432 protein-coding genes, 8 tRNA genes and 7 pseudogenes (2 of these 447 cut by a window edge) are annotated in these 452,006 nt (G+C 59.5%); 171 read left to right on the top strand and 276 right to left on the bottom strand.

Annotated features, from left to right (window positions below):
- The 6 genes from HPDFL43_RS11115 to mmsB all read left to right on the top strand — a co-directional run.
- Positions 1–870 carry the 3' portion of a phosphotransferase gene (locus HPDFL43_RS11115; protein ID WP_007197431.1) on the top strand. Its footprint begins 156 nt before the window's first position, so the window shows 870 of its 1,026 coding nt (coding positions 157–1,026); the start codon falls outside the window, past its left edge; its stop codon occupies positions 868–870.
- Between the two features lie 2 nt (positions 871–872).
- Positions 873–1,649: an SDR family NAD(P)-dependent oxidoreductase gene (locus HPDFL43_RS11110; protein ID WP_052093186.1), complete on the top strand. Its 777-nt coding sequence runs from the start codon at positions 873–875 to the stop codon at positions 1,647–1,649.
- A gap of 115 nt (positions 1,650–1,764) precedes the next feature.
- Positions 1,765–3,261 carry a CoA-acylating methylmalonate-semialdehyde dehydrogenase gene (locus tag HPDFL43_RS11105; RefSeq protein WP_007197429.1) on the top strand — a complete coding sequence of 499 codons (1,497 nt, stop codon included), beginning with the start codon at positions 1,765–1,767 and terminating at the stop codon, positions 3,259–3,261.
- 48 nt (positions 3,262–3,309) lie between these two features.
- Positions 3,310–4,458 carry an acyl-CoA dehydrogenase family protein gene (locus HPDFL43_RS11100; RefSeq protein ID WP_007197428.1) on the top strand — a complete coding sequence of 383 codons (1,149 nt, stop codon included), beginning with the start codon at positions 3,310–3,312 and terminating at the stop codon, positions 4,456–4,458.
- Complete coding sequence (locus HPDFL43_RS11095) at positions 4,455–5,486, top strand: enoyl-CoA hydratase/isomerase family protein (RefSeq protein WP_007197427.1); 1,032 nt, start codon at positions 4,455–4,457, stop codon at positions 5,484–5,486. The genes HPDFL43_RS11100 and HPDFL43_RS11095 overlap by 4 nt, the downstream gene beginning before the upstream one ends.
- A 34-nt stretch (positions 5,487–5,520) precedes the next feature.
- Positions 5,521–6,375 carry a 3-hydroxyisobutyrate dehydrogenase gene (gene mmsB / locus HPDFL43_RS11090; RefSeq protein ID WP_007197426.1) on the top strand — a complete coding sequence of 285 codons (855 nt, stop codon included), beginning with the start codon at positions 5,521–5,523 and terminating at the stop codon, positions 6,373–6,375.
- Positions 6,376–6,402: 27 nt separating this feature from the next.
- Here the strand turns inward: mmsB and HPDFL43_RS11085 are convergent, their stop codons facing one another.
- Positions 6,403–6,918: a hypothetical protein gene (locus HPDFL43_RS11085; RefSeq protein WP_156970259.1), complete on the bottom strand. Its 516-nt coding sequence runs from the start codon at positions 6,916–6,918 to the stop codon at positions 6,403–6,405.
- Positions 6,919–7,073: 155 nt separating this feature from the next.
- Here HPDFL43_RS11085 and HPDFL43_RS11080 point away from each other — a divergent pair, with 155 nt between their 5' ends.
- The 4 genes from HPDFL43_RS11080 (at position 7,074) to maiA (ending at position 10,450) form a co-directional block, all read left to right on the top strand.
- Entirely contained in the window at positions 7,074–7,670 is a 597-nt protein-coding gene (locus tag HPDFL43_RS11080) for a GNAT family N-acetyltransferase (RefSeq protein ID WP_007197424.1), read from the top strand.
- A 218-nt stretch (positions 7,671–7,888) separates the two neighbouring features.
- Entirely contained in the window at positions 7,889–8,770 is an 882-nt protein-coding gene (locus tag HPDFL43_RS11075) for an MBL fold metallo-hydrolase (RefSeq protein WP_007197423.1), read from the top strand.
- The gene (locus HPDFL43_RS11070; RefSeq protein WP_007197422.1) at positions 8,767–9,777 is read left to right on the top strand and encodes a fumarylacetoacetate hydrolase family protein; all 1,011 of its coding nucleotides are present in this window, start codon (positions 8,767–8,769) and stop codon (positions 9,775–9,777) included. Before HPDFL43_RS11075 ends, HPDFL43_RS11070 begins: the two co-directional genes overlap by 4 nt.
- 31 nt (positions 9,778–9,808) lie before the next feature.
- Positions 9,809–10,450, top strand: coding sequence for a maleylacetoacetate isomerase (gene maiA / locus HPDFL43_RS11065; protein ID WP_007197421.1), 642 nt, complete (start codon positions 9,809–9,811; stop codon positions 10,448–10,450).
- A 20-nt stretch (positions 10,451–10,470) separates the two neighbouring features.
- On the opposite strand, the gene HPDFL43_RS11060 is transcribed toward maiA, so the two are convergent.
- From HPDFL43_RS11060 to HPDFL43_RS11030, 7 genes are all read right to left on the bottom strand, one after another.
- Positions 10,471–11,058: an NAD(P)H-dependent oxidoreductase gene (locus tag HPDFL43_RS11060; protein ID WP_007197420.1), complete on the bottom strand. Its 588-nt coding sequence runs from the start codon at positions 11,056–11,058 to the stop codon at positions 10,471–10,473.
- Complete coding sequence (locus tag HPDFL43_RS11055; RefSeq protein ID WP_007197419.1) at positions 11,058–11,639, bottom strand: NAD(P)H-dependent oxidoreductase; 582 nt, start codon at positions 11,637–11,639, stop codon at positions 11,058–11,060. Before HPDFL43_RS11055 ends, HPDFL43_RS11060 begins: the two co-directional genes overlap by 1 nt.
- 10 nt (positions 11,640–11,649) lie before the next feature.
- On the bottom strand, positions 11,650–13,047 hold the full coding sequence (locus tag HPDFL43_RS11050; RefSeq protein ID WP_007197418.1) for an FAD-binding oxidoreductase: 1,398 nt from the start codon (positions 13,045–13,047) through the stop codon (positions 11,650–11,652).
- Positions 13,037–14,374 carry a cytosine deaminase gene (locus HPDFL43_RS11045; protein WP_245271043.1) on the bottom strand — a complete coding sequence of 446 codons (1,338 nt, stop codon included), beginning with the start codon at positions 14,372–14,374 and terminating at the stop codon, positions 13,037–13,039. Before HPDFL43_RS11045 ends, HPDFL43_RS11050 begins: the two co-directional genes overlap by 11 nt.
- Positions 14,375–15,229, bottom strand: coding sequence for an ABC transporter permease (locus HPDFL43_RS11040; protein WP_007197416.1), 855 nt, complete (start codon positions 15,227–15,229; stop codon positions 14,375–14,377).
- Entirely contained in the window at positions 15,216–16,001 is a 786-nt protein-coding gene (locus HPDFL43_RS11035) for an ABC transporter ATP-binding protein (protein ID WP_007197415.1), read from the bottom strand. Before HPDFL43_RS11035 ends, HPDFL43_RS11040 begins: the two co-directional genes overlap by 14 nt.
- 67 nt (positions 16,002–16,068) lie before the next feature.
- Entirely contained in the window at positions 16,069–17,067 is a 999-nt protein-coding gene (locus HPDFL43_RS11030) for an ABC transporter substrate-binding protein (RefSeq protein WP_425348792.1), read from the bottom strand.
- 270 nt (positions 17,068–17,337) lie between these two features.
- Between HPDFL43_RS11030 and HPDFL43_RS11025 the strand changes: the two genes are divergently transcribed.
- Together HPDFL43_RS11025 and HPDFL43_RS11020 are read left to right on the top strand one after the other, a co-directional pair.
- Complete coding sequence (locus HPDFL43_RS11025) at positions 17,338–17,739, top strand: RidA family protein (protein WP_040449200.1); 402 nt, start codon at positions 17,338–17,340, stop codon at positions 17,737–17,739.
- Positions 17,736–18,530, top strand: a complete 795-nt coding sequence (locus tag HPDFL43_RS11020; RefSeq protein ID WP_007197412.1) for a creatininase family protein — start codon at positions 17,736–17,738, stop codon at positions 18,528–18,530. The genes HPDFL43_RS11025 and HPDFL43_RS11020 overlap by 4 nt, the downstream gene beginning before the upstream one ends.
- Positions 18,531–18,554: 24 nt before the next feature.
- On the opposite strand, the gene HPDFL43_RS11015 is transcribed toward HPDFL43_RS11020, so the two are convergent.
- The 3 genes from HPDFL43_RS11015 to HPDFL43_RS11005 form a co-directional block, all read right to left on the bottom strand.
- Entirely contained in the window at positions 18,555–18,926 is a 372-nt protein-coding gene (locus HPDFL43_RS11015) for a hypothetical protein (RefSeq protein ID WP_156970258.1), read from the bottom strand.
- Between the two features lie 401 nt (positions 18,927–19,327).
- Positions 19,328–20,698 carry an aspartate aminotransferase family protein gene (locus HPDFL43_RS11010; RefSeq protein WP_007197410.1) on the bottom strand — a complete coding sequence of 457 codons (1,371 nt, stop codon included), beginning with the start codon at positions 20,696–20,698 and terminating at the stop codon, positions 19,328–19,330.
- A 228-nt stretch (positions 20,699–20,926) separates the two neighbouring features.
- Entirely contained in the window at positions 20,927–21,427 is a 501-nt protein-coding gene (locus HPDFL43_RS11005; RefSeq protein WP_007197409.1) for an Lrp/AsnC family transcriptional regulator, read from the bottom strand.
- Between the two features lie 169 nt (positions 21,428–21,596).
- Here HPDFL43_RS11005 and eutB point away from each other — a divergent pair, with 169 nt between their 5' ends.
- Genes eutB through doeB form a run of 4 tightly spaced genes read left to right on the top strand, consistent with a single transcriptional unit; the run spans position 21,597 to position 25,808 of the window.
- A complete protein-coding gene (gene eutB / locus HPDFL43_RS11000; RefSeq protein WP_007197408.1) occupies positions 21,597–22,601 on the top strand; it encodes a hydroxyectoine utilization dehydratase EutB in 1,005 nt (334 codons plus the stop codon).
- 1 nt (position 22,602) lies between these two features.
- Entirely contained in the window at positions 22,603–23,595 is a 993-nt protein-coding gene (gene eutC / locus HPDFL43_RS10995; protein WP_007197407.1) for an ectoine utilization protein EutC, read from the top strand.
- Between the two features lie 29 nt (positions 23,596–23,624).
- The gene (doeA, locus tag HPDFL43_RS10990; RefSeq protein WP_007197406.1) at positions 23,625–24,812 is read left to right on the top strand and encodes an ectoine hydrolase DoeA; all 1,188 of its coding nucleotides are present in this window, start codon (positions 23,625–23,627) and stop codon (positions 24,810–24,812) included.
- 6 nt (positions 24,813–24,818) lie between these two features.
- Complete coding sequence (doeB, locus tag HPDFL43_RS10985; RefSeq protein WP_007197405.1) at positions 24,819–25,808, top strand: N(2)-acetyl-L-2,4-diaminobutanoate deacetylase DoeB; 990 nt, start codon at positions 24,819–24,821, stop codon at positions 25,806–25,808.
- 80 nt (positions 25,809–25,888) lie between these two features.
- Here the strand turns inward: doeB and HPDFL43_RS10980 are convergent, their stop codons facing one another.
- The 3 genes from HPDFL43_RS10980 to HPDFL43_RS10970 all read right to left on the bottom strand — a co-directional run bounded on the left by HPDFL43_RS10980 (position 25,889) and on the right by HPDFL43_RS10970 (position 29,005).
- Entirely contained in the window at positions 25,889–27,403 is a 1,515-nt protein-coding gene (locus HPDFL43_RS10980; protein WP_007197404.1) for a tripartite tricarboxylate transporter permease, read from the bottom strand.
- Positions 27,404–27,414: 11 nt separating this feature from the next.
- Complete coding sequence (locus HPDFL43_RS10975; protein WP_007197403.1) at positions 27,415–27,906, bottom strand: tripartite tricarboxylate transporter TctB family protein; 492 nt, start codon at positions 27,904–27,906, stop codon at positions 27,415–27,417.
- A 112-nt stretch (positions 27,907–28,018) separates the two neighbouring features.
- Positions 28,019–29,005 carry a tripartite tricarboxylate transporter substrate binding protein gene (locus HPDFL43_RS10970; protein WP_007197402.1) on the bottom strand — a complete coding sequence of 329 codons (987 nt, stop codon included), beginning with the start codon at positions 29,003–29,005 and terminating at the stop codon, positions 28,019–28,021.
- Positions 29,006–29,144: 139 nt separating this feature from the next.
- On the opposite strand from HPDFL43_RS10970, the gene HPDFL43_RS10965 reads away from it, so the two are divergent.
- Genes HPDFL43_RS10965 through HPDFL43_RS10955 form a run of 3 tightly spaced genes read left to right on the top strand, consistent with a single transcriptional unit; the run spans position 29,145 to position 32,196 of the window.
- Positions 29,145–29,813, top strand: coding sequence for a response regulator transcription factor (locus HPDFL43_RS10965; RefSeq protein WP_007197401.1), 669 nt, complete (start codon positions 29,145–29,147; stop codon positions 29,811–29,813).
- On the top strand, positions 29,810–31,180 hold the full coding sequence (locus HPDFL43_RS10960; protein ID WP_007197400.1) for a sensor histidine kinase: 1,371 nt from the start codon (positions 29,810–29,812) through the stop codon (positions 31,178–31,180). The genes HPDFL43_RS10965 and HPDFL43_RS10960 overlap by 4 nt, the downstream gene beginning before the upstream one ends.
- Entirely contained in the window at positions 31,150–32,196 is a 1,047-nt protein-coding gene (locus HPDFL43_RS10955; protein ID WP_040449199.1) for an ABC transporter substrate-binding protein, read from the top strand. Before HPDFL43_RS10960 ends, HPDFL43_RS10955 begins: the two co-directional genes overlap by 31 nt.
- A 59-nt stretch (positions 32,197–32,255) precedes the next feature.
- Here HPDFL43_RS10955 and HPDFL43_RS10950 read toward each other — a convergent pair.
- Positions 32,256–32,331: transfer RNA gene (locus HPDFL43_RS10950), tRNA-Lys, on the bottom strand.
- Between the two features lie 390 nt (positions 32,332–32,721).
- Here HPDFL43_RS10950 and HPDFL43_RS10945 point away from each other — a divergent pair.
- Positions 32,722–33,471: a cytochrome c biogenesis CcdA family protein gene (locus tag HPDFL43_RS10945; protein ID WP_040449198.1), complete on the top strand. Its 750-nt coding sequence runs from the start codon at positions 32,722–32,724 to the stop codon at positions 33,469–33,471.
- Here HPDFL43_RS10945 and HPDFL43_RS10940 read toward each other — a convergent pair.
- Entirely contained in the window at positions 33,468–34,412 is a 945-nt protein-coding gene (locus HPDFL43_RS10940) for a DMT family transporter (RefSeq protein ID WP_007197397.1), read from the bottom strand. The two genes, HPDFL43_RS10945 and HPDFL43_RS10940, sit on opposite strands and share 4 nt — an antisense overlap.
- 138 nt (positions 34,413–34,550) lie before the next feature.
- On the opposite strand from HPDFL43_RS10940, the gene glmU reads away from it, so the two are divergent.
- The 3 genes from glmU (at position 34,551) to HPDFL43_RS10925 (ending at position 38,674) form a co-directional block, all read left to right on the top strand.
- Positions 34,551–35,918 (top strand): bifunctional UDP-N-acetylglucosamine diphosphorylase/glucosamine-1-phosphate N-acetyltransferase GlmU, encoded by a 1,368-nt coding sequence (gene glmU, locus HPDFL43_RS10935; protein WP_007197396.1) that lies wholly within the window; start codon positions 34,551–34,553, stop codon positions 35,916–35,918.
- Positions 35,919–36,040: 122 nt separating this feature from the next.
- Positions 36,041–37,867: a glutamine--fructose-6-phosphate transaminase (isomerizing) gene (glmS, locus tag HPDFL43_RS10930; protein WP_007197395.1), complete on the top strand. Its 1,827-nt coding sequence runs from the start codon at positions 36,041–36,043 to the stop codon at positions 37,865–37,867.
- Positions 37,868–37,987: 120 nt separating this feature from the next.
- A complete protein-coding gene (locus HPDFL43_RS10925) occupies positions 37,988–38,674 on the top strand; it encodes a DUF502 domain-containing protein (RefSeq protein ID WP_007197394.1) in 687 nt (228 codons plus the stop codon).
- Between the two features lie 12 nt (positions 38,675–38,686).
- Here the strand turns inward: HPDFL43_RS10925 and recG are convergent, their stop codons facing one another.
- Positions 38,687–40,804: an ATP-dependent DNA helicase RecG gene (recG, locus tag HPDFL43_RS10920; protein ID WP_007197393.1), complete on the bottom strand. Its 2,118-nt coding sequence runs from the start codon at positions 40,802–40,804 to the stop codon at positions 38,687–38,689.
- Between the two features lie 93 nt (positions 40,805–40,897).
- On the opposite strand from recG, the gene HPDFL43_RS10915 reads away from it, so the two are divergent.
- Positions 40,898–41,221 carry a succinate dehydrogenase assembly factor 2 gene (locus HPDFL43_RS10915; protein ID WP_007197392.1) on the top strand — a complete coding sequence of 108 codons (324 nt, stop codon included), beginning with the start codon at positions 40,898–40,900 and terminating at the stop codon, positions 41,219–41,221.
- Positions 41,218–44,724, top strand: coding sequence for a transcription-repair coupling factor (gene mfd / locus HPDFL43_RS10910; protein ID WP_007197391.1), 3,507 nt, complete (start codon positions 41,218–41,220; stop codon positions 44,722–44,724). Before HPDFL43_RS10915 ends, mfd begins: the two co-directional genes overlap by 4 nt.
- Positions 44,725–44,852: 128 nt before the next feature.
- Here the strand turns inward: mfd and HPDFL43_RS10905 are convergent, their stop codons facing one another.
- A complete protein-coding gene (locus HPDFL43_RS10905) occupies positions 44,853–45,569 on the bottom strand; it encodes a DsbA family oxidoreductase (RefSeq protein WP_007197390.1) in 717 nt (238 codons plus the stop codon).
- 51 nt (positions 45,570–45,620) lie between these two features.
- The gene (locus tag HPDFL43_RS10900) at positions 45,621–47,444 is read right to left on the bottom strand and encodes an extracellular solute-binding protein (RefSeq protein ID WP_007197389.1); all 1,824 of its coding nucleotides are present in this window, start codon (positions 47,442–47,444) and stop codon (positions 45,621–45,623) included.
- Positions 47,445–47,729: 285 nt separating this feature from the next.
- Between HPDFL43_RS10900 and HPDFL43_RS10895 the strand changes: the two genes are divergently transcribed.
- The gene (locus HPDFL43_RS10895; RefSeq protein WP_007197388.1) at positions 47,730–48,338 is read left to right on the top strand and encodes an invasion associated locus B family protein; all 609 of its coding nucleotides are present in this window, start codon (positions 47,730–47,732) and stop codon (positions 48,336–48,338) included.
- Positions 48,339–48,442: 104 nt separating this feature from the next.
- Here HPDFL43_RS10895 and hspQ read toward each other — a convergent pair whose 3' ends face one another.
- A complete protein-coding gene (gene hspQ / locus HPDFL43_RS10890) occupies positions 48,443–48,772 on the bottom strand; it encodes a heat shock protein HspQ (RefSeq protein WP_007197387.1) in 330 nt (109 codons plus the stop codon).
- Positions 48,773–48,920: 148 nt separating this feature from the next.
- Here hspQ and HPDFL43_RS10885 point away from each other — a divergent pair, with 148 nt between their 5' ends.
- Positions 48,921–49,886: an AEC family transporter gene (locus tag HPDFL43_RS10885; protein ID WP_007197386.1), complete on the top strand. Its 966-nt coding sequence runs from the start codon at positions 48,921–48,923 to the stop codon at positions 49,884–49,886.
- A gap of 23 nt (positions 49,887–49,909) precedes the next feature.
- Here HPDFL43_RS10885 and HPDFL43_RS10880 read toward each other — a convergent pair whose 3' ends face one another.
- Positions 49,910–51,091, bottom strand: a complete 1,182-nt coding sequence (locus HPDFL43_RS10880; protein ID WP_007197385.1) for a UbiH/UbiF family hydroxylase — start codon at positions 51,089–51,091, stop codon at positions 49,910–49,912.
- Between the two features lie 95 nt (positions 51,092–51,186).
- Between HPDFL43_RS10880 and HPDFL43_RS10875 the strand changes: the two genes are divergently transcribed.
- The 8 genes from HPDFL43_RS10875 to HPDFL43_RS10840 all read left to right on the top strand — a co-directional run bounded on the left by HPDFL43_RS10875 (position 51,187) and on the right by HPDFL43_RS10840 (position 59,594).
- On the top strand, positions 51,187–52,119 hold the full coding sequence (locus tag HPDFL43_RS10875) for a DUF2182 domain-containing protein (protein ID WP_040450095.1): 933 nt from the start codon (positions 51,187–51,189) through the stop codon (positions 52,117–52,119).
- A 15-nt stretch (positions 52,120–52,134) separates the two neighbouring features.
- On the top strand, positions 52,135–52,752 hold the full coding sequence (locus tag HPDFL43_RS10870) for a DUF1326 domain-containing protein (RefSeq protein WP_007197383.1): 618 nt from the start codon (positions 52,135–52,137) through the stop codon (positions 52,750–52,752).
- Between the two features lie 55 nt (positions 52,753–52,807).
- The gene (gene pcsA, locus HPDFL43_RS10865) at positions 52,808–53,560 is read left to right on the top strand and encodes a phosphatidylcholine synthase (protein ID WP_007197382.1); all 753 of its coding nucleotides are present in this window, start codon (positions 52,808–52,810) and stop codon (positions 53,558–53,560) included.
- A gap of 21 nt (positions 53,561–53,581) precedes the next feature.
- Positions 53,582–54,556 carry a quinone oxidoreductase family protein gene (locus tag HPDFL43_RS10860; protein WP_007197381.1) on the top strand — a complete coding sequence of 325 codons (975 nt, stop codon included), beginning with the start codon at positions 53,582–53,584 and terminating at the stop codon, positions 54,554–54,556.
- Positions 54,557–54,873: 317 nt separating this feature from the next.
- On the top strand, positions 54,874–56,466 hold the full coding sequence (locus HPDFL43_RS10855; RefSeq protein ID WP_040450094.1) for an ABC transporter ATP-binding protein: 1,593 nt from the start codon (positions 54,874–54,876) through the stop codon (positions 56,464–56,466).
- A complete protein-coding gene (locus HPDFL43_RS10850) occupies positions 56,456–57,541 on the top strand; it encodes an ABC transporter permease (protein WP_007197379.1) in 1,086 nt (361 codons plus the stop codon). The genes HPDFL43_RS10855 and HPDFL43_RS10850 overlap by 11 nt, the downstream gene beginning before the upstream one ends.
- Complete coding sequence (locus HPDFL43_RS10845; protein WP_007197378.1) at positions 57,541–58,461, top strand: ABC transporter permease; 921 nt, start codon at positions 57,541–57,543, stop codon at positions 58,459–58,461. Before HPDFL43_RS10850 ends, HPDFL43_RS10845 begins: the two co-directional genes overlap by 1 nt.
- Before the next feature lie 53 nt (positions 58,462–58,514).
- Complete coding sequence (locus HPDFL43_RS10840) at positions 58,515–59,594, top strand: BMP family ABC transporter substrate-binding protein (RefSeq protein WP_007197377.1); 1,080 nt, start codon at positions 58,515–58,517, stop codon at positions 59,592–59,594.
- A gap of 86 nt (positions 59,595–59,680) precedes the next feature.
- On the opposite strand, the gene HPDFL43_RS10835 is transcribed toward HPDFL43_RS10840, so the two are convergent.
- On the bottom strand, positions 59,681–60,796 hold the full coding sequence (locus HPDFL43_RS10835; protein ID WP_007197376.1) for an acyltransferase family protein: 1,116 nt from the start codon (positions 60,794–60,796) through the stop codon (positions 59,681–59,683).
- Between the two features lie 104 nt (positions 60,797–60,900).
- Positions 60,901–62,289, bottom strand: coding sequence for an aspartate aminotransferase family protein (locus HPDFL43_RS10830; protein WP_007197375.1), 1,389 nt, complete (start codon positions 62,287–62,289; stop codon positions 60,901–60,903).
- A gap of 137 nt (positions 62,290–62,426) precedes the next feature.
- Here HPDFL43_RS10830 and HPDFL43_RS10825 point away from each other — a divergent pair, with 137 nt between their 5' ends.
- Together HPDFL43_RS10825 and hemA are read left to right on the top strand one after the other, a co-directional pair.
- On the top strand, positions 62,427–63,815 hold the full coding sequence (locus HPDFL43_RS10825) for a glutamine synthetase family protein (RefSeq protein WP_007197374.1): 1,389 nt from the start codon (positions 62,427–62,429) through the stop codon (positions 63,813–63,815).
- Positions 63,816–64,016: 201 nt separating this feature from the next.
- A complete protein-coding gene (gene hemA / locus HPDFL43_RS10820) occupies positions 64,017–65,234 on the top strand; it encodes a 5-aminolevulinate synthase (RefSeq protein WP_007197373.1) in 1,218 nt (405 codons plus the stop codon).
- Positions 65,235–65,365: 131 nt separating this feature from the next.
- Here hemA and HPDFL43_RS10815 read toward each other — a convergent pair whose 3' ends face one another.
- Positions 65,366–65,719: an ArsR/SmtB family transcription factor gene (locus tag HPDFL43_RS10815; RefSeq protein ID WP_007197372.1), complete on the bottom strand. Its 354-nt coding sequence runs from the start codon at positions 65,717–65,719 to the stop codon at positions 65,366–65,368.
- A 360-nt stretch (positions 65,720–66,079) separates the two neighbouring features.
- On the opposite strand from HPDFL43_RS10815, the gene HPDFL43_RS10810 reads away from it, so the two are divergent.
- Together HPDFL43_RS10810 and pbpC are read left to right on the top strand one after the other, a co-directional pair.
- The gene (locus HPDFL43_RS10810; protein ID WP_007197371.1) at positions 66,080–71,536 is read left to right on the top strand and encodes an alpha-2-macroglobulin family protein; all 5,457 of its coding nucleotides are present in this window, start codon (positions 66,080–66,082) and stop codon (positions 71,534–71,536) included.
- Positions 71,533–73,671 carry a penicillin-binding protein 1C gene (gene pbpC, locus HPDFL43_RS10805; protein ID WP_007197370.1) on the top strand — a complete coding sequence of 713 codons (2,139 nt, stop codon included), beginning with the start codon at positions 71,533–71,535 and terminating at the stop codon, positions 73,669–73,671. Before HPDFL43_RS10810 ends, pbpC begins: the two co-directional genes overlap by 4 nt.
- Before the next feature lie 62 nt (positions 73,672–73,733).
- Here pbpC and HPDFL43_RS10800 read toward each other — a convergent pair whose 3' ends face one another.
- Genes HPDFL43_RS10800 through HPDFL43_RS10780 form a run of 5 tightly spaced genes read right to left on the bottom strand, consistent with a single transcriptional unit; the run spans position 73,734 to position 76,679 of the window.
- On the bottom strand, positions 73,734–74,741 hold the full coding sequence (locus tag HPDFL43_RS10800; RefSeq protein WP_007197369.1) for an energy transducer TonB family protein: 1,008 nt from the start codon (positions 74,739–74,741) through the stop codon (positions 73,734–73,736).
- Positions 74,738–75,145: an ExbD/TolR family protein gene (locus HPDFL43_RS10795; protein WP_007197368.1), complete on the bottom strand. Its 408-nt coding sequence runs from the start codon at positions 75,143–75,145 to the stop codon at positions 74,738–74,740. The genes HPDFL43_RS10800 and HPDFL43_RS10795 overlap by 4 nt, the downstream gene beginning before the upstream one ends.
- Positions 75,142–75,531: an ExbD/TolR family protein gene (locus HPDFL43_RS10790; RefSeq protein WP_007197367.1), complete on the bottom strand. Its 390-nt coding sequence runs from the start codon at positions 75,529–75,531 to the stop codon at positions 75,142–75,144. Before HPDFL43_RS10790 ends, HPDFL43_RS10795 begins: the two co-directional genes overlap by 4 nt.
- Positions 75,521–76,216 carry a MotA/TolQ/ExbB proton channel family protein gene (locus HPDFL43_RS10785; RefSeq protein ID WP_007197366.1) on the bottom strand — a complete coding sequence of 232 codons (696 nt, stop codon included), beginning with the start codon at positions 76,214–76,216 and terminating at the stop codon, positions 75,521–75,523. Before HPDFL43_RS10785 ends, HPDFL43_RS10790 begins: the two co-directional genes overlap by 11 nt.
- A 19-nt stretch (positions 76,217–76,235) precedes the next feature.
- Positions 76,236–76,679 (bottom strand): hypothetical protein, encoded by a 444-nt coding sequence (locus tag HPDFL43_RS10780; RefSeq protein WP_210165590.1) that lies wholly within the window; start codon positions 76,677–76,679, stop codon positions 76,236–76,238.
- A gap of 213 nt (positions 76,680–76,892) precedes the next feature.
- On the opposite strand from HPDFL43_RS10780, the gene hemP reads away from it, so the two are divergent.
- The 5 genes from hemP to HPDFL43_RS10755 are packed head-to-tail and all read left to right on the top strand — an operon-like array spanning position 76,893 to position 80,985.
- Positions 76,893–77,105: a hemin uptake protein HemP gene (gene hemP, locus HPDFL43_RS10775; protein WP_007197364.1), complete on the top strand. Its 213-nt coding sequence runs from the start codon at positions 76,893–76,895 to the stop codon at positions 77,103–77,105.
- Between the two features lie 12 nt (positions 77,106–77,117).
- Positions 77,118–78,167, top strand: coding sequence for a hemin-degrading factor (locus HPDFL43_RS10770; RefSeq protein WP_007197363.1), 1,050 nt, complete (start codon positions 77,118–77,120; stop codon positions 78,165–78,167).
- A 12-nt stretch (positions 78,168–78,179) separates the two neighbouring features.
- Positions 78,180–79,064 carry a heme/hemin ABC transporter substrate-binding protein gene (locus HPDFL43_RS10765; protein ID WP_245271042.1) on the top strand — a complete coding sequence of 295 codons (885 nt, stop codon included), beginning with the start codon at positions 78,180–78,182 and terminating at the stop codon, positions 79,062–79,064.
- Between the two features lie 2 nt (positions 79,065–79,066).
- Positions 79,067–80,167 (top strand): FecCD family ABC transporter permease, encoded by a 1,101-nt coding sequence (locus HPDFL43_RS10760; RefSeq protein ID WP_007197361.1) that lies wholly within the window; start codon positions 79,067–79,069, stop codon positions 80,165–80,167.
- An 11-nt stretch (positions 80,168–80,178) separates the two neighbouring features.
- Positions 80,179–80,985, top strand: coding sequence for a heme ABC transporter ATP-binding protein (locus HPDFL43_RS10755; protein WP_040449197.1), 807 nt, complete (start codon positions 80,179–80,181; stop codon positions 80,983–80,985).
- Positions 80,986–81,051: 66 nt separating this feature from the next.
- Here the strand turns inward: HPDFL43_RS10755 and HPDFL43_RS10750 are convergent, their stop codons facing one another.
- Genes HPDFL43_RS10750 through HPDFL43_RS10725 form a run of 6 tightly spaced genes read right to left on the bottom strand, consistent with a single transcriptional unit; the run spans position 81,052 to position 88,231 of the window.
- Complete coding sequence (locus tag HPDFL43_RS10750) at positions 81,052–82,413, bottom strand: FAD-dependent oxidoreductase (protein ID WP_007197359.1); 1,362 nt, start codon at positions 82,411–82,413, stop codon at positions 81,052–81,054.
- Positions 82,410–83,279, bottom strand: coding sequence for an isocitrate lyase/PEP mutase family protein (locus HPDFL43_RS10745; RefSeq protein WP_007197358.1), 870 nt, complete (start codon positions 83,277–83,279; stop codon positions 82,410–82,412). The genes HPDFL43_RS10750 and HPDFL43_RS10745 overlap by 4 nt, the downstream gene beginning before the upstream one ends.
- Positions 83,276–83,896, bottom strand: coding sequence for a cysteine hydrolase family protein (locus HPDFL43_RS10740; RefSeq protein WP_007197357.1), 621 nt, complete (start codon positions 83,894–83,896; stop codon positions 83,276–83,278). The genes HPDFL43_RS10745 and HPDFL43_RS10740 overlap by 4 nt, the downstream gene beginning before the upstream one ends.
- 3 nt (positions 83,897–83,899) lie before the next feature.
- Entirely contained in the window at positions 83,900–85,963 is a 2,064-nt protein-coding gene (locus HPDFL43_RS10735) for a hydantoinase/oxoprolinase family protein (RefSeq protein ID WP_040449196.1), read from the bottom strand.
- On the bottom strand, positions 85,963–87,651 hold the full coding sequence (locus HPDFL43_RS10730) for a hydantoinase B/oxoprolinase family protein (protein WP_007197355.1): 1,689 nt from the start codon (positions 87,649–87,651) through the stop codon (positions 85,963–85,965). Before HPDFL43_RS10730 ends, HPDFL43_RS10735 begins: the two co-directional genes overlap by 1 nt.
- Before the next feature lies 1 nt (position 87,652).
- On the bottom strand, positions 87,653–88,231 hold the full coding sequence (locus HPDFL43_RS10725; protein WP_007197354.1) for a tautomerase family protein: 579 nt from the start codon (positions 88,229–88,231) through the stop codon (positions 87,653–87,655).
- Between the two features lie 153 nt (positions 88,232–88,384).
- Between HPDFL43_RS10725 and HPDFL43_RS10720 the strand changes: the two genes are divergently transcribed.
- From HPDFL43_RS10720 to HPDFL43_RS10690, 7 genes are all read left to right on the top strand, one after another.
- On the top strand, positions 88,385–89,194 hold the full coding sequence (locus HPDFL43_RS10720) for a GntR family transcriptional regulator (protein ID WP_007197353.1): 810 nt from the start codon (positions 88,385–88,387) through the stop codon (positions 89,192–89,194).
- Entirely contained in the window at positions 89,191–90,591 is a 1,401-nt protein-coding gene (gene leuC, locus HPDFL43_RS10715; RefSeq protein WP_007197352.1) for a 3-isopropylmalate dehydratase large subunit, read from the top strand. The genes HPDFL43_RS10720 and leuC overlap by 4 nt, the downstream gene beginning before the upstream one ends.
- The gene (gene leuD, locus HPDFL43_RS10710; RefSeq protein ID WP_007197351.1) at positions 90,588–91,193 is read left to right on the top strand and encodes a 3-isopropylmalate dehydratase small subunit; all 606 of its coding nucleotides are present in this window, start codon (positions 90,588–90,590) and stop codon (positions 91,191–91,193) included. Before leuC ends, leuD begins: the two co-directional genes overlap by 4 nt.
- Before the next feature lie 83 nt (positions 91,194–91,276).
- A complete protein-coding gene (gene dctP / locus HPDFL43_RS10705; protein ID WP_007197350.1) occupies positions 91,277–92,287 on the top strand; it encodes a TRAP transporter substrate-binding protein DctP in 1,011 nt (336 codons plus the stop codon).
- Positions 92,288–92,348: 61 nt separating this feature from the next.
- Positions 92,349–92,855, top strand: coding sequence for a TRAP transporter small permease (locus HPDFL43_RS10700; protein WP_007197349.1), 507 nt, complete (start codon positions 92,349–92,351; stop codon positions 92,853–92,855).
- Complete coding sequence (locus HPDFL43_RS10695) at positions 92,855–94,162, top strand: TRAP transporter large permease (protein WP_007197348.1); 1,308 nt, start codon at positions 92,855–92,857, stop codon at positions 94,160–94,162. Before HPDFL43_RS10700 ends, HPDFL43_RS10695 begins: the two co-directional genes overlap by 1 nt.
- A gap of 413 nt (positions 94,163–94,575) precedes the next feature.
- Complete coding sequence (locus HPDFL43_RS10690) at positions 94,576–96,249, top strand: BCCT family transporter (RefSeq protein WP_040449195.1); 1,674 nt, start codon at positions 94,576–94,578, stop codon at positions 96,247–96,249.
- A 194-nt stretch (positions 96,250–96,443) separates the two neighbouring features.
- Here the strand turns inward: HPDFL43_RS10690 and HPDFL43_RS22430 are convergent.
- Positions 96,444–96,551 (bottom strand): annotated as a pseudogene (locus tag HPDFL43_RS22430) (IS3 family transposase); the annotation flags it as partial.
- 536 nt (positions 96,552–97,087) lie between these two features.
- Here HPDFL43_RS22430 and HPDFL43_RS10680 point away from each other — a divergent pair.
- Complete coding sequence (locus HPDFL43_RS10680) at positions 97,088–98,293, top strand: IS256 family transposase (protein ID WP_007196085.1); 1,206 nt, start codon at positions 97,088–97,090, stop codon at positions 98,291–98,293.
- 557 nt (positions 98,294–98,850) lie between these two features.
- On the opposite strand, the gene HPDFL43_RS10675 is transcribed toward HPDFL43_RS10680, so the two are convergent.
- Positions 98,851–98,940, bottom strand: a tRNA-Ser gene (locus HPDFL43_RS10675).
- 315 nt (positions 98,941–99,255) lie between these two features.
- On the opposite strand from HPDFL43_RS10675, the gene HPDFL43_RS10670 reads away from it, so the two are divergent.
- The 9 genes from HPDFL43_RS10670 to HPDFL43_RS10630 all read left to right on the top strand — a co-directional run bounded on the left by HPDFL43_RS10670 (position 99,256) and on the right by HPDFL43_RS10630 (position 107,801).
- Complete coding sequence (locus HPDFL43_RS10670; protein ID WP_040449194.1) at positions 99,256–99,651, top strand: hypothetical protein; 396 nt, start codon at positions 99,256–99,258, stop codon at positions 99,649–99,651.
- A 268-nt stretch (positions 99,652–99,919) separates the two neighbouring features.
- On the top strand, positions 99,920–100,885 hold the full coding sequence (locus tag HPDFL43_RS22335) for a septal ring lytic transglycosylase RlpA family protein (RefSeq protein WP_007197341.1): 966 nt from the start codon (positions 99,920–99,922) through the stop codon (positions 100,883–100,885).
- Between the two features lie 128 nt (positions 100,886–101,013).
- Positions 101,014–102,171 (top strand): D-alanyl-D-alanine carboxypeptidase family protein, encoded by a 1,158-nt coding sequence (locus HPDFL43_RS10660; RefSeq protein ID WP_052093293.1) that lies wholly within the window; start codon positions 101,014–101,016, stop codon positions 102,169–102,171.
- 132 nt (positions 102,172–102,303) lie between these two features.
- Complete coding sequence (gene tmk / locus HPDFL43_RS10655) at positions 102,304–102,984, top strand: dTMP kinase (RefSeq protein ID WP_007197339.1); 681 nt, start codon at positions 102,304–102,306, stop codon at positions 102,982–102,984.
- Positions 102,981–104,000, top strand: a complete 1,020-nt coding sequence (locus tag HPDFL43_RS10650) for a DNA polymerase III subunit delta' (protein ID WP_007197338.1) — start codon at positions 102,981–102,983, stop codon at positions 103,998–104,000. Before tmk ends, HPDFL43_RS10650 begins: the two co-directional genes overlap by 4 nt.
- Positions 104,001–104,132: 132 nt before the next feature.
- On the top strand, positions 104,133–105,677 hold the full coding sequence (gene metG, locus HPDFL43_RS10645; protein WP_007197337.1) for a methionine--tRNA ligase: 1,545 nt from the start codon (positions 104,133–104,135) through the stop codon (positions 105,675–105,677).
- Positions 105,678–105,682: 5 nt separating this feature from the next.
- Positions 105,683–106,465, top strand: a complete 783-nt coding sequence (locus HPDFL43_RS10640; protein ID WP_007197336.1) for a TatD family hydrolase — start codon at positions 105,683–105,685, stop codon at positions 106,463–106,465.
- The gene (locus HPDFL43_RS10635) at positions 106,462–107,286 is read left to right on the top strand and encodes an MBL fold metallo-hydrolase (RefSeq protein ID WP_007197335.1); all 825 of its coding nucleotides are present in this window, start codon (positions 106,462–106,464) and stop codon (positions 107,284–107,286) included. The genes HPDFL43_RS10640 and HPDFL43_RS10635 overlap by 4 nt, the downstream gene beginning before the upstream one ends.
- Positions 107,283–107,801, top strand: a complete 519-nt coding sequence (locus HPDFL43_RS10630; RefSeq protein ID WP_007197334.1) for a YbaK/EbsC family protein — start codon at positions 107,283–107,285, stop codon at positions 107,799–107,801. Before HPDFL43_RS10635 ends, HPDFL43_RS10630 begins: the two co-directional genes overlap by 4 nt.
- Before the next feature lie 11 nt (positions 107,802–107,812).
- Here HPDFL43_RS10630 and HPDFL43_RS10625 read toward each other — a convergent pair whose 3' ends face one another.
- Complete coding sequence (locus HPDFL43_RS10625; protein WP_040449193.1) at positions 107,813–108,916, bottom strand: CaiB/BaiF CoA transferase family protein; 1,104 nt, start codon at positions 108,914–108,916, stop codon at positions 107,813–107,815.
- Positions 108,917–109,295: 379 nt separating this feature from the next.
- Here HPDFL43_RS10625 and HPDFL43_RS10620 point away from each other — a divergent pair, with 379 nt between their 5' ends.
- On the top strand, positions 109,296–110,780 hold the full coding sequence (locus HPDFL43_RS10620) for a carboxypeptidase M32 (RefSeq protein WP_007197331.1): 1,485 nt from the start codon (positions 109,296–109,298) through the stop codon (positions 110,778–110,780).
- A gap of 34 nt (positions 110,781–110,814) precedes the next feature.
- Here HPDFL43_RS10620 and HPDFL43_RS10615 read toward each other — a convergent pair whose 3' ends face one another.
- Positions 110,815–111,714 carry a DMT family transporter gene (locus HPDFL43_RS10615; protein WP_007197330.1) on the bottom strand — a complete coding sequence of 300 codons (900 nt, stop codon included), beginning with the start codon at positions 111,712–111,714 and terminating at the stop codon, positions 110,815–110,817.
- Positions 111,715–111,844: 130 nt separating this feature from the next.
- Positions 111,845–112,300: a MarR family winged helix-turn-helix transcriptional regulator gene (locus tag HPDFL43_RS10610; RefSeq protein WP_007197329.1), complete on the bottom strand. Its 456-nt coding sequence runs from the start codon at positions 112,298–112,300 to the stop codon at positions 111,845–111,847.
- A gap of 213 nt (positions 112,301–112,513) precedes the next feature.
- Between HPDFL43_RS10610 and HPDFL43_RS10605 the strand changes: the two genes are divergently transcribed.
- Entirely contained in the window at positions 112,514–112,951 is a 438-nt protein-coding gene (locus HPDFL43_RS10605) for a YqaA family protein (protein WP_040450085.1), read from the top strand.
- 17 nt (positions 112,952–112,968) lie between these two features.
- Here HPDFL43_RS10605 and HPDFL43_RS10600 read toward each other — a convergent pair whose 3' ends face one another.
- Positions 112,969–113,730: an alpha/beta hydrolase family protein gene (locus HPDFL43_RS10600; protein WP_007197327.1), complete on the bottom strand. Its 762-nt coding sequence runs from the start codon at positions 113,728–113,730 to the stop codon at positions 112,969–112,971.
- A gap of 171 nt (positions 113,731–113,901) precedes the next feature.
- On the opposite strand from HPDFL43_RS10600, the gene HPDFL43_RS10595 reads away from it, so the two are divergent.
- Together HPDFL43_RS10595 and HPDFL43_RS10590 are read left to right on the top strand one after the other, a co-directional pair.
- Positions 113,902–114,270: a CidA/LrgA family protein gene (locus tag HPDFL43_RS10595; protein WP_007197326.1), complete on the top strand. Its 369-nt coding sequence runs from the start codon at positions 113,902–113,904 to the stop codon at positions 114,268–114,270.
- Entirely contained in the window at positions 114,263–114,979 is a 717-nt protein-coding gene (locus HPDFL43_RS10590) for an LrgB family protein (protein WP_007197325.1), read from the top strand. Before HPDFL43_RS10595 ends, HPDFL43_RS10590 begins: the two co-directional genes overlap by 8 nt.
- Before the next feature lie 13 nt (positions 114,980–114,992).
- Here the strand turns inward: HPDFL43_RS10590 and HPDFL43_RS21670 are convergent.
- The 14 genes and pseudogenes from HPDFL43_RS21670 to cysG form a co-directional block, all read right to left on the bottom strand.
- A pseudogene (locus tag HPDFL43_RS21670) lies at positions 114,993–115,750 on the bottom strand (IS5 family transposase).
- A 335-nt stretch (positions 115,751–116,085) separates the two neighbouring features.
- Positions 116,086–117,239 (bottom strand): IS3 family transposase gene (locus HPDFL43_RS10575; protein WP_245271052.1). Its coding sequence is split into 2 segments (ribosomal slippage): positions 116,086–116,987 and positions 116,987–117,239, totalling 1,155 coding nucleotides; the frame shifts between segments, so codons are not numbered across the junction.
- Between the two features lie 77 nt (positions 117,240–117,316).
- Complete coding sequence (locus HPDFL43_RS10565) at positions 117,317–117,526, bottom strand: hypothetical protein (protein WP_007197323.1); 210 nt, start codon at positions 117,524–117,526, stop codon at positions 117,317–117,319.
- A gap of 162 nt (positions 117,527–117,688) precedes the next feature.
- Positions 117,689–117,922 carry a formate dehydrogenase subunit delta gene (locus HPDFL43_RS10560; protein ID WP_007197322.1) on the bottom strand — a complete coding sequence of 78 codons (234 nt, stop codon included), beginning with the start codon at positions 117,920–117,922 and terminating at the stop codon, positions 117,689–117,691.
- Complete coding sequence (fdhD, locus tag HPDFL43_RS10555) at positions 117,912–118,742, bottom strand: formate dehydrogenase accessory sulfurtransferase FdhD (RefSeq protein WP_007197321.1); 831 nt, start codon at positions 118,740–118,742, stop codon at positions 117,912–117,914. Before fdhD ends, HPDFL43_RS10560 begins: the two co-directional genes overlap by 11 nt.
- Before the next feature lie 32 nt (positions 118,743–118,774).
- A complete protein-coding gene (fdhF, locus tag HPDFL43_RS10550) occupies positions 118,775–121,660 on the bottom strand; it encodes a formate dehydrogenase subunit alpha (RefSeq protein WP_007197320.1) in 2,886 nt (961 codons plus the stop codon).
- Positions 121,661–121,665: 5 nt separating this feature from the next.
- Entirely contained in the window at positions 121,666–123,222 is a 1,557-nt protein-coding gene (locus HPDFL43_RS10545; protein WP_007197319.1) for a formate dehydrogenase beta subunit, read from the bottom strand.
- The gene (locus tag HPDFL43_RS10540) at positions 123,219–123,698 is read right to left on the bottom strand and encodes a formate dehydrogenase subunit gamma (RefSeq protein WP_007197318.1); all 480 of its coding nucleotides are present in this window, start codon (positions 123,696–123,698) and stop codon (positions 123,219–123,221) included. Before HPDFL43_RS10540 ends, HPDFL43_RS10545 begins: the two co-directional genes overlap by 4 nt.
- A gap of 93 nt (positions 123,699–123,791) precedes the next feature.
- On the bottom strand, positions 123,792–124,685 hold the full coding sequence (locus HPDFL43_RS10535; protein WP_040449191.1) for a LysR family transcriptional regulator: 894 nt from the start codon (positions 124,683–124,685) through the stop codon (positions 123,792–123,794).
- Positions 124,686–124,791: 106 nt separating this feature from the next.
- On the bottom strand, positions 124,792–125,127 hold the full coding sequence (locus HPDFL43_RS10530; RefSeq protein ID WP_007197316.1) for a 2Fe-2S iron-sulfur cluster-binding protein: 336 nt from the start codon (positions 125,125–125,127) through the stop codon (positions 124,792–124,794).
- A 16-nt stretch (positions 125,128–125,143) separates the two neighbouring features.
- Complete coding sequence (locus HPDFL43_RS10525; RefSeq protein ID WP_007197315.1) at positions 125,144–125,662, bottom strand: DUF934 domain-containing protein; 519 nt, start codon at positions 125,660–125,662, stop codon at positions 125,144–125,146.
- 14 nt (positions 125,663–125,676) lie between these two features.
- A complete protein-coding gene (locus HPDFL43_RS10520) occupies positions 125,677–127,347 on the bottom strand; it encodes a nitrite/sulfite reductase (RefSeq protein ID WP_007197314.1) in 1,671 nt (556 codons plus the stop codon).
- A 10-nt stretch (positions 127,348–127,357) separates the two neighbouring features.
- Positions 127,358–127,681: a DUF2849 domain-containing protein gene (locus HPDFL43_RS10515; protein WP_040450084.1), complete on the bottom strand. Its 324-nt coding sequence runs from the start codon at positions 127,679–127,681 to the stop codon at positions 127,358–127,360.
- A gap of 10 nt (positions 127,682–127,691) precedes the next feature.
- Complete coding sequence (gene cysG, locus HPDFL43_RS10510; RefSeq protein WP_040449190.1) at positions 127,692–129,137, bottom strand: siroheme synthase CysG; 1,446 nt, start codon at positions 129,135–129,137, stop codon at positions 127,692–127,694.
- 181 nt (positions 129,138–129,318) lie between these two features.
- On the opposite strand from cysG, the gene HPDFL43_RS10505 reads away from it, so the two are divergent.
- Both HPDFL43_RS10505 and mazG read left to right on the top strand, forming a co-directional pair.
- Positions 129,319–129,921, top strand: coding sequence for a nucleoside deaminase (locus HPDFL43_RS10505; RefSeq protein WP_007197310.1), 603 nt, complete (start codon positions 129,319–129,321; stop codon positions 129,919–129,921).
- Positions 129,922–130,019: 98 nt separating this feature from the next.
- Positions 130,020–130,841: a nucleoside triphosphate pyrophosphohydrolase gene (gene mazG / locus HPDFL43_RS10500; RefSeq protein WP_007197309.1), complete on the top strand. Its 822-nt coding sequence runs from the start codon at positions 130,020–130,022 to the stop codon at positions 130,839–130,841.
- A gap of 55 nt (positions 130,842–130,896) precedes the next feature.
- Here mazG and hflX read toward each other — a convergent pair whose 3' ends face one another.
- The 9 genes from hflX to dusB all read right to left on the bottom strand — a co-directional run bounded on the left by hflX (position 130,897) and on the right by dusB (position 143,235).
- A complete protein-coding gene (gene hflX, locus HPDFL43_RS10495; RefSeq protein WP_084594628.1) occupies positions 130,897–132,336 on the bottom strand; it encodes a GTPase HflX in 1,440 nt (479 codons plus the stop codon).
- Positions 132,311–132,559 carry an RNA chaperone Hfq gene (hfq, locus tag HPDFL43_RS10490; RefSeq protein ID WP_007197307.1) on the bottom strand — a complete coding sequence of 83 codons (249 nt, stop codon included), beginning with the start codon at positions 132,557–132,559 and terminating at the stop codon, positions 132,311–132,313. The genes hflX and hfq overlap by 26 nt, the downstream gene beginning before the upstream one ends.
- Before the next feature lie 282 nt (positions 132,560–132,841).
- On the bottom strand, positions 132,842–134,278 hold the full coding sequence (locus HPDFL43_RS10485; RefSeq protein WP_156970256.1) for a potassium transporter TrkG: 1,437 nt from the start codon (positions 134,276–134,278) through the stop codon (positions 132,842–132,844).
- A gap of 37 nt (positions 134,279–134,315) precedes the next feature.
- Complete coding sequence (gene trkA / locus HPDFL43_RS10480) at positions 134,316–135,692, bottom strand: Trk system potassium transporter TrkA (RefSeq protein WP_007197305.1); 1,377 nt, start codon at positions 135,690–135,692, stop codon at positions 134,316–134,318.
- Positions 135,693–135,751: 59 nt separating this feature from the next.
- Entirely contained in the window at positions 135,752–137,116 is a 1,365-nt protein-coding gene (gene ntrX, locus HPDFL43_RS10475) for a nitrogen assimilation response regulator NtrX (RefSeq protein ID WP_007197304.1), read from the bottom strand.
- Positions 137,106–139,427 (bottom strand): sensor histidine kinase NtrY-like, encoded by a 2,322-nt coding sequence (locus HPDFL43_RS10470; protein WP_007197303.1) that lies wholly within the window; start codon positions 139,425–139,427, stop codon positions 137,106–137,108. Before HPDFL43_RS10470 ends, ntrX begins: the two co-directional genes overlap by 11 nt.
- A 160-nt stretch (positions 139,428–139,587) precedes the next feature.
- On the bottom strand, positions 139,588–141,039 hold the full coding sequence (ntrC, locus tag HPDFL43_RS10465; protein ID WP_007197302.1) for a nitrogen regulation protein NR(I): 1,452 nt from the start codon (positions 141,037–141,039) through the stop codon (positions 139,588–139,590).
- A 13-nt stretch (positions 141,040–141,052) separates the two neighbouring features.
- Positions 141,053–142,210, bottom strand: coding sequence for a two-component system sensor histidine kinase NtrB (locus tag HPDFL43_RS10460; protein WP_007197301.1), 1,158 nt, complete (start codon positions 142,208–142,210; stop codon positions 141,053–141,055).
- Complete coding sequence (dusB, locus tag HPDFL43_RS10455; RefSeq protein ID WP_052093185.1) at positions 142,207–143,235, bottom strand: tRNA dihydrouridine synthase DusB; 1,029 nt, start codon at positions 143,233–143,235, stop codon at positions 142,207–142,209. The genes HPDFL43_RS10460 and dusB overlap by 4 nt, the downstream gene beginning before the upstream one ends.
- A 161-nt stretch (positions 143,236–143,396) precedes the next feature.
- Here dusB and HPDFL43_RS10450 point away from each other — a divergent pair, with 161 nt between their 5' ends.
- Together HPDFL43_RS10450 and HPDFL43_RS10445 are read left to right on the top strand one after the other, a co-directional pair.
- Positions 143,397–144,611, top strand: coding sequence for a bifunctional 2-C-methyl-D-erythritol 4-phosphate cytidylyltransferase/2-C-methyl-D-erythritol 2,4-cyclodiphosphate synthase (locus HPDFL43_RS10450; RefSeq protein WP_007197299.1), 1,215 nt, complete (start codon positions 143,397–143,399; stop codon positions 144,609–144,611).
- An 89-nt stretch (positions 144,612–144,700) separates the two neighbouring features.
- A complete protein-coding gene (locus HPDFL43_RS10445) occupies positions 144,701–145,141 on the top strand; it encodes a CinA family protein (protein WP_245271139.1) in 441 nt (146 codons plus the stop codon).
- On the opposite strand, the gene HPDFL43_RS10440 is transcribed toward HPDFL43_RS10445, so the two are convergent.
- The 14 genes from HPDFL43_RS10440 to eno form a co-directional block, all read right to left on the bottom strand.
- Positions 145,133–145,729, bottom strand: a complete 597-nt coding sequence (locus HPDFL43_RS10440) for a YitT family protein (RefSeq protein WP_007197297.1) — start codon at positions 145,727–145,729, stop codon at positions 145,133–145,135. The genes HPDFL43_RS10445 and HPDFL43_RS10440 overlap by 9 nt on opposite strands.
- 95 nt (positions 145,730–145,824) lie before the next feature.
- Positions 145,825–146,286, bottom strand: coding sequence for a type II toxin-antitoxin system RatA family toxin (locus HPDFL43_RS10435; protein WP_007197296.1), 462 nt, complete (start codon positions 146,284–146,286; stop codon positions 145,825–145,827).
- Positions 146,287–146,290: 4 nt separating this feature from the next.
- Entirely contained in the window at positions 146,291–147,283 is a 993-nt protein-coding gene (gene lipA, locus HPDFL43_RS10430; RefSeq protein WP_007197295.1) for a lipoyl synthase, read from the bottom strand.
- A 33-nt stretch (positions 147,284–147,316) separates the two neighbouring features.
- Entirely contained in the window at positions 147,317–147,595 is a 279-nt protein-coding gene (locus tag HPDFL43_RS10425; protein ID WP_007197294.1) for a GlsB/YeaQ/YmgE family stress response membrane protein, read from the bottom strand.
- On the bottom strand, positions 147,595–147,840 hold the full coding sequence (locus HPDFL43_RS10420) for a hypothetical protein (protein ID WP_007197293.1): 246 nt from the start codon (positions 147,838–147,840) through the stop codon (positions 147,595–147,597). Before HPDFL43_RS10420 ends, HPDFL43_RS10425 begins: the two co-directional genes overlap by 1 nt.
- Positions 147,837–149,282 carry a dihydrolipoyl dehydrogenase gene (lpdA, locus tag HPDFL43_RS10415; protein ID WP_007197292.1) on the bottom strand — a complete coding sequence of 482 codons (1,446 nt, stop codon included), beginning with the start codon at positions 149,280–149,282 and terminating at the stop codon, positions 147,837–147,839. Before lpdA ends, HPDFL43_RS10420 begins: the two co-directional genes overlap by 4 nt.
- A gap of 12 nt (positions 149,283–149,294) precedes the next feature.
- Positions 149,295–149,891, bottom strand: coding sequence for a GNAT family N-acetyltransferase (locus HPDFL43_RS10410; protein ID WP_007197291.1), 597 nt, complete (start codon positions 149,889–149,891; stop codon positions 149,295–149,297).
- A 61-nt stretch (positions 149,892–149,952) separates the two neighbouring features.
- Positions 149,953–150,189 carry an HP1242/YdcH family protein gene (locus tag HPDFL43_RS10405; RefSeq protein ID WP_007197290.1) on the bottom strand — a complete coding sequence of 79 codons (237 nt, stop codon included), beginning with the start codon at positions 150,187–150,189 and terminating at the stop codon, positions 149,953–149,955.
- A gap of 141 nt (positions 150,190–150,330) precedes the next feature.
- Complete coding sequence (locus HPDFL43_RS10400; protein WP_040450079.1) at positions 150,331–150,969, bottom strand: SGNH/GDSL hydrolase family protein; 639 nt, start codon at positions 150,967–150,969, stop codon at positions 150,331–150,333.
- A gap of 16 nt (positions 150,970–150,985) precedes the next feature.
- Complete coding sequence (locus HPDFL43_RS10395; RefSeq protein WP_040449188.1) at positions 150,986–152,332, bottom strand: pyruvate dehydrogenase complex dihydrolipoamide acetyltransferase; 1,347 nt, start codon at positions 152,330–152,332, stop codon at positions 150,986–150,988.
- Positions 152,333–152,347: 15 nt separating this feature from the next.
- Entirely contained in the window at positions 152,348–153,733 is a 1,386-nt protein-coding gene (locus tag HPDFL43_RS10390) for a pyruvate dehydrogenase complex E1 component subunit beta (RefSeq protein ID WP_007197287.1), read from the bottom strand.
- A gap of 14 nt (positions 153,734–153,747) precedes the next feature.
- Positions 153,748–154,785 carry a pyruvate dehydrogenase (acetyl-transferring) E1 component subunit alpha gene (gene pdhA / locus HPDFL43_RS10385; protein WP_007197286.1) on the bottom strand — a complete coding sequence of 346 codons (1,038 nt, stop codon included), beginning with the start codon at positions 154,783–154,785 and terminating at the stop codon, positions 153,748–153,750.
- Positions 154,786–154,931: 146 nt separating this feature from the next.
- Positions 154,932–155,240: an FtsB family cell division protein gene (locus HPDFL43_RS10380; protein ID WP_007197285.1), complete on the bottom strand. Its 309-nt coding sequence runs from the start codon at positions 155,238–155,240 to the stop codon at positions 154,932–154,934.
- Positions 155,241–155,502: 262 nt separating this feature from the next.
- On the bottom strand, positions 155,503–156,777 hold the full coding sequence (gene eno / locus HPDFL43_RS10375) for a phosphopyruvate hydratase (RefSeq protein WP_007197284.1): 1,275 nt from the start codon (positions 156,775–156,777) through the stop codon (positions 155,503–155,505).
- Between eno and HPDFL43_RS21955 the strand changes: the two genes are divergently transcribed.
- Both HPDFL43_RS21955 and HPDFL43_RS10370 read left to right on the top strand, forming a co-directional pair.
- The gene (locus tag HPDFL43_RS21955) at positions 156,767–157,174 is read left to right on the top strand and encodes a hypothetical protein (RefSeq protein ID WP_156970255.1); all 408 of its coding nucleotides are present in this window, start codon (positions 156,767–156,769) and stop codon (positions 157,172–157,174) included. The two genes, eno and HPDFL43_RS21955, sit on opposite strands and share 11 nt — an antisense overlap.
- 158 nt (positions 157,175–157,332) lie before the next feature.
- Positions 157,333–159,294 carry a methyl-accepting chemotaxis protein gene (locus tag HPDFL43_RS10370; RefSeq protein WP_156970254.1) on the top strand — a complete coding sequence of 654 codons (1,962 nt, stop codon included), beginning with the start codon at positions 157,333–157,335 and terminating at the stop codon, positions 159,292–159,294.
- Positions 159,295–159,385: 91 nt separating this feature from the next.
- Here the strand turns inward: HPDFL43_RS10370 and kdsA are convergent, their stop codons facing one another.
- A complete protein-coding gene (gene kdsA / locus HPDFL43_RS10365) occupies positions 159,386–160,228 on the bottom strand; it encodes a 3-deoxy-8-phosphooctulonate synthase (protein WP_007197282.1) in 843 nt (280 codons plus the stop codon).
- Positions 160,225–161,118, bottom strand: a complete 894-nt coding sequence (locus HPDFL43_RS10360; protein ID WP_007197281.1) for a VOC family protein — start codon at positions 161,116–161,118, stop codon at positions 160,225–160,227. Before HPDFL43_RS10360 ends, kdsA begins: the two co-directional genes overlap by 4 nt.
- Positions 161,119–161,291: 173 nt before the next feature.
- On the opposite strand from HPDFL43_RS10360, the gene HPDFL43_RS10355 reads away from it, so the two are divergent.
- Positions 161,292–162,122, top strand: a complete 831-nt coding sequence (locus tag HPDFL43_RS10355; protein WP_245271116.1) for a D-alanyl-D-alanine carboxypeptidase family protein — start codon at positions 161,292–161,294, stop codon at positions 162,120–162,122.
- A 63-nt stretch (positions 162,123–162,185) separates the two neighbouring features.
- On the opposite strand, the gene HPDFL43_RS10350 is transcribed toward HPDFL43_RS10355, so the two are convergent.
- The 4 genes from HPDFL43_RS10350 to tpiA all read right to left on the bottom strand — a co-directional run bounded on the left by HPDFL43_RS10350 (position 162,186) and on the right by tpiA (position 166,117).
- The gene (locus HPDFL43_RS10350) at positions 162,186–162,698 is read right to left on the bottom strand and encodes a hypothetical protein (protein WP_156970253.1); all 513 of its coding nucleotides are present in this window, start codon (positions 162,696–162,698) and stop codon (positions 162,186–162,188) included.
- A 325-nt stretch (positions 162,699–163,023) separates the two neighbouring features.
- A complete protein-coding gene (locus HPDFL43_RS10345) occupies positions 163,024–164,661 on the bottom strand; it encodes a CTP synthase (protein WP_007197277.1) in 1,638 nt (545 codons plus the stop codon).
- 166 nt (positions 164,662–164,827) lie between these two features.
- Entirely contained in the window at positions 164,828–165,217 is a 390-nt protein-coding gene (gene secG / locus HPDFL43_RS10340) for a preprotein translocase subunit SecG (RefSeq protein ID WP_007197276.1), read from the bottom strand.
- Positions 165,218–165,346: 129 nt separating this feature from the next.
- Positions 165,347–166,117: a triose-phosphate isomerase gene (gene tpiA, locus HPDFL43_RS10335; RefSeq protein WP_040449187.1), complete on the bottom strand. Its 771-nt coding sequence runs from the start codon at positions 166,115–166,117 to the stop codon at positions 165,347–165,349.
- Between the two features lie 249 nt (positions 166,118–166,366).
- Between tpiA and HPDFL43_RS10330 the strand changes: the two genes are divergently transcribed.
- The 6 genes from HPDFL43_RS10330 (at position 166,367) to HPDFL43_RS10305 (ending at position 172,665) form a co-directional block, all read left to right on the top strand.
- Positions 166,367–166,831, top strand: coding sequence for a hypothetical protein (locus HPDFL43_RS10330; RefSeq protein WP_007197274.1), 465 nt, complete (start codon positions 166,367–166,369; stop codon positions 166,829–166,831).
- Between the two features lie 329 nt (positions 166,832–167,160).
- Complete coding sequence (locus tag HPDFL43_RS10325; RefSeq protein ID WP_040450077.1) at positions 167,161–169,050, top strand: peptidylprolyl isomerase; 1,890 nt, start codon at positions 167,161–167,163, stop codon at positions 169,048–169,050.
- Positions 169,051–169,093: 43 nt separating this feature from the next.
- Positions 169,094–170,128, top strand: coding sequence for an anthranilate phosphoribosyltransferase (gene trpD / locus HPDFL43_RS10320; protein ID WP_007197272.1), 1,035 nt, complete (start codon positions 169,094–169,096; stop codon positions 170,126–170,128).
- 4 nt (positions 170,129–170,132) lie between these two features.
- Positions 170,133–170,948, top strand: coding sequence for an indole-3-glycerol phosphate synthase TrpC (trpC, locus tag HPDFL43_RS10315; RefSeq protein WP_007197271.1), 816 nt, complete (start codon positions 170,133–170,135; stop codon positions 170,946–170,948).
- Positions 170,945–171,454 carry a cyclic pyranopterin monophosphate synthase MoaC gene (gene moaC, locus HPDFL43_RS10310; protein ID WP_007197270.1) on the top strand — a complete coding sequence of 170 codons (510 nt, stop codon included), beginning with the start codon at positions 170,945–170,947 and terminating at the stop codon, positions 171,452–171,454. Before trpC ends, moaC begins: the two co-directional genes overlap by 4 nt.
- Positions 171,454–172,665, top strand: coding sequence for a molybdopterin molybdotransferase MoeA (locus tag HPDFL43_RS10305; RefSeq protein ID WP_040449186.1), 1,212 nt, complete (start codon positions 171,454–171,456; stop codon positions 172,663–172,665). The genes moaC and HPDFL43_RS10305 overlap by 1 nt, the downstream gene beginning before the upstream one ends.
- A gap of 360 nt (positions 172,666–173,025) precedes the next feature.
- Here HPDFL43_RS10305 and HPDFL43_RS10295 read toward each other — a convergent pair.
- Together HPDFL43_RS10295 and HPDFL43_RS10290 are read right to left on the bottom strand one after the other, a co-directional pair.
- Positions 173,026–173,343 (bottom strand): annotated as a pseudogene (locus tag HPDFL43_RS10295) (cysteine hydrolase family protein); the annotation flags it as partial.
- Positions 173,324–173,578, bottom strand: coding sequence for a hypothetical protein (locus tag HPDFL43_RS10290; protein WP_040449185.1), 255 nt, complete (start codon positions 173,576–173,578; stop codon positions 173,324–173,326). The gene HPDFL43_RS10290 and the pseudogene HPDFL43_RS10295, both read right to left, overlap by 20 nt.
- 290 nt (positions 173,579–173,868) lie before the next feature.
- On the opposite strand from HPDFL43_RS10290, the gene HPDFL43_RS10285 reads away from it, so the two are divergent.
- The gene (locus HPDFL43_RS10285; protein WP_007197264.1) at positions 173,869–174,612 is read left to right on the top strand and encodes an SDR family NAD(P)-dependent oxidoreductase; all 744 of its coding nucleotides are present in this window, start codon (positions 173,869–173,871) and stop codon (positions 174,610–174,612) included.
- A 154-nt stretch (positions 174,613–174,766) separates the two neighbouring features.
- On the opposite strand, the gene HPDFL43_RS10280 is transcribed toward HPDFL43_RS10285, so the two are convergent.
- Positions 174,767–176,118 (bottom strand): IS3 family transposase gene (locus tag HPDFL43_RS10280; RefSeq protein ID WP_156970252.1). Its coding sequence is split into 2 segments (ribosomal slippage): positions 174,767–175,782 and positions 175,782–176,118, totalling 1,353 coding nucleotides; the frame shifts between segments, so codons are not numbered across the junction.
- Positions 176,119–176,197: 79 nt separating this feature from the next.
- Here HPDFL43_RS10280 and HPDFL43_RS10270 point away from each other — a divergent pair.
- Positions 176,198–176,722 (top strand): ATP-binding cassette domain-containing protein, encoded by a 525-nt coding sequence (locus HPDFL43_RS10270; protein ID WP_007197261.1) that lies wholly within the window; start codon positions 176,198–176,200, stop codon positions 176,720–176,722.
- Between the two features lie 66 nt (positions 176,723–176,788).
- Here the strand turns inward: HPDFL43_RS10270 and HPDFL43_RS10265 are convergent, their stop codons facing one another.
- A complete protein-coding gene (locus HPDFL43_RS10265) occupies positions 176,789–177,724 on the bottom strand; it encodes a helix-turn-helix domain-containing protein (RefSeq protein ID WP_007197260.1) in 936 nt (311 codons plus the stop codon).
- Positions 177,725–177,852: 128 nt separating this feature from the next.
- On the opposite strand from HPDFL43_RS10265, the gene HPDFL43_RS10260 reads away from it, so the two are divergent.
- The 4 genes from HPDFL43_RS10260 to HPDFL43_RS10245 all read left to right on the top strand — a co-directional run bounded on the left by HPDFL43_RS10260 (position 177,853) and on the right by HPDFL43_RS10245 (position 181,962).
- A complete protein-coding gene (locus tag HPDFL43_RS10260) occupies positions 177,853–178,869 on the top strand; it encodes an NAD(P)H-dependent flavin oxidoreductase (protein WP_040449184.1) in 1,017 nt (338 codons plus the stop codon).
- A 4-nt stretch (positions 178,870–178,873) separates the two neighbouring features.
- A complete protein-coding gene (locus HPDFL43_RS10255) occupies positions 178,874–179,740 on the top strand; it encodes an NAD(P)H-binding protein (RefSeq protein ID WP_007197257.1) in 867 nt (288 codons plus the stop codon).
- A 93-nt stretch (positions 179,741–179,833) separates the two neighbouring features.
- A complete protein-coding gene (locus HPDFL43_RS10250; RefSeq protein ID WP_007197256.1) occupies positions 179,834–181,165 on the top strand; it encodes an amidase family protein in 1,332 nt (443 codons plus the stop codon).
- Positions 181,166–181,179: 14 nt separating this feature from the next.
- Positions 181,180–181,962, top strand: coding sequence for an MOSC domain-containing protein (locus HPDFL43_RS10245; protein WP_007197255.1), 783 nt, complete (start codon positions 181,180–181,182; stop codon positions 181,960–181,962).
- Between the two features lie 84 nt (positions 181,963–182,046).
- Here the strand turns inward: HPDFL43_RS10245 and HPDFL43_RS10240 are convergent, their stop codons facing one another.
- The 8 genes and pseudogenes from HPDFL43_RS10240 to HPDFL43_RS10205 form a co-directional block, all read right to left on the bottom strand.
- Positions 182,047–182,772: an SDR family NAD(P)-dependent oxidoreductase gene (locus HPDFL43_RS10240; protein ID WP_007197254.1), complete on the bottom strand. Its 726-nt coding sequence runs from the start codon at positions 182,770–182,772 to the stop codon at positions 182,047–182,049.
- A complete protein-coding gene (locus tag HPDFL43_RS10235; RefSeq protein WP_007197253.1) occupies positions 182,769–183,566 on the bottom strand; it encodes a cyclase family protein in 798 nt (265 codons plus the stop codon). The genes HPDFL43_RS10240 and HPDFL43_RS10235 overlap by 4 nt, the downstream gene beginning before the upstream one ends.
- A complete protein-coding gene (locus tag HPDFL43_RS10230; protein WP_040450075.1) occupies positions 183,566–184,810 on the bottom strand; it encodes an SDR family NAD(P)-dependent oxidoreductase in 1,245 nt (414 codons plus the stop codon). Before HPDFL43_RS10230 ends, HPDFL43_RS10235 begins: the two co-directional genes overlap by 1 nt.
- Positions 184,807–185,978: pseudogene (locus HPDFL43_RS10225) on the bottom strand (thiolase family protein). Before HPDFL43_RS10225 ends, HPDFL43_RS10230 begins: the two are co-directional and overlap by 4 nt.
- Positions 185,975–187,618 (bottom strand): AMP-binding protein, encoded by a 1,644-nt coding sequence (locus HPDFL43_RS10220; protein WP_007197250.1) that lies wholly within the window; start codon positions 187,616–187,618, stop codon positions 185,975–185,977. Before HPDFL43_RS10220 ends, HPDFL43_RS10225 begins: the two are co-directional and overlap by 4 nt.
- Complete coding sequence (locus HPDFL43_RS10215; protein WP_007197249.1) at positions 187,615–188,094, bottom strand: aromatic-ring-hydroxylating dioxygenase subunit beta; 480 nt, start codon at positions 188,092–188,094, stop codon at positions 187,615–187,617. Before HPDFL43_RS10215 ends, HPDFL43_RS10220 begins: the two co-directional genes overlap by 4 nt.
- On the bottom strand, positions 188,091–189,434 hold the full coding sequence (locus tag HPDFL43_RS10210) for an aromatic ring-hydroxylating dioxygenase subunit alpha (RefSeq protein WP_007197248.1): 1,344 nt from the start codon (positions 189,432–189,434) through the stop codon (positions 188,091–188,093). The genes HPDFL43_RS10215 and HPDFL43_RS10210 overlap by 4 nt, the downstream gene beginning before the upstream one ends.
- An 11-nt stretch (positions 189,435–189,445) precedes the next feature.
- Complete coding sequence (locus tag HPDFL43_RS10205; protein ID WP_245271115.1) at positions 189,446–190,405, bottom strand: PDR/VanB family oxidoreductase; 960 nt, start codon at positions 190,403–190,405, stop codon at positions 189,446–189,448.
- Between the two features lie 118 nt (positions 190,406–190,523).
- Here HPDFL43_RS10205 and HPDFL43_RS10200 point away from each other — a divergent pair, with 118 nt between their 5' ends.
- The 4 genes from HPDFL43_RS10200 to HPDFL43_RS10185 all read left to right on the top strand — a co-directional run bounded on the left by HPDFL43_RS10200 (position 190,524) and on the right by HPDFL43_RS10185 (position 194,038).
- The gene (locus HPDFL43_RS10200; protein WP_007197246.1) at positions 190,524–190,985 is read left to right on the top strand and encodes a MarR family winged helix-turn-helix transcriptional regulator; all 462 of its coding nucleotides are present in this window, start codon (positions 190,524–190,526) and stop codon (positions 190,983–190,985) included.
- Positions 190,986–191,140: 155 nt separating this feature from the next.
- Entirely contained in the window at positions 191,141–192,163 is a 1,023-nt protein-coding gene (locus HPDFL43_RS10195) for a TRAP transporter substrate-binding protein (RefSeq protein WP_007197245.1), read from the top strand.
- A 62-nt stretch (positions 192,164–192,225) separates the two neighbouring features.
- Positions 192,226–192,732: a TRAP transporter small permease gene (locus tag HPDFL43_RS10190; RefSeq protein ID WP_007197244.1), complete on the top strand. Its 507-nt coding sequence runs from the start codon at positions 192,226–192,228 to the stop codon at positions 192,730–192,732.
- Positions 192,725–194,038 (top strand): TRAP transporter large permease, encoded by a 1,314-nt coding sequence (locus HPDFL43_RS10185; protein WP_007197243.1) that lies wholly within the window; start codon positions 192,725–192,727, stop codon positions 194,036–194,038. The genes HPDFL43_RS10190 and HPDFL43_RS10185 overlap by 8 nt, the downstream gene beginning before the upstream one ends.
- Positions 194,039–194,117: 79 nt before the next feature.
- On the opposite strand, the gene HPDFL43_RS21665 is transcribed toward HPDFL43_RS10185, so the two are convergent.
- The 16 genes from HPDFL43_RS21665 to HPDFL43_RS10105 form a co-directional block, all read right to left on the bottom strand.
- Entirely contained in the window at positions 194,118–194,372 is a 255-nt protein-coding gene (locus HPDFL43_RS21665) for an ABC transporter substrate-binding protein (RefSeq protein WP_245271138.1), read from the bottom strand.
- Positions 194,327–194,836 (bottom strand): hypothetical protein, encoded by a 510-nt coding sequence (locus tag HPDFL43_RS22260; RefSeq protein ID WP_245271162.1) that lies wholly within the window; start codon positions 194,834–194,836, stop codon positions 194,327–194,329. Before HPDFL43_RS22260 ends, HPDFL43_RS21665 begins: the two co-directional genes overlap by 46 nt.
- A complete protein-coding gene (locus HPDFL43_RS10170; protein ID WP_007197241.1) occupies positions 194,826–195,248 on the bottom strand; it encodes a GlcG/HbpS family heme-binding protein in 423 nt (140 codons plus the stop codon). The genes HPDFL43_RS22260 and HPDFL43_RS10170 overlap by 11 nt, the downstream gene beginning before the upstream one ends.
- A 161-nt stretch (positions 195,249–195,409) precedes the next feature.
- Positions 195,410–196,336, bottom strand: a complete 927-nt coding sequence (locus HPDFL43_RS10165) for an SMP-30/gluconolactonase/LRE family protein (protein ID WP_007197240.1) — start codon at positions 196,334–196,336, stop codon at positions 195,410–195,412.
- 10 nt (positions 196,337–196,346) lie between these two features.
- Positions 196,347–197,051 carry a cytochrome b561 domain-containing protein gene (locus HPDFL43_RS10160; RefSeq protein ID WP_007197239.1) on the bottom strand — a complete coding sequence of 235 codons (705 nt, stop codon included), beginning with the start codon at positions 197,049–197,051 and terminating at the stop codon, positions 196,347–196,349.
- Entirely contained in the window at positions 197,051–197,986 is a 936-nt protein-coding gene (locus HPDFL43_RS10155; protein WP_007197238.1) for a carbohydrate ABC transporter permease, read from the bottom strand. The genes HPDFL43_RS10160 and HPDFL43_RS10155 overlap by 1 nt, the downstream gene beginning before the upstream one ends.
- On the bottom strand, positions 197,986–198,897 hold the full coding sequence (locus HPDFL43_RS10150; protein ID WP_040449181.1) for a carbohydrate ABC transporter permease: 912 nt from the start codon (positions 198,895–198,897) through the stop codon (positions 197,986–197,988). The genes HPDFL43_RS10155 and HPDFL43_RS10150 overlap by 1 nt, the downstream gene beginning before the upstream one ends.
- A gap of 84 nt (positions 198,898–198,981) precedes the next feature.
- Positions 198,982–200,325, bottom strand: a complete 1,344-nt coding sequence (locus tag HPDFL43_RS10145) for an extracellular solute-binding protein (RefSeq protein ID WP_007197236.1) — start codon at positions 200,323–200,325, stop codon at positions 198,982–198,984.
- 28 nt (positions 200,326–200,353) lie between these two features.
- Entirely contained in the window at positions 200,354–201,442 is a 1,089-nt protein-coding gene (locus HPDFL43_RS10140; RefSeq protein ID WP_007197235.1) for an ABC transporter ATP-binding protein, read from the bottom strand.
- Between the two features lie 100 nt (positions 201,443–201,542).
- Positions 201,543–202,547, bottom strand: a complete 1,005-nt coding sequence (locus HPDFL43_RS10135; RefSeq protein WP_040449180.1) for a LacI family DNA-binding transcriptional regulator — start codon at positions 202,545–202,547, stop codon at positions 201,543–201,545.
- Between the two features lie 98 nt (positions 202,548–202,645).
- The gene (locus HPDFL43_RS10130; RefSeq protein WP_084594624.1) at positions 202,646–203,785 is read right to left on the bottom strand and encodes a substrate-binding domain-containing protein; all 1,140 of its coding nucleotides are present in this window, start codon (positions 203,783–203,785) and stop codon (positions 202,646–202,648) included.
- An 85-nt stretch (positions 203,786–203,870) separates the two neighbouring features.
- Entirely contained in the window at positions 203,871–204,992 is a 1,122-nt protein-coding gene (locus tag HPDFL43_RS10125; RefSeq protein WP_007197232.1) for an ABC transporter permease, read from the bottom strand.
- Complete coding sequence (locus HPDFL43_RS10120) at positions 204,992–205,750, bottom strand: ATP-binding cassette domain-containing protein (protein ID WP_040449179.1); 759 nt, start codon at positions 205,748–205,750, stop codon at positions 204,992–204,994. Before HPDFL43_RS10120 ends, HPDFL43_RS10125 begins: the two co-directional genes overlap by 1 nt.
- A 320-nt stretch (positions 205,751–206,070) precedes the next feature.
- Positions 206,071–207,120, bottom strand: a complete 1,050-nt coding sequence (locus HPDFL43_RS10115) for a substrate-binding domain-containing protein (protein ID WP_040449178.1) — start codon at positions 207,118–207,120, stop codon at positions 206,071–206,073.
- Between the two features lie 13 nt (positions 207,121–207,133).
- On the bottom strand, positions 207,134–208,171 hold the full coding sequence (locus HPDFL43_RS10110) for an ABC transporter permease (RefSeq protein WP_007197229.1): 1,038 nt from the start codon (positions 208,169–208,171) through the stop codon (positions 207,134–207,136).
- Positions 208,158–209,684, bottom strand: coding sequence for a sugar ABC transporter ATP-binding protein (locus tag HPDFL43_RS10105; RefSeq protein ID WP_007197228.1), 1,527 nt, complete (start codon positions 209,682–209,684; stop codon positions 208,158–208,160). The genes HPDFL43_RS10110 and HPDFL43_RS10105 overlap by 14 nt, the downstream gene beginning before the upstream one ends.
- A gap of 123 nt (positions 209,685–209,807) precedes the next feature.
- Between HPDFL43_RS10105 and HPDFL43_RS10100 the strand changes: the two genes are divergently transcribed.
- Positions 209,808–210,848 (top strand): LacI family DNA-binding transcriptional regulator, encoded by a 1,041-nt coding sequence (locus tag HPDFL43_RS10100; protein WP_007197227.1) that lies wholly within the window; start codon positions 209,808–209,810, stop codon positions 210,846–210,848.
- On the opposite strand, the gene HPDFL43_RS10095 is transcribed toward HPDFL43_RS10100, so the two are convergent.
- The 5 genes from HPDFL43_RS10095 to HPDFL43_RS10075 are packed head-to-tail and all read right to left on the bottom strand — an operon-like array spanning position 210,831 to position 214,302.
- The gene (locus tag HPDFL43_RS10095) at positions 210,831–211,814 is read right to left on the bottom strand and encodes a LacI family DNA-binding transcriptional regulator (protein WP_280949351.1); all 984 of its coding nucleotides are present in this window, start codon (positions 211,812–211,814) and stop codon (positions 210,831–210,833) included. The genes HPDFL43_RS10100 and HPDFL43_RS10095 overlap by 18 nt on opposite strands.
- A 19-nt stretch (positions 211,815–211,833) precedes the next feature.
- Entirely contained in the window at positions 211,834–212,166 is a 333-nt protein-coding gene (locus HPDFL43_RS10090; RefSeq protein ID WP_007197225.1) for a hypothetical protein, read from the bottom strand.
- Positions 212,163–213,050, bottom strand: coding sequence for an NAD(P)-dependent oxidoreductase (locus HPDFL43_RS10085; RefSeq protein WP_007197224.1), 888 nt, complete (start codon positions 213,048–213,050; stop codon positions 212,163–212,165). Before HPDFL43_RS10085 ends, HPDFL43_RS10090 begins: the two co-directional genes overlap by 4 nt.
- Complete coding sequence (locus tag HPDFL43_RS10080; RefSeq protein ID WP_040449177.1) at positions 213,047–213,529, bottom strand: gluconokinase; 483 nt, start codon at positions 213,527–213,529, stop codon at positions 213,047–213,049. Before HPDFL43_RS10080 ends, HPDFL43_RS10085 begins: the two co-directional genes overlap by 4 nt.
- A gap of 17 nt (positions 213,530–213,546) precedes the next feature.
- A complete protein-coding gene (locus tag HPDFL43_RS10075; RefSeq protein ID WP_007197222.1) occupies positions 213,547–214,302 on the bottom strand; it encodes an SDR family oxidoreductase in 756 nt (251 codons plus the stop codon).
- A 101-nt stretch (positions 214,303–214,403) separates the two neighbouring features.
- Between HPDFL43_RS10075 and HPDFL43_RS10070 the strand changes: the two genes are divergently transcribed.
- Together HPDFL43_RS10070 and HPDFL43_RS10065 are read left to right on the top strand one after the other, a co-directional pair.
- Positions 214,404–215,351 carry a 2-hydroxyacid dehydrogenase gene (locus HPDFL43_RS10070; RefSeq protein WP_007197221.1) on the top strand — a complete coding sequence of 316 codons (948 nt, stop codon included), beginning with the start codon at positions 214,404–214,406 and terminating at the stop codon, positions 215,349–215,351.
- 9 nt (positions 215,352–215,360) lie between these two features.
- Complete coding sequence (locus HPDFL43_RS10065; protein ID WP_007197220.1) at positions 215,361–216,392, top strand: L-idonate 5-dehydrogenase; 1,032 nt, start codon at positions 215,361–215,363, stop codon at positions 216,390–216,392.
- 386 nt (positions 216,393–216,778) lie between these two features.
- Here HPDFL43_RS10065 and HPDFL43_RS10060 read toward each other — a convergent pair whose 3' ends face one another.
- Positions 216,779–219,292, bottom strand: coding sequence for a hypothetical protein (locus tag HPDFL43_RS10060; protein WP_156970251.1), 2,514 nt, complete (start codon positions 219,290–219,292; stop codon positions 216,779–216,781).
- Positions 219,293–219,417: 125 nt separating this feature from the next.
- On the opposite strand from HPDFL43_RS10060, the gene HPDFL43_RS10055 reads away from it, so the two are divergent.
- On the top strand, positions 219,418–220,410 hold the full coding sequence (locus HPDFL43_RS10055; protein ID WP_156970250.1) for a hypothetical protein: 993 nt from the start codon (positions 219,418–219,420) through the stop codon (positions 220,408–220,410).
- Positions 220,411–220,601: 191 nt separating this feature from the next.
- Here the strand turns inward: HPDFL43_RS10055 and HPDFL43_RS10050 are convergent, their stop codons facing one another.
- The 8 genes from HPDFL43_RS10050 to HPDFL43_RS21655 form a co-directional block, all read right to left on the bottom strand.
- On the bottom strand, positions 220,602–222,836 hold the full coding sequence (locus HPDFL43_RS10050; protein ID WP_007197216.1) for a hypothetical protein: 2,235 nt from the start codon (positions 222,834–222,836) through the stop codon (positions 220,602–220,604).
- 39 nt (positions 222,837–222,875) lie between these two features.
- Positions 222,876–226,271, bottom strand: a complete 3,396-nt coding sequence (locus HPDFL43_RS10045; RefSeq protein ID WP_007197215.1) for an FtsW/RodA/SpoVE family cell cycle protein — start codon at positions 226,269–226,271, stop codon at positions 222,876–222,878.
- Positions 226,268–229,108: a penicillin-binding transpeptidase domain-containing protein gene (locus tag HPDFL43_RS10040; protein WP_007197214.1), complete on the bottom strand. Its 2,841-nt coding sequence runs from the start codon at positions 229,106–229,108 to the stop codon at positions 226,268–226,270. Before HPDFL43_RS10040 ends, HPDFL43_RS10045 begins: the two co-directional genes overlap by 4 nt.
- The gene (locus tag HPDFL43_RS10035; protein WP_156970249.1) at positions 229,105–230,625 is read right to left on the bottom strand and encodes a hypothetical protein; all 1,521 of its coding nucleotides are present in this window, start codon (positions 230,623–230,625) and stop codon (positions 229,105–229,107) included. The genes HPDFL43_RS10040 and HPDFL43_RS10035 overlap by 4 nt, the downstream gene beginning before the upstream one ends.
- A gap of 15 nt (positions 230,626–230,640) precedes the next feature.
- Entirely contained in the window at positions 230,641–231,405 is a 765-nt protein-coding gene (locus tag HPDFL43_RS10030) for a hypothetical protein (protein WP_156970248.1), read from the bottom strand.
- A 63-nt stretch (positions 231,406–231,468) separates the two neighbouring features.
- Positions 231,469–234,654, bottom strand: coding sequence for an acetate and sugar kinases/Hsc70/actin family protein (locus tag HPDFL43_RS10025; RefSeq protein ID WP_007197211.1), 3,186 nt, complete (start codon positions 234,652–234,654; stop codon positions 231,469–231,471).
- Positions 234,655–235,001: 347 nt separating this feature from the next.
- Positions 235,002–235,958, bottom strand: coding sequence for a hypothetical protein (locus HPDFL43_RS10020; RefSeq protein ID WP_156970247.1), 957 nt, complete (start codon positions 235,956–235,958; stop codon positions 235,002–235,004).
- A 307-nt stretch (positions 235,959–236,265) separates the two neighbouring features.
- Positions 236,266–236,439, bottom strand: a complete 174-nt coding sequence (locus tag HPDFL43_RS21655) for an integrase core domain-containing protein (protein WP_084594620.1) — start codon at positions 236,437–236,439, stop codon at positions 236,266–236,268.
- A 293-nt stretch (positions 236,440–236,732) separates the two neighbouring features.
- On the opposite strand from HPDFL43_RS21655, the gene lexA reads away from it, so the two are divergent.
- Positions 236,733–237,449 (top strand): transcriptional repressor LexA, encoded by a 717-nt coding sequence (gene lexA, locus HPDFL43_RS10015; RefSeq protein ID WP_007197209.1) that lies wholly within the window; start codon positions 236,733–236,735, stop codon positions 237,447–237,449.
- Positions 237,450–237,653: 204 nt separating this feature from the next.
- On the opposite strand, the gene HPDFL43_RS10010 is transcribed toward lexA, so the two are convergent.
- Positions 237,654–240,083: a ComEC/Rec2 family competence protein gene (locus tag HPDFL43_RS10010; protein ID WP_007197208.1), complete on the bottom strand. Its 2,430-nt coding sequence runs from the start codon at positions 240,081–240,083 to the stop codon at positions 237,654–237,656.
- A gap of 316 nt (positions 240,084–240,399) precedes the next feature.
- Here HPDFL43_RS10010 and gltA point away from each other — a divergent pair, with 316 nt between their 5' ends.
- On the top strand, positions 240,400–241,689 hold the full coding sequence (gene gltA / locus HPDFL43_RS10005; RefSeq protein WP_007197207.1) for a citrate synthase: 1,290 nt from the start codon (positions 240,400–240,402) through the stop codon (positions 241,687–241,689).
- Between the two features lie 114 nt (positions 241,690–241,803).
- On the opposite strand, the gene lpxB is transcribed toward gltA, so the two are convergent.
- The 17 genes from lpxB to HPDFL43_RS09920 all read right to left on the bottom strand — a co-directional run bounded on the left by lpxB (position 241,804) and on the right by HPDFL43_RS09920 (position 260,528).
- Positions 241,804–242,967 (bottom strand): lipid-A-disaccharide synthase, encoded by a 1,164-nt coding sequence (gene lpxB, locus HPDFL43_RS10000; RefSeq protein ID WP_007197206.1) that lies wholly within the window; start codon positions 242,965–242,967, stop codon positions 241,804–241,806.
- Entirely contained in the window at positions 242,964–243,863 is a 900-nt protein-coding gene (locus HPDFL43_RS09995) for an LpxI family protein (RefSeq protein ID WP_007197205.1), read from the bottom strand. Before HPDFL43_RS09995 ends, lpxB begins: the two co-directional genes overlap by 4 nt.
- Positions 243,864–243,868: 5 nt before the next feature.
- Positions 243,869–244,699, bottom strand: coding sequence for an acyl-ACP--UDP-N-acetylglucosamine O-acyltransferase (gene lpxA, locus HPDFL43_RS09990; protein ID WP_007197204.1), 831 nt, complete (start codon positions 244,697–244,699; stop codon positions 243,869–243,871).
- Complete coding sequence (fabZ, locus tag HPDFL43_RS09985; protein WP_007197203.1) at positions 244,696–245,169, bottom strand: 3-hydroxyacyl-ACP dehydratase FabZ; 474 nt, start codon at positions 245,167–245,169, stop codon at positions 244,696–244,698. Before fabZ ends, lpxA begins: the two co-directional genes overlap by 4 nt.
- Positions 245,166–246,233: a UDP-3-O-(3-hydroxymyristoyl)glucosamine N-acyltransferase gene (gene lpxD / locus HPDFL43_RS09980; RefSeq protein ID WP_007197202.1), complete on the bottom strand. Its 1,068-nt coding sequence runs from the start codon at positions 246,231–246,233 to the stop codon at positions 245,166–245,168. Before lpxD ends, fabZ begins: the two co-directional genes overlap by 4 nt.
- A 50-nt stretch (positions 246,234–246,283) precedes the next feature.
- Complete coding sequence (gene bamA, locus HPDFL43_RS09975; RefSeq protein WP_007197201.1) at positions 246,284–248,644, bottom strand: outer membrane protein assembly factor BamA; 2,361 nt, start codon at positions 248,642–248,644, stop codon at positions 246,284–246,286.
- 219 nt (positions 248,645–248,863) lie between these two features.
- Complete coding sequence (rseP, locus tag HPDFL43_RS09970) at positions 248,864–249,997, bottom strand: RIP metalloprotease RseP (RefSeq protein ID WP_007197200.1); 1,134 nt, start codon at positions 249,995–249,997, stop codon at positions 248,864–248,866.
- Between the two features lie 89 nt (positions 249,998–250,086).
- Entirely contained in the window at positions 250,087–250,923 is an 837-nt protein-coding gene (locus HPDFL43_RS09965; RefSeq protein WP_007197199.1) for a phosphatidate cytidylyltransferase, read from the bottom strand.
- Positions 250,923–251,669, bottom strand: a complete 747-nt coding sequence (locus tag HPDFL43_RS09960) for an isoprenyl transferase (RefSeq protein WP_007197198.1) — start codon at positions 251,667–251,669, stop codon at positions 250,923–250,925. The genes HPDFL43_RS09965 and HPDFL43_RS09960 overlap by 1 nt, the downstream gene beginning before the upstream one ends.
- 38 nt (positions 251,670–251,707) lie before the next feature.
- A complete protein-coding gene (gene frr / locus HPDFL43_RS09955; protein ID WP_007197197.1) occupies positions 251,708–252,268 on the bottom strand; it encodes a ribosome recycling factor in 561 nt (186 codons plus the stop codon).
- Positions 252,269–252,334: 66 nt separating this feature from the next.
- Positions 252,335–253,057 carry a UMP kinase gene (gene pyrH / locus HPDFL43_RS09950; protein ID WP_007197196.1) on the bottom strand — a complete coding sequence of 241 codons (723 nt, stop codon included), beginning with the start codon at positions 253,055–253,057 and terminating at the stop codon, positions 252,335–252,337.
- Between the two features lie 95 nt (positions 253,058–253,152).
- Positions 253,153–254,076 (bottom strand): translation elongation factor Ts, encoded by a 924-nt coding sequence (tsf, locus tag HPDFL43_RS09945; RefSeq protein WP_007197195.1) that lies wholly within the window; start codon positions 254,074–254,076, stop codon positions 253,153–253,155.
- Between the two features lie 152 nt (positions 254,077–254,228).
- On the bottom strand, positions 254,229–255,038 hold the full coding sequence (gene rpsB, locus HPDFL43_RS09940; protein WP_040449175.1) for a 30S ribosomal protein S2: 810 nt from the start codon (positions 255,036–255,038) through the stop codon (positions 254,229–254,231).
- A 246-nt stretch (positions 255,039–255,284) separates the two neighbouring features.
- A complete protein-coding gene (locus HPDFL43_RS09935) occupies positions 255,285–256,004 on the bottom strand; it encodes a pentapeptide repeat-containing protein (protein WP_007197193.1) in 720 nt (239 codons plus the stop codon).
- Between the two features lie 245 nt (positions 256,005–256,249).
- Complete coding sequence (locus HPDFL43_RS09930) at positions 256,250–257,554, bottom strand: Hsp70 family protein (protein ID WP_040450069.1); 1,305 nt, start codon at positions 257,552–257,554, stop codon at positions 256,250–256,252.
- Positions 257,555–257,751: 197 nt separating this feature from the next.
- Positions 257,752–259,527: a hypothetical protein gene (locus HPDFL43_RS09925; protein WP_007197191.1), complete on the bottom strand. Its 1,776-nt coding sequence runs from the start codon at positions 259,525–259,527 to the stop codon at positions 257,752–257,754.
- Between the two features lie 182 nt (positions 259,528–259,709).
- The gene (locus HPDFL43_RS09920; RefSeq protein WP_007197190.1) at positions 259,710–260,528 is read right to left on the bottom strand and encodes a cell envelope integrity EipB family protein; all 819 of its coding nucleotides are present in this window, start codon (positions 260,526–260,528) and stop codon (positions 259,710–259,712) included.
- A gap of 186 nt (positions 260,529–260,714) precedes the next feature.
- Here HPDFL43_RS09920 and HPDFL43_RS09915 point away from each other — a divergent pair, with 186 nt between their 5' ends.
- The 5 genes from HPDFL43_RS09915 to HPDFL43_RS09895 all read left to right on the top strand — a co-directional run bounded on the left by HPDFL43_RS09915 (position 260,715) and on the right by HPDFL43_RS09895 (position 264,356).
- Positions 260,715–261,182, top strand: a complete 468-nt coding sequence (locus HPDFL43_RS09915) for a RidA family protein (protein ID WP_040450068.1) — start codon at positions 260,715–260,717, stop codon at positions 261,180–261,182.
- Positions 261,183–261,193: 11 nt separating this feature from the next.
- Positions 261,194–261,913: a glycerophosphodiester phosphodiesterase gene (locus HPDFL43_RS09910; RefSeq protein ID WP_007197188.1), complete on the top strand. Its 720-nt coding sequence runs from the start codon at positions 261,194–261,196 to the stop codon at positions 261,911–261,913.
- 80 nt (positions 261,914–261,993) lie between these two features.
- Positions 261,994–263,211 (top strand): GNAT family N-acetyltransferase, encoded by a 1,218-nt coding sequence (locus tag HPDFL43_RS09905; RefSeq protein ID WP_245271114.1) that lies wholly within the window; start codon positions 261,994–261,996, stop codon positions 263,209–263,211.
- An 82-nt stretch (positions 263,212–263,293) separates the two neighbouring features.
- Positions 263,294–263,722 (top strand): HIT family protein, encoded by a 429-nt coding sequence (locus tag HPDFL43_RS09900; RefSeq protein WP_007197186.1) that lies wholly within the window; start codon positions 263,294–263,296, stop codon positions 263,720–263,722.
- Positions 263,723–263,810: 88 nt separating this feature from the next.
- Entirely contained in the window at positions 263,811–264,356 is a 546-nt protein-coding gene (locus tag HPDFL43_RS09895) for a hypothetical protein (protein WP_007197185.1), read from the top strand.
- 38 nt (positions 264,357–264,394) lie between these two features.
- On the opposite strand, the gene HPDFL43_RS09890 is transcribed toward HPDFL43_RS09895, so the two are convergent.
- The 5 genes from HPDFL43_RS09890 to HPDFL43_RS09870 all read right to left on the bottom strand — a co-directional run bounded on the left by HPDFL43_RS09890 (position 264,395) and on the right by HPDFL43_RS09870 (position 269,081).
- Positions 264,395–264,751 (bottom strand): AzlD domain-containing protein, encoded by a 357-nt coding sequence (locus tag HPDFL43_RS09890; RefSeq protein WP_007197184.1) that lies wholly within the window; start codon positions 264,749–264,751, stop codon positions 264,395–264,397.
- On the bottom strand, positions 264,748–265,479 hold the full coding sequence (locus HPDFL43_RS09885) for an AzlC family ABC transporter permease (RefSeq protein WP_007197183.1): 732 nt from the start codon (positions 265,477–265,479) through the stop codon (positions 264,748–264,750). Before HPDFL43_RS09885 ends, HPDFL43_RS09890 begins: the two co-directional genes overlap by 4 nt.
- 134 nt (positions 265,480–265,613) lie before the next feature.
- Positions 265,614–268,142: an ATP-dependent Clp protease ATP-binding subunit ClpA gene (gene clpA, locus HPDFL43_RS09880; protein WP_007197182.1), complete on the bottom strand. Its 2,529-nt coding sequence runs from the start codon at positions 268,140–268,142 to the stop codon at positions 265,614–265,616.
- Positions 268,143–268,152: 10 nt separating this feature from the next.
- Positions 268,153–268,521: an ATP-dependent Clp protease adapter ClpS gene (gene clpS / locus HPDFL43_RS09875; protein WP_007197181.1), complete on the bottom strand. Its 369-nt coding sequence runs from the start codon at positions 268,519–268,521 to the stop codon at positions 268,153–268,155.
- Between the two features lie 230 nt (positions 268,522–268,751).
- The gene (locus HPDFL43_RS09870) at positions 268,752–269,081 is read right to left on the bottom strand and encodes a phasin family protein (RefSeq protein ID WP_007197180.1); all 330 of its coding nucleotides are present in this window, start codon (positions 269,079–269,081) and stop codon (positions 268,752–268,754) included.
- A 484-nt stretch (positions 269,082–269,565) separates the two neighbouring features.
- Between HPDFL43_RS09870 and HPDFL43_RS09865 the strand changes: the two genes are divergently transcribed.
- A complete protein-coding gene (locus HPDFL43_RS09865) occupies positions 269,566–270,891 on the top strand; it encodes a D-alanyl-D-alanine carboxypeptidase (RefSeq protein WP_007197179.1) in 1,326 nt (441 codons plus the stop codon).
- An 84-nt stretch (positions 270,892–270,975) separates the two neighbouring features.
- On the opposite strand, the gene HPDFL43_RS22255 is transcribed toward HPDFL43_RS09865, so the two are convergent.
- Complete coding sequence (locus HPDFL43_RS22255; RefSeq protein ID WP_245271137.1) at positions 270,976–271,092, bottom strand: J domain-containing protein; 117 nt, start codon at positions 271,090–271,092, stop codon at positions 270,976–270,978.
- Here HPDFL43_RS22255 and HPDFL43_RS22250 point away from each other — a divergent pair.
- Entirely contained in the window at positions 271,048–271,251 is a 204-nt protein-coding gene (locus tag HPDFL43_RS22250; protein WP_245271136.1) for a hypothetical protein, read from the top strand. The genes HPDFL43_RS22255 and HPDFL43_RS22250 overlap by 45 nt on opposite strands.
- A gap of 424 nt (positions 271,252–271,675) precedes the next feature.
- Here HPDFL43_RS22250 and HPDFL43_RS09855 read toward each other — a convergent pair whose 3' ends face one another.
- Positions 271,676–272,446: a hypothetical protein gene (locus tag HPDFL43_RS09855; protein ID WP_007197176.1), complete on the bottom strand. Its 771-nt coding sequence runs from the start codon at positions 272,444–272,446 to the stop codon at positions 271,676–271,678.
- A gap of 361 nt (positions 272,447–272,807) precedes the next feature.
- Here HPDFL43_RS09855 and HPDFL43_RS09845 point away from each other — a divergent pair, with 361 nt between their 5' ends.
- Positions 272,808–275,168, top strand: a complete 2,361-nt coding sequence (locus HPDFL43_RS09845; RefSeq protein WP_169743245.1) for an autotransporter family protein — start codon at positions 272,808–272,810, stop codon at positions 275,166–275,168.
- 32 nt (positions 275,169–275,200) lie between these two features.
- Here the strand turns inward: HPDFL43_RS09845 and HPDFL43_RS09840 are convergent, their stop codons facing one another.
- Both HPDFL43_RS09840 and HPDFL43_RS09835 read right to left on the bottom strand, forming a co-directional pair.
- The gene (locus HPDFL43_RS09840) at positions 275,201–275,638 is read right to left on the bottom strand and encodes a DUF1489 family protein (protein ID WP_040450067.1); all 438 of its coding nucleotides are present in this window, start codon (positions 275,636–275,638) and stop codon (positions 275,201–275,203) included.
- A 99-nt stretch (positions 275,639–275,737) separates the two neighbouring features.
- Positions 275,738–277,138, bottom strand: coding sequence for an L-serine ammonia-lyase (locus HPDFL43_RS09835; RefSeq protein ID WP_007197172.1), 1,401 nt, complete (start codon positions 277,136–277,138; stop codon positions 275,738–275,740).
- A 712-nt stretch (positions 277,139–277,850) separates the two neighbouring features.
- Between HPDFL43_RS09835 and HPDFL43_RS09825 the strand changes: the two genes are divergently transcribed.
- The 5 genes from HPDFL43_RS09825 to HPDFL43_RS09805 all read left to right on the top strand — a co-directional run bounded on the left by HPDFL43_RS09825 (position 277,851) and on the right by HPDFL43_RS09805 (position 281,518).
- A complete protein-coding gene (locus HPDFL43_RS09825) occupies positions 277,851–278,546 on the top strand; it encodes a DUF599 domain-containing protein (RefSeq protein ID WP_007197170.1) in 696 nt (231 codons plus the stop codon).
- Positions 278,543–278,851 carry a DUF3253 domain-containing protein gene (locus HPDFL43_RS09820; protein WP_007197169.1) on the top strand — a complete coding sequence of 103 codons (309 nt, stop codon included), beginning with the start codon at positions 278,543–278,545 and terminating at the stop codon, positions 278,849–278,851. The genes HPDFL43_RS09825 and HPDFL43_RS09820 overlap by 4 nt, the downstream gene beginning before the upstream one ends.
- A gap of 21 nt (positions 278,852–278,872) precedes the next feature.
- Entirely contained in the window at positions 278,873–279,787 is a 915-nt protein-coding gene (locus HPDFL43_RS09815) for a DMT family transporter (RefSeq protein WP_040449170.1), read from the top strand.
- A gap of 278 nt (positions 279,788–280,065) precedes the next feature.
- On the top strand, positions 280,066–280,995 hold the full coding sequence (locus HPDFL43_RS09810; protein WP_007197167.1) for a heparan-alpha-glucosaminide N-acetyltransferase: 930 nt from the start codon (positions 280,066–280,068) through the stop codon (positions 280,993–280,995).
- A 58-nt stretch (positions 280,996–281,053) separates the two neighbouring features.
- Complete coding sequence (locus tag HPDFL43_RS09805; protein WP_007197166.1) at positions 281,054–281,518, top strand: methyltransferase family protein; 465 nt, start codon at positions 281,054–281,056, stop codon at positions 281,516–281,518.
- A gap of 40 nt (positions 281,519–281,558) precedes the next feature.
- Here HPDFL43_RS09805 and HPDFL43_RS09800 read toward each other — a convergent pair whose 3' ends face one another.
- The 4 genes from HPDFL43_RS09800 to HPDFL43_RS09785 form a co-directional block, all read right to left on the bottom strand.
- Positions 281,559–281,951, bottom strand: a complete 393-nt coding sequence (locus HPDFL43_RS09800; protein WP_040450064.1) for a MerR family transcriptional regulator — start codon at positions 281,949–281,951, stop codon at positions 281,559–281,561.
- 101 nt (positions 281,952–282,052) lie between these two features.
- The gene (mgtE, locus tag HPDFL43_RS09795) at positions 282,053–283,492 is read right to left on the bottom strand and encodes a magnesium transporter (protein WP_007197164.1); all 1,440 of its coding nucleotides are present in this window, start codon (positions 283,490–283,492) and stop codon (positions 282,053–282,055) included.
- A gap of 267 nt (positions 283,493–283,759) precedes the next feature.
- Positions 283,760–284,047 carry a YiaA/YiaB family inner membrane protein gene (locus HPDFL43_RS09790; RefSeq protein WP_007197163.1) on the bottom strand — a complete coding sequence of 96 codons (288 nt, stop codon included), beginning with the start codon at positions 284,045–284,047 and terminating at the stop codon, positions 283,760–283,762.
- A 43-nt stretch (positions 284,048–284,090) separates the two neighbouring features.
- Entirely contained in the window at positions 284,091–284,813 is a 723-nt protein-coding gene (locus HPDFL43_RS09785) for a PspA/IM30 family protein (RefSeq protein ID WP_007197162.1), read from the bottom strand.
- A gap of 107 nt (positions 284,814–284,920) precedes the next feature.
- Between HPDFL43_RS09785 and HPDFL43_RS09780 the strand changes: the two genes are divergently transcribed.
- The 3 genes from HPDFL43_RS09780 to speB (HPDFL43_RS09770) all read left to right on the top strand — a co-directional run bounded on the left by HPDFL43_RS09780 (position 284,921) and on the right by speB (HPDFL43_RS09770) (position 287,252).
- Positions 284,921–285,520 (top strand): TetR/AcrR family transcriptional regulator, encoded by a 600-nt coding sequence (locus HPDFL43_RS09780; protein ID WP_007197161.1) that lies wholly within the window; start codon positions 284,921–284,923, stop codon positions 285,518–285,520.
- A gap of 194 nt (positions 285,521–285,714) precedes the next feature.
- Positions 285,715–286,002 carry a hypothetical protein gene (locus HPDFL43_RS09775; protein WP_007197160.1) on the top strand — a complete coding sequence of 96 codons (288 nt, stop codon included), beginning with the start codon at positions 285,715–285,717 and terminating at the stop codon, positions 286,000–286,002.
- A gap of 266 nt (positions 286,003–286,268) precedes the next feature.
- Complete coding sequence (gene speB, locus HPDFL43_RS09770; RefSeq protein ID WP_040449169.1) at positions 286,269–287,252, top strand: agmatinase; 984 nt, start codon at positions 286,269–286,271, stop codon at positions 287,250–287,252.
- A 139-nt stretch (positions 287,253–287,391) separates the two neighbouring features.
- Here speB (HPDFL43_RS09770) and HPDFL43_RS09765 read toward each other — a convergent pair.
- Positions 287,392–287,476 (bottom strand) — tRNA-Leu (locus HPDFL43_RS09765).
- A 413-nt stretch (positions 287,477–287,889) separates the two neighbouring features.
- Between HPDFL43_RS09765 and lipB the strand changes: the two genes are divergently transcribed.
- A complete protein-coding gene (gene lipB, locus HPDFL43_RS09760; RefSeq protein WP_007197157.1) occupies positions 287,890–288,654 on the top strand; it encodes a lipoyl(octanoyl) transferase LipB in 765 nt (254 codons plus the stop codon).
- Between the two features lie 57 nt (positions 288,655–288,711).
- Here the strand turns inward: lipB and HPDFL43_RS21385 are convergent, their stop codons facing one another.
- Positions 288,712–289,362, bottom strand: coding sequence for a hypothetical protein (locus HPDFL43_RS21385; RefSeq protein ID WP_156970244.1), 651 nt, complete (start codon positions 289,360–289,362; stop codon positions 288,712–288,714).
- A 671-nt stretch (positions 289,363–290,033) separates the two neighbouring features.
- Between HPDFL43_RS21385 and HPDFL43_RS09750 the strand changes: the two genes are divergently transcribed.
- Positions 290,034–290,417 carry a helix-turn-helix domain-containing protein gene (locus HPDFL43_RS09750; protein ID WP_007197155.1) on the top strand — a complete coding sequence of 128 codons (384 nt, stop codon included), beginning with the start codon at positions 290,034–290,036 and terminating at the stop codon, positions 290,415–290,417.
- A 196-nt stretch (positions 290,418–290,613) separates the two neighbouring features.
- Here the strand turns inward: HPDFL43_RS09750 and HPDFL43_RS09745 are convergent, their stop codons facing one another.
- The 3 genes from HPDFL43_RS09745 to HPDFL43_RS09735 form a co-directional block, all read right to left on the bottom strand.
- Positions 290,614–291,273 carry a hypothetical protein gene (locus tag HPDFL43_RS09745; RefSeq protein ID WP_007197153.1) on the bottom strand — a complete coding sequence of 220 codons (660 nt, stop codon included), beginning with the start codon at positions 291,271–291,273 and terminating at the stop codon, positions 290,614–290,616.
- A 3-nt stretch (positions 291,274–291,276) separates the two neighbouring features.
- The gene (locus tag HPDFL43_RS09740) at positions 291,277–292,677 is read right to left on the bottom strand and encodes a selenium-binding protein SBP56-related protein (RefSeq protein WP_007197152.1); all 1,401 of its coding nucleotides are present in this window, start codon (positions 292,675–292,677) and stop codon (positions 291,277–291,279) included.
- 87 nt (positions 292,678–292,764) lie between these two features.
- The gene (locus HPDFL43_RS09735) at positions 292,765–293,562 is read right to left on the bottom strand and encodes an IclR family transcriptional regulator (RefSeq protein WP_210165633.1); all 798 of its coding nucleotides are present in this window, start codon (positions 293,560–293,562) and stop codon (positions 292,765–292,767) included.
- Positions 293,563–293,616: 54 nt separating this feature from the next.
- Here HPDFL43_RS09735 and HPDFL43_RS09730 point away from each other — a divergent pair, with 54 nt between their 5' ends.
- Positions 293,617–294,726, top strand: a complete 1,110-nt coding sequence (locus tag HPDFL43_RS09730) for an S-(hydroxymethyl)glutathione dehydrogenase/class III alcohol dehydrogenase (protein WP_007197150.1) — start codon at positions 293,617–293,619, stop codon at positions 294,724–294,726.
- A 148-nt stretch (positions 294,727–294,874) separates the two neighbouring features.
- Positions 294,875–295,720, top strand: a complete 846-nt coding sequence (gene fghA, locus HPDFL43_RS09725) for an S-formylglutathione hydrolase (protein WP_007197149.1) — start codon at positions 294,875–294,877, stop codon at positions 295,718–295,720.
- A 73-nt stretch (positions 295,721–295,793) separates the two neighbouring features.
- Here fghA and HPDFL43_RS09720 read toward each other — a convergent pair whose 3' ends face one another.
- From HPDFL43_RS09720 to HPDFL43_RS09680, 9 genes are all read right to left on the bottom strand, one after another.
- A complete protein-coding gene (locus HPDFL43_RS09720; RefSeq protein WP_156970243.1) occupies positions 295,794–296,630 on the bottom strand; it encodes a hypothetical protein in 837 nt (278 codons plus the stop codon).
- Positions 296,631–296,844: 214 nt separating this feature from the next.
- Positions 296,845–297,633, bottom strand: a complete 789-nt coding sequence (locus HPDFL43_RS09715; protein WP_007197147.1) for an ATP12 family chaperone protein — start codon at positions 297,631–297,633, stop codon at positions 296,845–296,847.
- Positions 297,634–297,702: 69 nt separating this feature from the next.
- The gene (locus tag HPDFL43_RS09710) at positions 297,703–298,350 is read right to left on the bottom strand and encodes an HAD-IA family hydrolase (protein WP_007197146.1); all 648 of its coding nucleotides are present in this window, start codon (positions 298,348–298,350) and stop codon (positions 297,703–297,705) included.
- Positions 298,347–299,336 (bottom strand): RluA family pseudouridine synthase, encoded by a 990-nt coding sequence (locus tag HPDFL43_RS09705; RefSeq protein WP_007197145.1) that lies wholly within the window; start codon positions 299,334–299,336, stop codon positions 298,347–298,349. Before HPDFL43_RS09705 ends, HPDFL43_RS09710 begins: the two co-directional genes overlap by 4 nt.
- 94 nt (positions 299,337–299,430) lie before the next feature.
- The gene (gene crcB / locus HPDFL43_RS09700) at positions 299,431–299,805 is read right to left on the bottom strand and encodes a fluoride efflux transporter CrcB (protein ID WP_007197144.1); all 375 of its coding nucleotides are present in this window, start codon (positions 299,803–299,805) and stop codon (positions 299,431–299,433) included.
- 76 nt (positions 299,806–299,881) lie between these two features.
- On the bottom strand, positions 299,882–300,445 hold the full coding sequence (locus HPDFL43_RS09695; RefSeq protein WP_007197143.1) for a flavodoxin domain-containing protein: 564 nt from the start codon (positions 300,443–300,445) through the stop codon (positions 299,882–299,884).
- Positions 300,446–300,580: 135 nt separating this feature from the next.
- The gene (locus HPDFL43_RS09690; RefSeq protein WP_007197142.1) at positions 300,581–301,618 is read right to left on the bottom strand and encodes a 2-dehydropantoate 2-reductase; all 1,038 of its coding nucleotides are present in this window, start codon (positions 301,616–301,618) and stop codon (positions 300,581–300,583) included.
- 19 nt (positions 301,619–301,637) lie between these two features.
- Entirely contained in the window at positions 301,638–302,948 is a 1,311-nt protein-coding gene (locus tag HPDFL43_RS09685; protein WP_007197141.1) for a replication-associated recombination protein A, read from the bottom strand.
- A 5-nt stretch (positions 302,949–302,953) separates the two neighbouring features.
- Positions 302,954–304,477 (bottom strand): DegQ family serine endoprotease, encoded by a 1,524-nt coding sequence (locus HPDFL43_RS09680; protein WP_007197140.1) that lies wholly within the window; start codon positions 304,475–304,477, stop codon positions 302,954–302,956.
- A 235-nt stretch (positions 304,478–304,712) separates the two neighbouring features.
- On the opposite strand from HPDFL43_RS09680, the gene msrP reads away from it, so the two are divergent.
- Positions 304,713–305,669 carry a protein-methionine-sulfoxide reductase catalytic subunit MsrP gene (msrP, locus tag HPDFL43_RS09670; RefSeq protein ID WP_040449167.1) on the top strand — a complete coding sequence of 319 codons (957 nt, stop codon included), beginning with the start codon at positions 304,713–304,715 and terminating at the stop codon, positions 305,667–305,669.
- Positions 305,670–305,671: 2 nt separating this feature from the next.
- On the top strand, positions 305,672–306,334 hold the full coding sequence (msrQ, locus tag HPDFL43_RS09665) for a protein-methionine-sulfoxide reductase heme-binding subunit MsrQ (RefSeq protein WP_007197137.1): 663 nt from the start codon (positions 305,672–305,674) through the stop codon (positions 306,332–306,334).
- A 146-nt stretch (positions 306,335–306,480) separates the two neighbouring features.
- On the opposite strand, the gene rplQ is transcribed toward msrQ, so the two are convergent.
- The 32 genes from rplQ to HPDFL43_RS09505 all read right to left on the bottom strand — a co-directional run bounded on the left by rplQ (position 306,481) and on the right by HPDFL43_RS09505 (position 326,234).
- Positions 306,481–306,909, bottom strand: a complete 429-nt coding sequence (rplQ, locus tag HPDFL43_RS09660; RefSeq protein ID WP_007197136.1) for a 50S ribosomal protein L17 — start codon at positions 306,907–306,909, stop codon at positions 306,481–306,483.
- A 45-nt stretch (positions 306,910–306,954) separates the two neighbouring features.
- Complete coding sequence (locus HPDFL43_RS09655; RefSeq protein WP_007197135.1) at positions 306,955–307,965, bottom strand: DNA-directed RNA polymerase subunit alpha; 1,011 nt, start codon at positions 307,963–307,965, stop codon at positions 306,955–306,957.
- Positions 307,966–308,071: 106 nt separating this feature from the next.
- A complete protein-coding gene (gene rpsK / locus HPDFL43_RS09650) occupies positions 308,072–308,461 on the bottom strand; it encodes a 30S ribosomal protein S11 (RefSeq protein ID WP_007197134.1) in 390 nt (129 codons plus the stop codon).
- Between the two features lie 142 nt (positions 308,462–308,603).
- The gene (gene rpsM, locus HPDFL43_RS09645; RefSeq protein WP_040450057.1) at positions 308,604–308,972 is read right to left on the bottom strand and encodes a 30S ribosomal protein S13; all 369 of its coding nucleotides are present in this window, start codon (positions 308,970–308,972) and stop codon (positions 308,604–308,606) included.
- A 337-nt stretch (positions 308,973–309,309) separates the two neighbouring features.
- Entirely contained in the window at positions 309,310–309,894 is a 585-nt protein-coding gene (locus HPDFL43_RS09640; protein ID WP_040449166.1) for an adenylate kinase, read from the bottom strand.
- Entirely contained in the window at positions 309,891–311,231 is a 1,341-nt protein-coding gene (secY, locus tag HPDFL43_RS09635) for a preprotein translocase subunit SecY (RefSeq protein WP_040450056.1), read from the bottom strand. Before secY ends, HPDFL43_RS09640 begins: the two co-directional genes overlap by 4 nt.
- A gap of 199 nt (positions 311,232–311,430) precedes the next feature.
- Complete coding sequence (rplO, locus tag HPDFL43_RS09630) at positions 311,431–311,913, bottom strand: 50S ribosomal protein L15 (protein WP_007197130.1); 483 nt, start codon at positions 311,911–311,913, stop codon at positions 311,431–311,433.
- A gap of 16 nt (positions 311,914–311,929) precedes the next feature.
- On the bottom strand, positions 311,930–312,130 hold the full coding sequence (gene rpmD / locus HPDFL43_RS09625; RefSeq protein ID WP_007197129.1) for a 50S ribosomal protein L30: 201 nt from the start codon (positions 312,128–312,130) through the stop codon (positions 311,930–311,932).
- 38 nt (positions 312,131–312,168) lie between these two features.
- The gene (gene rpsE / locus HPDFL43_RS09620) at positions 312,169–312,729 is read right to left on the bottom strand and encodes a 30S ribosomal protein S5 (protein ID WP_007197127.1); all 561 of its coding nucleotides are present in this window, start codon (positions 312,727–312,729) and stop codon (positions 312,169–312,171) included.
- Between the two features lie 45 nt (positions 312,730–312,774).
- Complete coding sequence (rplR, locus tag HPDFL43_RS09615; protein WP_007197126.1) at positions 312,775–313,137, bottom strand: 50S ribosomal protein L18; 363 nt, start codon at positions 313,135–313,137, stop codon at positions 312,775–312,777.
- A 12-nt stretch (positions 313,138–313,149) separates the two neighbouring features.
- Positions 313,150–313,683, bottom strand: coding sequence for a 50S ribosomal protein L6 (rplF, locus tag HPDFL43_RS09610; RefSeq protein ID WP_007197125.1), 534 nt, complete (start codon positions 313,681–313,683; stop codon positions 313,150–313,152).
- A 38-nt stretch (positions 313,684–313,721) separates the two neighbouring features.
- Positions 313,722–314,120: a 30S ribosomal protein S8 gene (gene rpsH / locus HPDFL43_RS09605; RefSeq protein ID WP_007197124.1), complete on the bottom strand. Its 399-nt coding sequence runs from the start codon at positions 314,118–314,120 to the stop codon at positions 313,722–313,724.
- A gap of 12 nt (positions 314,121–314,132) precedes the next feature.
- Positions 314,133–314,438 carry a 30S ribosomal protein S14 gene (gene rpsN, locus HPDFL43_RS09600; protein ID WP_007197123.1) on the bottom strand — a complete coding sequence of 102 codons (306 nt, stop codon included), beginning with the start codon at positions 314,436–314,438 and terminating at the stop codon, positions 314,133–314,135.
- Positions 314,439–314,472: 34 nt separating this feature from the next.
- Positions 314,473–315,030, bottom strand: a complete 558-nt coding sequence (gene rplE, locus HPDFL43_RS09595; protein WP_007197122.1) for a 50S ribosomal protein L5 — start codon at positions 315,028–315,030, stop codon at positions 314,473–314,475.
- A complete protein-coding gene (gene rplX, locus HPDFL43_RS09590) occupies positions 315,023–315,334 on the bottom strand; it encodes a 50S ribosomal protein L24 (RefSeq protein WP_007197121.1) in 312 nt (103 codons plus the stop codon). Before rplX ends, rplE begins: the two co-directional genes overlap by 8 nt.
- Positions 315,335–315,345: 11 nt before the next feature.
- Positions 315,346–315,714 carry a 50S ribosomal protein L14 gene (gene rplN / locus HPDFL43_RS09585; RefSeq protein WP_007197120.1) on the bottom strand — a complete coding sequence of 123 codons (369 nt, stop codon included), beginning with the start codon at positions 315,712–315,714 and terminating at the stop codon, positions 315,346–315,348.
- A 239-nt stretch (positions 315,715–315,953) separates the two neighbouring features.
- The gene (rpsQ, locus tag HPDFL43_RS09580; protein WP_007197119.1) at positions 315,954–316,193 is read right to left on the bottom strand and encodes a 30S ribosomal protein S17; all 240 of its coding nucleotides are present in this window, start codon (positions 316,191–316,193) and stop codon (positions 315,954–315,956) included.
- A gap of 12 nt (positions 316,194–316,205) precedes the next feature.
- Entirely contained in the window at positions 316,206–316,406 is a 201-nt protein-coding gene (gene rpmC, locus HPDFL43_RS09575; protein ID WP_007197118.1) for a 50S ribosomal protein L29, read from the bottom strand.
- Positions 316,407–316,417: 11 nt separating this feature from the next.
- Entirely contained in the window at positions 316,418–316,831 is a 414-nt protein-coding gene (gene rplP, locus HPDFL43_RS09570) for a 50S ribosomal protein L16 (protein WP_007197117.1), read from the bottom strand.
- 34 nt (positions 316,832–316,865) lie between these two features.
- A complete protein-coding gene (gene rpsC / locus HPDFL43_RS09565; protein WP_007197116.1) occupies positions 316,866–317,570 on the bottom strand; it encodes a 30S ribosomal protein S3 in 705 nt (234 codons plus the stop codon).
- Entirely contained in the window at positions 317,570–317,959 is a 390-nt protein-coding gene (rplV, locus tag HPDFL43_RS09560) for a 50S ribosomal protein L22 (RefSeq protein ID WP_007197115.1), read from the bottom strand. Before rplV ends, rpsC begins: the two co-directional genes overlap by 1 nt.
- Positions 317,960–317,961: 2 nt before the next feature.
- On the bottom strand, positions 317,962–318,240 hold the full coding sequence (rpsS, locus tag HPDFL43_RS09555; protein ID WP_007197114.1) for a 30S ribosomal protein S19: 279 nt from the start codon (positions 318,238–318,240) through the stop codon (positions 317,962–317,964).
- 15 nt (positions 318,241–318,255) lie between these two features.
- Positions 318,256–319,092, bottom strand: coding sequence for a 50S ribosomal protein L2 (gene rplB / locus HPDFL43_RS09550; RefSeq protein WP_007197113.1), 837 nt, complete (start codon positions 319,090–319,092; stop codon positions 318,256–318,258).
- 37 nt (positions 319,093–319,129) lie between these two features.
- On the bottom strand, positions 319,130–319,423 hold the full coding sequence (locus HPDFL43_RS09545) for a 50S ribosomal protein L23 (RefSeq protein ID WP_007197112.1): 294 nt from the start codon (positions 319,421–319,423) through the stop codon (positions 319,130–319,132).
- A complete protein-coding gene (gene rplD / locus HPDFL43_RS09540) occupies positions 319,420–320,040 on the bottom strand; it encodes a 50S ribosomal protein L4 (RefSeq protein ID WP_007197111.1) in 621 nt (206 codons plus the stop codon). Before rplD ends, HPDFL43_RS09545 begins: the two co-directional genes overlap by 4 nt.
- Positions 320,040–320,744, bottom strand: a complete 705-nt coding sequence (gene rplC / locus HPDFL43_RS09535) for a 50S ribosomal protein L3 (RefSeq protein WP_040449165.1) — start codon at positions 320,742–320,744, stop codon at positions 320,040–320,042. Before rplC ends, rplD begins: the two co-directional genes overlap by 1 nt.
- 80 nt (positions 320,745–320,824) lie before the next feature.
- Positions 320,825–321,133, bottom strand: a complete 309-nt coding sequence (gene rpsJ / locus HPDFL43_RS09530; protein WP_003547547.1) for a 30S ribosomal protein S10 — start codon at positions 321,131–321,133, stop codon at positions 320,825–320,827.
- A gap of 71 nt (positions 321,134–321,204) precedes the next feature.
- Positions 321,205–322,380, bottom strand: a complete 1,176-nt coding sequence (gene tuf / locus HPDFL43_RS09525; RefSeq protein ID WP_007197090.1) for an elongation factor Tu — start codon at positions 322,378–322,380, stop codon at positions 321,205–321,207.
- 99 nt (positions 322,381–322,479) lie between these two features.
- A complete protein-coding gene (gene fusA, locus HPDFL43_RS09520; protein WP_007197107.1) occupies positions 322,480–324,570 on the bottom strand; it encodes an elongation factor G in 2,091 nt (696 codons plus the stop codon).
- A 30-nt stretch (positions 324,571–324,600) separates the two neighbouring features.
- Complete coding sequence (gene rpsG / locus HPDFL43_RS09515) at positions 324,601–325,071, bottom strand: 30S ribosomal protein S7 (RefSeq protein WP_007197106.1); 471 nt, start codon at positions 325,069–325,071, stop codon at positions 324,601–324,603.
- A gap of 68 nt (positions 325,072–325,139) precedes the next feature.
- The gene (rpsL, locus tag HPDFL43_RS09510) at positions 325,140–325,511 is read right to left on the bottom strand and encodes a 30S ribosomal protein S12 (protein ID WP_007197105.1); all 372 of its coding nucleotides are present in this window, start codon (positions 325,509–325,511) and stop codon (positions 325,140–325,142) included.
- 468 nt (positions 325,512–325,979) lie between these two features.
- Positions 325,980–326,234 (bottom strand): GlsB/YeaQ/YmgE family stress response membrane protein, encoded by a 255-nt coding sequence (locus HPDFL43_RS09505; protein ID WP_040450055.1) that lies wholly within the window; start codon positions 326,232–326,234, stop codon positions 325,980–325,982.
- A 229-nt stretch (positions 326,235–326,463) separates the two neighbouring features.
- Here HPDFL43_RS09505 and HPDFL43_RS09500 point away from each other — a divergent pair, with 229 nt between their 5' ends.
- From HPDFL43_RS09500 to HPDFL43_RS09490, 3 genes are all read left to right on the top strand, one after another.
- Positions 326,464–326,778 carry a hypothetical protein gene (locus HPDFL43_RS09500; protein ID WP_040450054.1) on the top strand — a complete coding sequence of 105 codons (315 nt, stop codon included), beginning with the start codon at positions 326,464–326,466 and terminating at the stop codon, positions 326,776–326,778.
- An 11-nt stretch (positions 326,779–326,789) separates the two neighbouring features.
- Entirely contained in the window at positions 326,790–327,338 is a 549-nt protein-coding gene (locus tag HPDFL43_RS09495; RefSeq protein WP_007197102.1) for a GNAT family N-acetyltransferase, read from the top strand.
- Between the two features lie 233 nt (positions 327,339–327,571).
- On the top strand, positions 327,572–328,036 hold the full coding sequence (locus HPDFL43_RS09490) for a DUF302 domain-containing protein (RefSeq protein WP_007197101.1): 465 nt from the start codon (positions 327,572–327,574) through the stop codon (positions 328,034–328,036).
- A gap of 81 nt (positions 328,037–328,117) precedes the next feature.
- On the opposite strand, the gene rpoC is transcribed toward HPDFL43_RS09490, so the two are convergent.
- From rpoC to HPDFL43_RS09365, 26 genes are all read right to left on the bottom strand, one after another.
- Positions 328,118–332,326, bottom strand: a complete 4,209-nt coding sequence (rpoC, locus tag HPDFL43_RS09485; RefSeq protein ID WP_007197100.1) for a DNA-directed RNA polymerase subunit beta' — start codon at positions 332,324–332,326, stop codon at positions 328,118–328,120.
- A 184-nt stretch (positions 332,327–332,510) separates the two neighbouring features.
- On the bottom strand, positions 332,511–336,653 hold the full coding sequence (gene rpoB, locus HPDFL43_RS09480) for a DNA-directed RNA polymerase subunit beta (RefSeq protein ID WP_007197099.1): 4,143 nt from the start codon (positions 336,651–336,653) through the stop codon (positions 332,511–332,513).
- Positions 336,654–336,909: 256 nt separating this feature from the next.
- A complete protein-coding gene (rplL, locus tag HPDFL43_RS09475; RefSeq protein ID WP_007197098.1) occupies positions 336,910–337,287 on the bottom strand; it encodes a 50S ribosomal protein L7/L12 in 378 nt (125 codons plus the stop codon).
- A gap of 60 nt (positions 337,288–337,347) precedes the next feature.
- Positions 337,348–337,866, bottom strand: coding sequence for a 50S ribosomal protein L10 (rplJ, locus tag HPDFL43_RS09470; protein ID WP_007197096.1), 519 nt, complete (start codon positions 337,864–337,866; stop codon positions 337,348–337,350).
- Between the two features lie 346 nt (positions 337,867–338,212).
- Complete coding sequence (gene rplA / locus HPDFL43_RS09465) at positions 338,213–338,911, bottom strand: 50S ribosomal protein L1 (protein WP_007197095.1); 699 nt, start codon at positions 338,909–338,911, stop codon at positions 338,213–338,215.
- 4 nt (positions 338,912–338,915) lie between these two features.
- Positions 338,916–339,344, bottom strand: a complete 429-nt coding sequence (gene rplK, locus HPDFL43_RS09460; RefSeq protein WP_007197094.1) for a 50S ribosomal protein L11 — start codon at positions 339,342–339,344, stop codon at positions 338,916–338,918.
- Positions 339,345–339,545: 201 nt separating this feature from the next.
- Entirely contained in the window at positions 339,546–340,076 is a 531-nt protein-coding gene (gene nusG / locus HPDFL43_RS09455) for a transcription termination/antitermination protein NusG (protein WP_007197093.1), read from the bottom strand.
- A gap of 13 nt (positions 340,077–340,089) precedes the next feature.
- Positions 340,090–340,290 (bottom strand): preprotein translocase subunit SecE, encoded by a 201-nt coding sequence (gene secE, locus HPDFL43_RS09450; RefSeq protein ID WP_007197092.1) that lies wholly within the window; start codon positions 340,288–340,290, stop codon positions 340,090–340,092.
- A gap of 206 nt (positions 340,291–340,496) precedes the next feature.
- A tRNA-Trp gene (locus tag HPDFL43_RS09445) sits at positions 340,497–340,572 on the bottom strand.
- Positions 340,573–341,024: 452 nt separating this feature from the next.
- A complete protein-coding gene (tuf, locus tag HPDFL43_RS09440; protein ID WP_007197090.1) occupies positions 341,025–342,200 on the bottom strand; it encodes an elongation factor Tu in 1,176 nt (391 codons plus the stop codon).
- A gap of 323 nt (positions 342,201–342,523) precedes the next feature.
- Positions 342,524–343,252 (bottom strand): MBL fold metallo-hydrolase, encoded by a 729-nt coding sequence (locus HPDFL43_RS09435; protein ID WP_007197089.1) that lies wholly within the window; start codon positions 343,250–343,252, stop codon positions 342,524–342,526.
- 9 nt (positions 343,253–343,261) lie between these two features.
- A complete protein-coding gene (locus HPDFL43_RS09430; RefSeq protein ID WP_007197088.1) occupies positions 343,262–344,293 on the bottom strand; it encodes an ABC transporter ATP-binding protein in 1,032 nt (343 codons plus the stop codon).
- The gene (locus tag HPDFL43_RS09425; protein WP_007197087.1) at positions 344,286–345,074 is read right to left on the bottom strand and encodes an ABC transporter permease; all 789 of its coding nucleotides are present in this window, start codon (positions 345,072–345,074) and stop codon (positions 344,286–344,288) included. Before HPDFL43_RS09425 ends, HPDFL43_RS09430 begins: the two co-directional genes overlap by 8 nt.
- A complete protein-coding gene (locus HPDFL43_RS09420; RefSeq protein WP_007197086.1) occupies positions 345,071–345,922 on the bottom strand; it encodes an ABC transporter permease in 852 nt (283 codons plus the stop codon). The genes HPDFL43_RS09425 and HPDFL43_RS09420 overlap by 4 nt, the downstream gene beginning before the upstream one ends.
- A 39-nt stretch (positions 345,923–345,961) precedes the next feature.
- Positions 345,962–347,005: an ABC transporter substrate-binding protein gene (locus tag HPDFL43_RS09415; protein WP_007197085.1), complete on the bottom strand. Its 1,044-nt coding sequence runs from the start codon at positions 347,003–347,005 to the stop codon at positions 345,962–345,964.
- A 1-nt stretch (position 347,006) separates the two neighbouring features.
- Complete coding sequence (speB, locus tag HPDFL43_RS09410; RefSeq protein WP_007197084.1) at positions 347,007–348,002, bottom strand: agmatinase; 996 nt, start codon at positions 348,000–348,002, stop codon at positions 347,007–347,009.
- A gap of 103 nt (positions 348,003–348,105) precedes the next feature.
- Complete coding sequence (locus tag HPDFL43_RS09405) at positions 348,106–349,005, bottom strand: LysR family transcriptional regulator (RefSeq protein WP_007197083.1); 900 nt, start codon at positions 349,003–349,005, stop codon at positions 348,106–348,108.
- A gap of 222 nt (positions 349,006–349,227) precedes the next feature.
- Positions 349,228–349,575: a RidA family protein gene (locus HPDFL43_RS09400; RefSeq protein WP_007197082.1), complete on the bottom strand. Its 348-nt coding sequence runs from the start codon at positions 349,573–349,575 to the stop codon at positions 349,228–349,230.
- A complete protein-coding gene (locus HPDFL43_RS09395; protein ID WP_007197081.1) occupies positions 349,572–350,699 on the bottom strand; it encodes an NAD(P)/FAD-dependent oxidoreductase in 1,128 nt (375 codons plus the stop codon). Before HPDFL43_RS09395 ends, HPDFL43_RS09400 begins: the two co-directional genes overlap by 4 nt.
- Positions 350,700–350,739: 40 nt before the next feature.
- Entirely contained in the window at positions 350,740–350,895 is a 156-nt protein-coding gene (locus HPDFL43_RS21950; protein WP_156970242.1) for a hypothetical protein, read from the bottom strand.
- Between the two features lie 237 nt (positions 350,896–351,132).
- Positions 351,133–351,861 carry an ATP-binding cassette domain-containing protein gene (locus HPDFL43_RS09390; protein WP_007197079.1) on the bottom strand — a complete coding sequence of 243 codons (729 nt, stop codon included), beginning with the start codon at positions 351,859–351,861 and terminating at the stop codon, positions 351,133–351,135.
- Positions 351,862–351,868: 7 nt separating this feature from the next.
- Positions 351,869–353,047 (bottom strand): FtsX-like permease family protein, encoded by a 1,179-nt coding sequence (locus HPDFL43_RS09385; protein ID WP_007197078.1) that lies wholly within the window; start codon positions 353,045–353,047, stop codon positions 351,869–351,871.
- A complete protein-coding gene (locus HPDFL43_RS09380; RefSeq protein WP_007197077.1) occupies positions 353,044–354,303 on the bottom strand; it encodes an HlyD family efflux transporter periplasmic adaptor subunit in 1,260 nt (419 codons plus the stop codon). The genes HPDFL43_RS09385 and HPDFL43_RS09380 overlap by 4 nt, the downstream gene beginning before the upstream one ends.
- The gene (locus tag HPDFL43_RS09375) at positions 354,300–354,614 is read right to left on the bottom strand and encodes an EF-hand domain-containing protein (RefSeq protein WP_156970241.1); all 315 of its coding nucleotides are present in this window, start codon (positions 354,612–354,614) and stop codon (positions 354,300–354,302) included. The genes HPDFL43_RS09380 and HPDFL43_RS09375 overlap by 4 nt, the downstream gene beginning before the upstream one ends.
- A gap of 85 nt (positions 354,615–354,699) precedes the next feature.
- Positions 354,700–355,131 carry an EF-hand domain-containing protein gene (locus HPDFL43_RS09370; RefSeq protein ID WP_007197075.1) on the bottom strand — a complete coding sequence of 144 codons (432 nt, stop codon included), beginning with the start codon at positions 355,129–355,131 and terminating at the stop codon, positions 354,700–354,702.
- A 64-nt stretch (positions 355,132–355,195) separates the two neighbouring features.
- The gene (locus tag HPDFL43_RS09365; protein ID WP_040449163.1) at positions 355,196–355,876 is read right to left on the bottom strand and encodes an SH3 domain-containing protein; all 681 of its coding nucleotides are present in this window, start codon (positions 355,874–355,876) and stop codon (positions 355,196–355,198) included.
- A gap of 185 nt (positions 355,877–356,061) precedes the next feature.
- Here HPDFL43_RS09365 and HPDFL43_RS09360 point away from each other — a divergent pair, with 185 nt between their 5' ends.
- Together HPDFL43_RS09360 and HPDFL43_RS09355 are read left to right on the top strand one after the other, a co-directional pair.
- Positions 356,062–356,769, top strand: coding sequence for a response regulator (locus tag HPDFL43_RS09360; protein WP_007197073.1), 708 nt, complete (start codon positions 356,062–356,064; stop codon positions 356,767–356,769).
- A complete protein-coding gene (locus HPDFL43_RS09355) occupies positions 356,762–358,057 on the top strand; it encodes an ATP-binding protein (RefSeq protein ID WP_007197072.1) in 1,296 nt (431 codons plus the stop codon). Before HPDFL43_RS09360 ends, HPDFL43_RS09355 begins: the two co-directional genes overlap by 8 nt.
- A gap of 641 nt (positions 358,058–358,698) precedes the next feature.
- Here HPDFL43_RS09355 and HPDFL43_RS09350 read toward each other — a convergent pair.
- Positions 358,699–358,772: transfer RNA gene (locus HPDFL43_RS09350), tRNA-Gly, on the bottom strand.
- A 19-nt stretch (positions 358,773–358,791) separates the two neighbouring features.
- A tRNA-Tyr gene (locus HPDFL43_RS09345) sits at positions 358,792–358,876 on the bottom strand.
- A gap of 295 nt (positions 358,877–359,171) precedes the next feature.
- Here HPDFL43_RS09345 and rlmB point away from each other — a divergent pair.
- Positions 359,172–360,074 carry a 23S rRNA (guanosine(2251)-2'-O)-methyltransferase RlmB gene (rlmB, locus tag HPDFL43_RS09340; protein WP_007197071.1) on the top strand — a complete coding sequence of 301 codons (903 nt, stop codon included), beginning with the start codon at positions 359,172–359,174 and terminating at the stop codon, positions 360,072–360,074.
- A 126-nt stretch (positions 360,075–360,200) separates the two neighbouring features.
- Positions 360,201–360,276, top strand: a tRNA-Thr gene (locus HPDFL43_RS09335).
- A gap of 160 nt (positions 360,277–360,436) precedes the next feature.
- Here the strand turns inward: HPDFL43_RS09335 and HPDFL43_RS22165 are convergent.
- Both HPDFL43_RS22165 and HPDFL43_RS22160 read right to left on the bottom strand, forming a co-directional pair.
- Positions 360,437–360,799 carry a restriction endonuclease gene (locus HPDFL43_RS22165; protein WP_007197070.1) on the bottom strand — a complete coding sequence of 121 codons (363 nt, stop codon included), beginning with the start codon at positions 360,797–360,799 and terminating at the stop codon, positions 360,437–360,439.
- 29 nt (positions 360,800–360,828) lie between these two features.
- Positions 360,829–361,305, bottom strand: coding sequence for a restriction endonuclease (locus tag HPDFL43_RS22160; protein WP_007197069.1), 477 nt, complete (start codon positions 361,303–361,305; stop codon positions 360,829–360,831).
- 259 nt (positions 361,306–361,564) lie between these two features.
- Here HPDFL43_RS22160 and HPDFL43_RS09325 point away from each other — a divergent pair, with 259 nt between their 5' ends.
- Both HPDFL43_RS09325 and HPDFL43_RS09320 read left to right on the top strand, forming a co-directional pair.
- Positions 361,565–362,329 (top strand): NAD kinase, encoded by a 765-nt coding sequence (locus HPDFL43_RS09325; RefSeq protein WP_007197067.1) that lies wholly within the window; start codon positions 361,565–361,567, stop codon positions 362,327–362,329.
- A gap of 31 nt (positions 362,330–362,360) precedes the next feature.
- On the top strand, positions 362,361–362,897 hold the full coding sequence (locus HPDFL43_RS09320) for a hypothetical protein (protein ID WP_007197066.1): 537 nt from the start codon (positions 362,361–362,363) through the stop codon (positions 362,895–362,897).
- A gap of 21 nt (positions 362,898–362,918) precedes the next feature.
- Here the strand turns inward: HPDFL43_RS09320 and prfB are convergent.
- The 3 genes from prfB to HPDFL43_RS09305 form a co-directional block, all read right to left on the bottom strand.
- Positions 362,919–364,047, bottom strand: a protein-coding gene (gene prfB, locus HPDFL43_RS09315) for a peptide chain release factor 2 (protein ID WP_156970240.1) whose coding sequence is annotated in 2 segments (ribosomal slippage) — positions 362,919–363,977 and positions 363,979–364,047 — 1,128 coding nt in all. Because the reading frame shifts where the segments join, the coding sequence is not laid out codon by codon here.
- Positions 364,048–364,166: 119 nt separating this feature from the next.
- Positions 364,167–366,617, bottom strand: coding sequence for a penicillin-binding protein 1A (locus HPDFL43_RS09310; protein ID WP_007197064.1), 2,451 nt, complete (start codon positions 366,615–366,617; stop codon positions 364,167–364,169).
- Between the two features lie 235 nt (positions 366,618–366,852).
- Positions 366,853–368,019: an N-acetylmuramoyl-L-alanine amidase gene (locus tag HPDFL43_RS09305; protein ID WP_007197063.1), complete on the bottom strand. Its 1,167-nt coding sequence runs from the start codon at positions 368,017–368,019 to the stop codon at positions 366,853–366,855.
- A gap of 892 nt (positions 368,020–368,911) precedes the next feature.
- Between HPDFL43_RS09305 and HPDFL43_RS09300 the strand changes: the two genes are divergently transcribed.
- Positions 368,912–371,911, top strand: coding sequence for an Rne/Rng family ribonuclease (locus HPDFL43_RS09300; protein WP_007197062.1), 3,000 nt, complete (start codon positions 368,912–368,914; stop codon positions 371,909–371,911).
- An 84-nt stretch (positions 371,912–371,995) separates the two neighbouring features.
- On the opposite strand, the gene HPDFL43_RS09295 is transcribed toward HPDFL43_RS09300, so the two are convergent.
- Both HPDFL43_RS09295 and HPDFL43_RS09290 read right to left on the bottom strand, forming a co-directional pair.
- Positions 371,996–372,571 carry a GNAT family N-acetyltransferase gene (locus HPDFL43_RS09295; RefSeq protein WP_007197061.1) on the bottom strand — a complete coding sequence of 192 codons (576 nt, stop codon included), beginning with the start codon at positions 372,569–372,571 and terminating at the stop codon, positions 371,996–371,998.
- Positions 372,568–373,686: a pyridoxal phosphate-dependent aminotransferase gene (locus HPDFL43_RS09290; protein ID WP_007197060.1), complete on the bottom strand. Its 1,119-nt coding sequence runs from the start codon at positions 373,684–373,686 to the stop codon at positions 372,568–372,570. The genes HPDFL43_RS09295 and HPDFL43_RS09290 overlap by 4 nt, the downstream gene beginning before the upstream one ends.
- A gap of 209 nt (positions 373,687–373,895) precedes the next feature.
- Here HPDFL43_RS09290 and HPDFL43_RS09285 point away from each other — a divergent pair, with 209 nt between their 5' ends.
- The 5 genes and pseudogenes from HPDFL43_RS09285 (at position 373,896) to aat (ending at position 378,921) form a co-directional block, all read left to right on the top strand.
- Positions 373,896–375,308, top strand: a complete 1,413-nt coding sequence (locus tag HPDFL43_RS09285) for a M48 family metalloprotease (RefSeq protein ID WP_007197059.1) — start codon at positions 373,896–373,898, stop codon at positions 375,306–375,308.
- Between the two features lie 57 nt (positions 375,309–375,365).
- On the top strand, positions 375,366–376,166 hold the full coding sequence (locus tag HPDFL43_RS09280; protein WP_007197058.1) for a DsbA family protein: 801 nt from the start codon (positions 375,366–375,368) through the stop codon (positions 376,164–376,166).
- Positions 376,167–376,428: 262 nt separating this feature from the next.
- The gene (gene accB / locus HPDFL43_RS09275; protein WP_007197057.1) at positions 376,429–376,899 is read left to right on the top strand and encodes an acetyl-CoA carboxylase biotin carboxyl carrier protein; all 471 of its coding nucleotides are present in this window, start codon (positions 376,429–376,431) and stop codon (positions 376,897–376,899) included.
- 12 nt (positions 376,900–376,911) lie between these two features.
- Positions 376,912–378,263: pseudogene (gene accC / locus HPDFL43_RS09270) on the top strand (acetyl-CoA carboxylase biotin carboxylase subunit).
- A 37-nt stretch (positions 378,264–378,300) separates the two neighbouring features.
- Entirely contained in the window at positions 378,301–378,921 is a 621-nt protein-coding gene (aat, locus tag HPDFL43_RS09265; protein WP_007197054.1) for a leucyl/phenylalanyl-tRNA--protein transferase, read from the top strand.
- Between the two features lie 111 nt (positions 378,922–379,032).
- Here the strand turns inward: aat and HPDFL43_RS09260 are convergent, their stop codons facing one another.
- The 3 genes from HPDFL43_RS09260 to HPDFL43_RS09250 form a co-directional block, all read right to left on the bottom strand.
- The gene (locus HPDFL43_RS09260) at positions 379,033–379,470 is read right to left on the bottom strand and encodes a DUF2155 domain-containing protein (protein ID WP_007197053.1); all 438 of its coding nucleotides are present in this window, start codon (positions 379,468–379,470) and stop codon (positions 379,033–379,035) included.
- Positions 379,471–379,602: 132 nt separating this feature from the next.
- On the bottom strand, positions 379,603–380,001 hold the full coding sequence (locus HPDFL43_RS09255; protein ID WP_007197052.1) for an NADH:ubiquinone oxidoreductase subunit NDUFA12: 399 nt from the start codon (positions 379,999–380,001) through the stop codon (positions 379,603–379,605).
- A 102-nt stretch (positions 380,002–380,103) separates the two neighbouring features.
- Positions 380,104–380,568 carry a GNAT family N-acetyltransferase gene (locus HPDFL43_RS09250; RefSeq protein WP_007197051.1) on the bottom strand — a complete coding sequence of 155 codons (465 nt, stop codon included), beginning with the start codon at positions 380,566–380,568 and terminating at the stop codon, positions 380,104–380,106.
- A gap of 171 nt (positions 380,569–380,739) precedes the next feature.
- On the opposite strand from HPDFL43_RS09250, the gene HPDFL43_RS09245 reads away from it, so the two are divergent.
- Positions 380,740–381,180: a hypothetical protein gene (locus HPDFL43_RS09245; RefSeq protein WP_156970239.1), complete on the top strand. Its 441-nt coding sequence runs from the start codon at positions 380,740–380,742 to the stop codon at positions 381,178–381,180.
- A 10-nt stretch (positions 381,181–381,190) separates the two neighbouring features.
- Here HPDFL43_RS09245 and HPDFL43_RS09240 read toward each other — a convergent pair whose 3' ends face one another.
- Complete coding sequence (locus HPDFL43_RS09240) at positions 381,191–381,688, bottom strand: GNAT family N-acetyltransferase (RefSeq protein WP_007197049.1); 498 nt, start codon at positions 381,686–381,688, stop codon at positions 381,191–381,193.
- Between the two features lie 10 nt (positions 381,689–381,698).
- The gene (gene gatB, locus HPDFL43_RS09235; protein WP_007197048.1) at positions 381,699–383,204 is read right to left on the bottom strand and encodes an Asp-tRNA(Asn)/Glu-tRNA(Gln) amidotransferase subunit GatB; all 1,506 of its coding nucleotides are present in this window, start codon (positions 383,202–383,204) and stop codon (positions 381,699–381,701) included.
- Positions 383,205–383,383: 179 nt separating this feature from the next.
- Here gatB and HPDFL43_RS09230 point away from each other — a divergent pair, with 179 nt between their 5' ends.
- Positions 383,384–383,665, top strand: coding sequence for a DUF6455 family protein (locus HPDFL43_RS09230; protein WP_156970238.1), 282 nt, complete (start codon positions 383,384–383,386; stop codon positions 383,663–383,665).
- Between the two features lie 87 nt (positions 383,666–383,752).
- Here HPDFL43_RS09230 and HPDFL43_RS09225 read toward each other — a convergent pair whose 3' ends face one another.
- Positions 383,753–384,286: a GNAT family N-acetyltransferase gene (locus HPDFL43_RS09225; protein ID WP_007197046.1), complete on the bottom strand. Its 534-nt coding sequence runs from the start codon at positions 384,284–384,286 to the stop codon at positions 383,753–383,755.
- 319 nt (positions 384,287–384,605) lie between these two features.
- Here HPDFL43_RS09225 and HPDFL43_RS09220 point away from each other — a divergent pair.
- From HPDFL43_RS09220 to HPDFL43_RS21945, 4 genes and pseudogenes are all read left to right on the top strand, one after another.
- Positions 384,606–384,866, top strand: a pseudogene (locus HPDFL43_RS09220) (transposase); the annotation flags it as partial.
- A gap of 72 nt (positions 384,867–384,938) precedes the next feature.
- A protein-coding gene (locus HPDFL43_RS09210) for an IS3 family transposase (RefSeq protein WP_156970198.1) occupies positions 384,939–386,026 on the top strand; the annotation gives its coding sequence in 2 pieces (ribosomal slippage) (positions 384,939–385,194 and positions 385,194–386,026; 1,089 coding nt in all).
- Positions 386,027–386,070: 44 nt separating this feature from the next.
- Positions 386,071–386,564 (top strand): annotated as a pseudogene (locus tag HPDFL43_RS09205) (IS5 family transposase); the annotation flags it as partial.
- Between the two features lie 103 nt (positions 386,565–386,667).
- On the top strand, positions 386,668–387,819 hold the full coding sequence (locus tag HPDFL43_RS21945) for a hypothetical protein (protein ID WP_156970237.1): 1,152 nt from the start codon (positions 386,668–386,670) through the stop codon (positions 387,817–387,819).
- A 13-nt stretch (positions 387,820–387,832) separates the two neighbouring features.
- Here the strand turns inward: HPDFL43_RS21945 and gatA are convergent, their stop codons facing one another.
- The 4 genes from gatA to HPDFL43_RS09180 form a co-directional block, all read right to left on the bottom strand.
- Positions 387,833–389,314: an Asp-tRNA(Asn)/Glu-tRNA(Gln) amidotransferase subunit GatA gene (gene gatA, locus HPDFL43_RS09195; RefSeq protein WP_007197043.1), complete on the bottom strand. Its 1,482-nt coding sequence runs from the start codon at positions 389,312–389,314 to the stop codon at positions 387,833–387,835.
- Complete coding sequence (locus tag HPDFL43_RS09190; RefSeq protein WP_007197042.1) at positions 389,311–389,793, bottom strand: GNAT family N-acetyltransferase; 483 nt, start codon at positions 389,791–389,793, stop codon at positions 389,311–389,313. The genes gatA and HPDFL43_RS09190 overlap by 4 nt, the downstream gene beginning before the upstream one ends.
- A 4-nt stretch (positions 389,794–389,797) precedes the next feature.
- The gene (gene gatC, locus HPDFL43_RS09185; RefSeq protein WP_007197041.1) at positions 389,798–390,085 is read right to left on the bottom strand and encodes an Asp-tRNA(Asn)/Glu-tRNA(Gln) amidotransferase subunit GatC; all 288 of its coding nucleotides are present in this window, start codon (positions 390,083–390,085) and stop codon (positions 389,798–389,800) included.
- Positions 390,086–390,184: 99 nt separating this feature from the next.
- On the bottom strand, positions 390,185–390,892 hold the full coding sequence (locus tag HPDFL43_RS09180) for a metal-dependent hydrolase (protein WP_007197040.1): 708 nt from the start codon (positions 390,890–390,892) through the stop codon (positions 390,185–390,187).
- Between the two features lie 100 nt (positions 390,893–390,992).
- Here HPDFL43_RS09180 and ruvX point away from each other — a divergent pair, with 100 nt between their 5' ends.
- Complete coding sequence (gene ruvX, locus HPDFL43_RS09175) at positions 390,993–391,481, top strand: Holliday junction resolvase RuvX (RefSeq protein WP_007197039.1); 489 nt, start codon at positions 390,993–390,995, stop codon at positions 391,479–391,481.
- On the opposite strand, the gene HPDFL43_RS09170 is transcribed toward ruvX, so the two are convergent.
- Both HPDFL43_RS09170 and HPDFL43_RS09165 read right to left on the bottom strand, forming a co-directional pair.
- Complete coding sequence (locus HPDFL43_RS09170; RefSeq protein WP_007197038.1) at positions 391,476–391,826, bottom strand: DUF6105 family protein; 351 nt, start codon at positions 391,824–391,826, stop codon at positions 391,476–391,478. The two genes, ruvX and HPDFL43_RS09170, sit on opposite strands and share 6 nt — an antisense overlap.
- Positions 391,823–392,413, bottom strand: a complete 591-nt coding sequence (locus tag HPDFL43_RS09165; RefSeq protein ID WP_156970236.1) for a hypothetical protein — start codon at positions 392,411–392,413, stop codon at positions 391,823–391,825. Before HPDFL43_RS09165 ends, HPDFL43_RS09170 begins: the two co-directional genes overlap by 4 nt.
- 163 nt (positions 392,414–392,576) lie before the next feature.
- On the opposite strand from HPDFL43_RS09165, the gene HPDFL43_RS09160 reads away from it, so the two are divergent.
- On the top strand, positions 392,577–393,512 hold the full coding sequence (locus tag HPDFL43_RS09160; protein WP_007197036.1) for an AEC family transporter: 936 nt from the start codon (positions 392,577–392,579) through the stop codon (positions 393,510–393,512).
- Here the strand turns inward: HPDFL43_RS09160 and HPDFL43_RS09155 are convergent.
- Positions 393,494–395,170, bottom strand: a complete 1,677-nt coding sequence (locus HPDFL43_RS09155; RefSeq protein ID WP_040449160.1) for an acyl-CoA dehydrogenase family protein — start codon at positions 395,168–395,170, stop codon at positions 393,494–393,496. The genes HPDFL43_RS09160 and HPDFL43_RS09155 overlap by 19 nt on opposite strands.
- A gap of 127 nt (positions 395,171–395,297) precedes the next feature.
- Here HPDFL43_RS09155 and HPDFL43_RS09150 point away from each other — a divergent pair, with 127 nt between their 5' ends.
- From HPDFL43_RS09150 to dprA, 4 genes are all read left to right on the top strand, one after another.
- On the top strand, positions 395,298–396,230 hold the full coding sequence (locus HPDFL43_RS09150; protein WP_007197034.1) for an aspartate carbamoyltransferase catalytic subunit: 933 nt from the start codon (positions 395,298–395,300) through the stop codon (positions 396,228–396,230).
- On the top strand, positions 396,227–397,513 hold the full coding sequence (locus HPDFL43_RS09145; protein ID WP_007197033.1) for a dihydroorotase: 1,287 nt from the start codon (positions 396,227–396,229) through the stop codon (positions 397,511–397,513). Before HPDFL43_RS09150 ends, HPDFL43_RS09145 begins: the two co-directional genes overlap by 4 nt.
- A gap of 90 nt (positions 397,514–397,603) precedes the next feature.
- Positions 397,604–398,182: a glycerol-3-phosphate 1-O-acyltransferase PlsY gene (gene plsY / locus HPDFL43_RS09140; RefSeq protein WP_052093182.1), complete on the top strand. Its 579-nt coding sequence runs from the start codon at positions 397,604–397,606 to the stop codon at positions 398,180–398,182.
- Positions 398,182–399,333, top strand: a complete 1,152-nt coding sequence (gene dprA, locus HPDFL43_RS09135; protein WP_007197031.1) for a DNA-processing protein DprA — start codon at positions 398,182–398,184, stop codon at positions 399,331–399,333. Before plsY ends, dprA begins: the two co-directional genes overlap by 1 nt.
- Here the strand turns inward: dprA and HPDFL43_RS09130 are convergent.
- Positions 399,313–399,471, bottom strand: a complete 159-nt coding sequence (locus HPDFL43_RS09130) for a hypothetical protein (protein WP_342586392.1) — start codon at positions 399,469–399,471, stop codon at positions 399,313–399,315. The two genes, dprA and HPDFL43_RS09130, sit on opposite strands and share 21 nt — an antisense overlap.
- Positions 399,472–399,768: 297 nt before the next feature.
- Between HPDFL43_RS09130 and topA the strand changes: the two genes are divergently transcribed.
- The 6 genes from topA (at position 399,769) to rpmG (ending at position 407,478) form a co-directional block, all read left to right on the top strand.
- Positions 399,769–402,408, top strand: a complete 2,640-nt coding sequence (gene topA / locus HPDFL43_RS09125) for a type I DNA topoisomerase (protein ID WP_040450045.1) — start codon at positions 399,769–399,771, stop codon at positions 402,406–402,408.
- Positions 402,405–404,786 (top strand): ribonuclease R, encoded by a 2,382-nt coding sequence (gene rnr / locus HPDFL43_RS09120; protein WP_007197028.1) that lies wholly within the window; start codon positions 402,405–402,407, stop codon positions 404,784–404,786. Before topA ends, rnr begins: the two co-directional genes overlap by 4 nt.
- Before the next feature lie 63 nt (positions 404,787–404,849).
- A complete protein-coding gene (locus tag HPDFL43_RS09115; protein WP_425348846.1) occupies positions 404,850–405,308 on the top strand; it encodes a DUF983 domain-containing protein in 459 nt (152 codons plus the stop codon).
- Positions 405,305–406,021 (top strand): NUDIX hydrolase, encoded by a 717-nt coding sequence (locus HPDFL43_RS09110; protein WP_007197026.1) that lies wholly within the window; start codon positions 405,305–405,307, stop codon positions 406,019–406,021. The genes HPDFL43_RS09115 and HPDFL43_RS09110 overlap by 4 nt, the downstream gene beginning before the upstream one ends.
- A gap of 9 nt (positions 406,022–406,030) precedes the next feature.
- On the top strand, positions 406,031–407,218 hold the full coding sequence (locus tag HPDFL43_RS09105; RefSeq protein ID WP_007197025.1) for an MFS transporter: 1,188 nt from the start codon (positions 406,031–406,033) through the stop codon (positions 407,216–407,218).
- A gap of 92 nt (positions 407,219–407,310) precedes the next feature.
- Complete coding sequence (gene rpmG, locus HPDFL43_RS09100; RefSeq protein ID WP_007197024.1) at positions 407,311–407,478, top strand: 50S ribosomal protein L33; 168 nt, start codon at positions 407,311–407,313, stop codon at positions 407,476–407,478.
- A 391-nt stretch (positions 407,479–407,869) separates the two neighbouring features.
- Here rpmG and HPDFL43_RS09095 read toward each other — a convergent pair whose 3' ends face one another.
- On the bottom strand, positions 407,870–409,243 hold the full coding sequence (locus tag HPDFL43_RS09095) for a PleD family two-component system response regulator (protein ID WP_007197023.1): 1,374 nt from the start codon (positions 409,241–409,243) through the stop codon (positions 407,870–407,872).
- A 15-nt stretch (positions 409,244–409,258) separates the two neighbouring features.
- Entirely contained in the window at positions 409,259–409,630 is a 372-nt protein-coding gene (locus tag HPDFL43_RS09090) for a response regulator (protein ID WP_007197022.1), read from the bottom strand.
- Between the two features lie 216 nt (positions 409,631–409,846).
- Between HPDFL43_RS09090 and HPDFL43_RS09085 the strand changes: the two genes are divergently transcribed.
- Both HPDFL43_RS09085 and HPDFL43_RS09080 read left to right on the top strand, forming a co-directional pair.
- The gene (locus tag HPDFL43_RS09085; protein ID WP_040450042.1) at positions 409,847–410,113 is read left to right on the top strand and encodes a DUF3572 domain-containing protein; all 267 of its coding nucleotides are present in this window, start codon (positions 409,847–409,849) and stop codon (positions 410,111–410,113) included.
- Positions 410,110–410,766, top strand: coding sequence for a hypothetical protein (locus HPDFL43_RS09080; protein ID WP_007197020.1), 657 nt, complete (start codon positions 410,110–410,112; stop codon positions 410,764–410,766). The genes HPDFL43_RS09085 and HPDFL43_RS09080 overlap by 4 nt, the downstream gene beginning before the upstream one ends.
- 41 nt (positions 410,767–410,807) lie before the next feature.
- Here HPDFL43_RS09080 and HPDFL43_RS09075 read toward each other — a convergent pair whose 3' ends face one another.
- Positions 410,808–411,386 (bottom strand): GNAT family N-acetyltransferase, encoded by a 579-nt coding sequence (locus HPDFL43_RS09075; protein WP_007197019.1) that lies wholly within the window; start codon positions 411,384–411,386, stop codon positions 410,808–410,810.
- Between the two features lie 106 nt (positions 411,387–411,492).
- Here HPDFL43_RS09075 and HPDFL43_RS09070 point away from each other — a divergent pair, with 106 nt between their 5' ends.
- Positions 411,493–412,809 (top strand): DNA polymerase IV, encoded by a 1,317-nt coding sequence (locus tag HPDFL43_RS09070; RefSeq protein WP_040450041.1) that lies wholly within the window; start codon positions 411,493–411,495, stop codon positions 412,807–412,809.
- A 315-nt stretch (positions 412,810–413,124) separates the two neighbouring features.
- Here the strand turns inward: HPDFL43_RS09070 and dnaE are convergent, their stop codons facing one another.
- The 5 genes from dnaE to clpP form a co-directional block, all read right to left on the bottom strand.
- The gene (gene dnaE, locus HPDFL43_RS09065) at positions 413,125–416,694 is read right to left on the bottom strand and encodes a DNA polymerase III subunit alpha (protein ID WP_007197017.1); all 3,570 of its coding nucleotides are present in this window, start codon (positions 416,692–416,694) and stop codon (positions 413,125–413,127) included.
- Positions 416,695–417,283: 589 nt separating this feature from the next.
- On the bottom strand, positions 417,284–417,616 hold the full coding sequence (gene hupB / locus HPDFL43_RS09060) for a DNA-binding protein HupB (protein WP_169743244.1): 333 nt from the start codon (positions 417,614–417,616) through the stop codon (positions 417,284–417,286).
- A 129-nt stretch (positions 417,617–417,745) separates the two neighbouring features.
- The gene (gene lon, locus HPDFL43_RS09055) at positions 417,746–420,178 is read right to left on the bottom strand and encodes an endopeptidase La (protein WP_007197013.1); all 2,433 of its coding nucleotides are present in this window, start codon (positions 420,176–420,178) and stop codon (positions 417,746–417,748) included.
- Between the two features lie 418 nt (positions 420,179–420,596).
- A complete protein-coding gene (gene clpX / locus HPDFL43_RS09050) occupies positions 420,597–421,877 on the bottom strand; it encodes an ATP-dependent Clp protease ATP-binding subunit ClpX (RefSeq protein ID WP_007197012.1) in 1,281 nt (426 codons plus the stop codon).
- A gap of 302 nt (positions 421,878–422,179) precedes the next feature.
- A complete protein-coding gene (gene clpP / locus HPDFL43_RS09045; RefSeq protein WP_007197011.1) occupies positions 422,180–422,812 on the bottom strand; it encodes an ATP-dependent Clp endopeptidase proteolytic subunit ClpP in 633 nt (210 codons plus the stop codon).
- Positions 422,813–423,071: 259 nt separating this feature from the next.
- Between clpP and HPDFL43_RS09040 the strand changes: the two genes are divergently transcribed.
- From HPDFL43_RS09040 to HPDFL43_RS09030, 3 genes are all read left to right on the top strand, one after another.
- On the top strand, positions 423,072–423,665 hold the full coding sequence (locus tag HPDFL43_RS09040; RefSeq protein ID WP_007197010.1) for a hypothetical protein: 594 nt from the start codon (positions 423,072–423,074) through the stop codon (positions 423,663–423,665).
- Positions 423,666–423,796: 131 nt separating this feature from the next.
- Positions 423,797–425,002 (top strand): cytochrome P450, encoded by a 1,206-nt coding sequence (locus HPDFL43_RS09035; protein WP_007197009.1) that lies wholly within the window; start codon positions 423,797–423,799, stop codon positions 425,000–425,002.
- A gap of 54 nt (positions 425,003–425,056) precedes the next feature.
- Positions 425,057–426,238 carry a phytanoyl-CoA dioxygenase family protein gene (locus HPDFL43_RS09030; protein WP_040450038.1) on the top strand — a complete coding sequence of 394 codons (1,182 nt, stop codon included), beginning with the start codon at positions 425,057–425,059 and terminating at the stop codon, positions 426,236–426,238.
- 37 nt (positions 426,239–426,275) lie between these two features.
- Here the strand turns inward: HPDFL43_RS09030 and HPDFL43_RS09025 are convergent, their stop codons facing one another.
- Together HPDFL43_RS09025 and HPDFL43_RS09020 are read right to left on the bottom strand one after the other, a co-directional pair.
- The gene (locus tag HPDFL43_RS09025) at positions 426,276–427,292 is read right to left on the bottom strand and encodes an NAD(P)H-binding protein (protein ID WP_007197007.1); all 1,017 of its coding nucleotides are present in this window, start codon (positions 427,290–427,292) and stop codon (positions 426,276–426,278) included.
- 9 nt (positions 427,293–427,301) lie between these two features.
- Positions 427,302–427,646 carry a cupin domain-containing protein gene (locus HPDFL43_RS09020; RefSeq protein ID WP_007197006.1) on the bottom strand — a complete coding sequence of 115 codons (345 nt, stop codon included), beginning with the start codon at positions 427,644–427,646 and terminating at the stop codon, positions 427,302–427,304.
- 71 nt (positions 427,647–427,717) lie between these two features.
- On the opposite strand from HPDFL43_RS09020, the gene HPDFL43_RS09015 reads away from it, so the two are divergent.
- Positions 427,718–428,194 carry a DUF6653 family protein gene (locus HPDFL43_RS09015; protein ID WP_210165632.1) on the top strand — a complete coding sequence of 159 codons (477 nt, stop codon included), beginning with the start codon at positions 427,718–427,720 and terminating at the stop codon, positions 428,192–428,194.
- Here HPDFL43_RS09015 and HPDFL43_RS09010 read toward each other — a convergent pair.
- From HPDFL43_RS09010 to HPDFL43_RS08990, 5 genes are all read right to left on the bottom strand, one after another.
- On the bottom strand, positions 428,182–428,478 hold the full coding sequence (locus HPDFL43_RS09010) for a hypothetical protein (protein ID WP_007197004.1): 297 nt from the start codon (positions 428,476–428,478) through the stop codon (positions 428,182–428,184). The genes HPDFL43_RS09015 and HPDFL43_RS09010 overlap by 13 nt on opposite strands.
- Before the next feature lie 79 nt (positions 428,479–428,557).
- Entirely contained in the window at positions 428,558–429,355 is a 798-nt protein-coding gene (locus HPDFL43_RS09005; protein ID WP_156970235.1) for a hypothetical protein, read from the bottom strand.
- Positions 429,356–429,499: 144 nt separating this feature from the next.
- Positions 429,500–430,783, bottom strand: a complete 1,284-nt coding sequence (locus tag HPDFL43_RS09000; protein ID WP_007197002.1) for an O-acetylhomoserine aminocarboxypropyltransferase — start codon at positions 430,781–430,783, stop codon at positions 429,500–429,502.
- A gap of 221 nt (positions 430,784–431,004) precedes the next feature.
- Positions 431,005–431,463 carry a hypothetical protein gene (locus HPDFL43_RS08995; protein WP_156970234.1) on the bottom strand — a complete coding sequence of 153 codons (459 nt, stop codon included), beginning with the start codon at positions 431,461–431,463 and terminating at the stop codon, positions 431,005–431,007.
- A 124-nt stretch (positions 431,464–431,587) separates the two neighbouring features.
- On the bottom strand, positions 431,588–432,130 hold the full coding sequence (locus HPDFL43_RS08990) for a CoA-binding protein (protein ID WP_007197000.1): 543 nt from the start codon (positions 432,128–432,130) through the stop codon (positions 431,588–431,590).
- Between the two features lie 216 nt (positions 432,131–432,346).
- Here HPDFL43_RS08990 and HPDFL43_RS08985 point away from each other — a divergent pair, with 216 nt between their 5' ends.
- Positions 432,347–432,682: a hypothetical protein gene (locus HPDFL43_RS08985; RefSeq protein WP_156970233.1), complete on the top strand. Its 336-nt coding sequence runs from the start codon at positions 432,347–432,349 to the stop codon at positions 432,680–432,682.
- A 25-nt stretch (positions 432,683–432,707) separates the two neighbouring features.
- Here the strand turns inward: HPDFL43_RS08985 and HPDFL43_RS08980 are convergent, their stop codons facing one another.
- The gene (locus HPDFL43_RS08980; protein ID WP_007196998.1) at positions 432,708–433,139 is read right to left on the bottom strand and encodes a VOC family protein; all 432 of its coding nucleotides are present in this window, start codon (positions 433,137–433,139) and stop codon (positions 432,708–432,710) included.
- A gap of 72 nt (positions 433,140–433,211) precedes the next feature.
- On the opposite strand from HPDFL43_RS08980, the gene HPDFL43_RS08975 reads away from it, so the two are divergent.
- Positions 433,212–433,841 carry a hypothetical protein gene (locus HPDFL43_RS08975; RefSeq protein ID WP_007196997.1) on the top strand — a complete coding sequence of 210 codons (630 nt, stop codon included), beginning with the start codon at positions 433,212–433,214 and terminating at the stop codon, positions 433,839–433,841.
- A gap of 214 nt (positions 433,842–434,055) precedes the next feature.
- On the opposite strand, the gene HPDFL43_RS08970 is transcribed toward HPDFL43_RS08975, so the two are convergent.
- Positions 434,056–434,880 carry an enoyl-CoA hydratase gene (locus HPDFL43_RS08970; RefSeq protein WP_052093181.1) on the bottom strand — a complete coding sequence of 275 codons (825 nt, stop codon included), beginning with the start codon at positions 434,878–434,880 and terminating at the stop codon, positions 434,056–434,058.
- Positions 434,881–435,144: 264 nt separating this feature from the next.
- Between HPDFL43_RS08970 and HPDFL43_RS08965 the strand changes: the two genes are divergently transcribed.
- The 6 genes from HPDFL43_RS08965 to argC all read left to right on the top strand — a co-directional run bounded on the left by HPDFL43_RS08965 (position 435,145) and on the right by argC (position 439,426).
- On the top strand, positions 435,145–435,582 hold the full coding sequence (locus tag HPDFL43_RS08965) for a PaaI family thioesterase (RefSeq protein ID WP_040449158.1): 438 nt from the start codon (positions 435,145–435,147) through the stop codon (positions 435,580–435,582).
- 242 nt (positions 435,583–435,824) lie between these two features.
- Complete coding sequence (gene rplM / locus HPDFL43_RS08960; protein ID WP_007196994.1) at positions 435,825–436,289, top strand: 50S ribosomal protein L13; 465 nt, start codon at positions 435,825–435,827, stop codon at positions 436,287–436,289.
- A 2-nt stretch (positions 436,290–436,291) separates the two neighbouring features.
- A complete protein-coding gene (rpsI, locus tag HPDFL43_RS08955) occupies positions 436,292–436,774 on the top strand; it encodes a 30S ribosomal protein S9 (protein WP_007196993.1) in 483 nt (160 codons plus the stop codon).
- Between the two features lie 153 nt (positions 436,775–436,927).
- Positions 436,928–437,329 carry a rhodanese-like domain-containing protein gene (locus HPDFL43_RS08950; protein ID WP_156970232.1) on the top strand — a complete coding sequence of 134 codons (402 nt, stop codon included), beginning with the start codon at positions 436,928–436,930 and terminating at the stop codon, positions 437,327–437,329.
- Between the two features lie 128 nt (positions 437,330–437,457).
- On the top strand, positions 437,458–438,408 hold the full coding sequence (gene speB / locus HPDFL43_RS08945) for an agmatinase (RefSeq protein ID WP_007196991.1): 951 nt from the start codon (positions 437,458–437,460) through the stop codon (positions 438,406–438,408).
- An 88-nt stretch (positions 438,409–438,496) separates the two neighbouring features.
- Complete coding sequence (gene argC, locus HPDFL43_RS08940; RefSeq protein ID WP_007196990.1) at positions 438,497–439,426, top strand: N-acetyl-gamma-glutamyl-phosphate reductase; 930 nt, start codon at positions 438,497–438,499, stop codon at positions 439,424–439,426.
- 32 nt (positions 439,427–439,458) lie between these two features.
- Here argC and HPDFL43_RS08935 read toward each other — a convergent pair whose 3' ends face one another.
- Both HPDFL43_RS08935 and HPDFL43_RS08930 read right to left on the bottom strand, forming a co-directional pair.
- Positions 439,459–439,746: a YrhK family protein gene (locus HPDFL43_RS08935; protein WP_007196989.1), complete on the bottom strand. Its 288-nt coding sequence runs from the start codon at positions 439,744–439,746 to the stop codon at positions 439,459–439,461.
- 63 nt (positions 439,747–439,809) lie between these two features.
- The gene (locus HPDFL43_RS08930; RefSeq protein WP_156970403.1) at positions 439,810–440,946 is read right to left on the bottom strand and encodes a COX15/CtaA family protein; all 1,137 of its coding nucleotides are present in this window, start codon (positions 440,944–440,946) and stop codon (positions 439,810–439,812) included.
- 218 nt (positions 440,947–441,164) lie between these two features.
- On the opposite strand from HPDFL43_RS08930, the gene HPDFL43_RS08925 reads away from it, so the two are divergent.
- The gene (locus tag HPDFL43_RS08925) at positions 441,165–441,383 is read left to right on the top strand and encodes a DUF2842 domain-containing protein (protein WP_007196987.1); all 219 of its coding nucleotides are present in this window, start codon (positions 441,165–441,167) and stop codon (positions 441,381–441,383) included.
- A 184-nt stretch (positions 441,384–441,567) separates the two neighbouring features.
- Positions 441,568–442,800, top strand: a complete 1,233-nt coding sequence (locus HPDFL43_RS08920) for a GNAT family N-acetyltransferase (RefSeq protein WP_007196986.1) — start codon at positions 441,568–441,570, stop codon at positions 442,798–442,800.
- A gap of 45 nt (positions 442,801–442,845) precedes the next feature.
- Here the strand turns inward: HPDFL43_RS08920 and HPDFL43_RS08915 are convergent, their stop codons facing one another.
- Positions 442,846–444,966, bottom strand: a complete 2,121-nt coding sequence (locus tag HPDFL43_RS08915) for a GumC family protein (protein WP_007196985.1) — start codon at positions 444,964–444,966, stop codon at positions 442,846–442,848.
- Between the two features lie 355 nt (positions 444,967–445,321).
- Here HPDFL43_RS08915 and HPDFL43_RS08910 point away from each other — a divergent pair, with 355 nt between their 5' ends.
- From HPDFL43_RS08910 to HPDFL43_RS08895, 4 genes are read left to right on the top strand one after another with little or no spacing between them, the layout of a single operon-like run.
- On the top strand, positions 445,322–445,852 hold the full coding sequence (locus HPDFL43_RS08910) for a polysaccharide biosynthesis/export family protein (RefSeq protein ID WP_040450034.1): 531 nt from the start codon (positions 445,322–445,324) through the stop codon (positions 445,850–445,852).
- Positions 445,853–445,856: 4 nt separating this feature from the next.
- Positions 445,857–447,038 (top strand): glycosyltransferase family 4 protein, encoded by a 1,182-nt coding sequence (locus HPDFL43_RS08905; RefSeq protein ID WP_007196983.1) that lies wholly within the window; start codon positions 445,857–445,859, stop codon positions 447,036–447,038.
- 50 nt (positions 447,039–447,088) lie between these two features.
- The gene (locus tag HPDFL43_RS08900) at positions 447,089–448,645 is read left to right on the top strand and encodes an undecaprenyl-phosphate glucose phosphotransferase (protein ID WP_040449157.1); all 1,557 of its coding nucleotides are present in this window, start codon (positions 447,089–447,091) and stop codon (positions 448,643–448,645) included.
- Between the two features lie 50 nt (positions 448,646–448,695).
- Entirely contained in the window at positions 448,696–449,976 is a 1,281-nt protein-coding gene (locus HPDFL43_RS08895) for an O-antigen ligase family protein (RefSeq protein ID WP_007196981.1), read from the top strand.
- 33 nt (positions 449,977–450,009) lie between these two features.
- Here the strand turns inward: HPDFL43_RS08895 and HPDFL43_RS08890 are convergent.
- The 4 genes from HPDFL43_RS08890 to HPDFL43_RS08875 all read right to left on the bottom strand — a co-directional run bounded on the left by HPDFL43_RS08890 (position 450,010) and on the right by HPDFL43_RS08875 (position 451,548).
- Positions 450,010–450,086, bottom strand: a tRNA-Pro gene (locus HPDFL43_RS08890).
- Positions 450,087–450,265: 179 nt separating this feature from the next.
- A complete protein-coding gene (locus HPDFL43_RS08885) occupies positions 450,266–450,523 on the bottom strand; it encodes a hypothetical protein (protein WP_007196980.1) in 258 nt (85 codons plus the stop codon).
- Positions 450,524–450,567: 44 nt separating this feature from the next.
- Complete coding sequence (locus tag HPDFL43_RS08880; RefSeq protein ID WP_007196979.1) at positions 450,568–450,837, bottom strand: hypothetical protein; 270 nt, start codon at positions 450,835–450,837, stop codon at positions 450,568–450,570.
- Between the two features lie 69 nt (positions 450,838–450,906).
- On the bottom strand, positions 450,907–451,548 hold the full coding sequence (locus HPDFL43_RS08875; RefSeq protein ID WP_007196978.1) for an SOS response-associated peptidase: 642 nt from the start codon (positions 451,546–451,548) through the stop codon (positions 450,907–450,909).
- 209 nt (positions 451,549–451,757) lie between these two features.
- Between HPDFL43_RS08875 and HPDFL43_RS08870 the strand changes: the two genes are divergently transcribed.
- On the top strand, positions 451,758–452,006 hold the start of the coding sequence (locus HPDFL43_RS08870; protein WP_007196977.1) for a hypothetical protein. The gene runs 471 nt beyond the window's last position; the window shows 249 of its 720 coding nt (coding positions 1–249); it begins with the start codon at positions 451,758–451,760; the stop codon falls past the right edge of the window.

Genomic DNA, 452,006 nt, shown 5'->3' with positions numbered 1-452,006 from the left:
GCCAAGCCGCCTGGAACGCTGCTCAAATCCGCTCATCAGGTCGACCGTGAGTACCGGGTGATGAAGGCGTTGGCGGATCAGGGCGTCCCGGTGCCCAAAGTGCTTGGCCTGTCTGATGAGCACAGCGCCATCGGCCGGATGTATTTCGTCATGGAGCTGATCGAGGGGCACATATTCTGGGATCCGGCCTTGCCGGAAACCACCATGACGGAACGTACCGCGGTCTATGACGGCATGAACCAGGTGCTTGCGAAACTGCACAGCGTCGACCCGGAAGCCGCAGGCCTTGGGGATTTCGGCCGACCGGGCAATTATTTTGCGCGCCAGATCAGGCGTTGGAGCGAGCAATATCTTGCCAGTAAGACCGACGAGCTTGAGGACATGGACAAGCTGATGAGCTGGCTCAACGAAAACCTGCCCGAGGATGATGGTCAGGTCTCGGTGGTGCATGGTGATTTCCGGCTCGACAACATGATCTTTGACGGCCATGGCGGTCATGTGCTGGCGCTGATCGACTGGGAACTGTCGACGCTCGGGCACCCGATGGCCGATCTTGCCTATCAGTGCATGCAATGGCGTCTGCCCCATGACAGCGGGTTCAGGGGGCTTGGCGGTCTCGACCGCGATCAGCTCGGCATCCCTCAGGAAGCCGTTTACGTGGCGCGCTACACCGAGCGCAGCGGCATCAAGGCGGACAATTGGACCTTCTGCCTGGCGTTCTCCTTCTTCCGCCTCGCGTCGATCCTGCAGGGCGTCTACAAGCGCTCGCTGGATGGCAATGCGTCCAATCCCGAGCGGGCGCGGGACTATGGCAAGGCGGTCCCGCTTCTGGCCATGATGGCTGGTGACGTGATCACCGGAAAGGCATGACAATGGCGGAGTTCACCGACCGGGTTATCCTCCTGACCGGTGCGGCCGGCGGCTTTGGCGAGGCGGCAGCGCGGTATTTTTCCAGGGCTGGCGCGCGTCTGGTGTTGAGCGATCTCGATGCCGATGCGCTTGAGGCGCTGGCAACCGGACTGGGCGGCGAGTGCGAGACCTGCGCCGGAGACATCTGCGACCCTGAGCTTTCCGAACGGCTTGTGGAACGGGCCCTGTCGCGGTTCGGCCGGATCGATGTTGCGGTCAACAATGCCGGCGTGGTCCACGATCTGATGTTTCTGCCCGACACACCGCTCGATGTTGCGCGCAAGATCATCGATGTCGATCTGATGGGAGTGTTCTTTGCCATGCGGGCGCAACTGCCTGCGTTTGAAAAGCAGTTCCGCGACACGGGCGAGGTCGGAGCGATCGTTAATGTTGCCTCGGTGGCGGGGGTGGTCGGCGCACCAAGACTGTCCGTCTATGCGGCCGCCAAGCACGGGGTTGTGGGGCTCACCAAATCGGCGGCGATCGAATATGCGCGGCGCGGGGTGCGGGTGAACGCGCTGTGCCCGTCCTTCGCACGCACGGCGATGGTCACCGGATTTCTCGATGAGGCAGGTGATGGACGGTCGGCTGCGGAAGCCGGACTGGTGCGGGCAATCCCGATGGGACGTTTGGCCGAGGTCGACGAGGTCATTGCGGGGCTTGCCTTTCTTGCCGACCCGGCCGCGAGTTTCGTCACCGGCCAGACCCTGCAAGTGGATGGCGGCCTGTCGGCTGCTTGAGGTTAGGGGTATCTGATGTGCGAATTTGCACAACGGATGAGCATTTCGAGCTGTTGAGCATCAAGACAAGTAAGTGCATGGTGAATCTATACAGTGATAACGCGGAGGTACGACCATGAACGAACTCACCCACTACATCGGCGGCAAGCATGTCAAAGGACAATCGGACCGCTTTGCCGACGTCATGAACCCGGCCACGGGCGAGGTTCAGGCGAAGGTGCCGCTGGCCTCCAGCGAGGAACTGGCCCATGCTGTCGAGGTCGCGGCCAAGGCGCAGGTTGGATGGGGTGCGACCAACCCGCAGAAGCGCGCGCGGGTGCTGATGAAGTTCGTTCAGCTTCTGCATCGCGACATGGACAAGCTGGCCGAAGCGCTTTCGCGCGAGCACGGCAAGACCATTCCCGACGCCAAGGGCGATGTGATCCGCGGCCTGGAAGTGGCGGAATTCTGCTTTGGCGCCCCGCATCTGCTGAAGGGCGAATTCACCGAGGGTGCAGGCCCCGGCATCGACATGTATTCGCTGCGTCAGCCGCTTGGCGTGGTCGCAGGCATCACCCCGTTCAATTTCCCGGCCATGATCCCGATGTGGAAGTTCTGCCCGGCGATTGCTGCCGGAAATGCCTTTATCCTCAAGCCATCCGAGCGCGATCCGTCGGTGCCGCTGATGCTGGCCGAACTGATGACCGAGGCCGGCCTGCCCGATGGCATTCTCAATGTCGTCAATGGCGACAAGGGTGCGGTTGACGCGATCCTCGACCATCCGGAAATCATGGCCATCGGTTTTGTCGGCTCGACACCGATCGCGGAGTACATCTATGGGCGCGGTTGCGCCAACGGCAAGCGGGTCCAGTGCTTCGGCGGCGCCAAGAACCACATGATCATCATGCCGGACGCTGATATGGACCAGGCCGTCGATGCGCTGATTGGCGCGGGCTATGGTGCTGCCGGTGAGCGCTGCATGGCGATTTCCGTTGCTGTTCCTGTTGGCGAGAAGACCGCAGATCTGCTGATCGAGAAGCTGGCCCCAAGGGTCGAAGCGCTCAAGATCGGGCCTTACACCGACGGCAATGACGTCGATTTCGGACCGCTGGTCACCAAGGAAGCCCGCAACCGGGTGCTCGGGCTGATCAATTCGGGCGTGGAGCAGGGCGCGAAGCTCGTGGTTGATGGCCGCGATTTCTCGATGCAGGGCTATGAGGACGGCTATTTCGTCGGCGGTTGCCTGTTCGACAACGTGACCCGCGACATGGACATCTACCAGCAGGAGATTTTCGGTCCGGTGCTCTCCGTCGTCCGTGCGCCAACCTATGCCGAGGCGCTGCGTTATCCGATGGAGCATGAATACGGCAACGGCACCGCGATCTTCACCCGCGATGGTGACACCGCGCGTGATTTCGTCAGCCGCATCAACATCGGCATGGTCGGCGTCAATGTGCCGATCCCGGTGCCGCTGGCCTATCACACCTTCGGCGGCTGGAAGAAATCCGGCTTCGGTGACCTCAACCAGCATGGGCCGGACGGCTTCCGCTTCTACACCCGCACCAAGACGGTGACGGCACGCTGGCCTTCGGGTATCAAGGAAGGGGCCGAGTTCGTTATCCCCACCATGTGAGGTGGGGATCAACTTGGTTCCTTTCCGGATGGAGGAGGCGGTCGGACCATGGACTTTGAGCTGAACGAGGAACAGCAGGCGATCTTTGACATGGCGCGGGATTTTGGCGCCGTGAAGATCGCCCCGTTCGCGGCCCAATGGGAAAAGGAAGAGGCGATTCCGCGCGGCGTGCTTGAAGAAGCCGCTGCGCTGGGATTGGCCGCAATCTATGTCCCTGAGGCCGATGGTGGCTCGGGTCTGACCCGGCTGGATGCGACACTTGTGTTCGAGGCCCTGTCGATGGCGTGCCCATCGGTGGCCTCGTTCCTGTCGATCCACAATATGTGCGCCTGGATGATCGCCTCCTATGGCTCCGACGAGATCAAGGCGCGGCTGCTGCCCGATCTCGTCACGATGAACAAGATCGCCTCCTATTGTCTGACCGAACCGGGCTCCGGCTCCGATGCGGCGGCGCTCAGGACCCGGGCCGAGCGGACCAATGAGGGCTACAAGCTCAATGGCGCCAAGGCCTTCATCTCGGGCGGCGGATTTTCCGATCTCTACCTGGTGATGACGCGGACCGGCGCGGACGGCCCCAAGGGCATCTCGGCGGTGATCGTCGAGGACAGGACGGCTGGACTTTCCTTCGGCGCGCCGGAAAACAAGATGGGCTGGCGGTCTCAACCGACTTCCCAGGTTCAGTTCGATGATTGCCTGATTCCGGCGGACAATCTGCTGGGCGAGGAGGGTGCCGGCTTCCGTTACGCGATGAGCGGGCTTGATGGCGGGCGGCTCAACATTGCGGCCTCGGCACTGGGCGGTGCGCAATCGGCGCTCGACAAGACGCTCACCTATATGGGCGAACGCCAGGCTTTCGGCAAACCCATCGATCAGTTCCAGGCGCTGCAGTTCCGGCTGGCCGACATGGAGACCGAATTGCAGGCGGCGCGGATTTTCCTCAGGCAGGCCGCGAGCAAGCTGGACCGCAAGGCGCCCGACGCGACCAAATTCTGCGCCATGGCCAAGCGCTTCGTGACCGACACGGCCTTCAACGTTGCCAATGATGCGCTGCAACTGCATGGCGGCTACGGTTATCTGGCCGATTACGGGATCGAGAAGATCGTGCGTGATCTTCGGGTGCACCAGATCCTCGAGGGCACCAACGAGATCATGCGGGTGATCGTGTCGCGAGCCCTCATCGCCGAGCGCGCCGCATGAGCATCCGCATTCGCAAGATCGGGCGCATCGGTCAGATCACCCTGCAGCGGCCGCAGGCCCTGAATGCCGTGAGCCACGAGATGGTGCTGGCCATGCACGAAGCGCTTGATGCGTGGCGCGATGATGACGACGTGGCTTGCGTGCTGATCGATGCGGAAGGAACCAAGGCCTTCTCCGCCGGTGGCGACCTGCAATTCATGCATGTTACGGCGTCGAAAGGGGATTTCGAGGCCAGCCGGACGTTCTGGCGTGACGAATACCGGCTCAACTCAAAGATCGCTGCCTATCCGAAACCCTATGTGGCGCTGTGCCAGGGGTTCACCATGGGCGGTGGCGTCGGCGTTGGGCTGCACGGGTCGCACCGGGTGGTGGGCGAGAGTACGCGCATCGCCATGCCGGAATGCGCAATCGGGCTGGTGCCCGATGTCGGTGGAACGCATCTGCTGGCCAACGCGCCGGGACATCTGGGCGAATATCTCGGCCTCACCGGCTACCGGATGACTGCGTCGGATGCGATCCTGGCCGGTTTTGCCGATTGCTTCGTGCCGGAAGCCTTGTGGCGTGAACTGGTTGAAACTCTGATCGAGACCGGGGATGTGTCTGTGATCCAATCCATGGCGCAGGATCCCGAGGACGGGCCGCTGATGGGATTGCGGGAACAGGTGGATCGGCATTTCGCTCTGGCAAGCCTCGCTAAAATCGTGGCTTCGCTGCCTGATGACGACTGGGGCCAGGCGACCCTGAAGGCGATCCGCGCGGGATCACCGATATCTGCCAATTGCACGTTGGAGCTGGTGCGGCGCGCCCGCCGGGACGGCACCATCGCGGGTGCGCTCCAGCAGGAATACCGCTTTACCTCGCGCAGCGCCTCGGAAGGCGATTTCATCGAGGGCATTCGCGCGGCGATCATCGAGAAGGACAGAAACCCGCGCTGGCAGCACGGATCCGTGGAGGAGGTGCGTGCCGCCGAGGTTCAGGCCATGCTGTCCGAACCGCCGGAGGGCGATATCATTTTTGATCCGGCCTGATGGCCGGTGTTTGAGAACATGCAGGGAGGACGCCATGAAAATCGGGTTTATCGGACTGGGCAATATGGGCGCGCCGATGGCGGCGAACCTGGTCAAGGCCGGGCATGAAGTGACAGGCTTCGATGTCGCGGGTGTGACCGTCGAAGGCGCCGCCAATGCAGGCTCTGCAGCGGAAGCCGCGAGCGGACGGGACGCGGTGATCACCATGCTGCCCGATGGCGCGATCCTGCGCGCGGTCTATGCCGACATCGTGCCGGCCGGGACGAAGGGCGCGGTGTTCATCGATTGCTCGACAGTCGACGTCGAAAGTGCGCGTGCGGCTCATGACATGGCGGCCGCGCAAGGGCTGTTGTCAGTGGATGCGCCGGTTTCCGGCGGCGTCGGTGGGGCCTCGGCGGGTACGCTCACCTTCATGGCGGGCGGCAGCGATGAGTCTTTTGCGCGGGCTGCACCCCTGTTCGAGATCATGGGCCAGAAGGCGGTGCATTGCGGTGATGCCGGCGCGGGGCAATCTGCCAAGATCTGCAACAACATGCTGCTTGGCATCTCGATGATCGGCACCTGCGAAGCCTTTGCATTGGCCGAGAAACTTGGGCTCTCGGCGCAGAGCCTGTTCGATGTGGTGTCGACCTCGTCGGGCTCCTGCTGGTCGGTCAACACCTATTGCCCGGTGCCGGGCATCGGCCCGCAGAGCCCTGCCGACAATGGCTACAAACCCGGCTTTGCAGCCGAGCTGATGCTCAAGGATCTCAAGCTCTCGCAACAGGCAGCCGGCAGCGTATCTGCGCAAACGCCGATGGGTGCGCGGGCGACCGAGCTTTACAACCAGTTCGTGGCCGGTGAGGGTAAGGGCAAAGACTTCTCCGCGATGATTGAGCGGCTAAGATAGGCTCGGCGGGTATCTGTCCTTTCAAGCTCAGCCGGGCGAGAGTCTTGCAAGGGCTTTGCAAAGACGCACTTTCGCTGAGGCTGCGTGTTCGAGCGCTGCTGCAATTTCCAGTCGCGCAATTGTATCTTCTTTGCGTGCAGGATGTGCCAGGGCCAGTTGTTCAAGTCCGAAATAGCTCCAGGCCCGCACGAATGTGTTGCGGTCCTCCATGGAGTGATCGATGAAGCGGACGAACGCTTCAACCGCTGAAGCCTCGATCTCGAGGTTGCCACTCATCTGCAGCAGATGCAGCCGCGAATCCGGGGATTTAAATCCGCCCCCGAAGCTGATCAATTGCGTTGAGAGCGCCGGGTCCAACCGGTGCTTTTCCAGCTCCAGGTATCGTTTCAGAAGCCACGTTGCGCCAACCTCCAGTTCCGGCTTTTGCGCCAGCGCCACCAGATCGGCCGCAAGGAATTTTTGTCCTGCATACCGATCGTAAATCGCCCCGATGACGCTTGCGGATTTCCGGTCCCATGCGAGGATGTCGTTCTCAAGGTTCATCGTGTGGCGTGATCCTGCTGCATCGCCCGGAATGAGACCGGCTGGCGAATGGCCTGACTGCCACAATTGTGCGAGAAGCGATGCGGCAGTGCAAGTTCGGTACTTTGTGACGCATGCCTGCCCGCCGTGACAAGACGAAATAGCAATTGGTTCTGATGGTTTCTAACCCGCATCTCAGCATTGAAGACGGTCTTCCCGCCGGACACCGTGAGGCCGCGGCGCATCTGTTTTGGGACGCGTTCAAGGCCAAGCTCAGCCTTGTGATGAAACCCGAATCCCGGGCGCTGGCATATCTGGCAAGCAACATCGATCCTGATCATGCCATCAGTGCGGTTTCGGCAGGCGGTGAGCTTCTCGGTGTGGCCGGATACAAGACCTCCAAAGGCGGTTTCGTTGGTGGCGGTCTTCCGGAATTGTGTGCCGTCTATGGCTGGATCGGAGGGGTTTGGCGCGGGTTTGTGCTCTCCCTGCTTGACCGGCCAATCGAAGCCAGAACATTGCAGATGGACGGCATATTCGTCGCCGCTGAAGCCCGCGGGCAGGGTGTCGGGACCAAACTGCTCGATGCGGTCAAGCAGAAGGCGCGGGATCTGGATTGCGCCAGCGTGCGGCTCGACGTCATCGACACCAACCCGCGGGCCCGGAAACTCTATGAGCGCGAGGGCTTTGTCGCGCAGGAGACCCATGAGACCGGGCTGTTCCGGCACGTTTTCGGCTTTCGCTCATCAACACGGATGGTGTGCCTCCTTTGAGGTCAAATTTGCCAACCGCAGCTTGATAGTTACACTTTCAACCTTCTTTATGCCGACCTTGCCGCCGGGCCTATCGCAAAGCGCTCAAAAAGCCTCGACGGTGAGGTGGAAACCGGTCAATCTGTCTGACAGGAGGACATTCATGCTTGAGGCCCGATTCTGGCAATTCGCGTCGCTTTTCGTAGGCACGCTTCGTTTTTGTGCGGGGGCAGGCCCAGATGAGTGAACGTCTTGTTGTTCTTGGCTCAAAAGGCGGGCCGGCGATCCGTCCGGGCGGGCCGTCTCCGACGGCGTCTCTGCTGGAAATCGGTGGACGGCGGATTGTGATCGACTGCGGCCTTGGCGTCTCGCGCGGACTGGTCGAGGCGGGCATGGCGCTGCCTCAGCTGGATCTGGTGGTGATCACCCATCTGCACTCCGACCATGTGCTCGAACTAGGGCCGCTGATCCACACCGCATGGACTGCCGGGTTGAAGACGCCGGTCGAGGTCTGGGGTCCGGTCGGGACGCAAGCGCTCTGGGACGGGTTCCTGGCCTCGCTTGCCTATGACATTGACCTGCGCATTGATGATGAAGGCAGGCCCGATATCTGCGATCTGGTGCAGGTCAGCGAGTTTGGCGAAGGCGTGCTGATCGAGAGTGAGGGCCTCACGGTCGAGGCCTTGCGCGTCGAACATCCGCCGGTCACCGAATGCTACGCGATCAAGATCAGCCATGCGGGCCGGGTGATCGTGTTTTCCGCCGATACGGCTTACTATCCGCCCTTGGGCGAATTCGCCCAGGGCGCCGATATTCTCGTGCACGAAGCTATGCATCCCGACGGGGTCGACCGGCTGGTGGCGCGCACCGGCAATGGTGACCGGCTGAAGGCCCATCTGCTGGCAAGCCATACCATGGCGGCCGATGTCGGCCGGATCGCAACGCAGGCTCAGGCCGGCCATCTGGTGCTCAACCATCTGGTGCCCGCCGATGATCCGCAGATTACCGAAGCTGACTGGACCCGTGAGCTTTACGCCACCTGGGATGGTCCGCTGACGATCGGGCGCGACGGGCTCAGCCTGCCGTTGCCACCTTCCAAACCACAAAGGAAATCCGCATGAAACTCGCAACCCTCCGCGATGGCAGCAGGGACGGCCGCCTGGTTATCGTCTCGCGCGATCTAACCCGTGCCTCCGGGGTCCCGCATATCGCCCGTACGCTCCAGGCGGCGCTTGATGATTGGGCCCATGTGGCGCCGCGGCTTGCCGATGTGGCGCAGATGCTGGAAACGGGCGCCGAGCCGGATGAACGGTTTCACGAGCGTGACGCGCTTTCACCGCTGCCGCGGGCCTATCAGTGGGCTGACGGGTCGGCCTATGTCAATCACGTGGAACTGGTGCGCAAGGCGCGCGGGGCCGAAATGCCCGAGAGCTTCTGGCAGGATCCGTTGATGTATCAGGGGGGCTCGGACAGTTTCCTCGCGCCCCGCGGGCCGATCCGGATGGCTGACGAAGCCTGGGGCATCGATTTTGAGGGCGAGGTGGCCGTCATCGTCGGCGATGTGCCGATGGGTGCGGATATTGACACCTGCCGCGCGGCGATCAAGCTGGTGATGCTGCTCAATGATGTCAGCCTGCGGGGCCTGATCCCGGGCGAACTCGCCAAGGGCTTCGGTTTTTTCCAGTCCAAGCCATCCTCTGCGTTTTCGCCGGTCGCGGTGACGCCGGACGAGCTGGGCGAGGCCTGGGATGGTGGCAAGCTCTCGTTGCCGCTCGATGTCGACTACAATGGCCAGCCCTTTGGCCGCGCCAATGCAGGGGCCGACATGACATTCGATTTCCCGCAGCTTGTTGCCCATGCGGCCAAGACGCGACCGCTGTGCGCAGGCGCCATCATCGGGTCCGGCACCGTTTCCAACAAGGGGCCGGATGGCGATCCCGGCAAACCTGTCGGCGAGGGTGGTCTGGGCTATTCCTGCATTGCGGAAATCAGGATGATCGAGACCATCAATTCGGGCAAGCCGAGCACGCCGTTTATGCAATTCGGTGATACGGTCCGCATCGAAATGAAGGATGGCGAGGGCCATTCGATTTTTGGCGCGATCGAGCAATCCGTTGAAAAAGTATAGGCATTTGTGCCTTTCTGATGGGGAATGAACCATGACAACGCCCGTGCTTTATGATTACTGGCGCTCCTCGGCGAGCTACCGGGTGCGCATCGCGCTCAATCTGGCGGGCATTGCCTATCAGCCGGTGGTGATCGACCTGCTGGCAGGCGATCATGGTTCTCCGGAGCATCTAGAGCGCAATCCGCTGGGCAAGGTTCCTGCGCTCGACATTGACGGCGTGATGCTCACCCAGTCGCTGGCGATCGTCGAATACCTGATCGAGACCCGGGGCTTGGCGCTGTTGCCCGACGAACCGGCGGAGCGCGCGCGGGTTCGTGCACTCGCCGATGTCATTGCCATGGACATTCATCCGATCTGTAATCTGTCGGTGGTGGCGCATGTGATGGAACTGACCCAGGGCGGAGACGCGGTGCGGGTGGCCTGGATGCAGCGCTTCATCAGCCAGGGGCTGGAAGCGTTCGAAAAGCTGCTCGGTCATCCCCAGACGGGCACATTCTGCCACGGCGACACACCCGGTCTCGCAGACATCTGCCTGATCCCACAGCTTTACAATGCCGAGCGTTGGGGTGCCGACATTTCCGGACTCAGACGCATCCAGGCGATCCGTTCGGCCTGCCAGGCACTGCCAGCCTTTGCCAATGCGCATCCCGACAAGTGCAATAACTCCGCCTGATCGGCGAAAAACCCATATAATCATATGGATGAAAGCCGCTTTTCAACCTGTTGCAGGTAGGCGGCGCGGCTCTCGGGCGTTGATTTGTCCATCAGGTAATGGGCGGTGAAAATCCGCCGGCAATTCCTGGCGCAGAGCGCGCGCATGCCGCGCAGGATGGTGCGTTTGCCCGGGTGGCCGACCAGATAGGACCACCAGCGCGGCGCGCCGCAGGTGGTGATCACGCCTAGCAGCTTGATATGGGTCATCAACGGCTTGATGGGGCCGGGGCCATCAGGGATGTGGAAGGTGAGTTCCGGGGTCCAGACCCGGTCGAGCCAGCCCTTGAGCATGGCCGGCAGCCCGTACCACCAGGTCGGATAGACAAAGAACAGCGCGTCTGCCTTCTCCAGCCGCTCGGCGTGGTCGGGGAACGGGTGATCCTCGCGCTTCATCTGGTTGTAGATGCGCCGTTCATCGGCGGGCATCACCGGGTCAAAGCCCTCGGCATAGAGATCGAGCAGGTCGACCTCGTGGCCGTTTTTCTCAAGCGTGGCAATCACGGTGTCGCGCACGGAGGCGCAATAGCTTTCGGGAACCGGGTGACAATAGACAATCAGGCAACGCATCAGAACCGGTCCATTTCAGCACCGATCCGGGCCATGAAAGCGGCGCGGCTCTTGTCGGTGGCAAGATTGAGATTGTAGTGGGTGAGGTATTTGACCGGCGCGCCCGGCTTGATCAATGCGCGCAACATGCGTGTCACCAGCTTGCGCGGCGGATCGCCCATCAGGAAGCTGCGGAAGCGGGACCCGCCATAAGTCGAGACCACCACCAGCTTGGTGATGTTGTGCAGCGTCGGCTGGACCGCGCCATCGACCAGCGCGAAGGACACGCCGGGCAGGAACACGCGGTCGACCCAACCCTTGAGGATTGCCGGGAAGCCGTAATTCCAGACCGGATAGACCATCACCAGCGCTTCGGCACCCAGCAGGCGGTCGACATGGCCGGAGACATTGGCGCGGTTGGTCTCAAGATCATGATAGGCCTCGCGCTCGGCTGCTGTCAGTCGTGGGTCGAAATCCTCGGCGTAAAGGTCCAGCGCGTCGACGTCATGGCCCTGTGCGGTGAGCCGTTCCACCGTCAGATGGAACAGTGCCTTGTTGAAACTGGTCTCGACCGGGTGGGCGTGGACCACGAGTATACGCATTTGCAGTGCCTCAGCTCGCCTGTTTCAAACCCTTGAACAGCCACACTTTTCCAGAGTTGAAATCATAGTCCGGATCATCCCAGGCAATCATCTTTCCGGGATTGAGCAGGCCCTTGGGATCAGCCTCGCGCTTGAAGGCGAGCTGGATTTCGTCGGTCTGCTTCATGCCGCCTTCCTCAAGCGTGTAGCGGTGAGGGTTGAAGATCGGGCAGCCATTGGCGTTGTGCAGATCCATGATCTCCTCAAGCCGTTCATCGGTCGTGAATTTCACCAGTGGCAGGCCGAAGCAGGTGATGTCGCCATCGAAGCGGACGAACTCGAGATGCGAGATCAGTTCGCCCGGGAACATCCGGTCCATCTTCGCGGTCAGCTCGAGCTGGTTGGGGAAGGGATAGAGCACCTGGAGATAGGTCCAGGCCGGATCGACGCGCAGCGCCCGCAGCGTCGTGTGGTTCCAAGACAGTTCGAAGAGTGGCGGCAGGCCCTTGAGATCGCCTGCGGTGGTGGCGTCAAAGATGATCTCACCGCCACTGCGCGCGCTGAACGCCTTGAAGGCGTCATGGCTTTGTGCTGCGACCATGACCAGAACCACGCTCTGGCCTTCCTTGAGAAACTTCTGATGGCGTTTGAAATAGTCAAACGGGCAGGGTGCCGCGACCACCGAGACCAGCTTGGTGAGAATGCCGTCCTGGCGGGCGAGCGCATTGGCGTAGGCCGCTGCCGTGTCGAAACTGTCGAAACCGACCATTGCGTCGATCCAGTCATAGGCAGGCGCGAGCGGCATCTCGATTTCGGTGATGATGCCGTTGGTGCCATAGGCATGGGTGACCTTGTGCAGGTCCTCGCCGGTGAGCTCCAGCACTTGCGGCTCTTGCTCCATGGTGACGACGCGCAGCCGGATGATGTTGCCGAAGTCGCGCAATCCGCCCCAGTTGATCGAACCGATGCCGCCCGAGCCGCCGGCGATGAAGCCGCCAACGGTTGCGGTGTGATAGGTCGACGGGTGCATCCTGAGCTCCTGTCCGGAGTGCGCGCGTGCGGCCTTGTCGAGATCGGAGCATATGACGCCGGGGCCGCAGATCACCCATCCTGGCTTGATTTCGCGAATGTCGTTCATGTCCGCAAGGCTCAGCACCACGCCACCTGACAGCGGCATCGCCTGGCCGTAATTGCCAGTGCCGGTGCCGCGCGGGGTGACCGGCACCTCGTGGCGGTAGCAGGCCTTGAGCACGCGGATCAGTTCGGCTTCGGTCTTTGGCGAGACCACCAGGTCGCCGGTAACATGGTCGAGCTGGCGCTTGAGCAGCGGCGAATACCAGTAGAAGTCACGGCTTTTCTGCTGGACGATCTTTTCATTGTCCTCGATCCGGATGCCGTCAAGCTCTGCAGTCAGTGCTTCAATGTTCATTGGTCCGGGCCTCCATCAAATGATCCAGTTCGCAATAATCGGGCAGGGCCGCGTCGATCGCCCGGCCATCGCGGATGACGATGCGGCCGCTTTCGGGGCGTGAGAGAAGTTCGGTGAGGCTGCGGCCGCGAAACAGCACCAGATCGGCGCGCGCGCCCGGCTTGAACAGGCCCGCATCGTCAAGCCGCATGGCGCGCGCCGGGTTGGCGGCGACGGTGGCGGGCCATGAGGCCACCGGGTGATCAAAATGCAGGATGCGGGTGGCTTCGCGGTAGACTTCCAGCGGATCGAGATCGCCATAGGCATAGAATGGATCGCGGGTGTTGTCGGAGGCGACGGAGACATTGATGCCGCGTGCGGCCATCTCGTGGAGCAGCGTGACTCCGCGCCAGCGCGGCGTGGTGGCGTCATGGCGGCGGTCCTGGAGGTACATGTTGCACATCGGCAGGCTGACGACCGAAAGATTGGCCTGTGCAACCTTGTCGAGCGTCTCCTTGACCTGGCCGTCGGGCTGGCGGGCGAGCGAGCAGCAATGACCGACCAGTATCTTGCCTTCGTAGCCGTAGCGAAGGGCCGCTTCGGCAATCCGGTCGAGGGAAACTGCATTGGTGTCGTCGGTCTCGTCGGCGTGAAAATCAAGATCGAGACCCAACTCGATCGCCTTTGAGAACATGCGGTCGAGCAGGGCATCAAGATCAGGCACCATGTAGGTGACCGCGCCCAGCACGCCGTTGTGGCGGGCGACAATCCCGGAAAGGTGGTTGAACCAGGCCTCGTCGCGGGCAGAATCTATGCCGAACAGGCAGGCGGCCTGCAGCTCGATCCGTCCCTTCCAGCGGTCGCGAACAGTGTCGAAAACCGGCCAGGAGATGTCCTCCTGCGGTGGCACGGAATCAATATGCGTTCGCAACGCCTTTGTCCCATGGGCAAAAGCGCAGGCCAGCGAGAACTCCATGCGGGCCTCGACGTCTTCAGCCGACCAGCGGGCCTCGCGGTCGGCGCCAACGGCTTCGAGGGCGCCGGGAAAGCTGCCATCCGGGTTGGGTTTGCGCGGCCAGATATGGCCCTTGTCGATATGGGTATGGCAATCGACAAAGGCCGGAAAGGTGATGCCTCCGCGGCAATCGATGGCGGTGTCAGCCGGCGTGCCGCCAGCAGCCGGGGCAATCGAGCTGATCGCGCCCGTATCAACCGCCAGTTCCGCCTGGGCAAATCCGTCGGCATCAAAGGCGAAGCCGGTTGTTTCAGCGAGATGGGCGCGGTGAAGCCGCAGATTGGTCAACCGGTAGGGTCCTGAAACGGGAAGGGTTATGCGATGCGATGTCACTCAATGCTCCTGCTTGAGCGCGCTCTCGTGCCAGCGGTGCAGCACGAGATGGGAAATCCAGGAGAGCGCCAGAAAGATCACAATGCCGGTCAGCGAAATCAGGATCAATGCCGCAAACAGCCGCGGAGCATTGAGCCTGTATCCGGCCTCGATGATGCGTGAGGCGAGGCCGGAGGATTGGCCGGCGGTGCCCGCGACAAACTCCGCCACCACGGCGCCGATCAGCGCCAGGCCACCGGCAATCTTCAAGCCGCCGAGGAAATAGGGCATGGCGGCGGGGAGCCTGAGATGCCACAGAGTCTGCCAGCGGGTGGCGCCGTTCAAGCGGAAATAGTCGATCAGATTGCGGTCGACGGAATTCAAACCGAGCGTGGTGTTGGAGAGGATCGGGAAGAAGGCAACGATCCAGGCGCAGAGCAACAGCTTGGTTGTCTGGTCGTCGACATAGATGTTGATCAGCGGGAAGATCGCCACGATCGGGGTCACCTGAAGCACGATGGCGAAGGGAAACAGGCTCATTTCGACAAAACGGGACTGGGTGAACAGAACCGCCAGCCCGACGCCGCCGATCACCGCCAATGCAAGCGACAGGACCGTGATCCGCAGCGTGACCAGCAGCGATGAAAACAGCAGGGCCGCATCCTTGATCAGCGTGTCGAGCACCACACCGGGACGCGGCAGGATGTATTGCGGGATTTCGTTCCAGACGCAGATCCGGTCCCACAGGGCAATCGCCGCAACCATGATGATGAGCGGGAGCAGCCAGCTGCCGGTGCGCTCGAGCTTGCGCAGGCGCTCGCGGCGGGCTTCATCGGGGTCGATGATTGATGGGATTTTTGTATCAGTGGCCGACATCAGCACTCTCCATTCCCATGGCGGTTTTGAGGCTCGCTGAGGCAGAGCGGCAACTCTCGGCGTAGGCTGACGATGTTCGGAAGGCCTCGTCGCGCGGGTAGGGCGCATCGACGGTCAGTTCCTCAAAGACGCGGCCTGGATGCGCGGCCATCACCGTGATGCGGTTCGACAGAAAGACGCTTTCAAACACCGAATGGGTGACGAAGATGACTGTGAAGCGACGTTCCTGCCAGAGTTCGAGCAGATCATTGTTGAGTTTGAACCTTGTGATCTCATCAAGGGCTGCGAAGGGTTCATCCATCAGCAGGATGCGTGGCCGGGTGACCAGGCCGCGGGCGATGGAGACGCGCATCTTCATGCCTCCTGAGAGCTCGCGCGGAACGGCTTTTTCAAATCCTGTCAGGTGCACCCTTTCGAGCACTTCTGCGATCTGCGGTTCGGCCTCGCGCCGCGACACACCGCGCAGCCGCAGCGGCAGCCAGACATTGTCATAGACGCTGGCCCAGGGCAGCAGCGTGGGTTCCTGAAACACGAAGCCGATGTCGTTTTGCTGAAGCGGCGTTCCGCGCCATTCGACGACGCCCGAGGTCGGGTTCGAAAGCCCGGCAATGATCCGCAATGCCGTGGATTTGCCGCAGCCCGAGGGGCCCAGCAAACTCATGAAGTCGCCTTCATTGACGCGGAGATTGACGTCCTCAAGGGCTGTGACACCGGACGCAAAGGTTTTGCCTATTGCGTGCAGGAGGAGGAGTTGGGCGTTCGGGGAATGCATGGGGGTCCAGACCAGACGGCAGAACAGGCCTGTCCGGAATTTTACATCCGGGCAGGCGGAGGGGTTGCTACTTCAGGTCAAGCCCGAGGCCCTGATTGACGTAATCAAGGGTGTAGGATGACTTGATGTCAATGCCGTCGGCAATCACGCCGGCCTTGACCATCTTGGCATAGAAGCTCTCCATGCGTTCATCTGTCATGGCGCCGATGCCCATGGTTTCGGTGTCGCCGGAATCCACAATGCCATATTCCTTGATCTTGCCGATCGAGAACGCGATCTGCTCGTCGGTCATGTCCGGATTGTCTTTCTGGATCAGGGCGTTGGCGGCCGTGTTGTCGCCGTAGAGATAGTTGTACCAGCCCTTGATCGAGCCTTCGACGAAGCATTTTACCGCGTCAGGCATATCGTCGATGGTTGCCTGCATCACCTCGATGGTGGTCGAGTAGGTGTCGAAGCCATAGTCGGCGACGAGGAACAGATTGGGCTTGAAGCCGGCCGCGTTTTCAACCGCGAAAGGCTCGGAGGTGATGTAGCCCTGCTGCGCCGATTTCGGATTGGCGATAAAGGGGGCCGGGTTGAAGGTGTAGGGGACGCGCTTTGACGGGTCGAAGCCGAACTCGGTCACCATCCACTGGAAATAGCTCTGGAAGCCCGCGTCACCGAGAATATACTCATCGGCGTTCTTGAGGTCTTCCCAGGTGTCCAGCCCCTGTCCCGGGTGCGTCATCAGCACCTGCGGTTCCTTCTGGAACGATGCGGCAACCACCTTGACCGGGATGCTCTGTTCCACCGCCGAGAAGGCTTCCAGCATGTTGCCGCCCATGTGGAACTGGATCTTGCCGGCCAGAAGCAGCGCACGGTTGTTCACCTGCGGTCCGCCCTGGGCGATCGTGACATCAAGTCCGCAGGCGGCATAGGTGCCGTCGGCGACCGACTGATAGAAACCGCCATGCTCGGGTTGAGCCAGCCAGTTGGTGCCAAAGGTCACGGCTTCCTGGGCTGTGGCCTGTGCGCCTGCGGCCAACAGAATTGCCGCCGTAGCGCAGGATCTAAGAAGATACGTCATGTACATCATCCCTTGGTTCAGATGCGGGTTTGCTTTTCAATTCCCGTCGTTAAGACACCAGAGCAACCTTGCAAGCCTCATGCCAATGGCCGATCCACGGTCCATCCGGTGTTGCTCTGCAAACTGCTCTGACCCGCGTCTGCTCTTGCCCTGCAAATAAGCTATGTGCTCATTTTCATGGCAGCATTTCCCGATTTCAGGTCATACTCTGCCATTCCAAGGCAGTTTGGAATAGATTAAAAATGGCGTTTCTGAAACGAGGCCCCGGATATGAAACACCACACCCCGTCGAATTTGAGAGCACCCTTTGCGCGCTACAGCCATGGGGTGGAAGTGCCACCAGGCCACCGGCTGGTGTTGTGCTCGGGGCAATTGGGGATCGCACTCGACGAGACCATCCCGGAGGATGTGGAAGCGCAGACGGAATTGTGTTTTGCCAATGTGGCGGCGGTGCTCGAGGCTGCGGGCATGGGGCTTGGCGACATTGTGCGGATCAACGCCTATGTCACCGACCGGGCGCATCTTCCAGGCTATATGAAGGTTCGCGACCGGCTGTTTTCCGACCCCGCGCCGGCCTCCACGCTGATGATCGTCTCGGGCTTCGCGCGAGAGGTCTTCAAGGTCGAGATCGAGGTGATCGCGGCTGCGAAAGCAAAGGAGGGCATATCATGAGCCGCAAGATCTGGTGGGGTGACTTCACCACACGCGAGTTCGATGACATCGACCCGGATGCCACAATCGCGGTTCTGCCGATTGCGGCAATTGAGCAGCATGGTCCGCATCTTCCGGTCTCCACCGACAGCGCGATCATGCAAGGCATGCTTGACACGGTGATCGCGCAGACGCCTGCGGACCTGGATATCCGGATCCTGCCGATTCAGCCGGTGGGAAAGTCCAACGAGCACCAGCACGCACCCGGCACATTGACGATTCCCGCCACGACACTGATCGAGCATTGGGTCGAACTTGGCCATTCCATTGCGCGTGCCGGTGTCCGCAAGCTGGTGATCGTCAATTCGCATGGCGGCAATGAGGAAATCATGGGCATTGTCGCGCGGGAACTGCGGGTGCGGGCGCGGATGCTCGTGGCCAAGACATCATGGATGCGGTTCGGATTTCCCGAAGGGCTCTACAGCGCCCGCGAACTTGCCTACGGTATTCACGGCGGTGATGTGGAGACGTCGCTGATGCTGCATTTCAGGCCCGACCTCGTAGCCATGGAGAAGGCAGAGGATTTTGTGTCCGCGGTTACCCGCGCGGAAACCGAATTCGAGCTGTTGCGGCATGCCGGCACCCACGCATTTGCGTGGATTGCCAGCGACCTCAATCCTGCGGGAGCGGTGGGCGAGGCGTCCAAGGCCACTCCTGGCAAGGGTCAGCTTACCGCTGCGCACCAGGCTGAAGGGTTTGTCAAACTCATGATGGATGTGCGCGCCGCGAAACTCGATGACTGGCTGGCTTGAGCGCGCATGCCCTGCCGATTGATTTCAGCCGACGGGAGCCGCTTTGGAAACCGCTTTGATGCGCGCCACCTTGGAGATCAGATCGGAAGGGATTTTGGTGGTGAGACTGAGGCCAAGGGTGAATTTGCCCTGGTTGCGAGTGACGGCGTGAACCTTGGCGCCCAAGCCGGGGATGACCAGGTAGACGTCAATGACGCGTGGCGGGAAATGATCCGAGGTGAGCAGGCAGCTGTCTTCTGAAAGGTTGACCATCCAGCACGGGATCGGGATCCTCGTTTCGGAATTGCGAACCGAGACGTGTGCGATCACCGGGCAATTGGCGTCCTGTTTCGAATAGACTTGGCGCTTGTCGCCGGCACCGCCGATCTGTGTCAGAGCGTGTCTTTTTGGCCTCATCGTCAGTCCTCTCAGAACTGCATAATTCATCACGGTATCATGTCATGCCAAAGCTAATGAAGCGTTTAGACAGCGGTTCAAAATGATCTGCCCGTGGGTGCGGCGGTTCTGGTCGCAACGTCTCTGAGCATTGATAGCTTAGGGATAGAAAAAGAGGCGCAAAAGACTGTAAGTGCTAGAATATTTGCCTGTTCTGACAGGCATTTCGGATCACAATCCATAACCGAATGGTCATGGATATTGTTCAAATTGCGCAAGGCCTGTTCATGCCCGATTAGGGACAATTGAAAGTGGTGCTGCGGCCAAATGCCTGCGGCAAGCCGTGCATGGATGTCCCACAGGTTCCCTCCCGGGCGCGCGGCAACACGCGTTGCCGGAAGAGATGTTGCTTGCGGCGGTTCTTAGCCGCAGACCTCTTTCACCGCATCGCTGGTTGCGGCAATGATGGTGTCCGCCTCCTCGCGTGAGAGGCAAAGTGGCGGAGCAAACCCGAGGATGTCTCCCTGAGGCATGGCCCGGGCAATGACGCCGCGCTTGAGCAGGGCTGCGGCGATTGACGGGCCAATCTTGGCTGCGGGATCGAAGAAGACGCGGTTGTCCTTGTCCTCGACCAGTTCGACGGCGCAAAGCATGCCTTCGCCGCGCACATCGCCGACATTCCTGTGATCAGCGAGGGCGTCGCGCATGCGGGCATTGAGATAGGCGCCTGTTTCACCCGCATTGGTGACGAGGCCAAGGCTGTCGATGAGTTTGAGATTGGCGACACCGGCCGCTGCGCCGATCGGGTGTGCGGAATAGGTCCAGCCATGGCCAATGGCGCCGTACTCGTCGGTGCCTTGTTCCAGAACCTTCCAAACCTTGTCTGAGATGATCGAGCCGGACAGTGGCGCGTAGGCCGAGGTCAGGCCCTTGGCGATGGTGATGATGTCGGGTTCGATGCCATAATGCGTCGAGCCCATCATGGTGCCAAGGCGTCCGAAGCCGGTCACTACCTCATCGGCGACGAGAAGGATGTCGTGTTTTTTTAGCACAGTCTGGATGGCGGCCCAGTAGCCGGCCGGGGGCGGCACGATGCCACCGGTGCCGAGGACCGGTTCGCCGATGAAGGCGGCAATGGTGTCGGCACCTTCGCGTTCGATCATGGCCTCGAGTTCGTTTGCGCAATGGGCAACGAAATCGGCCTCGGACATCGAGAGATCGTCGCGGCGGAAATAGTAGGGCGCTTCGGTGTGCAGCACCTGAGAGAGCGGCAGATCGAACTTCTTGTGAAACAGATCCAGCCCGGTCAGTGAGCCGGTCATCAGGCCCGAGCCGTGATAACCGCGCCAGCGCGAGATGATCTTTTTCTTCTCGGGGCGGCCGAGAATGTTGTTGTAGTACCAGATCAGTTTGACGTTGGTTTCATTGGCATCCGATCCCGAGAGGCCGAAATAGACCCGGCTCATGTTCTCGGGCGCGCGGTCAATCACCATCTTGGCAAGCGTCACCGAGGCTTCGGTGCCGTGGCCGACATAGGAATGGTAATAGGCGAGTTCCTTCGCCTGCGCCGCGATGGCTTCAGCAACCTCCTGACGGCCGTAGCCGATGTTGACGCAGTAAAGGCCGGCGAAAGCATCGAGCAGGCGGTTGCCCTCACGATCATGGATGTAAACGCCTTCGCCGCCGGTGACGATTCGGTTCTTCAACTCGCCACGGGCAAACTGCGCAAGATGGGTCGAGGGATGGAAAAAGTGATCATGATCCCACTGGTCAAGCTGATCGTTGCGCAACATCGTCAATTCCTTGTTCGAGTGTTGTTTCAAACGCGGCCGCCAACGACACAGGCAAAGCCGCGAAACAGGGCCGGTCCGGAAGAACGCGACAGCTTTGGAACACGGTGTTCGGACCGTCGTTGTCGCGCTTGGCCGTTTCGACCCGAATTTAACGGTTCCTTGCCAGTGGATTCCTCTGATGCAGAGGCCCCTGGCAGAGGGTTCATCCAAATATTCCGAGCTCAGCCACTATCTTGTCTCCGGATCTGAACCGGTCAGCAGGGCAAAGGGAAAGCCTGCGGAGTGTTTGACTGGCTTGGTGACGATATAGGTGAAATAGCGCGCCAGGCCGGTGGGGCGTGCGAGAAGATCATCGATCAATTGCTGATAGCTGTCGATGTCGCGGGTGATGACATGAAGCAGATAGTCAAAGCCGCCGCCCAGCGCCCAGCAGGAAATGATTTCTTTATATCCATCAACGGCTTGCTCGAATGCCTGAAAGGTGGCCGCACGGTGATTTTCGAGTTCTGCCATGACAAAAACCGAGACCTGTGGCGCGATATGGCGGAGTTCGATCTCGGCGCGATAGCCTGAAATGATCCCGGCTTTTTCCAGACGGCTGAGCCGCTCCCAGCACGGTGTGGCGCTGAGATTGACCCGCTTTGCCAGGTCTGATTTGGAGATCCGGCCTTCCCGCGACAGGATTGCGAGGATCTTGATGTCGCGGTCATCGAGTTTGATTGGGGCCATGACAGCGACCTTTGAGCCAGCATCGGGGGCTTGTCAATTTCCAGGATAATGATCAACAATAATTCATGACATTCTGGCCGCCAATCCACCAACATATGTGCCGTCTTGCCGATAAAACACGTGCCGGTTCCATCGTGCGGTTGAGGGGTGTCATTGCAGGTGAAGCGGCATGAATGCGCCTGTGCCCGAGATCAGTATTGCGACCATCGAGCAGGCGCGAAAGACAATTGCGAACAAGGTGTTGCAAACACCGGTGCAGCTGTCAGCCAGCCTGTCCGATCAGCTCGGTGTTCCGGTGCATCTGAAACTGGAGCACACGCAGATCACCGGCAGTTTCAAGCTCCGCGGCGCGACCAATGCGGTCGCCGCGCTGTCGAATGCGGAGAAGCAGCGGGGCGTAGTCGGGGTGTCGACCGGCAATCACGGCCGCGGGTTGGCCTATGCCGCGCGGGCCGCAGGCGTGCGCTGCATCATATGCATGTCGCGGCTGGTTCCGCAGGCCAAGATCGATGGCATCAAGGCGCAAGGGGCCGAAGTGCGGATCGTTGGCAACTCTCAGGACGAGGCGCAGCTGGAGGTCGACCGGCTGGTCAGTGAGGACGGGAGGACGATGATTCCGCCGTTTGATCATCGCCATGTCATTGCCGGACAGGGCACACTGGGTCTTGAACTGCTCGATCAAGTGCAAGAACTGGAAACCATTTTGGTGCCGGTCTCCGGCGGCGGTCTGTTCTCCGGTGTTGCCGCGGCGGTGAAGGCGCTCAAGCCTGAGGTGCGGATCATCGGCATCTCGATGGAGCGCGGGGCGGCGATGCATGCTTGCCTCAAGGCAGGCAAGCCGGTTCTGGTCGAGGAATTGGCGACGCTTGCGGATTCGCTGGGGGGCGGCATCGGCCTCGACAACCAATACACTTTCGCGATGACCCGGGCTCTGGTCGACGATCTCATTCTGGTCAGTGAGGCCGAGATTGCAGCTGCGATCCGGCACCTCTACTGGCAGGAGCGGCAGATTGTCGAAGGCTCCGGCTCGGTTGGTGTGGCGGCGCTGCTGTCGGGCAAGGTCACGGCTGACGGGCCGGTGGCGGTGGTGCTGAGCGGCGGCAATATCGATATGAACCAGCATCATCGCATCATCTCGGGTGAAGATGTCGATGTCACCCAGGAGGTGGCCTGAGATGGGCGACATCACGATCCTGACCGAGGCGGAATTGCGGGGTCTCATTGAGCTCGACCTTGAGGCGGTGGATTGCATCGAAAAGGCCTTTGTGGCGCTTGCGCGCGGTGATGTGGAGATGCCGCCGATCCTGTCGATGGCGATTGCGCCGTTCAATGGCGAGGTCGATGTGAAAACCGCTTTCGTGCCCGGGATCGACAGCTTTGCGATCAAGGTTTCTCCGGGATTTTTCGACAATCCGAAGCTGGGACTGCCGAGCACATCGGGATTGATGGTGCTGTTTTCCGCCCGAACCGGCATGCTTGAGGCGCTGCTGCTCGACAATGGCTATCTCACCGATGTCCGCACCGCGGCCGCAGGAGCCGTTGCCGCGCGCCATCTTGCCCGCGCGGACGCATCGCATGCCTGCATCCTTGGCGCCGGTTGCCAGGCGCGGCTGCAACTCAAGGCGCTGTGTCTGGTTCGTCCGATCAGGACGGCCACGATCTGGGCGCGGGACGCCGGCAAGGCGCAGACAGTGGCAGCGGAGCTTTCACAGGAACTCGGGATCGATGTCCGTGCCGCTGAGGATGCCGGCACGGCGGTCAGCTCCGCGGATGTGATTGTCACTACCACACCTGCGACAAGGCCAGTGCTGGAAGCCGCTTGGCTGCGGCCGGGCCAGCATGTGACGGCCATGGGGTCGGATCAGGAGCACAAGAACGAACTCGACCCGGCATGCCTGCTCAAGGCCGATCTCTATGTCCCCGACAGGTTGACCCAGACCCGCGGTCTTGGCGAACTTCGCAGTGCGATTGCGTCGGGCCTTGTCGAGGCCGACCGCGTTTTTGCGGAACTCGGGATGATTGTTGCGGGCCAGGCCAAGGGCCGTTCATCCGATAACCAGATCACCATTGCGGATCTCACCGGGACCGGCATTCAGGACACCGCCATTGCCACGCTCACCGGCAAGCGTGCTCAGGCGGCCAATGCCGGGACGCTTTTTTCAAACTGAAATCCCTCCAAGAAAGGAAACAGCCCCGAATGTCCGCGCCAATTCTGAATTTCAGCCGGGAAGAATATGCCGCCCGGCTTGCCAAGACGCGCTCCGCCATGGCTGCCGCAGGCGTCGATGTGATCATCGTTTCCGACCCGTCGAACATGGCATGGCTGACCGGTTATGACGGCTGGTCGTTCTATGTGCATCAGTGCGTGGTGGTGGGACCGGACGGAGACCCGGTCTGGTTTGGTCGCGGCCAGGATGCCAATGGCGCGCGGCTGACCGCCTATCTGGGGGACAGCGACATTATCGGCTATCCCGATCACTATGTGCAATCCGCAGAACGCCACCCGATGGACTATCTGTCGGCCAAACTCGAGGAGCGCGGCTGGGGCAACATGCGCATCGGCGTCGAGATGGACAATTACTGGTTTTCCGCCGCCGCATTTGCCTCCTTGCAGAAGCTCCTGCCAAATGCGCGTTTCTCCGACACCACCGCTCTGGTCAACTGGCAGCGGGCAGTCAAATCACCCCGGGAACTTGATTATATGCGCAAGGCCGCGCGTCTGGTCGAGCGGATGCACAGGACGATCTTCGACAAATGCGAACCCGGTTACCGCAAATGCGATCTGGTGGCCGACATCTATGAAGCCGCCTTGCGCTATGATGACGGGCTTGGCTATGGCGGCGACTATCCGGCGATCGTGCCGCTGCTGCCTTCGGGGGCTGACGCTTCTGCGCCGCATCTGACCTGGGATGACAAGCCGATGAAGAGCGGCGAGGGCACCTTCTTCGAGATCGCCGGGGTCTACAAGCGTTACCACTGCCCCTTGTCACGCACGGTGTTTCTCGGCAAGCCGACACAGACCTTCATCGATGCGGAAAAGGCCGTGCTCGAAGGCATGGAGGCCGGACTGGAAGCGGCAAAGCCCGGCAATCTGTGCGAGGATATCGCGCTCGCGTTCTTCAAGGTGCTCACCAAATACGGGATCACCAAGGACAACCGCACCGGCTATCCGATCGGCCTGTCCTATCCGCCGGATTGGGGCGAGCGCACCATGTCGCTGCGGCCCGGCGACAAGACCGTGCTTGAAGAAAACATGACCTTTCATTTCATGACCGGGTTGTGGATGGACGACTGGGGCTTCGAGATCACCGAAAGCATCGTCATCGGAGCCGCTGGGGCTGAATGTCTCGCGGATGTGCCGCGCCGGCTTTATGTGAAGGACTGACATGTCATGAGCGCCAATCCCATCACGCCCACAATCCCGCTCGACGAAGATGGCGAACATCATGGCTTCTTGCGGTTGCCCTACAGCCGCGACGATTCGGCCTGGGGATCTGTGATGATCCCGATTACGGTGATCAAGAACGGCGTTGGCCCGAGCGCGCTGCTGACCGGCGCCAATCACGGTGACGAGTATGAAGGGCCGATCGCTTTGATGGAGCTGGCGCTGAGCCTGAAGGCAGGTGAGATCGAGGGCCGGGTGATCATTGTTCCGGCGATGAACTACCCGGCGTTCCGGGCGGGCACACGCACTTCACCAATCGACAGGGGCAACATGAACCGCTCGTTTCCGGGTTCGCCCAGCGGGACGGTCACGGAGAAGATCGCCGATTACTTCACCAACGTCTTGCTGCCGGAAGCCAATGTCGTTCTGGATTTTCACTCCGGCGGCAAGACACTGGATTTTATTCCCTTCGCCTCGGCCCATGTGCTTGAGAATGAGGACCAGCAGGCGGCCTGTGTTGCTGCAGTTGAAGCCTTCAACGCGCCTTACTCGATGATGCTGCTCGAGATCGACAATGTCGGCATGTACGACACAACGGTCGAGGATCAGGGCAAGATTTTCGTGACAACCGAGCTCGGCGGCGGCGGATCCTCAACCGCGACATCGAACGCGATCGCCAAAAAGGGCGTGCGCAACGTGCTCAAGCACACCGGCATCATGAAGGGTGAGCTGGAGATTGGGCCGTCGACAATGCTCGATATGCCGGACGGGGACTGTTTCGTCTTCTGCCAGGATGACGGCATGTTCGAGGCGATGAAGAACCTGGGTGATCCGGTCGAGAATGGTGAGGTCGTGGCCCGTGTCTGGCCCGTTGACCGCACTGGCCGTCTGCCGATCGAGTATCGTGCCCGGCGCTCGGGCCTGCTGGTGTCGCGGCATTTTCCGGGGCTGATTAAGTCCGGCGACTGTCTGGCGGTGGTGGGCGTCGAGGTGTGAGGTGAGAGAAGGGCGGGGTCCGCCCTTCTGTGTCTTTTAAATCGGTCACGGTTTGTGCTGGTTGTTCTCAGTCGCCTGCATCAATCGCCGTCTGCCACACCTTCCGCGCGTTTGCGGGCGCGATAGCCACGGTAACTCGGCAGTACGACCAGAATGAGTGCCACGACCAGAAGAGCCATGGTCATCGGGCGTTCAAGAATGAAATCAAATCCGCCATAGAGCTGCATCGCCCGGGCGAAGTTGTTTTCGAGCATGGTGCCGAGGATGAATCCGATCAGCAGGGGCGCCAACGGGAAGTCCGCAAAGCGCAGGATTGTCGCGACCACGCCGAAGCCGACCAGGATCAGCAACTCGGTCGAATTGTTCTGCCCCAGATAGCTGCCCATCAGGGTAAAGAACAGAATGAACGGGATCAAGAAGGTGCGCGGGATGGTCAGGATCTTCGCGATGTAGGGGATCAGAGGCAGGTTCAGGATCAACAGCACCAGATTGCCGAGATACATGGAGATAATGACGGCCCAGAACACCTCGGGCGTGTCGGTCATCAGCCGCGGACCAGGGGTCACGTTGAGTGCCAAGAGTGCTCCGAGCAGGATCGCGGTGGTGCCGGAACCGGGGATGCCAAGCGTCAGCAATGGCACAAAGGATCCTGTGCAGGCCGCGTTGTTGGCGGTCTCCGGCGCTGCGAGCCCCTTGATCGAGCCCTTGCCGAATTCTTCCTGCTCCGCGCCCTTGGCGATGTTGCGTTCAACCGCATAGCCCAGGAACGAGGCGATTGTCGCACCCGCGCCCGGCAGAACGCCGATGAAGAAGCCCTGCACCGATTGGCGTCCGATCACCGGAGCGATCTTGCGCGCTTCGGCGCCGGTGATGCGCAGACCGGTGATCTTGCCGCTCTCACCGGTGGCTGCGCGGGCGGGATTCATGACCAGGAACAGCGCCTCGGGCAGTGCGAACATCGCCATGGCGAGGGTGATGAAGGAAAAGCCGGTTTGCAGTTCCATCATTCCGAAGGTGAAGCGCGGCGTGTTTGACAAGGCACCTTCGCCCACGGTGCCGAGCATCAGCCCGAGCAGCGTCATCATCAGGGCCTTGGCGACCTGTCCCGTGCCTGCAAAGGCAGCAATCGCCGACAGGCCCACAACCATCAGGGCGAAGTATTCAGCCGAGTGGAATAGCAGGGCCACGGTGGAGAGTGCCGGCGCGAAAATCATCAACAGGATGGCGCCGATGGTGCCTCCGGCAAAGCTGGATATGGCGGCGATCGTCAGGGCCTTTCCGGCTTGCCCCTTGCGCGCCATCGGGTAGCCGTCGAAGCTGGTGGCGACCGTTCCGGCGACCCCCGGCGCGTTGAGCAGGATCGAGGATGTCGATCCGCCGAAGATTGCACCGTAGTAAACGCCTGACAGCAGGATCAGAGCGGCGGTGGGATCGCCGATCCCGATGGCCACCGGGATCATGATCGCAATGATCGACATCGGCCCAAGTCCCGGCAACATGCCGATGAACGTGCCCACGACACAGCCCATGATCACCATCATAAGATTGAATGGCGTCAGCGCCGCTGTCAGGCCTATGAGAATTCCTTCCAACATGTCCGTGCCCCCTACATGAATATGCCGGGCCAGGGGCGAAGGAAGATTCCGAGCACCTCCTGGACCAGATACCAGATTGACCCGGTGGCGATCAGTGCGACGGGGATGAGGATGTGAAACCGGCGTTCGCCCAGCAGCGCCGCGCCAAGAACAAGAAAGCCCACTGTTGAGCCCAGGAAGCCCAGCGGGCGAAGGGTCAGCGCATAGGCCACCATCAGCACAAGAAGCCCAATGGCCTGGCCGATATGATAGTCACCCAGCCGGGTGAGGTCGATCGCCCCGTCCTTGGCAGGCTTGCCCTCCGCATTCGGTTTTGGCGTAAACAGAACAATCAGTCCGACGACCAGACCAAGAAAGGTCAGCATCTTGGGGAATGTCGAGGGCCAAACGGGATTGCGCTGCAAGATCCGCGGCAACTGATCGTCCATGGTGAAAAATGCGGCATAGCCATAGACGCAACACAACGCGACAAAGGCCAGCGCGATCCAGCGGTCAAGCGCCATATCTCATCCCTCCCGGCAAGGTTTTCATGGGTATTGCGGCTTTGCAGATGCCCCGGCTCCGCCAAGAGCTGCCGGGACATCTGTCTTTACTAGAGCAAGCAATCTGCCCGGATTACAGGAATCCGAGTTCCCGCATCAGATCGCCAATCTGCTTTTCCTGACCTTCGAGGAAGGTGCGGAATTCGTCGCCCGGACGGAAGATGTTGACCAGACCCATGCGTGCACGGACGGTTTCCCACTCTGGCGTTTCCATCATCGCGGCCAGCATGTCCTGATAGGCGGCGAGCTTGTCTGCCGGAAGATCTGGGGCCGCGAAGAATCCGCGCCAGTTGACGAACTCGGCATCGATGCCCTGTTCGGCAAATGTCGGTGCCGCATCAAAGGCAGGCACGCGTTCGGGTGCTGTGACGCCAAGGATGCGAACCTCGCCCTGACCAGCAAGTGCCACGGCTTCGGAGAAGCCGGTCGACAGCGCGTCGATTTCACCGGAGAGGAGGCCGGCCATGGCATCGCCGCCGGCATCATAGCCGATGTAGTTGAAGGCGGTGGGGTCTTCGCCCGCGCCCTGCATCACGATGGCTGCAACCAGATGGTCCATACCGCCGGGAACCGAACCGCCGCCGATTGCGAACTCTTCAGGCGTTTCGCGGTAGATCTTCAGTGCGTCTTCCATCGAGGTGAGGGGGCTGTCGGCTCTCACGACGATGGCCGCATAGTCGCCCACGGTGCCAGCGACCAGGGTGAGGTCACGGAAGTTCTGCGAAATTTCACCGGTCAGTGCGCGGATCACGATCGGGGTTGAGTTGACCATCAAGGTGCCGTGGCTGCTGGCCGCATTTTCGATCAGATTGCCGATGGCTACGCCGCCGCCACCGCCGGACATGTTTTCGAAAGTCGCTGTGCCGACGAGGCCGGAATTCATCAGCGCCTCACCGGTTCCGCGTGCCGTGCCGTCCCAGCCGCCACCGGCGCCGCCGGGAATCAGGAAGTGAACCGAATCCATCACCTTGTGGCTGCCAGCCATGGCAAAGCCTGAAAAAGCAACGGTTGCGGTGGCCGCAGCGATAAGCGTGCGGCGTGTCCACTCAATAGTCTTCATAGGAAATCCTCCGATTTGACAGGCGATCCTCCACCGCCCATATCTGGCATCAACCACACTAAGCTGACAGAAGCCTGACAGAGTGAGGAGGCAGTCTGAGGAGGCCAGTCTGACGGGGTGCTGTTGAGGGGAGACATCAGTGCGGTATCTTTTGGTCGAGGACAATGCCGAGCTTTCTGAAGCCGTCGTCAAGCGCTTGGCGCTGGATGGTCACGCCGTGGACCACGCCACGAACCTGGGGGAAGCCGAGGATTATCTCGCTGCTGCCAGCTACGATCTCATTCTTCTCGATGTGATGTTGCCCGATGGCGATGGTCGCGAATTTCTGGCGCGCAGCCGGGTGCATCTTGAAACGCCTGTGATCGTGCTCACGGCGCGCAGTCAGGTGTCGGATCGTGTCGGGGCGCTGGATCAGGGGGCAGATGACTACATTACCAAACCCTTCGACTTCTCCGAGCTGGAAGCGCGTTGCAGGGCAGTGTTGCGGCGCCGGGGCGGTGCGGCGCGCAATGAAATCGCGCTTGGTGCGGTGACATTTGACCTTCTTTCCGGGGTCTTGCGAAGCGGAAATGACACGCTGGAACTGCGCAGCCGCGAGATCCGGCTGCTCGAAATCTTTGCCCGCCACCCGGGCCAGATCAAGTCGAAATCGCTGCTCATGGACCGGCTGTTTTCCTATGACGCCACGGTGAGTGAAAATGCCATAGAGGTCTATGTCGGCCGCCTGCGCCGCCGGATCGAGGCGGTGGGCTTGCGGATCGAAACCGTGCGCGGCCTTGGATACCGGCTCGAGATCGACGCCACATGACCGAAACAACATCGATCGGGAAACGGCTGACCCTGCTGCTGGCCGGTGTTGCGGCGCTGCTGTCCTTGCTTAGCTGGGGGATGGTGACCGGGCTTGCCCGGGAAGCGACCCAGCGGACCCAGGACAATGTGCTTGCGGCCTCGGCCACCGCGATTGCCGAAACCCTGCGCAGTGAACAGGGCGAGGTGCGCCTCGAGCTGCCTTACGCAGCCTTTGCCATGCTTGGCGCGATCAGCGAGGACCGGGTGTTCTATCGCGTAAGGGCTGATGAAAAGACCCTGACCGGCTATGATGATCTGCCTTCGCCTGACGCCGGCAGACAGGGGCAGGTGGTCTTTGAGACCACCGAGTACAGCGGTGCAGCGATCAGAACAGCCTCGATTTCCCGGCCGGTTCTGGCCGGTGACGGACCGGTCCTTGTGACGGTTACGGTGGCTCAGACGCGGGATGGCGCAGGCGCGATTGCGGCAGAGTTGTCACGGTTTGCCGGAATCCTGTCGGTGGCCTTCTTTCTGATTGCTGTCGCACTCTCTGCCTTCGTTGCACAAACCTCGTTGCGGCCACTCAACGAGATCGCAGCCGCGGTCTCGCGGCGCGGTCCGTCGGATCTGCGTCCGCTTGTGCGCGCGGCGCCATCAGAACTTGCGCCGCTGTTGTCCGCGCTCAACAGGCTCATGGACCGTTTGCGGCAATCTATCCGCCGCTCGGAGGATTTCATCACAGAAGCGGCGCACCGGGTTCGCACGCCTTTGGCCACGGTCCGCGCCCAGGCCGAGATCGCGCTCAGGACCGTTGAGGGGGACTCCGACAAGGAGCGTCTGCGCCGGATCATTCGCGCGGTTGACGAGAGTTCGCGTTCCGCAGGGCAATTGCTGGACCATGCCACCGTGGCCTACCGCACCGAAGACCTTGCGCAAGATCCGCTGGATCTGGCCGATCTGACGGCGCAGACGGTCGCAGCGATGGAACCGACCGCGTCGATGCGCGATATCCGGCTGAACCTGGAGACGACACCGGCTCAGATTTCGGGAGATGCGGTGCTGCTTGAAAATGCGATCCGGAATGTTCTCGACAATGCGATCAAATATTCGCCCGAGGATACTACGGTCTCGCTGCGGATCGCGGTTTCCGGCAATGAGGCGCATCTGAGCGTCAATGATCAGGGCCCGGGTCTTGGAGACGAACCGGTAGCGGCGCTCACCGAGCGCTTCCGGCGCGGCAACAATACCGCCAGCATTGTCGGTTCGGGCCTGGGCCTGACCATCGCCGCGGATGTTCTGCGCGCCCATGGCGGGCGGCTGGAGCTTGCGAGCGCAAGAAACGGGAGTGGAGGAGCATGCGTTTCCCTTGTTTTGCCCTTGGGCTGATCCTCTGGGCTGTCAGTCCACTGATGATCGCAACCGCCGTTCAGGCCCTGGACGTCGAAGATCACCGGTTGTTCCCGGGAACGGGTGAGCGCGTGCTGCGGGTTGTGTCGACAACGGATCTGGCCGTGTTCGAACCCTACATTTTAGCGTTTCAGAAGAACTGGCCGGAAATCGCAGTGGATTACACGGTGCTTTCCTCAAGCGATCTGCACCGGGCGATCCGCGATGGTGTCAAGTTCGATCTGGTTGTCTCATCCGCGATGGATCTGCAGTTTCAGCTGGCCAATGACGGTTTCGCCCAGCGCTATCGTTCCGGTGCAACCGGTGCGCTGCCGGAATGGGCCCGTTGGCGTGACATGATCTTTGCCTTCACGGCCGAGCCTGCAGTGGTGGTGATCAACAGCGAACGGCTTGCCGGTCTTGAGCTGCCTGCGACCCGGCAGGAACTGATCGCGATCCTGCGCGACAATCCGGAGCGTTTTGTCGGCGCGGTCGGGACCTATGATGTGCGCGAAAGCGGCCTGGGGTTCTTGTTTGCCACCCAGGAGGACCGGTCGACCGACGCCTACTGGCGGCTGAACGAGGTGATGGGCAGGCTGGGCCCACGGCTCTATTGCTGTTCCTCGCAGATGATCGAGGATGTTGCGGAAGGCCGCCTGGCGCTGGCCTACAATGTGCTGGGCAGCTATGCGGCTGACCAGTTGGCCAAGGACCAGAGCGGCCGCATGCAGATCCTCAGGATGCAGGATTTCACCAATGTGATGTTGCGCACCGTCTTTATCCTGACCGAATCCCAGGAGATCGAAGCTGCTGGCGCGATGATCGACATGCTGGCCCGGCTGGGTCTGCGCGACTTGCCCGGTGACTGGCCTTTGCCATCGCTGAGCCAGACCGAAAAGGGCGAAGCCATGGGCTTCGGCCCGATCCGCCTTGGGCCGGGCTTGATGGTCTACCTCGATCCGCTGAACCGGCGGGCATTCCTGGCGGAATGGGAAAACGCCATGGAGCAGCGTTAGGAACGCCTGGCGATCCAGCAAACGGGATTGAATTCAGGGCAGGACGATTTTCAGGAAAGTGGTGAGAGCGCAGGGGTTCGAACCCTGGACCTACTGATTAAAAGTCAGTTGCTCTACCAACTGAGCTACGCTCTCGCCGGCGGCACCGAAGCACCGCTTGATTGGCGCGGAACATAGGCAGGCCGGTGGCCATGGTCAACCGCAAAAAACGCACAGGCAGAAAGGTTTTTTGCAATGCGCTTGCGAGCACATGATCGGACCTTGCGGTGGTGTTTTTCAGGCCGCTTGATCCGGAGTTCCTGGCGTTTGGTGCGCGAGCATTGAAAGCGCGTTAACAGTGCCAGAGGCCGCTTGCGCCGGGCAAATCACGACTGGCATTCCAAAACGTGACTGGCCTATTTGCGGTGCGGCGTTTAGACAGATTGCGATTTGCCGTCCGGAGAGGCTTTCTTCCGGTCCAACCAAACAGTCTACCGAACAAACAGTCTACCGAACGGCCGACGGCACCAAACTGGAACAGCAATTTTGACAATCGCCGACATTCCGCTGCTGACAGTCCTACTTGCCGGGGCGTTGTCCTTTCTGTCGCCCTGCGTGTTGCCGCTGGTTCCACCCTATCTGTGCTACATGGCTGGGGTTTCTGTGGAGGATTTCCGCGGATCTGGTGCGGCTGAGCGCAGCCGGGAAACCCGGCGGGCGGTGTTTTTCGCGTCGCTGTTCTTCACGCTGGGCTTTGCCACCGTGTTTGTGGCCCTGGGCGCGGGGGCCTCATCCATCGGGACGGCACTCAGGCAGCATATGGATCTGCTGGCCAAGGTGGGTGGACTGGTGATCATCCTGATGGGGCTGCATTTCCTGGGGGTTTTCCGCATCGGCGTGCTGGCACGTGAAGCCCGGTTTTCGGGCGGCGGCAAACCGGCGACGTTTTCGGGCGCCTATGTCATGGGGCTTGCCTTTGCCTTCGGCTGGACCCCGTGTATCGGGCCGGTTCTGGGGGCTGTGCTCGGTGTGGCCGCGTCGCATGAGACCGTGACGTCGGGCGCGTTGCTGCTTGCGGCCTATTCTCTGGGGCTGGCGGTTCCATTCTGGATTGCGGCGTTGTTTTCCGAGCGGTTCATGCGGTTTACCCAAAGGTTCCGCAAGCATCTTGGCACCGTCGAGAAGATCACCGGGGCGCTTCTGGTGCTCACCGGCATTCTGTTCCTGACCGGCGGCATGGCCACAATGGCGTTCTGGCTGCTCGAGACCTTTCCAGCGCTCGGCAAGATCGGTTAGGGCCGGGTTTTGGGGGGGCGGCCGATTGGAGCTGTCGCCAGCACAAGGCCACCCAGCACGGTGAGGATGCCGACCATGTGGTGGGCATGAAACGGTTCGCCCAGGACGAGCACCGCAAGACCCACACCGTAGACCGGCAGCAGATACATGAAGATGCTGGTTGTCGAGGCACCGAGCCGGGCGACGCCGTACTGATATCCGCCGAAGGCCAAGAGCGACGAAAACACCACAATCCCGGCAATCCCGCCCCAGGCTGACACTGTCGAGGGCATGCGCGCACCTGACATCCACTCCCAGAGGGCAAACGGGGCGAGCAGCAATGCACCGGCGATCGTGATCGCGCCAAACAGCGCCGACACCGGCATGGCTGATGTTCGCGGCCCTTTGAGCAACACGGAATAGACCGCCCAGGACAATGCAGCGGCAATGAACATCAGGTCACCGCGGTTGAGATCAAGCCCGGCCAGGCGGTCCAGATCGCCCTGGAGCACAATGATGGCGACGCCGAAAAAGCCTATCGCGATACCGGCCAGTTCACGCCAGCCGGTGGCACGGGCGAAAAACAGTCTTTCGAGCAGGATGACCATCAGCGGTGAGGTCGTGTAGATCAGCGTCGCATTGGTTGCGGTGGTGAACTGCAAAGCATAATAGACGCCCGCGCCGCAGATCCACATGCCGAGGAATCCCAACAGCAGCCAATGCCGAGGCGAGCTGGTGAGATAGGCGCGAACATGATGGCGCGCCACCCAGACGAAGGGCGCAAGCGCCAGGCTGGCGGCGGTCCAGCGCAGAAAGGCGAGTGTGAACGGCGCGACTTCCGGAATGGTCGTGCGCCCGAAAATCAGGTTCGTGGAGAAGAACAGCGGGGTGAGAATCATCACGACGAGCGGGACAAACCGCGACGCACCTGATGATCCGGCAAACAGGGAAGCATTGGTCATCGCTCTCCATAACAGGACTGCTTGAGCGGGAAAGCCCTTTTTTGGTCTGACTTGTGCTGATTGAGAGCTTTGGTGGCAACCGGCTTGAGTGCTATAGCAGCCGCCAGTGCGGGTTTGAGAATCGGGAAAGGAACTTCAATGGCGCGAACATGTCTCGCAGTCGTGCTTGCTGCAGGTGATGCCACACGGATGAAATCATCTAAATCCAAGGTGCTTCATACTGTCGGCAATCTTCCCCTGATCGCCCATGTCACCGGTTCTGCAGCCGCTGCCGGTGTGCGCAAGATTGCACTGGTGGTGGGGCGCGATGCCGATGCCGTGGCGATGGCTGCACGCTCCGGCCACGATGTCCCGATTGCACCGGTGATGCAGACCGAGCGCAAGGGCACCGGGCATGCCGTGCTGATGGCCAAGGACATCATTGCCGAAGGCTATGATGATGTCGTTGTGCTTTATGGCGATGCGCCGATGATCGATCCCGAGAGCCTCAGGGCCGCAGTCACTGAACGCAGTGCGGGTGCGGATGTGGTCGTCCTGGGTTTCCGTGCGGCAGACCCAACCGGCTATGGCCGTTTGATCGAACGCGATGGTGAGCTGGTGGCGATCCGTGAACAAAAGGAGGCAACTGCCGAAGAGCTCGAGATTGATTTCTGCAATGGCGGGATCATCACCTTTTCCGGTGCGCAGGCGATCAGCCTTCTCGAGGCAATCGGCAATGATAATGCCAAGGGTGAGTATTATCTGACCGATATCGTTGAAATTGCGCGCGAGCGGGGCCTGAAATGCGTCGCCATTGAAGCTTCCGAAGAAGACATGATGGGGTGCAACACCCGTGCTGAACTTGCCGAAATCGAGGTCGTTTGGCAGCAGCGCGCCCGCCACCGGGCCATGCTGTCCGGTGTGACCATGATCGATCCAGCCACGGTCTATCTCTCTTTTGATACCGAACTTGGCAATGATGTTGTGATCGAACCCAATGTCTGGTTTGGACCCGGGGTGCGGGTTGGCCAGAGCGCTGTCATTCATGCCTTCAGCCACCTTGAGGGAACGGTCGTTGGCGCACACGCCCAGATCGGGCCCTTTGCGCGGCTCAGGCCCGGTGCGGATCTGGCGGAGAAGGTCAAGGTCGGCAATTTTTGCGAGGTCAAGAAGGCCAGGATCGGCGAAGGTGCCAAGGTCAATCACCTCAGCTATATCGGAGATGCGGTGATCGGAGCTGGCGCGAACATCGGTGCGGGGACCATTACCTGCAACTACGATGGCCAGAACAAGCATCTGACCGAGATCGGGGCGGGAGCCTTCATCGGATCAAACTCGTCGCTGGTCGCCCCGGTCAAGATCGGGGATGGGGCCTATGTCGGATCGGGCAGCGTGGTGACCATGGATGTGCCGGAGGATGCGCTTGCTGTCGCCAGGGCGCGGCAGGAGACAAAACCGGGCCGGGCCAAGCGGCTTCGGGAGAAGATTTTGGCGATCAAGGCGCTCAAGATGAAGTCCGGATCCTGAAAAACCTGATCGGATCGGTAACGCGGTGTCATGAAATTTGAGTGTTGGCATTGGCGGTTGCACTGGCGCGTGGCGAAAATGCTGCGTAAGAGCGTCGTTAGCAAAACAGGCTGGAGAAACATATGTGCGGAATCGTCGGGATAGTTGGTAAGCGTGAGGTGGGTACGCTGCTGGTGGACGCACTCAAGCGGCTTGAGTATCGCGGCTATGATTCTGCAGGCATTGCTACCATTAACAATGGCGAACTCGGCCGGCGCCGGGCTGAAGGCAAGCTGGTCAATCTGGAGACCCGATTGGCTGACGAACCGCTGGCTGGCACGGTTGGCATCGGCCACACCCGCTGGGCGACCCATGGCGCCCCGACCGAGCGCAATGCGCACCCGCATTTTTGCCATGGCGTGGCAGTCGTTCACAACGGCATCATCGAGAATTTTGCGGTGCTGCGGGCCGAACTGACAGCCAAAGGCGCGGAGTTTCACAGCCAGACCGACACCGAAGTGGTCGCCCAGCTGCTTGCCGCCTATCGCAGCGAAGGTCTGGCGGCGCGCGAAGCCATGCACAAGGCACTGTCGCGGCTTGAAGGTGCCTATGCGCTCGCCGTGCTGTTTGAAGATCAGCCGGATATGATCCTGGGAGCGCGATCCGGTCCGCCGCTGGCCGTCGGACACGGCGAAGGCGAAATGTTCCTGGGCTCAGACGCCATTGCGCTGGCCCCCTTCACCGACAAGATCACCTATCTCGATGATGGCGACTGGGCGGTGGTGACGCGTGAAAGCCTGGAGATCTATGATCATTCGGGTGCGCTGGTGGAACGGCAAAGCCAGATATCGCGCGGGACGGCCTATGTGGTCGACAAGGGAAACCACCGCCATTTCATGGAAAAGGAAATCCATGAACAGGCGGAGGTGGTGTCGCACACGCTCAGCAACTACATCGATTTTGCGGAAGGCAAGGTTAGGCTTGACACGGGGCAGTTGGATTTTGCCAATCTTGACCGGTTGGCGATGTCGGCTTGCGGCACGGCCTATTATGCGGGCCTGATTGGCAAATATTGGTTCGAGCGCTTTGCCAGGCTTCCGGTTGAAATCGATGTGGCCTCGGAGTTCCGCTATCGCGAAATGCCGTTGACCGGGCGCATGGCGGCGATGTTCATTTCCCAATCCGGTGAAACTGCCGATACGCTGGCTTCACTGCGCTACTGCCGTGATCATTCGCTTCCGATCGGTGCCGTGGTCAATGTGCGTGAATCGACGATAGCGCGGGAATCCGATGCTGTGTTTCCGACCCTTGCCGGGCCTGAAATCGGTGTTGCCTCGACCAAGGCGTTCACCTGCCAGCTGTCCGTGCTTGCCGCACTGTCGATGATTGCCGGGCGCGAGCGGGGAACATTGTCGCCTGAAGATGAGTCGGTGATGGTCCAGGCGCTGGTGGAAGCGCCACGGCTGTTCAATGAAGTCATCCGCGATATCGAGCCGCAGATCGAAACGCTGTCGCGGGAGCTGGCACGGTTCAAGGACGTGCTCTATCTCGGCCGCGGAACCAATTTCCCGCTGGCGCTCGAAGGTGCGCTCAAGCTCAAGGAAATCTCCTATATTCACGCTGAAGGCTATGCGGCGGGTGAGCTCAAGCATGGCCCGATCGCGCTGATCGACGAGAACATGCCGGTGATCGTGATCGCTCCGCATGACCGCCACTTTGAAAAAACCATGTCAAACATGCAGGAAGTCGCTGCGCGCGGCGGTCAGATCATCCTTATCACCGACGAGAAGGGCGCAGAAGCGGCGCCGCTTGAAACGATGGCTACGATCACCCTGCCGGTCGTTCATGAGATCGTGGCACCAATCCTGCACGCGTTGCCGGTTCAGCTGGTTGCCTATCACACGGCTGTTTTCATGGGGACTGATGTGGACCAGCCGCGCAATCTCGCCAAATCCGTGACCGTGGAATAGCCAGTTTCTCGCGGCACCTTGGTTGTTCTTTCCCGGCTGTGCTTGCCTTGGCGGCGAGGCCGTTCCTATATTGGTGTTGCGGTGCATCATTTCGCAAGGCCGCCAGGAACGAGGTAGACGATGAGCGACAAGCACAAGGGGCATGGTGGAGGCCGGCGTTTACGGAACTATTTCCTGACCGGGCTTATCATCGTGGCGCCTCTGGCCATCACGGCATACCTCACCTGGACCTTTATCGGCTGGGTTGACGGTTGGGTGAAGCCCTACATCCCCGCAGCCTACAATCCGGAGACATATCTTCCGTTTGCCGTGCCGGGCTTCGGGCTTCTGACCGCTCTGTTCCTGATCACCATGATCGGATTCCTGACAGCCAATCTGGTCGGCCGGTCGATCATCGCATTCGGGGAATCGCTGCTGGACCGGATGCCTCTGGTGCGAAGCCTGTACAAGGGCCTCAAGCAGATCTTCCAGACGGTGCTCGCCGAGCAGAGCAGCTCCTTCAAGCAGGCCGGTCTGATCCAGTACCCCCGGGTCGGATTGTGGTCGATCGTCTTCATTGCCACTGACACCAAGGGTGAAGTCGACAGCCGCTTGCCGGAGGAGGAATCGATTTCGGTGTTTCTGCCGACCACGCCCAACCCGACCTCTGGATTCCTGCTTTTCGTGCCGCGCAAGGATGTCATCATCCTCGACATGAGTGTCGAAGAAGCGGCCAAGATGGTGATTTCGGCAGGTCTGGTCTCGCCGGACTATCCCAAGAAGCTCCCGGTGAAGCCGGGAACCAAGTCCAAGACGGAGCCCGCGTGAAGCCTTTCGCGGTCAGCCTGCACGCAGGAACCGGATCGCCTCGTCCCTGCGCATGAGATAGAGCAGCATCCTGAGTGCGGCACCCCGCGGAGTGGCGAGCCCGGGATCGCTTTCGAGAACATTGCGGGCATCGGAACGGGCGATCTCCAGCAGATCGGCATGGGCCGACAAATTGGCGAGCCTGAAGCCCGGCATGCCTGATTGACGGGTGCCCAGGACTTCGCCTTCTCCACGCAGTTTGAGGTCTTCCTCGGCGATGCGGAAACCGTCCTCGGTTTCGCGCAGCACCGACAGGCGCGCGCCGGCGGTCTCGCCCAGCGGGCCGTGATAGAGCAGGATGCAGCTTGAAGCGCCTTCGCCACGGCCGACGCGGCCGCGCAGCTGGTGCAGCTGTGCCAGCCCGAACCGCTCGGCATGTTCGATCACCATGATGGTGGCGTCCGGCACATCGACGCCGACCTCGATCACGGTGGTGGCGACCAGGAGCCGGGTCTGGCCGGACTTGAAGGCGCTCATGGCGTGATCCTTGTCATCCGAACTCATCCGGCCATGGACGAGCGCAATCTGGTCCGCGAACTCCCGGCCAAAGGCCTCGACAAGGCTTGCATGGCGGCTTTCCACCGACATCAGGTCGCTCTCGTCGGAATCCTCGACCAGCGGACAGATCCAGTAAGCCTTCTTGCCGTCGCGCAAGGCGGCACGGAGCCGCTCGATGATGTCGCCGAGGCGCTCGTCGGGAATGGTGACGGTTGTTATCGGTTGCCGGCCTACGGGTTTTTCCGTGAGCTTGGAGACGTCCATGTCGCCAAACGCGGCCAGAACGAGGGTTCGCGGGATCGGTGTCGCGGTCATCACCAGCATGTGCGGCGCGGTTCCCTTGGCGGTCAGTCGCAAACGCTGATGCACGCCGAAACGGTGCTGCTCGTCGACCACGGCCAGGGTGAGGTTGTTGTAGACAACCGAGTCCTGAAACAGCGCATGGGTTCCCACGATGATCTGGGCCTCGCCGCTGGCAATGCGCTCGAGCAGTTCAGTGCGCTCGCGGCCCTTTGCACGCGCGGTTAGCACGACAACCTCGATGCCTGCTGCTGCGGCCATCTTCTCGATGGTGGCAAAATGCTGGCGGGCGAGGATTTCGGTTGGCGCCATCAGCACCGCCTGGCCGCCGGCTTCGACGGCGTCGGCCATGGCCAGCATCGCGACTGCGGTTTTCCCAGAACCGACATCGCCCTGAAGCAGCCGGAGCATCCGGTCCGAGCCGGCCATGTCGGCGAGAATTTCATCCACGGCTGTTGTCTGGCTGCCGGTTAGTGAAAAGGGCAGGGCGTCGAGCACGGCCTTTCGCACCCGTCCCTCGGCATTGACCGGATAGCCCGGCAGTTTGCGCAGGGTCTGGCGCACCAGCGCCAGCGAGAGCTGGCCCGCCAGAAGTTCATCATAGGCAAGCCTGCGCCGCGCCGGGGTCTGTGGCTCCAGATCCATGGCGCTTTCAGGGTGATGCAGTTGCCGGATCGCGTCGGCGACATCGGGAAAGCCGTTTTGTGCAACCAGATGCGGATCTGCCCATTCCGGCAAAACCGGCATCAATTCGATTGCTGCCTCGATGGATCGCCTGAGAAGTTTCGGTGAAAGACCCGCCGTCAGAGGATAGACCGGCTCGATCAGCGGCAGAGTGTGTGCGTCTGCCTCGGCGACGATGTGATCGGGATGGACCATCGAGGGACGGCCGTTGAACCATTCGACCTTGCCGCTGACCAGGACCGTCTCGCCCACCGGCAGGATCTTTTCGAGCCAGGCCTGTTTGGAATGAAAGAAGGTGAGGGCCATTTCGCCCGTGTCGTCATGCACATAGACCCGGTAGGGCACGGATCTGCGCCCCGGCGGAGACGGCTGATGGCGGTCCACCCGGACCTTCAGCGTCGCAATCGTGCCCTCGGGCGCTTCGGTGATGCCTGCGCGCATGGTGCGGTCGATCATCGAATGCGGTGGCAACAGCAGCAAATCGAGTGCACGGGTGTCTTCCGGCCCGTCCCGGCCGGTAACACGGGCCAGCGCTTCGGCCGATTTCGGGCCGATGCCGGGCAGGCTTTCGACAGGGACAAACAGCGGATCGAGTTCGAGCGGGCGCATTGGTTCTGTTGAACGGCAATTTTGCTGTGATGGCAAGGCTGACAATTCCTCAATTGCAGGATATGCAGTGGCACCAACAGACAAGGGATTTTCATGACCGGAACAACACGTTCGAGTGCAGACCTTGACCCCAGACGCCGCCGCATTCTGGTGCGCGCCTGGCGGCGGGGTATCCGCGAAATGGATCTGGTGATCGGTGGCTTTGCAGACGCTGAGATCGGCACGCTTGATGAAGCTGAACTCGATCAGCTCGAAGCTCTGATGGATGAGGATGACGGAGACATCCTCAAATGGGTAACGGGGGAAGCGGAAACGCCCGAGCGTTTCCGCACGGCCGTGTTTGAGCGGATGCGTGCCTATGTGCCGGATTTCGAGCCCGATCAACCCGGTGACAAGGGACAGGCACCGAAATCATGAAGACTGTCGTTCCGGTTTCGCAGGTGACTGGCGCTCACACGCCAGTGACACTTGCTGGCGTTCCTCAGGGGATGGAAGCTCTCGCGCTTGCCGAGATTGCCCGCGGCTCCGGCCCGCTGGCCCATATCATTTCCGACGGGCAGCGGATGGCGGATCTGGAGCAGAACCTTGCGTTCTATGCGCCCGATATTCCGGTTCTGACATTGCCGGGCTGGGATTGCCTGCCCTACGACCGGGTGTCCCCGGGCGCAGATGTTTCGGCACGCCGCCTGTCGGCGCTGTCCGCACTTGCAGATTTTGCCGACAATCCGCATCCGGCGATCGTGCTGGTAACGGTCAATGCGATGCTGCAGCGGGTTCCGCCCAAGGCGGTGGTGTCGGATCTCGGGTTTTCGGCGCGGGCGGGCAACCGGCTGAAGATGGAATCTCTGTCGGGGCGGCTGGCGCAGCAGGGCTTCGAGCGCGTCGAAACGGTACGTGAAGTTGGCGAATTTGCTGTGCGTGGCGGCATACTCGATGTGTTCGTGCCGGGTGCGGAAGAGCCGGTGCGCCTTGATTTCTTTGGCGACACGCTTGAAAGCATACGCAATTTTGATCCGGCAACACAGCGCAGCACGACACCTTCGAAGGAATTCTCGCTCAACGCCATGAGCGAAGTGACGCTCGAGCCGGAGACCATCAGTCGGTTTCGCCGCAATTATCTTGAAACTTTTGGTGCTGCGACCCGTGATGACGCGCTCTATGTCGCGATCAGCGAGGGGCGTCGTTATCCGGGGATGGAACACTGGTTGCCGCTGTTTCACGACGAGATGGCAACGGTGTTCGATTATCTCGCGGGTTTTCGTGTGTCCGGGGATCATATGCTCATGGAAGCGGCAGGCGAGCGCCGGGCGCAGATCCTCGATCATTTCGAGGCCCGGCAGACAGCCCAAAGCATCGAGAAGGGCAAGGGCGTACAGACAACGCCTTACAAGGCAATCCAGCCGGATCGGCTCTATCTCGACACACCGGAGCTGCAGGCATCACTTGACCAGCGCAATGCGATCCGGCTGACGCCCTTTCACGAACCTGAGAATTCCGCCCGGCGGGTCATCGATCTGCCCACAGCCACCGGCCCGCGCTGGGCCGCGGATGCGGAAGCCGATACTTCTGCCGAAGGTGCGCGGGTCAATCTGTTCGACAAGCTGGTGGCCCATGTCGGAACCAAGCGCAACGCTGGCCGCAAGGTGCTGGTGACGGCCTGGACCGAAGGCTCGCTCGACCGGTTGCTCCAGGTCACCGAGGAGCACGGGCTTGCCAGGGTGCGCCGGATCAACAGCCATGCCGAACTTGAAACCCTCAAGCCAGGCGAGGCTGCTGCGGCTGTGCTGGCCATTGAAGGCGGTTTCGAAATTGGGGATCTGGTCGTTATCGGCGAACAGGATGTTCTGGGTGACCGTCTGGTGCGCCGCGCCAAGCGCAAGCGCCGCGGCGCCGACTACATCTCGGAAGTTTCGGGGCTCGATGAAGGCAGCTACGTGGTTCATGCCGAACACGGCATCGGCCAGTTTATCGGCCTTCGTACCATCGAGGCCGCGGGCGCGCCGCATGCCTGTCTTGAATTGCATTATGCAGGTGACGCCAAACTGTTCCTGCCGGTGGAAAACATCGAACTTCTGACCCGCTATGGTTCGGACAGCGCCGAAGTGCAGCTTGACCGGCTGGGCGGCGTGGCCTGGCAATCGCGCAAGGCAAAGCTCAAGAAGCGGCTGCTGGATATGGCCGAGGGGTTGATCCGGATCGCCGCTGAACGGCACATGCGCGCGGCCCCCGTGCTGGGGGCGCCGGAAGGGCTCTATGACGAGTTTTCGGCGCGTTTTCCCTATGACGAGACCGAAGACCAGATGGCTGCGATCGAACGGGTGCGCGGTGATCTGGCCGAAGGGCGGCCGATGGACCGGCTGGTATGCGGAGATGTTGGGTTCGGCAAGACCGAAGTGGCACTGCGTGCGGCATTCATCGCCGCCATGAACGGCGTGCAGGTGGCGGTGGTGGTTCCGACAACATTGCTGGCGCGGCAGCACTTCAAGACGTTTACGGAGCGGCTGCGCGGCTACCCGGTGCGCATCGCGCAAGCCTCCCGCCTGGTGGGTGCGAAGGAGCTGGCGCTGACCAAGGCCGAACTTGCTTCGGGCAAGACCGACATTGTCGTCGGCACCCATGCGCTGCTTGGCTCGTCGATCCAGTTTGCAAATCTCGGGCTGCTGATCATCGATGAGGAACAGCATTTCGGGGTCAAGCACAAGGAACGGCTGAAGGAACTGAAGAGCGACGTGCATGTGCTCACGCTCTCGGCGACGCCGATTCCGCGGACGCTGCAACTGGCCATGACCGGCGTGCGTGAACTCTCGCTGATCACAACGGCGCCGGTCGACCGTATGGCCGTGCGGACCTTCATCTCGCCATTTGACCCGGTCACAGTGCGCGAAACGCTGATGCGCGAACATTATCGTGGCGGCCAGAGCTTCTATGTCTGCCCGCGGGTTTCTGATCTTGATGAGGTTGCTGCGTTTTTGCGGTCTGATGTGCCCGAGCTCAAGTTTGCCATCGCCCATGGGCAGATGGGGGCGGGCGAGCTCGATGACATCATGAACGCGTTCTATGACGGGCAGTATGATGTGCTGCTGTCGACCACCATCGTGGAGTCAGGCCTTGACGTGCCCACCGCCAACACACTGATCGTGCACCGGGCGGACATGTTTGGCCTGGCCCAGCTCTATCAGCTGCGCGGCCGAGTCGGCCGTTCCAAGGTGCGTGCTTTCGCGTTGTTCACGCTGCCGGTCAACAAGACGCTGACCGCAACGGCGGACAAGCGCCTCAAGGTGCTGCAGTCACTCGACACGCTTGGCGCGGGCTTCCAGCTCGCCAGCCATGATCTGGATATTCGCGGCGCGGGAAACCTGCTCGGCGAGGAACAGTCGGGCCACATCAAGGAAGTCGGCTTTGAGCTCTACCAGCACATGCTCGAGGAAGCAGTTGCCGAGGTGCGCGGCGAAGATGCCCATGTCGACACCGGCTGGTCGCCGCAGATCACCGTCGGCACGCCGGTGATGATCCCCGAGGACTATGTGCCGGATCTGCATCTCAGGCTGGGGCTTTACCGGAGGCTTGGCGAAATCACCGATGTTACAGATATTGACGGGTTCGGGGCCGAGATGATCGACCGCTTCGGGCCGTTGCCGATCGAGGTTCAGCACCTGTTGAAGATCGTCTTCATCAAGGCACTGTGCCGCAAGGCCAATGTCGAGAAGCTCGATGCCGGACCAAAGGGCGTGGTCGTCAATTTCCGCAACAAGGAGTTCCCCGATCCGGCGGCATTGGTCGGGCATATCTCCCGCCAGGGCAATATGGCCAAGATCCGACCCGATCAGAGCGTTGTGTTCATCCGAGACCTGCCGACGCCGGAGAAACGGTTGACCGGTGCCGCAGTGGTGATGACGCAGCTGGCCGAACTGGTCGGCTGATCCGTCAGACAATGCACGATCCGAAAGGAATAGCCCCGTTCGCAAGAGCGGGGCTTTGTTCTGGGAACCGGACGTGAGGTTCGTGAAATGCAGGTGCTCAGAGTGGCAGAACGGCTGCCGAACGACGCTCAGGCGTCGTTGTCTGCCTCCGGCGCAGCTTCGGGGTTGTTGAGCTTTTCCTGAGCTACCTTGCGCATGGCGTCGGCGAGCGCTTCCGCGGGCTGAGCGCCGACGACGGCATATTTCATATCGATGATGAAACAGGGCACGCCGGTTACACCCATCTGTCTTGCCTGATCGATTTCGGCGCTGACGGTGTCCTTGTCGGCTTCGCCTGCAAGCAGCCGCGCCACAATTTCCCGATCGAGCCCGGCTTCGGTTGCGGCTTCGATGAGGACCTCGTCGTCACCAATGTTTTTGCCGTCTTCGAAATAGGCCTTGAACAATGCTTCGACGGTCGCGTCCTGGGCGACGAGACCTTCCGAGCCGGCCCAGCGGATGACCCGGTGGGCATCAAGCGTATTGGCGGACGCCGGGATATCGTTGAGGGCAAAAGGGATGTTTTCTTCCACGCCGGCGGCATGAACCGGGGCATAGGCTTTTTCGGCGCCCTCGGGACCACCGAACTTGTCCTCGAGATACTGCTTCCGGTCCTTGCCCTGCTTGGGCAGCGTTGAATCAAGTTGATAGGGGCGCCAGCGCACCTCGACATCCATTTCCTTGCGGACATCGGCAAGTGCTGCTTCAAGCCGGCGCTTGCCGATGTAGCACCATGGGCACATCACATCCGAGACAACGTCGATCGTCAGGGCAGGTGCTGTGGTGAGGGTCGGTGTGGAGGTCATTGGATTGCCTTTCACGCCACGATCGGACGGTTTGTGTATTGGTGCCTGTGGTCAGCGTGCGGCTGTGGTGTCCCACCAGGCGGGAAGATAATAGCCATAGAGCGGTGCATCGCCTTCCGGCTCCGCGATGCGGCTGCGGTGAGCCACCCAGGATTTGCCCAGATGAAATGCTGGCACGACATAATAGCCTGCCAGCAGCACCCGGTCATAGGCGCGCACTGCGGAGCGGAAATCGTCCGCCGTGCGTGCATTGAGAAGCGCATCGATTGCCGCGTCAATGGCCGGGCTGGCTGCGCCGGCGAAATTGAAAGAGCCCTGGCGGTCCCGCGACGCGGATCCCCAGCGGTTGATTTGCTCGGCACCAGGCGACAGAGACGACGGGAATGATTTCATGATCATGTTGTAGTCGAAGGTCTGTGAGCGCTGCTGGTACTGAGCATCGTCGACCGTCCGGATCGACATATCGATGCCGAGAGCTGCGAGCGAACGCTGATAGGCGACGGCGAGTTTTTCCTGACCCTCGTTCTGAGTCATAAGCCCGAAGGTGAAGGGCTTTCCATCCGCATCGACCAGCTGCCCTTCGGCAATCCGGTAACCGGCCTCCTGGAGAAGGGTGTACGCCGCGCGCTGGATCTTCCGGTCCCGGCCGGATCCGTCGCTCACAGGCAATGTCCAGGTTCCCTCCATGATGCCGGCAGGAACGGCGTCCGGAAACGGGGTCAGGATTTCGCGTTCGCGCGCATCGGCCGGTTTGCCGTAACTGGAAAGCTCCGAGCCGTCCCAGAAGGAACGGGTGCGGGTGTACGCATTGTCGTAGAGGCTGCGGTTTGCCCATTCAAAATCGAAAAGAAGCGTAAGCGCCTTGCGGACCCTGACATCTTCGAACAAAGGGCTTCGGGTGTTGAAGACAAAGCCGTACATGCCGGAAGGGGTTTTCCGGTCGTATTCCTTGCGAACGATCTCGCCATTCTCGACAGCTGGAAAATCATAGCCCCGCGCCCAGTTGGTGGCACTGCCATCCGGATAGACGTCGAAAACACCCTTTTTGAAGGCTTCGAATTGAGCGGTTTCCGACAGGAAGTACTCGACCGAGATTTCATCATAATTGTCGATGCCGCGCTTGATCGGCAGGTCCTTCGCCCAGTAATCGTCGCGCCGCGTGTAGGTGATCCGTTCTCCGGGCTTGATCTCGCTGATCAGATAGGGGCCCGAGCCGACCCCCGGTTCAAGTGTCGACTGATCGAACGTCTCGGCGTCGGTCGCGTGTTTCGGCAGCACCGGCGACAGAGACAGGATCAAGGGATATTCCCGGTTCGATGTCTCGTTGAACGTGAAGCGCACCGAAAGATCGGAGACTTTCTCCATCTTTTCGACGCGGTTGAGACGGGTGGAGAAGGGCGGGCGTCCCTTGTCCCTGAGCAATTCCATGGTGAAGATGATATCGTCGGCTGTGACCGGCTTGCCATCCGACCAGCGCGCAGCCGGATTGAGATTGTATTGGATGAAACTGCGGTCCTCATCCCATTCCACGCTCTCGGCGAGCAATCCGTAAAGCGTGAACGGCTCGTCCTGCGAGCGCATCATCAATGTCTCGTATATCAGGTTGCCGTATTCCGGGTCGACAATACCGCGGGCATGGGTGCGCATGCTCCTTACGATGAACGGGCGAACGCTGTCGAATGTTCCGACCACGCCATAGGTGATCTTCCCGCCCTTGGGGGCGTCGGGATTGACGTAGGGAAGATGGGTGAAATCCGCGGGCAGTGCCGGTTCGCCATGCATGGCAATTGCGTGCACGGGTTCCGCCTGGGCCACCGCCACAGCGCCCAGCAGGCTTGCCAAAAGTGAAAACAACATCACCAGTTTTTGTCGCATCTTTGTTCCTTCGGGCCCGGCTTGGTGGGGGAATGGGTCGATTCCCTTGTGAGAAGATATAGGTGGAGACCTCATACGGCCATATTGCAGAACCATTCGGGCGGTTTTTTTGCTGCGCGAGCCATTCCCGGACTGGATATTGCGAACATCCCGCGTTAACAGGGAGCGGAGTAAGCCTTGCTGTCGCCGCAATTTCCGTGAAGAAGGCGCAGCTATGGGTAAAGGACGCGAATTCCGCGCGAACCGTTTGGCGCCAGACGCGCACTTCAGGAGAGTTGATATCCAATGAACGCAACCATCAAGACCGTTTTCGCAACCATCATGTCAGCTGGCCTCGCTGCTGCGTTCATGCCGGCAACCGCGTCGGCACAGGGTGCCAATCAGGGCTGGTACAAGACCTGCACCAAGCAGGAAGACAATGATGTGTGCATCGTTCAGAACATCATCACCGCGCCCACGGGTCAGCTGCTGACCGCTATCGGCCTGATCAGCATCACCGGCAAGGTCAACCGCATGCTGCTTCAGGTAACCGTGCCGACCGCGCGGCTGATCCAGCCGGGCATCAATCTGCAGGTTGATGGCGGACAGGCTCAGCGCGTCGAGTATCAGATCTGCATGCCCGAAACCTGCGTGGCGGAATCAGCGCTCACCGATGCAATGGTCAATTCCTTCAAGAAGGGTGGCGAGATGGTGCTGACATCGGTCAACTACCAGCGCACGCCGAACCCGCTGAAGATCTCGCTTGAAGGCTTCACCCAGGCTTGGGACGGCGAGCCGATTGCCCAGTCCGAGCTCCAGGAACGCCAGCGTCTGCTTCAGGAAGAAATGGCCAAGAAGGCCGAGGAAGCGCGCAAGAAGCTTGAAGAAGCGCAGGCAGCTGCCAAGAAGAACTGATCGAGAGCATCAGGCGAACATATTAAAAAACCCGGGGGCGGCAACGCTTCCGGGTTTTCTTTTTCCAGTATCCAGTCAGCTTGAAAGACCGATGCGGCAAAGGCTCAGTGACTGATCCGCTCTTTTGGCATGTAGACGCCGTCGATCTGGGTTTCGAAGAACTCGGCCAATTGCGGGTGGCGGATCGGATTTTCGCTGTCGTCGATCAACAGGTTCTGCTCCGACACATAGGCCACATATTCGGTGTCATCATTTTCCGCGAGCAGATGATAGAAGGGTTGATCCTTGCGCGGGCGCACATTCTCGGGAATGGCGTTCCACCACTCCTCGGTGTTGGCGTAGACCGGGTCAACATCAAAGATGACACCCCGGAAGGGGAAAATCCGGTGTTTGACGACCTGACCGATGGTGAACTTGGCAACTTTTAGCGACATGTCATTTCATCCTTTGACCCTAAAAGTGGGTTGCCGCGGGGAAAGTTCAACCGTCCGGGCTTGACGGAGGCCTTGAACAAACATAGCCCGAACAGATCTGCGGGTTGGGATCCATGGCGAGGCAGATACGTTCCAATGGGCTTCGATTATGGCTGAAATCGCAGGTTTGGTGTTACCTTTTTTTGGTCTGATCCTGCTCGGCTACATCGCTGCGCGGATCACCAGGCAGCCGCATGAAGCGATGGGCTGGCTCAACACCTTCATCATATATGTGTCGCTGCCGGCCCTGTTTTTCAAATTGCTGTCGCAGACGCCGATCGAACAGCTGGCGCGCTGGGACTATGTTCTGACCAGCATGGTGGTGACCTACACCGTGTTTGCGCTGGTGTTTGCCATTGCCATCCTGATCCGGCGCGCGAGCATCGGCGACGCGACGATCCAGGGACTGGCGGGAGCCTATGGCAATATCGGCTATATGGGACCGGGGATCGCCATCCTGGCATTTGGCGAACCGGCAGCGGTGCCGGTGGCGCTGATCTTCTGTTTTGAAAACATCATGCATTTCACCATCGCACCCATGATGATGGCGCTTGCGGGCGGTGACAACCGCGGCGCGGGCGCGTTGGCGCTCAGCGTGGTGCGCAAGATCGCCTTTCACCCATTCATCATCGCCACGGCCGTGGGGGTGGCAGCCGCCGCGATCCAGTTTGAGCCGCCGGTTCCGGTCGGGCGCCTGATTGACTATCTGGCGCAGGCCGCAGCGCCGTGTGCCTTGTTTGCCATGGGGGTGACGCTGGCGCTCCGGCCACTCAAACGGGTGCCGGTCGAGCTTGGTTTTATTGTTCCGATGAAGCTGATCGCCCATCCGGTGCTGATGTATCTCGGCCTGAGCCTGATCGGTGATTTTGACCCGGTCTGGGTCTATACGGCAGTGCTTCTGGCTTCATTGCCCACCGCCACAAATGTGTTTGTGATCGCCCAGCAATATTCGACCTGGGTCGAGCGGGCATCGGCGACGGTACTGGTGACAACCGTCAGCAGTGTTGCAAGCGTATCAGCTCTTTTGTGGCTGATCACGAGCGGCACCTTGCCACCGGACCTGTTTCCAAGCTGAACCCCCGGTGATTTCAGGGTTGTCTATTGGTTTAGGCCGCTCTTGCGCCATCCCGGTGTCATGCCTTCGCGCATCGCAAGAAGCCTGAGCGGTGGAATCGATGACAGGGCCACAAGGCCGCCGGCACGCAATGCCTGCATCGGCAGAAACGAACTCAGCAGTGCCCTGTTGAGCAGATCGACGCCTGCAGTGCGGCTGGTCACATCAATGCGACGCTTGCGGTTGTAGCTTTCCACTGCGCGCGGTGCCTGTTCAGGGCCGCCGGCTTCCCGCAGTGCGTCGATGGCCTGCCGGATATCGCGAAGCCCAAGATTGAGGCCCTGTGCGCCGATGGGCGGGAAGGCATGCCCGGTCTCGCCGACCAGCATGGTGCGGCCCGCGCCAAAGCGGGTGGCAATCAGGCTTGAAAGCGGCCAGGCCTGAGGTTCATTTTCAACCTCGACCGCGCCGAGGATGGACTGCATCCGGCGTTCGACTTCCGCGTTGAGTTGCTTGCGCGGGAGCGCCAGAATGTCATCGACCTGATCAGGCTTGACGGCCCAGACCAGGCTCGAGCGGTTGCCGGGCAGGGGCACTTGGGTGAATGGGCCTTGTTCGGTGTGAAACTCGGTCGAAACATCTCCGTGGCCAAAACGATGGCTGAAATTCATCACAAGCGCCGATTGCGGATAGGACCATGTCTTGACCCTAATTCCCATCGCTTCGCGCAGGGTCGAGTTGCGGCCATCGGCGGCCAGTGCGGCGGCGGCGCGGATCTCGGTTCCATCGTCGAGATACAGCAAAATCTCATCTTCGATCTTTTCGGCGGTGGTGAGAGATGCTTCGAAACGGCCGATCCTGCTTTCCGAGGCGGCTGCGGCATGGAGCGTGTCAAACAGCGGCTGGTTGGGGATGTTGTATCCGAATGCGTCGAGGTCGATTTCGGAGGAATGAAACGATACCGGGGGTGCGCGAAACAGACGGCTGGTGCCATCGAGAATGCGCATGGTGCGCAACGGCGCAGATGACGGACGAACCATATCCCAGACGCCGAGGCTGGAGAGCAGATCGAGCGATTCCGACAGCAATGCCGTGGTGCGGCCATCCTGGCGAGGCGGCTTGGGTGCGATGAATGCGACCCGCCAGCCTTCAGCGGCTGCCGCAAGTGCTGCGACCGTGCCGGCGAGACCGCCGCCAACCACGGCGATGTCGTAATGAGCCTGCATCTGTTTCACCCTTCAAATCATGATTGGCGATTGCCACGCCGCCACAACCTCCTTTACATCGCCATTGCTACCAACTCCATGGGATGAATTGGCGCATGTTAACGCCACGCAGCAGCAATGACCCGCTCGACGGCCGGTTCGATCATCTTGACCGGTCCGGCCGCGCCGTGGCTCAGCTGGCGCGCCGCCCTGTCTGGCCGGTCTTCGCGATGGTGGCGGTCACCACCGGTATTGCCTGGTGGTTCCTGTTCTCGATGGCTGGCGCGGTGGCTGAATTGTCCGGGTCGGCAAGGCCGTTGGGCCCAGGGATGGCGCTGATTGCTCAGTTCCTGCCTGTCGATGCCGGTTCTTTTGCCGCCAGGATTGCCGATCTGTGTCTTTCAGTTGACTCCGGCGCCTTGTTGCTTGGCAGTCCGGGTTTGGGGCTTTTTGCAGCATTGTTGATCATGTGGCTGGCGATGGCGGCGGCGATGATGCTTCCGACAGCGGCGCCGATGATTCGCACCTATGCCGAGATTGCCGACACCGCGGCTGCCCGCGGCGATCCCGTTGTGCACCCGCTGGTGTTGACTGGGGGTTATCTTGCGGTCTGGGCATTGGCGGCACTGGCTTTTGCGGCGGTTCAGTTGCTGGTCGGCGCGCTCAGTGGTGCAGGGGCAGCAGGTCCGGCTCAGGGTATGGTTGCGGGGCTGATCTTGATTTTGGCCGGTGCCTACCAGTTTTCAGCGCTCAAGGAGGCGTGTCTGACCAAGTGCCGCAATCCCTTCACAACCCTCTTTGCCCGTTGGCAGACGCGCGTTTCGGGCGTATTCAAACTGGGGATGGAGCAGGGTCTCTGGTGTCTCGGGTGTTGCTGGGCACTGATGCTGATCATGCTTGCAGTGGGCAGCATGAATGTGATCTGGATGGCGGCGCTGACGCTGCTTACGTTTCTTGAAAAAACCGGCAGCGGCCGCGTGACAAGTCGCCTCGTGGGCGCAATAGTGGGGCTTTGGGGAGTGGCGCTGATTTTCAGTTCAGCGGTCTGATAACGGGAGATTTGAATGGCTGATGTTGAATGGGCTTTGAAGGGCGAACTGGTGCTGTCATGCAATTGCACCGTCTTTTGCCCTTGCGTGCTTTCGCTTGGCCAGCATCCGCCGACCGAGGGCTATTGCCAGACCTGGGCGGGTTTCCGGATTGACAATGGCTTTTATGGCGACACCGATCTGTCGGGGCTGAATCTGGGCCTGATCATGGAGATCCCGGGATATATGAGCCGCGGAAACTGGACTGCCGGCCTGTTTGTCGACAAGCGCGCCTCGATCTATGCCACCAAGGCCTTCACCAAGATATTCACCGGCAAGGCCGGTGGCACCACCTCATTGCTTTCTATCCTGGTCGGGAATTTTCTCGGTGTTCAGCAGGAGCCGATCAGCTATGAGGTTGAGGGCAACAAGCGGATCGTCAAGATCCCCAAGATCATCGACGGGATCGTCGCACCGATTCCAGGCAAGAAAAACGGTGAGGACACCGTGATCTCGAATTCAGAGTACTGGATTGCGCCCGAAATCATCGTTGCCAAATCCGAGCGTTCCAAATTGCGGGCTTTTGGCCGAAACTGGAATTTTGCCGGCCGCTCGGCTGAAATCTGCGCGCTCGACTGGAGCGGACCGAACTGAAACAGGCCGTTCCGGTAAAAAAGCCATTTAACTTTCCAAGGAGGGCATTGGCGGCATGAAGCTTCCATTCAAGTACCGCCGCGTGCCTTATGCGGAGATACGGGCGTTTTCGGTCCACATACTCACGGCCAGTGGGTCGTTCATGGCGTTTCTGGCGCTTGTTGCGGCGGCTGAGGGCAGGTTTGTCGATCTTTGGTGGTGGCTGGGGCTGGCGCTGCTGATCGACGGCATAGACGGGCCGATCGCACGCAAGCTCAATGTCAAGGAAGTCCTGCCGAACTGGTCGGGCGTCATGCTCGACAATGTGATCGATTACGTCACTTATGTGCTGATTCCTGCGTTCGCGCTGTATCAGAGCGGAATGATCGGGGAGACATTGTCGTTTGTTGCGGCGGGTCTGATCGTGGTTTCGAGTGCAATCTACTATGCCGACACTGGCATGAAGGTTGAAGAGAACTTCTTCTCCGGGTTTCCGGTGGTGTGGAACATGCTGGTGTTTACGCTGTTCGTGATCAAGGCCTCGGAATTGGTTGCTTTCGGCATCGTTCTGGTTGCCGTGGTCATGACATTCCTGCCCATCAATTTCCTCCACCCGGTCCGTGTGGCACGGTTGCGGCCGCTCAATCTGACCGTGTTCGGAATCTGGTCGGTGCTTTCGGGCTACGCCCTGCTGCTGCACTTCGACAGTCCGGACTGGCTTATGTGGTCGGTGATGTTGACGGGAGCCTATTTGTTTGTGATTGGGGGGATCATGCAGATGTTCCCAAATCTGGGTCGGCGATCATCGGTTGATCAACAAATACAGTGATTTCAGAGAAAGGTTTGGAACATGAAGGCGATCGTTGTTTCCACTCATGGCGGACCCGAAGTTCTTGAATGGCGCGACCATGCAACCGGTGCGCCCGGCCCCGGCGAAGTGCTGATCCGTCAGGAGGCTGTCGGGCTCAATTTCATCGATGTCTATTTTCGGACCGGGCTCTATCCGGCGCCCAACGGCATGCCTCTGGTGCCGGGAAATGAAGGGGCCGGCGTGGTTGAAGCGATCGGCGAGGGTGTGACCACGCTTAAGATCGGCGACCGGGTTGCCTATGCCGGGCCGATCGGCGCCTATGCGCAACAGCGCGTGATCGCCGCGGACCGACTGGTCAAGGTGCCTGACGAAATCGCGCTGGACGTTGCTGCGAGCATGATGCTCAAGGGGATGACCGCCGAATATCTGCTCAGGCGCACATTCGAGGTGAAGCCAGGTGATACGATCCTGTTTCACGCTGCCGCGGGTGGCGTTGGCCTGATTGCCGGACAATGGGCCAAGGCTCTTGGCGCCACCGTCATTGGAACGGTTGGCTCGGCTGAAAAGGCCAAACTCGCAAGCGCCAACGGCTATGATCATGTGATCAATTACCGTGAGGACGATTTTGTCGCGCGGGTCAAGGACATCACCGGCAGCAAGGGTGTCGACGTTGTCTATGATTCGGTGGGCAAGGACACGTTTCCCGGTTCGCTCGATTGCATAAGGCCGCGCGGCATGTGGGCGAGCTTTGGCCAATCATCCGGACCGATCGAGCCGTTCAACATCGGACTTCTTTCCCAGAAGGGCTCGCTGTACGCAACGCGGCCAACGCTTTTCACCTACATCGCCAGCCGTGCCGAACTCGAAGCGTCTGCGGGCGCGCTGTTTGACGTGGTGGCAAAAGGTGATGTGAAGATCGAGATCAATCAGCGTTACCCGCTGGCCGAGGCGGCACGTGCGCACAGCGATCTTGAGGGGCGAAAAACCTCCGGCACCACGGTTCTGTTGCCCTGAGCAACGACGCATGGACTGTGGCAGGGTTTGAAACAGTCTCTGGAAAATATTGAAAAGCTATCGCTTTCGTTGGTTTGTGCGGAAGATGAGCATTGTGCTTTCTTGATATTGCTGGAGAATTCCGGCCAGGATGCACTGGGTGCAATGCACAATAATTGACGTTGATAACATCCGCCGCCGCCGCCGGGTCCGGGCCAAGTCGCTTGAATTTCGAGTTGATATGGTGAAGCTTGTTTTGTGAGCAAGCTGCGGGAAAGCCGAATGTTTGTGCATTGCTGCAAATGGGCTTGCTTCATGGGGGTGACGTGGAAAATCAAATGACCGACGGGGCGCCGCCGCAAACGCCTGTGCTCGATGGCCCATTGCTTGAAACAAGGGGGCTGACCAAGGTCTTTGGAAGCCTGCGCGCGTGCGACGCGATCGATCTGGCGATCGCACCGGGCGAGGTTCATGCGCTTCTGGGCGAAAACGGCGCCGGGAAATCGACGCTGGTCAAGATGCTGTTTGGCGTTCTTGACCCCAGTGGCGGGGACATCTTGTGGAAGGGCAAGCCGGTGAAGATCGGCAGTCCGGGCCAAGCGCGTGCCACGGGCGTGGGCATGGTGTTTCAGCATTTTTCGCTGTTTGAAGCGCTCACCGTCGCGGAAAACATCGCGCTCGCGCTTGATGGCAATGTGCCGATTGACCGGATCTCGGAGGAAGCGCGGCGGCTGTCGATCGAATATGGATTGCCGCTGGATCCATCCGCCCATGTGGCGGATCTGTCGGTTGGCGAACGCCAGCGCATCGAAATCGTCCGCGCACTGCTGCAGAATCCTGAATTGATCATTCTTGACGAGCCGACCTCGGTGCTGACGCCGCAGGAAGCCGACAAGCTGTTTGAAACGCTGGCCAAACTCAAGGCGGAAGGCCGGTCGGTTCTCTATATCAGCCATCGTCTCGAGGAGGTGCAACGCATCTGCGACCGGGCCACGGTTCTGCGCCACGGCAAGGTCACCGGCGCCTGCGATCCACGCCAGGAGACACCGTCGTCGCTGGCGCGGATGATGGTCGGTGGCGAAGTGGCAGAGATTTCCGGCGCAGGTCTGGGTGAACCGGGTGATCTTCTGATTGAAATCAACAAGCTGAGTGCACTGGCGCGCTCGCCCTTCGCGGTGGCGCTCAAGGACATAGACCTGTCGGTGTCCGCCGGCGAAGTGGTGGCCATCGCCGGAGTTGCCGGAAATGGGCAGAGCGAATTGTTCGACGTGCTTTCGGGTGAAGAGCGCGTGGATGATGCCAATGCGATCAGGATCCGGGGAGAAGCTGTTGGCCGCAAAGGGATCACCGAGCGCCGGCTGATGGGCTGTGGATTTGTGCCTGAGGAACGGCATGGCCATGCGGCTGTCACCAACCTGCCCCTGACGGGCAATCTGGTGCTGTCGCGCCACACATCAGACCGCCGCGCGTTCCTTTCGGGCGGCCCGTTGGGGTTGATCAACACGGCTTCAGTGGCCAAGGCGACGAAACGCATCTGTGAAGACATGGATGTGCGCAAGTCCGGCGACGATCCGGCCGCCGGTTCGCTGTCGGGCGGGAATCTGCAGAAGTTCATCGTCGGACGCGAACTTGACCGGCAACCGGTGGTGCTGGTGGTCAACCAGCCGACATGGGGCGTTGATGCCGGAGCTGCGAGCCGGATCCGCCAGGCCCTGATCGATCTTGCCAAGAGTGGCTCTGCGGTTGTGGTGATCAGTCAGGATCTCGACGAGGTCTTCGAGATTGCAAGCCGCATCGCTGTGATCAATGAGGGGCAGCTTTCGGCACCGGAACCGGCCGGAACCATGACCCGCGAACGCATCGGATTGCTGATGGGCGGGTTCCATGATGGTAAGGGCCAGGCCCATGCGGAGGCCAGCCATGCGCATTGAACTGAAGAAGCGCGAAGGCCTGTCGGCGCTGTTCTCAATCCTGTCGCCATTCATTGCGCTCGGACTGACACTGATTGCCGGTGTCATCCTGTTTCTGGTGTTGGGCAAGGACCCGGTCAAGGCGCTCTACAGCTTCTTTATCGAACCGCTGACCGAAGTCTGGTCACTGCATGAACTTGCGATCAAGGCCGCACCGCTGATCCTGATCGCGGTCGGGCTTTCGGTCTGCTACCGATCGAACAACTGGAACATCGGTGCTGAGGGTCAGTTCATCATCGGCGCCATGGCCGGCTCGATTGTGCCGGTGGTGTTCCACGGCTGGCAATCGCCGCTTGTTTTGCCGCTGATGCTGGTTTTCGGCATGATTGGTGGTGCGGCCTATGCGGCAATCCCGGCGTTCTTGAAGGCCCGGCTCAACACCAACGAGATCCTCACCAGCCTGATGCTGGTATACGTGGCGCAATTGCTGCTCGACTGGACAGTGCGCGGACCATGGCGCAACCCCGAAGGCTTCAATTTTCCCGAAACCCGGAATTTTCATGATTATGCGGTGCTGCCTCGGATCATAGAGACAGGCAAGACCCATTGGGGCTTCGCCTTCGCGCTGATTGCGGCTGTGGTGTTGTGGTTTATCATGCGGCGGACGCTGAAGGGTTTCGAGATCAGCGTGCTGGGCGAATCTGCGCGGGCAGGGCGGTTTGCCGGTTTTTCCGACAAGAAGATGGTCTATTTCGCCTTCATCGTCTCCGGCGCGCTTGCAGGTCTTGCTGGCATTTCGGAGGTTTCCGGTGCAATCGGGCAATTGCGCCCGACAATTTCGCCGGGTTACGGCTTCACGGCGATTATCGTGGCGTTTCTTGGGCGCCTCAATCCGCTGGGCATTGTCGCCGCCGGTCTCATCCTGGCGCTGACCTATCTTGGCGGCGAGGCGGCGCAGATTTCCATCGGCATCACCGACAAGGTGACGCGCCTGTTCCAGGGGCTGCTTTTGTTCTTCGTGTTGGGTTGCGACACGCTGATTCACTACCGCATCCGGTTCATTACCGGCGCGGCGCAAAAAGGAAGTGCCGCGTGATGGATATGACCCAGGCCATTATCCTCACCATCATGACCGCTGCGACGCCATTGCTCCTGGCAGCCATCGGCGAATTGGTTGTGGAACGCTCGGGCGTGCTCAATCTCGGCGTCGAAGGCATGATGATCATGGGGGCTGTTGCAGCCTTTGCCGTGGCGCAGATCACCGGATCGGCAGGGCTCGGCGCAATCAGCGGTTTGATCGCCGGATTGCTGTTTTCGCTTCTGTTCGGTTTCCTTACACTGACACTGGTGGCCAACCAGGTCGCCACCGGGCTTGCCCTGACAATCCTCGGGCTTGGTCTCTCCGGCATGATCGGCGAGGCCTTTATCGGGCTTCCCGGTCTGAAGCTTGCGGCGATCGAAATCCCAGCTCTCTCGCAGATCCCGTTCATCGGACCGATCCTGTTCAAACAAGATCCGATTTTCTATGTCTCGATCCTGGCGGTCATCGGAGTGAACTGGTTCCTGTTCAAGAGCCGCGCGGGTCTGCGGCTCCGCGCCATTGGCGATAATCATTCCTCGGCCCATGCATTGGGCGTGAAGGTGGTGCGCACGCGTTATCTTGCGGTGATGTTCGGCGGTGCCTGTGCGGGGCTGGCCGGGGCGCATCTATCGCTGGTTTACACGCCGCAATGGGTGGAGAACATGACTGCCGGGCGCGGCTGGATCGCGCTGGCGTTGGTGGTGTTTGCCTCATGGCGGCCAACCCGGGTTCTGGCGGGGGCCTATCTGTTCGGGGCGGTCTCCATCGGGCAGCTTCACGCCCAGGCGCTTGGGCTTGGAATACCCTCGCAGTTCCTTTCAGCTCTTCCCTATCTCGCCACGATTGCGGTACTGATAATCATATCGCTGAATCGCAGGATGACGCTGATCAACACGCCGGCTTCCCTCGGCAAATCCTTTGTCCCGGAGCGGTAGCGAAGAAAACCGCCGGACAGAATGTCAACAACCAACCAGACAGGGTGCAACTCATGAACAAAATTCTTCTTTCCCTCGCTGCGGCCACCGTGCTTGCTGGCTTTGCCGTGCCGGCCAGCGCTGCAGGCATGGACAAGGTCAAGGCCTGTTTCGTCTATGTCGGACCCATTGGTGATTTCGGCTGGTCCTACCAGCACGACCAGGGGCGCCTTTATGTGGAAGAAAAGCTCGGCGACAAGGTGGAAACCGCCTATCTCGAGAGTGTGCCTGAAGGCGCTGATGCTGAGCGTGCGATCGAACGTTTCGCGCGTTCGGGCTGCAACATCATCTTCACCACCTCCTTTGGCTACATGGACCCGACCAACAAGATTGCCAAGGATTTTCCGGATGTGAAGTTCGAGCACGCCACGGGCTACAAGCGCGAGCACCCCAATGTCGCAACTTACGATTCCAAGTTCTTCCAGGGCCGGTATGTGATCGGTCAGATCGCAGGCAAGATGTCGAAGACCGGCACCGCCGGCTACATCGCATCGTTCCCGATCCCGGAAGTTGTGCAGGGCATCAACTCCTTCATGCTCGGCGCGCAGTCGATCAATCCAGATTTCAAGATGAAGGTTGTGTGGGTCAACACCTGGTTTGACCCGGGCAAGGAAGCCGACGCTGCCAAGGCACTGCTTGATCAGGGCGCGGACATTCTCACCCAGCACACCGATTCCACGGCCCCCATGCAGGTGGCTGCGGAGCGCGGTGCCATGGCCTTCGGTCAGGCTTCAGACATGATTGCATTCGGTCCGGAAACCCAGCTGACGTCGATCATCGACGATTGGGGCCCGTATTACCTTGAGCGGGTCGAAGCCGTGCTCGAAGGCACATGGGAGCAGGCAGCAACCTGGGGTGATATGGCCAATGGCCATGTGGTGATGGCGCCTTACACCAACATGCCAGACGATGTGAAAGCCATGGCCGAGGAAACCGAAGCCAAAATCACCTCCGGCGAGTTTCATCCCTTCACCGGGCCGATCATGAAGCAGGACGGATCCGAGTGGTTGGCTGACGGCGTTGTTGCTGACGATGGCGTGCTCGCCGGCCTCAATTTCTACGTCAAGGGCATCGACGATCAGTTGCCGCAGTAATCTGGGCAGGCAAGTCCAGCATTGATTTGAAGGATCGGGGGCGGCCGCAAGGACCGCCCCCCTCTCGTTCCGGCCCGTTTTTGGTGTTATTCCGCCGGAACTATCTCGGATCTGCCGGTGCGAGGCAGAAAGCGTGCAGCCGGGTGGAAGAGGCTGCGGACAATGCTGCGGCCGCGGGGTTCGACAAAACTGTAGATCCACCAACTTACGCCAAGTGAGACAACGGTCGCGAGTGCGACTGCAATCCACTTTCCGACACCCGGCGTGGCCACATTGATCAGGATGTAACCGGCGTTCTGGTGGATCAGATAAAGCGGATAGCTGATACCGCCCAAGGCCAGACCCCATGGTTTTGGCGACACGAAGCGGCCAAACAGCACGGCGCCGAGAAACACTGCGACAATGGCCAGATTGCCAAGCGCCAGTTGGGCTGCCGAGCCGGCCTCGCCAATGCGGACCAGCAGATCAAGCCGCTGCACTTCGGCGGCTTGAAAGGTCATGGCCAAGGCGACCGCCGCCAGTGTCAGCCGCAAAGCGCTCACTCCCTCGCCAGTAAGGCGCCAGGCCATCGCACCCAGGGCGAAGTAGGCACCGTATTCGGTGAGAAACAGAAGTTCCGCCGGGCGCGAGCCGATCAGCAGGTTGTTGAGGCAGATCAGGGCAAGCCAGGCGGCCACCGCCAGATCTGTGTGGCGCGGCAATACACCGGTGAACAGCCCGATCATGACCCATCCATAGAAGATTATCTCGATTACGATCGACCAATAGGCGCCATCCATGAAGGGCTGGCCGAACATTGGTGCAAGCATGGTAAGATTGGCGATCCAGTGACCCAAGTCCGTCGTCATCGGCGCCTGTGCCCACCATGCCGTCGCAAGCGCGGTGATGGTCATGGCAACCAGATGCGCGGGGTAGAGCCGCGCTACGCGGCCGACTGCGAAGCCGTACCAGTCGCGGCCCGAGGCCGACCATATGATCACGTAGCCGGAGATCATGAAGAACAGATTGACCCCGAGATACCCAAGTGAAATGGCATCACCGGCAGCACCATACCCTTCGATGAGGTATCCGCCCTCGGCAGCGCCGCGGTAAAGAAAATGATAGAGAACCAGCATCAGGGCTGCGCCAAAGCGCAACAGGTCAAGCAGACCGTTGCGATCGCCAGACAGGCCCTGCTTGTCGTTTGAAGTCGGGTTTCGCATGCTGATCTCCTTTTCGAGACCAGTGATGTATAGCGGAAATGGAAATGCCGGGCTTGATAACCCGGCGTTAAGCTTAAGTGTAAAGGTTAAATCCTGGGGTGCTTTCAGGCGAGGCCGTGCTTGCGAACGGTGCTCCACGCGTCATCAAGGGTCTTGTGGGCGCGGGCGATCAGCTCGTCAGTTTCTTCCTCTGTGATGGTAAGAGGTGGCGAGATGATCAGGCTGTCGCGCACTGCGCGCATGACGAGGCCGTTGGCAAAGGAATGATCGCGGGCAATGGTGCCGACCTTGCCGACATCGCCGAAACGCTTCATCAGGTCTTTCTTGTCGGGGATCAGTTCAAGTGCACCAACCAGGCCCTTCATCCGTGCTTCGCCGACCATCGGATGATCGCCAAGGCCAAGCCAACGCTCGCGGAAATAGGGGCCGATCTGATCACGGACGCTGTCCACCAGTTTCTCGCGTTTCATGATGGTGAGATTGGCGATCGCTGCCGCACAGGCTGCGGGATGACCGGAATAGGTGTAGCCGTGGTAAAATTCTCCGCCCTTTTCGTGCAGCACATCGGCCACCCGGTCAGACACGATCACCCCGCCCATCGGCAGATAGCCTGACGTCATGCCCTTGGCGATTGCCATCAGGTCGGGTTTGGTGCCGTAGGTGTCGGCACCGAACCACTCGCCGGTGCGGCCGAAACCGCAAATGACTTCGTCGGAAACAAACAAGATGTCGCGTTCCTCCAGGATCCGGCTGACTTCCGGCCAATAGGTCGTGGGCGGAATGATGACGCCGCCGGCCCCCTGGATCGGCTCGGCAATGAAGGCGCCGATCTTGTCTTCGCCGATCTCGTCAATGGCGCGCGCAAGTTCGCGTGCGGCCCAGATCCCGAATTCATCTTCGCTCATGCCAGACTGCATGCCTTCCCCGAACCAGTAGGGCTGGGCGATGTGATGGATGCCGGAAATTGGAAGATCACCCTGCTCATGCATCCCGCCCATGCCGCCCAGCGACGCGCCGGCGACCGTGGAGCCGTGATAGGCGTTCTTGCGGGCTATGATGGTCTTCTTTTCAGGCTTGCCCATCAGATCCCAGTAGTATCGAACCAGGCGGAAAATGGTGTCGTTGGCATCGGATCCCGAGCCGCCGTAAAACACCATGTTCATGTGATCGGGTGCCAGATCCGCAATCATTTCAGAAAGTTCGATCACCGGCGGGTGGGTCGTCTTGAAAAAGGTGTTGTAGTAGGAGAGTTCGCTCATCTGGGCGCGGACTGCTTCGCCGATCTCCTGTCGGCCATGGCCGACATTGACGCACCATAGCCCCGCCATCCCGTCGAGGAGACGATTGCCATCGGAATCCCAAAGCCAGACTCCGTCCGCGCGTGTGATAACCCGTCTTTCATCAACGCCCAACGCACCATGATCCGTGAAGGGATGGAGGTGGTGCTTGTGATCCAAAACCTTGAGATCATGAGATGACACATTGACGCGCATTGGTTTTTTCCTGATTGGTTTGTTGGCAGGGTCAGTCGCAAATGTGTTTGACCCTGAAATGACTGTGTGCACAGATTTAACGCGCGGACAAGCGCAGCAAGCGATGCCCCAGAGGCAATTGAGAGTCCTGAAGGGACATGGGTGATACGATGCGCGAGAGCGCCACGAACGAGAGCATTAAACCCGAACTTCCAACCAACGAAGAGGCAGAACAGTTTCTGGCCGGAAACCCGGAACTCGAATCGGTAGAGTTTCTGATCCCGGACATCAATGGTGTCATGCGTGGCAAATGGGGTCCGACGGAAGCGCTGGCAAAAATCGCCTATCCGGGGATCAATATGCCGTTGTCGATCTTCGGGCTCGACATCTGGGGCAGGGAGGTCGAATCCACCGGCATTCATATCGAGACCGGCGATACCGACGGCTATTGCCGCGCGATCCCGGGCCGCATCAACCGCGCGCCCTGGTCGCCCCGTCCTTCGGCGCAGGTGCTGATGTCGATGTACACCGAAACGGGTGAACCCTGCGAAATCGATCCGCGCAATGCGTTGCAGCGTGTGGTCGACCGGTTTACCGCAAAGGGATTGAGGCCGGTTACCGCGTTTGAACTTGAATTCTACCTTGTCGACCCGGCGGTGTTTCAGCGCTCCGGCCGGATGGGCAAGGATCAGGGCCCTGGCCCGGACCAGCAACAGATGTATTCGCTCTCGGAACTGCGAGGCCAGAGCGACCTGTTTGCCGAGATCCGTTCCGCAGCGATTGATCAGGGCCTGCCGATTGATACCATCATCAAGGAGGCTGCGCCGGGCCAGTTCGAGGTCAATCTCAAACACCGCGATGATGCCATGGCGGCTGCAGATGACACTGTGCTGTTGCGGCGCCTGATCGCCGAATGCGCGCACAAGCACGGACTGCGCGCCACCTTCATGGCTAAGCCCTTCCTGGAATGGCCGGGCAATGGAATGCATGTGCATGCAAGCATCATTGACGCCAATGGCGACAATATCTTCGCGGGCGAAGATGGTGACCAGCGGCTGCAACATTCGGCTGCAGGGCTGCTGGCAACGCTCAAGGACACACTGCTTCTCTATATTCCAGGATTTAACGGCTACCGGCGCCTGCAGGCAGGTTCCTATGCGCCGACACGGATTGCGTGGGGACGCAACAACCGTTCGGTCGTGGTCCGGGTGCCTGCCTCTGACGAGAAGGCAAGGCGTCTGGAACATCGCATGTCGGGTGCTGATGCCAACCCCTATTTCGTGCTTGCGGGTGTTCTGGGGGGCATGCTCGAGGGAATGGAGGCGGCGATGGCGCCACCGCCGCCGGTGGAAGGCAACGCCTACAATGTGCCGCTGCCTCAACTCTCGGACGACATGGATGATGCGATCGAGGATTTCGAACGTTCGGATTTTATCCGGCGGCTGTTCGGCCCTGAACTGCGGCGCATCTTTGCCGAGATCAAGCGCGAGGAGTTGAAAGCTTTCGACAATGAAATCACGCCGCTGGAGCGTTCCACCTATCTGTGAATTTGTCGCAGCCTGACGGTTCGTTGAACGGTTGGAATCCCGGTCGTATAGTTTAAATAGTCGTTCAGCGAATTGATCTAGAACAAGGATACAGGGTCTATAGTCATGCGATTGAGCCTGTGAGGCTTGAGAATCCGTTTTTTCGGGTTGACGCGAGCTTTGATGTTTCGCATGTTGCTGGGGACACATAGGGTATTTGCTATGAATTTTGAGGCGTTCTTCGAGGACAAGCTTGGCGGCCTTCACGAGGCGGGAAACTATCGTGTGTTTGCCGATATTGAACGGCATGCTGGGGGATTCCCACGGGCCACGCGGTATCGGCCTGATGGTTCCACTCAGGACGTTACGGTCTGGTGCTCAAACGATTACCTTGGAATGGGCCAGAATCCGCTGGTGACCGGTGCAATGAAGGAAGCCATCGAGCGCTGCGGCGCAGGCGCAGGCGGGACCCGGAATATTTCCGGCACCAATCACTACCATGTGCTGCTCGAACGGGAGCTTGCGGATCTTCACGGCAAGGAAGACGCGCTGATCTTCACATCCGGATACGTGTCGAATTGGGCCGCGCTTGGCACGCTGGCGGGCAAGATCCCCGGAATGATCGTCTATTCCGATGCGCTCAATCATGCCTCGATGATCGAGGGAATCAGACACTCGCGCTGCGAAAAGCGTGTCTTCAAGCACAATGATCCTGAAGATTTGCGCCGTCTCATGGCGCTGGATGATCCGTCAGCGCCAAAGATGGTGGCGTTCGAGAGCGTCTATTCCATGGATGGCGATGTGGCCCCGATCGCAGCTCTTTGCGATGTTGCGGACGAATTTGGCGCCATGACCTACCTGGATGAAGTTCATGCGGTAGGAATGTATGGTGCGCGCGGTGGCGGAATCGCCGAACGCGAAGGCATCATGAACCGTCTGACGGTGGTCGAGGGCACGCTTGGCAAGGCGTTTGGCGTGATGGGCGGTTACATCACCGGCTCGCGTGCGCTTTGCGATTTTGTGCGCAGCTTTGCCTCGGGTTTCATCTTCACAACGGCTCTTCCGCCGGCGCTGGCAGCAGGTGCGGCCGCCTCGATCCGGCATCTCAAGGCCAGTCAGCTTGAGCGCCGGCGTCATCAGGATGCGGTTGCGAAGGTGCGTGCCGCGCTTGATGCGCGCGGCATTCCGCACATGCCCAATCCGAGCCATATTGTTCCGGTGATGGTTGGCAATGCGGCCAAGTGCAAGTGGATATCGGATGTGCTGATGGACAATCACGGCATCTATGTTCAGCCAATCAACTATCCGACCGTTCCGGTGAAAACCGAACGTCTGAGAATCACGCCGACCCCGATGCACAGTGATGCCGATATCCAGCATCTGGCAGGTGCGCTCAATGAGCTGTGGTCGCAATGTGCGCTGGCACGGGCGGTCGCCTGACAATCCCGATGGCCTGAATTTGGACGATGCGTCCTCGAGCCTGCTTCAGCAGGCTTGAACGGCTTGTTATGTTGAGCTTTGGATACTGTTTGCGCAGACGGGCATCGCAGCCGGGACTTCGGCTGCTTCAGTCAGTCGCTTGAGGGATTGCGCACCGGGGCGCAGAACAACGTATAGAGCGTGCCAATCACGGAAGAGACTTCCGCATTCATGATCGAATAATAGATCATCCGGCCTTCACGGCGGGTGTCGACCAGACCGTCAAGGCGCAGACGGGCCAGCTGCTGTGATACCGCCGCTTGCGGCATCGACAGGATATCCTCGAGTTCGGAGACCGACTTCTCACCCTCTGAAAGGATGCAGAGGATCATCAAACGGGTTTCATGGCTCAACGCCTTGAGCAACTCGCTGGCCTTGCGGGCCTGGCCGAGAAGAACGTTGAATTCCTCTTCATTCATGTCTGGATTAATTTTGGGGAGCGTCATGATTATCGTTCACTCGTCTAGATTATCGTGGTTATAGCGCGCGAAGGCAAAACAGGCAGACTCGCATCCCAACCAAGTATCGTTTTGTAGCAATTTTCTGACTGGTCGTGAAGGACGAGGCCGAGCAGCGCAGTCCATTGAGATTTCTTTTAGCTCATTTCACTTGTGCGATGCAATATGATGGTGCGTGTTTGATCTCATCGGCAGGTTGGCTGCTTCACGACTATTTCCTTGCCCGGGGCCACAATCCAGTCCTACTCTTGGGGTGAACTGGTCATCCACCATCTGGTTCCGGTTTGGTGTTGGGAGGCGCGGATCTGTTTTGGTTGCACCTGACGGCTCGGGTGAAGGAGGTATTTCATGTCCTTGTTTCGCTTAGTTATTTTCGCTGTTTGCGCTCTTGGTTTTGCAGGCCACGCGATTGCCCAGGACAACCAGCGACGGATTGAGATAACCCAAGACGCGGACTATTACGGTTTCGATTTGCGAACCGAACGCGATGTTTCCCTTGATCAGTGCAAGGTCGCATGTGTCGCCGACAGCCAGTGCAGGGCGTTTACCTACAACACAAGTGCCGGCTGGTGTTTCCTCAAATCCGACTACAGCACCCTCAATCCGTTTGCCGGTGCTGTCGCAGGCCGGGTGGTTTCGGGCGGTGAACCGGATATCGGAGCTGCACCGGTTCTGAGTTTCCTTTCTGCTTCGATGCTTGATCAGGCGCGCGCTTACCGGGAGCGCATCATTGCGCGCCACGCCGGGGCCAGTGCGCAGGGCGCCAACGCACTTTTGCGGCTGGCTGAGGCAACGATTGCCACAGGTGACGTTGACGTTTCCATCGGCAATTTCGCCATCGCTGCTGCCGCCGATCCTGATCGCAGCGCCACCTGGGCTGAGCTCGCGCGCGTGATGACAGGGTATCAGCCGGCTGACGCCAATCTGGCGCGTCAGATGCGCTCAACGGCGGTGTCGGCGGCGATCAATGCCTATCAAACGTCCAGGTCAACAAATACGCGCGCGGATGCGCTTGCCGTTATGGGCATGGCGCTCGAGGGGTTACAGATCTGGCGTCCGGCGCTTTCCGCCTATAGCGCCAGCCTTGAGTTGCGCGAGATCCCCGCGCTGCGCGCAACCTATGCCGATCTTCGGTCCCGGCAGGGATTTCGGGTGATCAACACCTCGATTGACGCCGAAAGCCAGACGCCGCGTGTCTGCGTCCAGTTTTCCGAGGACCTGGTGAGAGGCCAGGATTATTCGGATTTCATCAGCATCGATGCTTCCGATGACGTGGCGATTGAAACTGAGGCCCGCCAGATTTGCGCCAATGGCCTCAGCCATGGCCAGCGTTACCGTGTGGTGCTGCGTCAGGGACTGCCGTCTTCGGTTGACGAGTCCCTTGAAGCGCCTGTCGAGCTGTCGCTTTATGTGCGCGATCGATCGCCTTCCGCCCGCTTTACGGGGTCCAACTTCGTGCTGCCGGCAAAGTCGAGGCAGGGCATCCCGCTGGTCAGCATCAACGCGCCTTCTGCTGTTCTGAAGCTCTACCGTGTGGGTGAGCGCGCCTTGGCCCAGGTTCTCACCGGGTCCGACTTCTTGCGCGATCTCAACACTTATTCGATCGAGACGATCAAACAGGATGTCGGCGAACCGGTCTGGGAGGGATCGGTTGACATCGCCATGGAACAAAACCGTGAGGTGGTGACCAGCATTCCTGTCGACACGATACTGCCCGAGCGTCAATCCGGGGTCTATGTCATTACCGCGCAGCCGCTGGGGGACAAGAGCGAGGATTGGGGTCCGCGTGCCACGCAATGGTTCGTGGTCTCCGACATCGGGATGAGCACGTTCGCGGGTGAAGACGGGCTTTCGGTGTTTTTGCGCTCGCTAGCCTCGGCCAAGCCGCTGGGTGATGTGTCGCTCACGCTGCTTGCCCGCAACAATGAAATCCTGGGCGAAGCCATCACCGATTCCAATGGCCGTGCGGTGTTCCAACCCGGTCTGATCCGCGGGTTGGCGGGTCTTGCACCGGCAGCGCTGCTTGCCAAGGGAGCCGAGGGAGATTTCGTGTTTCTCGATCTCACGCGCGGCGGGTTCGACCTGTCCGATCGTGGCGTAACCGGGCGTACGTCTCCGGGCGGAGTGGATGTCATGGCCTGGACCGAGCGCGGGATTTACCGCGGCGGTGAGACCGTTTTCCTCAATGCGCTTGCGCGCGATGGCCGCACGGAAGCATTGGCTGATCTGCCGCTGACCGTCATTCTTCAGCGTCCCGACGGTTTTGAAGACCGGCGCATAGTCTCGGACGGCGCTGCGCTTGGCGGCCATGCGCTTGCAATTGACCTGCCGGAAAACGCAATGCAGGGCGGATGGCGTGCGGCCTTGCACATGGATCCCAAGCGGCCTGCAATCGCCGAGGTGACATTCCTGGTCGAAGATTTCCAGCCGGACCGGATCGAAATCGAACTTGATGCGAGTGAGGGTGTGGTGTCTCCCGGCGAGGCCGCTGAAATTGCCGTTACCGGCCGCTATCTCTACGGAGCACCCGCGGGCGGGCTCAGAACTGAAGGTGAGATTCTACTCGGCCGTAGCCGCACACTTGATTCCTATCCGGGCTATGAGTTTGGCCTTGCAGATGAGGAGTTCGAGTCCACCCGGATAGCTCTCGACAATCTGCCCTTGCTTGACCAGGCAGGCGAAGCTGTTGTTTTGGCGGATCTCGAGGCGCTGCCGTCAACCACGCAGTTTTTGACCGCAAAGGTCACGGTCCGGGCTTCTGAAGGTGGTGGCCGCGCCGTGGAGAGAGCGGTGGACCTTGCTGTCGCCTCTGAGGCGCCGCATATCGGTGTGGATCCGCAATTTGACGACGGCCAGGTGGCCGAAGGCAGCGAGGCCGCGTTCCGTGTTATCGCCATCGATGCCGATGGCGCGCGCATCGACATGGCGGGTGTCTCATGGTCGCTGGTGCGGATCGAGCGGAACTACCAATGGTACCGTCAGGGCGATTCCTGGAATTACGAAGTTGTTGATTTCACCACCGAAATCGCTGATGGCGAAATCGATCTGTCGCGTGCTGACGCCATCCCACTCGCTGCGAAGGTCGACTGGGGCCGTTACCGGTTTGACCTGATTGGCGATGCCGGCGCTGAAACCAGCGTACTGTTTGATGCGGGATGGTATGTCGAGGCGAAATCGATCGAAACCCCGGACGGGCTCGAAATCGCACTCGACAAGGACAAATATTCCGTTGGCGAAACCGCGCAATTGCGGATTTCACCGCGGTTCTCCGGAGAGGTCCTGATCACGGTTGGGTCGGAACGCCTGATCACAACTCTCACCGCAACGGTGGGTGAGGGCGGCGCCACCATTCCGCTGGAGATCACCGAGGATTGGGGAGCGGGCGCCTATGTGACCGCGACACTCTACCGTCCTTCGGATGTGGAATCATCGCGCATGCCGATGCGTGCCATCGGGGTCAAATGGCTTGCGGTTGATCCGGGCGAACGGCAATTGCAGGTCGCACTCGATCTGCCCGAACAGACCCGCCCACGTGGCACATTCGAGGTTCCGATCCAGATTGCCGGACTGGCGGCGGGTGAAAAAGCCTTTGTCAGTGTCTCGGCCGTGGATGTCGGCATCCTCAACCTGACCCGACACCAAAGTACTGACCCGGAGGACTGGTATTTTGGCCAGCGCGCGCTGGGGCTTGAAATCCGCGATCTCTATGGCCGCCTTATTGATGGTTCGTCCGGCGTTACGGGGAGGATCCGGACTGGTGGCGATGGACCGATGATGCGCTCTGAAGGGTCTCCGCCGCGCGAGAAGCTGGTGGCCTTCTTCGAAGGGCCTGTCGAGGTCGGTGATGATGGAACGGCCACGGTGCGTTTCGACATGCCGCAGTTCAACGGCACCGTGCGTGTCAATGCGGTGGCCTGGAGCCGCAAGGGCCTGGGACATGCGAGCCGCGATGTGATTGTGCGCGATCCGGTGGTGATCAGCGCAAGCCTGCCGCAGTTTCTTGCGCCCGGGGACCGGTCGCAGATGCTTGTCGAGCTTGCCAACACCGATGGCCCTGCAGGCGTCTACGAGCTTGAGGTGTTCACGACCTCGGGCCGTGTCAGCCCCGGGGTGGACACACGCCGCTCGGTTGAACTTCTGACCGGCGCCAGCGCCAGCCTGGTGCTGCCGCTTGAAGGGCTTTCAACCGGGGCCGACAGCCTGACCATCGCGCTCACGGGGCCGGATGATCTGGAACTTGACCGGCAGGAGCAGATTGATGTGCGGCCGGCGGCGATGCCGGTGACGACCAAGCGCGTCATCAGCCTGGCCGCCAATGGCGGAACCTTGCGCATTGATGGCGAGTTGCTTGCCGAGAGTCTGCTGGACGGTGCGTCGGTCACCGTCGGTCTGACCCGCAACGCGGCGTTTGATGTGGCCTCTCTGCTGATGGAACTCGACCGTTACCCCTATGGCTGCGCTGAGCAGACCGCGAGCCGGGCGCTTCCGCTTCTGTATCTGAGCGATCTGGGCGGGATAGACCGGTCAGATGATGCTGACGCGATGCGCGAGCGGATCAACGCCGCGATCGCAAGGCTTGTTGGCTATCAGGCAGCTTCGGGAAGTTTCGGCCTCTGGGGGCCGGGGTCGGGTGATCTCTGGCTTGATGCCTATGTCACCGACTTTCTGACGCGTGCGCAGGAGAAGGGATTTTCGGTGCCGCTGGTGGCCAGCAGGCTGGCGCTCGACAATCTGTCGAACACGCTCTCCTATGTCACGGATGTGAGTTCTGAGGGCAGTGGCATCGCCTATGCGCTCTATGTGCTGGCACGCAACCGCAAGGCGGCCGCCACTGATTTGCGCTATTACTCGGACAGTCAGATCGATGCTTTTGCGCAACCGTTGGCACGGGCCCAGATCGGTGCTGCGCTTTCGCTCTACGGGGACCAGCAAAGGGCCAATGAGAGTTTTCGCTCAGCCTTCGCGCACGCCCGTTCGACCGCCGGCCTGGTGGGCGGGCGTGACGATTACGGCTCGAACCTGCGTGATGGCGCGGCGATGCTGGCTTTGGCGGCGGAATCCACTCCCACGCCCGGGATCGTGCCTGAGCTGATCCGCTTCGTCAGTGACGCGCGATCCGGACGCCAATCCACCAGCACTCAGGAAAACGCCTGGATGGTGCTCGCCGCGCGTGCCGTGGCCGCGGGCAATCGCTCTATCAGCGTTAACATCAACGGCCAGACCTATGCGGGAGCCTACGAGGCCCGCAGAAGCGGTGAGGAGATCGCCGCCGATCCGTTGACCATCGTCAATCAGGGCGCAGACCCGGTTGACGCGGTGGTGACCACCATCGCCGCACCGGCGCAGCCATTGAGCGCCGGAGGCACCGGGTTTGAGATCAACCGCAGCTATTACACGCTGGATGGCCAGCCTGCATCTATTGCCCAGGCGCGGCAGAATGAACGCTATCTCGTGGTGCTGGATATGCGCGAGATCAATGCCTGGACATCGCGGGTGGTAGTCACGGACCTTCTGCCAGCCGGCTTCGTGATCGACAATCCGCGGCTTGTGGGCAGCGCCGAGCTTGGCAATTTGCCCTGGCTCGGGGGCGTTTCGGCGAGCCATGCGGAGTTTAGAAGCGACCGCTTCATGGCAGCCTTTGACCGGCGGGCGTCCTCCGACCGGGCATTCCGCGCGGCCTATGTGGTGCGGGCGGTCACGCCCGGTATCTATGCCCAACCGGCAGCCGTGGTTGAGGACATGTACCGGCCTGAACTTGCCGCGCGTACTGCGACGGGCGTGCTGGAGGTGCTGGGCGCGCCATGATCCGCGTTCGCGCCAAAGCTGTGAAGCGAATTGCGGCACGGGCCGCATTGTCTGGCGCGGTCTTGCTGCTGCTGTGTGGTTTGGCGCTTTGGGGCCTGGACCAGGCAGATCGGGCCTATCCGCCACCGCTCGATGCTGCACGGGAGATGTCGCGCGAGGTGGTGGACCGGGACGGCGAGTTGTTGCGCGCCTTTACCACGCGGGACGGGTATTGGCGGCTGCCGGTTGATCTTGAGGAAGTCGATCCGGATTACATCAAGATGCTGATTGCCTATGAGGACCGGCGCTTTTTCAGCCATGTTGGCGTCGATCCGCTGGCAATGCTGCGGGCCGGCGCCCAGTTCATTGGCAATGGCGGGCGGATTGTCTCTGGCGGCTCGACGATCACCATGCAGGTGGCGCGGCTGATCGAACCGCGTGCCAAGCGGTCGCTGCCGGCAAAACTCCGGCAGATGGCGCGTGCGCTCCAGATCGAACGGCGGTTGGGCAAGGAGGAGATCCTGGAGTTCTATCTCACTCTCGCGCCCTATGGCGGCAATATCGAAGGGGTCCGTGCTGCAAGTCTCGCCTGGTTCGGGCGTGAACCCAAGAAACTCTCCTTGTCGCAATCCGCTTTGCTTGTGGCGCTTCCGCAGGCGCCGGAAGCGCGGCGCCCGGACCGCAACCGCGCTATTGCCGAAAAGGCACGCAACCGGGTGCTGGAGCGGATGAGCACGGCCGGGCTGATTCCGTCCAGCGAGATCATGCGGGCCTCGGCGGCGGCCATCTCAACCGGGCGCCGTGCGATGCCCGATCTTGCCGCACACCTGGCCGACCGCGCGCTCGGCGCTCAACCGGACAGTCGTAAAGTTATGCTTACACTTGACCGGGCGTTGCAGGCCCGACTGGAGGATCTGGCCCGGGAATCTGCGCCGCGGCTTGGGCCAAAACTGTCGCTTGCCATAGTGCTTGCTGATGGGCGAAGCGGAAAGGTGCTTGCCTCCGTCGGTTCGACCTGGCATCTCGATGCCGCACGCGCAGGCGCGATCGACATGACGCGCGCGGTGCGCTCGCCGGGATCGACACTCAAACCGTTCATCTACGGGCTTGTGTTCGAGGATGCGATTGCCGATCCGCAAACCTTGATCGACGACGCGCCGGCCAATTTTGCCGGTTACCGTCCGCGCAATTTCGACCGCGATTATGTGGGTGAAGTCAGCCTCATTGAGGCATTGCAGATGTCGCTCAATGTGCCGGCGGTCCGGCTGCTTGAAGCGGTTGGGCCGCAACGGCTGCTGTCGCGGTTCAGGCGCGGCGGCATCGAACTGGATTTGCCGCCGGGAGGCGCGCCGGGTCTTGCCATTGGCCTGGGCGGGGCAGGGGTGAGCTTGCGCGATCTGGTCCAGCTCTACACATCATTCGTCAATGGCGGTACAGCGCTGGCCCTTGTTGACGGCAGCGGCGGTTCCGGAAGCGACGGTGACGAACCGTTGCTGCGGCTCGAGCACCCGGTTCTCGACCGCCAGGCAAGCTGGCGGGTTGCCGATATTCTGGCCGGTGTGGATGCGCCACAGAATTCGCCGAGACTTGCGATCTCCTACAAGACCGGGACCTCTTACGGCTATCGCGATGCCTGGGCGATCGGGTTCGACGGACGTCACGTGCTTGGGGTCTGGGTGGGGCGGGCGGATGCGGCTCCGGTGCCGGGGATGTCCGGAATATCCACAGCGGCACCACTTCTGTTTGATGCCTTTGTGCGCACCGGGATCAAGCCGGTCGCGTTCCCGTCACCGCCGCCGGGTCTGGTGGTTCGCGGCCGAGGGGATCTGCCTTTCGCGCTGAGAAAATTTGGCTCTGGTGGCGAGACCGGGGTGGCCGTCGCGGGCGCTTCCCCACCGCCCCGTATCGTTTATCCGCCGCAAGGCGCCCGTGTCGCATTGAACGCGCGCGGTTCGGGCCGTCTTGCGCCGCTGGTGATCAAGCTGCAGGGTGGAGAAGGCCCATACCGTCTGATTGCCAATGGTGCGCCGGTGCAACGCCCTAGCAGCCGAAAGACCATCAACTGGACACCGGACGGCGCTGGCGCCTCAACGTTGACCGTGATGGACGCCGAAGGCCGTGCGGCAAGTGTGAGCGTTTTTATCGACACCGAATGATGGTTCGCCAACGCAACGGCAAGTGTGTGAGGCGCGGCCAGGATCCTGCAAGCGGACGAAGTCTAACGGGTGAATCCGAGTGGGACCGAGAAGGTCCAGCTCGAACGGCCGGCACCGGCGGGGATCCGCGGGAAGGGGGCGGCACGTCGCACGGCTTCTCTAGCGGCATTGTCGAGAATTGAATGACCGGAGCTTCGTGCGATTCGGACCCGGCTGACGCCGCCATTGGCCGAGACGGAGAAAGACACGACGACTTCCCCTCTTATCCGCTCACGCTTGGCCTCGCGTGGATACCGCAGCGACCGGCGCAGCTTGGAAGCGACCTTTCCCGGGTAGTTGGAAACAGCGGCATTGCCGGCGGCGGTGTTGCGTTTGGCTGTCGCTGAGCCGCTTGCCGACCGGCTGGCGGTTGTCCGCTGCGCGCCGCCGTCGCCCCGCGCTTTGGGTTTGGCGGTAGCGCGTTTTTCCTCGGTTTTTTTCGGCGCCGGTCTGGGCGGCGTGACCTGCGCTACCCTGGTCTCCGGTGGTTCCGGGCGCGCAACCGGCACCGGCACGTTGGCAGGTTGTGGGATATCCGGTTCTGCCGGCTTGATTTCGTTGACCGGGGAAACAGCAGCGATTTCCGCCGGGGCCTCGCTGGCAACCGGTTCGGGGGGCAACGCAACAAGCGCCGGCTCCTCGGTCACAGGCATGAGCGGCTGCAAAGCAGACGCCGTGGTCATCAAGTCCGGCGTTTCCTCACTTGGCGGAAGAACCTCCGATGGGGTGTGGGCAATGTCGGTTTGGGTGACCGGTTCCACCGTCTCAACGGGTTCGACGGTCGAAGTCTCAGCAACCGGCGTCGCAACGGGTTGAACGTCATCGGTTGCGTCAACCGGTTCAATGACCTCGCCGGTTTCTCCTGCCATCACGCTGTCATTGAAGGCGGTTCCGATTATGAGCTGACTTGCCGCCGAACCGCCGGCAATCGCCATCTGTTCCTGGCGTGGGATAAAGACTGCGGCGCCGGCCACATGGACTGCCAGCGAGAGCGCGATGGTGGTCAGGAGTTGATTACGGGTCAGTCTCATTGAGGTAGCCGTTCCGCTATCAGGGTAAGTTGGTCGACGCCAGCTTTGCGAAGTTCGTCAATCGTATCGAGAAGATCGAGCGCGGGCAGGGAGCGGTCGGCGGCAATCCGCAACGGCACTGGGTCCGTCTCCGTACTCTGCAGGTTTTGCCAGCGTTGGACGTGTTCTGTCATGGGCAGTTGATTGCCGCGCCAGGTCAGGGTTCCATCGGCGCGGATGTAAAGCATATCCGGTGGTGCCGCCGGATCTTTCGCGGCGAGCGTGATGAAGTCCACATTGCGGTCCGGTGATGGTGCCAGGGTGCCTGCGACAAGGAAAAAGATCAGCATCAGAAACACGACATTGATCAGTGCGATCGTGTTTTCCGGCTTGCGCGATGTTCGCTTGGGCGAGATGCGAATCATCGTTGTTGTCTCGCAACGGTTGCCGGCATTCCTGAGCGATTGACCTCGGCCATGACGGAGACGAAATCCTGAGCCACGGCATGGGGGCTGACGATGATCAACAGACGCTCCGCTCCGGCGTCCTTCAGTTCCCCAAGTCGGTCAGCGACCGATGCCAGTGGCTCCAGGTTGCCGTTGAGCTTGAGTTCGCCTTCAGCCACAGAGAGGATCACGTCCGGGCGTGACGCCGCGCTTGCCTCTCCGCTGCCGCCGCCTGCCAGGCTGATCTCGGAGTAACGCGAGAAGGTAGAGGTCAGCATGAAGAAGAGCAGCAGGAGAAAGATGACGTCGATGAGCGGAGTGAGCGAGAGCCTGGATTGGCGCCGGACTGGGAGGTCAACTTGCAAGCTGTGGCTCCCCGACAGTCTCCCTTGAGGGGGCTTCAGACACGACCGGGCTGACGCCCGTCAGGATGTCTGTGGTGAGTGTTTGAACGGCAACGCGCTCGCTTTCGACACGGGTTTCGAACCATGCGAGGATCAGCGAGACCGGCATTGCGATGGCCAGCCCCACGGCGGTTGTCAGCAGCGCGACCCAGATGCCTCCGGCCAGCAGCGACGGATCGACTGCATCGCCGGCGGATTGCAAATCCTTGAAAGCCTCGATCATGCCCAACACGGTCCCGAAGAGGCCCATGAGCGGCGCAAGCTGGGCAACCGAATCCAGGAAGCGGAAGCCTGACTGCAACTCGTGGAGCCGTGTTGTCGCGATGCGGGTGAGCCGTTCTTCGATGGCCTGCTTGTCCAGCCGTTTTGCCATCACCAGTTCGATGGCCTGGGCAACGATTACGGCAGTCGGATTGCGGCCCAGTGCAGCCAAATCATGGGCTTCGCGGACACGTCCGGACACAAACAACGCGACAGCGCGTTCTGAGCGGCTGCGCGCGCCAATGCCTGCGCGTGCGAACTGGAAGAACTTCAACAGAATCACAGCGAGGCTCAGGATCGAGACCACGATAAGGATTGAAACGACGGGGCCGCCGAGACTGAGAAATGCGCCAATCTGCGCAATCAGGTTGCTATTAATGGGCATCGGGAATGCCTTTCAAAGGTCAGCGGCCGAATACAATTCCGGCACGGTTGTTGGTGCTAAGGTTCATCTCGCATCGCGAAACATCGATGCCAGTGCCGGCGCAGCGCGATACGCCATTGATGAGAATGCGCGTCAGATCTGGGCACGATGTTTGCGGCAGGTCGAAGCGCTGAACCCGGGTCTTGCCGGCAGGCAAAGCGCCGAAATCAAACACGGTCATCAGGCTGATCAGACCAGCCTTGTCGAACATCACAAGTTCGAAGGCGGTCTCGTCGAGATTGTTCTCAAACCCGTTTTTGGCGACAAGGGTGGCACGGCAAGCCGCGCCGTTTTGCTCAAGGCGGTTGAGTTCGAGCGACAGGCCTTGAGACGTGGCGGTTTCCTCGGCAGCGGCCGGTTGAAAAACGAATGCCAACATCAGTGCCAGCGCCGAGGCCAGATGGGGGCCGTTCCGCTTCGCCATATCCATAAACCTATCCTCTCTGAAAATTCGTCGAGTGCTGGCTGGCCGGAGGCTTGCTGGCTTTATTGATGTGGGCGCAATTTCATGAAAGTTTGACTCCACTATTGCGTTCGATATAAAACATGATAATTCTTGTCAAGATATAACGAACGACCATCAACCCTCGCCCAGCCAGCATGCCGCCAGCCCAGCGAGACGAGGGATTATCCCAGCATGAACACCACCAAGAGACAGCCCGATCAGGCGCGCGCAGATATTCCGGCGCATGTTCCCGCACATGCGATCGAAGCTTCCATTGCACCTCAGACACCGGTCTTCGACAGCAAGCAGCTGTTTGGCACGTCGAACGAGATCGGGCTTGTGCATGAGGGGACGTTCTACCGGCTGAAGATCACTCGGCAAGGCAAACTGATTCTCAACAAGTAAGAGGCTTCGGCAATGGCAAACACACTCGAACCTGCGGCGATTCGTGCGGCGCAGGCCGACAACCCGAAAATGCGTGCACGCGACCTGGCAACCTCTCTCGGCATTACCGAGGCGGAATATGTTGCCGCCTGGTGTGGCGAAGGCACGACCCGTTTGCGGGTTGATTTTGACCTGATCTTCACCGCTCTGGAAGGGTTGGGCGAAGTCATGGCGCTGACCCGAAACGACAGTGCCGTGCATGAGAAAATCGGCGTTTATGACAAGTTTCACTCCGGCAAACATGCGGCCATGATGCTCGGTGAAACCATAGACATGCGGATGTTTGCCAAGCACTGGGTCCATGCTTTCGCGGTGGAAACGCGTGACGGCGATAACGTGCGGCACAGCCTGCAGTTCTTCGATGCCCATGGGGAGGCCGTTCACAAGATCCATTCGCGGCCGAGCACAGACCTTGGCGCGTGGCGCGACCTGGTCAACGTCTTTGCCCATGAGGACCAGTCGGCCTCGCTGGCGCTCGAAGCCAAGCCGGTTTCCGAGAAAGATCCGAAAACCGAGTTCTCAGCCGACGAATTGCGCGATCGCTGGAGCCGCATGACGGACACCCACCAGTTCGTGTTTATTCTCAAGAAGCTCGGCATTGACCGCATTGATGCGGTCCGCAGTGTCGGTGAGGAGTTCGCCTGGCAGATTGATACTTCTGCTGTTGGATCGATGCTCCGGCTTTCGGCAAACGAAAAGCTGCCGATCATGTGCTTTGTTGGCAATCGGGGCTGCATCCAGATCCATTCAGGGCCTGTGGAGACCATCAAGGATATGGGACCTTGGCTCAATGTTCTTGATCCCGGCTTCAACCTGCATTTGCGTCAGGACCACGTGAAAGAGGTCTGGGCCGTCCGCAAACCCACCGACAAGGGGCACGTCACGTCGCTTGAAGCCTATGACGCGGCTGGCGAGCTGATCGTTCAGTTCTTTGGCAAGCGGGTCGAAGGGCAGGACGAGCGGGATGGATGGCGCATGATCATGGAACAGTTGCCCCGCGTCCAAACCGAGAGGGCTGCATAAATGAGAGCGTCCGTGAAGCTGGGCCGCCGCCGTTTGCTCTTGGGCGGTTGCTTGATCGCGGCCCTGGCCGGTACGGGAACGAGCGCCGTGCCTGCCTTCGCCGATGAACCGAACCGGATCGTCACCATTGGCGGTTCCTTGACCGAAATCGTCTATGCACTCGGCGAGGAAGACCGCTTGATTGCGCGTGACAGTACGAGTTCCTTTCCGAGCGCTGCGGGTGAACTGCCGGATGTTGGCTATATCCGCCAGCTTTCGCCCGAGGGCGTCTTGTCGGTCAATCCCGACATGATCATTGCGCTTGAAGGCTTTGGTCCGCCGGAGGCGGCCAGCGTCATCAAGCAGGCAGGGATTCCGGTTGTGGTCATCCCCGATGGTTATGACAATGATTCGATCATCCGGAAGATTCGGGCGACGGCCAGCGCCTTGGGGCGCGAAGAGGCAGGCGAAGAGCTTGCTGCGAAAACGGCTGCCGAACTGGCTGCGGCACAGGCTGCGGCCGAGGGAATCACCGACAAGCGCAAGGTGATGTTTCTGCTTTCGGCCGCCGGCGGCCGTTTGATGGCCGGTGGCAGCCACACCCATGCCGATGGCATCATTTCCCTTGCGGGTGGCGTCAATGCCATGGCCGACGTCAATGGTTACAAACCGGTTTCCAATGAAGCCGTCATTGAAGCGGCGCCTGAGCTGATCCTGAGGATGCGCGGTGGCGGTGATCAATCCAGTGACGCGGACGTGCTTGCGCATCCCGCGATCATGGCAACCCCGGCAGGCAAGGAAGGCAAAGTGGTGGCAATGGATGGTCTTTTCATCCTCGGCTTCGGTCCGAGAACCGCTGCTGCCGCGCACGAATTGAGTGAAATCCTCTACGGCGACACTGCTGCTGCGGGCAACTGACCATGCTTCAGCGGTTGAATCACAAGCAGACCGCTGCACGCGGTCAGCCCTCTCTCGAAGGTGACCGGTCCCTGCGGGCCAGGGTCGCACTCGCGGGCCTGCTGGTCCTGCTGGTTGTCACGATGGGGTTTGCCCTGCAGTTCGGCGCGTTTGACGCGCCGACACTGCGCATTCTGATGATCTGGGCAGGCCTTGATGACGGCCAGGGGCTGGAAGCGGTCGATCAGATGGTGATCACCAATATCCGTCTGCCGCGGGTGATCATGGGCGCATTGATCGGTGCGGCATTGGCCATTTCAGGCGCGGTGATGCAGGGACTGTTCCGGAATCCGCTGGCGGATCCGGGAATCGTTGGAGTGTCGGCAGGGGCAAGCCTGGGTGCGGTCTCAATCATCGTGCTGGGCGGTACGGTGCTTGCACCCTACGCCCAGCTTGTGGGCACCAACGCTCTGCCGTTTGCTGCGTTTCTGGGTGGCCTTGCCTCAACCTACATTCTCTATGCCATTGCCACCCGGCAGCGCCGCACTTCGGTGGCGACAATGCTCCTCGCCGGTATCGCCCTGGGGGCGTTTGCGCTTGCGATGACCGGTCTGTTGATCTTTGTGGCTGATGATCTGCAATTGCGGGAAATTTCCTTCTGGGGCCTTGGATCGCTGGCCGGCGCGACATGGGAAAAGGTGGTTTCCGTGATCCCGATCCTGTTGCCGTCGCTTCTGCTTACGCTCTATCTGGCACGCGGGCTGAACGCGCTTGCTCTCGGGGAAGCTGCGGCTGTGCACATGGGTGTCCCGCTGCAGCGTGTGAAGAACGTTGCGATCTTTGCCATTGCAGCTGCCACGGGAGCTTCCGTTGCGGTTTCGGGCGGGATCGGTTTTGTCGGGATCATCGTCCCGCATGTTCTCAGGCTCTCGATTGGTCCGGACCACCGTTACCTGATACCGGCTTCGGGGCTGCTCGGGGCGGTTTTTCTGATCCTCGCCGACTGCATCAGCCGAACCGTTGTACAGCCGGCCGAATTGCCGATCGGCATTGTCACTGCTGCGATCGGTGCGCCGTTCTTCCTTTGGATCCTGCTGCGTCGGCGCGGGATACTTGACCTGTGAGTGGTTCAGCCATGATTGAAGCTGAAAATCTGACCGTTCGATACGGCCGCAACCCGATCCTTCGCGACATCTCGTTCGAGGCGAAGGCTGGCTGCGTGACCGTCATCGCGGGGCCGAACGGCTCGGGAAAGACGACGCTCCTGAAGGCGTTGTCCGGTGACCTGACCTATGAAGGAACGATCCGGCTGAACGGTGAGGACATTGGCGGACTGAAGCCCCATCAGATGGCTGCAAAGCGTGGGGTTCTTGCTCAGGAGACAACGCTGAGCTTCCCATTCACGGTGGCCGAAGTCGTGCGCATCGGTCTCTCTGCCAAGGCGGGGGCACCGGTCGACCGCGTTTCCCGTGACCGGCGGGTGGCAGAAGCATTGGCAACCGTCGATCTTGCCGGGTTTGCCGGGCGGTTCTACCAGGAGCTGTCAGGCGGCGAACGCCAGCGCGTGCAATTGGCGCGCGTCCTTTGCCAGATCTGGGAGCCGGTGAATGTGCATGGTCCACGATGGCTGTTTCTAGACGAGCCTGTGTCGAGCCTCGACATCAGGCATCAGATCGGCGTGATGGAACTGGCAACCGATTATGCGCGGCGTGGCGGTGGTGTCATTGCGGTCATGCATGATCTGAATCTGACCGCCATGTTTGCCGATCGTGTCACACTCCTGGCCAGCGGCAATGTCGTGGCGTCGGGCACGCCCGACGCTGTCATGAGCGACGCAGCTCTCTCCGAAACCTTCGGGTGCCGGCTGCGTGTGGGCATCAAGCCCGCCAACGATTTGTTTGTTCTGCCCCATTCGATTGTCGCAAGCACCACAGTCTCCTGATCCGCGGGCATGGGGCAGATGACGGCCACGGTTTTGGTTAGTGTCTACTGACATTGCTGGTGTTGGCTAACCGGACCGGGAGCCCGCGATCCAACCAAGGGTGACGGCCGAAAGCAGGCCGTTGCCCGACAGGTAACCGCTGTCGCCCGTGCCCGATACGCCGCAAGCGGCACCACCGGTTGCGTGGAGATTTTCCATCAGGCCGCCCGCGGAAAGGCGGGCACGCGCCGTTGGCGGATCGACAGCGATCCCGCCCTGGGTGTGAAACAGCGCCCCGGTCACCTTGACCGCCGCATAGGGCGGCGTCAGCCTTGTTTCGCCAAATCTGCGTCCGTACCTGTCGGTTTGTCCTTGCGGGATCTCGGAAAGAGTGGCGCACAGATTGGCTTGCGGCAGTCCGGTTGCCTCTGCCAGCGCCGCGACATCTTCGGCCATGCGGACCGCGCCTGAAGCCTCGGCCTGTTTGAAGTCCTCGAACTGGCGGGCGATTGCTGCGATGCGGGCGTCAAACACAGCCCAGGCCACGCCGCCGGGCTGCGCCAGAACAGCGCGCGCGGCTTCGGAATAGCCTTGCGCCTCGTTCCAGAAGCGCTGACCGTTTGTGTTCACCTGAATGCCGCCTTCCATGATCACAGCCCAGGTGATCAGGATACCGTGGGGATGGGCGACATTGCCGTGGCCCTGGAATGCTCCGAGGCTGCGGGTTTCAAGCCCCAGCGCTTCGGCCCATTCGACAGCTTCGCCGCGGTTGCCATCATGGCCGAACCAGACGGCATTTTCGATCTTCGGCATATAACGTGCAACCATTTCACGGTTTCCGCCAAAGCCGTTGCAGGCGAGGATCAGCCGTTGGCAGGCAATGGTTTCCACGCCGTCAGGCGCTTGCACGGTGAGGCCCGTGACACGGTTCGCTTGGGCATGGACGGCGGTGGCCCTTCGGTTGCACACGATATCGATCCCGGCATTTTCAGCGGCCTGACGCAGCCGGTCAATCAGTTCCCGGCCAGAGCGCGACGGCAGGCCATGCATGCGCCGCCGCGCGTGACCGGGATAATCGAAATCGGTGACCAGGGAAAACGGCAATCCATGGCTTTCACTCAGCCATTCGACGACCGGGGCTGCGTTCTGCGCCATTGCGGCGACCAGTGCGGGATCGTTTTCCAGCTTCGCCTTGCGCTGGATGTCGGCGGCAAAGAGCGCTGGAGTGTCATCGATACCCGCGGCCTGCTGAAAGCGTGTTCCGGCCGCCGGTATCAGGCCTGCTGACAACGCGGTGGAGCCGGAGGGAACAGCATCGGCCTCTATCACCAGAACCTGCTGTCCGGCTTCATGCGCTGCGAGGGCGGCTGTCAGGCCCGCGGCCCCGGCGCCGACGATCAAGGTTTGCACCTCGAAGTCGAAGGCCGGTAAGGACCCGACGTCGCTCATTGCTCTTCGTTTCCGTCAAAACGGCGGCCTTGTGCCAGCATGTCGGCAGTTCCGATCACGCCGTTCAGTCCGTCGAAGTCGAACATCCGGTCGGCAAAGGGGCTGTTTGATCCGTTCGTCCTGAGCGACCCATAGTAGTCCTGCGCGGCGCGGGCCAAGGCGCGCACAATGCCGCCCGGGAAGATGACGATGTCGAAGCCAAGCGCCTCGAGATCGCCTGCATTGCGGATCGGGGTTGCGCCGCCTTCAACCATGTTTGCAAGCAGCGGTACGCGGCCGCGAAAGGTTTCGGCGACGCGTTTCAATTCGGTGCCTGAGCGTGGCGCTTCGATGAACAGCACATCGGCGCCTGCTTCCAGATAGGCTTCCGCTCGGTCGATGGCTGCGTCGAAGCCCTCCACGGCGATTGCATCGGTGCGGGCGATGATCAGCGTCTCGCTGCTCAACCGCGCATCGGCCATGGCAGCGATTTTGCTGGCCATTTCGGATTTTGAAATCAGTGATTTGTCCGCCAGATGACCACAGCGCTTCGGGTAGGTCTGGTCTTCCACCTGCAGTCCATTGGCGCCCGCCCGCTCATAAAGCCGCATGGTGCGCTGCGCGTTGAGCGCGTTGCCGAAGCCTGTGTCGGCATCGATGATCACCGGCAGGTCGACCCGGTCACGGATCAACATCATGGTGTCGGTCATCTCGGAGACGGAGGTGAGGCCGATATCGGGCCTTCCCAGCCGTGTGTAGGCGACGGCGGCGCCGGAGAGATAAAGGGCTTCAAAGCCCGCTTGCTGGGCAAGGGTTGCGGTCAGCCCGTCATAGACGCCCGGAGCGACAAGGATATCAGATCCGGCAAGGCGTGATTTCAGGCTCATGCTGCGCACTCCACCAGCGCCGTGGCCTGCGCACAGGTCATCTGGCTGCCAAGTGATGACAGCGACAGCAGCGTGGCCTGATGAACCGCGTCCTTGAAGGCTGCGCATCCGTCGGTCAAAAGAATGGTGTCGATGTTGCGCAGATGGGCGTCGCGCAGGGTGCTGGCAACGCCGCCATTGGTGACGATGCCACCGATCAGCAAGGTGTCGATGCCTAGCGCCCGCATGATGTATTCGAGCCGGGTCTGGTAAAATGCCGAGTAGGCGACCTTTTCGATCGTGTAATTCGCCGGCTTCAGCGGATCAACGAGATCATGGCCAAAATTGCCCGGTGCGAAGTCGCCCTTGGCAAGAAACGGCCGCAACTGCTTGAGATGCGGTGCGATCAGGGGTTCGCCATCCGGTCCGGGAATCAGGGTGAATTGGGCGCTGAAATAGGTGCCGCCCTTTGCTTTTAGTGCGTTGCGCAAGGGCACTATGCGTTCCGGCAGTGCTGTGATCGACTCCGCTGTCTGGTTGGCGCGGCCATAGGCACCATCAGGGTGGAGAAAGTCGTTCTGGAGATCGATCGTCAGAAGCGCGGTCCGCGCCGGATCCAGACGGGTGCTGTCTGCCATGTTCTAACCCTCCACTCGTTCAATAATCGTGTTGCCAAAGGCATCAACTGTTGCCTTGAGACCGGGATCGACCAGCACTGTGGTATCGGGCTGTTCCAGAATTGCGGGGCCTTCGATCACAGCGCCAACGGGCAGGGCGAGCCGGTCGTAGATCATCGTATCCCGCCATTCATTTGCAAAGAACACCTGCCGGTTCGCCTTGTGGGCGCCTTGCACGCTCCCGGTCCTGGGAGCAAGGGTCGACAGATCGAATTTTGGTCGTCGCCCGATGACCGATGTGCGCAGGTTCATCACCCGCCTTGTCCCGTTCTTGAGCAGGCGGCCATAGGCTGCCTTGTAAGCTTCATCGAAGGCGTCGGTGATGTCAGACTTCGTCGGCGCAATCGGCTTTCTGCCATCCAGGGCAAGCTTCAGGGGAACCGCAACCGTATGGGTCTGGCCGAGATAGGCCATGTCGAGTTCGACCAGAATATCGGTGCGTTCGAACCGGGTCCTCGCCGCCTTGAGCAGCTCATGGCCACGGGTCACATGGTCATCGAGGAAGGCTGCCAACGCCGCCTCGTCGAGATGATCGCAGAGGACGTTAATGGTCTGAACGAAATCCTGGCGCATGTCGGCGATGACACAGCCCATGGCCGAGGTCACACCCGGGTAGCGGGGCACGATGGCGCGCGCCAGTCCGACATCATCGATCATGGCGGCTGTGTGCAATGCACCGCCACCGCCAAATGGCATGAAGGCAAAGCGTTTGGGGTCAAATCCGCGTTCGATGCTGACCAGGCGGATGGCGCCGGCCATGCGTGAATTTGCGACCCGCAGGATGGCATCGGCCGCTTCGACGGTGGAGAGTCCGAGCGGTTCGCCGACATGCGCGTCAATGGCTGCCGAGGCTGCCTCAACATCGAGGCGTGTCAGTTTTCCACCAATGGGGTTGTCGGGATCGATCCGGCCAAGCACCACATTGGCGTCGGTCACCGTCGGTCGTGTGTTGCCAAGGCCATAAGCGACAGGGCCCGGGTTGGAGCCAGCGCTTTCGGGGCCGATGTTGAGCATACCGCCCTTGTCGACCCAGGCGATGGAACCGCCACCGGCCCCGATGGTGGTGATCTCGATCATCGGCGTGCGGACCACCATACCGAAGTCGATCGAGGTTTGCGGACTGAGCATCGACTGGCCGCCGGCAATCAACGACACGTCGAAAGAGGTGCCGCCCATGTCGCCGGTGATGACGTCGGGAAAGCCTGCGGTCTGTGCAATATAGGCGGCCGCGATGACGCCTGCTGCCGGGCCTGACAGTGCTGTCCGGACTGGCAGGCGGCAGGCGGTGTCGACCGCCATCACGCCACCATTGGATTGCACGATCATGAACTCTCCATCAAACCCGCCACCCGTCAGCGCGGTTTCCAGCCGATCCAGGTACCCTGACACCTCGGGCTGAAGATAGGCGTTGAGCGCGGTGGTGGAAAAGCGCTCATATTCGCGGATCTCGGGCAGGATTTCGTGGCTTGCGGATACATGCGGGTTTGGCCAGATCGCCCGGACCGCTTCCACTGCGCGTTTTTCGTTCTCAGCGTTCGCGTAAGCATTGGCGAACAGCACCGCCACCGCAACGCAGCCTTCATCGAGCAGGGTCTGGGCTGCATGGCGGACGGCTTCAAGATCAACCCCGGTCCGGATGGTTCCGTCGGCAAGGGTGCGTTCAGGCACTTCAAGGCGCAGATCGCGCGGGACGACGGGCTCGAAGTCACCACGCAATCCCCAGGTGCGCGGCCGGTCGCGGCGGCGCATTTCGAGAATGTCGCGCAGCCCCTGGGTGGTGATGACCCCGATCTTGGCGCCCTTGCGTTCAAGCAGGGCGTTGGTTCCCGCTGTGGTGCCGTGCACGACGACTGCGGCGGTCGAAAGATCGGGTACCTGCTGGCTTATGCCGTCGAGAAACCCGCCTGACTGGTCTGGCCTTGTGGTGGGCACCTTCGCCACCCGCGCTTCGCCGCTTTGTTCATCGAGCACGAAGACGTCGGTGAATGTGCCGCCGACGTCCACGCCGATCATTGTTCCGTTGGACATCAGCGGCCCTCTTTCCATGCACTGCCATATTGCTGCGTTGCAGCGTCTTCACTCAGCAGTCCCAGGGCCACATCGCGTGCGATCCTTTCCGGGCTGCGGCTTGACGGGGGCCCGTAACCGCCGCCGCCGGGTGTTTCCAGTCTGACACTCTCGCCCTTTGCGAGGCGAATGCCGCGCATCTTCGAAGCCATCGGCGGATGGTGCCAGCCATCGGCCTGCTCGTAGGAGAACACGTTCATTGCGGCCTCAGCGCCGCCGGCGACGCCTTGCGGGGCGAAGCGGCCGCGCTCGCCGAAAAGGAACGCTTCGGCGCCGTTGTCTTCAAGAACCTCGATCTCGTAGACCGCGCCCAGGCCGCCGCGCTGGGCTCCCGCCCCGGCGCTGTCAGGCCGCAAGGCCCATTGTTTGAACATCACCGGATAGGCGGCTTCGAGGATCTCCATAGGCGGGATCGTTGCAGTGGAAATCGGTGCATTGCCGTGATTGAGCCCGTCGCCTTCGGGTGTTCCGCCATGGCCGCCGCCATAGAAGGAGAACATCACCCAGGGCTGGCCGTTCTTGCGTTTGCCGGCAATCGAAAGGGCATTGATGGTGCCATAGGCATTGGCGACAACCCGCTCGGGCGCAGCCTGGGCCATGGCCGAGAAAATGGCGTCGATCATTCGCAGGATGGTTTCGGTGTAGCCGCCGACGGGGGCAGGGAACTCTGCGGCAAGTAGCGAGCCTTGCGGGATTTTCACGGTGATCGGCCGCATCACACCGGCGTTGGCCGGAAGGGCGGGAAAGATATGCTTTATGGCCACATAGGCGGTGGCCACTGCTGTTGGCAGGGCAATGTTGACCGGGCCTGCGCAACGCGGCGCCGAGCCTTCGAAATCGAGCTCCATCCGGTCTCCCGCGATGGTCAGTGCAACCCGGATGGCAAGCGGCTCATCGACAATGCCATCATTGTCGAGATAGTCGACGGCTTCCCAGCGGCCATCCGGGAGATCGGTTAGTTCGCAGCGCATCAGTGCTTCGGCACGGTCACCAAGCGCATCGAGAGCGGATCCCACGGTGCCCGGGCCATATTCGGCGAGCAGCTCGTCCATCCGTTTCACACCAAGATCCAGCGCACCCAGCTGCCCGTTCAGATCGCCCTGAGCGGATTGCGGCAGACGGGTGTTGCGCAGCAGGATGTCGATGATGTCCTGGTTGATTTCTCCGGCGCGGGCCAGACGCACCGGTGGAAGCACAAAAGCCTCTGCAAAGGCGTCAGTGGCGGCTGGATTGTAGTTGCCCGGTACTGCGCCACCCACATCATGCCAGTGGCCGACCGAGGCCAGCCAGCAAAACAGCTCTCCGTCATGAAAACACGGGCGCACCAGCCGCATATCGGATAGGTGCGTGCCACCCAGATGGGCGTCGTTGAAGATGAAAATGTCGCCGTCGGCGAGGTCGCCGGTTTCGGCCACTTTGTCGATCACCGCCTTGACCGCAAAGGACATCACGCCAACAAAAATCGGCAGGCCGGACTTGCCTTGCACCAGCGTGTCGCCGGTGACGGCATGGTAAAGGCCGTGACTGGCGTCATGGGCTTCGGCGATGATCGGGTTGAACGCCGCACGGAACAGAGTTGCGTCCATCTCGTCGGCGATCTGTTCCATGCGTCCGGCCAGAACAGCCAGGGTAATCGGGTCTATGCTCATGTCAGTTGTGCGCTCTTGCCAGGTTTGCCTTTGTTTCAGCCATATCGTTCCAGACGTCCTGCCGGGTGATCTTGCCATCGCTCATTTCGAAACGGTCGATAAAGCGGATGTTCTCAAAGGCAGTGCCATCAGGCCACTCGCCATAGAGCGTCCCCGTTGCATAGATGATGGTGGCCTGGCCTTGCTGGAATGCCTCGAAATTGTCGTAGGCTTTTTTGACGAAGCGGTACCGGGGCTTCGCCCAGGCGATCAGCTCTTCAAGTGTCCTGAGGCCGGGGGCTGCGGGGAAGTTCATGACAAAGCCTTCCGCCAGCATGGAGCGCGCGGTGCCGATGTTGCGTGCTTCCATGGCGGCAAGATAGGCGCGGATCTGGTCGCAGGGATCGGATCGGGCAGGGGCAGGCGTCCTGGTTTTGCCGCCGCGCATGTAGTTGGCCTTTGGAACTTCGCGGATCATCACCGTCACGGCGTCCGGATTGGCCGGAATCACCAGGCAGGCGGCGTCTGTCAGCGCGCGTGCAAGGCGCTGCCGCTCGTCTTCCGAGTAGCCTTCCAGCAAATGGGCTTCGATGACAGGCACAGCGCGACCTCCATGAATAATCTGTATGTTTGATAGTACAGATTTTCGTATGTGGAAACCGCAAATTTCTGATCTTTATGTGGATAGGTTTGTTGATTTTCTGAAATCCGGTGTTACGGTTGCGCGACAAAATCGGGCTTTGGAGGTCTGTGCGTGGCGGTGAAGCAAAACACGGGATTACCTGATGGCGGCAAGGCCCGGCGGGTGTATCTGTTGCTGCGCGACGAGATACTGAACGGGACCTTTCAGGCCAAAAGCCTGTTGCCAGGCGAGCAGAAGTTGGCGGAAATTCACTCCGTCAGCCGGATCACCATTCGACGGGCCTTGGAGGCATTGGAGGCCGATGGGTTGATCGAACGCCGCGCCGGCTCCGGCACCACCGTACGTGCTTTTGATGATGCCGGGGGACAGGTGACGGCGGATTTTGCGACATTGATGCCGCAACTCGTGGAGATGGGGCAGAGCACCACAGCGCGGCTTTTGTCGTTCTCCTATGGCCCTGCGTCACAGATCGTCTCGTCGGCCATGGCATTGCCTGAAGGCGCCAGAGTGCAAACAGCGATCCGCGTCCGTTTGATTGACGGCAAGGCGTTTTCGCATCTGACAACGCATGTTCCTGAAGAAATTGCCGCGAGTTACACCGAGTCAGACCTCGCCACGACGCCGCTGTTCCGGCTTTTGGAACGCTCCGGGGTGCAGGTGGCCGATGCGCATCAGTCGGTCAGCGCCACGCTGGCCGCGCCCGATGTTGCCGAAGCGCTCGGCGTCGAAATCGGTTCGGCGCTGCTTTCGATTCGGCGTGTGGTGCATGACACAAACGGACGCGGTGTGGAGTATTTGTCGGCGCTTTACCGGCCGGACCTTTTCCGTCTGGAGATGACGCTTGATCGTGTCGGGTCTGAGGACAGCCGCCGCTGGGAGCCTGTGATTGATCCTGGCGCGACACAAGAGGCGGCCGAATGACGTCGCGGACATTGTTCGAAAAGCTCTGGAGCGCGCACGAAATAACCCGCCGTGCGGACGGCGCGTCGCTTCTGTGGGTCGACCGGCATCTGGTGCATGAAGGATCTCATCATGCATTTGCCCGGCTTGCCGCCCGCGGTGGCACGCTCGCCGAGCCGGCTCTGACATTTGCGGTGGTTGATCATTACGCGCCAACCCGCAGCCGGCAATCATTGCCGCAGGGCGACATCCAGCGGATGATCGCGACGCTCGAAGACAATGCAAGGGCACATGGGGTGCGGCTGTTCGGCCTCAATGATCCTGAGCAGGGCATTGTCCATGTGCTTGGGCCAGAGCAGGGGCTGACCCTACCGGGCCTGACGGTCAATTGCGGAGACAGCCACACCTCGACTCATGGCGCGCTGGGCGCTTTGGCCTTTGGCATCGGCGCGACCGATGTCGCCCATGTGCTCGCAACCCAGACGATCTGGCAGGTTCGTCCGAAATCAATGCGGGTCAGTGTTGAAGGCCATCTAGGCGCAGCCGTCACCGCAAAGGATCTGGCGCTTGCCCTGATCGCCCATCTTGGCGCGGATGGTGGGCGCGGCCACGCGATCGAATATGCCGGTTCCACGGTGCGTGGCCTGTCCATGGAAGGGCGGATGACACTGTGCAATCTCTCGATCGAGAGTGGCGCGCGGCTTGGCATGGTGGCGCCCGACGACGTTACATTTACATATCTCAAAGGGCGGCCTTATGCACCCGCAGGGCACGATTGGGATCGTGCGGTCGAGGCCTGGAGCGAATTGCCGAGCGACAGCGTTGCTCAGTTCGACAATGAAGTGTCGATTGATGCCGCGGAGATCGCGCCAACCGTGACCTGGGGCACCAGTCCCGAGGAAGCGCTGCCGATCACCGCAACACTGCCCGACCCGGCACGGCTTGAGGGCGCGCGGGCTGAACGGGCACGCGAGGCACTCGACTATATGGGGCTTGCTGCCGGACGTCCGCTCGCTGGCACGCCGGTGGATCAGGTGTTCATCGGGTCCTGTACCAATGGCCGGATCGAGGATCTGCGTCTCGCGGCTGCCGTTCTGAAGGGACGGCGGGCGCGGGTTTCGGGATTGGTTGCGCCGGGCTCGAGCCTGGTCAAGCGGCAGGCGGAGCAGGAGGGACTTGACAGAATCTTTACCGATGCGGGCCTCGAGTGGACGGATTCCGGCTGCTCGATGTGCGTCGGAATGAACGGTGATCTGGTGGCTCCGGGGAAACGCTGCGCGTCATCGACCAACCGCAATTTCAAGGGCCGGCAGGGCAAGGGTTCACGCACGCACCTGATGAGTCCCGCAATGGTTGCAGCGGCTGCGGTTACCGGAACCCTGTGCGATGTGCGGCCGCTGCTGGAGGGGCGGGCATGAGCGGCTGGTCAGCGCATGAAGGGCAGGCGGTCGCCTTGCCTTTTGAGAGTGTCGACACGGATCAGCTTATTCCTGCGCGCTTCATGTCGGTGCCACGTTCCAAGGGCTATGGCTCTTTCCTTTTGCATGACATGCGCCACGATGGCGCTGGAGAGCAGATTTCTGATTTTCCACTCAACCGGCATCCGGCTGCCAGCGTTCTCGTCGCGCGGCGCAATTTCGGTTCCGGGTCATCACGCGAGGCCGCGGTCTATGCGCTTGTCGATTTCGGCATTCGGGTGGTTATCGCGCCAAGCTTTGGAGATATCTTCTGCGGCAATGCGGTCAACAACCAGCTTTTGCCACTGGTGCTGCCCGAAGAAACAATCGAGGCGATGCTGAGCCGCCTGGGTTCGGGCACCGCCGCAATCCACATCGATCTGAATGTCCAGATGGTCAGCCTTGACCACCAGACCTACCAATTCGACTTGCCTGAGATCTGGCGTGAGAAGCTGATCAACGGCTGGGACGACATCGATCTGACCGCTTCGCGGGCAGGGGCCATCAAGAGCTATCGCGACAGCCGCAAGGCCGCCGCTCCCTGGGTCTGGCCGCCCCAATAATTGAACGCGGACAAACCGCGCAACAACCAAGGGGTCACCCCCCACAACAGGGCGGGAGCTTCCCGCGATGAAGGAGAACTAAAATGAAGCATATGATGATTGGCGGTCTTCTGGCGAGCAGCCTGATGGTCACCGCTGCCTATGCGGAGGAGACAATTTCCGCGGTCCACGCATTTCCGACCACACTGATCTACACCCAGTCTTTCCTCAAATTCGTCGACAAGGTGAACGAGGCAGGCAAGGGAGTGGTCCAGATCGAAGTCCGCGGCGGCCCCGAAGCGATCGGCATGTTCCAGCAGCCCGACGCTGTGCGCGATGGCGTGGTCGACATGGTCTACACACCCGGTTCCTTCTACGGCGGTGCGGTGCCTGAAAAGGATGCGCTGGTGGCCTCGAACCTGACGGCTGTCGAAGCGCGGGCCAATGGCGGCATCGACATGATCGATGCAATCCACCAGGAGAAGATGGGCGTGAAGTATCTCGGCTGGTTCGACAGCGGCGTCTGCTACAACCTTTGGACCCGCGATGCACCGGAGTTCGATGCTGACGGGAATCTCAAGGTCGAAGGCCTGAAGTTGCGCGGCAACGCGGTCTACAACGCGTTCTTCAACGAATATCTTGGCGCACAGGTGATCGACCTGCCGACCACGGAAGTCTATTCGGCGCTTGAACGCGGCGTTGTGGATGCGACTGGCTGGACTCAGATCGGTCTTATCGATCTGAAATGGAACGAGTTCCTGAACTACCGCATCGAGCCTTGCTTTTTCTCGACCGACCTTGGCGTGATCGTCAATCTCGACCGCTGGAACAGCCTGTCGGATGAGGCGAAGAAGGTCCTTCAGGACGCCGCGATCGCCCACGAGGCCGAAAGCGTTGCCGAACTCAAGGAAAAGCGTGACGCCGATTTCGCAGCACTGGAAGCTGGCGGCATGATGGTGGTTTCGCTCGAAGGTGAAGCCAAGGCCAACTATCTCAATGCAGCCCGCGAAAAGACCTGGGCACGCATGAAGGGTCTGATGGCGGAGCACCCGAGCGGTGACGGCCAGTATGACGCGCTGATCGGCAAGTTCTACGATCCGGCACTCGACCAATAATGCATTCAGGGCCGCCCCGTTTCCGGGGCGGCCCATTTATCCCTTCGAACCCGGTAACGTCATGCAGCAGGTCACCCGCCTCTACAACGCCTTCCTCTTCGCAATGGCTTTCATATCAGGCGCCATGCTTGTCTGGCTGATGGTATCGGTCGTGGTGTCGGTTTTCATGCGAAACCTCGGCATTCAGCCCTTTGCCTGGCTGTTCACATCGTCTGAATACGCACTTTTGTACATGACGATGCTCGGTGCGCCGTGGCTGGTGCGGGTCAAGGGCCATGTCCATATCGAACTGGTCACGGCGGGCCTGCGACCCGCCGCGCGGCGGATCATCAGCCGCCTTGTCGCAGCTCTTTGTGTTCTGGTGTGCCTGGTTCTTGCCTGGAAGGGCGTGGAGCTGGTTCACACCAATCTGGCACGCAATGACTATGACGTCCGCGCCTACTATTTCCCCCGCTGGCTCCTAACGATCAGCTTTCCGGTCTGCTTTGGCCTGATGGCGGTCGAGTTTTCGCGCTTCGTGTTCGGGCGCGAGTTGATGCATTCGGGTGAAGCGGGGATCCACGAATGATGGAATGGTATTGGGCACTGACGATTCTGCTGGGATCGATCCTTGCATTGATGGCGATCGGCATGCCGGTGGCTCTGGCTTTTCTGGCTGCCAACATCATTGGCGCCTGGATCTTCATGGGCGGTGAAAAGGGTATCTCCGTCCTGCTCAACAACGGCCTGGGGTCACTGACGAGCTTTGCGCTGGTGCCGATCCCGCTGTTTCTTCTGATGGGAGAGATCTTCTTCCATACCGGGCTCGGGGCGCGGATGTTCAATGCCATCGACCAGCTGCTGGGGCGGCTGCCCGGACGGCTGAGTTACGTCACCGTGCTCGGCGGGACTGGGTTCTCGACATTGTCGGGGTCCTCCATGGGATCGACGGCGCTGCTCGGCAGCCTGATGGTGCCGGAGATGACCAAGCGCGGCTACAAGAAGTACATGTCGATCGGCCCGATCCTGGGAACCGGCGGGCTCGCGATCATTATTCCGCCATCGGCGCTCGCGGTGCTGCTGGCTACCCTTGCCCGCATTGATGTCGGCGCATTGCTGATTGCCGGCATCATCCCCGGACTGATCCTGTCGGTGTTCTACATCGGCACGATCTGGCTGCAGTGCCGACTCGACCCCGAAGCAGCCCCGGCCTACGACGTCGAGCCGATTTCCCTTGGAGAAAAACTGACACTGCTGGTCCGGGACGTGGTCCCGATGCTCTCGGTGATGGTGGTCATCGTCTTCATGATGGTGGGCGGCATCGTCACGCCGTCTGAAGCAGCCGCCTTCGGGGCACTCGGAGTGATCGTTCTCGCCGTGGTCTTCCGCTGCCTGACATGGGAGTCGATCAAGAAGTCGATCGTCGGGGCAATGCGCGTGACCTTGATGGCCTATCTGATTGTCTTCGGTTCTGCGACCTTCAGCCAGCTGCTGGCCTTCTCCGGCGCTTCAAGCGGCCTGATCCGCTGGGCGACCGGTTACGAACTTGATCCGGTCATTATGCTGATGGTCATGTTCGGCGTGCTGTTGCTGCTCGGCATGTTCATGGAGCAGATCTCGATGATGCTGTTGACCGTGCCGATCTTTTTCCCGTTGGCGACAAGCCTGGGTTTCGATCCGATCTGGTTTGGCCTGGTGATGCTGCTGGCGCTGGAAATCAGCTTCACGACGCCACCCTTCGGGCTCTTGCTGTTCGTGATGAAGGGCGTGGCGCCCCCGGATACGACGATGCGCGAGATCTATCTCTCGGCGTTTCCGTTCATGGGGTGCTCGCTGCTTCTGGTGGGGCTCCTGGTGCTGTTTCCGAAAATCGCGCTCTGGCTGCCGGGCTTGTAATGCCCGCACCGGCTTTCCTGCCGTAACTCAAAAGGGTTGGACGCCACTGAAAACCCGTGACCAGAACGCGAAGCCTGTCGGGGTTTTCGACTGTCATCGTACCAAACACCAGCCGACAACTATCTCCCTGGTTGTGAATTGGCGATCATATGATTTTCGCAATGGAGATGGGTTGCGGCCGTCGATGTCCGGGTGTGTAAATCTATGAAAATCGTCCGATCTATCGTCAAAATCATTGGATTGACATCCAGTTTATTGAGGTTTGACTGGGAAAAGGCGGCTTTTTTCTGATTTTTGATTGACCCACAGCAATTTTCGTTCAGCCTGAACGTTCGCGCCAAATCCGGTGACAACCATACTTGGTGCAAAATTGACAGGTGGTCCTTTTCCGGGGCTGCCTAGGAGGGGGAAAAATGCCATTAAAACCACCAGTTACATTTCTGCCTATCAGGGTTGCAGAATCCGGATTCTATCGAGGGTTTACGAAAGACGTCGCGATTACGGCCAAGATTCTGGTCGGAGCCTTGATTCTGTGGGCCATCGCGTTTCCAGATCAGGCCGCGTCGGTTCTCGGAGCCATGAACAGCGTCATCCTGGCGACGTTCAACTATTGGTACGTCTATGTGATGGCCTTCTTCGTGATCTTGTGTTTTGCCCTTGCGCTTTGGCCAGCGGCGGGAGCCATGCGATTGGGGCATGACGACGACCGTCCGGAGTTTTCGAACTTCTCTTGGTTTTCCATGATGTTCGGTGCCGGGATCGGAATTGGAATGCTGACATTCGCCACCGCCGAACCGATGTACCATTTTGCCAAGAACCCAAGCACCATCATGGGGCTGACGGAAGGCAGCACTGCGGGCAATGTCCGTGACGCCTATATCTGGTCCTTCACCCATTGGGGTCTGGCGGCATGGGCATCCTATGCCATTGTCGGTTTGGCGTTGGGGTACTTCTCCTACCGTCGAGGTCTACCGCTCACGATCCGCTCCGCGCTGACTCCGATTTTTGGCAAGGCGCTTTCGGGCCCGTTGGGCCATGCAATCGACGTTGTGGCGGTTGTGGCCACGGTTCTCGGCGTGGCACAGACGCTTGGCTTTGGGGTTGAGCAATTCATCTCGGGCCTGTCCAGAATCGGCTTCGGTGACTGGCTGTTTGATTTTGCCGCGGACGGCAGCAAATCATCGTCAACCATGGGCATCATCTTTGCACTGATCGTCATAATGGGGGCCTCGACACTGTCTGCGCTTTCAGGCGTCGGCAAGGGCATCAAGTGGTTGTCCAACATCAATATGGGTCTCAGCTTCTTTGTCTTGACCTTCTTCCTGATTTTCGGGTCAACCGTCTTTGGCCTGTCCACCCTGTTTGTCGGCATCTGGGATTATCTGCTTTCGATTCCCGGCAATATCTTCACGGTCTGGACCGCGGACGGCACCGAAACAGGGGATGCGCTGTCGGGTTGGCAGGGCGGCTGGACGATTTTCTACTGGGCCTGGTGGATTGCGTTTGCGCCTTTTGTGGGCGTGTTCCTTGCACGCATTTCAAAGGGCCGGACCATCCGCGAATATGTCCTGGGCGCGATGATCATTCCCGCTGTGATGTGCTTTGTGTGGTTTGCCCTTGTGGGCGGCACCGCAATCGATCTGGAACTGTCTGGTGTGGCCAATGGCGCCATCGTCGACGCAGGTCAGGCGGATCAGCTGTTCGCAATGCTGGCCGTGATCCTGAGCGATACCCTGGCGTATCTGATGTCGGTGTTGGTCGTGATCCTGTTGCTGACCTATCTGGTCACGTCGGCAGACAGTGCCGTGCTGATCATCAACACGATCAACGCTGCTGGCGACGAAGGCCCCAAGGCACGTCCGCATATCCTGTTCTGGGGCGCTGCCCTGGCATTGGTGGTTGGTGGTTTGATCATTGCGGGTGGTCTGGGCGCGATCCAGACAGCCATGGTGATCGGTGCGCTGCCGTTCAGCTTCGTCATGGTGCTGATGGGCCTTTCGCTGATCAAGGCGATCTATCGGGATGGCAAGCGGATGAAACATGGTCTTCCAACCACCCATGTCGAGCCCTCATCTGCCGCAGTGTAGCAGCAGCCTGAAACCTGAAACGGCTCCGGAGTGTTTTTCCGGGGCCGTTTTTGTCTGTGGGATGTGGGGTGGATGAACGCGCGATGTTGGTCGGACTGACACCGACATGCCCCGGTTCTGTCACCCCCTAAGCCTCTTGGCGCATCTCCTTGTAGTATCCGTCATGCTCATCTCGGCATACATTTTTTTCAGCCGGCGGTTCTCGTCCCATGCTCCCGGCACAACTCTGGCACCGGGACGCTGTGTTTTGCCTGGCGCAGGATCGCCAGGATTTGTGGTTTGCCAAATCTGCTCGTCTTCATCAAAATCTCCTCGATCATAGAGCCCGAGAAAATTCTACTTTTGAAGCCCGCCATCCTTCGGGGAGATTACCGGCGGTGTCAGATCAAATTGAGACTAACTCAGCTCAGTCGCAGGGAATAGCGCTTACGATGCAACGTGTATTGCCACGCTCGTTCAACTCGCACCTCTCCTTCTGGTTCTTGCTTTTGCTGAACTTGCGGAAGTCGGTGCCGAAATCCTTGCTGACTTTGATCCCGTATGTAATTTTGGCCCTGCGCAACGCGCGGCGCTCACGGAACTTCGCGACTGCGCCCGCGGATTCACCAACTCCGGTAACCTGTTTGGTCTTGCAAGTCTTCGCTTCCGCTTAGGCGATGGGGAAAACTGTGCCAGTGGCGAGAACGGCGACAGCGAGGGCGATTAGTAGATTGGTTTTGGTAGTGTCCGTACACGTGGTGTAATTTCATCGGCATTGCCGGTGTAATCTGGGTGGCCATCGAGGTGTATGGTCGAGGTGGAGTTAGCAGCTTCAACTACGAGCCACACGGAGACCCCGATGACCAAGACCAATATGGACCTTTCAGAGCTTCTGCAAAAGCACGATCAGGGCGACTTGCTGCGCTCGATTGCCGAGGCTGTTCTTCAACTGATGATGGAGAGCGATGTCGACGGCCTGATCGGCGCAGGACGCCACGAACGGGCCGAGCAGCGGACGACCTGGCGCAATGGCTACCGTGACCGTTGTCTCGATACCCGATTGGGGACGCTGAACCTGAAGGTGCCGAAGTTGCGGCAGGGCACCTATTTCCCCGGCTTCCTCGAAGCCCGCAAGACCTCTGAGCAGGCTCTGGTTGCGGTGATACAGGAAGCCTGGATTGGCGGAGTGTCCACAAGGCGGGTGGACGAACTGGTTCAGGCTATGGGGCTGAGCGGCATCTCGAAGAGCACGGTGTCCAAGCTGTGCAAGGACATCGACGAGCGGGTCGGCGAGTTCCTCAATCGCCCGCTCTCCGGCGAATGGCCCTATGTCTGGCTCGACGCCACCTACCTCAAGCAGCGCCAGGGCGGTCGGATCGTCAGCGTGGCCGCCATAATCGCTGTTGCCGCCAATACCGAGGGCCGCAGGGAAATCATCGGCCTTGGCGTCGGCCCCTCGGAAGCTGAGACCTTCTGGATGGACTTCCTGCGCTCGCTGAAGGCCCGCGGTCTTGACGGCGTGAAGCTGGTGATCAGCGATGCCCACAGCGGCTTGAAGGGCGCGATCTCCCGGGTCTTCGAGGCAACCTGGCAGCGGTGCCGCGTTCACTGGATGCGCAACGCCCTGGCTCATGTCTCAAAGGGCCAGCACACGGTCGTCGCGGCCGCCATCCGGCAGGCCTTCGATCAGCCAGACCGCAAGCATGCAGGCGAAACATGGCAACGGGTCGCAGATCAGCTCCGCCCGAGATGGCCCAAGCTCGCCGATCTGATGGATGTCAGCGAAAACGATGTGCTGGCCTACATGGCGTTCCCCCGCCAACACAGGACCAAGCTTCACAGCACCAATCCGATCGAGCGGCTGAACAAGGAAGTGAAACGACGTGCCGACGTCGTCGGGATATTCCCCAACGAGGCCTCGATCATGCGTCTCATAGGCGCGGTGTTGTTCGAACAGAATGACGAGTGGCAGACTTCAAGCCGCTACATGATGGTCGAAGCCTTCGCCCAGATCGACAAGGAGGAGATCGACCCCATCCTCAGCATAACAATGAAAGCCGCCTGATCATGACCTCAGGCCATCTGGAAAATTACACCACCTTGACGGACGTGACCTTGGTTTTCATGCTTGTTTCCATTTCCAGATTTGTAAATATTTTTGTTTCAAGCAGCACAACAACACTCTGTGTTCCTGTGTTCGTGCATGCATCTCAGACTACTTACGCAGCGCGCTTAGAAATACCGACACTTCTCGGCTAAACACTCCTGTCTTCGCTGACCCTGTTCCAAACCATAGCCACCTTCTTCAGGTCGACTCTGACCTAGCAGACGCGGCATCCAGCAAAGCCCGTTTCCATTGGTGGATCATCATTGGTTGCACACCGAACCGGCTGGCCGATTCCGATACCATCTCCTCTCCCTGCAATGCTTCAAGGGCCACCTGCGCAGGTTGCCTGGTGCGCGGCGACAATCAATGTGAGATTCAGCGTCAATCAGGATGAGACTCGGCGGTGGTGTGACGAATTGAGCGGGTAGCCCGACCGGAGTTACTCCCCGCCGCTGTGCATTATTCTGCGTCTCATGATCGCAGTCGGACCGGTAGAACGCTTTCGCAGGGGCAAGTGGCGGAGGGGGTGGGATTCGAACCCACGGTACGGTCTCCCGCACGCCGGTTTTCAAGACCGGTGCCTTAAACCGCTCGGCCACCCCTCCGGGTGCATAGGGCCGGTGGCTGCTGTTCAAGGCTTTCGGATCGTGTGAGAGCCCTGGGTCTGACGGCCGACCGGTTTTGCGGTTCGAGCGTGCTTGTAGCGCTGCTTGGCGCTTGGCGTCAACTTGTTTCCGGCGGCTCTCACGGGCGCGGGCGACGCCTTCTTGCGGGCAGCACAATCGGGCGCCGCCGGGCTGCGCAGCGAGGCGATTCGGGGCGTCACGTCCCGTCGCGGATGCAGAAAATACAGCCAGGATTGAACCAATTGGCGGCGCGGTGCGTAGCAACAGTGAAAACCTCATCATGTGGAGACTTCCATGCTTCGTTATTCATCTGTTTTCGGGCTCCTCTCAGCTGTCATGTTCAGTCTTTCACCGATGAGCGCACAGGCGGAACAACTCAGCGGCAATGAGCTGAAACAACTGGTCAACGGAAAGCGGATCTATCTTGCCACACCGTTTGGCGGCGAGTTTCCGCTCAATTACAAACCCTCGGGCACCGTGACAGGGGACGGGACGGCTTTGGGACTGGGCCGATGGCTTGCGCCCAAGGAAACCGGACGCTGGTGGGTGAGGGGAGAGCTGCTGTGTCAGCAGTGGCCGACCTGGTATGATGGCAAACCCAGTTGCTTCCAGATCAGGAAGACAGGCGAACGTACGCTCACCTGGGAAAGACAGGACGGCCGCCGCGGCAAGGCCCGCATTGATGGTTGATCGCCTGTCCGAGGTTTGACCTGGCCAGCCGGGCGTCTCGCCCGGCCCTTGACATATTGTTCACCATGTTTCCCGCTTTCCACAGCATTTGTCCCGCGCTCAACGCAATTTCGCCATCTTGCGAAGCGAATTAAGGCTTCGATAAGCGGATACGACGCATTGATCGGATGGGGACGGCTTTGCAGGGACAGACTGCCGGGCCATTGATGTATCCGCAAAAGCATTGAGTGGCGGTGTGGGACAGAGAAAAGAACGATCTTTGGGGACAATGCTGTGCCGTGCCGGTACAGTGCCGCTTCTTGCCGCGCTGGCGCTTGCGCTGTCAGGGTGTGTGTCTGCGCCAAGTCCGGGTAAGCCTGATCAAGCCCATATTAATACCAAGACAAAGTTCGCTGCCGCTGAATATGGCGTCGCCGCAAGCCCGCGGCTGACGACTGCCAAGCGCCCGAAAAAGGGGGGTGGCCGGTCGATGGTGGGCAAGCCTTACCGGATCCGCGGCAAGTGGTACACGCCCAAGGAAGAACCGGGCTACGACCGGGCCGGCCTTGCGTCCTGGTATGGGCCCAATTTTCACGGCCGTCTCACCGCCAATGGCGAGATTTATGACCAGTACCATCTCTCCGCCGCGCATCCCACCTTTCCGCTGCCGAGCTACGCGCGCGTCACCAACAAAAAGAATGGCAACTCGGTGGTCGTGCGCGTCAATGACCGCGGGCCCTTCGCCCATGGCCGCATCATTGATCTGTCCAAGCAGGCGGCGCAGCTTCTCGACATGAAACATGAAGGGGTGGCTGCGGTTCGGGTTCAATATATCGGGCGGGCACCGGTCGAGGGTGACGACACGCCTTATCTGATGGCGAGTTACCGGCCGGGGGGCTCCGACGCGCCTGCCGGCGGCGTCATTGCAAGTGGCGTGATGTTGGCCATGAATGGCGCTGCCTCGGTGCTGCCTGGTGTAGGTTCCACCGCGGCCGGAATGGCACCACCCGCAGCCATCGGTGTGGGCAACGCGTTGCAAGCGAGTTCTGTCGGGACATCGGGCCTGCCGATCGTGGTCAGTCTGCCCTCTGTCGGCCCGGTGCTTCCGGATCGTCCATCATTCGGATTGCCGGTTGCCGCGGCAGACACAGCTGGCGAGCCAAACAATATCGGCCTTGCCTATTGGGGCGGGCGGGTGACGAACATCACGGCGCGTTTTGATACGGTTTTGGGCACTCCGAAAAACCGGCAATAGCGGGCGGTCGCCGCCTGGGCAATTTTGACGTTCCTAATACAGATCTCTCTAAGCATTGATCCAAACCTTCAGTATTGATAGGTTTTCGGCCACGTGCATTGATGCATATCCCGGATGGATGGATTTTCATGTTTAGGCCGCTTTCAAGTCGCCTGTTTTTCGCGTTTTTGGTGCTGTTTGCCGGTTTCACAGGGGCTGTGCGTGCGCAATTGTTCGAAACACGCGCCGAGCAGGCCTACATGCTCGATGCCGACACCGGCACGGTTCTGTTTTCCAAGAATGAAAATGATCTGGTCCCCCCGGCGTCGCTTGCCAAGCTGATGACAATGGAGGTGGTGTTCAACGCCATCCGCAGCGGCAGGCTTACACTGGACGACACGTTTCAGGTGTCGGAAAATGCCTGGCGCACGGGCGGCGCGATCTCCCGGACGTCCACCATGTTTGCCGAGCTCAATTCCTCGATCCGGCTGGAGGATCTGATCCAGGGTGTCATTGTTCAATCCGCCAATGACGGGTGCATCATCATCGCAGAGGGCATGGCGGGATCGGAAGACAATTTTTCACGGTTGATGAGCGAGAGGGCGCGCGACATTGGTCTGACCCAGTCCGTGTTTGCAAACTCGTCCGGTCTGCCGCATCCGCATTCAAAGGTCTCGATGAAGGACCTGGTGACGCTGGCGCGGCACATTCATGCCACCTATCCGGAGTTCTACCGGTATTATTCGCAACCGGAGTTCACCTGGAACAACATCCGTCAACGCAATCGCAACCCGCTTCTCAACCTCGATATCGGTGTTGACGGTTTGAAGACCGGGTTCACCGAGGAATCGGGATATGGCATTGTCGCTTCGATACGTCGCGACGGACGACGGCTGTTTGTTGCCATGAGCGGGCTCTCGAGCGAGCGTGAACGGGCTGAAGAAGCGCGCAAGATGCTCGAATGGGGCGTTCGTGCGTTTGAACGCAAGACCTTGTTTGCTGCCGATGAAATCATCGGCGAACTCAGCGTCTATGGGGGCGAGGCAAATGCCGTGGTCAAGGCGGCGGGCGCGGTCGATATTCTGGTGCCGATCACCAATCGGGACCGTCTCACGGCGCGAATCAGCTATCGTTGGCCGCTGCGTGCCCCGCTTGAAGCCGGTGCAGAAGTGGGAATGCTCAAGGTCTATATCGGCGATCTTTTATCTCAGGAAACGCCACTCTACGCCGAAAATGCGGTCGGGAAGGGGGCGCTGCACAGCCAGGCGCTCGACGCTCTTATCGAACTTGCGCAATTCTGGCGTTAAGGCTGATGGCAGGCGTTCAAATTCATTGCGATTTCCTCTATGCATGCAGTCAGGCGCCGGTCCGTCCGGCCAATTTTCAACAATGGGTCCGGTGCGCGTCGATGACGCGTTGTGCGACCGGGATTTGAGCACGTGAGCACCAGCAAGGGCCGCTTCATTACATTCGAGGGCGGGGAAGGGGTCGGAAAGTCGACCCAGATCAACCGGCTCGCCAAAGTGTTGCGCCGGCGCGGTATGGATGTGCTGGTGACCCGGGAACCCGGTGGTTCGCTGGGTGCGGAAGCGGTGCGGCACGTGTTGCTCTCCGGCGCGGCGGAGGAGTTCGGGATCCGCATGGAGGCGATGCTGTTTGCGGCAGCGCGCAGTGACCATGTCGAAGAAGTCATTCGACCCGCACTTGCTGAAGGCGCGATCGTGCTGTGTGACCGCTATATGGATTCAAGCCGGGTCTATCAGGGCGTGACCGGAAATCTTGAGCCGCAATTCATCGTCAATCTTGAACGAATCGCAGTCAACAGTATGGTGCCGGATTTGACGTTGATCCTTGATCTTCCCGCCGAGGCGGGGCTGCGTCGCGCAAAGGCGCGTGTCGGGGCGAATGTTGCGCCTGACCGGTTCGAGAAGGAAGAGGTCGCAACGCATGAAAAGCGTCGCGAGGCGTTTATTGACCTGACCCGCAGCGAACCGGAACGCTGCAAGCTGATCAATGCCGATCAACCCGAGGACATGGTGGCGCTGGCGGTCCTGAGCACTGTGGAACCTGTTCTCGAACCGACCGAACTCGAAGACGCGGCGCGGGACCGAAAGGTATGAATGGCGAACAGCCGGGCGTGCTCGAAGGTGCCATCCCACCAGGTGAGAACACAGTCCTTTTCGGCCATGATGCGGCACAGTCATTTCTGGCCAATGCCTACCGGTCAGGCCGCATGCACCACGCCATTCTGATCGAGGGGCCGCAAGGCGTTGGCAAGGCGACACTTGCCTACCGTTTCGCCCGACATATGCTTGCGCATCCTGATCCTCTTTCAGCGCCCGAAATGATCGCCGATTCTGGTCCGGACGACCCGCTGACCAGGCAGATTGCCAGCGGCGCATCGCACAATCTGCTGCATCTGGCGCGGCCGGTGGATGAGAAGACGGGAAAGGTAAAATCGGTCATCACCGTCGATGAGGTTCGAAAGGCGGGAAAGTTCTTTGGCCAGACCTCCGGGACCGGCAACTGGCGGATTGCCATCATAGATCCCGCTGACGATCTCAACCGCAATGCGGCCAATGCGCTTCTCAAGATTCTTGAGGAGCCGCCAAAGCGCTCTCTTTTTCTCGTGCTTTCGCACACCCCGGGCCGTCTTTTGCCGACCATCCGCTCGCGGTGTCTGTCGCTTCGGCTGCAGCCGCTTTCAGCCCCTGATCTGGATCTGGCGCTTGGGCATCTTGGTGCGGCACCTGGGGAGGCGGACGCCATCATCCGCTTGAGTGAAGGCAGCGTGGCGCGCGCCTTGTTGCTGCGCAACTATGGCGGTGCCGAGATCGCCGAGGCGTTCGTCGACATTATCGAGCGTGGCAGCCTTGCAAATCGTGAACCGATCCACAAACTTGCTGAAACGCTGTCGGCGCGGGACCGGGATGTGGCTTACCAGTTTTTCACCGAACTGGTGATCGACCGGATACAGGCAATGGCGCGGGACGCCGGGGCGGCGGGGGATCTCAACGAAGCCGACCGGTTGGCGCGCCTATCAGTCGAGCTGGCCGAGCACTTTGCCACCGCCGCGGCCTACAATCTGGACCGCAAGCAGACTGTGCTTCATGTGTTTACCCTGTTTTTCCGCTAGGGCATGCCAATTCGCTTTTTGATCGGAGCCGAGCAATCCGGGCATGGTGTCGGTTGACATTATCGCTTATGTAAACGGCGTCCGCGGGCGAGAAGGCTTGGCCCATCGAGAACAACGCATACGAAGGCAACAATGAGCACCGAGCGTTTTTACATCACCACACCGATTTTCTATCCCAACGGTGTTCCGCATATCGGCCATGCCTATACGGCGATCGCTACGGATGTTCTGGCGCGGTTCCAGCGGCTTGATGGCAAGGACGTCTTCTTTCTTTCGGGCACTGACGAGCATGGCCAGAAGATGCAGCAGACGGCTGAGCAGGAAGGGATCAAGCCGATCGCACTCGCCGACAAAAACTCGGCCGTGTTCCGCGACATGCTCGAGCGTCTCGACTGCTCCAATGATGACTTCATCCGCACCACCGAGGAACGCCACAAGGCTTCCGTGCAGGAGTTGTGGAAGCGGATGGAAGCCAATGGTGACATCTATCTGGGCAAATATGGTGGCTGGTATTCGGTGCGCCAGGAAGCCTATTTCGACGAGGGCGAAACCACTCTTGGCGAAGATGGTATAAGGCGCGAACCACTTGGCTCACCGGTCGAGTGGGTTGAGGAGGAAAGCTATTATTTCCGGCTTTCAGCCTATGGCGACAAGCTGCTGGAGTTGTTTGAAAAAAACCCGGAGTTTGTTGCGCCGGCCGAGCGCCGCAATGAAGTGGCGAGTTTCGTCAAGTCGGGCCTGAAGGACCTGTCGATTTCGCGTACCACATTTGATTGGGGCGTTCCGGTGCCCGGCAATGACAAGCATGTCATGTATGTCTGGGTCGATGCGTTGACCAACTACATCACCGCAGCCGGATTTCCCGACGAGACAAGCGAAAAATGGAACTACTGGCCCGCCATCCATATGATTGGCAAGGACATTGTGCGGTTTCATGCCGTCTACTGGCCGGCCTTCCTGATGTCAGCCGGCCTTGAGCTTCCGGCAAAGGTGTTCGCGCACGGCTTCCTGCTGGTCAAAGGCGAGAAAATGTCGAAATCGATCGGCAATGTGGTCGACCCTTTTGCTCTGATCGATCACTACGGGCTTGATCAGGTCCGCTATTTCTTCATGCGTGAAGTGCCATTCGGGCAGGATGGAAGCTACAGCCCCGAAGCGATTGCCACACGCATCAATTCCGATCTGGCCAATGGCATTGGCAATCTGACCAGCCGTTGCCTGTCGATGATCAACAAGAATTGTGATGGAAAAGTGCCTGAGTGCGGCGTGTTGACCGATCCGGACAAGGCAATGCTGGAAACGGCGGACAAGGTGATTGAAAGCGCGCGCGCCGATATGGCGGATTTCCAGATCCACAAGGCGTTGACCTCGATTATCGATGTCGTGGCGGATGGCGACCGGTACTTCGCGAGCCAGGAGCCGTGGGCGCTGAAGAAAACCGATCCGGCACGGATGGAGACTGTGCTTTACATCACAGCGGAGACTGTGCGGCAGATTTCGATCCTGTTGCTGCCGTTCATGCCGCAATCGGCGGGCAAACTGCTCGATCTGGTTGCTGCACCCGCCGACAAGCGCGACTTTGCAGCGCTCGGTGAGACGGGGCGTCTGGCGCCGGGCACGCCCATTGACAAGCCAACGCCGATCTTTCCCCGCTATGTCGCGCCCGAGGAGGCGTGAAGCGGATGTTGATTGACAGCCATTGCCATCTCGATTTCGCCGATTTTGATGCGGAACGTGACGAATTGATCGCGCGTGCCCATGCCTCCGGCGTCAAACAGATGGTGACGATCTCGACGCGGGTCCGCAAACTCGACACGCTGCTGGCGCTGACCGAACGCTATCCGAGCGTGTTCTGCTCCGTGGGCACGCATCCCAACAATGCAGGCGATGAGCTGGATGTGACAGCCGATGAACTGGTGCAGCTCGCCGAGAGCAACCCGAAGGTGGTGGCGATCGGTGAGGCGGGGCTCGATTACTTTTACGACACGCAAAAACCCGAGGATCAGAAGACCGGATTGCGGCGCCACATCGATGCGGCACGCCGGACCCAGTTGCCGTTGGTGATTCACAGCCGCAGCGCCGATGAGGACATGGCGGAAATCCTGACCGAGGAAACAGGGAAGGGGGCCTTCCCCTTCATTCTTCATTGTTTTTCCTCTGGCCAGGCGCTGGCGGACACCGGCGTGGCGCTGGGTGGCTATGTGTCGTTTTCGGGCATTCTGACGTTTCCGAAATCGACCGAACTGCGCGACATCGCCAAGACGGTGCCCATGGACCGGCTGCTGGTGGAAACCGATGCGCCCTATCTCGCGCCCAAGCGCTGGCGCGGCAAGCGCAACGAACCATCCTATGTGGTCAACACGGCGGAAGTTCTGGCTGAGGTCAAAGGCGTTTCCTATGATGAGATGGCCGATATCACCACCGCCAATGCGTTTCGCTGTTTTACCAAGATGCAAGCACTGTGACCCAGAGCTACCGCCGCCGCTTTACTGTCCTTGGCTGCGCCTCATCACCGGGCGTGCCGCGGGTCAATGGCGATTGGGGCGCCTGTGATCCGCAGAACCCGAAAAACCGCAGGACACGCGCTGCGTTCCTGATCTCGCAGATCGGACCGGATGGCGGTGAAACCACGGTCGCGGTCGACACCGGACCGGATTTCCGCGAGCAGATGATTGTCAACAAGGTGCACAGTCTTGATGCCGTGATCTACACCCATTCCCATGCCGATCATGTTCACGGCATCGATGACCTGCGCGGTTTTGCACTGTCGCAACGCAAGCGGATCCCGATCTACGCGGACCCCGAGACCATGGCGCGTATTCGCGCGGGCTTTGGCTATTGCCTGGAAACGCCGCCGGGAAGCGAGTACCCGCCCATCACCGAGCCAAGGCTGATCAATTCGCTCGATGATCCGATCCTGATTGACGGAGCAGGGGGGACAATCGCGATCCAGCCGCTCGATCAGGTTCATGGCTCGATCCGGTCTTTGGGCTACCGCATCGGCGATGTGGCCTATTGCTGCGACGTCAGCGATTTTCCGCGTGCGACCGTCGAGCGGCTGCAAGGGCTGGACACGCTGATCATCGATTGCCTGCAATACAAGCCGCATCCCAGCCATCTGTCGATTGACCAGGCGCTGTGGTGGATCAAAAGGCTCGATCCGAAACGGGCCTATCTCACGCATATGCATGTGCCGCTCGATTATGAAACCGTGGCCAATGAAACGCCGGCACGGGTCGAGCCTTGTTATGATGGTTTGACCTTTGAGGTCGAGGTGAATGCATGAACCGGCTGGCAACCGAAATGAGCCCGGATATGATCCGTACCGGCTCCAGCATGGCCAGGGTTTACGGCGCCGCAGCCGAGGCCGGGCTTGAAATCCGCATTCTGAAGATGGCGCAATCAACACGCACGGCCCAGGAAGCTGCAGACGCGGCGGGCTGCGCGGTTGCACAGATCGTCAAATCCCTGGTGTTCGAAAACCAGGCAACAGGTCGCCTCACCCTGTTGCTGGTCTCAGGCGCGCACGATGCCGATATGGATTTTCTTTCAGAGCGTAACGGCCTCACATTGACACGTTGCGAGGTGCGCCGCGTCCGCGATGAGACTGGCTTTGCCATTGGCGGAGTCGCGCCAATCGGCCATTTGACGCCGATCCCGGTGTATATCGACCGGTGCTTGATGGATCACGCCGTGGTCTGGGCCGCTGCGGGACGGCCCGACAGTGTTTTCAGTGTCGATCCGAAAGCGCTGGCAAAGGCGATTTCAGCCGAGATCATCGACGTGCAGGCGCCCGGCTAGTGAGTACATCGTCATTTGACATTGGTTGGTTCAGCCTCCAACCAGGCGCGGATCGCATCGCCGTGTTCACCGCGCGCCGGAACCGGACCTGGCGTTGCGTCTGGCCGGGTCGAGAAACGCGGCGCGGGAGCGGCCTGAAGAGCGCCGTCAATGTCGTGCCAGACGCCACGTGCCTTCATGTGCGGGTCGCGGGCCGATTGCAGCGGATCAAGGGCAGGGGCCACACAAGCATCCGAACCCTCGAAAACCGCTTCCCAATGGGAACGAGGTTGCGCAGCGAAAATGCCTGCCAGAACGGCACTCTGGCGTGGCCAGGCGTCAGGATCGAACTGGGCTGCAAAAACGGGATCTTCGCTCAAGCCAAGGCGTGCCAGAAACTCCGCATAGAATTTCGGTTCAAGGCACTGCACGGAGACGAAACCGCCGCAGCCGCTGGCATAGCAGCGGCTCCAATGCGGTCCGTCAAGCAGGCTTTTGCCACGCTGCATCGAAAGCCCGCCGCCTTGAGCCAAGGCCATCAGCAGGTTCATCATATGGGCCGAGCCATCCACAATTGCAGCATCGACCACACAACCGCCGCGGCCGCCGCGTGCCGCCAGGACACCTGCAAGCACGCCCACGGCGAGGTAAAGCGCACCACCACCGATATCGCCGACGAGAGTTGGCGGCGCAAATGGCGGTTCGCCCGGATTGGCCGCGTACCAGGCCGCACCTGAAATTCCTATGTAATTGAGATCATGACCGGCCGTCTGGGCCCTTGGTCCAAACTGACCCCAGCCGGTCATCCTTCCATAGATCAGATCTGGGTTGAGCGGCTTCAGATCCTCAGGTCCCAAGCCGAGCCGCTCCATCACGCCAGGACGGAATCCCTCGATCAAGGCCTCGGCGCGCGCGATCAGCCGTCTGAACAATTTTACGTCACCGGCGTCCTTCAGATCCAGCTCGATGGATTGCTTGCCACGGTCGATCAGCGAACGGTCCGGCATGCCGGGCGCAGGCGAACCATTCTTGCGGTGAACGACGATGACTTCGGCTCCGAGATCGGCCAGCAGCATGGCGGCGAACGGCGCCGGACCCAAGCCTTCGATCTCAATGACCCGCAAACCTTCGAGCATGATTTCCTCCCAAGCATGCAACTCCCAGCTGGATGGTAGCGCTGCGCGCCGGCTGTTGATTGCGCCTCCAATTGAAAGCTAATCAGATTTCGTGGAAGCTTTCACCGTAGAACCGTAGACCTGTTGGTTTTTCTGATCTGTTGATGTGAGGAAGCTGGTAGATCCAATTGAATCCAAATACACAATGCCAATCACGCTTATAGCAATTCCAGTTCCATAATCTATCTTATGCAATCTTTGGATTAAGCATTGCGGATGGCATTTGCCGGCAAGCTGGAACTGCGTGGCGAATGCGCCCGCCACCTCTTCTCCCTTGCAGCCACCACCGCCTTGGCCTATCCGGAGTGACACAGATCTTCAAACGCCCGGAGCCTCTTTCATGTCATTCGCAAAGCTCGACGCCCATGGCCATTCTCTCAGCGCGCTTGAGCATGCGCTGTCCATTCTTGGCGTTGATGAAGCCACGGCCATGGCATCTGGTGGCGGTGAACAGCGCGCGGAAACGATGGCGAGCCTGTCAGGTATGCTGCACCGGCAAGCCACGGATTCAAAACTCGCTCAATGGATTGCCGATGCCAAAGCCGAAGATCTGACCACGGAGCAGAACATTGCCGTGGCGGAGTTCGAGCGCAACTACATCAACATGACCTGCCTGCCCGCCGATTTCGTCGAGCGCAAGATGCGCACCAGCATGCGTTCGGAGCAATTGTGGCGCACGGCACGACCCAATGGTGATTGGGAAGCCTTCCGGCCCGCACTTGAGGGCGTTGTGGAAATGGTGCGGGAAGAAGCTGCCATGCGCGCTGAAGTGCTTGGCCTTGCTCCTTATGATGCTCTGATGGAGCAGTTCGATCCGGGCAACCGTACCAGCGACATCACACCGGTGTTCGCCGCGCTCAAGGCGTTTCTGGTGGACTTTCTGCCCAAGGCGCTGGCGCTGCAGCAAGAACGGCATGCAAAGCGTCCGTTGAAAGCACTGTCCGGTGAGTATCCGGTTGAACGGCAGAAGGCCCTGGGGCTCGAGATGATGCAGGCCGTGGGCTTTGACATGAACCATGGCAGCCTTTCGGTGTCAGATCACCCGTTTTGCGGCGGCGTTCCAACCGATGTTCGGCTGACAACCCGCTACCGGACCGACGAGTTTCTGCCGGCGCTGATGGGCATTTTGCACGAGACCGGCCACGGGCTCTATGAGCAGAACCTGCCAAAGGCATGGGCGCATTGGCCGTCCGGGAAGGCGCGCGGCATGTCGCTCCATGAAAGCCAGAGCCTGTTTGTGGAGAAACAGATCGGCCGCAACCCGGCATTCTGGCAGTTCGCCCTGCCCCATCTGGCCCGCCATCTGGGCGAAGACTGGAGCATCGAGGATCTGCTTCCGCATGTGCATCTGATCAAGCGCGGCAAGATCCGGGTTGATGCCGACGAAGTGACCTACCCGCTGCATGTCATCCTGCGCTACGAGCTCGAACAGGCTCTGCTTTCGGGCGAGTTGGAGGTGCGCGACCTGCCTGAAGCTTGGGACACCAAGATGCGGGATTATCTTGGTATTTCGACGATTGATGATCCAAAGAACGGGCCGATGCAGGATGTGCACTGGCCGTCAGGCGCATTCGGCTATTTTCCATCCTACACGCTGGGCGCAATGATGGCGGCACAGCAATGGGCGGCGATTGTTGCTGATCATCCCGGCGCAAATGCCGATATCGCGGCGGGCGATCTTGGTGCGCTCAACACCTGGCGCCGCGAACGCATTTGGCACAGGGCCTCGATGGGTTCGACGCCCGAAATCCTGCGTGAAGCCACCGGAGAGAGCCTCAATCCGGCGCATTTCATCGCTCATCTGGAAGCCCGCTACGGGGTATAGCCGTAGAGGGCCATCGGCACCCTGCTCTTGCGGTTTAAGTCTTTGTATTTATGCCGGTTTCGGCCTTAGCAAGAGCCGCAGCCTCGCGCCGGCGCTTGCGTTCGCGAATCAAGGTGTACAGCCCGGTGGCGATGATGATTCCGGCGCCTAAAAGCGTGTAGGTGTCGGGCACTTCGGAGAACACCAGAAGCCCGACGACGGTGGAAAACACCAGCCGCGAGTAACGGAACGGGGTCACGACGGCGATCTCGCCAAGCCGCGTCGCCTCCGTCAGCGCCCAGTAGGCGAAGGTGCCGGTGGCCAGTGCGGCCGCGAGATAGGCTGTTTCGGGCATTGTCGGGATCTTCGCGCCGCCGGTGATCGCCAGCACCGGCAAACCGGCGAAACCGACCGCAAGGAAACCCCAGATGGCCAGTTGCAGCGACGAGACGGCCTTGGGCACCTTGCGGCTCGCAATATCGCGGATCGACAGCGACACCACGCCCAGAACGGCCCAGAGCACATTGGCGTCAAACCCCTCGAAACCCGGCCTGATCACCAGAAGCACGCCGAAGAACCCGACCAGAATGGCGGTCCAACGCCGCCACCCGACCTGTTCGCCCAGGATAAGCGCGGCGCCCATGGTGACGAACAGTGGAGCTGCCTGCAGAATTGTTGTTACGGTTGCCAACGGAACCAGAGCAAGAGCGGTAACGAAGCCGATCGAGCCGAGCATCTCGCTAGCATTGCGGATCAGGACGGCGGGACGGAAGAATGTGGCCGAGAACGGGTCCTGTCCGCGCGAGCGTGCCAGAAACGCGAAGAACAGCGCGCCGGGGAAGCCCAGCACCACCAGGATCTGGCCGACGGGCAGCCCCGCCGCAGCAAGCTTGATGAACATGTCCTCGGCGGCAAAGCCGAGCATGCCGAGCACCATCAGCACAATGCCGCGCATATTGTCCAATTGAAAAACCCTGCCGGTTGGTACGGATGCGCGAAAACTTCGCGTCCATTGCCGTCCCTATCCGGTATTCGGGCCGATGGAAAGGCATTGATGATTCAGCGTCATGATCTATCGCGCATGATCAGTCGCGTTGTGTCTCCTGGGTTGAGCCGCCAGGGGTGATTGCGTTGGAGAGGCGTTCCAGCATGCTGAGAAACAGCGCATGCTCGGCTGCCGGCAAGTTTTCCAACAAAGACTCGTCAGCTTCCTTTGTGGCCTGATGTGCCGGCGCAACCAGATCGCGGGCAGCCTGGGTGAGAGCCACCAATTGGGCGCGGCCATCATCAGGATGGGGCTTTCGCACAATCAAGCCGTCGCGAGTCATTCTGGTGAGGGTGTTGGCCATGGTCGCCTGCTCCACCCCAAGGCGCCGAGCCAGATCGCGCTGGGTCTGTTCGCCGTCAGCCTCCAGCACCGAGAGAACCTGGTAGCGCGCCTGCGACAACCCCAGGGGTTGCAGCCGCGCATTCAGACTCGTGGTGTAGGCGCGCGCCAGATGGGAAATGGTCTGACCGAAAGAGGACTGTTTGTCTTGCATTTCGGGAACTCCATTAGCGTGCTATGTTTTTATATATAGTGCGCTATGCAAATAATCATCAAGCCCCCTGCCCGCTGTCCTGTCTCTGGCAGGCCGGATCCGGTCTCGGCTTTGAGGAAACTCGTGCCCGCCGCCTATCGCGGCACCGAGAACTCGGTTATGCGGGAGGTTGCCCGGCAATCGCTCGACGGCAAAGAAAGGCAACAGGCTCGAATGCAGGACATCACCGCCTATGCAGGCCTGTTCATGGCCGCCTTTCTGGCCGCCACGTTGATCCCGGCGCAGTCGGAAAGCGTTCTGACGGGGCTTTTGCTGGCCGGTGGACAAAGCCCGCTGATGCTGGTGGCGGTGGCGAGCCTCGGCAATGTGCTCGGATCGGTGCTTAATTGGCTGATCGGGCGTTGTGTGGAGCGGTTCCGCGAGCGCCGATGGTTTCCCGCAAGCCAGACCCAGCTTGAGCGTGCCCAGGCGCAGTACCAACGCTTCGGCTACTGGTCGCTGCTCATGGCCTGGGTGCCCATCATTGGGGATCCGTTGACGCTGGTGGCAGGCATCATGCGAGAGCCGCTATGGCGGTTTCTGATTCTGGTTTCAATCGGCAAGGTCGGCCGCTACGCGGTGATTGCCGCAGGGTTCGGACTGCTGGATTGAGCGTCAGACGCCCTACCCTAAGCAATCAAATGTCGCTGCAAAAAAGAAATGAGATAATCGTGGTGATCGTTCTCGCCATCGCTGTTGGGTATATGGTCCTGGCCGTAATAATAGTGAACCTCGGGCGTGCGGCCATGGGCCTTGAGCCGCGCTTCGAGCCTTCGGGTCATCTCGACAGACCAGACCCGGTCCGCGGTACCGTGACTGAGGAAAAGCGGTCCCTCGTACCGTTCGGTCTCGATTGGCTGTGTCGGCATCAAATCGTCGCTTGAACCACGCCAGGACCAGGCCCGCCTGGACGGATCCCATGGCTGCCAGCCCGGATCACCGCTGTCCCGGTAGGAACGGGCATCAAAAGCCCCGCAGACAACATCTGGCGCGCTGTGCGCGGCTACGGCATCAGGCACGCCATCAACCGCATCACGGCACATCAGTGCGGTTAGAAGCAGGGCATGTTCTGCTCCTCGGGAAACGCCGTAAACACCCAGCTTGCCGTTGGTATAGGAGAATGCGCGCAAAGCCGTTAGCGCCGCAACACTTCGATCCAACGAAACCTCTTCAATGCTGCCGGCGTTCCAGGCATTGCCGCCTTTGGAATAGCCAAAGGGAAACGCAAGGAAACCATGCGCCGCAAGCAGAACCGCGTTGCGGTGGCTCCATCCGGACCACGCGCCTTCGGAACCATGAAACACCATGACAGCAGGAAACGGACCATCGCCGGGCGGCCCATAGGTCGTTCCCCATTCTGGCAAGAGCCGCCGGACAATCTTCAAACTCATGAAATTGTTCCATTAACAGGCTCCAACAAGGGAGCGGATTGGTTCAAACCGTATTCCGGCCTTCCATTGAACACAACCCGTATCCGGTGCTGCCGCCAAACCATAAAAGGCGACAGACGGGCCGGAATCGGCCACAATCTCCCGCTCAAGTCCCACCCGGAGACCAGAGCCATGCTTTCCGCCCTCACCCTGATCCTCATCTGCCAGTTGGCTGGTGAACTGATCACCCGGTTTTTCGGCCTGCCGCTTCCCGGCCCGGTGGCCGGCATGGCGCTGTTGTTTGCGTTGCTGGTCATCCGCGGCTCGGTGCCCGAGACGGTCGGTACGCTCGGCGATGTGCTTTTGAAAAATCTCTCGCTGCTGTTTGTGCCCGCAGGCGTCGGGGTGATGGCCCATCTGGGTCTGCTTGGAGAGGATCTGCTGCCGATTGCCGTGGCGCTGATCGGTTCTACGGTGGCGACCATTGCCATGACCGGCCTGTTGATGAGCTGGTTGGCGCGTAACTCGCTGAATGCGGAGGCGACGAAGGCCGATGACTGATTTCACCAAAGTCTGGGTCTATCTCAGCGCCAGTCCGCTGCTGTTCCTGACCCTGACGCTGGCCGCCTTTCAGGCCGGCAGCTGGATTTATGAACGCTCCGGCCACAAGCCGTTTCTCAATCCGGTGATGACGGCGGTGATCCTGCTGGTCGCCATTCTGACGCTGACGCAGACGCCCTACCCGGCCTATTTCGAAGGTGCGCAGTTCGTCCACTTCCTGCTCGGGCCCGCAACTGTGGCGCTGGCGATCCCGCTTTACCGGCAGTTTGAAAGGGTGCGACGCTCGGCTGTGGCGCTGCTCACAAGCATTCTCTGTGGCTCGCTGACCGCCATTGGCACCGCCGTGGGCCTGGGTTGGCTCCTGGGTGCAAGCCGTGACACGCTTCTGGCTCTTGCGCCGAAATCAGTGACCGCCCCTGTGGCCATGGGCATTACCGAGCAACTGGGCGGCTTGCCGTCGCTGACCGCGGTGCTGGTGATCCTCACCGGCATCCTGGGCGCGGTGATCGGGCCGATGGTTCTCAATCTGCTTCGGGTCAGGGACTGGCGTGCGCGCGGCCTGGCGCTCGGCACCGCCAGCCACGGCATCGGCACGGCACGGGCGCTGCAGGTCAACGAACTGGCCGGCGCGTTTTCCGGGCTGGCGATGGGGCTCAACGCGCTTGCGACGGCGATCCTGCTGCCGGTGTTGTGGCGGGTGTTTTTCTAGGGCCTGTGGACAATCATCTTGACGCAATCAGGGTCGCGGCAAGGTTCCAACTGGCTGTGTAGCTACAGTCCGTTTTGTCATAGCGTGTTGCTATGCCTCTGAATTCCTTGATCTTCGCGAAGTAGTTTTCAACCAGATGCCGCCACTTGTAGGCTTCGACATCGTAGTCACGCTGTTGCTTTCGGTTTGATTTCGGTGGGATCACGGCGCTTGCGCCACGCTCATCCAACTCCTCTAGAAGCCAGTTCGCGTCGAATGCTTTATCCGCCATTAGCGCGCCGAAGGAGACATCCCGGATCAGCGGCGCAACGCCTTTCATGTCGTGCGCATGACCCGGCAGCAGCAGAAAGCGGACCAAGTTGCCAAGAGCATCGACGAGTGCAACGATTTTGGTCGTCAGGCCGCCGCGTGAGCGCCCGATGGCCTGAGCCTGAGTCCCCCTTTTGCGCCAGCTGCCTTCTGGTGAACCTGAACAATGGTGCCGTCGATGAGCGCATATTCGAGGTCGGGGTCACCGCTCATGGCTTTGAAAAGACCCTCGAATACTCCCGCCTTCGCCCAGCGGCGAAACCGCCGAAACTGACTGTTCCAATTCCCGAAAGCTGGCGGCAGGTCGCGCCATGGTGAGCCGGTCCGAACGCGCCAAAAAACTGATTCAAGAAACAGCCGATTGTCTCTTGCCGTGGCTCCCGCATCGCTGGCCTTTCCACGCAAATGCGGCTCAAGTCGCTGCCATACATCATCCGTCACCACAAAGCGCTGCTCGTTCATTCAAACCTCCGTTTGGAAAGTTTGAATCAGAAATCAAACCCGATGGGAATCCTGAATGTCCACAGGCCCTAGAACAAAGAATCTGAGGAAGTTGCTTTTCAGCTCGGCGTCGCAAAGTCGATGCTTTTTGCAACGGTTCAGCCTCTACGTTCAATACCCAAATCAGAGCGCAATGCCTGCTTCAACTGCTCGTGAGCCGTGAAGCGGGCAGCTTGATCATCATTGGTGGCGATTATCAGTTCGATAGCTTCGCGCACCTTCTTAGGCGCGACAAGTTCACAACGCATTTGCCAGTATGAGCTACTCCCCATTCGTTGGACAGTTTCTGGCGTAAATTAAGCTACTCTTTGCACTTGCTGATCGGGTTGGGTTTCGTCTTTTCCCAGCCAATAGACCACGGCAGGTGGTCTTCCACCAAGGGCTGAGTGTGGGCGTTGATGGTTGTAGAACGTCATCCATTTGCGGATGCCCGCCTTCGCTTCTGATCCGGTCTCCCAGGCATGCAGGTAGACACATTCATATTTCAGCGTCCGCCACAGGCGCTCGATGAAAATATTGTCGAGGAACCGCCCCTTTCCATCCATCGAGATGCGCACGCCGGTCCGGCGCAAGCGGTCCGTCCAGGCGAAGGATGTGAACTGGCTGCCCTGGTCTGTATTCATGATCTCCGGCTGGCCGAACTTGTGGATGGCCTCATTCAGCGCCTCGACACAGAAGTCGGCCTCCAGCGTATTCGAGACGCGCCAGGCCAGAACCTTACGGGTGTGCCAGTCCATGATGGCGACGAGGTAGAGAAAGCCACGCCGCATGGGCAGGTAGGTGATGTCCGAGCACCAGACCTGGTTCGGTCGATCCACGCGCAGTCCTTTCAGCAGGTAGGGATAGGTCTTGTGCCCTTTCGCCGGCCTGCTGGTATTGGGTTTCTGATAGATCGGCATCAACCCCATCAGGCGCATCAACCGGCGTATCCGTTTCTCGTTCACCAGATGGCCATCGTTGCGCAGATGCCAGGTCATCTGCCGGACGCCGAAGAACGGCGTTTCAAGGAACTGCTCGTCGATTTGACGCATCAGGTCGAGGTTCTGCTCGGTCTCGCCCTTAGGCGTGTAGTAGAAGGACGAGCGCGCGATCGACAGCAGCTTGCACTGCTGGCCTATCGACAGCTGGGGGTGATCGGGTTCGACCATGCCGCGCCTCACTTCCCGCCCCATGGCTTCAGCTTTCTTTCCAAAAAAGAGTTGGCCACGGCCAGCTCCCCGATCTTGGCGTGGAGTTCCTTCACCTGCTCCTCGTCGATCTCGGGCTTCTTTCGACCGCCGCGTTCGAACACGCCGGACGCGCCCTCAAGGAGCGCACGTTTCCATTGATGGATCATCGTTGGATGCACCCCGAACCGGCTCGCCAACTCAGCGGCGGTTTCCTCGCCCTTCAGGGCTTCCAGCGCGACCTTCGCTTTGAACTCAGGCGCGTGTTGCTTGCGTTTCGACATCTCTGATCTCCTTCTCGTCGAAGATCAGCAGACTGCAAATCGTAGCTTATGTCAGTGTCCAAATTTCGGGGGGTAGCTCAGTACGCGAAGTTTTTTGCGGCGGTGTCGGTGCCCTCAACAGCAGCTTGATGGTAGGCCTCGAGCAAACCGATATACGCTAACTTACGTTCTTCAAAATTGCGTTCGTCTATCCGCGCACGGCGCGCAAGCCAAAATTGAATCACTGCCGTAAGCAACGATCCTAATCCGAAAGCAGCAATAAACGAGACAACCAGTGAGACATCCATCTCGAATTATTGCACAAAAACCCCAGTTTTCCCAAGAGGCGATTACTAAGGACTCGCCGTTTGTATTGCCACACTCAACCCATTTGGATTAACTAGTATCAAGATCGGATGCCACTCGGCGAAGGGAGTGTCTACGGCGCAACATCTGGCCGTGCAATTCAGTCACTTCGCAGCGCTGGCCTTCTCCGGCCGCCGGATCTTCCCCAGCGCCGCCACTACCATCGGCGCAAAACCTTCGGTACTCTCATCGCTGATCTCGAACAGTTGCGCGCGCATGCGCGGGTCCCAGAACTTGTTGATGTGGTCGGCGACACCCTCGATCTGCTCGCTCTCCGGCTGGGAGGCGAAGAAGGTGGCGATCTGGTTGGCCTGGTAGCGCAGTTTGTCAGGCGACATCGCTCTGGGCTCCTTGAACGATCCGGTCGGGCCGGGTGAAGATTTCGAAATCCACGCTGCGGGCGATGCCGACAAGCGTGAGCCCTGCAGCTTCCGCCGTGCGCACAGCAAGGGCTGTGGGTGCCGAGACGGCGATCAGCAGTCCCGCGCCGGCAATTACGGCCTTCTGCACCATGTCCACCGACACCCGGCTGGTGATCACAAATGCGCCGTCTGCCGGGCTTGATCCCTCACGCGCCAATGCGCCGATCAGCTTGTCGAGCGCATTGTGGCGGCCGACATCCTCGCGCACGCAGGCGACGCCCGAACCGGGGCGGTAGAAGCCGGCGGCGTGCACCGCGCCGGTTTGCGCGCGCAGGTCCTGATGCATCGACAGCGAGCGGACCGCATCCCGGATATCATCGTGACTGAAACGGATGTCCACCGCGTCGCGGTCCGGGAGCTGGCGCAGGGCCTCCTCGATGGATTCGATGCCGCACAGCCCGCAGCCCACCGGCCCCGCCATCTTTCGGCGGCGGGCGGAGTATGCAAACTGGAGGTCGCCGGCAAGCTGCATCTGCACGTCAAATCCCTGGTCGGCTTCGACAATCTCGAGGGACGCAATGTCGTCTGCCGAGCGGACGATGGCTTCCGATAGGGCAAAACCCACGCCGAAATCCTCAAGGTCCTGAGGTGTTGCCATCATCACCGCCTGGGTGGTGCCGCCAAAGGACAGCGCCACCGGAACTTCTTCGGGCAAAGCGCGAAGACCTGGCGTGGCGACCCCTGCCCTGACAGCGATCCGCTCGGTTCTGGCGATGCTGCGCTCCTTGGCGGTCATGTGGCGTTGCTCCTGTTCGGCACAGCCTGCCCCTATTCGGCAGGCTCCAGCGCGTCTTCCCTGGCGATCCGGCGGGATTGGGTGGCTTGCGCCTCGTAATCCTGCTGCCAGGAGGTGGGGCCATTCGAGGGCGAGACCTGGACAGCCGTGACCTTGTATTCCGGACAGTTGGTGGCCCAGTCGGTGAAATCGGTGGTGATCACATTGGCCTGGGTGCCAGGATGGTGGAAGGTGGTGTAGACCACGCCGGGCGCCACGCGTTCGGTGATGGTGGCGCGCAAGGCTGTCTCGCCAGAGCGGCTTGCCAGCTTGACCAGATCGCCTTCGCGGATGCCGCGCTGTTCGGCGTCGTGGGGATGGATTTCGAGCCGGTCCTCGGCGTGCCAGGCGACGTTTTCCGTGCGCCGTGTCTGCGCGCCGACATTGTACTGGCTCAGGATCCGGCCGGTGGTGAGCAGCAGCGGGAAGCGCGGGCCGGTGCGTTCGTCGGTGGCCACATATTCGGTACGGATGAACTTGCCCTTGCCGCGGACGAAGCCATCGAGATGCATGACCGGCGTGCCGTCCGGCTTGGCCTCGTTGCAGGGCCATTGCACCGAACCCTTTTCTTCGAGCAGCTGATAGGTCACGTTGGCGAAGCTCGGTGTGGTGGCCGCAATTTCATCCATGATTTCAGATGGATGCGAATACTTCCAGTCAAGCCCCATGGCCTGCGCCAGCTTGAGCGTCACTTCCCAATCGGCCATCCCGTTCTTCGGGCTCATCACCCGGCGCACACGGTTGATGCGGCGCTCGGCATTGGTGAAGGTGCCGTCCTTCTCGAGGAAGGTCGAGCCCGGCAGGAAGACATGAGCGTAGTTGGCGGTCTCGTTGAGGAACAGATCGTGGACGACGACGCATTCCATAGCAGCAAGGCCTGCTTGCACATGTTTTGTGTCCGGATCGGACTGCAAAATGTCCTCACCCTGGATGTAGATGCCGCGGAAGGTGCCGTCGACGGCGGCATCAAGCATGTTGGGAATGCGCAGGCCGGGCTCGGGGTTGAGCTCCACGCCCCAGAGGGTCTCGAACACGTCGCGGACTTCCGAGCCGGAAATGTGCCGGTAACCGGGCAGTTCGTGCGGGAACGAGCCCATGTCGCAGGCGCCCTGCACATTGTTCTGGCCTCTGAGCGGGTTCACGCCGACGCCGGGACGGCCGATATTGCCGGTGGCCATGGCGAGGTTGGCAATCGCCATCACAGTGGTCGAGCCCTGGCTGTGCTCGGTGACACCAAGGCCGTAATAGATCGCGCCATTTCCGCCACGGGCATAAAGCCGCGCCGCGCCGCGCAGCTCTTCCGCCGGCACGCCCGTCAGGCTTTCGGTGGCTTCCGGCGAATGGGCGGGCTCGGCGACAAAACCGGCCCAGTCCTCGAATTCGGACCAGTCGCAGCGCTCGCGGATGAATGCCTCGTCGAACAGGCCCTCGGTGACGATCACATGCGCCAGCGCCGTCAGCACGGCGACATTGGTTCCGGGCCGCAAGGGCAGATGATGGCTCGCCTCGACATGGGCCGAGCGCACCAGGTCGATGCGGCGCGGATCGATGACGATCAGCTTCGCGCCTGCCCGCAGGCGCTTCTTAAGCCGCGAGGCGAAGACCGGGTGGCCGTCGGTCGGATTGGCGCCGATCAGGATCACCACGTCGGTGTGCTCGACGGAATCGAAATCCTGAGTGCCGGCCGAGGTGCCGAAAGCCTTGCCGAGACCGTAGCCGGTGGGCGAATGGCAGACGCGGGCGCAGGTGTCGACATTGTTGTTGCCAAAGCCGGCGCGGACCAGCTTCTGCACCAGAAAGGTTTCCTCATTGGTGCAGCGCGACGAGGTGATGCCGCCGATGGCGCCCTTGCCATACTGGAACTGGATGCGGCGGAATTCCTTGGCGACATGGGCGAAGGCCTCGTCCCAGCTGACTTCGCGCCAGGGATCGGTGATCTTTTCGCGCACCATCGGGTTGAGAATACGGTCCTGGTGGGTGGCGTAACCCCAGGCAAAACGGCCCTTGACGCAGGAATGGCCGCGATTGGCCTTGCCGTCCTTCCACGGCACCATGCGGACCACTTCCTCGCCCCGCATTTCGGCCTTGAACGAGCAGCCGACACCACAATAGGCGCAGGTCGTCACAACCGAATGTTCAGGCTGGCCGATCTCGATGACGGACTTCTCCTGAAGGGTCGCTGTCGGGCAGGCCTGCACACAGGCGCCACAGGACACGCATTCGGAGTTCATGAAGCTCTCGTGCATGCCGGGCGACACGCGGCTTTCAAAGCCCCTGCCCTCGATGGTCAACGCGAATGTGCCCTGCACTTCCTCGCAGGCCCGGACGCAGCGCGAACAGACAATGCATTTCGACGGATCATAGGTGAAATACGGGTTGCTTTCATCCTTGGGCATGTATTTCGGATTGGCTTCGCCGTTGTGGCGCGCCTGGACGTGGTTTTCACCCTCATAGCCGTAGCGGACATCACGCAGGCCAACAGCGCCGGCCATGTCCTGCAGCTCGCAGTCACCATTGGCGGCACAGGTCAGGCAATCCAGCGGATGGTCGGAGATGTAAAGTTCCATCACACCGCGGCGGATATCCTTGAGACGTCCGGTCTGGGTGTGCACCACCATGCCTTCGCTGACCGGCGTGGTGCAGGAGGCGGGTGTTCCATTGCGGCCCTCGATTTCGACCAGGCAGAGCCGGCAGGAGCCGAAGGCGTCGACCATGTCAGTTGCGCAGAGTTTTGGAACCTGAATCCCCGCCTCCATCGAGGCGCGCATCACGGATGTGCCTTCCGGCACATCGATCTGCTTGCCATCGATGGTCAGCCGGACGGACTTTTCCGATGGGGAAGCCGGGGTGCCGTAGTCGATTTCCTTAATCAGCGTCATGGTTCTTACTCCGCAGCCTGAGACATCGAGGCGGGACGAAAATCATCGGGGAAATGTGTGAATGCACTCATAACCGGATAGGGCGTGAAGCCCCCCAACGCGCAGAGCGAACCGAATTTCATGGTGTTGCAAAGGTCGCTCATCAGCGCGACCTGCTTGTCGGGCTCGATGCCGTCGCGGATGTTGTCGATTACCTCAACACCACGGGTTGAGCCGATGCGGCAGGGCGTGCACTTGCCGCAGCTTTCCACGGCACAGAATTCGAAGGCGAAGCGGGCCTGCTTGAGCATGTCGGCAGTGTCGTCAAACACCACAATGCCGGCGTGGCCAATAAGTCCGTCCCTGGCTGCGAAAGCCTCATAATCGAATGGCGTGTCAAAAAGTTCACGCGGGAAATAGGCGCCCAGAGGTCCGCCCACCTGCACCGCCTTGACCGGACGGCCGGTCGCGGTTCCACCACCGATGTCGTCGATCAGTTCACCCAGTGTCATGCCAAAGGCGGCCTCGAACAGACCGCCATGCTTGACGTTTCCTGCGATCTGTACGGGAATCGTGCCACGCGAACGGCCCATACCGAAATCACGGTAAAAATCAGCGCCCTTGTCCATGATGATGGGAACGGAGGCGAGTGAAATGACGTTGTTGACCACAGTCGGACGGCCGAGAAAGCCCTTATGCGCGGGCAGCGGCGGCTTGGCGCGGACGACGCCGCGGCGGCCTTCGAGGCTTTCAAGCAGTGCTGTTTCCTCGCCGCAGACATAGGCTCCCGCACCAACACGGATCTCCATGTCGAAGCCATGGGGGGAGCCGAGAACAGATGTCCCGAGGATATTGTTTTCTCTGGCGATTTCGACGGCGCGGTTCATCACGTTGATGGCGTGGGGATATTCCGAGCGGAGATAGACGTAGCCTTTGGTGGCTCCGGTGGCGATGCCGGCGATGACCATGCCTTCGATCACCACGAAGGGGTCGCCTTCCATGATCATGCGGTCGGCGAATGTGCCGGAATCGCCTTCGTCGGCATTGCAGACGATGTATTTCTGCGCCCCGTCAGCCTCCAGAACCGTCTTCCACTTGATGCCGGTCGGGAATCCGGCCCCGCCGCGGCCGCGCAGGCCTGACTCCGTCACCTGTGCGACGATGGCTTCGGGAGGCATCGCAACGGCATTGGTCAATCCGGCCAATCCGCCCTGAGCCCGGTAGTCCTCAAGCGAGAGCGGATCGGTGATGCCACAGCGTGCGAATGTCAGCCGGGTCTGGCGCTTGAGGAACGGAATCTCCTCTGTGAGGCCCAGGGACAGCGGGTGTTCCGCGCCCTCAAGAAGGCCAGCATCAAGAAGGGCATCAAGGTCGGATGGTTTGACCGGACCATAGGCAACACGGCCCGACTTGGTCTCGACCTCGACCATAGGTTCGAGCCAATAGAGGCCACGCGACCCATTGCGAATGATCCTGGCGTCAAGATCGCGCTTGTTGAGCTCGGTTTCGAGCTTGGCAGCCAGCCTGTCGGCGCCAACGGCAACAGCACCGGAATCGCCGGGAATGTAGATTTTCACGCTCATGACCGCACCACCGTCGCCAATTCGCTGACCGCATCAGCGTCAAGCCTGCCGAGCACCTCGCCATCGACCATTGCGGCCGGTGCACAGGCGCACAGGCCAAGGCAATAGACTGGTTCTAATGTGACGGCGCCATCGGCGCTGGTTTCATGCCAATCGAGGCCCAGCAGCCCCATCAGCCGTTCCGCGAGCTCGTCACCGCCCATTGATTGACAGGCTTCGGCGCGGCAGAGCTTGATGACATGGCGGCCTGCGGGGGCTTCACGATAGTCGTGATAGAAACTGACAACGCCATGAACCTCGGCGCGTGACAGATTGAGCCCCTCCGCGATCACCGGCAGTGCGGACTGCGGAACATGGCCGAAGGCTTCCTGAACATCATGAAGGATTGTCAGCAAAGGACCTTCAAGCGCCTTTGACCGCGCGACGATGGCCTGTGTGGTGCTTGCGATCTCCGCATCCAAGGGACGTTTTTCCATGCAGATCTCCTCCGCCAACTGTCCATTAGCAGTTGGACGTGAACAAAGGCTTGAATCAATGCAGGATTTTCGTGGTGCGATAGAAAATTTCTATCAAGAAGAAAGGGCGCGCGCAAAGATCCGCGCTTCATGCAACAGCGCCGAAACGATCGGTGGGTGCGGTTCCCTCGGCGCCGCAATCATGCCGACGATGTGCCGGGCGTCGGGTTCGACGATCGGAATGGCGCGGAAATCACCCTCGACACCAAGGGTTTCAGCCAGATTGACCGGCATGATCGAGGCCCATTTTCCGGTGCGAATGTGAGAGAACAGCACGATCATGGAATTGGATTCCAGGGTCGGTTTCACGCTGGCTCCCACCTCGGCGAGATGCTGGTTGATGATCCGGCGGTTCTGCATGTCGGGCGTCAGCAGGCACAGAGGCAATTCGGCAACCTCGGCCCAGGTCACCTGTTCGCGTTCTGCCAGGCCCTGACCGGCAGACGTGATTAATTGATAGCGCTCGGCATAAAGCGGAACGGTCGCCACACGCCCTGTCGGCTCATTGTCAATATAGGTGATGCCTGCATCGATCTCGAAATTCTCAAGCTTGGACAGCACCTGCAGGCTGTTGCAGGATGTGACGGAGAGCGTAACCGCAGGATGTTTTTCGGCGAAGGCCATGGTCAACGCCGTTACCATGGAGGACGCGGTCGGGATGATCGCCAGCCGGGCATGGCCGGACAGACCCTTGCGCGCCGCTTTCATCTCCTCGCGCATGGTCTTCGCATCACCAACAATGCGCCGCGCCCATTCAAGAACCCGCTGCCCCTCCGGAGTCAGCCCCTGAAACCTCGAGCCGCGTTGCACCAAAATGACGCCAAGCTGCTCTTCAAGCTGCTTGATCGCGGCCGAAAGCGTCGGCTGGGTCACGCCGCATATTTCGGCAGCATGGCCAAAATGGCGTTCCCGCGCGAGCACAATGAAGAATTCAAGCTTGTCGATCATGGCGGCCAAACTCGCATGGGCGAGGCCGCTCACGCAAGCCTGATGCACACCCGGGTGTGATGGGCGCAGGACATTGAAAATCAACCGAATATCGGAACCACAGCGGTCACGCCGCGGCCTGGTCCTCACGATTGGTGCCCGGGGCCAGACGGACTTCAAGGCCATCAAGCTCTTCAGACATCAACAACTGGCAGGACAAACGGGAATTGTCGCGCACGTCAAAGGCCTGGTCAAGCATGTCCTCTTCCTCGTCATTGATCGGATGCAGCTTGTCGAGCCAGTCGCTCGAGACGTGGACATGGCAGGTGGCGCAGGCACAGGCACCGCCGCACTCGGCTTTGATATCAAGACCCCAGTCCCGGATGATTTCCATGACGCGAAAACCCTCAAGGGCTTCAAGCGTGTGACGGATGCCGGACTGATCTGTGACATGAATTTGCATGGCGATGCTCCGCTACTTAGCCGTTCAGCATGGCGGTGCGGCGCCAACTGTAGCTTTTTGCATCCGCGGTCTGATCAGCCGAAGGCTGATAGTGCAGATCAATGCCAGGCAAGCGCTTTTCCACCAGCCGTGCGATCGTCGGCGCGTGCTCGACCTCGAAGCTGTCAAAACCTGTGCGAAGCATCAGCGGCACCTGGTCGATCAGAACCATGCCAACGGCGCGCAACTGGCCTTTGTATCCAAGCCGGTCCCGCAACAACATGGCTTGCGAAAACGCGCGTCCATCGCTGAAGGCGGGAAAGGTGAGCGCCACGAATGCGATGCGATCCAGCACCGTTGCAAGCGCGCGCACATCGTCAGCAGGCTGCAGCACCACGCCGAATGGCGCATTGTCCTGCGCATGTTCCAGCGCTTCCGCCAGAGACAGAAGCTTGGCGCCGCCGGCCGTTACGTTGGCAGATTCCGTATCGTCGGAAGCGAGCCGCGCCCAGGGATCGTTTTCGACGGTGCCGTCTTGGGTCCAGATAATGGGCATTTCATACTCCAGTCTCAGGCGGCTTCGGCCGCGCCGCCATAAAGCGCAGTCTTGAACGGGCCTGCGCCAATCCGGCGGTAGCATTCGAGGAAGGTCTCTTCAGCGCTGGTGCGGCTTTCGAGATAGGTGTCGACGATCGTCTCGACGGCATCGGTGATCCGCTCCGGCTCAAAGCCACGGCCGATGATTTCGCCGATGGAGGCTTTCTCGTCGCCCGACCCGCCAAGCGAGATCTGGTAGAGTTCGGCCCCCTTCTTCTCCACGCCCAGTATGCCGATATGGCCGACATGGTGATGTCCGCAGGCATTGATGCAGCCCGAGATCTTGATCTTCAGATCACCGATGTCCGCCTGCCGCGCCGGATCACCGAAGCGGTTGGAGATATCCTGGGCAACAGGAATGGAGCGGGCATTGGCGAGCGCGCAATAATCGAGGCCCGGGCAGGCGATGATGTCGGTGATCAGGCCCGCATTCGCGGTTGCGAGCCCATCGGCGACAAGCGCCCGGTAGAGCGGCTCCAGATCGGCGAGCGCCACATGCGGCAGAACCAGGTTCTGCTCATGGGTGACGCGGATCTCGTCATGGGCAAATTCTTCGGCCAGGCGCGCAACAGCGTCCATCTGATCGGCAGAAGCGTCGCCCGGGATGCCGCCGATTGGCTTGAGCGAGATGGTCACCATGGCATAGTCAGGGTGCCGGTGCGGCGCGACGTTGCGGCCGACCCAATCGGCAAATGAGGGATCGGACTTCTTCCATTCGGCCAGTTCACCCCATCCTTCGGCACGATCGGTCAGCGCGGGTGGCGCGAAATAGGCGTTGATTGCGGAGATGTCGGCTGCGGGCAGCTTGAGTTCACCGTCCTTGAGATGCTCCCATTCGGCCTCGATCTCGGCAGACAGCTGCTCAACGCCGGTTTCATGCACCAGGATCTTGATTCTTGCCTTGTACTTGTTGTCACGGCGGCCGTGCAGATTGTAGACCCGCATGATCGCCGTCACATATGACAGAAGATCAGCTTCTGGCAGGAAGTCTCTGACTTTCTTGGCCAATATCGGGGTACGCCCCTGCCCGCCACCAATCCAGACGGCAAAGCCGAGACGGCCTTCCTCATCCTTCTTGAGCTGCAGGCCGATGTCGTGGACCTGAATGGCCGCGCGGTCACGCTCAGAACCGGTTACGGCGATCTTGAATTTGCGCGGCAGGAACGAGAACTCGGGATGCACCGAGGACCATTGCCTGAGGATTTCGGCATAGGGGCGCGGATCAGCCACCTCGTCCGCGGCAGCGCCTGCGAAGTGATCGGCAGTGACGTTGCGGATGCAGTTGCCCGATGTCTGGATCGCGTGCATCTCGACTTCGGCGAGCTCTTCCAGGATGGCCGGCATGTCGGACAGTTTGGGCCAGTTGTACTGGATGTTCTGCCGTGTGGTGAAATGGCCATAGCCGCGGTCATAAACGCGGGCGATGTGCGCGAGCTTGCGCATCTGGCGGCCATTGAGGGTGCCATAGGGAATGGCGACGCGCAGCATGTAGGCGTGAAGCTGCAGATAGACGCCGTTCATCAGCCTGAGCGGCTTGAAGGCGTCCTCGGAAATCTCACCCGACAGCCGGCGCTCGACCTGGTCGCGGAACTGGTTGACGCGCGCGGCCACAAAGGCATGGTCGAATTCATCGTAGCGGTACATCGTATGGTCCTTATGCGGCTTGGGAGGCCTGCGCGGCGGACGCCGGCGCATAGTCAATCGTCGGTCCGTCCGCGCGGATGCGTTCGCGCAGCCTGAACGGGCGCGGGCCGCTGGCGGTTTCCTCGATCTCGATGACATTGACGTCGACGACGCGGTTGTCTGCCAGTGCTTGCTGGCCTGCGGCTTCAATTGCCGCCACGGCATCCTCATGACGGGCGAGAAATGCGTCCTTGAGCGAGAACACCCATTCGCCATTGGCGCCGAGCCAGACGGAGATGCCGTCGGTCAAACGGTTGGCGGTGAGAACCTTTGTCTTTGTCGGAGCGGTTTTCATCGTGGCCTCCTCAGGCGGCTTGGGTGGATTGGTTGGCAGCCGGAACATTCCGGCCCGCTGCAATAGGGATTGAACTGTCGAAGTTGGCGCCGGCAACCGCGTCGCCGATCACCACCATCACCGGGCCGGTGATCTCAGTTCGGCGCTCGAGCGTCGGCAAATCCGCGAGTGTGCCATGAAACAGCTGCCTGTCGCCGCGCGATGCGTTTTCGACAATTGCCACAGTCATGTCAGGCGCCAGGCCTGCCTCGATCAGGCGGGTGGCGACGCTGGCCGCGACCGTGCGCCCCATATAGACGCAGAGCGTTGCGCCGGAGATCGCCAACCGGGCCCAGTCGGGCAGTGATGCGCCGGTGAGATCATGCCCGGTGGTGAAGACCAGGGAAGACGCGACACCGCGCAGTGTCAGCGGCAGTTCGAAATCCGCCGCTGCAGCAAAGGCGGATGTGATCCCCGGCACGATTTCGAAGGAAATCTCCGCCTGGCGCAACGCGGCCATTTCCTCGCCGGCACGGCCGAACACCAGCGGGTCGCCGGACTTGAGCCGGACCACGCGCTTGCCTTCGCGGCCGAGGCGGATCAGCAGATCGTTGATTTCATTCTGGCTCTTGGAATGGCAGCCCTTGCGTTTGCCGACGGCGAAACGCTCGGCGTCACGCCGGCCAAGGGCAACAACGGTTTCGGGCACCAGTGCGTCATAGACGATCGCATCGGCTTCCATCATGGCGCGCTGGGCGCGAAGCGTGAGCAGATCCTCCGCGCCGGGACCAGCGCCCACCAGCCAGATGTGGCCAGGAACAGGCTCCCTGCCCCGCAGCATGCGGGTGGCTGAACGACGGGCCAGCGACAGATCACCATTGTCGACATGGGTGGCGACATCGGCCTCAAAAAACCGCCTCCAAAAGCGGCGGCGTGCAACGCCGCGCGGCAACAAGCGGTCGACGGCAACCCGGTAGTCCGATGCAAGCCGCGCCAGCTTGCCAAGCGAGGGTGAGAGCATCTGGTCGACACGGACGCGGATCATCTGCGCCAGGACCGGCCCCGCACCTTCCGTGCCGATGGCTATCGCCACCGGGGCACGGTTGACCAGTGCCGGGGTCAGGAAATCGCAATAATCGGGCTGATCAACAGCGTTGGCCGGAATTCGACGGGTCCGAGCATCCGATACGATCTCGCGATCGAGTGCCGCATCACCTGTGGCTGCGAAAACCAGCGTGGCACCGTCCATCTGTTCCGGACTGTAGACCACCCGCACCGGTTCGATCTTGAGCCGCTCAAGGCTGTCGGTGAGCTCCGCGTCAGGAGCATCGGAATAGACCGAGATATCGGCGGAAGTGTTGGCAACCAGACGCGCCTTGGCGGCGGCTTCGGCGCCATTGCCAAAGATCGCCACCTTTTTCGCGTCCACCCGCATGAAGGCGGGAAATGTGGTCAATTGTGCTGCTGCTGCCGCCATGAACGTCAAAGCTCCTGAGTTGCTCTCATTTTCAGGAGAAAGGCGAAGCAAATGAAGGAACAAAGATGTGCCAAACGGGTGATCGGGATATTCTTTTGCTCCGGAATGCCGGTTATGAAGAATGGGTAACCGCGACGCGCCATGCTCATGCGGTCAGACGACACAGGTTTTGGAACACTTCATGGAGATTACGGAAAACGCGCAACTGGCAGCCAGACTGCTCAGCGTGATGCAAAACGATATCCTGCCGCTCACCGAAAAAGGCGTGGCAGAGGGAAACAAGGTGTTCGGTGGCGCGCTGCTGCGCAAATCCGATCTTTCGCTGGTGATGGCCCAGACCAACAAGGAAACCGAGAATCCGCTGTGGCACGGCGAAGTTCACCTGCTCAAATGCTTCTATGAAAGCCCCGTTTCCAAACAGGAATCCACCAAGGACATGATTTTCCTGTCCACCCATGAGCCCTGCAGCATGTGCATGTCAGCGATCGCCTGGGCCGGATTTGACAATTTCTTCTACTTTTTCAGCCATCAGGATTCGCGCGACAGCTTTGCCATTCCGCATGATCTCAAGATGCTCAAAGAGGTCTTCGGTCTGGAACCGGGCGGTTACAATCACGACAATGCGTTCTGGCGCGGCCGGGGCATCTTCGACATCATGGCAACGCTGCCAGATGCCGAGGCGAAACCATTGCTCAATCAGGCCCAGCGCATCCGCGATCATTACGCTCAACTGTCCGACAGCTATCAGGAAAGCAAAGACGACAACGCGATACCGCTCAACTGATCTGGTGCTTGTCAGGCGGGATCGACTGAGTTGTGGACAAGGTGGATGGCCAGGGCGGAACAGTCGCGGGCTTCAGACGGCTCGGCTAAGCTCGCCGCATGACCCCATCCCGCAACATTTCCCGCCTCATCGAAATCATGGCCGCCCTCCGGCATCCCGAGACCGGCTGCCCCTGGGACATCAAGCAGGATTTTGCCTCGATCAAGCCCTACACGATCGAGGAGGCTTATGAAGTTGCCGATGCGATCGAGCGCAACGATCCCGAAGACCTGTGCGACGAGCTGGGCGATCTGTTGCTGCAAGTGGTGTTCCATGCCCGGATGGCGGAAGAACAAGACCTGTTCTCGTTTGAAGACGTGGTCGAGGCGATCACCCGGAAGATGATACGCCGCCACCCGCATGTGTTTGAACGCCCCGGCGCCGACACGCCGGATCAGGTCAAGATGCAGTGGGCGGAGATCAAGGCCGAAGAGAAACGGGAACGACGAGAGCGCCGCGCCGCACGCGGATTGCCCGAGAGCGAGAAGCCCGGGCAACTCACCAGCGTGCCGCGCGCCCTGCCCGCGCTCATGGAAGCGCTGAAATTGCAGCAGGCGGCGTCCCAGGTCGGCTTTGATTGGGGCGCGGCAGGTCCGGTGCTCGACAAGATCGAAGAGGAAATCGGCGAATTGCGGCAGGCCATCACCGATGCCAGGCAGGACGAAGCGGCGGATGAGCTCGGCGACGTCATCTTTGCGGTGGCCAATCTGGCCCGCCACCTCAAGGCCGATCCCGAAGATGCCCTGAGATCCACGAACACCAAGTTCCGCCGGCGCTTCGCCTATGTGGAGACGGAATTGGCAAAACAGGGCAAAACGCCTGACAAGGCGACGCTTGATGACATGGAAGCGCTCTGGCAGGAGGCCAAGAGCTACGATTGAGATGAGGAATTAAGGCAGTTTCAAGTTGAATGAACTCGTCTGAGCTTGGCGGACTTTAATCGTCCAAGTCATCTTCCCAGCTGTCAGATGGTTTGGGGCCATTGCCCATGCGCCGGTCGAGTTCCTCGGAATCGGCGGTCGTGAATTCGACTTCGATCATCACCGAACCGTCTTCCATATCCTCACGTTCGCTCACACGCCCGCGCTCATAGATCCAGGGAACCAGTTTCATCTGATCGGGCCCGAGCGTGACGTTTCGCGAGACCAGCTTGCCGGAGATGATCGTCTCTATGCGCATCAGCAACTCGTCGATGCCCTCGCCGGTCACCGATGAAACGGCAATCGCATTTTCCGATTTTTCGGCCCTGGTCTTGAGATCTTCCGCGGCTTCCTCAGAGAGCAGATCGATTTTGTTCCAGACCTCGACTAGCTTGCGGCCGTCGCCTTCATTGAGGCCGAGGCTTTTGAGGATTTCCTCAACGTCACCAGCCTGCGAAGCACGGTCGGGATCCGCCATGTCGCGCACATGCAGGATCAGGTCCGCTTCCACCACCTCTTCGAGTGTGGCGCGGAAGGCAGCGACCAGATGGGTCGGCAGACTGGAGATGAAGCCCACCGTGTCGGACAAGATCACTGTGTTTCCGTGCGGCAGCTTCATGCGTCTGAGCGTTGGATCCAGCGTTGCAAACAGCATGTCCTCGGCAAGAACTTCTGCGCCGGTCACCCGGTTGAACAGCGTCGATTTGCCAGCATTGGTGTAACCGACCAGCGCCACGATCGGGTGCGGAACCTTCTTGCGCTTGGCGCGGTGCAATTGCCGTGTGCGGCGAACCTGCTCGAGCTCGCGTTCCAGCTTGACGATGCGGTCCTGCAAGAGCCGCCGGTCGGCCTCGATCTGGGTTTCACCAGGGCCACCCATGAAGCCGCCGCCACCGCGCTGGCGCTCAAGGTGGGTCCAGCTGCGGACAAGGCGGCCCTTCTGGTAATTGAGATGGGCAAGTTCAACCTGCAGAACGCCTTCCCTGGTGGAAGCACGCCTGCCAAAAATCTCCAGAATAAGGCCGGTCCGGTCAATGACCTTGACCTTCCATTCCGTTTCCATGTTGCGCTGCTGCACGGGAGTCAATGGATGGTCGACGATAACAAGCCCGGACCCGGTTGTTTCGATCACCCCCTTTACCTCGAGCATCTTGCCTTTGCCGAACAGGGTCGACGGACGCGGTGCCGAAATCGGCACGATCAGGGCTTCAGCGACCTGGAGATCGATCGCACCGGCAAGGCCAACAGCCTCTTCCATGCGCAAAGCGTCAGGGCGTTTGGTTATGTTGCTTCCATCAGGACCACTGCCCGGCGCAGCATTCCGCGTGCGCAATGCCGGAACGAGCACAATTGCGCTGGTGACGTCAGACTTGCTGTCCGCGTCGGCAAAATTCCCGGAATTACCTACGGTTTCTATGTGCGTTGTCCAATCAGGCGTTGCTGCCTGCGTCTTCATTCTCGAACATCTGAACCGGCTGACTCGGCATGATGGTGGAGATCGCATGCTTGTAGACAAGCTGCGAATGACCGTCGCGCCGTAGAAGCACGCAGAAATTGTCAAAAGAGGTGACTACACCGGTCAATTTTACCCCATTGATCAGAAAGATCGTCAGGGATATTTTTTGTTTTCGAACCGTGTTGAGAAAAAGATCCTGCAGGTTCTGTGAACGCTCCGCCATTGCGCCTATTTCATCCGTCTTTTTCTTGCCCGCTACATGCAGGTCATTTCCGCGTAAGTTCAAAACTCGATGGCAAAGGCTGAATTCCCCAGGAATGGCCCACCGGGCCTAACCTTCCAAATGTCAAGTCTCGAACACCTAGACTCCCTCTGACAGACAGGATTTTTTAGTTTGCCGCTGACAGGTTTTGCTCGTCCGAACAAACGATAGAAGATCATTGTTGCGGTGTTTTGTAAACACTTGTTTTTCTGCGTAAGCTGGCGTTGCGACCAGCCCGGGGTGCTAGCGCGTCAACCAATAGCGTAGATTGAGAACCGTAAAAACCACCATCACTTCAAGCCGTCCAAGGGTCATCAGCAGGATCCCGGCGAGCTTGGCGGATGCCGGAATGGCCTCAAAGTGCGGCCAGATATCATTGGCCGGATCCGTTGTGTAGACCGGAGGAATGAGCGCGTCATACACCGGTCCGGTATTGGAAAACAGCGAGATCGCCATGGTGACGCCGGCTTCAAAATCGGTAGCGGTCAGCGTGAACATCAATGCCGCACTGGCAATTACCACCAGCGAGAGGGCGAAATAGGTCCATATTGCCCGCATGCTCACTTCATCGATCAGATAGCGACCAAACCGGAGGCTTGAGACGCTCGAGGGATATATCAGCCGATTGAGTTCCCGGGCTGAATGAACCGCCATCGCCGAGATACGGTAGATCTTGAAACCGCCGGTCGTGGAATAAATGCCGCCGCCGACCAGCACGACAACCAACACCAGAATTTCCGGCCACAGGGCAATGACGCCTGGCCGGCTTTCGATACCGCTGGTGGCAACCAGCGATGTGGCGGCCAAGAGGCTTTCTACAAAGATTGGCGGCAGATCGCTGCCACCGGACACTGCTGACAGCCGGGCGGCGTAAAAGACCGCAATCACAATGATCGCCACCACCACGACGAACACCTCCGGATTGTCCCTTATGAGGTTCCTCGGTGCGCGCAACAGCCTTTGGCGCCAGAACACGCTGACGGTGCCAAGCGCCAATCCGATTGCCAAGACGAATTGTGCCGCCGGGCCGGCATGGTCTTCGAGCGCACCCTCGAAGGGCAAGAATCCGCCCGTCGCGATGGCGATCATCGACATCATGGCCGCAAAAGGCCCGTTCACGCCGGCCAGCATCAGTGCGATGAAGATAACGACCGTGATAAGCACATACTGGGTCAATACATCGCGAAAACTCGACAGATCGACCGTCATTTCACTGGAGTTTCCGGTGAGTACGCGCCGATCGCCGCCCGGAAGCCCTCCAAAACCGGCCGGTGCCAGCACATGAATAATCGAGACGATGGTCAGAAAGCCGCCATACCACTCAAGGCTCGCGCGCCAGAACAGGATTGCCCGCGGTGCGGTTTCGCGCGGCAACAGGGTGATCCCCGAAGTTGTCAGCGCCGCAACCGCCTCGAACCAGGAATCCACCCAGCTGAGCCCGCCCAATGTCTTGAATGAAATTGCTGCGGCAATGGGGAGCAGAATCCAGGCGGCAACCAGCGCAAGATAACCAGATGCGCGTCCAAGCCGCCGCTCGAAGCCTGCAATCGATCCCAGAACCATCAAGGCCGCAAAGACACCAAGCGCGCCGATAAGCAGCATAGACAATGCCAGATCGCGCGCGCCGTCTGCGATGGCAAACAGCACAGACGGCACAATGAGCGCGAACATAACGCCCATCGAAACGGCCAGAACATGAAGAATCCCGAGCACGGCCTTAAAAGAATTCGAGGCTGACGCGGAACATCTGTTCAACGTGGCGGACTGAATCGAGTGCCGCAAACATCACCACCCTGTCCTTGGCCTTGATCTTGAGCGAGCCATCGGGCTTGAGCACCTGCTTGTCGCGGTAGATCGCGCCGATGCGCACGCCATCGGGCAGATCCAGGCTGCGCAAAGGCTTGCCAACCAATGGCGAGGTCTCGAGAGCCTCGGCCTCGATCACTTCTGCCGCGCCCTTCTGCACCGAATAGACCGCGCGGATGCGGCCGCGGCGCACGTGCTGAAGGATGCGCGAGATTGTGACTGCGCGCGGATTGATGTGGGCATCGATGCCAAGGGTCTTGGTGAAAGACTGGAACGACGGGTTGTTGATCAGCGCGAGATTGGCCTTGCAGCCAAGACGCTTGGCCATCACCGAAGATAGGATGTTGACCTGGTCGTCATTGGTCAGCGCCACCATCAGATCGGCGTTTTGGATGTCCGCCTCGACCAGAATGTTCTGATCAAGCGCGGAACCGTTGAGCACCACTGTCCGGTTCAGTGAGTCGGCGACAGAAACCGCACGCTCACGATCCGCCTCAATGATTTTGACCTTGGTTTTCGGCTGACGCTCCTCGATCGCCGCGGCGACATAATAACCGATGTTGCCGCCACCCGAGATGACGATGCGGCTTGCTTCCTGCTCTTCATGGCCGAACAGCCCCAGGGTCCGGCGGACATGATCACGGTCACACACGACATAAGCAAGATCGCCGGTTTCAAGCTGGTCGCTCGAATGGGGAACGAAAAGTTTTTCGTGACGCCAGACCCCGACCACGGTCGCCAGGAGATCGGGGAAAAGTTCGCTGAGCTGCAACAGAGGCGTGTTGACTACCGGGCAATCTTCAAGACATTCGATGGCAACCATAGCCACCTTGTCATCGGCGAAGCGGACCGCGTCGGTGGCGCCGGGCAGCGCAATCCGCCGCAAAACCATCTGGCCAACCTCAACCTCTGGAGAGATGATCACATCGATCGGCATGTGATCGCGTGAAAACAGATCCGACCAATGGGATTTCAGGTAGGACTGGGCGCGGATTCGCGCGATCTTCGTAGGAACCTTGAAGATCGAATGGGCCACCTGGCAGGCGACCATGTTGATCTCGTCGTAGAGTGTAACGGCAATGATCATGTCGGCCTGGTCGGCGCCGGCCTGGGCCAGAACATCGGGATGCGCCCCATGGCCCACATAGCTGCGAACATCAAGCGTGTCGCGGATGGCTTGGACAAGCGTTGCCGAGGTATCGATCACCGATACGTCGTTGTCTTCCGCTGCGAGACGCTCGGCAATGCCGTAGCCCACTCGTCCCGCGCCGCAAATGATGACCTTCATTGCCGTCCCCTTGAACGCTTCTGTGTCATGCGCCGATCAAATCGGACGCACAGCGCCGCTTATACGCCAAGCGATTTCAATTTGCGATGCAGCGCAGACCGCTCCATCCCCACAAATTCGGCAGTGCGGGAAATGTTGCCGCCAAAGCGGTTGATCTGGGCAATCAGATAGTCACGCTCGAAGAGCTCGCGCGCCTCGCGCAGCGGCAAGGTCATGATGTGGTTGGAACCGGCGGCAGATGCCTTGGGCAACATGTCGGAAACATCGTCGGGCAGCATATCCGCGCTGATCACTGTTTCCGGACCATCCGAACGGGCCAAGATCATCAAGCGTTCCATGTAATTGCGCAATTGCCGGATGTTGCCCGGCCAGGTGTGAGCCTGAATCACCGCCAATGCATCCTCCCCGATGCGGCGGTTTCTGATTCCAGCCTGTTCGGAAACCTGACGCATGAACATGTCGACCAGGAACGGGATGTCCTCGCGCCTTTCGCTCAGTGAGGGAACCCGGACAGGAACCACCGCGAGCCGGTGATAGAGGTCCTCGCGAAATTCGCCCTCTGAGATCAGTTCTTCAAGATTGCGGGCCGTGGAGGAGATGATGCGGACATCGACTTTCACACGCTTGGTCCCACCGACACGCTCGAACTGCTGATCCACCAGAACACGAAGGATCTTGTTCTGCGTCCCCCGTGGCATGTCAGCGACCTCGTCGAGATAGAGGATGCCGCCATGGGCCTCCTCCAGCGCCCCCACCTTGCGTTCGTGGCTGGCGGCACTTTCGGTGCCAAACAGCGCGACCTCCATGCGCTCAGGTGTAATAGCGGCCGCATTGAGGACCACGAAGGGCCCGCCCGCCCGATTCGACTTGCGGTGTATCAGCCGTGCGACAAGCTCCTTGCCCGAACCCGAGGGGCCAAGAATCATCACCCGGCTGTTGGTGGGCGCAATCTTGTCGATGGTCTGTTTGAGCTGCGAGACCGCGACCGAGGTGCCGATCAACTCGGCCGGATCGCCGGAGCGGCGTTTGAGTTCGGTCACTTCGCGCTTCAGCTTGGACGTTTCCAGCGCCCGTTCGGCGACAAGCAGAAGCCGGTCTGCCTTGAACGGCTTCTCAATGAAATCATAAGCGCCGCGCCTGATCGCCGAAACAGCGGTCTCGATGTTGCCATGGCCTGAAATCATCACCACCGGCAGGTCCGGATACCGTGCCTTGATCTCGTCAAGCAGCGCCAGGCCGTCAAGCCGGCTGCCCTGCAGCCAGATGTCAAGAAATATCAGCCGTGGCACCCGGTCGGTGATGGCTGCAACAGCGGAATCGCTGTCAGCGGCGGTGCGTGTCTCATGTCCCTCATCATCGAGAATGCCCGAGACGATCTCACGAATGTCCTCCTCGTCATCGACCACCAGAATATCAGACGCCATGATCTGTTCGCTCCACTTGTTCTTTTTGTTGTTCAGAATTTTGGTCTTCGTGACCACCCATGGCCGCATGCACTGGCAGCCGTACGGAGATCATTGCGCCCCTGCCGCCGTCGATGTCAGCGGGTGCGTCGCGCAATTGAATGATGCCACCATGGTCATCGATGATCTTCTTGACGATTGCGAGGCCAAGGCCGGTCCCCTTTTCGCGCATGGTCATATAGGGTTCGAGCAACCGGTGCCGGTTTTCACCGGGCAGGCCGCGGCCATTGTCGATGATGTCGATGACATAATCCTGTCCATCCGCGGAAACGCCCGCGCGGATGACGACGATCTTGCCTTGGCGATCGGCGTCTGTAGGAACCGAATCGATTGCCTCGGTCGCATTCTTGATCAGATTGCCAAATGCCTGACCCAGCATCCGGGGATCGAAGTCTCCCTCAAGCGGCGTGTCGGCATATTCCTGTACAAATTCAATGTCACTGCGACTGACTTCCCTGAGAAAAGCTGCGTCTTTGAGGATGTTGCGAAGATCGGCGTGAGTCTTGGACGGCTTGGGCATCCGCGCAAAGGAGGAGAACTCATCGACCATCCGGCCAATGTCCTCCACCTGACGCACGATCGTGTCGGTGCATTGGTCGAACACGGCGCGGTCTTCATCGGGGATCTGCCGTCCGTAGCGGCGGCGGATTCGTTCGGCAGAAAGCTGGATCGGGGTCAGCGGGTTTTTGATTTCATGGGCAATACGCCGGGCGACATCGGCCCAGGCTGTCGAGCGCTGGGCGATCAGCAGATCAGTGATATCGTCAAGCGTGACAACAAAGGATTCGAGCCCATCATGGGTTTCCTCCCGGGTCACCTTGACGTTGAGTGTGCGTTCCTTCCCGCTTCGGTTCAGCGTAATCTGCGCGCGGGCATCGGCACGCGGCCGCATCGCCGCCTCAGCCATGACAGTTTCGAATTCAGGAGCAATTTCATTGAAAGCCTTGCCGATCACCTCGGCCTCGTCACCTTCGGCAAGGATCTGGCGGGCCGACCGGTTTGCAATGGTCACTGCGCCGACATTGTCGATACCCACCACACCGGCAGACACCCCCGAAAGGACAGCCTCTGTAAACCTGCGGCGATCATCAATCTGGTCCTTGGCGGAGAGAATCTCGTCGCGCTGGGTACGAATTTGCACAATCATGTTGTTGAATGTCCGGGCCAGGGAGCCAACATCCCCATCAGATGAATGCACCGGCACGGTCACGTCGAGATTGCCACTTGCAACATCATCCGAAGCGCCGATCAGCACCCGGATTGGCCGCACAAGACGGTCAGCCACCGCAATCGCCGTCCAGATTGCTGCCAGCAGCACAATAAGGGCGAAGCCGAGATAGAGAATGCCAAAGGCCAGTTGCAAGGAGGTCCGCCCCTGCTCCAGCGTCTGGTATTCGAGTGTTGCGTCCTCCATCAGACGCATCGAGCGCATGACTTCGGGATCAACCACACGCACTGTGTACAAAAGCGCGCCGTCAATCTGCTGCAGCGGCATTACCGCACCAACAAGGTTGGTGACACCGGGTGGGATCAGTGTCGGCTGTCCATTCACCGCATCCTTGAGCGCCGATTCCGGAATCGCCGGCAATGGCCGTTCGGTGCGAATGTCTGCCTGCAGGATCACGCTGCCATCCGTGCGAACCAAAAACGCACCCAGCAGGCCGCGGCCGGTGGCTTGTCTGGTCATGAACTGGGTAAAGCCGATCCGGTCGAGCGAGTAGAGCGAGCGTGCATTGTCGAGATCATTGGCCATGGAGACTGTCTGGCCCTGCAGAAATCTCGCATTCTCCAACACATAGGCCTCAGCCACTGACAGTGAGGAATTGACGATGGATTTGGTTCGCAGCGAAAACCAGCGATCCAGCCCCACATCAAGCGTGATTGACGCCACTATGGCGACGAGAATGGCCGGCACGATTGCCACAATCGAGAACAGTGCAACAACCCGAATGTGGAGCTTGGCGGCCGCTTTGCCGCGCCGGCGCGCTCGCAGAAGCATTCGGAGTTCGAGAAAGACCAATGTCACCAGGCCAACCACGAAGACGAGGTTGATAACCACCGCGCCCAGCACAACCTGGTCTACCGGTTCAATTGGTGTCAGTCCGAGCAGAATGGCAAAGGAAACCAGCGCACTCACAAAGGCCGAGACAACGAGCGCGATGCCGGGCAAGGTGAACAGATTTCGGCGCTGAACGCTGGCGTCCGCGGAGCTTGAATCGTCGCTTGCGTCAGGGAGGGAGGTCTGCGGCGCGGCAGCCGAATTCATCGCCATTTGTCTTTCGCCGCTCCGGTTTCGCCTGATTGGTATAGTTGCGAACAAGCAACATAATGTGGCGAAATTGCAACTGCTCGAGACCTCTGTCAAGCCAGTGCGTCAACCGCCCCATTGAGGCCTGTGGGTTCAGGCCAGTTGCTCCGGACGAACTTCTGCGTCAAGCGGGGCGCGGCGAACGGTAGACGGTTACGCCGAGCTCGCGAATCTTCTTGCGCAATGTATTGCGGTTCAGACCCAGAAGGTCCGCCGCCTTGATCTGATTGCCGCGGGTTGCCGTTAGCGCGGCCAGTATCAGCGGATACTCAACCTCTTCGAGCACACGGTGATACAAACCCGGAGGAGGCAGATCTTCGCCAAACCCCGAAAAGTATCGCCGCATGTTTTCTTCCACCGATTGCGCAATCGTCGCCTGCGCCATGGGGGCTCCGCCCTGAGGCGAGGATTGCTCGGGGGTTTCGATCCGGAGCTCGTTGTCGATGATTTCGCGGCTGATCACATCCTGCGGATAGAGTGCCATGACGCGGCGAACCACGTTTTCAAGTTCGCGGACATTGCCGGGCCAGGGATAGGCCTTGAGCAGATCGAGCGCGTCGCCATCAAAACGTTTGGCGTCGAGCCCCTCGCCAACGGCATGGCGCACAAAATGGCGCACCAGATCCGGCACGTCCTCGGCACGGTCACGCAACGCCGGAAGCCTCAAAGGCACCACGTTGAGCCGATAGAACAGATCCTCGCGAAACAGGCCCTGATTGATCAGGATCTTGAGGTCCTTGTTGGTCGCGGCGACAATGCGGACATCGCTCTTGATCGGGGTGCGGCCGCCAACGGTCGTGTATTCACCTTGCTGGAGAACTCTCAACAAGCGGGTCTGGGCATCCATCGGCATATCGCCGATCTCATCGAGAAACAGGGTGCCGCCTTCAGCCTGCTCAAAACGCCCGGTGGAGCGGTTCTGTGCGCCGGTGAAGGCACCTTTTTCATGGCCGAACAGCTCCGATTCGATCAGGTCGCGTGGAATTGCGGCCATATTGATGGCCACGAAGGGGCCGTTGCGGCGCTTGCCATAGTCATGCAAGGCACGCGCGACGAGTTCCTTGCCGGTGCCGGATTCGCCGGTGATCATCAGGGTCAGATCCGTCTGCATCAGACGTGCAAGCACCCGGTAGATTTCCTGCATGGCGGCTGAGCGCCCCACCAGAGGCATGCCTTCGGTGGTGTCCTCGGGTTGGGCGGCAACCTTGCGCGGCTCCGAGAGGGCCCGTCCGATGGTGCCGATCATCTCGGTAAGGTCAAACGGCTTTGGAAGATAATCATAGGCCCCGCCTTCCGACGCCTTGATGGCAGTCATGAAGGTGTTTTGCGCGCTCATGACCAGAACTGGCAGATCGGGGCGGGCGCGGCGAATGCGTGGCAGCATGTCAAAGGCATTCTCGTCCGGCATCACCACATCGGTGATCACCAGATCCCCCTCGCCTGCCGACACCCAGCGCCACAGCGTCGCTGCATTGGACGTGATCCTGACTTCGTAGCCGGCGCGGGTCAGAGCCTGATTGAGCACGGTACGGATTGCAGCGTCGTCATCGGCGACAAGAATTGTGGCGTTGCCCATGATATTTGTCCTTTTACTCGGTCGCCACGGCGCCTGGCGGCGGCAACGGCTCAACCGGCCGGGCGTCACGTGATGCGGGCATCAGAATACGGAATGTGGTTTTGCGGGTCTGGCTGTCGCATTCGACAATGCCGCCATGCCCGCCGACGATCTTGGCGACCAGAGCGAGGCCCAGACCAGAACCGTTGGTCTTGGTTGTAATGAAAGGGTCGAATAGATGCGGCAGCAGGTCCGATGGCACCCCCGGCCCGTTGTCCTGAACACAGAACTCGAGCGGCAGAGAGACTTTTTCGCGGGTCCCTGCGACCGAAAGCTTGATGCCCGGCCGGTATGCCGTGGTTAGCACAATTTCGGGGTCAGCAACTTCGCCCACCGCCTCCGCTGCGTTCTTGACCAGGTTCAAGAACACCTGCACAAGTTGGTCCCGGTTCGCATAGACCGGCGGCAGGGACGGATCATAAAGCTCAATGAAGCGGATGTTGCGCGCGAAACCGGCCTTTGCCACAGCCTTGACGTGGTCAAGCACCGAATGGATGTTGACCGGCTCACGGTCGACAGGCCGTTCATCGGAAAAGATCTCCATTCGATCAACCAGCGAAACGATCCGATCGGTTTCATCCCGGATCAGCCGGGTGAGCGCGCGGTCTTCGTCACCAACAGACATTTCGAGCAGCTGAGCCGCACCGCGGATGCCCGAAAGCGGGTTCTTGATCTCGTGGGCCAGCATCGACGCCAGACCGGTTACCGAACGTGCCGCGGCGCGATGGGTGAGCTGCCGGTCGATCTTGTCGGCCATCGAGCGTTCCTGGAACACCACAACCACATTGTCGGGCAGGCCTGCCACCGGCGCCACATAGAGATCGACCAGCTTGTCACTGCCGAGCCGTGGGGAACTGAGATCCACACGGTATTCGTTAACAGCTGCACGGCGTTCACGAACCTGCTCGATCAACTCGAGCAGCGGGCTTCCAAAGGGGATGAAATTGTCGAGGTTGTGACGACTGAGATGCGAGGCGCTGGCAGCGAAGAAGGATTCCGCTTCCCAGTTTGCAAAACAGACATGACCCTGTGCATCAACCATTATGACCGGGTGCTGTATTGCGTTGAGCACCATGCTGGATGTGTCGATTGCGCCGGGTGCAATTGCATCCTCTGTCTTTCGATCACTCATGCTGCGGCCTCCATTTCCGATCCCGGACCTGTTTCGGGCCGCGCCCCGGTCTCGAGTGCTTCGGCAAACATGGTGGCGACTTCATCGGCCTTGCGCGATGCCATCATGGCCGTCTTGAGGCCATCAGGCGCAAGCGGTGCGAGCGTATCAAGGTACCAACCGATGTGCTTGCGCGCATGGCGGACACCGACATCCTCGCCGTAATGTTCGATCATCATCCAGTAGTGTTCGACAGCAATGGCACGCTGTTGCGATCCGGGCGCCGGAGCCTTGTCGGATTCCGCAAGGTCGCCGCAGATCCAGGGCCGGCCACGCGAGGCGCGTCCGATCATGACCGCGTCCGCGCCAGAGTGTTTGAGACAAGCCTCGATGTCGGCGCGCGAAGCCACGTCGCCATTGGCCACCAGAGGCACGCTGACAGCTTCGCGGACCTTCGCTATCGCCACCCAATCGGCAGAGCCCTCATAGAACTGCATCCGCGTACGGCCGTGAATTGTGATCATCTGGATACCGGCGGCTTCCGCGCGTGCAGCAATCAACGGCGCATTGATGTTGTCGTGGTCCCAGCCAAGCCGCATTTTCAATGTGACCGGAACAGAGACGGCCTTGACGGTGGCTTCGATCAGTTCAAGCGCATGGTCGGGATCGCGCATCAGCGCGGACCCCGAGTAGCCTCCGGTGACTTTTTTGGCAGGGCATCCCATGTTGATGTCGATCATGGCTGCGCCCTCGCCCTCGGCGATTCTGGCAGCCTTCGCCATCCAATCCGCCTCGCGGCCGGCCAACTGGACAACATGCGGATTGATGCCGTCGCCGCGCAGACGCACTTGCGATTCGCGGCGTTCTGTCACCAGTTCGCGGCTCGCAACCATCTCGGTGACGACAAGCCCAGCACCATAGCGCCAAGCCAATTGCCGGAAAGGCAAATCTGAGATCCCGGACAGAGGCGCAAGAAAAACTCGGTTGCGGGCACGAACCGGGCCGATCGCCAGAGGCTGGCTGACTGTATCAGTGTTAATTTGCATTCTTTGAGTGCAACTCTTCTGGTTGCCCTTTTTTTAGACATCTGCGAACCAAATGCCAAGCTGAATCCGCCTGAACGATGAGAAAAATGCAAAAGAGCTTTTTTCCCGGCGGCGCAACCCCTAAACACGGGATTGATACCTCCGGGGGGACCAGTGCAGGAATGAGTGACAGCGAACGTTTTTCCTTGGTGATGGTCGCCGCAGGTCGCGGCGAACGGGCTGGCGAACCACATAACGGCCCAAAGCAATACCGGCTGATCGGCGGCAAGCCTGTGATCACCTGGACTCTTTCGCGGTTCCTGGCGCATCCCGCCTGTGGCGGCATCATTGTGGTCATCCATTCCGACGATCAGGGCCTCTTCGCCAAAGCAACCGCGGGAATGGTAGGGCTCGATCGGGTGCGCAGCGTCATCGGTGGCGCCAGCCGCCAGGCATCGGTTCGCGCGGGGCTGAAAGCACTTGCAGCTTCACCGCCCCGGCATGTGCTCATTCATGACGCAGTCCGGCCATTTGTGACCGACACAGTCATTGGTGGTGTCGTGAAAGCACTTGGCACCGGAAATCAGGCCGCACTGCCGGCCGTCGCGGTGGCTGACACGCTCAAACGCAGCGACTCCACCGGCACTGTCGTTGACACTGTGTCCCGTGCCGGTCTGTTCGGAGCGCAAACCCCGCAAGGTTTCGACTACCGTGCCATTCTGACAGCACATGAACAGGCCGCAACGGATGCCGATACCGAATTCACCGATGATTGCGCCATTGCGGAATGGGCCGGGATCGAAGTCCGGATTACGCTGGGCAGTCCGCTGAACACCAAACTCACCACCGCCGAGGATATCACCATGGCCGACGAGCGGCTTTTCAATACGTTGCCTTCCGAAACACCCCTGCCTGATGTCAGGACGGGAAATGGCTATGATGTCCACAAGCTGGTCCCGGGCGACCATGTTGCCCTCTGCGGCATCGAGATCCCCCATGACCAGCGGCTTGATGGCCATTCCGACGCCGATGTGGCGCTGCACGCGCTCACCGATGCGCTGCTCGCCACTTGCGGTGCGGGCGATATCGGCGATCACTTCCCGCCATCGGATCCGCAATGGCGCGGGGCAGCCTCCGAGATTTTTCTGGCACATGCTGCAAAGATCGTGCGCGAGGCCGGTGGCGTGATCATGAATGCTGACGTCACTTTGATCGCTGAAGCACCCAAGATCGGTCCGCATCGCGAGGCCATGCGGGAAAATCTGGCGCGCATGCTGGAAATTGCTGTCGATCGTTGTTCGGTAAAAGCCACCACCAATGAAACCATCGGATTTGTCGGCCGCCGCGAAGGTATCGCGGCCATAGCCACTGCAACCGTGGTTTATCGGGGCACATGATGGACGAAGCAAAAATGCTAGATCAGATACAGGCCGATTGCCGCGCTCGCGCAAGTGAGATTGTCGAGAAATTCTCCGAGCATGGCGCGATGATCGCCACAGCGGAATCGTGCACCGGAGGGCTAATTGCCGGGGCGATCACGGACATCTCCGGATCGTCTACGGTGTTCGACCGTGGTTTTGTGACCTATTCCAATGAGGCGAAGCAGGACATGCTCGACGTCAAAGCCGCCACGCTTGAGGCTTTTGGTGCGGTATCCCCCCAAGTGGCGACGGAGATGGTGCTCGGTGCGCGGCGGCGTTCGCGGGCCGACTTTGCGGTTTCGGTGACCGGCGTGGCAGGGCCCGGCGGCGGGTCTGAGCAAAAACCCGTCGGACTTGTCTGGATGGGATTGTCAGGCCCTGGAGACCTGACAGGTGTCGTCGAGTTGCGATGGGATCCGTCCTGGAGCCGGGATATCATCCGGGCAGCGACCGTACGTGCGGCACTTGAAGCACTTGTTGCAAGGCTTGATGAACGATCAGTCTGAATTCCGGGTTTGATCAATTGTGAAATTCCAGGCGATGATCAGGTTAAGAACAACAGCACCGACAAGCGAATAGAGCAATTGCATTGGTTCGAGCACCAGGCTGGCCACCAGGAAGACGCAGGCATCAAAACACAATTGAAACCAACCGGTCTTGAAGCCAGTTTTCCGCTCAATGATGAGCGCAAGGATTCCCAGCCCACCCGCAGATGCATTGTGGCGAAACAGCGCGATCAGCCCTACTCCGCTGCAAGCGCCGGCCAATATCGCCGCCAGCAAGGGCGGGATGCTCTCAATCACAATATGGGCCGCGAGCATTGGCACGACAAATGAGATGCCGGCTACAGCGCACAGAGTCTTGATGGTGAAATCAGTTCCACGCTTGAGCCAGGCGAGGAACATGAAAGGGATGCTGACCGCAAAGAACACTGGCCCGAAGCCAAAGGGCAGCAGATAGGACAACAGCAATGCCAGACCCGCTGTTTGACCTGTCACCAGCCCCACCGCCTTCAGGAACACAACCCCGAGGCTGGTCATCAAGACGCCAAAGACCAGACCCTGCAGATCGTGAAACGAAATCAGTCTGTTCATCAGGGGCCAATCTGTTGCTGTGCCTAAAATGCCGGAAGAAAGCGGCAGGATATTCTCAAATGCAAACGATGCGGATCAACTGCCAGCCGACTGCATCATGAAACGGGTACACTCCCATAGATCTTCACGGCGCGCTGTTCAAATGCTTCGGCGAACATGCGGAATGCACGATCGAACATTGTTCCCATAAGCACGCCAAGGACCCGGCTCTTGAATTCGTAATCGATGAAGAAGCGAACTTCGCAACCGCTTTCGCCTTTGGGCTCGAATGTCCATCTGTTGTCGAGATAGCGGAATGGTCCATCGAGATATTTCACATCGATGGCAAGATCATCGGCCTTCAGCAGAACCTGGCTGGTAAACGTCTCACGGATCGCCTTGTAGCCCACGGTCATGTCGGCAACCAGCAGGGTCTTTCCGTCACGTTCCTTGCTCGAACGCACGCTCAGCGCTTCGCACAGCGGCAGGAATTCCGGATAGCGCTCGACATCGGCGACCAGATCAAACATCTGGCGCGGCGAATGCGGAACGGTGCGGGTGGTTTCGTATTGAGGCATGGTATCAGTTTTTGGAAACTGTAGCCGCCGCTCTGGCGTCCCGGTTGGCCTTGAGCCGGGCGAAATCATCACCGGCGTGGTGCGACGAGCGTGTCAGCGGGCTGGACGAGACCATCAGGAAGCCCTTGGTGTAGGCAATCTTCTCGTAGCTCTTGAACTCGTCCGGTGTGACGAATTTCATCACCTCATGGTGCTTTCGGGTCGGCTGGAGATACTGACCGATGGTCATGAAATCGACGTCGGCCGAGCGCAGATCGTCCATCAATTGCAGCACTTCGTTGCGCTCTTCGCCCAGACCCACCATGATGCCCGATTTGGTGAACATGGACGGATCAAGTTCCTTGACCCGCTGCAACAGCCTTAGCGAGTGGAAATAGCGCGCGCCGGGACGCACGGTGAGATAATTGCCGGGCACGGTTTCGAGATTGTGGTTGAAGACGTCGGGCTTGGCGGCGACAACACGCTCAAGCGCGCCGGGCTTGCGCAGGAAATCCGGCGTCAGGATTTCAATCGTTGTGCCCGGAGAAGCGGCGCGGATCGAGCGGATCACCTTCTCGAAATGCTCGGCGCCGCCGTCGTCGAGATCATCGCGGTCGACCGAGGTGATGACCACGTGCTGCAGGCCCATCTGCTTGACCGCCTTGGCGACATTGTAGGGCTCGTTCATATCCAGCGCGTTGGGCTTGCCGGTGATGACGTTGCAAAAGGCGCAAGCGCGGGTGCAGATCTCACCCATGATCATGAAGGTAGCGTGCTTCTTGTCCCAGCACTCGCCGATATTGGGGCAACCGGCCTCCTCGCAGACCGTGACGAGATTGTTCTCCTTCACGATCGAGCGGGTTTCCTGATAGCCCTTGGAATTGGGTGCCTTGACGCGGATCCACTCGGGCTTGCGCTTCACCTCGGTGTCTGGCCGCTTCTGCTTTTCCGGATGGCGGACGCGCTTGGCCTCAGCCTTCGCAGGCCCAGGTGCAGTGGTGTCGAGGATCGTGACCATTTCAAAGGTCCCTTTTTGGTTTTCCAGCGCAGATCAACCGCGCTTCGAACGGCTGAAAATCCATAGGATCAGGATCGCACCAACAACGGCGACGACCAGATTTCCTGCGAATCCGTAGTAGTTTATGTTGAGCACGCCTGCGAGAGCGCCTCCGACAAATGATCCCGCGATGCCAACAATCATGTTGGTCAGCAGACCGTGGTCGCGCTTCATGGCCCTTTCGGCGACATAGCCGGCAATGATGCCGATCAGCAGAAGCCCGAAAAAGCCAACGCCGGGCATTGCCATGAATCCCATCTGCGTTTCCATCATCAGCTGTTGTCCTGTTCCGCGGCACTCGCGAGTGTTCGCATGATCAACAGCAAGATAAGGCCGAGCATCAGGCCCATCAATGCGAAGATCGCCGAAACCGCAAGAATTCCGGACACTCCTTCAAGCCGGACCGCGCCCAGTTCAACCGCGCCGCGGCCCACAAATGCTGCCCAACCGCCAAGCGCGCCGACAACTGCACCGCTCAGCATCGAGACAAGAACCACGCGCGGCACAAAGGAGGTCACGCGTTCAGCGCCCGTCCATAGGCATCAAGTACACTCTCCTTGAGAGTTTCCGAAATCGTCGGATGCGGGAAGATGGTGTGCATCAGATCTTCTTCGGTGGTCTCCAGGTTCATCGCCACGACGAAGCCCTGGATCAGCTCCGTGACTTCCGCGCCGACAAGATGGGCACCGAGAAGCTCGCCGGTCTTTTTATCGAAGATGGTCTTGACCATGCCCTGATCTTCGCCAAGCGCAATCGCCTTGCCGTTGGCGACAAAGGGGAAACGGCCGACACGGATGTCAAGGCCCTGCTCCTTGGCCTTGGCTTCGGTCAGGCCAACGGAAGCAACCTGCGGATTGCAGTAGGTGCAGCCTGGGATCTTTAGCTTGTCCATAGGATGGACATTGGGCAGGCCTGCGATCTTTTCAATGCAGATGACAGCTTCGTGCTCGGCTTTATGAGCAAGCATCGGTGGGCCGGCGACGTCGCCAATGGCGTAAATGCCAGGAACATTGGTCTTGCCGTAACCATCGATGACGATGCAGCCACGCTCGGTTTTCACGCCCAAGGTTTCAAGACCAAGATTCTCGATGTTGCCCTGCACACCGACAGCGGAAATCATCCGGTCGGCGGTGATCTTCTCGATCTTGCCATCCTTGAGCTCGACATGAGCGGTGACGGAATCGGCGCTCTTCTCAACCTTGGTGACCTTGGCCTCGAGCAGAATCTTCATGCCCTGCTTGTCGAACTGCTTCTTGGCGAAGGCCGAGATTTCGGCATCCTCGACCGGCATGACGGTTTTCATCACTTCGACCACGGTCACATCCACACCCATGGTGCGGTAGAACGATGCGAACTCGATGCCGATGGCGCCGGAGCCCATGACCAGAAGCGACTTTGGCATCTTCTCTGGCTTCATGGCCTCGAAATAGGTCCAGATCAGCTTGCCGTCGGGCTCGATGCCCGGCAAAGCGCGTGGGCGCGCGCCGGTGGCGACGATGATGTGCTTTGCGGTGTAGGTCCCCTCGCCCAGCGTGTTCTTGGGCAATGGGGCCTGCGGCTCGACGACCTTCTTGGTCATCTTGCCGACCACGATCTCGCCAGGCTTGGTGAGTTTCGCCTCGCCCCAGATCACATCGATCTTGTTCTTTTTCATCAAGAAGCCGACGCCGCCATTCATCCGCTCGGCGATGCCGCGCGAGCGCTTGACGATGGCTTCAAGATCCGGGATCACGGTGCCTTCGAGCTTGAGACCATAATTCTTGGCGTGCTCGGAGAGATGGAGAACCTCGGCAGAGCGCAGCAGCGCCTTGGTTGGAATGCAGCCCCAGTTGGAGCAGATGCCGGCCAGGTGCTCGCGCTCGACCACGGCGGTCTTCAGGCCCAGCTGAGCTGCGCGGATGGCTGCGATGTAGCCGCCGGGGCCCGAACCGATGATGATGACGTCGTAGTTATTGGCCATGGAACAGTCTCCTCAGTGGGCGGATGCCGGCGCGCCACACACATATACTGCAGGCCGCGTCAGCAGCACCCATTGTGTGGCGGTTTGGTTTGGTGAAAAAGCGACAAGTGGCGCGCGGGCCTGCTCTTCAAAGCCCAGGCTTTGATAGAGCGACAAGGCGCGGGCATTTGCGCTGTCTGTCATAATCGAAGACGGGCCGGTTGCGCGGGCGAGCTCAGCCTCGACCAGCGCCCGGCCGATGCCCTGACCGCGAAAGCGGGTATAGACGGCGACGCTGTCGATCAACCGGGTACCGACAGCCTGTGCCTTAAGCCCTTCGAGCGGCTCCAGCACGGGATCAGGCAAACCGGAATCGCCAAGGCCGCCGGTCAGCTCAAACGAGAGCGACATGCCGGCAATGCCGTCAGCGGTTTCTGCAATCAGCACATTCTTCCAGGAATATGGTCCATCGATGAAGGCATAGCCGTCACGGCCGAATTCCAGCGGCCGATCATATTTGCCGTCGCGCACACCCGATTCCAGCACATGCGAGGCCAGTCCCGATGACGCAATGTCGTCGAGTATGGCGATGTCGGCGCTGTCAGCACGTGTGGCTGGGCGAATATGCACGGCCTGCTCCTGTTAGGTCCGGCGTTTCGGGCCGGTTTGGCGGGAGCAGGCCGGAAGCGGTTTATCCCGCCAGCATCCCGTAGATTTCGTCCTTGAGCTTCAGGCGCTCCTTGCGCATTGATTCCATGTTGAAATCATCAGTCGGCTCAATATTGGTTTCGGCGCGGTGAACGGCCCGGTTGATGTCGTGATAGGCATCGAAGAGCTTGGCAAAATGGGCATTGCTCGTTTTCAGCTCGTGCATCTTCGCGACGTGTTCGGGGAATTCCTCCGCAAGTTCATGGGGCGTGTGCGACATCAATCATCTCCTCATAAGGGGTACCAAGATGATTGCACTCTAGCCGCCCGGCCTATCTGTCCTCCTTGACCCTGATCAATCGCATAGCCGTATAAGTCGTTATTTCGCAAAGGATTGGACTTGCCTCCGCGATGTTCGACATCATTGTCCCAGCAACAGCCTGACCACCGGTGCAAGACCGCGTCCAAGGTTGCGGGTGTTTGTTGCATCAAGATGCACCCCGTCGATGGCCGTGCATTGCGCCACCGAGCCGGCGTCGAAGAACCCTGCTCCCATCTCGTCAGCGAGATCAGCATAGAACGAGGCGAGCATCGCCGATTCGCGCACAGCGCCCTCGAACATCGCTGCGAAATCGGGATCGGCGGTTTCCACCAGCGCCGGCGGGGAAACCACCAGGATCTGCGGCGGTTCCTGCTCCACGGGCCAGGAATGGCAACGCACCAGATCGACCAGACGCCGCATGCCCTTTGATGCCGCATGCGCGGATCCGTGGATCATCGGCTTCATGTCGTTTGAACCGAGCATGAGGACAACCAGGTCGAGCGGTGCGTTGGCATGCAGCGCGGTCGGCAGAAGGCGGCCTCCATTGCGGTCGCAATCGCCGGTCAGATCATCAAAGACCGTGGTCCGGCCATTGAGCCCGTCCGCCACCACATGCACACCCTCACCAAGCGCGGCAGCCAGGGCGGATGGCCAACGATCCTCAAGTGCATGCCGGGCGCGGCTTTTCGCGTCATACCCCCAGGTCAGAGAGTCACCGAAACAAAGAACGGTTTTCATGACCATCGCTCCCGGATCAGACCAGCATCCCCATCGGACTTTCGATGTAGCCCTTGAAGGCTGCCAGCAGTTCGGCACCGAGCGCGCCATCGACCGCACGGTGATCGGTCGACAGGGTCACGCTCATCACGGTGGCAACCGCCAGTTCGCCATTCTTGACAACCGGACGCTGTTCACCGGCGCCAACGGCCAGAATGGTGGCGTGCGGTGGATTGACGACGGCAGCGAAGTCCTTGACGCCCATCATGCCCATGTTGGAGACCGCGGTGGTGCCGCCCTGGTATTCTTCGGGCTTGAGCTTGCGCTCCTTGGCGCGCTTGCCCAGATCCTTCATCTCGTTGGAAATGGCTGACAGTGTCTTCTCTTCTGCCGAGCGGATGATCGGAGTGATCAGGCCGCCAGGAATCGACACGGCGACGCCAACATCGGAATGCTTGTGCATCACCATGTTTTCATCGGTCCAGGAGACGTTGGCATTGGGCACATCACGCAGCGCCAGCGCCAGGGCCTTGATCACCATGTCGTTGACCGAGACCTTGTAGAGCGGCTTGTCATCCTTAAGCGGCGCTGCCTTGTTGATCTGTGCACGAAGGGCCAGCAGCGCATCAAGTTCGCAATCCACGGTGACGTAGAAGTGCGGGATCGTCTGCTTGGATTCCTGCAGGCGGCGGGCAATGGTCTTGCGCATGCCGTCGTGCTTGACCAGTTCGTAGGAGTCTTCGGCGAAGTTCTTCAACACCGCCTCTTCCGACATTCCCTTTGGGGCCGCTGCCGGTGCTGCTGCAGAGGCTGGCGCAGCAGCAGTGGCTGCCTTGCCGGTTCCTGCGGCAATAGCCGCTTCGACGTCCTTCTTGACCACGCGGCCATGGGGACCAGAGCCGGAAATCAGCGCCACATCAACGCCGGCATCCTTGGCGATACGACGCGCAAGCGGCGACGAGAACGTGCGCTCGCCTGATGATGAAGCCGCAGGTGCCTGTGTGGCCGCAATTGGTGCAGCAGCAGATGCCGCCGCTGGTTCTGCAACGGGGGCCGCTTCCACCTTGGGAGCCTCGGCCGGGGCCGTTGCCGGAGCTGGTGCCGCGTCTCCGCCGCCCTTGGCAGCGTCCTCGACGCTCTCGCCCTCGCCTGCCAGAATGGCAATCAGGGCGTTGACTTTGACACCTTCGGTGCCGCCGGGAACCACGATCTTGGCGACAGTGCCTTCATCGACGGCTTCGACTTCCATCGTCGCCTTGTCGGTTTCAATTTCGGCAATCACGTCGCCAGGACCAATCTTGTCACCTTCCTTGACCAGCCACTTGGCGAGGTTGCCCTCTTCCATGGTTGGCGAAAGAGCAGGCATTGTGATGTTGATAGGCATCTTTCAGTCCTCCTCTTACGAAGTGTAGGTGACGGCTTTCACCGCGTCGACGATTTCGCCAACATTCGGCAAGGCCAGCTTCTCCAGATTTGCGGCGTAGGGCATCGGGACATCCTTGCCCGCGATCGTAATGATCGGCGCGTCGAGATAATCGAATGCCTGTTGCTGGACGCGGGCGGCAATCTCGGTGCCGACGGAGTTTTGCGGATAGCCTTCCTCGACGGTGACCAGGCGACCGGTCTTCTTGACGCTTTCAATCACGGTGGGCATATCCATCGGACGGATGGTGCGCAGATCGATCAATTCGACATCGATGCCGAGCTTGGAGAGCTCATCGACGGCCTTGACCGCATAGTTCATGCCGATGCCGAAGGAGACGATGGTGACATCCTTGCCCTGCTTGTGAATCCGCGCCTTGCCGATCGGCAGCACAAAATCATCGAGCTTGGGAACATCGAAGGTCTGGCCGTAGAGAATTTCGTTCTCGAGGAAGATCACCGGGTTGGGATCGCGAATCGCTGCCTTTAGCAGGCCCTTGGCGTCAGCCGCGGTGTAGGGCATCACAACCTTGAGGCCGGGAATATGGCTGTACCAGGCGGCGTAGCATTGCGAGTGCTGGGCGCCGACGCGAGCCGCCGCACCGTTGGGTCCGCGGAAGACGACCGGCGCGCCCATCTGGCCGCCCGACATGTAGAGTGTCTTTGCCGCGGAGTTGATGATGTGGTCGATCGCCTGCATGGCGAAGTTGAAGGTCATGAACTCGACGATCGGGCGCAGGCCGGCCATGGCAGCGCCAACACCGATGCCGGCAAAGCCGTGTTCGGTGATCGGGGTGTCGACGACCCGTCTGGAGCCGAATTCGGCGAGAAGGCCCTGGGTGATCTTGTAGGCGCCCTGATACTCGGCCACTTCCTCGCCCATGACGAAGACGTCTTCACTGGCGCGCATTTCCTCGGCCATCGCATCGCGCAGCGCTTCGCGTACGGTGGTTGGCACCATTTCGGTGCCTACGGGGATGGCAGGATCGCTGGCGGCAATATTGCTGACCGGGGCAGCAGGCGCAGATGCGGTCGCGGCTGGTTCAGAAGCCGGGGCTTCCGCGGCCGGTGCAGGCGCAGGTTCGGCGGCTTTCGCTGAGCCGATGTCGGAGGCGCTCTCGCCCTCTTCCAGCAGGACTGCGATCACCGCGTTGACCTTGACGTTTTCGGTGCCGGCGGGAACCATGATCTTGCCGACCACGCCCTCGTCAACGGCTTCGACTTCCATCGTCGCCTTGTCGGTTTCAATTTCGGCGATCACATCGCCCGAGACGACCTTGTCACCTTCGTTCTTGAGCCATTTCGACAGCGTGCCCTCTTCCATGGTCGGGGAAAGCGCAGGCATCAGGATATCAATCGGCATGGTTTTCCCTCCCCTTAAAGCAGAATGTCGGTGTAAAGCTCGGACGCATCCGGCTCCGGATTGGCCTGAGCAAAATCAGCCGAGTCAGCCACCACATCCCGGATATTCTTGTCTATCGCCTTGAGATCATCTTCGCTGGCGTGCTTCATCTCGAGGATACGCGCCTTGACCTGTTCGATCGGATCATGCTCGGCACGCATCTTCTGGACTTCGTCCTTGGTGCGGTACTTGGCAGGATCGGACATGGAGTGGCCACGGTAACGATAGGTGAGCATTTCGAGAATGATCGGGCCCTTGCCGGCCCGGCAATGCGCGACAGCCTCTTCGCCGGCCGCGTGAACCGCACGCACATCCATGCCGTCGACCTGATGCCCCGGAATCCCGAAGGAATTGCCGCGAAGCGAGAAATTCGACTGCGCTGACGAGCGCTCAATCGAGGTGCCCATGGCGTAGCGGTTGTTCTCGACGATATAGACCACCGGCAACTTCCAAAGGGCTGCCATGTTGAAGCTCTCGTAGACCTGCCCCTGGTTGGCCGCACCGTCGCCAAAATAGGTCAGCGACACGTTGTCGTTGCCACGATAGCGGTTGGCAAACGCCAGACCGGTGCCGAGTGAAACCTGGCCGCCGACGATGCCGTGGCCGCCGTAGAAATTCTTTTCCTTGGAGAACATGTGCATGGAGCCGCCCTTGCCGCGGGAATAGCCTCCGCGGCGGCCGGTGAGCTCGGCCATAACGCCGCGCGCTTCCATGCCAGTTGCAAGCATGTGGCCGTGGTCACGGTAGCCGGTGATCACCTGATCACCATCCTTGAGCGACATCTGCATGCCGACAACAACTGCTTCCTGCCCGATGTAAAGGTGACAGAAACCGCCGATAAAGCCCATGCCATAGAGCTGTCCGGCCTTCTCTTCGAATCGCCTGATCATGAGCATCTCACGATAGGCCTCAAGCTCGGCATCTTTGCTGAATTCGGTGATCCCGCCGTTCAGTCCGCTTTTCGCGGCCTGTTTCTTGCGGGGAGCTGCAGTCGCGGTTTTCCGTGGAGCCATGTCATCCTCCCAGTGGTCATGTTAATTGACCATAGGGAAATTCAGACCCATCAGCAAGCGCATTAATGCATGGCTGCCATGATATTCAAGATATTGAAATTGCTAGGATTTCTTTATATTAACCGAATTTCGGTTAATCACCTAAATCAATTGAAATACACAATCTCATCTTCGCGCGCGACATTGAGCATCAGCCGCGCACGTTCATCGAGCGCGTCGGCCTCTACAATGCCATCGCTGAGCAACTTCACCCGTGTTTCCAGATGTTGCCTGCGTTCAGTCAGGGTTGCAAGCCGCTCGGTCAACTCCACCCGACGCTGCTCAAGCGCCGCCGTGGCATTGAGCCCGAAGTCTCCATGCCAGGAATGAAACCCGAAATAGACAAAGCAGCCAATGGAGAGCACCGGAATGACCCAGAGCCCCCAGGATTGCTGCCGCCGAAACTGTGTTCGCATTCAAAAACGCCTTACCCGTGCGATGTTTCGAACCTGCCACCACATGTTTAAGAATGGGTTAGCTTCCTGCCGGGATTCTTGGTGCCAGTTGAACCTGTTGCCACCAAGTGGCATGCCTCGGCCCTCACCATAGCGAGGTCCGCATACAAAGATGCCCGCGCGGAGCGCGGGCATTGTATTTGATTGCTTGTCTCACCTACAGCGAACTTGTCTCACCAGCTGCGAAAATGCTGCAAGTCCGCTGCACGCGGAATGAACGCGATCAGGCGCGCAGCACCGATGTACCCGCATAAAAGCCCTCTACGCCCAGCTCTTCCTCGATGCGGATCAACTGGTTGTATTTGGCCAGCCGGTCGGAGCGGGAAAGCGAACCGGTCTTGATCTGTCCGCAGTTCGTGGCAACCGCCAGATCGGCGATGGTCGAATCCTCGGTCTCGCCGGAGCGGTGACTCATCACTGCGGTGTAACGCGCCTTCTGCGCGGTCTCGACTGCTTCAAGCGTTTCGGTCAGCGTCCCGATCTGGTTGACCTTGACCAGGATCGAGTTGGCGACGCCCATCTTGATGCCGTCGCGCAGCCGTGCGGTGTTGGTGACAAACAGATCGTCACCAACCAGCTGGCACTTGTCGCCAATCATCTCGGTGAGGACCTTCCAGCCGTCCCAGTCATCTTCCGCCATGCCGTCTTCAATGGAGATGATCGGATATTTGGCCGCGAGCTCGGCGTAGTAGGCAGCCATTTCCGCACTTTCGAGAATGCGCCCCTCGCCTGCCAGGTCGTATTTTCCATCCTTGAAGAATTCGGTCGAGGCCGGATCGAGCGCCAAATAGATGTCTTCGCCGGGACGATAACCGGCCTTCTCGATTGACTTCATGATGAAATCCAGCGCCTCGGGCGCACTTTTGAGATCCGGCGCAAAGCCACCCTCGTCGCCGACATTGGTGTTGTGACCGCCGGCCGCAAGCTCCTTCTTCAAGGTGTGGAAGACTTCCGAGCCGATTCGAACGGCATCCGAGAAGCTGGCCGCGCCAACCGGCATGATCATGAATTCCTGAAAATCGATCGGGTTGTCGGCATGCGAGCCACCGTTGATGATGTTCATCATCGGGACCGGCAACAAACGCGCATTGGCGCCGCCAACATAACGGTAGAGCGGCAGGCCGCTCGATTGTGCAGCGGCACGGGCTGCCGCCAGTGAGACGCCGAGAATGGCGTTGGCGCCCAGTGTGCCCTTGTTGGCACTGCCGTCCAGCGCAATCATCGCCTTGTCGAGCGCAATCTGGCCCTCCGCATCCATGCCACAGATGTTGTCGCGCAACGTACCGTTGACTGCAGCCACCGCCCTTTGAACGCCCTTGCCGAGATACCGGCTTCCGCCATCACGCAGTTCGACGGCCTCATGAGCGCCGGTGGACGCGCCCGAAGGAACCATTGCGCGCCCCATGGAGCCATCTTCCAGGTGGACATCAACTTCCACTGTCGGGTTTCCGCGGCTGTCGAGCACTTCCCGTCCGGCAATATCGATAATGGCGGTCATGGCATGGTTCCTTGTCTATACTGGGATCGGTTCGCCGGTCAGGCGTTGCGCCGTCTTACCGCAACGCGGCGAAAAATCAATCACAGGCGACCGGGGCGTGATGCACGCCCGATTCCCGCAGCCGCCGCCCGATCCGATCATGACTGCAACCATACCTGCGCAACAACCTGACCGCCTGTTATTAGGGTTGAATAATTTTTTACTAATTCAAAAATATTTATCTATCTTGCCTCGATCCGTTAAGGATTTCAAATCACCCGCTTCTCGCGTGAATGCGGCGTCCCTCGTTCCGGAAACCGGACAAAACCATGCCAATGCATGGCTTTATTCGCATGGGAAACGGAGTATCGACGCATACGCACTCCAAAATTTAATGCACTCCACACCTCAAATCTAAGGGTGGCGCGTTAAGACCTGCTTCATCACTTGTTAACGGCGCTGATCAAGATTGGTTGCGGAATTGAAACGATCCCGTACAGGGCGGACAGACGCGCTTGCTTCAAAAGCTCTGATGCATGGTCGTTTCCAACAAGCGTTAACGAATGGACCAAAGAAATGAACTTGAATATCAGTCGCAGTCTCATGGCTTTCGCTATTTTCGTAACTCTCGGGCTCCTCGCATCGGTCGGGCTCAAGAACTATGCTTTTGACAAACTGAAAGTGAATGGCCCTGTCTACCAAGACATTGTCTATGGCAAGGACCTTATCGCCGATATTCTTCCTCCGCCACTTTACATTGTAGAATCTTACATGCTCGCGAATGAGGTCAACGCGCACCCGACTATCCAGGAGAAGAATTTCGCGAAGATCGCGACTCTCAAGGATCTGTACGAAGAGCGGAGGGTCTACTGGCAGGAGTCTACGCTCGACCCCGCGCTCAATGCAAAGCTGCAGGATGATGTTCTGGTCAAGGGCGATGCTTACTGGTCGGTGATGAATGACCAATACATTCCGGCTGTGGAGTCAGGCGACGCAAACGCTGCCCTCATTGCTCTCGGCGAACTGTTCAATACATTTCACGTGCATGACAAAGCGGTCAATGAACTCGTAGACACGGCCTCTACTTACCTCACACGCGTCGAAACCAACGCTCAAACCACCAGTGGAACGTTTTCAATTCTTACAGTCGTGGCAAGCGCAGTGTCAGTCCTGATGTTCCTTGGCGGCCTCTACATGTTCCGTCGTCGCGCCGTGCTTCCATTGACGGCCATGAAGGACTACATGGGCAAGCTGTCAGCTGGCGATTACTCCGAAGAAGTCCCCTATGCTGACCGCAGGGACGAAATTGGCGAGATGGCACAGTCGGTCGCCTTCTTCCGCCAGGCGGCCCTCGATCGCAGGACTTCGCGGAAGCAGTCGGAGCAGCTGCAAGCAGAGTCCCTTCGGCAGGAACAGGAGGCTGCAGAACGGCAGGCTGCTGCTGACGCCGAGCGTGTGCGTGTCATCGAAGCGCTGACAGCTGGACTGGAAAATCTCTCTGCAGGCAACCTGACCTACCGCATCGGCGAAGCCTTTGCTCCGGACTACGAGAAGCTGCGCACCGAGTTCAACGCCTCTGTTGAAAAGCTCAACGAGACCATGCAGGAGATCGCAGTCACCACCGAAGCTGTGCGCATGTCGTCTTCGGAAATCGGCAGCTCGGCGGATGATCTGTCCAAGCGCACCGAGCAGCAGGCCGCCTCGCTTGAGGAAACCGCAGCAGCGCTCGACCAGATCACCGCGACGGTCAAGAGTTCCGAGCAGCGCGCCGATGAAGCCAGCAATATGGTCGGCGCGACCAAGGCGGGTACCGAGAAGTCGGCCAAGGTGGTCCAGGACGCCATCTCTGCCATGGAAAAGATCGAGGAATCCTCTGGCCGCATCAGCCAGATCATCTCGGTGATTGACGACATCGCCTTCCAGACCAACCTGCTGGCGCTGAATGCCGGTGTGGAAGCAGCGCGTGCCGGGGAAGCCGGCCGGGGCTTCGCCGTGGTCGCCCAGGAAGTGCGTGAACTGGCCGGCCGTTCCGCCAATGCTGCCAAGGAGATCAAGACCCTGATCGAGACCTCCTCGACCCAGGTCGGCGCAGGCGTGTCGCTGGTCAACGAAACCGGCGTGGCTCTTGGTGAGATCGAGGGCCAGGTGATCAAGATCAATGATCACATCCGTTCGATCGTGACCGGTGCCCGCGAGCAATCGACGGCACTCAGCGAGATCAACTCGGCCATCAACCAGATGGATCAGGTGACCCAGCAGAACGCGGCGATGGTGGAAGAGACCAATGCTGCCACGCAGGGCCTCTCCAGCGAGGCTGTCAAGCTCGAAAGCCTGGTGCAGCGTTTCAAGACCGGCGGCACCGCTACGGGCCGGGTTGCGGCCCAGTCACCGGCACGCGGCAATGCGCCCGCTCCGGCTTCCGCAAATGCGCGGCCGACAGCTTCACCCGCAAGGGCACTTGGCGCAAAGATCGCCTCGGCCTTTGGTGGCGGCGCATCGTCAGCGAAGAAACAAGAAGAGCAGTGGGACGAATTCTAAGCGTATTCGCAACATGCTGAAAAAAGGGCCGCCGGCATTTGTCCGGCGGCCCTTTTTGTTTCTGCCAAACAAACCGGTTCCAGTCTGAAACTCAGGCAGCGCCGCGTTTGGCCACCGAATCAAATGCCATCAAGGTCTCAAGCAACCTTGGCAGATCCTTGAGCGGGATCATGTTGGGACCATCGGAGGATGTAGAGTTGTCCGGATCCTGATGGGTCTCGATGAAGACTCCGGCAATGCCAACTGCGACGGCGGCGCGCGAGAGTGTCTCGACAAACCGGCGTTCACCGCCCGAGGTGGCTCCCTGTCCGCCTGGCTGTTGCACCGAGTGCGTGGCGTCGAAAATCACCGGCGCGCCCATATCTGCCATAATCGGCAGCGCCCGCATGTCGGAAACCAGCGTGTTGTAGCCAAACGAGGCGCCGCGCTCGGTCAGCAGCACGTTCGCGTTGCCCGAGCCTGTGATCTTGCCGAGCACGTTCTTCATGTCCCAGGGCGCCAGAAACTGGCCCTTCTTGACATTGATCACCTTGCCAGTCTTTGCCGCAGCCACCAGCAGATCGGTCTGCCGGCACAGGAACGCCGGGATCTGAAGCACATCGACATGGGGGGCAACGATGGCGCAATGCTCTTCGGTGTGGATATCGGTGAGCACCGGCAGGCCGAGTTGCTGGCGCAGATCATCAAACACGGGCATTGCAGCATCCAGCCCGGCGCCGCGTGTGCTCGACAGCGATGTGCGGTTGGCCTTGTCATAGCTCGATTTGTAGACAAGCCCGATGCCCAGGCCTGCGCACAATTCCTTCAGCGCTCCGGCCATGTCAAAAGCATGATCCCGGGATTCGAACTGGCACGGCCCTGCAATCAGCGTCAGCGGCCTGGTGTTGTCGAAAACCGCATCGCCGACTGTTACGGTGGAGTTGGCTTCACTCATCGTATTTCCTCAAAGCAATAGATCGCACCCTGGCCTGGCGCGGGATCAACCAGCAGGCGCGACCCCACTTCGCGGGCGCTCACGCCGTTCTTCTGCAACAGTTCGGCCAGGACGACCATATCGCGCACTCTGAATGCCAGCGCCCGGCCAAGAAGGCCGCGCTCGCGGCTTGTGTCAACCAGGCCGAGAAAGGCTTCGAGTCCGGCACGGTTGAGCACTGTGACTGCTGCGCCATCAAGCTCGATGGTCATGCCGAAGGAGTTGGCATCGACCTCACGGTTGTCGCAGAGCTCCTGGATGAAATACTGAAAATCGGTCGGGTTGGGTTCGGACAGATACACTTCCGAAATGCCGGCAACGCCATTCGCATGGGCGGTCAGGGCCGAGCGGTCGGCAGCGGGCACATTGATGCGCTCAACGGCGAAACCGAAGAAATCGGGCGCACGCAAATCGGCCGCAAAGGCGAGCTTGAAGCTTGCTGTTTGCTCCGAGCCATCAGGAAACTTCATCGGCCGCGAAAAGCCCAGCAAATCGCCGGCAGACATGCCCAGCTCCTGGAAACGGGCATGATCGCCGTCGGCGTCGCCCGATCCGACCACCAATGCGGAAAAACCGGTGTCGCCCAGCCGGAAGCGGTGGGCCTGGTCACGGGCGACGAAGACATTGCCTGCGCGCGCCGCCTGTTCGCATTCCTCACGCGAGGCCACCGCCAGGGGTTCGAGATAGGTGCCATCGGCGAAGAAGACGCAGGCATTCTCGGTGCCAAAGGGATGACGCGCATCCGCGGCAACGGTAAAGCCGAGCGCCGCATGGCGGGCACGGGTTGTCTCAAGATCCTCAACCGGCAAAACCAGATGGTCGAGCGGTCGCGGGGTTCGCGGGGATGTCATCTGTTTCTCACTCCGTTCCGCCCTCCCATATCAGCATCGCCGATCGCCGCGCAACCGGGTGTATTCCGGCCCTACCCTTGCGGGAATCACGCTCAAGCGCTATCCATTGGCCGGGGCTGAAAGGGAGTTGACCTTTGATCGGGCTGGTTGCGGGCGCGTGGAATCGCTGCAAATTGTCGATATCCATTTTTTTGGTAGCGGCTTTTGTGTCTGCCTGCGCCTCGTCTGGCGGGTCGATCGATGAAGCCGTCTATTCGGTTGCGCCTACGACCGCCAAATATGCCGCAATCGTGGTCGACGAGAAGTCCGGCAAGATGCTCTATGGCGCCAATGTCAATGAGCTGCGCTATCCCGCCTCGCTGACCAAGATGATGACGGTCTACATGCTGTTCGAGGCGATGGATCAGGGCCGCATCAGCCGCGACACACCAATTCCGATCAGCCGCAATGCCGCACGCCGCCCTCCCTCGAAGCTGGGCCTGAAGGCCGGCCAATCGATCCCCGTTGACACCGCCATCCGGGTGCTTGTGGTCAAGTCAGCCAATGACGTGGCCACGGCCGTGGGTGAATTCCTCGGCGGCGGCTCGGAGGCGCGGTTCGCCGACATGATGACAGCCAAGGCGCGGACACTCGGCATGAGCCGCACGACCTTCAAGAATGCCTCAGGCCTGCCCGATCCGGATCAGGTTTCAACCGCGACCGACATGGCGCGGCTGTCGATCGCGCTGAGACGGAATTTCCCGCATCATTACAGCTATTTCGGACAGACCGAGGTGACTGTTGCAGGCCGCACGATCAAGGGCCACAACAAGGCGATGAAGATGATCCCGGGCGCTGACGGGCTCAAGACAGGTTACACCCGCGCCTCGGGCTTCAACCTGGCAACGTCGGTACGGCACCAGGGCAAATCGGTCGTCGGCGTGGTGATGGGTGAGGACAAGGCCAGCATTCGCGATGCACGAATGACCCAGCTGATGTCCGCTTACATCAAGCGCGCCAAATAGCTTCAGCTTCGAACTCTCCTCCCGGCAGAGCCGTTGATTGACCGTTCTGCCTGGGCAGACAGATCAGGGGCCGACGCAGGAGATTCCGACCGGTGGCTCGTCCTCGATCTGCACAAAGCCGATCTGCAATGGAGCGCTGTCGTGCTCACCGCGAAGCAACCTGATGGCGGCGATCCGCTTGGTCGCCTGCGGATCCACCAGATCAATGCGAAAAAGCTCACCATCATCAAAGGATTGTGCAATCACCACCTGCTCCCCCGGCAAGCTCGGTTCAGTTGTCAGGTCCCGTTCTCCAATCCCGATCAAGACCCTGAGGACATTGGGAACCGGGCCAGCACCCAGAAGGATGTCGACATTGGAGTCGAATTTCATGTCAGTGCAGCTGATCGATTGCGTGGCATGGGCCGGTGTTGCGCCCGGCGCAGCCAGAATGCCCGCAGCTATGGTTGCAAGAACTGTGTATCGATGTCGCATGGTCTGCTCCTCCTCATGTTCGCGCGCGAATGGTGGCCCGCGCCAACCGCCATCGCCAAGGCTCGCAGCCGTGCCACACCACAAGAGTGTCAAGGATAGCATGTTTCCCCCTAGCGGCGAACACGCAGGCCAAAGGCGGCGCCATCAGGTTGTTTGCACAGAGTGATGAGGTCGGGATTCAGTTTTCCGTCGAAGCTGCTTGCCGACGGCATGCAGCCTTGCGGCGCGGGCACCATCGCCCTGCTCTGGACGTATCCCCGCCCATCTGCCAAAAGCATCCCCGGACGCGACTGCCGTTATCTATAGAACGGGGTCGGGCTGTAGATTGACGTCACGCAGCTGCCGCGAGAACACGCTGGCCGTCCTTTGATTAACTCTACACCCATGATGGAATTGCCCGCGGCACCGCAATCCCGGCCGCGGCTGATTACACCAGCCGCGACTGCTCGAGCGCTGCTTCGATGAAGCTGGCAAACAACGGGTGCGGTTCAAGTGGCCGGGACTTGAGCTCGGGATGGTACTGCACGCCGATGAACCAGGGATGGACATCGAGGGGATATTCAATGGTCTCGGGCAGCAGGCCATCAGGAGAGACGCCCGAGAACACGAGGCCGGCGGCTTCAAGTTGATCCTTGAAGGCGATGTTGACCTCATAGCGGTGGCGGTGGCGCTCGGACACTTGCTCGGACCCATAAATGCCCGAAATCAGTGACCCGGACTTCAGAGGATGCGGATAGGCACCCAGGCGCATGGTACCGCCCAGATCGCCGTTTTCGGCGCGTTTTTCAAGCTGGTTGCCCTTGAGCCATTCGGTCATGATGCCGACGACGTGGGTCCCGCTGCTGCGGTCAAACTCCGATGAATCGGCGTCACTTATGCCAGCCAGGTTCCGCGCAGCGTCAAGCACAGCCATCTGCATGCCGTAGCAGATGCCGAAATAGGGCACCTTGCGTTCACGAGCGAACTGCGCGGCCTTGATCTTGCCTTCCGCGCCGCGCTCGCCAAAGCCGCCCGGCACCAAAATTCCATTGACCTTTTCAAGCCAGGGCGACGGGTCTTCTTTCTCGAAGATCTCGCTCTCGATCCACTCAAGCTTGACCCTGACCCGGTTGGCGATGCCACCGTGATAGAGCGCTTCGATCAGCGATTTGTAGGCATCCTTGAGGCCGGTGTATTTGCCGACGATGGCGATTGTGACCTCGCCCTCGGGATTGTGGATGCGCTCGGACACCGTTTCCCAGGCATCCATGCGTGGCTTTGGCGCCGGATCTATCCCGAAGGCTGCCAGAACCTCGGTGTCGAGGCCTTCCTTGTGATAGGCGATCGGCACATCATAGATCGATGGCACATCAAGCGCCTGGATAACGGCTGAAGGGCGCACATTGCAGAATTGCGAGAGCTTGCGGCGTTCCTCGGCCGGTATCTCGCGGTCTGCACGCACCAGCAGGATATCGGGCGCAATGCCCATGGCCTGCAGTTCCTTGACCGAGTGCTGGGTCGGCTTGGTCTTGAGTTCACCCGCCGCCGCGATCCACGGCATCAGCGTGAGGTGGACATAGACGGCATTGCCGCGCGGCAGATCATTGCCAAGCTGCCGGATCGCTTCAATGAAGGGCATGGCCTCGATATCACCAACGGTGCCGCCAATTTCGCAGAGCACGAAATCATAGTCCTCATTGCCCTCAAGCACGAAATTCTTGATTTCATTGGTGACGTGCGGAATCACCTGAACGGTGGCGCCGAGGTAATCGCCGCGCCGTTCCTTGTCGATGATGTCCTTGTAGATCCGGCCAGTTGTGATGTTGTCGGACTGCACCGCCGAGCGCCCGGTGAAACGCTCGTAATGCCCCAGATCCAGATCGGTCTCCGCACCATCGTCGGTGACGAACACCTCGCCGTGCTGGGTCGGGCTCATGGTGCCCGGATCAACGTTGAGATAGGGGTCGAGTTTGCGCAGCCGCACCCGGTAACCACGGGCCTGCAGCAATGCGCCAAGGGCGGCTGAGGCTATGCCTTTTCCAAGCGAGGAGACCACGCCGCCGGTGATGAATACGTATCGCGCCATGGGATTGGACGGATACCCTCAGTTCTGTGATTCCGCCACCCCAAAAAAACATCAGGCCGATTTTTCGGTGCATAACGCAATGCAGCTCACAAAAGAAAGCCGACCCGGGTCAGATCATATCTGGCGCGGGCCGGCGAAAGAAATCTTGTTGCTGAGTTAGGAAGCCTTACTGGCCAGACGGCACATCCGACGGTGCGGCTGGTGCTGCCGGGATATCTCCTGCTGCCCCTTGCGCTGGAGCTGCCGGGGTTGGCGCGCCACCAAGCTGGTCGAGAACACCTGAGCCGGTGCCCTGAGTCGGGACAGAGATTTGGTCGATGATGTCGGTCGGGCTGTCGCCATAGCGTGCCAGAATACCAAGTGCCAACGACGTGACAAAGAAGGCAGCCGCCAAAATCCCGGTGGTGCGGGTCAGCGCATTGGCAGCGCCTCGCGCCGACATGAAGCCGGAACCGCCGCCGATCCCCAGACCGCCGCCTTCCGAGCGCTGAACCAGCACGATGCCGACAAGCGCCAGCACGATCATGAGATGAATGACAATCAATACGGTTTGCATAGGGTTCTTTCCTGCCCGCTGTGGGCGCAATCATCGTCGGTTTTGCGGCTCTTTACACGAGCAACGCCGTCTTTCCAAGTCCCGGGTGGCCGCAACTCCATATGCGGACCAGCCAAAACCTGCGCCGGATCACCCAAACAGGCTGCGACACGCCTTACAAATGGCGAGGAAGTCCGACGCTTTCAAGCTTGCCCCGCCAATCAGTGCGCCATCGACATGGGGCACAGCCATGAGTTCAGCAGCGTTGGACGGCTTGACCGAGCCACCATAGAGAAGCCGCATTGCAGCGCCTTCGCCGGCAAAACGGCTTTTCATCTGCTCGCGGATAAAGGCATGGGCTTCGGCCACATCCGCAACAGTCGGTGTCAGCCCCGTGCCGATGGCCCAGACCGGCTCATAGGCAATGACGGTGTCCTTTGCAGTGGCGCCATCGGGCACGGAACCCGCAAGCTGGGTTTCCAGAACCTTCAGCGTATCCCCGGATTTGCGCTCGGCCTCGGTCTCGCCGATGCAGATGACGCGGACCAGCCCGCCAGCTTTGGCGGCTTCCGCCTTGGCGCGAATGGTCGCATCGCTCTCTTTGTGCAGCGTGCGGCGCTCTGAATGGCCAACCAGCACATAGCCCGCCAGGCAGTCGGCGATCATCTGGGCTGAAATGTCGCCGGTGAATGCACCGGACTGTTCGGTGTGGCAATCCTGCGCGCCTATTGCCAATGGCGTTTCATCAGCGATTGCGGTTGCCACGTAAAGAAGCGTTGCCGGCGGACAGATCAGTGCGTCGATCTTGTCCGTAAGATCCGGGCCCAGACCATCAGCGATTGCCTTGATCTGATCAAGGTTTTCACGCGTGCCGTTCATTTTCCAGTTACCAGCCACAAGTGGGCGAATGTCAGGTGTCATCTGTCGTCCCCGTTCGAAATTTCATCAGATAGTGCTGCACCGGGCCTTAGCAGACCGGGCAAACTTTGCAAACGACGCGGACACGGCAGAACTCGGCTCGCAAATCAGATCTGTCTTACAACAACTCTGCCGAACCTGTCTTCCAGGTGTCGAACACCAAAACAGACCCGACATGCAAACCCATACGATTTGATGGCTTTTAATTAATGGCTTAACGCTCCCTAGATTTCTTCGTGGCAAGCTGCACCTATGGAAAATCAGATATTCGACAAGCCTGTTATTCTACGGCAATGGGGGTTTTGGGCAGTCATTGCCGGAGCGGCCGCCCTAATTCTTGTCTTTGCCCAGATGGCAGGGCCGTCTTTTGAAGCGAAGCCGTCCGCCGCTGTGCAAATCGGTGAGATCGCCGGAGAGATCAAACGATCGGCATGGCGGTCGTTTTTTGGCTTGGCGAATGAAGCACCTGCGCCTGCCCCCGTTTCGGTGTGGACCTATGTGTCATTCGCCGCCCCCATACTTGGTGTCATCGCAATCGTGCTGTCCCTGGTCTCTGGCGTTTTGCGCGAAAACAAGCGCTTCTACACATATGGCGCCGGACTGGGCATTGCAGCAATCGTGTTTCACTTTTTGTGGTGGGTCGCCCTGCTGATAGCTGGCGTCGTCTTGCTGGTGGCGATTATCGAAAACATCGGCGACATATTCAGCTTTTCCTGAAAGCCGCATCGACAATTGGGCCGTACCCGATGTTGGCGGCCTGGTGGTGCCTTCTCAGAGAATGAATTCAACGAAAACTGAGCGGTGTTTGACCACGCATGCCGACCATAGCGCAGCCGCTTTTGGTCTGAGCGGGGTGCCAATCGTTCAGCAACCGCCATCTGAACTCCGAGACGGCTTCTCAGCCGCGGATCTGCTTTTTCGATCGTGTCTATTCTACGCCCCTGCCCTTCATTTCGCCAAAGCTTTCGTCTAAAGGGACTTTGACAGGTTTCGTGCGCGTCTTCGAACGCGTTCGGGACCGCGGATATCTCGATGCAGGAGCTTCGATGCTTGATACATTGCGCAAGGGCGCCAAAAGCTGGGTCGCCCAATTTCTCCTCGTTCTGCTGGTCGCCTCGTTCGCGGTCTGGGGCATCTCGGGGTCAATCCTGAATGCTGGCGGCAGCGCGGTTGTCACGGTGGGTGACACTGAAGTGTCTCCCAACGAGTTCCGTCTCGCCTATGACCGCCAAATGGCGGCTGTCGGCCAACAGCTCGGCACCCGTCTGACCCAGGAACAGGCACGCGCCTTCGGCATCGAAAATCAGGTTTATTCACAACTGATCGCCGGTGCGCTGCTCGATGAGCAGGCGCGCGAGATGAATCTCGGCCTGTCCGACAGCCGGCTTGCTGCCTTGATTGCCCAGGATGCAGCTTTTCATGATTTCAACAGCCGCTTCGACCGCTCAATCTTCCGTCGCGTGTTGAACTCCGTCGGCATGAGTGAGGAAGACTATATCCGCAGCCGCAGCCAGGTGGCAGTGCGCACACAGATCGTCGAAGCGGTCGCGGAAGGTTTTGATGCGCCCGACGCGATGATATCTGCCCTGGCTCAGTATGAAGCCGAGACCCGTGATGTGAATTATCTGCTGCTGACGAAAGCCAACATCGATCCGGTCCCAGCACCCTCCGACGATGAATTGAGTGCCTTCTTCGAGAGCAACAAAACCCGATATGCAGCGCCTGAGTATCGCAAGTTCACCTATGTGAAGCTTGAAAGCGAAGACATCGCCGATCCCGCTGCGATCAGTGACGAGATGGCGCGGGCGGATTACGAGGCGCGCAAGAACCGTTACACCACGGCGGAAACCCGGACCATCGATCAGCTGGTGTTTGCTGATCGCGAGGCGGCCGAAGCAGCTGAGGCGGAACTTGCCTCGGGCAAGAGTTTCGACACGCTGATCACTGATCAGGGACGCACCGCCGCTGATGTGCGGCTGGGCAGTTTCACCGAGGAAACAGTGCCGGACCAGTCTCTGGCCGATGCCGCTTTCGCAATCACTGACGCGGGCGGCGTTTCTCCGGTTGTTGACGGTCAGTTCGGCCCGGTGATTCTGCGGGTCGCCGAAATTACACCCGAATCCTCCCGGAGCTTCGAAGAGGTGCAAACCGAGATCCGCGACGAACTGGCGCTGGCGGAAGCCGCACAGGTTCTTCTTGACGTGCATGACGCCTATGAGGATGCCCGCGCCGGCGGCATGACCTTGATGGAGGCTGCAACACAGCAAAAACTCACGCCCGTCACCATTGAAGCGGCCGACCGCAGCGGACAGACACCGGATGGCACAGTGCTTTCCGAGTTGCCGCAATCACAACAATTGCTACGCGATGTCTTTGAGACGGAACCAGGTGTTGAAGCCCCGCCGATCAGCCTTGGCGTTGAAGGTTTCGTCTGGTTCGAGGTCGAAGATGTGACACCGGCACGGGACCGCACCCTCGATGAAGTCCGCGAGCAGGTTGTTGCCGACTGGAGCAGCGAGCAGGAGCTTGAAGCATTGGGCGCCAAAGCGACGGCGCTTCAGGAACGGCTCGAAAGGGGCGCAGACCTGTCCGCCATCGCCGCGGAACTGTCGATCGCGGTGGAAACCAAGTTCTCACTTAACCGGACCGATACGGACCCGGTGTTCGGCGAAGCAGCGGTCGCCGCAGCGTTTTCGGGCCCGCAGGGTCTGGTGACGGTGGCCAATGACACTTCGGGAGACAACAAAATCCTGATCCAGGTCACCTCAGTCAATGATGCATCCGGGACCACAGCGGATTCGGTTAGCCAGGAACAGCGCGACCAGATCTCCCAGCAGATCGCGGACGACATTCTCGACCAGGTGGTGGCGCAACTTCAGGCCGAATACGGCGTCTCGGTCAATCGGGAACTGGCCGAGCGGGCACTGGCCTTTTAAGAGGAATGCGGGCGTTGCCGCGAGACAGGGGGAGCCGGCGTACATGGCTGATCTGAAATCCTTCATCGCCAAGGTTGCCGCGGGCGAACCGCTGAACCGCGAGGATGCCCGCAAGGCGTTCGGCGTGATGATGTCGGGCGACGCGACACCAGCGCAGATCGGCGGTTTCCTGATGGCTCTGCGGGTGCGTGGCGAGAGCGTGGACGAGATCTATGGCGCGGTCAGCGTGATGCGCGAAAAGATGCTGCCGGTCAGCGCGCCCGCGGGAGCCGTCGACATCGTCGGAACTGGCGGCGACGCGTCAGGCACCTACAATGTGTCAACTGCCGCGGCCTTTATTGCCGCAGGCGCCGGCCTGAAGGTCGCAAAGCACGGCAATCGTGCGCTCTCATCGAAATCCGGTGCCGCAGATTCGCTCGCCGCACTTGGCGTATCCCTTGAGCTCGATCCGGACGGAATTGCGGCCTGCATCCGCGAGGCCGGTGTCGGCTTCATGTTCGCACCGGCACACCATTCAGCCATGCGGCATGTGGGCCCAAGCCGGGTGGAGCTTGGAACCCGCACGATCTTCAATTTGCTGGGCCCTTTGTCCAACCCGGCAGGCGTGACGAAACAGCTGCTTGGGGTGTTTTCGCCGGTCTGGCTCGAGCCGATTGCCGAGGTGCTCAAGGATCTTGGCTCGGAAACCGTCTGGGTGGTGCATGGTGACGGACTCGACGAGATGACAACCACAGGGCCAACACGGGTGGTCGCGCTCGAAAATGGCCGTATCCGCAGTTTCGAAACAACGCCCGAGGAGCTGGGGCTCGAGCGCGTCGATCTCGCCGCACTCAAGGGTGGCGACGGCATCTACAATGCCAAGGCACTCAAGAAGGTGCTCGAGGGCGAGATCAACGCCTATCGCAACATCTCGCTTTTGAATGCGGCAGGCGCGCTTGTGGTCGCAGGCAAGGCCGAAACGCTGCAAGAGGGTATTGAGCAGGCAGCACACGCGATTGACAGCGGCGCGGCACTGACCGCTCTCGAGACGCTGGTGGCGGTTTCCACCGCCCATGCACCCGCACCGAAGAAGGGGTGACACGATGAGCGACATCCTCGCAAAGATCGAAGCCTACAAGCGCGACGAGATTGCCGCCGCCAAGGCACGGGTTCCGCTTGCTGAGGTCAAGGCGCGAGCGCGCGACCTTGAAGCGCCGCGCGGCTTCGCAGCCGCGATCGAAGCCAAGCATCAGGCTGGCGGCTACGCGCTGATTGCGGAAATCAAGAAGGCAAGCCCTTCCAAGGGTCTGATCCGTGCCGATTTCAACCCGCCGGCACTTGCAAAGGCCTATGAGGCCGGTGGTGCGGCCTGCTTGTCAGTGCTCACCGACACCCCGTCGTTTCAGGGTGCGCCGGAGTTCTTGACCGCAGCCCGCGCGGCCTGCAGCCTGCCGGCCTTGCGCAAGGATTTCATGTTCGACATCTACCAGGTCCACGAAGCCCGGAGCTGGGATGCCGACGCGATCCTGATCATCATGGCTTCGCTTGACGATGACGACGCCAGGCGGCTTGAAGATGAAGCCCACGGGCTTGGTATGGCAGCCCTGATCGAGGTTCATGACGAGCGTGAGATGGAACGCGCGCTGAAGCTAGACAGCCCGCTGATTGGCGTCAACAACCGCAATCTGCGCACCTTCGAGGTTTCGCTGTCGGTGTCCGAGCGGCTGGCCGCGATGGTTCCAGACGGCCGCATCCTGGTGGGAGAAAGCGGGATTGGTACCCATGCCGATTGCGTACGCCTCTCCACAAGCGCGATATCCACGTTCCTGGTGGGCGAGAGCCTTATGCGGCAGGACGATGTCACCGCTGCCACCCGTGCGCTGCTCACTGGCGCTGACGCTGCTGCGGCAGCCGAATGATGGCCGACCCCGGCGCTCCACGCCTGACACACTTGGCCGAAGACGGGACGGCCGTGATGGTGGATGTCGGCGACAAGGCCGACACGACCCGCATCGCAGAGGCCGAAGGTCATGTGCGGATGAGGCCCGAGACGCTTGCGCTGATCATGGCCGGCGACATGAAAAAAGGCGACGTCATCGGTGCCGCGCGGATCGCCGGCATCATGGCCGCCAAACAGACCGCCAACCTTATTCCGCTGTGCCATCCGCTGGCGCTGACCAAGGTCAGTGTCGAGATCACACCGGACGAGGCCCTGCCCGGCTTGCAGGTACGTACGCTCGCCAAGCTCACCGGCAAGACCGGCGTCGAGATGGAAGCGTTGACGGCGGCTTCGGTTGCCTGCCTGACCATTTATGACATGGGCAAGGCTGTGGACCGCGGCATGGAGATCGGCGGGATCAGGGTGATCACCAAATCCGGCGGCAAATCCGGCAACTGGGCCGTTGCATCGAAGGGCAAGAGCTGATGAACTTGATGCCGGTTGATGAAGCACTTGCGCGCATTCTCGATGGCGCGGCTCCGGATAGCCAAGCTGAGATGCTACCCCTGGCGCAGAGTTTTGGCCGGGTCCTTGCAAGTGATCTCAAGGCGCTGCGCACCCATCCGCCCTTCGCGGCCTCCGCAATGGACGGTTATGCGGTTCGAGCCGAAGATGCGCAGGCAGGTGCGGTGCTGAAGCTGCAGGGTGAATCTGCTGCCGGACATGGCTTTGACGGGACTCTGTCCGCCGGATCTGCAGTTCGTATTTTTACCGGCGCGCCGGTGCCCGCGGGCGCGGACACGGTGGTGATCCAGGAAAACACCGAGCGGATCGACGGTGGCTCCGTGCGGATCACCGCGGCTGCGGAACCAGGGCGGCACATTCGCGCCGCCGGCATCGATTTCGAGGAAGGAAAGACCGGGCTTGAGGCCGGGCGCTTGCTTGACGCCGGTGCGATCACCTTTACCGCGGCGATGAACCACGCCACCCTGCCCGTCTACAGGCAGCCCAGGATTGCCATTCTTGCCACAGGCGACGAATTGCGGCTGCCGGGCGAGACACTCGGGCCGGGCCAGATCATTGCATCGAACACTTACGGCGTTGGCGCGCTGGCGCGCGGCGCAGGCGCTCAAGTGTTCGATCTGGGCATCGCGGAAGACCGGATGGAAGCGCTTGATGGGGCGCTGGATTCAGCCATTGCGCAACGAGCCGACGTGCTGGTGACCATCGGCGGAGCTTCGGTGGGCGACCATGACCTGGTGCAGAAAGCGCTCACGGCACGCGGGATGGCTCTTGATTTCTGGAAAATCGCCATGCGGCCGGGCAAGCCACTGATGTCGGGCCGTCTTGGCAACATGCGTGTTCTGGGTCTGCCTGGGAACCCGGCGTCGAGCCTCGTCTGCGCACATCTGTTCCTGGAGCCATTGATCACCCGCCTTGCCGGGTTGCCGGATCCGGCGCGGGTCAAATCCGCAGTCCTTGGCCGGGATTTGCCCTCAAACGATCTGCGTCAGGACTATCTGCGCGGCGATCTCTCCCGCGACCCATCCGGCGCCCTTGTCGCCAGCCCTATGCCACGGCAGGATTCGTCGCTGATGAAGGTCTTCGCCGATGCCCGCTGCCTGATCATCCGCCCACCCCTTGCGCCCGCCGCAAAGGCCGGTGAAGCATGTGACGTGCTCGTGTTGCGGGATTGACCGTTGCAATGCTTGGTTTCGCCGGTCGGAAGATGGCGATGCGGCCGTAAGGTTCTTGATCAGTGCATTTAACGATGCAGTCTCGCGGACGGATCAATCAAGACCAGACGGGATGCCGAAGTCCAATGACTGGATCGCTCTTGCCAGCTACGGGTTGGAGACACTCGAATTCGAGGAGATCCAATCTCTGGTCTGGCAGAACGCAATTTCGACGGCCGAAAGAATTTGTAACCTGCTGCATGATGCCGTTGAAACTTGCGACAAGCCTTTTCAGGATAATGCAACCGTTCCTCCGGCTGAAGCTGTTCGACCGACGTAGACCATGCGCCCTACACAGCTTCTTGGCTGATCTCGGCAACCTCAACCGAGCGCCGCTATCACGGTGTCGGTCTTGGTCACCAGCGACACATTCTGAAGCGCGTAATTGATCGAGGCGTTGTGCCAGTCGGCATTCATTCTCGAGCATCCGTCTTCCGGGATCACCATGATATAGCCCTTGTCGGCTCCGGTGCGGGCGGTGTGCTCGTTGGACATGTTCGTCCACGCGCCGGTTTCAATGATCATGTCACGGCCTTCGGCCTTGAGAATGGTCTCGAGACTTGAGCCTTCCCAGGCCGACATGCGTAATTTCTCAACCACGAATTCGTCATGCCTTGGCTCAAGGCGCGGAACTGGCGCACGGCTGTGTCGGGCATGGTGTCACTGGGTGCGCCGACAATCTCGGTTTTTTGCCACCGGCCATGCCGCCAGCCTGGTCGAATGCCATTTCCACATTGCGAACGCCATCGGCGCCACCGGCTGCGAAAACGCCCTCAGGCGCAACCAGGATGCAAATCCTGACGGTGTCCTCTGCCAACGCTCCCGCGGGCAGCAGGAAACAAGTCGCTACTGAATCGACAAGTGCCTTTTTCATGGCCTTCCTCCCCAAGCAGGCGCGGACCACTTCTCCCAAGGTCACCACCCCGTCGCCTGCATGATAAATACGGCACCTGACCCAAGGTTGGCAGCCTCACGCCAGGCCGCGATGCCCCGGGGTTGGTCGCCATACCCCTGCGTCTTTATTTTTGAGCGGATGTGTAGCGGTCTGTGCCGAACCGAAGCACCATGCAAGAATGCAGGCACATCCTGCGGTTACCGCTGGGGAGACGGAAACAGGTGTTCACGGTCAGACGAGCGCCGAGTAAGTGAATTGGGAGAAAACGTATGAGTGACAATCAGTTCCAGGGGATGGTCGCAATCGTGACTGGCGGAGCGCAGGGCATTGGCGAAGCCGTGGCGCGGCGGTTGAGCAGCGGAGGCGCCAGGATCGCCCTATGGGATATGGACCAGGAACTGGCAGAACGGACCGCGCAAAGTCTTGATCAGGCAATTGCCCTGAAGGTGGATATCTCCGACTGGGACGATGTTCAAAGCGCCTGTGCGAAAACGCTCGACGCGCTTGGCCGTATCGACATCCTCGTCAATTCGGCAGGCATCGCCGGTTCCAACGCGCCCGTCGAGGAGTACCCGGTGGATGAGTTCGCGAAAATCATCGCGGTCAATCTGAACGGCACCTTTCACGTCAACCGCGCCGTCGTGCCGACCATGCGGGCACAGGCCTATGGCCGGATCGTCAACATCGCCTCGGTTGCAGGCAAGGAAGGCAACCCCAACGCATCCGCATATTCCGCGTCAAAAGCGGGCGTCATCGGCTTTACCAAATCACTTGGAAAGGAGCTTGCCGGGCTGGACATTGCCGTGAATTGCGTAACTCCAGCAGCGGCGCGCACCCGGATCTTTGACCAGATGGCGCAAACCCATATCGACTATATGCTGTCAAAGATTCCGCGAGGCCGCTTTCTTGAACTCAACGAAGCGGCCGAGATGATCGCCTGGCTGTGTTCGCGCGAAAACAGCTTCACCACTGCCGGTGTGTTCGACCTGTCTGGAGGCCGTGCCACCTATTAGCGCGACAGCAGCACCATTGAGGAAGACCGGGGGCTGCACGTTACTTGTCATTGGTTTTTGACAAGCACTCAGGTTCAAATTGTCCGTCGTCGAATGATTTGAGACTTTTCGTGCGTTGGAAGAGTGGAGTTTCCGGCTCGGTTTGCGGTTCGATTTAAGCCGCTTTTGCATTGTGCTTCAAGCGGCGCTGCTTGATGGTGTTTCGTTTGATCCTTTCGCGTTGGAGCAAGATGGTCTGGCCTCGCCCGAAGTAGACGTCAGCCGGGGTGAGATTGTCGAGGCTCTCGTGGTATCGGCGATGGTTGTAATGCTCGACGAAAGCCGCGATTTGGGCTTCGAGGTCTTCTTGGAAGAAGTAGTTTTCCAGGAGAATGCGGTTCTTTAACGTCTGGTGCCAGCGTTCGATTTTGTCTTGCGTCTGCGGATGGCCCGGAGCACCGTGGACCTGGCCGATCTTGTGTTTTTCCAGCCATTCACCGAGATCGGCAGCGACGTAACATGGGCCATTATCCGACAGCAGGCGCGGTCGGTGTTCGACCTTTACCGTGTCGCAGCCTGATGCGACCAGCGCCAGGTCGAGCGTGTCTGTGACGTCATCGACCTTCATGCTGGTGCACAGCTTCCAGGCGATGATGTAGCGGGAATAGTCGTCGAGGATGGTCGATAGGTAGAACCATCCCCAGCCAATGACCTTCAGATAGGTGAAGTCGGTTTGCCACATCTCGTTCGGTCGCGTGGTCTTGTCCTTGAACTCGTTGTTGGCTTTGATGACTATATAGGCTGGCGACGTGATCAGGTCGTGGGCCTTCAGAAGGCGGTAGACCGAAGCCTCTGACACGAAATAGCTTTCCGTGTCGGTGAACTTGACCGCCAGCTCGCGTGGAGACAGATCTGCATGGTCCAGGGCCATGGTGACAATGCGATCACGCATGTCGTCGGGGATGCGGTTCCACACCCGCGATGGGGCCGAGTGCCGATCTTCCAGGCCTTCGACGCCGTGTGTCAGAAAACGGTCGTACCAGCGATAGAAGGTCGGCCGGGGAATGCCGAGTTTGTCGAGCGTCTGCTTGGCAGGCAGGTGAGATTCTTCGACGAGCCGGATGATTTCAAGCTTCTCAGTGGCAGGATATCTCATTCCTCGTCGCCCCCATGCCCGATCATGCTTTTTTTGAGCAGACGGTTTTCCAGGGTGAGGTCGGCCAGCGCCTCTTTCAAGTCACGGCTTTCACGGCGTAGCACCTTCACCTCGTCGCTGGTCGCCGGACGGGCCGTGTCTCCGGCAAGCCGCTTCTTGCCGGCTTCGAGGAATTCCTTCGACCAGCTATAATACAGGCTCTCGGCGATGCCTTCGCGGCGGCAGATTGTGGCAATGCTGTCCTCGCCACGAAGGCCCTCCAGCACGATACGGATTTTGTCCTCGGACGAATGGTGTTTGCGCGTCGCGCGGCGAATGTCCTTGATCGTCTTCTCTGCCGCCGATGTCTGTGGCCCGGTTTTCTGTCTCATCTTCGCTTCCTTTGAGTGAGCTACGATGAGCCGAAAATCCTCTCTTCTCAATTAAACCAAATCTGTCTCAAGGGCGCTGATGTCGGACAAGGACAACAGCATCGCCAGCCGGTTGCGGGTTGGCGAGCTTGTCCAGTTTGGCCGGTACCCGCACCATCAGGGCCGGCCAACAGGCAAAGATCATGACGAAGTCGGACAGGCACTCAAGACCTTCGATCTCTGGGACATCAGGGGAAAATTCGTCGACACCCTGTCAGGCGGTGAGCGCCAGAGGGTCCGGGCTGCGATGTGTTTCGCGCAGGGCACCGGCTACATGCTTCTCGATGAGCCGTTGAACAATCTCGACATCTTCTATGCACGCGAACTGATGCGCACCCTGCGCCAAGTGGCGGACACGACCGGTCGCAGCATCATCATCGTCCTGCACGATCTCAACCATGCCGCTGTTCATGCCGACCGGATTGTGGGGATGCGTGAAGGAAAGATCGTTGCCGACGGCAGCAGCGAGGACGTGATGCGCCCGGAGGTGCTGGAGACCCTGTTCGGCTTCAGGATCGATGTGCAGCTGATCGCGGGAAAACCGATCAGCCTTCACTTCATCTAATCGCTGCTCGAGACTGTTGGTCTTTTTCGGCTTGGTCCCAAATGCACCGGCGAAGCCGCCGGCATTTCAATGGGATTTTCGCAGTTGATTTGGCGAACATCCGAACTTCTGGCGGAATGCGCGGGAAAAATGGCTCTGGCTGCGGAAGCCATGGGCGAAGGCGACAAGGCTGACGGGCTCGTCCGGCGAAGCAAGTATCCGCTTCCGGCAGGCCTGCAACCGGGCATCAAGCAAGAACGTGCCGAATGTGATTCCGTCTCGGGCAAACAATTTGTGCAGGTGACGCGTTGAAATCCGGAAATGCCGTGCGGTCAGCCCGGGCGACAGATCGCTGTTTCCCATGTTGTGAACTACGAAGTTCTGAACCGTTACAAGATGTTGATCTGCAACGGCATTCCTGCGCGCATTGGACAATCCGAAGGACAGCATCTGCATCAGTCCAGGCAGCACATGTGGCGCCGGCACGCCGGCGGTCAGACTGTCGATGGCCGAAAACAGCGGCGCGGCGAAGCCCGATTGCCTTGTGACGGCGCGGCCGACGAATTCCGAGGCCCGGATGCCGTTGACCTCCAGCGCCGATTTCGGAAGATGCAGACAGGCTTGCTCGAACTGGCGGTCAAATTTCATTGCAAAAGGTTCGGTCGCATCGAGTAGAACGAGCGAGCCCGCATCGATTTTGGCCTCGATTCCGCGCTGGGAAATCGTGCTTTGTCCCTGCAGCTGAAAATTGATGAAAACAGCTTCGCAAGCCCGAAGCTGTATGTCCTGCCGGGTCCGCCGAACAATCTGCGCGCCGGCCTTGATTGACGAGATGCTGGCATCGTCAGCGAGCTCGAAAAGCTTGATCTGGCCATGAAATGGTCTGCTGTCGACAGGTTCGGGAGACAACGCTGTGTAGGCCTGGCTGACGGTCTCCTGCCAGTAGCCGAAGGGCTTTGCCAAGCCTTTCGTCGACCAGACTTTGGCGGGCACATTGGTCTGCTTCGGACGCTCCAAATGCATTCAAATCTTCTCCGGACTGCGTCCAGATAAGGTCAAAGTGCACTCTCGATCAAGTGCCTCTCTTGCCACGGCAACCCCGATGCCGTTCGCTGGCACCATCGAAAAAGACAGTATCCGAGGGAACCGGAATGACAACAATCAGCACCAGGCTTACCGAGAAATATGGTCTGTCCGTCCCAATCGTACAGGCGGGAATGGCCTTTGCAGGCATGACGCCGCCATTGGGTATCGCGGTGAGTGAGGCTGGCGCAATGGGTTCCATCGCGGGCGTGGGGATCATCCCACCCGAGGGTGTCGAAATGCTGGTCAACGGCATGAATGCCGGCACTGCACGTGCCTATCATGTCAATTTCATCACCATTTTCACATCCCAGGCACATATCGATTTGATGTGCCAAATGAAGCCGAAGGCGGTTTCATTTCATTGGGGACATCCGCAGAAAGCCTGGATCGATCAGATGCATGCCGCGGGCATCGACGTCTGGGAACAGGTCGGTTCGGTCACGGACGCGATTGCCGCCGTGGCGGATGGCATTGATCTGGTCATTGCCCAGGGTGCCGAAGCCGGTGGCCACAATTACGGCACGGCCGGAACCATCGCCCTGACACCTGCAGTGGTAGATGCAGTGGGCGACCGCGCTGTGGTGCTGGCTGCTGGCGGCATTGCAGATGGGCGCGGACTGGCCGCTTCGCTGATGCTTGGCGCCGATGGCGCCTGGATCGGCACAAGGTTCGTTGCAACACGGGAGGCCGCGGTTGCCGAAGAGTACAAGCAGCGCATCGTTGAAAGCGACACGGCCGACACGGATCTGACCCACATATTCGGCCGGGAACATCCGGATTTCAATCCGATCCGCGTGCTTCGCACGCCACTTGTGACGGAATGGAACGACAAGGTCGACAAGATCGCAGTGGGAGCAGAGCACCATCCACAAATCGGAGAAATGGACCTTTTGGGGCAGCAGGTGCCGCTTCACCGCTTTACAAACATGGTCCCCATGCAAGGCGCAACCGGCGCTTTCGATGAGTTGCCCTTGCTGGCCGGCGAAGGACTAGGGCTGATCAGGGACCTGCCATCGGCTGCCGAAATTGTCGCGCGCATGGCAGCCGAGGCAAAGCAGCTTCTGTCGAAATACCAGGGGTGAGCAGATGTCCAGATTCTTGGTCTTTACCGCGACCGGTCAGGTCGGCTCAGCTTTGTGCAGTGAATTGCTTTTGAGAGGACATGAGGTTGCGGGCGTTACCCGGAATGACGCAGCGGCGGGCCGTCTGGTACAGCGCGGCATTTCTCCAATTGTCGGCGACATCAGGCGACCTGAAGAGCTTGTGGCCAAGCTTGATGGATTTGACGGCGTGTTCCTGGCATCGTCCGATGCCCGGGACCAGGACAGCACAGAGATGCGGCTGATAGAGCATCTGCAGAGCATCGGCACGGCGCAGGTCGTCAAGCTTTCGGCTCAATCTGCAGGCTTGAACCCACCAGTCAGTTTCGGCTTTCAGCACCGCAATACTGAGCAGGCGCTTGAGCGCAGCGGTTTGAGCTACACCATCCTGCGGCCCACCTTTTTCCAGCAATCACTGCTCTTGATGAGCGGCGACGTTGCCAAGAAGAAGGCGATCACCGCTCCGATGGGCAAAGGCAGAACCGCGATGGTGGATGTCCGCGACATCGCATCCGTGGCGGCCCACTGCCTGACGGACAGCAAGCATGCGGGCAAGATCTACACGTTGACCGGCCCGGCGGCCTATGGATTTTCAGACGTCACGGCCAAGCTTTCAGACCTTATCGGGGTCAAGATCGGCTATACCAGCCCACCTGCACCGCTCGCCCGATTGGTCATGCCGTTGCTCACCGGGATGCCGCGCTGGAAAACCACTCTGCTGGTCGATCTGATGGTGGCCGTCAGGCAAGGTGCGCAAGAGCAGGTGACGAGCGACGTGGCGAACATCACGGGCGACGACCCACGTACGCTGGACGCCTTTCTGAAAGAACACATCGCGAGTTTCCTGCCCTAGACCGCACGGCTGAGGCCGGTAGACAAGCTGGATTGAAAGAGTTGGCCCCACGGCAGAACATTGAGCAAGTGACGAACCAGGAGAGGAAGTCGGATGACCCAGACAACATCTGCGGCGCAAGCGGTGAAAACCGCCCTGACAAAGCTGGAGAAACAGGCAGCCCTCAACCTCGCCACCGAGCTCAATGAGCCGGCTGCACTGGAGATAGCCGAACGCCTTGATGCGGCAACCGGTTCAGAAGCCGGTCTGCTGCATGGCGTGCCGCTGATCGTCAAGGCCAACATCGCGGTTGCCGGCATGCGCCATGATGGGGCCTGCCCTGCCCTGAGCGCCAGTATTGCCAAGAAGAACGCCGCCATTGTGCAACGGCTTTGCGAGGCTGGCGCAATACCTGTGGCGATGGCCAACATGCATGAACTCGCTTTCGGGACGACCAGCGCCAATGCCCATTTCGGATCTGTCGGCAATCCGCATGACCCGTCCCGCATGACCGGAGGTTCAAGCGGCGGTACTGCCGCAGCGATCGGTGCTGGCATCTTCGACATCGGGCTGGGCACCGACACCGGAGGGTCCGGCCGGATCCCGGCGGCCTTCTGCGGCTGTGCCGGCCTTCGCCCCACCACCGGACGCTATCCCGGCGAAGGCATTCTCAAACTGACCGACACGCTTGATACGATTTCGATCATGGGATCGGACATGGAGCATCTGGCGAAGCTGGACGCGGCGATCATGTCTGAAGCGCCTGTCGAGGCCCACGATGCTGCTCAGATCCGCCTTCTGGTGGTGGGCGATCCGTTCTGGCTCGGCATCAATGAGGAAATGGGCAAGCTCGGCAGACGCGCGCTAGATAAGCTCGCAGCCGCCGGGGTCGCCCTTATTGAACGCAACGCACCAGAACTCGAAACGCTGACCGCAGCGGCGGGTTTTCCAATCGCGCTGTTCGAAACGGAGCGGAACTGGCAGCTGCTGGCAAGCGTGTTGGCGGGGCTGTCACTGGCGGAGTTTGCCGACAGAATTGCGAGCCCCGACGTAAGGGGGCTGTATCAGCAGATGGCGCGCGGCGAGATGCCGGGCGAAGATGCCTATCGCGCGGCGATGGATCACCACCGGCCGGAGCTGCAGAAGGCCCTTGCGGGTCTGTTTTCCGAGACCGGTGCAGATGCGATTGTCTTTCCGACATTGGCCCGGTCGGCACCACCGATTGATGAAACCGAGATGATCGACATTGACGGTCAGAGTCTGCCATTGTTCCCGACAATGACGCGCCGGGAACTCACCGCCAGCATCGCCGCCCTTCCAGCACTTACCCTTCCGGCCGGTCTGTGCGGTGACGGATTGCCGTTTGGCTTGGAACTGGTTGGCCCATCGGGATCGGACCGCAGACTGCTGGCCATCGGCCGCGCCATCGAAGCCAAATTGAGCTGAAGGAAGCAACATTCATGAACGGTAGAATCCTATCGCTGTCGAGCTATCCGATTAAGGGGCTGAGCGCCCAAGGTCATCAGAAGGCCGACTTGAAGACCGGTGACGGATTTCCCGGCGACCGCCTGTTTGGCTTCGCCAAAAGAAACAGCGGTTTTGATCCTTCCGACCCCAAGCCGTTGCCCAAGCATAATTTTATCGTTCTGCTCCAGCACGCAAAACTCGCCGGACTTGAAACCGCGTTTGATGCCGCGACCCGCATCCTGACAATCCGGACCAAGGATTCGCCGGCGCTGGAATTCGACATGACCACCGAAGCGGGTGCGATAGGCGCAAGCGATTTTCTGACCAGCCTGCTGGATCTCAAGGACGAGGAAGTGCCGTTCTTCGCTTCCGCCTTTCCGCACCGTTTCACCGACGCTTCGGTCGCCTCCGATACACTGATGAACGCAATCTCTTTCATAAATCTCGATTCGGTGCGGGCCTTCGAACAGGAGATTTCGCAGCCAGTTGACGCCCGGCGGTTCCGGGGCAACATCGTGTTTGAAGGTTGGCCCGCTTTCAGCGAGCTCGACCTGGTGGGACGGCAGGTTCAGGTGGGTGAAGTGACCTTCAAAATCATTCTCCGCACCAAGCGCTGCCTGGCTACCGAGGTCAATCCCGACACGGCGGAACGTGACATCAAGTTGCCCAATCTCCTGAAGAAGGCCTACGGGCATTTTGACATGGGGGTCTATGCCGAAGTTCTCACCGATGGCGTGATCGAAGTCGGCGACCAGATCAAGCTCGTTGCCGCCTAAGTCACCGGCCTTTCGAAACGAGACCGTTTCGGACGCTCCATCCGGGGTGCCCGCTGCCTGCCTGATACATGACTTGGGCCAAGACTACCGATTGATCATGCCGATGCTGGTGCCGCCACAGACATAAAGCGTCTGGCCGGTGACAAAGCTGCTGGCCGGATCGCAGAAGAACAGGAAGGCATTGCTGACATCCTCGACAGATCCCAGCCGTCCGACCGGGATCCTGTTGGCAAGCTCCGCCTCGCGCTCGCTGCCCTTAGGGATGATGCCCCAGAAATTGTCGGTCTGGACCGGACCCGGCGCCACCACATTGACGGTGATGCCATGCGGCGCCAGTTCAAGCGCCCAGGTCCGCGCCATGCCGATCATGCCCGCCTTGGTGGCCGAATAGGATGTGCGGGTCGGCACGCCCAGCGCCGCGCGGGACCCGTTGAACATCACCCGGCCGAACTTCTTCGCCTTCATCGACGGCAGGAAGCCCTGCAGCAGCGTCAGCGCCGACCCCAGATGCAATTGCGCCAGACCGGTGATGTCTTCGGGCTTTGCCTCTTCGACAAGATTGGGCCAGATCAGTCCGGCATTGTGGACGAAATGTGTGACTTCGTGCTCGCTGGCGATACGCTCCGCAGCAGCCTTCACCGCCTCCGCATCGAGCAGGTCGCATTCCAGGCTGACGAGCCGCTCGTGCGCCCACTCGGGCGCATTGCGCGACAGGTTGATCACCGTGTAGCCGCGTTCCAGCAGTTGGCCTGCCAGGTCCGCGCCGATACCCTTGGACGCGCCGGTGATGACGGCGGTGTAGTCGCTCATGCGTTTTCTCCAGAAACTGACCTGACCGGCACCAGCGCCAGCACGCGAAGCGGGCTGCCGGTGCCGCCCTTGATTTTCAGCGGCGGCGCGATCAGCATCGCACCGGTCGGCGGCAGAAGGTCGAGATTGGAAAGGCACTGCAGCCCGTATTTCCCGGCCCCATGCAGCAGAAAATGCGCCGGATAGGGCGGCACGTAATGCGCGCCCTGCCCCGCATCGGTGCCCACTGTCTCGGTGCCAAAGCCGCGGATCTTGCGGGCAAGCAGCAACTCAATCGCGCCAGGCGTTGGCCCAGGCGAATGCGGCCCGTCCTCTGCCATGTTCAGATACTCAGCACCCCGCCGTTTCGACCAGTCCGTTCGCATCAACACCCAGCTGTCGGCCGGAACCGGGCCATGTTCGGCCTCCCACGCCTCGATGATCTCCGGCGTCAACTCGAGATCGTCGTCGGTCGCAGCGCCCTCGGAACAATCGATCACCACGACCGGCCCGACGAAAACCGAGGGATCGATCTCATCGACCGCGCCATTGGCGACATCGCGGCCCGACACCCAGTGGATCGGCGCGTCGAAATGGGTGCCGGTGTGCTCGTTCATCGAGATGTTGTGCCATTTCCAGGCCGGCCCGCGGCCGTCATAGGCCGAGACTTCCTCCATCCGGAACCGGGCGCACTGGCCGAATTCCGGCGGCAGCACGATCACCGGAAAATCCGGATCCAGCGTGTGGGTGAGATCGACGATTTCGACCGAGCCGTCGGCCAGCGCCGCGGCAAGTCCTTCGAGCGGATTGGTCATCAGCCTCCTCCCGCCAGTTCGCGTTCCAGAACCTTCGGGTCACGCCGCCAGCGTTCTTCAAGATCCTTGGCCACATCGCCGCAAAACACATCCTCGAGCCCTTCGCAGAGGCCGTCGACGACGGATTTGGCCAACGCCTTCGGCGCCACCTTCGGCGGCGGCAGCGGCTGATGCCATTCATCGTCAGTCGGACCGGAAAAGACATTGATCATTCTCAGACCCGACGCACGAAATTCCGCCCTGAGCGTCTGGCTGATCGAAAGCGCCGCGGCCTGGCTGGCCGAGAACGCGCCGTATTGCGGATCGGCAGACAAGGCGTGAACCGACAGGATGTTGACCAGGGCTGCAGCGGAATTAACACCATCAGCGGTGCGCGAGGTCATCGCTGGACCAAAGGCCTGCGCCAGCCGCATCAGTCCGAGCGCATTGATCTCGAACTCCTCACGCGCGAACACCGTGTCCGAACCAAGCACGCCACCAGGCCGCACATGGCGCGCCGTGTTGATCAGGATGTCGGTCTTGCCGCCGATTTCGGCAGCAAGTTTCTTCACTGAAGACGGATCGGAGACATCGAGCGACATCACCGAGACCCGGTCGTGTGCAGCGATTGCCGCGTGACCGGAGCCGCGCCGCCAGCTTTCCGATTCTCCGACGAATATCTGCGCGGCGCCCGCCGTGAGCAGTGCGTCGATAAGCGGTCGTGTCACAGGCGACCTGATGTCGGTGATCAGCACCCGCCGGTGTTTCGGGTGCGCTGTGAACTCGCGCAATTGCGGATCGTCCTCCATGTCGGGTGTCCTTTCCCTGGGCAAAGCGATCATCACGCCCTGCCCGGCCTTGTCGAGTTTGAGATCCATGCGAACCGCGTCGCCACGCCCCACATCGCCATGCAGATGGCACAGCACCGTGGGCCCCGCCGGCAACCGCACCAGGCCAGACCGCCAGGGCAGCCTTTCGCGGTAGTAGGGATCGGGCGACGCATGAATGCGGGTCTCGGCGATCACCGTTCCATCCCGCACCGTCTCGCGCCAGGCGAGATCCACCGAGAGACATGAAGAACACGCATCGCGCGGCGGATACTGAACCATGCCGCATTCATCACAATGCTGCAGCGAGAACGCTCCGCGCGCGGCCGCAGCCGTCAGCCCCAGTGCCGCCCGCGAGCGTGTTTGCGGCGGCAGGGTCGGCACCATCTGGCGCAGTTGCGGGTTTTTCTTCTTCGGCGGCAGAAGCTTGTCGGTCATGCGCCATCCCCTGTCAGGATCGCCGCCGAAGGAACACAGACCCCGGTCAAAATTGATCATGCCGAAGCCCTGATACCATGGCGGTGCGGGCGCTTGCGACCTGGGTTCCGCCCGCCTGGCCAGTCACCTGCCTTATCGCCTCGACCAGCCCGAGATAGCCGCCGGCAGCCCCCGCCTGCCCGGCCGACAACTGACCGCCCGAGGTGTTGTGCGGAAAGTCGCCGATGATTGTCAGGTCGTGTTCGCGGACAAACCGCGCGCCCTCGCCCTTGGCGCAAAAGCCCAGATCCTCGAACTGCATCATCGAAATGACAGGATAATCGTCATAGGTCTGTAACAGGTCGATGGCTTCAGGCCCGGAGCCTGCCATTTCATAAAGTTCATCGATATCCATGACCCAGCCGCCGCGCATCTGCACCGGGTCTTCCGGAAAGGCGTTGTGGCGCTCGATCGTGGCCGAGATCCGGGCATAGGCAAGGCCGCGCTTCTGCGCCTCCTCCTCGCGCATCACCAGAAAGCCCTCTGCACCGGCGCAGGGCATGACGCAATCAAACAGGCCGAACGGCTCGGATATCGGCCGGGCGTTGAGATATTGCTCCAGCGTCAGCGGCTTCTTCATGATGGCGTTGGGATAGGCAAGCGCATTGGCGCGCTGGGCCACCGCGATGAGGCCGAAATCCTCGCGTGTCGCGCCATACTCGGCCATGTAGGCGTCGGCGATCAGTGCGAAACTGGCGTTCGGTCCACCCGAGCCATAGGGATAGGATGCATCCATGGCAAAGCGCGAGAACGAGGACAGCAGCTGGCGGAAACTGTCGATCCGGTTGGCGTCACCCGCGACACAGGCCACCACGTCAACATCACCCGCTTGCACCGCACGCGCCGCGCGCCTGAGCGCCACCACACCGCTGGCCCCGCCCATCGGGATGCTGTCGAGCCATCGCGGGCTCAGCCCCAGATGCTGGGTCAGTCCCGCCGGTGTGTCCGGAAACAGCGTGAAGCTGGACACCGAAAATCCATCCAGCTCATGCGGCGACAGACCCGCCACATCAAGCGTCTGTTTCAGCGCGCGTGCGATCCACCAGTGCGCGGTTTCCTGAGAGTAACGGACATAGGGCACCGAGACGGGTGCCGTTACGACCACGCCATCGTAGTTCTGTCGCTTCACGCTGCCGTCCGCTTCTTCATCGTGCGAGTGTCTACCGTTGCCGGGTCCTGCACAAGTCTCTCCGCCAGCTCCTTTAGTTCCCTTCGCTGGATCTTCTGCGTCGACGTCAGTGGCAGGGCGTCGACAAAGGCGATATAGCCCGGCGCCTTGTAATAGGCGAGCTGCCCCAGGCACCAACCGACAATCTCGAGAGCCAGCGCCTCACCCGCCTCGCCGTCGACCTTCAGGCAGGCAAATACCTCGTCGCCGCGCACCGGATCGCCAACCGCGGCCACGGCGGCAGCCTTGACCGCCGGGTGCCGCATCAGAGCCGATTCCACTTCGACTGCGGCGATGTTCTCGCCCGATCGCCGGATGACATTTTTCTTGCGGTCGACAAAGAACATCGAGCCGTCCGCTTCGCGGCGGACGATGTCACCGGTGTGAAACCAGCCGTCGGCCCAGGCTTCCTCGGTGGCTTCAGGGTTCTTGAAATAGCCTGCGAAGAACCCGCGACGTGGATCTTCTGCCTTTTGGCGGACAAGCAGTTCGCCGGGGCCGCTTTGGCTGGCTTTCCCATCTGCCTCGACGATCCGCACATCGAGTTCGGGGCCCGGCTTGCCCAGGCAGCTCTCGCCCACCCGGCGCGGCAGCTGGTTTGCGCATATTACCGCCCCTGCGCCGGTTTCGGTCATCGCCCAGGCCTCGACCAGGGGAAACCCGAAGCGTTTCTCAAAGCTCGCATGCAGTTTTGGGTCAACGCCCGCGCCAAAGCCAAACCGGACCGAATGGTTCCGGTCCTCCCGACTTTCCGGCGCGCCCATCAGCATCGACGGCATCACGCCAAGATAATGCAGGCAGGTAGCCCCGCTTTCGCGCACGCTTTTCCACCAGCTTGACGGATGAAACCGGTCGAGCACGGTCAGGCAGCCGCCGACCGCGACCATCGCCATGAAGGAATAAGCCATAGCGTTCATGTGAAAGACCGGCAGCGGCGTGATCATCCGCTCGCCATCAGTGTTGAGCGCGCATAGCCCTCCTGCCTCGGCATACCAGCGCCCGGCCTCCAGAAAATACGTGTTGGTCAGGATGCAGCCCTTGGGGCTGCCGGTGGTGCCTGAGGTGTAGAGCAGCGCCGCTTCCATCTCCTCGCCATCCAGCGGTTCGCCGCCCGCGTCCACGCGAAGCGCCACCGCTCCTGCTGTTCCGGGTTGAGGCACAACATCACCCGGCGCGATTACCGGAACCGAAAGCCCGGCTTCCCGGGCCGCAGCGGCGAGACCGTCGCAACGGTCCGCGAGCGCCACGATCAGCGAAGGCTCCGAGTGACCAGCCATATAGCTGAGCTCGGAATGCCTCAGATCCGGATTGACCGGAACCACCGAGGCGCCGATCCGGTTGAGCGCCAGCAGCCAGACAAAGAACTGCGGCCGGTTCTCCAGAAGCAGCATGACCCGGAACCCGGGCCCATAGCCTTTTTGCTGCAGCGCTGCCGCCAGTTCGGTGACCTGCTCCTGCACCTGCCGGTAGCTCGTCTTGCCGGGCTCGATGCCGTAGATCCCGGCAGTCTCGCTCAGGACATTGAAAACCGGGCGATCCGGGAGAAGCCCGGCGGAGGCGGCAAAGGCCTGCCATATCGATTGGGTGCCAGGCTCGATCATGGTAGCAGCTGGATGTTGCGGAAGGCCGCGTCGCAATTGAGGATGTCGACCCGTTTGTTGGCGATCCGGAGCTTGCCGTCGACCAGCGCCAGTTCGTGCCGCGCGGTCAGCGCCAGCAGGAACTGCTCGTCGAGCCGGGTCTCGACATAATGCATGAAGGTGGTCGTGACGTAGGTTCCTCCCGCAACATCGATTTCGTCGACGAAGGGGCGCTGGATGACGTGATGACACCGGCTCTTGGGCTTTTGCGAGAAGGTCCGAGCGCCGTTCAGGCGTTCGACCCTAAGTTTCAGCATGAAGAGGTCCTCATACATCAGCGAGGTGACATTCACGGGATCGGTCTGGTTGTAGTCGAGCGGCATCCAGTAATGGCCATCCTTGAGCCACAGCGCGAGCCATTCGTCATAACGCCCTTCATCGAGCATGCGCACTTCGTCATAGATGAAGTCGATCAGCTGATCCCTGGAAACGCTCATTCCGCCGCCTCCCGGACATCATCCATGTCGCAAGTCATGAACTTGACCCAGGCATCGAACTGGTTGCGCATCTGCCGTTCGGTGGTGCCGTTCTCGACCTTCTCCTCGCTGAAATCCTCGTCTTCCTCATAGAGGCGCTGGATGTTGACCCACTCCATCCCGTCGGACTGCAGCCCCTCCTGCGCCCGCTCGTACATTTCCAGATCGTCATGGCCGACAATGGAGGTGGGCGCATTGATCATTCGGTTGTACATCGCGGTGCGCGCCGTCAGTTGCTCGGGGCCGTCGACCAGCCGGTAGATGTAGCTTTCCACCAGGGTCTTGTCGGCAGCCAATGGGATGAACACCCGCAATTGCTGGATCGGCCCCTTGATCATGATGTTGGGGAAATAGACAGTGTTGTGACGGTTCTCATCGAGGATCGCCTTGGCCTTCTCCTCGCCATAGGCCCCGACCATCTTGTCCATGTAGCCCGGAATGGTCGAGTAATTGGAGTGGATCGAGTGATGAACCCCGGTGTGGCCGTGTCCGTTCGGCCAGGTCCGGATCCCCATGTTCTCGAAGAACTCGTAGGGTGACATGAACGGTGCGATGATCTCCATCGCCGGCGGCAATGGCGTTCCTTCCGGCATGTCGAGCTCTTCCCAGAGCTTCACCGCTGTGCCGGCTGAACTTTCATGGGCCACCATCGGATGGCAGGTGTCGGTCTGGTTCTCGACCAGCATTTTCCAGTTGCAATGATGCATGTATCTGAGCGGCGGCCCGGCGACCTCAAGCCGGCCTGCGGGCGAACGATCGACCATGTTGTCGATCGAAGAGAGGGATTCGCCGAAGAAGTCCTCGAACGAAATACCGATCTCGGCCAGGCGGCAGAAGATGAAGCCGCGGTAGTTCCTGACCTCGCCGACGGCCCGCATGCCCTTCTTGCTGTCGCTGTTTTCAAAGCCGGTGTTCTCGTAGCCCTTTTTCAGCGGAATCGCGAGCAGGCATCCATCGGTCTTGAACGACCAGGCATGATAGGGACAGCGGAAGAACTTGCCGGTGTTTCCGGCCCGATCGATGACGATCTTTGTCCCCTTGTGCGGGCAGCGGTTGTGGAGCACATGCACCTCGCCGTCGCTGTGGCGGACCTGGATCACCGGCTGATCGCCCACCTGCGTGGAGAAGTAATCACCCTTGTTTGGCGTCTGGCTTTCATGGCCGACAAACACCCAGGCATTGGCGAACAGGTGCCTCATTTCGAGCCGGTAGATCTCCTGATCGACATAGACGTCACGATGGACTTCATTGCCGCGAAACAGCGCTCTGATCGCTGCCGGGTTGTCTGCATAGCGTCCCATGGATACCTCTCCTATAGATCGAGCACGAGACGTGCGGATTTCGCTCGGCTCACGCAAATCTGCATGACCTTGCCTTCGGCTTTTTCGCTGTCGCTGAGCACCACGTCGCGATGATCGGGCACGCCCTCGATGACGTCGGTCCTGCAGATCCCGCAATCGCCCCGCAGACAGTCGTGAATGAGGTCCACACCGCCAGCTTCAAGAACATCAATGATGGTCTTGCCTGGTGGCACCGTGAAGACTTCACCGGTTGCATGAACCTCGACCTCGAAACTCCTGTCCCCGGACTCTTCGGCTGCCGAGGTGAACAGTTCAAAATGAATGTGATCCGCGGCGATGCCGGCAGCTCCCATGGCCGATTTAACCGCTTCGATCATCCCTTTGGGACCGCATACATAAACATGCTCGTCTGCATCAACCGACGCCGCCAGACCGGCAATGTTCAATGCGGTTTCAGGCTGATCGTCGAAATGCAGGGTCAGCTCACCGCCAAACGCCTGTTCCAATTCGTCGCGATAGGCCATCTTAGCCCTGGTCCGTCCGGCATAGTGGAAGCGGAACGGGGTGCCCTCATGCTTGAGCGCGGTTGCCATGCTGATCAACGGATTAATTCCGATGCCGCCCGCAATCAGCAGAGCCGGCTTGTTGAGCTGCAATGGAAAATCATTGCCGGGCGGAGAAACCGCAACCTCGTCGCCGGACGCGAGTTCGTGCATGAACCGGGATCCGCCAGCGCTCTGTGCCTCGAGCTGAACTGCGAAACGATACCGGCCTATGCCGGCATTTTCGCTCACAGGCTCGAAATCAATGAGGGAATATGATCGTTCGCCGACCGGTAACTGCAACTTGACGTGAGCGCCGGGCGTGTAACCAGCAAGCCTGTCGCCATCGCCGGGAACGAACACCAGCTCACGAACTGCATCGGTCACCATGCGCGCTGATGCGACTTTCAATTTAATCGGCTCAACCAACTTTCTTATCCCCTTTGTGACAAAGCATGATTTTTCATATATTTTTTGTCAAGAGGTTTTTGTTGAAGATACACTTGGGGGATGCGATGAAAGTTCCCCCTGAGAATGCGGAATCCGGATGAGCAACACAATCGACACCCCCAAGTCCCCCTTTGTTCCCAACTACCTGCTCTATCTGCTGGCAGCGGCAAGCGAGGCGGCAAGTGCGCGCTTTCACAGCCATGTGCGCAAACGCGGCCTGCGCGTGCCAGAGTGGCGTGTTTTGGCATGCCTGACGGATACCGATGGCTCAATGGTCACTGAGTTGGCGCGATACGCAATGATCGAACAGTCAAGACTGACAAAGATAATCATACAGATGGACGCCCGTGGCCTTGTCACACGCCGCAGCGATCCAAAAGACGGCCGGCGCGTCCGGGTTTTCCTGACGAAGGAGGGGCGCGCACTCGCAGACGAACTGGTTGCGGATGCGAAGACCCATGAATTGGAACTGCTCACATCATTCCAGGGCAATGAAGGCGCCGAGATCAAGGATACGTTGCGCGCGCTGATCCGGCACCTTGAATCTGACCAGCCCTGATCAATCGCGCCCTGCTTCGCTGAACTTGGGTGCTACTTAAGCGAAATCCGGAAAAACACGATCCATGATATTGAATGTTTTTATATGATAATGCATATTTCTGGCTTCACGGTCGGAAAAGGGAGTTCTGACCATCATCTACCGGGAGGAAGCGCATGAAAAAGATTGGAACACTATTCGCAAGCACGGTGCTGGCGGTCGGCTTTTCCGCGTCCGCAATGGCGGCAGACATCAACATGACCATTTCAAGCTGGTTGCCGCCATCGCATCCAATCAACACCGAAATGCTGCAGGGCCTCATCGGGATGATGGAAGACGCGACGGACGGCCAGGTCAGCGGCGAAATCAAGATGGGGCTGGCCCCTCCTCCGGCGCAGATGGATCTCATACTCGATGGTGCAGCCGACATCACGATCATTTTCAACGGCTACCAGCCGGGCCGTTTCGTCGGCACCAAGCTGATCGAACTTCCGGGCTACGAAGGCAATGCGGAAGCCGCATCCGTTGCCTATTGGCAGGTCCACGAGAAATATCTCGCCCAGCTCGATGAGTTCAAAGGAACCAAGGTCATTGCCCTTAACACCCATGGCCCGGGTCAGATCCACTCCAACAAGCCTGTCAGTTCCCTGGCTGATCTGCAGGGCCTCAAGACCCGTCTCGGTGGCGGCGTTTCTGCGGATGTCGGCGCGGAACTCGGGCTCATCGGCATTCAGGTTCCGGCACCAAAGGTCTACGAGACCCTGTCTTCAGGTGCAGCCGATGCGGTGGCGATGAACATGGGCGAACGGCTGAGCTTCAAGCTCAACGAAGTCGCAAAGAACGTCTACGAAATGCCCGGCGGCTTCTATCGCGGCGCCTTTGCCGTGATCATGAGTGAAGAAAAGTTCGATTCTCTGCCTGATGACGTGAAGACCGCACTTGAAGAAAAGGTCTTCGGCGAGCCTGCATCCAAGATGATGGGGATTGCCTGGGACGCAAGCGACGAGCGGGCGCGCGAGGCCACCATGGCTGCGGGCGATAACACCATTGTTACCGCCAGCGCAGAGGATCAGGCAACATTTGCCGATATGGCTGCGCGTGTGCGCACCAAGGTCCTTGGCGAGATCTCGGCACTTGGCATCGATGCTGATGCCGCCCATGAAATGGTGACGTCCACAATGGCCTCCTACGGTAAGTAAGTTCATCGCGGGGGCATGGCTGCGCGCCCTGCCCCCGCAGATCTGCCTTTGAGGAGCCATCCATGAAATCCATCGCGAAAGTGCTCAATCGGCTGACGGAGTTGCCAATGCTCGTCGCCGGAGCAACGCTCTTCATCCTGATGGTGCTGACGTTCGCAGATGTCATCATGCGCTCCACATTCTCCGCCCCGATCGAGGCCGCAACAGAGCTGACCCGCATAGCCATGGCGGTGATCGTGTTTTCCGCGCTCCCGGTCGTGTCTGGCCGGGCCGAACATATTGTTGTCGACCTGCTTGATCCGCTGTTTCAGCGCGCCAGGATCAAACGTATCCTCGACGGAGTGATCACTCTGGCCTGCGGCATTCTGCTTGTCTGGCCCGCCATGCGCGCCTTTGATCTCGCCGAGCGCGCCAGAAGTTACGGCGATCTGACCGAGTATCTCTCGATCCCGGTTTTCTACATCACCTGGTTCATTGCCCTCATGACCCTCGCAACCGCTGGCGCAATGGCGCTTCGCGGCGTGGTCACCCTGTTCATGCCAGAGCTGCTGCGAGGCGCACATGATTGAGTCCCTCATCGGTTTTGGAGCAGTCCTGATCCTGGTTCTGCTGCGCATGCCCATCGCCTTCGCCATGGGCATTGTCGGCATGATCGGCTTGACGTACGAGACAAATTTCAGAGCGGCGATCTCTTTGGTGTCCCGGTTGATCATCGACACCAGCCAGGATTACGGGCTGTCGGTTGTGCCGCTGTTCATTCTCATGGGCCTTTTCGTCAACAAGGGCGGCATCAGCCGCGAACTCTACCAGGTTTCGAACGCCTTTCTCGGCCATTTCCGTGGCGGTTTGGCCATGGCCACGATCGCCGCCTGCGGCGGCTTTGCCGCAATCTGCGGATCGTCGCTCGCCACCGCTGCCACAATGTCCAAGGTGGTGATGCCCGAAATGCGCAAGCTCGGCTATTCCGATGAACTCTCCTCGGCCTCCATTGCCGCCGGCGGAACCTTGGGGATCCTGATCCCGCCATCGGTGATCCTCGTGATCTATGGTCTTCTGACGGAGACTTCCATCGGCAAGCTGTTCATAGCCGGCATCATTCCCGGCATTCTCGGCATCGTGTTCTATCTGATCGCGGTCCAGATATCGGTGTTCCGGAATCCCGCCGCGGGTCCGGCCGGCCGGCGCTTCAGCCTGTCTGAAAAGCTGCAGGCGCTGCGCGGCGTCTGGTCTGTCCTGCTGCTGTTTTTCCTGGTGATCGGCGGGCTGTATGGTGCGCTCGATTTCTGGCCAATCCACCTGACCTTCTCGCCCACAGAGGCCGCCGGAATGGGTGCGATGGGCGCGTTCCTGATCGCACTGTCGCGCAGTTCGCTTTCGTTCCGCGAAACACTCACGGTTCTCAAGGAAGCCGCGACCACCACCGCACAGCTTTTCAGTGTCCTGATCGGTGCCTGGATTTTCTCGAACTTCGTCAACTATGCCGGCCTTCCCGAAGGGCTCAAGGACATGATTGTCGGTGCCGAGCTCTCACCCTGGCTGGTTATGACAGTCATTATCCTGATTTACGTCGCACTGGGCTGCGTCTTTGAAAGCCTGTCCATGCTGCTGCTGACGGTGCCCATTTTCTTCCCGATCGTAATCGGGCTCGGCTATGATCCGGTCTGGTTCGGCATTGTCGTCGTCGTGGTGACCGAAATCAGCCTGATCACCCCGCCAGTCGGCCTGAACGTCTTCATCCTCAAAAGCGTGGTTGGCAATATCTCGGTCGGCACCATCTTCCGGGGTGTCACGCCATTCTGGATCATGGACATCGTCCGCTTGCTGATCCTGATGCTGTTCCCCTGGCTGGTGCTTTTCCTGCCATCGCAGATGTAGCGCGTCAGAGCCAGTGTTTCCGGCCGCCGATCACCACGGCGAAAGGGCCACAAACCTTTCAGCTCAAGTTAGCCTGATATCACCTTGAAGATCTATGGTGCTGGTGAGTGGCTGGACGGAAAGCATGGAGCGAAACCTTGACGCCGCGATCCGAACTGACGAGCTTGTAGGGGCCCGATCCGACAGGCGCTTCATTGAAACCTTCCTGGCCGAGTTCGGAAGCGACATGTTCGGGCACCACCGAGAGCTTGACCAGCTGAGCCATCAGCGCGGGGTAAGGCTTGCTGGTCAATAGAATGACGGTGTCCTCATCACACTTCTTGGCGCCGACGATCGAGTTGAACTGGCCGAGCTGCGGGCTTGAGAAGTCCGGACCGGTTCTTGTGGGGGCGCTGGTTGTTTTTGCTTTTGCTTGGACGCTCCCGGTTTCCATTCTCCTCTTTCCATCGTCAGTTCACTGCTGTCGTTGAGCAGCGCAAGACTGACGAAACTCTGAATCTTTTCGATTTCACGCAAACGAATAACGCGGATCGCCTCAGCATCCCCCGCGCGATGGGCGGCGACCAGAGCTTCGGCCTCTACGGCGCCAAGCGGTGCGGCACCGGACAGTTTAAGCAAGCGGACAATACGGTCCGACTGACCCCACAGGCTCGACAGGAAACTGGCGACTATCGGATCTACCCCGGTCAGCATGTTCGTGGCAAAGAGCGCTGTAGCACCTTCAAAGGGTGCATGTTCGTTATCGCTCAATTGGATCCAATTGAGCGATAACGAACATGCATTGGTGTCATTTTTCAAACTGCGCGCCAATGGCAGCGATGGCGGCTTTGGCGACAGACCGGTCTTGCTCCGGGCTTCCGGAACCGACCCCTACGCCGCCCAGCAAGACACCATCGAGGTAGATCGGCAATCCACCGCCAAGTCCGGTGACTGCGCCTTGTGTGGCGGCCGCGATCAATGGAGCCACCTGTGGCGGGATCCTATCCGATTCAACTCCGATGGAGGCAGCTGTTCGTGCTTTTGAGCGCGCACTGAGAAGGCTGAGATACTTCGAACCGGTCATGCGAAGCGTTGCAAGGCTCTCCCCGCTTTTGTCGACAATGACGATGCATTGCGGCTGACCCATTTCGGTTGCAGCTGCAACGCCGGCCTGCAACATTTCGAGTGCCGCCTCGTGTGTGAGCTCGATTGTCTTCTGGACAAAGTTCATAGGTGACCTCAGCTTCAATCAGATTGGATGACTATCGGCAATGCGCATCAACGTAACCCGTTGAGGAGTGCCGTTCGAAACGTGGATATCGGTTTGGCAGGATTGGCCATACGCAGACCGACTTGGACCGAGCCCAGAACGGAACATGGGCCGGGCAACAACTAGACGGGCGAGACGCCATTCACATTGAGGTAGGCTGCATAAAGCGAGGTGGTTCCGCAGATAAACAGTCTGTTGAGCTTCGGACCGCCAAAACAGACATTGGCGACCAGCTCCGGGATCAGGATCTTGCCAATGAGATCCCCCTGAGCTGTGAGGCAATGCACGCCATCTGCGGCTGAACTCCAGATCCGCCCATCACGATCAACGCGGAAGCCGTCAAACACGCCCGCGCTGCAGTCCGCCACCACGTCTCCGCCCGAAAGGCGGCCATCGGCCCCGACGCTGTGCCGGCGGATATGGGCAGGTCCGCCCGGCGTATGGGTGATCCCGGTATCAGCGATGTAGAGGTGACTTTCGTCCGGGGAGAAAGCCAGTCCATTGGGTTTGACGTAATCATCGGCAACCATCTCGACAGCGCCCGTCCCGGGATCGACGCGGTAGACATGGCAGGCGCCAATCTCGCTGGTCGCGCGATCGCCCTCATAGTCCATGAGGATTCCATAGGACGGGTCCGTGAACCAGATTGTCCCGTCCGATTTCACCACCACATCATTGGGTGAATTCAGCCTCTTACCATCGTAGCTGTCCGCGATCACAGTGATCGAGCCGTCAAGCTCGGTCCGCGTGACCCGGCGTGTGAGATGTTCGCAGCTGATCAGCCTTCCCTGGCGGTCCACCGTGTGGCCATTGCTGTTGTTGGAGGGATCACGGAAGACCGAAACGCTGCCGTCGGTTTCATCAAACCGCATGATGCGGTTGTTGGGAATATCGGACCAGAGGAGATAACGTCCCGCTGCGAACCATACCGATCCCTCCGACCAGCGTGCGCCGGTCCACAACCGTTCCACCCGCGCATGGCCAATGACGCAATCATTGAATTCAGGCTTGATGGCTTGAAAGCCGGTTCCCTCGATCACACCAAACATCACTGTCCCCCTATTGATTTCCCGGCCGTCTCACGCCCCATTTGGGAGCAGGCCTCTGATTGCCCGGATGGGCAGGATCCGCCCCCCAGATTGCCTGGTAGGTATCGACCGCCATCCCGCGCTTTTGAAGGATACAGAACAGGACAATCAGAACAACCCACCACACCATGATCGCCAGCCACATCCAGCGAGGACCATTTGTTTCCCAAAGCCCCAAGAGAATCGTGCCGGCAGCCAGAAACAAGAGGCCGTAGCCCAGTGTTTTATGAACCGCTTCAAAGCCCAGGCGCCGCGGCGTCATGTCATAGTGGTGACCCCGCAGGCTGCCATCGGCGGCAGGGGCCGTCGGCCCGCCCTTGCTTCCACGAAACACCCCCAAAGCCACTTGCACCGCCATGCCAAACAACACGCAATAGCCCATCCAGCGATGCAGGCTCATCTGTGAAAGGTCTGCTGGCAGCACCAAAACCAATGCACCTATCGTCAGCGCAAACACAACGGTTTGCGCTATCCAGTGACTGCGCCACCAGACCGGATTGTCCAACTCACGCGGCCAATCCTGCCCTGGCATGATCTTCAGGAAGCGCGCCGCAATCACGGCAAGCGGCGCAAGAATTCCCCATCCCAGCACCATCGAGCGGGCGTGCCACGAGATCGCAAAGCCGACATCATGTGCGCGGCTCGGGTCAACCGGTGATAGAAGCCACTCCCACATCAGCCTTTGACTGCACCAGCGGTCATCCCGGTGATAATCTGACGCGATGCAAACAGCGTGAAGATGATCGGCGGAATGGCCAGCAACATGCCTGTGGCCATGATAACTCCCCATTCGACGTTGAACTCGGACATGTTGTTCACGATCAGGATCGGCACCGTCTTGGTATTGCGGTCACTCAGCGCAGAGGCCAGAAGATACTCGTTCCAGGCAATTCGAAAGGTGAAGATTGCCGCCGCCGCCAAGCCTGGCTTGATCAGGGGCAACACCACCTTGAAGAAGACCTGGAACGGCCCTGCCCCATCCACCCGCGCAGCCTCTTCCAGGGAGCGTGGAACCTGCACGATGAAGCTCTGCAGGATCCAGATCACAAATGGCAGGTTCATCGCCACGTAGATCAGAATGATGCCCGAATGCGTTCCGGCAAGACAGACATCGCCACGACCGCCGAAAGTGTCACGGATAAACCCGCCAACCAGTCCTTCCTTGTCCAGGCAGAACTCGTTGTTCCACAGGCCGAACACCGGCACGAGCAACACAGCAGGCGGGACCATGCGCACCATCAAGGTGGTCAAGGAAGCGGTGTCCCGCCCCATGAAGCGGAACCGGACCAAGGCGTAGGCCGCCATGCAGCCGATCACCAGTGTCAGAAACGTCGAAATGAGCGCGATGAACAAGGAATTGATAAAGGCGCCACCGAACTTCAATGAGCAGAAATCCACATGGTCCGGTTCATACCAGAGCACATCGCAAAGTGCTTTCTCATAGTTCTGGATCGTCGGCAGGAACAGCAGCCCCGAAGTGCCGGAGATAATGTCCACATCCAGTTTGAACGAGTTCATGAACATCAACAGCACTGGCCCTATCGACATGAAAACCAGAATGGCGATCAGGACATAAAACGCTGGGTTCTGCTTTTCGTATTTGGTGGACATTACTCGTCCTCCTCTACAGCTGCACGGATCCGGGCGGCGCGCTTTTCCTGAAGACTGGTGAAGGCGAACATTGCGACAGTGAAGGCCAGCAGCAGCACCAGAAGATAGTTCGACATCGCAGCCGCGACTCCAAGTTCACGAAACTCGGTGGCCGTGCGCGAGATGCGGAGCGCGAGAATCTCGGTGGACAGCCCGGGGCCGCCTTCTGTCATCACAAGGATCACTTCAAGCACCTTGAAGGCATCAATCAGCCGCAACAGGCAGGTAACGATCAGAACCGGCATCATCAAAGGCAGTTTGATATGAATGATCTGCTGCCATGCCGTGGCGCCATCGATCCGCGCCGCTTCCAGCGCAGAGCGGGGCAAGGACTGCAAAGCAGCCAGCGACAGGATGAAGATAAAGGGTGTCCATTGCCAGATGTCGGCAATGATGATCGATCCCAATGCGTGCTGCCCCAGCCAGTCCACTTTCGGCAAACCGACATCGTCGAGAAAACGGTTAAACGTGCCAACGGTCGGGTGGTACATGTAGCGCCACATTAGGCCAACCACGACAGGCGCTATCATCATCGGCAGTATGAACAGGGTCCGAAGAACCGACATGCCGCGAATGTTGCGATCAAGCAGCAAGGCCAGGCCGACGCCGATCAACATCTCGAAACCAACCACGAAGAACGCGAACCGCAGCGTCACGCCAAGGCTTTCGTGAAAGTTCGGATCGTTCCAGAGCGTGATGTAGTTTTTCAGGCCGACGAATTCAGCCTCGCCAATGGTCTGGCTTGGATTCCAGTCCCGAAAACTGCCCCAGACCATGTACATCAACGGATAGAGCAGAGCCATCGTCATGATGACGACCGCAGGCGCCATAAACATGTAGGGCGTAAGCCGATTGGCCAATGCGCGTGACATAGAGGAACTTTCGGTTTTTCGGACGTGGTAAGCGCTGTGCAGGACGTTTAAGCCCTGCACAGCGGTTGCAACCTGGCGGGCGATCTAATTCCAGGTGTAGTATCCGGCTTCATCCATGACGCCGCGGGTACGCTCTGCCACTCCGTCAAGCGCTTCCTGGATGTCCAGATCTTCAGTCAGAACCTTGGAAAGCGTGGTGCCGAGATCAGCGTTGATCTTGCCCCAGACAGGGATGATCGGACGCCAGTCTGGATCGGCATATTTCAAAGCCTCACCGAAGGTTGCCATATGCGGGAACTTCGCATTGACTTCAGCATCGGCATGGGTCGAGAACCGCGACGGGTTGCCCCCAGCCAGCGCGACCAGCTTGTCACCCTCTTTCGAGGTCAGCCACTGCATCAGCAAGAACGCTGCCTCCTTGTTTTCGGCGTTGGCCGGAATACCAATTCCAAATCCGCCAGTCTGGCTGGCGCGCTCCGTGCCCATGGGATGCAAAGCCCAACCGACCTTGCCGACGACCTTGCTTTTTTCAGGGTTATCGACCTGACCTGCGACAATAGTGGTGTCGAGGAACATCGCCGTGTCACCGTTCAGGAACGCTCCCAGCGCCTCTCCAAAACCAAAATTCACAGCGCCCTCAGGACCACAATCAATGATCGTCTTCAGCGCCTCTGCGGCAGCAACACCTTGGGCGTTGTTCACAACAGGCTCCCAATTGCCGTCAAAGATCGCACCACCCAGGGGGTTCAGGTGCAATAGGAATGCATGGGCGGCGTGATGACCGGAAGCTGCACGTGATGCCAGCCCCCCCATTCCTGGCTCCAGTTCCGGGATCTGGCAAGCCAGCGCAAGCAGCTCATCATAGGTTTCAGGGACTTCCAGGCCGTGCTTTTCAAAGATGTCCTTGCGATATCCCAGCACGGACGTTTCGGACCCGTAGGGCAATCCAAACAGCGACCCCGTCGACCCGGCAAGATAGCCGCGGTCACCACCGGCAAAGCCGATGTTGTAGACATAGCCGTCAATCAGGTCAGCAGAATCATAAGCTGGATCGGACAGCTGTGGATTCATGAAATATTTGGCTAGATTTTCCAGCTGATCAGCATAGACATAGTCAGCCTTGGAAAAAACCACATAGGCGATCAGGTCGTATTCGCCCTCGTCCTGCGCCAATTCCAGTGTCTGGCGCTCGCGCATTTTCAGATAAGGAAGCTGATCTACCTCAACTTCAATGCCGGTCTCCTTGGTGAACTCCGGCAGGATCTTCATAACCGCATCATAGTGCGGGTGAGCGGGGAAATTCACAATCAGAGTGGTCCCCTCAAAGTCAGCGTATGGGCCTTCACTATGGCTTCCGGCAAGTGCTGTTCCTGCCATCATTGTGGCCATAGCCAAGCCAATGGCACCTGATTTCAGATATGTCTTCATGTCTTCCTCCCTTTGAACAAAATGGTTGTTAAAGCGCGACCTCGCTATCGCGATCGAACAGGTGCACCCCTGCTGAATTGACCGCAAATGTCAGTGTCTGCCCCAAGGCTATGGGTGTTTGGGAATTCACCTCGACCACCACATTGGCAGGTCCGCATCTACACAGCAGCACCGTTTGCGCACCGACATATTCGGAGACGATGATGTCCAGTTGCAGAGCGCTCCCGGCTCTGGCATCCGCGTCGTACACGAGATCGGACGGGCGCACGCCCAACGTCACCTGACGACTGGAATGGGCCTTGGCGGCAGAGGCTCTTTCACCCTCCAGCTTCAGGGCAAATCCATCGCCATTCACAAAGACGCCATCGGCTGTATCCGCGATGTCACCGTTGAGGAAATTCATTGGAGGCATACCCAGAAACCCGGCCACGAACTTGTTCACCGGCTTCTTGAACAACTCCTCAGGCGAACCCTGCTGCTGAATATATCCGCCGTGCATCACCACGATACGATCGGCCAGCGTCATCGCCTCGATCTGATCATGGGTGACATAGATCATGTTCTTTTGAACCCGCTGGCTCATCAACGCGAGTTCCGCGCGCATCTGGCCACGCAGCTTTGCATCAAGGTTCGACAAAGGCTCATCGAACAGGAAAATCCCGGCGTCACGCGTCAACGCGCGCCCCATGGCCACCCGTTGGCGCTGGCCACCGGACAACTCACCAGGCTTACGGCCGAGATAGTCAGTCAATCCAAGCGTCGCCGCCACTTCCCGTACCTTGCGGTCGATTTCGGCCTTTGGACGTTTTTGCAGCAACAGCGCAAAAGACATGTTCTTGGCGACGTTCATATGCGGGTAAAGAGCATAGTCCTGAAACACCATCGCAAGGTCGCGATCCTTGGGTTCCAACTGGCTGACGGGCTTTCCATCAACATAGATCTCACCTTCGCTGACATCCTCAAGCCCGGCGATCATGCGCAACGTTGTCGACTTTCCGCAGCCTGAAGGGCCAACAAGAACGGTAAACTCGTTGTCCGCCATCTCAAGCTCGATGCCGTGCAGCACCTGCACGGAGCCGTAACGCTTGATCAGATTTTCCAGATGGATCGTAGGCATGTGTTCTCAATTCGCCCCTAATTGTTACCGGTCACATTAACAACTGTGACCGGTAACACAAGCGCCTTCCGAAATTTTTTCTGAAGTCTGCGATCCCGTTTTACAAACGGCGCGTGCTGTCCCGGAAAGTCAGGGTGACATCCACATTGATGTGCCGCCCGGATGCCACGTCTACGCCTCTGTCCACCAACAGGTCCGCAATAAGCCTGCCGGTCATGTTGCCAATGGTTTTCGGGTCGACTGTGACTGTGGTTATTGAAGGCGTGGCAAAGCGCGACACTTCAAAATTTCCAAACCCTGCAATACCGATGTCATCAGGCACGGCTCGCCCAATCGCCTTGAGCGCTGACAGCGCACCAAAGGCCGGAGCGTCAGAGACACAGAAAATGCAGTCCGTGTCGGGAAACTGCGCGAGCAGAGCGGGCAGCGCAGCAGCCCCATCTTCAATTGACAAAGGAGGCCTGCCATATCTCAGGAGACGGTGCGAAGACAGGCCGGACTGCTCCATGGCGTGCAAAAATCCTTTGCGACGCGCCGCGCCGCGGGTCCAGTCATCTTCATCCTCACCCAGAAAGGCAATGTTGCGATAGCCGCGCGCAATCAGGGCACGGGTCATTTCAGCCGCCGCAGAGAAATTGGAGAATCCGACCGTGTGAGCGACAGGGTCTTCAGGCCGTTCCCAAAGCTCGATCACCGGCACATTGGCTTCGCCCAGCAACTGCATCGCACGGTCTGAGTGGCCGTCATAGGACAACACAATGGCTTCGGGTCGGCGGCGCAACATTGTCTCGATCAGACGTTCTTCGCGCCCAGCGGAATAGTCGGTGTAGCCCAACAATATCTGCTGCCCGATGCCCTCAAGCTGCTGTGTCAAAGCCTGGACGGTTTCTGCGAAATGCAGGTTGTTCAGCGATGGAACCAGAACCGCGACAAAACCAGACCGTTTGGTCGACAGGCTTCCTGCCATTTGATCCGGAACGTAGTTCATCTCCCGAACCACATTGAGGATGTGTTCTCTGGTCTCTTTGGAGACCGGGCTGTCCTTCTTGAGAGCCCGCGAAACAGTCATGCGGGATACGCCCGCTACGCGCGCGACATCCCGCATGGTGACGCTTGACGCGCCTTTTTCTGATTGCGACACCCTGAGTCTACTCCTGTGTTATCGGTCACAGTCTGGGCCAGGGTGTCGCGAGTTTCAAGTGGTTAGCGTGAAAGCGCACCAACACCGGAAAAGCGGAACGCTTCGGTTTCCAGCGCGTTCAACTCGTCCGCACTCATCTGGTCATGCGCAATGGTGATACGGCCAAGGAAGACCAATGGAAGCTCATCGGTACGGCTTTCCAGATCAGCCTTGATCGCTTCGGCGGTTGCTGCACCAACATCGTCGCCCATGCGCATGGGTGTCGCGTCCAGCTCGCCGCGGCGGATGGCTTCCAGCTCAAGACCAGTACCGCCCCAACCGGTTGAGAAGACCTCCTTCTCCTTGCCCATTGCCAGCTGCGCCTCAACCGAACCCATTGCCATTGCAGTATTGGCATTGTGGATGACCGTGGCTTCCGGATAGGCCTGCATGATCAGCGTTGTGCCTTCGAAGCCGCCTTCTGTCTGGTACTCACCATAGTGCTCATAGGCGGTCTTCCAGCCGCCCTTCTCTTCTACGCAAGCCTTGAAATCGCCGGAGCGCTGGTTGTCCGTGATGCCGGGAATGCCGCGATTCATCGCCATCGTCACGCCTTCCCCAAGACGGCCAAGCATGTACTCACACATGGTCAGCGCACCAGCGGCCGAGGAGAAATCAAACCAGACATCAGGCTGGTTTTTCAGATACTTCAGCGGTGTATGGAAAGCCCAGACATAGGTCGAGAACCCGTCATTGGCGGCCAGCTTGTCGATGTTGTCCGCCTGAATGGCCAGTTCGGACGGCCCGAAGATCACATAATCGTAAAGATCAGCGTCCTGCTCCACCTGGCTGGCATAGGTGGCTTGCAAAGAGTGCTCCACCTGGCGGCTGGCGAATTCAGTGGTCTTGTAGGCGATGCCCAGTTGGTCAAGCCGCTTGGTCAAGGCCAGATAGTTGCGGGCCCAGAAATCAGAGGTATCGGCTGATGGGTAGATCAGCGCGATCTCGATCGGCTTTTCAAGCGTACCGGCGAACGGCACAGCATTGGCGCCGACTGTTTCCTGCAGCGCTTCAAGTTTGCCTTCTGCGTTGACTTCATTGGGCACCCAGTAATCGCGATCGGCAATGCCGTCCGTTTCCCTGAGTGGCAGATGTCCATCAGCGAACGCAACGCCTGATAGGAGTGCGCTTGCAACCACTGCCGTTGTCACTAAAAGTTTCATCTTGGTTCCTCCCTTTAGATGAGCGCGGGACCATCGGTCGGAGTCGGGATGCACCCCGACCCGACCACCCCGCGTTAGACACCGGTTACCCGCTTGGATTTGGGTTCCCGGCAAACAGCGCCCCGACCGCCAACAATGCGATCAGCACACCTATAAGAGCCGCGCTGAAGCGCAGCATTTTCTGCCCCTCGGGGGTGTTGAGCCCTGAGAGAAAACTGTTCGAACCGTCCCGGTCCTTCTTTTGCATCCATGTGTACAAGGCCACCGAGCTTATGATGACCACACCGGAGGCCACCGACTGCCAAAAGAACTCGATCCGCAATGTCACCAATGCGTTGATCATCATCGACAACAACAGCACACCGGCGAACGATCCGATGATCGAAGCACGCCCACCGAACAACGAGGTGCCGCCAACAACCACAGCGGCGATGACATGCAGATTGAAGTACGGCGCCGAGGTCGCCTGGATCGCATTGAGTTTGCCGGTCAGCATCACGCCCGCCAGGGCCGCACAGGCACCGCACAGGACATAGGCATAGACCTTGTGGCGGTTGACTGAGATCCCTGTGAGTTCTGCCGCCTCGGGGTTTGAGCCGATGGCAACAGTGTAGCGGCCGAAATAGGTGCGCTTGAGCAGGATGTAGCCGCCGATCATCGTCGCAAGTCCGATCAAGACCGGGATCGGGACAAATCCGGGGATCTGGCCCCGCCCCATATCCGTCAGGAAATCAGGAAAACGGGCCAAGACCAGCCCTTTGGCCAGAACCAGAGCGAACCCGCGATAAACCAAATCCATAGCCAAGGTGCCAATCAGGTCGGGCACATTGAAACGGGTGATAATCAATCCGTTGACAAGCCCCATGACAGCGCCCAGAGCGATCGCAATGGGTACGGCCACGTAGACGGAGAATCCGTATTGCTTGATCAGGAAGGCCATTATGATCGCAGACAAAGCTGCGATTGAGCCGATCGACAGATCGATCCCCCTTTGGGTGATGACAAACGTCATTGCCATCGCCATCGGCATGTAAAGGGCTGCATCCAGAAGGATCAGGTTAAGGTTGGTCGCACGGAAATAGCGCGCGGGCTCCACGATCCCCATAAACACAAGAATGGCGAGGATCATCACCATTGGCCCAATGATCGCGATATAGGGCTCGAGCCTCTCTGTGAATGAAGGCCTGTCTGACACTGCAATCGCCATTACGCGGCCTCCTCTGCGCCGACGATCATGCCAAGCACTTCCTGTACGTTGCTGTCTGATGTTTTGACCACACCGACGCACTGGCCGCGGCGCTGAACATGAATGCGATCAGACACTTGAAACACATCATCAAGCGAGTGGCTGATCAGGATGACCACCAACCCTTGCGCTTTCACAGCTTCAATCAGCTTGAGGGTCCGCGCGGTTTCCTGCGGCCCCAACGCCGCTGTCGGCTCGTCCATCACCAGAACCCGCAGGCCGTCGTGATAGACGGCGCGTGCAATGGCGACCGCCTGGCGCTGCCCGCCCGAAAGACTTTCAGTGGTCGCATCGAGCGACTTCAGCCGCACGCCAAGCCGCTCCAGCAGCACCCGCTCGGTCTCTTCGCGCATGCGTTTGTTGTCCAGCATCGTGATGCCGAACACCTTGCGCGTCAGTTCGTTGCCCAGAAACATGTTCGCCGCCGGATCCAGGTGATCCGCCAAGGCCAGGGTCTGATACACCGCATCAATGCCTTGCTCGATGGCCTCGGCATGATTTGAAAATGCCACCGGTTTTCCGGCAAGCGACATTTGCCCCTCAGAGGGCTGATAGACCCCCGTCAGAATCTTGATCAGTGTGGATTTCCCGGCACCGTTGTCCCCGACGATCGCGAGCACTTCGCCTGCATAGGCATCCAGATCAACATTCGAAAGCGCTGTCACGCCGCCAAATTTCTTGGTGATGTTACGCATTTGCACCAAAGGGATCTCAGCCATCAAATGCACCTTTCATAGTATGACAAGGGTGCTGGCGGTTTCGCCGCGTCCCAAGTTCAGTTGTCGCTGACGCACAGCGTCCTGCGGCGGGTCCCGCTCCCCTCGCCTATCGGCTGGTGAGGCAACTTGATTTCGTCCAGAGACCTGCGCGCGGAGTGCGAAGCGGTTTCTCGGCCTTGGCTTGAAGCGTCTCGGGAAAGCGAGGCACCAAAACGGCAACCAGACCGACAACAAGGCATTCCTTGCGTCACGCACCTTGAAACCAAGGTCTGGAATTGTGGCCCCCGACCACGAAGGGTCGAGGGCCCTTGGGAGGAAGCCTATTTGCCCCAAATCGCCGTGTAGGCGGCGCGGTAAGGCGAATCCGGGTCGAACTGATTGCTGTCGCCCATTTTGGCCAGGCCTTCCTGCGTCACCAGTGCAGGCGATGTGATGTATCCCGAGCAGGGCTCGCCCTGCACAGCACGGTTCAGTTCATCAACCAGCTGCCAGCCCTGCAGGTTCAGCGGCTCTGCCACGGTGATGGCCTGATACTGTGCGCCACGAATGCGCTGGAACGCCGCCTCGGAACCGTCGCCGGCAGAGCCGGCCAGCGGAGCGCCATCACCAGGAATTCCGGCCGATGCGAGCGCGGGCCCCATGAAGTCGAAATAAAGGTCGTTTATCGCCAGAGCATGGGTCCAGCTCGCGCCATACTTTTGCAGCAGGCTGGTTGTCAGGGGCCCCATTCTGCTGGATGTGTCCGCAATTGGAGTGTCGACATACTCCAGCACCGTGCCGCCCATTGCCTCGATGGTTTCCTTGATCCGGTCCGCCTTGTCGATGGCGATCTGATAGGTGCTGTCGGTGAAGATCACCACACCCACATTGTCTCCACCGTCCTCCATGGCCCATTTGGCTGCGACTTCGGACACGGTCATCGCATCCGTGGACACGTTGGCAAAGATGCCGCCGGGAGCATCACAGCCGATTTTCGGGCCGGAGTGCCAGGCGACCATAGGAATGTCCGCGGCCACAACACCTTCAAGAGCCGCTTGCTGTTCAACCGCGTCAAAGCCGTTGATGATGATGCCATCGGGCTTCAATGCCATCGCCTGACCGATCGCAGCCGTCCGTCCCTGGATTGATCCGCCACCATCAAGGACACGCACGTCCCAACCAATGACCTTGGCAGCTTCTTCGACGCCGTTTGTCACGCCCAAAATCCCGCCATTTTTGAGATCGCCGGCAAGCACGACAATCGACTTGCCCTCCGCCGCCGTCGGGCCGGCAGATGGTCCGTCAAACGGGACTTCGGCCAGTGCCGGCACGCCCAAGCCTGCAACAACACTACCCACCAGGATCGTACTTAGAAATGTTCGCTTCTTCATTGCATTTCTCCCTTTATACATTTGCTTTTGAACGTTTTTCCGCACCTTTTCTGCGCTGTGCATAGCCTGCAATGCCAATGGCAATCAGCAGCGTGACACCATTGAACAATGGCTCGACCCAGAAGGAGCCACCGAACTGTTGAATGCCGGAAATCCCCACGGCCAGAATGGCGACACCGACAATTGTGCCCCAGACATTGACCCGGCCCGGCTTGATTGTTGTTGATCCCAGAAAGGCCCCGACAAGCGCCGGCAACAGGAACTCCAGCCCCACCGAAGCCTGTCCGATCCGAAGTTTCGAGGCAAGAATGACACCGGCAAGCGCCGTGATCGTGCCCGAGCACAGGAAGGCGCCGATGACATATTTCCGTGTTGGAATGCCGTTGAGTTGCGCTGCGCGCTGGTTTGCGCCGATCGCATAGAGATACCTGCCTATGGGCGTGTATTCGAGGATCACCCACATTGTGATGGTGATCGCCAGAACATACAAACCGGTGATCGGAAGGCCGCCGACAAAGGTGCCGTTGATCGACAGGAAGCCTTCGGGCAGCACGCCCACCATCTGCCGACCGCCGGTATGCCACAAGGCCAGCGCATACAGCACGGTCCCGGTGCCCAGCGTCGCAATGAAGCTGTCGATCTTGGCGACCTCGACCAGAAGTCCGTTGAGGAAACCGGACAGGGCGCCGAGCATCAACACAATCGCCACCGTCAAAGGCCAGGGCAAGCCGTAGATTGTCTGAAGGCTGATCGCGAGGATGTGCCACAGCACGATCCCGTACCCCACAGTGAGATCAATCCGCCCAGCGGCCATCGGAATCATCGCGCCCAGAGACAAAAGTGCGATGATTGCCTTGTCAGACACAATCGCCCGCAAATTCAGCATTGTCGGAAAGGTGTTTGGCAGCAGGATCGAGAACAGCACGATCAAGAATGCCGTCAGGATCACCAGTCCATAAACGGGCAGAAACCGAACCACGCGTCGTCCAAAGGGAAGACCTTTGAGATCGGCTTTGGTTGGCTCCAAAGCACCCGATTCAAGCGATTGCATGGATTGCATCCTTTTGCTGCGTGATGTTGCCGGCCGATGCCGATTGGATCAGGCTTTCCGTGGTCAGGCGGGTGCCGCTGAGTTCATCAACGATGGCCCCTTGGCTGAACACGATCGCCCGGTGGCAGATTGTTGCGATTTCCTCAAAGTCTGTAGACACCACGATGATCCCGACGCCTTCAGCCAGTGCGCGGTTCAGCAGCGCGTAGATCTCGGCCTTTGCGCCCACATCAACCCCGGCAGTCGGGTCTTCGCAGATCAGCAGTTTGCGGTTTGTCGCAAGCCAGCGGCCGATCACAACTTTCTGCTGATTGCCGCCCGAAAGCGCCTCGATCGCCAGTGTCGGATCATTGGGCGACAGGCCGAGTTCGGCGCCGATGATGCTGGCCTGTTCAGCCTCGACCCGCGGCGACAGGATATCGAGGATCTTGCGCCCGATGGCTTGTGGATTGAGGAACGTGTTCTCCCGGATGGTCAGGTTCATCGCGACAGATTCCTCTGTCCTGTCCTTGGCAACCAGCCCTACCCCTGCTTTCAACGCTTTCTGCGGTGTCGAAAGATCCGGCTCCTCGCCTTTCAGGACAACCTTGCCAGCATAGGGTTCGGACCCGAACAATGCCCGGCTGATGACCTCGTGTCCTGCGCCGCGCAAACCGACCAGGCCGACGATCTCGTTTTCAACCAGTTCGAAATTCAGCGGACCAACACCTCCCGCCTCGAACTCTTCCAATCTCAGAATGGGGGCACCTGGCGCAGTGCTGGTCTTGATCGTGTCACGGGTTTTGCGGCCCACGATTTTTTGCACCAATTCTTCGGGCGTGGTGTGCGCGATGTCCCGCATGCCAACCATCACCCCGTCGCGCAGCACGGCCACGCGATCGGCAATCTGAAAGATTTCATCCAGGCGGTGACTGACGTAGATCATCCCAACACCGCGGTCCCGCAACGGGCGAAGAGCCTTGAACAAGCGCTCCACCTCATCGGCGGGCAGCGACGCTGTTGGTTCGTCCAAAACCAGAAACTCGCTGTCCACAGCCAGAGCACGGGCAATCGCCACAAGCGATTTCTCGGTGCGCGACAGATCTTCAACCCTGGTGGTGGGGTCAAAATCGCAGTCAACTTTTTTCAGTGCATCCGCAGCGAAGGCTTCCACCGCGCTCCAACGGATCAGGCCGTTCTGCCGTGCGAAGCCGAGCGCCAGCGCGATGTTCTCGGCCACGGTCATCCACTCAATCAGTCCCAGGTCCTGGTGAATGAAGGCAACCTTTTGGCGTTCGCCAAAACCGGCAGGGCGATGTTGGTAAGGCACACCGTCGATCAGAACGCGCCCGGCGTCTTGCTGGTGAATGCCGCCCAACACTTTAATCAGGGTGGATTTGCCAGCGCCGTTTTCGCCCAGCAAGGCAACGATCTCGCCCACGCCAACAGACAGCGACACATTTCTCAGCGCGTAAGTGCCGCCAAAATGTTTATCGATGCTGTCAAAAAACAGCCCCGACTGCAGGTTCTGCATCGCTGGTCCTCTCCCGCGTTTCGGCTCAACCCTCCAGTTGAGTTACCCGTAACGTTGCGCTATGTTTTGTTAATATTGACGATCTGTCAAGAAATAAGTTACCGGTAACGTGAAACTTGTCAAATGCATGATGTTCCCAATAAAAACAAAAAGATAAGCCTCACCCAAGTGGCCAGCGCCGCGGGTGTGTCCAAGATGACGGCCAGCCGCGTTTTGCGTGGTGAAGGCGGTTACTCGGAAAAGACCCGAAAACTGGTGATGGAAAAAGTCGACCAGCTTGGCTATCTGCCAAATCGGTTGGCCGCGGTTTTTGCAGGCGACAAGACATCCACCTTTGTGGGCGTCTCGATCCCGGAGCTTGGAAACGAGGTTTTCTCCCAAGTGCTCGAAGGCATCGACCGCAAGCTCGGGACATTTGGCCATCAGACTGTGCTTGGGCTGACCCAGCACACCGCCGAGGAAGAAGAAACCTGGATCTCTACAGTGCTGTCCTGGCAGCCTGCAGGTTTGATTCTGACGGGCCGGTTGCATTCCCCCCGCGCAACCGAGTTGCTTCGCAATGCAGGCATTCCGATTGTCGAGATATGGGACCTGAATTCCAGCCCGATAGACATGAGTGTCGGGATCAATCACTTTGATGCCGGCTTTGATATGGGCCGGTATCTGGTGCAATGCGGCTACCGGAATCTGGGCTATGTCGGGACCTCTCATGACATCGCCAACGCGGCGACAACCCGATTGGCGGGATTTTGCAAAGCCATAGAGAGTGGCGGCGGGCAGGTCACGAAGCAGCTCTGCCTGCACGATTCAGCGAGCTACTATCCGGGGTTTTATGGCACCGAACAATTGCTTGCTTCCGGCACCGATATCGACGCCATATTCTATCAGAATGACGCGATGGCTTTCGGCGGCCTGCAATTTTGCACCGGCAAGGGCCTGTGTGTTCCAGGTGATATCGGCATTGCCGGCTGGGGTGACCTTCCAATCGCCTCGGTATTGGCCAAGCGCATGACGTCAATGCATGTCCCCCATTTGAAACTCGGCCAGGCCGCGGCTGAGATGATGATCGCGCGGCTGTCTGGTGAGCCCGTTGGTGATGTGCGCGACATCGGCTTCAAACTGATACCCGGCAGCACCGTTCGCAATCTAGCTGGTCTCTCCTAAAACCAGCTCCGCGCCAACATCGATCCATTGCGGCTCGGTTTTTCCGGCAAAAACATCCCGCAGAACAGCCGCTGTGCTGCGTCCGATCTCCGTTGCATGGACGCTGACGGTGGTGATGCGCGGGCTCGAGACCGCTGCGACATCAAAGTGACCAAACCCGGTGATTGCCAAATCATCAGGCACGTTGATCCCCAGACGTCTGCATTCGTTCAACGCGCCGAACGCAACCGGATCCGACACGCAAACCAGCGCGTCGAACTCAGCAATCGCCGGCCCCCAATCCGCAACCACTGCCGCACCATGACGCATGGAAACCGGCGCTTCTCCGGCATCAATTACCTCAACCGACGGCAAACCCAATGCCGCCGCGGATGCAATTACACCCTCACGCCGGGACCCGCCGCGCAGATCCGCTCCGGGAGATGCTCCAACGAAAGCCAGTTTGCGCCGCCCCTGTTTGGCCAGGTGCTCAACAATCAGTTTGGCCGCGTCGGCGTTGGAGAAGCCAACAACATGTCCGAGGGGGTGAGGCGGAAGATCCCAGATCTCGATCACCGGAATCTTGGCATTCTCCAAAATTCTGCGGGTTACGGCAGTGTGGTGCCCACCCATCAGAATGATAGCTTCGGGATTGCGGGTCAGAAGCTGCCCGACCAGCTCCTCTTCCTTTTCGACGCGGTAGTTGGTGCTGCCCAGAAGCAGCTGCAACCCGTCGCCAGTCAACACATCTGACAAACCGCGAAAGGTCTCTGCGAAATTTGCGTTGTTGATTGATGGCAGCAGGACGGCAACAAAGCCGCTTTTCTGCGTCCGAAAGGCTTGGGCTGTGCTGTCATAGACATAGCCCAAATCATCCGCGACCTGTTTGATCAGGCCGCGGGTTTTTGCATTCACCGTCTCGTCACCGCGCAGCGCGCGGCTGACGGTCATGGGTGACATGTCCACGGCTCGGGCCAGATCACGCATGGTCACACGGCGGCTCATATCAAGCCTTATAGTCGTTCAACTGAGTGACGTGATGATGGATACGCCCTTCGAAGAACTCTGCCACAATCTCGCCAGTCACCTCTTTTGACTTGTAACGGGCGGGCGCTTCGAGTGCAGCTTCCATGGTCGCCATATCAGGATATGTGATCGCCAGGATCAAAGGAAACTCCGGTGCACCTTCATCACGGTCATCCGAGAACATGACACGGACATCGATGTTGCCCGGGAATTGCCGCCACAACGGCACCAATCGTTCTTTCACAGCGTTTCGAAACGCCTCTGTGCTGCCGTCCTTGACCGTTCCTTCGAACATCGCAAAACGTGAAATCATACCTCAAACTCCTGTTTGGCACCTTTGAAAAATTCCATTACGGCCGCCTGGTCCTCGCCACCCAGACCAGCAGCCGTCAGCATTCTGTGGATTTCGGCGCAGAGCGCGGTCATCGGCATCGATGTGCCGGTTTGCCGTGCCAGATCGTTCACGGCGTTCAAATCCTTGACCATATTGTCAATCCGTCCCGTGCGGCGGTAATCCTTTTCGACAAAGCGCGGCAGGTACTCCTGCAAAAGCGCGGAATCCGCACGCCCACCCTTCAATGCCTGGGGGATTTTCGCGGCATCCACCCCGGCATCCAACGCCAGCTGCGTGGCCTCTGCAACAGCAAGAAAACCAAGGCCACACAGCACCTGGTTGATCAATTTGGTCGTCTGGCCTGCGCCTGAAGGCCCCATATGGGTGTAGTTTGACGCCACATGGCGCAGGGCACGATGCGCGCGCTCCACGTCTGCAGCTTCGCCACCGGCCATCAGAGTCAATTCCCCCACCAAAGCCTTGGGCGCGCCACCAGATAATGGGCTGTCCACCCATGCAAGACCCTTTTGCCTAGCCATCTGGGCAAATCTGCGTGTTGCATCCGGCTCGATCGAGGACATGTCGATGATCAGTGTCCCAGGCTTGGCCCCCTCGGCGATCCCATCCTGGCCAAATGCCGCAATCTCGACAATCCGGGAAGCATTGAGACTGGTGATCACGTACTCGGCGTCGCGGCTTGCGTCCGCAGCGGAGGCGGCCGCAACGGCGCCCAAGCCCACAAGCTCCTCGACTTTCGCCAGGTCCAGGTCAAAAACCGTGAGGCTGTTTCCTGTCTCCAACAGCCGTCTGCCGATGGCACTGCCCATGGCGCCCGCCCCGATCAAGGCTATGCGTTCGCTCATTTCATCGTCTCCTTCACATAGGCTTCCGACTGCGCGATCACCTCGTTGAACGGGCGTGAGATGTCTATCTCGCGCCCCAATTCATCGCGGCCCAACCGTTCCAGCGCTGCAAACTGGCTGTCCAGCAAGCTCGGCGGCATAAAGTGCCCTACCCGCGCGGCAACCCGCGCTTCCAGCACCTCCTGCCCGGCATGCAAATGCAGGAAATGCACCGGCTCCGGGAGGTGTGACCGGATGATGTCGCGATAGGCCCTCTTCAGGGCTGAACAGCCGATGATCGTGGGGGATGTGCTGCGTCCCAACGCCCGACCGACATCGGCCAACCATGGTGCCCGGTCCGCATCAGTCAGAGGTTCGCCCTGCGCCATCTTTGTGATGTTGGCCTGAGGGTGCAAATCGTCTCCGTCGATGAAATCGATCCCGCAGACCCGCGACAGTTGCAGCCCGACTGAGGACTTTCCGCACCCCGAAACGCCCATCAATACATAGCGGCCGATCAAAGCGACGCCGTGATTCCGCCATCGACATAAAGCGTATGGCCATTGACAAAGCTCGAAGCCTTTGACGACAGGAACACACAGGCCCCCACCAGCTCTTCAACATTCCCCCAACGCCCGGCGGGTGTGCGCTTCTCCAACCATGCGGAAAATTCCGGATCCGCGACCAGAGCCGCATTCAACGGGGTGTCGAAATATCCCGGCGCAATTGCGTTGCACTGCAGCCCATGCTTGGCCCAGTCAGTTGCCATTCCTTTTGTCAGATTCCCGACGGCGCCCTTTGTGGCGGTGTAGGGCGCAATACCGGGCCGGGCGAGCGCGGTCTGTACACTTGCGATATTGATGATCTTGCCTGCACCGCGCGCGATCATATGGCGCGCTACTGCCTGGCCGACATGGAAGACGCTCGCCACATTGGTTTGCAGCAATTTTTCAAACGCATCCGCCGGAAAATTCTCCAACTCAGTTCGATGCTGCATACCGGCATTGTTGACGAGAATATCGATCGGACCGACCTTGGCTTCAAAACCGTCAACCGCAGCGCGCACGGCCTCGTGATCGGTGGCGTCAAACACCAGCGTTTCCACACCTTCTCCCAAGACCTCTGCCGCCCGTTCCAATTTCGTCGCGTCACGGCCATTGAGAACGACCTTGGCGCCCGCCTCAATGAGGCCCGTGGCCAACGCATAACCAATGCCCTGAGACGAGCCTGTGATGAGCGCTCTTTGCCCAGTCAAAGAAAACAAGTCAGACATTCCATCCCTTTCTCGTTCGCTTGCGGCGATGCTTGACACGCCACAAACTGTTACCGATAACATGTTACCGGTAACCATATTTGTCAAGCAAGGATTCCAAGATGTCAAAGCCAATCATTTTGCAAGTCGGGCCCTACCCCGAATGGGATCAAGTTCCGCTCGATCATGGCTTTGATGTAATGCGCCTGTTTGAAGCTAAAGACCGCGACCGTTTCCTAGCCGAAGTGGGTGCAGATGTCCGTGCCATCGCCACGCGAGGCGAGTTGGGGGCGAACCTTGCAATGATTGAAGCTTGCCCAAACCTCGAACTGATCTGCGTCTACGGTGTTGGCTATGACGCTGTCGATCTGAAAGCGTGTGCCGAACGCGGTATCAGGGTCACCAACACGCCTGATGTGCTGACCCAGGATGTGGCCGATCTCGGAGTGGCAATGATGTTGTGCCAATCGCGTGGCATGATCGGGGCGGAAACATGGGTGCGCGATGGCTCATGGGCGCGCGAAGGGCTTTACCCGCTCAAACGGCGTGTGTTCGGCCGCAAGGCAGGCATACTCGGCCTGGGTCGCATCGGATATGCAGTTGGCAAACGCCTTGCCGGTTTTGGAATGGACATCGCCTACAGCGGTATCGCCGCCAAAGACCACGCGCCGGACTGGACCTTCATCGCCGATCCGGTTGCACTTGCCACGCATGCTGATTTTCTCTTTGTCACCCTCGCTGCTTCGGCTGCAACCCGCCATATCGTTGGCAGAGAGGTTTTGAACGCGCTCGGTCCGGATGGCATGGTCATCAACATCAGCCGCGCCGCCAACATCGACGAAGACGCGCTGATCGCGGCACTGTCTTCAGGCTCGCTCGGCGCCGCTGCGCTTGATGTGTTTGAGGGCGAACCCGCGCTTGATCCGCGTTTTCTGGAGCTTGATAACGTGCTGCTGCAACCTCACCACGCCTCCGGGACAATTGAAACCCGCAAGGCCATGGGTCAACTTCTACGCGACAATCTCACCGCCCATTTCGCAGGCCGCGACCTGCTGACAGCTGTGAATTGAGGACACGTCATGAAAGCCATCGTCGCCCACGCCGCCAAAGACTTGAGAATAGAAGACCGCGAGATTCCGACACCGGGACCGGGGCAAGTGCTGATCCGCATGCAGACTGGCGGAATCTGCGGATCAGATCTGCATTATTACCACAATGGCGGCTTCGGCACCGTGCGCCTGAAAGAACCGATGATCCTTGGCCACGAAGTCTCGGGCATTGTCGAAACCTTGGGTGAAGGCGTCACCGGCTTGCAAACCGGACATCTGGTTGCTGTTTCCCCCTCGCGCCCCTGCCAAGCCTGTGATTATTGTCACGAAGGCAAGCAAAATCACTGTCTCAACATGCGGTTCTACGGCTCCGCGATGCCGTTCCCGCATATCCAGGGCGCATTTCAACAGTGGCTGGTGGCCGATGCGGCGCAATGCGCCATCGCTGACGGGCTCACGGCCGGAGAGGCCGCAATGGCAGAACCGCTGTCGGTCGTGCTTCACGCAGCCGGCCAGGCTGGGGATTTGCTGGGCAAGCGCGTGCTTGTCACAGGATGTGGCCCGATTGGACTTCTCGCCATTATCGTGGCCCGCGCAGCAGGCGCCGCTCAGATTGTCGCAACGGACATCACCGACTACACAATCGGAGTTGCCCGCCAGGTTGGCGCGGATATAGTCCACAATGTGGCTGAAACTCCGTCATCCCTGCAGGACTACGCCGCAGGCAAAGGCCACTTTGACGTGCTGTTTGAATGCACCGGCGTTGCACCCGTCGTAGCCTCCACCATCCCCGCCCTTCGCCCTGGCGCAACGATGATCCAGCTCGGCCTTGGAGGCGACATGACGCTTCCTGTTCAAGCCATGACGGCCAAGGAGCTAACGTTCAAGGGCTCCTTCAGATTCCACAACGAGTTCTTTGCCGCCATCAACTTGATGCGCAACGGGCGGCTGAATGTAAGACCGCTGATCACCCACACCCTGCCCCTGGAGAGTTCAATAGAGGCCTTCGATCTTGCGTCGGACCGCACTCAAGCGCTCAAGGTGCAACTCGATTTCGCATGATGAATATGCCCCTAGGTTCGCAGACGCCTTCTTCCCTGTATCTGAGACAAGGAGGCCATCATGAGCACATCCAAATTCAGTGATTGCCGAAAATACACTTTTATTCCAACGACTTCATATTTCGTCGGAAATGAGGAAATTCGCAGGCTTCCCAAGACTGGATCGGGGATCTTCGGTTCCTCAATGAAATCTGCCGATCAAGGCATCTCAATTCCCGATTGCGTATCGCAATCATACTTGTTCTGTTCCCGTATATGCTTCGCGCCTCCAACTGTGGCTGTTGCAGGTAATCGGGAATGGCAATAATTATTCGGGATTATGTGGGATTTGCCGGTTGTTGCGAGTTTTGTCCGGGCAACCGCGGAACGCCATATCTTCAGGGCTCGTCACGCATATAGCACGGAACCATAACCGTAGCGCTCACTTAACTTGTTCCCAAGAACATGACGGTGCTTGTGTTCAAAACTGATGAACTCGCCCAGAGTCGTCGAACTTTCGCGTGGCCAGAGCAACTGAAGCCGCTTAAGTTTAGTCGGCACCCTGATTCCGGACACCTCGGCCCGGGTGATTATATCTACAATATCATCCCAGGCTTTTTGCATTTCGTGAGCGACTGCATACTCTATAATGTCGGCCTTCTTCTTTTCGTCCGTGGGCGAATTGAGCGAAACATTGTCCAACTCGACCTGCGCCTTCTTGCGCATGTTCACCGCATTGGGCAGGAGCCAGGGCTCCACGTTCTGCATGTTTTCCGCAACTCTCTCGACCAGTTCCTCATCAAAGTTGCGCATGTCGAAACTGCAACCGGACTCGCTGAGCAACCGACGCAAATACTCCATCAGCTTCTTGCTGTCGTTGGGGAGAAGCTCAGGATATTTCTTGTAGATGTCAGCAGCGATCCGGCTACGATAATAGGCATTTCGTCCAAACTGCTCGAGCATGGATTCATAGTGGCGGCCTGCCATTTTGTCGCGCGCCAGATCGGATTCAATTAGTGAAGCGATAAGGCTATCAAGCGCCTCTTCACTGACACCCTGCGACTGCCAACGCCCGCCGTCGGCGCTGGCTTCAAGTGGCCGGCGCATGGTTTCGCCCAGACTTCCATGGAAGGCATCGTAGACTTCTGATGCGTGGATGATCTCCTGGCAGATATCCGACAGCATGCTGCGCTCTATCGGGCGGAATTGACCATTGGGGCCACACAGCCGCTCGGACAATTCGGGATGACCATGTGAAAGCCACTCGCGGAATTCCGCGCTTGCCAGGCGTTGATCGATCGTCGTGACCATTTCCGCCAGCGCCGGAATGTCATCCCCTGCGGGGCTGAGACCGTTGATACGATAGACGCAGGTCTGCAGAACCGGAGTTTTGGCTAGGCGCATGATCAGGAAAGCGGCAACGATCTGGTCTTCCAGTTGCGGCAGTGCGACGAAGGCCTGTTCACGTCCGAGCAGACTGAGTGCGCGAACCAGAATATTGCCGTCTCGGGCCGGCTTGACGTCCTTGTGGATCGAGCAAAAATCCGGGTTCATTGCCTCGGCAAGAAACCATGGGGTGGGATCCTTGATGAATTCTTCCCAGGCAAACGCACCTTCCGAGTTGTCAAAGCCATTCAATAGGGCCGAATGTACCTTCAAAGGCACCATGTCAAAGGGCGTATACGGCGCGCCGATGCGTTCATGTTCGGCTACGAGTGCGGGCGGAAGGGTTTCGAAATTGTCCGTATCAGACATGGAGGTTCGACGGGCGGGCCGGTGCGCATCAATTTCGGAGATCTTCTTGTGGCCCAGGGTGTAGACGCCACGCAACAACTGCAGACCGCTGGTGTTGGCCTCAAATGCGATGATGTTGTCGGAGCTCAGATGTTGTCCGGCGCGCAGTTTACGACCCATTGTGTCATAGAAAACCAAATGGTCGCCGGCAGAGATCTCGAAAACCGAAAGTTTGGCTTTTTCGCCGGTTTCGTCGACCACCACATCGACAAAGTAATCCGGCGAGGACAGTTCAAACCAGCGATGCTCCTTGGTCAGGACTTCAATAAGGTTCTGCCCGGCATCATCGACTTCGTCCGCACTCCAATCGCCAGCCTCTGACAGCAACTGCTTGTAGGCAGAGACAAGGTTGTCACTGATCGACTGGAAGGCCCCCGGGTCGATATCGATGATATCGCTCCACTCGTTGGCACGCTGCCGATGCGCTGAGACATGTAAGAAATACAGTCCTTGCAATAGTGGCAGGCTGCCCTCAATGGTCAGAACGGCATTTTGAACCCGGTCGTTTTCCACCGAAGCTCGCATGATCGCTGTCGCAAGATCGTCCTTGCCGACAAGTTCTGCCTCGGCGATGTCGTAACCGACCGGGAAAATTTGCAGCGCATCCTCAAGATGCGGCACTTCCAGCCGAAAGCTCGAAATGGCAACGACCTTGTTCGAACCATCGTCGTCCTCAGCAGGCCAGCAGGAGAAGTACCCGGCCCAACCGATATGGGCATTGGGTTTTTTAACGTGATGGATGCGCTTGTCCGACCAAACGAAACGGGCATCCGGCTGGCCACCTTCGCCTTCGGGAAGGGCTATCACCACATTTCCATAACGCGTTTCCGGGCCGAGGCTGTCGACGTCGCGCATGAGTTCAAAGGTCTTGAGAGGACGGGCGGAATTGGCGTCATCAATCAACAATTCCACCGAATGCGTGTCGCGCGGCAGGCGTAACGCCCGCACGAAACCATCACCCGGGCCGATGGAAAATGCATCGACCACGATGCCGGATCGATTGCTTTCGTGAAACGCGGACGGTTTGAGGTGACACAACACCACCATGCCCTTGCGGTGTTTGACCAGTTCTTCCCCTTTGGAGAAAAAATAACCCAGAACCGCCTGGTCTTCGCCATCCCAGGCCAACCAGATCTTCTCGCTGTCACTTCCTGCCCGATATCCCATTCGACTCTTCCCCGCACTATTCAAATGGTTTATTGCTTTTTTATAAGTTATTTTGAAAACACGACAAACGGAATGCTGATTTGCCTTTGACTGAAAGCAACGACATCCATGTCGGCCTGACCGGACCAGTGCGGTCTGGAAAAACAAACCTGTTTGTCGACTTCGCCAAATGCGTCGAGTTTAACTTTCATGGTTTCCAGCAACTCCACAATATCGAAATCGAGACTGACAGGGTCAATCGTCGCCTACTCAGAAGTTACTACCGAAGCCTTCCGGACGCCACAGAAAGCGTCACAGATATTCGATTTAATCTTAATGTCAGTCTTCCGGATATGGATGGCCTGCAACCGGTCGGACAATTGGAAGACAAGCAGTTCACCATTCATGTCCGCGATGCCCCGGGTGAAGCGGCTTTTCCCGGACCGGACATGTCGGGCAAGGCAAGTCCACACGCAAGCAAGATGAAAGAACTCGACGAGTGGTTTTCGAAGGCCAAGGGGATCGTTCTGGTCATATCGGCTCTTAACGCCGGCACCGACGCCGGGTTCGAGGAACTGATCGAGAAGGTTGAAGATTTCTTCGAGCGTGCCGGGAAGCCGGAATTCGAGCATCTTGAGCGCGTGGCGATCGCCATTAGCATGTTTGATCTTTTGCTGCTTCGCTTCGGCAACCGATCGCGCGACATCGCCACGGAGCCCGAAGCAGTGCTGGCCATTCTGCACGCCCACATGCGGCCTGCCTTCGACATCATCAAGGATTTCAGGCCGTTTCCTTCTCAGGAACGCGAGATCGATCTGCGGTTCATTGCAACATCGAGCTACGGCTTTCACCCGCAACTCGGGTGCGCGAACATCGACACCAAGGCCGAGACCCTCAATCCAGAAAATTCGCGCTTTCCGGTTCCACTGACCCCGGAAAATGTGCGTTACCCCTATATGACAGCTGATCCTTTCATCTTTGCCGCACTTGGGCTCGAAAGCCCGTTTCTTTTCACAAGAGACGAGATCCTGAGCGGGATCATGCGACAGCCGCCCGCAATCGACCGCTTCAGCATTTCCGGCAACGGCATCACTTTCTAGATTTTTTTGGCGCGGCACCAGGTGGTCCACAGGGCAAGAAGATGTCTTGCCTCGGGACCATCTTGCACGGGTATTCTGGGTCAACATTCCTGCTGCACCGGAGCTGCAAAACCGGCCCGAAAGCTGGCTTCGTTTCACAAGAAACGGATTGACCGTGTCATTCCGGCTTGGGAGACCCCCTTGGCGCGCACTCAAATTTCGCGCCGGAAGTTGGGCCGAACCACCACAGGCCTGCGCCTGCGCGGTCGTTGTGCAGACTCCCCGTCATCGCTTTGAGATGTTTCCGAGGCTACATTCTCTGCGGAATCCGGCTCTGCTTCATCCTCAAGCACGTCTGTTTGGTCGGCTGATTGAACCATGGCCGGGTCCTGAGGTTTGGCATCGGTTGTCTTGGTTTTTTCAACCATGGAGACCGCCGTGCCAATGGGGGTTGCGTCGCGTTTGGCGGCACGGCCTTCAACCGTCTCATTGTGACGCTGGATTCGCCTGCCGATCTCGGCCATTCCAGCTTCCGAAATCGAGATCCTCTGCCCGGTCGCCTTTGCCAGTTGCTTGCGGATCAGAGTGTCCAAAATCAAGCGCATCTGGTTGCGCATTTCATGTGAATACTCCTCATCATAAAGTGCTGGCAGCCGATATCCCGGACGGTCAAACACGGCATTGAGGATGATATTCTTGGCGGCCAGAACCCATTCAGGATCATCCGGCTTGGCCTCGAGGTCGAGTTCGGAAATATCGAATTCATCCTTCCGCTGTGAAGTTTTTGCCATAATGCTGGCGTCCCAGAACAACTTGGAGAGCAAGAGCGACAATTCCTGCAGCAGGGCGAGCAAGGCCGGGAAATAATCGCGCGCAGATGCGGTGCCGTTGAACAGCGACTGGATCTTGCCCATTGCCGTGCTTATCGGGTCTTGAGACGGGTTGATGCGGTCAACCAGCCCGGAGATATCCTGACGGTAAGGGGTCATATCCAGCCCACGCTGCTCTGCCGACATGATGCAAGGTTCAACCACATCCGAACGCATCACCTCATAAGCCTGCGATATTGGATTTAGCCTTTGCGACCCGGTGAGGCCGGAAATCTCGGTGCGCAGCGTTTCGACGATCTCCTTGCGCCGGTCAGCCTCCTCACAGGCAGCCTCATAATTGGCATGCGACGCATCCAGCGCATCGATCTGACGGAAAATGGCCATGGTCGGCTGCGGTTTGCATGCTGGAACTTCGGATATGGACTGCAGATTGGCAAGAATCTCGGTCACCATAAGGCAGTAGTTGGCTGTCTGCTCGAAATTCGACTGGGACGGAGTGTCTGTGAAGGCATTGACACTTTGCAGGAACCCGTCGGCATCGAGCGCATAGCGGGCAGCCATGCCCTCACTGTCTTCAACCACCGCCGCCTTTATCTCTTCATCAAGCGCCGCGATTTCGGCCTGCAAGCTTGACTGCTGATCGCGCGCAGCCTGCAATTCCGCAAGCGCTGCCTCGTAGGCGCTCTGATCCTGCGGGGTCAGAGCCCGTATTTCGGCAAGTTTCTCCCCTAGCGCATTGTAGCAGGTTCCTATCAGGCCGCCGCCGGTGCCGGCCCGGCGCCTGCGGTTGCATGCAGGGTCATCGACAAGTTGGCCGGCCAGCCCATCGGCCTCCAATACGCCACGGCCGCCTGGAGCCTGATCGGTATCACCCTCCTCCTGGCGCAAGGCGAGCTCGAGCTGCCCGATCAGCGTCTCGGTCGCCACCCGCTGGTTCTGCCTGTCATTGACGGTTTTTGCGTGAGTTTCGACTTGAGCGGCAAGGCTCAGGGCATCGGCTTTAAGGTTGCTCTGCTGATCCTGGAGTTGAATCTGGCGGTTCTTTTGCTCTTCAATCCTGGCCTCAATAAGCGCTGCCAGTTCAACCTCAATTTCCATTTGGGTGTCTCGATCACGCAGGTCGTCGGCAAGCTGATTCATTCGCGCCGAATAGTCCTTGAGCGCATCATCATTCAACAACGCGTTCCGGTCGCGGCTATACCGGTCCTTGACATCCCTGTTGATATCGTAGGCATAAAGCCCAATTTGGCGCAGATTCGTCTCTGCGTTGGCGAGATCCGACCCGCCGACACTGAGAAACTGCTGGTGGTAGGATGCAAATGACGAAATCCAGCAGATCGCCACGGCAATGAGATAGAACGGCGTCACCAGCGCAACCTGTGGCATCCGCCCGGACGAAATGCCATCGCCCAGAACTACAGATGTGAACGCCAGAAACCCGACGGCAAGAGCCGTGATCCCAACCCATGCATAGGATTCGGTCAGGAACATACGAGCGCCACCGCTCGTTGCATAAACGGTCATCAGAAATGCAATGGCCGCAAAGAGAATGATCAAGACCTGCTTGAAGCGGGTTGCACTGAGGATCGGGGTCCCGTCTTCTGTTCTCTTGTCCATTTTGGCGCCTGCTCTCTCATACGTGAATACTAGCGGAGTTTATCCCCTGCGTCGCGGCGGGGTGCGGGTTGTCAGAACTGGGGCTTTCATGCCGGCCAGACGGGTGGCGACGAGGATCACCAGCGCCGCTGGAATGGCCATGAAAAGATGATGGCTGGTGCCTGCCGATAGCCAGGTCATGGGTTGCCCCATCACTGGCAAAAGGCCAAAGGCATTTGACCAGGCCAGAATCCATTGCATCAGGAACAGCATGCCTGCTCCCAGCGCGATCAATGCCAGAGCCTGATCCGCCCCGGTTTCGACGGGATCGCGGGAGCGCTTGGCCTGCAATCTGAGGTATAACTGGATCACCAGAAAGATGAAAACAGCCTGCAGCGCGATCAGAAGCAGCGCTGCGGCATTTCCGTGCCGGGTGGCAATGTAGGTGGCGGCGAAGTCGCTTTGAACCACAGGTACGCAATGCGGTCTCACCGGCCCCTTGAGCGTCGATGGCGTGCAACGAAGTGTTCCGGTTACCTGCTGTTCGTCCTCGCAGGCGATCCCCAGCACCTCGGCGATGCCTTCGCTCAGCCACTTTACCGCTTCGCCGATGTGATACGGCGCGGCCGTGAGTTCCTGGCTTGGCGAGCATGGCGCATTGGCAAGTGTGGCGCGGGACCGCAGGACATGGAAGTTCATGTCACGCAGCATCAGTTTTCGTGGCTCAGCCGGACTGTCGCTGCCATCGAAACGAAGATCCGACCAACTCATCAACCGCTCGACCGGGAGCCGCCGCCCTTCGCCCAGCACTTTCTCAAGTTCTGCGATCTGCTTTTCAGGACGGTCAAACCAGGACCAGTGCTCTACACCCAGCCCTGCCTTGGCCGGCACATCCTGCAGGGCGACTGCGAAGAACACTGCAACAATCGGCGCTACGATGGCCATGCGCGCCAACGCACCATTGATCCTTTTGCCGACCGCAAGTCCTATAACGATGATAACAAGCCCGGCGGTTGCAGCAATCAGAATGAGCGTTTCCTGCCGCCACAACGCCCAGGCCCCCATGAAAGCCAGCGGCAACCCCATCATAATGATGAGGATCGCACGCGGAATGACCAAGGTTCGCAGGAGCATGACAACAAGGGCAGTCAGAATCACGGCGGCAGCCAGCAGATACTCAGGCGCATCCTTTGCCAAGCGGAACAACTCATCAAGGCGACTGCCCTGTATCAGTGGCGTAAGCATGATGGCTGCGAACAACAGGACCAGCAGCACAAACTGCATGAGACTGATTCGCAGATCGGAGATTTGCGGCACATAGGCCAAAGGAATACGCTTGATATCGCTGAGATCGTCATGCTCCTCCTCCTTGATCCGCCACCCGATGGCCATAACGCCCACAACGCCCGTGATCGCGCTCACTGACGCGATGATGATCAGCGGCGAATAATCGGATTTGACCGCGGGAACGAACAACAGGGCAACGATGAAAAGCGACGACAAAACAATCGCGATCAAGGTTATTCCGAACCAGGCCTGCGCCAGAAGCCGCGCCCGGATGAGCCATTGTGCAAGTGCCGCGCCGAGCAACACCACGATGGCGAACTTGCCCGCTTCGACCGGCTGGATCGAGCCCCCAAGGCCGGTCTGATTGCCTAGAAAGAACCAAGCCGCAAACAGGGCGAAGACGATTGTGAGCAGCCACAGCGTCGGCGATGCGATGGAAGGCCTGCCCGCGAAATCATTGCCGATGCGCAGTTTGAGTGCGGTAGGCGAAACAATTGTGAGCGCAATCACGAAGAGTGGCAGCACATCAAGCACTGCGAGCTTGTGCTTGACAAAGAAGCGTTCCCAATCCGTGTTGGGCCCTTCTGCACTCATGGTGAACATGGAAATCGAACTCAGCGCGATTATGGCGGTCAACACGAACCAAAGGGCGGCGAGGTTGGCCCCACCCGAGCGATCGAAGATAACTACGATTGTCGCGCACACCCAGGTCGCGCCGAGACCATAGAACAGCCATCTGGATGCATCCGGCAAGTCCGTCATATGGCGGCCAATGGAAACCAGATCGGGCAGCAGCGCCAACAGCAAAACAAAGATGCCAGCCAGACCTAAAAGGATGGCCTTGATCACGCTGCCATTGGCACGCCAGACGGTAACGCTTGGAACCACCAGAATGATCAACAGGGACAAGGCGATCGCGGCACTTCTGGCCAGAACCTCTGCGCTCACGAGCCCATCCGTGCTGCCCACGAACAAGCGGTCGAGCGTTGAGGGCCGCTGTTGCTTCGAAACCTCTATCTGCACCCCTTCGATCGGAGTGTTGGGAGACGCATTGAGCGGCGGGGGGCAATCCTCCGTAATCGCCGCTTCCGCTTGGCCGCCGGCGGTTTGCGGACATGCACTTTCGTCATACAGGGCTATGCGCCGCTGCGGCGTGATAAGGATCTTCCATGTGCCTGACGGCAGCAGTTCAGTGGCAATCGAATAGCGGGTCTTTCCGGCTGTGAAATGGGTCACCTTGGGCTGGTCAAGTTGGCCTGAAGAAGCGACCGGGAACTCGATCCCGTTGCGGCCGAAATGCTGTCGGACCCGTTGTCCATCAAGCCAGGTCTCGAAACTGACCGGAACCAGCGCCGCCTCGCGGTAAATCGAAGCAAACAGACGGCCATCGGACAGATTTTTGCGGACTACGAATTCAAGCTCTGGATTGGCGCGGGGCATCGCTATCAGCGCGTAACTGTGCATGGTGCAGTCAACGTCGCCGCCAAGCACTGCAACAGTTGCCTTTCCGCTACGTTTGAACAGTGTATCGAGCGCGGCAGGCTCTAGGGTGCGGGAGAGAAAGCGAGCAGCCTCGTCACTGATTCTGTTCGCCTTCAGGACGATCGATGAGGCCAGACTTTGCTCGTAGCAACTCTTCGCCGGCTTGCCGTCAACAAGCAGCTCCGAACCATCGGGGTAGATTGTTTTGGAACTGGCCTTGCCGGTCCAGTCTTCGACCGAGACACTCACACCGCCGTCCTGCTGGACCGAGATCTTTACGAATTGCGCGCCCGCAGAAAGAACGGTGACGGCTCCTTCCACCTGCGAAATCTCATAGCGCTCGCTTGAGCCTTCTTCAGTGTGGCCGTCGAATTCAACGTTGAGATCCCGCAGTTCGGCAACCCGGCTGATCCAGAGCGTTCCCTCCTCGGATGCTCGAAGGCGTAGATGGCGCAGTTCAGCGGTGCGCGCGCCGGCAGGCTGAAGCAACTCGGCTCGGCCTAGGATCGCTTCGCTGCCTGCTGGAATTGTAAGTTTGAGATCCTTCAGCGCGCTGAACTGCGGCGCTTTTTCCGCGGCCACATGGAGGGCGAACATCCACCAGAAAATCACGGCAATGGTCGCAAGCCCCAAAACAAGGCGCATGGTGATCCCGAATCCCGCGGCTATGGAGCGCAAGCGTTTCATTGCTCCGCCTCATACAAAGCCAGCAAGAAGTCGCGGACGATCGGTCCGCAGACCGAACCGCCATAGCTTGGTGAAAAGGCCACCCGGCAAGCAAATGCCAGTTTCCGGTCAATGCCGGACAATCCGGCACCGGGATCAACATACCCAACCAGCCACGAGGCATAGGGTCCATCAGGCGGCGCTGTTGCATGGGTAAAAACCGGCGCTGTGCCGGTTTTTGCAAATATGGCATTGCGCAGTTCTTCCGGCACCTTCGCGAAAGCACTGCGCGACGTGCCGCCACTCTTGCGCACCACCGCTGCCATGCCGTCGCGGATCTCGCGCATCAACAAATCGGCCAGAGGCTGTTTGCCGTCGGGCACCACGAGGATAGGCTCGCCTTCAGCGGGATCGTTGCTTGGGCCGCGTTGATCTTTCAAGACCACATGCGGCCGGACAATCCGGCCGGTGGCCACAGACGCTGCCACCGAGGCCATGGCGAGCGGGCTGGCGCTAACGCTCAGCCCAATTCCGCCGCGTGCCAACCTGAGCCGTCGTGGTTCCCCTCGGGGGACTGGAAGGCCGGCCTCGACAATCATGGGGCTTGCGCGCCCGCGCCCGGTGGCAGGATAATTGACATCGAGCACATCGAACTCGGTCTTGCGCTCGACCGCGTCGGCGCTGCGTTCCGCCGGGAACAATCTCTCCGAGGTCTTGGCCAGCAACAGATCCGTGACCAAATCCGTATGCTCGAAACCTGTAGTGGGGTCGAGCAGCTTGTCGGCATCAAGATACATCGCGATGCCGGCGAAATACAGGTTGGAGGAGCGCTTCATCGCTTCGCAAAGGCCCGCACGCGGTGTCTTGGTTGTGCCGCAACCACTTTCCACACCGAGTTCAAGAATGTGCGCGATGCCGCTGCGAGCACCCGATGACGAGGAAGAATTGCCCATGCAGAAAACCACACCACCCCTAGCACCAGGGATCGGCAACGCATTCATTTTGTTAGGATCACGCACGTCATAATTCGGCTTGCAGCGACCGTTGAAAGCCGGACGTGTGGCAGCAATTCCAAACAGATCGGCCATCTCCAGCGGGCTGGCTTTGCCGAGCAACACGCCCTCAAGCGTCTTGTCGCCGCTGTCGAGCACATATTGGCTTGCGGTCAGCGCGGTTACCAGCTTGAAAGCCGAGCCGGGGGTTCCGCGTAGATCATAGTTGCGCCAGCCATATGCCGCCAGCGGGCTCTTGGAGGATGCAGTCAGCTCAAGGGTTTCAATGTCCCAGGCCGACATGCCCGTGCGCGGTTGCGGCAGGCTCGCCACGGCAAGAACATCGCCGGCATTGACGTCAGTCGCATCCAGAATGACAAGATCCGCCCTGCGGCTGCAACGCTCCTCGCCTTTCGGACATGTGTAGTTCTGTGTGAGCGCTGCAAGCGCCTTTTCCTGATAATCCGGAATGATCGTGAAAACCGGATCCTGGCCCTGATCGGTCTTGCTCAGCGCGGCGGCAACAGATCCGGAATCGCCGGTTCCAAGTCCGAGCAAACCACCAAGCCCCAGTTCAAAGGCCTTCTGCGTAAGCGCGCCCTGTGTATCGAGCACCGGCAGACCGCCGATTTCCAGTCCTTCGAGCGGTTCGGAGGGACGTTCCACCGTCTGATTGCCCGGGACATTCCAGTTGAGCTGACAGCCTGTGTCTTTGAGGCCCACTGCCGAATTGTCGGTTGTGAATGCAGCCAGTTCGCATGTCGCCCGGATACGCCCAAAGCCAAGGTTGACCATCTTGCCTTCGGTCTCGGGATTGCTCTTGCCAAGATCAGCAAGATGGCGCCGCAGGCCACGGTCAATCTTGATGGATGGCTCTATGACCAGCTCCAACTCGGCGGTTTTGCCACTGCGTTCGGTAAGAGAGATCAAGGTACCCGTCGGTCGCCCTCTGGGGCTTTCACCCTCGCAGCGTTTCCGTTTGCCGGTTCCGCGAGCATCATCGGCGCAGAAGACCTGCAGCGAAACAGCAAATCGGCTTCCCGCTTCGGCGGCGACGTCTTCGAAGGTGACATCAGGCTCGATGGTCAGAGCCTGCCCATTGATCCATATCCCGCGAACGGCGCCTATGGTGCGGATACTGATCGGCATCGCACCAAAGGTCAGAGAGGTTCGAAACCGGTATTCGCTTGCCTGACCGGTCTGGGTGTCGATGACCGGGGCAACCACTTTCCAGTCGCCGAAGAAGCTGTCGCTTTCGCTAGCCAGAAAAGCGTAGTCGAACTTCGAGATGGTTGCGGTAGAGACCGACTGCACTGCACGGCCGTCGGCAGCCACTGTGGCCTCCCACTTGTTGGGCAGACAGCGTGCAGGCACGAAAAGTCTCGCGTGGCTTACGCCATCCGCACAGGCTACTCCATCAGAAGATTTCCAAGCCGCGTCGGACTGCCGGTTATCGGAAATCGCAACGATACGGTAGCTCTGGTTGAAGGTGGCAACCTGTTCGCGAATGCGTTCGCCTTGCGCGGATTCGCAAAGCTCACGCACATATTTCCGGCCGGCCTCACCGGCGACGCCGCTGACAAGGGTGACCGTTTCGGGAGAACGAAGTGCCAGAGTGTTGCAGGCAGCATGCCCCAGGGCCAGAGATACCCCGTCACGCAGGGGCCAGATCGCTCCGCCCTCGACAAGGAAATTGAAGGTGGACGCGTCAAAGGCCAAGGCACTCGGTATTTCGACCCGCTCCATCCAGATACGATTGGCCTTGACCGTATCGGCGAAGTAATGCGCGCCGACATAGAGCAGGCCGACCAGCGCGGCCAGCGTCACGGATTGATAGGAAATGGTGCGCAGGAACCTGGCCTTCATGGCTCCCGCCCCCGTTCAAATGGCACCAGGACAAGGGGCCCAACCACCTTTCGTGTTTCGCCCGGACGGAAAGCCGAGACCGGCATGCCAGAACACTTTTCCGCATAGGCTTCACCGAGCGAAACCACTGTGTCACCAAAGGAAATGCGGCCGCACTGGTCGAGCCAGTCAAGGTGATAGCCGGCAAAGGATTGAAACGCGTCTGAAAATATCGCCTTCTCCCGCAATTCGGGCAATTCCAGATACCCGAATGGCTGGCCGTCGGCTCTACCGAACTCAATGATGTTCTTGTCGATGGTCCGGCACTTCAGGCCGCAGCCTCCTGGAGTCTTGAAGGGTTTGCCGGTTTGACCCCATTCATAGACATACTGCTCCCCCGACTTGCGGTCCCAGACCAGCGATACGCCGGGAACCTGCAGTGCATAGGCGGTAAGAATGTTGTCATGGTCGAGATCGATCCAGAGACGGTCCACATCGCGGTTGCGAAAATCATTGAGATCAAACAGCAGCGAGGTGATCGCGGCATTGCACCCATTTCTGGGAGACCAGTGCAGCCGCGATTTGCGCGCATCGACCGACAACTCCAACCTTCCGGGAATCTGGGCTGTTGCCACATAGTCGATTTTCCAGGCGATGTCGCAATGGCTGTCGATGCTAGCCACCCGGCTTGGAACAGGCTCATTGCCATGGCTGCGGGCAAAAGACAGGCGGGCATCGACACCGCTGCAGCGCGCATCGTCACCGGTTCTGGCCGGCATGGCGTCTTTTCTTATGAAGAGGAACGAGGATTGCACCTCCTCGCCGAAACCCAGATCGATATCGGCATGCAGCAATCCTTCCCCGGTGCCAATCACCAGCCCACCCTGCCCCTTGTAAACACCCGCGGGGCGGCCATCGAGCAACCGGGGTTCGACGTACACATCACGGTTGAAGGGGTCGGGATAATACCGGATCCATCCAATAGGGCGCTCGCCGCGCCGTGGAACAAAGATGCCCTGCCCTACATACATGTTGACCTGGCTGGATGGCAGCGACGGATTGACCATGCAGTCAACCCTGACCCCGATGGTCGGATCGAAATAGCCTTTCAAGGTCGAGCCCAGGCTTTCCGAGATCCGCTGTTCCAGTCCGCGCTCGGACGCTGTGTCACAGACCCCACCGGGACCCGACACGAATGTGAGATGCTGGAATGCGACCTCGACCACCTCACTGCCATTGGCAGTGCCAATAATCAACTGGTCGGTAATGTTGTAGAGAACCTCATCAACAGAGCCGCGTGAGACACCGAACAGACCGGAACGGCCCGTGGGGCTTGGATCGCCGCCGACAATCCATGCGAATCCCCGCCGCCGGTTGCGACGTTTCCTGCCGAGCCAGGCAAAAAGGCCGGATCTTGGCATGGCAAAGACCTTACGGCGCCAGAACGCCTGGCTGTCACGCAAATCCACCTTCGCCGGGATCATGATCACCGGACGATCAGATTCGTCGCTAAAGCGTACGGGGTTACCTAAGGTCATTACCAGTCCTGCGCATTACCAAGATCGGTCGAGGATCAATATTCGTGCATTCTTCTGGCCGCCGGGGCCGCTCCATCCCGGGCGCTCGCAATCTATGACGAGCTCCTCGCCGCGCTGAGGGGTCGTAAACCGCGTGCTGGCCGCAAAGGCCACGGTTCGGACACGGGGGATGTCTCTTAGTCTCTCGGGATCCTCGGTGGTGAAAACGCAGTTCTTGGCGCTTTCCACAGACAAGGGCCGAGGGGCAAACAGACTGACATCATTGCGCCTGAGCAAATCAACGAGCGCATGCCCAGCAATACCGTAGGCATCGGTTTCGGGACGATCGGGAAAGTAGGCTTCGAGCCGGCGCCAAAAACAGATCAGTTTGTCGAGATCACCATTGGCGAGCGCCGGCAGCGGATCAATCCGCTCGTTCGCAAGACCTTCGATCAGTTCGGTGATGCGTTTGTGCGCACGATCAACCTCGTCGGCGCTGTCGCTTGAGGCGAATACCGGCGGCGCAATTGCCGTAAGAGCCTGATGGGCAGCGTGAAGCATTGGCTCGCGCAGTGTCTCCAACACCGATGAACCGGTGTAGCTGGCAGCGGCGGCAGTCTCTGCTCGGAGCTTCTCGGGCCAATCTTCAGGAAGGCGCCCATTTGCGGTCCAGCCGGTGACATTGGCGACCTCATGGCGCAGCTTGTTGTTTTCGCGGCGCACCGCGACCAACAGCTTCTCGTTCTGGCGCAGCCGCCAAAAAAGCCAGACTGCACTCCCGCCCAGGACAAGCAGTGCCAAGATGGACAGGCCTTGCGCTAAACCGGATGTGAACTCAATACCAAACACAACCATTTCCGTTCTCTAGGTGCCCGCCAGGCGACTTCGCGGCTGTCGGACGATGATGTCGCCGACGGTAAACTCGACTTCAGAATTCCTGCGCTTCCAGGAGATTTCGACATTCTGGTCCTGACCGCCCGCCAGACCGCCGGGTTTGACTTGCGACTGATCGACAACCACATTTTGGCCGAAAATTCCAAAAAGGTGGACAATCTCATCCCGGGTGATGTCGTTTTCGCTGCCAACATCATCGAGACCGGGCAGCACACGGCTTAACCACCGGTTGGGAAGGAAACGCACGATTTTGTTTCCCTCGGACCTCGAACGCGTGTCGAGGTATTCGATCTCGGAGACAACACCACGGCCTTCATCATGCAGCACCAACGCATAGGAGTGATCGGCACCATCGGTGATTTCCAGGCCTGACGTGGCAAGCCTTGCTGCGCCGTAGACTGTGGCGTTCTTCATGTCATCGGCGCTGAACGGGCGGTGCGGCGCTGCGTCAACGGGCTGGCCGAGCAACTGTGCGGTGTTGCCAATGCCGGTGAACACCGAAGGCCAGAGGCTGGCGCGGCCCGTGACAACCCATTGCGGATCCTCAAGACCAAGCCGTCGCGCCTCGCGAATCAGCATTGCCGGAACCGCATAACCGAGCGTACGGGCCACGGTCTTGGGATTGGTTTGGGACGGATTGGCCACCGGCTCGTCTGCATCTAGCAATTCCGGCGAGATTTCCATCCAAACCGCCTGCCCACCGGTCGACATCGTTCTTACGCAAAGATGCACAAGCTCATTGGATCCAGGAATTGGCGTCCTGCGTTCGCTCAACGGTTGACCTGGAGAGGCACTGCGCAAGATTTCGTTGAGTTCCACTGTGAATGCACTTCCCACACCTTCACGAGCCCAGCGGAATTCCCCGTCAGCGCCTGCTTTTTCCATCAGAGCCTCCGAAAGCACCCGCTTGGCTTGCTGAATCCGTGGTAAGAGGGTGGTCTTGAGTGCTTCATCGCGGACAAAACGACGATCGAGTTCGAGATCTTCAAACACCGGATCCGTGCCAGAGAACAGCTCACGCAGATTGGAAATCAGTGTCGCGAGCAGCGCCTCGTCGAGATTCGCGCCGCCGATTGTTGCACCGAAATGTGCGAAGACCTTCCAGCTTTCGATGCTGTCGTGGCGCATCTTCACTTCGATAAGGCTCGCATCGACAGTGCTCGCGCCGACATCGATACAGGCGAACATCCGGGTCCCCTCGTAGCGCAAAGGCGAACGGGAGATGCCGAAATAGGCAGCAGAGAGCGCTTCCGGAATCAGCTTTGGTTCCCGCGCGGCGCGAGAATCCTCAGCACCGGTCAGCCCCTTGGCGAAAGATCTGGCCGCGTTCTTGTAAAGCTCGCGCTTATGATGGGCGATGCCGCTTGGATGGGTGACAACAACCTGTACATCACTGTCCGCACTCTCCAGCCATTGATCAAAGCGCTCATCCCCCATTTCACTGACCACAGGGCCATCAAGCTGGTCTTGGGCGTAAAACAGCGAGTTGGGTATGATGTAGGAGCCCAATTCATGGAACGCATCGGCAGTAAGTGCCGAAAGATTGATCTCGCGGGTGGTCTGCAAACCGTTCGCCGTGCGCTCGATGACGGGTTGCTTGATCCGGTATTTGAACTCCGGATCCGCATTCATCAGCATGCGCTTGAGGTCGGGTATCATGATGGTCTGCAAATGAAGATAATTGGCGGTATCATCATCGGAAATGAAGTTCCGGTCGACCGGGATGGACACATCATAGGTTCTTCCGAACATGGCCATCCGCTTCTCGGCAGCCTGTAGCTTCGTGCCTACGCAAGCCAGGTTGCCATAGGACAAGGGTGCCTTGCGGGAACGCAGATGGCGGGACGGATTGAGGCCGATTGTCGACGGGATGAGGACATTCTGCCAACGCTTCTTGTTCGGATCATATTCCGAATGCGCACCTGCCAGGCTGTAGGCATAAGATCCAAGCGGAATGAGTTCGCGTGCCAGATTGCGTTCAACCCGTCCGAACCACGCCGCAATGGCGGATGCCCCATAGTCAAGGCAAATCAGGTATTTGGGGTCCCGCTGCCGCAGTACGATATCAACGGCGATCATCCCGTACTTATGTTCGAAAAGATCGTCCTCTGCGACGAGAGACATTCCGGCCCGAACCTTCAGGCGCCGCGCCTCAAAGCGGACAAAGAGCTGATAGCGGTCGGTATCGCCGGTCTCGTCAAGGGTGGTGTTGTGGAACGGGATTCGAATTTTTCCGCCGTTGCCCGGGTCGACCACGATGTCCTGGACCAGCTTGAAATCCGCCCGATCGGATAGCGACGCTTTCTCCCCCTCCGGCAGAATGTGCGCATGCGCCACCACATCCCAGCTGTCATCGAGAAAGACCGCGTCGAATTCAATGGTGTCGCCCAATTCGAACTGTACGCTGCCGCCCGAAATCGGAACCGAAAACTCCAGCGGAAAACGCTCGGCAAAGGGAGTGCGGCTTCTCACCATATTGGGCACAGCCGAAGCATCACGGTATTTCAGCGACAGGATTTCGCCTTGGCGCAACTGCAGATCGAAATGATAGGTGCCAGACAGTGGCTGCTGGCTGTCATCGCTGAAGGCACAGGTCCATTCGAACTGCATGCGCAAAATATCCGCGCCTTCAGCCGCATCGAAGACCTCATTGATGGAAACAATGCATCCGATCGACACCTCGTCACCCGAACGCAACTCGCACGCCACCCCGGTGTTCGCGCGAGCCATCACCGTGCCGACGCTTAGATTTGCTGAGACTTTCTTGACTTCATCATCCACCAAACAACTCAACTGACCTGAGACCAGTGCGCCGATGGGCGGGCCACCAAACTCCAGCCGGGTAAACGGTTGGGTGACGTTGATGGAAAACAGATCGACGTCGTCGCGATCTTGCTTCTCAACCCGGCTGAGCTCGGGTATCGCCACCTGCCTGGCCTGGATTACCGGCTTGGTCCATTTCAGCGTCTTCAGTTTCGGGCTGAGTATCTCGACCTTGAGATTTTGCGACTTGCCATCGGCCTGTTTCGACTGAAGCGTAAGCGAAAGCATGAAGCTGTCACGCGATGCCAGCAGAATCTCGTCTTCGGTCGGTTCGCGAGAGCATTCGAGAACCAAATTGATACAGCTGTCAGATCCCAGGTCGTACTGAAGCATGGACTCCCCAGTTTCCGTGCTGCGCAACGCCGCACGCAACCAGGGCGCTTCTTCTATATACCCGGCAACAGAAATTCGCAGTCTCTCAGACCCCGGCAAACTGGTATGCCGCAGGGCCAAAATCGTTGAGACCACTCCAAGATCGCCGATCACGGAACAGTTCTCAACGCGCAGCTGCGTCTTTTTCGGGTTACTTAGATCCCACTCCAACATCAAAGATCCAACGCCAATACTCATCCCTATAGTGAACTCGAGGATATAGTTTATAAACCCCTAACGCAACGATGAGACGACGCAGAATGGCGCCAAGGTAAATAGATAAAATGCAACCTAATTGTCTGAATTTGTTACAGATGCCACTTAAGTGGAATGGGTTCGCTTCCGATACGCCGATCAAGACTGTCATGGAGCAGAGAACTCCGTTTTTCTACGGATTCAACTAGAGTCGGCTCATCGCTCCCGCTGCTGATTGCATGCCTGAGCGCGCCCAGGTCCGGCGCTTCTATCGCACCGCCAAGATGCCCTGGAAAATAGCTCACCGCACCAGGCGTCAACGCGGGCTCAATGCCAAGGTTGAAGATAAATTGATCGTCCTGTCCCTGGCGAAGCGCAAACTTCCTCGGCAATGAGGCAATGACATCGAGGTCCGCCGCAATCAGCGCAGATGGAGACTGGCCCTCCTCTTCGGCGACCACTCTGGAGACCGTCCAGCCAATTCTTTTGGTGATGGCCTGGTAAGCAGAACCGAGTTGCACCTGGCGACGCCGGCTCAAATGATCGAACCAATCGATACCGCGCGATTGGAACTGCGGCAATTTCACCGATTGGGCGGACGCGGTCCGGGTCTGATCAAACACGAAGGCTTGGGCAATCAGTTCACGTTCAGCCCAAGAGAAAAGTCCACGTGGAATGTCGGCCCAATACTCGACCCCGGGGACCACCACGGTCCGCGACAGCAGGAACTGGCGGCCGGCCGCCCCCTCTCCGGCTTCGGCGCGATAGCGCATACGCATGATTGCCAGCCCTTCATCAACGGCCTTTACGATCAATGCGCCGCGCTGGGCAAAGGCCGGATCGATCATGCTGGAGGTCAGATTGGCATTGCCTAGAAAATTGGCGGGGATGAAGCGCAGCGGATTGACAATACCTGGCGTAATCAGATTGAGCCCATATACGGCGCTCTCACGCAATGGTCCATCCGTCGATCGTACCGCTTTGCCGTAGCCGACTTCTTCAAAGTGAAGGGTTTCCGCTTCATCAGGACTAGCTTTCACAGGTGTCTCCTTCACCAGCTTTGAAGACATGACCATTTGAATGCATGGACTCAACAAGAGCCGGTATTTGCCATTGGCCTTGCAAACTTGGCGAGCAAACGCAGTCAAACTTTAAGCGCAGACCGATTATGACCTGAGTGTGATTTGTTGCAAGTCAAAGTGAATAGTGAACTGATGTGGTGGATGCCCCCACCCAGCGGCATCGGGCATACTAAGACGGTTCTATATTCTGACATGCTCCCCTTCATTGGACCGCTCCGGGCGGGAACTCCCCGGGGATATTGAGCCTGCCCCGAATTTGGACCACCCGGCTGGAAAATTTCCCGGGGTTATTTGCTCAGGGTGCCAGAGCACCTTCGGAGCAGTTTAGCCGTGAAATCGGAGGGTTGTTTCCGATGGCACTATGACGGCGAACCTCGTTGTAGTCTCTACGCCATTCCCTCATCTTCAAGCGGGTGTCGTCAAGTGTCAGGTAGAAAGGTTGGCCAATGAATATTGTTTGAAGAATCATCCAAGGTGCGGCTGGCCAAAATCCTTGTAATTTCAAAGACTTTATGTTCAACGCGGATTGAGCGAGCTCAAAGGGTCCGCAATTTCGGATTGAGAAAGCTCACAAAACCTAAACATTCAATGTGTTAGATCATTTCCATTCCCAATCTAATTTCGCAGTTTCGCGCGCCAAATTCCCAATTAGCTCTAGCGCCTCCAACGACACCGGCAGACTCGTGCCACTTGCGGAACACATAAAGAACATGCTATCTAGGTTCTGGTTTTGTTTCACATTTGCCCGGGGATACCCAGATCATGCTAACGCGCAAACAGCACGAGTTGCTTCTTTTCATCAACGAAAGGATGAAAGAGAGCGGAATTCCGCCCTCTTTCGACGAAATGAAGGATGCGCTCGACCTGGCGTCGAAGTCAGGTATTCACCGGCTGATCACGGCGCTGGAGGAACGCGGATTTATCCGGCGGCTTCCGAATCGCGCGCGTGCGCTTGAAGTGATCAAGTTGCCCGACAGTTACCAGAACAGCCTGCAGCCACGGCGCGGTTTTTCGCCAAGCGTCATCGAGGGCAGTCTTGGCAAGGCGCCCGAACCGGTGCGCCGCAGTCAAGCAGCCAATGACGAGGCGCCACAGGTGGCCGAAGTGCCGATGATGGGCCGGATCGCAGCCGGCGTTCCGATTTCGGCGATCCAGAACAACACCCACAATGTCCAGGTTCCCATCGAGATGGTGGGACCGGGCGAACACTACGCGCTGGAGGTCAAGGGTGATTCCATGATCGATGCGGGGATTTTTGACGGCGATACGGTGGTCATCCGCAATGTCTCCACCGCAAGCCCGGGCGACATCGTGGTCGCGCTGGTGGATGACGAGGAAGCGACGCTCAAACGCTTCCGCCGCAAGGGCGCTTCGATTGCGCTCGAGGCTGCAAACCCGGCCTACGAGACCCGCATTTTCGGACCCGACCGGGTCAAGGTTCAGGGCAAGCTGGTTGGGTTGATTCGCCGCTATCATTGAAACGGGCGAGCCCGAGGTCTGCCCTTGCGTCGGGGCAGGTGCCGATGCGAGATGTCGCGTCACGACTGAAATGGTCACCACAAAATCCCAAGCTTACGCTGAATATGATAGAGTATGCTTCGAAAGCCCGTCAATTTTTCGAAGCGGGTCATTGCAGCGCCTCATTTCATGCCGGCGAACGTCCAACTCGGCCTCTCATCTCCCTCAATCTCGCAGATCGTAGCTTCTGCGGCGCCAGTCGTAGTAGCGCTGGATGGTCCAGGGGCGGACCACACCTTGAAGTGCTGAATCGATGGCGAAGCGGGGCCTGGTGCCGCTCCCGCGGTCCTGTGCGGCCGTTGGGAGCCGGTTCTGTGCCATGCGGATAGCAAGCGCGCCGGTCGTCCGAAGGCTTCGCGCGGTCACCAGTGTGGCTCCCGAACGGCAGCGGCTCATATAGACCGGGATTGAGACAACCACCAGATCGGCGCGATCGCAGGCCGGACCGATCAGTTCCGGGTGGTCGATTGCGATGATGGTTGCGCCGGCGTGCCCGGCAGCACACATGCCACGCTCCGCGCAGTGAAACCTCGAAGGCTCCTGGGCTGCGGCCTGAAGTAGTGGCGTGAGTGTTTCGCCGGGAAGCTGATTATCCGACACAAGCGGCCGCCGCATGGCCGGTGTCCGATGGTTAGGTCCGCCAAGCGCGGTCTGCCATTGGCCGAAAACAAAGGCAGACGGCCGTTTTGCATTGCTTGCAAGGCCCGTTGCTCCGTAAAGCCCGACCAGCCGGCCGTCCTCGCTGATCAGGATCTGCGGCCGGTTCGGCGCCAGTGGCGGCAAGGCCAGCAACGCGCCAAGCCCCAACAAAGCAAAACCTGCAAGCCGCAACCGGCTTCGCAGGAACACCAGAACAATGAACCCTGCTCCGGCCACAGCCGTCGCATGAAACGGAATCTGCCCGACCAGAACATCTCCGCCCATGCCGTCTATGTAGTGGGCCACCGCAATCACGCCCCCGAGCCCTGCGCCCATCGCCTGAAGCGGCAGTTGATCAAGGCAAAAGGGCATGAGCAGCATCGCCAGAAGCCCCGCAGGCATCACCACAAGTGTGACCAGCGGCATGGCCAGCATATTTGCGAGCAAGCCATTTCCGGCGAACCGGTGAAAATGATGGGCTGAAAACAGCCCGGTCGCCAATCCTGCCACCAGCGATGTAATGGCAAGCCCAACGGCTGCCTTGAACAGCCATATGAGCCAGCCGGGCACGATCAGCATGTGCGATGCGGGTGCGGGCGTCCAATCGCGCTGAGCTTTGCGCCGGCTCAGCGCAGCATAGGCCGCAATCAGCGCGGCTGTGGCTGCGAACGACATCTGAAAACCGGGACCGACCACCGCGGATGGTGAGAGCAGGATGATCACGATCGCGGCCAGGGCGACATTGCGCATGGTCAGCGCGGGACGGTCCAGGATAACCGCAATCAACATGATGCTGAGCATCACCCAAGCGCGTTGGGTGGCAACGCTGCCCCCGGAAATCAACAGATAGGCGCTGGCTGTCACCAGCGCACCGGCTGCGGCGAGCTTCTTGACCGGCCAGCCTTCAACCAAAGAAGGAAACCCTGCCATAATCAGCCGAAGCCCGACATAAAGAAGCCCCGCAGCAAGGGCCATGTGGAGCCCTGAGATTGCCAAAATGTGAGCAAGACCGGTGGCGCGCAGCGCTTCGACTGTCGGTCTTGAAATACCGCGGCGGTCGGAGACGGTCAGTGCTGCTGCAATTCCTCCCGCATCGCCGGGCAACACCGAGCGGACCCGAGAGGCGATCCGTTCCCGGACCCCACGCAAACCGAGTTTGAAGTTTTCAGCCATGCCGCCATCGGGCGGGCGTAGAGCGAGCTTTTCCGGCGCTTGAAAGAAGAACCCATGGGCACCTATGCCATCCACGAAGGCGCGAAACGCGAAATCATAGCCGCCAGGCAACACCGGACCCGAGGGCGATGAAAGCCGCGCACGGCCTGCGATCATGGCGCCCACCGGAACCGGCTCATGAGCCGCACGGGCCACCAGGCGAACCCGTGGCGGCGGACGCCGTATTTCCGGGTCGCTGGTTGCGCTCAGCCGCAGCAGATACCGCACCCTGCCCTCCGCGTCGAATTCGCGGGCCTCGACCACACCGGTTACCCGTGTCGTCACATCGGAATCAAGCAGCACCGGACCATGTCGGGTTTCGTATGCTGCCGCCAGTGCGCCCAGAAACATCGCAGCGACCAGGCCTCCAGCGCGCGCCAACCCTGGATTGGCAGTGCGCGCGGCAAAGGCAAGCAACGCGCTGATCAGAAAACCGGAGACAAGTGCAGCGACAGATGGATCCCGCACCGCCATGAAAAACACACCGGCTCCAAGCCCCATAGCGACAGGAAGGAAGAGAACACCAAGCCCTCTGTCGGCCTCTTGCCTGATCTGGCGTGTGATTGCGGCGCCAAGCAGATTAGTCAGCGGCGGCCGGCTGGCCGGTTGGCGGCTCGTAAGGCGCGGGCTGGCGCGCGGAAGAGGCAATGCGGGTTCAAGCGAAACCGGCGCATGGCGTGTTTCCGATGCCGGATCCGCCTGCGCTGGCGTTTGTGGCTCCTGTCTGGTCGTCTCCGGGATCATCCACGCCTCGTCGCAAGGCACAAGGGTACACCCGAAAGGCGGCGAACTGCTACTTAAAATAGCAAATCATCAGCCTACGCGCGGAATAAGCCGGCGTGCGCTGAATTCTCAAGCGCCGAATGCATTTTTGTCGCGCATTTCCAGCATCTTAACCGAACCTGCATGAATGCCCGGACTCCCTTGCATACCGATGTGGCGATGCACAATTAGCCTTGAGCATAGCTTGGCAGGGTCGGGTAAATCATATAGCTAACCGGTGACGGTCATCCAAGGCGACGGCAGGGGCCGGACGCTCGCATTTGTGGAAGGACATGCCATGGCAGACAGAAACGCAAAACTCACTCTGGACGGAAACGAAGTCGATTTCGCAGTCAAGACCGGTACCATCGGTCCGGACGTCATCGACATCGCCGCGCTGTACAAACACACTGGCGCATTCACCTATGATCCGGGCTTTACCTCCACAGCGTCCTGCGAATCCAAGATCACCTTTATCGATGGTGACGAGGGCATGCTTTTGCACCGCGGCTATCCCATTGACCAGCTTGCAGAGCATGGCGACTTTCTTGAGGTCTGTTACCTGCTGCTTTACGGGGAATTGCCGACCGCCACCCAGAAATCGGATTTCGATTACCGGGTGACGCGCCATACAATGGTGCATGAGCAGATGAGCCGGTTCTTCACGGGCTTCCGCCGCGATGCTCACCCGATGGCGGTGATGTGCGGCTGTGTCGGTGCATTGTCGGCGTTTTATCACGATTCAACCGACATCACGGATCCGCATCAGCGCATGGTCGCCTCGATGCGGATGATCGCCAAGATGCCAACGCTGGCGGCTATGGCCTACAAGTACCATGTCGGTCAGCCCTTCGTGTATCCAAAGAATGATCTCGACTACGCGTCGAACTTCCTGCGGATGTGTTTTGCTGTGCCGTGTGAGGAGTATGTGATCAATCCGGTGCTTTCGCGGGCCATGGATCGGATTTTCATCCTGCATGCCGATCACGAACAGAATGCTTCGACCTCAACGGTGAGGCTGGCCGGTTCGTCGGGTGCGAACCCATTTGCCTGCATCGCAGCCGGTATCGCGTGTCTCTGGGGCCCGGCACATGGCGGTGCCAATGAGGCAGCGCTCAACATGCTGGGCGAGATTGGCCATGTTGACAACATCCCCGAATATGTCGCACGCGCCAAAGACAAGAACGATCCATTCCGTCTGATGGGCTTTGGTCACCGGGTCTACAAGAATTACGATCCGCGCGCCAAGATCATGCAGAAGACAACGCATGAAGTGCTCGGCGAACTGGGAATCAAGGATGATCCGCTGCTTGAGGTGGCCATGGAGCTTGAACGTATTGCTCTGACCGACAGCTACTTCATCGAGAAGAAGCTTTATCCGAACATCGACTTCTACTCGGGCATCACACTGAAGGCGCTGGGCTTCCCGACCACCATGTTCACGGTGCTGTTTGCACTCGCCCGAACCGTCGGCTGGATCGCGCAGTGGAGCGAGATGATCGAGGATCCAAGCCAGCGCATCGGCCGCCCGCGTCAGCTCTATACGGGTGAAGCTGCACGCGATTACATACCGGTTTCCAAGCGCTGATTGCGCTTGGGAAGCACCTTGCATCACCAGTTCTGAAAAGCGCCTTCGGGCGCTTTTTTATTTGGCAGATACAGATGCAAGGTTGTGTCGGGAGCGCGCGAAAGGCCGCGCGGCTCAACCGCGACCGATGACCGAAAGGACGGTTCTGGCGGCCAAATCCGACGGCGGCTCCCCGGTTTGCATGCGCGACCAGATAAGATCGAAATCCGACACCATGGCTGCACGGTAAGGCGTATCCTGGGCCAATTGCTGTGCAATAAGTGCAAGGCGTTGCGGGCGAACCTGGTTGTCGTAGGCTTCGGCAATGACCACATGCCCCGCGATCATGTTGGGAAGGGCCGCGGTCCACGTCGTGACCAAGTTGAACAGCAGCCGCGCGATCGGATCGAGCTTGTAGGACGACATGTGCGGGACGCCGGCCAGCGCAAGTTCGAGCAACACCGTTCCTGAAGCGGCAATCGCCACATCCGCCTCACCGAAGAGCCTCCATTTGGCTGCGTCCCCTGAATACACCGGGCAGTCGACATCCCACTCCAGAACCTTGTCGCGGATCTGGCGCTCGACACGCTCTCCGGCAAGCAACGCAAAGCGCATATCGGGATTGATTTCAGCAAGGTGCTTTGCGGCCAGGCCAAACACGTCGCCAAGCCGCGCCACCTCACTGCGGCGCGAACCGGGCAGGATCAGGCAGAGTGGTGGCTGGTCGCTGGTTTTGCGCATACGCCGCGCAAGTTGCGCATGGCGTGCTGCGCCAAGGCCCGGGTCATCAATCAACCGGTGTCCCACATAGGTCAGTGGCGGACCGCCAAGACGCTCTACGATTTCGGCTTCGAATGGAAAGATCGAAAGCACATGGTCGACATAGGTACGCATGGCTGCTGCCCGCTCCGGCTTCCACGCCCAAACCGTGGGGCAGACATAGTTGATGATCTTGAGATCCGGCAACGCCTTGTGAACCTTGCGCGCCACCCTGTGGCTGAATTCCGGACTGTCGATGATCACAAGGCAATCGGGTCTGGCGGCAATGATTGCGTCTGCGGTCTGGGAGATCCGCCGGAGCAGCCTTGGCAATTGCGCAATGACCGCTGAGAAGCCGATGATTGAGAGTTCGCTGTAATCAAACAGCGAATTGAGCCCTTCAGCAATCAAGCGTTCACCGCCAACGCCCACGAGCTTTGGCTGGTCGCCGGTTTGAGCCGCCAGGGCGCGCACCAGATCAGCTCCCAGGATGTCGCCCGAAGGTTCACCGGCGACAACGGCGAGCCGCAGCGCGCTCATGACCGTCGCTCGCCTGATTGGCGGCCGTCCTGATCGAGCTCGAGACCGGTTACGAACAGACCCAGACGGTTCGCCTCCGCTATGACCCGGTCACGTTCAAGCACCAGTGAGCGCCCGGCTTCAATGGCGACGCCTGCAAGCCCGGAAGCATGGGCATTGAGCACCGTATCGGGACCGATCGCCGGCAGGTCCGCGCGCTGTTCCTGACCCGGCTTGCACAACTTGACCAGCACACCGCGGCTCCCTGCCCTGAGCCTGCCGTTAGCGCGCAAGCCAGCGACCCGCCTTAGCATGCCGTCGGTGCCCTCCAACCCTTCAAGCGCAATCACACGGCCACTCACGGCCACCGCACCCTGCCCGATATCGAGATGGCCAAGTGCAAGCGCGGCCTGGGTGGCGGCGGCGATGTTTGCCTGGTCGGATTTGCCGGGCCGGTGATCGCCCAGCGGACCGGCTTCACCAAGAAGATCCGGCGCAATCTCTTGAGCTGCCAGCACACACATGCCGTGGGTTTCGAGCACGTGGATCGCGGCACGCAGGATCTTGTCGTCCCCTCCCGACAGCAGCGCTTTGAGCGCAGACGGGGCAGACTTCAAAGCTGCCCAGGTTGGTCTGATGTCGCGCAACCCTGGACGGCGCGCGATGCCGCCAGCCAGCACCACGGTGCCAATCGACTCCCGGCGAGCGATGTCCATAAATGCGGAAAGATTGCCGATATTCAGAGAAGCTGTGTCATAACCCGACCAATCCTGATCCGCCTCACCGTCAATGGTAAAGACAAACGGATTGTGCTCCAGCGCCCGCGCGGAGGCAGCAACGACCTGCGGAAAGCTACCACGGCCCGCCAGGATCCCCAGCCGCCCCTTGATTGCGGGTGCGCGGGCAGCGGCAATCACCGGCTTCAGCCCCGTTTGCCACGGGCCGGTGATGACAGGGCCCGTTCGCTCTCGGCGTCAATAAAGCTGACGATATCAGCGACCGCTGAATTGAGATCGGACTGCTCACGAACGCGAGCAATGTTTTCACGGATTGGCGTGGTCGTGTCAAAAATGGTCTTGTAGGCACGGCGGACGGCGTGGATTGAGGCCTTGTCAAAGCCCGAGCGTTGCATGCCGATGATGTTAAGACCCATCAGAACACCGGGATTGCCGTTGAGCATGCCATAGGGAATGACATCATTGCTAACCGCTGCCAGGCCGCCGATAAAGGCGTGATGGCCGATACGGGTGAACTGGTGCACCGCAGCACCGCCCCCCATGATGACGCGATCGCCGATGCTGACATGGCCCGCCAGCATCACATTGTTGGACAGAATGACATTGCTGCCGACATGGCAATCATGGGCGACATGCGAATACGCCAGGAACATGGAATTGTCGCCAACGGTGGTTTTACCACCAAAATCTGGCATGCCCGGATGCATGGTCACGCCTTCACGGATGGTGCAGCCCGCACCGATTATGAGCTCCGTGTCTTCACCTTTGTAGTGCACATTTTGCGGCGCGCACCCCAACACAGCATTGGGGAAGACAACCGACCGCTCACCAATGGTGGTGTTGCCCATGATAACCACATGGCTCATCACCTGAACATTGTCACCAAGCTTGACCTTGGATCCGATGTGGCAAAAGGGACCAATCTCGACATTGTGACCCAGCACAGCCCCATCCTCGACCACAGAAGAAGGATGAACGCGGGCCGGATGAATGGCTGTCGCTGCAGTAGTCGTCATGCCGTCTCGCTTTCTGAGGGAGCCAGCATAGCTCCAATGTCAGCTTCAGCCACCTTGGAGCCATCAACCATTGCCTCGCAATGGAAGCGCCAGATGTTGCCACGCTGCTTGATCTTTGTGACATGGTATTCAAGCCGATCACCAGGCACGACGGGTTTACGGAACTTGGCGTTATCAATGGTCATGAAATAAACCAGGTTGTCGCCTCCGCCTTTGGCCCTTGCGCAAATCGCGCCTGCCGTCTGCGCCATACCTTCGATGATCAGAACACCGGGCATGATTGGATTGCCCGGAAAGTGGCCGGTGAAATGAGGTTCGCTGGCGGTCACGTTTTTCAGGCCAATGGCTGAGTTATCGGAATCAATCTCAACAATCCGGTCAACCAGCAAAAATGGGTAGCGATGCGGCAACAACCGCATGATGTCCCGGATATCGGCGCTTGCGAGTGATGTGATCGCCTCTTGCGTCATTTCTTCCCGTCACCTTTCTGTCGCTTTTCCTTGCCGAATGCACGGGCATTGGCATCCGCTGCATCGCGCAGAAACCCACGCATCGGACGCGCAGGCTGGCCGCCCCAACGCGCACCCGCAGGGATATCCGTTGCTGCGCCGCTCATCGCTGCCAGCTGAACGCCATCACCAATCGTGACGTGACCGTTGACCCCCGCAGCACCGCCTATCATGACCCCATTGCCAATTGTCGCGCTGCCCGCCACGCCAACCTGCGCAACCAACACGCAATGTCGGCCTATGCGCACATTGTGGCCAATTTGAACCAGATTGTCGATCTTGGTCCCCTCACCGATCACCGTATCGTCAAGCGCGCCTCTGTCGATGGTCGTGTTCGCACCGATCTCAACATCATCCTGAATGATCACGCGGCCAATTTGCGGGATCTTCAGCAATCCCTTGGGACCAGGCGCGTAGCCAAATCCGTCCTGACCGATCCGCGCACCTGGATGAATGATGACGCCGGATCCGATCAAGGCATGCTGGATCGATACACCATGGCCAATATGGCAGTTGCGGCCGATACGGCAGCCAGGGCCGACGGCGGCGCCCGCCGCGATGACGGTACCCGCGCCAATTTCAGATCCGGCGCCGATCACCGCTCCAAACGCGACTGTCACGCCCGGCTCCAGCCGAGCGTCAGGATCGACATGGGCTCCGGTGCTTACAACACCGGTTTCGCCTCCCAGCACCATTGGCTGCATCGAGCACGGAACCAATTGCGCTGCAGCAAGGGCAAATGCGGTCTGAGGCGCTTCAGTGACAAGAACAGCGACACCTTCGGGTGCATGCACACTGTTGTTGGCGCTTACAAAAACCGCTCCTGCACGCGATTTTTTCAAATCAGGCAGCGATTTACGTGAATTTGCGAATGTAATTTCATCAGCGCCTGCACCTGACAGCGGCGCTACACCGGTCACCCGCCGTTCGGCGAATGAGGGATCATCCAATTCCGCACCGCAAAGATCAGCAAGATCTGAAAGCGACATGCCTTCATGCGGCGGAAAAAAGCTGATTGTGTCCATAAGGGAACCGGGAATGCCGACCGGGAGGCGTTGCCGCCTCCCGGTTCTTGTTAGAAGCGCGTCGAGGCGCCAAATCCAAACTTCTTGATATCGTCGAAGCTTTCCTTGACCACAGGCTCAGCATAATAGACGCGCAACGGTCCGAAGGGAGATGCCCAGGAAACGCCGGCGCCAATCGATGCCCGCCATTCCATGTCGGATCCGACGAGGGTTTGGGTGCCGAAATCCGCTGCAGATATATCGTTGCCGTAAAGCGTGGCTGCATCTGCGAAGACGTTGAACCGCAGTCCCATATCACGCGAAATCAACGGCATTGGCGAAGAAACCTCAACCGTGCCGTTGAAGTAGGTCGTGCCTCCGGCAGCACCAACTTCTGTCGTGCCATTGAAAACCCGTGGCCCAATACCGCGTGTGTCAAAGCCGCGAATTATCTTCTGACCAACAAAAAGGTGGTCAAAAACCCGCAAGTTATCGTCGCCAACGCCTGTGACGTGCCCGGCGCCAACAGAAACCTGACCGATCATGTCGGCGGATTCAGACAGCATGTGGAAATAATTCGCCTTGGCCGTGGTCTTTATGTACTCGGAATCTCCTCCGAAACCAGCATATTCCTGAGTCAGGTAGGCCGACACGCCTTCGCGTGGCAGGGTGCGATTGTCCAGCGTGCTGTAGGAAAGCGTATAGGACAATGATGCAACATCATGGCCGCCATTGTTGATGGCCCGCTGAACGGCATTGCGTTCGGGCATCGACGTAATCGATGTCAAGGTGACGTCGGAGTACTCTGTCTGGGTATATCTGAACGCCGTGGACAGATAGATGTTTTCTGTGATCGGCGCTCCGATACGCAGATTAATCCCCTGATTGTCGATGTCGAACCCATCATAGCTCGAATCTGTATTCTTGAAGAGGTCAAAGCCTGCCGCCAGCCGGTAGCCAAGGAAGTATGGCTCGGTGAAGGAGAGACTGTAGTCGCGCGAATCCTCACCACCGCCTACCGAAGCCCGGATGAACTGGCCGCGACCGAGGAAATTCCGTTCCGTGATGTCAACCGTGGCTGAGAAGCCATCGGAATTGGAGAAGCCGCCGCCAACTCCGAATTCACCGGTGGAGTCATCCTGAACATCAACGATCAGAACCACACGGTCAGGCTGTGAGCCCGGCTGGGTGGAAATATTGACCGAGGTGAAGAACTTGAGAGCTTCCAGACGCTCTTTTGCACGGCGAACCAGAACCTGGTTGAAAGCATCGCCTTCCGACAAATCAAATTCGCGGCGGATCACATAGTCGCGAGTCCGGGTGTTGCCGCGGATCTCGATACGCTCAACATAGGCGCGCGTGCCTTCATCAACCAAGTAAACCACGGAGATGGTGCGATTGTTGTAATCGCGGTCACCACGTGGGGTGATCTGGGCAAACGGGTAGCCCTGGGTGGCAACACGATCGGAAATCGCCAGAATGGTATCTTCCACATCCTTGGCGCTGTAGACCGCGCCCGAGCGGGTTTCAATCAAGCCCTTGAGCGAGTCAGAATCGATACCCGGAACGGTGCTCTCGATGCTTACGTCACCAAAGACATAGCGCTCGCCCTCTTCCACCGTGATGGTGACGACGTATTCGTTGTTCGTCTCATCCAGCTCAGCGAAGGAAGAGATGACCCGGAAGTCGGCGTAACCGCGGTTGTAGTAGAACCGGCGCAGCAGCTCCTCGTCCGCACGCAGCTTGTCTTCATCATAGACATCCTTGCGGGTCAGGAACGACAGCATGCCCGAGCGCTTGGTGGTGATGACATCGGCAAGACGGCCGTCACCGAAAGCCTGATTGCCCACAAAATTGATAGAAGCGATCTTGGTCCGATCGCCTTCGTTGATCTCGAAGGCCACGTTGACGCGGCCGCCGGCAACCGGGACCAGACGCGTGGTCACGGTCGCATCGCTGCGTCCGATCGCCGAATAGGCATCGCGGATAGCCTGAACATCGGCCTGGAGGCTCAGATCATTGTAGGCACCGAGCTGACGGCTCTGCACCACCTGCTTAAGGTCTGCATCCTTGAGCTTCTTGTTGCCGTTGAACACCACCTGATTGATGATCTGGTTTTCCTCGACCTCGACGATCAGGGTAGACCCGGAAACACTGATTCGCACATCGGAGAATAGACCTGTGGAGAACAAGCGCTTAACCGATTCATCAATGTCGTTGTTGTTGAACTGAGCGCCCGGGGTGATGGTCAGGTTGCCCCTGACAGTCGATGCGTCAACGCGGGAATTGCCGCGGACATCAACCCTGCTGATGACTGCGGCTTCCGCCACGGTCACTGTGGCGAACGAAACAACGCCCGCACCTGCCACTACAATCCCCGCACTCAGCGCAATCGCCGACACAGCGTTCAAAAGATTTGAACCGGCCTTCATTGATCTTCTTACCTTTTTTACCCGGATGCCCCAAATCGGAGACACGCACCGTGAGTCATGCTTGCGCCTGTTTTACCCGCTTTTGATACACAAGCAAGGGACGCGGTTAATTTCTGTTTACTTCCCACCCGAACGTTGCGCTTTCGCCACGTCCGAGCAATTTCAAGGTTAACAATCCGTTAGCACGACGGACTGGTCCTTATCAACCGACGAAGCGGTTTACCCAATCAGCATTGTGACGTCATTCCATGTGGCAAACAGCATCAAGGCCAGCACAACCGTCAGGCCGAACCTGTAGGCCCATTCCTGCACGACCTCCCCTGGCGGGCGCCCCCGCACCGCTTCAAATGCGTAAAACACCAGATGGCCACCATCAAGCATGGGGATCGGCATGAGGTTGAGGAGTCCGATGGACACCGAGAGCACCGCCGCAAGCTGGATCAGGGCAGCAATCCCGAGTGTGGACATGTCCTTGGAGTATTTGGCAACACGGATCGGTCCACCAAGCTGATCAGGCTTTTCGCGCCCGATGATGATGTTGCCGATGTAATCGACCGTGCGGGTCACAATGTACCAACTCTGGGCAACGCCCTCCCCGACGGCCTCCAGCGGGCCATATTCGCGCACCCGGAAATTGCCTGCATCGGTGTTGGTGATCACGCCGATCCGACCCACTTCCATCTTGTTGCCGAAATTGTCGGCAATCTCGGTGCGCACCGGAGTCAGCGTCAGGTCCACGGGTGAACCGTTGCGGTCCATGGTGATCGTTATGGCGACGCCCGGACGAACCGAAACATAGCGTTGGACATCGTCAAAGGTCTCAACCGGCGTATCGTCAATCGCAACAAAGCGATCACCGGGCAGTATGCCGGCGGCCTGAGCTGCACTTTCGGCCTGGACTTCGGCAACCACCGGATCGGCGATCATGCGGCCATTGAGACCGAACATGACCGCGAAAATGGCAATGGCCAGTATGAAATTGGCGATTGGGCCGGCTGCGACGGTCGCCGCCCGGCGCCAAAGCGCCGCATTTGGAAAGGCTTGCGCACGTTCAGCCTCGCTCAGCGCGGGCCCTTCGCCTCCGGTCGGCAGGCTCGTCGCATTCTCGTCACCGAGAAATTTCACATAGCCACCGAGCGGGACCAATGACAATTTCCACCGCGTGCCGTGACGGTCGGTGAAGCCAATCAGCTCGCGCCCGAATCCGACAGAGAACACCTCCGCCCGGATCCCGCACCACCGGCCAACCAGATAGTGCCCCAGTTCATGAAAGAAAACGACAATGGTAAGCACCAGCAGAAACGGCGGAAGGGCGCTGAGTATGTTTCCGGCCGATGATGTCAGTAATTCCATGATTCTCGTATCCTTTCGGGATGCGGCATCGGAACCGCATGACCTCGCTCTGGCGCAACAGTTGGTGTTACGCCCAACGATGGCAAGAGTTATAAACCAAGCAACCTTGCCGCAAGCTCGTCAGCTGCGCTGGCATGATCGGCCAATGGCAGCACATTCCCGATCAGAAAGGCCGCGAATGCGGCAAAGACAAGGCCATCGACCCGATCCATGACGCCGCCGTGGCCGGGAATCAGATGACTTGAGTCCTTGGCGCCAAAACGGCGCTTGACCCAAGATTCGAAAAGATCGCCCAGTTGCGACGCTGCTGACAGGGCAAGGGCGACCAGCGGCAACATCCAGCCTCCACCTTGGCGGATGGCAAGTGCCACCCCTATTCCGGCCGCAACACCAGCCGCCGCGCCAAAAATGGCGCCGGACCAGGTCTTGCCAGGCGATATGCGCGGCGCAAGCTTGGGCCCACCCAGTGCACGGCCGCAGAAATAGGCAAGCGTATCAGTCGACCAAACGATGGCAATCACGAACAGCATGGCAAACAGCCCGAACAGCCCCTCGCCGCGAATTTCAGCCAGTGCCAGCCCGGAAAAGCCTGCATAAAGAACGGCGGTTGCCGACCAGATCCCTGCCCCACTTCTGAGACCGGAGAAGGCGGCGCCGGCGGCACCGATCGCTATTGCAGCAAGCGCCATGGCGGGAAGCGAAGTCATGATGAATACGCCAGTTGCCAGAACAGCCAGCCAGCCAATCGCATTGGCAAGCGGTGTTTTCTGCGGCGCTCCGACGATTGTTGAGAATTCGTAATGGATCAAAACCATGATAAGCGTCGCCAAAGCTCGGAACCAGAGCCCACCGGCCCAGATCGTGGCCAGAACCAAGATCCCAAGTATTACGCCGGAAATGATACGCAGCCGCAGTTCGGGCGACATCAGGAACCAACCGCACGTTCAGCTCTGGCCGGGATCGCCCCAAAACGGCGGTCACGGCGGCTGTACTCGTCCAAAGCATTTAAGAATGCCTGACGGTCAAAGTCCGGCCAGAGGCAAGGCAGAAAGACGAACTCTGAATAGGCGGCCTGCCACAAAAGGAAGTTCGACAAGCGTTGTTCACCGCTGGTGCGGATCACGAGATCGGGATCGGGAATGCCTGCAGTGTCGACGAAGGCCGAGAGGCTATGTTCGTTGATCGAGCATGGGTCGAGCTGTCCTGCCTGCACCGCCTCGGCGATCAGCCGGGTGGCACGCACCAGTTCATTGCGCGAACCGTAGTTGAAAGCGATCACAAGGGTGACACCGGTGTTTCCCCGGGTCCGGTCCTCGGCCTCATCGAGCAGCCCGCGAATATCAGGCTTGAGCGACTGCCTGCAACCGATGACCTTGACACAGACGTTCTCGCGATGGAGCTCGGCCAAATCCTTGCGGATGAAGTACTTCAGGATACCCATGAGGTCCGAGACCTCTTCCTCCGGGCGGTTCCAGTTTTCCGACGAAAACGCGAACAGCGTCAGGTATTCGATGTTCGCCTCATGCGCGGTACGTACGGCTTCGCGGACCCGTTCGACCCCTGCCCGGTGCCCGGCGGTGCGGGCCAATCCACGCGCACCCGCCCACCGGCCATTGCCATCCATGATGATGGCGACGTGCCTTGGCGTCTTGCTGGGTCGATCAAGCTGCATCGTTTCGGCCTCTAGCCTCCTTGGAACGCGCGTCGAACCTAGACCTGCATGATTTCCTTTTCCTTATCGACCAGCAGGCGGTCGATTTCCGAGATCATCTCATCAGTCATTTTCTGAACCTGATCCGATTCGCGGCGGCTGTCATCCTGGCTTATATCGCCATCCTTCTCGGCCTTCTTCAGCGTGTCCATGCCATCGCGGCGGACATTGCGGATCGCCACGCGGGCATTCTCGGCATAGGTGTGGGACACCTTGACCAGGGATTTGCGTCGTTCCTCGTTGAGTTCCGGCAGCGGAATTCTGAGATTCTGGCCATCGACAATCGGATTGAGGCCCAGATTGGCTTCGCGGATACCGCGATCAACCGCACCAACCATCTGTTTGTCCCAAACGGACACGCCAAGCATGCGAGGCTCGGGCACGGTCACGTTGGCCACCTGGTTGAGCGGCACCTTGGAGCCGTAGGCTTCCACCATGACGGGATCAAGAACATTGGCCGAAGCACGTCCTGTGCGCAAAGATGCGATGTCGCTCTTGAACGCGTTGATCGCGCCATCCATACGACGTTTGAGTTCTTTTGAGTCAGCAGCGTCACTCATCAACAGTCCCTCCTGATATCCAAACCTTGCCCAGCGGCATGCGCCTCATAAACGGGCATCCCTGCTTCAATGATCGCGGACAATGGTGGCTCGGCCACCGCCGACCATGATCTTTGCAAATGCGCCCTTTTCATGAATCGAAAACACCACGATGGGGATCGCGTTTTCGCGCGCCAGCGCTACGGCTGCAATATCCATCACCGCCAGCCCCTTGTTCAGCACCTCATCGTGCGTCAACGTATCAAAACGTGTCGCGTTGGGATCCTTTTTCGGATCGGCGGAATAGATCCCGTCGACCTGGGTGCCTTTGAGGATGGCTTCCGCGCCCATTTCTGCGGCACGAAGGGCAGCAGCGGAGTCGGTGGTAAAGAACGGATTGCCGGTGCCACCGGCAAAGATTACCACGCGGCCTTTTTCCAGGTGATGGAGCGCCGCGCGCTGCGAAAAGCTCTGGCAGATCTCGGGCATGGAGATTGCTGAAAGCACCTCCGTGTCGACGCCGAGCTTGCGCAGCGAGGTGGCAAGAGCCAGCGCGTTGATCACGGTGGCCAGCATCCCCATGTGGTCGCCGGTCACGCGGTCGCCACCCTTTGATGCAACGGCCACGCCGCGGAAGATATTGCCGCCGCCGACCACGACTCCGACCTCGACGCCGAGCCCACGTACTTCTGCGATATCGGCCGCAATACGGTCGGCCACGGCCACATCGATGCCGAAGCCCTGGCCGCCCATCAGCGCTTCGCCGGAGGCTTTGAGGAGGACGCGTTTGTAGAGTGGTTGGGAAGTCATGCAATGGCCTGGATGATTAACTCAGGCCCGGATACACGAAGGGCACCGCGTTGTCACGCGATGCCCTTGCGGTTTTTCGACAAATCGAAGCTTGTTCAGCCCTTAACGGCCGCCGCAACCTCGGCTGCGAAATCGCTTTCTTCCTTCTCGATGCCTTCGCCGAGCTGGAAGCGGATGAAACCAACGACTTCAACGGGTGCGCCCGCATCGGCCTCAGAAGCCTTAACCGCTTCGGCAACGCTCTGATCGGGGTTCATCACGAAGGCCTGGGACATCAGCGCGACTTCTTCAAAGAACTTGCGCATACGGCCCTCAACCATCTTCTCGATGATGGCTTCGGGCTTGCCCGATTCGCGCGCCTGCTCGATGAACACGTTGCGTTCCCGGTCGGCGACGGTGGCGTCGACATCATCAGACGTCAACGCCAGCGGGTTGGTCGCGGCGATGTGCATGGCGACCTGACGGCCGATCGCTGCGACTGCCTCGGCGTTGCCGGTCGACTTGACGGCGACGAGAACACCGAGCTTGCCAAGACCATCGGCCACCGCATTGTGGACGTAGGTTGATACAACGCCATTGTCGACCGAAAGCTTGGCCGAACGACGCAGGTTCATGTTCTCGCCGATGTGGGCGACCGCATCCTTGATCGATTCGGTAACCGACTTGCCGGTCGAAGGCATGGTCGCCGCACCTAGGGCTTCGACGGTACCGTCTGTGCCCAGTGCGATGGACGCAACCGAACGCGCCAAATCCTGGAAGGCGTCGTTGCGGGCAACGAAGTCTGTCTCCGAGTTGACTTCAACGACAACAGCCGAATTGCCTTCGGACGCCACAGCAATCAGGCCTTCGGCGGCGGTGCGGCCAGACTTCTTGTCAGCCTTGGCAATGCCCTTGGCGCGCAGCCAGTCGACGGCGGCCTCCATGTCACCGCTGGTTTCAGCCAGCGCCTTCTTGCAGTCCATCATGCCGGCGCCGGTCTTGTCGCGCAGCTCTTTCACCATTGCAGCGGTAATGCTCATAACAGCCTCTTTCGTCTGGGTGCGGCCGCTTCGGCCGATATGGCTTAACGAAGCGGGTCATCGCGTGTCGGCATGCTTACATGCCATTGAAACATGACAGCCCGGCAAAGCACACTGGCTTCGCCGGGCCGGTTTGGTCCGAAACCCGGGGCTTAGGCCTGAGCGGGTTCTTCAACGGCCGGAGCTTCTGCTGCCGGAGCTTCGACTGCAGTCTCTTCGAGCGCCGGCTCAACCGGAGCATCCATTGCACCCAGGTCCACGCCCGAAGCGCCCTGCTGGCGAGCAATGCCGTCGATGCATGCGCGGCTGATCAGATCGCAATAGAGCGAAATGGCGCGGCTGGCGTCGTCATTGCCCGGAATCGGGTAATCGACAACGTCGGGATCGCAGTTGGAATCGATGATCGCGACAACCGGAATGCCAAGGCGCTTGGCTTCCTGGATGGCAATGCCTTCCTTGTTGGTGTCGATGACGAACATCAGGTCGGGCGTGCCACCCATGTCGCGGATACCGCCAAGGGCGCGGTCAAGCTTTTCGCGCTCACGCTCGAGGTTGAGGCGTTCCTTCTTGGTGAAGCCCGAAGCTTCGGCCTGAAGGATTTCGTCGAGCTTGCGCAGACGCTGGATCGAATGCGAAATCGTCTTCCAGTTGGTCAGCATGCCGCCGAGCCAACGGGCGTTCACGTAGTACTGTGCCGAACGCGAAGCAGCATCGGCAACGATTTCCGAAGCCTGGCGCTTGGTGCCGACGAACAGAACGCGGCCGCCCTTGGACACGGTATCGGAAACCAGCTTCAATGCCTGATTGAGCATTGGAACGGTCTGGCCGAGATCGAGAATGTGAAGGTTGTTGCGTGCGCCGAAAATGAACGGCTTCATCTTCGGGTTCCAGCGGTGAGTCTGGTGGCCGAAGTGGACGCCGGCTTCAAGCAGCTGGCGCATAGTAAAATCAGGCAATGCCATGCCTTGTTCTCCTGTTTCCGGTTGAACCTCCGCAGGGCGTGAGCGCATAAGCGCCACCGGCGGACCAATCCGGATTTCTCCCGGACCAACCCATGCCCCACGTGTGGAATGAGCGTGCCCTTACAGCCAATTCCAGATGGGCGCAAGTACAACGAGCAGGTTTGATGCGAAAAGGAGGGCCACGAGGAGACCCGGCTTTACCAGGGCACTGTCCTGCAAAGGGGCTGCCCCACTCCTGTCCGGACCCTATTCCTGTTCGAAATTGCAGGGCCAACCAGCTGGTTTTGTCAGGCCGGCAGGCAGCACTGTTGCGTCATCGCCGCAAGCGATGTCCACCTGCGCCTGGGTGATGCCTGTCGCGGTGGACAGATCAACGCCTTCGAGCCGCGCCAGGAACATGAAGGCACGGTCAAAATCCAAGGCCGCGTTTGAAGTTGTCCCGCGAAAATCGGCGCGTGCCAGATTGGCGAGCGAAAACCGGCTGCCGGAGATGTCGGCGCCATCGAACTGAGCCCGCCCCAGATCCGCCTTGGTGAAATCCGTGTTTGCAAGCATCGAATTGTTCAGTTTCGCGCGCTGCATCTCGGCACTGCCGAAACTGGCGCCAGTCGCATCCAGATTGCTGAAATCCGCGCGGTAGGCTTCAATCCTGTCGAACCGGGCTCCGGTAGCCTTCGAACCCGCCAGTGACGCGCGAAACAATGTTGCCTTTTCCAGGTTGGCCTCAATCAGATTGCTTTCCCGCAAATCGGTGGACGTGAGATTTGTCTCGACCAGATTGGCGCCGCTCAGATCGGAGCCCCTGAGCACCAGCAGCTTTCTGTCACAGTCTTCCCAGTTTATGCCGGGCGCCGCCGCTGCGCGGCAATCCGCATAATCCGACGCGTGGCCGGGCACCGAAGAAGCTGAAAAGAGGGTCGTCGCGAGGAAACCTACGCAAACCGCAAATTTTGGCAGTGACATCATGAGTTGTTTCCATTCCCGGCGCAGTTATGCCGACCAAATCCTTTCAGAGAAAGTATGGCGCGCCATGATGCCGGTCAAATCAAGATTTGCTTTTCTGCCCCCAGGACCGGTTAATTCATAACCTCTGTCTCTGCCGCTTTGACCTCCCTCACAAAGGTTTCCGCCAGCCTGGTTCAAGTGCGCACGTTCATTCGTCAACTCGTTGCAGACCGGGCACCATGGAGGGACCTATACTCCCATGTTCTTTACGCCGAGAACGGCACAGTCCATTGGGCTATGTCTTCGCGTTCGCCAATCATGGCCAGGCCATGGGCAATCGAAATCAGTTCTCCGCCGGTTTCGATCCGGTCGGCGTCGAAGCGTTCGCCAAAGATCTGGCGCACTGCAGGCACGAAGGACGTGCCACCGGTCAGAAACACCTTGTCGATGGCAACCGCCAGCGTGCCGGTCTTGTCCATCACCTCATCAAGTGCGCCGGCGATGCGGGCAACATCTGGAGCGATCCAGGCTTCGAAATCGCTGCGTTTAACCGCCTTCTCCACGGCTTTGCCCAGTGGCGCGAAGCTGAATTCCGCTTCTTCCTGCCCCGACAATGCCATCTTGACCGCCGAAACCGCCTGATACAGCGCATAACCCTCGTCATGTTCGATCAAGTCGATGAACCGCTCGAGCTTTTCGGGCTCAACCGCCTGACGCAGCAGCGCCTTCAGTTCCGAGTATTCCCTGCTCGTCTTGAAAATGGAGAGCTGGTTCCAGCGCGAAAAATTGCGATAGTAGCTCGCCGGCACATCCAGACGTTTTCCGAAGCTGGTGAACTGACTGCCCTTGCCGATTTCAGGGGCAACCAGATGATCGATGATGCAGGCGTCGAACTGGTCCCCGGCAATGCCGACACCGGAATAGCCGACCGGAACGGCACTGACCAATCCGCCGTGCCGCTCAAAACGGATCAACGAGAAGTCACTGGTGCCGCCACCGAAATCGGCGACCAGCACGGTGGCGTCCTGTGTGAGATTGCGGGCAAAGTAGAAAGCCGCCGCAACAGGCTCATAGACATAGTGCAATTCAGGAAAGCCAAGCCGGGTGAGCGCATCGTTGTAGCGCCGCATGGCAAGGGCAGGATCGGGGCTGGCCCCGGCAAAATGCACCGGACGCCCGGTGACGATGCGTTTGGCCGTTGCCGGCCACTCATCCCCGGCATAGGAGCGCAGCCGGTTGAGGAACACCTCCATCAGATCCTCGAACTGGAAACGGCGCGCATGCACCAGGGTGCCCTGGAACAGCGGAGAAGCCGCGAAGGTCTTGATTGATTGGAGAAACCTGCAATCGCCGGGGTTGTCGATGAAGGCGCGGACAGCGGCCGGGCCTGCCTCTACCTTGAGCGCCTGGGCTCCAAGTTGAGCATCCTTGATGAAGGACAGCGCCGTGCGCATGGTGTCGCTGGTGCCGGCGGACGAATTGAAGCTGACCGACTCCGTGTCCGAAGCCTCAGTGTGCCGCGCCAGAACCGTGTTGGTCGTGCCGAAATCGAGCCCAAGCGCATTGGCCATGGCCATTGCTCCATCTTGTCTGCAGTTGAGGAAAGGATTTACGGCACATGTGCCACCGGGGAGCGCATCCAATGCCATAGCGCCGCACCGCAGTCCATGCATATTGACCGATAGTGAGCCCAAATCCCCTGCCCGGCGATCAAAAACCTGTTGGGGCCAAAGCTGCTGTGGGCACGGAGACCTTGCCGGACAACTACTCAGTTGGCCGAGAACTTCGGATTTTCCAGTGCGTCGAAACAATCCGTGAGCCGGATGCGTCTGAAACCGTCATAGGCAGCTGCATAGTCCGAAAGCAGCTTTTCACGCGCGGATGTAACAGGGCAAGTTGGAAGCAGCACCAGATCGCTTTGCGCCAGCATCCTGGTTTCCTCCTCGGTCAGCGGCACGGCCGCGCGATAGGGATCTCCGCCGATCGCCACCCCTTTGGCCGGGGTGCGTCCCATCGCTGCGGTGATGGGATTGGCAAAATCACGCAGATCAATCACCTCGTACCGGTGACCGGTTTCCGCTTCGCGGCCGTGAATGGCAGCGATAACCTGGTCCATGGTTTCAAGCACGTTGACCTGAAAACGATGGTCGAAATAGAGCCAATAGTGCGGCAGGATCTCTGCTTGGGCGTAGAGTTCATAGGTCCCGCGACCTTCCGCCATGACCAGCCGTGACTTTTCAGCGGCTTCCATGGTCAATGTCTTTGCACTCAGATTGATGCTCGGCTGAAGGTTCGGAGTCGGGATGCTCACATCGCGAATCGTTGAGGCGGCAGCCCGAACAGCCGCATGCATCACCTTGGTGGCTGTGGGAAGCGCCACCAAAGCGATCAGAACGACCATTACAGGCCGTGCGGCAATTTTGGGAAGGGGCGTGGCAATCAGCAAAACCACAAGCAATGGCCAGATCGAGATAAATGCGGCACTGCCGAAATTCTGAGATTCATAGAGAATGTTGGCCACAATAAGCACGCCGAGCCAGACCCAGTCCTGGTCGAGCCGATTTGGCGTCGGCCTTCGACCATGACCGCGATCGAACTGGCCAATCAGATCCTGCGCACCGCGAATGCGTGAAATCATCAGATAGAGGGCCAGGAGCGCCGCAGCGACGATGACATCAAACCGCATCGACACGGTGAACATAATGTTCTGCAGCAGTACGCCGGTGTTGTTCTCGAGCAGTCTGAAGACGGACAGGATGTAGGCTGAGACCACGCCTGTCGCCAGCTCCAAAAGAGCAGTCAATCCGAGGCACACGGCAGCCACCGCAAGCGAAGTTGTCAGGCCTATTCTGCGGGTCAGGACCGCTGCGAACAATATGACACCGGCGGCGACAAAGGCATTGATTTTGGTGAACGCCAGAGCAAGCAGAAGCACCGAGAGGGCCGCAATCAGCGCTGGTCGCGAGCGCAGGAAGAACAGGCTGGCCACCAGCAGGTAGAGCAGAACCGCCCCGTGACGATTGTAATAGGAAAAGCCATCGACTCCTGGAAACACGTTCCAGTTCATCACATTGAAGGGCAGTACCGAGAAAATGACAAAGGGCACGAGCAGCGCGAAGGCCGCAAAAGCGCCACGCTCATGCGCGGACCAGCAGATCAGCGCCATCACCGGCGCGGTGACGATGATCATGCACCACTGAACCAGCAGCACCACGTTCGCATCAGCAAACAGCGTGTGCAGCAAACCGAACAGGACATAGCTCAGCGGGCCAACCGGCGCTTGAAAATCCCTGTAGATTTCCTGGCCTTGCTCCATCCTGTAGGCGCCATCAATGTAGATGTAGGTGTCCCAAAAACTCGGACCGATCGGCAATTCAATAGGCAACATCAAAGCGGTAATTAGCGCGAGGATGAACAATCCGAAGGTGATGAACACCCAAACGGCAGCCTTGCCATTCCATTCGATCATCTTTTTGAAACCCGCCCCATCCTCAGTCCCGGCGGTTCTCGGGCGCGTCTTGCCGCCCAAGACCCAAACAGCCATCGGTTCGGGTCGTCCCGTCCCGTAAGGCCATGGCGTTGCGCCTCTGCTTGCGGCAGTTGCGCCCGCCCCACTCCTGCAATTTAAACCAAAGCTGAATTACGGAAACGTGAACGAGAATGCCGTATTGGTTTCGATATACCCCACGATGGATCAAAGTGGCGAAGTATGGTGGTGGAAAAATACTATTCGGGGCAAGGAGCGGGTTCGAACATGTCGAGCTGGGTGAGCTCGCCTTCCAAAACGAAATCACCGTAATCCATCGTCAGGTCGCGGGTCACGCCATTGCCATAGAGCTTGAAGGCAATGGAGTAGACCGGCAAGCCGTCCCCCTCGGCGTCTTCCTCAAAATAGGACATCGACACGGGCCAGAAATTGTCACCGGCAAGCTCGCCCGCAACCTTTGCTTCGGTGTCGCCCGCGCTGGGAGCTTGCGACGCGCCCAGGATCGATGTGGTGATCATGGCTCTGTCGCCATCGTCTGAGCCGTCGTAGATGCGCGATTCATAAAACCGTTCGCCAGCCTTGGCGCGCTCGATCATCTCGATGAGATGCTCGGTGGGAAGCTTGGCATCAGGGATATCCAGCGCCATCTTTTCCGGTTGTTCAAGGGTGATTGCCAGTTGACCGTCACCGGCTGTGGCCGCGCCACGGGTTTCCCGGTCAAGCTGCTGGTTGACAAAGGAGCGGGTTACGAAGCGGAAGGTCCGGTCGCGCACATCTTCGAAGGTCGTGGTCTGCTGATCGGTGACGCGAGTGTCGTCTCCAGTGGCAATTTCGCTGACAAAGCGAAAGCTTACCGTATAGCCCTCACAGGCGGACCCGTTGAACTCATAGACCATGCGGCCCGCCATCTGCGAGATGCCTGAGCGCTCCGAAGCACTTTTGAGCGTCAGATCATAAACCGCACGATGGGTGGCGAGCATCGCTGTTCCAGCTTCGGCCACAGTCATCAACGAACCTGTTGAAACCAGGGCGGCCAGAACAATTGCAAGCTTGCGCATCGGGTTTTCTCCTGTCGAATCTCATAGCGATGATATATGACCAGACGCGGCAAAAGCGAGGCGGAACTTGCCCGCCTCGCAGAAAAGCCTGAACCGCAAACAATAAACCAAGTCCCGGGCACACCAAGGCGGCCGACCGACCTCGCCGCCGCCGCCATGCCCCCAATGCGCAGAGGAAGCCCAACGATGACCGACAGCATTCAGTCCCGCCTTGCCGCCCGCAACATAACGCTTCCCGAGGCGGCGGCACCGGCAGCCAACTACCTGCCCTATGCGATCAGCGGATCGCAGCTTTTCATCTCAGGCCAGTTGCCGATGGAAAACGGCGCGCTGGCCGTGACCGGCATTCTGGGCCGTGATGTGGACGTGCCAACCGCGCAGCGCGCTGCCGAACTGTGCGCAATCAACATCCTAAGCCAGGCAAAGGCGGCACTGGGCGGTGATCTGGAACGCATTGTCCGGGTCATCAAGCTCAACGGGTTTGTCGCCTCCGATCCGAACTTTACCGAGCAGCACCTGGTGATCAACGGCGCGTCCAATCTGATGGCCGAGATCCTCGGCGATGCGGGCAAACATGCGCGTGCCGCGGTCGGAATGGCCAGCCTGCCGCTCAATGCGGCGGTTGAAATCGACGCCGTGATCGAAATCCGCTGAGGCTGACCGTCATGAACACGCAGGCCCGGGACTTCAAATGGCTGACCGCACAGCCAATCGCCCATCGCGGCTATCACGACATGAACCAGGCGGTCTGGGAAAACACGCCTTCCGCCTTTGCACGCGCCATTGCGGCCGGTTATGCAATCGAATGCGATCTGCAGATCGCCACCGATGGCGTTCCAGTGGTGTTTCACGATGATGATCTTACAAGGCTTTGCGGGTTGCCGGGCGATGTGCGGGAGCGCAGTTCTCGTGAGCTGGGGCAGCTTGCCGTCGGCGGCACCGCTGACCGTGTTCCGAGCCTGACGGACACACTCAAGCAAGTTGCGGGACAGGTGCCGCTGGTTCTCGAACTCAAGGGCCGTCCAGGCGATGATGACGGATTTGCCGATGCTGTCGTCGAATCCCTTGAAGACTATGACGGGCCCGTGGCGCTGATGAGCTTCGACCATCACCTGCTGCGCGATCTCAAGGCCTGCAACCCGCCGAGACCGATCGGGTTAACCGCAGATGGCACCAAGCCCGAAGCATTCTTCACGCACGAGGAAGCCATGCAGCTTGGCCTCGATTTCATCTCCTATTGCGTGCACCATCTGCCCAACAGTTTTGTCGAAGCCCAACGCAAACAAGGGGTTCCAGTGATAACTTGGACAGTGCGCGATTCCGGCGCTGTCGAGCTGACAACGGCCCATGCAGATCAGATGACCTTCGAAGGATTTGCGCCCTGACCATCTTGCCAAGCCGGAGCAACGGCTTACCTTGATGAAAGGGCCGTTGCCGGTTCGGCCCTGGTTCGAAACGGATCATCATGAGCACTGAAGACAACGAGTACACCCTATCGACCGTTGAGGGCATGAATGCTGTCACATCGGAGGAGTGGAGCCACTTGGGTGGCGCGTCGCGAACTTCACAAATTGAGTCCGGACTTTTCTATAACCCATTTGTCAGCCAAGCCTTTTTGTCATCTCTGGAAGACTCCGGCTCGGTCACCGCTGAAACCGGATGGCTGCCCCGCCATATTGTCTTGCGCGGACCGGATGGCACACTCAAAGGTGCCATGCCCGCCTATATCAAGAGCCATTCGATGGGCGAGTATGTGTTCGATCATGCCTGGGCCGACGCATTTCAACGCGCCGGCGGCCGGTATTATCCCAAACTGCAGTGCTCGGCTCCATTCACGCCGGCGACCGGTCCCCGATTGATGGTGACGCCCGGTCTCGGGGCTCAGGCCGGACGGCGAGCGCTGGCTGCCGGCGGGCGGTCGCTGTGCACCCAACTCGGACTGTCATCGGTCCATGCCACCTTTGTGCCCGAGGCCGAAATTGCCGATTTCGAGGCGGAAGGCTATCTGCACCGGACTGACCAGCAATTTCATTTCGCCAACCAGTCCTACCGCGATTACACCGATTTTCTCGAGACGCTCGCTTCACGCAAGCGCAAGCAGCTCAAGCGCGAGCGCCGCAGCGCGCTCGAAAACGGCATCGAGATCGAATGGCTGACCGGCAGCGATCTCAGTGAGGCGTTGTGGGACACTTTCTACGGCTTCTACACGGACACCAGCGGGCGCAAATGGGGCCGCCCCTATCTCACAAGGCAGTTCTTCTCGCTGATTGGCGAGCGGATGGCCGAGGACGTGCTGTTGGTGCTGGCGCGGCGCGAGGGCCGCTACATCGCCGGTGCGATCAACTTCATCGGTGGAGACTGTCTCTATGGACGCCACTGGGGTTGCCTCGAGGATCATCCGTTCCTGCATTTCGAGGTCTGCTATCATCAGGCGATCGATTTCGCCATTGCCAGGGGGCTTGCGCGGGTGGAAGCGGGCGCGCAGGGCGAACACAAGCTGGCGCGCGGCTACCTGCCGGTCACCACCCATTCGGCCCACTATATCGACCACCCCGGACTGAGAAACGCCGTGGCCGATTACCTCGAGCGCGAACGCCGTGATGTGGCGCATATCGGCCAAGTGCTCACCGACCACGGCCCGTTCCGAAAGGGCGGCATCGAAAACGGCGGCGAAGAGGCGTGAGGGTGTGGCGAACACCGGTTGACGCGCAGGGCCGACCGGCTACAAACAAGCTGAAAACCGCACAAGCCCGGAGAACTGCCCCATGAGCGCGCCAACCTATGATGACGGCAATGTGTTTGCGAAAATCCTGCGTGGCGAACTGCCGGCAGAACGGCTCTATGAAGACGACCACACATTGGCAATCATGGACATCATGCCACGCGGAGACGGTCACTGCCTTGTGATCCCCAAGACCCCTGCCCGCAATGTTCTCGATGCGGATACGGACAGCCTCGCGGCAGTCGCAGCCACAACGCAGCTGATGGCGCGGACAGTGATGAAAGCCTTCGGTGCTGACGGCGTGACCATCCAGCAATTCAATGAAAGTGCGGGCGGTCAGGTGGTGTTCCACCTTCATGTGCACGTGATCCCGCGCTTTGACGGCATCGCCATGAAGCCGCATACCGGCACAATGGAAGATGCCGATGTGCTCAAAGCCAATGCGGAGAAGATCCGGGCGGCACTTGCTTGAAAGCGCCCGGACCGAACTGCTGACCCTGCCTTGGTTTCGCAACAATACAGGTGCATGCGGTGATATCTTTTGATCTCATGAGACCGCAATGCAAACCGCTCTTATCATCATGACCATACTCGGCTGCGACGACAGCGCCACGCAATGCCATTTCGTGGAGATGCTGGATCAGCGTTGGGCGACGATCGAGGCCTGTGACGCGGAAGCCGAAGCAACGCTGTCGGGCTACAACAACATCAGCTATCCGGTTGTGGTCGCTGTCTGCCAGACGCCGGGAGATACAGATCTTGCCGAGGCCGCTTCGGAAACAGGCCCGCAGCTGGCTGATGCGTCCGGTCAGCCGGTTGGTGACCTCGGTGGACCGCCTGCTCAACCCAATCAGGGCGAAAGCCAGGCGCTGAACAGTGCTCTGCGGCCTCCTGCCGACATTCCTCAGGCGTCAGCGAACTCGGGCCCGGACGCGAATGCAGCGGCTGGCGCTGACGTGATCGAAACGCCGAGGCTTGCCCGGCGAATACTCGGCACGATCAGGGAGGTTCTTCCCACACCTGAAAACCTCAAGACGCTGATCGAAAAGCCGGTGCATGTCGTGACCGATCAGTATTCCTGGGTGGCAAGGCGTTTCGACAAGTAGCAAGGCAGGCATACAGCCGCACCGGCTCGTCGGTCGGCTCAAATGGTGAGCAGGAACTGGCCGCCGATCAGTAAAGCCAGCGACACAGCGATACCGACCCAGATGCGTTTTCCCGCGATCAGAAACGCGGTGAACCCCGCCGCAACGGCAATCAACCGGATCAGCACCGGGGTTTCCTGCAGCGCGCCGGTTGGATAGAGGATCAGCTTGGCGATGACACCGGCCACGAGTGCGGTGGCCACGGCCCGCACCCAGGTGAGCGCGGCAGACTCCTCGCTCAGGCGGTTGCCAACCAGGACCCCCAGCCAGCGCCAGATGTCGGTGGCAAGCCAACCGGCAATGGCGATGAACAGATACGGCCACCACCAGGTGTCGAAACTCTCATAACCGATCATGTCGACCCGGCTCCCGATTTCCAGGCACGGTCGATCAGGAACGCAATGGTTCCGCCCACCAGTCCGGTGTAGAGAATGTCGAACTCGGGCGCGACCTGATGGAAAACCGGGATCAAGGCGAGGCCGACCACCATTGCGATGCGCCCTGCCCGATCTCGCGTCGACGCCCAGATCGAGGTCAGGAAATAGACCGGTGTCAGGAAGAAAAGCGCCCCGGCAAGCATTGCGGGAAGGTTGCTCACAGTGGAATAGATGATCGCCACCAGGACAATGTTGGCGAGCGTGACGGTGACGCCAAAGCCGGCGAAAAACGACACACGGTGTTCGCGCGGCACATCCTTGATGCGTTCCATGGTGAACACATAGGCCGTAACCGCGATGAAATGCGACAGGAACAGCAGCAGCCAGGTGGGCGTCTTGCTGTGGCGGATTTCAGGGATCAGCGAAGCCACCATCGGCATCAGCCGGATCGAGGACAGTGTCACCGTCAGAAACGCCGCGGGCAGCGACGCGCCAGCCAGGATCGAGCCGACCAGCAGCACCTTGGCGGGCAAGGCCCAGACCATGCCGGTCATGAACACGGTTTCACCAAAGGGAATGCCAGCCTCAACGGCAAAGCCGCTGAAGCCGACAAAGGCGCTCATCAGGATGATCGCCGGAAGCGATGCGATGCCGCGCACGCCCTTGAAAAACCAATGGAACCCGTTGTGGCTGGAGGAAGAGGTCATCTCTCCCGTGTTAACGGCTTTAACTGCTGCTGCAAGTGGTTTTTGGCCAAGGGAGCAGCGGGTTGCTGTTCATAGCAAGACACCCCGGCGATAACCGGGGTGTCTGATTGCTGACCGCACTCTTGCCACGCACACTATTTCTTGCGCGGCACCTTGGGCACTGCGGTCGAAGGCTTTCTCGCCGCCGGTTTTTCAGCCACGTCGGATTGGGCCTTTGCCGCGGCAGGCGCATCGGGCTCGGGCGATGGTTCCTTGCCTCCGCCGGTGCGCTTGGGCGCGGCTTTGGAAGCCGGCGCCTTGGCTTTTGCCGGAGCACGCTTCTTGGCTGGCACCTTTTCCTTCTTCGGCTTGACCGGCTGTTCAGACGGGATGGCATCAAGCAGCAAGGCGTTCTTGTTGCCGTCCTTTTCGCCGACGGACACCTTGACGGTGCCGCCATGCTTGAGCTTGCCGAAAAGAAGCTCGTTGGCGAGCTCCTTCTTAATGTTCTCCTGAATCACCCGGCCCAGCGGCCGCGCGCCCATCCGCTCGTCATAGCCCTTGTCCGCGAGCCATGCGATGGCGTCATCGCCCAGATCGAACGTGACATTGCGTTCGGCCAGCTGTGCTTCAAGCTGCATGACAAACTTCTGCACGACCATGTGAATGACCTTCACCGGCAGCGAACCAAACGGAATAATGGAATCGAGACGGTTGCGGAACTCCGGCGTAAACAGCCGGTTGATCGCTTCCATGTCGTCGCCTTCACGCTTGGATGACCCAAACCCGATAGCAGCCTTGGCCGCATCTGCAGCACCTGCATTGGTGGTCATGATCAGGATCACATTGCGGAAGTCGATTTTCTTGCCGTTGTGATCGGTGAGAGATCCATGATCCATCACCTGCAACAGGATGTTGAACAGGTCGGGATGCGCCTTCTCGATCTCATCGAGAAGCAGCACGCAGTAAGGGTGCTGATCGACGCCATCGGTCAGCAACCCGCCCTGGTCGAAGCCGACATAGCCCGGAGGCGCACCGATCAAGCGGGAAACAGTGTGCCGTTCCATGTATTCGGACATGTCGAAGCGCAAAAGCTCCACGCCAAGCGAATCGGCCAGTTGCCTGGCAACTTCGGTCTTGCCGACACCGGTGGGGCCGGAGAACAGGTAAGAGCCGATCGGCTTGTCGGGCTCGCGGAGCCCGGCGCGCGCCAGCCGGATCGCGGCAGTGAGCGAGTCAATCGCCAGATCCTGGCCGTAGACCACCGAGCGCAGCTCCTTGTCGAGATTGGCGAGAACCGTCTCATCATCCTTCGACACCGTCTTGGCCGGAATCCGGGCCATGGTTGCGATGGTGTTCTCGATCTCGATGTCCGTCAGGATTTTCTTGCGTTGCTTTTCAGGCAGCAGCATCTGTCCGGCACCGGATTCATCAATCACGTCGATCGCCTTGTCCGGCAGTTTACGGTCGGTGATATAGCGCGCGGACAATTCGACCGCCGCTTTGATCGCTTCATCGGTGTAGCCCACCTTGTGGTATTCCTCGAAGTAGGGCTTGAGGCCCTTGAGGATCTCGATCGCATCGGGGATCGTCGGCTCAACCACATCGATCTTCTGGAACCGGCGCACCAGCGCCCGGTCCTTCTCGAAGAACTGCCGGTATTCCTTGTAGGTGGTCGACCCGATGCAACGGATCGCACCGGATGACAATGCAGGCTTGAGCAGGTTGGAGGCGTCCATCGCCCCGCCGGATGTGGCACCAGCGCCGATCACCGTGTGGATCTCGTCGATGAACAGCACCGCATGGGGCAGATCCTCGAGTTCCTTGACCACCTGCTTGAGCCGTTCCTCAAAATCACCGCGGTATCGGGTTCCAGCCAGCAGAGCACCCATGTCGAGCGAATAGATCACGGCTTCGGAGAGCACATCAGGCACATCTCCTTCGACAATGCGCTTGGCAAGGCCTTCGGCGATCGCGGTCTTGCCAACGCCTGGATCACCCACATAAAGCGGGTTGTTCTTGGAACGGCGGCAAAGGATCTGGATTGTCCGGTTGACCTCCTCCATCCGCCCGATAAGCGGATCGATGCGGCCAGTTCCGGCTTTCTCATTCAGGTTTACGCAATAGGCCGTCAGCGCATCCTGCGCCTTCTTCTTTCCGCCCTCTTCTCCGGATGGATCGGCTTTGCCGGTTTCAGGCTCGGACTCCTCGATTCCGCGCACCGGACGGCTTTCACCGGATCCCGGGCGCTTGGCGATGCCATGGGAGATGAAATTGACCGCGTCATAGCGGGTCATTTCCTGCTCCTGAAGGAAATAGGCGGCATGGCTCTCGCGCTCGGCGAAAATCGCCACCAGCACATTGGCGCCGGTCACCTCGTCACGGCCGGACGACTGAACGTGGATAACGGCGCGCTGGATCACCCGCTGGAAGCCGGAGGTGGGCTTGGAATCCTCATCATAGCCTGTGATAAGGTTGCCAAGTTCCTTGTCGACATAGTCGCCGACGGCGCGGCGCAGTTGTTCAAGATCAACATTGCAGGCGCCCATAACCGCCGCAGCGTCGGGATCTTCGATCAGCGCCAGAAGCAGATGCTCGAGCGTGGCATATTCATGATGCCGCTCATTGGCATAGGTCAGCGCCTGATGGATCGCCTTTTCAAGACTGTTAGAAAAGCTGGGCACGTTCAGGTCCTCATTTCTTTTCCATCACGCATTGCAGCGGATGATGATTTGTGCGGGCGAAATCCATGACCTGCGTCACTTTGGTTTCAGCCACCTCGTAGGTGAACACTCCACACTCGCCGACGCCATGATTGTGCACATGCAGCATGATACGCGTGGCCTGGTCACGGTCTTTCTGGAAAAATCTCTCGAGCACATGAATCACGAACTCCATCGGGGTGTAATCGTCGTTAAGAAGCAGCACCCGGTAAAGGCTCGGCTTCTTGACCTGCGGCTTGGTCCGGGTGATGACCGAGGTTCCCCGGTCAGAACCCCCGTCTCCGGTTTTTTTATCCGCCTGCAATCGTGTCCGGTTCGTGCTGTCGTTCACTCTGGCCATTTCCTGTCATTTCCAACCGGCTCATTCCTGACCCATATTGCGGGCCGGACTCAACCAGCCGGGCACTCTCTTTAACTTAGTCTTTCCTGCGGCGATTTTAAGCCCCCTTTTGCACCTGATCAAAGAGATTTCCGATCAATGTCAAAATCAAGAAAAAACCCGTCCGCAGAGAATGCGAACGGGTTGTTTTGCTCTTGCATGTTGGCCCGAGGGGCCAGCAGATGGGAGTATCAGCTGGAAACCTTGGCTGCGGCAGCTTCGAAAGGCTTGTAAGCTTCCTTGGCCAGATCCGCATAGAGTTCGCTCATCTTGGTAGCCTGAGCAACAAATGTCTCATAGGAAGTCTTGGCGTATTCCGTCTGGATCTCCACGGCCTTGTCGAGGCTTTTGGCCGACACCAGTTTCTCAACTGCAGCGGCGCTGTCCTCATAGGACTTCTTGGAGTAGTCAGTTGCTTCGGCAGTGATCTGCTGGAAACCCTTTGTCATGGCTGACATGGTAGTCAGCATGCTGTCCATGGCTTCTTTGCTCATCTTCGAAGTGCTGTCAAAATTCATCATATCGATGGTTCCTGTGGTTAGGGAAGAACATGATCCTAATTTAGGTGCACTGCACAATTTTGTCAAGATTTTTGTGCATCGCACCTAAGCCTAAGAACAGATTGAGCTTTGGCTCTTAACGCATCGGAGGCTGCTTTTTTTCTTACATCTTCCATCGTATCCCGCCCGGGATAACTCAAAACACTTTCCGGTGGCGGGATTGAGGGCCTGGTTTTCGAAGATCCGGGTTTACGCGCCGCCATTTCCCAGGCTGGCCCAAAGGCGCACAACCATTTTTTATCCGACAAATTTCGGCAAGGAATCATTCATCATAAACGGATTGGTAACGACGCGCCCTTAAGGTCAAGGGCAATGGCTGTTCAGGAGGGCGACGGCCAGAAACCCTGAAACCCTCTTACCTGTTCGTGAGTGAGTCACCGTGTACCAGCGTAAATTCGGACTGATTGATCAGTTTGCCGCCCTTTCGCGCTCCCTGCTTCGTCTTATGGCTTTTGCCGGACTTGCAATGGCCTTGGCCAGCGGCGCCGCCCTTGCCAATTCGAAGTATGCCGGAATCGTCGTGGATGCCAAAACCGGAAAAACCCTCTATGCCTACAATGCGGACCAACTGCGGTTTCCTGCGTCACTGACCAAGATGATGACGCTTTATATGGTGTTTGAGGCGCTGGAACAGCGCAAAATCAAGCTCAACACCCGCATCGTGTTCTCCGCAAATGCCGCAAAAGAACCGCCGACCAAGCTCGGCGTTGGCACCGGCAAGTCGATCACGGTCGAACAGGCGATCTATGCCCTTGTGACCAAGTCGGCAAATGACGCCTCGACTGCGGTGGCCGAACACCTTGGCGGCTCGGAAGCCAAATTCGCTCGCATGATGACTGCCAAGGCGCGGTCACTGGGCATGAGCCGGACAACGTTTCGCAACGCGCATGGGCTTCCCAATTCGAAACAGGTGACCACGGCGCGCGACATGGCGCGGCTGGGCATTGCGCTGCGTGAGCACTTCCCGCGCCAGTACAAATATTTCGCCACGCGCTCGTTCAAGTTCGGCAAGACCCGGCTTTCCAATCACAATCGCCTTCTCGGCACAGTCCGCGGGGTCGACGGCATCAAGACCGGTTACACTCGCGCCTCGGGATTCAATCTCGTTTCATCGGTGGTTGACCGTAACCGTTCGATCGTCGCCGTGGTGATGGGTGGAAGGACCGGCGCAAGCCGTAACGCCCAGATGAAGAAACTGATCGCAGGCTATCTTTCCAAAGCATCGACTCGTGGCAGCGGAAACCTGATCGCCAGGGGTGCTCCAAGTACCATTAGCGTTGCTGCATTGGAATTGCCCAAGGTCGGCCCGGTTCCCAATTTGCGGCACAAGGCCAGCGCCCGCATGGCGCTTGCCTATGCGGCTCCCAGCCCTGCTCCGGTGGTAGGCCGCGAAGCATTGGCGCAATCGCTTGCCGAACAGAAAGTGGCCATACCGACCCCTGCTCCGGCCATCGTGCCACCTGCAGCTGTTGGCTCCGCCAATCAGGGTATCGATCCCGTCACCACCGCATCAACGGCAGCGATGGACGGCTGGATGATCCAGATCGGAGCGACGCCTGACCGTGATTCGGCGGTGGCGCTTCTGTCACGCGCCCAGGGTGCGGGAGGAAACGCCTTGTCGGGTGCCGAGCCGTTCACGATGGCTTTCGCCAAGGACAATGAAAAACTCTACAGGGCCCGTTTCGGTGGCTTCGATGGCCAATCCGCCGCCACGCGGGCCTGCAGGGCTCTTGAGAAAAAGGGGTTTGCCTGCTGGGCAACCGCCAACTGAATATACGCTGCGCTTGTCTAGCGCTGCGGCCGGACATGAAAGGTTCGGCAACACCCACGTTTTTGTATCGCGTATACGGGGAAATCAGCCATGCCGACGCAAGAGAACATCCTTGGCAGCATTGATGCGGCCAGCAAGAAAAGCCGTCCCGCCCGCATCGGGGTGCATCCTCTTCATGAGGCGGCGATGCGCCTCGCGGATCTCGGCTTCACTCGCCCCCGGAGCAAGACCAAGGACCTCGTAAGCCTCCTTCTGTGTCATGGAGCCCGAGCTTGGCGCAGCTCCCAGCCCCGCATCATTATCCATGTCCGGGCCGGAACGCCAGTCGGGCATTCGGCGGTCAAGATACGCCTCAAGTAGACCCAGGCTTTCGGGGTCGGCAGCAAGTTCGGAATGCAGCTGCATGAGGTCTGCCTCATCCAGCGCATCAAGTTCCTGGCCTTCGAAGGATCCCGCCAGCACCAAACCGTTCATTGCGCCGGTATCGAGGTCCAACTCCATTTCCAGCGCCGCGGAGCGGACATGCGAGTGGCCGCCTGGCTGACGGGTTGCGTTCTGTGCCCGTCGCGCGCGCACGAACATGCCCACCGCCAAAGCCAGCAGCGGAAATCCGAGGCCGCCACGGCCCACCAGAATCATCACCAGGCCGATGCTTCCGAGGATGACCGGGAGACCGAAACGCAAAATGGCAGCGAGCACAGCCGGGCGAACCGAAAGAAGGCTTCCGGCAATAGCTAAAAGGATCAACAGACCGCCAAAAAAGAGGGCAATCGGACTCATATGATTATTTGCTCCCGCCGCGCGTTGGCGGCAATTGCTCAAGCAGCAGGCGCTCCGCAGCCCCACCGGATTTTTCAAGAGCGTGCCGTCCGCCAGTGGCATAGGCAGCCACCGCGCGCAACAGCGCAGCCAATTCGGATGCGGCGTTCTGGTCAAACCGGACATAGGCACCGCCTGTTACCCGTGCGATCTCGCGGAATCCAATGGCCGCCGCCGGGTCTTTACCCTCATGAAACATGAAGCAAGGCACCTTGCGCATCGCCAACTCGCCGGCTGTCATGGCGAGCTTGTCGATATTCTCCTCCATCGCATCCCCGATATAGACCAGAGCATTGACTGGCTTTGACTTGGCCTCGTCAGCGGTATGGCGGAGTACGCGGCCAATCTGGGTCTGGCCGCCACGGCAATCGATCCGGCTCATAAGATTGGCAAGCTGGGTGGTGTCGGCAACCCAGCGCGAGGCGCGGCATTCATCCAGCCCGCGAAAATAGACCAGTTGAACCGACAGATCGCTGTTGCTGCCACCGGCATTGCCCACTGCGTCAAACATCTGGGCCTGCAGCTTGCAGGCAATGTCCCAGGTGGGTTGCCGGCTCATTGTGGCGTCGAGGGCAAAGGCCAGCCTCCCCGAGCCCTTGGAACCGGCGGCAATCGCTTTGGCAGCGGACAGAAATTGAGCAATCTCCGACCGCGACGATTTGACCGCACTGTCAGAAACACCACTCGCCCGTGTCGAGACTGACTTGCCAAACCCGGTCTTGTTACTGTTGGCCATTGCGAACCGCTTAAACCTCCCTCGTTCCGCTTGCTGCAACCAAGGTCGCGAACATCTTCAACAATGTGGCGCTTTGTCCAGCAAACACAAGGGTGTGCATTGACAACGGGCGATTTGGTCCCAAACGATGGCGATTGCGGGAGACTTTCCCATTTTACAAATATGTCTCGCGCCTGCTGTCCGGCTGAAACCCTCACAGGCCGAAGACCTCAGAAAGCGAACGTCATGACGGCAACAGTGGGTTCCGGACACATTCAAACAATGTTATACGATTACCTGAGTATTTGCTCATCTTTAAATGATGCAAAAGGATACAATCTTGACATCAGTTTCGGCTCGCAGATCTTGCACGTCGCGAAGCATGCATCGCTCCTTGATGATGGCGCTGGCGGTGGCAGCACCGGCAATCCCCTTCGAAACTACACCGGCTGCCGCTACTAGTTGCGCGAGCCTGGGAGTAGGAACCAGGATCGTCTCGGGAACCGCGGGGATCCAGCCCACCGCACTAGATCCAGCCAAGACATACTGTCTGGATTCCCGCACCAATGTGATCATCGTACCGGGCACGATCGCTCCGAGTGGCGCGCTCGATGTCTACACCAGGCGAACTTTTGATCCGGCTTTCGTCCAACCCTACAATCATCTGAACTCTGTGCTGCTGTCAGGAACCAGCATTGCGTCAGCCCCCAATCCGGGCACGCCGTTCTTGAGAATTCGCCCCATGCCGGCAACGGGCACGCTTGGGGCAATGAGAGTAAACCTGGTAAATGTCGAAATCGGAGAAAACCGATCGATAGAGCTGACAAAGGCATCCGGTTTAAGCCAGATCCAGGACGTGTTCATTGTCAGCACTCAACCACGCACCTACCAGACATTCAGCATTTCCAATCCAAACAACGTCTCCATTGGAAGCTACAATCTTAACGGACAAACATTTCTCCGACCGACACAGCTCACGCTCAGACAGAGCAGCATCACCAATGCCGGGCTGCTGGGTGTTGAAAAGGGTTCGACCCTCAAACTCGACAGCACGACGATAGAAACAGGAATTGTCGGGCTTTACGGAACACTGGCCGGCAACGGGACTGTTCGAGGGCCGGCCGGCGTCGGCAGCAATGTGAACTTCCGAACAGGAACCGGCGCAGTCTTTTCGCCCGGGCTTTCGATCGGCACGTTGAACATTGGGGGCAATCTGAGCTTGCAGGGCGCGACATCGCTCATATCCGAAATAGACCCCAACGCCGCACAAAACGCAGACCTGCTTTCCGTCAGCGGAACGGTCACCGGCGCCGACAAGCTCACCGTCACGCTGGAAAAAGACAATGGATACACGGCAACCGGCGCAGGTGAAGTCGCCGACTTTACCGGCTCGACTTACACAGTCCTGACGGCTGCCAGCATCGACAGCAATTCGATCGCACTGGTGGAAGGTGGGTCACTCAACGCGCATCTTTCAGCCAGGCTGATCGGCCAGCCCAGCAACACGGGACAGATCGTAGTCGGTTTCACCGACAACTCTGCCGTTCCTGGCCATGTGCCGTCCAAACTGCCCGCCTCCACGCCCTGGTCGACGCTGGTGTCCGCGATTGCTGCTACGCACAACAACACAGTGGTCAATGGCAGTTCCGGCGGAGGCACAGCGCCGGGTGCAACAGGAACCAGCAATGGCGGCCAACAGCAGCTGAGCAACGGTCAAACCGTCAGCACTGCTTGGCTTGGCCTGACGAATGCCCAGGTCAGCCAACTCGACCAGGTGCATGCGGAGCCCTATTCATCCAATCTGACCGTTGGTCTCGAACAACTCGAACATGTTGCCTCGTCGGTCATGGCCCGCATGACGTCCCAGGACCATGACCATGACAACGGCAAAGGTCATGCTCTGTGGATGGACGCGTCCTACTCGCGCGGACATGTGCAGGGCAGAGATAGCCTGGGCAGCTTCGGTTACTCCCTGTCCAACCTGCTGGTCGGCACCGACCTCATCGAGCGGGAGCGATTCAGTGCCGGTGTCTTTGGCGGGTATGGCTACACATCGATGCATGAACACGACAAGGTAACCCAGGACTTTTCCGGCCAAAGCGCCATCGCCGGCGCCTATGCGACTGCCCAAATTGAGCGTTTCACCTTCGCCACCGTGGTCGGGTATGCACATGGATGGCACAAGTCGACCCGTATCAACCGCGATGTCGGACTGTTCTCCGGCGGCGTGGCAAGTTCCAGCTACACTTCAGACAACATGCTTGCCTCAGCGCATCTGGGCTATCAGACCCTGATCGGTGAAGGCATGCAACTTGAGCCGTTTGTGGCCGCCGCCTACTCCAGAATATGGCAGAACAGCCTCACGGAAACTGGTGGAGGCGACTTCAATTACTCCATAGCTGCAGCGAACGCGGAAGCCTTGACCGGCGGTCTCGGCGTAAAGTTCACCCAGGATCTCCCGAATACTGCACAAGAGCGCAAGCTCAGGCTGACTGGTGTTCTGCGCTACGATCACGATTTCGAAGCCGCAAGGACCAAGGCACACCAGATCACTGCAACGAGCCATTTGTTCGGCACTTTTACCCAAACCGGTCAAAACCGTGGCGCTCACACCGTAACAGGCAGCCTTGGGCTAAGTGGCGCTTTGAGCAGAACCGTTTCCGTACGCGCTGGCGTTACCGGTTCGCTGAGCCAACATGGCCATGAATTCGGGGCCCGCGGGCATCTGAGGGTCGCGTTCTAATCGCGCGCCCATGCCCCGAAAACATCATTGCATTACAGAAGCCCAAGCCCTGCAAGCTCGCGCTTGAGCTCCGCCGGCAAATCATCGCCACCTTGATGTGATGCCCCAAGATCGGGCGGCGCATCGTCGGGATCAAGGTAACGCCAGCCCTGAAACGGCCGCCGCGGCGCCCAGGACGTCTCGTGCAGGACCGGCTCGAGCACCAGATGACATCGCGAAATGCCATCGGTATCGACAAAGGGTCTGACATCGATCAACCGCTGACGGGCCTGGATATTGCCCTTGATCACCCAGTAGAGCGAGCCGCCATCCAGCAATTCGGCTGCGCGCTTGGGCACCATTCGGGTGGTGTGAAACTGCTCTGGCGTCACACCCGCCGCTTTTTGAGCAGCCAGGCGGCTTTCGACCCAGTGTTTGTGATCTTCGACGCTTTCAGCGCCGACGCAGAGTTTGAGCATGTGGAGAGCCATGCGCAATATGTCGGGCTCGCACCCGTCGCGGTCAACCCGCCGCAGCGGCAAACCGGCCGCCATCCACAGGCGCACCCCGCTTTGGTCTGTTTCAGGCCATCAACACTCCACGACATTGACCGCAAGGCCGCCGGTCGAGGTTTCCTTGTAGCGTTCGTTCATGTCGAGCCCGGTCTGGCGCATGGTTTCGATACAGGCGTCGAGCGGGACGAAATGCTGTCCATCGCCTTTCATCGCCAGGGATGCGGCGGTGACCGCCTTGACTGCCCCAAGCGCATTGCGCTCGATACAGGGCACCTGAACCAGCCCACCCACCGGATCACAGGTCATTCCCAGATGGTGTTCGAGTGCGATTTCAGCCGCGTTTTCTATCTGTTCGGGCGTTCCACCCATGACCGCAGCCAGTCCCGCGGCCGACATCGCCGCAGCGGAACCGACCTCGCCCTGGCAGCCGACTTCGGCACCGGAGATCGAAGCATTGTGCTTGATGATGCCGCCGATGGCCGCTGCGGTGAGCAGGTAATCGTGCACCGCTTTGGTGTCGGCGCCATCGTGGAATTGCAGCATGTAGCGGATGGTCGCTGGTATCACGCCAGCTGCGCCGTTGGTCGGCGCTGTGACGACGCGGCTGCCGGCCGCATTTTCCTCATTGACGGCCATGGCGTAGACGCTCAGCCAGTCATTGGCAAGCAGAGGATTGCGGCGGTTCTGGCGCCATTCCTCCTGCAACTGTTCGTGAAGAATGCGGGCGCGGCGACGCACCTTGAGCCCCCCCGGCATGATGCCCTCGCCCACCAGCCCGCGGTCGATACAGCCGCTCATCGCGCCCCATATCCGGTCCAACCCGGCATCTAGCTCTTCGCCCGACATGTGCACTTCTTCATTGGCCCGCTTCATCTGTGCGATCGACAGGCCGGAGCGCGCAGCCATCTCGAGCATCTCCTTGGCGTGGGCGAAGGGATAGGGAACGCTCTTGTCGGTCTTGACCTCTTTGACAGATTTGAGCGCTTCGAGCTCGGTATCGGTGACCACGAAACCGCCGCCGATGGAATAGTAGACCCGTTTGAGCAGCATCGCGCCGTCCCGGTCATAGGCGGTAAATGTCATGCCGTTTGCATGGCCTGGAAGCGGATGTTTCTTGTCGAAAACCAGATCGGTCCGTGGATCGAACTGATACTCCGGATGACCAGGCGGCGCGATTCGCCTGGTTCTCTCAACTTCGGCGATGATGGCGTCCATGCGGTCAGGATCGACCTGATCGGGGAGTTCGCCGGTGAGACCGAGAATCACCGCCCTGCCCGTGCCGTGGCCGACGCCGGTAAAGGCCAGCGATCCATGCAGACTGGCAGTGACGGAGAAAACATTCGCGCCGGACGGACGGACCCAATCCGGACTGGCGACCTCATCAAGGAATCGCACTGCGGCTGACATCGGCCCCATCGTGTGCGAGCTCGAAGGACCGACCCCGATCTTGAACACATCGAAAACTGATAGAAACATCGGCTGGCCGTCCTCTGCTACGTGCCGCATTCAAATGAGTTCATCTGAAGGAAACCGTACATTCATCCCTTCGAAGCGCCGCACCATCGCGTCTGTCCCTGCGGATGATCAGAGGCGGCGATGCAATACGGTGCGAGACTTCAAACCTACATGAGGGCAAGCGGCGCCAGCGTCAATCCGCCGACAGCAAATGCCGCGGAAGCGACAAAACGATGATGGTGGGCAGGGTTGGGAGCGGTCATAAAAAAGCAGCGCCGACACATTCAAGGTCAAGCGCTGCCAATTGTCTTTGAAATTCGCTCAGATGCCGCCGAAAAGGTAGGCCAGTGCGAGAAGTCCTGAAAATCCGATCACTGCGCGGGCTGTAATGCCCCAGCAGGATTTCTGTGCGGTCTCTTCCATATTAGCTCCGGTTGAGGTGCTGCAAGTTCCAGGCCGCGTAACCCGTCAGGTCCGCTCGGCTTGTGAGAGGGTGTTTAACGATTTGATAATTCCTTCGCAACTGCAAAAAAGGCAAACCTGTGGCAATGTTTTCATAACAGCCATACGCTCCACGCATGGCTTGACGATAAATCAAGGGCTTGACGACGTTTGTGCTTATTCGACCTTTGCTCGTTGTCCACAGTTCGACCACATTGGTAAATATCCGGTTGCCGAAACCCATTGCAATTGAGCCTTTGCCAAGCTGCCGCGCACATGTCAAAACCGCTGCATGAGTGATTTCGATTACATAGCAATCGCATGGTTCGCTCTGGGATGGGTCGGGTTTGCGGCGCTCACAGACGGCCGGATTCCGATCCGGCGGATCAGCCTGACGCGCGCCATGAACGAGAACCGGCGGCTTTGGATGCGCACAGCCGCCCGGCGCGATCTCCGGATGATCGACACGGCGATCCTCGCTGGCCTGCAGAACGGCACCGCTTTCTTTGCCTCCACCACAATCCTTGCGATCGGTGGCTGCTTTGCGCTTCTTGGATCGACCGAACAGGTGCTCGACGTCGCCGGTGACCTGCCAATTCCGCTTGTGGCAGACCGCGTCGCATTCGAGGCCAAGGTGTTCGGCCTGATCGGGATCTTCGCCTATGCGTTTTTCAAGTTTGGCTGGTCCTACCGGCTGTTCAACTATTCTTCGATCCTGTTTGGCGCGATACCTATGAAAGGCGACGTTGCCGGCAACATGGCTGAGCTTGACGCCAGCGCCGACCGGGCCGCAGAGATCAACATCCTGGCTGGACGGCATTTCAATGCGGGCTTGCGCGCCATCTTCATGTCGATCGGCTATCTGGGTTGGTTTGCAGGGCCCTATGTGCTGATCGGCTCGACGACACTTGTTGTGTTGGTGTTGCTGCGGCGGCAGTTCCTGTCCAACGCCCGTTCCGCCATTCTCAAGGACACCTCCACCAAGTGACATCTTTCCAAACGCCCGGCCAGGCACCAAATGCCGAGCGGCTTCGGTCCGCCATCATCACTCTTTTGTCCCAGCGCCAGCCGGGCAAGAGCATTTGCCCTTCCGAAGCTGCACGCTCGCTCGCAGGTCCGGATGAAAAGAACTGGCGGCTGCTGATGAAGCCGATACGGCAGGTGGCCGTGGAAATGGCCACGGCTGGGCAGATCCAGATCCTGCGCAAGGGAAAACGCGTCGCTGATCCGGACAGTTTTCGCGGCGTATACCGTCTCGCCCTCCCCGACGCCTGCAAACCGGCAAACCGATGAACCATCAAGCGCTGCGCGACCATGCTCTCCCCTTCAATTAGAAACCCCAACCGGCTCGATCTGACCATGATGGTTCTGGCAGCTATGATCTGGGCTTCCGGTTTTGTCGCGATTCGCATCGCCGTGCCGGAAACGGGACCGGTCTGGCTCGCAGCGATTCGGGTCGGGCTGGGATTTCTGGTGCTTCTTCCCTACGCGCTCTGGCGCGGGATGACCTGGCCGCAAACCCGTGCGCAATGGCTGCTGATTGTCGGCATGGCGATGCTCAATGTGGTTTTGCCGTTCGTTCTTGTCTCCTGGTCGGGCTTGACCCTTGACGCCAGTGTGATGGCGCTTCTGATGGGAACCGGACCCTTCCTGGCGCTGGTCGGAAGCCACTTCCTGACCGATGATGACCGCTTCACCAAACGCAAACTGATTTCGGTCCTGCTGGGCTTTGCCGGTATTGTGGTGCTTGTCGGGCCGAGCGCCTTCGCGGGTCTGGCCGACGGCTCCTTTCAAGCCAAGCTGGTCATGCTGGCGGCATCGTGCAGCTACGTGATGGCCGGTCTGATGATCCGGAGAATCACAATGCCGCCAGTGCGGCTTGCCTGTCTCGCCCTGGCGATCGGAGCCGCAGCGCTGTTTCCGCTGGCATTTTTTATCGAAGGAACACCCAAGACAGGCTTGTCCGTTCCGGCCGTCACTGCATTGATCTATCTGGGTCTGTTCCCGACCGGGATCGCTTACATCCTGCGATTCAATCTGATCAATACCATCGGCTATTCGCGGTTTTCACTGACCGTCAACATGATCCCGGTTTTCGGCATGGCTCTGGGCATCCTGCTGCTGGGCGAACCCATCACACTCAATGGCATGGTCGCGCTGGGCCTCGTGTTGTCAGGGCTCTATGTGGCTGCCGGCAAGGACAAGTCGCAATCAGGCGCACAGTCTTAGTTTCCCCAAGGCCTGAGCGGGCCTGGCTTGAAAGACCCTCGGCACGTACCCAGCGGTAGAACCGCCATAGGCCGGGATTGGAAGTTCTGGCTTCCACTGCTTTCACCCGATGCATAATCGCGCCCTTCTGTTTATCCCGGTCTTGTGCGAGACGTGGACGGTGCCGAGTCCTTTTTGGAGACCATAGCTTGAGTAAAATTGCCGACAAGGGCCAGGTAGCCGGCCCGGCACCCGGGCAAGTGCCAAATCAGGCACCCGGGCGACCGGTAGGACGGATCTTGGCACTTGACCTCGCCCGCGGCCTGGCCCTGTTTGCCATGGCAACCTACCATTTCTCCTGGGATCTCGAGCTGTTCGGCTATCTTGACCCCGGCACGACCGGACACGGGTGGCTGAAGCTTTATGCGCGGCTGATCGCCGGGTCTTTTCTGTGTCTGGCTGGAATCAGCCTTGCGCTCGCCGATAGTGCCGGGCTCAGGCCACAAGCCTTCTTGAAACGGCTGGCCATGATTGCCGGTGCGGCCGGTCTGATCACCCTGGTCACCTTCTATGCAACGCCGGAGAGTTTTATCTTTTTCGGCATTCTGCATGCCATTGCACTTTCAAGTGTGATCGGACTGGCTTTTCTGCCCCTGCCGGGTGTGATTGCGATCGCCGCAGGCGCAATGTGTCTGGCGTTGCCGCAGTTTTACCGGGACGACATGTTCAACACGCTTTGGCTCTACTGGGTGGGGTTGCACAGCATTCCGCCTCGCTCGAATGATTTCGTGCCGCTGATGCCGTGGCTCGGTCCATTCCTGGTCGGGCTCGGACTGTCCAAGCTTGCGATCAAGCACGGTCTTGCAGCCAGACTTGCCAGTATTGAAACCGGCGGCAGTGTTTTCAGCCGGCTGACGCAGTTTTGCGGCCGTCACAGTCTTGCCTTCTATTTGCTGCACCAACCGGTGTTGTTGGCTCTGATCTGGACCTTTGCCCAGGTGGCGCCGCCGGCACCGGCAGATCCGGTTCGCGGTTTCATCAACGAGTGCCGCTCGGGCTGCGCGGTTCAGACTGAAAGCGGCTTTTGCCAGCGGTTTTGCTCCTGCGTCACCGATGAATTGTTGTCGAAGGGCCTGTTTGAAGCGGTTGTTGCCGGCAGTGTAACGTCTGAAACGGACAGCAGGATTCCTGCCATTGCCAACCAATGCACGGCGACGGCGCAACAGTGAGCTGTCTTGCGACTTTGACATATTTTGTGGGCGACTGCCCGGTTTGGACATGGAGACTATGAACGAACGCCGCAACCGGCCCAATGTGATTCCCTGGCCACCAATCCTTATTGTAGGCCTGGTCACGCTCGGCTTTATCCTCAACATGGTTTTCCCCCTTGGCTTCGGATTTTCAGGCATGCGCGTGGCGGCTGGCCTGGTAATCATGGCAGCCCTGTCAATTGATCTGTGGGCCATGAAGACACTCAATGACGGCAGCACCACGATCATGCCGCATCGCGGCTCGTCCTATCTGGTCACCCAAGGGCCATTCCGCTACTCGCGAAACCCGATCTATGTTGCCAACGTCATGCTTATGATTGGGTTGTCGCTGTTCTTCGCCAATGGGTGGTTGCTGCTGCTGGCTCCGGTGAATGGTGCCTTGACCCAAGCACTCGCAATTAAGCGTGAGGAAAGCCACCTAATCGCGCTGTTTGGCTATGATTATGAAGCCTATTGCAGACGGGTCCGCCGCTGGTTCTGATCCAGCGGGACTGCGCGGATAACTCCCATATGTCCTGTCCCTAGGTGTTGACGCCAATCTCAGCCAGGCGCGTCAGGCAGGACTCCTCGATATTGTCGAGCTCTACAAGCGTATCATCGATATCCTTGCGCTTTTGGCGCAGGTCTTCGCGTTTTTCCTCGATCTTGCGCATCAGCAGCCGCAGTTGGCCCGCCTCGCCCGGAGGGTCCCGGTAGACCTGGATGATTTCACGGATTTCGGCGATGGTGAACCCGATCCGCCGGCCGCGCAGGATTTCCTGGATAAGGCGCCGATCCGCACTCCTGAACAGGCGCGTACGGCCGCGGCGCTCAGGGTGGATCAGGCCTTCATCCTCGTAAAAGCGCAACGTCCGTGTCGAGATACCGAACTCCCGCGTCAATTCCGTGATCGTGTAATATTTGTCCAATGCGATACATTCCTGACACAGGGAAGCGATCACTCCCCGAGGGATTTGGTCTTACTTTTACGTATAAGTCAAAAACAGCATCTTGACCACATCGCCCCACCGGCAATTCAAGCCAGCGCCAGCCACCAGCCGGCCAGACCGAGAAATGCGAAGAAGCCAACAACATCCGTCACGGTGGTCACAAACACCGCGGACGCAATGGCCGGGTCCGCACCGATCTTGTCGAGCAACAGCGGCAACAGGATGCCGGCCAGCGCTGCGGCCAGCATGTTGACGACCATGGCCGCAGCTATGATACCGCCCAGCGAACTGTTGGCAAACCAGAGGCCGGCGACAACACCAATGATGGCGGCGAACAGGACACCATTGATCAGACCAACGGCAGCCTCACGGCGGATGACCCGCCCGGCATTGTAGATATCGATGTCTCGGGTCGCGAGCGCGCGCACCGTCACGGTCATGGTCTGGGTGCCGGCATTGCCGCCCATTGAGGCTACGATCGGCATCAAAACCGCCAGCGCCACCATCTGTTCGATCGTGGCGTCAAACAGGCTGATCACCCATGACGCCAGAATGGCCGTGGCGAGATTGATCAGCAGCCAGCTGAAGCGCGAGCGCACAGTGGAGATGATGTTGTCGGAAAGCTCTTCGTCGCCCACACCGCCAAGGCGCTTGATGTCCTCGTCGGCCTCAGCATGGATCACGTCGACCACGTCATCGATGGTCAGCACGCCCACCAGGCGCTCGTTCTCATCCACCACGGCAGCGGAGAGAAGGTCATACTGTTCAAACAGTTGCGCCGCCTCTTCCTGATCCATTTCCGCGTCGATGCGATAGCGCGTCTCCTCCATCACATCTTCGATGCGGGCCTGCCGCTTGGTGCGCAGGATCCGGTCCAGATCGACGCCGCCAACCAGTTTGAAGGTCGGGTCGATCACAAATATCTGGCTGAAATGATCCGGGAGATCCTCTTCTTCGCGCATGTAGTCGATGGTCTGGCCGACCGTCCAAAACGGCGGCACGGCGACGAACTCCGTTTGCATACGCCGTCCTGCGGTGTCTTCGGGATAATCCAGCGAACGGCGCAGCCTGACCCGTTCCGTGAACGGCAGGGCAGCAAGAATCTCGCGCTGATCGGCCTCGTCAAGATCCTCGAGGATGTAAACGGCATCATCGGAATCGAGATCGCCCAGTGCTTCAGCAATCTTGGCATTGGGCAGCGCACCGACGATCTCCAGGCGGATCGCTTCATCGACCTCGGTGAGGGCGGAGAAATCGAAATCATCGCCGAGCAATGCAACCAGCGCCTGGCGCTGAGAACCGCTGATTGCCTCCAGGAGATCACCAAGTTCCGATTCGTGCAGCGGAATGACCTGGTCGCGCAAAAACAGCACATCGCGATCGGCGATCGCTGCGCCAATGGCGGCCAGATAGTCCTGGCGGATGGAGCCATCCTCGCCATAAATCTCGTTCTGATCGCTGGTCTCCTGCTGCTGAGCAGGCTTGGCAGTTTCATTTTCGCGGTCGGCTGATTCGGTCATGGCCATGGCTCGCGGGCTTGGGGTGATGCGCTGGCCCGGTGTACCGGATCGAGGCGTCAGATACCATTAGGGGCCGCTTTTTCTTTATGCTGACTCAGTGCGCTCGGCAATGCGCTCTCACCGGCGTGCAAGGGTGTGAACCGCGAGGACACATCGGAGCATCAAGTCCGCCCATCTGCTCTCCAACCGGCTCCAGCCCGACTGTGAAGCCGGGCTGGAATTGACCCGCGCCAACCTTGTCTAGGCGGCACAGGCAGGCTGCAGTCTGATCCTTCAGAGCATATCGCTTTGCCCGGTTTCCATCAGCAAGCGCTCGGTACGCGCGTCGTCAATCCGGTTGGAGAGACGGCGCGATTCCTCGACATCACGCAAGGTCTTGGTGATGGTCACTGAGGTGTGGACCAGCATGATTGCGGCCATGGCGTAGAACCCCTTGGCGGCGAAGCTTGCCTCCAGGAAGTAGATGCCCCCCGCCATCATGCCGGCGGCAACAATAAAGCTCAGACCGGTGAACATGGTCCATGAGTTGCCTGGAGCGATTATCGGTTGATTCTCAGTCATTGTGTTTGTCCTTGAATTTGAGTGGGTGGTGTTTGTCGGCGTTTCAAGCGTCGGCCGAGGTGGATGTCTGGGTTGAAGACGGAGAGGCTGCTGGCTGACGGCCGGCAAGGCGCGCAAGCACGTCATCAGCGGATGTCCTGACCGGCGTGCCGCATCCTGCATCGGCCAGCCTTTCGATCATGCCATCGGGGCTGGCTTCACGGTCCATGGAAACAAGGCTCGCCTCGACAAGGTCAGCCTGGGTCTGGCGGACCTTGAGCCTCTGCAAGGTCTCTTCTGCATCGCGCAATGCTGACTTGCCGCCAATGCCCTCACCTGCCCTGAGTTGGCGGACACGGGCCGCGGCAGTTGAAACCTGCTGACCACGCTTGAGGGCGGAAAGACGGGTCGAAGCGTCCTTGACCGAGGCGCGAAGTCTGAAGATCTCGCGTTCGAAACGGGCCTGGGTCTCCTCGCTCGCCTTGCTGTCCGCCTCAAGTGAGGCAATCATTTCGGCCGCTTCGCGGGCAAGTTCGTTCTTCCCGGCCTGCATGGCCGTCATGGTCCGGTTCTCAAGGTCTTCAATTCGGGCCGCGATGCGGCTGTGTTGCTTCGCCTCCTGCCTGAATTCCGCCTCGGCCAGCGCAACCGCCTTGCGCGCCTGGGTCAAGGCTTGCACGCAATCACGGATCTGCTGATCAAGCACGACAATTGCATTCCGGTCAGTCACGTCCTCTGCTGCATTCCAGACGGTGCCCCGCACCAGCGCGGATAATCTCTTGAACATTGGTTGATCTCCTTATATGAACACTGTTCATGCTTGCTAGATAGCATATTTTGAACGTTGTTCAAGATATTTTTTGAACAGTGTTCATTTTTTCAAGGGGCCGGAAGATGGCAGGAAAACGCGAAGCTCAACGACAGGCGCTCAAGGACCGGCTGTTTGAAGCGGCGCGCGCTCGGATCGAGCAGCAAGGGCTTGGAAACTTGCGGGCGCGTGATTTGACAACCGATGCAGGCTGCGCGCTCGGTGGACTGTATTCAGCCTATGAAGACATGGATGATCTGGTGCTGCAGGTGAACGCGGCAACCCTGCGCAGTCTTGGTGCAAGCCTCGAAGAGGCGGCCACTTCGGATGCCGAACCGGCAGAGCGATTGGTGGGCCTCGGCCTGAACTATCTCGATTTCGCGCGAAGCCATATGAATTTGTGGTCGGCGATTTTCGACCACCGAATGCAGAATGGACGCGAGATCCCCTCCTGGTACAATGAGGAACAAAAAGTGCTGTTCGCTCATATCGGCAAGTCGTTGCTTGCGCTCCAACCCGATATGGCAATGGAGGATCTGAGCATTCGTGTCCGCACCCTGTTTGCCGCGGTGCACGGAATTGTCTCCATCGGCCTGCGCGAGAAGATCATCGGCCTGCCCCAGGACAAAATCGCAAGCGAAGTCGAAGCAATCATCCGGCTTCTTGTCCGAGGCGCAAAAGACTGACGAGATTTCCCAGGTGCAGTGACACCCTTCACTCACCCATCCCTGCACCGGCGCAAACAGTAAGCTTGGCACAACCTCCAAAAGTTCATACTTATGGACAGGCAACGGCGAATCAATGAAATTGTTCAAACAGTTCAAGTCGGTCTGGTAGTTTAGAAGCGTGATTTGAGTCCAACTCTAATCGGGAAACGTCCATGACACTCGATCTGCGACTGGAAAAGCTGAAACAAATTCACTCAGACAAGAAGCGCGATATCATTCGCATCGCTGCGACACCGGGAATTCCCATTCGCCGCAAGCAGCTGCTCTATGCTTGTCTCAACAACTTGTGCCAACTTTCTGCCCGCTTGTTTGGCGAGATTTCGAACAATCCCGGCAACCACGACCTGCTTGAAGATGCAGCCGAGCTGGACGCTTCGCTGCTGGCATTGAGAAAGCAGGTTGGAAGCTTCATTCCAACGCGCACCCGGCAAGCGGCTTGATCCGTTCTTGGGCATGGAAAGCTGCCCGGTTTTTCCAGCTTTCTGTTTGCGCCCCCAGATGTCCGGTCGCAACTTCCGCCATTTGCATTTGATATTCAAACTTTCAACACTCTATCGCACCAAAAGTGCCGCCCTTGAAATTGCGCGCAATATCAGCGGCCGGCATTCCTTCACAGCGCGCAGTGAAACCCAAACGTTTTTCGGCTTTGCCGCGAGCCAGCGCGGCCGGCCAACAAAGACAAACATGATTTCCAGGAGACGACGACATGACGAGCCACGGTTATGAGTCTGGACGCTTGAACCTTCCCTTCGTGGGAATCTCGACTTTTGGAAAAAGAGAGTATGTGTCGGACTGGGACAAGATTGACGCCGACGTGGCGATCCTCGGCGCGCCCTTCGATTTCGGATGCCAATTCAGGTCCGGTGCAAGGTTTGGACCGCGCGCGGTCCGGGAGGCATCAACATTGTTCAGTTTTGGCCACGCCGGTGCTTATGACCACGAGGATGATGCCACCTATCTGGGCAGCGATGTCCGTATTGTCGATATTGGCGATGCGGACATCATCCATACCTTGACCCACGAAAGTCACGCCAACATCGAATATGGTGTAAAGAAAATTCTCGATGCGGGTGCACTGCCAGTCACCATTGGCGGTGATCATTCCATCAACATTCCCTGTATCAACGCCTTTGCCGAGGATTGCGCCAAAAATGGTCCGCTCCATGTGGTCCAGATAGATGCGCATCTGGATTTTGTCGATGAGCGCCACGGTGTCACGGCTGGCCACGGCAACCCGATGCGCCGAGCAATCGAAAAGGACTATGTTGCGGGCATGAGCCAGCTCGGCATCCGCAATGTTTCCTCGACCGCCAAAGAGGGCTACGACGACGCACGCGCCCGCGGTTCTGACATTCTATCCGTGCGCCAAGTCCGCAAATTGGGGACTGAAGCCGTTCTCAACCGCATTCCGGAAAACGCCCGATACTATGTAACCATCGACATCGACGCGTTTTGCCCGTCGATAGCGCCGGGGACAGGCACGCCCAGCCATGGCGGATTTCAATATTACGACGTGCTGGAAATTCTTCAGGGTCTTAGCAAGCGCGGCGATGTGGTGGGCATTGACCTGGTCGAGGTCGCTCCTGCCTATGACCCCTCAGAAAGCACCCAGATCCTGGCCGCTCAGCTGCTGCTGAACTTCATCGGATTTATTTTTCACAACAAGAAGCAGGTTCGCTCCAAAGGCTGATCAGACCTGCCCCGGGTGAACAGCAAGGCGCAAGTCGCATGCATTTTTCGGGATAGGTCTGTTGCACCAGCGTTGGTGCGCAGGAAAACTAAACGCCATCGTGTAAGCAAAACAAACTGGAGGTTGATCAGCCAGTTGATGGTGCGGTCGAGAAGACTCGAACTTCCACGGGTTGCCCCACAGCGACCTCAACGCTGCGCGTCTACCAATTCCGCCACGACCGCACGTGGTAGAGCCGAAACCTGTCCGGCGCGCTGCATGTAGCAAATGGACCTGCCCGGCACAAGCGCATTTGTGACAAATAATCCACCACGACGAACCGGTTGGCTCAAACCTCTGCAGGACCCCGTTTTTGCTTGGTTTTCCTGTGGCTTTCAGCCCCAAACAGGAAGACCGCGCCCTCGTAACAAACGGAATGCGCCTCAAACAGCGAAGTACCACGCGCTTGACCAGCCTCTCCTGACCCGGAAAGGCCGGACGGCATTACCTGACTGAAGCATCGGGGTGATATGCTGGCGTTTGCCCAAAGCAGAAAAGGATTCCGCTTTGGCGCGGGATGGGATACACCCCGACCACTGGCCCTGAAACGGGTCTTTGGTCCGCATAATCGCAATACCACGAGATTCAGATCACCGGAATGAGCCAGCGCGACGCTTTGGAAACACGATTTTTCGCCGGCGAGGGAAACCCGCCGGTGCGCTGGCGTGTTTCCGATGGTCTGGCCCTCTATCCCGAGGCCGTCGAGCTGATGGAACATGAGGCGGAGCTCATCGCCGCTGGCAATGCAAGCGAACTTATCTGGCTGGTCGAACATCCGCCGCTCTACACAGCCGGCACCAGCGCCCGATCGGAAGATCTGGTTGCACCAGACAGGTTCGAGGTTTTCGCCAGCGGCCGTGGCGGTGAATACACCTATCACGGCCCGGGTCAGCGTGTGGTCTATGTGATGATCGACCTAAAGCGGCGCCGCCAGGATGTACGCGCCTTTGTTTCAGCACTGGAAGCGGTGATCATCGGCGCTCTCGAGAGCATGAATGTTACCGGCGAAAGGCGTGAGGACCGGGTGGGCGTGTGGGTGCGCCGGCCCGACAAGCCAAGGCTCACCGATTGCACCATTGCAGAGGACAAGATCGCGGCCATCGGGATCCGGCTGCGCAAGTGGGTCAGCTTTCACGGCCTGTCGCTCAATGTCGACCCGGACCTAGAGCATTTTTCCGGAATCGTGCCCTGTGGAGTGCGCGTCCACGGGGTAACCAGTCTTGTGGATCTGGGACTGCCGATCCCCATGCATGAAGCCGATATCCGGCTGCGCGAGGCGTTTGAAGAGGTGTTCGGCCCCACATGTGACGACAATCAACAGGACCCCACAAGCGGCCTCACGCGCGGTGCGTACCCTGATTGATTGAAGAGCATATCCTGGCTTGATGCGCGCCATCTTGTGAGCGCGCGTTGTACGGGATCACGCTGCAATCGCCACCGGCTCCAGATCCGGACCCGCAACGGCAGCCACGAATTCCTGCCACACTGTTTGCTGGCCATCCGGCACTAGATTGTGCGCAGGGTCGAACAGTGCCTCTGCATCGCGGAGCGAGAACGGCTTGGTGTTTCCCAGCGCCGTCAGCACACGGTTGATATAGGAAAGCTGTTTCATTCCCATTGCAGTCCAGAGGCCTCGGTTATGGCTTGCCAGCGCTCCCTCGCCGTCAATGATCGCATGCCAGACCTGGGAGAGCGCGAAGCCAGTCAGCATCCGGCTCTGTGGGCCCGCCATCTCCATGACACGGACCAGCACCTCAAGCTCATTGCGGCTCGAAATCAGTCCCCCACGGGACAGCACCCGCCGCAACCATTCCACCTTGGCCTCACTCAAGGCACCAAGCGGATGCATGGTGTGGATGACATGATCGCTCAGGATCTGGACGAAAAACGCGTCCCATTCGGGGCATTTGCCGGCCTTGCAATGTTCCAGCGCGAGCAAGGTCGCAATGGCACCAGGAGCATCGAGCCCACCGGCGAATATGCGGTTCTCGATCAGTGTGACGTCTTCGGCAGTAAATTTGGATTTTTCGGCCAGCATGCATGCTGGATAAGACAGGCGTAGTTCACTCATCTCTGGGTTCCCATTTCCTCATGAAATGTCGCGACGCGAATTGCGTCTTCAGCGCGTAAATCATTTGCGCCGGGGTCAAGCCTGAACGTCAGATGTTAAAATTGACTTGTTCTGGAACACCACAATACTTTGCGGGCACCGGCAATTAAGCAAAGTGACAAACAATTGGTAAACCAACAGGCCTCCGCCGAAGTCCGGTTTGCCGGGTCGAGACCAGGCGGCGGGACCTGCCAAACGCCGAGACCTCTGATCAACAAAGCGCTGTCGCGCACTCGGTTAAAACCGGTGCCCGTCATGTCCGGCCTTACGGATCTCGGCCGTTCTTTGCGATTTTGTTGAACAGGCGGCGCAGAACTGCTTTGCAAAATAATGCGCAATGCTGCTCTGGACGTGCGCGGGCCAATCGCCGATACTGTCTCTGCCGGTCCAGAGACCCCTTCCCCGCTTCGACAGGTCCGGCCTTCACTGAACAGTGATCAAGAACGAGGGGCGCCGCCACTGTCTTCCAGTTTACGGTGGGTCTCCACGCCTGACACGCCACCACTTGGCGCGCGGTTCGCGTTCACATGAACGACATGGACGGTGCATAGGCAATAACAGCGACGAAGGCCGGAACTGCGTTATGCGCGGTGCCGAAGCCACACACATATGAATGCCGAAGGGATGAATTCATGAATGATATGACGCCGGAAACCTACGATGATGGTGACACTCTTGGCGGGCGCATCACCCGCGCGCGCGATCTCGCCGCACTGACGCTGGAAGATGCCGCCTCGCATATCGGCGTAACCACGGAAACTCTGGCCGAGTGGGAGACCGACCGGTCTGAACCCCGCGCCAACAAGGTAATGACGCTGGCAGGCGTTCTCGGAGTCTCACCGGCATGGCTGATCAGCGGCGCAGGCGACGCGCCGCAATCCCAGGGCATGTCCGTGGCAATCGACGAAATGAAGGGCGAGATCAACCGTTTGCGCGAACTGGCTCTGCAGGTGACAGCCAGCGCGGAAACGCTTGAATCCCGCCTTGAAACCCTCACTCGGGCCGCGCACGAATGAAAATTGTTCCGGGATCACCGGATCAGCATCATCGGCAACTGAAAATTGCCGCCAGACTGCAGTGAGATGAATGGGTTCGAACCCATTCGCCTCACTGCGCATCCGAAGGGATGTTCAAAAGACACCGCAACGCATTTGATGGAATGGCTGCCGATCCCGGTGATTTCCAAGACACCCCGTATGATTAGCGGTCCCCCTACCCGGCGCTGTAAACGCCAAATGCGCCGACCAGGATCAGGCTCAGCGCCCAAACCACATCGAGGTTGAACCAGGTGGTGGAGAGGAATTTCAGGCCCAGCCAGAAATAAATGGTGGCAGCGATAAAGCCGCCGGCAATGGTCATGGCCAGGGTATGAGCGATTGCAACGGCAAAGGCCGTGACCACGTTGCCGGCCATCAGTGACGCCGCTGCCTGGTGGCCGGCATCCAGATCACCAACCTTGCAGATGCCCAGGAATATGGGAACCAGCATCAGTCCCGCACCATGCGCCATCGCGGCCAGGAAAGACCAGAGCGCAAGCCGGCTCGGCTTGACCCGCGCCAGAAAGCGCGGATGCCTGCGGTTGATCAGCAGATAGATGCCGAGACCGATCACCAGCAAGCCCGCGCCCAGCCGGACTTCGCGCTCCCACATCACCAGCACCGTCATCAGCGAGAACGGCAACAAAATCGCCGTCATCGCCAGGAAGTGCCCGAAGGCGAGTGCCGCCAGTGCCCTGAGCAAAGCACCCCGCTTGCGTTCCATCAGGGCCGCGGAAACCGCCAGCGGCCAGCCCATGCCGGGGTTAAGGCCATGATAGAGCCCCGACACGATGACGGCCCACCAAAGGGCCGTCACGGAGATCATGTCCTGCATTGGTTAAACAGACGGATAGCAGAAACTGTCGGTGGAGCAGTCACCTCCCTCAAGCCGGATCTGGTGCGAGCGCAGGCCCTTGGGAAACTCGACATAGAAATCCTTGTCGAGCGTCAGGCCGCCATTCTCGCCGACATGGGCCATCACCATCTGGCCGCCCTCATCATCGGGATAGAACTGATCATCCCAAGTTGAGTAGAGCGAATTGGTCCAGTAGACGCGCTTGCCGTCACGGCTGATTTCGACCATCTGCGGCCCAAAGGCGAAATCCTTGCCGTTGGGGTGCTTGGTGTCCGTGACGATGCCACCGATCTCGACCTTGCCGGCCAGCTTCGGGTTCATCGGGTCACTCACATCATATTGATGCATTTCCCCCAGGCCCCAGCAGGCAACATAGAGGAAACGGTCATCGAGGCTCAGATCGATGTCGGTGACCAGCGGTGGCACGGCTCCAAATCCCTTGAGCAAATCGGGCAGGTCATCCGCATCGGCAGGAACCGGATCGATGGTGATGGTCTTCTTGGACTGCCATTGGCCGTCCTCGTCGCGCCACCAGGTGAAAATCGCACCTTGCAGGTTGGTGGTGTCGACGACAACGCCACAGAAACCGTAGGACTTGGAGGGGTCATGCGCCGGGCGGATTTCCAGTGCCATCTGATGGTTGGCGCCCAAATCCATGGTCTGGATGTTCTTGCGTGCCCGCAGGTCCCAGAAATGGATCGAGTGGCCATATTTGTTGGACAGCAGGTCTTCGGCAACAATCCCACCCTCGAATTGCGGCGGCAGGCCCCATTCGGAGCTGACCATGTAATCCTGGGGAAGGTTCCACCAGAAATCATAGTGCTTGTCCTGCTTGCCACGGTCCATCTCGTAGCGACCGATGATGTCAAAGGTCTGGCAGTCCATGATGAAGATGCCGGGTGGACCGTCGGTGCCATGCGGGCCGCCGCCACCCAGGGTCGAAACATAAATCCCCTCGGGTCCGCAATGGATTGTATGAGGCCGGGAATATCCGGTTTTTTCAAACACCTCTTCAGGTTCGATGATCTTGTGGATCTTCGCCTCAAGTGGTTCCTTGACGTCGATGATGTATATTCTCGATGAGCGGATTCCCGGCACGATCAGATAGCGCCGCTCCAGAAATGCATGGCCTGAGAGTGGCGAAAGCGATGATGAACAGGCGTTCCAGCCGAAGTGATGAAATTCATCGCCCTTGTGGGGGACAATCACCTGGTGAACGATCTGGCCGTAAGTGTCTGATTTTGTGTCGAGGTCGATGACGGCAATTCCGTCAGACTGTGAGCCGTCGGGGCTAAGCATGACTGTGAAGGCATATCTCTCCACAGGCGCCTGCATTGCAAGCTTCGGTGTGGCATGAAACGTCGGGTCTGGTCTCAGGTTCATTTCAGTCTCCTCCCATTGAAAATGAAGTCGTAGCTGTCTGTTCCAGTTCCGTATCTGTTGTGCACCCGGCAGTGGATCGACGTCTCCTCAAACGTCGGCGACACTGCACAGCTGAATGGCTCCGCTTATCCTTTCTGCAAGTTGCTTCAATCCTTGACCCAGCTCCGCGCGATACTGAGTATCGAACCGCCGGATCGGACCAACGGCGCCAACGCTGAATGTGGCACCGATGTTGCCGATGGTGATGGGAGCTGCCACGCTGGCCACGCCTACCTCAATCTCCTGATCGCATTCAGCGAAACCGCGCTCGACAATGCTGGAGAACTCCGCCCGCAGCGTCTCAGGGCTTGTCTTGGTCTGCTCGGTGTATTGCTTGAGCGCTCCACTCAGGATCGCCTCGCGGAATTCCGGCTCGGCAAAGGCCGCGATCGCCTTGGAACACGAGCACGCGTGCATCGGGCGGGCGCCGAGGCCGGGATAGATGTAAGCCTGGGTCGGGTCGTCCGGAACTTCGACATGGATGATTTCGACCTGCCCGCTTCGAAACCGTGACAGAAACACTGTTTCGCGGAATTCAATCGCCGCCGACTTGAGCAGCGGCGCGGATGCCCGGCGCACATCGACATCGGACTTGCCGAGCAGGGCTATCCGGATCAAGCGCTCACCGATGACGAAGCGTGAGGTGCCTTCGTGATCGTCAATAAGCCGATGTTCCTGAAGGGTCTGGAACAAACGGTAACAGGTCGGTTTGGGCAAGCCGGTTGCCTTCTGCATCTCGGCAGCCGAAACTGGCCGTCCGGCGACGGCTATCATTTCCAAAATTGCAACAAGTCGTTCAAGATGCATGTTGACGGCACCGTACCACAGGATGATACTTAGTCTCAAGTTATGAGATTCCAAAGCTCAGTTTCAAGCTAGCACACGATGAGGAGGCAGCAGATGCGGACAAGAGCAGCAGTCGCGCTGGAAGCGGGAAAACCACTTGAAATCATTGAAGTCGACCTTGACGGCCCTCGCGCCGGTGAGGTTTTGGTGGAAATCAAGGCGACCGGCGTTTGCCACACTGACGAATTCACGCTTTCGGGCGCAGACCCGGAAGGAATCTTTCCCGCCATTCTGGGCCATGAGGGCGCTGGCGTCGTTGTCGATGTCGGCCCCGGGGTCACCTCGCTGAAAAAGGGCGATCACGTCATTCCGCTCTACACACCCGAATGCCGGGAATGCGAGTACTGCCTCAATCCCAAGACCAACCTGTGTCAGTCGATCCGCTCGACACAGGGTCAGGGCCTGATGCCTGACGGAACCTCGCGCTTCTCGCTCGATGGCGTCCCGATCTTCCACTATATGGGCACTTCGACATTCTCCAATTACACGGTTCTGCCGGAAATTGCGCTCGCCAAGATCAACCCGGACGCACCGTTCGACAAGGTCTGCTACATCGGCTGTGGTGTCACCACCGGCATTGGTGCGGTGATCAACACTGCAAAGGTCGAAATCGGCTCGAAGGCCATCGTCTTTGGTCTCGGCGGCATCGGCCTCAACGTGCTGCAGGGGCTGCGGCTTGCCGGCGCTGACATGATCGTGGGCGTCGACCTCAATCCAAGCAAGGTCGAGATGGCGACCCGTTTCGGGATGACCCATTTCGTCAATCCGTCCGAAGTTGAAGGCGATCTGGTGCCCTATCTGGTCGACCTGACCAAGGGCGGCGCCGATTACACCTTTGATGCCACCGGCAATGTCGGCGTGATGCGCACCGCACTCGAATGTGCCCACAAGGGCTGGGGCGAGAGTATCATCATCGGCGTGGCACCTGCAGGTGCCGAGATCTCGACCCGTCCGTTCCAGCTGGTCACCGGCCGGTCCTGGCGCGGCACCGCCTTTGGCGGAGCACGTGGGCGCACCGACGTGCCCAAGATTGTCGACTGGTATATGGAAGGCAAGATCGAGATCGACCCGATGATCACCCACACGATGGGACTTGAAGGCATCAACGAGGCCTTTGACCTGATGCACAGGGGCGAAAGCATCCGCAGCGTGGTGGTCTACTAACGCTTGCAGCACCAGACCCGGGCGGTGGCGCATGCACAATCGTGCCAGGCGTCACCGCCCTTTGTTTTTGAGATTGACTTCCGGCAGGTTGCTTGAGAACTGATCCGAGACAGCCACCGCCTCACAACCAGCGAAACTGGACGAACCCATGAAAATCATTTCCGAAGCCAAGGCCCATGGCGGACGTCAGGGAGTGTACACCACCCAATCGGAAGCCTGCGGCTGTGACATGACCTTCGCGGTGTTCAGCCCGCCTTTGGCCAAGGAGCATCTTTGTCCAGTGGTCTGGTACCTTTCCGGGCTCACCTGCACCCATGCCAATGTGATGGACAAGGGCGAGTACCGCCGTATGGCCTCCGAACTCGGATTGATCATTGTCTGTCCTGATGTGAGCCCGCGCGGCGATCACATTCCCGATGAGCCTGACAACTGGCAGTTCGGCAAGGGCGCGGGATTCTACCTCGATGCGACCGAAACCCCTTTCGCCGCTCACTATAAGATGGAAACCCATATCCTCAGCGAACTCCCTGCCCTCATCGCCAGCCACTTCGCTGCCGATCTGGACCGCCAGGGCGTCATGGGCCATTCGATGGGTGGGCATGGAGCGCTGACGTTTGCACTCAAACATCCTGACCGGTTCAAAAGCTGTTCCGCGTTTGCACCGATCGCCCAGCCATCGACTGCGGACTGGTCCCGGCCGGCGCTGGAAAAGTACCTCGGCGCTGACCCCGCGCTCTGGCGCCGCCACGACGCCACGCTGCTGATCGAGGATGGCGCGCGGTTTGACGAATTTCTTGTCGACCAGGGGGCGGCTGACGGCTTTCTGGAAGATGGCCTGAGACCCTGGCTTCTCACCGAGGCCTGTGAGAAGGCTGGCATTTCGCTGACCTTGAGAATGCAGGAAGGCTACGACCATTCCTACAATTTCATTTCCAGCTTCATGGAAGATCATCTCTCCTGGCATTCCAAACGCCTTGGCGGACCAGCGGCCTGACGGCAACTGCACGCAGAATTGCGAAAACAGAAAACCGGGCTGATTGCCCGGTTTTTTCGTACATGCCGAAAGCTCAGCGTCTGTCCGGATCGCTGCAATCATTGTCCATAGTGATGATGCAAGGCTCATCGCCATTGATGGTGGCCGGGGCCGGGCTAGCAGAAGCGACCGGTTCTGCCGGTACTTCAACGTCAGCCTCAGGGGTTCCAACCGGCTCTATTGCAGGCGGCGCGACGGGGACCGGAGCTGCGGCATCATCACCCGGGGCTGGGGGTGTGACCGACAGCAGCGGATTTGAGATGTCGAATGCTGGCGTAGCGTTCTCTTCAGGCTCGAGAACGATGCTGGTCGGCGTTACCGAGCCATTGAGCAACGGATCCGAGCGCAGCTCATCCTCGCTGAAACTGCCATCCGGCGACAACAGATCATCGCGAAACTCGGGACGCACAAGATCGCGCTTGGCGCCACTCACAGGATAGGGTGGATAGCCAGACAGACCAAGCAGATTGCGGATATCGCTCACCAGACGGGCAACCAGGATCGAATCGGCAAGACTGTTGTTCTGGCCTGAGGCGGAAGCCCGGAGAACTCTGGTTCTGACATCTAACCCGCTCTCATTGTCGTTGAGCAGCACTTCGACTTCAGCCTCGCGCCCCGCTCTTACAAACGCCAGGAACGGATCGGCTGAAGTACTGCGGTCGCTGACGATGACCCTGAGCGTAGACGCACGACCAACATCACGCGCCGCACGCCCCAATGTCTGTTCCAGACGGTCCTGCAGTTGCGCGGCAAAGCCAACATCCGCGCTGCTTATGGCCGTCACCCGCACTGACGTCACATCAACGGGGTATTGCGGCTCGAGGGGCTTTGGCCGACCGGCACAGGCCGCAAGCGTGAGGGTCAGTATCATCACAGCAAACAGCTGCAAGAACCGGGATGGATGAAGGACTGGAAATGACACGCGAACGCTCCGGGGGCAAAATCTGGTACCGGAAAAATCGCAGTTTATGGTTAGTGTCTGGTTAACACTGAAGGCATTCCGGTTTCTCAGCCCACTATCGCGAATTGCATCCGCAACCTGGTCGCTCAGATGCACAGCAGTGACCGGAACGGATAAAGCAGGCCTAGGTCCAATGTGCGGAGAGGATCAAGGCCGCAGCCTCGAACTCTAGAAGCCGCTTGGCCTTGCGTGCGGCAGCCTCATGATCTTCACCCCACTGGGAAATGTTGAAATCCTCGTCGACATGGGCGGCAAGCCAGATCTCGTCTGCTTCGGCATGCCCCTCTGCGAGAGCGAGCGCCAGCACCAGTGAGCCGGTAAGCGTTGTGATGGTGTGCAGCGCGGTCAATTGCAAATCCGAAGCATGGCGGCGCATCAAGGTCGCCAGCGCGCGGATCGATTCAGCGGGTTGCTCGACATGCATGATGCCTTCAGCCAAAACCAGCCGCGCGCCCTGCTGCGCCGCCCAGTCGAGATAGGGGTCCCAATGTTCGGCTTCGCGGGCGATCAGCGTATCCGGGCCTTCGGCCCGGTAGCACAGCATGTCCGTACCACCGTAACGCAGGATTTCCTCAAACACCGCCTCACGCGCCGTGGACACCCCGTCGATGGCGGTATTGACCATGCGGGTCAGCGGCATCACGGCAGGATCGATATGCTCCTTCTGCGCACTCCATTCTGCCGCAACCGCTTCAGCAAGCGCTTCGAACGGAACCTCAAGCTCGCGTCGCGATGGGGTCCGCACAGGCTTGCCGTCAAGTGCGACGACGAAGCCGCCCCCAGTGCCTGGCTTGACTCCGGCTTCCGTGAAAAAGCGCTTGGGCAATTGCTTGCGAAGCCCTTTTTGCACCTGCTGAACCGGATCGGACATCTTGTCCTCACCCAAATCAAGCTCGCTGAGTATATCACGCATGAGCGCGTCTCCCTGGAAATTCAATTTCGTGCAAGAGCCAAGTCCTTCGATTGAGACGACACCAGCCGGTCAGATGAGGCCGGCAATTTCATCAGCACGATGGACGATGTGGTCCGCACCGGCGGCAACAAGCGCGTCCACCGGGGCATAACCCCAGGACACGCCAATGCCGCGCGCGCCTGCACTCGCCGCCATCTGCATATCATAAATCGCGTCGCCAATGACAACGGTGCGCTCCGCATCAATCCCGGCCTCGGCGCAGCATTCGAGCACCATCGCCGGATGCGGTTTGGATGGACAATCATCTGCGGTGCGGGTGGTGAAGAACGATGGTGTCATTTTGTGATGTTCTAGAATGGCGTTGAGGCCACGCCTTGACTTGCCGGTCACAACGCCAAGGATCACATCGTCGCGCGCTGAAAGCTCTGCGATCAACGCGCTGATGCCGTCATAGGCAGGTTCCAGGACCCCACCGTTTTCCCGGTGAAGCATGAAATGCTCCTTGTAACGTGCTGTCATCGCAGCGATTTCATCGTCAACGGCACGCGCCAGCATCTGTGCTATCGCAATATCGAGCGTCAACCCAATGATCGACTTTGTGTGCGCCAGTGCCGGCAGCTCAAAGCCGAAATCCTCGAATGTCCGCTCCATGCAGGCGTGGATGACATTGGCGCTGTCGACCAGCGTGCCATCGCAATCAAACAGGACCAATTTCATTCCACGCCCTCGCCGCCCGTCGCTTCATCAAAGCCGAGCAGGTTCCAGGACTGGACCATGTGCGGCGGCAAAGGGGCCGTTACCGAGAGGCGTCCGCCATCAGGATGCGGCACCGAAATATGCCTTGCCAGCAGATGCAGACGCTTTTGCATGCCGCCCGGAAATTCCCGGTTCTTGTCGTGATCGTAATATTTGGGATCACCCAGGATCGGGTGGCCCAGATGCAGGCAGTGGACACGCAGCTGATGGGTGCGGCCGGTGTAAGGCTCGAGCTCGAGCCAGCACAGGTTCTGAGCCGCCTTCTCGATGATCCGGTAATAGGAAACCGCGTGATCGGCGCCGGGCTCTCCATGCTTGGCAACCCGCATCCGGTCGCCATCGTCGGTGGCTTCCTTGACCAGCCAGGTGGAAATCTTGCCTTCCCGGTCGCGCGGCACACCGGTAACCAGCGCCCAGTAGGTCTTCTTGGTGGTGCGCTCGCGAAAGGCGGCCGTCAGTGCCTGGGCCGCACCACGGGTGCGCGCAACCACCAGAACGCCGGCGGTGTCGCGGTCAAGACGGTGGACTAGGCGGGGCTTTTCACCCTTCTTGTTGCGCCAGGCCTCAAGCATGTCATCCACATTGCGGGTGACGCCGGAGCCGCCCTGGACGGCAAGACCCGCGGGCTTGTTGAACACCAGCACCTTGGAATCCTCATGCAGCAGCATCTGGCTGAGCACATCGCCATCATCGCGGTTGCGGATTGTCTTGGCGGTCAGGGGGGCCGAGCCCTTCTCGTCGACGCCCATCGGCGGGATACGGACGGTCTGGCCGGGCTGCAGCCTGGCGTCAGACTTCACCCGGCCACCATCCACCCGGATCTGGCCGGAGCGCAGGAGTTTCTGAAGCTGCCCGAAGCCAAGCCCCGGGAAATGGGTCTTGAACCAGCGGTCGAGCCGCATGCCGGTTTCATCAGGATCAACCTGTTTGAGCTGTACGCCCGCCATATTGATGGTCTCTTGGTTCTGGCCTGACCGGCGCCGTGGTTTTCAAGCCCATGACACCGCTCCGGCGTGTTCTGGTCCCCTAAAAGGGCGTTGCCTAGAGCTGGCGCGCCAGCCAGAGGCCGGCAAACAATGCGAGGATCGACACTGCAACGCTGGCAATCACATAGCCAGCAGCCGCCGTCAACGCGCCGCGTTCGTAAAGCGTCACCGCATCCAGTGAAAACGCCGAAAAAGTGGTGAAGCCGCCCAGAAAACCGGTTGCCAGCAGCAATCGAAGATCGAGATCTCCGGCCGAACGCCGCGCCAGCCAGGCGATCAGGAGACCCATGGCGAAGGAGCCGAGGATGTTGACGAACATGGTGCCCCACGGAAAGCTCGCGCCAGCCAACCGGCTGACCGCAAGGCCCGCAGCATGACGGCTGATTGCGCCTAGCCCGCCGCCGAGAAAGACAAGAATGAAAGCGTTCATACCCGCTGCTTAGCGGAAATTTCGCCGGCAATAAAGCAGCGCGGCCGGAACTTCGTTCATAGGCGGCTTTGCCGGCTCAGATCGCCGAAGGTTCGGCGTCCTCGGTGCGGACCACGAGATCCGAAAAATCGGCGACAAAGCGGTCCAGCGCATCCCAATCGGTCAGTTCATGATCCCGGCTGGTGTCAACCGGCCCGCCCTCCTTGGCGGAGATATGGCGCAGCATCATGCGCTTGAAGAAATCATATTCGAGATATTTCAGTGCGCCGGCAGCGTGGTGGACAAATTGAGGCCGGTAGCCGGTCTTTTTCTCGAGTCCAAGCGGGTAGGCTCTGGCATGCTCACGCTCTTCCTCGCTTTCGCTGGCAATGGCGAGCGAAACGGACACAAATGCGTTGGGAACCGAATTCAGTGCATCTTTCCAGTCCGTTGCGAAGTGAATCACCGGATCGGGATAGCGGCCAATGTGGATCGGCGCGCACAGGACAATCCCATCGAACCTGCCCGGAACCGCAAAGCCCGGCTCGCGCAAGTCGCCGAGAACCACCATGTGCCCGCGTGTTTCAAGGTCTGCCGCGACATGTTCGGCAATCTTGCGGCTGTGCCCTTCCACAGTGGCGTAGAGAACGAGAATGGCCATGTTGCTACTGCCTCCTTCAAGATGGCTTTGGAGGCATTATGATATTTGGCAATACGGGTTTGCATTGATGGCGATCAAGGCGACAGAGCAGCTGGTCATCGCAATGGCGCTGTTTGCCTAAAACCCGTTTGGGGCTTAGTTCAGGGCAGTCCGCACACGCGCCAGAAGCTGGGGACCTGTCATTTCGGGCGATGCTCCGGCGGCAAAGGCCTGTTCCACCATGTCCGAGATGAACCGGTTGACCGGTGCCTGGAGCCCTTGGGTTTCGGCAAGCCTGCAGACCGCACCGTTGAGGAAGGCCGTCTCGGGCACCCTGCCCGCCTTGAGATCATCCCAGGAGGAGGAACGCGCGGTGGCATCCATTCTGAGTTGTTGACGGGCGATAATGCGGAACAGCCAGGTCGGCAGCCTCAGGACTTTCGGGATCAATCGAGGACTTGTTCTGGTGGCGCCGGCCGGTTCGATCCCGGCCGCATCAAGCGCTGCCAGCAACTCATCCATCGCCATCGCAAGGACTTGCCGGTAGCCAGGATCCGTAAATTGCTGGCGCAAGGGCACGCCGCTCACCACATTCAGCCCATTGTTGAGATTGAGCATCAGCTTGCCCCAGAGCACGGCATTGATATCATCACGGATCTCGATGGCGAGTGGCGAGCCCTGCACGGCCTCCACAAGGCGTTGCGATGCGGCGCCTGGGCCAATCAGCACTCTTCCCGTCATGGCGCAGTGCACGGCATTTGGGGACATCCTGACCACATTGAACGGCACCGTGCCCGCGACAATCTCGTGGCCGGGAAGGCTGGATGAGAGCAAATCGATATTGCCGACACCGTTTTGCAGGCTGATCACCGTCACAGGTTTGGAAAGCACACCCTCAAGCTCCCGTGCAGCATCTTCAGTGTCGCCGGATTTGGTGCAGAACAGAATGACATCGCAACCGGCAAGCTCGGACACGCCCCCTGCCCGGTAGCGTTCCGGCTTCAGTTCGGCCTTGAAGCCGCCGATCCGGGTGACGGCAAGCCCGCGCGACAGCGCGTCCAGCGTCCGGCCTCGGGCCGCAAATGTGACGCGGGCACCGGCGGTGGCCAGCATGCCGCCGACATAGAGCCCGATGGCGCCCGCGCCCATGATGCCGATACGAGGCATGCCGTTGTTGCCGCCTGCCAAGCTCATACCCATTTCCCAGCCAGCATCAGCGCTTTGCCGCCCGTTCCTTGCGCAGCCTGGACCAGAACTCCAGCCGCTTGCGGATATCGCGCTCAAAGCCACGCTCGGGCGGGTCGTAGAATGTCTTGCGGCCCATCGCTTCAGGGAAATAGTCTTGGCCTGAAAATGCGTCAGGCTGATCGTGATCGTAAAGATAGCCGTCGCTGTAGCCTTCGGACTTCATCAGCTTGGTCGGCGCATTGAGAATCTGCTTGGGCGGCAACAATGAGCCGTTTTCCTTGGCTGCACGCATTGCGGCCTTGTAGGCAGTGTAAACCCCATTGGATTTGGGGGCTGTGGCGAGATAGACGCAGGCCTGGGCCAGCGCCAGTTCGCCTTCGGGTGAACCCAGAAAATCATAGGCATCCTTGGCCGCATTGGCGACCACCAGCGCTTGCGGATCGGCATTGCCGATGTCCTCGGACGCCATGCGCACCAGCCGCCGTCCCAGAAACAGCGGATCCTCACCGGCATCGAACATCCGGGCGAGGTAATAGAGCGCCGCATCGGGATCGGAGCCGCGCACTGCCTTGTGCAGGGCCGAGATCAGATTGTAGTGGCCGTCCTGACCCTTGTCATAGACCGGCGCGCGGCGCTGAACCACCTCGACCAGGGCCGCGGTGTCAAAGCTCTCTCCCTCGCGGGCCGCGCGCCAGACCTCTTCAGCCAAGGTCAGCACCGCCCGGCCATCGCCATCGGCCATGCGCAGCAGACTTGCGCGGGCTTCCGGTTCCAGCGGCAGCGGCTTGCCAGTGTCGGCTTCCGCCCGGACAAGCAGGCTTTCAAGGCTCTCCTCATCATGGGACCTGAAGGTCAGCACCCGGGCACGAGACAACAGCGCCGCATTGAGTTCAAAGGACGGGTTCTCGGTGGTCGCGCCCACAAGCACGATGGTTCCGTCTTCCATCACCGGCAGGAAGCTGTCCTGCTGCGCCCGGTTGAAGCGATGGATCTCATCGACGAACAGCAAGGTCTGGCGACCGCCCATGCGGCGCGCTCGTGCGGTTTCGAACACCTTCTTGAGATCGGCGACACCGGAGAAGATCGCCGAGATCTGATCAAAGGCCAGATCGGTCTCGCCGGCAAGAAGCCGCGCAACGGTTGTCTTGCCGGTGCCGGGCGGCCCCCAGAAGATCATCGATCCGAGGCTGCCAGAGGCAATCATCCGGGTGATGGCGCCATCAGGACCGGTCAGATGAGGCTGGCCGGTCACTTCCGCCAGGGTTGCCGGACGCAGCCGGTCGGCAAGTGGCCGGTTGGCCTGTGTTTCGGCGGAACCGGCAAACAGATCAGACATGGGGTTCACCTGATCATCTGGCGGATGCGCCGGCCGTCTCGGATGATTTCGAAACGCCAGAAGCTCGCGCCTTCATCGAGGATGCCAGCGAGAATATCGACATCGGGGATCGCCACACTATTGATGTCTGAAATCACATCACCGGGCCGGAACCCATAACGGCCTGCCAGAGACTGACGCGGAACCTCGGTTATGATCACCCCCCGCAGTGACACAGGAAGCCTGAGCTGATCGGCTATGCGCGGCGTGATGTTGGACACGACGGCACCGGCAAACGGATTACGGCCGTCAAGCGTGCGGCGGTCGCGCGGGTCGTCGGCAGGCGGGGCCACGAGCTTGACCGTCACGGTCTTGCGGCCATCCCTGCTTAGCACGGTAAAGTCAGCACTTGCGCCTACGCCAGCGGTTGCCAGACGGTATCCGAGCGCATCTGGATGTTCGATCGGCTGTCCGTTGAAGCCGATGATGATATCACCCGCCCGCAGGCCGGAATCGGCGGACGGGCCATTCTCTGCAACATCTGTAACCAGCGCGCCGGTGGCGCGCTTGAGCCCCAGAGCTTCTGCAATGTCTGCAGTCACGCTGGCGAAGGTCGCGCCGATATAGGGCCGCTCAAACACCTCACCGCCGGATTCTGCGGTTTGCGCAACCGCGCGCACCAGATTGGCGGGGATGGCAAATCCGATACCGTTGGAGCCGCCGGAGCGTGTGAAGATCGCAGTGTTGATACCGATCAACCGCCCGTTCATGTCGATCAGCGCCCCACCGGAATTGCCCGGATTGATCGCCGCATCGGTCTGGATGAAAAAGCCGAAATCGGAAACCCCGACCCGGTTGCGTGCCAGCGCCGAGACAATGCCACTGGTCACAGTCTGGCCGACGCCGAAGGGGTTGCCGATCGCAAGCACGATGTCGCCCACCTCGATGGCGTCCGTGTCGCCAAACTCGATCACCGGAAACGGCCCCGCCCCGTCGATTGCCAGGATGGCCAGATCGAAGCGTTCATCCTTGAGCAGCAGCCGGCTTTCAAATTCGCGGCCATCGGCCAGGGCCACGCGAATGTCGTCCGCCCCTTCGATGACATGGTTGTTGGTGACCACAATGCCGCGCGCCTCGACGATGACGCCGGAGCCCAGCGAGGACTGGCGCTCGGTGCGATTGGGCATGCGCTGTCCGAAGAATTGTTCGAAGAACGGATCCCCGGCAAAAGGCGATGCGCGGCGCTGGACCATCCGGTCGGCATAGACATTGACCACTGCCGGCGCGGTCGCTTTGACCAGCGGCGAAAACGACATCATCATCTGGTTTCGCGAACCCGGCGGCGTTCGAGAAACCGCATCGGTTTGCGGGGTCTTCACATCATCGGTTGAGCCACGCAGCACGTCCTTGAAGATCTGCCCCAAGGCATCGCTGATTGCGTCCTCTGTGGCCTGCTGCGCATGGACCGGAAATGCAGCTGCCAACATCAGCACCAAAGCCAGCAAGTGGAAAAGGAGTGCAAAACGGCGGCGCGCGCGGTCTTGAAGCATGAGGGAATTCCTTGAGTCTGTTGTGTGAGTATGGCCCGAGAGGGGCTACAAAGTCATCATGAGTTTGACCGCTTGATGGCACCGAACTGGATTCAGCCGACACCTCATACCGCCGTTCACGGCCACTACACGATAAGTTGGCCGGACCGGGGCTTTTCAGGGAAGGCTCGTCATGGTTTTTTCGACTTCGTCTTCTACGTTAATCAAAAGACCTTCCAGATGGAGTGACAACATCATGCGCCGCTACCGCCCTCCACAGATTCCGGCCTCTGAAATAACGTCGGAAAGCGCCTATTTTGGGCGACGGGATATCCTGCGCATGGCGGCCGCCGGTGGCCTGGCCATGGCAACACCCTCCCTGGGTTTCGCGGCCTCAGAGCTTGCCGCGCTTGAGGCAAAACCCGGCGGGTACGATCCCGGAGAGGATCTTACGCCCGAGGAATCGGTGACCACCTACAACAATTTCTATGAATTCGGCACAGGCAAGGGGGATCCGGCCGCCAGATCCGGCGATTTCAATCCACGCCCCTGGAGCATAATGATCGACGGGCTGGTAAACAATCCCGGCGAGGTCGGCCTTGAAGAAATGCTGGCCTTCGAGCTTGAGGAGCGGACCTACCGGATGCGCTGTGTCGAAGCCTGGTCGATGGTGATTCCATGGATCGGTTTCCCGCTGTCGACCCTGCTTGCCCGCGCCGAACCGCTCGGCAGTGCAAAATATGTGGCGTTCGAAACGATTGTGCGGGCCCAGGAAATGCCGGGCCAGCGTGGCCCGTTCCAGCCGCTTCCATGGCCTTATGTCGAGGGCTTGCGGCTCGATGAAGCCATGCATCCGCTAACGATCATGTCGGTGGGGCTCTACGGCAAGGTGTTGCCCAACCAGAATGGCGCGCCGGTGCGGCTGGTGGTGCCCTGGAAATATGGCTTCAAGGGCATCAAATCGGTCGTGCGCATCACGCTGACCGAGGAAGAGCCTCCGACAAGCTGGAATCTGCAAGCGCCCAATGAATACGGCTTCTATGCCAATGTGAACCCGGAGGTCGATCACCCGCGCTGGAGCCAGGCCTCTGAAAACCGCATTGGTGGCGGAGGTTTCTTCGGCTCCAACCAGCGCCCGACACTGATGTTCAACGGCTACGGCGACGAGGTGGCAAGCCTTTATGGCGGTATGGATCTTAAAGTGAAATTCTGACGATGGCCCTGCCTTCCCTGCCCCGGCGCTACCACAACGCCTCGATATGGCTGCTGTATGTGGCGGGCTTTTTGCCCGCCGCGTGGTGCTTCTATCTTGGGGCAACCGGGCAGCTGGTCGGCAATCCGGTCAAGATCTTTGAGCACTTCCTTGGCGAATGGGCCTTGAAGTTTCTCATTCTGACGCTGGCGATTACCCCACTGAGGGACATTGCGGGGATCAATTGGGTCCGCTACCGGCGGGCGCTCGGGCTGCTGGCCTTCTACTACGTGATGATGCACTTCCTTGCCTATATGGTCCTAGACAAGCGGCTGGCCCTTGGCGTGATTGTCGAGGACGTCATCAAGCGCTGGTTCATCACCATCGGCATGGCGGCGCTGGTTTTGCTGATACCGCTGGCGCTGACCTCGAATGCCTGGTCAATCCGCAAAATGGGTATGCGCTGGACCTGGCTGCACCGTTTGATCTACCCGATCGCGGCGGCCGGCGCGCTGCACTATTGCCTTTCTGTCAAAGTCATCGGCCCTGAAGAATTGGTCTATTCCGGGTTGATTGCAGCGCTGATCGGTTGGCGGATGGTGCGCTCACGGTTCATGGGCTGGAAAAGAACGAGGAAGGCATCCGCCGCAGCCAGCGCTACATCGGCGCAGCCGCAAGCAGAGTGAGCTTTCCTAACCGCTGGAAACACAGACAGATGGTGCACGCCTGATCGGTTCAACAACCATTCAGCTTTTGCAGCACATGGAAACGGCAAAGGCCGGGCGCACGATGCACCCGGCCTTGTGATTGTTTGTGCTTGGAAGAAAGTCGCTTACGCGGCTTCTTCTTCAGCGGCAGCCTCGGCGGCCACGCGGGCGCGATCCTTGGCGCCCTTGGCATCGACATCGCGGTCCACGAATTCAACAACGGCCATGGGCGCATTGTCGCCGGTGCGGAAACCGGCCTTCATGATGCGAATGTAGCCGCCATTGCGGGTGGCGTAACGGGTCGCGATGGTGTCGAACAGCTTGCGAACGGCATCATTGTCGCGGATCTGCGAGATCGCCTGGCGGCGAGCATGCAGGTCGCCGCGCTTGCCGAGCGTGACGAGCTTTTCAACGATCGGGCGAATTTCCTTGGCCTTCGGCAAGGTGGTCACGATCTGCTCATGTTCGATGAGCGAAGCCGCCATGTTGGCGAACATCGCCTTGCGGTGGCTCGAGGTGCGGTTCAGCTTGCGGCCTGAATTTCCGTGGCGCATGGCCTGTCTCCTTCACATGCAGGCACATGCCTGCCGTTTGACGGTTTAATACTGGTCTTCGTAGCGCTTGGCGAGATCTTCGATGTTTTCCGGCGGCCAGGATGGAACTTCCATACCCAGATGCAGGCCCATGGAAGCCAGGACTTCCTTGATCTCGTTGAGCGATTTGCGGCCAAAGTTCGGAGTCCGGAGCATTTCGGCTTCGGTCTTTTGAATCAGGTCGCCGATGTAGACGATGTTGTCGTTCTTCAGGCAGTTTGCCGAGCGAACCGAAAGCTCCAGTTCGTCGACCTTCTTGAGAAGCGACGGGTTGAAAGCGAGTTCGGCGACGGTTTCCTCGTGAACTTCCTTCTGCGGCTCGTCGAAGTTGACGAACACGCCGAGCTGGTCCTGAAGGATTCGCGCAGCATAGGCAACGGCATCTTCGCCGCTGACCGAACCATCGGTTTCAAGCGACAGGGTCAGCTTGTCGTAGTCGAGAACCTGACCTTCACGGGTGTTTTCCACCTTGTAGGAGCACTTCTTGACCGGCGAGTAGAGGCTGTCGACCGGGATAAGACCGATCGGCGCGTCTTCGGCGCGGTTGCGATCCGCTGCGACGTAGCCCTTGCCGTTGTTGACGGTGAATTCCATTCGGATTTCAGCGCCCTCATCGAGCGTGCAGAGCGCATGCTCGGGGTTGAGGATCTCGATGTCGCCCACGGTCTGGATGTCGCCGGCAGTGACAACGCCCGGACCCTGCTTGCGCACAACCATGCGCTTGGCTTCGTCACCTTCCATGCGGATGGCGATTTCCTTGATGTTGAGAATGATGTCGGTGACATCTTCGCGCACACCAGGGATCGAGGAGAACTCGTGAAGAACGCCATCAATCTGAACTGCGGTCACGGCGGCGCCGCGCAGCGAGGAAAGGAGCACCCGGCGCAGAGCATTGCCAAGTGTCAGGCCAAAACCGCGCTCAAGCGGCTCGGCGACGACGGAAGCCTTGGTGCGGCTCTGGGTCGAGAACTCGACCTTGCTTGGCTTGATCAATTCCTGCCAGTTTTTCTGAATCATGTCTGTTGCCTTCCTGTTGCCGCACAATCCATTCGTGACGGCGAAGTGAGAAGAGGATCGAACGGGCGGAGGCAAGGCCCCTGCCCGTCGCAAAAATCAAGCGGGCTCAGACGCGACGCTTCTTGCGCGGACGGCAGCCATTATGCGGGATCGGGGTCACATCACGGATCGAAGTGATGGTGAAACCCGCAGCCTGCAAAGCGCGAAGTGCCGACTCACGACCCGACCCGGGACCGCAAACTTCAACTTCAAGCGACTTCATGCCGTGGTCCTGTGCCTTCTTGGCCGCGTCTTCTGCGGCCATCTGCGCCGCAAACGGGGTCGACTTACGCGAACCCTTGAAACCCTTCGAACCGGCCGAAGACCACGAGATGGCATTGCCCTGCGCATCGGTGATGGTGATCATCGTGTTGTTGAAGGTCGAATTGACGTGGGCGACGCCCGACGAGATGTTCTTGCGTTCGCGCCGTTTGACGCGTGCGGCTTCCTTGGCCATGTTTTTTCCTTTCGAGATATCAGCACCGCCGTAGCACCAGCGGCTCCACCGGGATGTACCTGCCTGAAGGCCGAAACCTGAAAGCGGTGGCTGATTGAACCACCGCCTCTAAGCTGCAGCCGCCAATCAGGCGGACCCCAAATTACTTCTTCTTACCAGCGATCGCCTTTGCAGGGCCCTTGCGGGTGCGGGCATTGGTGTGGGTCCGCTGACCACGCACCGGCAGACCACGACGATGGCGGAGACCGCGGTAACAACCAAGGTCCATAAGACGCTTGATGTTCATCGAGTTCTCGCGGCGCAGGTCGCCTTCAACCTGATAATCGCGGTCAATGGTTTCGCGAATCTGCAGCACTTCGGCGTCCGAAAGCTGGTTGACGCGACGATCGAGCGGAATGCCGACCTTCTCGACAATCTCGGCAGCAAACTTGTTGCCGATGCCGTGAATGTAGGTGAGCGCGATGATCACGCGCTTGTTGGTCGGAATGTTAACGCCTGCTATGCGGGCCATGTGCATCTCCATGTGGGCCGGGACAGATCTAATCTGGGCGGCGGGTTATTGTTGACCCGCGTCCGGTGGAGGCCGGCCCTTGCGGGGTAGTCTGGATGCGGTCCAACGCCCTGTGCGGCAAACCGTATTCTCATGCTTGGTCCCGGCATGCTCAAAGCGACCAGAGCCGGATCCCTCTATTGAAGGGAAACCGCACCGATCGCCAGCATGTCGCGAATTGGACGGGTCTTAGCGGAAGCGCAACGGTTTCGTCAACCTCTGCACTCCACAATTTCACACCAGGCCGCGCAAGGCCGGCTGCAGCTTGCAGTCCGGACTACCGGAATGGCTCTCCCCCTCAAAGCGAGGCGAGAACCTGTTCGATCTCTTCACTGACCGCATCGATCGTCTTCATGCCGTCAACGTTACGCAAAACGCCCTTGGCGTAATAGTAACCGGTCAACGGCGCGGTCTTCTTGTAGTATTCGCGAAGCCGCTCGTCGAAGACCTCGGGATTGTCGTCCTTGCGAACCGGCTGTCCTGCTGCAGCAGCCTCTTCGGCACGCTTGACGATACGGCCCACAAGCGCCTTGTCGTCGACAATTAGCTCGATTACCGAATCAAGCTTCATATCCTTGCTTGCAAGCATTGCCTCGACTGCATCCGCCTGCACAAGGGTGCGCGGGTAGCCATCAAGGATGAAACCGCGCGCACAGTCTGGCTGGTCGATGCGTTCGGATACGATGGCATTGACGATGTCGTCCGACACCAGTTCACCCGCATCCATCACTGCCTTGGCCCGCTTGCCGACTTCCGTGCCGGCGGCAACTGCGGCGCGCAGCATGTCACCGGTTGAGAGCTGCGGTACACCGTGCTTTTCGACCAGACGCTGGGCCTGAGTGCCTTTCCCCGCCCCAGGCGGCCCCAATAGTATTAGCTTCATCGTCCCCTCTTCCCTCCCCGAAGTTTGGACTTCTTGATCAACCCCTCATATTGCTGAGCGATCAGATGTCCCTGAACCTGCGCAACCGTATCGAGTGTCACCGAGACAACGATCAGAAGCGATGTTCCACCCAAATAGAACGGAACGCCGGTCTGCGCGATTAGAAATTCGGGTAAGAGACAGACGAAAACCAGGTACATTGCGCCGATCACGGTAATGCGTGTGAGCACGAAATCGATGTATTCGGCTGTACGATCACCGGGGCGGATCCCGGGGATGAAGCCGCCATGGCGCTTGAGATTGTCAGCTGTATCCTTCGGATTGAACACGATCGCCGTGTAGAAGAAGGCGAAGAACGCGATCATCGCAGCATAGAAAATCATATAGGCCGGCTGGCCGTGGCCAAGCGAGGCGAGCAATGTCGTCGCCCATCCCGGCAAATCGCCGGTGTTGGCAAAGCCCGCAACTGTCGCAGGCAGCAACAGCAGCGACGAGGCAAAGATCGGCGGAATCACACCGGCCGTGTTGAGCTTGAGCGGCAGGTGCGACGTGTCGCCCTGGAACATCCGCGAGCCGACCTGGCGCTTGGGATACTGGATCAGCAACTGCCGCTGAGCGCGCTCGATGAACACGATGAAGGCGATGACTGCGATCGCAACAACGATGATTGCGATGATCAGGCCGGTCGACAATGCGCCGGTGCGGCCGAGTTCAAGGGTGCCGGCAACGGCCCCCGGGAGAGCTGCGACGATGCCCGCAAAGATGATCAGCGAAATGCCGTTGCCGATGCCCCGCGCGGTGATCTGTTCACCGAGCCACATCAGGAACATGGTGCCGCCCACAAGGGTGATCACCGTGGCGATGCGGAAGAACCAGCCCGGATCGGTGACAATTCCATTGCCCGATTCGAGGCCGACGGCGATGCCGTAAGCCTGTACGGTGCCCAACAGCACAGTTCCGTAACGGGTGTACTGGTTGATGATCTTGCGGCCCTGCTCGCCCTCTTTCTTGAGCTGCTCAAGCGTAGGCACAACCGAAGTCATCAGCTGAATGATGATCGAAGCGGAAATGTAAGGCATGATGCCGAGCGCGAAGATCGCCATGCGCTCAACAGCGCCACCCGCAAACATGTTGAAGAGGCCAAGAATGCCGCCTGCCTGGCCCTGGAAGGCCTGTGCGAATGCATCGGGGTTGATGCCGGGCAGCGGAATGTAGGTTCCCAGGCGGTAAACCAGAAGCGCGCCAAGGGTAAACCAGATCCGTTTCTTGAGGTCTTCCGCCTTGGCGAAAGCCGAAAAGTTCAGATTGGAAGCGAGTTGTTCGGCTGCAGATGCCATTGCGTTCTCCGCGTGGCCCATCCGGCGCCTGATGAACCCGATCATCTCCGGAGGGTCTGAGTTGGTTTCACCGGACGTTGCGGCCAGACCGTCGGTCCGGTACCTGGCGCCTGCCCCAGCCGGCCCGAACTAGCGCGCCGACTGATCCCATATGGGATGAAAACCGCCCGATGTGAAGCACCGGACGGTCACAATTTTATCAGCCTTCGGCTGCGGCTGGCGCTGCGGCCAGAACCTTGATCGAACCACCGGCCTTTTCCACCTTCTCGATCGCAGTGCGCGATGCGCCTGCGACTTCGAGAGTAAGCTTGGCCTTGAGTTCGCCGTCGGCCAGAACCCGGACGCCATCCTTGATGCGGCGGATCACGCCAGCACCCTTGAGCGCAGCAGCATCAATGGTCGACTTGCCATCAAGCTTGCCTGCATCGATTGCAGTCTGGATACGCCCAATCGAAACGACGTTGAAGTCGCTCGAGAAGATGTTGTTGAAGCCACGCTTTGGCAGACGACGATAGATCGGCATCTGGCCGCCTTCGAAGCCGTTGATGGAAACACCCGAACGGGACTTCTGACCCTTGACGCCGCGACCACCGGTCTTGCCGGAGCCCGAACCAATACCGCGGCCAACGCGCTTGCGGTTCTTGGTTGCGCCTTCGTTGTCGTTGATTTCATTGAGTTTCATGATCAATCACTCCCACTCACTGCTCGTCGACGACGCGAACGAGGTGGCTGACCGAACGGATCATGCCACGAACGGACGGAGTGTCCTCGAGGGTCCGGCGGCGGTGCATCTTGTTAAGGCCCAAACCGATCAGCGTCTGACGCTGGACGTTGGGGCGGCGAATCGGGCTACCGATCTGTTCTACGGTAACCGTCTTGCCCTTTTTATTGTCAGCCATGGTCTTGGCTCCCTAGTTCAAATAAGGCAGAGGCCCGATTACTCTTCACCACCGGCGGCAGGACCGCGGCGTTCCTGAAGCGTGGAATACTTGATGCTGCGCTGAGCCGCGATGTCCTTGGGGTGCATCTGGTTCTTGAGCGCATCAAATGTGGCGCGGACCATGTTGTACGGGTTCGAGGAACCGGTCGACTTGGCCACGACATCCTGCATGCCAAGCGTTTCGAACACAGCACGCATCGGACCACCAGCGATGATCCCGGTACCCGGTTTCGCGGAACGAAGCAGCACCTTGCCGGCGCCGTGACGGCCATGCACATCATGGTGCAGTGTCCGGCCCGAACGAAGCGGAACGAAGATCAGATCACGCTTGGCGGACTCAGTCGCCTTGCGGATAGCTTCCGGCACTTCGCGAGCCTTGCCGTGACCGAAGCCAACGCGGCCCTTCTGGTCTCCAACAACCACCAGGGCTGCGAAACCGAAGCGCCGGCCGCCCTTGACGACCTTGGCAACGCGGTTGATGTGAACAAGCTTGTCAACGAATTCGCTGTCGCGCTCTTCTTCCCTGCCGCGATTGTCGCGGCGACCTTCCTTGGCCATTGTCCTTTTCCTTATTCTTTTCCGGAATCAATCGGCTGGTTTGACTTAGAAGCTAAGACCGCCTTCGCGGGCAGCTTCAGCGAGGGCCTTGATCCGGCCGTGATAGATGAAGGCGCCGCGGTCAAAGACCACATCCTTGACGCCTGCTTCTGATGCGCGCGCGGCAATCAGCTTGCCGACAGCGGCCGCTGCGGAGACATCCGCACCGGTCTTGAGTTCACCGCGAAGACCGGTGTCCAGCGTCGATGCCGATGCAAGCGTACGGCCTGCTGCGTCATCGATGATTTGGGCATAAATGTTCTTCGACGAGCGATGAACCGACAGGCGCGGACGGCCATTGGCCACCGCCTTGATCTGGCGGCGAACACGGTCGGCCCGACGCGTAAGGGATTGTTTCCTGCTAGCCATTTCGCGTCTTCCTTACTTCTTCTTGCCTTCTTTGCGGACAATCCGCTCTTCAGCATATTTGACGCCCTTGCCCTTGTAAGGCTCGGGACCGCGGTAGCCGCGGATCTCTGCCGCCACCTGGCCAAGCACCTGCTTGTCGATGCCGGTGATGACGATTTCCGTCGGCTTCGGGCATGCAATATTGACGCCTTCCGGCGGCTGATAGACGACATCATGGCTGAAGCCAAGAGCCAGCTGCAGATTGCGACCCTGCATCGCGGCGCGATAACCCACGCCGTTGATTTCGAGCTTGCGCTCATAACCATCCTTAACACCGGTGAAGATGTTGGAGATCATGGTGCGCGACATGCCCCACTTGGAGCGGGCATCCTTGGAGTTGCCCACGGGCGAGACGACGACCGCATTGTCCACAAGCTTGAGTGCGACTTCGTCGTTTGCAACGAAGCTCAACTCACCCTTGGGACCCTTGGCGACCACTTTCTGGCCGTCAACCGTCGCGGTGACGCCGGCAGGAACCGGAACGGGCTTTTTACCGATACGAGACATTGTTCAACCTGTCTGTTCGAGATGGAGGTTCTGCACGATCAGAAGATCGAGCAGAGAACCTCGCCACCAACATTGTGCTCACGCGCGACATGATCAGCCAAAACGCCCTTCGGAGTCGAAAGGATCGTAATGCCGAGACCGTTCGCGACCTGCGGAATGGACTTAACGGAGACGTAGACACGCCGGCCGGGCTTTGAAACGCGGGCGATCTCACGGATCACCGGTGCGCCTTCATGATATTTGAGCTCGATGCTCAGTTCAGCCTTGCCGTTGTCGAAAGCCACCTCGGTGTAACCACGGATGTATCCTTCGGACTGCAGCACGTCGAGAACACGGGCGCGCAGCTTGGAAGCCGGTGTCGAAACCGACGACTTGCGGCGAGCAACACCGTTGCGGATACGGGTGAGCATATCACCCAATGGATCAGTCATTGCCATATTGCTCGCTCCTTACCAGCTCGACTTGACCAGGCCGGGCACCTTGGCCAGCGACCCGAGCTCACGCAAAGCGATACGCGACATGCCCAGCTTACGGTAGTAAGCGCGCGGACGGCCGGTAACTTCGCAGCGGTTGCGAACGCGAATCTTCGCGCCGTTGCGTGGCATTTCAGCCAGCTTCAGCGTTGCACGGAACCGCTCCTCGATGGGAAGCTCCTGGTTCTTGATGATCGCCTTGAGCGCAGCCCGCTTCGGGGCGTCGCGTGCGACCAGCTTGCGGCGGCGCTTGTTCTTCTCAATTGCGCTGACTTTCGCCATGATCAGTTATCCTTTTTCACGAATGCCGTTACGATTACTGCGGGAACGGGAAGTTGAACTCTGTGAGCAGAGCGCGAGCTTCGTCGTCCGTTGGTGCCGTCGTACAAACGATAATGTCCATGCCCCAGATCTGGTCGACCTTGTCGTAGTTGACCTCTGGAAACACGATGTGCTCCTTGATGCCCATGGCGAAATTGCCACGGCCGTCAAAGCTTTTGGGGTTCAGGCCGCGAAAGTCGCGAACGCGCGGAAGCGCGATGGTGACCAGGCGATCCATGAACTCATACATGCGGGCGCCGCGCAGAGTCACTTTTGCACCAATCGGCATCTGCTCGCGCAGCTTGAAGCCGGCGATCGAATTGCGTGCGCGTGTAATGACGGGCTTCTGGCCGGCGATTGCCGCCAGGTCTTCAGCCGCCACAGCGGGCTTCTTGGAATCGGCGGTGGCTTCGCCAACGCCCATGTTGATCACGATCTTGTCCACACGCGGGATCTGCATTTCGTTCGCATATGCGAACTTTTCCTGCATGGCCTTGCGGATGCGTGTCACATATTCGGTCTTGAGCCGCGGCTCGTACTTCGCATCAGCCATCGATCACTTCTCCAGAACGCTTTGCCACGCGCACCTTCTTCTCACCCTCAACGCGGAAACCGACGCGGGTCGGCTTGCCGTCCTTGGGATCTGCAACCGCGAGGTTGGAGAGGTGAAGCGAGGCTTCCTTGTTGATGATGCCGGCTTCCTGGGTCTGGGTCTGGCGCTGGTGGCGCTTGACCATATTGAGACCCCGGACCACGGCCCGGTCTTCCTTCGGCATCACAGCCAGGACTTCGCCACTACGGCCCTTGTCCTTGCCGGCCAGAACGACGACCTTGTCGCCTTTGCGGATCTTTTGCATCGGTTCGTTCCTTACAGCACTTCTGGAGCCAGGGAGATGATCTTCATGTGGCTCTTGGCGCGCAATTCACGCGGAACCGGTCCGAAGATGCGGGTGCCGATCGGCTCTTTCTTGTTATCGATCAGAACGGCTGCGTTCCGGTCGAACCGGATCACGCTGCCATCGGCGCGACGGATGTCCTTGGCAGTGCGGACAACAACCGCCTTCATCACATCACCCTTCTTGACGCGGCCGCGCGGAATGGCTTCCTTGATCGAGACGACGATCACGTCGCCGATCGAAGCATATTTCCGCTTGGAACCGCCCAGAACCTTGATGCACATGACACGACGGGCGCCGGAATTATCGGCAACGTCGAGGTTTGTTTGCATCTGAATCATATCAGGCCGCCTTCTTGTTGTTACCGGCACGGTTGGACACTAAGGCCCCTATGCCAGCTTATGAGTCAATTCTTGTCGTGCGCGGGAAGGATGTTGCCAAGGTGGTTTCCCGAGATGGGACCTTCCATGCGCTGAAAGCAGAAGAACGCCCGTCTGAGGGGCGTTCTGCGCCAATGGCCTGCTTCATACAGGATTCTCGGCAAGGTGCAATAGGCGCACCTGCCTCAAACCATGATTAATCAAGCCTGGGCAGCCTCAACGACTGTCCAGCGCTTGTCTTTGGAGATCGGCGCGCATTCCTGAATGGAAACCTCGTCGCCTACCTTGCATGTGTTGTTCTCGTCGTGCGCCTTGTAGTTCTTGGTGCGACGAACGATCTTGCGCATCACCGGGTGCGCGAAACGACGCTCCACACGGACGACCACTGTCTTTTCGTTCTTGTCACTGACTACAGTGCCCTGCAGAATGCGTTTTGGCATCTTATTCGGTCCTTAGGCCTTGGCTTCTGCCGCCTTCTGGCGGGCAATGGTCTTGATGCGGGCGACATCGCGGCGGATTTCCCGGACCCGCGAGGTCTTTTCAAGCTGGCCGGTAGCACCCTGGAAGCGCAGGTTGAACTGCTCTTTCTTCAGCTTGGCGAGCTCGTCATTGAGTTGGTCAACGCTCATCGCGCGAACATCTGCAGCTTTCATGATCGCTCTCCTTAGTCTGCGATGCGCTGGACGAAGCGGGTCTTGACCGAAAGCTTCGCCGCGCCGAGACGCAGGGCTTCGCGGGCAAGCTCTTCGCTCACGCCGTCGATTTCAAACATGATCCGGCCTGGCTTGACCTTGGCCGCCCAATAATCAACCGAGCCCTTACCCTTACCCATACGGACTTCGGTCGGCTTGGAGGTTACCGGCACATCAGGGAAGATGCGGATCCAGACACGGCCGGCACGCTTCATGTGACGGGTGATGGCACGACGGGCCGCTTCGATCTGACGTGCATTGACGCGATCGGGCTCCTGCGCCTTCAAGCCGTAAGAACCGAAATTCAAGTCCGAGCCGCCCTTGGCGACGCCCTTGATGCGGCCCTTGAACTGCTTGCGGTACTTTGTACGCTTTGGCTGCAACATTGTTTAATTCTCCGAATTGTCTGCCTGCGCGTGATTAAGCGTTTTCGCGCCGGCGATTGCCGCCCGAAGCGTCGCCCTCAGTGGCGCGGCGTTCCGATGCCATTGGGTCATGCTCAAGGATTTCGCCCTTGAATATCCAGACCTTGACGCCGCAGATGCCGTAAGCCGTCTTCGCTTCGGCAGTGCCGTAGTCGATGTCGGCGCGAAGCGTGTGAAGCGGAACCCGGCCCTCACGGTACCACTCGGTGCGCGCGATTTCCGCGCCGCCAAGACGGCCGCCGCAAGTGATCTTGATGCCTTCGGCACCCAGACGCATAGCCGACTGAACCGAACGCTTCATGGCGCGGCGGAACGCAATACGACGCTCAAGCTGCTGGGCGATCGACTGAGCGACCAACGTTGCGTCAACTTCCGGCTTCCGCACTTCAACAATGTTGAGGTGCGTTTCCGACTGCGTCATCTCGCCGAGCTTGCGGCGCAGCTTTTCGATGTCCGCACCCTTCTTGCCGATGATCAGGCCAGGCCGGGCAGCATGGATGGTCACGCGGCACTTCTTGTGTGGACGCTCGATCACGACCTTCGAAATACCGGCCTGCTTGAGTTCAGCAAGCAGATACTTGCGGATCTTCAGGTCTTCATGCAGCAGCTTGCCGTACTCGGCATTGTCTGCAAACCAGCGGCTGTCCCACGTACGGTTGATGCCAAGACGAAAACCGATTGGATTAATTTTCTGACCCATTATGCGGCCTCCTCTTTGGCTTCCACTTCACGCACCACGATGGTGAGATGCGAGAACGGCTTTTCGATCCGCGAGGAACGGCCACGACCGCGGGCATGGAAGCGCTTCATAACGATGGACTTGCCGACATAGGCTTCGGCAACGACCAGCGAATCTACATCGAGATCGTGGTTGTTTTCTGCGTTTGCAATCGCCGATTCAAGCGTCTTCTTGACGGTCGAAGCGATGCGCTTGCGGGAAAACTCAAGCTCGGCCAGTGCCTTGCCAACCTTCTTGCCGCGGATGAGACCGGCAACCAGGTTGAGCTTCTGCGGACTGACACGAAGCGTGCGGGCGACTGCCTGCGCTTCGTTGTCCTTGAGCCGGCGTTCGGTTTTTGCCTTGCCCATTGTTACTTCCTCTTCGCTTTCTTGTCGGCGCCGTGGCCATAATAGGTCCGCGTCGGGGAGTATTCGCCAAACTTCTGGCCGACCATGTCTTCGGACACGTTGACCGGAATGTGCTTGCTTCCGTTGTAGACGCCGAATGTCAGGCCGACGAACTGCGGCATGATAGTGGAGCGGCGGCTCCAGATCTTGATTACTTCATTGCGGCCGCCTTCGCGCACCTTCTCAGCCTTCTTGAGAAGATAGCCGTCAACAAACGGACCTTTCCAAACTGAACGAGCCATTGGAGACTTCCTCTCTTATTTCTTACGCTGATGGCGCGAACGCATGATGAACTTGTCTGTCGACTTGTTCGAACGCGTGCGCTTGCCCTTGGTCGGCTTGCCCCAGGGGCTCACCGGATGGCGACCACCGGAGGTCCGGCCTTCACCACCACCGTGCGGGTGATCGACAGGGTTCATGGCGACGCCGCGAACATGGGGGCGTTTGCCCTTCCAGCGCGACCGGCCAGCCTTGCCGTCGTTGATGTTGAGGTGGTCGGGGTTCGAGACCGCGCCAACAGTGGCAAGGCAAGCGCCCTGCACAAGGCGCTGTTCACCCGAATTGAGACGCAGGATGGCCATGCCCTGATCACGACCGACCAGCTGCGCATATCCACCAGCCGAGCGGGCAACCTGGCCACCCTTGGCCGGCTTCATCTCGATATTGTGGACGATCGTGCCAACCGGCATGAACTGAAGCGGCATGCAATTGCCTGGCTTCACGTCAACCGCCTTGTCCGAAGAGATCACCTTATCACCGGCAGCAAGACGCTGCGGTGCAAGAATGTAGGACTTCTCGCCATCGGCATAGGTGATCAGAGCAATGAATGCGGTCCGGTTCGGATCGTATTCCATATGCTCGACGGTCGCTTCAACGTCGAACTTGCGACGCTTGAAATCCACCATCCGGTAGGTGCGCTTGTGACCACCACCAATCGACTGGGCAGTCACCCGGCCGGTGTTGTTGCGTCCGCCCTTGCCGGTCAAGCCCTGGGTCAGCGATTTGACCGGCTTGCCGCGATAAAGGCCCGAACGATCAACGATAACCAGCTGGCGCTGGCTCGGGGTCGTCGGATTGTAACTTTTCAGTGCCATTTTCCTGTTCCCTTTTGAGGGCTAGTTCGCGCGGCCCTTACAGGCCGGTTGAGACGTCGATCGACTGACCTTCGGCAAGCGTCACATACGCCTTCTTCACATCAGACTGGCGACCGGCAATGCCGCGGAAGCGCTTGGTTTTGCCCTTGCGCAGCAGCGTGTTGACCGCCGTAACCTTGACACCGAACAGCGCTTCTACCGCAGCCTTGATTTCAGGCTTGGTGGCGCGCCGGGCGACGTTGAAGACAACCTGGTTCTGCTCGGACACCAGCGTCGACTTTTCGGTGATCGCCGGAGAGACAATCACATCATAGTGGCGAATATCCGTCATTTGAAGCGCTCCTCCAGAGCAGCGACAGCGTCCTTGGACAAGACAAGCTTGCCGCGGCGCAGAATGTCATAGACGTTGATGCCCTGAACCGGCAGAACATCCACGTTCGGAATGTTCTTGGCGGCAAGGCGGAAGTTCTGATCGAGCTCCGCGCCGCCGATGAACAGCGCATTGTTCAGGCCCATCTTGTCGAGCGAACCTGTCAGCGCCTTTGTCTTGGCTTCACCAGCAGTCAGGCTGTCGACAATAATAATGTCGGACGCCTGGGCCTTGGCCGAGAGCGCGTGACGCAGGGCAAGAGCGCGGACCTTCTTGGGAAGATCATGAGCGTGGCTGCGCACGACCGGGCCGTGTGCCCGGCCACCACCGCGGAACTGCGGGGCGCTTGCAGCATGGTGACGAGCGCGGCCCGTACCCTTCTGCTTGAACATCTTGGCGCCAGTGCGCGAGATCTCGGAACGGCCGAGGGTCTTATGACCGCCCTGCTGCTTCTTGGCGAGCTGCCAACGCACGATGCGCTGGATCAGATCCTGGCGCGGTTCGAGACCGAAGATCGCATCGGAAAGAGAAATCTTTCCTGCGGACTTGCCCTCGAGAGTGGTGACGGTGAGATCCATTATTCGGCTCCCTCATTCGATACGGTGGCCGCAGCGCGGATGGCTGCAGGAAGTGGCGCATCAGCCGGGATGCCGGACTTGATTGCATCGCGAACGACGATCCATGACCCCTTGGAGCCCGGAACCGCGCCCTTGATCAGGATCAGGCCGCGATCGGCGTCGGTCGAGACGATCTCGAGATTTTGCGTGGTCACGCGGGTCTGACCCATGTGGCCGGCCATCTTCTTGCCCTTCCAGACCTTGCCCGGATCCTGGTTCGAACCGGTCGAGCCGTGCGAACGGTGCGAGACCGAAACGCCGTGGGTGGCGCGAAGACCGCCAAAGCCGTGACGCTTCATGGCACCGGCAAAGCCCTTACCCTGGGTAACGCCGGAGACATCAACGAGCTGGCCCGCAACGAAATGGCTCGCGGAAATCTCCGCGCCGACATCGATAAGATTGTCGGAGCTGACGCGGAACTCGACCAGCTTGGCCTTGGGTTCGACATTGGCGATGGCGAAGTTACCGCGCATAGCCTTGGACGTGTTCTTGACCTTGGCGACGCCGGCGCCGAGCTGGACGGCTGTGTAGCCGTTCTTCTCTTCCGTACGCTGGGCCACCACCTGGCAGTTTTCCAACCGCAGAACGGTCACGGGCACATGCTCTCCGGCGTCGTTGTAGACCCGGGTCATTCCCACTTTTTGTGCAATCACACCTGAACGCATCGGTTCATTCCTCTTGAGATGAGCCTGTCGGGGCCCTGCCCCTTCATGCCTCGTTCCCTGTGCTTAAGACGACGCGCGCCTTACAGCTTGATTTCCACATCAACGCCCGCGGCGAGATCCAGCTTCATAAGCGCATCTACGGTCTGCGGTGTCGGATCGACGATGTCGAGAAGACGCTTGTGGGTGCGCATCTCGAACTGCTCGCGGCTCTTCTTGTCGATGTGCGGCGACCGGTTGACCGTAAATTTTTCGATCCGGGTCGGCAGCGGAACCGGGCCGCGGACGCTTGCGCCGGTCCGTTTCGCCGTCGACACGATTTCACGTGTGGAGGCGTCAAGGATCCGGTGATCAAACGCCTTGAGGCGGATGCGGATGTTCTGGCCGTTCATTCGACTTGTCCTTGCTTGTGAGAGGACCGCGCGATCCGGTATGACCGAACCGCGCGACCTGCCCCCGTTTGTTATTCGATGATCGAAGCGACGATGCCGGCGCCGACGGTGCGGCCGCCTTCGCGGATGGCGAAGCGCAGCTTCTCTTCCATCGCGATCGGCACGATCAGCGTCACGTCAGCCGAGATATTGTCGCCCGGCATCACCATTTCGGTGCCTTCCGGCAGTGTCACAACACCCGTCACGTCGGTCGTGCGGAAGTAAAACTGCGGACGGTAGTTGGTGAAGAACGGTGTGTGACGACCGCCCTCTTCCTTGGTCAGAATGTAGGCTTCTGCCTTGAACTTGGTGTGCGGCTTGACCGAACCAGGCTTGCAGAGAACCTGACCGCGCTCAACGCCTTCACGGTCAACGCCACGCAGAAGCGCGCCGATGTTGTCGCCGGCCTGGCCCTGGTCGAGCAGCTTGCGGAACATTTCAACGCCCGTGCAAACCGTCTTCTTGGTGTCGCGGATGCCGACGATTTCGATTTCTTCGCCAACCTTGACAATGCCACGCTCGACACGGCCGGTCACAACAGTACCGCGGCCCGAGATCGAGAACACGTCTTCGATCGGCATCAGGAACGGCTGATCGATCGGACGCTCAGGGGTCGGGATGTACTCGTCAACCGCAGCCATCAGAGCACGGATCGCGTCTTCACCCTGGGCCTTGTCGCCATCGTTGAGCGCAACCAGAGCAGAGCCCTTGATGATCGGAATGTCGTCGCCCGGGAAGTCGTAGGACGACAGAAGTTCGCGAACTTCCATCTCCACCAGCTCGAGAAGCTCCTCGTCGTCGACCTGGTCGACCTTGTTGAGGAACACCACCAGCGAAGGCACGCCAACCTGGCGGGCAAGCAGGATGTGCTCGCGGGTCTGGGGCATCGGGCCGTCAGCAGCCGAAACAACCAGGATCGCGCCATCCATCTGAGCCGCACCGGTGATCATGTTCTTCACATAGTCGGCGTGGCCGGGGCAGTCGACGTGGGCGTAGTGACGGCCTTCGGTCTCATACTCGACGTGCGCGGTCGAAATGGTGATGCCGCGGGCCTTCTCTTCGGGTGCAGCGTCAATCTGGTCATAGGCCTTGAAATCTCCAAAGTACTTGGTGATCGCAGCCGTCAGAGACGTCTTGCCGTGGTCAACGTGACCAATCGTGCCGATGTTTACGTGCGGCTTATTGCGCTCGAACTTACCCTTTGCCATCTTCGGCTCTCCATTCTCATTCCGCCCGTTAAGGGCAATTTACTGTTTCGGTCTCCGGGCCGGACCGGCGTTCCAAACGCGGACCCGGCAGCCGGACAATTAAGCGTATTTCGCCTGGATCTCCTGGGAGACATTCGACGGAACCGGCGCGTAATGATCAAAGACCATCGAATACTGCGCCCGGCCCTGAGACATCGACCGCAGCGTATCGACATATTTGAACATGTTGGCCAACGGCACATGTGCGTCGATCACCACGGCGATGCCGCGCATTTCCTGGCCCTGGATCTGACCACGGCGCGAGTTCAGGTCACCGATCACGTCACCGACGTAATCTTCCGGTGTCACGACCTCAACCTTCATGATCGGCTCAAGCAGCTGCGGGCCCATGAACTTCGAGTTTTCGCGGAAGCAAGCGCGACCTGCGATTTCAAAGGCGAGGACGCTGGAGTCCACATCATGGTAGGCACCGTCGATCAGGGTTGCCTTGATACCCAGCATCGGGAAGCCTGCGAGCGGGCCCGAATTCATCACGCTGTCGATGCCCTTCTGGACGCCCGGGATGTACTCCTTGGGAACCGAACCACCGACGATCTTGCTCTCGAAAATGAACTCTTCGGTCTCGTCGTTTGGCTCGAACCGGATCTTGACGCGCGCAAACTGACCCGAACCACCCGACTGCTTCTTGTGGGTGTAATCGGCTTCGTATGCCTTTGTGATCGATTCACGGTAGGCAACCTGCGGGGCGCCGACATTGGCCTCAACCTTGAACTCGCGACGCATGCGGTCAACGAGAATGTCGAGATGCAATTCGCCCATACCAGCGATGATGGTCTGACCGGATTCTTCGTCCGTCTTGACGCGGAAGGAAGGATCTTCAGCAGCCAGACGGTTGAGCGCGAGGCCCATCTTTTCCTGGTCGCCCTTGGTCTTCGGCTCGATCGCGATCTGGATAACCGGATCAGGGAATTCCATGCGCTCGAGGATCACCGGCTTGAGCGGATCACACAGCGTGTCGCCCGTGGTGGTTTCCTTGAGGCCCGCGAGCGCAACGATATCGCCGGCAAAGGCTTCTTCGATGTCTTCACGCGAGTTCGAGTGCATCTGCAGCATACGGCCAACACGCTCGCGTTTTTCCTTGACCGTGTTCATCACAGACGAGCCCTTTTCGAGCTTGCCGGAATAGATACGGGCAAAGGTCAGCGAACCAACGAAGGGGTCGTTCATGACCTTGAAGGCGAGCATTGAAAGCGGCTCTTCATCACTTGCAGGACGCGTGGTTTCTTGCTCGGTCTTGACGTCGATGCCTTCAATGGCCGGCACTTCGGCCGGGCTCGGCAGGTAGTCGACAACAGCATCGAGCAACGGCTGAACGCCCTTGTTCTTGAAGGCAGAGCCGCAGAACATCGGGAAGAACTGCACGGCAATGGTGCCCTTGCGGATCAGTGAGCGGATCTCGTCATTGCCCGGCATTTCACCTTCGAGGTAACGCTCCATGGCGCCCTCGTCGATTTCAACGACAGTTTCGATGAGGAGCTCGCGGTACTCTTCTGCCTTTTCCTTAAGGTCGTCCGGGATCTCAACGACATCCCACTGCGCGCCGAGCGATTCATCGCGCCAGACCAATGCATTCATTTCGATCAGGTCAACGACGCCTACAAATTCGGTTTCAGCACCGATCGGCAGCTGGCAGACAACAGGCGTTGCGCCAAGGCGCGACTTGATCATAGACACCGAGCGATAGAAGTCGGCGCCGGTCTTGTCCATCTTGTTGCAGAAGATCATCCGCGGGACGTTGTACTTGTCGGCCTGACGCCAGACAGTTTCGGTCTGCGGCTCCACACCGGCATTCGCATCGAGCAGGGCGATCGCGCCGTCGAGAACGCGCAGCGAACGCTCAACTTCAATGGTGAAGTCAACGTGGCCTGGAGTGTCGATGATGTTGAAGCGGCACATCTTGCCGTCGCGGCCCTTCCAGAACGTGGTGGTCGCAGCAGAGGTGATGGTGATGCCACGCTCCTGCTCCTGCTCCATCCAGTCCATGGTGGCAGCGCCGTCATGGACTTCACCGATCTTGTGCGACTTGCCGGTATAGTAAAGGACGCGCTCGGTGGTCGTGGTCTTGCCGGCGTCGATGTGCGCCATGATGCCGAAATTGCGGTAGTCTTCGATTGCGTATTCGCGGGCCATTTTCAATGCCTTTCGGAAACAGGTCCTGGATTACCAGCGATAATGCGAGAAAGCACGGTTGGCATCGGCCATCTTGTGGGTGTCTTCCCGCTTCTTCACAGCGCTGCCGCGGTTGTTGGCGGCATCCATGAGTTCGCCCGAGAGGCGCTCGATCATGGTGGTTTCGTTGCGCTTGCGAGCTGCAGCAATCAGCCAGCGAATGGCAAGAGCCTGACGGCGCTCTGGACGCACATCAACGGGAACCTGGTAGGTTGCGCCACCGACGCGGCGCGAACGGACTTCCACGTGCGGAGCAACATTTTCGAGCGCCTGGTGGAACATCGGCACCGGCTCCTGCTTTGCACGCTGCTCAACCTGATCAAGCGCACCATAAACGATCTGCTCGGCAACAGATTTCTTGCCGTGCATCATGATGGCATTCATGAACTTGGAGAGAACCAGGTCACCGAACTTCGGATCCGGGTTGATTTCACGCTTTTCTGCACTGTGACGTCGTGACATGCTTTTCGTCTTTCAACAGATTGGTCGAAACAACGAGCCGCATCCTTTGATGCGGCCCGCAGATACAATTACTTCGGACGCTTGGCGCCGTACTTCGAGCGGCGCTGCTTGCGGTTCTTGACGCCCTGGGTGTCGAGAACGCCGCGGATCACGTGGTAGCGCACGCCGGGAAGGTCCTTGACGCGGCCGCCGCGGATCATCACCACGGAGTGTTCCTGAAGGTTGTGACCCTCACCCGGAATGTAGCCGATGACTTCATAGCCGTTGGTCAGGCGAATCTTGGCAACCTTACGAAGAGCCGAGTTCGGCTTTTTCGGGGTCGTGGTGTACACCCGGGTGCAAACGCCGCGCTTCTGCGGATTCTGCTCCAGCGCGGGAACCTTGTTGCGCTTCACCGGCGCCTGGCGCGGCTTGCGGATCAGCTGGTTTACAGTTGGCATGTAACCATCCCTTTAGAATTCATGTTTCGCCTTTTCAGGCACCATGCCTGCAGACTGTATGCGCAAAACAAGGGCCGAACCGGTTTTGCCGGAAGGCCCATGAAAGCAGAGGACGCAATTGTCAGCGTCATGCGTGCAGCATTGTCAGTTCACAGTGCAGTCTGAAACCTTGTTTGAGGCAACTTTCAGGACGTGTCGTCCCGAAGAAGAGCGCCTCACATCGGTCTTGGTGGCCGGTAACTACTGATTTCCCCTCACCTCGTCAAGGCCATGGCGGAGAAAATCGTTATTCCGGGGTGCCCGGTCGAAACGCCGGATCAAGCGCGAAACATTCTTGTGCCGCGCGCGCACTTTCAGGCCTTTTGTTGCCCGGAACCAAGACCGGCTCTTCCCGCGAGTGAATTTCCCGTCATGCTGGGCACTAAAATCGCCTGGCTGAGAGGAATCACCGCCTGAAACGACTCACGCTCAACGGCGCTTGATGAGCCCGATGACGAACAGAAGAATCACGGCTCCAATTGTGGCGTGGATGATCGATCCGACTATACCGCCGCCTATCGAGATGCCGACAACAGGCAGAACCAGGCCGGCCACGAATGCGCCGACGATGCCGACAACAATATTGCCGATCAGACCGAATCCGAATCCCTTCATGATGATCCCGGCAAGCCAGCCGGCAACCGCGCCGATAAGGAGGAAAACCAAAAGCCCCTCAATACCCATAATCAAAACTCCGTTTTCCATCATTGCAAAACACGGAGATGTTGTAGGCGACAAACCATGATAGCGCCATGACAAGCAGATCCGCGGGCCCACCAATCCACGAAATACTGGCTGACGCTTTAACTCGGGCGCTGCCCACAGGAGATTGTTCCCCAGCCGGTGCAAACGTTGCCTTCGCAGCTGCAACATGAGAAACAGCCACAAGACCCAGACGCAAAGGGATGGCGTGATGAACTCGGACAATGACAACAGCAGTGAATCCGGCCAACATGAGGATGAAGCAGACACACCGTCGATCTTCATCATCATCGGGCAGACAAGCCGCCGCAAAGGCGGTGAGATGAAGCCGGTTCATGTCCTGATAGCCGCACCCGACGATGACACCGCGGTCCGGCTCTGTCTTGATGCCTTGTCTGCCAAGGGATTTGCCGAAGCTGATCTCGACCAGATCGGCGTTCTTGAGGACATGCCCGATGAAGAGCCACATGCGTCGGCCTATCAGGGCGCTATGGAAGGTGAAGTGGCGGTTATTGCGTTTGAATAGGGATTGCTTGTGTGGACGCGGATGTTGAAATCCGGACCGCCCGGCTGCGCTTGCTGAGCTGGCGCGAAAGCCACCGCGATGCCTTCGCTGCCATGCACGCCGACCCGGAGGTTATGGCGGATCTTGGCGGCCCGATCGACCGCACCAGCAGCGATGCCAAACTGGATCGCTACATCGACACCTACCAAAGATACAGAACTTCCCGTTGGGCGGTGGAAAGCCGCGATGGCCGGTTTCTCGGTTATGCGGGCGTGATGGCAAGGCCCGCCACCACCCATCCGTTGGGCTTTCATTACGAAATCGGCTGGCGCTTTAACCGCACGGCCTGGGGACATGGATATGCAACCGAGAGCGCCAGTGCCGCGATCGAACATGCGGTTCGTGTCACAAAACTTGACGCCATTGTCGCTTATGCGCTCCCGGACAACCTGCGATCCCTTAAGGTTATGGAGCGACTGGGACTGCTGCGCCGGGCCGATCTGGACTTTTCGGAAGCAACCGAGGATGGCGGTATCTTCGAAGCTCTTGTCTGGAAGGTGGAGATCGGGCGCTACCGGTGAGCGTACCGCCTGTTGCCCGAAATCCCTGATGTTCCCAACTGGCCTGCCCCGAAAGGCGGCCTTTTTATTCCAACAACAGCACATAGAAAATCTATATGGAATGCGGCTGCGCGAGCACACCTAGATGTGTACGCATGTTTGTGAACGTGATTTCAGTTTCCGGCGACACCGTGTCCTGATGCGTGGGGATTGACCATCCGATGTTGATCCAACGAACAGGGAGATAAAGCAACATGAAGCCATGGTATCATTCAATCAAAGTGACAGCGACCGCCGCCCTGCTCCTTCTGGCCGCCAACTCGGCGAATGCCCAAGACAGCTGGATCATCAAGGAAAGCCCGGCGTCAGTTGAGATAACAGCTGACAAGCTTGAGGCTGCGATCGGTGCGGCTGGAGCGACAGTATTTGCCCGCATTGATCATGCAGCGGGTGCGAAAAGCATTGATGCCGAACTTGAGGACATGACACTCGTGGTGTTCGGCAATCCGAAGATCGGCACGCCAATCATGCAAGCCGAGCCGCGTGCCGGCCTGGATCTCCCGATCCGGGTCCTGATCTGGGAAGATCAGGGCCAAACCAAGATCGGATATCTCGACCCGGACGCACTTCAGGAACGTTACAGCATCGAAGGTGCTGACCAATCCTTCATGACAATGAAGGGTGCATTGGAAAAGCTGACAAACGCCGCCACGCAATAGATCATTGTTTCACCCCCGAAATGCGAAAGGCCGCCCCGAAAGGCGGCCTTTTATCATTTGGTTCGAAGAACGACGTCGGGCTTACTCGGCCGGCGACGGCTCTTCTTTGGCCATGTCGGTGAGCATTGGAGCGGCAGTTTCCGCACCCGACGTCTTGCGACGCTCGTCCAGGATCAGATCGTCGCGCGACGTTGCGATGCGGCGGATCTGAGTCATGGTCCCGCCGGTACCGGCTGGCACCAGACGTCCGACAATGACGTTCTCCTTGAGGCCCTGCAGGGTGTCGATCTTGCCGGCAACCGCCGCCTCTGTCAGCACCTTGGTGGTCTCCTGGAACGACGCCGCCGAGATGAACGACGGTGTCTGCAGCGAGGCCTTGGTGATGCCGAGCAGAACCGGTGTTCCGACTGCCGGCTTGCGGCCTTCCTCGACCAAGCGGTCGTTGACATTGTCGAGCTCGATCTGATCGACATTGTCGCCGACAATGTAGACCGAATCTCCGGAGTCGGTGATTTCGACCTTCTGCAACATCTGACGGACAATCACTTCGATGTGCTTGTCGTTGATGAGCACGCCCTGCAGACGATAGACTTCCTGGATCTCGTTGACGAGGTAGGAGGCAAGCGCCTCGACGCCCTTGATCGCAAGGATGTCATGTGGCGCAGGGTTGCCATCGAGGATGTAGTCGCCCTTTTCGATGTAGTCGCCATCCTGCAGATGGAAGGGCTTGCCCTTCGGGATGAGATACTCGACAGGTTCGACACCATCTTCCGCAGGCTCGATCAGAATACGGCGCTTGTTCTTGTAGTCGCGGCCGAAACGGATCGTGCCATCGACTTCCGCAATGATGGCGTGATCCTTCGGACGGCGTGCTTCGAACAGTTCCGCCACCCGCGGCAGACCACCGGTGATGTCCTTGGTCTTGGCACTCTCAAGCGGCACACGTGCAAGCACGTCACCCTGGCTGACCTTGCCGCCGGGTTCAACCGACAGGATTGCGTCAACCGAGAGCTGGAACCTGGCTTCACCACCACGGGCCAGCTTGGCAATCTCGCCATCCTTGCCCTTGATCACGATCGCAGGCTTGAGGTCGGTGCCACGCGGCGTTGACCGCCAGTCAATGACCTGACGTTTGGTGATACCGGTTGCCTCGTCTGTCGATTCCGTGACCGAAACACCATCGACCACATCTTCGAACTCCACGGTGCCTTCGATTTCCGTCATCATCGGGCGTGTGTAAGGATCCCACTCGGCCAGGCGCTGGCCGCGTTTGACCGTATCACCGTCATCGACATAGATCTTCGAACCGTAGGCCACACGCTGCGAAGAACGTTCGGTGCCCTTTTCATCCAGGATCTGGACAGCCATCGAACGGCCCATGGCAATCAGGTTGCCATCGGAGTTGCGCAGCATGTTGCGGTTCTTGATGCGGACCGTGCCTTCATAGGACGCTTCCAGGAACGACTGGTCGACCACGGTGGCGGTGCCGCCAAGGTGGAAGGTACGCATGGTCAGCTGTGTGCCAGGCTCACCGATCGACTGCGCGGCGATAACACCGACAGCTTCACCGATGTTGACAGGCGTGCCGCGCGCAAGGTCACGGCCGTAGCAGGCTGCACAGATACCGGTCTGGATTTCACAGGTCAGCGGCGAGCGGATGCGCACCGACTGGATGCCTGCGGCCTCGATCTCGAGCACCTGAGCCTCATCGACCATGGTGCCGGCCTTAACAATGTTCTCGCCGCTCACTGGGTGGTTGATGTCATCAAGCGCGGTTCGGCCCAGGATACGCTGGCCGATCGACGCCACAACCTGACCGGCATCGACGATGGCCGTCATGGTCAGACCTTCGGTGGTGCCGCAATCGATCTGGGTGACGATGCAATCCTGTGCAACGTCCACCAGACGACGGGTCAGGTAACCGGAGTTCGCGGTCTTCAGCGCGGTGTCGGCGAGGCCCTTACGGGCACCGTGAGTCGAGTTGAAGTACTCGTTCACGGTCAGGCCTTCCTTGAAGTTCGAGATGATCGGCGTCTCGATGATCTCACCTGACGGTTTGGCCATCAGGCCGCGCATGCCGCCCAGCTGACGCATCTGGCTCGGCGAACCACGGGCGCCGGAGTGGCTCATCATGTAGATCGAGTTCATCTGCTTCTGACGGCCGTTCTCATGGAACTCGACCGACTTGATGCGGGCCATCATTTCGTCGGCAACCTTTTCGGTGGCCTTGCCCCAGGCGTCGACGACCTTGTTGTACTTCTCGCCCTGAGTGATCAGGCCGTCATTGTACTGCTGCTCGTATTCCTTCACCATCGTGTCGGTTTCGCCGACAATCCGGGCCTTGGAATCCGGGATCACCATGTCGTCCTTGCCGAAAGAAATGCCGGCGCGGCAGGCATGGCCGAAACCAAGCTGCATGATGCGGTCGCAGAAAATGACCGTGTCCTTCTGACCGCAGTGGCGGTAGACGGTGTCGATCATCCGGGAAATGTTCTTCTTGGTCATTTCCTGGTTGCAAACGTCGAACGGCACCATGGCGTTTCTGGGCAAAAGTTCGCCCATGATCATGCGGCCTGGGGTGGTTTCAAAGATCTTGGAAACCGGGTTGCCCTCGGCGTCCACGGTCTTGAACCGGCCCTTGATCTTGGTGTGCAGTGTAACGACCTTGCTTTCGAGTGCATGGTGGAGTTCGCCCATGTCGGAGAACACCATGCCCTGCCCCGGCTCGTTCTCAGCCTGGATCGAAAGATAGTACAGACCCAGCACCATGTCCTGTGACGGCACGATGATCGGTGCGCCGTTGGCCGGATGAAGGATGTTGTTGGTCGACATCATCAACACGCGGGCTTCAAGCTGGGCTTCCAGCGAAAGCGGCACGTGAACAGCCATCTGGTCGCCGTCAAAGTCGGCGTTGAACGCGGTGCAGACCAGCGGGTGCAGCTGAATGGCCTTGCCTTCAACCAGGATCGGCTCGAACGCCTGAATGCCGAGACGGTGAAGCGTCGGCGCGCGGTTCAAGAGAACCGGATGCTCGCGGATCACCTCGTCGAGGATATCCCAGACTTCCGGCTTTTCCTTCTCGACCAGCTTCTTTGCCTGCTTGACGGTCGAGGAATAGCCCTTGGCGTCAAGACGGGCATAGATAAAGGGCTTGAACAGCTCAAGCGCCATCTTCTTGGGCAGGCCGCACTGGTGCAGCTTGAGCTCGGGGCCAGTCACGATGACCGAACGGCCCGAATAGTCGACGCGCTTGCCGAGCAGGTTCTGCCGGAAACGGCCCTGCTTGCCCTTGAGCATATCGGACAGCGACTTCAGCGGGCGCTTGTTGGCACCGGTGATGGTTCGGCCACGGCGGCCATTGTCGAACAGCGCGTCAACGGCTTCCTGCAACATCCGCTTTTCATTGCGAATGATGATGCCAGGCGCACGAAGTTCGATCAGCCGCTTGAGCCGGTTGTTACGGTTGATCACACGGCGATAGAGATCGTTGAGGTCGGAGGTCGCAAAGCGGCCGCCATCGAGCGGAACCAGCGGACGCAGGTCCGGCGGGATCACCGGCACGATCTTCATGATCATCCATTCCGGACGGTTGCCGGATTCCATGAAGTTCTCGACGATCTTCAGTCGCTTCATGAATTTCTTCTGCTTCAGCTCGGAGGTGGTCGACGCCAGCTCCGTACGCAGTTCGCCCGCGATCTTTTCGAGATCCATCGCAGCCAGAAGCTCGAAAATCGCTTCAGCACCGATCATTGCGGTGAAGGAATCCTCACCGAATTCGTCTACGGCGAGCATGTATTCCTCTTCGGAAAGCAGCGAGTGCTCCTTGAGGGATGTCAGGCCCGGCTCGGTAACGATATAGTTTTCAAAGTACAGGACCCGCTCGATATCCTTCAGCGTCATGTCGAGCAGCGTGCCGATGCGCGATGGCAGCGACTTCAGGAACCAGATGTGGGCAACCGGAGCGGCGAGCTCGATATGCCCCATGCGCTCGCGACGAACACGGCTCAAAGTCACTTCGACACCGCACTTTTCGCAGATGACGCCCTTGTACTTCATGCGCTTGTACTTGCCGCACAGGCACTCATAGTCCTTGATCGGGCCAAAGATGCGGGCGCAGAACAGGCCGTCGCGCTCCGGCTTGAAGGTCCGATAGTTGATCGTCTCCGGCTTTTTGATCTCGCCGAAGGACCAGGAAAGAATCTTCTCGGGGCTGGCGATCGAAATCCGGATGGAATCGAACGTCTGCGCCGGAACGTTGTTGTTGAAAAGATTCATGACCTCATGGTTCATGCCTGTCTCCTTTTAGGGCTCTGAGCCCTTGGCTTGCGACGGCGCCGGCAGACCCCCGGCAACAGGCCATCGCCTGAAATTCTTGTCGCCCGCTTGCCGCGGGCATCGACTGCCGCTCGCGGACTGACCGCGGAACGGATGATGGCGCGGGGGAACATTTCTGCCACCCCGCGCCTTCCAGGCTTTATTCAGCCGCGTCGGGCAACTCGTCCTGATCGGCGATGCCGTCGATCTTGGCCGATTCCAGCTCAACATTGAGCCCGAGCGAACGCATTTCCTTGACGAGAACGTTGAAGCTCTCCGGAATACCGGCTTCGAAGGTGTCGTCGCCACGAACGATGGCCTCGTAGACCTTGGTACGTCCTGCGACGTCGTCCGATTTCACCGTCAGCATTTCCTGCAGCGTGTAGGCCGCGCCGTAGGCTTCCAGCGCCCAGACCTCCATCTCGCCGAAGCGCTGTCCACCGAACTGCGCCTTACCGCCCAACGGCTGCTGGGTTACCAGCGAGTATGGACCGATCGAACGGGCGTGGATCTTGTCATCGACCAAGTGGTTGAGCTTGAGCATGTAGATGTAGCCCACGGTCACAGGACGGTCGAAGGTTTCACCCGTACGCCCATCATAGAGCGTCGACTGACCCGAGACGTTGAGACCCGCCTGTTCAAGCATGATGTTGATGTCGGCCTCGACCGCACCGTCAAACACCGGGGTGGCGATGGACACGCCCCGACGGGTCTGTTCGGCCAGTCGGACAATCGACGGATCATCATACTGCTTGGTCGGCTCGCCCTTAGGACCGGTGCCGATGACGCTGTCGATGGTGTCACGCAGCGGCTGGATCTCTCCACCCGCATTGTAGGCATCAAGCATCTCGCCGATCTGCTTGCCCATGCCGGCACAGGCCCAACCCAGATGGGTTTCGAGGATCTGGCCCACATTCATGCGCGATGGCACGCCAAGCGGGTTGAGCACGATGTCGACATGGGTTCCGTCCTCGAGGAACGGCATGTCTTCGCAAGGCAGGATGCGGGACACCACACCCTTGTTGCCGTGACGGCCGGCCATCTTGTCGCCGGGCTGGATCTTGCGCTTCACAGCAACAAAGACCTTGACCATCTTCATCACGCCAGGCGGCAGTTCGTCGCCACGCTGGACCTTTTCGACCTTGTCCATGAAGCGGCTTTCCAGCAGCTTCTTGGAATCATCGTACTGGGCACGAAGAGCTTCGATCTCGCCCTGAAGCTTTTCGTCTTCAACGGCGAACATCCACCACTGCGAACGCGGATACTCGGCAATCGCTTCCTCGGTGACCTCGGCGCCCTTCTTGAAGCCCTTTGGTCCGGCGATTGCAGCCTTGCCCTTGAGCATGTCCGACAGGCGGCCGTAGACGTTGCGGTCGAGAATCGCCTGCTCGTCGTCACGGTCCTTCGCAAGGCGTTCGATTTCCTCGCGCTCGATCGCCATCGCGCGTTCGTCCTTCTCAACGCCGTGGCGGTTGAACACGCGCACTTCGACGACGGTGCCGTAGGTTCCGGGCGGCATCCGCATCGAGGTATCGCGGACATCCGAAGCCTTCTCGCCGAAGATGGCGCGCAGAAGCTTTTCTTCCGGCGTCATCGGGCTTTCGCCCTTCGGCGTGATTTTGCCGACCAGAATGTCACCCGGCGCCACTTCGGCACCGATATAGACAATACCGGCCTCGTCGAGGTTCCTCAGAGCCTCTTCAGACACGTTCGGGATGTCACGGGTGATCTCTTCCGGCCCGAGCTTGGTGTCACGTGCCATCACTTCGAACTCGTCGATGTGGATGGAAGTGAACACGTCATCAGAGACGATACGCTCGGAAAGAAGGATCGAGTCCTCGTAGTTGTAGCCGTTCCAGGGCATGAACGCGACGAGCACGTTGCGGCCCAGAGCCAGATCGCCAAGATCGGTCGACGGACCGTCGGCGATGATGTCGCCCTTGTTGATCACGTCACCGACGGTGACCAGCGGACGCTGGTTGATGCAGGTGTTCTGGTTGGAACGCTGGAACTTCTGCAGCCGGTAGATGTCAACGCCCGAACGCGACGCTTCCATGTCCTCGGTGGCACGGATCACGATACGGGTCGCATCGACCTGATCGACCACACCGCCGCGGCGGGCCGCAATCGCAGCGCCCGAGTCACGCGCCACAATCGGCTCCATACCGGTGCCCACGAACGGTGCTTCGGCACGAACCAGCGGCACAGCCTGACGCTGCATGTTCGATCCCATGAGCGCACGGTTGGCGTCATCGTTCTCCAGGAACGGGATCAAGGCAGCAGCCACCGAGACCAGCTGACGCGGTGACACGTCCATCAGATCGATGTTCTCACGCGGCGTCATCATCACGTCGCCGGCATGGCGGCTGACGATGAATTCGTCGACGAGAGAGCCGTCTTCGCTCAGCTCCGCATTGGCCTGGGCAACGTGATACTTCGCCTCTTCCATAGCCGACAGGTAGACCACTTCCTCAGTGACCTTGCCGTCCTTGATCTTCCGGTACGGGCTTTCGATGAAGCCGTACTTGTTGACCCGGGCAAAGGTGGCCAGCGAGTTGATCAGACCGATGTTCGGGCCTTCCGGCGTTTCGATCGGGCAGATACGGCCATAGTGTGTCGGGTGAACGTCACGGACCTCGAAGCCAGCGCGTTCACGGGTCAGACCGCCCGGTCCAAGTGCCGAAAGACGGCGCTTGTGGGTGATCTCGGAGAGCGGATTGACCTGGTCCATGAACTGCGACAGCTGCGACGAGCCGAAGAATTCGCGCACGGCAGCGGCCGCGGGCTTGGCGTTGATCAGGTCCTGCGGCATGACAGTGTCGATCTCGATCGACGACATGCGCTCCTTGATGGCGCGCTCCATGCGCAGCAGACCAAGACGATACTGGTTTTCCATCAGTTCGCCGACGGAACGAACCCGGCGGTTGCCGAGGTTGTCGATGTCGTCGATTTCGCCCTTGCCATCACGCAGCGAGACGAGAGTCTTGACGACGGCAAGGATGTCGTCCTTGCGCAGAACCCGCACCGTGTCCTCGGCATCGAGATCAAGGCGCATGTTCATCTTGACCCGGCCAACGGCCGAAAGGTCGTAGCGCTCGGAATCGAAGAACAGCGACTGGAACATGGCTTCCGCCGATTCCATGGTGGGCGGCTCGCCTGGACGCATCACACGGTAGATATCGAACAGCGCGTCCTGGCGGCTCTCGTTCTTATCGGCAGCAAGGGTGTTGCGGATATAGGCACCGACATTGATGTGATCGATGTCGAGCACCGGAATCTCATCAAGACCCGCCTCGGCAAGCACCGGAAGGGTCTTTTCGTCAATCTCGTCCCCGGCTTCGAGGAAGACCTCACCTGTTTCGGGATTGACGATGTCCTCAGCGAGATAGGAACCATACAGGTCCTCATCCGTTGCCTTGATCGACTTGACGCCCTTTTCGGTGAGCTGGCGCAGCAGACGCGGGGTCAGCTTCTTGCCGGCCTCAACGACGACTTCGTTCGAATCAGCGTCGATCATGTCGACGATTGTCTTCTGGCCCTTGAGGGTTTCAGGCTGGAACGGAATCCGCCAGCCCTCACCGTCACGGCTGTAGACCGAATGGGTGTAGAAGGTCGACAGGATCTCTTCGGCATCCATGCCGAGAGCCATCAGCAGCGACGACACCGGGATCTTGCGGCGACGGTCGATACGGGCGTGGACAATGTCCTTGGCGTCAAACTCGATGTCGAGCCAGGAACCGCGATAAGGGATCACGCGGGCCGCAAACAGCAGCTTGCCCGAGGAATGGCTCTTGCCCTTGTCGTGGTCGAAGAACACGCCAGGCGACCGGTGCATCTGCGAAACGATAACGCGCTCGGTGCCGTTGACGATGAAGGTGCCGTTGTCGGTCATGAGCGGCATGTCGCCCATGTAGACGTTCTGCTCCTTGATGTCCTTGATCGACTTGGCGCCTGTGTCCTCGTCGATATCAAACACGATCAGGCGAAGTGTCACCTTGAGCGGCGCCGAATAGGTCAGATCACGCTGGCGGCATTCCTCAACATCGAACTTTGGATGTTCGAACTCATAGGACACGAATTCCAGCATTGCGCTGCCGGAAAAGTCGGAAATCGGAAAAACCGATTTGAAAACTGCCTGCAATCCTTCGTCGGTGCGGCCGCCCTGCGGCTCCTCCACCATCAGAAACTGGTCATAAGATGCCTTCTGAACCTCGATGAGGTTCGGCATCTCTGCCACTTCCGGGATTTTACCGAAGATCTTGCGTACGCGCCTACGACCATTGAAGGAAAGGGTCTGAGCCATCGTCGCTCCTTGTCAATCTGCATCCGGGCCTGCAACAGACGATCGCCGCTGGCCAAGCGACTCCGTCATATAAATGAACTCGTTCAATCTCGTTTCTGAACCAGGACGGCGCGGCCGGAGTGCCTTGCGGTCTGGTTCGAAACCATCCTCTTGAAGAACCCATTACCCAAAGGCCGTTTTCGGGCCTTTGGGTAATACGTTCATCGTCAGAAAGTGACCGGGGGCGAGACCTGCCCGCCCCCGGACAAAAAGCAACTTACTTGACTTCGACCTTGGCGCCGGCGTCTTCAAGCTTCTTCTTGAGGTCTTCAGCTTCGCCCTTGGAGATGCCTTCCTTGACAGCCTTAGGAGCGGCTTCAACGAGGTCCTTGGCTTCCTTCAGGCCGAGACCTGTGATGCTGCGGACTTCCTTGATGACGTTGATCTTGTTTGCGCCGGCTTCGGCGAGGATCACGTCAAATTCAGTCTTTTCTTCTGCGGCTTCAGCAGGAGCAGCACCACCGCCAGCAGCAGCAACAGCCACTGGTGCAGCGGCGGAAACGCCCCACTTTTCTTCGAGCATCTTGGACAGCTCAGCGGCTTCCAGGACGGTAAGGTTGGAAAGGTCTTCCACGATTTTGGCGAGATCAGCCATTTTTCACTTCCTTGTATTCGGTTCGAACCGGTTTTGAACTATTCACAGCGAAGGTCCGCCTTATGCGGCTTCGTCCTTCCGGGCATGCGCGCCGATGACGCGTGCCACCGCACCCGCGGGTGCGTTGACGATCTGGGCAATGCGCGTTGCTGGCGTCTGAATCATGCCAACAATCTTTGCGCGGAGCTCGTCGATCGATGGCATCGTGGCGAGAGCCTTGACTCCATCGGCGTCGAGTGTTGTTGCCCCCATCGCGCCACCAAGGATGACCAGCTTGTCGCTGACCTTGGCGAACTCGACGGCGATCTTCGGAGCAGTCACAGGATCTTCGCAATATGCGATTAGCGTCTGACCTTCGAAGAGGCTTGCGGCCCCTTCTGACTCCGTGCCCTGAAGAGCGATCTTGGCAAGGCGGTTCTTCGCGACCTTGACGGTGCCTCCGGCTGTGCGCATGCGCGACCGAAGGTCGTTCATTTGCGCAACCGTAAGACCGGCGTAGTGGGCCACGACAACCGAACCGGCGTTGGTGAAAACACCGTTCAGTTCCGCGACGAATTCGCGTTTTTCCGCTCTATCCACTGCGTTTCTCCAGTTGGCAGGCGATGCATGCACCACCTGCCGGGTTTGCCTTTGCCGCCAGGGATTCTCATCGAACCCGCAAGCGACGCTTGAGGATCCTGTCCCCTTACGCCGAAACCGAAAAACGGATGCGGCACAAGGCAAGCGAGGTTCGAACCGTTGGGGCATTCACCCCGAAAACGGATCTTACCCGTCTCATGCAGGCTTTGGATTAAGGCGAGCCGGTTAGAACTCGCCACCTGCAGTCTCGGACAGGGAGCCCGGGATTTGGTCCCGGACCTTTTCGGCCCGAAAGCCGAAAACTGACGAAAACCGGAGCGATGCACCGGTTTTCTAAACTTGTTTATCAGGCGACGCTGAGCGTAGCCGGATCAATCTTGACGCCAGGGCCCATGGTCGAGGAAATCGCCACGCGCTTGACATAGTTGCCCTTGGCGCCGGCCGGCTTGGCCTTGATCACGGCATCTGCAAATGCGCGGATGTTTTCTTCGATCTTGTCGGCGCCGAAAGAGGCCTTGCCGATACCAGCATGGACGATGCCAGCCTTCTCAACGCGGAACTCAACAGCGCCACCCTTGGATGCATTGACCGCAGCCGCAACATCCATGGTCACCGTACCCACCTTCGGGTTTGGCATCATGCCGCGCGGGCCGAGCACCTTGCCGAGACGGCCGACGAGCGGCATCATATCCGGCGTTGCGATGCAACGGTCAAAATCGATGTTGCCGGCCTGGACGATTTCGACCAGGTCTTCAGCACCAACGACATCGGCGCCAGCAGCACGGGCTTCGTCAGCCTTATCGCCACGGGCGAAGACGCCAACGCGAACGGTACGGCCTGTGCCGTTGGGCAGGTTGACAACGCCGCGAACCATCTGGTCGGCGTGACGCGGATCGACACCGAGGTTCATCGAGACTTCAATGGTCTCGTCGAACTTGGCGACTGCGCGTTCCTTGATCAGCGAAACAGCTTCGCCGAGCGGGTAGTGCTTGTTGCGGTCAACACCTTCGCTGACCTTCTGCATACGTTTTGCAATCTTGGCCATGGTCTTATCCCGTCACTTCCAGGCCCATGGAGCGGGCGGAACCCTCAACCATTGCCATCGCGCCGTCGATATCGGCTGCGTTAAGGTCTTTCATCTTGGTTTCAGCGATCGCGCGAACCTGGTCGCGGGTGATCGAGCCAGCCTTTTCCTTGCCAGGCGCTTTCGAGCCGGACTTCAGCTTGGCTTCCTTCTTGAGCAGGAAGCTGACCGGAGGCTGCTTCATTGCGAATGTGAAGGACTTATCCTGATAATAGGTGATGGTGACCGGGATCGGCATCCCTTTTTCCATTTCCTGCGTGGCGGCATTGAACGCCTTGCAGAATTCCATGATGTTGATGCCGCGCTGACCAAGTGCCGGGCCAATCGGGGGCGACGGAGTCGCCGATCCGGCCGGAACCTGCAGCTTGAGCTGGCCTGCAACTTTCTTAGCCATATTCTCTCTGCCTTTCGTTGTGGCGACGGTCTGTCGCCGCCTTCATGCCGGGCAAGCCCGGCGGCTGCGGTTGCGTGGTGCGGCTTGACGGACCGGCAAAAGTCCGGGCACCTCCCACGCGGATTGCGGCGCCGAAAACCCGGCACTGCAAAAGCCCGCCCGCGCCATCACCAAAGATTGCGCAAGCGGGGCGATTTTATATCAGACCTTCTCGACCTGACCGTATTCAAGCTCGACCGGGGTTGCCCGGCCAAAGATGGAAACCTCGACCTTGAGGCGCGAACGCTCCTCATCGACTTCCTGAACCGTGCCATTGAACGAAGCAAACGGCCCATCGGACACACGCACCTGCTCGCCGATTTCAAAAGCGATCGAGGGCTTGGGCCGCTCGACGCCTTCCTGAACCTGGGTCAGGATGCGCTCGGCTTCCGAATCCGGAATCGGAACGGGCTTTGAATCACTGCCCAGAAATCCCGTAACCTTCGGCGTGTTCTTGATAAGGTGGAACGCCTCATCGGTAAGGTCCGCGCGAACCATCACGTAACCCGGGAAGAACTTGCGCTCTGCGTCAACCTTGCGGCCGCGGCGCACTTCAACAACCTTCTCAACCGGAACAAGGATCTTCTCGAACAGATGGCTAAGGCCTTTCTGGCGCGCCTGCTCCTCGATAGAATCCGCGACCTTCTTTTCGAAGTTCGAATAGGCGTGAACGATATACCAGCGTGCTGTCATCTTGTTCCCCGCCTCAAGCGCCAATGTTCAGGATGAGCGAAATCACCCATCCCAATGCCTGGTCTGCGGCGAAAAAGAAAATCGAGGCAAGCAGTACCATCACGAGAACCATGACCGTTGAGATCGAGGTTTCGCGACGCGACGGCCACTTGACTTTTGCAGTTTCAGAGCGAACCTGCTGGATGAAAGTAAACGGATTTGTCTTGGATGCCATTGTCTGTCCACGCTTATACGGCGCGTAAAGCCGGTCTCCCAGCTCCACGCACCGCGTGTCTGTTGCAGCCTACATAAAGACCGATTCTCGAATCCACAAGAGGGAAGAAGGGCTTTTTTGCTTTCATAGGGCAATCTGGCCCGAACCTTGCCCCTGGGTGCCCATGTCTTGTGATCGATAAAACCGGAACCCAAGTCCAGGCGGACTGGCAGGGGCAGCAGGACTCGAACCTGCGACCTACGGTTTTGGAGACCGTCGCTCTACCAACTGAGCTATACCCCTAGAGCGTGGCGTACCGGAATCAGGCACGCATTGTCCGCTCGATTTCCTTTGACTGCATGTCCACGGTGCGCACCATGTTGGCGCCTTTACCGCAGGCGATGCAATTGCCCGGTGGCGGCTCTGATAGCGTCAAACGCGATGTGAATGCAACAGAGAAGTTGCCGCAATGGGATCGATGGCGGATTTTTCTTTTGGGCGGCGATGCATTGCAGTTGCGAACATCATTCCACGCCACCCGGAAGTCAGCCTTTCAAACAACAAAACGCGCCGAAGCGCGTTTTGCATTGTCCCAAAGTGCCGTCGGCAGCTTGCGCCACCGGCGCAGCGTTCATCGATTACTCGATGATCGAAGCGACGATGCCGGCGCCGCCAAAACAAAACGCGCCGAAGCGCGTTTTGCATTGTCCCAAAGTGCCGTCGGCAGCTTGCGCCACCGGCGCAGCGTTCATCGATTACTCGATGATCGAAGCGACGATGCCGGCGCCGACGGTGCGGCCGCCTTCGCGGATGGCGAAGCGCAGCTTCTCTTCCATCGCGATCGGCACGATCAGCGTCACGTCAGCCGAGATATTGTCGCCCGGCATCACCATTTCGGTGCCTTCCGGCAGTGTCACAACACCCGTCACGTCGGTCGTGCGGAAGTAAAACTGCGGACGGTAGTTGGTGAAGAACGGTGTGTGACGACCGCCCTCTTCCTTGGTCAGAATGTAGGCTTCTGCCTTGAACTTGGTGTGCGGCTTGACCGAACCAGGCTTGCAGAGAACCTGACCGCGCTCAACGCCTTCACGGTCAACGCCACGCAGAAGCGCGCCGATGTTGTCGCCGGCCTGGCCCTGGTCGAGCAGCTTGCGGAACATTTCAACGCCCGTGCAAACCGTCTTCTTGGTGTCGCGGATGCCGACGATTTCGATTTCTTCGCCAACCTTGACAATGCCACGCTCGACACGGCCGGTCACAACAGTACCGCGGCCCGAGATCGAGAACACGTCTTCGATCGGCATCAGGAACGGCTGGTCGATCGGACGCTCAGGGGTCGGGATGTACTCGTCAACCGCAGCCATCAGAGCACGGATCGCGTCTTCACCCTGGGCCTTGTCGCCATCGTTGAGCGCAACCAGAGCAGAGCCCTTGATGATCGGAATGTCGTCGCCCGGGAAGTCGTAGGACGACAGAAGTTCGCGAACTTCCATCTCCACCAGCTCGAGAAGCTCCTCGTCGTCGACCTGGTCGACCTTGTTGAGGAACACCACCAGCGAAGGCACGCCAACCTGGCGGGCAAGCAGGATGTGCTCGCGGGTCTGGGGCATCGGGCCGTCAGCAGCCGAAACAACCAGGATCGCGCCATCCATCTGAGCCGCACCGGTGATCATGTTCTTCACATAGTCAGCGTGGCCGGGGCAGTCGACGTGGGCGTAGTGACGGCCTTCGGTCTCATACTCGACGTGCGCGGTCGAAATGGTGATGCCGCGGGCCTTCTCTTCGGGTGCAGCGTCAATCTGGTCATAGGCCTTGAAATCTCCAAAGTACTTGGTGATCGCAGCCGTCAGAGACGTCTTGCCGTGGTCAACGTGACCAATCGTGCCGATGTTTACGTGCGGCTTATTGCGCTCGAACTTACCCTTTGCCATCGTCCTGTATCCTGTAATCCTGTTGGCAGACAGTGGAACCGGAGGCGTTTGGTCCGGGTCCCGCGAGAAGTCAACGCGACATAAGGCTTTCGCCCCGGTTTCGCAAGGGGTAATGTTGGGCTGCCAAAAGCAGCAAAACCCTACTTTCACTGAAGATCTGTTTGACGGAGCAGCCTTGGAAATCAGATTTTCCGGCTGGGCAACCATTTGGCTTCGATGTTTTGATTCTCCGCAAAGGGACGAAGCACACTCCCGGGGCAGAAAAAGGTATCAGCGCTTTTCGGAGTCCACACACAGAAACTGAAGATCCGCTCTTCCGGCCCCTAACCCGCCTCGTGCAGGAATTCGGCGATCAACTGGTGAAACCGGACCGCGCCGAAACTGGGAAAATGGCCGCCATGGACGATCCTTGGCTGATATTCCGACAGCATTTTCATGGAGCGGCGGTAATCGGCCATATCCGCGCCATCGCAATCGGTCACCAGCGCCCCGTCATAGATCACATCCTGGGCGATGAGGGTTCCGGTCGCCTCCTCCCACAAGGAAATGTGTCCCGGCGAATGGCCGGGCGTGTGCAGGACCTCGAAGGACCGGTCACCAAGGTCTATCCGCTGACCATGCTCGAGCAGGCCGGTCGCAGGCGCGGGCTTGATGCTGTAGCTCTGCGCATCCCATCCTTCAGGCGGCGCGATGAACAGCTCCGCATCGCGGCCGTCATGCGCATAATATTCAAACAGCGTGGCGTCATTCCTCGGATCGGCCAGAATGTCCGCCTCAAGCGGATGAACGAGGCGCTCCTCGAATTCAGCGGTCATTCCGATGTGGTCGAAATGCGTGTGGCTCGACACACACAGGACAGGCCTTTCATTGAGGATCGGCACATTGCGCCGCAACGGGAACGCACCAAGTCCGGTATCGACCAGCAGGTCGCGGTCACGGCCTCGGATGTGCCACATGTTGCAGCGGAAAAAGAATGGCATCCAGGGCTCATGGATCAGTGTGATGCCATCCGCAAACGGGATGGTCTCGTACCAGTCCTTCTCGCTGATCATGCCCTTCTCCTAGGATTGAAGCGCGGCCGCACCGCCCGGTTTGAGAAACACTTCGACCGTTTTGTCGGAACCGGCGATATCGGCCGGGGAAACGCGAAGCCTGATCGCCACATTTCCGATTCGGGCAGACAGCCTGACAAAACTGCCCTGAAACACCACATCCTCCAGCTCGGCCATACCGAGGGAAACGGTCCCCTCGCCCGCCGTCACTGTCAGGTTTTCAGGCCGCATCGCCACGCCTGCGGTTCCCTTGCCCGCAACCGGGAAACGGCCCAGGGGGGTATCGGCCATCCCGTTGGCAATGTAGGCGTCGATGATGTTGCTTTCGCCCATGAATTGCGCTGAGAACCGGCTGCGCGGATGGGAATAGACCTGTTGCGGCGGGCCTACATCCTCGATCACGCCATCCTTCATGATGACAATCGTGTCAGCGATCGCCATGGCTTCTTCCTGGTCGTGGGTGACATGGACGAAAGTCCTGCGCTCGCGCTTCTGCAGCGCGCGAAGCTCGTCCTGCATTTGCCGGCGGAGATTGAGATCAAGCGCACCCAGCGGCTCATCAAGCAGCAGGATCGCGGGATCCGTCACCAGCGCGCGGGCAAGCGCGATGCGCTGGCGCTGACCGCCAGAGGCTTCCGAAATCTTCCGCTTTTCAAAGCCCTTGAGCCCAACCATGTCCAGAGCCTCGGCCACCCGGCGGGTGATCTCGGCCTTTGCGACCTTGCGCACGCTCAGGCCGAACCCCACGTTGTCGCCGATGCTCAGATGCGGAAACAGGGCGTAGTCCTGAAACACGGTTGCCGTCGGCCGCTGCGCCGGTTGCATCATGGTGATGTCGTCATCATCGAGACATATGGTGCCGGCCGTGGGCGCGGTGAAGCCGCCCAGCATCGACAGAAGCGTTGTCTTGCCTGAGCCGGAGGGGCCCAGCAGCACCACATAGCTCGACGCCGGGATCTCGAGCGACAGGTCGCGCACCGCGATTGTGTCATCGAACAGCTTGGAAAGCGCCCTGAGCGACAGGTTCGCGGTCTTAGTCATTCGGTTTCTTTCTCAGCAGGAACAGCTCGACCACCAGCGCGAAGCAGACAGAGACCAGGAAAACCAGCGTTCCAGCGGCATTGGTCTGCGGATCAAGTCCGGTGCGCAACAGCCCCCAGATCACCACCGGCAGGGTCGGGTCAAAGCCTGACAGCAGGAAGGCAACGATGAACTCGTCCCAGGAAAAGGTGAAACACAAGGCAAAGGCTGCAATGATCGGGATCTTCAGCGATGGCAGCGTGACGCGGAAAAACACCTGGGCTTCGGACGCGCCAAGATCCCGAGCGGCAGCTTCCAGCCGCGCCTGGGCCGTGTCGAACTGCACATAGAGAATGGCGAAGGCGAGCGGCAGATTGAGCACCACATGGCCGATCAGCACGAAGCCCACCGATTTGGGGATGTAGGCGGAAAAGCTGACCATCAGGCCGACACCCACAATCAGATAGGAGACTGCGAGCGGCATCATCAAAAGCGCCTCGACCATCTTCCGTCCAGGCACCCGGTGACGGGCAAGCCCCCAGCCCGCGAGCAGGGCCAGAGCCACCGAGATCACCGAGGAAACAAGCCCAATGATGACGGAACTGAGCGTTGCCGACATGATCCGCGGATTGTCGAGAATGCGGCCGTACCACTCCAGAGTCGGGCCCTGGAACGGTGGCACCGGCACCCGGCCGTCATGCAGCGAGAACAGCACCAGCGTGCCGACCGGCAGATAGATGAACACCAGCGCAATAACGATGATGGCGACGGTGATCGAGGTCGATGCCAGCCTGCCGGTCATGACCGTTCCGCCGTCAGTTTGCGCGCCATTGCGAGATAGGCAAGCCCCACCACCAGCATCATGATAACAGACAGTGCTGCGGCCATGGGAATGTCGGCGCGGCGCTGGATCTGCATGATGATGGTCTGCGGCAGGACGAGCTGGTTGCTTCCACCCAGGATCTGGGGCGTCACATAATCACCAATGGTGATCACGACAATGAGAAAAACACCGGCGACGACGCCGGGTATGGAAAGCGGAAAGATCACCCGCCAGAAGGTCTGCCACTGGCTGGCGCCAAGATCGCGCGCGGCCAGGATCAGCTTGGGATTGATGCGGGCAAGGCTGGCATAAATCGTCAGCGTGCCCAGCATGGTGAAGAAATGCACGAAGCCGAGCACCGTTGCCCCCTGCGTGAACGACAGCGTCAGCGGCTCGGAGACAAGCCCTGCCGCGAGCAGTGTGCGGTTGACGACACCGTTGGGCGCCAGCACCAGAAGCCAGGCGTAGGAGCGCACCACATAAGAGGTCCAGAACGGCAGCACCGCCAGCATCAGGCACAGACGCCGGTAGCGCGGTGCGACACGGAAGGCGATTGTTGCGGCCAACGGATAGGCCAGCAGGATCGACAGCACCGCGACGATGGCCGTCAGCTCAAGTGAATTGAACAGCGATTCCCGGAAATAGCCCTGGGAGACGAAGCGTTCGTAGTTGGCGAGCGTCATCTCGTCGCCAACCCGGCCGCCGGATTTCTTGAAAAGTGAAAGCCAGAAGATCGACAGGGTCGGTATCAGAAAGAACGCGAACGTCCATAGCGCTGCCGGCGCGACGAGAAGCAGGCCCTGCCTGCGCTCTCGCCGCGCCGCCATTGTCTCCGGAGATACGGTGACCGCAGTTTTCATTCCGGCCTACTGGATCTTCTCGGCCCAGAGGTCCTGCATGGCCTGATCCATCTCCTCGGTCGGAGAATAGTAAGGATAGGATTTTGCCAGGAAGCCGGGCTGTTCGTCCCAGCGCAGCCGGGTCTTCTGCTCGTCGGTCAGCGCAGCCTTGGAGTTGGCCGGCATGCCCCAGTAGCAGGACGATGTGGCAAGACGCGCCTGACCTTCGGGCGATAGAATGTACTGGATGAACTTCTTGGCATCGTCCTTGTTTTCCGAGTCTGCCATGACGCCAACGGCCTGCTGCCAGCGAATGCCGCCGATATCGGGGAGCACCCAATCGAGGTTCGGCTGCTCAGCCTGAAGTCCTGCCACCGCATATTCACCGCCGCCGACCAGAATGCCGGCCTGGCCCGTGGCAAGGGCCGTCTGCGAGGTCACCACGTCACCCAGCAGGGCGGAGTTTTCACGAATGGCTTCGAGCTTCTCGCCAATCGCGGGCAGATCTTCCACTGTCAGCTGCGAGGGTTCCTTGCCGATGGTTAGCGCAAGCTGCGAGATGATCGGAAGATAGTAATCATAAATGATCAGGTTGCCCTTCTGATCGGCGCTGAACAGCGTTTCGATGTCACGCGCCTGTTCAAGGCTGACTTTGCTGGAATCGAAGGCGATGGCGTTGTATCCGAACTTTTCCGGCACCGCGTAGGTCACGCCATCGATCTGGTGATAATCGGTAAGCTGCACTTCGGGGAACACGTCTGCCAGCGGATAGTCCGCCGGATCGAGCGGTGCGAGCAGGCCGCGCTCGGCGACGCGCTTGACGTCGGTGGTGTCGACCACGAAGACGTCCCAATCGCCCGCACTTGACTGCTCCAGCAGCGCCAGCGCCGTACCGGTGCCCTCATATTCGCGGATATTGACCTTGATGCCGGTGGACTCGGTGAACGGCTCGAGGAAGGCCGGGTCAGTGTGATCACACCAGACCAGCGCATTGATTTCCTGGGCATTGGCGCCAACGATGCCAAGCAGCGTCATGGCCACGATTGATACGGATGACTTCAGTTTGTTCATGTCAGAATATCCTTTCATGCAAGGGATCGGTCGGGACGTTCTCCCTGCGATGCCGGTCGACTTTTGGCAGCACGCAGAGCATTTCGTAGAGGATGTTGGAGGCCAGCAGCGCCGTGGTGCCGCCCGGATCATAGGGCGGAGAGACTTCCACCAGATCACAACCGATCAGGTTCAGCCCGGCGCAGCCGCGCACGATCTCCAGCGCCTGGATGGAGGTGAGTCCGCCCATCTCCTGGGTGCCTGTTCCGGGCGCAAGGCCCGGATCGAGGCTGTCGATGTCAAAGGTCAGGTAGACAGGTGCGTCGCCAATGCGCTCGCGCACAACGTCCATCAGCGGCGCCAGCGAGCGGTGCCAGCAATGCTCCGCGGGCACCACGGTGAAGCCCTTGTCGCGCGACCAGTTGAAGTCGTCGGCGGAATAGCCGGAGCCGCGCAGCCCGATCTGGAACACCTTGTCATTGATCAGCGCGCCGGCTTCATGCGCCCTGCGGAACGGAGTGCCATGGGCGATCTTCTCGCCAAACATGTCATCATTGATGTCGGCGTGGGCGTCAATGTGGATCAGCGCCACCGGCCCATGATGGTCACTGGCAGCCTTCAGGATCGGCCAGGTGATGGTGTGGTCGCCGCCAAGTGTCAGCGGGATGCAACCGGTGGCAAAGATCCCGGCATAACGCGCGGCAATGATGTCGACCGAGGCTTGAAGATTGAAGGTGTTGATCGCCACATCGCCGATGTCCGCCACCTCGATGCAATCAAAGGGGGCTGCGCCAGTGGCCATGTTGTAGGGGCGGATCATGGCGCTTTCGGCGCGGATCTGGCGCGGCCCGAAACGGGTGCCCGGACGGTTGGAAGCGCCAATGTCCATCGGCACACCGATGAAGCAGGCATCAAGGCCTTCGCAGGTCTCAGCCGCAGGAAGCCGCATCATCGTCGACGGGCCGCCAAAGCGCGGCATTTCGTTTCCGCCAAGTGGTTGATTGAAGGTTTTGCTCACGCCCGTCCCGTCCCCTGAACCAAGATTGGGAGATATAAGCAGGCATTGAGAAACGCAGGGAGCCTTAAGTTCCCAAGTTCAGTTTTGGAAACTCAAATGTATCCTATTCGACCCCGTGGGCAGCGAGAACCTCTGCAGCAAAGCGTGATACCACTCGGGATTTAGGGGCTGACTGGCGCTGGATCAGATCGAATTCACAAGCGTAATGCAGCACATCGGGGCAGATCTGGCGCAACCTTCCGGTTTTTGTCCATTGTTCTGCATAGTGATTGGGCAAAAAGCCCAGATATCGCCCAGACAGAATCAGGATCAATTGCGGCTCGATCTGGTAGCTGGTCGCCGTGACATTGTTGAAGCCCAGCTGCAGCAGGATATCATCACGCCAGTAGCCGCGGCTGACCACCGGCCAGTTGCGCACTTCTTCGGGCGAAATATCCACGTCGTCACGCTCATAGAGCGGATGCAGGTCCGAGCAGAAGACGCCATGGGTTTCGCTGTAAAGCGGTTGGTATTTGATGCCGCCGGATTTGAAGGCGAAGCTGCCGATGCCCAGATGCAGATCGCCGGTGCGAACCCGTTCCTGCAGCACGTTCGGGGTGTCCTCGAAGATCTCGATGGTGACGGCGGCGGCGCTCGACTTGAACCGCGCCAGCGCATCGGGCAGCCGCATCACCGGGTCAGTGGAGATCGCATCGACAATGCCGATCCTCAGATTGCCGACCAGCTGATCGCGCAGATTGTCCATGGCCCCGGTGAATTCGTCCATCGAGGTGAACAATGTGCGCGCCGCATCAAGCACATATTGCCCCTTTTGGGTCAGCATGAAACCTGACCGGCCGCGATCGCAAAGCCGAACCCCCAGCCGTTCTTCCAGCGCTGCAATGTGATTGGAGATCGAGGACAGGCTCAGCCCGGTTTCGACCTGCGCCTGAGCAAAGCCGCGATTGCGCGCGACCGCATCGAACACCCGCAGCGCGGTCAAATCGGTCCGGGAGAGTTTCATGAGGCGGGCCCGTAGGGTTGGTTGCGTGGACGTCTCGAGGTCTCAAGCCAGCCATTGTGCAAAATCGGCAGCGAAACTCCATAGAGGTCATCAAACAGTGAGCGCTATTTTCCCGCGGGGTCAAATACCAAAAACGGCTGCCAATGTGATGGCAGCCGTAAAATGGCCATATCAGTGCAATGCCCGATCCGGCCTAACCGTCGTCCGAGACATCCGTCTGCGTTAGAGAGCTGCGACGCAGATGATTTCGACCTTGTAATCCAGCGTTGCCAGTTTGGATTCACCGGCAGCGCGGGCCGGCGCGTGGCCTGGGGCCACCCATGCATCCCAGACAGCATTCATCTCTGCAAAATCGTCCATGGATGCCATCCAGATGGTGGCCTGCAGGATCTTTTTCTTGTCCGAGCCGGCTTCGGCCAGCAGACGTTCGATATTGGCCAGGATGTCCTGGGTCTGCACTGTGACGCTGGCGCCGGCAGTGCCGACCTGACCAGCCAGATACACAACGCCGCCATGGACAACGGCCTGGCTCATGCGTGTGCCGGTTTCAATGCGTTTGATGTCACTCATGTGTCTTGTCCTTGTTGAAAATTCAGAGCTGGCCGCCCGGGGCTGAGCGCTTCTATTACGATCTTGCCCAACGGCGATAGACGCCCCAGACACAAATCAGCTGCCAGTTGCGACAGCGCCGGTGCGGTCTGCATGCCATAGCCGCCCTGCCCTGCAAGCCAGAAGAAACCCTCGGACTCCGGTGCAAAACCGACCACGGGAGTCCTGTCGGGGGCAAAGGTGCGCATGCCCGCCCAGGAATGCTCAACCCGGGCGACCGGAATGGTCACGGCCTGCTCGAAGCGGTGAAGGCCCTCAGCGACGACCATGTCATCGGCCCACACGTCATGCGGCTCGACGGGATCTTCATCGGCTGGCGAAATCATCAGCTTGCCAGCTTCGGGCTTGGCGTACCATTGGTCGCCCGCATTGGCGAACAGCGGCCAGCGGTCAATGACCTGCCCGTCGGGCGCCGGGATCAGCACCGCGGATCGACGCAAAGCGGACAAACCAAGAGCTCGAACGCCTGCCAGTTTCGCCACTGCGTCTGCCCAACCGCCCGCGGCATTGATCACCACCGGCGCAGCAAATTCGCCAGCCGGCGTGACCACCGACCAGAGACCATTGTCGCGGGAAATGGAGCTGACCGCCGCGCCGGTGACAATTTTGCCACCATGGCCGCGGACCTTGCGGGCAAAGCCCTGCAGCATGCGATCAACATCGATGTCCTGTGCATCCCATTCAATCGCTGCTGCGGCAATGGCCTCTTCGCGCAGGATCGGCACCAGCTCAAGCGCCTGTGCCGGGGACACTCGTTCCAGCCCGTCGCTGCCATTAAGATAGTCGTTGAATTTCGAAAGATCATCTTCCGTTGCCAGCAGAAGTTCGCCGCGTGGAGAGAGCAGGCTTGAATCACAAACCCCGTCGGGCTCTGCCAGAAACGGTGCGGATGCGGCATTGAGTGCGCGCAACGTCGCATTGCCGTAATTGCGGATGAAAATGGCTGCCGAGCGCCCGGAGGAATGATGACCGATCACCGGTTCGGCTTCCAGAACTGTTACGCTCGCATCAGAAGCCAGCCTTGCTCCTGCACTGATTCCGGCGATGCCGCCGCCAATCACCAGTATATCGGGCTTTATGCTCATCCGGCCTCATACCCTTTTACAAAGCTCGTCAGATTGTCGCCTAGATCGGCAAAGTGATAGCCCCTTCCTGCACGCTGGCAGCCGCCAGGTCCAGCGCCGCGATCGCCGCGCCGGAAAACTCCTCAATCCGGCCAACCAAGGTTGAGGTACCCGAGCAGGACATGTCTGGACCCGGAACAACAGGGGGAAAAGACATTGGGATCCGGCCTGTCCCGAGACGATAATCGCCTGACAGCCGGTCATCCCCAAAAGGTCTGGTCGTGCAGCGTTGAATCCGAAGTGCTTCCCGTCTTTGGATCGCTCCGATCCGGAACTTTCGGGAGTAACATCTCGTGCGGTTGCTGCCGCTGATGAGCCTTTCATGAGCGAAATCGGAATTGTGTATCAAGCCATCAGCTGTGACCGCAATCATTGCCGCACGTTGGGGCTATGATCATCCGGGCATGGCAGGAACGGCCAATGTCTGAATCCCCGAACCCGCCACGTCCTTGACGATCCGGCCGTCTTCCAGCGTCACCACGCGATCGGCCAGTTCGAGAATTCGGTTGTCGTGGGTGACCATGACCGTTGTTGCTCCCCGTTCCCTGCCAAGCGCCTTGAGCATTTCCACCACCGTCCGACCACTCTCCTTGTCGAGCGCCGCGGTCGGCTCGTCGGCGAAGATGATGTCGGGGTTCGAGACGAGAGCACGCGCGATGGCCACCCGCTGCTTCTGCCCGCCCGACAGGTTGCCTGGAAGATAGTCAAGACGCTCGCCCAACCCCAGGAGGTCCAGGATGTGATCCGCTGCAAGGGCATGTGTTTTGGGAGCGCCGCGACCGTGGACCTGCAAGCCCATCATCACGTTCTGCCGCGCCGTCAGGCTGTCATGCAAATTGCGGGCCTGGAAGATGAAGCCGAGACGCCGGCGCATGTCGATCCGGGTGATCTCGTCGGACTGAAACAGCTCCCGTTCCAACAACCGGATGCTCCCGCGATGAACCTCACGCAAACAACCCATGAGTGTCAGAAGCGTGGTTTTTCCGGAGCCTGACGGCCCCATCAGAATGGTCAGCGATCCGCGTCGAACCGACAGGTTTACATCGAACAAAGCCTGTTTTCGGGCTTCTCCCTCGCCGAAGTAGTGATCGAGACTTCTCACATCAATCGCAGTGTCGGTCATGGCGTCCTCAAAACAAATCGGCGGGTTCGGCGGCGGCAAGTTTGCGCATGGCCAGCATGCCTGAGACGGCGCAGGCGATGATGGTGCCGATGAAGACCGCGACCGCACGCTCTGTTGTCATGAAGATCGGAATGTTCGTGAGGTAAGCCAGTGTTTCGTAGAACAGCAACGAAAACGCCAGTCCCGGCCAGAAGCCGATCGCAGCGAGGAATATCGCCTCTTCGAGGATGATCCCGACAAAAAAGCCCTGCCGGAAACCCATGGCCTTGAAGGTGGCGTATTCGCGGATGTGATCGGCGACGTCGGCTGACAGCACTTGGTACGCAATGACAATCCCGACGACGATCCCGATCGCTACCCCGAAAGCAAAGATAAGGCCGGTCGGACGTTCCGTCATCTGATAGCGGACTTCCTGGTCCATGGCCCCGATGATCGGGCGGATCCGGACCGAATCGGGCGGATAGAGTTGTGCCAGTTCCGCAGCGACCCGCCCTGGATCAGCGCCCGGGGCCAGAGCGAGCAGGATGTGGCTCGGCGTTGCGGAACTGCGCTGCGGAAACAGATGGAAGAAGGTCTGGTCGGACATCAGAAAGACGCCGTCACCCCCAAATCCACCGCCAATGGACACGGTTCCGATCGCCCCAAGCTGGCGGTTCTGTATCTCGAAGGACACTGGCGCTTCGGGACGCGATTCGGCAAAGCTGCGCATGTCGACAAATCGTGTCAGCGTGTCGACAAGTGCCGTGTCAGACAGCGACAGACTTATCAGCGGTGCTGCCAGCGCCTCGTCAAAGAAAGCCGTCGCTTCGGGAGCAAGGCCGAAGAACTGGATCGACGAGGATGCATCATGTCCCGAGATCCAGGTCGAGCGGCCCATGTAAATCGGTGTGCCATCGGTTACATCCGGATGTACCAGCGCCTGAAACAGCCTTTGCCGGGGGAGTGTGGCCGCATCGGACAGCGTCTCGGAATCAGCCGGCGACAGAATGAGCAGATTTGGTTGAAACAGCCTGTATGGGATGGCGACGGATTCGGCCATCGATCCGGCCAGACCCAGCTGGACAAAGACCAGCACGTTGGCGAAGGCCACACCGGCCAATGCGGCAAGCAGACGGCCAGGATGATGCATGAGCTGAAGGTATCCGATCGGCAATCTTCCAAGCAGCCGGGTCAGGAAGGCAGTCATTGTTCCGGGCCTTCTGCCGGAGCGCCTTCGGCGACAGAGATCCGGGCCACGACTTCAAGGTTTATGAAACGCGCGGCCCGAATGCTCGACGCTTCGTCCAGCGTGACTTTGACGAGAACCACACGCGCATCGGTGTTTGCCGCCGGGTCTTCCGCTGTCACGCTCTGTCTTCCGACGAGCGTGCCGATACGTGCGACTTTTCCTGTGAGCGGTTCTGCCCCCAGCACCCCGGAGACAAGCGACACGTCCTGCCCGACGGCAATCCGGGGCGCCATGATCTGGAACACCTCGAGTTCGGCCTCCATCTGCGCGGTGTCGCCCATTTGCAGAAGACCGTCTGAGGGTGGACGTTCGCCGGTGCGCGCCGCCACCTCGACTATGGTCCCGTCCCGCGGTGCGAAAACCCGGGCACGGTCAAGATCACTGCGAGCCTGCTCCACCGCGGCTTTGGCCGCAGCGAGATCGGCGGACGCCAAGGCAATATCCACCTGTTCGCCGTCAGGCCCGGGTTGATAGCGCAGCTGCGATGCTTGCAAGCGGTCGAGATCGGCTTGGGCGTTATCGTTGGCTTGGATGGCGGCTTCGAGGGTCGCCTGGGTTGCAACGCCCCGTTCTATCAGGCTTCTCACACGCGCCAGTTCGCGTTCGGAAGCCGAGAGGGTCGCCTCTGCGCCACGGATTTGCGCGCGAAGCTCGGCTTGGGTTGCCGCGACCTGCACCCGGGTCTGGGCCAACGCTGCCCGCCGGATCGCGAGCGTGCTCTCGGCGCTTGTCAGTGCGGATTCATAGAGTTGGAGGCTGTCGAGCACCGCCAGGACATCCCCTTCCGCGACGATTTCGCCCTCGGTGACAAGAAGCTGATCGAGACGCGCGTCGCCTGCGCCCTGAGGAAGCGCCACCGAGACGACACCGCCGGAAGGCTGCAAGCGCCCCAGAGCGACGACATCGCCGGTTGCCATTGCTGCAACACGCTCGAGAGATGGCACGCGTTCAACGGGAAGCGCGATCGGCTGCCGGGCACCAGCGCCGGGTTCGAGTGCGGTCCAGTCAAATATCGTCCGCAAGGCTGGGCCCTGGAAATAGAGCCCGACGACCCCGCCAAACAACAGAACCAGAAGAAACACCAGAATCCTCAGCGGCCAACCTGTCTGCCGGCTGGGCGACCGCTTCGATGAAGACGGGTCCTTGCCATTGTCGAGCAGTGGCAAGGGATTGCTTTCAGCCGCTTGTCCGGCGTGTTGATCGTTTGTTTTCATTGTGCGAGTGCTTGCAACTCTTGCCGGGTCACAAGGCCGTTTCCGTCGCCGTCAATCCGAGTGAAGATCATGGCCTGGCGTCCAAGCCTGATGACCTGCGCTGCTCTGCCAAGGTTGTCCTGTGCGTTGAGCTGCAGAAGCAAGTCAAACTCGCCGCGCGTGAGCGCCGCGTCGCCATTGGCATCGGCCTGGACAACGTTATCAGCCATTTTCTGTTTGTCCGCATCAGACATGGATTGAGCCTGGGCGGCGGACAGCGGCAAGATAAAGGCAATGGAACAAGCCAGTGCCGCGATGGGGTTCTTTTTCATATCCGTATGATCCTTCTTGCGTGTGATGATGGAAAAGGCAGCAGGAACCGCCCTCAGGCTTGTCATTCCTGGTAAATGACTGATCTCAGTCCTGGTTTCTTGCAGCCTCCAATTCGGACCGGGTCAAAGCGTCATCGCCGTTGCGGTCGGCGCGTTGGAACAGCAACGGCGGTCCATTGAGGAATTCGCCCTGGCTGATCCGGCCGTCACTGTCGGTGTCGAGATAGGTGATCTTCGCCAATTGCGTCCGTACGCGGTGGGCGGCGAAGCGGGGGAAATCGTCTTCGCTCAGGAAGCCGTCCCCGTTGAGGTCGATCTGCGGCCATCGCACGATCTGAACGTTTTGGTACTCCCCGCGCGATATGATGCCGTCTGTATTGGCATCGATCCGGTCGAAATTGACCAGCAGCAGCCGGGCCAGGTGTTTTGCCGGTTCCTGCGCCGGTTCCTGCGCCTGTGCGAAGGCCGGACAGGCGCCAGCTGACAGCAGGAGGGCCGTGATGATGGGTCTGAACAAGGTCGTCTCCTTTACGGGAAAAAATCTTCGCCTTTGCGGCCGCTGATCGCAGCCGCATTGCAGATCAACGGCTGAAGCTGCGGGTACCGGTCGCCGTGCCACCGCGTGGGCCGGTCCGTGTCATGTTGCAACTGCGGTCGCCAGCGCTGCAGCTACGGACCCGGGAGGCAGAGTTGCCGTATGGCCCCACAGTCTGGCGTGTCGCGCTGCACTCACCGCCCGCGCAATTGCGGGTCTGGCTCGTCGATCCGCCGTAGATTCCGGTCGCCTGCCGCGTCCCCGTGCAGTTGCCATCAACACATGTCGCGCTGCGGCTGTGTGAAGTCACCCGCGGGGCTGCCACGGGAGCATAGGGCCGGTAATAGGTCGTCCAGGACCGGTACCAGGGCTGGGCTACATAGTAGGTGTCCCAATAGACGCGGCCATAGGTCACCACGGTTACGCCGACGGCTGGCGCGACAGCAGAAGACAGCACGACCGGGCCGCCCTTGTAGATCACCTGGATGTAGCTGGCGGACACCCAGCCCCGATAGATGCCGAAGGCCACATCGCACCACCTGTAGTCGGCAACGCAGCCATGGGTCACGATGCGGGCACCCTGCGGCACGACAGTAACCACCGGATAGCTCGTTGCGGGGCCCGCACGCAGGTTGACGTTTGCCGTCGACACCGCGACGGTGGAGGCTGAGGCGGTCGTTGCCCAGACCATCGCAAGGGCCAGAAATACAAATAGTCTTTTCAGCATGATTCACTCCATATCTGACGACCCGAATTGTTCGTCTCATGGGCAGCGATTTGCAGGAGCGGAATGTCACTGGTGTTACGAAATCCGAGTAAGATGTGACAAAGTGTTTCAAGGGATTAAGTCTGTCATGCTTTGAAACAAATTGATCTTGTGCAAGAAAATGGAACCGTGACACGGTCGATATCATGAACGTCAAATCAGACAGGGTAATCGTCGTGGACGACGATCCGGAACTCCGCACTCTGCTGCGCCGGTTCCTTTCCGAGCATGGATTCGAGACCCGGGCCGTCGACGGCGGCACAGCGCTTGATCGTGAACTGTCGCGGAGCCCCGCGGATGCTATCGTTCTTGATCTCATGATGTCGGGCGAAGACGGGCTGGCCATCTGCAGACGCCTTCGTGCGGCGGGGGATCAGACGCCGATCATCATGCTTACGGCACGGGGCGACCCCATCGACCGTATTGTCGGTCTCGAAACCGGCGCGGACGATTATCTGGCCAAGCCCTTTGAGCCCCGCGAACTGGTGGCGCGTCTGTCGGCAGTGCTGCGGCGCACCCGTGGCATGCGGGACGTGCCGACGGACGACACCGTGACGATCGGTCCTCTCGAGATCAATTTCTCGACCCGAATGGTCACGCGTGACGGCGCATCGCTAAAACTCTCCAGCCGCGAGTTTGCCCTGCTGGCTGCAATGGTGCGCAGCCGCGGACGCCCGCTCAGCCGGGCCCAGCTGATCGAACGCGCGCTGGGGCGCGACGCCGAGGTCACCGACCGCGCGGTGGATGTCCAGATCGCGCGGCTGCGGCGTGCGCTCGGCGACCGGGCCGATGACGCCGGGTTGATCAAGACGGTCTGGGGCGTGGGCTACGTTCTGGTGTCCGACGGTGCTTGATTCTCTTCTAAAGCAGAACATCGCGGTTCTCGCCGCGGCTATTCTCGGTGCGCTTCTGGTGTCGCTGGTTCTGATTTCCGGCCTCGTCCTGCGGCCCCAGATCGAACGCTCGGCCGCAGACACGGCACAGACGATCCGGAATCTCGAGCTTTCCTTTGCGCAGATGGACCCGTTTCAACAGATCCACTTCGCCGAGGCCCTGCGCGCGGATGAAGCGCCTGATGTTCTGGTCGCCGAGACCGCACCGGATGACGCAAACCAGCTGCGCAGTTTGTTCTCGCGCTACTTTCTGCGCGTTCTGTCGGACCAGCACGGAATCTCGGCGCCCAACGTTCTCGTCGATGCCGAGGGCCGTGTCTGGGCCCGCATGGTTACGGCAGATCAACCTTACTGGGTGTCGCTTAGAACCTTGCCTGCCGCTGATCCGGTTGCAGGTCTCATGGTCGCGTCCGGGATCGCCTTGCTTGCCGCACTTGCCGGCGGTATCGCGCTTCAAAGATGGATTGCCCTGCCGCTGAGGCGCCTGGAGGAAACGGTGGGTCGCATGCCCAATCCGTCCGGCGTCTATGGCAGCGCGATCGAGCGCCCCCGCGAAATCGCCGCGGTGTCCCGTGCCCTGACCGACATGTCGGAGCGGTTGCAGGCTGCAGAGGCCGACCGGGCCATGATGCTGGCCGGTGTCAGCCATGACCTGCGCACGCCTCTTACAAAGGTCCGGCTGACCCTGGCAATGGTGAAAGATGCCGACGCCGAGCTCATTGCCGGCGCGGAGCGCAATGTGATCCGGATTGAAAGCATGTTGGGGCAGTTTCTTGATTTAGCCCGCGGGTTTGAAGCCGAGGAGACGCGGGCGGTTCGGTTGCGGCCCCTGTTGCAGCAGGCCATTGCCGCATGCACCAGGCCCGGCACCATTGCGCTTGATGCACCGGCGGATGCCGTGGTTCATGTCAAGGAGGCGGCCATGCTTCGGGCTGTCGAGAACGTTCTGACAAATGCGTTGAGATACGGAAAAGCCCCGATCACCGTAAGCGCAAGAGTTCTAGACGGACAGCTCCTGATCGACGTGCTGGATTCAGGAAGCGGCTTCTCCCCGGAACAGGCCAGGTATCTCATGCGTCCGTTTGCCAGAGGCAGCTCCGCGCGCGCTGGCGAGGGTACGGGCCTCGGCCTTGCTATCGTCGATCAGGTGGCCAAGGCACATGACGGGGACATCGTGTTCGAGCAAGGCGCCGGAACGTTTACAGCAAGGCTTCGCATTGCGCAGGCGGGCATAGCTTCATCTGCCTGAAGCCGTTGGGTCCCCCAGATTGCAGGACTGCAAACGTCCGCAAAGCCTGCATCCTGCTCATTCTGCCACTTATCAATGCTTCGACCTGCATGAACGCCCGGTATGACCGCCTCATTGCGACACAGATTGTTTGGCCCCGGTCGCATCTCTTACGCTGCAAGCCCACGCAGCACGGCTCCATCACTTAAGGCATGGGCTCGGAGCTGGCTTGCGGCAGTGCAGATCTGGGCACGAATTTAGTCTTGCCTGTAGTCCAGCTGATCTGATGCATGGTGCACTCAATTGAGTGCGGCATGCATCAGATTAAAATGTTCGAGCAACCTTTGTGCGTCCAATTGGACGCACGGCGCTTGTCTTATGATTTTTCTGCCTTCCCTGCGAACATGGGGGCAATGCCGCCGTGTCAAACCCGCGGTCAGTGGCTCAATAAGCCTTGAAATCGAGATACCCTTCTTAAAGGATGGATTTCCTTGTGTGAGCAACCGGCTGCATGTTTGATGGGGCCGAAACAGTTCACATTTGATGGACGGCTATCCACAGCTTTTCCCTCGATTTGCGATCCATTTGCCATCCAATGCAACCCAAGCCCACGGGGCGCGACACCAGTAAATTCATAGCCTAATGGGATTAATCGAAATCATTGGAGCGGGTAGCGGGAATCGAACCCGCATATTCAGCTTGGAAGGCTGCTGCTCTACCATTGAGCTATACCCGCATTCACGACCCGCCGGCGGTGGTGGAGGAAGTTGGATTTGAACCAACGTAGGCGAAGCCAACGGATTTACAGTCCGTCCCCTTTAACCACTCGGGCATTCCTCCTGACCAGCCGCCAGGGTCGTGCATCCAAGTTGGACAACCCGAATTCTGTCGGGCAGCACGGCTTGGGCAATCGATACAATCGCCCCGTCCGCGGTCGGCGTTATGACGGGGCACGGACAACCTGTCAACACGGATCAGGATAAAATCGAACACCTCTGGCAAAGATCAGACACGGACCTGCCGGGTTGATAAGACTGTGCGATTGCGGACAACTGCAATGGCTTTAAAAGCAGACGCGGTGATCGCTTGAACAGCGCCAGATTGCGCAAGCGCACAATTGGCGTATAAGCGCGCCATGAGCAAAGATGATGACGCCGGCGCAACCGGCTCCAACCGCGACACCCACTATGCCAAATTGCGGCGGTCACACCGCGACGCGAAGCGCGAACGCGAAGGCCTGCCCCCGGTCCAGCCGCGCGGAAAACGCGATCTACCGGCACGCAAGGGCGCGCTTTATGCCGAGCGCGGAGCGGCTGAGAGCGTCTATCTCTATGGCCTGCACACGGTGCGCGCAGCCCTCGACAATCCCGCACGGCAGATCACATCGCTGAAAGCCACGCGCAACGCGCTGATGCGGCTCGAGATCGCGGAAGATGCGGAGCTGCCCTTCCCCGTCGAACTCGTTGCCCCGCAGGAGATCGACCGGCTTCTGGGCGACGATGCGGTGCATCAGGGTGTGCTGCTGGAGGCCAGGCCGCTGTCGGCACGCCCCCTCACCGATCTCGGCGACGCGACGCTAGTGGTGATTCTCGATCAGGTCACCGATCCGCACAATGTCGGCGCGATCATGCGCTCGGCGGTGGCCTTCGGTGCCGGTGCGCTTGTCACCACCCAACGCCACAGCCCTCAGGAATCGGGTGTACTGGCGAAAGCCGCCTCGGGTGCGCTGGAGATGATCGATCATATCGAGGTGCGAAACCTGGCAAGCGCCATCGAGGACATCAAGGCGCAGGGCTTTACCACCGTGGGGCTTGATTCGGAGGGCCCCTCGCCCATCGAAGCCGGTCTGAAGGGCGCGCGCATCGCGATGGTGCTGGGCGCGGAGGGCAAGGGTTTGCGGCAGAAGACCCGCGAAACGGTCGATGTTCTCACCCGGCTCGACATGCCCGGCGCGATCAAATCGCTCAATGTCTCCAACGCCACCGCAATTGCGCTCTATGCGGCGCAGCAATACCTCAACCGCCAGGATCAGGCCTGACCCAAAGGCGCAAGTGCAACGTTGAAGGCGTCTGCGCGGCGGCGCAGTTCACAATAATCCGCCGCGGACACATTTGGCGCGGTTTTCACTTTACAGCAGCGGAGAATGTGCTATCCGCATCCCGCTGCCCTTGTAGCTCAGTTGGTAGAGCACCTGATTTGTAATCAGGGGGTCGCGGGTTCGAATCCTGCCGGGGGCACCATTCTTTCATTGAAATCGCTGCGTTTTCTGGCTTCGGAAAATGCGGTATTTTTGATTCAGGGACACCCTGAGGGCACCATGAATCTTTCTTGCTCTTTCCACAGATTCTGTCGAAACACGCTTTTTCTGTTCGAAACCGCCAGGATCGGGCATCAGCTCCTTTAGAGATCAGGGACGTAGATTTGCTTTAGCGGCACAATGGCCCTGTAGCGTGGCGAGAGTTTGCCGTAGTTTTCGAGGATCATGTCCACGAAAGCCTCGCTGTCAGTGAGTCGCAACTTGGATCGATTACGTTCAAGACCTTTGGCTGCACGACTAATTGGTCCGAGCGATACGAATAGGCCGAATTCACCCTCCCCCAAAGTTCCAAGCAACTGATTGACCTCACCGATGCCATGCTGGCTGGTTGTGCGCTTGCGTTGGATTCTGATGATAGGAGGTTGAAAGCCGAGAGCATCGAGATGTGCGATCACATCCACGCCACCATCACCAGATTTCTGGGTTACCCTAGCGGTGTAGCCCATGCATTCCATAATGTGGGCGACAAGCGCCTCTAACTGGTAGCCGTCGAGCTGCCCATGATGCGGCGAACAATAAAGTCCTCAGTCGTCTCCTCCGCCTGACGTGAAACGGACACTGTTGCGGTATCGTCGTCTTCTGTCTCGTCTGCCATCTCAATTGCGCTTTCGATGGGCACGGCATCCTCGATGGTGCCTCGCTCTACCCCATTTTTGGAGAGGAACTCGGCCGTATGGCGCTTGACTCGAAACAACGTCAGAAATGATCCAATTTCATTGAGTGCGCTCTGGCTGAAATCATTCCGGGGGAAATGGCCCAGCCATTTCACTTTCTGGCGGTTGGCATATTCATCGGGGTCTTCAGGGACATAAACATGCTCCCCCATGAACTGACCAATGTTAATCATCCGATCCGACTTGGATGGATAAATCACATAATCCCCCGTCTTAATTTCGTGGATAAATTTGAAGACCGTGCCAGCGTCTACCGGGATCGCGCCCGGCTCGATCATGGCCGGTGCGCCGATGAACGCACTTTACAATGTGGTTCCCCTCGCCCTGGTAACAGGACCGTTGCTGCTCGGCCGCGATCCCCAAAGCCCGCCAATCGCGCGCTAAGTCCAACAACAGGCAGAGCCTCTGGCTTGAACTGTCTACCCGACAGGTGAGCGACACCGGCTGGCACATCCTCGCACCTCAACAGGACGGAGCACTTGCAACGGCCCGCCGCAATCGCCATTGTCTGACCCTGAGCGGGAGCAGGTCCAATTCATGGTACGGAAATACAGTTTTATCGCCTCCAACACACCGGACGCACAGGCAGCAGCCCAGCATCTTGCAGCGCTTTACGGCAATGCGCGCCACGACGAGGCCGACGTGATCGTGGCTCTGGGCGGCGATGGGTTCATGCTGCAGACTCTGCATGACGAGATGAACACCGGCCGCCTGGTCTACGGCATGAACCGAGGTTCCATTGGTTTCCTGATGAATGATTACTCCGATGTGGATCTCTCTGATCGTATTGATGCGGCAGTGGAAAACATCATTCGTCCACTCGAGATGACCGCCACGGATGCGCATGGGGCGACACATTCGGCACTGGCGATCAATGAAGTCTCTTTGCTCAGGCAAAGCTATCAGGCAGCCAAGCTGCGCCTTTCCATTGATGGCCAGGAACGGATGGAAGAATTGATCTGTGACGGGATCATGGTGGCGACACCGGCAGGCTCGACCGCCTACAATCTCTCGGCCCATGGCCCGATCCTGCCGCTTGATGCGCAATTGCTGGCGCTGACGCCGGTCAGCCCGTTCCGGCCGCGGCGCTGGCGCGGCGCGCTGCTGCCCAACAAGGTCACCGTGACAATGGATGTGCTGGAACCCGAGAAGCGGCCGGTCAACGCTGTTGCCGATCACAACGAAGTCAAATCGGTCACCCGGGTCGAGGTCGCTGAATCCAAGGAGCTGACGGCCCGGATCCTCACCGATTCCAGCCATTCATGGAACGACCGTATTCTGGCCGAACAATTCCTCTACTGAACGGTCTAACCTGTCCCGCGAGGTATCCATCATGCCCTTGCCTGCACCGAAAGTTCTGTTTGTCCTTACTGCCCTGCTTACTGGCGCGACGGCACCCGCCCTCGCCCAGGATACCGGCGGCATTGCCCAGGGCCTCAACGAGCGGGTTCTGTTCGTTACCAGCGGCGGCTTTTGGGAAGAGGCGGTGGCACCGCAAGGCGATGCCGGCGGAGAGGCATCCGGGCAAGCCGACAGCACCACCGAAACAGCGCCAACCACCACACGACGTGGCTACTACCGCCTGGTCGCCATTCGCGGCGAAGACAACCGTTCACTGGTTGAGCTTCAGCAGATCGAGCTGACGCCCGGCGGCCCGCAATTGGCGTTGTCGACCGGCCTTGAGGAGATCAACGCCTTGGGTGCCTATGTCACCGATATCCGGCCTGAAGATTCCACCGGGACTGCAAGGCAGCCGGGACTGTCCGCCTTCATCTATCTCAAAACCGATCCGACCATGGCAGAACCGGAGACCTGGGCCTTGTTCGTCGACGAATTCGGCGACATCGTGGTGGAGAGATCGAGTAACTAGACCACTTCAGGCCCTCAGCGTTCAGTCGATATCGGCAACCTCTTCACCGCCGCCATAGACGCGCTGGGCCAGCGCTGCTTCCATGAAGGGATCGAGCTTACCGTCCAGCACATCCTGCGGGCTGGTGCTTTCGGTGCCTGTGCGCAGATCCTTGACCAGCTGGTAGGGCTGCAGAACATAGGACCGGATCTGGTGTCCCCAGCCGATTTCGGTTTTTGAAGCCGCCTCGTCGTTGGCCGCCTCTTCGCGCTTTTTCAGCTCGGCCTCGTAGATACGGGCACGCAGCATGTCCCAGGCCTTGGCCCGGTTCTTGTGCTGTGAACGTTCCTGCTGGCACTGCACCACAATGCCTGTCGGTATATGGGTGATGCGGACTGCTGAATCGGTGGTGTTGACGTGCTGCCCGCCGGCGCCCGATGCGCGGTAGGTGTCGATGCGGCACTCGCTCTCGTTGATATCGACATCAATCGAATCGTCAATCACCGGATAGGTCCAGATGCTTGAAAACGAGGTGTGACGGCGCGCCTGGCTGTCATAGGGCGAGATCCGAACCAGACGGTGGACACCGGATTCGGTCTTGAGCCAGCCATAGGCGTTGTGGCCCTTTATCAGGAGCGTGGCGGATTTTATCCCGGCCTCTTCACCATCATGGATTTCGAGCAGCTCGACCTTCATGCCGCTTCGCTCGGCCCAGCGGGTGTACATGCGCAACAGCATGTTGGCCCAGTCCTGGCTTTCGGTGCCGCCGGCGCCGGAGTGTACTTCGAGATAGGTATCGTTGGCGTCGGCCTCGCCTGACAGCAGCGATTCGATCTGTTGCTTGGTCACATCTGCGCGCAATTCCTTAAGCGCAGCCTCGGCCTCGCGCACGATGTCGCTGTCACCCTCTTCCTCACCCATTTCAATGAGCTCGAGGTTGTCAGAGAGTTGTGCTTCCGTGCGCTTGAGGCCATTGATGGAATCCTCAAGCTGCTGGCGCTCGCGCATCAGTTTCTGAGCTTCCTGCGGATCATCCCAGATCGACGCGTCTTCAGCCTTGGCGTTGAGCCATTCGAGACGTTTTAGAGCAGGATCCCAGTCAAAGATGCCTCCTCAGCAGGCTTACGGCCTGCTTGATTTCGTCGACAACGACCTGGGTTTCTGCACGCATTGATCAAGTTTCCGTCTGATTGAATCGCCTGAGCGATGAGCCAAAGCGGGCGGACCATAAGGGTGGTATCCGGTGATGTAAAGCCGTCAGATTGGGTCTGATGGAGGCCTCGCCTGGGCTCAATAAAGCCCGCCGACGCCATTGACCACAGCCTGGTTGGCCTGTGGCGAAATGTTGGTGATGGCCTCGCCAATGGGGTAATCATCAAGCCCGATCACAGAATAGACATCCGACGGTCCGGTGCCCGGCTTGAATGCTTCCATGATCACGTCAGCCTCTCCGGGGAACGCCTGCATGCCTGTCTTGCGGTTGATCGCAATCAGCTTCATGCCTTCAGGCACGCGGAAATCAGCCGGGCGGGTGCCCTCAAGGGCAGCCTGCATAAACTCGTTGAACACCGGTGCTGCCAGCGCGCCGCCGGTCGAGCCACGGCCCATCGGGGTCGGCGTGTCGAAGCCGATGAAGACGCCGGCCACCAGATCAGCAGTGTAGCCGACGAACCAGGCATCCTTTTCCTCATTGGTGGTACCGGTCTTGCCAGCAGTCGGCCGGTCGAGATTGACCTTGCTCGCAGCCGTACCACGGGTCACCACGCCTTCCATCATCGAGGTGATCTGGTAGGAGGTCATGGGATCGAGCACCTGTTCCCGTGTATCGACAACCTCGGGCTCTTCCTGTGACAGCCAGGCCGTTGCCACACAGGCATCGCATGTCCGCTCTTCGTGTTTGAAAATGGTCTTGCCATAGCGATCCTGGATGCGGTCGATCAGCGACGGCTTGATCTGTTTGCCGCCGTTTGCCAGCACCGAGTAGGCCGACACCATCCGCATCACTGTGGTTTCACCCGAACCAAGCGACATCGCCAGCACCGGCAGCATATTGTTATAAATGCCGAACCGTTCGGCATATTCAGCGACCAGGTTCATACCCATGTCCTGCGCCAGGCGTACGGTCATCAGGTTGCGCGAGCGTTCAATGCCCAGGCGCAATGTCGATGGACCGGCGGAACCGCCGCCATAATTCTTGGGCCGCCACAATTCGCCGCCGGAGACGATCTCGACGGGTGCATCGAGAACCACCGAGGCCGGCGTATAGCCATTGTCGAGCGCCGCTGCATAGACGAACGGCTTGAAGGAAGAACCGGGCTGACGTTGGGCCTGGGTGGCGCGATTGAACTCGGACTGAGCGAAGGAAAAGCCGCCCACCATCGCCAGCACACGGCCGGTGTGCGGGTCCATGGCGACAAGCGCGCCTTGCACTTTAGGAGGCTGACGAAGGCGGAGACGCTGCTCGCCGTCGACCTCGATCGTTTCAACATACACCACATCGCCCGGGTTGAGCACCTCGGCGGCGGATTTCACATTGCGGCGGTCATCTCCGGCAATGTTGAGGCGGAACCCCCATTTCATGTCTTCGGCAAGAATGGTTCCGGTCGGGCGGTCGGCAGCAACTGCACCGCTGGCTTCCCGGCCAGGACGGAGGCCGACATCAACGGCACCATCAGTTGCGGAGAGAACCACGGCGACCGTCCATTCCGGTACGTCGCGCAAGCCATCGACTTCGGCAAGTTGTTCGCCCCAGTCCGTACTCATATCCAGCTTCGCCACCGGACCGCGGAAACCACGGCGCTCGTCATAATTGATCAGGCCCTTGTGCAAGGCCTTGCGTGCCAGCGCCTGAAGCTTCGGGTCAAGCGTGGTGCGGACAGACAACCCGCCCTCATACAGCGCGTCATTGCCATAGCGGTCGATCATTTCTCGACGCACTTCCTCGGCGAAATACTCCGAAGCAAAGAGATAGGAACCACCACGCCGCGGAGCCACATCAAGCGGCTGAGCCTTGGCCTCTGCACCGTCTTCGGAACTGACATAGCCGTTCTCGACCATCCGGTCGATCACCCAGTTGCGGCGCTCGATAGCGCGCTCGGTGTGGCGGAACGGATGATAATTGTTTGGCGCCTTAGGAAGGGCTGCAAGATAGGCTGTCTCTGCGATGGTCAGCTCGTTGACCGATTTGTTGAAATAGGTGAGCGCGGCTCCGGCGATGCCGTAGGAATTGAGACCGAAGAAGATTTCGTTGAGATAAAGCTCCAGAATCCGATCCTTGGAATAGGCCTGCTCGATCCGGAATGAGAGGATCGCCTCCTTGATCTTGCGCTCATAGGTCTGATCTGAGGAGAGCAAGAAGTTCTTGGCGACCTGCTGGGTGATCGTGGAAGCACCCTGACGGGCGCCGGTCCGGATGTTGTTGATGACTGCGCGCGTAAGGCCCACCGGATCAACGCCCGGGTGGCGATAGAAGTTCTTGTCTTCAGCCGACAAGAATGCCGCTTTCACCCGGTCGGGAATGGCCTGAATTGGCAGAAACAGCCGTCTTTCGCGCGCATACTCCGCCATAAGTTCACCAGAGGCGGCATGTACCCTCGTGGTCACCGGAGGCTCGTAGCTGTTGAGCACTTCGTAATCCGGCAGATCCTTCGAGACATCGCCGATGTACCAGGCGACACCTGCAGCCACGATGAGAAACATCACGGTCCCGATTCCAAAGAAGTATCCAATCAGTCGTATCATCAATCAGCTGCCGTTTGTGTTCTTGTTGGCCCGACAATTCGGGACTGCTGCGAAGTCAATGGGCGCGCCACTACGGCTTGCCCCACAAGCATATGGAAACCGGTTAGCCCGGACAATGTGCGGAGAATAGGGCCTAAATCGGGCTTCAGCACCGCCGCCTGATTTGCCAAGCCTATCGTGGCCAATCTACCACACTCCGTGAGCGCAGCCGACCGCGACTTTGACATTAAAGCGATCATTTCCGGCCCGCCAATATGGTCTGCCGGTATTTTACAACCGATTGGGCCAGAAGTTCTGCGGTCTTTTTCTGCCAATCCTCATCATTTAGCATTTCTTCGTCATCACGGTTGGAAAGATAGCCCAGTTCGACAAGCACTGATGGCACATCAGGCGCTTGCAGGACGCGAAAACCGGCATGGCGGTGGGGATTGTTGATAAGCCTGACCTGGCCTTCGAAGGAATTGATGACCTGTTGCGCCAGACCTGTGGAGAAAACCCGGGTTTCGGTTCTGGCCAGATCAACCAGAATTGCCGCGACGCCTTCAGCCGCACCGTCGAGCTTGGCACCGACGATTTCCTCTGCGGCATTCTCCTGATCCGCAAGCGCCTGGGCCATGGCGTCAGACGCCTTGTCGGAGAGTGTGTAGACCGTCGCGCCGCGCAGGCTCTTGATGCGAATGGAATCTGCATGCAACGACAAAAGAAGATCAGCATCGGCATCGCGGGCCATGCGCACCCGCGCCGACAGGGACAGAAACTTGTCTTCGGTTCGGGTCAAACTCGCACGGATTCCGCCTTCGGCCTCCAACGCCTCCTTGAAGGCTTCGGCAAAGGCCAGCGTGACGTTTTTCTCCATTGTGCCAGCCGGCCCTTCGGCCCCACCGTCAATGCCCCCATGACCGGGATCGATGACAATGTTGAGCGTGTCGGACGCATCGCCGGCCCTGACCTGCTCAATCTCGCCGCCATCAAGCGGTGTCCAGACTGTCTCTGCGACCTGGTCCTGAAACACGCCCTCATCAACCGTTACAGCATCAAAGACGAGACGGTGAAGCGCACCGGAGGCCTCCTCCGCGGTCTGCGCGAGTTCGAGACGGGCAGGTTTGCTCAGATCCAGCACAATGCGCGCCCTGCCCGCGCCCGCCGCGCCGTAGCGCACCTCGGACACCAGACCACGGCCTGTCAGGGCAGATTTTTCGAAGGCAAAAACGGTTTCAGGCAGCTCGATGACCGCCCGGTCAGGCGCCGTAAGATAGCGAATTGCAAAAACCGGTTCCTGCTGGAACTCCAGCACCACACGAACCCGGTTTTCATCACCAACGACCCGCGCGGCTACGGCAACCAGCACCTGATCGGTGGCCGGGCCCGCGGCCGGGTTGGACCGCGCGGCGGGCGCCAGCATCACAAGTATCAGGCATGCGCAACCGGCCGGCCGGGCGACTGCTGCAACCTTCCCTGCGATCTGCCTGATTCTTGCAGCACCTAGCACTTGTCTGACCTTGTTGTTCGACGGTTGCTTGGGTTTGGACAGCCTTGCCGCTGCCCGCAACCCCTAACCGGTGCGATTCGCGGCTTTATACCCCAGCAATCCTCACGCAACATGGTTAACATGCGTTTACCATGTGGGTTCCAGGCCGAAATTGATGCCGCTTCCCTAGCGGAACATGCATTTCGCCTTGCAAAAGCCCTCCCTAAGGGAAGAAACGTTTTGAGCTTGCCAGACAGGTCAGCACCTCATAAAAGCGTTAATCGGGAAAGTGTTTTGACGGGATAGATCCGTCACCCCTCCGGCTGCCGCCCTAGAACGGGTCCACGGCGCCAGAAGCGCGGATCATCCGTCGTCCTTTGAAACCCTTCCCGGGAGCCATCGACTCAGACTCCTTTGTTGGAATCCGTAGGTGCGCTCATCAAAGGCAATATGGCCGAAAATGCGGCGAGGCAGAAAAACCCTTCTTCGCGAAACGGCTGCGAAACTGATCAAACCCGGCGGAGATTGATTTTCCGCCACAACCTTTGCGGCAATTCAGCCGCTCGTCCCCAACGGGACTTCCATCGGTCCGCAAGGACTATACGAAAATGAATTTCCGGCCGGCTCTTATGGTGCAAAAACGGATTACCGACAGTGTGAACAGGCCCGAGGCGTCTTGCGCCCCGGATTTAGCCCCGCCATGCATCGACCAAGTCCAAGCTCCGGATTCTCTTTCATCCGGCACATGCCACGATCGCTCTCCCCTGCACCGATTTCCGGGGCTTAGGGGCTTGCTACTGCGTGCGTGCCGAGGAGCTCATACTCAATGGCAGAAAAAATGCTTATCGACGCCTCCCATCCCGAGGAGACTCGCGTCGTTGTCGTTCGTGGAAACCGCATAGAGGAATTCGACTTCGAATCGCAGCACAAGAAACAGCTGCGTGGCAACATTTACCTGGCCAAGGTCACCCGCGTGGAACCCTCGCTGCAGGCAGCCTTTGTCGATTACGGCGGCAACCGTCACGGATTTCTGGCTTTTTCCGAAATCCACCCCGATTATTACCAGATCCCTCTCGCAGACCGGCAGGCGCTGCTTCAGGCTGAAGCAGAAGACGCGGCCAATGACCCCGACTTCGACAACTCCGATGAGCCGGAAGTGGCCAAACCCAAGCCAAAGCGCCAGTCCAGATCCAAGTCGCAAGACAAGGACAAGGCGAAGGCCAAGGACGAATCAGAATCTGGTGACGACGCAGAAGGGTCGAAATCACGGCCACGGCGCAGCCGGCGCGGCAAGAAGAACACCGATGAGACGGCAAACACCGACACCGAAGAAACCACGGCTGTAGCTGGCGAAGCTGCGGCAAGCGAAGCAGATGCTTCGCCTGACGCCGAAACCGGTGGCACCGAAGCGGAGAGTGCCGCGGATGCTGTCGAGGCCGCCAGTGACGACAGCGGCGAAAGCGCCGGGGATCAGAGTTCCGGCAGCAAGGGCGACGACAAGCCGACCGAGATGGCCGCCGATGTCGAGGCCGACGAAATTTCGGAACCAGCGCCGCGCCGCCGCCGCAAGAGCCGCAACGACGATGACGGTTCGAGCTCGGACGACAATGGCGGCTCCGAGGATGACGACGTGGAGTCGGTTGGCTCCGAAGATGCTCAGGAAGAGCTGCCGGCACGTCCGCAGCGCAAGCCGCGCAAGCAGTATCGCATTCAGGAAGTCATCAAGCGGCGCCAGATCCTTCTTGTCCAGGTGGTCAAGGAAGAACGTGGCAACAAGGGTGCTGCGCTGACCACTTATCTGTCGCTCGCCGGTCGCTATTCGGTGCTGATGCCCAACACCGCACGCGGCGGCGGCATTTCGCGCAAAATCACCAACCTGCCCGACCGCAAGCGCCTCAAGGAAATCGCGCGCGAACTGGAAGTTCCGCAGGGCATGGGCGTGATCCTGCGCACCGCCGGTGCAAATCGCACCAAGGTCGAGGTCAAGCGTGACTTCGAATACCTGATGCGTCTTTGGGAGAACGTGCGCAATCTGACGCTGCAATCAACAGCGCCAAGCCTGGTCTATGAGGAAGGCAGCCTGATCAAGCGGTCGATCCGCGACCTCTACAACAAGGACATTTCCGAGATCGTTGTTTCCGGGGAAGAAGGCTACCGGGAAGCCAAGGATTTCATGAAAATGCTGATGCCGAGCCACGCCAAGGTGGTTCAGCCTTACCGCGATCTTCATCCGATCTTTGCCCGCTCCGGTATCGAGGCACAGCTTGACCGGATGCTGCAGCCGCAGGTGACGCTGAAATCCGGTGGCTACATCATCATCAACCAGACCGAAGCGCTGGTTGCGATCGATGTGAACTCCGGCCGCTCGACCCGTGAACACTCGATCGAAGACACGGCGCTGCAGACCAATCTGGAAGCCGCAGATGAGGTTGCACGCCAGCTTCGCCTGCGTGACCTGGCCGGTCTGATCGTGATCGACTTCATCGACATGGAAGAAAACCGCAACAATCGTGCGGTTGAAAAGCGGATGAAGGATTGCCTGAAAAACGATCGCGCCCGAATTCAGGTCGGCCGGATTTCTCATTTCGGGCTTCTGGAAATGTCGCGCCAGCGCATCCGGGCATCGGTGCTCGAAAGCACCATGCAGGTCTGTCCGACCTGCGGCGGCAACGGTCATATCCGGTCGCAGTCCTCGGTTGCTCTGCATGTGTTGCGCGGTGTCGAGGAACATCTGCTCAAGAACACCACGCATGACATTATCGTGCGCACCACCGGCGACACCGCGCTCTACATGCTCAATCACAAGCGTGACACGGTTGTCGGACTTGAGAACATGTTTGGCGTCTCGATCAGCTTCTCAGCCGACGAAACCGTGGGCGCCAACCATTTCGCCATCGATCGGGGGGCTGCGGTCGAAAAGCCGGTCAATATCGACCATATTACCGTCAGCTCTCCAGCCTACCCTGAAGACGACGACGATCCGGAAATCCCCGTGGATGATGCCGAGGAAGCCGAAGAGAACGGTGACGCCTCGGAAGCACAGGATGCACGTGGCGAGGAGCGCAATGAAGACGGTACGGGCCGCAAGCGCCGCCGCCGGCGCCGGCGTGGCGGACGCAAGTCCGAGGGTGAAAACGGCAATGGTGACGAGCGCGCCGCTTCTTCGGATGAAACAGCATCCGATGACGGTGATGACGACGATGAAAGCTCGAACAATGGCAATCAGGCTGACAGCGCGTCGGATGGCGATGGCGAGCGCCGCGGCAAACGCCGCCGCCGCGGCAAGCGCGGTGGCCGCCGCAACCGCGAGGATGAAACCCAGGCGGGCAGCGATGCTGCGACCGACGGTGACACAGCATCCGATGCAGATTCGGCGCCCGAGACAGATGCCCCTTCACCAGAGGCAACGGCTGCAATCGAGCACCCTGCCGAAACGTCATCTGATGCAGGCCCGGTCACCGAAGCGGTCCAGGCTGAGCCAGAGCCGGAAGCCGAAAAGAAACCGGCCCGCAAACGGCGGCGCACCAAGGCACAGATAGCAGCTGATGAAGCGGCAAAAGCCGCCGAAGCCGGTGATGACACTGCCGAGGCTGCCGGTGATGCCGCGCCTGTCGAAGCTGAAACCGCTGCCGCGGCGCCTGTGGTGACCGAGGCTGCAGTTGTGGCTGATGATGCGGAAACCGGAAAGCCGGAAGAAGACCGGCGCAACCGCACCGATCTTGGCGCAATCGCAAGCGAACCGGTTGTGACATCGTCATCCGAGAAGCCTGAAGAGGCTGAAAAGCCCAAGAAGGGCGGCTGGTGGCAAAAGCGCGGCTTCTTCTAAGCCCAGCACCATTTGAAATTGAAGCGGCCGCCGAAGGGCGGCCGTTTTCGTTTGGGGACTTAAAGAAAGGTGTTTTTGTTGTGGTCAGATTGCTGACTTCAACCGCTCCATGACCACAACAGGGCTGCCGCCAATCTCACCAGTGCAACGTTCAACGAAGCCGTTCTTGGCCGCAACGCGCAGCGATGCGGGGTGCTTGGGATCAATGATGCACACGGTTCGCTCTGCAGCCAGATTGGTGTCGCTCCACTCAAGCACAGCAGCAACGGCCTCGCTCGCAAGACCACGCCCATGCGCATGGGTGGCCAGCACCCATCCAATCTCGGGCCAAGGTTCGAGTGACGGCGTCATGTCGCGTTTGTAGTCCGCCAGACCGACCTCCCCCAGAAACTGCCCGGTTAGGCGGTCCTCGACCACCCAGTATCCGAAAGACAGTGCCTGCCAATGGCCAATGTAGCGCAACAGCCGCGACCAGGATTCGGCCCGCGTCGAGGGTTTTCCGGAGATGTAGCGGACCACATCCGGATCGCTCCAGAGCGCAGCAGAGTGATCAAAGTCGGCAATGGAATGGCGCCGCATGCGGGTTCGTTTGGTCAGGATTTCAAACTCGACCACGTCCCGCGAATCCGCGCTCTCCTGTGCCTTTTTGCCGTCCTTCACCGCTTTGCAAACCAGGTTTCGATGCGATCGAGCGCGGTTTCCATCTCGTCATGGCTTCCCGCATAGGAAAACCGCATGAACCGTGCACCATCGACAGGATCAAAATCGCGGCCGGGTGTCGCCGCCACATGGATCTCGGCAAGCATCTGGCGGGCAAAGGCCATGGAATCATTTGTGTGGGCCGAAACATCCACCCAGGCATAAAATGCACCGTCCATGGGAGCCGCGAAGGGCAGCCCCAGTTCCGGCAGGCGTTTGCCCAGAAGCGCGCGGTTGCGCTGGTAACCCCGGCACACCGCGTCCATCTCCTCAGTTGCCGACAGTGCCGCTTCGGCGGCGATCTGGGAGAGTTCCGGCGCACTGATATAGAGGCTCTGGGCCAGGCACTCGACTGGCCTGATCAGGTCTTCGGGCAGGATCATCCAGCCGATGCGCCAGCCGGTCATGCAGAAATACTTCGAGAATGAATTGATGATCACCGCGTTGTCGGACACGGACAACGCGGTTGTCTCCTCCCCGCTCCAGGTCAGCCCGTGGTAGATTTCGTCGGAGATGAAAGCCACGCTGCGGTCAGCGCACCAGGCATCAAGCCGGGCGATTGCGTCACGGCTGTGGACCGCTCCTGTGGGGTTGGCAGGACTTGCTATCAGCACGCCGGCTGCGCGGTCACCCGCCTCAGCCTCAGCGCGCTCGATGGCCTCTGGCGTCAACGCATGGCCGGTCTCGGGCCCGACCGGGATCTCCAGCACCTTGAGTCCCAAAGCCGAGAGAATGTTGCGATAGGCCGGGTAGCCCGGCCGGGTGATGGCCACCACGTCCCCGGGATTGAAGAGTTGCAGAAAAGCCAGGTTGAAGCCGGCCGACGAACCGGTGGTGACCGCGACCCGCGACGGATCGACATCGACACCATAGCTCCTGGCATAGCGCGCGGCGATCGCCTGCTTGAGGCTTTGAATGCCGAGCGCGTCTGTATAGCCAAGGCGGCCATGTTCGAGTGCCCGCGCTGCTGCTTGGCGCGCAGCGCGCGGTGCGGGATGCGCGGGCTGACCGACGGCCATGGAGATCACGTCCCTGCCCTGCGCCTTCAGGCGGGTCGCTTCCGCCAGGACATCCATGGCGTGGAAGGGTTCAACCGATGGCTTACGCGTCAGTGTCACTGTGGCTGCTCCGGGGCTTGCATTTGACTTTGGTGGCTTGGCCGCACAAATGCCTGAATGTCGTGGCCTTCACAAGTGCGGCACCATGGCCTTTTGACCGGATTGTGCGATTGCATTTCCGGGCTTTGCCATTACCTTTCACCCGCATGTGGAGAAAAATCTGATCAATGGCCAAGACCAGCCTGCAATTGTTCCAAACCGAAAACTCTGAACGGCAGCGCCGACCCGGCACGCTCAAGCGCGTTGCAAGCGGTTGTCTTGCTGCTCTCGTTGCGGTTTCTGTCTTGGTGCCCGCCAATGCACAGGGACGCGTGGCGGTGGTACGCGACGCAGAGATTGAAACATTGCTCAAGGACTACGCCAAGCCAGTGCTGCAGGCAGCCGGGCTCAAGGCGAGCCGGGTACAGATTGTGCTGGTCAATGACCGCAGCTTCAACGCCTTTGTCGACGGCCAGCGAATCTTCGTCAACACCGGCGCGCTGATGCAGGCGGTGGTTCCCAATGAGATCATCGGCGTGCTCGCCCACGAGGCTGGGCACCTGGCCGGGGGCCATCAGCAACGCCTGCGCGAACAGATCGCCGCAGCGCGGACAATGGCTATCGTTGGCGGCCTGCTTGGCGCCGGTGCGATCGCGGCGGGCAGCATCTCGGGAAATTCCGGCGGAGCGCGGGCTGGTGGAGCGCTGATCACCGCAACCCCGGGCCTGGCTCAACGCAGCCTGCTCAGCTACCGGCGCTCGGAAGAGATGAACGCCGACCAGGCCGCAGCGCGTTATCTTGACGCCACCGGCCAGTCGATCCGCGGAATGCTGACAACGTTCCAGCGTTTTTCGCAAAGCCTTTCATTGTCAGGCGTTCAGGTCGACCAATACCAGGTCAGCCACCCGCTGCCGCGTGAGCGCATTGCGCTGCTTGAGGAACTTGCACGCAAGAGCCGCCACTATGACGCAACGGACCCCATACCATTGCAAAGGCGCCACAATCTGATGCGCGCCAAGATCGCAGCCTATACCGGCGGCGCCCAGGCGGTCGCGCGCCTTTTCCCAAACGACCGCGTTTCGCTGGCCGCGCGTTATGGTGAAGCCATAGCCACGGACCTCGCCGGCAATTCGGCCGCGTCACTCCAAAAGATGGATGCGCTGATCCGCGAGCAACCAAACAACGCCTATTTTCATGAATTCCGCGGCGAAGTACTGCTGAAACTGCGCAAAAATGACGAGGCTATCAAGGCTTTCGGCACGGCGGCGAAGCTCGACCGCTCCAAATCGCCGTTGATCCGGGCGCGGCTCGGTTTCGCTCTGGTGAGCTCCGGTAAGCCGGGCAACATGAACCGTGCGATTGACGAGCTGCGCGCGGCGATCCAGGCTGAACCTGACAATTTCAATGCATACCGGCACCTGTCGCAGGCCTATGGCATCGCAGGCGACGTCGGCAATGCAGAGCTGGTGATGGCAGAAGGCAATTTCCGCGCAGGCAACACCCGTGACGCCCAGGTTTTTGCAGCCCGCGCGCTGCAGAGACTGCCCAAGGGGTCGCCCGGTGCAATTCGTGCCAGTGACATTTTAACCGTCGGCAAGTAGACAACATCTGCATGGGGCGGACGCACCGCACCAGACTTCGCAAAAGGAACCATCTTCATGGAAAATCGCAACCGCACCGGACTTTTCGCTCTCGTTGCAGTGGGCGTGGCGGCTGCTGCAGGCGCGGCTTTTTTTGCCGGCAAGGCGTCCAATGTCGTTGAACCTGTGCAGCAACAGGCCGGTCTTGCAAAGGAAGAAGTCGGGCCTTTGGTGCGCGAATATCTTCTCGCCAATCCGGAACTCATCGAGGAAGTGCAGCAGGTGCTGCAAGCCAAGCGTGACGAGGAAGCCCAGAAACTCGCCCTGGCGGCAATTGATGAAAACCGGGAAGCAATTTTCAACGCGCCGGAAGACATGACTATCGGCAATCCGAACGGCGACATCACCCTTGTCGAGTTCTTTGACTACAATTGCGGCTTCTGCAAACGCGCGATGGAGGATGTCGTCAAGATCCTGGAAGCAGACAACAACGTCCGGGTTGTGCTGAAGGAATTCCCGATCCTTGGGCCAGACTCACTTGCCGCCCATCAGGTCAGCATGGCATTCCGCAAACTCGCACCGGAACAGTATGGCGACTATCACATGGCACTTCTGGGTGCCGATGTGCGTGCGACCGAGGCGTTGGCCATTGAGCTGGCCCTGGAATACGGCGTCGAAGAGGAAGCGCTGCGGGCGGGCATTGCAGACCCTGCGATTGGGGACTCGATCCGCAAGGCCTACACGCTCGCCGATGCGCTTGGCATTTCCGGCACGCCTTCTTTCGTAATCGGCGATGAAACCGTGTTCGGCGCGGTTGGCTCGGACACGCTTTTGGCCAAGATCAACAATATGCGGCAATGCCAAAGCACCGTGTGCTAAGCTGAAAGATCACCATTCACAGCGATTGGCTTGTGGACAAGCAACGAGCCGCTGCAAAAGCCTTCCCCCGCCTCCACGCAGCGGTGTATGACTGCCGCAAAGGCAAAAATCACCCCATATTGGTGAAAAAGCAACGGCTTCGCCGCTCATGCGCCCCATGTCGGGCTTGTCATCGGGCCGCGTGGGGCTGTAAAGGGACCGTAAAACTGCGATACGCCATCCTGCGCTGTATCGCACCAACAACAAACGAGGCAAATGTCCGATGGCAACACGCAAACCGTCGATCGACCAGGATCTGATCCGGGATCTGGCCAACATTCTCAACGAGACCGATCTCACCGAGATCGAGATCGAGCAAGATGATCTTCGGGTCCGCGTAAGCCGGGCCGGAACACCCCAGACCATTCATGCGCCCATTGCCCAGGCACCTGCTCCACAAGCTGCAGCCCCCGCGCCTGTTGCTGCGGCACCGGCAGAAGCTGCGCCGGCAGCGCCATCAGTCAATGCTGTGACGGCTCCGATGGTGGGAACGGTCTATCTGGCACCCGCTCCGGACGCCAAGCCCTTCGTCGAGGTCGGCCAGACAGTGAAGGAAGGTCAGACCATTTTGATCATCGAAGCGATGAAGACCATGAACCAGATCCCCTCGCCGCGCAGCGGCAAGGTGACCAGTGTTCTGGTTGGCGATGGCCATCCGGTGGAATTCGCAGAACCGATGATCGTGATCGAGTAAGTGAGTGGGCCCATGTTCACCAAGGTTCTGATTGCAAATCGGGGCGAGATTGCACTTCGCGTGCTGCGCGCCTGCAAGGAACTCGGCATTCAGACTGTGGCAGTGCACTCCACCGCCGATCAGGACGCCATGCATGTGCGTCTTGCCGATGAGAGCGTGTGCATCGGACCGCCGCCCTCCCGTGACAGCTATCTTAACATTCATCAGATTGTTGCGGCTTGCGAGATCACCGGCGCGGACGCTGTACATCCAGGCTATGGTTTCCTGTCGGAAAACGCCAAATTCGCGGACATTCTTGACGCTCACGGCATTACGTTCATTGGCCCAACCGCCGATCACATCCGGATCATGGGCGACAAGATCACTGCGAAAAAGACCGCCGAAGAGCTTGGAATCCCGGTCGTGCCGGGCTCCGAGGGCGAAATCACCACCGATGAAGAAGCTGCCCGAGTTGCCAAGGACATCGGCTTTCCGGTGATCATCAAGGCAACAGCCGGCGGCGGTGGCCGTGGCATGAAGGTTGCCAACAACGAAGAAGAGCTTTCGCTCGCTCTGTCCACCGCCCGTTCGGAAGCCGGTGCCGCCTTCGGCAATGCGGCAGTCTATATCGAGAAATATCTCGGACGCCCGCGCCATATCGAAATCCAGGTGCTTGGCGATGGCGAAGGCAACGCGGTGCATCTTGGCGAGCGTGACTGTTCACTGCAGCGGCGTCACCAGAAGGTCTGGGAAGAGGCCAATTCACCCTCGCTGAATGAAGACCAGCGCATGGAAATCGGCGAAATCTGCGCCAGCGCCATGCGCAAGCTGCGGTACCGCGGCGCAGGCACCGTCGAATTCCTCTATGAGGACGGCAAGTTCTACTTCATCGAAATGAACACGCGGCTTCAGGTCGAGCACCCCGTGACGGAGGCGATCACCGGGATTGACCTGGTCAATGAACAGATCCGCGTCGCGTCCGGCGCCGGGCTTTCGGTGACCCAGGATGAAATCCGTTTCCATGGTCACGCCATCGAATGCCGGATCAATGCGGAAGACGCCAACACTTTTGTGCCCTCACCCGGCACCATCACCCACTACCACCCGCCAGGCGGCTTGGGTGTGCGAGTGGATTCGGGCGTGTATCAGGGCTACAGATCCCACCCTATTACGACAGCCTGATCGGAAAGCTGATCGTGCACGGGCGGACGCGTGTTGAATGCATGATGCGGCTTCGCCGTGCGCTTGATGAGTTTGTCGTCGACGGCATCAACACAACGATCCCGCTGTTTCGCGAGTTGCTCGCCAACCCGGACATCGCCAATGGGGACTACGACATTCACTGGCTGGAAAAATTCCTCGCTGCAAAAGCCGCAGGGAAGTAACGGCATCGGCATCAACGCCAGAGCGAAACGCTAAGCCATGGCGCGTGGCTCGCACCTTCATATCACGCCGGATCTGCTTCTGCGCGCCTATGCCTCAGGTCTGTTTCCGATGGCGGATTCAGCCGATGATCCGGAGTTGTTCTGGGTTGAGCCGGAGCTGCGCGGAGTGCTGCCGATTGACCAGTTCCACGTGCCCCGGCGGCTTCAGCGAACCATCCGCCAGTCACCCTACGAGATCCGGGTCAACACGGCCTTTGACGAGGTGATAGCGCGCTGCGCCGAAAGCGTGGCAAACCGGCCATCGACGTGGATCAACTCCACCATTACCGAGCTCTATGGCAGCCTGCACCGGCTCGGCCATGCCCATTCGGTGGAAGCCTGGCAGGGAGAAAAGCTCGTGGGCGGGCTTTACGGTGTCTCGCTGCGCCGGGCGTTCTTTGGCGAAAGCATGTTCAGCCGCGCCACGGATGCATCGAAAATCTGCCTCGTCCATCTGGTTGAGCGGCTCAGGATGCGTGGATTTGTTCTGCTTGATACACAGTTCACCACCGAGCATCTCCAGCGCTTCGGCGTCATCGATGTGCCGCGCGAAGAGTATGCTGTGATGCTGGCGAAGGCGCTCGAAGGCGAGGATATCGTTTTTGATTGTCAGCCGTGAAAACAACTATCGCAAAGCTCGCCACCCCTGCCACAGACCAAACAGCAACACCGCGCACTCACCTGAATGTGCAATGCAAGCTGTCAGTGTTTGAAGGGAGCCGACAATAGCTTAGTTGGTGGCTTCAGGCGCCGGAGGCGGCACATCGGATTGCAACTTGCATTCCTTGAGCCAGACATCATAGACGGCGTGATCGACCGCGTTGAGGCCAGGTGAGTCGGCGAACATCCAACCGGTGAACAGCCGCCTTATCTTGCGGTCGAGCGTGATTTCGTCGACCTCAACAAAGGTGGTGGTCTTTGGCGCTTCGCTCTCGTCGCGGCTGTAGCAAACCTTTGGCGTCACCTGAAGCGCGCCGAACTGAACGGTCTCTCCGACATAGACGTCGAATGTAGTGATCCGACCGGTGATCTTGTCGATCCCGGAAAACACCGCAACCGGGTTCTCGATCCGCGCCGCTGAAGCCTGCGCGAGGCCGACAACGCTGGCCGTTGCTACGATGACCAGCGCAAACGAAGCCCTGGCCAAACTCATCATTTTGAATGTCATCTGCTTCACTCGTCACATCGCCCGCGCCCCGGAAGGCCACGGCACATCTTGGGCAGCGAGACTAGTTCACCGCCGTCAATGAAGCGTTAACCATGCAATTGTGGCGCGGCTGGGCCGGAAAACTGACGAATGTCAGGATTTAGGGGTCCAGGCATCATAATCGCCGGTGACCGTCGGGCGGGCACCCTGATTGAGGATGGAGCCCTTTGGACGGTAGGCACGCCCGGTACCGGTCAGGTTCTCCTGATGCGGCTTTTCCCAGGGCTTTGCAGCATAGGTCTCGGACGGCGGCGCCACATCGGTGCGGTGATGCATCCAGCCATGCCAGCCGGGCGGAATCATCGATGGCTCGGAGGGACCGTTGTAGATCACCCAGCGCCGTGTGCGGCCTTCGGAATCCTTGCCGCCCTGATAGTAGACATTGCCCATCGCGTCTTCGCCGACGCGCTCGCCGTTCCGCCAGGTGTGGAATCGAACACCGATGGTCTGGCCGCTCCACCAGGTGAAAATCTGAAGCAGTAACGTCTTCATGAAAGCCTCTCGTGCCGGAACCCGCCGGCAGCCATGTGTGCCGGTGCTTGCCTGCTTATGGCCCGCAGAAGCCATGATGTCCAGTGGTGCGGGCACTCATGCTCAGCGCAATTTCATCTTGAAGCCCAGATGGCTCTGGCTGAAGCCGAGCCGCTGGTAAAACCGGTGCGCATCTGTGCGGCTTGCGTTCGACATCAATTGAACGAGCCGGACACCCTGCGCCCGCCCCTCTTCAACCGCGTGGCGGATCATCGCCTCGCCGATGCCCGCGCCGCGCATATCCATTCTGGTGTGCACGGCTTCCACCGTCAGATTGCTGGCGCCCTTGCCAGTCAGAGACGTGATCAGCGTTGTCTGGAAGGTGCCGACCACCTCGCCCTCCATGACCGCCACATAAAGCGTGTCATTTGGGCTTGCCGCAATACGATCAAACGCCTCGAGATAGAGTGGCAGATCAGCCGGATCGGCGCTGTCGCCATGGCCACCGAGCGCGTCCTGGGCGAACATGACCGCGATCGCGGCGACATCTTCGGGCTCGGCCTGACGGATCTGGATGTTGGTTGACATGAATTGAAACTCCTTACTCTGGCTGAACCGGGTGCTTGCGTGCGGTCCTCCACACAGCAGCCAGCGAACAGGCACAGGACATTGATCTCAACCGTCTATGGCAAAGGACTGTTCTGAGCAGCTGCTTATTGTCATGATGCCGTTTCTGATCGCAAATACATGGGGAAGACAATGATATCCTTGAGAACGGTTGCCATTGCGGCAAGTCTGACGTGCTTGGTTTCAACGCAGTTGGCCAGCCCGGCGTCGGCACAGGACGGGCCAATCGGCATCGCTTTTGCCGAGGCGCCCGAACAGTCCTCCGGTGTGTGCACCGGACAAAGCACTGACAAGACACTTGCCTGCGCGCGGGCCAAATGCGTCGAGGGCGGTGCCATGGAGCAAGATTGCCTGAGGGTGAAGTGGTGCTATCCGGCAGGATGGTCAGCGGACCTGTTCGTCCAGCACCGGGAAGGCCCGCATTGGCACGAATATCTTTGCGGGTGGGACAGCAAGGAGGCGCTGATGGCCGCCGTCGCTGTGGCCTGTGACCGGGAGCGCAGAGACTTTCTGATCGAATGCTCAGCCGTGCGGTTCTGGGATGACCGGGGCCAGGAGCTTGAAGCGAATTGAGCAGTCCGGATCACCCGGTGAGCGGCTTGGTCATGATCAGGGCCGGAATACCCGACTGATCCTTGCCGCAATTGCCGGTGCGGCCGGTCTCTTTCATCCCGTGCGCCTGATAAAACGCGATCGCCGGTTCGTTGCCGGGATCGACTTCGAGCGTGAGGCTTTGGGCGCCCGGGAAACAGGTCTCGATCTCGGCAAAGAGATCGCGGCCAATGCCCACCCCCTGGCATTCTGGCCGCACATAGAGCTGGTGCAGGGAGACGATGTGGGTGCCTGATGCATGGCTGGCAAAGGCCATGCCGCCAATCATCTTGCCATCATCGGCAACCAGGAACTCGCCATCAGGCCGCGCCAGATTGGCCTTGACCGCTGCTTCTGAATGCCAGTCGGCGATAATTTCCTCGACCTTCGCCGCCCCATAGAACGGCGCATAGGTCGCCCGCCAGGTTTCCGCCAGCACTTCACGGATGGCCGCGATGTCGCGTGCGGAGGCGGAGCGGACGAAGAACATCGGGTCCGGCCTACTCGTCCACGATGCCGAGCTTGGCCTTGACCAGGTCCTGCACGGCCTTCGGGTTGGCCTTGCCGCCGGTGGCCTTCATGACCTGGCCGACGAACCAGCCTGCGAGCGCGGGCTTGGCCTGGGCCTTGGCGACCTGATCGGGATTGGCGGCGATAACCTCGTCGACAGCCTTTTCGATGGCGCCGGTGTCGGTGACCTGCTTCATGCCGCGCTTTTCGACCACATCGGCCGGATCTCCGCCCTCTTCCCAGATGATCTCGAAGAGGTCCTTGGCGATCTTGCCGGAGATGGTCCCGTCCTTGATCATGTCAATGATTGCGCCAAGTTGGGCGGGGGAAACCGGAGTCTCTTCAATGGCTTTGCCGGATTTGTTCAAGGCGCCCAAGAGGTCGTTGATGACCCAGTTGGCTGCCATTTTGCCGTCGCGCCCCCTGGCCACTTCCTCGAAGTAGTCAGCGATCGCCTTCTCCGAGACAAGGATCGACGCGTCGTAGACGCTCAGGCCCATGTCGGCGACAAAGCGCGCTTTCTTGTCATCGGGCAGTTCCGGAAGATCGGCCTTCAAGCTCTCGACAAACGCGTCATCAAACTCGAGCGGCAACAGATCGGGATCAGGAAAGTAGCGGTAGTCATGCGCATCTTCCTTGGAGCGCATCGACCGGGTCTCACCCTTGGCCGGATCGAACAGACGGGTTTCCTGATCGATGGTTCCGCCGTCCTCGATGATGGCGATCTGGCGGCGGGCTTCGGACTCAATTGCCTGACCAACGAAGCGGATCGAGTTGACGTTCTTGATTTCGCAGCGTGTTCCAAATTCGCCGCCGGGCTTGCGGACAGACACGTTGACATCGGCGCGCATCGAGCCCTCGTCCATGTTGCCGTCGCAGGTGCCGAGATAACGCAGGATCGAGCGCAGCTTGGTGACATAGGCCTTGGCCTCGTCGGCCGAGCGCATGTCCGGCTTGGAGACGATCTCCATCAGGGCGACGCCCGAGCGGTTGAGATCGACATAGGACATCGACGGATGCTGGTCGTGCATCGACTTGCCGGCATCCTGCTCGAGATGCAGCCGCTCAATGCCGATCTCGATATCCTCGAACTGGCCCTGGCGGTCCGGTCCGACGGAGATGATGATCTTGCCCTCTCCGACAATCGGGTCCTTGAACTGGGAGATCTGGTAGCCCTGCGGCAGATCCGGGTAGAAATAGTTTTTGCGATCAAACACCGAACGGTTGTTGATCTGGGCCTTGAGACCAAGCCCGGTGCGCACGGCCTGGGCCACACATTCCTGGTTGATCACCGGCAGCATGCCGGGCATCGCCGCATCGACGAGGCTGACATTGGAATTGGCGGCATTGCCAAAATGGGTCGAGGCGCCCGAAAACAATTTCGAATTGCTTGTGACCTGGGCATGGACTTCCAGGCCTATGATGATTTCCCAATCACCAGTGGCGCCGGAAATCAGGCGCTTCGGGTCAGGAGTGCGGGTGTCGACGAGGCTCATGGCAGGCTCATTTTCTTACAAGGATCAGCTCACTGTCGGGTAGAACAAAGCCGTCCCGACTGCAAGGCTTTGAGCTCCTGTCTGACCATTGTGACGGTCAAATAGCGCAATTGACCCAGATCAAGGCAGGGTTGAGCGGCGCGTGCGATTCTTCCGTTGAGATCAAAAGGGAGTGGATCATGAGCGTTTTGAATATCTTCAGCCGTCTGACCAACCGGGCAGACTTGATGGACGACATGATGGACAAGTTGGGCGTGAGCGAAGAGATGCATCAGATGCCCGACCATGCCGGCGTGTTGCGCCGTGCCGCCAATCGCTGCCTGAGCTGCGAAAAACCCGATTCGTGCCAGCAATGGCTCAACACCGAGATCAGCCCCAGCGAAGCGCCCTATTTCTGCAAGAACCATGACCTTTTCGAGCGGGTGATCGAGAAAATCAACGCCAAGTCACCCGCAGCCTGACTTCAACCCTCCCTCCAGGCAAAGTGATCTTTGCCCAACTGACATTCCCGGGACGGCTTCGCCGTCACCGGGTTTTTTTGGCTCATATCACAGGCTGTAGGTGCCATCCTCTTCAGAGCCCTGTTCCGAAGCAATGGCGCCGGGCTCGAACTCCTTGATCATCTCGACCTTGTCGATGTCCTCATCGAGTGGTTCTGAATAGGTGACGAAATAGGATTTCACCCGATAGCCGAAGCGTTTGAACAGCTTGATGGCACCCGCGTTGCGGGCATGGGTGTCGAGGCGGGCTGTGGCAAAACCACGGTCTCTGATTCCCTCCTCAATCTTTTCCAGCAGTGCTGTGCCCATGCCATGCCCCTGAAACTCTGGCAGCACCCACAGATCGGTGATGAAATCATCGGCCTTTTCACAGGCGCCCCAACCGGCGAGATCCCCGTCCCATTCGGCAACCAGAATGTCGGGCCAGCATCGGGTGCAGAAATCGAAATAGGCCTCTTTGGCATTCTCGCGCAGCCGCTCGGCATCCTCGCCCCACAAGCGGATCGCCTTTTCCCAGGCAGCGAGGCCGATCCTGGCGAGATCCTGGGCTTCCGCGGAATTGGCAGGCCGAATTGAGAGCATTCAGACCGCTCCGTAAGTTCATCGTCACGCCAAAACGCGCGCTACATGGCCCAACTGTCGTGGTATTCTAGCTGGCGATCAAGTCTTTCCCGGAGCATTTTGTCCAAAAGGCACGTCACTTGCTGCCGCGCTTTTCCACCTCAGGTTATATTTTGTCTCCTATTTCCAATAGAAATGTGTATCTCTTTCTGAGCCAACAGAGGTGTAAATCACTATGACAAGCGAGAATGTCAGGGAATTCTCTGAACTAGGGCCTGTGGACATTCAGGATTCCCATCGGGTTTGATTTCTGATTCAAACTTTCCAAACGGAGGTTTGAATGAACGAGCAGCGCTTTGTGGTGACGGATGATGTATGGCAGCGACTTGAGCCGCATTTGCGTGGAAAGGCCAGCGATGCGGGAGCCACGGCAAGAGACAATCGGCTGTTTCTTGAATCAGTTTTTTGGCGCGTTCGGACCGGCTCACCATGGCGCGACCTGCCGCCAGCTTTCGGGAATTGGAACAGTCAGTTTCGGCGGTTTCGCCGCTGGGCGAAGGCGGGAGTATTCGAGGATCTTTTCAAAGCCATGAGCGGTGACCCGGTAATCCCCCCTCAAAATAACGGGCTTCAAAAGTAGAATTTTCTCGGCAATATGATCGAGGAGATTTCGATGAAGACGAGCAGATTTAGCGAACCACAAATCCTGGCGATCCTGCGCCAGGCAGAAGGCGGCGTCCCGGTGCCAGAGTTGTGCCGGGAGCATGGGATGAGCACGGCCTCATTTTACAAATGGCGGGCCAAGTACGGCGGCATGGACGCCTCGATGATCAGCCAGATGAAGGCTCTGGAAGACGAGAACCGCCGGCTGAAGAAAATGTATGCCGAGATGAGCATGCAGGCCGAACTTCTGAAAGAGGCTCTTGGAAAAAAATGACGCGGCCATCTCAACGCCGGGAGATGGCCGGGAAAGCAGTGGCGTTGCGAGGGGTGAGTATTGCGCTTGCCTGCCGCACCTTCGAGGTCAGCGAGACCTGTTATCGTTACAGTGCAAAGCTGAACGACGAGAATGAGCATATTGCCGATCTCCTGATCGGACTGACGAGGGCCAAGAAGACCTGGGGTTTTGGCCTGTGCTTCCTGTATCTGCGCAACGTCCAGGGACATCGTTGGAACCACAAGCGTGTCTATCGCATCTACCGCAAACTGGAACTGAACCTGCGGATCAAGCCGCGTAAGCGTTTGAAGCGGGACAAACCGGATGCACTGGCCGTCCCGGATCAGCCAAACCTGGTCTGGTCCATGGACTTCATGGCGGACCGTCTGGAGGATGGAAGGCAGTTCCGGCTGTTGAATGTCCTTGACGACTTCAACCGCGAAGGGCTCGGCATCGAAGTGGATTTCTCGCTTCCCGCCGAGCGCGTCATCCGCAGTCTGAACCAGATCATCGAATGGCGCGGCAAACCGATGTCGATACGAGTCGATAACGGCCCCGAATATGTCAGTGGTAAACTGATGGAGTGGGCCGAAACACAAGGCATCGCGTTGAGCCACATTCAGCCCGGCAAGCCGCAGCAAAATGCCTATGTCGAGCGCTACAACCGCACAGTCCGGCATGAATGGCTCGACCAATACATCATCGAAAGCATCGAGGAGGCACAGGAGTTCGCCACGCAATGGCTATGGACCTATAACAACGAACGGCCCAATATGGGCATCGGCGGCATAACTCCCGCACAGAAACTCAAAATGGCCGCGTGAATTCTACCGCCGAGCCCCGTTAAAAACGGGGGGATTACCACCCCGACCTCGAATATGCGCTCATCGACGGCACCATTGTTCAGGTTCACCAGAAGGCAGCTGGCGCAAAAGGGGGACTCAGGCTCAGGCCATCGGGCGCTCACGCGGCGGCCTGACGACCAAAATCGTTGCACTCGTCGATGCTCTTGGCAACTTGGTCCGCTTTCTGCTGCTGCCGGGTCATGCGCACGACATGAAAGGCGTTGCGCCGCTGATCCGGGATGTCTCCTTCGGCGCGCTAATGGCGGATAAAGCATTCGACGCGAACTGGCTTCTAGAGGAGTTGGATGAGCGTGGCGCAAGCGCCGTGATCCCACCGAAATCAAACCGAAAGCAACAGCGTGACTACGATGTCGAAGCCTACAAGTGGCGGCATCTGGTTGAAAACTACTTCGCGAAGATCAAGGAATTCAGAGGCATAGCAACACGCTATGACAAAACGGACTGTAGCTACACAGCCAGTTGGAACCTTGCCGCGACCCTGATTGCGTCAAGATGATTGTCCACAGGCCCTAGTTTTGAAATCATATTTTTATGAGTCTGGACCAACAAGAAGCAATCGCAACAGTGACCGCACAAGCCACTTCGCAAAAACCCCACCAATGAGATTTGAACTTCCAATTTACTCAGAACCATCGTCACTAATATTGGCCTCCCTATTTCTTCGTGAAAAGCAGAATCGAATATTCGACGCAGTGCCAATTTCAACGATTGACAGCTTCATAGACGAAGTATTTTGCAATGAAATCTACGATTTTGTTTCAAAAAGGCATCATCTTGAGAGAGATAATTGCTATTTTGATAGCTTCAATTCCGATGATCTTACGAAATTCGTCGGCTCAATAGGCTGTCGAATTTTCAACGGCCCGCCTCCGAAAACCTACTCTTTTCCAGTATCCTGCTTAAATGTCTCAAGCCCGTATCATGGTGATGAGTTCTACATCCTAAATGAAGAAGAGGTTGATCATGGTCGCGAAGACGGTGTTATTGCCAATTCGATAAACGATCAGACTGTTGACGGCTGGGTCGGCTTTAGCGCGCCATTTACTGAAGTAGCCCAGAAACACAAACGAATTGTCATGGCTGCGGTTTCTCTTCGTTTGGGACGAACTGAGCGAACGCAGAAAACAATCGCTCAGCCTCCGAACGGCTTCTTAACCCATGGAATTGCTGAAGATCTTAGCTGGTCGACATCCACTGAGCATGCACCTCAATTGGGATATCAAATAAACATCGAAACCGAAGATCATTACTGGCTGGGAAAAATCGACGGCTTAATATCCAGTGACACCAAACCCGACAGGCGAACAAGAAAATCTCTCGAATATTTCTACTATGGTTGGTTTAGGTCAGACAATGAAAGAGTTCCATTCAATTTCATGGCGATAGATGCTCTATTTGGGCAAGGATCAGGACCAACTGGATTTAAAATAAAAACCGGCATTATGAATAATATAGGACAAATAATTGACGAGAATCGCTTAGATCAAATAATTTTGATACGCAATCTATTTGTGCACGGAGCATGTCCGGACATATACGATTCTTCAATATACAAAGATTACATTAAAACCTATGGATTTGACCCTACTGTTGATATTGATTACATAACCGCCTCTTGCCTCCGCAGATTTATTTTTGGCGAAAATTTTAAAATTCAACCAAACCCCTACTACGACGACCTAGAAAAGCTGAAGACGCGCGGCATATTTCCAACAAAGTCTCTGCATAACCCCATCATTACAGAGATTTAATACATAGACTCATTCACCACCACCGCTTCGGCTCGAACCTTCCAGCCGCCTGTTCGATCACGTGGGCGGTCTTGAACAGGGTTTCTTCCTCGAAGGGGCGGCCGATCAGCTGCAGGCCGAGGGGCAGGCCCTTGGGGTCGAGGCCGGCAGGCACGGCGATGCCCGGGAGGCCTGCCATGTTGACGGTGACGGTGAAGACGTCATTGAGATACATCTTGACCGGATCTGCGGCCAGTTCCTCGTCGCCGATTGCGAAGGCCGAGGACGGCGTGGCGGGCGTCAGGATGGCATCGACACCGGCGTTGAAGGCCAGCTCGAAATCCCGTTTGATCAAGGTGCGGACCTTCTGGGCGCGCAGGTAATAGGCGTCATAATAGCCGGCCGAAAGCACATAGGTGCCGATCATGATGCGGCGCTTGACCTCCTGGCCAAAGCCTTCGGCGCGGGTTTTCTCATACATGTCGGCGATGTCCTTGCCGGGCACGCGCAGGCCGTAACGCACGCCATCATAGCGCGCCAGGTTCGACGAGGCTTCGGCGGGGGCAACGATGTAATAGGCGGGCAGCGCGTATTTGGTGTGCGGCAGCTCGATATCGACGATCTCGGCGCCCGCATCCTTAAGCCAGGCAATCCCCTGCTGCCAGAGCGCGTCGATCTCGGCGGGCATGCCGTCCATGCGGTATTCGCGCGGGATGCCGATCTTCAGGCCCCTGACGGAACCGCCGAGCGCGGCTTCGTAATCAGGCACCGGCAGATCAACCGAAGTGGTGTCCTTGTCGTCAACCGAGGCCATCGACTTGAGCAGGATCGCCGCATCGCGCACATCGCGGGCAATCGGGCCAGCCTGATCGAGCGAGGAGGCAAATGCAACCACGCCCCAACGCGAGCAGCGGCCATAGGTTGGCTTGATGCCGACTGTACCGGTGAAGGCTGCGGGCTGACGGATCGAGCCGCCGGTGTCGGTGGCAGTCGCGCCGGCACACAGCATCGCCGAGACAGCAGCAGCCGAACCGCCCGACGAACCGCCGGGAACCAGGTCGGAATTGGAGCCTTCTGCGCGCCACGGGTTGATCACCGGGCCGTAATAGGAAGTCTCATTCGACGAGCCCATGGCGAACTCGTCCATGTTCAACTTGCCCAGCATCACCGCGCCATCGGCCCAGAGATTGGCGGTGACTGTGGACTCGTAGCGCGGCTTGAAACCGTCAAGCACGTGAGAGCAAGCCTGGGTGTGCTCACCTTCGGTGCCGAACAGGTCCTTGATGCCAAGCGGAATGCCCTCGAGCGCGCCAACGGTTCCTGCAGCGCGGCGAGCGTCGGAGGCCTTCGCCATGTCGCGGGCCTTGTCGCCGGTCACCGTCACATAGGCATTGAGCGCCTTGTTGGCGGCTTCGATCGCGGCCAGGTAGGCGTCGGTCAGATCGGCGCTTGAAAGCGCGCCCTTGTTCATCTCGTCGCGGGCTTCGGCGATGGTCAGGCGGGTCAGGTCACTCATGCGGACAACTTCTTTTCAAAGAACCGGGAATAATCGGATTCGGGATAATCAAGCACGACACCACACTCGGTGAAGCCGTGGTTCTGATAAAGGCGGACGGCGGCGGCAAGTCCCTCGCCAACACCGGTCTCAAGCACAAGCCGCTCGATACCAAGCGCCCTGGCACGGGTTTCGATGGCGTCCAGCAGTTTCACACCGATGCGCTGCCCGCGCACGGCGGGATCGGTGTACATGCGCTTGATCTCGCCCAGGTGCTGACTTTGAAAAAGGCCAATGTCCTTGAGCGCACCAACGCCCACAGCAAGACCATCCCCATTGCGCGCAACAAAGACGGTGGTATCGCTGGCGGCCATCTCGTCAATATCGAGGCCGAAATTGAACTCAGCAGGTGCCAGCGGCGCCAGATGCGCATCCAGCGCTTCAACCAGCGTCTTCACCTCGTCCTGAAGCGGACTTTCAATGGCGATTGAGACAGCCATTTGCTTACTCGACCACCTTCGGCACCATGAAGAAACTGTCGGTCGTCTCGGGCGCATTGGCGACAATGTCCTCAGCCTTGGAGCCGTCGGTGACGACGTCTTCGCGCTTCTTCATCGCCATGGGCATCACCGAGGTCATCGGCTCGACGCCATCGACATCGACTTCGGACAGTTGCTCGACAAAGCCGAGGATGACGTTGAGTTCGCCTTCCATGCGCGCGGCTTCCTCTTCGGAGACAGCAATGCGGGCCAGGTGCGCAACGCGTTTGACGGTGGCAAGATCTACGGACATCAGGTCCTCATCGGGTGGTTTGAACGATTGGCCCCGCTATAGCGGTGGGCGGCGGGCCACGCAACTGTGGAGCCGGGGTTTTGTCGCAAAGCCCGGCGGTCAGGCCTCGACGCTTTCCCCCGATTTGGGCACGGCAACATTTTGCGCATCCCCTTCCATCGCCTCGACAAAGGCATCCGCGGTCTGATCGATGATCGGGAACGTGCCGTAATGGCAGGGGATCACCTTGGCGAAGGAGAAGAACCTGCGGCAGGCGAGTGCCGCAACAGCGCCGCCCATGGTGAAGCGGTCGCCAATCGGAACCAGCCCGATTTCAGGGCGGTGCAACTCGTTGATCAGCGCCATGTCGGAGAAGATATCGGTGTCGCCCATGTGCAGCAACGATGGCTCATCCTCGAAATGCAGCATCAGCCCGTTGGCATTGCCCAGCGAATGCGACACGCCGTCCGAGGTGATGTGCGCCGAAGAATGGAGCGCGTTGACGAAGGTGGTGGAAAAGCCACCCAGTGAAATCGTGCCGCCGGTGTTGCCCGGCTCAAGCTTGTCGAGACCATGATGCTGGCCGAGCCAGGTCGCCAGATCGGCATTGGCAAGCACCACTGCGCCGGTTTCCTTGGCGATTTGCGCGGTGTCCCCCACATGGTCGCCATGGCCATGGGTGAGGAGAATATGGGTCACGCCCTTGGCCGCGTCCTTGAGGTCATTGCCGGCAAAGCCGGGATTTCCCGTGAAAAACGGGTCTATCAGAATGGTCGCCTTGGCGGTTTCCAACCGGAAGGCTGCATGGCCGAGCCAGGTGATCTTCATGCGCGTGTGCTCCCTCGCCTTTTACGGGTTTCTTGGCTAAACCCGGTTTGTGCGAACCTAACCCGGCAGAGGCTGTGGCGCAAAGGCGGAGTTGTTGAAAATGGCAGTCATGGAAGTCGAGGATCTGGAGGCGTTCCTAACGCCTGGTCAGACCATCGCCGGACTGGATCTGGGGACCAAGACCATCGGTCTCGCGGTTTCGGACCTGTCCCGGTCACTGGCCTCTCCAAGGCCGGTGATCAAGCGCCGGAAGTTCACGCTCGACGCCATTGACCTGCTCACAGCGCTCAAGCGCGACCAGGTGGGTGCAGTGGTGATCGGTCTGCCGGTCAACATGGATGGCAGCGAAGGGCCGAGGGTGCAGGCCACGCGCGCTTTCGTGCGCAACATGATCGAGAAAACCGATCTGCCCTTCGTCTTCTGGGACGAGCGGCTGTCGACGGTGGCTGCTGAACGGGCGCTGATTGAAATGGATGTGTCGCGCAAGAAGCGGGCCGAACGGATCGATTCGGCGGCGGCAAGCTTCATCCTGCAGGGGGCGCTTGACCGGCTCCAGGGGCTGCGCGCAGCCGCCCGGACCAGGTCATGACATCCGGGGGTATTCCTGGTCAGGCGCCTTGATGCCGTCAATCGGCACATCATGGCTCGCGTCACGCGTGAACCATCCCTTGATTGCCGACCAGATCTGCTTGCGGCGGCGCTTGATCACAATGAAGCCAAGCACCAGTAATGTGTCGAGGATGATGGCCTTGAGCACCAGCGGCGGGATCGATTCGGGTTTGATGCCGAGAAGATCACCGTAAATAATGAAAACCAGGTCATGCAGATCCCGGCTCAGGATCCTGTAGCCGAAGTTCATGTCGTAATAGGACAGGCCATACCAGCCGCCAAGCAGCGTGATCGGGGTCACCCAGAGGATCAGGAACGTTCTCACGACTGGACCTCCCGGCGCGACAGCGCGGCTATCTGGGCGCTGAAGGCTGCGTGCGTGGCCGCATGATCAGCGATCACATCATCGATACCGACTGCGGCTTCATCACGGCTGGGGGTGTCCACCACTTCGGAACGACCGACGGCCATGGCGATCAGCGCAACCCCGCCAAGCGCGAGCAGTTGCAGAAGAACAAGAACGCCCGCCTCGCCGCCTGCAAACGCAATGATGGCTGCACCGGCACCCGCTGCGGCCACACACGCCGCAGCACCTTCTGCAAGCGGCCTGGCATCGCGTTGTTCGGCTTCCTGACCGAACACGCAAAACAGCATGGAAAACAGAACAAGTCCGGCGGCACCGAGATTGAACCCGCCAAGCAGACCAAGCAGTACGCTCTGAGTTGTTGCAGAAAATCCGATTGCAGTCATCGCCACCAGCGCCGGTTCGATCAGGCCTGTATTGGCAAACAGGACAAGCCCGGCAAGCTGCAGCCCACCCTGCGGGGTGTAGGTATAAACCAGTGCCAGCATCGACAGGAAGACCATCCAGAAGGTCATCATAGACGCATAAAACAGTCGACTGGGCTTCATCTGGAATCCGTTTCCACACTGGAATGGCAAGACATACTCCGCCGGAGCATGCAGTCAGCGACACACAGGCGCAACGTAAACCATTTGTTAACCTTAACGCCGGAGCCATTGCCCAACCAGTGCGGCAGGCCTAAGAGAAAGCTCCTTTCATCCAGCTGTCCCCATGATTCCAATCTTCGAGAGCATTTTACCGATCTTTCTCATCGTGCTGCTTGGCGCGGCGCTCAGGCGTGCAAAAGTCATCGATCAGAGCGTCTGGCCCGGGCTTGAAATCCTGGGGTATTATGTGCTGTTCCCCGCACTCCTTTTCCTGACATTGGGACGGGCAGACTTTACCGGTCTTGAACTTGGAAAAGTCGCCATGGTTTCGCTGCTTGCGATGGCGGTGATGACGCTGTTGTTGATCCTGCTCTACCCGCTTGGGCGTCTGCGTGGACTGAGTGATCCGAGCTACACATCGGTGTTTCAGACCTCTTCACGCTGGAACGCGTTCATTGCGCTGGCAATTGCGCATAAAATCTCCGGGCCCGAGGGTCTGGCGCTTGTGGCGCTGGTGATGGCGGTGATCATTATCCCACTCAATCTCATCAATGTTGCCATGCTGGTCTGGTTCAGTCCCGGGGCGCGCAGCATGTCCGTGCTGGTCAAGCGGATTGTCGGCAATCCGTTGATCCTCGGCTGCCTGCTTGGACTTGCCGTCAATTTTGCGCCCTTCGGGATCTATCCTCCACTTGAACAGGCGGTCGACCTGATCGCCCGCTCCGCGCTCGGCCTCGGGCTCCTGATGGTTGGTGCGGGATTGAAGGTGTCGGACGCGCTCCGGCCCGGCCCGGCGGTGCTGTTGCCGACAGCGCTCAAGCTGGTGGTGTTTCCGATCATCATGATCGCGCTGGCGCTTGGCTTCGGTCTTGAAGGCGAGACAGTGACCGTTCTCGCACTATGCGCAGCAGTGCCCACGGCGATGAACGGCTATCTGCTGGCGCGGCAGATGGGCGGTGATGCACCGCTCTATGCCGCAGTAGCAACCTTGCAGACAGCCGGGTCTTTCCTCACCATCCCGGCGGCACTCTGGGCCGCAGCTCAGCTGGCCGGCGGGTAGAGAAGGTCCACGATCTGGCGCGCGTCAAAACGGGCATCGAGCATTCCATAGGTCGAGCGCCAGGCGCCACCGAGCCGGGTCTCGACAAAGGCTTCGGCCACATGGCCGGCCCCAAGCCGTGTCAATTCCGCTGCCGCAGCAGCCAAGGCCATCTGTTCTGTCAGGAGCCGCCCTGCCCCTTCGTCCCGCTCGGCCACTGCCATGCAGGCGCGCAACACATCAACAGTGCGCGGCCCCGCAGCCCCAAGGTCGGTGTTGATGCTGTCGAGCGCCACATCGCAGAGCTCGCGGCCACGGGTGAGCACCCTGAGCACATCGAGCGCCATCACATTGCCCGAGCCTTCCCAGATCGCATTGACGGGTGCTTCACGATAGTGCCGGGCGATGGCGCGGTCCTCGACATAGCCATTGCCACCCATGCACTCCATGATCTCGTAGAGCACCGATGGCGCGATCTTGCAGACCCAGTACTTGACCACCGGTGTCAGCAGCCGCGCGATTGCGGCTTCAGCGGGATTGTCACGGGCATTGTCGAAGGCGCGGGCCAGTCTCATTGAGAGCGCCGTGGCACCTGCCACCTCAAGTGCAAGATCGGCCAGCACACGGGCCATCAGTGGCTGATCGATCAGCAACTCGCCAAACACACGGCGGTGGCGGCAATGATGCACGGCTTCGGCCAGGCTGGCGCGCATCATGCCGGCGGAGGCCAGCGCGCAGTCGAGACGTGTCAGCGTCACCATGTCGAGGATGGTGCGGATGCCCTCCCCCTCGCCGCCAAGCAGAAACCCGTAGGTGTCGGAGAACTCAACTTCCGAAGAAGCGTTGGAGCGGTTTCCAAGCTTTTCCTTCAGGCGCTGCAGACGCAGGCCATTGAGCGTTCCATCCTCGAGGATGCGCGGCACCAGAAAGCAGCTCAGGCCTTCCTCCGACAGGGTATCGCCTGAAGCCGCACCACCGGTCCGTGCCAGCATCACGAAAGCATCCGACATCGGTGCCGAAAGGAACCATTTGTGGCCCTCAAGCCGGTAGACCCCTTCGCCCACGCGCACCGCACGGCTTTCATTGGCGCGGACATCGGTGCCGCCCTGTTTCTCGGTCATTCCCATGCCGATGGTGACGCCGGTCTTCTGCATCGCGGGGCGGTGGCTGGAATCATAACGGCGCGACACGATTTGCGGCGCCCAGCTTTTCTCGATCCGCGGCGCGGCCATGATCGCCGCAATCGAGGCGTTGGTCATGGTCAGAGGGCAAAGATGTCCGCACTCAAGCCCGGCGGTCAGATAGAAGCGGATGGCGCGGGCCTGGTGGGCGACGCCTTTTTCGTCGCGGCGGCCCTCCCAGACAGAGCCCTGCAGGCCGATCGAGACCGAACGGCGCATCAGCGCGTGCCAGCTGGGATGAAAATCCACCTGGTCGATGCGGTTGCCGGACGCGTCGTGGGTCCTGAGTTCGGGCACCGCGCGATTGGCGATACGGGCGAGATCCTGGGCTTCCGCGGAGCTTGTGTATTTGCCCACCGTCTCGAAATCTGCGCGCAATCCACGCGGCATGTCGGCGGCGATGTCCTTGAGCAACGGATCTGAACGAAACGCGTTGTGACCTGCAAAGGACGGGCTTTGGTTTTTGGCCTTGTGGGCTGATGACTGTGTCGGGCTCATTCAACCTCGCTTACAGGGATTCGCGCCTCATTGCATGGGGACATCGCGAAATTCGAGCGCCGCCATCCTTGCCCCTGCCCCAGAACCTTTCTATGAACGCCTGAGATTGTAAATCACAGGATGTCCGATGTCATTTCCGCACCGTCATCTGCTCGGCATCAAAGGGCTTTCGGAACACGACATCCACTATTTGCTGGATCACTCCGACGAAGCCGTGAAAATCTCCCGGCAACGCGAGAAAAAGACCACAACGCTTCGTGGTCTCACCCAGATCAATCTGTTCTTTGAGAGCTCGACCCGGACACAGGCCTCGTTCGAACTGGCGGGAAAACGCTTGGGCGCGGACGTGATGAACATGTCGGTCGCCAATTCGAGCGTCAAGAAGGGTGAAACGCTGGTCGACACCGCAATGACGCTAAACGCAATGCGGCCTGACGTTCTGGTGGTTCGCCATTCCTCCGCAGGTGCCGTGGCACTGCTGTCCCAGAAAGTCGGCTGTCCGGTGATCAATGCCGGCGACGGTGCGCATGAACACCCGACCCAGGCGCTGCTCGACGCGCTGACCATCCGCCGCGCCAAGGGCAAGGTCGGCCGGTTGATCGTGACCATTTGCGGCGATGTGCTGCATTCGCGCGTGGCGCGTTCCAATATTCTTCTGCTCAATGCACTGGGCGCGCGGGTGCGGGTCGTGGCACCGTCCACGCTGCTGCCTTCGGGCATCGCCGATATGGGCGTCGAGGTGTTCCAGAATATGCAGGAAGGCCTCAAGGACGCCGACGTGGTGATGATGCTGAGACTGCAGCGCGAGCGCATGGCAGGCTCCTTCGTGCCCTCGGTGCGTGAGTATTTCCGCTACTACGGGCTTGATGCCGACAAGCTCGCCTTCGCCAAGGATGATGCGCTGGTGATGCATCCAGGCCCGATGAACCGCGGCGTCGAGATTGCCTCCGACATTGCGGACGGCCCGCAAAGCGTAATCGAGCAACAGGTGGAGATGGGTGTGGCGGTGCGCATGGCCGTGATGGAAACGCTGATGCTCAAGGGGGAGTTGGCGCGATGACCACTCGTCTCCTTCAAAACCTGCGGATTGTCGACCCGTCACAAAGCATGGACGAAACCGGCTCGATCCTGATTGTCGACGGCAAGATCGCTGCGATAGGCGCTGCCGTTGGCAATAAGGACATTCCCGCAGGCTGTGAAACCGAAGACTACGTTGGGCTGATTGCCGTGCCGGGCCTCGTCGATGCCTGTGTGCATATCGGCGAACCAGGCGCCGAGCACCGCGAAACGATCGCCTCGGCAAGCCGCGCCGCGGCCAAGGGCGGGGTCACCTCGATCATCATGATGCCCGACACCGAACCGATGATCGACGATGTGGCACTGGTGGATTTCGTCCAGCGGCTGGCGCGCGACGAGGCGATCGTCCATGTCTACCCAGCCGCGGCTCTGACCAAGGGGCTCAAAGGCGAAGAGATGACCGAGTTCGGGCTGCTGCTTGAGGCCGGAGCCGTGTGGCTGTGCAATGGCCGCCATACGGTCGGCAATCCGGCGGTGATGCGTCGCGCCATGACCTATGCAAGGGATTTCGGCGCAGTGGTTGCAGTGGCTACACAGGACCGGCATTTGAGCGCCACTGGAGTGATGAACGAGGGCTTGTATGCAAGCTGGCTTGGCCTGTCGGGGATTCCGCGCGAGGCCGAGATCATTCCGCTTGAACGCGATCTAAGGCTCGCAGCTCTGACGCGCTCACGCTACCACGCGATGAGCATTTCGGTGCCTGAGTCCGCCGAGATCATTCGCGTCGCGAAAGCCAAGGGGCTGTCAGTCACAGCCGGGATCTCGATCAATCACCTGACGCTCAATGAAACCGATATCGGCGAATACCGCACCTTCTTCCGGCTGTCGCCACCGCTCCGGACGGAGGATGACCGGCGGGCCATGGTGGCTGCACTTGCAGACGGGGCAATCGACATCATCGTGTCAGCACATGATCCACAGGACGTGGACACCAAGCGGCTTCCATTCGGCGATGCAGAAAACGGCGCGATCGGGCTAGAAACGCTGCTTGCCGCCGCGCTCAGACTGTACCATTCAGGCGATGTTGAACTGATGCGGCTGGTCGATGCGATGTCGACACGACCAGCCCAGATCCTGGGGCTTGACGCCGGCACGCTCAAGGTGGGCGCGCGCGCCGACATCGCGCTTATTGATCCGGAATATCCTTGGGTGCTTTCCAAGGATGACATCGCATCAAAGTCCAAGAACAGCGCGTTTGAGGATGCACGGTTTACGGGCAAGGTGTTGCAAACCCTGGTTGCAGGTGCCACAGTTTACCACGCCTGAGGCTGTTTTTTCCGCTGGTGCCACAACGCTTGAAGCAAGGAAATCCCTGTCGTGCCTGAATTGATCAGCTGGACCCTGCCTCCCTCCATCATGCTCGGCGCCCTGCTTTTCGGCTATCTGTGCGGCTCAATCCCGTTTGGCCTGCTGCTGACCCGCATGGCGGGTCTGGGTGATGTGCGCAAGATCGGATCGGGCAATATCGGTGCAACCAATGTGCTCAGGACCGGAAACAAGAAGCTGGCCGCAGCCACACTGCTTGCCGATGCGCTCAAGGGCACGGTGGCGGTGGTTGCCGCACGGCAGTTCATCGGCTTGGAAGCCGCGCTGATTGCCGGGCTTGGTGCTTTTCTGGGTCATCTCTATCCGGTCTGGCTCAAGTTCAAGGGCGGCAAGGGCGTCGCCACCTATCTCGGCGTCCTGCTGGGCCTTGCGCCATTGATGGTGCTGGTGTTTGCCGCGGTCTGGCTTGGCATGGCAAAGATCTTCCGGTTCTCTTCGCTGGCAGCTCTTGCAGCAGCTTTGGCGGTGCCCGTTGCGCTTTATCTCTACGGGCTGCCAGAAATCGCGTCACTGTTTGTGGTGATGTCGCTGATCACCATTCTCAAGCACCATGAGAACATCCGACGTCTGATGGCCGGCACCGAAAGCCGCATCGGGGACAAGGGCTGATGTCTGCCGGCGGCGAGGGACGGCGCGGTGTCGTCCTTACCGACCGCCAGCGGCTCTCATGGCTCAGGCTGATCAGGTCTGACAATGTCGGACCTGCAACCTTTCGCGATCTGATCAACCATTTTGGCTCCGCAGATGCGGCGATCGAACAGTTGCCCGAACTGTCGCGCCGTGGCGGTTCGGCGCGTGCGATCCGGGTTGCAAGCATTGAGGAGGCGGAGCGCGAGCTTGAAACCGCAGAGCGGTTTGGCGCTGTGTTCGTCGGCATTGGCGAACCGGACTACCCGCCCGCGCTCAGACGTATCGATGGCGCACCACCGCTGATATCGGCGGTCGGTGATCTGGCGCTGGCGACACAGGTCGCGGTTGGCATCGTCGGCGCGCGCAATGCTTCGGTTTCAGGCGCGAAGATGGCGGCACGGATGGCGCGTGATCTGGGCGCCGCGGGTTATGTCGTGGTCTCAGGGCTGGCTCGCGGCATCGATGCGGCCGCACACCGGGCGAGTCTCGAGCACGGCACCATTGCGGCACTGGCTGGCGGACTGGATCAACCCTATCCACCGGAAAACCTCGACCTTTATGACGAGATCCGAGCTGGCAAGGGCCTGGCAATCAGCGAAATGCCGATGGGATGGGAGCCGCGGGCGCGTGACTTTCCGCGCCGAAACCGGTTGATCGCCGGCGTTGGACTTGGACTGGTCGTGGTGGAGGCCGCTCAACGCTCCGGTTCACTGATCAGTGCGCGCCGGGCTGCCGATTTCGGCAGGCTGGTGTTCGCCGTTCCCGGCTCCCCACTCGACCCGCGCGCCGCCGGCGCAAACGGATTGTTGAAGGATGGCGCCATCGTCACCACCTCCAGCCAGGATGTGATTGAAGCGCTTGCGCCCTCCAGCCGGCTGTTTTCCGATGATGAACCGGTGATGGAAGAGCCCGGCGATGACGAAACAGATCGGTTCGCTGAACCCGGGGACGATGACCGGGCCCGTGTGATCGAGGCGCTTGGCCCCTCGCCTTCGGAGGTCGACGACATCATCCGGCACACCGGTGTTGCCGCTGCCACGGTCTATCTGGTTCTCATCGAGCTCGATCTGGCAGGCCGGCTGCACCGCCACCCCGGCGGCATGGTGTCGCTAGCCTTTGACGATCCGTAAAGGCCGGTGCCCGGCGAGAACGTCACCGGCCTCAAGATAGGCCATTTCGATGAGATAGCACAGCATATCGGCGTTCTCATTGTCGGCGACCGTACGCAGTTCACCGAGCATTTGCCTGATATAGGTAATATTCTGCACTGTTTGGGCACTCTTCAGTGAATCTGGTGTTGGGCTGTTTGCCATTCCCGATCCCTTGGATTTGACGGTGCCCTGACTGCTTTACCTACAGCCAAATGCGATCAAAAAACAGGATAGAGCATTTATCTTTAATTGCAACACGGTTGCAATCGCGCATTGGTTGTATTCGGGTGTGAAATGGCCGCTTTTGTCAAGATGGGGTTGACCGAACCGGATTCCCTGTACATTTCGTGTGCCGGATCGGCATGGCGCGAATTCGCGCGACCTGCCGAAACCCCGGCCGAGTGCGAGCAACTTATGAATGTAGTGGTAGTGGAATCGCCTGCGAAGGCGAAAACAATCAACAAATATCTTGGCGCCGGTTTCAAGGTTCTGGCCTCCTTCGGCCATGTCCGGGATCTTCCGGCCAAGGACGGATCAGTGCTGCCCGATGAAGACTTCGCCATGTCGTGGGAAGTCGATACCGCGTCCAACAAACGCCTCAAGGACATCACGGAGGCCCTAAAGGGCGCAGACTCACTGATCCTCGCGACCGACCCCGACCGCGAGGGAGAAGCGATTTCCTGGCATGTGCTGGAAGTGCTCAACAAGAAAAAGGCGCTCAAGGACAAATCGGTCAAACGGGTGGTCTTCAACGCGATCACCAAGAAATCCGTACTCGACGCGATGGAGAACCCGCGCGAAATCGACACGCCGCTGGTCGACGCCTATCTGGCACGCCGTGCGCTTGACTATCTGGTGGGCTTCAACTTGTCCCCGGTGCTGTGGCGCAAACTCCCCGGCGCGCGCTCTGCCGGCCGGGTCCAATCCGTGGCGCTGCGACTCGTCTGTGACCGCGAAAGCGAAATCGAGCGGTTTGTCTCGGAGGAGTACTGGCAGATCTCCGCCGATCTGAAGACACCCCGCGGTGATGGTTTCACCGCAAGGCTCGTTTCTCACGATGGTGAGAAGCTCAACAAGATGTCGGTAACCAACGGTGACGTGGCCGGCGATATCCGCACCATGCTCGAGAGCGCCTCGTTCCAGGTCGACAGCGTCGAGGCGAAGCCGACCCGGCGCAACCCGTCGGCTCCCTTCACCACATCGACCCTGCAGCAGGCGGCGTCCTCCAAACTCGGGTTCAACGCCTCACGCACCATGCAGGTGGCGCAGAAACTCTACGAAGGCATCGACATCGGCGGGGAGACCGTCGGTCTGATCACCTATATGCGAACCGACGGCGTTCAGATGGCGCCCGAAGCGATCACCGAAGCGCGTGAAGCGATTTCAACCCGCTTTGGCAGCCGTTATGTGCCCGATCAACCGCGAATCTATTCCACCAAGGCAAAAAACGCGCAGGAAGCGCACGAAGCGATCCGTCCGACCGGGTTCGAGCGTGCGCCCGATGACCTTAAGCGTTATCTGGATGCCGATCAGTTGCGGCTTTATGACCTGATCTGGAAGCGGGCGACGGCGAGCCAGATGGCCTCGGCGGAAATCGAGCGCACCAGCGTCGAGATCACCGCATCGGGCAATGGCAAGACCGCGGGCCTGCGTGCCACCGGTTCGGTGATCCGGTTTGATGGCTTCATTGCCGCCTATACAGACACCAAGGAAGACGGCGAGCAGTCCGATGGGGATGATGAGGACGGCGCGCGGCTGCCCGAAATCAATGCCAAGGAAGCGGTGGACAAGGAAAAGATCAACGCCACGCAGCATTTCACAGAACCGCCGCCGCGCTTTTCGGAAGCCTCGCTGATCAAGAAGATGGAAGAGCTCGGCATTGGCCGTCCCTCGACCTATGCCTCGACGCTGGCCACGCTGAGGGACCGCGAATATGTGGTCATCGACAAGCGCCGATTGATCCCCGAGCCCAAGGGCCGGCTGGTGATCGCTTTCCTCGAGAACTTTTTCGAACGCTACGTTGAATTCGGTTTCACGGCCGATCTCGAAGAAAAGCTCGACCGGATCTCAGCAGGCGAACTTGCCTGGAAGGACGTCTTGCGTGAGTTCTGGGTGCAGTTCCATGCGCATATCGACGACACCAAGGAGCTTCGCGTCTCCCAAGTGTTGGACGCCCTCAACGAGGCGCTGGCGCCGCTGGTGTTTCCGGTCCGCGAGGATGGCTCCAACCCGCGCATCTGTCCGACCTGCGGAACCGGCAACCTGTCGCTCAAGCTCGGCAAATACGGGGCATTTGTCGGCTGTTCGAACTACCCTGATTGCAATTTCACCCGCCAGCTTTCGGCCGATCAGGATGCGTCCGGTGATGCTGCCCTTTCCAATGAACCCAAGGATCTGGGAAAGGACCCGCACACCGAAGAGCCGATCACGCTTCGCACGGGACGTTTCGGGCCTTATGTCCAGCGCGGCGAAGGCAAAGAAGCCAAACGCTCGAGCCTGCCCAAGGGCTGGGCGGTTGATTCCATCGATCACGAAAAGGCTTTGGCGCTTTTGAGCCTGCCGCGCGACATCGGTCAGCATCCGGAAACCGGCAAGATGATCTCGGCTGGCCTCGGCCGCTATGGCCCGTTCGTGCTGCATGAGAAGACCTACGCCAATCTCGAAAGCATCGAGGACGTGTTTTCCATCGGGCTCAATCGTGCGGTTTCGGTGATCGCCGAGAAAATCGCCAAGGGTCCCGGACGCGGACGGGGCACACCGGCTGCGCTGAAAACGCTTGACGATCACCCCGATGGCGGACCGATCACCGTCCGGGATGGCAAATACGGTCCCTACGTCAACTGGGGCAAGATCAATGCGACATTGCCCAAGGACAAGGACCCGGCCTCCGTCACCATGGAGGAAGCGCTGGAGCTGATCACGGCGAAAGCCGGGACATCAGGCAAGAAGAAGAAGCCCGCAGCCAAAAAACCGGCTGCCAAGAAGGCAGCCAAGCCAAAGGCGAAAAAGGCCACGACCGCAAAAGCCAAGACCGCCGCCGCCGAGAAGGAATGAGTTTGGGCTCCCCTCCCCGCAAGCCCCAGGCCGGCAAGCCCAAATCGTCAGGCAAACATCCCGCCCCCAAAGCGGATGGCAAGGATGCTCCGGCGTTTCGCCGGGGCGACCTGCCTGACCGTGAGACCATCTTGCGGTTTTTGAGCGAGAATCCCGACCGGGCCTCCAAACGCGATATCGCCAAGGCTTTCGGCCTCAAGGGCGACACGCGCAGCGAACTCAAGGCGCTTTTGCGCGAGCTTGAGGACGAAGGCCTGATCGAGCGGGACCGTAAGACACTCCGGCGGCCCGGCACGCTTCCCGCCGTGACGGTTCTCGAAATCACCATGCGCAGCGCCAATGGCGACCTGATCGCGCGTCCGGCAGAATGGCTTGAAGAGCACGGAACGGCTCCTGTGGTCACTGTTCGCCAGTCCAATGCCGGGCGTGACAAGGGCCGCAGCAAGTCACGCACGCCATCGACGGCAGCCGGAATCGGCGACCGGGTTCTGGCGCGCATTTTCGCTTCGACGCACGGCGCTTCCACTGCATATACGGCGCGGATCATGAAGGTGCTCGACCGCCGTGGCGGCGCTATCCTCGGTGTCTTCAAACAGACCCCTGGCGGCGGCGGGCGGCTGATGCCGATCGAACGGCGCGGCGAGGAATATCTAATTGATCCGGACTTCACCGGCGAGGCCAAGGATGGGGACCTGGTCGAGGTCGAAACCGCCCGGCTCGGTCGCATGGGCTTGCCCCGTGCCAAAGTCATGTCGGTGCTGGGTTCCGTAGAGGGTGAAAAGGCGATCTCGATGATCGCCATTCATGCCCACGGGATCCCGTACATTTTTCCTGACGATGTGCTCGCCGCCGCGGAGGCTGCAAAGCCCGCACCGCTGAAGGGCCGCGAGGACTGGCGTGACATCCCGCTGATCACCATCGATCCGGCTGATGCCAAGGACCACGATGACGCAGTCTATGCCGAGGACGACCCTGCGCCCGAGAACCCCGGCGGCGTGATCGTCACGGTCGCGATCGCGGATGTCTCCTGGTATGTGCGCTCAGGCACGGCGCTCGACCGGGAAGCGCTCAAGCGAGGCAATTCGGCCTATTTTCCCGACCGGGTGGTGCCGATGCTGCCCGAGCGGATCTCCAATGATCTGTGCTCGTTGCGCGAAGGCGAAGACCGCCCGGCGCTTGCGGTGCGGATGACCTTTTCAAGCGATGGCCGCAAGATCAGCCACCGGTTCCACCGGGTGATGATCAAGAGCGCGGCCAAACTCTCCTATCAGCAGGCACAGGCTGCGATCGATGGCAAGCCGGACGACAAGACCGGCCCTTTGCTGGAGCCCGTGCTCAAACCGCTGTGGCACGCCTATCAGGTCCTGAAACGTGGCCGTGACAGGCGTCAGCCGCTTGAACTCGACATGCCTGAACGCAAGATCCTGCTCACCCCCGAAGGCAGGGTCGACAAGGTGGTGGTTCCCGATCGCCTGGATGCCCACAAGCTGATTGAAGAATGCATGATCCAGGCCAATGTGGCAGCCGCGGAAACGCTCGAGAAGCGCCGGCAGCCGCTGATCTTCCGGGTGCATGACCAGCCCTCGCTGGCCAAGCAGGAGGTGCTGCGCGAGTTCCTGGGAACATTGGGAATGTCGCTGGCAAGAGGTGCTGCGGTGCGTGCCAGCGCCTTCAATGGCATTCTGGCGCGAGCCCAGGGCGAACCGCACCAGATCATGGTCAACGAGATGGTCCTCAGAAGCCAGAGCCAGGCCGTCTATTCGCCCGAAAATCTTGGCCATTTCGGCCTCAACCTTATGAAATACGCCCATTTCACCTCGCCGATTCGCCGTTATGCCGACTTGATCGTGCACCGCGCTCTGGTGGGCTCACTGGGACTTGGCGAAGGCGCGATCACGCCCGAGCAGGAAGCAACGCTCGAACCGATCGCAGCGGAAATCTCGACAACCGAGCGCCGGGCCATGGCGGCCGAACGCGAAACCGTAGACCGTCTGGTGGCGCACCATCTGGCGGGGCGCATTGGCGAGGCGTTTGACGGCCGGGTGTCGGGCGTTACCAAGTCCGGCCTGTTTATCAGCCTGCCGCAATTTGGCGCAGACGGGTTTATTCCGGTTTCAACGCTCGGACTCGACTACTATCATTATGATGAAGCGCATCAGGCGCTGACCGGTGAAAAGACAGGCTTGGGCTACCGGCTGGGCGACAGCGTCGAGGTCAAGGTCGTGGAAGTGATCCCCCTGGCGGGATCAATGCGTTTCGAGATGCTCAGCGAAGGGCGGAAAATGCCCACGGGGATACGATCATTCCACAAATCCGGCCGTGCCCGGCGTGGCGGACCGAAAAAGCCCGGCACAAGGCCGCCACGCGGTCGCCGGTGACACGATGTTATGATGGGCGGATGGCGGGCCGCGGAAACTGCGTACCCGCGCCAAACGAAGGAGATGGCTATGCTCGAAATTGGCGGCGAAGCAGCGGACAGGCGCGAGCCTGAGCAAGACCCCCGCAACACCAGCCAGGCCATCAAACGCGGTCTGCTTGGCCGATGCCCCAATTGTGGCGAAGGCAAGCTGTTCCGCGCCTATCTCAAATCGGTCGACAGCTGCGCGTCCTGCGGCGAAGAGATGCATCATCACCGCGCCGATGACCTTCCTGCCTATCTGGCGATCTTCATCGTCGGCCATGTGGTGGTTGCCGGCTTCATGGCCACTGACAGCTGGCTCGTTCTCGAGAGCTGGCAGCATCTGATGATCTGGATCCCGATAACGGTGATCCTGTCGCTGGCGCTTCTGCAGCCGATCAAGGGCGGCGTCATCGGATTGCAATGGGCTTTTCGTATGCACGGTTTCAGCGGAACGGATGATGACGCCATGCTTGAGCCGGTTGGTGAGGACGCAGGATGAATGCCGGTGGTTCGGTCAAGGCAGACCTTCTGACCGAAGACGTTGCAAAGCGTGGTGAGATGCGCCACCCGCCACGCAGGCCAAAGGATGCAGCTTCCCTGCTTCTTATCGACCGGCAGGAGAAAACACCCCGGGTTCTGGTTGGCAAACGCGGCAAAGGCCATGCGTTCATGCCCGCCATGTATGTCTTTCCCGGCGGCCGGCGCGACGCGGCTGACAACAAGACCACGCTGGCACAGCCACTTCATGGCGAGGTCACGGAACAGTTGCTGCGGCGGACCATTGCGCAGTTTGGCGAATCCGCTGCGCGTGGGCTGGCGGTCGCCGCTGCGCGCGAGATGATGGAGGAAGCGCATCTGTCGCTGACGCCAGCCGATCATACTGCGAATCTTTGCCCGGATGTCTCGCCGTTCCGCTTTCTTGCCCGCGCCATTACACCTCCGGGCATGCCGCGGCGGTTTGACACCCGGTTCTTTGCCTGTTTCACAGATGAGGTCGACGCCGATCCAACAACTGTGCAAGACAGCGATGAACTGCAGGACCTGACATGGCTTCCGATAGACCGGCATGACGGCTATCCGTTGCCCGGAATCACCAAAGTTGTGCTCACAGACCTTCAGGAAGCGCTTGACGCGGACAATTCTTTACCTTTTCAAAGAAAGATTCCGTTTTACTACTATCGCAATGGGCGATTCGTTCGGGAATTGATTTAGGCGCCTTACATGGATCACTCATCACCTGACGCGCCCGTTGTTCGCGACGACATCCACTGGCCGGCTCTTATTGCCGCAATCGCGTCGATTACCGCTGTCGGCATTGCCATTGGCCTTGGCTTGCCGCTCTTGTCGGTGATCCTTGAAAAACGAGGCATCTCCTCGAGCATGATCGGTCTCAACTCGGCAATGGCCGGGATTGCGGCCATGGCTGCGGCACCCGCGACCACCTGGCTTGCGCGGCGTCTGGGGGTGGTGACCACCATGGTGCTGGCCATTGTCGCGGCGGCAGCCAGTGCCCTTGGATTCTATTTCGCGGAAGCACTGTGGATGTGGTTTCCACTGCGCATCATTTTCCATGGCGCTATCACGATCCTGTTCGTCCTTTCGGAGTTCTGGATCAACACCGCTGCGCCTCCCTCGCGGCGCGGGCTGGTTCTGGGGATCTATGCCACGGTGCTTTCGCTGGGCTTTGCCGCGGGACCACTGATTTTCTCGATTGTCGGTTCAGAAGGCATCCTTCCATTCGCAATCGGCGCTGGCATCATCCTTCTCGCTGCGATTCCCGTTTTGATGGCACGGAAGGAAAACCCGGTCATCGGCTCATCAGCAACTGATCTCCCATTCATGCGCTATGTGTTTCTGGTGCCAACGGCGACTGCGGCGGTGTTTGTTTTCGGTGCGGTCGAATCAGGCGGACTGTCGCTGTTTCCCATCTATGCCAACCGCACCGGGTTCACCGAATCACAAGGCGCGCTGCTGCTGACCATGATCGGGCTGGGAAACGTCCTGTTTCAGATTCCCATCGGCATGATAGCCGACCGGATCGGGGACCGTCGCCGATTGCTGTCGCTGTTTGCCATTATCGGGCTCGTGGGTTCCCTGGCCCTGCCCTTCCTGATCCACAACTGGATGCTCACGGCAATCATCCTGCTGTTCTGGGGCGGCAGCGTCGCCGGGCTTTACACCGTCGGCCTGGCCCATCTGGGTGACAAGCTGCATGGTTCGGACCTGGCGTCTGCCAATGCCGCCTTCGTATTCTGTTATGCACTGGGCATGCTGGTGGGTCCTCAGACCATCGGAGTGGCCATGGATGTGACCGGCCACCACGGTTTTGCCTGGGCTCTGGCGTTCTTTTTCGCTCTCTATGTGGTTCTGACGCTGTTTCGTCTGGTGTTGAGCCCAAAACGGGCTTGACTTTCAGCGCGGCTTTTGTAGTTTCCGCGCAAGTTTCGCCGTGGAGCCATCTGTGCTGTCCGCGGCTTCATTTTTGAAGAAGGCAAGACACCATGGCCAAGGCGACCACCATCAAGATCAAGCTCCTGTCGACAGCAGACACCGGCTTTTTCTATGTGACCAAGAAGAACAGCCGTACATTCACCGACAAGATGGTGAAAACGAAGTACGATCCGATTGCCAAGAAGCATGTGGAATTCAAGGAAGCCAAGATTAAGTAATCTGCTTCCCGGCCCTTAGGGACCAATTTTCGAAGACAGCAAAAAACCCGCTTCCTCACGGAAGCGGGTTTTTTGTGTCGAGGGCCGGTCAAAACAAGAGCGTGGAACGAGGATGCCACTGTGCACTTAATCTTGACCGGCCACCCCACGACCCAGGAGATGCGGCGGACCTGAACATCATGGGGCATTCAAATTCACTGTGCCAATTAACTGCAACAACGTCAGGATGTTCACACAATTTTCACCATAAACTTTTGTACCAATCCCCCGAAAAATCAACAGTTTCTTAAGCCATGCGCCAAACTGTCCACGATTGTGGTTAATTTCGGGGCAAAAAAAGCCTTTTTTTATGGGCATTTAAGCTAAATGCTAGGCTTCGAACGGCAGCGACTCAGGCTGCTTCACCAACGACACGGTTGCGGCCGCTGCTCTTGGCCTGGTAGAGTGCCTGATCTGCACGGCGCAGCAGGGAGGCCGAATCCTCGCCGCTGGGCTCAAGCGCAGCGATGCCCACGGATGTTGTCAATGTGACATTGGCACCGCTGGCGGCTACCTTGAAAGGCGCCGCTGCCACCGCATCACGCAGACGCTCGGCAATCTGAGCTGCCACGTCCAGTGTGGTGTCGGGCATGATCACAACAAACTCCTCACCACCATAACGGCAGGCGAGATCCGCACCGCGCACCGCACCGCGCACCCGGCGGGCGAAGTCACGCAGAATGTCATCACCACCTTCATGGCCATGAACATCGTTGATCGACTTGAAGTGGTCGATGTCAGTGATCAAAACCGACAAGGGCCGGTCGCGTTTTGCGGAACGTTCGACCAGCGTGTTAAGATGGGTATCGAGATAACGCCGGTTGTTCAGCCCCGTGAGCGCATCGGTGACCGCAAACTCGACCGATTGTGTCAAGCTTGAGCGCAGGAAATCCGTATAGCGCTTGCGGCGGATCTGGGTAACGCTGCGCGCGACCAGTTCATTGGGATCGAGCGGCCGGACGAGGTAATCGTTCACGCCAAGTTCAAGCGCCCGGATCACCAGGTTCTCCTCGCCTTGCTCAGCCACCACCAGCACCGGAATGAAGCGTGTTCTTTCCAGTGACCGCAATTGCGAGCACAGCCGGAGCGGGTCGTAGTCTTCGAGCGCGGACGACACGATGATCAGTTCATAGGGTTTTTCGGCCGCCTCGAAGAGAGCAGCCTGTGGATCGCCGATGACGGTGATCTCAGCAACGCCGTTGAGCGCGCGGCCCATACGGTCCTGGGCGTTGGCGCGATTTTCCACCAGCAACACAAGGCCCGGCTCTTCAAGGCTTCCCTGGTGCGGCGCCAGCAGCGCCTCGAGGTCGAGACTGCGCGCGGATTCGGCTCGAAGCCGCAACTCGTCACTCAACGCCTTGAAGCGGACAAGGCTTTTCACCCGGGTCATCAACTGCAGATCATTGACAGGCTTGGTCAGGAAGTCGTCGGCACCCGCCTTGAGGCCTCTAACACGATCAGAGGGCTGGTCAAGCGCTGTGACCATCACAACCGGAATATGGGCGGTACGCGGATTTCGCTTGAGGCGTTCGCAGACTTCAAACCCGTCAATACCAGGCATCATGATGTCGAGAAGAATCAGATCAACCTGGGTCTGATCGCAGATCGACAGCGCGGTCATGCCATCAGCAGCAGTCAGCACCTCAAAATACTCAGCCATCAACCGGGCTTCGAGGAGCTTTACATTTGCCGGTATGTCATCAACCACCAGGATCCGCGCAGTCATAAAAATTCTCCGGGACTAGGCATCGCCAAGAAAGGACTTGATGGTTTCAATGAATTTGGGCACCGAAATTGGCTTCGAGATGTAGGCCTCACAACCGCCCTGGCGGATGCGCTCCTCATCTCCTTTCATGGCGAAAGCGGTGACGGCAATGACCGGGATCACATGAAGGTCATCGTCCTGCTTGAGCCATTTGGTGACTTCCAGCCCCGAAACTTCAGGCAACTGGATGTCCATCAAAATGAGATCGGGACGATGCTGACGCGCAAGATCCATCGCATCCATGCCGTTGCGGGTCTGGACAGTCTTGTAACCCGATGCTTCGATCAGGTCCCGGAAGAGCTTCATGTTGAGTTCATTGTCCTCAACAATCATCACCTGTTTTGTCATGTCCGTTCCCCATCCCCGGCCAGAACCGGCTGACTGCCCGTTTCTTCTGGTCTTGCGCAATACCAGACACAAACACCGGCATTGATATGAGCCAAAAGACAGACAAACGCCTGCCTGATGTCATGCCTGACAACAAGCTTAGTTTCATTAAGTTGAAAAAGTGGTAATCCGACGTCTGCAATTCGGCAGATAAACTTGGACAAGGTCAACAAGCCCATGGCAGACGCAGAAGATACCGCGATCGCAGTCCTTGTATGGCTTGCCGGAGAGCCCGAACTGATGGGCCGTTTCCTGGCTCTCACCGGGCTTGAGGCGAACAATCTGCGCGATGCCGCGCAGGAACCGGGATTTCTTGCAGGCGTTCTGGGGTTCTTGATGAGCCATGAACCGACGCTGATGGATTTCTGCGCCGCCACCGACACCAAGCCTGAAATCGTCACACGGGCTTTCCAGGCACTTGGCGGCGCGAGCGAGACACAATGATCACGATTCCGGATGCCGAACACGACACCCTGAGACTTGGTGAGCGGCCGTTGATTGTTTGCGATGTCGACGAAGTGGTGCTCGAGTTCATCACGCCGTTTCAGGCATTTCTGGTCGAGCACGGCCATGAATTGCAGCCCCGTTCGTTTCGACTCACCGGCAATGTAATTCGCCTTTCCGATGGAAGTGAAACCGCGGCGGAGGAAGTCGACCGTCTTCTCGAGGCATTCTTTGCCGAGCAGGATGGCTGGCAGACGCCTGTCGAGGCCGCCGCGGACAGTTTGGCAGAGCTTTCCGGCAAGGCGGACATCGTTTTCCTGACTGCCATGCCGCCGCGGCATCGGACAATCCGGCGCAGCCTTCTGAGCCGGCACGGCTTTGATTATCCGATGATCGCCACCGAGGCGGCAAAGGGCCCGGCTGTCAAGGCGCTGCACGGCGCGCGTGACCAGCCGCTGGTCTTCATTGACGACATCTTCGTCAATCTGCATTCGGTGAAGGCGCATGTGCCCGAGACGCTGCTGATCAATCTGATGGCCAATGACACCTTCCGCGCGCTGGCGCCGCATCCGGGCGACGGGGTGGATATCGCCTCGGACTGGATGCATGCGGTCGAACTGATAAGCGCGCACATAGGCAGCACCGGCGCCTGAACCATCAGACTGCCGCCTCGGCGAACTGCCCGCCCCGCTCTTCAAACCAACACCTTGCGCATTAACGGCCGCCCGGCCTTGCGCTCGGCCGCAACCGAAAATCCAGCCCTTTCAAAGGTCGAGGCGGCCCCCACAAACAGGCCAACCGATTTTGAATGCTTTGCCTGAACGATCGGGCAGGCTTCGACAACACGGGCTCCGTGAGCGGTTGCATGCGCCACCGCGGCCTCCAGCAAACCATGGCTCAGCCCCTCACCGCGTTTGCGCTTGGCGATGAAAAAACAAGAAATCGCCCAAATCCCCGGATCATGCGGATCATCGCCCTCCAGCGGACGCGACACGGTGCGGCGTGTGTTCCAGCGCGGAACGTGTGCGCGCGGCGTAACCTGAACCCAGCCCACCGGTTCGCCATTCTCAAACCCGATCAGGCCGGGTGGCAGCGGTTCGCCAGCCGCCTGCTTGAGCAGCGCCTCCTTCTCGTCCCGGCCGAGGGCCTCGCGCAGCTTCGGCTCCAGCCGGAAATAGCTGCACCAGCAGCCGTAGCAGGCGCCTTGGGGGCCGAAAAGCGCCTTGAGTGCGGGCCAGGTTTCACTTGTTGCGGGACGGACATCAAGGCTCATCGGTCACAGTCTCCAGCGCGGCAGGACAGGTTTTCCTGACTTGTGAGTCGCAAAGTTATTGCGTAATCTGCCGATGTTCAACCTTTGTTCTCAATTCACCGAGCCAATGACTCAAGCGCCGCCGCAGTCCGATCCGGTACCCGGCTTTTGCCGGGATTGCCTCGCGCATGCCCGCGCCGGGGTGCGGCGCTGTCATGCCTGCGGCAGTCCGCGACTGATCCGGCACATGGAAATTGACGCGCTGACGCTCGCCCATGTGGATTGCGACGCGTTTTATGCGACGGTCGAAAAACGCGACAACCCGGAGCTTGCGGACAAGCCGGTGATCATCGGCGGAGGCAAACGCGGCGTCGTCTCCACCTGTTGCTACATCGCCCGGATCCATGGCGTGCGTTCCGCCATGCCGATGTTCAAGGCGCTCGATGCCTGCCCGGATGCGGTGGTTATCAAGCCGGACATGGAAAAATACTCGCGGGTGGGACGTGAAGTCCGGCAGATGATGGAGGAACTGACGCCGCTGGTGCAGCCGATCTCGATAGACGAGGCATTTCTTGACCTTGCCGGCACCGAGCGGCTGCACAAGGACACCCCTGCCCGCACGCTTGCAAAGTTTGCCGTACGGGTGGAGGCGGAGATCGGCATCACGTTGTCGGTCGGGCTGTCCTATTGCAAGTTTCTCGCCAAGGTGGCCTCCGATCTCGACAAGCCACGCGGCTTTTCGGTGATCGGCAAGCAAGAAGCGCTCGACTTTCTCCGGCCACGGCCTGTCACCTTGATCTGGGGCGTCGGCAAGGCCTTTGCCGCAACACTGGAGCGCGACGGCATCCGCACCATCGGGCAGTTGCAGACCATGGAACAGGACGTGTTGATGCGTCGCTATGGCGTTATGGGCAAACGGTTGTTCCATCTGGCCCGCGGCGAGGATGAGCGCACGGTCCATGCCAATGAAGGGGCCAAAAGCGTATCGGCGGAGACCACCTTCAACACCGATCTTTCAGGCGCCGAGGAGCTTGTTCCGATCCTCAGACGCTTGTCGGAAAAGGTATCAGCGCGGCTCAAGGCCTCCGGCATCGCCGGTCACACCGTTGTGCTCAAGCTCAAGACCGCGGATTTCAAGAGCCGGACACGCAATTTCAAGCTCGAAGACCCCACGGTGCTTGCAGACAAGATCTTTCGCACCGGGCTGCACCTGCTTGAGCGCGAACTGGGCAGCGAGAAGTTTCGGCTGATCGGCATCGGGGTCTCGGAGCTCACCGATGCAGCGCTCGCAGACCCGCCCGATCTGGTTGACCCAGCCGCCGCCCGGCGCGCCGTGGCGGAAAGCGCGATCGACAAGGTAAGGCAGAAGTTCGGCCGTGACATCGTCGAAACCGGCTACACCTTCGGCACTTCGCGCAAGATGCGGCAGGCGGATCAGGATTGATCGCCGCAGGGCCGGCATGCGGGACAGACATTGCAAACATCGCGCTGATCATCCCGGATCCGCGGTGCCGGCAAAACGCCTACATGACCGGTTTCGCGGACTTCCTTTGTTGGCCGATAATCGCGCAAGAACTGTTCGCTCGGCTTCTCGCCCAATCAAGAGCATGTTCTCTGCGAGATCCGACGCACCGGTACTCGCGCGTTGCCATGGTGGAACGGTGCTGCGCTTTCATGGAGGAGCATATTGCTTCTTCCATATCTACGATCAGCGCAACGCCTTCTTCAAAGGCCCCTTTCCTGAAATCACAGGTTCGGCTCAAACCAGCTCCACATCCAGAACACCCGGCGCCGCCTTCAGAGCGGCAGCCATTTGCGGGGAAATTTTGTAGCGGTCGGCCAGCGTCACTTCGATTTCACGGCAGCCGCCATCCTTGATCATGATGAACGACACCTGACCCTCGCCGCGGGCCTTGAGGTGGGTGGAAACAGAATTTATCGGCTTGGCATCCCGCACAAACACCCGGAGTGCAGTTTGGCCGCGTGCGGCCCGGTCTTCGAGCGATTCCGCGGTCTGGATACGCAATCCAACACCCTCCGGGCGTTCTTCTGCGAGAACAGTGATGACGATCGACTTGCCGGGCTCCAGCAGATCCCTGTGCAGCGCCCATGTTTCGGAAAACAACACCGCCTCATACTGGCCGGAACTGTCTGAGAAGGCGACGATGCCCATCTTGTTGCCGGTTTTGGTCTTGCGCTCCTGCTTGCTGGTCACCGTTCCCGCCAACCGCCCGGCGGTTGCCCCGGCTTTGACGGAAACCTGAAAATCGGCCCAGTTTTGAACCCGCATCTTGTTGAGCAGATCCGCATAGGAATCGAGCGGATGCGCGGAGAGGTAAAAGCCGAGAGCCTGGTATTCCCGGTGGAGCTTTTCAGCCGGCAGCCAAGGCGTGGCATCGGGCAGATGAATGGTCTCGGCGCTTTCGCTGGCGCCTGCGCCAAACATGTCGCTTTGACCGCTGATGCGGTTTTCCTGAGCGCGTTGGGCAAAGCCCAGGATACGATCAAGCCCCGCAACCAGAGCCGCGCGGTCGAGGCCAAAGCAATCGAGCGCGCCGGCGGTGATCAAGCTTTCGAGAACTCTCCGGTTGACCTGACGCGGGTCGATGCGAACACAGAAATCCTCAAGCGAGGCAAACTCGGTGTCGCCGCGAACCTCGACAATATGCTCGACCGCCGCATCCCCTACGCCCTTGATCGCAGCAAGCGCATAATAGATCCGGTTCTCACCGGTTTCGAAATGGCGGAAGCTGGTCTGCACCGAAGGCGGTGCCACCTCGATACCCAGGCGCTTGGCGTCCTGGCGGAAATCATTGAGCTTGTCGGTGTTGGACATATCCAGCGTCATCGACGCTGCAAGGAACTCGACGGGATAATGCGCCTTGAGATAGGCGGTCTGGTAGGACACGATGCCATAGGCTGCGGCGTGGGACTTGTTGAAGCCGTAATTGGCGAACTTGGCCAGAAGATCAAAGATCATGTCGGCCTGGGGTTTGGAGACGTCCCGTTCAACAGCGCCTTCGACGAAGCGGGCCCGCTGCTTGTCCATCTCCTCCTTGATCTTCTTGCCCATGGCGCGGCGCAACAGGTCGGCTTCACCGAGCGAGTAGCCGGCGAGCACCTGGGCGATCTGCATCACCTGCTCCTGGTACACAATCACGCCCTGGGTTTCCGCCAGCAGGCCATCGATCTTGGGATGGATGGAAGCCAGTTCCTCCTCGCCGTGCTTGCGGGCGTTGTAGACCGGGATGTTTTCCATTGGCCCCGGACGATAGAGCGCCACAAGCGCGATGATGTCCTCGATCCGGTCCGGCCGCATGCCGATGAGCGCCTTGCGCATGCCCGCTGATTCCACCTGGAACACGCCGACGGTCTCACCGCGCGAGAGCATCTCATAGGTCGGCTGATCGTCCAGCGGCAGGCCTTCAAGATCAATGGTAATGCCGCGCTTGGCGATGAAGCCGACCGCCGTCTTGAGCACAGTCAGCGTCTTGAGGCCAAGAAAGTCGAACTTGACCAGGCCAGCCTGCTCGACCCATTTCATATTGAACTGGGTGACCGGCATGTCCGAACGCGGATCGCGGTACATCGGCACCAGCTGCGACAGCGGCCGGTCGCCGATCACGATGCCCGCAGCGTGGGTCGAGGCGTGACGATAGAGGCCTTCCAGCTTCTGCGCGATGTCGAGCAGCCGCTCGACGGCGGGCTCTTTTTCCATCTCCTCGGCAAAGCGCGGCTCTTCTTCGATGGCCTTGTTCAGCGGGGTTGGATTGGCAGGGTTGTTGGGAACCAGCTTGCAGATGCGATCGACCAGCCCATAAGGCATTTCCAGGACGCGCCCGACGTCGCGCAGCGCCGCGCGCGCCTGGAGGCTTCCGAAGGTGATGATCTGCCCGACCTGTTCACGGCCATATTTCTTCTGCACATAGCGGATTACCTCTTCACGGCGGTCCTGGCAGAAATCGATGTCGAAGTCAGGCATCGAGACACGGGCGGGATTGAGAAAGCGCTCGAACAGCAGGGAAAACCGCAACGGATCGACGTCGGTGATGGTGAGCGCATAGGCCACCAGCGAACCTGCACCAGAACCACGGCCCGGCCCCACCGGAATGTCGTGGTCCTTGGCCCATTTGATGAAGTCGGCCACGATGAGGAAGTAGCCGGGAAATTTCATGTTCTCGATGATGTCGAGTTCGGTCTTGAGCCGCTCCCGGTAGTCATCATGGGTATAGCCTTCGGCCAGACCAATCCGCTCAAGGCGGCGTTCAAGCCCCTCTTCCGATTGCCGGCGAAGCTCCGCCGCTTCGGCCGCGAGTGCTGCATCCGGATCCTCCTCTCCGCCGCCGGTGAAGCGCGGCAGGATGGGCGGGCGGGTTTCGACAATCGCCGAGCAGCGCTGGGCAATCTCAATTGTGTTGCGAAGTGCTTCAGGCACATCGGCAAACAGCGCGGTCATCTCCGCGCGGGATTTGAGACAATTGTCGACACTCAGACGTGGGCGGCGGTCGTCCGACATCACCGCATTGGCGGCGACGGCCATCAACGCATCATGGGCCTCGAAATCATCCGGAGTCGGAAAGAAGGCCTCATTGGTCGCCACGAGCGGGACATCCGCGGCATAGGCCAGCGCGATCATCTTGCTCTCGTGGGCCCGGTCGTAACCCTGCTGGCGTTGCAGTTCGATATAGACGCGATCTTCAAACACGGTCTTGAGGCGGTTGAGCCGCTCGGCAGCACGATCGGGATGGCTCTCGCGAATGCATTGATCCACCGGCCCCTTCACAGAACCGGTCAGGGCAATCAGCCCGTCCGCGCCCTCCTCCAGCCATGACATGAGAATGTGTGGACGCTCGACGCTGTCGCCTTCGAGATAGGCCCGGCTGACCAATGCCGTCAGTCTTTCATATCCCGTGGCCGTGGAAGCATAGAGAACGATGGACGGCAGTCTCTGCAGCTGGTCGCGATGCGAGCGGCGCTCACTGGCCGCCCCGTCTTCCATGTCGATATCAAGCTGGCAGCCGATCAACGGCTGAATGCCGGCTTCCATGGCCTTGATCGAAAACTCAAGTGCGCCGAACAGGTTGTTTGTGTCCGTGATCGCAAGCGCCGGCTGCTCATCGGCAAGCGCGCGCTTGATCAGCGTCTTGATCGGCAACGCCCCCTCGAGAAGAGAGTAGGAGGAATGCACGCGCAAATGTACAAAGCCCGGCCATTCACCGATGGACCCAGCCTGGCCATCTTCGCCCGAGGCCGATTGATCCTTGGCCTGAGACGCGGGTTCTGAGGCCAGATTGGCCAACATTGTGGCCGATTTGCTTTCCCGCGCCATGAATATCCCCTGCCAAATGATCCGGGTCTGTGCCGCGTTTGGGGCGGCACAAAGACTCACGGTTCAATTGTGGGGACATGAACCTGAAAGTCCAGTCCGTGACGATGCAAAATGGGGTGCTCCACACAGCTCAGGCTGGCGGAACGCTGCAGGGCCAGGCGCCCTGCTCCATTGCTGTTGAAGCTGACAACCCGCTTCACGAAATCCAGTCACCAAACCGGGACGGCTTCAAGCGGCAGCAGCGGCCCGGATGCTGCAAGTCTGAGACTTACCCGGGCAAGATGAGTTGTATTCTAGATCGCCATCGCGACGACGGCGAAACTGGCAACGAACAGCGACATGGAAACGAAAGCGGCGAGATCGCGGGCAAATGCAGTCATAGTCAACTCCCATAATTTCTGCTTATGTTTATTTTATGTTCTATTTTTGTTCTCATGTCAAGTCAGTTCTATAAATTCCGTGGTGTGCGCCCGGCCCGGCTGAGCCAGACATCGTTTTGCCGCTGTCAGCGCAAGCTGTGAGAGCAACAAAAAACCCGGAGGATCAGATCCCCCGGGCTCAATTCAGTCAGATACAAGATGCATCTGGCTTAGTTGCAGGCGTCCTTGAGACCCTTGCCGGCCGAGAATTTCGGCACGTTGCGGGCTGGGATATCAACTTCCTTGCCAGTCTGCGGGTTGCGGCCCTTGGAGGCTTCGCGACGCGAAACAGTGAAGTTGCCAAAACCGATAAGGCGCACGTCGCCACCGTTTTTCAGTTCACCGGTGATGGTCTCAAACACAGCTTCGACAGCCGAAGTTGCATCACCCTTGCTGATGCCGGATTTCTCGGCAACTGCGGCCACGAGTTCATTCTTGTTCATTTCCGTCCCTTTCCTGGCGTTAAGTCGACTCAGTTTGTTCGATGCCGTGATCCTACGCATCTGGCGATGCTTCGCAACCGAACACCTTGCAAACCAAAGGTTTTTGGGCAGTTTTCACAACTCAATTCAAAAAAACGGGCCGGATAACATCCCGCCCGTTCAATTTCTGTGCCTCAAAGCCAATTACGGTCAGTGCGCGATGGTTGCGCCGCCTTCTTCACCCACATCCGCGGCGATCGCAGCCTCGGGTTTTGCGTCCGGATCCCAAGTGATCGCCTCGGGCATACGGGTAAGCGCATGCTTGAGCACGTCGCTCATTCTGGCGACCGGAATGATATCCAGCCCGTTCTTGACGTTATCCGGGATCTCGGGGAGATCCTTGGCATTGTCCTCGGGGATCATCACCGTCTTGATGCCACCACGCAGTGCCGCAAGGAGTTTTTCCTTGAGGCCACCGATCGGAAGAACTCGGCCGCGAAGGGTGATTTCCCCGGTCATGGCAACATCACGGCGAACCGGAATGCCGGTCATGATCGAGACTATGGAAGTCGCCATGGCGACACCGGCGGACGGTCCATCCTTCGGCGTGGCCCCTTCGGGCACATGCACGTGGATATCACGCTTGTCGAACATCGGCGGTTCGATGCCGAAATCGACAGCGCGCGAGCGGACATAGGACGCCGCCGCCGAAATCGATTCCTTCATCACGTCGCGAAGGTTGCCGGTCACGGTCATCTTGCCCTTGCCCGGCATCATGACGCCTTCGATGGTCAGGAGCTCGCCACCCACCTCGGTCCAGGCAAGTCCGGTGACCACGCCAACCTGATCATCACTTTCGGCTTCGCCGAACCGGAAGCGCGGGACTCCGAGATAATCAGCCAAGTTGTCTTCCGTCACGCTCACGGCTTTCACACCGGTTTTGAGGATCTCGGTCACGGCCTTTCGTGCGAGCTTCATCAGTTCGCGCTCGAAATTACGCACGCCGGCTTCCCGCGTGTAGGTGCGGATGACCTGGAGCAGCGCTTCATCGGTGATCTCGAACTCGGCATCCTTGAGGGCATGATCCCGGATCGACTTCGGCAGCAGGTGCCTGCGGGCGATTTCGAGCTTCTCATCCTCGGTGTAGCCGGCAATCCGGATGATCTCCATCCGGTCCATCAGCGGTGCAGGAATGTTGAGTGTGTTGGCCGTGGTGATGAACATCACGTTGGACAAATCGTACTCAACTTCGAGATAGTGGTCCATGAAGGTCGAGTTCTGTTCCGGATCCAGCACCTCAAGAAGCGCCGAAGACGGATCGCCACGGAAGTCCTGGCCCATCTTGTCGATCTCATCGAGAAGGAACAGCGGATTGGACTTCTTGGCCTTTTTCATCGACTGGACGACCTTGCCGGGCATCGAACCGATGTAGGTACGGCGGTGACCGCGGATTTCCGCTTCATCACGCACGCCACCCAGGGCCATGCGCACATATTCCCGGCCCGTCGCCTTGGCGATGGACTTCGCAAGCGATGTCTTGCCGACGCCGGGAGGGCCAACGAGGCAGATGATCGGGCCCTTGATCTTCGAAGACCGCGCCTGAACGGCGAGATACTCTATGATCCGCTCCTTGACCTTCTCAAGTCCGAAATGATCGACCTCGAGCACCTTCTCAGCTGCGTTGAGATCAATCTTGACACGGGATTTCTTGCCCCAGGGCAGGCCCAGCAACCAGTCTAGATAGTTGCGCACAACCGTGGCTTCAGCCGACATCGGGCTCATCTGCTTGAGTTTCTTGAACTCAGCGTCGGCCTTTTCGCGCGCTTCCTTGGAAAGCTTGGTCTTGGCGATGCGCTGTTCAATCTCGGTCATCTCGTCACGGCCATCCTCGCCGTCGCCGAGTTCCTTCTGGATCGCCTTCATCTGCTCATTGAGGTAGTATTCGCGCTGGGTCTTCTCCATCTGCCGCTTGACGCGGGAACGGATGCGCTTTTCCACCTGCAGCACGGAAATCTCGCCTTCCATGAAGCCGAGCGCCTTTTCAAGACGGCCCTTCACCGACACGGTGGACAGCATGTCCTGCTTTTCGGGAATCTTGATCGACAGATGCGAAGCCACCGTATCGGCGAGCTTGGAGTAGTCGTCGATCTGACTTGCAGCGCCGACCACTTCGGGCGAAATCTTCTTGTTGAGTTTGACGTAGTTTTCAAACTCGGAGACCACGGAGCGCGACAGCGCCTCGATCTCGACCGCATCCTCATCGGGTTCGGCGAGTTCGACAGCGTGGGCTTCGTAATATTCTTCACGATCAGTGTAGCTGACGATTTCGGCACGGGTACGCCCTTCGACAAGCACTTTGACTGTGCCATCTGGCAGCTTGAGCAATTGCAGCACATTGGCGATTGCACCGATCTGGTAAATCCCGGATGGATCCGGATCGTCGTCGCCGGCGTTGATCTGTGTGGCCAGCATGATCTGCTTGTCCGACCCCATGACCTCTTCGAGCGCACGGATCGACTTCTCGCGCCCCACGAAGAGCGGCACGATCATGTGCGGAAACACAACAATGTCGCGCAATGGAAGAACGGGGTAGATACCTGCCTCTGCGGGCGACTGTGATGAACTCACGTTTTTATCCGGCATGTATTTTCCTTTCCTGGCCCTTTCGGCCCGGTCCGACAGGACCAATTGGCAACGCGAGCGGAGGTCCCGGCTGTCCAGCAACCATCCATGGCGTCCTTGACGAGGGACATGGCCCTCAGAAGTCTAAGTGGAGAACTCAGCACCCGTTTTCAAGTCAATTCTCAGCCTGCAACACTCTGTCACCGATTCGAAACGATATTAGAGATTGAAAGTGGCGGGAAGCTGGAATCACGGCAAACTTGCCAAGCCCGGCCGCTTGTCACAGGTCAATTCCCGATTGGCTGGGCGATAGCCTGTCTGGATCAAAAAATCAGGGGCAAGAATTCAGTTTGCTGAAAATGCTCTGCCAGCATGGCCGCCCCAATGCAAAACGGCGGCGCTTGCGCACCGCCGTTTTTCAAGAACCATCAGGTGGCGGTCAGGCTGAAGCCGAATCCTTGGTTTCGTCATCACGCTCAGCATAGATGTAGAGCGGGCGGGCGTTTCCATTGACCACCTCATCGGAGATGACCACTTCACGCACGCCTTCCAGAGCCGGCAGCTCGAACATTGTGTCGAGCAGGATCTTTTCCATGATCGAGCGAAGCCCGCGCGCTCCGGTCGCACGAATGATGCCGCGCTTGGCGATTTCCTGAAGCGCGCTTTCGTGAAATGTGAGTTCCACATCTTCCATTTCAAACAGGCGCTGATACTGCTTGACCAAGGCGTTCTTGGGCTCGGTCAGGATCTGAATCAGAGCAGATTCATCGAGGTCTTCCAGCGTCGCAAGCACTGGCAAGCGGCCGATAAATTCCGGAATCAGACCGAACTTGACCAGATCTTCCGGCTCGAGCGCGCGCAATACTTCGCCCACGCGGCGTTCATCCTGAGCGCGGACGCTTGCCGAGAAACCGATTGATGTCTTTTCGCCGCGGTCCGAGATGATCTTGTCGAGGCCGGCAAAAGCGCCGCCACAGACAAACAGGATGTTGGTGGTGTCGACCTGCAGGAATTCCTGCTGCGGATGCTTGCGGCCGCCCTGCGGCGGCACAGAGGCAACCGTGCCTTCCATGATCTTGAGCAGCGCCTGCTGGACACCCTCGCCCGACACGTCGCGGGTGATCGAAGGATTGTCCGACTTGCGCGAGATCTTGTCGACTTCATCGATATAAACGATGCCGCGCTGAGCACGCTCGACATTGTAATCGGCCGACTGGAGCAGCTTGAGGATGATGTTCTCGACATCCTCACCGACATATCCGGCTTCGGTCAGTGTTGTCGCATCGGCCATGGTGAAGGGCACATCGATGATGCGCGCCAGCGTCTGGGCCAGATAGGTCTTGCCGCAACCGGTCGGGCCGACGAGCAAGATGTTGGACTTGGCCAGTTCCACTTCACCCGACTTCGACGAGTGATTGAGGCGCTTGTAATGGTTATGCACCGCCACAGACAGGATCTTCTTGGCCTGATGCTGGCCGATCACATATTCATCGAGGGTGGCGATTATTTCCTGTGGAGTGGGAACGCCGTCCCGCGACTTCACCATCGAGGATTTGTTTTCCTCGCGGATGATGTCCATGCACAATTCCACGCATTCATCGCAGATGAACACGGTTGGACCGGCGATGAGTTTGCGCACTTCATGCTGGCTCTTGCCGCAGAAAGAGCAATAAAGGGTATTCTTGGAGTCGCCGCCGTTGCTGCCGCTAACCTTGCTCATTTCACTTTCCTTCCCGCGATCCGGACGATTCCGCCCGGATGTGTGGAGCCTGCCCGCCCTTGACGCCTGGGCATCTGAGCGGAAAGGCAATTTCGGGGTACAAATCCGGCCATCAGGTAATCAACACCTGGCGCCTTTGGCAACGAATCCCCATCACTTTTGACGATGCTACGCCCGAGAAATTGAATATAGACTTAACGCTGAATAGTAGCGCGGTCCAGCCAGAGCGCCAACCCAGACACACAGAATCGTGTTGCAAGGACGGCGCAGTGGCTAAAATTCGTTGCCTCATGAAGCCCTGGTCAGCCTTCTGCCGGGGCTTCGATGTTCTCGCGCTTGTCGAACACCCGGTCGATGAGACCGAACTCCAGCGCTTCCTCAGCGGTCATGAAGTGGTCTCGGTCAAGCGTCTTTTCAACAGTCTCGTAGTCCTGACCGGTGTGCTTGACGTAGACCTCATTGAGCCGGCGCTTCATCTTGATGATGTCCTGGGCGTGGCGCTCAATGTCGGAGGCCTGGCCCTGGAAGCCGCCTGATGGCTGATGCACCATCACCCGTGCGTTGGGGGTTGCAAAGCGCATGCCCTTCTCACCGGCACACAGCAGCAGCGATCCCATTGACGCGGCCTGGCCGACGCAAAGCGTCGAGATCGCCGGCTTGATGAACTGCATGGTGTCGTAAATCGCCATGCCTGCCGTCACCACGCCACCGGGCGAGTTGATGTAGAGTGCGATTTCCTTCTTCGGATTCTCGGCTTCGAGAAACAGAAGCTGGGCGCAGACAAGCGTCGCCATGTGGTCTTCCACCGGACCGGTGATGAAGATGATGCGTTCCTTGAGCAGGCGCGAGAAAATGTCGTAGGACCGTTCGCCGCGGTTGGTCTGCTCGACGACCATCGGCACCAGTGCCATGGCGGTATCGACTGGATTTGTCATGAAGCTTCCCTTGTCATAAGGCCCCGCGGACGCCTTGGCCCGCCGGGAATCAGTCATATTGAACACTCTACATAGAGTGTGCCCCCCCGGCCCTTCAAGACGCAAGATGGCGAAAGAACCGCCCACCGTTGTTAACCAGCAGCGTTAACGACAGGTTAAGCTTTCTCTTTCCTGCCCAATCAATATGCGTCAAAGTGAAAGGAGGATTAGCGGAAACGGCACATTGAGCTCCGTTGCCGCAAGAGTTTGGGAGTGTGTCATGAGTGCAATCAAGCCGATACTGCGAGGGGTTGTTGCAGGCCTTCTGGCAACATCGATCGCCTCGCCGGCATTTGCCGGCGGCAAGTCGCTGGCTTGCTACCAGCAGGTTCATCAGCCGGCGGTCCACAAGACCGTGCACCAGCAGGTGGTGGTTCGTCCGGCAGGTGTCGTGCATGAAACCATTCCGGCGCGCTACGGCAAGGTGACGGAGAAGGTTCTGGTTCAGCCCGAGCAGGTCATCGCCCGGCACGTTCCGGCCGTGACCAAGACCGTTCACCGGAAAGTGCTGGTTCGGCACAAGTCGGTGGGATGGGAATGGCGTTATGTCAACGGTGCCAAGACCTTGTGCAAGGTGGTGCATCCGGCGCAATATGCCACCCAGGCACATACGGTGGTAGTCCATCCGGCGCGCACCGTGCATGAGCGGATCCCGGCACGCTATGCCCACCGCACCCGCACGGTGGTGATCGAGCCTGCCCGCTCAGTCGCCCGGCATGTGCCGGCCGTGGTCAAAACCGTGGCCCGCACAGTCGAGGTCCGCCCCGCCTCATCCGCCTGGGTGCAAGTGTCAGGCAAGAGACGCTGCCACTAGAGACAATCAGTGCAAAAGCAAATCACACAAGCCGTCCGGGACGACCTGGGCGGCTTTTGCTGTTGTGAGGAAGTCAGATGAATTTGAAAACGCAGATTTAACCGCGCCTCAAACCGCGCTAAACCGCAATCATGACACCACACGCGCTTTCCATCTCCCAGAACCCCAAAGATCCTGATTTCGTTCAGGATCCCTACCGCTTCTATGCCGAGATGCATCGCGCATCTCCTGTCTTTTACTGGCAGGAATACGGCATGTGGTGCGCAGCCGGCTATGATCAGGTCAATGCGCTGTTGCGCGACCGGCGGCTCGGCCGTGAGAACCGCTGGGGCGCGCCGTTGAACCCGGTCCAAGGCCGCGACCACCTTACCGATTTCGACCGGATCGAGAGCGGGTCGCTGCTCGAGCGCGAACCTCCGGTCCATACGCGGCTGAGGACGCTGGTCAACCGCGCCTTCGTCTCCCGCTCGGTTGAACGGCTGCGGCCGCGGATCAGCCAACTGGCTCAAGAGCTGGTTGACGCCCTGCCCTCGGGCCAGCCTGTCGACCTGTTGCCCGGGTTCGCCACACCGATCCCGCTCACGGTGATCTGCGAATTGCTGGGCGTACCGGTCGAGCGTGGCAATGAACTTCTGGCCTGGTCGCACGCCATGTGCGAGATGTATGTGCCGCATCGCGCCCATGAGACCGAGGAGCGCGCCAACCGCGCATCCGCCGAGTTCGGTGCCTTTCTGACAGCCCATATCGAGGAGCATCGGCACAATGGCGCTGACGACCTTCTCTCAGCGCTGATTGCGGTGCGCGACACCGGTGAAAAGCTCTCGGACGACGAGCTGATTTCCACATGCGTGCTGCTGCTCAATGCCGGGCATGAGGCGACCGTTCACCAGACCGGCAATGCGGTGAAAACCATATTGGAACAAGGCGGCGATCCGCGCCGGTTTTTCGAGACGCCGGACCTCGCCGCAGCCACCATTGAGGAAGCCCTGCGCTACGATGCGCCGCTGCACATGTTCACCCGCTATGCCTATGAGGAAATTGATCTGGGTCCGGTAACGCTCAAGCCCGGCGAGCAAGTGGCATTGCTTCTGGGTGCCGCCAACCGTGATCCGTCCGCCTTTGAAGCGCCGCATGAGTTCCGGCCGGGCCGCCCGGACCAGAAAAATGTGAGCTTCGGCGCCGGTCTGCACTTTTGCATCGGCGCGCCGCTGGCCCGGCTTGAGCTGCAGCAGTCGCTTGCCGTGCTGTTCGACCGGCGGCCCGATTTGGCTCTGCAGGCACCGCCGCGCTACCGGGACAGCTATCATTTCCATGGGCTGGAAAGCCTGATTGTGTAGACTGTCAGTTCAGCGCTGCTAGGGTACCGTCTTGAGGCCTTGGAGGAGGACATCATGACCGTGATTGATCAGCGCCGCAGCGGCTATTTCAGTGAGGACGACTGCGATCTTGCGCATTTCCGGGCGCTTGTGGAGCAAAGCCTCGACCGCAGCATGACGCCTCATGCAGATGATGCCCAGCGCAATGTTCCGATTTACGACGTGCAGCGGCTTGCCGCCGTGCTCGGCGATCCCGGCAGCCGGCGCGGATTGATGGCGGAATGGGCAGAAGTCCTGCTGTCGAGTTCAGGCGTGCTGGTTCTCAAGCACGCCTGCACGTATCTTGAGGCCATTGATACGGCGACCAGCCTGTTTGACGGCATCATCGCGAGCGAGAAAGAGCACAATGGCGGCGGGGCGGATCATTTCGCCACCGCGGGCGCAAATGACCGCATCTGGAACTCGCTGCAAAAGCTCTGCGAAGCGTCGCCCGGAATTTTCCTGCGCTATTTCGCCAATCCCGCCATTGATGCGGTCTGCGAGGCTTGGCTGGGGCCGAACTACCAGATGACCGCGCAGGTCAATCTGGTGCATCCGGGTGGCCAGGCACAACAGGCCCACCGGGATTATCATTTGGGTTTCCAGACCGCGGAGATCAGCGCCACTTATCCCGCGCATGTGCATGACCTGTCGCCGGCGCTGACACTTCAGGGCGCGATTGCCCATTGCGACATGCCAATCGAGAGCGGCCCGACCAAGCTGTTGCCGTTTTCGCAGCTCTACCGGCCGGGTTATGTTGCCTGGCGCCGGCCCGAGTTCCGGGCCTATTTCGAAGAGAATTGCATCCAGCTGCCGCTCGAAAAGGGCGATGCCGTGTTCTTCAATCCGGCCCTGTTTCATGCCGCCGGGGCCAATCTGACCACGGATATCCACCGCATGGTCAATCTGCTGCAGGTCTCTTCGGCCTTTGGCCGGGCGATGGAAAGCATTGACCGGGCGAAAATGTGCCGGTTGCTCTATCCGCACGTAAATGCGGCGAAGGCGAATGGGGCGATTGCTTCCGACGGATTGAAAGCCGCGATCTGCAGTGCGGCGGAGGGCTATTCATTCCCGACCAATCTCGACCGCGATCCCCCATCCGGAGGCCTGGCACCGGAAACGCAGGCGCAACTGTTCTTGCGGGCACTGTCGGAGGCGATGCCGCCCGCTCAGTTTGAAGCGGCACTGGATGCGCAGATGGAAAGACGGCTGGCCTGAGTTTCAAGCCGCCACTTCTCATCGCAAATTCTGGGCGTCAGAACACCGCGTGGTCGCCGCGCTCGACCGAGGCTCCGCCGCGGAGCATCTGCTCGTAATAGTCAAACAGCGTGTCGGAACCGAAGGATGGTGTTGCATCCGCATCGTAGCGGTTTGTTGCCGGATCAAGAACCAGCATGGATTCCGTGGCGTAGTAGCGGCCGATCCGCGCCAGTTCGGCCTTGTCCGCAAGCCGTGGCGACACATGCCCGGCAACGGACAGCAGCTTGATGATGACATCCATCATCGCCACCGGGACATGTTTGAATTTCGGTTCTTTGCCGAGCAGCGCAAACAGCTTATCGCCCTGCTCACGCGGGGTGATGGCCGGCCCCGGACCGCCGACCGGCAAGATCCGGTTCCAGCGGGATTCGTCCTTCAGGCAAGTTGCGATGAACTGTCCCAGATCGCGGTCGCTGATCGGCTTGCAGGCGGTGAGCTCACCGTCGCCAAACAACAAAAACGGCTTGCCTTTGCGGACCCGTTCGATCTGTCCTGAGAGGGATTTGAAAAAGGCTGTGGGACGCACGATTGAATAGGTCAGCCCCGAAGCCATCAATTCGGCTTCGAAGGCGAGTTTGGCCTTCTGGAATTCGAGCAGCGGCTTCTGCACACAGATCGCCGAGAGCAGCACCATCTGCCCGATCCCCGCCTCTGTTGCGACCTTCAGGGCCTTCGAATGGGCCTGGCAATCGATCGCCCAGGCGTCCTTCGGGGCACCGGTGCGCGAGGCCAGGCAAGAGACCAATGCGTCAAACGTCTCGCCACAGATTCCATCACGCGCAAAGCTCAGCGGATCGGTGATATCACCATGGCGGACACTGACGCCGACCGGCCAATCGCCGCGTGCTGACTGTGCGGGAGCGGGTTCGCCGCCAGGCTTGCCCCTGACGAAACACACGACCTCATGGCCTTGATCAACAAGCGCGCGGACCGTTGCGCGGCCAATGGTTCCGGTGCCTCCCAGGACCAGAACACGGTGCCCGCGAGGTGCGTCTGCGGCGCTTTTGCTCATACCCCGGCCTCACAAGCGAATGACATAGTCTTTTCGAGTCGTTTCAATCACTTCCCAGCTTCCCTTGAAGCCCGGCCGCAAGACAAAACTGTCCCCGGCCCTGACCGTGACAGCGTCACCATCATCCTGGGAAATCACCGACACGCCTTCGAGAATCCGGCAATATTCCCACTCGTCATAGGAGATCGTCCACTTGCCCGGCGTCGACTGCCAGATGCCGCAATAGAGCCCGTCTCGTTCCTCCAGGTTCCATGTGGTGTGGACGGGATTGCCGGCTATGACCTTTTGCGGATCGGGGCTCGACACCTCCGGCTCGACGGTAGGGACAACGGGGACTATTTTCTCTAGGCTCATGGCAAATCACCAAATCATTTCAACATCTCGATAATGGACCCATGCGACTCGACAAAGCAATTGAACAATCGATGATGATGAGTGACGCGACCTGGGCGCGTCATGCCAATCCCTTGAGTTTCTGGACCCGGGTTCCGATCCTGCTTCTGTTGACGCTCGCCATCTGGTCACGCGTCTGGATAGGCTGGTGGTGCCTGGCTCCTGTGGCCGGGCTGATTGCGTGGACGCTTGTCAATCCACGTGCCTTTCCGCCACCGACCGATCTTAAGAGCTGGGCGTCGAAAGCGGTGCTAGGAGAACGCCACTGGCTGGCGCGCAAGACGATGCCGATTCCGCAACACCATGCGCGTGGGGCACTTGTCCTTTCGCTGCTTTCAGGGCTCTCGTTGATCCCGGTCGCCTACGGCCTATGGGTGCTCAACCCCTGGTCCGCATTTCTCGGCGCGATGCTCGCCTCAATGTTCAAGCTGTGGTTCTGCGACCGGATGGCGTGGCTGGCTGAAGATATGTCGCATCCCTCGCCAAGCGACGGTTCTCAACAGACCTGAACGCCGCATTCACTGATGGTGAATTCTTCCGCAGGCTCGGTCAGCGATCCGTCGAACTGACGGCCATCGGCGCATTGCGCGCGTGCCTCGAACGTCAGCCGTCCCGCGAGCTCGCCTTCCCGCATGTTGAGAAAATAGTCGACGGCGCAGTCCTTCTCGATCGCCAGTTGTTCGGACAGCTGGTCTAGCCAGGCAGGATTGGCCGATTGGGCCTGGATAGCGGGTGCGGAGCCCAGCAGGAATACGGAAAACAGAATTGCGCAGGATGCAGCTTTGCAGAACATCGGGGACCTCCATTATTTGGAAACCCAACCTAGCCGCTCTTGCACCACGGGGCGTTGAGAGAGATCAAACGGACGCGGCTCAATTGCCGAGCGCCGCCTCAAGGTCGGGCGGTGTGAGGTACTTCAAGTCGCTTTCCGAGAACTGCACCCGGACCGTTGCCGGTGCGCCGCGCTTGGAGCTTTCAAGCTTGCGGGCGATCAGATCGCCAAACCGGGCGTCTGATACAGTTGGATCGTTCAGAATCTCATAGCTGTACTTGTAGCAGACACCCAATCCGTCGCCACAGGTTCCTCTATTGTCGGAATGGGTCGATATGAAACCCAGATCGAGCACCCTGTCGCCGATCGCACCAAAGACCCCGACGCCTCCCTCGGTGTAACCCTGCCCGGTGTAATAGAACTCCATCAGCCAGCCGTGATTGTTCTTCCCGAGTTCGACAACACGGAAGGCCTCCTCCGGCGGCACTTGCCCCCAGGAGCCGGCATCGGTGGTGAGATCGTTGCTGGCTACCAGGGCCAGCCTGTCTCCCCGCGGCCTGAGAATGACGAGGCCAAGCTTGCCCGAACAGGCATGGCAGTCTGCATGCCCACCCTCGGGGGTGATCGCGTAGCCGGCCATGGCGGCATAAAGCGTCGGAACGCCGTCTTCGATCACGGTGGACAACAGGTGTGGGCGCATGCACAGCGGTTCGGCTGCGCGCGCGGCAACCCAGCATTTGCGGCGATTGTCATAAGGGCCGTAAAACTCTTCCATAGCCGCCCGCCAGAAGGATTTTGGGTCATCAATGCTGGCGGACGGGATCGAGGTGAGTGTCTCCGACCGGGCGGGACTGAAGACCATCAGACACAAGATCAGGACAGAAAAACTCAGGCGCATTGTGAAAAGCTCCGGCTCGGTCATTTGCCTGCGCAATAGAACCAGCTGAAGCCTTGGCGGGCAAGACCTTGGAACACGGCCCAGAACGCAAAACGGCCCGGCTTTTGAGGCCGGGCCATTCAATCTCAACCTTCACATCCGCGATCAGGCCTTGGCGAGCGCCTGCTCCAGATCGGCAATGATGTCCTTGACGTCTTCGATGCCGACCGAGAGACGCACCACGTCGGGACCGGCGCCGGCAGCCACCTGCTGCTCGGGCGTGAGCTGGCGGTGGGTGGTCGAGGCCGGGTGGATGACCAGCGAGCGGGTGTCGCCGATATTGGCCAGATGCGAGAACATCTCAAGGCCCTCGACGAACTTGACGCCGGAGTCGTAGCCGCCCTTCAGGCCAAAGGTGAACACCGCGCCACCGCCCTTGGGCGAATAGCGCTGCTGCAGCGCGTGGTTCTCATGCTCGGAACGGCCGGCATAGGACACCCAGGCCACCTTGTCGTGCTTGGCCAGCCAGTTTGCCACTTCCAGCGCGTTGTCCGAGTGGCGCTGCATGCGCAGCGCCAGGGTCTCGATGCCGGTCAGGATCATGAAGGCGTTGAACGGCGAGATGGCGGGGCCGAAATCGCGCAAGCCCAGCACCCGGCAGGCAATCGCAAAGGCAAAATTGCCGAAGGTTTCATGCAGCACCATGCCGCCATATTCAGGCCGCGGCTCGCTGAGCATCGGGTATTTGCCGGATTTCGACCAATCGAAGGAGCCACCGTCGACAATCACGCCGCCCATCGAGTTGCCGTGGCCGCCGATGAACTTGGTCAGCGAATGCACCACGATGTCGGCGCCATGCTCGATCGGCTGGATGAGATAAGGTGAGGCCATGGTGTTGTCGACGATCAGTGGCAGGCCGTGCTTGCGCGCGACTTCGGCTATGGCGTTGATGTCAACAAAGGTGCCGCCCGGGTTGGCAAGGCTCTCGATGAAGATCGCCTTGGTGCGATCATCGATCTGGGCCTCGATGCTGGCCATATCGGCCGGATCGGCCCAGCGCACATGCCAGTCGAAGGATTTGAAGGACTGGCCGAACTGGTTGATCGAACCACCGTAAAGCCGGTTGGCGGCGATGAAGTTGTCGCCGGGGCTCATGATGGTGTGGAACACCAGCAGTTGCGCAGCGTGGCCAGAAGCCACGGCAAGGGCTGCGGTGCCGCCCTCAAGCGCCGCCAGACGCTCTTCAAGCACGGCCTGTGTCGGGTTCATGATGCGGGTGTAGATGTTGCCGAAGGCTTTCAGGCCGAACAGCGAGGCAGCATGATCGGCATCCTCGAAAACAAAGCTGGTGGTCTGGTAGATCGGCGTGGCGCGCGCGCCTGTGGCCGGATCTGGCTGCGCACCGGCATGGATGGCAAGCGTGTTGAAACCTGGTTGATTGTTCGACATGGACCTCTCCCCTTGTGCCCTGTGGGGCCGGTTGCGGCCCGTGTTGGGTGTCGCGGCGTTTATCCCGCATGTCCGCGCGCTGGTCAAAGAAGAATTTTGCGCCGACAGGCCTAGGGACATGCTTGAGGCGCAATTTCAGCACCGATCGGGGAAAATCATGCTGCGAAAGATCCAAGCTGTGAAAGCGAAGACTGCAAAAGCGGCGGGGCCAGGGCCGCGCCTCACAGCTGCGCAGCGGGATCCGCACATTCGGGCAGGCGCGAGAGCAGCCAGTCGCGCGAGGGGCGAACTTGTTCGGGAAGATCCTGCAGCACGTCATCGACAACCTCGGCCGACACCGCGCTCACCTCGCAGCCATAAGTTTCAAGATCGCCGTCTGGATTGTCCTGCTTCCATTCAAGATAGTCCTCGCGCTCGAAGGCAATGGCCGCGGCGATGCCTGCCACCGGCACCACTACCAGGGCCCGCCGGAGCCGCGCCTTGGCCTTGGTGCGCAGCACCGCTGCGGCAATCGCCTTGCGATGGGCAATGGCTGCGGCAGCGGCGCTCGCGGTCATGGTGGTGACCTGTGCCGTCAGCGACACTGCCCAGACCCCGAGACTTAAAGATGTGGTGGCGAGCGACACGCACAGAACTGCGAGAAACGCGGTGGTGCGCATCAGTTTGAAGATCCGGATCATCGGCGGCTCCTGAACAATTTCACATCGCGAGATCACGCAATTGAAGCACAGCACGCAGCTGCGTCCCCGCGATGGACTGAAACTGTGGCGTCAAATCGGCAGAGTCCCCCTGCGCTCAGGCCCGTCAGCCGTTGTCGCGGCCGTCCGGTTTGATCCGCAGCCCATAACTCTGGAAGCCGGACCGCATCACCGGCTTGCGCGACGAGATCACGCCCGAATTAACGCCGTTCCAGCCGATTTCGCCCGACAGGCGCGCATATTCGATCTTGGGGCAGCGGTTCATCACCACCTGAAGGCCGGCAGCTTCGGCGCGAGCTGCGGCTTCGTCATGGCGAACGGTCAATTGCATCCAGATCACCTTGGGCAAGGGATCGAGCGACAGGGTTTCCTCGACAATGCCGGGTACCGCGCCGGAGGCGCGGAAGATGTCGACCATGTCGACTGGTCCGGGGATTTCGCCGAGCCGCGCATAGCTCAGCTGCCCCAATATTTCCTTGCCCGCCTGCCCCGGATTGACCGGGATCACCCGGTATCCCTTGTCGAGCATGTATTTCATCACGAAATAGCTCGGGCGCACGTCATTGGCGGACGCGCCGACAACCGCAATGGTCCTCACCGACTGCAGGATTCCGGAGATGTAGGCATTGTCATAAGTCTCGTGATTCATGGGACATGTTCCGGCTCGGTCTGTCGAGGTTGTCGCAACCGGCTCCTGCCGCGTCAAGGCATCAGGTCTTCGCAGAGTATCGCCGCTTGCCCGTAATGCGTTCTGCCAGCCCGGCTTGCGCGGATCACGCAATTGTCAGACGCAGTCCCTGTGCCGGCACCACAGCAGCGCCACATTGAGTGCTTAATCCCCAGTCAGCTAACCAAGGAGCTTGAGATGCAACGGAGACTCGGAATTGCCCTATTCTCGGTCGTCGCAACAGTGGCGCTCGCCGGTCCGGCCTCGGCCATCAGCCGCATACAGACCACCGGACAGAGTTGTGCCGCGATCAAGCAGGTACTTGCCAATGAAGGAGCTGCCATTCTGCGCTATCCCTCCAAGCGAACGCCCGGGATCACCCTGTATGATCGCTACGTGGCCAACGCCAATTCCTGCCTGCAGGGCGAGGTGACCCAGCGGGCAACTGTTCCGGCCAAGGACACGAATTCCTGCGCGGTGTTGCGGTGTTTCCGGCCCGACTATGACGACAACGAGTTTTTTAGACGCCGGTAGAGCGCCCTCGTGTCCTGATCAGCGGTCAGTCTGGCAAGCCCATATGGCCGTTTTCGTCCAATGGCGCGAAGGGATTGTGGGCCAGTTCCCACAGGTGTCCGTCCGGGTCTGCGAAATAGCCCGAATAGCCACCCCAGAAGACTTTTTCCGGCCTTTTTACGGGTGTAGCCCCACATTCGACAGCAAAATCCCAGGCGGCATCCACGGCTTCGGGTGACGCCAGGTTGTGCGCCAGCGAAACAGCTTCAAAACCCTGCTTCGCCGTTGGCTCGATCCCGGCGTCTTGAGCCAGCGCATCGCGGCCGAACAGGCCCAGCACGGTGCCATTGGTGTGAAAGAAGGTCACATTATCGTTGGAGGCAGATGAGCGCCTGAACCCGAGGCGCTGGTAAAAAGCGGTCGAGGCGGCGATATCGGCGACACCGAGCGTGATCATTGTGATGTGGGGTTCAAACATTGATCTTTACGCGCTTTGGTTGAATAATCGTCCCACAGTTCCTACCAACCCGGCAAGACTGGATTGCACCGAATGATGATGGATGTAATTTCATGGCTAGGGATCAGCGATGCGAAACACATACCAGCAACCATAACCGGTGTGCTTGGGTTCGCAAGCGTGGCGCTCACCGGATTTGCTGCAATCTTTGCTTGGCTGACCAAACAATACCTGCTTCGCCGGGAAAAACGCAACGACCTGCGGGCCGCCATTCGGGCAGAGATTGAAGTCCAATGGTTGATGCTCAAAAAGGCACCAAATCAGGAAGAAACGATCCCGATCATCGAAAATAAGCTAAGAACCAAAGGGAATAAAGACTACTCTCCCCATTTCAGCAGGTATCCCGGCCCTGAGATATTCGGATCAATCAAAGCAGAGATTGCCGCGCTCGGGCGCGAGGAAATCCCCCTGGTCGTCCAATTTTACCACCACCTGGCTGTTATGGACAATTTCGTTATCGAATTGCGGAGCGCCGAGTTCAAATCTTACGACAGGGACCGGAAATTGTTGATGATAAAGGATATGTTCCGAATGGTGGAACAAGCCACAATTCTGGCCGAGAAATCAATGATTGTGTTGGAGGACCTTATGAACATTTCTCAAGACAGGCGTCTTTGCGCCCGCAAGGCAGAGCTTGAACGCGACAACCAGATGGCAACCTGACCAATGTAAGCGGGATTAATGCTTACCTGTTAGCTGCGCAGGTGTCTAAAGATATACTGGGGACGGGCCGTACTGTCCCGGCTTGGGTTGATTAGGCTTGTTGCTGTCAGGCTGCCCGTCTTTGATCACAAATCGATGCATGTTCCTAAAGCTCCATTCGAAACCTGAGATAATGTAGCCATAGTTTCCTTTCAAGTCCATCAACGTCGCGCAGTCACTCCCCCGTCCATTCCGGCATGCGTTTGGTGATGAAGGCGTTGATGCCTTCTTCGGCATCACGGATCATCATGTTTTCGACCATCACGCCTGCGGTGTATTCATAAGCCTCCTCAAGCGACATTTCGGCCTGACGGTAGAAGGCTTCCTTGCCGATCTTGACCGTCAAAGGTGATTTCGAAGCAATGATTTCGGCGTATTTCATGACAACCTGATTGAGGTACTGGCGCGGCACGATGCGGTTGATCAGACCGAACTCGCGCGCGGTCGAGGCATCAATGGTTTCGCCGGTCAGCAGCATTTCCATGGCCTGCTTGCGGTTCACATTGCGCGACAGCGCCACCATCGGCGTGGAGCAGAACAGGCCGATGTTGACGCCCGGCGTACAGAAGGCCGCGGTGTCGGTACAGATCGCCAGATCGCAGGATGCCACCAGCTGACAGCCCGCGGCCGTGGCCAGACCATCGACCTCGGCAATCACCGGTTTGGGAAGGTGGACGATTGCCTGCATCAGCTCGGCGCAGAGCTTCATGGTTTTCGCAAAAAACGCCCTGCCCCTGTCTTGATCAGCGCGATGCAGGGTGAGTTCCTTGAGGTCATGACCAGCCGAGAACAGCTTGCCCGGGGTTGCCGAGGCCAGCACAATCACCCGAACCGCCCCGTCATCGCGGGCCGCTTCAAACGCATCCATCAGCGCCTGCATCATGGCAATCGAGAGCGCATTTGCAGGCGGGTTGTTCATCTCGAGGCGCAGCACGCTTCCATGCATTTGCGACGTAACCAGGCCTGTGGGCGGGGTCTGTTTCAACTCTACGACTGTCATGCGCGGGAATCCTTGTTGATTGCGCCCAATTTAACCCGGCTATCGCGTGGCGTGAAGCCTCGCCGCGGCGTTGACCAGCAACAAAATTTCCGCGACGTATGATGGAAAGATCGAATCCAATGTAAGGTTTGGGTCTATTGGTGGAGGTGCTTGCTGAAGGCCTTGAACTGATTGCCGAGCGCGATCGGCGGACGCCAATGCCCGGACCCGCTTGCTGTCGGCCCGGCCCGCCAACCTGAACGACAGAACAACAGGACCACGCCCATGCCCGCACCGGCCACACCCGTGATGACCGCCCCGACTGTTTCCGCCTATCTCGATGAAGTGTTTCCGCAGATCAAGTCCAATGGCGACGATATCTCGGTGATTGAAGTCTCACCCGGATCGGCGCTTGTTCGGCTCAATGCCGATGACAAACATTTGCGGCCCGGCGGCACCGTCAGCGGGCCAACCCTGTTCATGCTGGCCGACCTTGCCGCCTATGCCGTGATCCTGGCCCATATCGGCAAGGTGGCGCTGGCCGTCACGACCAATCTCAACATCAATTTCCTGATGAAGCCCGCGCCCGGCGCGCTTGATGCAACCGCAACCATTCTCAAACTCGGAAAGCGGCTGGTGGTCACCGACATCGCGATTTCGGACCATGAGGGCGCTTTGGTCGCGCATGCGACGGCCACGTACTCCATTCCACCTCAGATTTGATGGGGTATTTTAATACCGTATTTGTATTGCATTGTTTTTATTGACTTATTTCTACTCCAGGTCAATTTCACTCGCTTGACGGCCAAACCCGCCTCGCCTATAAGCACGCAGCGTCCGGATCCATTCAGATCTGGCGCGATTGTTGTCGCAGGTGTTGGCGTTCCAGGCCCGCGACAACGCAAGCAACAAGAAACGTCCGTTCCGGCCTGCCGGCTTCGGATCCTGAACAAGAGAGAACTCAAATGAAAACCTTCTCGCAGAAGCCTGCAGAGGTGGAAAAGAAGTGGGTGATCATCGACGCAACGGACATCGTCGTCGGTCGTCTCGCCACTATCGTTGCCAACCGCCTGCGCGGCAAGCACAAAGCCACCTTCACCCCGCATGTCGATGATGGCGACAACATCATCGTCATCAATGCCGAAAAGGCAGTCCTGACGGGCAAGAAGTACACTGACAAAAAGTATTACTGGCACACCGGCTACCCCGGCGGCATCAAGGAGCGCACCGCGCGCCAGATTTTCGAAGGCCGCTTTCCCGAGCGGATCATCGAAAAGGCCGTCGAACGCATGGTTCCCCGCGGACCGCTTGGCCGCCGCCAGATGAAGAACCTGCGAGTCTATGCCGGTTCCGTGCACCCGCATGAAGCACAGCAGCCGACCGTTCTCGACGTCGCTTCGCTGAACACCAAGAACAAAAGGAGCGCCTGATCATGGCTGAACTCAATTCGCTTGAGGAGCTCGGCGCATCCGTGACCGCTGCTGAAGCTGCCCCGGAAGCCCCGGTGCATGTGCGCAAGGTTGACGAGCAGGGCCGCTCGTACGCCACCGGCAAGCGCAAGAACGCAATCGCCCGCGTCTGGGTCAAGCCGGGCACCGGCAAGATCACCGTCAACGGCCGCGATTTCGTCAGCTATTTCGCCCGTCCCGTGCTGCAGATGGTTGTTCAGCAGCCTGTCGTCGCAGCTGCCCGTCAGGGCCAGTTCGACGTCGTCTGCACCGTTGTCGGCGGCGGCCTCTCCGGCCAGGCCGGTGCGGTTCGTCACGGCATCTCCAAGGCACTCACCTATTATGAGCCGGCCCTGCGCGCGGTTCTCAAGAAGGGTGGCTTCCTGACCCGCGACAGCCGCGTGGTCGAGCGTAAGAAATACGGCAAGGCCAAGGCTCGCCGCTCGTTCCAGTTCTCCAAGCGCTAATCAGCCGCTTCGAAACTGCAAGACATTGGACGGGGCCTCGGCCCCGTTTTTTGTTGCCTCGGGCTTCGACCCCGGTTCCTGTTGCCTTGAAGCGCGCTGCGTGGCCGCTATCTTTCAGTGCTCAAACCACTGCGCACTTTCCGGGAGGCCGCATTGTATTGGAAACAGACACGACGCCAGTTTCTCGGCGCAGCCGCAATGCTGATGATCACCCCTCACCCGGCCGCCGCATCCGGACTGCGCGATGTGACACCGCGCGACGCATATGAGGCACTTGAAACCGATCCGTCGATCGTTGTTCTCGACATCCGCACCCCGTTCGAGTTCAAGCGCGGTCACATTGAGGGTGCAATCAACATCGACTTTTACGCCAAGGACTTCGCTGACAGGATCATGGCACTCGAGCCGGGCCGGACCTATGTGATGTATTGCCATGCCGGTGGCCGCAGTCACGCATTGATGCGCGCCTTCACGCGGACAGATTTCAAGGACGTGATGCACATTCCGGCAGGATTTTCCGGCTGGCGGCGCGAACGGCTTCCCTACGTTCGATAGAGTGGTCCGGCGGATCTGTTCCACAGTGAGTGCGGACAGAGCTAGCGATTGATCTGAGCGCTTGCGCTTTATCGTTTCATTTGATTGGGCTAAGCAGGTGGCGATCCAAAATCCGCCGGGAGCCACCCATGGCCAACAAATCCATCGACCACGCCTTCACCGCACGTTCACTGACATCGGCAGCCACGGACCCGACCTATGCAGGCGCCTTGTCGTTCATGCGGCGGAAATACACCAAGACGCTGAAGGGTGCGGATGCGGTGGTCTGGGGCATTCCGTTTGATGCGGCGGTGTCGAACCGGCCTGGCGCGCGCTTTGGCCCGCAGGCAATCCGCCGCGCCTCGGCGATCTTCGACAATGACCCGCAATATCCGTTTGCGCGTGACCTGTTCGAAGCCATGGCAGTGATCGACTATGGTGACTGCCTTCTCGACTATGGCAATCACCAGAAGACACCGGCAACCATCGAGCGCGAGGCCGCCAAGATCCTCAAATCGGGCGCGTTCCTGCTCAGCCTCGGCGGCGATCATTTCGTTACCTGGCCGCTGCTCAAAGCCCACGCGGCGATCCATGGCCCGCTCGCTCTTGTGCAGTTCGACGCCCACCAGGATACCTGGTTCGACGATGGCAGACGCATCGACCACGGTTCCTTTGTCGGCCGCGCGGTGCGCGACGGGGTGATCGACCCGAGCCGGTCGATCCAGGTCGGCATCCGGACCCATGCGCCCGAAGACTGTGGCATCCGCATCGTCTATGGTCACGAGGTCGAGGACATGAGTGCAGCGGACATCGCGTCCACCATTCTCGACCATGTGGGCGACATGGCCTGCTATGTGACCTTTGACATCGACTGCCTGGACCCGGCCTTCGCGCCTGGAACCGGGACACCCGTCGCCGGTGGCCCCTCCAGCGCCAAGATGCTCTCGGTGCTGCAGAAGCTCGGGGGGCTTGATATCAAGGGCGCAGACATTGTAGAAGTTGCTCCAGCCTATGACCACGCGGACATCACCGCGATAGCCGGAGCCTCTGTTGCCATGCACTATCTGGGACTGCTTGCAGAACGCCGATCACGACGATAAGCCTCGCGAAGCGATTCAAGTGCTTCGGAAAATGAGTCCGCAGTGCTGCACAAGCCCCTGATTTTATTAGCATGAACGGAGAAGCCCGATGGCTCCCAAGATCTTCATTGACGGCGAACACGGCACCACTGGCCTGCAGATCGTGAACAGGCTGACAGGCCGGACAGACATCGAACTGATGTCGATGCCGGCCGATCAGCGGCGCGATCCCGAGGTTCGGAAAGCATTCCTGCGGGACGCTGATATCGCAATCCTTTGCCTGCCCGATGATGCAGCGCGCGAATCCGTGGCGCTGGCGGCCGATGCTGGAACGCGGTTTATCGATGCATCCACCGCGCACCGGTCACACCCGGATTGGGCCTATGGTTTCGCCGAGCTTTCGAAAGACCAGGCCGCGCGGATCGCAAGCGCCCAGTTCGTCTCCAACCCAGGCTGCTACTCCACTGGCGCGATCGCCTTGCTTGCGCCGCTTGTCGCACAGGGCCTGCTCCCGGCGGATTATCCGGTCACGATCAATGCCGTGTCCGGTTACACCGGCGGCGGCAAGCAGATGATTGCGCAAATGGAAGATGCTTCGCGGGACGATGCGATCACTGCGCCCCATTTCGCCTATGCGCTGACTCTGGCCCACAAACATGTTCCGGAAATCATCGCACGCACCGGGATCTCCCGGCGGCCGATCTTCACGCCGGCGGTCGGGCGGTTTGCGCAAGGCATGCTGGTCAATGTGCCGCTGCATCTCGATCTGATGACTGGCAACGTCACGCTGTCCGGGATCCACGCTGCGCTGTCGAACCATTATGAGGGCAGCGGCATTGTCGAGGTGGCATCCCTGGAGGAAGCGAGCAAGGCCGGTCGGCTCGATCCGGAAGAACTCAAGGGGACGGACCGGATAAAGCTCTATGTCTGCGGAACCGAGGGCACAGACCAGGCCAACCTGATCGCTTCGCTCGACAATCTGGGCAAAGGTGCCTCAGGTGCCGCGGTGCAGAACCTCAACCTGATGATTGGCGGTTAAGATGACAGGAAAGCTCAGTCGTCCCGTACGACTTAGCTTTCGTTTTCGAACCGCTTTGCGAGATCTTCGTAGTCATTGTCGCGGATGTAGCGCAGCTCGCGAATGATGCGCAGAACAGGCTTGAAAGCAAAGCAAATCGACCCGACGAGAAAGCACCATGTGCCGGTAGTTAGCCAGTCTTCCGAGAAAAACATAATCGAGCCAATCACGAACAGCAGCGCAGCCGTCACATCGACCAGGGTGTAGGCCAATTCAAACCGGGCATAGTAGTGGGCATCGGAGAAGTACCGGTGATGCCGGGATGGTTGGAAAAGAGCCATGGTTTTTCCTTCCTGTCTCTCAGCGCAGACCTGCCTGAAGCAGACGAGACCTGGCACTGACGCTCAATTGCGCACGAGGATCTCCGTTTGGAGCAGATAAGCGCCGTAAAAGCCGCGCCAGTGGGCGACGGCGAATCCGAGAACGACAACCGCCCAGCCCTGATGCGCCAGCGCCCAACCCATTGGCACCTGGGTGACGATTGTAACAATGCCGATTAGCGCCTGGATGGTGATGAGCGCGAACAGCAGCACCGCGCGGCGGCAATGGGTCGTTCCACGGCCATGACGGATGGATGCCACCATGTGCCAAAGGGCTGCGGCAAACACCAGATAGCCGCCCAAACGATGGATGAACTGCACGGTCAGCTCGTTTTCGAAGACATTGCGCCAAAGCGGCGCAAGCTCCCACAGGCCTGCAGGCACCATCGCGCCATTCATCAGCGGCCATGTGGACGAGGCAAGCCCCGCATCCAGACCCGCAACCAGCCCGCCAAGATAGATCTGCACCAGAATGAGAGCACTGAGCGCCCCTGCCCCGCGCTTGAGCCCTACGCTTGGAACCGGATCAGAGGAGTGGGAAGCCAGCCCGCGCATCACCCAGACGATGGCCGCGAAAATCAGGCAGGCAAGCGTGAGATGGGTGGCGAGCCGGTACTGGCTCACATCAACCCGGTCAACAAGCCCGGATGCCACCATCCACCAGCCCACTGCGCCTTGCAATCCGCCCAGAACCAGAAGACCGAAAAGCGGCCAGCGCAGCCTTTTTTCCACTCGGCCGGTCACAAGAAAGAAGATGAACGGAACCGCAAACAGCACACCGACGCCACGCGCCAGAAACCGGTGCGCCCATTCCCACCAATAGATCACCTTGAACTCGTCAAGGCTCATGCCCTTGTTGATCAACTGGTACTCCGGAATCTGGCGATAAAGCTCCAGCTCTTCCTGCCATTCCGCCTCGCTCAACGGCGGAACCACACCGTGGATCGGCTTCCATTCAGTGATCGAAAGCCCGGAATCGGTCAGCCGCGTCGCACCTCCGACCAGTACCAGCGCGAAAATCGCGACCAGCACCAGCCCAAGCCACACCCGTTGCGCCGTCCGGTTGCGGCTGACGCGCGCTTGCGCATCAATCACCGATTGGGCGTCGGGCAAATGGGTATCCGGTTGACCCGGATGCAGGGAAACGGAGCTTGCAGTCATCGGCATGATCTTTCCTTGAATACAGCGGGACATGTGCATCACAGCGCCGCGCAAGGCAAGTCCGGTGGCTTTGCGGCATGCGGTCGCGGCAGCGCTGCACAAACGCCATAGACTTGCGTTCACAGTGAAAGCCGCTATGTCCTGCGGTGTAGGGTGGACCGCAAACATGGGCGGTCGATCAACCCGCCCAGAAGCCACGAGCCCAGGATACCGGAACCATGCCTGTCCGCCTCAAGAAACTTATTGGAACCGTGATCATCGTCGCGCTGGTGGTGATCTACGCGCTTGTGGCCACAACCGTTGCCACATACCGGCTCGCTGAGTCTGCATGGTACATACATCTGATGTATTTCCTGTTCACCGGAGTGTTGTGGGTGGTGCCAGCCATGTTCGTGATCCGCTGGATGGAACAGCCACCCAAGAGCCGGCAGCAGTGATCAGCCGCGACCGATACCGAAATGCCGCATCACTTCCTCACAAGAAACGGTTTTCGGGCTGATTAACCGTCCATTAGCCTTGAGGTCCGGTTTTTATCTCCTGACCTGCCGACTTTATGAATTTGTTGAAGCCGCGAAGCGATGCTGACTGCGTGAAAAACCAAACCACGCGAGCATTGCGACCATGGTGAACGCCCACGACATTTCTGCAAACCCGATCGTTGGTGCGGCGACCGCCCGGCGCCGTCCGCACGTGACCGCCTACCTGAACACCGATGTCAACGGCGCCGCGAGGGTCTGGACACAGTTGGAGGGCAACCCGGACGTCAGCTTTCATCAGAGCCGTGCCTGGGTAAAAGCCTGGGCCGGCGGCACCGGAACTTCCATTTCAATCATCACACTTGAGCAGGATGGCCAAACAGTTGCGGTCCTGCCGCTGGAAATCATCCGGATTGGCGGGCTAAAACTGGCGCGATTTGCAGGCACTGCGTTTTCCAACGCAAACACCGGGCTTGTAGGCGAGCATCCGCTCAGGGACGAAAAGATCACGCCCGGAGAACTTGCCGCGGCACTGAGACAGGCAGGCCTCGCCGCTGACGTGGTGCTTTTTGACAAGATGCCGCCGGAGGCTGCGGAACGTGCGCCCTTCAATGCACTGCCGCGCGTGCTGCATCAGAACCCGAGCTTTCAGTTGCCGCTGTTCCCGGATTTCGATGAAGTGCTGGCACAGATCAATCGCAAGCGCCGAAAGAAGAAGTTCCGGCTGTCCGAACGGCGTCTCGAAGCCATTGGCGGATACCGCCATATCACCGCGGACGATGACGATCAGTCGCTGCGGCTCCTGGAAACCTTTCTCAAACAAAAGCCGGCGAGGCTTGCTGCGCAGGGCCTGCCAAATGTGTTCGCCGACGCCGGTGTTCGCGCCTTTCTCGCCCGGCTTGCCATGACCCGCTCGGGCGACCGAAAAGCGGCACTGGAGCTGCATGGCATCGAGCTTGCCGGCGGCGCGCATGAAGGCACCATTATCGCTGTGGCCGGGCTCACCCGCAAAGATCAGCATGTCACCTGCCAGTTCGGCTCGATCGACGAAACCGTGGCGGCGGATGCAAGCGTGGGGGAGCTGCTGTTCTACCGGATGATCGAGCAGGCCGCGAAAGGTGGCGATCAGGTGTTCGACTTCGGCGTTGGCGATCAGCTTTACAAACGATCCTGGTGTCCGGTGCGCACCGATCTGGTCGACTGCTACCTGCCACTCAGCCTCAGGGGCCGCATTGCGGCTCCGCTGTTTGCCGCCGGGATCACCGCCAAACGCGTGGTCAAGACCTCGCCTGCCCTCGGCAGTGCCGCTGCCTGGCTGCGGGGACAGCTAGTGCGGCGCACGTCAAGCTCCGCAAAAAGCTACGAACAGCACGACTGATTTCAGATCCAAACAACTGTTCGCAGCATTCTCTGCATATATGGTTCAAGCAGCCGAACTGCGCGATCCCAGGGGCCTTCTGGGCTCTTTAGGGGTCATGAGCATTACATTCTCAAAACCCTGCTCGTGGAAATCGCTGAGCAACTGAGAAACAGTTTCCTCATCTGCACGCAGGAGCGAGAGAATGACTTCGCCGGCATCAGCCCTTGCCACCCGTGCCACGGAAGCCGCATCCGCAGCGCCACATTCGACGATCACAAGATCATAGGCTTCTGTCAAAGCGTCGATGATCATCGGCAGACGGTCGATGGCGCGCATGGCACGGCGCGCATTTGCATTACCGCGCGGAATGATATGCGCCGACGACAACCGGTCGGGGTGGATTGAACTGGAGATGTTGATTTCACCGCACATGAGATCAGTCAGACCCGGAAGCCTGATTGATTCCGCCATCAGCTCAGTGGGGCAAGCCGAGCCTGTCAGGTCGACCAGCAGGGCCTGAAGCCCCTCACCCGCCACCGTGCGCGCCAGCATCACCGCCGCGGCCGATCCTTCGTCACCCTCCGGCGCGACGCATACGGCCACCGACACATGTTCTCCGATCAGTTGCTCGGCAACCGCTTCCACGCTGAAGTCATCAGCATCATTGGCAATGAGTGGCAGCTCGGCGGAAGCTTCGGCTGTCTGGTGTGGCAAATCGCCTGAAACAGTCGCCGCAGCGGCCGCCGTCTGACCGGTCTTCATCTGAGCTGGCATCATCGCAGACGAAGGACGAAGAGCCCGACCCGAGAACAGTTCGGCCAGCATGATCCCGATTGCTGCGAGAAGGAACGTTGCCAGGGACGCAACAATGATGATCGCACCCTTTTTTGGGAAATAGGATTCGGAGGCCGGAACCGCGCGGGAAATCACCCGGGCATCAGCCGGAAGTGCCTTTGGCTCGGAGCGGGAAGCTGCCTCACGATAACGACCGAGATAGGTCTCAAGCAGATCGCGCTGGGCGGCGGCTTCGCGCTCCAGGGAACGCAGTTCGACAGACTCCTCGCCCTCGCGCGCTGAGCTCGCTTTCAGCGCATTGAGCTGAGACACCAGCTCATCCTCCCGGATGCGGCCAACCCGTGCATTGCTCTCCAGGCTGTCGAGCACTTTCCGGGTTTCGCTGAGAATCTGGCGATCGACGTCCTGAAGCTGCGCGCGCAGCCCCTTCATGCGCGGATGCGCCTCAAGCAGAGTTGTCGAAAGATCTGCAATCTGGGCACGGATCGTGCCCTCGCTTTCGCGCAACCGCTGAACCACGGGGGAGTCGAGAACATCGGAAATGGCGTCAATCGACTGACCGCTTTCGAGCGCGTTGCGGACCGATTGTGCGCGGGCTTCCGAATCTGCCCGCTCTGCGCGCACGCGGCTCAGCTCGGTGGAGATATCGGAGAGCTGCTTGGCGGCGATCGTGTCCTGTTGATTGACCAGCAGCAAGCCTCTTTCGGCCCGGTATTGGGCAACCTTCTCCTCGGATTCGCGCACTTTCTCACGCAAACGCATGATTTCAGGCTCGAGCCAGGCACTGGCATCGGTGTTGGTTTCAAGCTTGGCGCCCGATTGAAAGGCAAGATAGGCATCAATCAGCGCATTTGGCACCGCGGCCGCCAGCGCGGCATCCTCGGAGGAGAATTCAACGCCGATGACCCGGGAGCCGGGAACTGCATAGACTTCAAGCTTCTTGTAGAATTCCTTCAGGATCCGCTCGTCGGCGGGGATCTCGTGAGGGTCTTTCTTGAGCCCGAGCATAATCATGACAGCGCCCACGGACGACGTGTTGGCCGCTGGGTCGAATTCCTCACGCGAGGAGAGGTCCAACTCACGGGCGACCTGTTTGACAAGATCTGTCGACCTTAAAATTTCGACCTGGCTGGTTACCGCCCGCTCGTCAAGCAGCACCGCATCCGTCTGCGGCTGTGTTTGATCGGACGAATAGACCGGCTCACGGGTTTCGATCAGCACCCGTGTCTCGGACTTGTAGAGCGGATTGATCATGCCAGTGACGACAAAAGCAAGCGCAGCGGCACCAATGGTCAGCGCGGCGACAAGCGCTTTCTTGTCCCATACCGCCCTGAACAGGCGACCGATATCAATATCAACATCCGGTTGAGTTGCTGGTCCGACAGACATGCGCGGTTACTCCGTACTAAAACAGAACCGGAAGGGTAAATGAACATGGTAACGCAAGGGTTAAGGGCACGGTTACGGTTCATTTACTTCCGGCACGCCCCTTTCCGCAAAGATGGAAACAGACTTGAGAAGCGGATTTATTCGCTGAGGTTTTACCGCCCGTTAACCTTAATGGATCGATAACGGAGTTCGAAATGCACACGTTTCGCGTGGAGAACCCTGCAGCATGATACCGGTGAAGACACCTGCCCAGCCCAGTGGCACGCTCCCTGGCAAGCCCAAGGACGCACCCGGTTGCGCACAAACGAACAAGGCCGGTGGCCGTTCCAGAGCCGCGGCGTTTCTTGCTGCAGCAATGACGTCCTTGGTGCTTGCCGGTTGTTCCGGTTACCATCCTGCCCCCAAGGCGTTTCACGAGGCCGTCATCCAGCCCTATCGGCTCGATTCAGGCGACCGGCTGCGCATCACCGTTTTTGAGCAACCCGGCCTGACCGGAACCTATGCGATCGACCAGGCCGGTTACATCGCCTATCCACTGGTTGGCGCAGTTGCCGCACGTGGCCGGACCTTGCAGGAACTGGAAAGCTCAATAGCCGCAAGCCTGCGCCAGGGCTACCTTCGCGATCCCGACGTCACCATCGAGGTTGACCGGTATCGATCCTTCTTCATCATGGGTGAAGTGGGACAGGCCGGGCAGTATTCCTATGTTGCCGGCATGACCGTTCAGAATGCCATTGCGATTGCCGGAGGCTATTCAGCGCGCGCCAACCAGCGCAATGTCGATATCACCCGCAAAATCAACGGGGAGATCATGACCGGGCGGGTGTCGATCTCCGATCCGATCCTTGCCGGCGACACCATCTACGTACGTGAGCGGTTGTTCTGACAAGATGACAGCGGCTTACCCCTTGCGGATCTTGCATTGTTTCCGATCCCCCGTTGGTGGTATTTTCAGGCATGTCCGCGATCTCGCCGAAGAGCATGCGCGTGCCGGCCATCAGGTGGGAATCCTGTGCGATTCCTCCACCGGCGGCCCCTATGAAGACCAGTTGTTCGACACCATCATGCCGCATCTGAGCCTTGGCCTCACCCGAATGCCGATCAGGCGTTCGCTGGGGCCGTCGGACATCGGTGCAGCAATTAGAACATACAAGCAAATCAAGGAATTGCAGCCAGATGTCCTGCACGGACACGGCGCCAAAGGTGGCGCATTCGTGCGGTTGATCGGCTCACGTCTACGGGTATCAAGGTCTTGCGTTGCCCGTTTGTATTCACCCCATGGCGGCAGCTTGCATTATGACAGCGACAGGCTGCGTGGCCGTGTCTATTTCGCTATCGAACGGTTGCTCGAACGCTGGACCGACAGTCTGGTGTTCGTGTCCGACTATGAACGGCGAACCTACGACGCCAAGATCGGCCCGCCCCGGGCTCCATGGCGGCTAATCCACAATGGGCTGCGCGCGCATGAGTTCGAGCCCGTCGAAACGGCGCCCGATGCAGCTGATTTCCTCTACATAGGCATGATGCGGGACCTCAAGGGGCCGGATGTGTTCATCGAGGCACTGCGCCGTGCCGAACAGCTCAGTGGCCGCCCGCTGCGTGGTGTCATGGTGGGGGATGGCGACGATCAGCCACGCTACCAGTCACGGATCGACACGATGGGCATGGGCGCGCGGCTGACCATGCGGCCTGCCATGCCTGCACGCGAGGCATTCGCCCTTGCGCGCACAGTGGTGATCCCCTCGCGTGCGGAATCCATGCCCTACATCGTGCTTGAGGCCGTGGCGGCTGGAAAACCGGTGATATCGACCCGCGTTGGCGGCATTCCGGAGATACTCGGCAAGGATTTCGAAGCCTTCGTCGAACCGGGGGATGCGGAAGCACTGGCCAATATGATGGTGCGCAACATCAAGGATCCAAACTGGCCAAGCCTCGCCATGCCCGATCCCGCAGCCTTCAGAAGCCAGTTTTCGGCGGTTTCGATGGCCGACCAGATGCTCATGCTGTATCGGGATTGCCTCGCTGGCGAGACTAAGGCCGCTAAAGCCGATATCGCGTCAAGCCTTTCTTAGGGGGGTATGTGCTAACGGAAAGGCAAGAAGCGTCCCGGGAGAGTTCCGCCGTGAACAAGATTGAGCGTAGAAGCGCCCTTGATTCGAAGTCCGTTCGCGAGGCAATGGACGAGATCGAGGCCAAGCCTGGCAAGCCAGCCGAGGGCGGTGAAAACATGAGCCGCCTTGCCCGTCAGACGGCCAGCCGGCTGTCGCAGGAAAACTACTCGCCAACCATGATCATCGGGACGTTGCGGCTCACCGAGTTTGCAATGCTCGCCGCCAGCGGCTTTTTCGTCTACGCGCTCTATGTCGGGTTCAGCCCCGAATCCATACTGCTCTATTATGGCCCGGCAATCGTGGCAGGATCAGCGTTCGCGGTCTTGTTGTTTCAGATTGCCGACTGCTATCAGATCCCCGCTTTGCGCAGCGCATTGCGGACTTTGCCACGGGTGCTGACCGCTTGGGCGAGCGCGTTCGCGCTGATCGCCCTGGTCACCTTCTTCCTGCAGTTCGGCCTGGTGTTTTCACGCGTCTGGTTTCTGACCTGGTTTGCAACCGGCGTCCTGGCCCTGGTTATCAGCCGAAACATCGTGGCCTATGGCATTCGCCGCTGGGCACGAAATGGCGTTATGGAACGCCGCGCAGTGATTGTCGGCGGCGGCAACACGGCCAGGGATCTGATACGTTCGATCGAGATGGATGCCGACAATGACATCCGCATCTGTGGTATTTTCGATGACCGGGACGAGCGCCGCTCACCGCCGATAGTCGCGGGATACCCCAAGCTTGGAAACATCGACAGCCTGGTGGATTTTGCCCGGCTGGCGCGCATCGACATGCTGATCATTGCGTTGCCGCTCAATGCGGAATCACGGGTGCTGGAGCTGCTCAAGAAGCTCTGGATCCTGCCGCTCGACATCCGTCTCGCCGCCCATGCAAACAAGCTCCGGTTCCGGCCCCGCTCCTACTCCTATATCGGAGCGGTGCCGATGCTGGACATTTTTGACCGGCCGATCACCGATTGGGATTCAGTGGCAAAACGGGCTTTTGACATCTTCTTCTCGCTGCTTGCGATCCTTGTCTTGTGGCCGGTCATGGTCGCAACCGCCTTTGCCATAAAGCTCAACTCAAAGGGACCGGTGCTGTTCATGCAGCAGCGCCATGGCTTCAACAATGAAGTCATCAACGTGTTCAAATTCCGCTCGATGTACACTGACCAATGCGACCCGACTGCCCGCGCCGCGGTGACAAAGGGCGATCCGCGCGTTACCCGGGTGGGTCGGTTCATCCGCAAGACCTCGATTGATGAGTTGCCGCAATTTTTCAACGTGCTGCGTGGAGACCTCTCGCTTGTCGGACCACGCCCACATGCGGTCGTTGCGGCGGCGCATGACCGGCTGTTCGCAGAGGTGGTGGATGGCTATTTCGCCCGCCACCGGGTCAAGCCCGGCGTGACCGGCTGGGCCCAGATCAATGGCTGGCGCGGCGAGATCGACAATGACGAGAAGATCAAGCAGCGCACGGCTTGCGACCTTTACTACATCGAGAACTGGTCGCTGCTGTTCGACCTGAAGATCCTGTTTCTCACACCCTTCCGGCTTCTCAATACGGAAAACGCCTATTGACCAGCGCCGCCCTCCCGGTTTCCGCAGCCTTCCAGCCACAGCGTGCGGCAATGTCCATGCTGGCGTCGCTTTGCGTTGCCTTCGGGGTATTCCTTTCCGGATTCGTCATCAACGAGCCGGCACCCTATGAACTCTTCCTGGTGGTGTTGATTGCGATCTGGGCGCTGTTCGGGCTCAAGCTTTCACGCCATATCGCGCCGCTGATCGTGCTTTATGTGGTGTTCAACATCGGCGGCATGTTTTCGATCCTGACGATGGACGCGGTCAAGCAGACGCCGATGTACATTGCCGTGTCGCTGTTTCTGGCATTTACGGCAATGTTCTTTGCCGCGATCATCGAGGCGGACCAGCGCCGGTTGCTGCTGATCTTCAGGGCCTATGTGGTGGCGGCAATCATCACCGCCATGCTGGGCATTCTGGGCTATTTCGGCGCGATTCCCGGCGGCGAGGTGTTTACCCGATACGACCGCGCGATGGGCGCATTTCAGGACCCCAACGTGTTTGGCCCCTATCTGGTGCTGCCCGCGCTCTTCCTGATGCATGGACTGCTGACGGGAACCCTGAAGGCGGCACCATTCAGGGTGCTGGGTCTCATGATCCTGGTTCTGGGCGTCTTCCTGTCCTTTTCCCGTGCAGCCTGGGGTTTGCTGGCCATCAGCATGGCCATGCTGGTTGTCATCATGCTGATCAAGCAACGAACCGGCGTCTTCCGCCTCAGGATCCTGATCATGTCGATGCTGGGCTTTGTGCTGTTGATCGCCGCGATCATCGTGGCATTGCAGTTCGATCAGGTTTCAGACTTGTTTTCCGACCGGGCCAAGCTGGTGCAGGCCTATGACGGCGCACGCCACGGCCGGTTCGAACGCCACGCCATCGGCTTTCTGATGGCGATGGAGCATCCGCTGGGGATCGGACCGCTGGAATTCGGTCTGATGTGGGGCGAAGACACCCACAACATCTGGCTCAAGGCGCTGATGGATTATGGCTGGCTCGGATTTGTCAGCTATGTTGCGCTGATGGTGTGGACCTTCACACTGGGCTTTCGCTATCTGCTGCGGGAGCGGCCCTGGCAACCCTACCTGATGTTGGCGCTGATCGTGTTGTTCGGCCACACCATCATCGGCAATGTGATCGACACCGACCACTGGCGGCATTTCTATCTGTTGATGGGTGTGGTCTGGGGCTGCATCGCACTGGAAATGCGCTGGCAGGCAGCACGGCACAATCAGAGGCCGCCCCAACCTACTACCCCTGCCCCTCAACGGCTTGAGAACCGGGCACGCGGATCAGCAAGGGTATGGACCGGCAACCACTCCGCGCCAACACACTGAGCAGAAATCCAACAACAGGCTGTTGACAGGAAATGGTCGGAGCGGCGGGATTCGAACCCACGACCCCTTGTCCCCCAGACAAGTGCGCTACCGGGCTGCGCTACGCTCCGACTGGAGACAGGCCTTAGAACATCAGGGTTTTGCGGGCAAGGGCAAAATTACCAGCCAGGCGGAAAAACCGGAAGAAGCCGGTATAGTGGGGAAATGAAGGTTAAAAGGCCCACGAAAATCCCCACACGATGTTCACGCGTTGTTCTCGGGGCGGCGGACCAAATGGAGTTGTCTGGGTTCACCGCTCCCGCCATTTGTCGAGCGCCGGGGTGGCGTCGCTGTTGCTGGTCGCGATCGGGCTGAGGGTGATCTCCACCGCGCCGTTGCACGCCTTGCATCGGAATGTTGCGCCGACATAGACCCGATTCGGCCGCACCGCTGCCAGGTCTATAACCTTGTGCACGCCGCACCGCCGGCAGAAGCCGGTGAGCTTGTATCCATGCAGGATGAGATCGCCGAAGGTGCGAAGAGTGACGGATTCTTCTGGCGCGGGCATGTCGCCAACTCTCCAACCGATGCCCCGCCCGACTGATCACCGATTCATTCGGCCATGGCAAGCCTGGCCTGCCCGATCGCATGGCTGGTGCGCCAGTTCTCGATCTCGGCCTCTTCGAGATTGGCGACGAGCGAGCGCAACACCGGCCATATGGCAGATGGCTCCCAGCCTGCATCCCGCGCGTGCCCGATCATACCGATCAAGAACGGCTCCACCGCCTCCTCGCACTCAAGGCAATAGTCTGGGTGATCGGCGGCAAAGCGCGGCGCCGCCACGCGTCCGATGACCTCATGTCCGGCATCAGGTCCTGCCATTTGCTGCTCCTTGAACGCCAGTGTGACACTGCCACAAGCCGCCAGGCCGGGAAAAGTTCCGCGCGGGGATTAGGCCGCGTCGACCTCGAGCAGCTGATCGTCCGGCAGCGGCCGCTGCAGCGCCTTCGCTTCCTCCCAGGGGGCCGACAGCCATGTGTCGATTTCCTCCTGAGTGGTCAGGATCACCGGCATCGCCTTGGGATGGATCGGCGCCACGATGGCGTTGGGCTCGGTCGTGAGGAAAGCAAAGATGTCGGCTTCGACCTCGCCTTCCTTGACCTTGCGGACGCTGGTCCATCGCGTCCATATGCCGGCGAAGACAAAGAGTGGCCGATCTTCGTTCAGGGCAAACCAGTGCAGCGGCAACCGCTTGGTGGCGGGATCGCGGAGCTTGCCATATTCCGAGAACTCGGTTGCCGGCACCACGCAGCGGTTCTCGACGCCGAGCCAGCGCCGCCAGTGGGGCGACGACACGTTGCGGACATTGGTCACGCCGCTGTCGGCCTTGCCCTTGATGAATTTGGGCGGTGTCGGCATGCCCCAGCGCGCGCGCGCCATCTCGCGGCGGACGCCCTCGCCGTTGCGCACAATCGGCGCATCGTAATCCGGGTAGACCTTCCCCGGCTCCAGATTGCCCGCGTGGTTGACCACCGACCGGGTGAATTCGAGGATCGCCTGCGGGCCTATGGTGATGTTGTAGAGGTTGCACACTGCCAATCTCCTTTTGGATCACCGAAGCCCAAATGCGGCAGAAACGCAACCACTGCCCCTGCTTTCGACCGATGGAGAGGAAAGCCAGCCTAGGCTTGGAGGATGACAATCACAAAATGGCGAGGCTCTGATGCTAGAAATCCACAAGAATTTTCTAAACATGACGAATCCGGCGAGCAGGAGCGAAACGTCTATGCTACCTTAGAGCGATGAACGCAGAGTTTGCAACGTTAATCAGCGGTTTTGGCGGCGCACTACTCGGTGCGGTGGTCGGAGGTGTAATCTCTTGGATACTGGCTAGGCAGTCAGCAGCAAACACCGCTGAAAGGGACAAAGCAGTCAGAGACCAAGAACAGAAAGGACAGGCTCTAAAACTGATGATGAAAGCGTCCTTAGTGCTGTCCGATGTGGTCGCGATTAAAAACTCAATTGATCAATCTCTCTCCGAGGCCAACGAA

It is taken from the genome of Hoeflea phototrophica DFL-43 (assembly GCF_000154705.2).
Taxonomy (GTDB): domain Bacteria; phylum Pseudomonadota; class Alphaproteobacteria; order Rhizobiales; family Rhizobiaceae; genus Hoeflea; species Hoeflea phototrophica.
This window is presented reverse-complemented; position numbering and strand designations above follow the sequence as displayed.

Coding starts and splice junctions, on each gene's coding strand:
- HPDFL43_RS11110 (WP_052093186.1), top strand. CDS start 873: ATGGCGGAGTTCACCGACCGGGTTATCCTCCTGACCGGTGCGGCCGGC.
- HPDFL43_RS11105 (WP_007197429.1), top strand. CDS start 1,765: ATGAACGAACTCACCCACTACATCGGCGGCAAGCATGTCAAAGGACAA.
- HPDFL43_RS11100 (WP_007197428.1), top strand. CDS start 3,310: ATGGACTTTGAGCTGAACGAGGAACAGCAGGCGATCTTTGACATGGCG.
- HPDFL43_RS11095 (WP_007197427.1), top strand. CDS start 4,455: ATGAGCATCCGCATTCGCAAGATCGGGCGCATCGGTCAGATCACCCTG.
- mmsB (WP_007197426.1), top strand. CDS start 5,521: ATGAAAATCGGGTTTATCGGACTGGGCAATATGGGCGCGCCGATGGCG.
- HPDFL43_RS11085 (WP_156970259.1), bottom strand. CDS start 6,918: ATGAACCTTGAGAACGACATCCTCGCATGGGACCGGAAATCCGCAAGC.
- HPDFL43_RS11080 (WP_007197424.1), top strand. CDS start 7,074: ATGGTTTCTAACCCGCATCTCAGCATTGAAGACGGTCTTCCCGCCGGA.
- HPDFL43_RS11075 (WP_007197423.1), top strand. CDS start 7,889: ATGAGTGAACGTCTTGTTGTTCTTGGCTCAAAAGGCGGGCCGGCGATC.
- HPDFL43_RS11070 (WP_007197422.1), top strand. CDS start 8,767: ATGAAACTCGCAACCCTCCGCGATGGCAGCAGGGACGGCCGCCTGGTT.
- maiA (WP_007197421.1), top strand. CDS start 9,809: ATGACAACGCCCGTGCTTTATGATTACTGGCGCTCCTCGGCGAGCTAC.
- HPDFL43_RS11060 (WP_007197420.1), bottom strand. CDS start 11,058: ATGCGTTGCCTGATTGTCTATTGTCACCCGGTTCCCGAAAGCTATTGC.
- HPDFL43_RS11055 (WP_007197419.1), bottom strand. CDS start 11,639: ATGCGTATACTCGTGGTCCACGCCCACCCGGTCGAGACCAGTTTCAAC.
- HPDFL43_RS11050 (WP_007197418.1), bottom strand. CDS start 13,047: ATGAACATTGAAGCACTGACTGCAGAGCTTGACGGCATCCGGATCGAG.
- HPDFL43_RS11040 (WP_007197416.1), bottom strand. CDS start 15,229: ATGTCGGCCACTGATACAAAAATCCCATCAATCATCGACCCCGATGAA.
- HPDFL43_RS11035 (WP_007197415.1), bottom strand. CDS start 16,001: ATGCATTCCCCGAACGCCCAACTCCTCCTCCTGCACGCAATAGGCAAA.
- HPDFL43_RS11030 (WP_425348792.1), bottom strand. CDS start 17,067: ATGACGTATCTTCTTAGATCCTGCGCTACGGCGGCAATTCTGTTGGCC.
- HPDFL43_RS11025 (WP_040449200.1), top strand. CDS start 17,338: ATGAAACACCACACCCCGTCGAATTTGAGAGCACCCTTTGCGCGCTAC.
- HPDFL43_RS11020 (WP_007197412.1), top strand. CDS start 17,736: ATGAGCCGCAAGATCTGGTGGGGTGACTTCACCACACGCGAGTTCGAT.
- HPDFL43_RS11015 (WP_156970258.1), bottom strand. CDS start 18,926: ATGAGGCCAAAAAGACACGCTCTGACACAGATCGGCGGTGCCGGCGAC.
- HPDFL43_RS11010 (WP_007197410.1), bottom strand. CDS start 20,698: ATGTTGCGCAACGATCAGCTTGACCAGTGGGATCATGATCACTTTTTC.
- HPDFL43_RS11005 (WP_007197409.1), bottom strand. CDS start 21,427: ATGGCCCCAATCAAACTCGATGACCGCGACATCAAGATCCTCGCAATC.
- eutB (WP_007197408.1), top strand. CDS start 21,597: ATGAATGCGCCTGTGCCCGAGATCAGTATTGCGACCATCGAGCAGGCG.
- eutC (WP_007197407.1), top strand. CDS start 22,603: ATGGGCGACATCACGATCCTGACCGAGGCGGAATTGCGGGGTCTCATT.
- doeA (WP_007197406.1), top strand. CDS start 23,625: ATGTCCGCGCCAATTCTGAATTTCAGCCGGGAAGAATATGCCGCCCGG.
- doeB (WP_007197405.1), top strand. CDS start 24,819: ATGAGCGCCAATCCCATCACGCCCACAATCCCGCTCGACGAAGATGGC.
- HPDFL43_RS10980 (WP_007197404.1), bottom strand. CDS start 27,403: ATGTTGGAAGGAATTCTCATAGGCCTGACAGCGGCGCTGACGCCATTC.
- HPDFL43_RS10975 (WP_007197403.1), bottom strand. CDS start 27,906: ATGGCGCTTGACCGCTGGATCGCGCTGGCCTTTGTCGCGTTGTGTTGC.
- HPDFL43_RS10970 (WP_007197402.1), bottom strand. CDS start 29,005: ATGAAGACTATTGAGTGGACACGCCGCACGCTTATCGCTGCGGCCACC.
- HPDFL43_RS10960 (WP_007197400.1), top strand. CDS start 29,810: ATGACCGAAACAACATCGATCGGGAAACGGCTGACCCTGCTGCTGGCC.
- HPDFL43_RS10955 (WP_040449199.1), top strand. CDS start 31,150: ATGCGTTTCCCTTGTTTTGCCCTTGGGCTGATCCTCTGGGCTGTCAGT.
- HPDFL43_RS10940 (WP_007197397.1), bottom strand. CDS start 34,412: ATGACCAATGCTTCCCTGTTTGCCGGATCATCAGGTGCGTCGCGGTTT.
- glmU (WP_007197396.1), top strand. CDS start 34,551: ATGGCGCGAACATGTCTCGCAGTCGTGCTTGCTGCAGGTGATGCCACA.
- glmS (WP_007197395.1), top strand. CDS start 36,041: ATGTGCGGAATCGTCGGGATAGTTGGTAAGCGTGAGGTGGGTACGCTG.
- HPDFL43_RS10925 (WP_007197394.1), top strand. CDS start 37,988: ATGAGCGACAAGCACAAGGGGCATGGTGGAGGCCGGCGTTTACGGAAC.
- recG (WP_007197393.1), bottom strand. CDS start 40,804: ATGCGCCCGCTCGAACTCGATCCGCTGTTTGTCCCTGTCGAAAGCCTG.
- HPDFL43_RS10915 (WP_007197392.1), top strand. CDS start 40,898: ATGACCGGAACAACACGTTCGAGTGCAGACCTTGACCCCAGACGCCGC.
- mfd (WP_007197391.1), top strand. CDS start 41,218: ATGAAGACTGTCGTTCCGGTTTCGCAGGTGACTGGCGCTCACACGCCA.
- HPDFL43_RS10905 (WP_007197390.1), bottom strand. CDS start 45,569: ATGACCTCCACACCGACCCTCACCACAGCACCTGCCCTGACGATCGAC.
- HPDFL43_RS10900 (WP_007197389.1), bottom strand. CDS start 47,444: ATGCGACAAAAACTGGTGATGTTGTTTTCACTTTTGGCAAGCCTGCTG.
- HPDFL43_RS10895 (WP_007197388.1), top strand. CDS start 47,730: ATGAACGCAACCATCAAGACCGTTTTCGCAACCATCATGTCAGCTGGC.
- hspQ (WP_007197387.1), bottom strand. CDS start 48,772: ATGTCGCTAAAAGTTGCCAAGTTCACCATCGGTCAGGTCGTCAAACAC.
- HPDFL43_RS10885 (WP_007197386.1), top strand. CDS start 48,921: ATGGCTGAAATCGCAGGTTTGGTGTTACCTTTTTTTGGTCTGATCCTG.
- HPDFL43_RS10880 (WP_007197385.1), bottom strand. CDS start 51,091: ATGCAGGCTCATTACGACATCGCCGTGGTTGGCGGCGGTCTCGCCGGC.
- HPDFL43_RS10875 (WP_040450095.1), top strand. CDS start 51,187: ATGTTAACGCCACGCAGCAGCAATGACCCGCTCGACGGCCGGTTCGAT.
- HPDFL43_RS10870 (WP_007197383.1), top strand. CDS start 52,135: ATGGCTGATGTTGAATGGGCTTTGAAGGGCGAACTGGTGCTGTCATGC.
- pcsA (WP_007197382.1), top strand. CDS start 52,808: ATGAAGCTTCCATTCAAGTACCGCCGCGTGCCTTATGCGGAGATACGG.
- HPDFL43_RS10860 (WP_007197381.1), top strand. CDS start 53,582: ATGAAGGCGATCGTTGTTTCCACTCATGGCGGACCCGAAGTTCTTGAA.
- HPDFL43_RS10855 (WP_040450094.1), top strand. CDS start 54,874: ATGACCGACGGGGCGCCGCCGCAAACGCCTGTGCTCGATGGCCCATTG.
- HPDFL43_RS10850 (WP_007197379.1), top strand. CDS start 56,456: ATGCGCATTGAACTGAAGAAGCGCGAAGGCCTGTCGGCGCTGTTCTCA.
- HPDFL43_RS10845 (WP_007197378.1), top strand. CDS start 57,541: ATGGATATGACCCAGGCCATTATCCTCACCATCATGACCGCTGCGACG.
- HPDFL43_RS10840 (WP_007197377.1), top strand. CDS start 58,515: ATGAACAAAATTCTTCTTTCCCTCGCTGCGGCCACCGTGCTTGCTGGC.
- HPDFL43_RS10835 (WP_007197376.1), bottom strand. CDS start 60,796: ATGCGAAACCCGACTTCAAACGACAAGCAGGGCCTGTCTGGCGATCGC.
- HPDFL43_RS10830 (WP_007197375.1), bottom strand. CDS start 62,289: ATGCGCGTCAATGTGTCATCTCATGATCTCAAGGTTTTGGATCACAAG.
- HPDFL43_RS10825 (WP_007197374.1), top strand. CDS start 62,427: ATGGGTGATACGATGCGCGAGAGCGCCACGAACGAGAGCATTAAACCC.
- hemA (WP_007197373.1), top strand. CDS start 64,017: ATGAATTTTGAGGCGTTCTTCGAGGACAAGCTTGGCGGCCTTCACGAG.
- HPDFL43_RS10815 (WP_007197372.1), bottom strand. CDS start 65,719: ATGACGCTCCCCAAAATTAATCCAGACATGAATGAAGAGGAATTCAAC.
- HPDFL43_RS10810 (WP_007197371.1), top strand. CDS start 66,080: ATGTCCTTGTTTCGCTTAGTTATTTTCGCTGTTTGCGCTCTTGGTTTT.
- pbpC (WP_007197370.1), top strand. CDS start 71,533: ATGATCCGCGTTCGCGCCAAAGCTGTGAAGCGAATTGCGGCACGGGCC.
- HPDFL43_RS10800 (WP_007197369.1), bottom strand. CDS start 74,741: ATGAGACTGACCCGTAATCAACTCCTGACCACCATCGCGCTCTCGCTG.
- HPDFL43_RS10795 (WP_007197368.1), bottom strand. CDS start 75,145: ATGATTCGCATCTCGCCCAAGCGAACATCGCGCAAGCCGGAAAACACG.
- HPDFL43_RS10785 (WP_007197366.1), bottom strand. CDS start 76,216: ATGCCCATTAATAGCAACCTGATTGCGCAGATTGGCGCATTTCTCAGT.
- HPDFL43_RS10780 (WP_210165590.1), bottom strand. CDS start 76,679: ATGGCGAAGCGGAACGGCCCCCATCTGGCCTCGGCGCTGGCACTGATG.
- hemP (WP_007197364.1), top strand. CDS start 76,893: ATGAACACCACCAAGAGACAGCCCGATCAGGCGCGCGCAGATATTCCG.
- HPDFL43_RS10770 (WP_007197363.1), top strand. CDS start 77,118: ATGGCAAACACACTCGAACCTGCGGCGATTCGTGCGGCGCAGGCCGAC.
- HPDFL43_RS10760 (WP_007197361.1), top strand. CDS start 79,067: ATGCTTCAGCGGTTGAATCACAAGCAGACCGCTGCACGCGGTCAGCCC.
- HPDFL43_RS10755 (WP_040449197.1), top strand. CDS start 80,179: ATGATTGAAGCTGAAAATCTGACCGTTCGATACGGCCGCAACCCGATC.
- HPDFL43_RS10750 (WP_007197359.1), bottom strand. CDS start 82,413: ATGAGCGACGTCGGGTCCTTACCGGCCTTCGACTTCGAGGTGCAAACC.
- HPDFL43_RS10745 (WP_007197358.1), bottom strand. CDS start 83,279: ATGAGCCTGAAATCACGCCTTGCCGGATCTGATATCCTTGTCGCTCCG.
- HPDFL43_RS10740 (WP_007197357.1), bottom strand. CDS start 83,896: ATGGCAGACAGCACCCGTCTGGATCCGGCGCGGACCGCGCTTCTGACG.
- HPDFL43_RS10735 (WP_040449196.1), bottom strand. CDS start 85,963: ATGTCCAACGGAACAATGATCGGCGTGGACGTCGGCGGCACATTCACC.
- HPDFL43_RS10730 (WP_007197355.1), bottom strand. CDS start 87,651: ATGAGCATAGACCCGATTACCCTGGCTGTTCTGGCCGGACGCATGGAA.
- leuC (WP_007197352.1), top strand. CDS start 89,191: ATGACGTCGCGGACATTGTTCGAAAAGCTCTGGAGCGCGCACGAAATA.
- leuD (WP_007197351.1), top strand. CDS start 90,588: ATGAGCGGCTGGTCAGCGCATGAAGGGCAGGCGGTCGCCTTGCCTTTT.
- dctP (WP_007197350.1), top strand. CDS start 91,277: ATGAAGCATATGATGATTGGCGGTCTTCTGGCGAGCAGCCTGATGGTC.
- HPDFL43_RS10700 (WP_007197349.1), top strand. CDS start 92,349: ATGCAGCAGGTCACCCGCCTCTACAACGCCTTCCTCTTCGCAATGGCT.
- HPDFL43_RS10695 (WP_007197348.1), top strand. CDS start 92,855: ATGGAATGGTATTGGGCACTGACGATTCTGCTGGGATCGATCCTTGCA.
- HPDFL43_RS10690 (WP_040449195.1), top strand. CDS start 94,576: ATGCCATTAAAACCACCAGTTACATTTCTGCCTATCAGGGTTGCAGAA.
- HPDFL43_RS10680 (WP_007196085.1), top strand. CDS start 97,088: ATGACCAAGACCAATATGGACCTTTCAGAGCTTCTGCAAAAGCACGAT.
- HPDFL43_RS10670 (WP_040449194.1), top strand. CDS start 99,256: ATGCTTCGTTATTCATCTGTTTTCGGGCTCCTCTCAGCTGTCATGTTC.
- HPDFL43_RS22335 (WP_007197341.1), top strand. CDS start 99,920: ATGCTGTGCCGTGCCGGTACAGTGCCGCTTCTTGCCGCGCTGGCGCTT.
- HPDFL43_RS10660 (WP_052093293.1), top strand. CDS start 101,014: ATGTTTAGGCCGCTTTCAAGTCGCCTGTTTTTCGCGTTTTTGGTGCTG.
- HPDFL43_RS10650 (WP_007197338.1), top strand. CDS start 102,981: ATGAATGGCGAACAGCCGGGCGTGCTCGAAGGTGCCATCCCACCAGGT.
- metG (WP_007197337.1), top strand. CDS start 104,133: ATGAGCACCGAGCGTTTTTACATCACCACACCGATTTTCTATCCCAAC.
- HPDFL43_RS10640 (WP_007197336.1), top strand. CDS start 105,683: ATGTTGATTGACAGCCATTGCCATCTCGATTTCGCCGATTTTGATGCG.
- HPDFL43_RS10630 (WP_007197334.1), top strand. CDS start 107,283: ATGAACCGGCTGGCAACCGAAATGAGCCCGGATATGATCCGTACCGGC.
- HPDFL43_RS10625 (WP_040449193.1), bottom strand. CDS start 108,916: ATGCTCGAAGGTTTGCGGGTCATTGAGATCGAAGGCTTGGGTCCGGCG.
- HPDFL43_RS10620 (WP_007197331.1), top strand. CDS start 109,296: ATGTCATTCGCAAAGCTCGACGCCCATGGCCATTCTCTCAGCGCGCTT.
- HPDFL43_RS10615 (WP_007197330.1), bottom strand. CDS start 111,714: ATGCGCGGCATTGTGCTGATGGTGCTCGGCATGCTCGGCTTTGCCGCC.
- HPDFL43_RS10610 (WP_007197329.1), bottom strand. CDS start 112,300: ATGCAAGACAAACAGTCCTCTTTCGGTCAGACCATTTCCCATCTGGCG.
- HPDFL43_RS10605 (WP_040450085.1), top strand. CDS start 112,514: ATGCAGGACATCACCGCCTATGCAGGCCTGTTCATGGCCGCCTTTCTG.
- HPDFL43_RS10600 (WP_007197327.1), bottom strand. CDS start 113,730: ATGAGTTTGAAGATTGTCCGGCGGCTCTTGCCAGAATGGGGAACGACC.
- HPDFL43_RS10595 (WP_007197326.1), top strand. CDS start 113,902: ATGCTTTCCGCCCTCACCCTGATCCTCATCTGCCAGTTGGCTGGTGAA.
- HPDFL43_RS10590 (WP_007197325.1), top strand. CDS start 114,263: ATGACTGATTTCACCAAAGTCTGGGTCTATCTCAGCGCCAGTCCGCTG.
- HPDFL43_RS10565 (WP_007197323.1), bottom strand. CDS start 117,526: ATGGATGTCTCACTGGTTGTCTCGTTTATTGCTGCTTTCGGATTAGGA.
- HPDFL43_RS10560 (WP_007197322.1), bottom strand. CDS start 117,922: ATGTCGCCTGACAAACTGCGCTACCAGGCCAACCAGATCGCCACCTTC.
- fdhD (WP_007197321.1), bottom strand. CDS start 118,742: ATGACCGCCAAGGAGCGCAGCATCGCCAGAACCGAGCGGATCGCTGTC.
- fdhF (WP_007197320.1), bottom strand. CDS start 121,660: ATGACGCTGATTAAGGAAATCGACTACGGCACCCCGGCTTCCCCATCG.
- HPDFL43_RS10545 (WP_007197319.1), bottom strand. CDS start 123,222: ATGAGCGTGAAAATCTACATTCCCGGCGATTCCGGTGCTGTTGCCGTT.
- HPDFL43_RS10540 (WP_007197318.1), bottom strand. CDS start 123,698: ATGGAAAAACGTCCCTTGGATGCGGAGATCGCAAGCACCACACAGGCC.
- HPDFL43_RS10535 (WP_040449191.1), bottom strand. CDS start 124,685: ATGATCGACAAGCTTGAATTCTTCATTGTGCTCGCGCGGGAACGCCAT.
- HPDFL43_RS10530 (WP_007197316.1), bottom strand. CDS start 125,127: ATGCAAATTCATGTCACAGATCAGTCCGGCATCCGTCACACGCTTGAA.
- HPDFL43_RS10525 (WP_007197315.1), bottom strand. CDS start 125,662: ATGCCCATTATCTGGACCCAAGACGGCACCGTCGAAAACGATCCCTGG.
- HPDFL43_RS10520 (WP_007197314.1), bottom strand. CDS start 127,347: ATGTACCGCTACGATGAATTCGACCATGCCTTTGTGGCCGCGCGCGTC.
- HPDFL43_RS10515 (WP_040450084.1), bottom strand. CDS start 127,681: ATGAAAACCGCTCCGACAAAGACAAAGGTTCTCACCGCCAACCGTTTG.
- cysG (WP_040449190.1), bottom strand. CDS start 129,137: ATGGCGGCAGCAGCAGCACAATTGACCACATTTCCCGCCTTCATGCGG.
- HPDFL43_RS10505 (WP_007197310.1), top strand. CDS start 129,319: ATGGAGATTACGGAAAACGCGCAACTGGCAGCCAGACTGCTCAGCGTG.
- mazG (WP_007197309.1), top strand. CDS start 130,020: ATGACCCCATCCCGCAACATTTCCCGCCTCATCGAAATCATGGCCGCC.
- hflX (WP_084594628.1), bottom strand. CDS start 132,336: ATGAAGACGCAGGCAGCAACGCCTGATTGGACAACGCACATAGAAACC.
- hfq (WP_007197307.1), bottom strand. CDS start 132,559: ATGGCGGAGCGTTCACAGAACCTGCAGGATCTTTTTCTCAACACGGTT.
- HPDFL43_RS10485 (WP_156970256.1), bottom strand. CDS start 134,278: ATGGGCGTTATGTTCGCGCTCATTGTGCCGTCTGTGCTGTTTGCCATC.
- trkA (WP_007197305.1), bottom strand. CDS start 135,692: ATGAAGGTCATCATTTGCGGCGCGGGACGAGTGGGCTACGGCATTGCC.
- ntrX (WP_007197304.1), bottom strand. CDS start 137,116: ATGGCGTCTGATATTCTGGTGGTCGATGACGAGGAGGACATTCGTGAG.
- HPDFL43_RS10470 (WP_007197303.1), bottom strand. CDS start 139,427: ATGGCGATGAATTCGGCTGCCGCGCCGCAGACCTCCCTCCCTGACGCA.
- ntrC (WP_007197302.1), bottom strand. CDS start 141,039: ATGGGCAACGCCACAATTCTTGTCGCCGATGACGACGCTGCAATCCGT.
- HPDFL43_RS10460 (WP_007197301.1), bottom strand. CDS start 142,210: ATGAGTGATCGAAAGACAGAGGATGCAATTGCACCCGGCGCAATCGAC.
- dusB (WP_052093185.1), bottom strand. CDS start 143,235: ATGCAAATTAACACTGATACAGTCAGCCAGCCTCTGGCGATCGGCCCG.
- HPDFL43_RS10450 (WP_007197299.1), top strand. CDS start 143,397: ATGAGTGACAGCGAACGTTTTTCCTTGGTGATGGTCGCCGCAGGTCGC.
- HPDFL43_RS10445 (WP_245271139.1), top strand. CDS start 144,701: ATGATCGCCACAGCGGAATCGTGCACCGGAGGGCTAATTGCCGGGGCG.
- HPDFL43_RS10440 (WP_007197297.1), bottom strand. CDS start 145,729: ATGAACAGACTGATTTCGTTTCACGATCTGCAGGGTCTGGTCTTTGGC.
- HPDFL43_RS10435 (WP_007197296.1), bottom strand. CDS start 146,286: ATGCCTCAATACGAAACCACCCGCACCGTTCCGCATTCGCCGCGCCAG.
- lipA (WP_007197295.1), bottom strand. CDS start 147,283: ATGGTCACGATCCTCGACACCACTGCACCTGGGCCTGCGAAGGCTGAG.
- HPDFL43_RS10425 (WP_007197294.1), bottom strand. CDS start 147,595: ATGATGGAAACGCAGATGGGATTCATGGCAATGCCCGGCGTTGGCTTT.
- lpdA (WP_007197292.1), bottom strand. CDS start 149,282: ATGGCCAATAACTACGACGTCATCATCATCGGTTCGGGCCCCGGCGGC.
- HPDFL43_RS10405 (WP_007197290.1), bottom strand. CDS start 150,189: ATGTCGCACACGCCCCATGAACTTGCGGAGGAATTCCCCGAACACGTC.
- HPDFL43_RS10400 (WP_040450079.1), bottom strand. CDS start 150,969: ATGAAAACCGTTCTTTGTTTCGGTGACTCTCTGACCTGGGGGTATGAC.
- HPDFL43_RS10395 (WP_040449188.1), bottom strand. CDS start 152,332: ATGCCTATCAACATCACAATGCCTGCTCTTTCGCCAACCATGGAAGAG.
- HPDFL43_RS10390 (WP_007197287.1), bottom strand. CDS start 153,733: ATGCCGATTGATATCCTGATGCCTGCGCTTTCCCCGACCATGGAAGAG.
- pdhA (WP_007197286.1), bottom strand. CDS start 154,785: ATGGCTCCACGGAAAACCGCGACTGCAGCTCCCCGCAAGAAACAGGCC.
- HPDFL43_RS10380 (WP_007197285.1), bottom strand. CDS start 155,240: ATGCGAACACAGTTTCGGCGGCAGCAATCCTGGGGGCTCTGGGTCATT.
- HPDFL43_RS21955 (WP_156970255.1), top strand. CDS start 156,767: ATGGCGGTCATGGCATGGTTCCTTGTCTATACTGGGATCGGTTCGCCG.
- eno (WP_007197284.1), bottom strand. CDS start 156,777: ATGACCGCCATTATCGATATTGCCGGACGGGAAGTGCTCGACAGCCGC.
- HPDFL43_RS10370 (WP_156970254.1), top strand. CDS start 157,333: ATGAACTTGAATATCAGTCGCAGTCTCATGGCTTTCGCTATTTTCGTA.
- kdsA (WP_007197282.1), bottom strand. CDS start 160,228: ATGAGTGAAGCCAACTCCACCGTAACAGTCGGCGATGCGGTTTTCGAC.
- HPDFL43_RS10360 (WP_007197281.1), bottom strand. CDS start 161,118: ATGACATCCCCGCGAACCCCGCGACCGCTCGACCATCTGGTTTTGCCG.
- HPDFL43_RS10350 (WP_156970253.1), bottom strand. CDS start 162,698: ATGCTATCCTTGACACTCTTGTGGTGTGGCACGGCTGCGAGCCTTGGC.
- HPDFL43_RS10345 (WP_007197277.1), bottom strand. CDS start 164,661: ATGGCGCGATACGTATTCATCACCGGCGGCGTGGTCTCCTCGCTTGGA.
- secG (WP_007197276.1), bottom strand. CDS start 165,217: ATGCAAACCGTATTGATTGTCATTCATCTCATGATCGTGCTGGCGCTT.
- tpiA (WP_040449187.1), bottom strand. CDS start 166,117: ATGACACCTGACATTCGCCCACTTGTGGCTGGTAACTGGAAAATGAAC.
- HPDFL43_RS10330 (WP_007197274.1), top strand. CDS start 166,367: ATGGAAAATCAGATATTCGACAAGCCTGTTATTCTACGGCAATGGGGG.
- HPDFL43_RS10325 (WP_040450077.1), top strand. CDS start 167,161: ATGCTTGATACATTGCGCAAGGGCGCCAAAAGCTGGGTCGCCCAATTT.
- trpD (WP_007197272.1), top strand. CDS start 169,094: ATGGCTGATCTGAAATCCTTCATCGCCAAGGTTGCCGCGGGCGAACCG.
- trpC (WP_007197271.1), top strand. CDS start 170,133: ATGAGCGACATCCTCGCAAAGATCGAAGCCTACAAGCGCGACGAGATT.
- moaC (WP_007197270.1), top strand. CDS start 170,945: ATGATGGCCGACCCCGGCGCTCCACGCCTGACACACTTGGCCGAAGAC.
- HPDFL43_RS10305 (WP_040449186.1), top strand. CDS start 171,454: ATGAACTTGATGCCGGTTGATGAAGCACTTGCGCGCATTCTCGATGGC.
- HPDFL43_RS10290 (WP_040449185.1), bottom strand. CDS start 173,578: ATGAAAAAGGCACTTGTCGATTCAGTAGCGACTTGTTTCCTGCTGCCC.
- HPDFL43_RS10285 (WP_007197264.1), top strand. CDS start 173,869: ATGAGTGACAATCAGTTCCAGGGGATGGTCGCAATCGTGACTGGCGGA.
- HPDFL43_RS10270 (WP_007197261.1), top strand. CDS start 176,198: ATGTCGGACAAGGACAACAGCATCGCCAGCCGGTTGCGGGTTGGCGAG.
- HPDFL43_RS10265 (WP_007197260.1), bottom strand. CDS start 177,724: ATGCATTTGGAGCGTCCGAAGCAGACCAATGTGCCCGCCAAAGTCTGG.
- HPDFL43_RS10260 (WP_040449184.1), top strand. CDS start 177,853: ATGACAACAATCAGCACCAGGCTTACCGAGAAATATGGTCTGTCCGTC.
- HPDFL43_RS10255 (WP_007197257.1), top strand. CDS start 178,874: ATGTCCAGATTCTTGGTCTTTACCGCGACCGGTCAGGTCGGCTCAGCT.
- HPDFL43_RS10250 (WP_007197256.1), top strand. CDS start 179,834: ATGACCCAGACAACATCTGCGGCGCAAGCGGTGAAAACCGCCCTGACA.
- HPDFL43_RS10245 (WP_007197255.1), top strand. CDS start 181,180: ATGAACGGTAGAATCCTATCGCTGTCGAGCTATCCGATTAAGGGGCTG.
- HPDFL43_RS10240 (WP_007197254.1), bottom strand. CDS start 182,772: ATGAGCGACTACACCGCCGTCATCACCGGCGCGTCCAAGGGTATCGGC.
- HPDFL43_RS10235 (WP_007197253.1), bottom strand. CDS start 183,566: ATGACCAATCCGCTCGAAGGACTTGCCGCGGCGCTGGCCGACGGCTCG.
- HPDFL43_RS10230 (WP_040450075.1), bottom strand. CDS start 184,810: ATGACCGACAAGCTTCTGCCGCCGAAGAAGAAAAACCCGCAACTGCGC.
- HPDFL43_RS10220 (WP_007197250.1), bottom strand. CDS start 187,618: ATGATCGAGCCTGGCACCCAATCGATATGGCAGGCCTTTGCCGCCTCC.
- HPDFL43_RS10215 (WP_007197249.1), bottom strand. CDS start 188,094: ATGAGCGTTTCCAGGGATCAGCTGATCGACTTCATCTATGACGAAGTG.
- HPDFL43_RS10210 (WP_007197248.1), bottom strand. CDS start 189,434: ATGGGACGCTATGCAGACAACCCGGCAGCGATCAGAGCGCTGTTTCGC.
- HPDFL43_RS10200 (WP_007197246.1), top strand. CDS start 190,524: ATGAGCAACACAATCGACACCCCCAAGTCCCCCTTTGTTCCCAACTAC.
- HPDFL43_RS10195 (WP_007197245.1), top strand. CDS start 191,141: ATGAAAAAGATTGGAACACTATTCGCAAGCACGGTGCTGGCGGTCGGC.
- HPDFL43_RS10190 (WP_007197244.1), top strand. CDS start 192,226: ATGAAATCCATCGCGAAAGTGCTCAATCGGCTGACGGAGTTGCCAATG.
- HPDFL43_RS10185 (WP_007197243.1), top strand. CDS start 192,725: ATGATTGAGTCCCTCATCGGTTTTGGAGCAGTCCTGATCCTGGTTCTG.
- HPDFL43_RS10170 (WP_007197241.1), bottom strand. CDS start 195,248: ATGAACTTTGTCCAGAAGACAATCGAGCTCACACACGAGGCGGCACTC.
- HPDFL43_RS10165 (WP_007197240.1), bottom strand. CDS start 196,336: ATGTTTGGTGTGATCGAGGGAACCGGCTTTCAAGCCATCAAGCCTGAA.
- HPDFL43_RS10160 (WP_007197239.1), bottom strand. CDS start 197,051: ATGTGGGAGTGGCTTCTATCACCGGTTGACCCGAGCCGCGCACATGAT.
- HPDFL43_RS10155 (WP_007197238.1), bottom strand. CDS start 197,986: ATGTCCACCAAATACGAAAAGCAGAACCCAGCGTTTTATGTCCTGATC.
- HPDFL43_RS10150 (WP_040449181.1), bottom strand. CDS start 198,897: ATGTCACGCGCATTGGCCAATCGGCTTACGCCCTACATGTTTATGGCG.
- HPDFL43_RS10145 (WP_007197236.1), bottom strand. CDS start 200,325: ATGAAGACATATCTGAAATCAGGTGCCATTGGCTTGGCTATGGCCACA.
- HPDFL43_RS10140 (WP_007197235.1), bottom strand. CDS start 201,442: ATGCCTACGATCCATCTGGAAAATCTGATCAAGCGTTACGGCTCCGTG.
- HPDFL43_RS10135 (WP_040449180.1), bottom strand. CDS start 202,547: ATGCGGGATGTCGCGCGCGTAGCGGGCGTATCCCGCATGACTGTTTCG.
- HPDFL43_RS10130 (WP_084594624.1), bottom strand. CDS start 203,785: ATGAAACTTTTAGTGACAACGGCAGTGGTTGCAAGCGCACTCCTATCA.
- HPDFL43_RS10125 (WP_007197232.1), bottom strand. CDS start 204,992: ATGGCGATTGCAGTGTCAGACAGGCCTTCATTCACAGAGAGGCTCGAG.
- HPDFL43_RS10120 (WP_040449179.1), bottom strand. CDS start 205,750: ATGGCTGAGATCCCTTTGGTGCAAATGCGTAACATCACCAAGAAATTT.
- HPDFL43_RS10115 (WP_040449178.1), bottom strand. CDS start 207,120: ATGAAGAAGCGAACATTTCTAAGTACGATCCTGGTGGGTAGTGTTGTT.
- HPDFL43_RS10110 (WP_007197229.1), bottom strand. CDS start 208,171: ATGCAATCGCTTGAATCGGGTGCTTTGGAGCCAACCAAAGCCGATCTC.
- HPDFL43_RS10105 (WP_007197228.1), bottom strand. CDS start 209,684: ATGCAGAACCTGCAGTCGGGGCTGTTTTTTGACAGCATCGATAAACAT.
- HPDFL43_RS10100 (WP_007197227.1), top strand. CDS start 209,808: ATGCATGATGTTCCCAATAAAAACAAAAAGATAAGCCTCACCCAAGTG.
- HPDFL43_RS10095 (WP_280949351.1), bottom strand. CDS start 211,814: ATGCGTGATCTGGCCCGAGCCGTGGACATGTCACCCATGACCGTCAGC.
- HPDFL43_RS10090 (WP_007197225.1), bottom strand. CDS start 212,166: ATGATTTCACGTTTTGCGATGTTCGAAGGAACGGTCAAGGACGGCAGC.
- HPDFL43_RS10085 (WP_007197224.1), bottom strand. CDS start 213,050: ATGAGCGAACGCATAGCCTTGATCGGGGCGGGCGCCATGGGCAGTGCC.
- HPDFL43_RS10080 (WP_040449177.1), bottom strand. CDS start 213,529: ATGGGCGTTTCGGGGTGCGGAAAGTCCTCAGTCGGGCTGCAACTGTCG.
- HPDFL43_RS10075 (WP_007197222.1), bottom strand. CDS start 214,302: ATGTCTGACTTGTTTTCTTTGACTGGGCAAAGAGCGCTCATCACAGGC.
- HPDFL43_RS10070 (WP_007197221.1), top strand. CDS start 214,404: ATGTCAAAGCCAATCATTTTGCAAGTCGGGCCCTACCCCGAATGGGAT.
- HPDFL43_RS10065 (WP_007197220.1), top strand. CDS start 215,361: ATGAAAGCCATCGTCGCCCACGCCGCCAAAGACTTGAGAATAGAAGAC.
- HPDFL43_RS10050 (WP_007197216.1), bottom strand. CDS start 222,836: ATGGACAAGAGAACAGAAGACGGGACCCCGATCCTCAGTGCAACCCGC.
- HPDFL43_RS10045 (WP_007197215.1), bottom strand. CDS start 226,271: ATGAAACGCTTGCGCTCCATAGCCGCGGGATTCGGGATCACCATGCGC.
- HPDFL43_RS10040 (WP_007197214.1), bottom strand. CDS start 229,108: ATGAAGGCCAGGTTCCTGCGCACCATTTCCTATCAATCCGTGACGCTG.
- HPDFL43_RS10035 (WP_156970249.1), bottom strand. CDS start 230,625: ATGACCTTAGGTAACCCCGTACGCTTTAGCGACGAATCTGATCGTCCG.
- HPDFL43_RS10025 (WP_007197211.1), bottom strand. CDS start 234,654: ATGCTTCAGTACGACCTGGGATCTGACAGCTGTATCAATTTGGTTCTC.
- HPDFL43_RS10020 (WP_156970247.1), bottom strand. CDS start 235,958: ATGTCTTCAAAGCTGGTGAAGGAGACACCTGTGAAAGCTAGTCCTGAT.
- HPDFL43_RS21655 (WP_084594620.1), bottom strand. CDS start 236,439: ATGATTCTTCAAACAATATTCATTGGCCAACCTTTCTACCTGACACTT.
- lexA (WP_007197209.1), top strand. CDS start 236,733: ATGCTAACGCGCAAACAGCACGAGTTGCTTCTTTTCATCAACGAAAGG.
- HPDFL43_RS10010 (WP_007197208.1), bottom strand. CDS start 240,083: ATGATCCCGGAGACGACCAGACAGGAGCCACAAACGCCAGCGCAGGCG.
- gltA (WP_007197207.1), top strand. CDS start 240,400: ATGGCAGACAGAAACGCAAAACTCACTCTGGACGGAAACGAAGTCGAT.
- lpxB (WP_007197206.1), bottom strand. CDS start 242,967: ATGAGCGCGCTGCGGCTCGCCGTTGTCGCCGGTGAACCTTCGGGCGAC.
- lpxA (WP_007197204.1), bottom strand. CDS start 244,699: ATGACGACTACTGCAGCGACAGCCATTCATCCGGCCCGCGTTCATCCT.
- fabZ (WP_007197203.1), bottom strand. CDS start 245,169: ATGACGCAAGAGGCGATCACATCACTCGCAAGCGCCGATATCCGGGAC.
- lpxD (WP_007197202.1), bottom strand. CDS start 246,233: ATGGACACAATCAGCTTTTTTCCGCCGCATGAAGGCATGTCGCTTTCA.
- bamA (WP_007197201.1), bottom strand. CDS start 248,644: ATGAAGGCCGGTTCAAATCTTTTGAACGCTGTGTCGGCGATTGCGCTG.
- rseP (WP_007197200.1), bottom strand. CDS start 249,997: ATGGAATTACTGACATCATCGGCCGGAAACATACTCAGCGCCCTTCCG.
- HPDFL43_RS09965 (WP_007197199.1), bottom strand. CDS start 250,923: ATGTCGCCCGAACTGCGGCTGCGTATCATTTCCGGCGTAATACTTGGG.
- HPDFL43_RS09960 (WP_007197198.1), bottom strand. CDS start 251,669: ATGCAGCTTGATCGACCCAGCAAGACGCCAAGGCACGTCGCCATCATC.
- frr (WP_007197197.1), bottom strand. CDS start 252,268: ATGAGTGACGCTGCTGACTCAAAAGAACTCAAACGTCGTATGGATGGC.
- pyrH (WP_007197196.1), bottom strand. CDS start 253,057: ATGACTTCCCAACCACTCTACAAACGCGTCCTCCTCAAAGCCTCCGGC.
- tsf (WP_007197195.1), bottom strand. CDS start 254,076: ATGAGCATTACCGCTGCAATGGTGAAAGAGCTGCGCGACAAGACCGGC.
- rpsB (WP_040449175.1), bottom strand. CDS start 255,038: ATGGCATTGCCTGATTTTACTATGCGCCAGCTGCTTGAAGCCGGCGTC.
- HPDFL43_RS09935 (WP_007197193.1), bottom strand. CDS start 256,004: ATGATGTCACTGCCAAAATTTGCGGTTTGCGTAGGTTTCCTCGCGACG.
- HPDFL43_RS09930 (WP_040450069.1), bottom strand. CDS start 257,554: ATGGCCAATGCGCTTGGGCTCGATTTCGGCACGACCAACACGGTTCTG.
- HPDFL43_RS09925 (WP_007197191.1), bottom strand. CDS start 259,527: ATGGCTGTTTGGGTCTTGGGCGGCAAGACGCGCCCGAGAACCGCCGGG.
- HPDFL43_RS09920 (WP_007197190.1), bottom strand. CDS start 260,528: ATGCGCAAGCTTGCAATTGTTCTGGCCGCCCTGGTTTCAACAGGTTCG.
- HPDFL43_RS09915 (WP_040450068.1), top strand. CDS start 260,715: ATGACCGACAGCATTCAGTCCCGCCTTGCCGCCCGCAACATAACGCTT.
- HPDFL43_RS09910 (WP_007197188.1), top strand. CDS start 261,194: ATGAACACGCAGGCCCGGGACTTCAAATGGCTGACCGCACAGCCAATC.
- HPDFL43_RS09905 (WP_245271114.1), top strand. CDS start 261,994: ATGAGCACTGAAGACAACGAGTACACCCTATCGACCGTTGAGGGCATG.
- HPDFL43_RS09900 (WP_007197186.1), top strand. CDS start 263,294: ATGAGCGCGCCAACCTATGATGACGGCAATGTGTTTGCGAAAATCCTG.
- HPDFL43_RS09895 (WP_007197185.1), top strand. CDS start 263,811: ATGCAAACCGCTCTTATCATCATGACCATACTCGGCTGCGACGACAGC.
- HPDFL43_RS09890 (WP_007197184.1), bottom strand. CDS start 264,751: ATGATCGGTTATGAGAGTTTCGACACCTGGTGGTGGCCGTATCTGTTC.
- HPDFL43_RS09885 (WP_007197183.1), bottom strand. CDS start 265,479: ATGACCTCTTCCTCCAGCCACAACGGGTTCCATTGGTTTTTCAAGGGC.
- clpS (WP_007197181.1), bottom strand. CDS start 268,521: ATGGCCAGAGTGAACGACAGCACGAACCGGACACGATTGCAGGCGGAT.
- HPDFL43_RS09870 (WP_007197180.1), bottom strand. CDS start 269,081: ATGATGAATTTTGACAGCACTTCGAAGATGAGCAAAGAAGCCATGGAC.
- HPDFL43_RS09865 (WP_007197179.1), top strand. CDS start 269,566: ATGGCTTTTGCCGGACTTGCAATGGCCTTGGCCAGCGGCGCCGCCCTT.
- HPDFL43_RS09855 (WP_007197176.1), bottom strand. CDS start 272,446: ATGGCCAACAGTAACAAGACCGGGTTTGGCAAGTCAGTCTCGACACGG.
- HPDFL43_RS09845 (WP_169743245.1), top strand. CDS start 272,808: ATGCATCGCTCCTTGATGATGGCGCTGGCGGTGGCAGCACCGGCAATC.
- HPDFL43_RS09840 (WP_040450067.1), bottom strand. CDS start 275,638: ATGGCTCTCCACATGCTCAAACTCTGCGTCGGCGCTGAAAGCGTCGAA.
- HPDFL43_RS09835 (WP_007197172.1), bottom strand. CDS start 277,138: ATGTTTCTATCAGTTTTCGATGTGTTCAAGATCGGGGTCGGTCCTTCG.
- HPDFL43_RS09825 (WP_007197170.1), top strand. CDS start 277,851: ATGAGTGATTTCGATTACATAGCAATCGCATGGTTCGCTCTGGGATGG.
- HPDFL43_RS09815 (WP_040449170.1), top strand. CDS start 278,873: ATGCTCTCCCCTTCAATTAGAAACCCCAACCGGCTCGATCTGACCATG.
- HPDFL43_RS09805 (WP_007197166.1), top strand. CDS start 281,054: ATGAACGAACGCCGCAACCGGCCCAATGTGATTCCCTGGCCACCAATC.
- mgtE (WP_007197164.1), bottom strand. CDS start 283,492: ATGGCCATGACCGAATCAGCCGACCGCGAAAATGAAACTGCCAAGCCT.
- HPDFL43_RS09790 (WP_007197163.1), bottom strand. CDS start 284,047: ATGACTGAGAATCAACCGATAATCGCTCCAGGCAACTCATGGACCATG.
- HPDFL43_RS09785 (WP_007197162.1), bottom strand. CDS start 284,813: ATGTTCAAGAGATTATCCGCGCTGGTGCGGGGCACCGTCTGGAATGCA.
- HPDFL43_RS09780 (WP_007197161.1), top strand. CDS start 284,921: ATGGCAGGAAAACGCGAAGCTCAACGACAGGCGCTCAAGGACCGGCTG.
- HPDFL43_RS09775 (WP_007197160.1), top strand. CDS start 285,715: ATGACACTCGATCTGCGACTGGAAAAGCTGAAACAAATTCACTCAGAC.
- speB (WP_040449169.1), top strand. CDS start 286,269: ATGACGAGCCACGGTTATGAGTCTGGACGCTTGAACCTTCCCTTCGTG.
- lipB (WP_007197157.1), top strand. CDS start 287,890: ATGAGCCAGCGCGACGCTTTGGAAACACGATTTTTCGCCGGCGAGGGA.
- HPDFL43_RS21385 (WP_156970244.1), bottom strand. CDS start 289,362: ATGAGTGAACTACGCCTGTCTTATCCAGCATGCATGCTGGCCGAAAAA.
- HPDFL43_RS09750 (WP_007197155.1), top strand. CDS start 290,034: ATGAATGATATGACGCCGGAAACCTACGATGATGGTGACACTCTTGGC.
- HPDFL43_RS09745 (WP_007197153.1), bottom strand. CDS start 291,273: ATGCAGGACATGATCTCCGTGACGGCCCTTTGGTGGGCCGTCATCGTG.
- HPDFL43_RS09740 (WP_007197152.1), bottom strand. CDS start 292,677: ATGAACCTGAGACCAGACCCGACGTTTCATGCCACACCGAAGCTTGCA.
- HPDFL43_RS09730 (WP_007197150.1), top strand. CDS start 293,617: ATGCGGACAAGAGCAGCAGTCGCGCTGGAAGCGGGAAAACCACTTGAA.
- fghA (WP_007197149.1), top strand. CDS start 294,875: ATGAAAATCATTTCCGAAGCCAAGGCCCATGGCGGACGTCAGGGAGTG.
- HPDFL43_RS09720 (WP_156970243.1), bottom strand. CDS start 296,630: ATGATACTGACCCTCACGCTTGCGGCCTGTGCCGGTCGGCCAAAGCCC.
- HPDFL43_RS09715 (WP_007197147.1), bottom strand. CDS start 297,633: ATGCGTGATATACTCAGCGAGCTTGATTTGGGTGAGGACAAGATGTCC.
- HPDFL43_RS09710 (WP_007197146.1), bottom strand. CDS start 298,350: ATGAAATTGGTCCTGTTTGATTGCGATGGCACGCTGGTCGACAGCGCC.
- HPDFL43_RS09705 (WP_007197145.1), bottom strand. CDS start 299,336: ATGGCGGGCGTACAGCTCAAACAGGTTGATCCTGATGAAACCGGCATG.
- crcB (WP_007197144.1), bottom strand. CDS start 299,805: ATGAACGCTTTCATTCTTGTCTTTCTCGGCGGCGGGCTAGGCGCAATC.
- HPDFL43_RS09695 (WP_007197143.1), bottom strand. CDS start 300,445: ATGGCCATTCTCGTTCTCTACGCCACTGTGGAAGGGCACAGCCGCAAG.
- HPDFL43_RS09690 (WP_007197142.1), bottom strand. CDS start 301,618: ATGAGCTTGGCAGGCGGCAACAACGGCATGCCTCGTATCGGCATCATG.
- HPDFL43_RS09685 (WP_007197141.1), bottom strand. CDS start 302,948: ATGTCTGATCTGTTTGCCGGTTCCGCCGAAACACAGGCCAACCGGCCA.
- HPDFL43_RS09680 (WP_007197140.1), bottom strand. CDS start 304,477: ATGCTTCAAGACCGCGCGCGCCGCCGTTTTGCACTCCTTTTCCACTTG.
- msrP (WP_040449167.1), top strand. CDS start 304,713: ATGCGCCGCTACCGCCCTCCACAGATTCCGGCCTCTGAAATAACGTCG.
- msrQ (WP_007197137.1), top strand. CDS start 305,672: ATGGCCCTGCCTTCCCTGCCCCGGCGCTACCACAACGCCTCGATATGG.
- rplQ (WP_007197136.1), bottom strand. CDS start 306,909: ATGCGCCACGGAAATTCAGGCCGCAAGCTGAACCGCACCTCGAGCCAC.
- HPDFL43_RS09655 (WP_007197135.1), bottom strand. CDS start 307,965: ATGATTCAGAAAAACTGGCAGGAATTGATCAAGCCAAGCAAGGTCGAG.
- rpsK (WP_007197134.1), bottom strand. CDS start 308,461: ATGGCCAAGGAAGCCGCACGCGTCAAACGGCGCGAACGCAAGAACATC.
- rpsM (WP_040450057.1), bottom strand. CDS start 308,972: ATGGCCCGCATAGCAGGCGTTAACATTCCGACCAACAAGCGCGTGATC.
- HPDFL43_RS09640 (WP_040449166.1), bottom strand. CDS start 309,894: ATGAAGCTAATACTATTGGGGCCGCCTGGGGCGGGGAAAGGCACTCAG.
- secY (WP_040450056.1), bottom strand. CDS start 311,231: ATGGCATCTGCAGCCGAACAACTCGCTTCCAATCTGAACTTTTCGGCT.
- rplO (WP_007197130.1), bottom strand. CDS start 311,913: ATGAAACTCAATGAAATCAACGACAACGAAGGCGCAACCAAGAACCGC.
- rpmD (WP_007197129.1), bottom strand. CDS start 312,130: ATGGCTGACAATAAAAAGGGCAAGACGGTTACCGTAGAACAGATCGGT.
- rpsE (WP_007197127.1), bottom strand. CDS start 312,729: ATGGCCAAGGAAGGTCGCCGCGACAATCGCGGCAGGGAAGAAGAGCGC.
- rplR (WP_007197126.1), bottom strand. CDS start 313,137: ATGGCTAGCAGGAAACAATCCCTTACGCGTCGGGCCGACCGTGTTCGC.
- rplF (WP_007197125.1), bottom strand. CDS start 313,683: ATGTCTCGTATCGGTAAAAAGCCCGTTCCGGTTCCTGCCGGCGTCACC.
- rpsH (WP_007197124.1), bottom strand. CDS start 314,120: ATGGCAATGACTGATCCATTGGGTGATATGCTCACCCGTATCCGCAAC.
- rpsN (WP_007197123.1), bottom strand. CDS start 314,438: ATGGCGAAAGTCAGCGCAATTGAGAAGAACAAGCGCCGCCGCAAGCTG.
- rplE (WP_007197122.1), bottom strand. CDS start 315,030: ATGGCTGATGCGAAGTACGAGCCGCGGCTCAAGACCGAATATGTGACA.
- rplX (WP_007197121.1), bottom strand. CDS start 315,334: ATGCAAAAGATCCGCAAAGGCGACAAGGTCGTCGTTCTGGCCGGCAAG.
- rplN (WP_007197120.1), bottom strand. CDS start 315,714: ATGATTCAGATGCAAACAAACCTCGACGTTGCCGATAATTCCGGCGCC.
- rpsQ (WP_007197119.1), bottom strand. CDS start 316,193: ATGCCAAAACGCATTCTGCAGGGCACTGTAGTCAGTGACAAGAACGAA.
- rpmC (WP_007197118.1), bottom strand. CDS start 316,406: ATGAAAGCTGCAGATGTTCGCGCGATGAGCGTTGACCAACTCAATGAC.
- rplP (WP_007197117.1), bottom strand. CDS start 316,831: ATGTTGCAGCCAAAGCGTACAAAGTACCGCAAGCAGTTCAAGGGCCGC.
- rpsC (WP_007197116.1), bottom strand. CDS start 317,570: ATGGGTCAGAAAATTAATCCAATCGGTTTTCGTCTTGGCATCAACCGT.
- rplV (WP_007197115.1), bottom strand. CDS start 317,959: ATGGGCAAGGCAAAAACCGAACGCCGGCTCAAGGACAACGAAGCGCAG.
- rpsS (WP_007197114.1), bottom strand. CDS start 318,240: ATGGCTCGTTCAGTTTGGAAAGGTCCGTTTGTTGACGGCTATCTTCTC.
- rplB (WP_007197113.1), bottom strand. CDS start 319,092: ATGGCACTGAAAAGTTACAATCCGACGACCCCGAGCCAGCGCCAGCTG.
- HPDFL43_RS09545 (WP_007197112.1), bottom strand. CDS start 319,423: ATGACGGATATTCGCCACTATGATGTGATTGTCTCTCCGGCGATCACC.
- rplD (WP_007197111.1), bottom strand. CDS start 320,040: ATGGATCTCACCGTCACCACTCTCGAGGGCAAGTCCGCAGGAAAGATT.
- rplC (WP_040449165.1), bottom strand. CDS start 320,744: ATGCGTTCAGGTGTGATTGCACAAAAAGTGGGAATGACCCGGGTCTAC.
- rpsJ (WP_003547547.1), bottom strand. CDS start 321,133: ATGAACGGCCAGAACATCCGCATCCGCCTCAAGGCGTTTGATCACCGG.
- tuf (WP_007197090.1), bottom strand. CDS start 322,380: ATGGCAAAGGGTAAGTTCGAGCGCAATAAGCCGCACGTAAACATCGGC.
- fusA (WP_007197107.1), bottom strand. CDS start 324,570: ATGGCCCGCGAATACGCAATCGAAGACTACCGCAATTTCGGCATCATG.
- rpsG (WP_007197106.1), bottom strand. CDS start 325,071: ATGTCACGACGTCACAGTGCAGAAAAGCGTGAAATCAACCCGGATCCG.
- rpsL (WP_007197105.1), bottom strand. CDS start 325,511: ATGCCAACTGTAAACCAGCTGATCCGCAAGCCGCGCCAGGCGCCGGTG.
- HPDFL43_RS09505 (WP_040450055.1), bottom strand. CDS start 326,234: ATGGGTATTGAGGGGCTTTTGGTTTTCCTCCTTATCGGCGCGGTTGCC.
- HPDFL43_RS09500 (WP_040450054.1), top strand. CDS start 326,464: ATGAACTCGGACAATGACAACAGCAGTGAATCCGGCCAACATGAGGAT.
- HPDFL43_RS09490 (WP_007197101.1), top strand. CDS start 327,572: ATGAAGCCATGGTATCATTCAATCAAAGTGACAGCGACCGCCGCCCTG.
- rpoC (WP_007197100.1), bottom strand. CDS start 332,326: ATGAACCATGAGGTCATGAATCTTTTCAACAACAACGTTCCGGCGCAG.
- rpoB (WP_007197099.1), bottom strand. CDS start 336,653: ATGGCTCAGACCCTTTCCTTCAATGGTCGTAGGCGCGTACGCAAGATC.
- rplL (WP_007197098.1), bottom strand. CDS start 337,287: ATGGCTGATCTCGCCAAAATCGTGGAAGACCTTTCCAACCTTACCGTC.
- rplA (WP_007197095.1), bottom strand. CDS start 338,911: ATGGCCAAGATTGCAAAACGTATGCAGAAGGTCAGCGAAGGTGTTGAC.
- rplK (WP_007197094.1), bottom strand. CDS start 339,344: ATGGCTAAGAAAGTTGCAGGCCAGCTCAAGCTGCAGGTTCCGGCCGGA.
- nusG (WP_007197093.1), bottom strand. CDS start 340,076: ATGACAGCACGCTGGTATATCGTTCACGCCTATTCGAACTTCGAAAAG.
- secE (WP_007197092.1), bottom strand. CDS start 340,290: ATGGCATCCAAGACAAATCCGTTTACTTTCATCCAGCAGGTTCGCTCT.
- tuf (WP_007197090.1), bottom strand. CDS start 342,200: ATGGCAAAGGGTAAGTTCGAGCGCAATAAGCCGCACGTAAACATCGGC.
- HPDFL43_RS09435 (WP_007197089.1), bottom strand. CDS start 343,252: ATGATCAGCGAGAAGGACTGGTACGAGACCATCCCGTTTGCGGATGGC.
- HPDFL43_RS09430 (WP_007197088.1), bottom strand. CDS start 344,293: ATGACTAAGACCGCGAACCTGTCGCTCAGGGCGCTTTCCAAGCTGTTC.
- HPDFL43_RS09425 (WP_007197087.1), bottom strand. CDS start 345,074: ATGACCGGCAGGCTGGCATCGACCTCGATCACCGTCGCCATCATCGTT.
- HPDFL43_RS09420 (WP_007197086.1), bottom strand. CDS start 345,922: ATGGCGGCGCGGCGAGAGCGCAGGCAGGGCCTGCTTCTCGTCGCGCCG.
- HPDFL43_RS09415 (WP_007197085.1), bottom strand. CDS start 347,005: ATGAACAAACTGAAGTCATCCGTATCAATCGTGGCCATGACGCTGCTT.
- HPDFL43_RS09405 (WP_007197083.1), bottom strand. CDS start 349,005: ATGAAACTCTCCCGGACCGATTTGACCGCGCTGCGGGTGTTCGATGCG.
- HPDFL43_RS09400 (WP_007197082.1), bottom strand. CDS start 349,575: ATGAGTGACATCAAACGCATTGAAACCGGCACACGCATGAGCCAGGCC.
- HPDFL43_RS09395 (WP_007197081.1), bottom strand. CDS start 350,699: ATGAGCATAAAGCCCGATATACTGGTGATTGGCGGCGGCATCGCCGGA.
- HPDFL43_RS21950 (WP_156970242.1), bottom strand. CDS start 350,895: ATGTCTTTTCCCCCTGTTGTTCCGGGTCCAGACATGTCCTGCTCGGGT.
- HPDFL43_RS09390 (WP_007197079.1), bottom strand. CDS start 351,861: ATGACCGACACTGCGATTGATGTGAGAAGTCTCGATCACTACTTCGGC.
- HPDFL43_RS09385 (WP_007197078.1), bottom strand. CDS start 353,047: ATGACTGCCTTCCTGACCCGGCTGCTTGGAAGATTGCCGATCGGATAC.
- HPDFL43_RS09380 (WP_007197077.1), bottom strand. CDS start 354,303: ATGAAAACAAACGATCAACACGCCGGACAAGCGGCTGAAAGCAATCCC.
- HPDFL43_RS09375 (WP_156970241.1), bottom strand. CDS start 354,614: ATGAAAAAGAACCCCATCGCGGCACTGGCTTGTTCCATTGCCTTTATC.
- HPDFL43_RS09365 (WP_040449163.1), bottom strand. CDS start 355,876: ATGCTGAAAAGACTATTTGTATTTCTGGCCCTTGCGATGGTCTGGGCA.
- HPDFL43_RS09360 (WP_007197073.1), top strand. CDS start 356,062: ATGAACGTCAAATCAGACAGGGTAATCGTCGTGGACGACGATCCGGAA.
- rlmB (WP_007197071.1), top strand. CDS start 359,172: ATGAGCAAAGATGATGACGCCGGCGCAACCGGCTCCAACCGCGACACC.
- HPDFL43_RS22165 (WP_007197070.1), bottom strand. CDS start 360,799: ATGGGCTACACCGCTAGGGTAACCCAGAAATCTGGTGATGGTGGCGTG.
- HPDFL43_RS22160 (WP_007197069.1), bottom strand. CDS start 361,305: ATGATCGAGCCGGGCGCGATCCCGGTAGACGCTGGCACGGTCTTCAAA.
- HPDFL43_RS09325 (WP_007197067.1), top strand. CDS start 361,565: ATGGTACGGAAATACAGTTTTATCGCCTCCAACACACCGGACGCACAG.
- HPDFL43_RS09320 (WP_007197066.1), top strand. CDS start 362,361: ATGCCCTTGCCTGCACCGAAAGTTCTGTTTGTCCTTACTGCCCTGCTT.
- HPDFL43_RS09310 (WP_007197064.1), bottom strand. CDS start 366,617: ATGATACGACTGATTGGATACTTCTTTGGAATCGGGACCGTGATGTTT.
- HPDFL43_RS09305 (WP_007197063.1), bottom strand. CDS start 368,019: ATGCTGGCGCCCGCCGCGCGGTCCAACCCGGCCGCGGGCCCGGCCACC.
- HPDFL43_RS09300 (WP_007197062.1), top strand. CDS start 368,912: ATGGCAGAAAAAATGCTTATCGACGCCTCCCATCCCGAGGAGACTCGC.
- HPDFL43_RS09290 (WP_007197060.1), bottom strand. CDS start 373,686: ATGGATGTCCTGGCGGAAGCGACCCGCCTGAAGGCGCAGGGCAGGGAC.
- HPDFL43_RS09285 (WP_007197059.1), top strand. CDS start 373,896: ATGGCCAAGACCAGCCTGCAATTGTTCCAAACCGAAAACTCTGAACGG.
- HPDFL43_RS09280 (WP_007197058.1), top strand. CDS start 375,366: ATGGAAAATCGCAACCGCACCGGACTTTTCGCTCTCGTTGCAGTGGGC.
- accB (WP_007197057.1), top strand. CDS start 376,429: ATGGCAACACGCAAACCGTCGATCGACCAGGATCTGATCCGGGATCTG.
- aat (WP_007197054.1), top strand. CDS start 378,301: ATGGCGCGTGGCTCGCACCTTCATATCACGCCGGATCTGCTTCTGCGC.
- HPDFL43_RS09260 (WP_007197053.1), bottom strand. CDS start 379,470: ATGACATTCAAAATGATGAGTTTGGCCAGGGCTTCGTTTGCGCTGGTC.
- HPDFL43_RS09255 (WP_007197052.1), bottom strand. CDS start 380,001: ATGAAGACGTTACTGCTTCAGATTTTCACCTGGTGGAGCGGCCAGACC.
- HPDFL43_RS09250 (WP_007197051.1), bottom strand. CDS start 380,568: ATGTCAACCAACATCCAGATCCGTCAGGCCGAGCCCGAAGATGTCGCC.
- HPDFL43_RS09245 (WP_156970239.1), top strand. CDS start 380,740: ATGATATCCTTGAGAACGGTTGCCATTGCGGCAAGTCTGACGTGCTTG.
- HPDFL43_RS09240 (WP_007197049.1), bottom strand. CDS start 381,688: ATGTTCTTCGTCCGCTCCGCCTCCGCACGCGACATCGCGGCCATCCGT.
- gatB (WP_007197048.1), bottom strand. CDS start 383,204: ATGAGCCTCGTCGACACCCGCACTCCTGACCCGAAGCGCCTGATTTCC.
- HPDFL43_RS09230 (WP_156970238.1), top strand. CDS start 383,384: ATGAGCGTTTTGAATATCTTCAGCCGTCTGACCAACCGGGCAGACTTG.
- HPDFL43_RS09225 (WP_007197046.1), bottom strand. CDS start 384,286: ATGCTCTCAATTCGGCCTGCCAATTCCGCGGAAGCCCAGGATCTCGCC.
- HPDFL43_RS21945 (WP_156970237.1), top strand. CDS start 386,668: ATGAGATTTGAACTTCCAATTTACTCAGAACCATCGTCACTAATATTG.
- gatA (WP_007197043.1), bottom strand. CDS start 389,314: ATGAGTGACCTGACCCGCCTGACCATCGCCGAAGCCCGCGACGAGATG.
- HPDFL43_RS09190 (WP_007197042.1), bottom strand. CDS start 389,793: ATGGCTGTCTCAATCGCCATTGAAAGTCCGCTTCAGGACGAGGTGAAG.
- gatC (WP_007197041.1), bottom strand. CDS start 390,085: ATGTCCGTAGATCTTGCCACCGTCAAACGCGTTGCGCACCTGGCCCGC.
- HPDFL43_RS09180 (WP_007197040.1), bottom strand. CDS start 390,892: ATGAAGATCACCTGGCTCGGCCATGCAGCCTTCCGGTTGGAAACCGCC.
- ruvX (WP_007197039.1), top strand. CDS start 390,993: ATGGCAGTCATGGAAGTCGAGGATCTGGAGGCGTTCCTAACGCCTGGT.
- HPDFL43_RS09165 (WP_156970236.1), bottom strand. CDS start 392,413: ATGAAGCCCAGTCGACTGTTTTATGCGTCTATGATGACCTTCTGGATG.
- HPDFL43_RS09160 (WP_007197036.1), top strand. CDS start 392,577: ATGATTCCAATCTTCGAGAGCATTTTACCGATCTTTCTCATCGTGCTG.
- HPDFL43_RS09155 (WP_040449160.1), bottom strand. CDS start 395,170: ATGAGCCCGACACAGTCATCAGCCCACAAGGCCAAAAACCAAAGCCCG.
- HPDFL43_RS09150 (WP_007197034.1), top strand. CDS start 395,298: ATGTCATTTCCGCACCGTCATCTGCTCGGCATCAAAGGGCTTTCGGAA.
- HPDFL43_RS09145 (WP_007197033.1), top strand. CDS start 396,227: ATGACCACTCGTCTCCTTCAAAACCTGCGGATTGTCGACCCGTCACAA.
- plsY (WP_052093182.1), top strand. CDS start 397,604: ATGCTCGGCGCCCTGCTTTTCGGCTATCTGTGCGGCTCAATCCCGTTT.
- dprA (WP_007197031.1), top strand. CDS start 398,182: ATGTCTGCCGGCGGCGAGGGACGGCGCGGTGTCGTCCTTACCGACCGC.
- topA (WP_040450045.1), top strand. CDS start 399,769: ATGAATGTAGTGGTAGTGGAATCGCCTGCGAAGGCGAAAACAATCAAC.
- rnr (WP_007197028.1), top strand. CDS start 402,405: ATGAGTTTGGGCTCCCCTCCCCGCAAGCCCCAGGCCGGCAAGCCCAAA.
- HPDFL43_RS09115 (WP_425348846.1), top strand. CDS start 404,850: ATGGCTATGCTCGAAATTGGCGGCGAAGCAGCGGACAGGCGCGAGCCT.
- HPDFL43_RS09110 (WP_007197026.1), top strand. CDS start 405,305: ATGAATGCCGGTGGTTCGGTCAAGGCAGACCTTCTGACCGAAGACGTT.
- HPDFL43_RS09105 (WP_007197025.1), top strand. CDS start 406,031: ATGGATCACTCATCACCTGACGCGCCCGTTGTTCGCGACGACATCCAC.
- rpmG (WP_007197024.1), top strand. CDS start 407,311: ATGGCCAAGGCGACCACCATCAAGATCAAGCTCCTGTCGACAGCAGAC.
- HPDFL43_RS09095 (WP_007197023.1), bottom strand. CDS start 409,243: ATGACTGCGCGGATCCTGGTGGTTGATGACATACCGGCAAATGTAAAG.
- HPDFL43_RS09090 (WP_007197022.1), bottom strand. CDS start 409,630: ATGACAAAACAGGTGATGATTGTTGAGGACAATGAACTCAACATGAAG.
- HPDFL43_RS09085 (WP_040450042.1), top strand. CDS start 409,847: ATGGCAGACGCAGAAGATACCGCGATCGCAGTCCTTGTATGGCTTGCC.
- HPDFL43_RS09080 (WP_007197020.1), top strand. CDS start 410,110: ATGATCACGATTCCGGATGCCGAACACGACACCCTGAGACTTGGTGAG.
- HPDFL43_RS09075 (WP_007197019.1), bottom strand. CDS start 411,386: ATGAGCCTTGATGTCCGTCCCGCAACAAGTGAAACCTGGCCCGCACTC.
- HPDFL43_RS09070 (WP_040450041.1), top strand. CDS start 411,493: ATGACTCAAGCGCCGCCGCAGTCCGATCCGGTACCCGGCTTTTGCCGG.
- dnaE (WP_007197017.1), bottom strand. CDS start 416,694: ATGGCGCGGGAAAGCAAATCGGCCACAATGTTGGCCAATCTGGCCTCA.
- hupB (WP_169743244.1), bottom strand. CDS start 417,616: ATGCGTAGGATCACGGCATCGAACAAACTGAGTCGACTTAACGCCAGG.
- lon (WP_007197013.1), bottom strand. CDS start 420,178: ATGCCGGATAAAAACGTGAGTTCATCACAGTCGCCCGCAGAGGCAGGT.
- clpX (WP_007197012.1), bottom strand. CDS start 421,877: ATGAGCAAGGTTAGCGGCAGCAACGGCGGCGACTCCAAGAATACCCTT.
- clpP (WP_007197011.1), bottom strand. CDS start 422,812: ATGACAAATCCAGTCGATACCGCCATGGCACTGGTGCCGATGGTCGTC.
- HPDFL43_RS09040 (WP_007197010.1), top strand. CDS start 423,072: ATGAGTGCAATCAAGCCGATACTGCGAGGGGTTGTTGCAGGCCTTCTG.
- HPDFL43_RS09035 (WP_007197009.1), top strand. CDS start 423,797: ATGACACCACACGCGCTTTCCATCTCCCAGAACCCCAAAGATCCTGAT.
- HPDFL43_RS09030 (WP_040450038.1), top strand. CDS start 425,057: ATGACCGTGATTGATCAGCGCCGCAGCGGCTATTTCAGTGAGGACGAC.
- HPDFL43_RS09025 (WP_007197007.1), bottom strand. CDS start 427,292: ATGAGCAAAAGCGCCGCAGACGCACCTCGCGGGCACCGTGTTCTGGTC.
- HPDFL43_RS09020 (WP_007197006.1), bottom strand. CDS start 427,646: ATGAGCCTAGAGAAAATAGTCCCCGTTGTCCCTACCGTCGAGCCGGAG.
- HPDFL43_RS09015 (WP_210165632.1), top strand. CDS start 427,718: ATGATGATGAGTGACGCGACCTGGGCGCGTCATGCCAATCCCTTGAGT.
- HPDFL43_RS09010 (WP_007197004.1), bottom strand. CDS start 428,478: ATGTTCTGCAAAGCTGCATCCTGCGCAATTCTGTTTTCCGTATTCCTG.
- HPDFL43_RS09005 (WP_156970235.1), bottom strand. CDS start 429,355: ATGCGCCTGAGTTTTTCTGTCCTGATCTTGTGTCTGATGGTCTTCAGT.
- HPDFL43_RS09000 (WP_007197002.1), bottom strand. CDS start 430,783: ATGTCGAACAATCAACCAGGTTTCAACACGCTTGCCATCCATGCCGGT.
- HPDFL43_RS08995 (WP_156970234.1), bottom strand. CDS start 431,463: ATGATCCGGATCTTCAAACTGATGCGCACCACCGCGTTTCTCGCAGTT.
- HPDFL43_RS08990 (WP_007197000.1), bottom strand. CDS start 432,130: ATGAATCACGAGACTTATGACAATGCCTACATCTCCGGAATCCTGCAG.
- HPDFL43_RS08985 (WP_156970233.1), top strand. CDS start 432,347: ATGCAACGGAGACTCGGAATTGCCCTATTCTCGGTCGTCGCAACAGTG.
- HPDFL43_RS08980 (WP_007196998.1), bottom strand. CDS start 433,139: ATGTTTGAACCCCACATCACAATGATCACGCTCGGTGTCGCCGATATC.
- HPDFL43_RS08975 (WP_007196997.1), top strand. CDS start 433,212: ATGATGATGGATGTAATTTCATGGCTAGGGATCAGCGATGCGAAACAC.
- HPDFL43_RS08970 (WP_052093181.1), bottom strand. CDS start 434,880: ATGACAGTCGTAGAGTTGAAACAGACCCCGCCCACAGGCCTGGTTACG.
- HPDFL43_RS08965 (WP_040449158.1), top strand. CDS start 435,145: ATGCCCGCACCGGCCACACCCGTGATGACCGCCCCGACTGTTTCCGCC.
- rplM (WP_007196994.1), top strand. CDS start 435,825: ATGAAAACCTTCTCGCAGAAGCCTGCAGAGGTGGAAAAGAAGTGGGTG.
- rpsI (WP_007196993.1), top strand. CDS start 436,292: ATGGCTGAACTCAATTCGCTTGAGGAGCTCGGCGCATCCGTGACCGCT.
- speB (WP_007196991.1), top strand. CDS start 437,458: ATGGCCAACAAATCCATCGACCACGCCTTCACCGCACGTTCACTGACA.
- argC (WP_007196990.1), top strand. CDS start 438,497: ATGGCTCCCAAGATCTTCATTGACGGCGAACACGGCACCACTGGCCTG.
- HPDFL43_RS08935 (WP_007196989.1), bottom strand. CDS start 439,746: ATGGCTCTTTTCCAACCATCCCGGCATCACCGGTACTTCTCCGATGCC.
- HPDFL43_RS08930 (WP_156970403.1), bottom strand. CDS start 440,946: ATGACTGCAAGCTCCGTTTCCCTGCATCCGGGTCAACCGGATACCCAT.
- HPDFL43_RS08925 (WP_007196987.1), top strand. CDS start 441,165: ATGCCTGTCCGCCTCAAGAAACTTATTGGAACCGTGATCATCGTCGCG.
- HPDFL43_RS08920 (WP_007196986.1), top strand. CDS start 441,568: ATGGTGAACGCCCACGACATTTCTGCAAACCCGATCGTTGGTGCGGCG.
- HPDFL43_RS08915 (WP_007196985.1), bottom strand. CDS start 444,966: ATGTCTGTCGGACCAGCAACTCAACCGGATGTTGATATTGATATCGGT.
- HPDFL43_RS08910 (WP_040450034.1), top strand. CDS start 445,322: ATGACGTCCTTGGTGCTTGCCGGTTGTTCCGGTTACCATCCTGCCCCC.
- HPDFL43_RS08905 (WP_007196983.1), top strand. CDS start 445,857: ATGACAGCGGCTTACCCCTTGCGGATCTTGCATTGTTTCCGATCCCCC.
- HPDFL43_RS08895 (WP_007196981.1), top strand. CDS start 448,696: ATGTCCATGCTGGCGTCGCTTTGCGTTGCCTTCGGGGTATTCCTTTCC.
- HPDFL43_RS08885 (WP_007196980.1), bottom strand. CDS start 450,523: ATGCCCGCGCCAGAAGAATCCGTCACTCTTCGCACCTTCGGCGATCTC.
- HPDFL43_RS08880 (WP_007196979.1), bottom strand. CDS start 450,837: ATGGCAGGACCTGATGCCGGACATGAGGTCATCGGACGCGTGGCGGCG.